The following is a 371,337-nucleotide window of genomic DNA, read 5'->3' on the forward strand; positions in this document are numbered from 1 at the left end:
GTTCGATCAGCTCCCACTGAGCATCGGTCAGCACGGCAGAACGCGACATGCATCAACCATCACAGCCGACCGTGCCCACATTCAGGAGACACGCCCTAGGTGCGGAACTCCTCACTGCGAGTGGAGAGCTCGCCGACGAGGTCCGTCAGACCGCGGTCGTACGGCGTGTGGCCCGCCTGCAGGCGCAGGGACGCGACGACGTCCTTGGCGACCCTGGTCCAGTCGGCGTAGAAGTCCCTCGAGCGGTCGTCGAGGAACAGGTAGCGCGCCAGGTTGGGGTGTGTCGTGCCGCCGTCGTAGAGGTCGGTCAGCAGGGCTCGCCCGAGTGCGTTGACACCGAGCAGGTCGAGGCGGTTGTTGCGGACGTAGGCCGGCGCTGACAGGGAGTCGAGAATGCGTTGTATGCCGGGTCGCAGCTGCTCCTTGACCGGTGTCCGTCGCCGTCGGTTGCCGGCGTTGGCTGCCCGGGCGAGGTCGAAGAGATGGACCCGCTCGGACTCGTCGAGCTGGAGCGCCGTCGCCAGTGATTCCAGGACCGACTCGGACACCCCGGAGAGGTTGCCGCGTTCGAGGCGCGTGTAGTAGTCGGTGCTGACGTCGGCCAGGACCGCGACCTCCTCGCGTCGCAGGCCCTTGACCCGACGGTTGCTCCCGTAGAGCGTCAGACCCGCGTGCTCCGGGGTGAGCCGCGCGCGGCGGGAGGTCAGGAAGTCGCGCACCTCGGCCCTGTTGTCCATGCCCCGACCGTATGCCGTGGGCTCGGGCCCAGGGAGGGGCTGGCGTTACCGGTCAAGGCCGTCACTGCCACCGGCACGGGCCCCCGCCTACGGTCGAGGACATGACGACACTGCAGCTGAACAACGAGGTCGAGATGCCGGCCATCGGACTCGGGGTGTTCCAGACCCCTCCGGAGGAGACGCGCGCCGCCGTCGAGGCCGCGCTCGCGACCGGGTACCGGCACATCGATACGGCCGCCGCCTACGGCAACGAGCGCGAGGTCGGTGAGGCCGTTCGCAGCTCCGGCGTGCCCCGTGACGAGGTCTTCCTCGAGACGAAGATCTGGATCAGCGACTACGGCTACGACGAGACCCTGCACGGCTTCGACAAGAGCGCCGGCAAGCTCGGCGTCGAGCAGATCGACCTGCTGATCCTGCACCAGGCCCTCCCGTCCGCTTTCGACACGACGCTCGAGGCGTACCGGGCGCTGGAGTCGCTCCTCGCGGACGGCAAGGTGCGCGCCATCGGCGTCAGCAACTTCATGGTCGACCACCTCACCGCCCTGCTCGATGCGGCGACGGTCGTGCCCTCGGTCAACCAGATCGAGTTGCACCCCTACTTCCAGCAGAAGCCAGTCCAGGAGCTCGGAGCCCAGCACGGGATCCTGACGCAGGCGTGGTCCCCGATCGGTGGCATCACCTTCTACCGCGACGGCAGCCACGGCAGCACCCTCCAGGACCCGGTCATCGGCGGGATCGCCGACGCCCACGGGAAGACGCCCGCCCAGGTGATGCTGCGCTGGCACCTCCAGCAGGGACGCTCCGCGATCCCCAAGTCGACCAAGGCGCACCGCATCGCGGAGAACTTCGACGTCTTCGACTTCGTCCTGACCCAGGACGAGCTGAGCGCGATCGACGCCCTCGACACCGGCACGCGCGGTGGCCCCGAGCCGGCCGACATCACGCTCGAGACCTTCGGACGCGCCATCCCCGAGGCCTGAGCCGCCCCGCACCCCTATGACCACGAGCGAGAAGACCCCGATGACCACCACACCCCTGACCAGCGAGCCGAGCCGAGTCGCCGTCGTCATCGCCTTCACCCCCTGCCGGCCCCGCCACCTCGCGATCGACGAGATCCTCCTGCGACCGGCCGGGCAGCTCTGAGTACCAACGAGTTCCACCACGAACGCGACCAAAGGAGAACCCACATGAAGACGCGCACTCTCGGCACCCGAGGCCTCGAGGTCTCCGCCCTCGGCCTCGGCTGCATGGGCATGAGCCAGTCCTTCGGCCCGCGACCACCACGGGACGCGATGGTGACGTTCCTGCGTGCCGCGGTCGACCGGGGCGTCACCCTCTTCGACACCGCCGAGGTCTACGGTCCCTTCCACAACGAGGAGCTCGTCGGCGAGGCCCTGCAGCCGGTCCGCGACGACGTCGTCATCGCCACCAAGTTCGGCTTCGCCTTCGACGAGAACGGCACCCAGACGGGCGTCACGAGCCGACCCGACGCCATCCGCGCCGCCGTCGACGGCTCCCTGCGACGACTGCGCACGGACGCCATCGACCTGCTCTACCAGCACCGCGTCGACCCCGACGTCCCCATCGAAGACGTCGCCGGCACCGTCAAGGAGCTCATCGAGGCGGGCAAGGTGCACCACTTCGGCCTGTCCGAGGCCGGGGTCGACACGATCCGCCGTGCCCACGCCGTGCAGCCGGTCACGGCGTTGCAGAGCGAGTACTCCCTCTTCTGGCGCGAGCCCGAGGAGGCGATCCTGCCCGCCCTCGAGGAGCTCGGGATCGGCTTCGTCCCGTTCAGTCCGCTCGGACGGGGCTTCCTCACGGGGAAGGTCACCGCCGCCACGGAGTTCGGCGAGGGCGACATCCGCGCCTCCCTGCCGCGCTTCGAGCGGGAGGCGCTGCAGGCCAACCTCGCCCTCGTCGACCTCGTCACCGCGGTCGCCGATCGCAAGGGCGCCACGGTGGGTCAGGTGGCCCTCGCCTGGCTGCTCGCGCAGCAGCCGTGGGTCGTGCCGATCCCCGGGACCCGGCGCCTCGAGCGCCTCGACGAGAACCTCGGTGCCACAGACCTCACCCTCACGGACGAGGACCTCGCCGAGCTCGACGCCGCCTCGTCCAGCGTGCAGGTCCACGGTGACCGCTACCCGGAGGCCATGCAGCGGATGATCGACCGCTGAGTGCGTCGCCGAGCCGCAGCCTCAGAGCTGGGCCTTGAGCACGTCGATCTCGCACCCGGGCGCGGCCGGGTCGAAGCCGTGCTCGACGAGCCAGCGGATCGCCGTCAGGCTCCGCAGGGACCACCACGCTCGGACAACGTCGAGGTCGACGGCATCCGCGCCGTAGCCGTCGACGACGTCTGCGACGTGCTCGGGGTGCCCGAGGGTCAGGCTCGAGAGGTCGTACATCGCTGAGCCCCGACCCGCCTCGGACCAGTCGAGGATGCCGGTGATCTCGTCTCCCTCGACGAAGACGTGGGCCACCTGCAGGTCGCCGTGCATGAACACCGGCGTCCACGGTCGCAGCGCGGACTCGGCGAGCTCACGGTTGCGCGTCACGAGCTCGGCCGGGAGGACGTCGTTCGTCAGGAGCCACGTGCACTCGGCGTCGAGGCTCGCGGCCTTCTCGTCGAGGCTGGCCCCGGACCACGGCGGCAGCGGCGCGTCGTGCAGGACGCGCAGGACCGCACCCGCCGCGGCCCACGCCGCGGCCGAGGCGGTCGACGGCTCGCCGAGGCGACCGAGCGCCACCCCGGGCAGAGCAGCGAGCGCGAGCACGGACGGCCTGCACCACAGGACCTCCGGGGTCGGGACCGGCGCCAGCGTCATCGCCTCGAGCTCGGCCTCGGTGCGGGCCGGATCGGCGTCGACCTTGAGGAACACGTCACCCACCCGCAGCGTCGCGCGTTCCTGATGGGCGACCACCACCTCGACCTCGTCCACGTCGGCCAGTCTGGCGCAGGGCGAGGGCGCCCCCCACCCATTTGTCGGACGGCCGTGCGTCGGCGAGGGTCAGGCCTTGGCGGCGAACATCCCGAGACGGTCGGCAGCGAGCAGCGGGAAGACCGTCGACGACGACAGCTGCGCCCGCTTCTCCAGCGCCTCGGCGAGGATCGTCCGGTAGTCGGTCGTCCCGGCGAGGTCACCGTTGTCGAGGTTGGCCGCCGCGAGGCCGGGCCAGCGCCCGTAGACCTGCCCGCCGCGCACCCCGCCACCCATGACGAGCGAGACGTTGCCGTGGCCGTGGTCGAGTCCACCGGAGCCGTTCTGCGCGACGCGGCGACCGAACTCGCTGAGCGTCACGAGGGTCACCTCGCTCATCTGCGCGCCGAGGTCCTGGTTGAGGGCCGCGAGCGCCTGGCCGAGCTCGGTGAGCTGGCGGAACATCCAGCCCGAGTCGCTGGACCCGAGGCCGGAGTGCATGTCCCAGTTGCCGACGTCGACCGTCGCCGCCCGCAGGCCGATCCGTGCCTTGATGAGGCGAGCGAGGTCGCGCAGGGCGTCGCCGACGGCACCCTTGGGGTATGCCGCCCCGTTGGCCGGGGTGTAGCCGGCGGCCTTGAGCGGTGACATCGTCGAGAGCGCCCCGAGCGTCGCCTTCGCGGGTGCCGCGAGCGCGGCGGGCGCCCCGGCATACAAGGCGTTGAGGGCGGTCGTCCAGCGGGTCTGCTCATCCGGGGTGCTGGCGCCGCTGAGGCTGAAGCTGTCGACGGTGCGGATCGCGACCTCGGGGTTCGGGCCGATCATCGACTGCGGTGTCGTCGCCGATCCGACCGACGCGGACGCGAACGTCGAGACCGGTCCGCTCAGCCCGATCATGCGGTCGAGCCAGCCGGTGCGCAGCGTCGAGCCGGGCGCGGCGTTCTCCATCGTGGCCATGGCCTCGAAGTGCGACCGCGTCGGGTTGACCTGGCCGACCGCGTGCACGGCGGCGAGTCCGCCGGCGTCCCAGATCGGCTTGAGCGGCGCGAGGGCAGGGTGCAGCCCGAACATGCTGTCGAGCCTGATCGCCCGCGACGCGGGGATCGCGATCGCGGGCCGCGCCGCGAAGTACGCAGGGTCCCCGACGGGGGCCACCGCGGACAGACCGTCGAAGCCGCCGCGGAGGCTGAGGATGACGATCGTGTCGCCGGTGTAGGCCGTCCCGGCGAAGGCGAGCTGCGTGGCGGCACTGGGGCCGGCGGTGCCGATGACGGCGCCGAGCGCTCCCAGGGCCGACGCGCCCGCGAGCAACGTGCGGCGGGAGACCTGCGAGGTCAGGGCCTGCCCCTGCGGGCAGCCGCAGCCCTCCGGGGGGACGCCGGACTCGGCCGGGTACTGGGTCAGGGACGGGGCTGTGGACGCGGTCGCGGGATGGGTCGTCATGGTCGTCCTCAGCGGGTCGCGAAGTTGGGGGAGTCGAGCAGGAGCGCGACGATCGACGGGAGCCGCCACGTCACGGCCGCAGCACCCGCCTTGAGGGCGTCGCCGGGGGCGTGGTCGACGAACCGGCAGATCGCGTCGCGTTGCGCGGTCGTCAGCGTGATGAGCAGCTTCGCGGCGAGCGCGTCGACGAGGGCGGCATACGTCGTCGGCAGCGGGGTCGGCACGAGCGTCGTGACGTCGGGGCGCTTCATCGCCTTGAGCGTCCAGTTGCCCGCGAGGCCGAGATGGAAGTTCCAGCGGTTGAGCGTGCTCGACGCGCCGTTCCAGGCGGCGGCGACGTCGGGATAGCCGTTCGGAGCCGGCCACCCCATCGGTGCCTGCCCGAAGGTGCCCATCTGCCAGAAGAGGCCGCGCAGGTCGCTCGTCACCCCGGCCGCCGGGACCGGCTCGGGGGTCAGGCCGAGGATGCGGCACGACGCGAGGGCGTCCTCGTAGGGGGTGCGGATCTTCTGGCCGGCCGAGGCGACGAACTCGGGGGAGAGGAAGAGGGCTCGCAGCACCGGAGCGATGGCAGTGCCGTTCGCGAGGTAGACCTGTGCGAGCTTGGTGACGAGAGTGGCCGGCGGCGTGTCGGAGACGTAGCGCGTCACGAGCTTCGTGGCGATGCGATTCGCCGTCGCCGGGTGGTTCGCCAGGTAGTTGAGGTAGAGCGTCGCGACGGCGCTGCCGTTCTCGGGCGTCGCGTTCGGGTCGCTCCAGCCGAGCACCTTGACGGTCCCGACGTGACGACGGTTGGGCCGGTAGTAGTAGAGACCCGACTCGGAGTCGACGCTGAGACCGGTCAGCGCCAGTGCCGACATCTTGACGTCGGCCTCGGTGAACTTCCCGACGCCGACGGTGTGCAGCTCGAGCAGCTCGCGGCCGTAGTTCTCATTCGGCGCCTTCTTCGTGCTGTCGGCGTTGTCGAGGACCTTGAGCATCGACGGGTGCCGCGCTGCCGCGTTGAGCATGTCGGAGTACTTGCCGAGCGCGTGCTTGCGGATGACGTCGCGCTGGAAGAGGTGCGAGCTGTCCCAGACCTCGCTGCTCGGGACCGTGACGACGAGGTGGTTGGTCCAGAAGTCGACGACGGTCTCGAGGAGCTGCCTGCGGGAGAAGAGGGCCCGGGCCAGGTGCGCCTCGACGAGGTCCATCATGACGGTCCACGTGTCGCCGCCCTCGAGGCGCTCGCGCACCTCCCACGTCTTCCAGCCCAGGCGGGTCCAGCGCCCCAGCATCGTGTCCATGGCGGTGTCGGGCACCTTGGTCAACGGGGCGAGCTGGGCGTCGAGCCAGGCCGTCGTCCCGGTCGTGCGCACTTCGGCGACCAGCGCCGGCGTCGGGCCGAACGTCGCGCGTCGCAGCAGGTGCAGCACGGGGTCGGTCGTGACGGCTGCGGCCATGACCGCGGGGGTGGCCGTCGCGGGCGCCCCTGCCGCGGACGTGGGTGCCGCGGACGCGGTCGTCGCGGTGGCCACAGCGAGGGCTGCGCCGCCCCCGAGCCCGGAGAGCACGCGTCGGCGCGCCGGCGCTGCGGCCGACGGCCGGGCGGGCGACGGCGACTCGGGGGAGTGAGCGGTCATGCGAGGGACGGTACATACCAGACCGGGCGTTGACTCCGTTATCGGACATTTCGGTCAGGCTCCCCGATCCGGCCGTCGGGACGAGGCTCCGGTAGCGTCCGGCCCATGCCGAGGACCGCCCGATGATCACCGACGAGACGTTGCGCCGGATGGTCGACGAGCTGACCGGCGTGCACGGGGTGCTCGGCGTCGTGCTCGGCGGCAGTCGCGCCCGCGGCGACGCGCTGCCCACCTCCGACGTCGACCTCGGCGTCTACTACCAGGGTGTGCCCGACACCGCCGAGCTGACACGTCTCGCGAGCCGGTGGTCAGGGCGCGACGTCGCGGTGGGGGAGCCCGGCACGTGGGGTCCGTGGGTCGACGCCGGTGGCTGGCTCGAGGTCGAGGGCACCGCCGTCGACTGGATCCTGCGCGACGTCGATCGGGTTGCAGCACAGGCGGATCGAGCGATTCGTGGTGAGTTCGCCTTCCACTCCCAGGCAGGTCACCCGCTCGGCTTCCTCGACGTGGCGTATGCCGCCGAGCTGGCCACCGGGGTCGTTCTGGCCGACCCGGCCGGTCGGCTCGCGTCCCTGCGAACGGCCGTGACGGCATACCCCCTCGCCCTGCGCGACGCGATGGTCGGCGCCCTCTGGGAGGCCGACTTCCTCGTCGGCGCGGCCGAGAAGGGAGCCCGGCGCGCGGACACGACGTACGTGTCGCTGGCGCTCGCCCGAGCGGTCCTGCTGTGTGCCCACGCGCTGCACTCGGACGCCGGACGCTGGGTGACGAACGAGAAGGGGCTCGTGCCTGCGGTCGCGACGCTGCCCGCGGCGCCGGAAGGGTTCTCGCGGGACGCCGCCCTCGCCCTGGGCGCGCTGGGCGCCACCGAGGAGTCCCTCACGGCTGCCGTCGCTGCCGTGGCCCGCCTCGTCGGCGAGACCCGCGCCGTGCTCGGCGACCGCTGACGAGAGCGCACGTCACCGGCCGCCGCAGCACGGATTCCTCTGCGCGGTGGTCTGTCGGTGGCGGGTACGCGAAGGTTCGTTCGTTAGCCTGCTGGAATGACCGACGCCCTCAGGACCGACCCTGCCCCCAAGGCCGAGTCGCCCTCGGGCGATCCACGCGCCGACCGCGTCAGGGCCGCCGTCAGGACGTGGCAGCGCACGCTCGTCGACCTCGGCGGGCGCAACACGCTCCTCTGGTACCGCGACCTGCCCTCCGGCACCCTCGACCTGACGACCGCGCACCCCGGCGGCGTCGCGATGTTGCTCGCCGGTCGTCGCACGCGACTGTCGGACCTCGTGCGCGAGCCCGCGGCCTTCGAGGAGGCCCGCCGCCGCGCGCGCGCCATCCGGTCCAAGGCCCTCGAGCTGCACGAGGAGCGCGGCATCGCGGCCGGCTTCATCGCCATCGGCATGGCGACGTGGTCCGTGCCGCGCGCCGCCCGCCCGCCGGCCTCGCCGGTGCTGCTGCGCTCGTGCGTGCTGCGTCCGACGGGCGCCGCCCAGGAGGACTTCGAGATCGACCTCGGCCCCGAGGCCGAGCTCAACCCCGTCCTGCGCGAGTACCTCCGCTCCGAGCAGGGCATCGAGATCGACGGGGACGCTCTCGCCGACCTCGCCACGGCGGGCAACGGCTTCGACCCGTACCCGGTGTATGCCGCTCTCGGCCACGCGTGCGAGCGCGTGCCCGAGTTCGAGATCACCCCGCGGCTCGTCCTCGGGACCTTCTCCTACGCCAAGCTGCCGATGGTCGCCGACCTCGCCCTCCAGGGCGACACCCTGGCCAACCACGACGTCGTCGCGGCGCTCGCGGGCGACGAGTCGGCGCTCGCGGCGGTGCGGCTGCGCCTGCCGGAGAGTGACCCGGACCCCGACCCGGAGCACGAATACCTCGTCCTCGACGCGGACTCCTCGCAGCACGCGGCCATCGACGCCGTACGCGCGGGCGCCCACCTCGTCGTCAAGGGACCTCCCGGCACGGGCAAGTCGCAGACCATCGTCAACCTCATCGCCTCGCTCGCGGCCGAGGGCAAGTCGACCCTCTTCGTCGCCGAGAAGCGCGCCGCCATCGACGCCGTCCTCAGCCGCCTCGACCGTCTCGGGCTCGGCGACCTCGTGCTCGACGCCTACGACGGGCCGACGAACAAGCGCGCGACCGCCCAGCAGTTCGCCAAGAGCCTGGACGCCGCGGTCGAGAACGACACTCCCGAGACCGATCGCACGACCGCGACGCTGCGCGACCGCCGAGCTCGCCTGCAGAAGCACGTCGAGGCGCTCCACGCCGTGCGCGACCCGTGGGGTGTGTCCGCGCACGAGGCGCAGCAGGCACTCGTCGAGCTCGGCACGCGCACGCCTCCGCCGACGTGTCACGTCCGACTCGGCAGCCGCGACCTCGCCGGACTGAGCCGCCCGAGGGTCGTCGAGCTCGGCCGCCGGCTGCGCGACGCCGCGGGGCTCGGGGCGTGGACGCGGGACGGTGACGACCCGTGGTTCGGCGCCCGCATCCTCACGGCCGACGACGCGGCCCGCGCCCTCGACGTCACGACCCGCCACAGCACGAGCGGGCTCGACGACGCGGCCCGCCAGCTCAACGGCATACTGTCGGAATCCCATGTGCCCGAGGCGAACTCGCTGGAGGACTGGAAATCGGCCTTCGCCACGATGTCGAGCGTCCGCGAGACCCTCGAGGTGTTCCGGCCCGAGGTCTTCGACATCCCGCTCAAGGAGCACATCGCCGCCACGGCGACGCGTGACTGGCGTGAGGCCCGCGACGTCGACATGGGCTGGCTCGACCGCTGGAAGATCCGGCAGCAGACCAAGCGGCTCCTGCGCCCCGGTCGACCGCCGGCCAACCTCCACGAGGAGCTCGTGTCGGCCAGCGAGCAGCGTGAGCACTGGTTCGAGCTCGTCGGCGGAGGCGGCCGTCCGGAGATCTCGCCCCGCCTCGACGAGGGGCTGTCGCTGCTGGCCGGACTCACGGCGGACCTCGAGTGGCTCGACGACCGCCTCCAGGTCGGGCCCGACGGGCGCACGCTGACGTCCCTGCCGCTGCGCGACCTGCGGGACCGGCTCGCCGGGCTCGCGAGCCGACCCGACCGGATCGCCGTGCTGCCCCAGGTCATCTCGGCGCTCGACGAGCTGCGCTCGACCGGGCTCGGCCCGGTCGTCGACGACCTCGCGGCCCGCGGGATCCCCACCGACCAGGTCACGGCCGAGGTCGAGCACGTGTGGTGGGCCTCCCTCGCCCAGGAGATCACCGTCCGCGACCCGGCGTACGGCGCCCACGACGGAGCGGGACTGCGCCGCGACGTCGCGGAGTTCGCCGAGGCCGACCGTGCCCACCAGTCGGCGACCGTCGACCGGGTGCGCGCCGCGGTCGCCCGCAACATCCGCGAGGTCCTCGCCGACCACCCGGCCCACGAGGCGCTCGTGCGCGCAGAGGCCGGCAAGGCCCGCCGCCACAAGCCGCTGCGCGACCTGATGCCGCAGGCCTCGTCCACGCTGACGGCGATCAAGCCGTGCTGGGCGATGAGCCCGCTCGTCGTCGCGTCGACGCTGCCGCCGGGCCGCTGGTTCGACGTGGTCATCTTCGACGAGGCCTCGCAGGTCCAGCCCGCCCAGGCGATCTCGGCCATCTCGCGCGCCCGCCAGGTCGTCGTCGCCGGCGACGAGCGACAGCTCCCGCCGACGAACTTCTTCACCGTCGTCTCCGACGACGAGTCCGATGCCGCCGCCCCCGCCGACGAGACCCTGACCGAGGGCTTCGAGTCGGTGCTCGACGTGCTCGCCGCGGCCCTGCCGACCCGCAACCTCACGTGGCACTACCGCAGCCGCGACGAGCGCCTCATCGCCTTCGCCAACGACACGATGTACGACGGTCGACTCACGACCTTCCCCGGCACGTCGCTCGACTCGGCCGTCACGTTCGAGCCGGTCGACGGCCAGGCTGTCGTGCAGCCGGGCGTCGACACCATCGAGACGACCGACGGCGAGGTGGCCCGCGTCGTCGAGCTCGTCCTCGATCATGCCCGCACCCGTCCCACGGAGTCGCTCGGCGTCATCGCCCTCGGCATGAAGCACGCCGACCGCCTCGAGGAGGCGATCACCGAGGCGCTGCGCACCGCGCCCGACGTCGCCGCCTTCTTCGACGACTCCCGCGACGAGCGCTTCTTCGTCAAGAACCTCGAGCGCGTCCAGGGCGACGAGCGCGACGCCATCATCCTGTCGATCGGCTACGGCAAGACGCCGCACGGCCGGGTCCTGCACCGCTTCGGCCCGCTCAACATCGAGGGCGGTGAGCGAAGGCTCAACGTGGCCATCACCCGAGCCCGCGCACGGATGACCGTCGTGTCGGCGCTGCGCGCGATCGACCTCGACCCCGAGCGGCTCAAGGCCCGGGGCGCGCTCATGCTCCGCGACTTCCTCGCATACGCCGAGCGGCGCGGTGGCGTCGGCGACGACGACACCCTCTTCGCCTCCGCTCCCACGACCGTCGACCCGCTGCGGCACGACCTCGCCGAGCGCCTGCGCCGCCAGGGCCTCACCGTCCACGAGGACTACGGCACGGCCACCCACCGCATCGACATCGCGGTCGAGGATCCCTACCACCGGGGCCGCGCGCTCATCGCCGTCGAGACCGACGGGAGCAGGTATGCCGCCCTGCGCAGCACGCGTGACCGTGACCGCCTGCGCCCCGAGCAGCTCGCCCGCCTCGGCTGGGTGCACGAGCGGGTCTGGAGCACCGACGTGTTCCGCGACCCAGCGAGGGAGCTCGCCCGCATCGTGACGCTCGCCCGCACGTCGTCGCCGCCCCGCGAGGTCGAGCCGACCGACGGGGCCGCGTCGACGCCCGACGACGGCGCCGGTTCGACGAGCGCGGCGGACGGCGACCGGACCACCGAGCGTGCCGACGCGGCCTCCGGAGCGTCCCGCCCGGCGACGGACCCGGCCTCCTCCGACGGAGCCGACGCGTCGACGACGGACTCTGCTGCTCGCCCGAAGCGCAAGCGGCGCAGGGTCTTCCGCAAGGGCACCGGAGACGCGGACGGCACGCCCGACGCCGATGCGAGCGAGCCCGGTGCGGCGCTCGGCCGCAGCAGCGACGAGCTCGACCTCGGCTGGGGCGAGCGCCCCGCGGGCTCAGGTCTGGGTGACCGCTGGCTCGAGGAGCAGCGACCCCCGCACTACGAGTGAGCTGACGCGGGCGACGGCGGCGCGACGTGCCGGAATGCCGGCACCTCGTAGGGCGTTGTGGGCCTCATGAACACGACGACACCGTTCTCGCTGCGCCTCTCCTGGGCCCAGGGTCTCTTCGAGCGAGGTGACCACGTGGCTGCCGCGACCGCCCTGGCCGAGCTCGTCGACGAGGTCGAGTCGTCGCGCACGGCCGGGACCGCGGACGACGCGGTGCTGCACTCCGTCACGGACCTGCGGCTCATGCTCGCCCGCGCCTACTTCCAGTCGGCGCAGCTCGGCCGGGCCGAGGCGACCCTCAACGAGGTCATCGAGCAGTCGCCGACGGACCCCTACGCGCACCTGCTGCTCGGTCGCACCCTCCAGCGCGCCGGCCGGCACGCCGAGGCCGCCCGCCCGCTCGCCCTCGCCGAGATCCTCGGCGACTACGAGCGCCCCGAGGCCTACGGCACCACCGCCACCACCGCCACCACCGACACCGCCCCCGTCGACACCGCTGGGCCCGCCTGACCCGACAACCCGTCGAGTGGCCCCGTCGCCACACGTGACGGGTGCACCCACACTCGAGTGGCCCCGTCGTCACACGTGACGGGTGGGGCCGGGCGGCCACTCGAGGTGACGGCTGGGACTGACGAAGGGCGGGAGCCATCGGCTCCCGCCCCTTCGACGTGCGTTCGTGTGGTCCGACTCAGCGGGCGCGGAGGCTGTCGCGGATCTCGGTGAGCAGGATGACCTCCTCCGAGGGGGCCTCGGGCTCGGGCTCGACGCCGGCCTTGCGGCGCTCGGCGAGGTGGTTCATCGGCACGACGACGATGAAGTAGACGGCTGCCGCCACGACCACGAAGCCGACCAGAGCCGTGAGGAAGGCACCCACCGCCACCCCGCCCGGCTTGAACGACGAGAAGTCCGGCTTGCCACCGAGCTTGCCGATGAGGTCCATGATGACGGTGACGAAGGCGTCGACCACCTTGGCGAACGCGGTGCCGATGACGACCGCGACCGCGAGGTCGACGACGTTGCCTCGCATCAGGAAATCCTTGAAACCCTTGATCATGCGCGTCCCTTTCTGTGCCCCTGGACTGGGTGATCTCGATGCCACGGGGGTTGTTTGCGACCCGTCCCTGTGGGTCCTGCTGTCTGCTGGGCCTGTGACCCGTGTGCGACGCTGCGACGAGAGTGACGTGTGAGGCGGACTCTCCGGGCATGCCGAGCCTACTGCGCAGCCCCGGACCCGTGCCGGACGGCGACGACCAGACTCTGGCCGGCTTGGAGCGCGCTGAGACCGCGCGTCACCTCGGCGGCCTGCGTCGGGTCGAGCGCGAGGGTCACACGGGCCGGCGCCCCCGCCCCGAGACCGGTCGACTCCTCGGCCGCGCGGACCGCGAGGACGACGACATCGGTCGCGGCCCGGGTGCCGGAGCCGGTGGCGTAGAGGTCGACGTGGTCACCCGGCCGCGCCCCGACCGAGGCGGCGTCGAGGACGGGGACGCTGAGGGCCACTTGATCGTCGGGCTGGCCGGCCAGCAGGTCGCGGCCGACGAGGCGCTCGGGCGTCACGACCTCGTGGACGACCAGGGGAGCGGCGGCGACGCGACCCACCACGGCTTGGACCGTCGACAGAGCTGTCACGGGTCGCTGACCACCAGGTCGGACCGAGACGGTGACGTCGTCGGCGCCGATCGTCTGTCCGGCCGCGACGTCCCGGGCCATGACGACCGTCGGCACGCCCGCGCCTCCGGCCGGCGCCGGGCGCAGGGCGGCGACCGTCACGAGCACGGCCAGGGCGGCGAGCCCCGCCGCGGCCCACCGCCGCCAGCGCGCGCGCCTGGCCCGGCGTCGGCGCGGACCGTCGGGCCACGCCGCCCGCCGGCCCTCGCGACGCCAGCGGGAGCCCGAGCGCACGCCGGCCGTCATCAGGGGAGCGGGAAGGGCAGCTCGAGACCGTCGAGGCTGCGTCGGCACGGGCAGGTGGCCGTCTCGTCGGGCTCGTGCGCGGGCATCTGGCCGATGGCGTCGCGCAGGATCGAGGTGAGGTGCTCGACGTTGGTCGCGAAGACGCGCAGGACCTCGTCGTGCGTGACGGCGTCGCCACCCTCGACGCCGGCGTCGTGGTCGGTGACCATGGCGATCGTCGTGAAGCACATGGCGAGCTCGCGGGCCAGGGCCGCTTCGGGCATCGTCGTCATGCCGACGATGCCGAAGCCGGCCTGCTGGTGCATGAGCGACTCGGCGCGGGAGGAGAACCGTGGCCCGTTGACGACCACGAGGGTCCCGTCCGTCACGACCTCGAGCTCCGAGAGCCGGGCCGCGGCCACCGCGACCTGACGGCCGTTGGGGCAGTAGGGATCGGCGAAACCGACGTGGACGACGGGACCCTCGGTCTCGTAGATGGTGTGGGCTCGCCCCCACGTGCGGTCGACGACCTGGTCGGGCACGACGATGGTGCCCGGCCCGTGCTCGGGCTTGAGCGAGCCGACGGCGCAGGGGGAGAGGATCTGGCGGACGCCGGCCGCGCGCAGGGCCCAGAGGTTCGCGCGGTAGTTGACGCGGTGCGGCGCGAAGCGATGGCCCTTGCCGTGCCGCGCGACGAAGGCGACGCTGCGGCCCTCGACCTCACCGATGACGAGTGGGTCGCTCGGGCGCCCGAACGGGGTCTCGACGTCGACGGTCTCGTAGTCGTCGAGGAACTCGTAGAGGCCGGACCCACCGATGACACCGATCTCGGCGCGCGGACCCGGAGCGGGAACTCCCGGGACGGCGGGGTCGGACACGGTCGTCTGCTCAGTCGTCATGCGAGGAGCCTAGGGCGGGCACCGGGCCGGCCGGACGGCATACGCCCTCGGGTGGGGACAACGTCCCCCGGGCTCAGCCGGCTGTGGACGACGACCCGGGCGACGACGACCCGGACGACGACGACCCCGAGGACGTGGACGCGGTCTTCGACGGCGTCGACGTGCTCGAGCCGCTCGACGACTCGGAGGACGTCGAGGTGGACGACGATCCGCCGTCCTTCTTCTTCGTGTCACCCGAGCCCGCGCCGTCGGAAGCCGCCGGGGTCGAGGCGCTCTTGGACGCGGCGCGCGAGTCGGTCTTGTAGAAGCCCGAGCCCTTGAACGCGATGCCGACCGGGTGGATCACCTTGCGCAGGCGCGGCTCGCCGCACTCCGGGCACACCGTCAGGGAGTCGTCGGTGAACGACTGGCGGATGTCGAAGGCGTGGCCGCACTCTTGGCACGCGTAGGAGTAGGTGGGCACAGGTGAACCTCGGACGTCGGGAGCGGAAGATGACCGAGGGTCAGTCTACGGCCAGCCGGCGAGGCGCCCGCCCCGGCTGATCTCGCGGATGCGGCGCTCGGTGCGCTGCTTGACCTTCGAGGTCGTGACGACGAGCAGCTGGTCCCCGTGCCGGATCGTCGTGTGCCGCTCGGGCACGAACCCCTCGCCGCCTCGCACGACGAGCGTCACGTTGGCGCCCTTGGGCAGGCGCAGCTCGAAGACGGCGACCCCGTGCAGCCGTGACTCGGCCCCGACGGTCACCTGGATGACGTCGGCGCTGATCTCCATGAGGGAGGTCGACTCGAGGTCGACGTCGACGGAGTGCACGTGCTCGGTGAGCCCCAGCCGCTTGGCCACCCACGGCAGCGTCGGCGCCTGCACGATGGTGAAGATGACGACGAGCATGAAGACGAGGTCGAAGATCCACTTCGTGTCGGGCGTCCCGACGACGAGCGGCACCGTGGCGAGGACGACGGGCACGGCGCCGCGCAGCCCCGCCCACGACAGGAAGACCTGGTCGCGCCAGGGCACCTTGAACCACGAGACCGATGCGAAGACCGACAGGGGACGGGCCACGAGGAGCAGGGCGAGGCCGATGGTGATCGCCGGGACGAGCTGCTCGTCGAGGCGCCTCGGGTCCGCGAGCAGGCCGAGCAGCACGAAGAGCCCGATCTGCGCGATCCAGCCGAGCGCGTTGGCGAAGCTCTGGAACGCCACCCGGTTGGGCAGGCCCATGTTGCCGAGCACGAGGGCCGAGAGGTAGGTGGCGAGGAAGCCGGAGACGTGCAGGGCCGCGCCGACGGCATACGCGAGGACGGTGAGCGCGACGACGCCGATGGAGAAGAGGGCGGACGACGCGCCCGCGACGCGGTGCAGCAGCTGTCCACCGAGCCAGCCCACGGCGCCCCCGACGAGCGCGCCGCCGGCGAGCTCCAGCGCCGCGTGCAGGAGCAGCACCCACCACGGGTCGGCGGATCCGCCCGGCACCCCCTGGGCGGAGAAGGCGACGACGAGGATGACGACGGGCGCGTCGTTGAAGCCCGACTCCGCCTCGAGCATCCCCGAGAGGCGCTTGGGCAGCGGCACGTTGCGCAGCACCGCGAAGACCGCGGCGGCGTCGGTCGAGCTGACGATGGCGCCGATGAGGAGCGAGATCGTCCACGACAGCGGGAGGAAGGCGTGCGCGGCCACCGCGACGACGAGCACCGACACGACGACCCCGACCGTCGAGAGCACCGCGGCGGGGGCCACCGAGTCCTTGATGTTGGACCACGACGTCGTCAGGCCGCCCTCGGCGAGGATGAGCACGAGGGCGGCGTAGCCGAGCACGCGGGTGATCGACGCGTCGTCGAACTGGATGCCGGCGCCGGCGTTGCCGAGGGCGAGGCCGATCCCGAGGTAGATGAGCAGCGACGGCAGGCCCGAGCGGACCGACAGGCGCACGGCCGCGACGGCCACGAGGAGCACGAGCGACCCGATCAGGAGCACGCGCGTCAGGTCGTCGAGGTCCATGGTCGACGACGTGATGCTCGCGAGTGCGGTCAACGGCAGCTCCTCAGGTGTGGGCCAATCCAACCATCCCGGCGGCCGCGCCCGTGGAGTGGTCCGCGGGCGTCGCGCACGGGTCGGGAGCGTTTGTCGTCGGTTCGGCAACGATGTCGCGCGGCGCCCCGCGGGCTGCGAGCTGCACCGTCCGCGGTGGCCTAGGCTCGTCGCGTGTCACGGTTGAAGCGCGCCCGTCGGATCGTCCTGCTCGTCGCCGTCCTCGTCGTCATGGCGGTGGTCGGGGTCGGGATCCTGGCGATCGGGGTGGTGCGGCAGTCGTTCCCGGAGACCTCGGGCCAGCTCGAGATCGAGGGCCTGACGAGCTCGGTGTCGGTGCACCGCGACGCCCAGGGCGTCCCCACGATCTACGCCGACAACGCGAGCGACCTCTTCCGGGCGCAGGGCTTCGTCAGCGCCCAGGACCGCTTCTTCGAGATGGACCTGCGTCGCCACGTCACGGCCGGCCGCCTCTCCGAGCTCGTCGGCAGCGCCGGCCTCGACAAGGACAAGGTCATCCGCACGATGGGCTGGCGCCGCATCGCGGAGCAGGAGCTGCCCAAGCTCGCGCCCGAGACGCGGCAGTACCTCCAGGCGTACGCCGACGGCGTCAACGCGTACATCAAGAAGGCCGAGACGCCCGAGAAGATGTCGCTCGAGTACACCGTGCTCGCCCGCCGCAACCCCGGCTACCGGGTCGAGCCGTGGACGCCCGTCGACTCGCTCTCGTGGCTCAAGGCGATGGCGTGGGACCTGCGGGGCGACTACAACGACGAGCTCGCCCGGGCCCGCCTGTCGCGCACGACGCGCTCCCTCAAGCAGATCAACCTGCTCTACCCGCCCTACCCCGTCGACCGCAACCAGCCGATCCTCTCGGAGCAGGACTGGCAGCCGGCGTCGGCGAGCGACCAGGCGGCGAGCCCGGCGCCCGCGGCCCTCACGGCCATGCGCTCCGAGGACGGCAACGCCGCCATCGACTCGGCGCTGGCGTCGGTCAACGCGGTCCCGTCGAGCCTCGGCCGCGGCGACGGCATCGGCTCGAACTCGTGGGTCGTCTCGGGCTCGCGCACGACGACGGGCAAGCCCCTGCTCGCCAACGACCCGCACCTCGCCCTGTCGATCCCCGGCATCTGGGGTCAGGTCAACCTCCAGTGCCGCACCCTGAGCGCGGCGTGCCCCTTCCAGGTGTCGGGCTTCACCTTCTCGGGCCTGCCCGGCGTCGTCATCGGCCACAACGACAAGGTCGCCTGGGGCATGACGAACCTCGGCCCCGACGTCACGGACTTCTACCTCGAGCAGGTCTCGGGCGACGGCTACCTCCGTGACGGGCTGACCAAGCCGCTCGAGACGCGCCAGGAGGTCATCAAGGTCGCCGGCGGCGCCGACGTGCCGCTGACCGTGCGCTCGACGGTGCACGGCCCGATCATGTCCGACGTCGTCCCGGCCATCGACGCGGCCGGCGACCGCAGCGTCGTGCGCGGCGCTCCCCAGTCCAACCGGTATGCCGTGTCGCTCGCGTGGACGGCGCTGACCCCGGGCACGACGGCCGACGCGATCTTCGCCCTCAACCGGGCCACGAACTGGTCGGACTTCCGCAAGGCCGCGGCCCTCTTCTCGGTGCCGTCGCAGAACCTCGTCTACGCCGACACGGCCGGCCACATCGGCTACCAGGCTCCCGGCAAGATCCCGGTGCGACGCTCGGCGACGCCCGGCGCGCCCCCCGGCTTCTGGCCGTCGCCCGGCTGGGACTCGCAGTGGGACTGGAAGGGCTACGTGCCCTTCGACGACATGCCCAACACCTTCGACCCCGCCGAGGGCTTCATCGTCACGGCCAACCAGGCCGTCACCGCGAGCCCGACGCCGTTCCTCACCTCGGAGTGGGACTACGGCTTCCGGGCGCAGCGCATCCGCACCCTGCTCGCCGCGACCCCCAAGGTCTCGCCCGAGACGATGTCGCAGATCCAGGGCGACACCCGCAACACGTACGCGCCGGGCCTCGTCGAGCGACTCCTCGCGGTGCAGGTCGACGACTTCACCGCGCAGGCCCAGCGACTGCTGCGCGACTGGGACGGCAACCAGCCCAACGACAAGACGCGCGACGCGGCCTCGGCGGCGTACTACAACGCCGTGTGGAAGCACCTGCTCGAATACACCTTCGACGAGCTCCCGCCCGACATCGCGCCCGACGGCGGCAGCCGGTGGATGGTCGTCATGGAGCAGCTGCTCAAGGACCCCAAGAACGACTGGTGGGACGACAAGACGACGCCCGGCGTCACCGAGGGCTCCGGCGAGATCCTCAAGCGCGCGCTCGTCGAGGCCCGCCTCGACCTCGCCCGCGAGCTCGGCAAGGTGCCCGCGACGTGGCGCTGGGGACGCCTGCACTCGCTCGACCTGACGCACCAGGTCATGGGCGCCGACGGCGTGCCCGAGCTCGTCCAGAACCTCTTCAACCGCGACGACATCGAGCTCGGCGGTGGCAACTCCATCGTCAACGCCAACGCGTGGAACGCCTCGAAGCCCGGCTACGACGTCACGAGCGGCCCGTCGATGCGCATGGTCGTCGACCTCGGCAACCTCGACGCGTCGCGCTGGGTCAACTCGACCGGCCAGTCGGGGCACGCCTACGACGACCACTACTCCGACCAGGTCGACGCCTGGGTGGCCAACGAGACCTTCGTGTGGCCGTTCAGCCCGACCGCGGTGCGCGAGGCCACCGACGACGAGCTGACGCTCGTGCCGCCGACGCCGACGTCGAACCCGTAGGCCGCCGCGTCACCCGCGCGGCTGCGCCTCGGCCCCCGATGGCGTATGCGGTGGGCTCGGGTCTCGCGGTCGGCTCGGCGACGTGCGCGCCTCAGCGAAGCCGCACGACGCGTCCGGTCGTCGTGACGTAGCCGTCGACCGGTAGGTCGTGCGCGTCGGCCGGCAGGTCGGTGTCGCTCTGCTCGCCTTCGTGGAGCAGGGTCACGACGGGTGTGGCCGGGTCGCGGTGGAGCAGGGCCCGGTCGTAGCAGCCGCCGCCCTGGCCGAGGCGCGTGCCGTGCTCGTCGACGGAGAGCCCGGGTGTGACGACGAGGTCGCACCTGGCGAGGGCGTCGGTGCCGAGCCAGCCCTGTCGCTCGTCGGCGTCCGGTGCGTGGCCGCCGTGGCCGGGGCGGCGCACGGTCGCGTCGTCGCCCGAGGCGCCCGGGACGGCATACCTCCACTCGAGCGAGAAGTCGCCCTGCACGACGGGCACGATGACCTCGTGGCCGGCCGCGAGGAGCGCCTCGACGAGGCGGCCGGTCGGCGGCTCGTCCGGGAGGGACTCGTAGACCGCCACCCGGGACGGGTCGGGCACGAAACGGAGCACCGCCCCGGCGATCGCCGCCGCGGCGGCGTCACGCTCGTCCCGGGTCAGGCGCGACGCGATCTCGCGCCGCCGGGCCCGCGCGGCGTGACGCAGGTCACGCTTGCCCAGGCCGCTCACGGGGAGCACATTCCGCGCACTCGGGTGACGCACATGCGGCCCATCGTAAGGTGATGCCCATGAGTGACCAGGGGCTCCACGCGTCCGTCGCACTGATGCGCGACCGGGGCCTCGGTCCTGAGGCGATCAGGGTGTTCGAGCACTACTACGAGCAGCTGCAGGCCGGGGCGCTCGGCACGATCCCCGAGGAGTCGATCGAGCCCCTCGGCGAGGTGCAGACCCTCCGTGAGGTCCAGGTGTCCGACGAGGAGGCGCGCGAGGCGCTGTCGCGCACCGCCGTCATCAAGCTCAACGGCGGCCTCGGCACCGGGATGGGCATGACCGGCGCCAAGTCCGCGCTCGAGGTCAAGGACGGCCTGACCTTCCTCGACATCATCGCCCTGCAAGTGCTGGCCCTGCGTGAGCGCTGGGGCGTCGAGCTCCCGCTCGTGCTCATGAACTCCTTCCGCACCTCGGAGGAGTCGCTCAAGATCCTCGCGAAGTACCCCGACCTGCCGGTCGACGGGCTGCCGCTCGACTTCATCCAGAACGCCGAGCCCAAGCTGCGCCCCGACGACCTCATGCCGGTGCAGTGGCCCGACGACCCCGAGCTCGAGTGGTGCCCGCCGGGCCACGGCGACATCTACGTCTCGCTCGTCACGTCCGGCGTGCTCGACTCCCTGCTGGAGAAGGGGATCCGCTACGCGTTCCTCTCCAACTCCGACAACCTCGGCGCGACGTGCGACCCCGACGTCGCGGCGTGGATGGTCGAGCACGGCCTGCCCTACGTCGCCGAGGTGTGCAAGCGCACGAAGAGCGACCGCAAGGGCGGCCACCTCGCGGTGCGCAAGTCCGACGGCCGGATCGTGCTGCGCGACACGGCGATGGTGGCCGAGGGGGAGGAGCGCTACTTCCGCGACATCAAGCGGCACAACACCTTCAACGCCAACAACGTGTGGATCAACCTCGAGGTCCTGCGCGAGCGGATGACGGCCAAGCAGGGCGTCCTCGGCCTGCCGATCATCGTCAACCACAAGAACGTCGACCCCGCCGACCCGGGCTCGCCCGAGGTCATCCAGATGGAGTCGGCGATGGGCACGGCGATCGAGGTGTTCGAGGGCTCGGAGGCGATCCTCGTGCCGCGCACCCGCTTCCGTCCGGTCAAGACGACGAACGACCTGCTCGTCATCCGGTCCGACTTCTTCACCCTCGACGAGGGCTACCACGTCGTCGCGACCGTCGACGGGCCCGAGCCCTACGTCGACCTCGACTCGGCCTACCGCTTCGTGTCGGGCTTCGAGCAGCGCTTCCCCAAGGGGGTGCCCTCGATGCGCGACTGCACGAGCCTGCGCGTCATCGGTGACCCCGTCTTCGGCCGCAACGTCCGTTGCGTCGGCGAGGTGCTCATCGACGGCTACCGCCGGGTCCTCGACGACGCCGTGCTCGGCGAGCTGCCGACGCCGACGCCGGCGCCCGTCACGACACCCGGCGACGTGCGTACGGTCGACGAGCACCTCAAGGCCATCCTCTCGACGCTCGAGCCGTCCCCGACCGAGTGGACGCCGCTCACCGAGGCCCTCGGCCTCGTCGTGGCCCGCGACGTCCGGGCCAAGGTCAACCTGCCGCACTTCGACAACTCGTCGATGGACGGGTATGCCGTCCGCGCCGAGTCGCTCGCGTCCGCCGGTGAGTCCCCGGTGCGGCTGCGCATCGTCGGCGAGGTCGCCGCGGGTGCCGACCCGACCTTCTCGGTGGGCGTGGGGGAGGCGGCCAGGATCATGACGGGCGCCCCGATCCCCGAGGGTGCCGACGCCGTCATCGCCGTCGAGGACACCGACGCGGCCGCAACGGGCGACGTGGAGTGCCGCGTGGCGGTCCCGCCGGGTCGCTTCATCCGTCCGCAGGGCGAGGACGTGTCGTCCGGCGAGGTCATCGTCTCGGCGGGCGAGGTCGTCGGCGCCCGCACCATCGCGCTGCTCGCGGCCTGCGGTCATGCCGAGGTCGAGGTCCACCGCCGGCCGCACGTCGTCGTGCTGTCGACCGGCGCCGAGCTCGTCGAGCCCGGAAAACCCTTGCAGCCCGGTCAGATCCACGACTCCAACTCCTCCATGCTCTGGGCGGCCGCCATCGGCGCCGGGGCGTCGGCCGAGATCCGGGCGGCGGTCGGCGACTCCGACGAGGAGCTGCTCGCCGTGCTCGACGAGGTCGTCGCCGAGGCCGACGTCGTCATCACGAGCGGCGGAGTCTCGATGGGCGCCTACGACGTCGTCAAGAGCGCCCTGCGCGGCGAGGGCATCGACTTCGTCAAGGTCGCGATGCAGCCCGGCAAGCCGCAGGGCTACGGGCTGCTGACCGGGCCGGGTGGCAAGCAGGTGCCGCTCTTCGCCCTGCCCGGCAACCCGGTGTCGTCGTTCGTGTCGTTCGAGGTCTTCGTGCGCCCGGCGCTGCGCCGGCTCATGCGCCTGACCCCCGAGAAGCGCCGGTTGCGGCCGGCCACGCTCATCTCCGGCGTCGAGTCCTTCGGCGGGCGGCGCCAGTTCGGTCGTGCCGTCGTGTCGCGGTCGGCGGAAGGCACGCTCGTCGCCGTCCCCGTGGCAGGGCAGGGCTCGCACTTCGTCGCCGACCTCTCCCGGGCCAACGCCCTCTTCGTCGTGCCCGAGGACGTCACCGAGCTCGTCGCCGGTGAGGTCGTCGACGTCCTCGTCCTCGACAAGGAGGCGTGATGAGCGACCGACCGGAGGCACAGCCAGATCCGAGCGACCCGTGGGTGACGCCCCCGGAGCAGGGCGGGGCCGAGGCCTCCCCGGCAGAAGCCGCGGCGACTGCCGAGGCGCCGGGCCTCACCCACGTGCGCGCCGACGGCAGTGCCCACATGGTCGACGTGTCGGCCAAGGCCGTGACCGCCCGCGAGGCCAGCGCGGCGGGACGCGTCCTGCTCAGCGCCGACGCCGTCGCGGCGTTGCGCTCGGGGAACGTCCCCAAGGGCGACGCCCTGGCGGTCGCCCGCATCGCCGGCATCCAGGCCGTCAAGCGCACACCCGAGCTCATCCCGCTCGCGCACCCGATCGCCGTGCACGGCGTCGAGGTCGACGTGACCGTTGCCGACGACGGCGCCGACATCACGGCGACGGTGCGCACCGCCGACCGGACGGGCATCGAGATGGAGGCGCTGACCGCGGTGTCGGTCGCCGCGCTCGCCCTCATCGACATGGTCAAGGCCGTCGACAAGCACGGCCGGATCACCGACGTCCGCGTCACGGCGAAGTCCGGTGGCCGGTCGGGAGACTGGCATGAGTGAGGGTCCGGGCGTGGGCCGCCGGGCCGTCGTCGTCACGTCCTCGACCCGAGCGGCGGCTGGCGTCTACGCCGACAGGTCCGGCCCGGTCATCGTCGAGCGGCTCCGCGCCTGGGGCTTCGAGGTGGGCGATCCGGTCGTCGTGGCCGACGGCGACGAGTTCGGCCTGGCGCTCCGCGAGGTCCTCGCGAGCGAACCGGAGCTCGTCATCACGACCGGAGGGACCGGCCTCACCCCGACCGACGTGACCCCCGAGCAGACCGCACCCATGCTCGACCGGCTCGTGCCCGGCGTCGCCGAGGCGATCCGTGCCGCCGGCGTCGCCAAGGGGGTCCCGACGGCGATGCTCTCGCGCGGTCTCGTCGGCCTGGCCGGGCGCACCTTCGTCGCCAACCTTCCCGGATCGCGCGGGGGCGTTGCCGACGCGCTCGACGTGCTCGAGCCGGTCCTGGGCCACGCCCTCGACCAGATCCCCGGCAGTGACCACTGACGTGAGGACGCGGATCCGCTTGCGGCACTCCGTGATCCGACGTCGGCCGATCCCGCAGGGATCGGTCGGATGAGGATGCCGTGGCGCCCACACCGGGACGGTCAGGCCCGCTGGCCCGTGGTCCTGCGTGATGCCTCGTCCGAGCCCGCGATCGTGCTGCGGCCCCTGCGCCTGGACGACGAGCGTGACTGGCAGCGCGTGCGGCGCGACAACGCGGCATACGTCCAGCCGTGGGAGCCGACCCTCCCGCCGGGCTCGCCCGCGCGGACCCCGGTCTCGTTCCGGCAGTTCGTCCGCGACCTCGACACCGAGGCGCGCGCCGACCGCGCCATGCCGTGGTGCATCGAGGTCGGCGGTCGCATCGTGGGTCAGGTCCACCTCTTCGGGATCGTCCGCGCCGCGCAGCAGTCGGGTGCGGCCGGCTATTGGCTCGACGAGTCCGTCACCGGACAGGGCATCGCGACCCGCGCCCTCGCGCTGGCGGTCGACCACGCGCTCGGCGCGGGTGGGCTGCACCGGGTCGAGGTCAACATCCGGCTCGACAACGTGCCCTCGCTGCGCGTCGTCGAGCGGCTCGGCCTGCGTGACGAGGGAGTGCGCGAGCGCTTCCTCCACATCGACGGCGCGTGGCGCGACCACCGCTCCTTCGCCGTCACGACCGAGGACCTGTGCGGATCGACTCTCACGGCTCGCCTGTCACAGGTGTAACACCAGCCTCTTGCGCGACACGCCTCGAATGTGCGGGGCCGTTACCGAACCGCGTCCTACCGTGGGTCACGTGCCAGTCAGCAGCCTCATCTTCGTCGTCATCGTGGCGATCTGGGCTGCCTATCTCGTGCAGCACTGGGCCCGCCGCCGCGAGGACGCCGCCGCGACCCGGTCGGTCGAGGGCTTCTCCGAGGCCATGCGCGTCCTCGAGAAGCGACCGGCCCTGCCGACTCCGGCACTGAGCACCCCGCGCCCGCACTCGTATGCCGTCAAGCCCGCGAGCACCGGCCGTCCCACCGTCGACGTGAAGCGGGCCGTCCCCGCCGGCACGTCACGCCGCCACTCTCCGCTCGTCGCACGTCGATCCGACGAGCGGGTGCTTGCGAGCTCGACTGACGCATCGGGCTCCTCGTCAGATCTGAGCCAGAACGACCACGACATCGCCCCCTACTCCGCCGAGGTGGACCGCATGCCCGAGTCAGCGCGACCGACGAGCCACGCGGACCGGAGGCCGGCTCGACCCACGGCCCCTGCGCGGGTTCCGCTGGCACAGCGCCGCCTTCGCGCGGCGCTGCTCCTCGTCGCGGTCGCCTGGCTGCCGGTGTCCGTCGTGCTGACGGTGACCGACGTGCTCATGTGGATCTCCATCCCGTTCGCCGTGCTCACCGTCGCCGCCGTCCTCGTGTGGCTGCGGGCCGAGGCCCAGGCCGACCGCCTGCGCAGCAGCTCGGAGGCGGGGGACCAGCGCGCTCGAGGTGGCCGGCGAGGTCGTCGCCACAGCAGGTCCTACGACGCGCAGCACCGCGTGCCGCTCCTCTCGAGTGACGACACGCAGGTCATCCGTAGCACCGCCACGGCGGCCCCGTCGGAGGTCGTGGCGGTCTCGCACGAGTCGCAGACCGTCGTCGCCCAGCACGTCGAGCCCGGCGTCTTCGACGTCCAGGCGCCGATCACCGGTGAGGTGCCCGTCGCCGTGGCCGCCGTCGAGCAGCCGGCCGAGGGCAGCTGGAGCCCTGTTCCGGTGCCGCGCCCGACCTACTCGCTCAAGGCCAAGGCCGAGCCGCGCTACACCGAGTCCGGCATCCCGGCCGACGTCTTCGACACGCCTGAGTTCGCCGAGGAGGCCGAGGAGCTCGACGACCGGGCCCTCTTCGCCCGCCGCGCCGTCTCCCAGTAGGACCGTCGTTCCAGCCACACCTGGCTCGAACGCATCACCTCGCCCCACGAAACCGCGCCATGGCGCACTCATGGGTGGCAACCGGTCCCGGACCACCACCCAACGGCGCCATGGCGCACTCTCTGATGGCGCCCGGTCCCGGACCACCACCAAACCGCGCCACGGCGCGCTTCGGATGGCCGCCGCCCCGAGGGGGAGGGCGCAGCGACGGGGCGCGTGGTGCGCAGGTGGAAGCGGGGCCACTCGAGGGTTCGAGTGGCCCCATCGGTCACGGACGTCCGTCGTTCCGGGACGGCATACGGCGCCCGTCAGGCGTTGGCTGGGGCTCCGCCGTCGTCGGCCGAGGCTGCCATCTCCCGGTCGAGCTCGCCCTCCGACTCGTCGCTGAAGAGGTGCTTGCCCACGGCGTTGAGCACCGCGGCGAAGGGGACGGCGACGAGCGCACCGACGATGCCGGCGATGATCGAGCCGGTCGCGATGGCGAGGATGACGGCGAGCGGGTGGACGCTGACGGCCTTGCCGAGCAGGAACGGCTGGAGCACGTGCGACTCGAGCTGCTGCACGCCGATGACGACGGCGAGCATGATGAGGGCGACGCCCGGGCCGTGCGCGACGAGCGCGAGCAGCACGGCGACGGCCCCCGAGAGCAGCGCTCCGACGATCGGGATGAACGCCAGGATGAAGACGAGGATGCCGATCGCGAACGCGAAGGGGACCTTGAGGATCGCGGCGCCGACCGAGATGCCGACCGCGTCGACGAAGGCCACGATCATCGTCGCGCGCACGAACGCCGACAGCTGGTGCCAGGCGATGATGCCCGAGGAGTTGACGCGGGGGCGGGTTGCGCGCGGGAAGAGCCGCACGATCCAGCTCCAGATGCGCGGGCCCTCGTAGAGGAAGAAGAAGAGGGAGAAGAGGGCGATGAACAGGCCCGCGATGAAGTGCGTCGCCGTGAGCCCGACCGAGGTCGCGGTGTCGCCGAGGTTGCCAGACTCGCTCACCTTGTCGCGGATGGTGTTGAAGTACTCGTCGAACTGCGCGTCGGTGATGTTGAACGACGTGCGCACCCAGTCGCGGATGCGCTCGAGACCGGTGGCGACCTGGCTCGTCAGGTCGGAGAAGCCGCTGCTGAACTGGGTCCCGACGAGGGTGAAGAGCGCCCCGATGAGCAGGATCGTGCCGAGCAGCGTGATGCCGGCGGCCGCCCCCGGCTTCATCCGGTGGTGCAGCCAGGTCGCGACGGGCCGCAGCAGCGCGGTCAGGAGGATGGCGATCGCAACCGGCACGACGATCTCGGAGACCGAGCGCACCGCGAGCGACAGCAGGTAGATGGCCGCGCCGATGAGCAGCAGGCGCCACGCCCACTCGCTCGCGACCCGGACGCCGGGCGGGACGGCCGCGGCCTCGATGCCGGGCAGTTCCGGGGCGAAGGGGGGATCGGCCTGCAGGGTGTCGCTGCCGTCGTGGGTGCGGACGGGCACGGTCGCGTCGGAGGGCGTGCCAGAGGGCTCGGCATGGTTGTCGGTCACGACCACACCGTATGCCGCGTGGCCGTCCCGCGGTGCATCACCCGCCGCTGATCGGACAGCCCGTGCCGGTCGTCACGATCGGGCATCAGTGCACATCGCCGACCGTCGTCCTCGCCTGACGGCGGCGACACTGCCGTCATGACGACGTACTGGGAGCGGATGCCCCCACTGCGGGAGACGGGGCGCCGTCGCCCGTCGAGGGGAGTGGGCATCGCCGTCACCGTCGTGACGCTGGTCGTGCTCGGCCTCCTCGTCCTGGCCGGGTTCGCGCTCTGGGCGTACGCCGACCACGACCGGATCGAGCTCATCGACCGACCCGACGTGGTCGCCGCCGTCGACGCCGGCTGCACCCGGCTCCGGGCCGGCCTGGCGGCCAGTCCCGTCGACGTGGGGTCACCGGCCTCGGTGAGGGCGGCGGCGATCGCGGCCCAGGACGAGGCGATCCGCGCGTTCGTCGCCGAGGTCCGCAGGCTCGACCCGGTCGCCAGAGCCGACGACCTCCCGGTCGACGACTGGCTGGCGGACTGGGAGTCGCTCGCCGTCGCTCGCGACGACGTGGCCGACGCGCTGCGGCGGGGAGGCCGTGCCTCGTTGGTCGTGCCCCGTGACGGGGGCGAGCCGATCACGCGGCGCATGGACGCGGTCGGCGTCGCCTGTGTCGACCTGTCGCGCCTCGTGCGCCGGACCTGACGTCGACACCGGTCCCGTGCGTACGCTCGGGGGATGAGCGCAGACGCCACCAGTCCCCGTCCGACCCTCGCCGTCACCGGCTCGACCGGGTGGCTTGGTGGGCTCGTCGCCAAGGATCTCGCCGGCCGTGGAGTCGCCCAGCGGCTCCTCGTCCGTGACGCCAGTCGGGCGCCGGAACTGCAGGGTTCCGTTGCGGCTCAGTGCAGCTACCGCGACGCCGACGCCGCCCGAGCGGCTCTCGAGGGGGTCGAGACCCTCTTCATGGTCTCGGCGGCCGAGAACGAGGACCGGCTCGCCGAGCACCGAGCCTTCGTCGATGCCGCCGCGGCTGCCGGGGTCGGACACGTCGTCTACGTCTCGTTCTTCGGAGCAGCGCCGGATGCGACGTTCACCCTGGCTCGTGACCACGCGGCCACGGAGCAGCACCTCCGCGACTCGGGCATGGCGTGGACGTTCCTGCGCGACAACCTCTACCTCGAGTTCATGGACCACATGGTCGGCGAGGACGGTGTGGTCCGCGGCCCCGCCGGCGACGGCCGGGCTGCCGTCGTCGCGCACGACGACATCGCACGCGTCGCGGTCACCGTCCTGCTCGACCCCACGTCGCACGTAGGCGCGACGTACGCACTGACCGGGCCCGAGGCGCTGACGTTCGCCGAGATGGCGCAGGTCATCACCGAGGTGACGGGCCGCGAGGTGCGCTTCCACGACGAGACGGTCGAGGAGGCGTACGCGTCCCGCGCGGTCTACGGGGCCCCGGACTGGCAGGTGGACGCCTGGGTGTCGACGTACACCGCCGTGGCCGCGGGTGAGCTCGACGGCGTCAGCGGCGACGTCGAGCGGCTGACGGGTCGCCGGCCCACGTCCCTGCGCGAGTACCTCGAGGCCCAGCGCCCGTCGAGGTGATCGCGGCATCCACGGGGGTGCCGACATCACCACGAACCGGCGTGAGGTGGGCGGTCAGCCGACGAGGTCGGCCGTCTGTCGGGCGATGGCGAGCTCCTCGTTGGTCGGCACGACCGCGACGACGACGCGTGACCCGTCAGGAGAGATGACGCGTGCCGCGCTCGAGCCCGACGCGTTGAGGTCCGCGTCGACCGTGATGCCCAGCTCGGCGAGCCCGTCGGCGACCGCGGCCCGGACAGGGGCGCTGTGCTGTCCGATGCCCGCCGTGAAGACGAGCACGTCGGCCCCGCCGAGGATCGCGAGGTAGGCGCCGACGTAGTGCTTGAGCCGGTGGACGAAGACGTCGAACGCGAGACGCGCATCCGCGTCCCCGGCATCGACTCGCTGCACGAGCTCGCGGAAGTCGTTGACACCGCTCAGCCCGAGGACCCCGGACTTCTTGTTGAGGAGCGTGTCGATCTCGCCGAGCGTCATCCCTGCCTCTCGGGCGAGGTAGGCGTGGAGCCCGGGATCGACGTCGCCAGAGCGGGTGCCCATGACGAGACCCTGCAGGGGGGTCAGGCCCATCGACGTCTCGACGGCCTGGCCACCGCGCACCGCGGACGCCGAGCACCCGTTGCCGAGGTGGAGGATCACCTGGCGCAGATCAGCGAGGGGGCGACCCAGCAGGTCGGCCGTCGCCTGCGCGACGAACTGGTGCGAGGTGCCGTGGAAGCCGTAGCGGCGGATGGAGTGCTTCGCGGCGAGGTCGCGGGGCACCGCATACGTCGACGCCGCGGCCGGAAGGGATGAGAAGAAGGCGGTGTCGAAGACGGCGACGTGGGGCACGTCGTAGTGCTGCCGAGCGGCCTCGATGCCGATGACGGCAGCCGGGTTGTGCAGTGGCGCAAGGGCGCTCAGCGCCCTGATGCGGTCGAGCACGGCGTCGTCGATGACGACCGGCTCCGAGAAGTCGGGGCCGCCGTGGACGACGCGGTGACCGACGGCGCGGAGCGGCACCTCGTCGAGGTCGACTCCGTCGGCGTGCAGCTGGGTCGTCATCGCCTCGAGCGCGGCCGAATGGTCGGTGACGTCGCTGCCCGCCTCGCCGATGCGCTCGACGATCCCACCGGCGCGGACCTCGCCCGACTCCGCCACGACGAGCTGGTACTTGAGCGATGACGAGCCGGCGTTGAGGACGAGGACGGGCCTGTCGTGGGTGGACTCCGTCACTGGCCGGCTCCCTGCTGCTCGGTCGAGACGCCCTGCGCCTGGACGGCGGTGATGGCGACGGTGTTGACGATGTCGTCGACGAGGGCGCCGCGGGAGAGGTCGTTGACCGGCTTGCGCAGACCCTGGAGCACCGGGCCCACCGCGACGGCGTGCGCGCTGCGCTGCACGGCCTTGTACGTGTTGTTGCCGGTGTTGAGGTCGGGGAAGACGAAGACCGTGGCGTGGCCGGCGACGTCGGAGTCAGGCATCTTGGCCCGACCCACGACGGGGTCGATGGCGGCGTCGTACTGGATCGGCCCGGCCAGCGCGAGATCCGGTGCCCGCTGGGCGATGAGCTCCGTTGCGGCACGGACCTTCTCGACCTCGGCGCCGGAGCCGCTCGTGCCGGTCGAGTAGGAGAGCATCGCGACCCGCGGCTCGATCCCGAACTGCTGCGCGGTCTGCGCCGAGGAGATCGCGATGTCGGCGAGCTGCTCGGCCGTCGGGTCGGGGATCACCGCGCAGTCGCCGTAGACGAGCACCCGGTCGGCGAGACACATGAGGAAGACGCTCGAGACCGTCTTGACCCCGTCGGCGGTCTTGACGAACTCGAGCGCCGGACGGATCGTGTGCGCCGTCGTGTTGACGGCGCCGGACACCATGCCGTCGGCGAGGCCGAGGTGCACCATCATCGTGCCGAAGAACGAGATGTCGGTGACGACCTCCCGGGCGCGCTCGACGGTCATGCCCTTGTGGGCCCGCGCCACGGCATACTCCTGCGCGAAGCGCTCGACGAGGTCGGCGTCGGTGGGGGAGACGACGGTCGCGGCGTCGAGGTCGAGCCCGAGCGCCGACCCGCGGGCCCGCACCTTCGTCTCGTCGCCGAGCAGCGTCAGGTCGGCGACGCCTCGTCGAAGCAGCACGTCAGCGGCCTCGAGGATGCGGTCGTCCTGGCTCTCGGGGAGCACGATGTGCTTGCGGTCGGAGCGAGCCCGCTCCATGAGCTGGAACTCGAACATCAGCGGCGTGCGCACCTCGGAGGCCGAGACGTCGATGGCGGTGAGCAGGGCGGCCTGGTCGACGCTCTCGGAGAAGAGCCGGCGTGCCGTCTCGATCTTGTTGCGCGATCCCTTCGTCATCGGCCCGCGCACCTGCATGAGCCGCTCGGCCGTGCGGAAGGTGCCGTCGTCGGTGAGGGCGATCGGCAGGTCCTGCTGAACGCCGGCCGACAGGCGCGAGATCGTCTCGGGGATCGGGTAGCCGCCGGTGAGGATGATCCCCGCCAGGGTCGGGAAGGTGCCGGACTGGTGGGCGAGCAGGAGGCCCGGGATGAGGTCGGTGCGGTCGCTCGGCGCGATGACGGTGACGTCCGGGCCGAGCCGGGCGAGCACGTTGGGCAGGCTCATCGCCGCGACGACGAGCCCGAGACTGTCGCGGTCCATCCACGACTCGCTGCCGAGGACGAGCCGCGCCCCGATCGCGTCGGCGAGAGCCCGGAAGCTCGGCGCGGAGAGGAGCGGGTTCTCGGGGATCGCGGCGGTGACCGGGAAGGGCAGGGTGCCGAGCACGGCCCGCACCTCGTCGAGGTCGGCCGGGTCGACGCGGTTGGCGACGACGGCGACGGTCTGGGCGTGGTTGGCGCGCAGCTCGGTGATGGCACTGTCGGCGGCGACGCGGATCTGGTCGGGCGTGCGGTCGCGGCCGTGCACGACGAGCACGACGGCCGAGCCGAGGTTGGCGGCCACCCGCGCGTTGAAGGACAGCTCCGTGCCCGTCGAGACGTCGGTGTAGTCGGAGCCGAGCACGATGATGACCTCGAAGCGCGCGCTCAGCGCGCCGAACCGCTCGACGATGACGTGCAGCGCCTCGTCGGGGTCGTCGTGCGCCTGGGCGTAGGTGACTCCGAGTGCCTCCTCGTAGGTCTGCTCGACGCCGGGCTGGCTGACGAGCATCTCGACGATGTGGTCGACCTCGTCGTCGGGACCGGTGCCCCCGAGGGTCGTCAGCGGGCGGTAGACACCGACCGACCCGACCTCGCGCAACAGGGCGTCGAGCAGGCCGAGGGCCACGGCGGACTTGCCCGTCAGGCCCTCGGGCGAGGCGACGTAGACGCTTCGGCTCACGCGACGAACCTATCGGTCCCGCGGCGCCCGGCGCCGCACCTCGATCGTCGGTGGCTCCCGGAGCGACTGGCCGACGACGCAGTAGCGCTCCGTGGCGGTCGCGAGGCGTTGCAGGGTGGTGTCGTCGGCGTCCGTCGTGACCTCGGCGACGACCCTCGGGCCGAGGACCCCGACCGGTGCCGTCCGGTCGACACCGAGCGTGCCGCGCGCGTCGAACGTCGCCTCCGCCCGAACCTCCACCTCGCGCAGGTCGACGCCGAACGCGACCGACACGGCGTGCAGCGTCACCCCGGCGCACGCGACGAGCGCCTCCATGAGCATGTCGCCCGAGCACGCATCGGACCCGTCGCCGCCCGCGGCCGGGTGCAGCCCGGCGCGGACCGCCCCGGCGGCGGTGCGCACCTCGACCGTGACCGGTTCGCCGAAGACGGCGCTCGCCGACACCGGGTGCAGGGCCGCGCACGGGTCCTCGCGGTAGCGGGCCTTGAGGGGCTCCTGCGCGGCCCGGAGCTCGTCGCGGTTCACGGCGCCTCACCCGCGTGCTGCTCGGTCATGACTGTCTCCCGTCGTCCGAGGACTCTCGTGACGACACCGTATGCCGCGTGGTCTCCGCGCGGACGCATCGACCTACGTTCACGGCTCAGGCGACCGTGGACAGCCCGAGCCGCCGGACGAGGCCCACCGCGTCGTGCGGCGCGTGACCTCTCGCGTCGTTGTCGAAGTAGAGGTGGACGTCGTGCCCCTGCTCCATCCAGTGGTGGCAGGTTCGCGCCCACCGGTCGAGGGACTCGTCCGTGTAGCCGCTGGCGTAGAGCTCGGTCTCGCCGTGCAGCCGCACGTAGCGGAAGTCGCTCGTCGCGTCGTCCATGACGGGCCACGTGCCTGCGCTGTCGGCGATCACCATGGCGACGCCGTACTCAGCGCAGAGCGCCCGGGCCTCCTCGGTGTCGAAGCTGTCGTGACGCGGCTCGAGGGCGTGCCGCATCGGGACGTCGACCTCGCACGTCGTCAGGATGCGGTCCTCCTTGAGCTTGTCGTCGTGCTTCTCGGCCAGCCGCGCGGCCTCGCCCGTCGAGCGTGGCAGCAGCTGGAGGAAGCTCCGGACGCGGTTCGGGTCGAACTCGATGCGGGCCGGCAGCTGCCACAGCACCGGGCCGAGCTGGGGGCCGAGCGCGAGGACCCCGCTCGCGAAGAAGTTGGCCAGCGGGGTCTCGACGTCGCGCAACGCCTTCATGTGAGTGATGAAGCGCCCACCCTTGACCGCGAAGTTGACGTCGTCGGGCACGGCAGCCCGCCACGCGGCATACGAGCTCGGACGCTGGAGGGAGTAGAAGGAGCCGTTCACCTCGATCGACGTCATCCGCTCGGCGGCATACGTCAGCTCGAGCCGCTGGGGAAGACCCTTCGGGTAGAAATCACCGCGCCACGACGGGTAGCGCCAGCCGGAGACGCCGATCCTTGCGTGGGGCATGTCCGTCCCTTACCCACGAGGCGGCCGCGGGTGCGCGGTCAGCGCACGTCGACGTAGGACACCTCGACGGCGTTGTTCCCGTATCCGAGCCGGTTCCACGGTGGGACGTCCGGCTGCTCGTTGCCTGCGGCGTCGGTCGCCTTGGCGCGGATGCTGTACCGCCCCGGCAGGGCGACGTCCCACTCGTAGGCCCAGCTCTGCCACTGGTGCGGCCCTTGGGGGGCCTCGACCACGGCAGGGCTCCAGTCACCTTCGCCGGTGAAGCTGAGGTCGACGTTCGTGACCGGCCCGGTGCCCGACCAGGCCTTCCCGCGGATCACGTGGGTGCCCGGCGTGAGGACCGCCCCCGGCGCCGGGTCGGTGACGCGTGCCCGCACGCGCATCGTCGTCACCCGCTCGTGGGGACGATCCGGCCACTCGTACACGTAGTGCCCGGTCTGGAACTCGCCCTCGAACGGCTCCGTGACGACGTCGATCCTCTTGAGCCACTTGACCGATGCGACGGCGAACCAGCCTGGTACGACGATCCGGAACGGCGCCCCGTGGTCGCGACCGAGCGGGCGTCCGTTCATCTCGTAGGCGATGAGGATCTCCGCCGCCGGGTCGAGAGCGTGCTCGAGGGTCAGCGAACGGACGAACGTCAGGTCGGACTTCACGGTCTGGGCGAGCACCGGGTTGAGGAGGTAGGAGCCGCTGTCGGCGCCCTCGAAACGGACCTCCACGCCGGCGGGATCGGGCTGCGTCCGCTCGAGCACGTCGCGCAGCCAGGTGCCCGTCCACACGGCGGTGGAGACGGCATACGCCCCCCATGGCTCTCCCGCGGGCAGCGGCCGCGTCTCGAGCCGCCCGTTTCCCGCGCACTCGAGCGTGACGGCCCGCTCGACGGACGGCAGGGCGCGCAGGTCGTCCAGCGTGAGGGTCGTGGGAGAGCCCACGGCGCCACCGATCTCGAGCGTGCCGTCGTGCTCCGGCAGTGCGAAGTTGCTGCGGACGTAGTGCTGCTCCGTCGGGGTGGTGTCGCCCGTCAGCCCTTCGGGTGGGGCCTCGGCGTTGAACGGCTGTTGGTGGATCATCGTCAGCGCGGACCGGGCTCGTCGGAGACTGTCGTTAACCAGCATGGTGGGCTCCTCGTCGATCAGGGGGTCGATCAGGGGGTCGATCAGGGGGTCGAGCAGGGGTGTCGATCACGGCTCGGTCAGTAGTCCGAGTCCTGGAAGTGGGGGTCTCGGTTCTCGTTGAAGGCGCCGATCCCTTCGACCCGATCGGGGTGCACGGCCGAGCGCCAGTGGGCGTCCATCATGATGGCGACGGCTTGCTCGATCGGCTGTCCCTCACCCAGGTGAACCGCACGTTTGACGGCCTGGACGGCGGTCGGCGAGTTGCTCGCGATCTTCTCCGCGATGGCCAGCGCGCGGGACATGAGGTCCGCCTGCGGGTGCAGCTCGTTGACCATCCCGATCCGGTGGGCCTCGTGCGCCGTGACGGGGTCTCCGGTCAGGAGCATCTGCAGGGCCCGTCCCCGTGGCAGGAGGCGGGGGAGCAGCGCCGGTGAGCCGCCTCCGGCCGAGAGCCCGATCATGGCCTCGGGTTGGCCGAAGGTGGCGTTCTCCGATGCGATGATGAAGTCCGTGCTCTGGGCGATCTCGGACCCGCCGCCGTACGCGATCCCGTTGACGACGGCGAAGATCGGCTTGCGGAGCTGGCGGAGTGTGTAGAGGGTGCGGTCGAAGTCCTGCCGCTGCCGCAGCCACTGCTCCTTCGTCATGCTCCGGCGCTGGCGCAGGTCGCTGCCGACCGAGAAGGCCCGCTCACCGGCGCCGGTGATCATGGCGACGCGGATGGAAGGCCGCACGGCGATCGTCTCGAGCACCTCGGTCAGGCGTGCGCCCATCTCGGTCGTGATGGCGTTGTCGGCGAGCGGCCTGTTCAGGGTGATCACGGCGACGGTGTCCCCGGCCACGTACTCGACGAGCACGGAGGGCTCGGCTGCGTCCTCGTCGGGGGGAGGCGGCGCGAAGTCAAGGGCCTTCCAGCGGTCGGTGCCGGTCGTGTCGGACATGCGCTCTCCTCGTTCGGTTGATCAGTCTTCAGGGAGCTCGGCGAGCCACCGCAGCGCTCGCAGCCCCGGGGCGAAGCAGTACTCGCCGCCCCGGGTGACCACGAAGGGCGGGACGTCCGGCAACCTGCGACGGATGGGGTGCTGCGGGATGGTGAAGGCGCCGGACCCGTCGGTCGCCCCGACGAGGGGGTCCTTCTCGGCGGGCGCGCCGATGAAGATCCCGTCGTTGAGCCACTGCGTCTTGACGAACTCGAACTGGCGCTTGAGGTGCGCCCCCGCGAAGACGAAGATGATGCCCCGGTCCTCGCCGTCGTCCTCGAGCACACCGTCGGGCAGCATCGGACCGTAGCTCGTACCCCGGCGGATCATGCGGTGCAGCCGCACGTCGACGCTCATCTCGTGGTCGAGCGAGTCCCTCGGGTTGGCGCGTCGGGCATGGGCTCCGGCGGGGCACTTGAAGCCGCGCAGGTCAGAGGTGTAGCCGAAGTCGTTGTTGCGGCCGGCGTCGCTGCCGAGCTCGGGGTCGTCCTCGTCGGGGGAGAGGACGAGCGGCGCTCCGCTCTGCCACCGCCCGACCATCTTGGCTCCGAGCAGGGCCTCCTCCTCACGGGTCCTCGCCTTGTCGCGGAGGTACTGGCGGAAGGCGGCGACGCGGGTGTGCAGCTTCCTGAAGACGATGTACGTGCCGTTGCGGCCAAGGACCTCAGGGGTCGGCATGGGCGCCAGGCCGCCGGTCTCGTCGGGGTAGCCGAGGATGAACTCGCCCGCCTTGATGGGCGGCTCCCCGCGGTTCGTGGTCGGCGTCCCCACCCCTTCCACGGCGGGCTGTCCGATCCCGTCCTTGAAGCCGAACGACGTGCGTCCGGTGGGCAGCTGGTAGCAGTCCTGGCGCCAGATCACCTCGACGCCCGGGATCTCCTCCTGCGCGTGGCGGGCTCGAGCCACCACCGACTCGAGGTCGGCGGCATCGGGGGCGAGCGCGGCCAGCGCGACGTGCACGTCACGGGTGCCCAGGGGCTTCTCCCAGAGCTCGGGGCTGCTCGCGCCGACGTCACCGAGCTCGGCCGCGCGGGCCGCCATCCCCTCCCGGAACTCCGGGGCGAAGCTGTCCAGCGACTCCTCCGGGACACCGAGCACCCTGAGGCCCTCGTAGGTGAACGCCACGGTCAACCAGGCGCCGGACCGCGGTGCTGCGGAGGCCGGCCCCGGCTCCAGGAGAGGGAGCAGCCGTCGGATGAGCTCCCGCCCGTCGGCGGGGTCATGGATCTGGAGGAGCAGGTAGGTGCCGACGTACGGCGAGGGCCGCTCGTAGAGCGCGCCGCCCTGGATGTCGTCGATCTCGAGCGGGGGCCCCGCAGGCGCTCCGGTCGTCTCGGCGGTCCCGGCCCCCGGGGAGGCGCTCGTGGTGGAGGCGGGCGTCGGCGGGTTCACGGCCCGACCTAGATGTGCGCCGGCGGCACAGGTGGCTCCGGGTTCGGGTCGGCGAGATACGGAAAGGATGTCGAGGCAGGCATGCTCGCCCCATCGACGCCGTCGCTGATGGCGGGCCCGAGGCCGGCGGTGACGAGCAGGGTGAAGATCGTGTCCATCACGTCGTCGTTGAGGGCGCGCCCACCGCAGGTGCGGTGCGCCTCCCCGTTCATGAGTGCTCGCTCGATCTCGAAGAAGGAGCCACGCTCCGCGTACGGCTTGCTGACGTCGACGACGAGGAAGTCGTCGAGCATGACCCCGCGGAGGGCATGCGCTCCGCTCTCGTCGACCGACCAGTCCGCCTTGCCGTCGAGGCCGTCCCAGAAGGCGAGGTTGGCGTCCAGTCGAGCCCGGTAGGCGCCCTTGTACCCCTCGGCGAGGTGGAAACCGTCCTCCATGTTGTAGAGGTCGCGGATCTCGAGGTCGCGGTTGACCTGGTCGAACTGCTTCGGTGCGAGCATGAGGTTCTTGACCTCGGGCCGGCCGACGCGCTCGATGCGGACGTTCAACCTGCCGCGGGTCAGGGTCTCCGCGATGACGCCCACGAGAGCGACATCCGCGCCCAGGAGGGTAGCCACGTCGAGCTCGACGACGATGCTGAGGACGTTCTTGCCGTCGAGGAAGATGGTCCCGGGCTGCGCGAAGCTGAGCTCCCCGGTGGCGATGGTCTTCAACGCGGCAGGAGCGTCCATGAAGAACGGGTCCCAGCGGACGCCGGCGAAGACGCGCAACGGGTCGGTGGAGCCGCCGCTCCGCTCCCCGGCACGGAACGACTGGCTGACGCCGCCCGAGGTGCGGACCACGCCGTCCTGCGCGTGCGGACCCTCCGCGTCCGGCTCGTCGAAGACGACGTCGACCGTGACCTCGCGCTCGGCGATGTCGAACAGTCTGGGGCCGCCGCCGGCGCGGGCCGTGAGCTGGCGCAGGCGGAACCGGTAGATGAGCCCGTCCGAGAAGTGATCGCCGGGCTGGGCGAACGGCAGCGTGTTCATGACGAGCACCAGACGTCCGGGCCGCTGCGGGCTCGGGAAGGCGTACACGTCGGTGATGTCGGCGATCGGCTCGGCCAGCGCGCGCGGGCCGGAGATGTGGTCGGACATGCATTCGCTCCCGAGGTAGGGCTGTCGACTAGTCCGCGGCCACGTCGAGCAGCGGTCGCAGCGCTGGGTGCTGCAAGGCGTCGGCTGCCCCGGGGTCGTCGAGGACCTCCTGGAACGCGTCGTTGACCGTGATGGCCTTCCGGATCTGCTTCACCGTGCCGCCGTAGTTGCGGGCGTAGCCACCGGCGGTCTGCTGGGCATTGAGGATGAAGTCCTTGACCGCCTGCAACGACGGGAGCCCCTCGTAGCCCACGACGTGCTGGAAGATCGAGTCGAAGAGCTTGAGCGGCTTCGACGCGAAGTCCTCCATGTACGCGTCCCAGGGCCCGTCGAAGCTCGTGGCGAAGAGAAGCCGCGTGTCGTCGTCGAAGGGGACGAAGCGTGCCTCGTGGATGGAGGCGATCGGCATCTCGTAGTCGCCGGGCCGGTAGCCGGGCGCGTCCTGCAGGTCCCGAAGGGCCTGGTGGAGAGCCTCACCGTGTCCCGGCTTGACGTGGAAGAACAAGCTGAACTCGCTGGTGGGACCGACGCTGACGCCCGGCCTGGAACTTGTGTCGGAACCCATCACCGATGCCCTGTCTCTCGTGTGGCTTCTGTCCGGTGTCGTGCTGCCCCGAGCGAACGGTGTCATTCGGTCCACTCGCCGCCCGGGGCCCCACGAGAGCCCTCCCACCGATCCCACCGTCACGGTTGAGCGCGGGGTGAACATCACCCCCAAAGTATGAAAGAGCACGTGAGATGGCAGCCCCGGACAGCACGTCGGGGGGAACGTGAGGCCGGGCACGCTGGGGGAGGCCGGCAGTTCCAGCCGGTTTTCGTCGGAACGGTTCACCCTCAGCGGTTGAGGCACCTCGCCGGCTCCGTGGGCAGGCTGAGGTCAACGGCGCACGTCAGCGCCCTGATCACCGCTACACCGCACCGAGGGGACTGACATGGACAACATCACGAACAACTTCTGGGACGTCTTGCTGTGGAGCTTCTGGTTCTTCATCTGGATCGCCGCGATCACCGTGTGGTTCCGGTGCATCTTCGACCTGTTCCGTGACCGCGAGCTCAGCGGCTGGGGCAAGGCGGGCTGGGCCGTTCTGCTCATCCTCGTGCCCTGGTTGGGCGCGCTGATCTACCTCATCGCCCGTGGGCGCAGCATGACCGAGCGTCAGATGACGGAGATGGCCCAGATGAAGGCCCAGCAGGACGAGTACATCCGTCAGGCGGCCGGCTCGCAGGCGGCGGAGAGCCCGTCGGCCCAGATCGCCAGCGCGAAGGGGCTGCTCGACTCCGGGACCATCACCCAGGACGAGTTCGACGCTCTCAAGGCCAAGGCGCTGGCCTGACGTGGGTGAGCCGCCGTGCTGCCCCTGACCGGCCCGTCCGACACCTCCGACCGCACTGGGGTCGGAGGGCGTCCGTCCGGCGCGCGTCGCCGGAGTCGGGTCCGCGTCGGGGGCTGCGCGGTGGCGATCGCGATGGCGCTTGCCGCCTGCAGCACCGGGACGGCACTGCCCGATGCGCGGGTGTCCGTCAAGGAGCAAGCGCTGGCCAGGGCACGGACGGACGCCGCGGCGGCAGCGGCGCACTTCTGCACCACGGCGGCCGACTACGTCACGGCGGTCGACCGCTACGGGGACGTGCTGACGGCGACGGCCCCGACGGTGGGGGACGTGCAGACGGCAGGTGCCGACCTCGAGCAGCCGCGTGCGGACGCCACCGCAGCCGCCACGGCCGCGGTCGACGCCCAGGCTGCGGTGGTGACGGCAGAGCAGGAGCTGGCGGCCGCCCAGGCAGCCGCGGCCGCGGGGAACACCACGGCTGGGTCATCGTCGAGCGCCACGACCCCGGCGGCGAGCCAGAGCCCGACACCGACCGTTCCGCCGGCGACGGTGAACCGGGTCACGCAGGCAGAGACCGAGTTCACGGCAGCCCAGCAGGGCATCGGCGCTCAGACGCCCCTGCGCCAGGCCTCCCAGCAGTTCAACGCCGCCGCAGTGGCGCTCGAGATGTCGTGGCTGGCCCTGTTCGCCGACGCAGGGTGTCTGACCGACGAGGCGCAGAAGTCCGCCCAGACGGCGGTGCACGACTACACGGCCACGCTGCAGAAGTCCCTCAGCGAGGCCGGGTACTTCACCGGCAAGGTCGACGGCGTGTACGGGCCGTCGACGGTCGACGCCGTGCAGGCGCTGCAGAAGGCCCACGGACTGCCGGTCACCGGCACGGTCGACAAGGCGACGCAGGAGGCCCTCCAGTCCGACCTGCAGGCCAAGGGAGGCGCGGCCGCGCAGGAGGAGCTCGCGTCGACGGCCGCCGTGCAACAGACCCTCAAGCTCGCCGGCTTCTGGGACGGTCCCGTCGACGGACAGTGGACACCTGCCCTGACGGAGGCGCTCAAGAAGTTCCAGGCCGAGCTCGACGTCCCGGCCACCGGGACGGTCGATGCCGCGACGGTCGCCGCGCTCGAGAAGGCCATCGCCGAGGCCGGCAAGCCGACGCCCTCGCCAAGCCCTTCTGGGTCTGAGACGTCCACGGCGCCGACGCCGTCAGCGGCGACGCCGAGGGCGTCCGCGACGTCCTAGTCGCGGTGCTTTGCCGGCGCTGGATGCCGACGATCCACCACGCTCTGCGGGCGCGGGTCGATTGGGTATGCCGGTCGGCGTGGTGTTATCGTTCCTTCGCACCAAGGGGCTGTGGCGCAGTTGGTAGCGCGTCTCGTTCGCAATGAGAAGGTCAGGGGTTCGAATCCCCTCAGCTCCACACATGGCAGAAGGCCGGACATGTTCGTCGTCCGGCCTTCTGCCATCTGTGGATGGGGATTCGGGAGGAGACGGAGCGACGGCTCCCCTCGGCTTCACCCACGGAACGGGCTCGTCACAGGGCCTTGGGCTGACCGGTCTCCGGGTCGAGTGTGAGGCGCGGGGCGCGGGCGCCGTGGCCGTCGTCTCCGGGGGTCCGGAAGGTGAAGAGGTTGGTCAGGGGTCCGGCCTTCTCGTCGAAGGAGTAGTTGCCCACCCGCCCGGTGTTCCAGTTGTCCTCGATGAACCTGAGGATCGAGGTCTGGTCGGTGACCGAGTGGTCGACGTAGTTGCGTTTGGCGAACGGCGAGATGACGAGCAGCGGCTGCCGTGGACCGTAGCCACACCGGTCCAGGTAGCCGCCGGCGATCCGGGCGGGGTTGGTGCCGCAGGCGCCGGGCCCGGTCAGCGCATCATTGGCCTCCCGGGACTGGTTGACGATCGGCGACATCTGGTGGTCGTACCAGCCGTCGCTGTCGTCGTAGGCGATGACCACGGCGGTGTGCTCCCACTGGGACGACTTCTGGAGCTGGTTGAGCGTCTCGACGAGGAAGCGCTGCTCGTCGAGCGGCGTGGAGTATCCGGCGTGCCCATCCTGGTAGGCGGCCGCCTTGAGGAAGCTGACCGACGGCAGGCTGTGAGCTCGCACGGCGGACCAGAAGTCGGTCAGGTCGTACTGGTGGTTGGCGGGTCCGGCGTGTCCGATCTCGGCCGTCGACGTCGGACGCGTGTGGTCGGGGTTCGCCGTGCTGGCGTAGTACTGGAACGGTTCGTGGTGCGGGATGTAGTCCTTGCTCACGACCCCGCCGGCGTCGGTGTGCGAGGCCGCGCAGTCGGCGAAGCCTCCCTGGAACCAGCCCCAGCTGACTCCTTGGGCGTTGAGCAGGTCGCCGATGTTTCGATTGCGGGGGTCCACCGACGAGCTGGTGTCGCGGGTGTCGCAGATGTCGCCCTTCGGCTGGGGGTCGCCGATCATGGTGCCACTGGCGGCCGGCACCGCCCCGCCGTCCGGGCTGAACCCGTGGGTCTGCCCCGAGACGAGGTTGATGGCACCAGGCGTGGAGGGCCCGAAGGTGCTGCTGAAGTGGTTGTCGCTCATCGCGAAGTGCTGCGCGTAGTTCCAGAGCGCCGTGACGGTGTTGCCGTCGTAGTAGCCCATGACCAGACCCTTGCCGTGGCCGTAGTCGGCGCAGACGCCGGCACCTCGGCCGACGGTCTCGACGAATTTGTCCATCAGCCCGTGGTCGAAGGCCAGCTGCTCGTCCTTGTAGTTGTGGTCCTGGTCGCAGGTCTGTGCCTGGGATCGGGCCAGACGGAACGGCTGGACGGAGTTGGGGTTGTTGGGCGACTGCAGGGAGACGCCCAGCCCGTTGACGCTCGGCGTGCCGGGTGCCGGTCGGAACGAGGGTTCACCGGCGGTATTCACGGCCTGCGGGTAGGTGGCGAAGTAGTGGTCGAAGGAGACGTTCTCCTGGTAGATGACCACGAGGTGCTCGACCGGCGTGGCCGTGGCGGGGTGCGATCGGGCTGCGACCGGGTGCACCTCGGACACCGCACCCGCGTCCGCGACGAGGGGATGTGAGGCCGTGGTCGGCCCCGACGCAGCGAGGAGGGCGAGGAGGCCGACCGCCGCCGCGACTGGCGCGTGAGCTCGGCCTAGGGGAGAGAACGTCATCAGGACTCCTTTGAGAAGGGACAGCGCGCTTCTGGGGAGCGGTCTTCCGCGCTCTCGTCCGCAGATGAGGGGTCTCCTCACCTGCTCCCGAAACGGGCGTGGGCGCCGGCCGTACCTCTAGCAGACGGTGGGTCCGAGGGATGGGTCAGATGAACGGTGGTGCACCGTTCAGGGTAGACCGTTCTGCCCCGAACGTCCGGATCGTGCACTGACCGGTTGCGGCCGAGGACCGGCGCCTCCGGCAGACGTCCCACCTTGGCGACGGCCGGCCCGCGCGGGTTCAGACCCAGCTGGGGAACCACATCCGAGCCTGCCACTCCGACAACGGGATGACGTCGGCGACGTAGATCGGGTGGAAGAACGCGAAGAGGCCGATGGTGACGAGCACGAACGCACCCACGAGCCCGTAGCCGACACGGCGGCGTGTCAGGGAGGCGTCGCGGCCGCCGACGACGAGCCCGAGGACGTAGACGCAGGCGAGCACGGCGTAGGGGACGAACGCGACCTCGTAGAAGGAGTAGATCGTCCGGTCACCGAGGAAGAACCACGGCAGGTAGCCGGCGAAGAGGGCGCAGAGGATCGCGCCGGCGCGCCAGTCGCGGTGCAGCGCCCACATGAAGAGCAGGACGAAGATCGCGAGCGTCGCGCCCCACCAGATCGAGACGGTGCCGATCGAGGTGATCGCCTTGCTGCACTGGTCGACGATGCAGCCGTCGGCGCCCTTCTTCGGGCCCTCGTAGAAGAACGAGGTGGGCCGCCCCTGGATGAGCCAGGACCACGGGTTGGTCTGGTACGGGTGCGAGCTCGTGATCGCCTGCGTCGAGGCGTACATCTGCTGGTGGTAGGCCCAGAGGGAGCGCCACCAGTCGGGCAGCCAGCCGTAGTCGGTGTCGGGGTTGTTCTGCGCCCACGTGCGGAACGAGCCGCCCTTGGTGAGGATCCAGCCGGTCCAGCTCGCGACGTACGTGACGACGGCGGCGACGACGAGCTGCACGAACGCGTACGGCCCGTCCTTGACGATGCCGCCGGCCGACCAGCCGCGCACGCCGGCGGCCCGGCGGGCCCCGACGTCCCAGAGCACGGTGAGCACCCCGAAGAAGACGAGGAAGTAGAGGCCCGACCACTTCACGCCGGCCGAGAGCCCGAGCATGATGCCGGCGACCCACCGCCACGGACGCCAGCCGAGCCACGGCCCCATCCACGAGGTCGCGGCCCGGGCGCGGTCACCGACCGTGCGGGCCAGCACCTCCCGCGCCATGTCGCGGTCGATGAGCAGCGCGCCGAAAGCTGCGAGCCCGAAGAACATGACGAAGATGTCGAGCAGGCCGGTGCGCGAGTGGACGAAGTGATGGCCCTCGAAGGCGAGGAGCGCGGCCGCGACGGTGCCGAGGAGGTCGGAGCGGAAGAGCCGACGAGCGATGCGACCGAGCATGAAGATCGAGATCGTGCCGGCGAGCGCGACGGCGAAGCGCCAGCCGAAGGAGTTGAGGATGCCGAACGGCGCCTCGCCCCAGCCGATGAGCCACTTGCCGACGGGTGGGTGGACGACGAAGTCGCCCTCGGTGCCGTAGACCATCGGGTCGTTGGCGGTGAAGTGCTGGTCGACCTGTTTGGCCTCCTGCAGCACGTCGTCGTTCTTCATCTCGAACCAGTACAGGACCATCGACCAGCCCTGCTTGACGTAGTACGTCTCGTCGAAGATCAGCTGGTGCGGGGCGCCGATGTGCCAGAAGCGCATGAAGCCACCGACGAGCATGAAGAAGAGCGGCCCGGCCCAGCCGAGCCACGCGATGCGTCCGGCGGTGCGGCGGGTCAGCCGGTAGTCGTCGGCCGGGTCCCCGAGCAGGCGAGCGCGCACCTGTCTGGCCGAGTTCATGGGCGACATCGTATGCAGTGGGGCTGGGTGGGCCGCGCGGCGCTCCGACGGCGGCCGGCGGGGGCGGTCAGATCGAGACCCCGCGCGACCGCAGCACGGAGTAGCCGACGAAGGCCACGGTGTCGAGCACGGCATGGCACACGACGAGCGGCATGACGCGCCGGGTGCGCACGAAGACGAGGCCGAGGACGAGCCCCATGACGATGTTGCCGGCGAAGCCGCCGAAGCCCTGGTAGAGGTGGTAGCTGCCACGGATCAGCGCCGAGAGCCCGATGACGAGCGGCCACGACCATCCGGTCTGGCGCCACCGCGTGAAGAGGTAGCCGACCATGATGACCTCCTCGAGGAGGGCGTTCTCGACGGCCGCGAGGACGAGCACGGGAGCCGACCACCACACCGCCTCGAGGTTGGCGGCCGAGACCTGGGTGTTGATGCCGATCGCCTTGGCGAGGAAGTAGAAGCCGAGCCCCGGGATGCCGATGACGGCGGCGAGCCCGAGCCCGCGGAGGAGGTCACGGCCGGGCTCGCGGCGGTCGAGGCCGACGAAGTGGCCGGCGCGCACGTCGACGGCCGGCCTCCGGACGTGGTTGAGCAGGTATAGCGCCAGGGCGACGGCGACGAGGGGCAGGACGATGCCGGCGAGCTGGTAGGCGAGGTCGAGCCACGGACGTCCCGGCGTGGCCGACTGGTTCATCGCCGTCGTCTGCTGTGACAGCGGGACCGGGCGGGTCAGCTTCTCGATGATGCTGAGGACGGCGTAGACGGCCGATGACCCGAGGCTGACCCCGAGCACGAGGACCGTCTCCCAGCGGAGACCGCGCCGCTCGGCCGGGTCGGTGACGGGGGCCGGGTCCCGTGGCGACGGCCGGGACAGGAACCGCGGGAGGGCGCTGCCGCCGTGGGCGGGGGCCTCGGTCGGTGCCGCACCGGCGTCGCTCGACATGGCGTCACTGTAGTCGCGCGGTGGACTCGGCCCACGGGAGCGCCGACCGCCGTAGGGTCCTTGCATGTCGTTGCTGGCGGGCTGGGCAGGCGGGGAGTTCACCGCGGACGGCTTCGCCTACCCCGTCTACGAACGTGGCGAGGGGCCCGGGATCGTCGTCGTGCACGAGAGCCCGGGCCTGACCCCGGAGGTCATCGAGCTGGGTGACGAGCTCGTCGAGGACGGCTTCACCGTGACGATGCCGCACCTGTTCGGCTCGTCGCACGCGCCACCGCACACGTGGGAGGCCCTGCGAGTCGTGCCGCGGCTCTGCGTCACCCGCGAGTTCACGATGTTCGCGACGGGTCGCACGGCACCGCTTGCCGGGTGGCTGCGTGCCCTGGCGCGGGACCTGCACCTCCGCGCGGGCGGCCCGGGAGTGGGGGCGATCGGCATGTGCGTGACCGGTGGTTTCGCGCTCGCGATGATGGTCGACCCCGTCGTGGTGGCGCCCGTCGTCGCCCAGCCGGCGACACCGCTGCCGCTCGGACGGCGGCGGGCCGCAGACATCAACCTGGCGGCTGCGGACCTCGAGGTGGTGCGACGCCGCGTCGCGCAGGGGTGTCCGGTGCTCGGTGTCCGCTACCGCGGGGACTGGGCCACGGGGACGCGGTTCGAGACGCTGCGTCGTGAGCTCGGCGACGGCTTCATCGCGGTCGAGCTCGACGGCCACGACCATGCGACGCTCACGGACCACAAGCACCCGGAGGCCGTCGCGGCTGTCCGCGACTTCTTCCGAGAGCGCCTTCGTGCGCCGGGCTGAGCTCATTCGGGGCGAAACTCCTTGGCGCACAGGGTAGGCAGCGGCATACCGTCTCGGCATGTCATCGGCACTCCGCACCGTCCTGCGCTCCCGTCTGACGACGGCCATGCGCGAGCGCGACCGGGCAGCCGCCAGCGTGCTGCGCACCGCCGTGGCCGCGATCGAGAACGCCGAGGCCGTGCCCGTCGACGACGGCCACACCGTCGCGACGTCGGCCGACGTGGCCGGTGCGGCTGTCGGGCTCGGGGTGACGGAGGCCGAGCGTCGTCGGCTCGACGACGCCACCGAGCGCTCGCTCGTGGTCGCCGAGGTGCGGTCGCTCGTCGAGGCGGAGGCCGCGTACGCCGCCGCCGGGGACCGCGAGCGGGCCCGGGACGCGGCGGCGGGGGTGGCTCTCCTGCGGGCCGTTCTCGACGAGTCGGCCGGGGCCGGCGACTGAGCCCCCGCCGTCCACAGGGGTGGTGCACAAGCTGTGCACCGACGCGTACAACCGGTGGAGAAACGGGGCCTTCCTGTGGACGACACGCCGCCCGCCTGTGGACCGCCGAAATGTTTCGCGAAAGCCCTTGCGGACCCCGTCGCTGCGGGATAGAAATCTCTCACGCCCTCCCCTCGGGGAGAGCGGGACGACTCGGAGACGAGGGTCCACACGGTGGGGCAACCCACTGCGGCAGCCGGGTGACGAGGCGGCCGGGACCGGAGACGACGAGAAGTCGATCGGGAGCGTCATCATCGACCGATCAACCAGAAGGGCCCTTGAGACTCATACTCCCAAGGGCCCTTCGCCTTTGTGCTGCAAGCGTTGTGCTGCAACGGAACTCGCGTCAGGCGCTGCTCCGCTCGGCCGGCCTCCACGGTGTGAGCCACGGCGTCTCGGGCCAGCCCTCCCGGGCGGCCACGAGCTCGTACGTCGTCGCGCCGTCGATCGACTCGCGGACGATGTCTGCGTGCCCGGCGTGCCGGGCGAGCTCCTCGACGAGGTGCATCGCGACCCAACGCACCGACCACGCGTCGACGTCCTGGGGGAACCACGGGGCGTCGCGCGGCACCGGCACGGCGGCTCCGAGGTCGGCCCGGCGGAGCACCTCGCGGGTCGTGTCGCCCTGGGCGGCGAGCGCGGCCAGGAGCGACTCGAGTGAGTCACCGTCGGTGACGCGGAAGTCGTCGCCCCAGGCGGTGGCCTGCTCCTCGAGGGACCGGTCCGGCGGGGCCGGCGCCTCGGGCGCCGCAGCCATGCGCTCGGTCCAGCCGCGCTCGCACGTGGTGACGTGCTTGACGAGGCCGCCGATGCTGAGGGTGCCGGCGGTCGGTGCGAGTCGGATCTGCTCCTCGGTCAGGCCGAAGGCGACGGTGGCGAAGGCGTCGCGCTGCTGGTCGAGGTAGGCGATGAGACTCTCGCGCTCGTCGGCGACGGGTGGGACGTGGGCTGCCATGTCTGGTCCTTCTCTCAGTCGTTGCGGTGGGCGTAGAGGTCACGGAGCAGCGCGATCTCTGCGCCGTGGTGGATGAGCTCACGGTTGATGTGGAGGACGAGCTCGACGCGCGGGTGCTCGGCCCAGGGGCCCTCGCTCGGTCCGCACGGCTCGGCGAGCGCGGCCTCGTCCCAGCCCCGGGCGCCTGCGGTCCAGGCGGCGAAGGCCGCGTCGACCTGGGCCAGGGCCTCGTCGGCGGTGCCGGCGTAGTCGAAGGTGAGGTAGTCGACCTCGGGGCCGCCGAAATGGCTGTGCACCCGGGCGCCGAGGACGCCGACGACGATGTGCGCGAGCCGCCAGGCGATGGTCGTGACGGGTGCGGGGACGGGCTCGGGGTGGGCGAAGTCGATGGTGAGCGCACCGCTGCCGCCCTGGATCTCGGTCGTGCCCTGTCCGCGCGGGTGGACGTTCCACGCGCCGGGAGTCGGCTCCCAGAGGTACTCCTCGTCGGTCAGTCCCTCGAGGCGGGGGCGCAGCTGGTTGGTCCAGTGCCGGGCGGCTTGGTCGACGAGGGCCGAGGTCCAGTCGATGGAGGTCTGTGTCGTGGTCATGGCTCGACCCTCCCAGCCATATAGGACAGTTCCTGTCCGCAGAGGCTGTCATGCTCGAGCCATGTCCACGACGTCCGACAGCGGCTCCGGCACGACGGCCCGCGTGCTGCGCCTGCTCGACCTGCTCCAGAGCCGACCCGTCTGGAGCGGCACCGAGCTCGCCGACCGCCTGGGCGTCACGACCCGGAGCGTGCGCCGCGACGTCGAGCGGCTGCGCGACCTCGGCTACCCCGTCAACGCCGCCCACGGAGCCGGTGGCGGCTACCAGCTCGGCGCCGGGCGACGCCTGCCACCGCTCCTGCTCGACGACACCGAGGCCGTCGCCGTCGCCGTCTGCCTCCGGCTCGCGGCCGGTGGCACGGTCGAAGGGCTCGGGGAGGCAGCGGTGCGCACGCTCGCCAAGCTCGACCAGGTGCTGCCGGGGCGGCTACGCGCGCAGGTCGAGGCCATCCACGAGGCCACCGTGACGCTCGACGGTGGCGCCGCGCCGGTCGATGCGGCGACCCTCCTGCTGCTCGCGCGTGCCTGCCGCGAGACGGAGCGGGTCACCTTCGCGTATGCCGGCCCGCGCGGTTCGGGGGAACGCCGCGTCGAGCCCTACCGCCTCGTCGCCACCGGACGCCGCTGGTACCTGCTCGCCTACGACCTCGACCGCGAGGACTGGCGCACCTTCCGGCTCGACCGGATGGCCGATGCCGACACCCGCGGCTGGCGCTTCCGCCCGCGCGACGACGCGCCCGACGCCGCCGAGCACGTGCAGCGGGCGATCAGCCGCGACGCGTACGACCACGTCGCCCGAGTGCGCATCGAGGCGCCGAAGTCGTCGGTGGACCAGCAGGTCCCGCCATCGGTCGGCACGGTCACGGCAGACGGCCCCGACCGCTGCATCTTCGAGGCCGGCGGCAACCACCTCGGCGCGATGGCGATGCACCTGGGTGCCCTGCCGTGGGAGATGACCGTGCTCGACCCGCCGGAGCTGCGCGAGGTCATGCGCGAGCAGGCGGCCCGGATGCTCCGCGCCGTGGGAGACCCCGCCACCGGCTGACCGGGCCGGTGCGCTCGTCGGGGCCGACGGCATACGCGACCACACGCAGTCGAGTGAGCGCCCCGTCCCACACGAGTGAGCGCCCCGTCCCACACGACATCCGTGTTGCGCAGACGATCTGAGACCGCCCGCGGAGTTGGGGTTAGGCGCTCACTCGAGTGTGGTCGGGCGCTCACTCGAGTGTGGTCGGGGGTCAGCCGGTGTTGCGCAGGCCAGCGGCGATGCCGTTGATCGTCAGGAGCAGTGCGCGCTGCACGTCCGCATCCGGCTCGACGTCGTCGGGCACCGCGCGCGACCGGGCGAGGAGCGAGGTCTGCAGCGCGTGGAGCGGGGCGAGGTAGCTGTCGCGCAGGTCGAGCGTGCGCCGCAGGACGGGGGCCGCCTCGAGCAGCTCCTTCTGACCCGTGACCCGCAGCACCTCCTCGACCGTCCGCGCGTGCTCCTCGCGGATCGTGTCGAAGACCCCGGCCACGTCGTCGGGCACGAGGGCCCGCACGTAGCCGGCGGCGATGTCGAGGTCCGACTTCGCGAGCGTCATCTGGACGTTGGACAGGAACGTGCGGAAGAAGGCCCACGAGCCGTACATCTCGCGCAGCGTCTTCTCGCGGCCGTCCTCGCGAGCCGCGGCGAGACCGGAGCCGACGCCGAACCAGCCCGGCAGGATGATCCGCGACTGGGTCCAGCCGAAGACCCACGGGATGGCGCGGAGGTCTTCGAGCCCGCCCTCGCCGCCGGGTCGCTTGGAGGGCCGCGAGCCGATGTTCATCTTGCCCAGCTCGTCGACCGGCGTCGCCGACACGAAGAAGGGCACGAGCCCGGGGCCGCGCACGAGGGAGCGGTAGGCGTCCTGGCCACGACCCGCGACGAGGTCCATCGTGCCGTTCCAGCCGTCGAGGACGTCCTGGGGGAGCAGGGACCTCCGGTGCAGGACCGAGGCCTCGAGCACCGCGGCGAGGGCGACCTCGAGGTTGAATCGCGCGAGTCCGGGCAGCGTGTACTTGTCGCTGATGACCTCGCCCTGCTCGGTGATCTTGATCGGGCCGTCGAGGCTGCCGTAGGGCTGGGAGAGGATCGCCTCGCCGGTCGGGCCGCCGCCACGTCCGACCGAACCGCCTCGGCCGTGGAAGAGCCTCAGGACGACGCCGTGCTGGCGGGCGACGTCGCGCAGGGCGCGCTGGGCCCGGTGGATCTGCCACTGCGAGGCGGCGATCCCGGCGTCCTTCGAGGAGTCGGAGTAGCCGAGCATGATCTCCTGCACGTCCCCGCGGGCCGCGACGACACGGCGGTACGACGGGTCGGACAGCAGTGCGTCGAGGAGCGGTCCGGCGGCCTCGAGCTCGGCGACGGTCTCGAAGAGCGGCGCGAATCCGATGCGCGCGCTGGCCGGCGTCGAGTCGGTGCCCGTGTCGACGAGGCCTGCCTCACGGGCCAGCACGACGACGGCGAAGAGGTCGTCGACGTCGTGGGTCATCGACACGATGTAGGTCTCGATCGCCTCGGGGCCGTAGGTGTCGAGCGCTCTCACGATCGCCGCCATGAGTGACAGGGACGCCTGCGCGGCGTCGCCGACGTCGTGGACGCCGACACCGGTGAGCGGACGGCGCGAGGCCATCTCGCGGGACAGCACCGTGATGCGTGCGGCGTGGTCGAGCTCGTTGTAGGGCGTGTCCAGGCCGCCGATGCGGTCGTAGAGGTCGGCGAGGGCGGCGTGGTGCTTCGCGCTGTGCTCGCGCACGTCGAGCGTCGCGAGGCCGGTGCCGGTGGCGACGGCCGCGCGGATGAGGCGCAGGATCGCACCGTCCGCCGTCAGCGTGTCACCGGCCGCGAGCATCGAGTCGCGCATGAGGACGAGGTCGTCGAGCAGCTCGTCGAAGCCTGCGTAGTCGCGGCCGGGCTCGTGCGCGGTCCCGTGGGTGAGGCGGTCGCGCGTGCGCAGCAGCCGCACGCGCACGAAGCTGAGCTTGAGGCGGTAGGGCTCCTCCGCGTTGAGCCGGCGCACCGCGGCATACGTCACCGGCAGGGCCTCGGCGTCGCGCTCGAGGCTCTCGCGGAGGGCGTCGCTGACCTCGACGAAGCGGGTCGACGACGACAGCTCGTGAAGCATGTGGTCGAGCTTCTCGACGAGCTCGGCGAGGCCGGCGTCGTGCTGCATGCCGATGACCGCGAGGGTCACCTCGGGCGTGACGTTGGGGTTGCCGTCGCGGTCGCCGCCGGCCCAGGCGCCGAAGCGCAGCGGCCGGGCCGACGGTGGCAGCTCGACGCCGATGCCGGCGAGCGTCCGGTCGAGCTCGGCGAGCAGGTCGGGCACCACCTGGTCGGCCAGGAAGCGGAGCGTGTGCATGGCCGTGCGGGCCTCGTCGGTCGGCTCGGGCCGGACGATCCGCAGCTCGTCGGTCTGCCACATCATGTCGACGAGCTCGGCCAGCCGGCGCTCGGCACGCGGCCCGTCGGAGACGGGTCGGCGCGGGTCCTCGAGCTCGTCGACGGTCACGGCGATCCGCCGGAGCAGGTTGAGGACGGTGCGTCGCGTCGCCTCGGTGGGGTGCGCGGTGAAGACGGGGCGGTACTCCAGTCGGGCGAGGATCGACTCGAGCTCGGCGCGCTCGAGGCTCCCGGCCTCGAGCGCGTCCCCGATCCGTCCGACCGTCGCTGCCAGCGGGGTCTGCTCGACCGCGCTCAGCTCCTGCCAGCGGTGCAGCTGCTCGGTGACGTTGACGAGCTGGAAGTAGGCCGTGAAGGCCCGGGCCAGCACGACGGCGGTCGGGGCGTCGACGCCCTCGAGGAGCGCGCGCAGCTCGTCGTCCTCGGGCTCGCGGGCCAGCCCACGCACCTTCTCGACGAGGGCGAGCAGGTCGGCTCCCTCGTGGCGTTCGAGGGCCTCGCCGAGCAGCGCGCCCAGCTGGCGCACGGACGCGCGGAGGGCGGCGTGCTGCTGCGCCGACGAGACTCCGGAGGCGAACGTCGCGGCGTTCGGCTCGCGTCGGTCGGCCTCGAGGAGCTGCTCGGTCGTGGCGGGGCCCTGGCTCGTCATGGGTCTGTCGTACCGCGTCGAGGTTTCGTCGGCGTTTCGAGTCCACGATGGGGACCATCTCGTGGACACCGAAGTCCACCACGTGGACGGTTGTCGGGGTCGTCCGCGGCTCGTGACCTCGACGAGCCGCCACCTGGCGGGTTGTGGTGACGCGCGGTCGTGACGGGGCGCGTCGGTGCCCTGCGAGGATGACGGCATGACCACCGGCACCCTCGTCCTCGCGGCCACCCCGATCGGCGACCCACGGGACGCGGCCCCCCGACTGGGGCAGGAGCTCGCCACCGCAGACGTCGTCGCGGCCGAGGACACCCGTCGTCTGCGCCGCCTGCTCACCGACCTCGCCGTGACCCCGACCGGGTCGGTCGTCAGCTACCACGAGCACAACGAGGCCGCCCGGACGCCCGACCTCGTCGCCCGGCTCGTCGCCGGCGAGCGCGTCGTCGTGGTCACCGACGCCGGTATGCCGTCCGTCTCCGACCCCGGCTACCGTCTCGTCGCCGCTGCGGTCGACGCGGGCGTACGCGTCACGTGCGTCCCCGGACCGAGCGCGGTCCTCATGGCGCTGGCGGTCTCGGGCCTCCCGGTCGACCGCTTCTGCTTCGACGGCTTCCTCCCGCGCAAGCCGGGCGAGAAGGCCAAGGTCCTCGCCGAGGTCGCCGACGAGCGGCGCACCATCGTCTTCTTCGAGGCGCCGCACCGGCTCCCGGAGACGCTCGCCGCGATGCGCGACGCCTTCGGTCCCGACCGGCGGGCCGCCGTGTGCCGCGAGCTGACGAAGACGTACGAGGAGGTCCGACGCGGCACGCTCGACGAGCTCGTCGCGTGGGCCGAGGGCGGCGTCAAGGGCGAGATCACCGTCGTCGTGGCCGGTGCCGAGCGGGTGGTGCCCTCCCTCGAGGAGGCCGTGGCCGGCATCCGCACGCGGGTGAAGGAGGGGGAGCGGCTCAAGGACGTCGCCGCCGACGTCGCGGCGCGCACGGGGCTGTCCAAGAAGGCGCTCTACGACGCGTCGCTCGCCGCTCGCTGACCGCCCCGCCGGGCCGTCTCGACAGGCGAACCCCTTGCCTCCCGGGGAACAGCGGGCAAGGCTGCTCTCGTTCCCTCTTCGGAGGCCGGCGACCGTCCGGCCGAGTCGACAGCACAGCGAAGGAGCAAGGCATGGGCACCACTCGCACCGCCAGCACGCACTGGGAGGGCTCGCTCTTCGAGGGCTCCGGCCAGGTCAGCCTCGAGAGCTCGGGCATCGGCACCTACGACGTCAACTGGCCCTCGCGGGCGGAGTCGTCGAACGGCAGGACGAGCCCCGAGGAGCTCATCGCCGCCGCGCACTCCTCGTGCTACTCGATGGCGCTGTCGAACGGTCTCGCGCAGGCCGGCACGCCCCCGACGACGCTCGACACGACCGCCAACGTCACGTTCGTCCCCGGCACGGGCATCACCGAGATCGTGATCAGCGTCGTCGGTGACGTGCCCGGCATCTCGGCCGAGGACTTCCAGGCCGCCGCCGAGGACGCCAAGGCCAACTGCCCGGTGAGCCAGGCGCTCAAGGCCGTGCCGATCTCGCTCGAGGCCCGCCTCGGCTGAGCCCGCGCCGCTGCGGCCCCGCACGCCATCGGCGCCGACCCCTCCGGGTCGGCGCCGATTCCGTTGTGGGTCAGGGCCGCTCGTAAAGGCGCGGAGCCCTCAGTCCGACTCGACGGTCGACTTCAGCGCCTCGAGCATGCCCTGCCAGCTCTGCGAGAACTGGTCGGCCTGCTCCTGCGAGTCGTTGCCGTCCTGCTCGAGCGCCAGCGTGGTGCGGCCGTCCCTCGTCGGGGTCAGCGTGTAGGTGACGGTGTGGTAGTTCTCGGGCCGGTCCTCCCGGCCCATGAGCGGGCTGTAGTGCGTCATCGAGAGACGGTGGCCCTCCTCGACCTCGAGCACCTCGCCCTTGTCCTCGTAGGGCTTGCCCTCCATCTCGCCCTGCCAGGTGATCGGACTGCCCACCTGCCAGTCGGTGGTGAGGGTGGTGCCGGCCATCCACGACCTCACCCGGTCCGGCTCCGTCAGGGCGCCCCAGACGGCACGCGGCGGTGCGTCGACGATGACCTCTGCCTGTGCGATGTGTCCAGTCATGCCTCTGTCGTACCGCAGGAGGGCGTCTCGCGCCAGAAGGAAGCCGCCAGCGCGACCGCGCCGGAGCGGGCGACGGGGCCGACGGCATACTCCCGCGCGGCGCCGCGCGGGGCCCGCCTAGGATTGCTCGCCATGAGCCATGTCCTGTCTGCCGTCGCCTGGCCGTACACCAACGGCCCGCGCCACATCGGCCACGTGGCCGGTTTCGGCGTGCCCTCCGACGTCTTCAGCAGGTACATGCGGATGGCCGGGCACGACGTCCTCATGGTCTCCGGCACCGACGAGCACGGCACGCCGATCCTCGTCCTCGCCGAGGAGGAGGGGCTGACGCCGCAGGAGCTCGTCGACAAGTACAACGCCGTCATCGCCCAGGACCTCGCCGACCTCGGCCTGTCCTACGACCTCTTCACCCGCACGACGACGCGCAACCACTACGCCGTCGTGCAGGAGATGTTCCGTCAGGTCCACGCCAACGGCTACATGATCGAGCAGACGACGCGCGGCGCCATCAGCCCGTCGACGGGCCGCACGCTGCCCGACCGCTACATCGAGGGCACGTGCCCGATCTGCTCCTTCCCCGAGGCCCGCGGCGACCAGTGCGACAACTGCGGCAACCAGCTCGACGCCGACGAGCTGATCAACCCGCGCAGCAAGATCAACGGTGAGACGCCCGAGTTCATCGAGACGCAGCACTTCTTCCTCGACCTGCCGGCCCTCGCCGGTGCGCTCGGCGAGTGGCTCGCGGGCCGTGAGGCGTCGGGCACGTGGCGGCCCAACGTCATCAAGTTCTCCGAGAACCTCCTCAAGGACGTCCGCCCCCGCGCGATGACCCGTGACATCGACTGGGGCATCCCCGTTCCGCTCGAGGGCTGGGAGGACAACCCGAGCAAGCGCCTCTACGTCTGGTTCGACGCCGTCATCGGCTACCTCTCGGCGTCGATCGAGTGGGCCCGCCGCGTCGGCGCCCCGGAGCGGTGGCGCGAGTGGTGGAACGACCCGTCGGCCGTGTCCTACTACTTCCAGGGCAAGGACAACATCACCTTCCACAGCCAGATCTGGCCGGCCGAGCTGCTCGGCTACGCCGGCAGAGGTGACAAGGGCGGCGAGCCGGGGGAGTACGGCGTGCTCAACCTGCCCACCGAGGTCGTGGCCTCCGAGTTCCTCACCCTCGAGGGCAAGCAGTTCTCGACGAGCCGCAAGCACGTCATCTACGTCCAGGACATCGTCGTGCGCTACGGCCCAGACCCGATCCGCTACTTCATCTGCGCCGCCGGCCCCGAGAACCAGGACGCCGACTTCTCCTGGGCCGAGTTCGTCCAGCGCAACAACAGCGAGCTCGTCGCCGGCTGGGGCAACCTCGTCAACCGCACGGCCGCGATGATCGCCAAGAGCTTCGGCGAGATCCCGAGGGCGTATGCCGTCGAGCCCGTCGACGAGGAGCTGCTGGCCACGGTGCGGGGCGCGTTCGCGACCGTCGGTGCCTCCCTCGAGCGGCACCGGCAGAAGGCCGCCCTCGCCGAGGTCATGCGGGTCGTGGGGGAGGCCAACGCGTACGTCTCGAAGACCGAGCCGTTCAAGCTCAAGGGCGACGACGAGCGCGAGCGCCTCTCGACGGTGCTGCACACGCTGGCCCAGGCCGTCTCAGATATCAATACGCTGATCTCACCCTTCCTGCCCCACGCGGCGAACCGCGTCCACGCCGTCCTCGGCGGCGAGGGCGAGTTCATGCCGATGCCTCGTCTGGAGGTCGTCGCCGACCTCGACGACGACGCCCGGAGCTACCCGGTCATCACCGGCGAGTACTCCGCGACGCCCCGGTGGGAGTCGCGTCCGGTCGTCGTCGGGACGCCCGTCGCCAAGCCGTCCGGCGTCTTCGTCAAGCTCGACGCCGAGCAGGTCGTCGAGGACGAGCGCGCCCGCCTCGGCGACAGCGCGCCGGGCGGCACGCGGCACCACACCGACCCGCTCGCGGCGCCGAAGATGAGTGCGCCGAAGGGCGCCCGTCGGGGTGCCGGGAGCGCCACCGGGAGCGCCACCGTCGCCGACGCGGCACCGACCGCATGACCTCGCACGCGTCGGGGCAGCGGGGCCTGCCGGAGACGGCGCCGGACCCGCTGCCCATCGACGTCGTCGACAACCACGTCCACCTCGACATCACGCGCGAGGGTGACGAGCCGTTCGACGTCGCCGACGCGATCAAGGCCGCCCGCGCCGTCGGTGTGACCCGTCTCGTCCAGGTCGGGTGCGATCTCGACGGGATCCGCTTCACCATGGACGCCATCGACGCCCATGACGAGCTGGTCGGCGGAATCGCCTTGCACCCCAACGAGGTTCCACGCCTCGCGGCGGACGGTCGGCTCGAGGAGGCGTACGCCGAGGTGGAGCGCTGCGCGGCCCACGACCGCATCCGCGTCATCGGTGAGACCGGTCTCGACTACTTCCGCACCGGCCCCGAGGGGGTGCCGGTGCAGCAGGACGGCTTCCGCTGGCACATCGACCTCGCCAAGCGGCTCGGCAAGGCCCTGCAGATCCACGACCGCGACGCCCATGCCGACGTGCTCCGGATCCTCGGGGAGGAGGGGGCGCCCGAGCACACGGTGCTGCACTGTTTCTCCGGCGACCTGACGATGGCGCGCGAGTGCGTCGACCGGGGCTACTACCTCAGCTTCGCGGGCACCGTGACCTTCAAGAACGCGCGCGGCCTGCGTGATGCGCTGACCGCGATCCCGCTCGACCGGATCCTCGTCGAGACCGACGCGCCCTACCTCGCTCCGGCCCCGCACCGGGGTGCCACGAACGCCTCGTTCCTCGTGCCCGTGACGGTCCGGGCGATGGCCGCGGTGCTCAACATCGACGTCCCCGCGCTGTGTCGAGCGGTCTCGGAGAACAGCGAGCGGGTCTACGGCCCGTGGGGTGCGGAGCGAAGCGGGCAAACCGCCTAGCGCACTGCAGAACGTCGCGTCCACCGACACCGGTCTCCGTTACCGAAATTTGACCTTTCCGTGGTGTGTCGGTCACTGTGGACGACTGTTGGCCGGTTGCCACCCCGCATCGACCTCCTTCCGACGACGTGAGGAGGACGGATCGAGAGCGCGTTGCACCCGGGTCGTTCGACGTTCGGAGTGTTTTGATTTCTCGCAACGCCAAGATCCTGGCCGCCGCTGGCGCGGCCGTCGTCCTCACCGGTGGCGCCGTCGGCGCGACCCAGCTCGACAAGGCCGTCAACCTCTCCGTGGACGGCACGGCCAGCTCGGCCCACGTCTTCGGCAGCACGGTCGGCGACGTCCTCGACAGCCAGGGGATCGCGGTCAAGCCGGGCGACGTCGTCGTCCCTGCCGCGGACGCCCCCATCAGCGACGGCGACACGATCACCGTCAAGTACGCCCGCCTGCTGACCCTCACGGTCGACGGCAAGACGCGTCAGCTGCGCACGACCGAGACCACGGTCGACGGAGCGCTCCTCGCGCTCGGCCTCCGCGGTGAGGGTGCCCGCCTGTCGGTCTCCCGTTCGCAGACCATCGGTCGCCAGGGCCTGACCGTCAGCATCGTCACTCCCAAGGCCGTCACGGTCGTGGTCGACGGCAAGACGACGAAGAAGACGATCGCCGCGGCAACCGTCGGCGAGGCGCTGACGCAGCTCGGCGTCCGTGTCGGCAAGGCCGACAAGGTCAACCCGCCGGTCACGACCCGCCTCACCTCGGGTGCCAAGATCGCCGTCCAGCGCGTGCAGACCAAGGACAAGAAGGTCAACGAGTCCATCGCCTTCGGCACGACGAAGAAGAAGACGAGCGACCTCTACGCCGACCAGACCAAGGTCTCGCGTGCCGGTGTCGCCGGCGTGCGCACCGTCACGGTCCGCACCACCGTCGTCGACGGCAAGGTCGTCTCCACCAAGGAGATCTCCTCGAAGGTGACCAAGGCGCCCGTCGACCGCATCTTGCTCGTCGGCTCCAAGGGCCGCCCGGCCGCTGCCCCGCGCACGACGAGCACCGGCAGCACCGGCAGCACCGGCAGCACCGGCAGCACCGGTGGCTCCACCTCGGGTGCGGGCATCAACCTGGCCCGCGCGGCCATGTGGGACAGCATCGCCCAGTGCGAGTCGACCGGTAACTGGCACATCAACACCGGCAACGGCTACTACGGAGGCCTGCAGTTCCTCACCTCCACGTGGCTCGCCTACGGCGGTGGCGACTTCGCCTCCCGCGCCGACCTCGCCTCGCGCGAGCAGCAGATCACCGTGGCCAACCGCGTCTACGCCGACAACGGCACGTCGCAGTGGCAGTGCAAGGCCTGACCTGACGCCAGGCGTTGCCCTGCACGAGAGGCCCCCGACCGTCACGGTCGGGGGCCTCGTCCGTTCGTCGACGGGCGCGCGAGCGAGCGGGGCCGTGACACCCGCCCGGCGGCATACGCCATCGGGCACGGCCCCATAGGGTGAGCGCATGAGCAAGAAGGACGCGCCGGCCGTCGACGATGCCGCGCTCCTCGGGCCGGCACAGGTGCGTGAGCTCGCCGAGCGTCTCGAGGTGCGGCCGACGAAGCAGTGGGGCCAGAACTTCGTCGTCGACGCCAACACGGTGCGCAAGATCGTCCGGGTGGCCGGCGTGGGACCGCACGACGTCGTCGTCGAGGTCGGCCCCGGGCTCGGCTCGCTCACCCTCGCGCTCCTCCCGGTCGTCAAGCACGTCACGGCCGTCGAGGTCGACCCGCGGCTCGCGGGGGCGCTCGAGGAGACCGTCCGCTCGCTCCAGCCGGAGAACGCCGACAAGCTGCGCCTCGTCGCGGCCGACGCGCTGACGATCACGAAGCTCCCCGGCCCCGACCCCACCGCGCTCGTCGCCAACCTGCCCTACAACATCTCGGTCCCCGTCGTGCTCTCCTTCCTGCAGCACTTCCCGACGATCGAGCGCGTCCTCGTCATGGTGCAGCTCGAGGTCGCCGAGCGGCTCGCGGCCAAGCCGGGCAGCAAGATCTACGGCGTCCCGAGCCTCAAGGCCGCGTGGTACGCCGACGTCGAGCTGGCCGGGCGGGTCGGGCGCAACGTCTTCTGGCCGGCGCCCAACGTCGACTCGGGCCTCGTCGCGCTGCGCCGGCGCAAGCCGCCGAAGACGACCGCGAGCCGCGAGGACGTCTTCCGCTGCATCGACGCAGCGTTCCTCCAGCGACGCAAGTCCCTGCGTGGGGCGCTCGCGTCCTGGGCGGGGTCCGCAGACGCCGCCGAGCAGGCGCTCGTCACGGCCGGGGTCGACCCGCGCACCCGCGGCGAACAGCTCGACATCCTGACCTTCGCGCGCATCGCGGAGGCCCGACCGGAGGGCGTGCGTCCCGCCGAGCCGCGCGCACGCCGTCGGGGCCATACGTCCTGACGCCGACGAGTCGGCCCATAGGGTGGGCGCATGACTGTCGCTCCGACCCTGCCCGGCGCGGTGACCGTGCGGGTCCCGGCCAAGGTCAACCTCGAGCTGCGCGTCGGTCCCCGGCGCGCTGACGGCTTCCACGCGCTCGCGACCGTCTACCAGGCGGTCTCGCTGCACGACGAGGTCTCCGTCGCGCGCTGGGACGAGTGGCAGGTCGTCGCCGCGGGAGCGTATGCCGACCGCATCCCCACCGACGGAGCCAACCTCGCCGTCCGTGCCGCCCGTCTCGTCGCCGACCGCTGGGACGTCGACGAGCGCCTCTCGATCCGCATCGACAAGGACATCCCGGTCGCGGGGGGCATGGCCGGCGGGTCCGCCGACGCGGCCGCCACCCTCGTGGCGTGCGACCAGCTGTGGGGCCTCGGCCTCGACCGCGACGAGCTCGCCGAGCTCGCGGCCACCCTCGGCAGCGACGTGCCGTTCATCCTCTCCGGCGGCAACGCCATGGGCTCGGGCCGCGGCGAGCAGCTCGCGCCGGTGCTGGCCCGCGGCACCTTCCACTGGGTCTTCGCCATCAGCGACACCGGACTGTCGACCCCGGAGGTGTATGCCGAGTGCGACCGCCTGCGCGAACGAGACGGCATCGACGTGCCCGAGCCGCAGGTCAGCTCCGGGCTCATGGCCGCCCTGCGCTCGGGTGACCCGGCCCTGCTCGGCGCGGCCCTGCACAACGACCTCGAGCCGGCCGCCTTCTCGCTCCGCCCCCAGCTGCGCGAGCTGCGTGACGCGGGCGTCGAGTTCGGCGCGCTCGGCGGCATCGTGTCGGGCTCGGGCCCGACCGTCGCCTTCCTCACCGAGAGCCACGAGGCCTCGCTCGACCTGTCGGTGTCGCTCGCGGCCTCCGACCTCTGCCGCGACCTGCGACGCGCCAAGGGCCCGGTCCACGGCGCCCACGTCGTGGCGACGCCTCGCCACGCCGACTGAGCCGCGGGGGCTCGACGGTGGGCTGCCGGCTCACCGACGCCGGAGCGCTGCGGCACCCCTGAGCGGGACCGGCGACGCTGCGCGTGACCGGCATCGCTGAGCGGGATTCGGCGGCCGCCCGCGCAGGCCGTAGGGTCAGTCAGCGATGGCAAACCTGATCTCCCTCGAGCGCGTGTCGCTCGTCTTCGGCACGTCCCACGTCCTCGACGACGTCAGCCTCGGTGTCCTCACGGGCGACCGCATCGGCGTCGTCGGCGTCAACGGCGGTGGCAAGTCGACCCTGTTGCGCGTCATGGCCGGCTTGCAGGAGGCCGACTCGGGCCGCATCACCAAGCAGGGCGGCGCCGATGGCATCCGCATCGGCATGCTCGCCCAGGAGGACGCGCTCGACCCCGGGTGGACGATCCGCGAAGCGGTGCTCGGCGACCTGCCCGAGCACGTCTGGGCCGGCGACCCCCGCATCCGCGACGTCCTGACGGGCCTGCTCGGCGGCATCGAGGCGCAGAACGTCGGTGGCCTCGACAGCCGCGTCGGCCCGAAGTCCGGTGGCGAGCGTCGCCGGCTCGCGCTGGCCCGCCTGCTCGTCTCGGACCCCGAGCTGCTCCTGCTCGACGAGCCGACCAACCACCTCGACGTCGAGGGCGTCGCGTGGCTCGCGGACCACCTCGCGACGAAACGACCCCGACCCGGCAATGCGACCGTCGCGATCACCCACGACCGCTGGTTCCTCGACGCCTACGCGACGAACACGTGGGAGGTCGAGGGTGGCAAGGTCAGCGCCTTCGAGGGAGGGTATGCCGCGTACGTCCTCGCCAAGGCCGAGCGCGACCGCCTCGCCGGGGTCGTCGCCGACCGCCGCTCCAACCTCATGCGCAAGGAGCTCGCGTGGCTGCGCCGCGGGGCGCCCGCGCGCACGAGCAAGCCGAAGTTCCGCATCGACGCGGCCAACGCGCTCATCGCCGACGAGCCCGCCCCGCGCAACAGCGTCGAGCTCGCGTCGTTCGCGAGCCGACGCCTCGGCAAGGACGTGCTCGACCTCGAGGACGCCACGGTGTCCGTGGGCGAGCCGCCGCACGAGCGCCGCCTCCTCGACCACGTGACGTGGCGGCTCGCGCCGGGGGAGCGCATCGGCATCGTCGGGGTCAACGGCGCCGGCAAGTCGACCCTCCTGCGCGCGCTGACGGGTGAGATCCCGCTCGACGCCGGCCGCCGCAAGATCGGCAAGACCGTCGCCATCGCCCACCTCACGCAGGAGGTGCGCGAGCTCGAGCGCTTCGAGCAGTGGCGGGTCATCGAGGCCATCGAGGACGTCAAGCAGTGGACGACTCTCGGCGACAAGGAGATCAGTGCGAGCCAGCTCGCGACGCGTCTCGGCTTCCCCGGCGGTCGCCAGCAGGCGCGGGTCGGCGACCTCAGCGGTGGCGAGCGACGCCGGCTCCAGCTGACCCGCCTGCTGCTCACGGAGCCCAACGTGCTCATCCTCGACGAACCGACCAACGACCTCGACATCGAGACACTGACCTCGCTCGAGGACGTCCTCGACGGCTGGGCCGGCACCCTCGTCGTCGTCTCGCACGACCGCTACCTGCTCGAACGGGTGGCCGACAAGCAGCTGGCCCTGCTCGGGGACGGCAAGGTGCGCGAGCTGCCGGGCGGCGTCGAGGAGTACCTCCGGTTGCGCACGGCGGACATCGCGGCCCAGGTCGCACGCGCGGCCGCGCCCTCGGCCCCGAGCAGTGGCGCGGCTGCCCCATCGAGCTCGCCGGACGGCATACCTGCTCAGGCTGCGGCGACCGCGAGCCCGGCCGAGGTGCGCGAGGCGCGCAAGTCGATGGCGCGCATCGAGAAGCAGCTCTCGCGGTTGCAGGACCGTGAGGAGCGCCTGCACGGCGACATGGCCGAGAAGGCCACCGACCCTGCGGCCCTCGCCGACCTCAACGCGAAGCTGCAGGCCGTCGTCACCGAGCGCGAGGACCTCGAGCTCGAGTGGCTCGAGGCCGCGGAGGTCGTCGGCTGACTGTCCGGAGCCCGGGTCGCCGGGCTCTTGAAAGTATCTTGATGTCAAGATACTTTAGGGGCATGGAGATGTTCCTGCACCACGTCCAGGTGTCCGGTCCGGCGGGCTGCGAGGACGCCATGCGCGACTTCTACGTCGGCGTCCTCGGGATGACCGAGGTCGACAAGCCCGAGCGGCTCCGGGCCCGCGGCGGCACGTGGTTCCGGGCCGGCTCCGCCGAGGTCCACGTCGGCATCGAGGAGGGCTTCGTCCCGGCGCGCAAGGCCCACCCCGGCATCGCGGTCGGTGACGTCGCCGCCCTCGCGCTCGTCGTCGGGCAGGCGGGGGCGCCGGTGACGTGGGACGAGAACATCCCGGGCCTGCGCCGCTTCCACACCACCGACCCCGTCGGCAACCGGCTGGAGTTCCAGCAGGCGCAGCGGTGACCGGGTGAGGACCTCAGCCGTGCGAGTCGCGACGCGTCTCGCGGGTCTCCCGGGTCTCGAGCGGGGCCAGCATCCGCCGCAGCAGCCCGGCCAGCTGGGTCCGGTCGGTCGCCGACAGCTCCGAGAGCAGCGACTTCTCCTGCTCGATGAGGTCGGCCATCGCCGAGTCGACGACGTCGCGACCCGCCGGGGTCAGGCGCACGAGCACGCCGCGCCGGTCACCGGGGTCGGGACGCCGCTCGACGAAGCCGCTGCGCTCGAGTCGGTCGACGCGGTTGGTCATCGTCCCCGACGTGACGAGGGTCTGCTGCACGAGCTGGCCGGGCGACAGCTCGTAGGGCTCGCCGGCCCGGCGCAGCGCCGACAGCACGTCGAACGCCCACCCGTCGAGCAGGTGTTCGGAGAACGCCGAGCCGCGGGCGAGGTCGAGCCGGCGTGCGAGCCGCGACACCCGCGAGAGCACCTCGAGCGGCGACACGTCGAGGTCGGGGCGCTCCCGGCGCCAGGCCGCGACGATCTCGTCGACATCGTCGGCGGGCCTGCGGTCGGCGCTCATGCCCCCAACTGTAGTCGCCGTCAAGACTCTTGACATCGAAAGAAAGCGAGACGACATGACCGAGCCCACGCCCCCGCCTGCGGCTGATGCAGCCGAGCCTGGCCCCGACCGTCCCGTCGCCCCGGGCGCTGCCGCTCGCTCGGCCGACTCCGCCTGGGACCCGCGGCAGTATGCCGTCTTCGCCGGCCACCGCGGCCGCCCCTTCGCCGACCTGCTGGCGCGCGTCGACGCCGACGACCCCGCGCTCGTCGTCGACCTCGGCTGCGGGCCCGGCGAGCTGACGCTCGGGCTCGCCCACCGCTGGCCCGGCGCACGGATCATCGGCGTCGACAGCTCTCCCGAGATGCTCGAGCGCGCCCGGGCCCTCGACGCCGACGGCCGCGTCGAGTGGGTCGAGGCGAGCGCCGAGGACTGGGACCCCACCGAGTCCGGCGGGTCGGTCGACGTCCTCGTCACGAACGCCACGCTCCAGTGGGTCCCGAGCCACCTGTGCCTCATCCCCTCGTGGCTCGAGAGCCTCGCGCCCGGAGGCACGTTCGCCATGCAGGTCCCCGCGAACTTCGACGCGCCGTCGCACCGGCTCATGCGCGAGGTCGCCGCGCACCACCCCCGCGCCGACGACCTGCGCCCGGGCCTCGACCGGGCCCAGGCCGTGGCCCGCCCGGAGACCTATGCCGCCCTCCTGCTCGACCGCGCCGCCGACGTCGACGTGTGGCAGACGACGTACCAGCACGTGCTCACCGCCGAACCCGACAGTCCGCACCCGGTGCTCGAGTGGGTGCGGGGCACCGGCCTGCGCCCGGTGCTCGGCGTCCTCGACGGCGACGAGCGAGACGCCTTCGTCACGGACTACGAGCGCGAGCTCGAGACGGCATACCCCCGTCGCGCGTTCGGCGTGCTCTTCCCCTTCACGCGGACGTTCGCCGTGGCCCGCACCCCGCGCTGACGCGATCTCGCCTCAGGGCGCTCCGTCACCGCGGTGCCGCTCCTGCGCGACGACCTCCGTGAGGTCGGCCAGGCGCCGGCGCTGCTGCAAGGGTCGGGCCATCCGGTGGTTGCCCTCGAGACGTTCGGCGTTGCGGTCGAGGTAGGCCCAGTAGCCGGCGGTGAAGGGGCAGGCGTCGTCGCCGACCCGCTTCCTGGGGTCGTAGCGACAGCCGCCGCAGTAGTCGCTCATCCGGTTGATGTAGGCGCCGCCCGAGACGTAGGGCTTCGTCGCCATCGCTCCGCCGTCGGCGTGCTGGCTCATCCCGACGACGTTGGCCGGCATGACCCAGTCGTAGCCGTCGACGAACCGCGTCTGGAACCACTCGGTCAGCGTGTCGGGGTCGTAGCCGCGCTGCGCCGCCCAGTTGCCGAGCACCATGAGGCGCGGGATGTGGTGCACCCAGCCGCGGTCGCGCACGCCCGCCACCGCGTCCTGCAGGCAGGCGGCCTCGACGGCGTCGGCGTCGAGCCGGTCGAACCAGTCCGGCAGTGGCGACCGCGCCTGCAGGGCGTTGCGGCGGCGGTAGGTCGGGCCGAAGTGCCAGTAGAGGTGCCAGACGTACTCACGCCAGCCGATGACCTGGCGCACGAAGCCCTCGACCGACGCGAGAGGTGCGTCGCCGTCGCGGTAGGCCTGCACGGCGCGGTCGGCGACCTCGACCGGGTCGAGCAGCCCGAGGTTGAGTGGCACGGACAGGAGGCTGTGCGCCATGGCCCAGTCGCCGCGGAGCATCGCGTCCTCGTGCGGACCGAAGGCCCCGAGTCGGTGCGTGACGAACCGTTCGAGGGCCGCCAGGGCCTCGCGACGGGTCACGGCGAAGAGGCGTGGCCCGTCGACGCCGGTGGGTCGGACGTGGCCCTCGCGCGTCCAGCGGTCGAGGTCGTCGCGCACCTCGGCGTCGATGTCGTCCTCGCGCGGCTGGTAGGGCGCGGGCACATCGAGCCGCTCGGCTCCCTTGGGCGGGGGCTCGCGGTTGTCCTCGTCGAACGACCACCGTCCGCCGACGGGGCGGTCGCCCTCGACGAGCAGGTCGAGCCGCTGCCGCTGGAAGCGGTAGAAGTCCTCCATCCGCAGCCGTCGCCGCCCGTCGGCCCACCGGGCGAAGTCCTCGCGCGACAGGCTGTAGCCAGGCGTCGGGTCGACGGACTCGACCATCCCCGTGGCGAGCAGGCGGCGCACGAGGCGCTCGGCGGCATACGACGTCGGCTCGTGGACCCGCACCGGCTCGCCCATCTCGCGCAACGCCTCGGTGTAGGTGTCGGTGCGCAGGAGCACGGCGGAGTCACCGAGCTCGGCGGCTCGGTGGCGCAGCGCCGAGAGCACGAGGTGCAGCTTCTGACGGTGGAACGGTCGTCGCCCCAGCGCCCGACCGCTCTCGACGAGCAGGACGCCTCCGCGGCCCACGTCGAAGTGCGGGCCGAGCTGGTCGGCGAAGAGCCAGCGCCTCGTCATCGGGTGGGCGTCGTCAGGTGCACGGCCTCATCATGGCCGAGGCCGGCGACAGCGGGGGGCCTGCGCACGGGCGGGGAGGGCGCCGGGTCGCCGGGTAAACCGCCGGTCTCGCCGGGTTAAGGCCCCGGTCTCGTCGAGGCCAGCCGTCTCGCTCGAGGAGAAAGTCTGGGTCAATTTCCGGCATTTCGACCCATTTCGGCAAACCGTGTCATGAAATGGGTCCCGGCACGTCATACAGATGACGGCACCGCAGGGGTCTCCCGCTTGGTCAGGGGAGGGAGTGACCCCTACGGGTTTGTCTTCGGTGGTGCCGCCAGGTTTCGTCCTTCCGCGTGGTTTCGTGGAGGGGATCATTCGGAAGGACGAAACCTGCCCACCGCGCGTCGAGGCAGACCCCGAAGGGGGTGCCACCGCAGGGCCCGATCCGGACTGTTTCGTCCTGATCTCGCACACGCCCGCGCTCCGACTCGACGCCCGCCCCGCTGCTTGGCAGACTGACCCGCACCGGGGCAGTAGAAGGGCGAAAGGGTTGTCGGCAGACGCGACCTTGTGGTCGAGCGAGGCATGGGCCTCGGCCCCTGACGTGTCCCTCCTCGTCCGGACCCGAGAAGGCTCGGCCGAGGCGTTCGGTGAGCTGTGGCGTCGCCACCTGCCGGCTGCGTATGCCGTCGCGGGACGTCACCGTGGCCGCTCGGCCCCGGAGGACATCGTCGCCGAGGCCGCCGCGCGCGTCCTCGCGCTGATCCGCGCGGGCAAGGGACCCGACGAGCACTTCCGGGCCTACTTCCTCTCCGCCGTGCGGTCCGTCGCCATCGACCAGGGCCGCCGCGACCTGCGGGTCGTGCCGACCGAGGCCGACGACCTCGAGGTTCTCGCCGATCCGGCCGACGACCCCTTCGAGGGCCTCGCGACCGACGACGAGGGGCTCGCCCTCGTCCGGGAGGCCTTCGCCGGGCTCTCCGAGCGCGACCAGCGCGTGCTGTGGCACACCACGGTCGAGGGCGCCGCGCCGCGCGCCGTCGCGCCGGCCCTCGGCATGACCGCCAACGCCGTCAGCGTTCGCGCCATGCGGGCCCGCGAGTCGCTCCGGGCGCTCTACCTGGACGCCCGGGCCGAGCGCGGCCTCGCCGCCGCTGACACCGACGAGTGCCGCTGGACCGTGACCCACCTCGGGGCGCTCGTCCGCGGGCGCCTGCCCAAGCGGCAGACCGAGCGCGCCGAGGCGCACGTCGCCGAGTGCCCGCACGCAGCGACCATCGCGGCCGACCTGAGGGTCATCCACGACGGGTTCCCGGCGCTCATCGTCCCGCTCGCGCTGCTGGCCGGTCTCGGCACGCCTGGCTTCGTCAGTGTGCCCGCCGTCGTCGGCCTCCCCGGTGGCGCCGGAGCGGCGGGCTTCGCCGGGTTCACCGGCGGCGCGGGGGGGCCCGCCCCGGGCGCGGGGGGTGCGGCTCAGCCTGCGCCGTCGCCCTCCTCCTCTTCATCCGCCGGGTCGGGGGCCGATGCCGTCGCCCAGGTGGCGAGCCGGGTCACCGGTCTCGTGGCCGGGCTCGCCGTCTCGGCCGGGGTCGCGGGGGCGCTGGCACTGCCCGGTGCCTCGCTCGCGGCGCCCTCGGCGACGGCCTCCCCGGTTCCGAGTGCGACGGCCTTGAGCGCCGCACCCGGGGCCGGCGCGGGAAGCGGCGCCGGCGCCGTCCCGAGTGCTTCCCCACGAGCCGTCGGCAGCTCACTGCCGATCTCCCCGACCGGCCTGCCCACCCGGACCATCAGCGCCTCGCCCATCCCGTCGGCGGCGACTCGGACGTCGACGTCGTCGGGCGACGTGGCGCGTGACCCGGGCAGCACGCCCTCGACGGTCGGCGGCACCACGGTCCCTCGAGGCGGGACGTCGGCCGAGAGCGGTGGCGCGACCCCAGCGACTCCGGCGCCCCCGACGGGCACGGCCACCGGACGGCCGACGACGCCTCCGGCCACCACGCCGCCCGCCCCGCCGACGACGAGACCTCCGTCCCCCAGCCCGACACCCCCGGCGCCGACCACGACGCCCCCGGCGCCCCAGCCGGGTGGCGTCGCGCCCACCATCACGGTCCGCCTCGTGTCCGGACGCGACCCGGCGCGGATCTCCGTACGCGTGCGCTCCCAGGTCGAGGGCTCGATGACGGTACGCATCAGCAACGCGTCGGGCGCCGGGACGCTCTCCGTGCGCAACTCCAGCTGGACGTGCGCCCAGACGAGCACGTCCGCGGTGCGGTGCGCGGGGGAGCGGGGCCAGGCCCTGCTCGAGCAGTCCGGCACCGGAGCGACCCAGGCTGTCGTCGTGCGCGTCACCGACGCCGCCGGCGACACCTGGACCGAGACCCTCCGCCCCACCTGACCCCACCCCCTCCTCGAGTGAGCGCCCGACCACAGTCGAGTGAGCCCGTCGTCCCATCCGTCACAGGAGGGGTGGGACGAGTGGGCCAGGGCGCTCACTCGTGTGGGACGGGGCGCTCACTCGAGGTGGGTTGGTCAGCGGTGGGGGACCGTGACGAGCCGCGGCGTGCGGTCGAGGCCCGAGAGCCCGTTCCAAGCGAGGTTGACCAGGTGCGCGGCGACCTGGTCCTTCTTGAACTTGCGCCGGTCGAGCCACCACTGCCCCGTGAGGGCCACCATCCCGACGAGCATCTGCGCGTGGATCGGTGCCGACCTGGGGTCGAGGCCGCGCTGCTTGAACTCGGCGGCGAGCAGGTGCTCGACCTGCACCGCGACGTCACCGAGGACGCTCGCGAACGACCCGGTCGACTGGCCCGGCGGCGAGTCCCGCACGAGGATGCGGAAGCCCGACGGGTCTCTCTCGATGTAGTCGAGCAGGGCGAGCGTGGCCCGCTCGAGCAGGACCCGCGCGCCTTCCGGCTCCTCGAGCGCCGTGCTGATGCCGCCCATCAGTGCCTGGATCTCACGGTCCACGACGACGGCGTAGAGGCCCTCCTTGCCGCCGAAGTGCTCGTAGACGACCGGCTTGGAGACGCTCGCCTTGGCAGCGACCTCCTCGACCGTCGTGGCCTCGAAACCCTTGTCGGCGAAGAGCTTGCGTCCGACGGCGATGAGCTGCTCGCGGCGTTCCGGGCCGGTCATCCGGGCGCGAGGGCGGGAGCGGTCGGCGCGGTCTGAGCGGTCGGCGGTCACGCCGCCATTGTGCCTGTCCGGGTCTCGTCGGCCGCGACGGACGAGGCCGGACCCGACTTTCTTGCCGAATCCCGTCATGAAACGGCCCCTCGACACGTCTATGTCATTGGTAGGGAGGAGGCGGTTCGCGCGTGGCGCCGTGTGGGGACACGGTCCGGGCGAGACCGCCGGTGAGGTCGATCTCGACGCGAAAGGGGCGGGCGCGGATCGACCTCACCGTCATGCCCGACGACACTTCGGCAAAGACCCCCACCGGGCGGCCGTCGTGGCGCACACTGGTGAGGCACATCCGCGAAAGGTGCCGCAGAGTGTCAGCACACACGATGGGACCACGGTCCGACACCATGACCGGCGCACACGCGACGGCCGGGGTCGAGGAGTCCGATGTCGTGCTGCTCGCGCGGGCGCGATCGGGCGACGAGGAGGCCTTCGCGGCCCTCTGGCGCAGGCACCTGCCCGCCGCCCACGCCGCCGCGACGCCGTACCGCGGCCGCGTGTCCGCCGAGGACCTGGTGGCCGAGGCCTCCGCCCGCCTCTTCCGTCTCCTGAGCGAGGGGCGGGGACCGTCGTCGAACTTCCGGGCGTACTTCGTGTCGACGGTACGCACCGTCGGCGTCGACGCGATCCGTCGCGAGATGAGCGTCGTCCCGACGTCGACGACGGACCTCGACCTGCTGCCCGGCCCCGACGAAGGACTGTCGGCCCTCAGCGCGCAGGGCGTCGACACCGACCTGGTCCGAGAGGCCTTTCTCCGGTTGAGCGAGGGTGACCGACGGCTGCTCTGGCAGACGATGGTCGAGGGCCATCCGCCGCGGGTGGTCGCTCCCGAGCTCGGTGTCTCGGCCAACGTGGCCAGCGCGCGCGCGAAGCGCGCTCGTGACGAGCTCCGGGACCGCTATCTCGACTCCTGGGTGCGGCGCCGGGTGCCGGTCTGCGACGCGCGCGACTGCCGCTGGACCCTCGACCATCTCAGCGGTCACGTCCGGGGCCGACTGACGGAGCGGCAGCGGGCGCGCGTCGAAGCGCACCTGGCCAGCTGTCCTCGCGAGTCGGGACTCGCCGGGGAGCTGCAGCGCGTCTACGACGGGTTCGGTGCACTGACCGGTCCGCTCCTCTTCGCGGCCGGAGCGACGATGCTCGCCGGACTGCCCGCGGGGGCGTTCGCTTCTCTGGCCGGGTCGAGCACGACGGGTGCGACCACTGGTGCGACGACGGGTGCGACGACGGGTGCCACGACGGGTGCCACGACGGGTGCCACGACGGGTGCCACGACGGGTGCCACGGCGGGTGCCGGTGCTGCGGGTGGAACGGCCGGCGCGGGTGCAGCGGGCACGAGCGCCGTCGCCTCGGTCGGCGCCGGGTCCACCGTCGGAGGCGCCGCCGCGGGCAGCGCCGGTCTCGGCGGCACGCTCACCGCGAGCGGTGCCGGCGCGACGGCATCCGGCGCGGCTGCAGGAGCGGGCCTGACCACGGGAGCGACCTCCGTGTCTGCCGCCACCGCCGCCGGTACGGCCGCCGCCGGTACGGCCACTTGCGCGGGGGCGGGCGGCGCCGTCCTCGCGGTGCCGGCCGCGGCGGGCGTGGCCGGGACCACCGCCCTCGTCTCGAGCGCGGCCATCGTCACTCCCGTCGCCGCGTTGACGGGCGGGTCGATCCTGGCCGGGACGGCGATCGGGCCACCCCTCGCCACCGCGATGGCCGGCCTCGTCGTGGGGCTCGGCCTCTCGGTCGCACCGGCGGCGGCGCACGACCTCGGTACGACGACGACGTCGGTCGTCACCTCGGTCGACGGCGCCACGGCGGTGCTCACGCCGGGCTCAGGGGTCGCGGCGGACGTCGGCACGACTCCCGTCGACGTGCTCCACCTCGCACTCCTCCCTGCGCCCGCCGACCCCGCGCCGACCGATCCCGCGCCGACCGATCCCGCGCCGACCGATCCGGCGCCCGCGGTCTCGGCGCCGTCCGACGCGACGCCCGTGGACCCAGCCCCTGCACCCCCGCCACCTGCGGACCCGGCCCCTGCTGCTCCGGCACCTGCTGCTCCGGCACCCGCGGACCCCGCGCCGTCCGACCCGACACCCGTCGACCCAGCGCCTGCACCCTCGGCACCTGCCGCTCCGGCACCCGACGCACCGGCACCCTCCGACGCGACGCCTGCCGACCCGACGCCCGTGGATCCGGCGCCCGCGGCTCCGTCAGACGCGACGCCTGTCGACCCGACGCCGGTCGACCCGGCACCTTCGGACCCGGCACCTTCGGACCCGGCTCCATCCGACCCGACACCCACGGATCCTGCTCCGGCTCAAGGCGATTCGGGATCCTCGACCTCGGACCCTGTCTCCGCTCCGGCTGGCGGAGACTCGGCGGACCCCACGGCGACGAACGCGGTGTCCAGCCCCGCGGCCGAGAACGGCCAGCTGCGTTCGACCGGTCCAGGAGCCGACCAACCGGCCGATCCGCCGGCCGATCCGACGTCCGTCGTCGCCGCCACGGCCCACGGCTCCGACGGTCCGCCGACCGCCGACCCGACGCCGGAGACGCCGACCGGCGACGCGCACCCAGCAGGTGCATGAGTCCGCGACGGAGCGACCCGGGGTCCTGCACTACCCTGTCCACGTCCACGACGATCCCCGGTTGGTCTGCCGGCAGGGCCCGCCTGACTTTGAATCAGGACAAGCGACGCAGGTTCGACTCCTGCCCGGGGAGCAGGGGCCGGTGACGGTCCTCGGACGAGCGGCGTCGCCCGACGTGCGTGGGGGTTCGCGGTCGAGCGACGCCTTGGCCGCTCGGCAGGGAGTTGGTGCCAGAGCCAGCCCCGGGTCCGCCAACTTAGGGGGGACTGACGGGCCCGTCCTCCCATGGTCGCACGGTTGGCAGAGATCGGCGCCGTCCGGCGCCCGGCACCCGACCGGCGCCGTGTGCCACCCGGCATACGCCGTCGCGCGGGACGTCGATGTGAGTGGGGTCACGGCGCGCCCGTGGCCGGGGCGGCACCCTCGCTCCCCACGAGTAGCATGGCCGAGGCGCACCCCGGCGCCCGCGTGGGCCGGGGTCGTCCGCACCCGAGTGCACCCCGATCCAAAAAGGAGCTGCGCCCTGTGAGCGATCTACGGCCGACCGCCGTGATCGTCCTCGCCGCCGGTGAGGGCACACGCATGAAGTCCACGACCCCCAAGGTCCTCCACACGATCGGGGGCCGCAGTCTCGTGGCCCACGCGATCCGGGCGGCCCGGGGCACGAGCCCGCACCACCTCGCCGTCGTCGTGCGCCACGAGCGCGACCGCGTCGCCGAGCACGTGGGGCAGGTCGACCCCGAGGCGGTCGTCGCCGACCAGGACGACGTCAAGGGGACCGGCCGCGCCGTGGAGTGCGCGCTCGAGGCGCTGCCCGGCGACCTCGCCGGCACCGTGGTCGTCACCTACGGCGACGTGCCGCTGCTGACGAGCGCGACCCTCGAGGGACTCGTCGCGGCGCACCACGCGTCCGGCAGTGCCGTCACCGTCATCACGGCGACTCTCGAGGACCCCACGGGCTACGGCCGCGTCATCCGTGACGCGGAGGGCTCGGTCGTCGCGATCGTCGAGCAGAAGGACGCCGACGAGGAGCAGCGCGCGATCCGCGAGGTCAACAGCGGCCTGTACGCGTTCGACGCGGCGGTCCTGCGCGAGGCCCTCTCCGAGGTGGGCACCGACAACGCGCAGGGCGAGAAGTACCTCACCGACGTCATCGCCATCGCCCGTGGCCGGGGCCTCGGGGTGCGCGCGCACCTCGTCGCCGACCTCTGGCAGACCGAGGGTGTCAACGACAAGGTGCAGCTGGCCCGTCTCGGTGCCGAGCTCAACCGCCGCACCGTCGAGCAGGCCATGCGCGACGGCGCGATCGTCATCGACCCGGCGACGACGTGGCTCGACGCCGACGTGACGATCGGGCCCGACACCGTCGTGCGCCCCGGCACGCAGATCCTCGGCGCCAGCACGATCGGCCGCGACTGCGTCATCGGCCCCGACACGACGCTGACCGACGTCGAGGTCGGTGACGGTGCGAGCGTCGTGCGGACCCAGGCCGAGCTCGCCGAGATCGGGCCCGGCGCCACCGTCGGGCCCTTCTCCTACCTGCGACCCGGGACGCGACTCGGGGCGAAGGGCAAGATCGGCGGCTTCGTCGAGACGAAGAACGCCGACATCGGCGCGGGCGCCAAGGTGCCGCACCTGACCTACTGCGGCGACGCGACGATCGGCGAGGGCGCCAACATCGGCGCCGGCACGATCTTCGCCAACTACGACGGCGTCACGAAGGGCCACACGAACGTCGGGGCGCACAGCTTCGTCGGCAGCAACTCGGTCATCGTCGCGCCCCGGACGATCGCCGACGGCGCCTACGTCGCCGCGGGATCGGCCGTCGTCAGCGACGTCGCCCCGGGACAGCTCGCCGTGACCCGCGCGCAGCAGCGCAACGTCGACGGCTGGGTGGCCCGACGCCGGGCCGGCACGAAGACCGACGAGGCCGCCCGGGCCGCGCAGGGGCAGGCCACCCCGGCGCAGACCCCCGAGCGGACCTCAGAGCCGACGTCAGAGCCGACCTCAGAGCAGACCCCCGCGCAGACCTCCGAGACGAAGGACGCCCAGCGATGAGCGGCATCAACAAGGCGACCGAGAAGCACCTCATGGTCTTCTCCGGCCGGGCCCACCCGCAGCTCGCGCAGGAGGTCGCCGCGGCGCTCGGCACCGACCTCGTCCCGACGTCGGCCTACGACTTCGCCAACGGCGAGATCTACGTCCGCTACGAGGAGTCCGTCCGCGGCTCCGACGCGTTCGTCATCCAGAGCCACACCGCTCCGATCAACGAGTGGATCATGGAGCAGCTCATCATGATCGACGCGCTGAAGCGGGCCTCCGCCAAGCGCATCACCGTCGTCCTGCCCTTCTACGGCTACGCCCGTCAGGACAAGAAGCACCGTGGCCGCGAGCCGATCTCGGCCCGCCTCATGGCCGACCTGTTCAAGACGGCCGGCGCCGACCGGCTCATGGCGATCGACCTGCACACCGCGCAGATCCAGGGCTTCTTCGACGGCCCCGTCGACCACCTCATGGCGATGCCGATCCTCGCCGACTACGTCGGCAGGAAGTACGGCCACCTCGACCTCGCCGTCGTCTCGCCCGACGCCGGGCGCATCAAGGTCGCCGAGGACTGGAGCTCACGCCTCGGCGGCGCTCCGCTCGCCTTCATCCACAAGACGCGCGACATCAACCGGCCCAACGAGGTCGTCGCCAACCGCGTCGTCGGTGAGATCAAGGGCCGCGTCTGCGTGCTCGTCGACGACATGATCGACACGGCCGGCACCATCACCAAGGCCGCCGACGCGCTCATGGACCAGGGTGCCGCCGGGGTCATCATCGCCGCGACGCACGCGATCCTCTCGGGCCCGGCCGTCGACCGCCTCAAGGCCTGCAAGGTCGAGGAGGTCATCGTCACGAACACGCTCCCGATCCCCGACGACCGCCGCTTCGACAAGCTCGAGGTCCTGTCGATCGCGCCGCTCGTCTCGATGGCGATCCGCGAGGTCTTCGAGGACGGCTCGGTGACGAGCCTCTTCGACGGCAAGGCCTGAGCGGCCACCACACGACGAGGGCGTATGCCGCCGGGACCCACCCGGCGGCATACGCCCTCCGTGCGTGATGGGTCCTCAGGCGTGCGCGGCGCGGCGGGCGCGGTAGGCGGCGGTGTGGGCGCGTGCCGCGCAGCCGCCCTCGCAGAAGCGACGCGAGCGGTTGCGGGAGAGGTCGACGACGACGTCGTCGCAGTCGGCGGCCTCGCAGACGCGCAGCCGCGCGAGCTCTCCGGCGCGCACGACGTCGATGACCGCGATCGCGGCCTCGACGGCCATCCGTCGGGCGAGCGGGGCATCGGACGGGGTGGCGTGGACGTGCCAGCCCACGTCGTCGTGGTCGACGAGCTGGGGGACGGCGCGGGCCTCGGCGAGCAGCTCGTTGACGAGGGTCACGACGCCGGCCTCGTCCTCGTCCCAGAAGCCGCGCAGCCGGGGCCGCAGCGCCCGGACCGCTGCGAGCTCAGCGGCGTCGCGGTCGAAGCGGCCGGTCCACCCCTGGTCGCGGTAGAGCGACTCGAGCTCCTCGAGGGAGGTCAGGCGGTCGGGGTCACCGTCGCCGGGGACCGAGCCCGGCATCGTGTTGACGAGGGCTGCGGCAGCGGCGAGGGCGACATCGGTGTCATGGGTGAAAAGCATGTTGACTCCTGACGGATGCGGTCGCTACCGTCATGAGTGTAATCAATTTTGGTGCTGACATGATGCTCGCTCGACGCGAGCCCGTCGGCGGGAGCGGCAAGGAACTGTCATGGTGGAGCGGGTCGTGGTCGGAGAGCCTGCGGTGGTCGGCGCCGTGGGGAGCGGCAAGACGGACGGGGCTGCGGTGCCCCTGTCGCGGCCGACCCGCCACCCGCTCGTCGGCCTCGGGGTCGCCCTCGCGTCGGCCGCGGCCTTCGCGACGTCCGGTGCCTTCGGCAAGTCGCTGCTCATCGGTGGCTGGTCGCCCGGTGCCGTCGTGACGATGCGCATCACCCTGGCCGCCGTCGTCATCCTCGGCCCTGCCCTGTGGTCGCTGCGCGGCCGGTGGGCGGCGCTGCGCCGCAACGGCTGGGTCGTCGTGGGCTACGGCCTCACCGGTGTCGCCGGCTGCCAGCTCGCGTACTTCAACGCCGTGACGCACCTCTCGGTCGGGGTGGCCCTGCTGCTCGAGTACCTCGCGCCGGTGCTCATCGTCGGCTGGCTCTGGCTGCGCCACCGGCAGGCCCCGCGCCCCCTCACGCTCGCCGGTGTGGCGCTCGCCGTGGCCGGGCTGCTCCTCGTCCTCGACGTCGTGGGCGGAGGCGCGAGCATCAACGTCGTCGGGGTGCTCTGGGGGCTCGGTGCCGCCGTCTGCCTCGTGCTCTACTTCCTGCTCGCCGACCACGTCGACGACGACGTGCCGCCGCTCGCCCTCGCCGGCGGTGGCCTCGTGGTGGGTGCGGCGTCGCTCGGCCTCGCGGGGCTGGTCGGCGTGCTCGACATGTCCCGGGGGGCGGCACGCGTGCCGCTCGGCGGCGTCGTCGTCGACTGGTGGGTGCCGGTCCTCGTCATCGCGATCGTCGCCGCCGCCTTCGCCTACGTCACCGGCATCGCGGCCGTGCGGATGCTCGGCCCCAAGGTGGCCTCCTTCGTGGCTCTGACCGAGGTGCTCTTCGCGGTGCTCTTCGCGTGGCTCGTCCTGGCCGAGCTGCCGACGCCGGTCCAGCTCGTCGGCGGACTGCTCATCGTCGGCGGCCTCGTGGCGGTCCGGGCGGACGAGTCCCGCGGCCCCCGTCTCGTCGTCGACGAGCCCGTCACCGGGCCGGCCGCGCGGCCCTAGCCTCCCACCCTCGCACTCCGCTCGGTCCTGGCGCCGGGTCCGCCGGGCGCGCCCTAGAGTGACCGCATGCAGTGGCGTCGCGGCGTGGTGTGCGGGCTGGGGATGCTCGCCCTGGCGGGCGCCGCCGCCTGCACCGCGCCGTCCCCGACCACCGACCGGCCTCCCTCCGTGGCCGCTCTGACGTCCGGCCCGGGCCCGTCGGCGTCTGTGGCGCCGCCGCCGACGGGCGGCCTGCGACCGCCCGGCACCGCCGGGGCTCCTGCGCCCTCGGCGCGCGTGCACCTGACCGCGGCCGGTGACTACGCCGCGAACGTCGCGACGACCGGTGGCGTGCTCCGGGCCTTGTCGTTCTCCGGCTCCGATGCGCACCTGGCCCTCGGCGACCTCTCCTACGGGTCCCCGGGCGGGGAGAGCGCGTGGTGCTCCTTCGTGACCTCGCGCGTCGGCACGTCGTTCCCGTTCGAGCTGCTCTCCGGCAACCACGAGAGCAACGGCACCAACGGCTCCATCGACCGCTTCGCGAGCTGCCTGCCCGACCGCCTCGGCGGTGTCGGGGACTACGCCCGCCAGTACTACGTCGACCTTCCGCGCTCGAGCCCGCTCGTCCGCGTGGTGCTCGTCTCGCCGGGGCTCACCTTCCCCGACGGCACGTGGAGCTATGCGGCGGGGTCGGCCCGCTACGCGTGGACCGCGGCGGCCATCGACGGAGCGCGGCGGGCCGGCATCCGCTGGGTCGTCGTGGCCATGCACGAACCGTGCCTCTCGATGGGCCGCTACGGCTGCTCGAGCGGGCCCGACCTCCAGCACCTGCTCGTCTCCAAGCGCGTCGACCTCGTGCTGTCCGGTCACGAGCACCTCTACCAGCGCACGAAGCAGCTGCACGAGGGCGCGGGGTGCGCGCGCGTCGCCGTCGGGTCGTACTCGCCGGCGTGCGTCGCCGACGCCGACACGTCCATGGTCACCGGAGCGGGCACCGTCTTCGCCACGGTCGGGACCGGTGGCGTGGCCCTGCGCGAGGTCGCGGCCACCGACCCCGAGCGCGGCTACTTCGCCGCCACCTCGGGCGCCGGCACCGACCCGACCTACGGCTTCGCCGACCTGCGCGTCACGCCCGACGAGCTGCGCTTCTCCTTCGTGCGCGGAGCGGGAGGCAGCTTCACGGACTCATGGGTGCTCCGGCGTACGCCCTCCCTGTGACCCACGAACGTGCGTGGGCCGTGGATTTCACCGCCCGGGCGTCCGTCCCGTAAGATCGAGCAGTTGCCTCGGCGAGGGACGGTGCACGGCTGCCACGGCAGGGCGTGACGAGGTCCGTGATCGACGCGGTGGCCTGACGTGGAGCACTTCATGGTCGGGTTCGCCTCTGCGTGCGGCCCTGAACGACCGTCCCGCTCCGTCACTGCCGAAAACCGCGCGTCGTCCCGCGTCGAGGCCGACCACAGAGACCGCCTCATCCGAGATACCCAGGAGACCCCCGTGTCCGACAACACCAAGCTCGTCGCCGAGAAGCGCACCGACTTCGGCAAGGGCGCCGCCCGCAAGATCCGCCGCGCCGGCAACATCCCCGCCGTCATGTACGGCCACGGCACCGAGCCCGTGCACATCTCGCTGCCCGGCCACGACACGATGATGGCCCTCAAGCAGGCCAACGCGCTGCTGACGATCGTCGTCGACGGCAAGGAGCAGCTCGCTCTCGCCAAGGACGTCCAGCGCGACGCCATCAAGCCGGTCATCGACCACGTCGACCTCGTCGTCGTCCGCAAGGGCGAGAAGGTCACCGTCGACGTCGCCGTGCACCTCGAGGGCGAGGCCGCTCCCGAGACCGTCGTCACGCTCGACCACAACACGCTCCAGGTCGAGGCGCTCGCCACGAACATCCCCGAGAACGTCGTCGTCTCCGTCGAGGGCCTCGAGGCCGGCACGCAGATCCTCGCCGGCGCCGTCGAGCTGCCCGAGGGCGCGACGCTCGTCACCGACGAGGAGGCTCTCGTCGTCAACGTGACGCAGGCCATCTCCGCCGAGGCCCTCGAGGCCGAGCTCGCCGAGGCCGAGGCCGAGGCCGGCATCGAGCGCGAGGAGTCCGACGAGGAGGCCGCCGAGGCCGCCGCCGAGGGCGAGTCCGCCGAGGGCGACGACGCCAAGGCCGAGGGCGACGAGGCCTGAGCCTCCTCTCCCTTCCGTGGCGCCGCGCGCCACACCACGCGTCCACGGGTCCCGCCCGAGCTCCGGCTCGGCGGGGCCCGTGCCCGCACCACCAGCACGACCGCCCCTGACCCGCGGGCTCGTCGCCCACCCAGCACCCACCGATCGAGGACCGCATGGACACCTGGCTCGTCGTCGGACTCGGCAACCCCGGGCCCGGATACGCCGGCAACCGGCACAACGTCGGCGCCATGACGGTCGAGGAGGTCGCCGGTCGGGCGACGGGTGGTCGGGCCACGTTCAAGGCGCACAAGGCCGCCCGGGCCCGCGTCGCCGAGGCGCGCCTGCGGGTCGGCGGCCCCAAGGTGGTCCTCGCCGTCCCCTCGATGTTCATGAACGAGTCGGGGTCGGCCGTCGCGGGGCTCGCGAAGTACTACGACGTGCCCACCGACCACATCGTCGTGCTGCACGACGAGCTCGACATCGACGCGGGCCTCGTCCGGCTCAAGCAGGGTGGCGGTGAGGGCGGCCACAACGGGCTGCGCTCCATCTCGCGCTCGCTCGGGACCCGTGACTACCTTCGCGTCCGCCTGGGCATCGGGCGCCCGCCCGGCCGCCAGGACCCGGCCGACTTCGTGCTCAAGGACTTCTCCAAGGCCGAGCGCACCGAGGTGCTGCCGTTCCTCGTCGACGAGGGGGCCGATGCCGTCGAGGCGCTCATCGAGGTCGGGCTGCTCGACGCCCAGCAGCGCTTCCACGCACCACGCTGACGGCCCGTGACCCTCGGGCCCGCGGCCCTTCGACCTCCACCGAGCGGGCGACCGCACCGGCGTCACGGCTGTCGCCGCACCGACCTAGACTGGAGGACCTGATGCCGCACCCACTGCTGTCCGCCTTCAGGGCGCTTCCCGATGTCCGCCACGTCCTCGACCAGGTCGGGCGGGCCCGTCTCGTCGACGTCTCCGCGAGCGACGGCACCCGGCCGTTCCTCGTCGCTGCGCTGGCCCAGCGGGCCGACGGGTCCGCAGCCGCGTCGGCCGACCCGTCGGCCACCGAGCCCGCCCCGCTCGTCGTCGTCACGGCGACGACGCGCGAGGCCGACGACCTCGCGAGCGCCCTGGGCCTCTTCCTCCCCGCCGACCGCATCGCCGTCTTCCCGTCGTGGGAGACCCTGCCACACGAGCGCCTCTCGCCCCGCAGCGACACCGTGGGTCGGCGACTGGCCGTGCTGCGGCGGCTCGCCCACCCCGATCCCGACGACCCGGCATACGGCCCGCTCTCGGTCGTGGTGGCACCCGTGCGCGCCGTCCTCCAGCCCCTGACCAAGGGGCTCGGCGACCTCGTGCCCGTCGCGCTGCGTGCCGGCGACGAGCGCCCTCTCGAGGACGTCGTCGACGCCCTCGTCGGCGCCGCCTACACCCGCACCGACCTCGTCGAGCGACGCGGCGAGTTCGCCGTGCGAGGAGGCATCCTCGACGTCTTCCCGCCGACCGAGGAGCACCCGGTCCGCATCGAGTTCTGGGGCGACACCGTCGAGGAGGTCCGCTGGTTCAAGGTCGCCGACCAGCGCTCCCTCGAGATCGCCGACCACGGGCTCTGGGCCCCGCCCTGCCGCGAGCTGCTGCTCACCGACGACGTGCGCGCCCGGGCGCGGGCCCTCGCCGACCAGCTGCCCGGTGTCGCCGAGATGCTGTCGAAGGTCGCCGAGGGCATCGCCGTCGAGGGCATGGAGTCCCTCGCCCCGGCGCTCGTCGACGGCATGGAGTCGGTGCTCGACGTCCTGCCCGAGCGCTCGATCGTGCTGCTCGCCGACCCCGAGCGGGTCCGCCGCCGCGCCCACGACCTCGTCGCGACGAGCGAGGAGTTCCTCGAGGCGAGCTGGGCCAACGCCGCCGCCGGCAACCAGGTGCCCGTCGACCTCCAGTCGCTGCTCGGCAGTGCGTCCTACTGGTCGCTCGCCGACGTCCGTGCCCTCGCCGAGCGGTCCGGTCGCCCCTGGTGGACGCTGACGCCCTTCGCGGCCGACGCCGACCTCGTCATCGAGGACGACGACGTCGACGAGCGCCTCGCCGTGCGCACCACCGACCCCGAGGCCTTCCGCGGCGACACCGACCGCGCCGTCGAGCACCTGCGCGAGCGGGTCGCCGACGGCTGGGCCGTCGCCGTCGTCACCGAGGGCCCCGGCCTCGCCAAGCGCGTCGCCGAGGTGCTGGGCGAGCACGAGGTCGCCGTGCGTCCCCTCGACACCACCCGCGACGACGCGCTCGAGCCGGGCTGGGTCCACGTCACGACCGCCACGCTCGGCCGCGGCTTCGTCCACGAGGGCGCCCGCGTCGAGGTGCTCACCGAGAGCGACCTCACCGGGCAGCCCGGCAGCGGCACGTCCACCAAGGACATGCGTCGTATGCCGTCGCGGCGCCGCAACCAGGTCGACCCGCTGCAGCTGCGCCCCGGTGACCACGTCGTCCACGAGCAGCACGGTGTCGGCCGCTTCGTCGAGATGATGCAGCGCACCGTCGCCGGCGCGACCCGCGAGTACCTCGTCATCGAGTACGCCCCGGGCAAGCGGGGCCAGCCCGGTGACCGTCTCTTCGTCCCCACCGACCAGCTCGACCAGGTGACGAAGTACGTCGGTGGCGAGGAGCCCACCCTCAACAAGATGGGTGGCTCCGACTGGTCCAAGACGAAGTCGCGGGCCAAGCGCTACGTCAAGCAGATCGCGGCCGACCTCATCCGTCTCTACAGCGCCCGCCAGGCCACGAAGGGACACGCCTTCGCGCCCGACACCCCGTGGCAGCGCGAGCTCGAGGACGCCTTCGCCTACGTCGAGACCCCGGACCAGCTGATCAGCATCGACGAGGTCAAGGCCGACATGGAGAAGCAGGTCCCGATGGACCGGCTCATCTGCGGCGACGTCGGCTACGGCAAGACCGAGATCGCCGTTCGCGCGGCGTTCAAGGCCATCCAGGACGGCAAGCAGGTCGCGGTCCTCGTGCCGACGACCCTGCTCGTGAGCCAGCACCAGCAGACCTTCGCCGAGCGCTACTCGCAGTTCCCGGTCAAGGTCGCCTCCCTCTCCCGCTTCCAGAGCGACAAGGAGGCCAAGGACGTCATGGCCGGGATGGCCGACGGCACCATCGACCTCGTCATCGGCACGCACCGCCTGCTCGCCAAGGACGTCACGTTCAAGGACCTCGGGCTCGTCATCATCGACGAGGAGCAGCGCTTCGGCGTCGAGCACAAGGAGCTGCTCAAGACGATGCGCACGGCTGTCGACGTCCTGTCGATGTCGGCCACGCCGATCCCGCGCACGCTCGAGATGGCCGTCACCGGCATCCGCGAGATGTCCACGCTCGCAACGCCGCCCGAGGAGCGCCACCCGGTGCTGACCTTCGTCGGCGCCTACGACGAGAAGCAGATCACGGCGGCGGTGCGCCGCGAGCTGCTGCGCGAGGGCCAGGTCTTCTTCGTGCACAACAAGGTGAGCAGCATCGAGAGGGCGGCGGCACGCCTGCGCGAGCTCGTCCCCGAGGCGCGCATCGCCACCGCGCACGGCCAGATGGGCGAGCACAAGCTCGAGCAGGTCGTCGAGGACTTCTGGGAGAAGCGCTTCGACGTGCTCGTCTGCACGACGATCGTCGAGACCGGCCTCGACATCTCCAACGCCAACACCCTCATCGTCGAGCGCTCGGACGTCCTCGGCCTGTCCCAGCTGCACCAGCTCCGCGGTCGCGTCGGCCGTGGTCGCGAGCGGGCCTACGCCTACTTCCTCTACCCGCCCGAGAAGCCGATGACCGAGACGGCGCACGACCGTCTGCGCACCATCGCCAGCAACACCGACCTCGGCTCGGGCATGGCCGTGGCCATGAAGGACCTCGAGATCCGCGGCGCCGGCAACCTGCTGGGCGGCGAGCAGTCCGGCCACATCCAGGGCGTCGGGTTCGACCTCTACGTGCGGCTCATCGGTGAGGCCGTGTCCGACTTCCGCGGCGACGCAGTCGACCTGCCGGCCGAGATCAAGATCGAGCTGCCCGTCGACGCGCACCTGCCGCACGACTACGTGCCGGGGGAGCGGCTGCGTCTCGAGGCGTACAAGAAGCTCGCGACGGTCGAGACGTTCGAGGCCGTCGACGAGATCGAGGCCGAGCTGCGCGACCGCTACGGCGCACCGCCGAAGCCCGTCGAGAACCTCCTCGAGGTCGCGCGGCTGCGCGTCGTGGCCCGCGAGGCGCGCATCGGTGACATCGGCGTGCAGGGCAAGGTCGTGCGCTTCGGCCCGGTCAAGGACCTCCGCGAGAGCCAGCAGCTGCGGCTCATGCGCCTCTACCCGGGCACGCTCGTCAAGGACGCCCTCGGCACCATCCTCGTCCCGGTCCCGATGACGGCCCGGGTGGGTGGCAAGCCGCTCCGCGACGTCGAGGTGCTGACGTGGGCACGGCAGCTCATCACGGCCGTCCTGCTCGACGACATCGCCGCCGCGTCGGGAGCCGCGGCCAGGGCCTCGGCGGGCGCTTCGTCGGGCGCGGCGAAAACCCGCGTGGCAGCACCGTAGGATGTCAGACGCATCCGCCAGAGGAGGAAATCAGTGAAGGCTTGGTCTGCTCAACCCGCGAAGCGCGTGGCTGTCGTCGGCATCGCCGCGCTCGGCGCCGTGTCGCTGCTCGGCGGGTGCGGTTTCGAGACGCGCCAGCAGGCCGCCGCCGTCGTCAACGGCGAGGTCATCCACGAGTCCGACGTGCGTGAGACGTACGACCAGCTCAAGGCGGCCAAGCTCGACTTCGCCGAGAACATCGTCGTCACCGCCCTCGTCGCGGCGCCCCTGCTCAAGGACGTCGTCGGCAAGTCCGGCAGCTGGAAGCCCGACGAGACGTACGCATCGGTCATCTCCTCCATCCCCGACGCCACCGACACGACGAAGGAGTTCGTCGCGGCGGTCGCCCTCATCCAGTCGCAGAAGATGACGCCCGCCGACGTCGCCGCCTACCGCGCCGACCTCAAGAAGGCCGACATCAGCGTCAACCCCAAGTACGGCTCCGTCGTGCAGTCCGCCGAGGGGCCCGTCTACTTCACCATCGGTCAGCAGACGCCCAACTGGGTCAAGCCGGGCGGCAACACCGCCCCGGTCACCGCCCCGGCCACGGCCCAGTAGACCTCCGCAGCCCTCCGTCGTGACCGCCCGCGTCGTCCTGCTCGTCACGACCCCACGCATCGCCCCGGGTCTGCTGACCCGTGAGGCGTGGCAGAGCCTCGAGCGGGCGTATGCCGTGTGGGGCCGTCCCGACGAGCCGCTGGTCGCCGCGCTCGTCGAGGCCGGCATCGCGGTGCTTCCCCGCGAGGACGGTCACCCGGCCGACCTCGCGCGCGACCTCGTCACCGCCTCCGAGGCGGGTGACGTCGTGTGGGTCGGCTCCTCCGACGGTGACCCCGGCCTCAGCGACGCCGTCGCCGTCGAGGTGACCCGGCTGCCCGAGCCGCCCGAGGTCGAGCTGCTCATCGGCTCGTTCGACGTGCCCGGTGCCCGGCTGCTCGACGTCGTCGCCGTCATGGACCGGCTCCGGTCACCCGGAGGCTGCCCCTGGGACGCGAAGCAGACCCACGACTCCCTCGTGCCCTACCTCCTCGAGGAGGCGCACGAGGCCATCGAGGCCATCGAGAGCGGCGATCCATCGCACATGCAGGAGGAGCTCGGCGACCTGCTGCTGCAGATCGCGTTCCAGTCCCGCGTGGCGCAGGAGCACCCGAGCGAGCCGTTCGACATCGACGACGTCGCCGGCGGTCTCGTCGACAAGCTCGTCCGGCGACACCCGCACGTCTTCGCCGACGTCGAGGCCGACACGGCCGACGCCGTCGAGGCCAACTGGGAGTCGATCAAGGCCGACGAGAAGCAGCACCGCACCCACCCGGTCGAGGGCGTCCCGAGCTCGCTGCCGGCCCTGGCCCGGGCCGAGAAGTACGTCTCCCGCCTGCGTCGCGCGGGCCGCGAGGACCTCGTCGACGCCGCCGTCGCCGGTGGGGGGCTCGGTGCGCAGCTGCTCGACCTCGTCCGCACGGCACGGGCCGAGGGCATCGACGCGGAGGCCGCCCTCCGCCAGACCCTGCGCGCTCTGGAGGCCGCCAGCGCGGCCAGCACGCACCCGGACGCCGACTCCGACGCCGACGCAGACCTCGACGCCGACGCCGACGCCGACGCCTGAGCCGGCCGGACGGCATACGCCCTCGGGGTCGTGCCGGCCCACGCCGGACGAACGGTGAGGGCCACGTCACCGGGGTGCGGTGGCGCGGCCCTCACCGGGCAGAGGATGCGCGTCAGTAGGCGCCGCGCGAGGCGAAGACAGCGTGGATGGTCTTGGCCATGATCGACAGGTCCTGGACGATGGACCAGTTGTCGACGTAGTAGAGGTCGAGGCGCACGGTGTCCTCCCAGGACAGGTCGCTGCGTCCGGAGACCTGCCAGAGGCCGGTCACGCCGGGTCTGACGTGGAGGCGGCGCTGGACGTCGGGCACGTAGCGACGCACCTCGGCCGGTAGGGCGGGTCGGGGGCCGACGAGGCTCATGTCGCCGTTGACGACGTTGATCAGCTGGGGCAGCTCGTCGATGGAGTAGCGGCGGATGAACGCGCCGACCCGGGTGATGCGCGGGTCGGCCTGGGCCTTGAAGAGGACGCCGTCGGCGTTCTGGTTCAGGTGCGAGATGCCGGAGAGCCTGGCCTCGGCGTCGATGACCATGCTGCGGAACTTGAGGCACTCGAAGAGCTCGCCGTCGCGGCCGACGCGGGTCTGCCGGAAGAGGATCGGTCCGCCGTCCTGGAGCTTGGTGGCGATCGCGACGAGGATCATCAGGGGCGCCGCGACGAGCAGCAGGAGCGTCGCTCCGGCGAAGTCGAAGGCGCGCTTGAGGCCACGTGAGGCGCCCAGGCTCTGCGGCTGCTCGACGTGGACCAGGGGCAGTCCGCCGACCGGGCGCATCGCCATCCGCCCCGAGCTGATGTCGCTGAGGCTGGGGACGACCGCCATCTGCACGTGGTGGCCCTCGAGGTCCCACGCGATGCGGCGGAAGTCGACGGCCGAGGGGAACGCGCCCTCGGTGAAGACGACCATGTCGGCCTTCTCGGCGATGACCGACTCCGCGGTCTGCCCGGTGTTCCCGACGACCGGCACGCCGCGCGGGGTGGCCGCGGTCGGGTGCGACGAGGGCGTCAGCGCGCCGACGATGCGGTAGCCGAGCCACGTCTCGCGCTCGAGCACCGCGGCGACGTCGTCGACGTGTGAGGCCGAGCCCGAGATGAGGACCCGGGTCAGCAGGTGGCCGTGGGCGTGGGCCCGGTGCACGAGCCGGCGGGCGTACCACCGCCAGAGCAGCACGAGCGGGACCCCGATCGCGAAGATCAGCACGAAGAAGCCTCGCGAGAGGTTGAACTTCGTCAGGTAGCTGAGGATCCCGATGGCCCCGGCCGTGAGGCCGGCCGCGCTGCACACCCGGGCGTACTCGATCGTGCCGACCCCCAGGTGGCTGCTCGTGTACGTCCCGAGCGCGAGGTTGGCGACCATCCACGCGGCGACGATCCACAGGCCGACCGACTGGGCGACCTGGTTGACGTCGTTCGCGGCGTTGAAGACGTCGAGACTCGTGCGTCCGACGGCCGCCAGCGCGGTCGCCGCCGTGATGATGACCAGGTCACCACCGGCGATCCCGAGCTGCAGCAGACGCTGTCCCCGGCCCCTCTCGCTGAGCGGCTGCGTCACCGGACGCGCGCTCACATTCAGTAGAACAACCCCCGACTCGCGCATGGGTTGACCCATGACAACACCCCACCCCCGGCACCCACTGGTGCCCTATTCACGACCAGCTCCACCCCCCCGGATGGCTAGTTGTGAGTATGCCTTCTCCCGGTCAGCCTTTGGTAAGGAAGTAGTAAAAATGTTTGGTCGGAAGGACCCCGGTTTGTCCCCGTGCCCGATACGTCCCGGTCTGCCCCACGTGCCCTTCCACCTGCCCGTATGCCGGGTCGCTCCACCGGCCCGGAGACCCCACGGGCTAGGCTCGTCCCCAGCACCTGTGCTCGGTGCGCGGGGGGTTCGCAGCGCTGCGACTCGTCCGCGCCGAGCACTCCATGAGCACCCATGAGCAGCACCAGCACAGGAGAGCCAAGTGGCCAGCATTGAGGAGATTGGCGCCCGCGAGATCCTGGACTCGCGCGGCAACCCCACCGTCGAGGTCGAGATCCGTCTCGACGACGGCACGTTCGCTCGCGCGGCCGTCCCGTCGGGCGCCTCGACCGGGGCCTTCGAGGCGTCCGAGCGGCGTGACGGCGACAAGGGCCGCTACCTCGGCAAGGGCGTCGAGCAGGCCGTCGACGCGGTCATCGAGGAGATCAACCCGCGCCTCGTCGGCTTCGACGCGAGCGAGCAGCGCCTCATCGACGCTGAGATGATGGCGCTCGACGGCTCCGCCAACAAGGAGAACCTCGGCGCCAACGCGATCCTCGGCGTCTCGCTCGCCGTCGCGCACGCCGCCGCCGAGTCGGCCGGCCTGCCGCTCTTCCGCTACGTCGGTGGCCCGAACGCCCACGTGCTCCCGGTCCCGATGATGAACATCCTCAACGGTGGGTCGCACGCCGACTCCAACGTCGACATCCAGGAGTTCATGATCGCGCCCGTCGGCGCGCCCACCTTCCGCGAGGCCGTGCGCTGGGGCGCCGAGGTCTACCACGCGCTCAAGAAGGTCCTGCACGAGCGCGGTCTCGCGACCGGCCTCGGCGACGAGGGCGGCTTCGCCCCGAACCTCGAGTCCAACCGTGCCGCCCTCGACCTCATCCTCGAGGCGATCAAGGCCGCCGGCTACGAGCCGGGCCGTGACATCGCCCTCGCGCTCGACGTCGCGGCGTCCGAGTTCTTCGAGGACGGCTCCTACGCCTTCGAGGGCGCGAGCAAGTCGGCCGACGAGATGATCGCCTACTACGCCGAGCTCGTCGAGGCCTACCCGCTCGTCTCCATCGAGGACCCCCTCAACGAGGAGGACTGGGACGGCTGGAAGTCCATGACCGACCTGCTCGGCTCCAAGGTGCAGATCGTCGGCGACGACCTCTTCGTCACCAACCCCGAGCGACTCGGTCGCGGTATCTCGACCGGCACCGCCAACGCGCTGCTCGTCAAGGTCAACCAGATCGGCACGCTCACCGAGACGCTCGACGCCGTGACGCTCGCGCAGAGCAACGGCTACCGCTGCATGATGAGCCACCGTTCCGGCGAGACCGAGGACGTCACGATCGCCGACCTCGCCGTCGCCACCAACTGCGGTCAGATCAAGACCGGTGCCCCGGCCCGGTCCGAGCGCGTCGCCAAGTACAACCAGCTGCTGCGCATCGAGGAGGAGCTCGACGACGCCGCCGTCTACGCCGGCACGGGCGCCTTCCCGCGCTTCGACGCGAGCCGCTTCGGCGCCGAGGGCTGAGCTCGTGGCCGACCGCACGCCGTCCCGCCCGGGCCGCCCGTCGTCGACGGGCCGCTCGGGCGGTGGCGCGCGACCGGCCTCCCCCCGGCAGGCCCAGGCCCCGGGTGCGAAGCCCGGTCCGAAGCCCGGTCCGAAGGCCACGTCGAAGCCGGGGGCCGGTGCCGGGACGTCGGGCTCGACGTCCACCGGTCGCCCGTCCTCGGCCCGGTCGACCAGCCGTGCGGGCGCGAGCCGCTCGTCCGCCACCCGGCCGGGCCAGTCCCGTCCCGGGGCTGCGCGCGCGAGCCGTCCCGGAGCCGGCAAGGAGCGTCCGGCCCTCGCGGCCCGCCCCCGCACCCCGCAGACGGCCCCGCCGTCGGCCTCGACGGCCTGGGTGCGCGGTGCCATCCTGCTCGGCATCCTCGTGATGCTCGCCGTGACCATCGTGCCCACCCTCCGCTCGCTCGTCCAGCAGCGGGGCGACGCCGCGGCCATGCAGGACAAGGTCGCCGCCCAGCGTGACACCGTGGCCCAGCTCGAGCGCGAGGCCGCGCTGTGGAAGGACCCCGCCTACATCGAGGTCCAGGCCCGCGAACGCCTCAAGTTCGTGCGGGTCGGCGACCGCGCCTACACCGTCATCGACCCGTCGACCAACGAGGCGAGCGCTCCCGCTTCGGAGCGCCCCGTCGTCGCCGCGCCCATGGCCAACGCCGCATCGCCGTGGTACGGCAAGGTGTGGCAGTCCATCCAGATCGCCGACCGACCCACCGCCGGGGTCAACCGCCCCAAGTGACCTCGTCGTCACCCACGGCAACCCGGCGCCCCTGAGAGCCCGAGAAGTGAGTCCCGCGTGAGCGACCCCTCCCGTCCGTCCGCACCGGCCGCCGCCGGCGCCCACCACGTCGAGGTCGCCGACCTCGACGCCGTCGAGCGCCAGCTCGGTCGCCGCCCGCGCGGTGTGGCCGAGGTGGCCCACCGCTGCCCGTGCGGGGAGCCCGACGTCCTGCGCACCGAACCCCGCCTGCCCGACGGCACTCCCTTCCCGACGACGTACTACGCGACGTGCCCGCGCCTCACCGGCGCGGTGAGCACCCTCGAGACGGCCGGGGTCATGAAGGAGATGACCGAGCGGCTCGCCCACGACGAGGAGCTCGCCGCCGCCTACGCGAGGGCGCACGAGCACTACCTCGCGCAGCGGGCGGAGCTGGGAGAGGTGCCCGAGATCGACGGCATCTCGGCCGGTGGCATGCCCACCCGCGTCAAGTGCCTCCATGTCCTCGTCGGACACTCCCTGGCGGCCGGTCCGGGCGTCAACCCGCTCGGCGACGAGGCCCTCGCGATGCTCGACGACTGGTGGCTGCCGACGTCGTGCGCAGCCCTGCACGCAGCCGAGGACGCCGGCGTCGAGGGAGCCCCGGGTGAGTGACGGGCTCGTCCGCGTCGGCGCGATCGACTGCGGCACCAACTCGATCCGTCTGCTCGTCGCCGACGTCGACCCGCGGACAGGGGCGCTCACCGACGTGCTGCGCCGGATGGAGATCGTCCGCCTCGGCCACGGTGTGGACCGCACCGGTGTCATCGCCCCCGAGTCGATGGAGCGCACGCTCGCCGTCACGCGGGAGTATGCCGCCTCGTGCCGTGAGCTGGGCGCCGTGCACGTGCGCTTCGTCGCCACCTCGGCGTCCCGCGACGCGCGCAACGCCTCGGACTTCATCGAAGGTGTGCGCGCGGCCTTCGTCGAGCACTACGGCTCCGAGGTCTCGCCTGAGGTCGTCTCCGGTGACGAGGAGGCCGCACTGTCGTTCGCCGGTGCCACGGGTGGCCTGGCGGCCCAAGGTGTCTCCGGGCCTTACCTCGTCGTCGACCTCGGCGGCGGCTCGACCGAGCTCGTCCGCGGCACCGACCACGTGGAGGCCGCACGCTCGGTCGACATCGGCTGTGTCCGGATGACCGAGCGACACCTCGTGACCGACCCCGCCACCCACGTTGAGGTCGCCGCTGCCACCCGGGACATCGACGCCGCACTGGACGTCGCGGAGTCCGTCGTCCCGCTCGAGGGCGTCGCGACGCTCGTCGGTCTGGCCGGCAGCGTCACGACGATCACGGCGCACCTGCTGCGCCTGCCGGCATACGACCCCGAGCGCATCCACCTGGCCCGCTCCACCCCGGCCGACATGGTCGCCGCCTGCGACGACCTGCTGGCGATGCCGCGCGCGCGGCGCGCCGAGCTGCCCTACATGCACCCGGGACGCGTCGACGTCATCGGCGCCGGTGCGCTCGTGTGGCGCCGCATCGTCGAGCGGGTCGTCGACCGTGCAGGCGTCACCGAGGTCGTCACGTCCGAGCACGACATCCTCGACGGCATCGCCCTCAGCGCGGCCCGGCGCAGCTGACCGACGCCTGACCGGCGGGTCAGCGGCGGGGGAGCGCGGCAGCGAGGAAGGGCTCGTCGGCCTGCTCGTGCACGCGACGGCGGTTGGCGCGCAGGCGGGCCGCCATCCAGAGCGCGGCCGAGACGCCGAGCGCCCACGTGCCGTTGGAGACCGTCGCGTCGACGACGCCGTAGGTGACGAAGAAGAGTGTCACGAAGACGACAGCGCGCACGTGCTTCGCCGAGAGGCGCACCGCGGCGAGGAGCAGCCCTCCCCAGAGGAGGTACCACGGGTGGATGACCGGACCCGAGGCGCAGAGCACGAGCAGGGCTCCGGCCGTGGCGAGCACCGGGTTGCGCGGCGCGACGCGCCAGGTGATCCAGGCGATGGCGGCCAGACCCAGGAGCAGCCCGATCGTCTGGGCGATGGGGACGGGCGCCGAGGTCACGCTCTCGGGCATGCCGGCGAGCCTCAGCAGCCACTCGACGACGCTGCCGACGAACGTCGGCGGCGAGAGCATCGAGCGCAGCGACACGGGCACGGAGAGGTTGGGGATCCAGCCCCAGCCCAGACCGGAGACCGCCGTGATCGCCGTGAAGGCGGCCGCGGTGACGCCGCCGTAGACGAGGCCGTGCCGGACCATCGCCTTCAGCCGTGCAGGAGCTCCGGGCTCGAGATCGGTCTGCGCCTGCAGGGCCATGCCGACGACGCCGATGAGCGCGAGGACGGCCGTCTGCTTGTAGGCGGCGGCCGCGGCGATCGTCACGGCCGCGACGACGAACTGGCCGCGGCTCGCGAGGAGCAGGGCGAAGGTCACGAGGGCGACCATCACGGCGTCGCCGTGGCCTCCGCCGACGAAGTGCATGAGGACGAGCGGGTTGAGCACGCCGAGCCAGAGGGCGTGCCGACCACTGACGCCGTAGCGCTCGGCGAGGCGCGGCAGGGCGTAGGCGAGCAGCCCGACCGCGAGGAGCGCCGGCACGCGCATGGCCAGGGCCGAGACGTAGGCGTTCTCCGGGAAGATGCTGACGACGAGGTGCTGGACCTGCAGTGCGAGCGGACCGTAGGGCGCCGGCGTGTCGATCCACATCGGGTCGACCTGGTCGGCGAAGGGGCCGGGCACCCAGAACGGCCCCACGGCATACGGGTCCATCCCGCGCAGGACGATCTGTCCCTGCGCGGCGTAGCTGTAGGCGTCGCGGCTGAAGAGCGGCGGCGCGAGCATGATCGGCAGGCTCCAGAAGAGCCAGGCCATCGACGGGGCCTTGCGGCCGTGCACGGGGCGCATCCGCAGCCACGCGTCGACGAGCAGGGCCATGCCGACGGCGAGCAGGATCGTCGTGAGGACCCGTCCGGCGCCCGAGCCGAGCCACACGAGGCCGAAGCGCTCGATGAGCGGCGAGGCGGGCAGCTCGAAGGTGTCGGCGGGCAGGAAGGCGGGGCTGACGGAGCCGGCGGCCACGAGGGTCGTGCCGAGCGTGCCGCGCCGGACCATCGGGTCGGCCCACGTGCGCCGGAGCGCGGCGGAGAGGCGGTCACCGAAGTCGACGACGCGCGGGTCGACGACCCAGGCCGCGCGCGGCGGAGCAGCGGTCGTCGCGCCGGCGACACGATGCTCCAGCACCCGCTGCTCCTTCGTGTGGTGAGGGGTTCGCACTCGAGGTGCGGTACAGGTCGGGAAGGAGCGCATCGGAAGGGCCCCTGGACCTCGGTCTCGACGGCCAGTCTAGGCGGAGCGGGCGCGTGCGTGCCGTGCCACGCCAAGGCGTGAGCCGGGCGTTACCGAACCGTGCCGGACAGTCGACGCCCGTGACGTACCCCCGGAGGGACTCGAACCCTCACCTGTGGCGATTTTAAGTCGCCTGCCTCTGCCGATTGGGCCACGGGGGCAGGGTCCCCAGTATGCCGTCGTGCCGGGTCGCCGGGGTCACCGCGGCGCGCGTCACGATCCCGTGTCGGGCGAGCACTTCTCGCGCGCGGGAACCTTCCGGTGGGGTGCGTTCGCTTACTCTTGGGGACAGTCGCCACGCCCAGTCGCGGGTCGTGGCACCCAGTGCTTTTAGGAGCGCACTCACATGGCAGGTGGAAACCCGGTCTTCGACCGGCTCAACAAGCAGATCGAGAAGGAGCGCTACGCCGGCTTCGGCTCGCCGCAGGGCAGCCCACAGCAGGCGCAGCAGGGCACCCAGGCTGCGACGACCGGTTACGCGGGCCAGGACGCGATGACGGCGCAGCAGCTCAACGAGATGTACGCGCAGCCGCCGGCCGGCCCGGCCGACACCGGTCGCGTCACGGTCGACGACGTCGTCGTCAAGAGCATCACGCTCTTCGTCGTCACGGTCGCCGTGGCCTTCGTGTCGTGGTTCTGGACCGAGGCCAACACCGACATGACGCTGCCGTTCTGGCTCGGCGGCATGTTCGGCACGCTGATCCTCGGCTTCGTCATCGCCTTCATGAAGACGGTCTCGGTGCCGCTGCTCATGGTCTACGCCGTGCTGCAGGGTGCCTTCCTCGGCGCCTTCAGCCAGTACATCGCGGCGATCCCGGACTACGACGGCGTCGTGCAGATGGCCGTCCTCGCCACGCTCTGCGTCTTCGTGGCCATGTACGTCGGCTACGCGACCGGCTTCGTCAAGGTCAACGACAAGACGCGCCGGATGTTCTTCTTCGCGATCGTCGGCTACGGCCTCTTCTCGCTGCTGCAGGTCGTGCTCCTCATGACCGGCGTCATCGACGGCTGGGGCTTCGGCGGCAGCGGCATGCTCGGCATCGGCCTGTCGATCCTCGGCGTCGGCCTCGCGTCGTACTCCCTGGCCATCGACTTCGACTCGATCGACCGTGCGGTCCAGATGGGCGCCCCGAAGAAGTACTCGTGGCTGCTCGCCCACGGCCTCATCGTCTCGATCGTCTGGCTCTACATCGAGTTCGTCCGCCTCTTCGCGCGTCTGCGCGACTGACGCGCTCGTGACACCTCAGAGCGTGGGTTCGCCGACCCCGCACGAGGTGTCCGACGAGCTCCGGCGCGTGGTCGAGCGGTGGCACCAGCTGCCGCTCGACCACGCGCTTTCGCGTATGCCGTCCGTCCGGCCCCTCGTCCAGAGGCTCGCCGACCGGGTGGCCGGGTCCCGTGGCGTCGATGCGCAGCCGGTGCCCGACCTCGGCCCGGCCGTCGTCATGGAGCAGCTGGCCGTCATGGTCCTCGACCTCTTCCGGGCCGAGCCAGACGCTGACCCGGCCGAAGTCGCGGACGAGCTCGCCGGCATACGCCGTTCCCTCTAGTCGAGGACCTCCCCGGCCCCGAACGTCGAGTGGGCACCCTCCCGGCGGGGAGGGTGCCCACTCGACGTGGTGCCGGGGTGTGGAGCCTCAGCTGAGGCGCTCGAAGACGACGGCCATGCCCTGGCCGCCGCCGACGCACATCGTCTCGAGGCCGAACTGGCCGTCACGCTCGCGGAGCGCGTTGATGAGCGTGCCGGTGATGCGGGCTCCGGTGGCGCCGAACGGGTGGCCGATCGCGATGGCACCGCCGTTGACGTTGAGCTTGTCGTAGTCCATGCCGATCTGGTCGGCCGACCCGATGACCTGCGCGGCGAAGGCCTCGTTGATCTCGTAGAGGTCGATGTCGCCGATCGACAGTCCGGCCCGCTTGAGCGCGAGGTTCGTCGCCTCGACCGGACCGAGGCCCATGATCTCGGGGGAGAGGCCCGTCGCGGCCGTCGAGACGACGCGGGCGAGCGGCTCGAGGCCGAGCTCCTTGGCCTTGGTGTCGCTCATGATGACGAGCGCCGCGGCGCCGTCGTTGAGGGGGCAGCAGTTGCCGGCCGTGACCGTGCCTTCCTGCCGGAAGACGGGGTTGAGTCCTTGGACGGCCTCGAGGGTGACGCCGGCGCGGGGGCCGTCGTCCTTGCTCACGACGGTGCCGTCGGGCGTCGTGACCGGCGTGATCTCCCAGTCGAAGAAGCCCCGCCCGATGGCGGCCTCGGCGCGGTTCTGGCTCGTGACCCCCCACTCGTCCTGGCGCTCGCGCGAGATGCCGTAGGCCGTCGCGACGTTCTCGGCCGTCTGGCCCATCGCGATGTAGATGTCGGGGAGCAGGCCCTCCTCGCGGGGGTCGGTCCACGTCTCGTTGGTCTCGGCAATGCGCTTGGTGCGGGCCTGGGCATCGGCGAAGCGGCCGTTCTGCTGGTCCTCCTTGGCGCCACCGGCGCCGGCCCAGTCGGTGTACTGCGAGACGCACTCGACACCGGCCGAGACGAAGATGTCGCCCTCGCCGGCCTTGATCGCGTGGAAGGCCATCCGCGTCGTCTGGGCCGAGGAGGCGCAGAAGCGGTTGATCGTCGCGGCAGGGGTGGCGTCGAGGTCGAGGAGCGTGGCGACGACCTTGGCCATGTTGGAGCCGTGCCGGCCCGAGGGCTCGGCGCAGCCGAGGTAGAGGTCCTCGACGAGGCGCTTGTCGAGGGCGGGCACCTTGTCGAGCGCGGCCTGGATGACGGTCGCGGCGAGGTCGTCGGGACGGACCTCCTTGAGCGAGCCCTTGAAGGCCCGGCCGAACGGCGAGCGGGCGGTCGAGACGATGACGGCTTCGGTCACGGGGGATCTCCTGGTGCAGCATCGACGGCCCGCGCGGCGGTGCGACGGGCGACTAAGCGCTTGCTCAGTCCCCACGATGGTAGGACGTCCTCGCGCCGGTTGGACAGGCCACCGGCCATGACGTGCGTCTCGCCCACCCCACGCGAACGCTCGGTCCGCTGCGCCCCGACAGGGCGCACCGAGGACGCCTCCCGCCGAGCGGGTACGACTCCGAGGTCCGCCAGGGCGACCGCTAGGGTGGATGAGTTGTCGGCGCCTCCACGCGCCGGCCGGGTCCGGACGCTCACGCCGGACCCTCCGACGATCAGGGGGCACGCCCACCATGAAGACCTTCACGACCCGCGTCGTCGCCGTGTCCGGCGCGATCGCGATCAGCCTCGGCGCCGCCGCGTGCTCGAAGTCCGAGACGCCCGCCACCGGCTCCACCAGCTCCAGTGCGTCGACGCCCGCCGCCTCGGCGAGCTCGTCCACGTCGGCCGCCAGCGACGCCCCCGAGGCGTCGGAGATCCTCGACAAGGCCAAGACGAACGCGCTCGCAGCGACGTCGGGCGCCTTCGTCGGCCAGGTCGACCAGAGCGGCAAGACGATCAAGATCGACTTCAAGGGCACGAGCGACGGCAAGACCGCCGACATCACCATCGAACTCGAGGGCGACGGCAAGGCGCGCGTCATCTCCGTCGGCGACGCCGTCTACATCCAGGGCGACGCGACCTTCTGGAAGAAGCAGGGCGCTCCGGCGTCGGTGCAGAACGCCGGCGACAAGTTCATCAAGGCGCCGTCCTCGGCCGGGTCGATGACCCAGAGCCTCAGCCTCAACACCTTCCTCCAGAAGGCCTTCGGCGCGGTCACGCCCCAGCAGCTGGCCACCGACGTCGCGAGCGAGAACGTCGGCGGCGTGGACTGCTGGGTCCTCACCGACAAGAAGGGCAAGTCGGAGGGCGCGCTCTACGTCTCGAAGGACAAGTTCGAGGTCGTGCGCTTCACCGGCTCCAAGGCCAGCCCCGGTCAGCTCGACTTCTCGCAGTGGAACGCCGACCTCGGCATCAAGGCGCCCGACGCCAGCCAGATCATGAAGATCAGCTGACCTCGTCCACCCCTGCGAAGGGGCCGTCCGCATCAGCGGGCGGCCCCTTCGGCATGTCCCGATCAGTGCAGGACGGGGTCCTCGGCGCGGCCGCCGGGCGGCCGCTCGTCGGTGCCGGCGGTGTGGTCGGCCGAGTCCGTCCGGTCGGTGACGTCCGACGGGGCCGGGTCCAGGTCACCGAGGGCGTGTGCCGTCCCGGACGTCCCAGCATCCGGCGCGGTCGGGTCGTCGGGCACGGTGGGGCGGATGCGGTGCAGCAGCACGGCCCAGCGTCCGTGGGCTCCGCGCGCCTGGCCGCCCACCTCGGCCGGTGCCACCTCGGTGCCCGGCTGGGTCACCGCCTTGGTCGCGGCCACCGCCAGGGGCCCGACGCTCTCGCCGCGCCGCAGGTTGGGCTCGGTGGGGGCACTGCCCTCGCCGAAGAGGTCGAGCGCCGCGCTCACCGTCGGGAGCAGGGCGGCGGCGACGCGGGCGTAGCCGGCCGGGCTCGGGTGGAAGCGGTCCTTGCTGAACATGACATGGGGCTCGGCCGAGAACGCCTCGCTGAGCAGGTCGCCGATCGACACGGCGCGTCCGCCGGCCTCGACGACGGCGACGGTCTGGGCCGCTGCGAGGTCACGCGACCAGCGGCGGGCGAGCAGGCGCAGCGGCTGGGGCACGGGCTGGATGGCGCCGAGGTCGGGGCACGTGCCGACGACGACCTCGGCCCCGGCCTCCCGTAGGCCGCACACGGCCATCTCGAGGTGGCGCACGGCGATCGAACGGTCGATGCGGTGGGTCACGTCGTTGGCGCCGACCATGATGACGGCGACGTCGGGCTGGGGGACGGCCGCGAGGCCGCGCTCGAGCTGCTCGTCGAGGCCGGTCGACTCGGCGCCGATGACGGCGACGTTGGTCAGCTCGACAGGGCGGCCGCTGAAGGCGGCGATGCCGCTCGCGATCGTCGCCCCGACCGTCTGGTGGGGGTGTTCGGCGCCCATCCCGACCCCGGTCGAGTCGCCGAGCACGAGGAACCGCACCGCCGTCCCCGAGCCGGCCCCGTAGGTGCCGCTGTCGGACGGTGCGCCCTCGAAGTGCTGGCCCACGATCCTCCGGGCCATCATCGCCTCGCCGCGCAGGATGCCGTAGCCGAGGGCTCCGAGCGCGCCGAGACCGGCGACCCCCATCCCACCGCCGTAGGCGGCCGCCTGGGCGATCTTGCGCGCGCGTCGTGCACGCCCCATGCCGGACCCCCTTCCTCTGCCGTGTCGAGATGCTCGACCGGGTCCACCACGGTAACGCCCGGGCCGGACGCTCCGTGCCGCTTCGCACGTCCTGCCGGCGCGGTGGCGGGCACCCGCGTGTCTCGGACCGTGGGACGGCCCTCCTAGGATGGACGCGTGAAGTACGCAGAGAACGTCGCCGACCTCGTCGGCAATACGCCCCTGGTCAAGCTCGGTTCCGTCGTCGCGGACGCGGGGGTGAGGTGCACGGTGCTGGCGAAGGTCGAGTACTTCAACCCCGGCGGCTCGGTGAAGGACCGCATCGCCCTGCGCATGGTCGAGGCCGCCGAGCGGGACGGCCTGCTGAAGCCCGGCGGCACCATCGTCGAGCCGACGAGCGGCAACACCGGTGTCGGTCTGGCCCTCGTGGCGCAGCGCCGCGGCTACCACTGCGTGTTCGTCTGCCCCGACAAGGTGAGCCAGGACAAGCGCGACGTGCTCAAGGCCTACGGCGCCGAGGTCGTCGTCTGCCCGACGGCCGTCGAGCCCGAGCACCCCGACTCCTACTACTCCGTCTCCGACCGCCTCGTCCGCGAGATCGACGGCGCGTGGAAGCCGAACCAGTACTACAACCCCGAGGGTCCGAACAGCCACTACCTGACGACCGGACCCGAGATCTGGCGCGACACCGACGGGCGCATCACGCACTTCGTCGCGGGCGCGGGCACGGGCGGCACGATCAGCGGCACCGGCAAGTACCTCAAGGAGGTCAGCGACGGCGCCGTGCGCATCATCGCGGCCGACCCGGAGGGCTCCGTCTACTCCGGCGGCACGGGCCGCCCCTACCTCGTCGAGGGAGTCGGTGAGGACTTCTGGCCGGGCGCCTACGACCCGTCCGTCGTCGACGACGTCATCGCCGTCAGCGACGCCGACTCCTTCGAGATGACCCGTCGACTCGCCCGCGAGGAGGGCCTGCTCGTCGGTGGCTCGTGCGGCATGGCCGTCGTGGCCGCGCTGCGTGCCGCGAAGGACCTGCCCGAGGACGCCGTCATGGTCGTGCTGCTGCCCGACTCGGGCCGCGGCTACATGAGCAAGATCTTCAACGACGAGTGGATGCACTCCTACGGCTTCCTCAACGACCACACCGAGGCGACGGTCGGGTCCGTGCTCCACGGCAAGTCCGGTGACATGCCGGCCCTCGTGCACACGCACCCCAACGAGACGATCCGCGACGCCGTGCAGATCCTGCGCGAGTACGGCGTCTCGCAGATGCCGGTCGTCAAGGCCGAGCCGCCCGTCATGTCCGGCGAGGTCGCGGGCTCGGTCAGCGAGCGGGCCCTGCTCGCAGCGCTCTTCACCGGTCAGGCGCACCTCGCCGACTCCGTCGAGAAGCACATGGAGAAGGGCCTGCCCCTCGTCGGCGCCGGCTCACCCGTCTCGGCGGCCCGCAAGGAGCTCGAGGAGTCCGACGCGATCCTCGTCGTCGAGGACGGCAAGCCGATCGGTGTGCTGACCCGGGCCGACCTGCTCGGCTTCCTCGCCGACTGACCCCGTCAGCTCCCGGTCAGCTCTCGCCTGAGACGCAGTATGCCGCTGGGCTCGCTTCCACGAGAAGCGAGCCCAGCGGCATACGTACGGAGCGTGGTGTGGCTCAGGCGTTCTGCTTGGCCTTCGCCTCGGCCTTCTTGGCCTGCTTGAACTCCCGCACCTTGAGGAGGGAGTCGCCGTCGACGACGTCGGCCACCGAGCGGTAGCCGTCGAGCGCGTAGTCACCGGCGACGGCCTCCCAGCCCTCCGGCCGGACCCCGAGCTGCTTGGCGAGCAGCGCCACGAAGATCTGTGCCTTCTGCTTGCCGAAGCCCGGCAGCTCCTGGACCCGCTTGAACAGCTCCTTGCCCGTCGTCGCCTCGGTCCAGAGCCGGGTCACGTCGCCGTCGTAGCGGTCCTCGACGAGGGCGGCGAGCTCCTGCAGCCGGGCCGCCATCGAGCCGGGGAAGCGGTGGATCGCCGGGGGAGTGCTGGCCATGGCCTTGAACTCCTCGGGGTCGGCGGCGGCGATCGCGGCCGGCTCGAGGGTGCCGAAGCGGCTCAGCACCTTGTAGCCGCCGCGGAACGCGTGCTCCATGCCGTACTGCTGGTCGAGCATCATCCCGACGACGACGGCGAAGGGGTGCTCGTCGAGGACCTGGTCCGCGGCGGGTTCGTTGGCGATGTGGAAGGCCATGCAGGCATGCTCTCACGCGTCCGTCGCCTGACGGCGGGACCGGCGGGGACCGGGGGCGGCCGGGAGGGGAGGGCTACCGGGTCGGGACCCGGACCCATGACCCGGGTCCGCCGGTGACCTCTCCCGCGCCTGCGGTGAGCGCGCCGACGAGCCCGCGCACGGTGTCCCCCGTGCCGGGCTCGACCGCGACGTCGAGGACGAGCCCGGTTGCGCCCCACGTCGTCGAGGTGACGGCGCAGCCCGGGTGGCCCCGCAAGGCGTTCTCGACGCGGGGCCCGTCGGCGCTGCCCACCGTGACGACGAGCCCCTCGCGCCGCGCGTACGCCACCACCGTCGCAGCGTCGACGGCGGCGGAGACGGCGTCCCCGTACGCGCGGATCAGGCCCCCCGTGCCGAGCAGGGTGCCACCGAACCACCGGGTCACGACGGCGACGACGTCGGTCAGGCCCTGTCCGCGCAGCACGTCGAGCATCGGCGCGCCGGCCGTGCCCGACGGCTCGCCGTCGTCGTTGCTGCGCTGCGTGCCACCGTCGGTCCCCAGGACGAACGCCGTGCAGTGGTGACGCGCGTCCCGCGTGGCCGACCGCACCGACTCGACGAACGCCCGGGCGTCCTCCTCGGACGGCACCGGCGCGACGTCGCACACGAAGCGCGACCGCTTCACCTCGAGCTCGGCGGAGGCCGGGGACGCGAGGGTGAGGTAGCGACGTGGCGGGCTCAGCGGCATACCTCTCGGGCGGTGGGCGGGACGCTCCGAGTATGCCGTCGAACCGGGGAGGGCTCCCCATTGCACGGGGCGGCGCCGGCAGGTGAGGATGGGCCCGGTGTGCAGGGGTGAAGGGGAGAGATCTGTGTTCTCGAAGGGTGCTGACGTCGACGCGCTGCGCGACTCGGCGGGCCGGATGGCGTCGTTCGGCCGTGAGGTCGACGTCGTCCGCGCCCGTGGGCAGCGAGCCGTGTCGACGATGCAGCGGGCCTGGCAGGGGCCGGACCTGCAACACCTCGTCGAGCGGTGGCGGCGGGTCGAGCACGACCTCACGCGCATCAGCACGGAGTTCGACCGGCTGTCGCGACGCCTGCACGACAACGCCGACCTCCAGCACCGCTCGAGCGGCAGCTCCGTCGCCGGAGGGTCGCACCACGGCGTCGGCGGTGGAGGTGGTGCTGTGGCGCCCGCGGGCGGTCACACAGGTGGCCACGGGGAAGGTCACGGGCGTGGTCACGGGGGTCGACCCATGCTGCACGCCGCGTCCGCCGCCGCGTGGTCGCAGGTCTTCGTCGGGTGGGGCCCGGACGGCGGTCGACCGCTCGTCACGCCGGGCGTTCCGCAGCCGCTGCACGGGATGGGTTGGGGTCACTGGTTCGGCAGCCCGTCCGTCGGTGCCGGGTCGGGGCCGGTCGACGCGACGTACGGCCCGGTCCTTCCTGCCGACGTGGCAGCGGCGGCAGCGCACGGTCTCGGCCTGCCGATCCGCTGAGGACGCCCGAGCCGTCGGGAGGGCTCAGCACGGTCGGGTCGCGGCTCGCCCGGACCGTGGCCTCGCGCGGACAGCCGTGCCCGGGCTGAGAGACTGGCGCCATGCACCCGTTCGCAGTGGCCCTCGGCGGCGCCGTGGGCACGCTGCTCCGGCTGCTCCTGACGATGGGCGGCAGCGGCGCGGCCGGCTGGGACCCGCGGATCAGCGTCATCAACGTCGTCGGTGCCTTCCTGCTCGGCGTGCTCGTCCGGCTTCCCGTGCGGCCCCGACTGCGCTCGATGCTCGCCTCGGGCGGCCTCGGCTCGCTGACGTCCTTCTCAGCGCTCAGCATCGCCTTCGTCGACGGCACCCCCGGGTACGCCGTCGCGCTCGGCCTGCTGACGAGCATCGTCCTCGGGGTGGCCGCGGCGGCGCTGGGCATGTGGCTGGGTGGTCTGCTCACCGAGGGTGACAGGGAGACCGCGTGAGCGCGGTCGCGTGGTGGGGCTGGGCGCTTGCCGTGGGAGCCGGCTCGATCGGCGCCCTCCTGCGCACGTGGCTCGTGCGGACGCTGACGAAGCGTCCGCTGCCCTTCGGCGTGCTCGCCGCCAACGTCGTGGCGTCTGTGGTCGGTGGAGCCGTCGTGGCCGACCGGGTCGAGCTGGGGCCGACGTGGTCGCTCGTCCTCATCGGTGGCTTCTGCGGCGGCCTGTCGACCCTGTCGACGCTCGCGGCCGACACGGTGGAGCTGTGGCTCGAGAACCGTCGCCGTGACGCCGTCGGCAACATCGCCGTCAACGTGGCACTCGGGCTGTTCGCGGCCTGGGGCGCCTGGGCCCTCGTCAGCTGAGGTAGCGCTCGACGACGACGTCGACGAGCGCCTCGGGCGCGGGTTCGTGGGGCAGCAGGAGCGGCGGGGTGACGACGTCCGCGCCGGACCGGCCGGCGAGGTCGGCGAAGAACCCGGGTGCGAGAAGGTAGGTGGCGACGACCACGCGACGTCCCGGAACGCGTTGCGCTGCAACGGCGTCGGCGAGCTTCGGCTCGGCGGCCGACAGGTAGCCGGCTACGACGGTTCGCCCCAGACGCCGGCCGAGCGCGGCGGCGACGCGCTCGCAGTCGGCGACCGCCGAGGCCTGCGACGACCCGGCCGCACCGAGCACGACGGCGTCGTCGTCCCGCAGCCCGGCCGCCACGAGCCGGTCGCGCAGCAGGTCGGCAAGGCGGTCGTCGGGGCCGAGGGCCGGTGCGACCGTGGTGCCGGGCACTCGCTCGGCGGCCTCGGCGAGGTCGACGTAGACGTGGTAGCCGGCCGACAGGAGCAGTGGCACCAGACGGGCGGGCGCGTCGTCGTGCAGGGACGACAGCACGGCGGCAGGGTCCGGGGGCTGCACGTCGACGAACGCCGCACGGACGGTGAGGTCCGGGCGTCGCGCGGCGACCGCCGCGACGAGGCTGCCGATGGCCGACCGGCCGGCGGCGGACGACGTGCCGTGCGCCACCGCCACGAGCACGGGCGCCGGTGCGGGCACGGGGCTGGTCATGGGCTCACTCTGTCAGGTCGGCCTCAGGTCGGGTCGGAGCGTGGGTGTCGTGGGACGCGCGTCGGGACCCGGTCGGGCGACCGCACGGGACGCATACGCCCGGGTGAGTCCGCCGTTACCGGGGCATCGCGGGACGGAAACGCAGACGAAACACGCACTTCCTACCGTGGGAGCCGACGTGGACCACGAGCTGTGACGGGAGGACGCCGTGCTGATCGAGACCGACCTGACGGGACTACCCGTGCTCGTCGTGGGGCCTCCGGGCCTCACCGCCCCCGTCGTGCGTCGTCACCAGCGGGCCGGTGCCGTGGTCACGGTCGCCGCCTCGCCGGGGGACGTGACGCACGAGGTGTGCACACGTGCGCGGCTCGCGGTGCTCGTCGGGCCCGGAGCCGGGTGGGCCTCGGTCCGTGACGCGCTCGCGGGACGGTGCCCCGTCGTGACCGAGCCGGTCCCGGACGCGCCCCGGGGCCGGGTCGTCCTCGTGGGGGCGGGTCCCGGGGGTCTCGAGCTGCTGACGCTCGCCGGGATCCGCGCCCTCGCGGAGGCCGACGTCGTGCTCACCGACCGGCTCGCCGAGGTCGGTGACATCGCCCGCCTCGCCCCGGGGGCGGAGGTCGTCGACGTGGGCAAGCGGCCGGGACACCACGCGGTGCCCCAGGACGAGATCGAGCGGATCATGGTCGCGCGGGCCCTCGCCGGCCTCACGGTCGTGCGGCTCAAGGGTGGCGACCCCTACGTCTTCGGCCGGGGCGGCGAGGAGGTCGCGGCGGCCGTCGAGGCGGGGCTGCCCGTGACGGTCGTGCCCGGGGTCTCGTCGGCCGTCGGCGTGCCGGGGAGTGCCGGCATACCGGTGACCCACCGCGGTGTCAGCCACGCCTTCACCGTCGTGTCGGGCCACGTGCCGCTCGAGCCCGAGCAGGCGCGCGCGCTCGCGGGACTCGGGGGAACCGTCGTCTTCCTCATGGGGATGCACAACCTCGTCCCGCTGACGACGGCGCTGGCCCGGGCCGGACTCGCCGCAGACACCCCGGCTGCCGTCGTCGAGCGCGGCTTCACCCCGGACCAGCGCAGCATCGTCGGGACCCTCGCCACGCTGCCCGACCTCGTCACCCGGGCCGGGGCGTCGTCGCCGTCGGTCATCGTCGTCGGCGAGGTCGTGCGCCAGGCCGAGGTCTGGGCGCGTCGCGTGGGGGCCCGGGGCGCCGACGGCCTCGCGATGGACGTCGTCGCGTGAGCGAGCCGAGCGTCTCGTCCACGCGAGCAGCCGGGGTGGCGCGGCGCAGCCACCCGCCCACGGCGTGGTCGGCCGAGCTGACGGGACCCGATCCCGACGCCGTGCGTGTGGACCCCACCGGTCCGGTGCTCGACGGCTTCCGGATCGCCGTGACGTCCGACCGGCGGTCGGGAGACCTCATCGACGCCTTCGTGCGCCGCGGCGCCGAGGTGCTGCACGCGCCGGCCGTGCGCATCGCCCCTGTCGAGGAGGACGAGATCCTCATCGGTGACACGCGCGCCGTCATCGACTGCCGCCCCGACGTCGTCATCGTCACGACGGCCTACGGCTTCCGGCGCTGGATCGAGGCGGCCGATGCGGCCGGTCTCGGTGAGGACCTGGCGCGAACCCTCGACCACGCCCGCATCATCGTCCGCGGACCCAAGGCGCGGGGCGCCGTGCGGGCGGCCGGTCACGACGACGACGGCATCGCCGACGACGAGCGGACCGCGTCGACCGTCGGGCTCGCCCTCGAGGGCGGCGTCGTCGGGAGGCGGGTCGCCGTGCAGCTGCACGGCCACGAGGACGTCGAGCAGCTCGAACGGCTGCGGTCGTCCGGGGCGACGGTGCTGACCGTGGCGCCCTACCGCTGGGTGCGGCCGACCGACGAGAGCCGGCTGGGACGTCTCGTCGCGGCCGTTGCGGCCCGTGAGGTCGACGTCGTCACCTTCACGTCGGCGCCGGCCGTCGACGGACTCGTCTCTGCCGCAGCGCAGCTCGGCATGGACGGCGTGCTCGTCGATGCCCTGCGGTGCGGCGTCACGGCCGCTGCGGTGGGACCGGTGACGGCGGCGCCGCTGCTCGACCTCGGGGTCACACCGATCGTGCCCGACCGCTTCCGGATGGGCGCGCTCATCCGCACCGTCGTCGAGCACCTGACGCTCAACGGTGTCGCCGAGGTCCAGACCGCGCTGGGTCCGCTCGTCGTGCACGGGCGGGTCGTGACCTTCGGCGGCGAGACGGTGACCCTGGCCCGCGGGCCGCGGGCGATGCTCGCCGCCCTGATGTCCGAGCCGGGCGCGGTGCTGAGCCGCGAGCGGCTCCTCGACGAGCTGCCCGAGGCCGAGAACGAGCACGCGCTCGACATGGCCGTGAGCCGGCTCCGGTCGGCGCTGCCCGACCGTCACCTCGTGCAGACCGTGGTGCGACGGGGCTACCGGCTCAACGTGTAGCGGCGGCCGCCTCGGCGTCGCCGACGATCGCGGGCGCGTGGTCGGCGATCCAGTCCATGAGCGGCACCATCCGCTCGGCGAGCTCGCCGCCACGGGCGGTGAGGGTGTACTCGACGTGCGGCGGGACGACCGGCCGGGCGTCCCGGTGGACGAGCCCGTCGGCCTCGAGCATGCGCAGGGTCTGGGCGAGCATCTTCTCGCTGACGCCTTCGGCGCGACGGCGCAGCTCGCTCCACCGCAGCGGATCGCCCTCGGCGAGGGCGAGGATGACGAGCGTGCCCCACTTGCTCGTCACGTGGTCCAGCACCACGCGGCTGGGGCAGTCGGAGGCGAAGACGCCGTCGGGGAAGTGCCGACGCAGGGTGGGACTAACCGTCATGTCAGTACCTTACTTCAAAGTGGGTACTAACTTCTGGGAAGCATGCTGTCGTAGCGGTCGTTCTTGAGGGTGTCAGCCCCACCCGAAAGGAACGTCATGACCCTTCTCGTCACCGGTGCCAGCGGTCACCTCGGCCGTCTCGTCGTCGAGTCCCTCCTCGAGCGCGGCACGCCCGCCGCCGACGTCGTCGCCATCGCCCGCAACCCCGAGTCCGTCGCCGACCTGGCTGACCGCGGTGTCGTGGTGCGCCGCGCCGACTACACCGACCCGGCGTCGCTCGACGCTGCGTTCGAAGGTATCGACCGGCTCCTCCTCGTCTCCGGAAGCGAGGTCGGCCAGCGGATCGCCCAGCACGCCAACGTCATCGATGCGGCGAAGCGGGCCGGGGTGGGCTTCCTCGCCTACACGAGCATCACGCGCGCCGACACGTCCGACCTCGCGTTGGCCGCCGAGCACCGTGCCACGGAGGAGCTGCTCGCGGCGTCCGGCCTGCCGCACGCCCTGCTGCGCAACTCCTGGTACCTCGAGAACTACACCGGCCAGCTGCCGACCGTCCTCGAGCACGGCGCCGTCCTCGGTGCCGCCGGTGACGGGCGCGTCAGCGCCGCGACCCGGGCCGACTATGCCGACGCCGCCGCCGTCGTGCTCGCGGGTGAGGGCGGACGGGGTCACGAGGGCGCCGTCTACGAGCTCGGCGGCGACGACGCGTTCACCCTCGGCGAGCTCGCCGAGACGGTGGGTCGCGTCGCCGGACGCGAGGTCGCCTACCGCGACCTGTCCGTCCCCGACTACACCGCGGCCCTCGTCGCGGCCGGCCTTCCCGAAGGGTATGCCGGCGTGCTGGCCGACAGCGACCGCGGGGTCGCCGAGGGGGCCCTGTTCACCGACAGTGGCGACCTGTCGCGTCTCATCGGCCGCCCGACGACCAGCCTCGAGGGCGCCCTGAGCGCCGCCTTCGTCGCCACCACCCCCACCGCCTGACCCCGCCTGACCCCGCTCACCCCGTTCCACCCGTCGAAAGGCCACACACCGGGCTCCGGTTTGTGGCCTTTCGACGGTGGGGACCCGCAGATCGTGGCCTTTCGACGGTGGGGGACCCGCAGATCGTGGCCTTTCGACGGTTCAGGGGAGGGGGAGGCCGACCCGCACGGTGCCGTGCTGGATGCGGACGGCATACGTCGGCAAGGCCACCTCGGGATCGTCGAGGGCGGCGCCGGTGCGCAGCGAGAAGACCTGCTTGAGCAGCGGTGAGGCCACGGTCGGCTCGCCGCCGCGGTCGCCGGTCAGGCCCCGCGAGAGGACCGCTGCCCGCGCGTACGGGTCGAGGTTGTCGACGGCGTAGATCATCCCGTTGGGCAGCAGGAAGAGGGCCGCCTGGGCGCCGCCGGGGAGGAGCACGGCGATACCACGGCCGGGCACGAGCGCCGTGACCGGGCAGGCGGACACCCACTGTCTCGCTCCGGGGGACGGCAGGATGCCGGGCCGCACGACGTTGCGACCGGCCGCGGCCGCGACCTCGGCCGACATTCCCTGGGGTGGGCTGACGAGTGTGGTCATGACGGGTTCCCTTCGGTATCAGGCGTTCTCACGGACGGTGGGCAGCCCGAGCAGCACCGGCACCTTGCGTGGGCCGGACTCGTCGAAGGCGACGGTGGGGTCGGCCTCCTCGGGCGCGTTGACGAACGACACGAAGCGCGAGAGCTTCTCGGGGTCGTCGAGGACGGCCTTCCACTCGTCCTGGTAGCCCTCGACGTGACGGCCCATCGCTGCCTCGAGGTCGTCGGCGATCCCGAGCGAGTCGTCGCACACGACGGCCCTGAGGTGCTCCAGACCGCCCTCGAGCGCGTCGAGCCACGGGGCGGTGCGCTGGAGGCGGTCTGCCGTGCGGACGTAGAACATGAGGAAGCGGTCGATGTAGCGCACGAGCGTCTCGTCGTCGAGGTCGCTCGCGAGCAGCCGCGCGTGGGCCGGCGTCTGGCCGCCGTTGCCGCAGAGGTAGAGGTTCCAGCCCTTGTCGGTGGCGATGACGCCGACGTCCTTGCCGCGGGCCTCGGCGCACTCGCGCGCACAGCCCGAGACGCCGAACTTGATCTTGTGCGGCGAGCGGAGACCGCGGTAGCGGTGCTCGAGGTCGACGGCCATCCCGACCGAGTCCTGCACGCCGTAACGGCACCACGAGGAGCCGACACACGACTTCACGGTGCGCAGCGACTTGCCATAGGCCTGCCCTGACTCCATGCCGACGTCGACGAGGCGCTGCCAGATGGCGGGCAGCTGCTCGACGCGGGCGCCGAAGAGGTCGATGCGCTGGCCGCCGGTCACCTTGACGTAGAGCCCGAAGTCCTGGGCCACCTGGCCGATCGTGATGAGCTGCTCGGCCGTGACCTCACCCCCGGGCATCCGCGGGACGACGGAGTAGGTGCCGTTCTTCTGGATGTTGGCGAGGAAGTGGTCGTTGCTGTCCTGGAGCGCCGCCTGCTCGCCGTCGAGCACGTGGTCGCTGCTCGTCGAGGCGAGGATCGAGGCGACGGTGGGCTTGCAGATCTCGCAGCCGGTGCCCGTGCCGTAGCGCGCCAGGAGCCCCGAGAAGGTGCGGATGCCCGTCGAGGCCACGATCTCGAACAGCTCGGCCCGGCTCTGTTCGAAGTGCTCGCACAGCGCCTTGGAGAGCTCGACGCCCGAGTCGACGAGGAGCTTCTTGACGGTGGGCAGGCAACCGCCACAGGTGGTTCCGGCGTTCGTGCAGCCCTTGATGGCCGCGAGGTCGCAGGCGCCCTCGGCGATCGCACCGCAGATCGACCCCTTGGTGACGTTGTTGCACGAGCAGATGACGGCGTCGTCGGGGAGGGCGTCCGCGCCGAGCTCGGCGCCGGCGGGCGAGACGAGTGCACCCGGGTCGCCCGGGACCTCGCGGCCGACGTACGCCTTGAGTGTCGTGTACGCCGAGGCGTCTCCGACGAGGATCCCGCCGAGCAGCGTCCGCGCGTCGTCGCTGACGACGACCTTGGCGTAGGTGCCCTTCGTCGCGTCGGTGTGGACGATCTCGAGGGACCCCGGGGTCGTGGCCATCGCGTCGCCGAAGGAGGCGACGTCCACGCCGAGCAGCTTGAGCTTGGTCGACAGGTCGGCGCCGGGGAACGTCGCCTCGCCCCCGAGCAGCCGGTCGGCGACGACCTCGGCCATCGTGTAGCCGGGGGCGACCAGGCCGTAGCACCGACCCTCGACGGCGGCGACCTCGCCCACGGCCCAGACGTTCTCGTCGCTCGTGCGGCAGGCGGCGTCGGTGAGGACGCCGCCCCGCTCCCCGACGTCGAGGCCGGCGGCGCGCGCCACGGCGTCCGACGGGCGCACGCCCGCCGAGAAGACGACGAGGTCGGTGAGCAGCGCCGTGCCGTCGGAGAGCTCGACGGCGAGGCGCCCGTCGTCCTGCGCGGCGATCGAGCTCGTGCCGGCGCCGGTGTGGACCTGCACGCCGAGGTGGCTGATGAGCCCCTCGAGCACCGCGCCGCCACCGTCGTCGACCTGGAGCGGCATGAGGCGGGGAGCGAACTCGACGACGTGCGGCGTGAGGCCGAGCAGGCGCAGGGCGTTGGCCGCCTCGAGGCCGAGCAGGCCACCGCCGACGACGAGGCCGTTCGCCTCGCGCCCCTCCACCGCGGCCCGCTCGATCGCGGACTCGGCGGCGACGCGGATGCCGTCGAGGTCGTCGAGCGTGCGGTAGACGAAGCAGCCCGTCGAGTCATGGCCCGGGACCGGGGGCACGAAGGGGTGGGAGCCGGTCGCGAGGACGAGCTCGTCGTAGGCGATGACGTCCCCGGTGCTCGTCGTGACGGTGCGAGCCTCGCGGTCGACGTGCTCGGCCCGGGTGCCGAGCCGCAGGTCGACGAGGTCGTCACCGGCATACGTGTTGCCCGCGAGGGCGAGCGACGTGCGGTCCCAGGCTCCGACGTAGGAGGAGAGGCCGACGCGGTCGTATGCCGCCTCCGCCTCCTGCGAGAGGACGGTGACCTTCCACGTGCTCTCCGTGTCGCGCGAGCGCAGGGCCTCGACGAAGCGGTGGCCGACCATGCCGTGGCCGACGACGACGACGGTGCGGGTGGTGGTGCCCGTCGGGTTCTCGGTGGTGGTGGACATCAGGCGGCTCCTTCGGTCAGGGCGGCGGCTGCCGGCGCCGGTTCGGGGGTCGAGGAGGTGGGGGTGGGGGCGGGCTCCGACGAGCGCAGCCACGAGCAGAGGCCGTCGACGGCGCCCTTGCACGAGCCGCAGCCGGTCGTCGCGCGGGTCGCCTCGGCGACCGCACCGACGGTCTCGGCGCCGGCCCGGAAGGCGCCGACGATCGCGGACTTCGTCACGGTGTTGCACCGGCAGATGACGGCCGCGCCGGGCATCTCGGCGAGGTTGACGGCCTCGGTCGCTCCCGACCGGGTGATCGCGCGACCGAGCATGAGCGAGAGACGGTCCCGCGGGACGACCGAGCCGGTGTCGTAGAGCTGGGTCAGGACGCCCGCCGCGTCACCGACGCCGAGCAGGATGGCGCCGACGAGACGGTCCTGGCGCAGCACGAGCTTGGCGTAGCGGCCCCGGCTCGGGTCGGTGAAGGCGAGCACCTCGTGACCGGGGTCGTGGACGTCGACGTCGACGGTGCCCATGCTCGCGAGGTCGATGTCGGGAGCCTTGAGCCGGGTCAGGACGCTCGTGCCCTCGTACGTGGCGTCGGGGTCGGCTCCGGTGAGCACGTCGGCGAGGACGCGGGCCTGGTCCCAGCCGGGCTGGACGAGTCCGGGCACCTCACCGCGGTGCTGGGCGCACTCCCCGATGGCGTGGACGTGCGGGAACGAGGTGGCCAAGCGGTCGTCGACGACGATCCCGCGGTCGACGTCGAGACCGGTCGCGACGGCGAGGTCGGTGCGGGGCCGGACGCCGGTCGCGACGACGACGAGGTCGGCGGCGAGGCTCGTGCCGTCGTCGAGGACGACGTGGGCGGACACCCCGTCGACCGGTCCGTGTCGCTCGACGACGAGGCGTCCGAGGACGAGGCGGGCGCCGATCCCGCGGACGACGCGGGACAGGACGGCGCCGCCGTCGGCATCGAGCTGGCGGTCCATCGGGAAGTCCTGCGGGTGCACGACGGTGACGTCGACGCCGCGGGCCAGCAGGCCACGGGCCGCCTCGAGCCCAAGCAGACCGCCGCCGAGGACGACTGCGGTGGAGGCGGACTCGGCTGCCTCGACGATGCGGCCACAGTCGTCGACAGTGCGGAAGGCGACGACCCCGTCGGCCAGCGGGGTCGCGGGACCGGGCGAGCCGGCATACAACCCCTCGGTCGGGGGGACGAAGCTCGTGCTGCCGGTCGCGAGGACCAGCTCGTCCCACGTGACGACGCGCTCGGTGCCGTCGGTGTCGAGCGTCGCCCTGCGTGCGTCGGCTTCGACGGCTGCGACCCGGGAGCCGGCGAGGACGTCGATGTGGCGCGCCGCCCACCAACCGTCGGGCTTGAGGCGGGTGTCGCGCGGGCTGATGCCGCCGGCGACGACGGTCGACAGGAGCACCCGGTTGTAGGCCGCGTGCGGTTCCTCGCCGACGACCGTGACGGCGAAGCGCTCGGCGTCGGGGTCACGGTGGCGGATCTCCTCGGCGAGCCGGGCGCCGGCCATGCCGTTGCCGACGACGAGGACGTGCCTGCGGTGGCGGGTCATGCGATGGCCTCCAGGCGGACGGCGCACGCCTTGAACTCGGGCATGCGGCTGGTCGGGTCGAGGGCGGCGTGGGTCAGCGAGTTGGCTCGCGCGTCGCCGGCCCAGTGGAAGGGCAGGAAGACGACGTCGGCGCGCATGTCGTCGTCGACGCGGACGACGGCGCGGGTGCGGCCGCGACGGCTCACGACGTCGGCGAGGTCGCCGTCGCCGAGCCCGGCCGCGTCGGCCGTGTCGGGGTGCACCTGGACGAACATGTCGCCTGCCGCCGCCGACAGCTCGGTGACGAGCCGCGTCTGGGCGCCGGACTGGTAGTGCTGCAGCACCCGCCCCGTCGTCGCGACCAGGGGGTATGCCGCGTCGTCGGCCTCCACGGGCCCCACGTGGTCGACGGCGACGAAACGGGCGCGGCCGTCGGGTGTCGCGAAGGCGTCGAGGAAGAGCCGCGGCGTGCCCTGCGGTCGCTCGGTGCTGCACGGCCAGTGCAGGCTCTCGCCGGCATCGAGCCGCTCCCACGTCACCGCGGAGTAGTCGGCCGGTCCGCCGGCCGAGGCCCGGCGCAGCTCGTCGAAGACGACCCGAGGGTCGGTGGGGAAGGCTGTGCTGCAACCGATCCGGCGTGCCAGGTCGCTCCAGAGCTCGAGCTCGCTGCGGCACCCCGCGGGGGCGTCCAGCGCCTTGCGGCGGCGCAGGACCCGGCCCTCGAGGTTGGTCAGGGTGCCCTCCTCCTCGGCCCACTGGAGCACGGGGAGCACGACGTCGGCGACGGCGGCCGTCTCGGAGAGGACGAAGTCGGAGACGACGAGCAGGTCGAGGGCGGCGAGGCGCTCGGCCACGACCCGCGCGTCGGGCGCCGAGACGACGGGGTTGCTGCCGTGGACCATGAGGACGCGGGCGCCGCCGTCGGTGCCGAGTGCCGACAGCAGCTCGAAGGCGCTGCGGCCCGGACCCGGCAGGTCCCCGGGGTCGATGCCCCAGACCGCGGCGACGTGGGCCCGGGCGGCCGGGTCGTCGATCTTGCGGTAGCCGGGGAGCTGGTCGGCCTTCTGGCCGTGCTCACGTCCGCCCTGGCCGTTGCCCTGGCCGGTGATCGTGCCGAAGCCGGTGCCGGGGTTGCCGGGCAGCCCGAGCGCGAGGGCGAGGGCGATGAAGGCCGTCACCGTGTCGGTGCCGCTCGCGTGCTGCTCGCTGCCGCGGGCCGACAGGACGTAGGCGCCGCGCTCGGTGTCGCGGGCGCGGGCCAGCGCGGCGACGGCCGCCCGCATCGTCGTGACGGCGACACCCGTGACCCGCTCGACGCGCTCGGGCAGCCACTGCGCGGCGATCGGCCAGAGGTCGTCGAAGCCCGAGGTGCGCTCTGCGACGAAGCCGCGGTCGGCATACCCCTCAGTGACGGCGAGGTGGAGCATCCCGAGGGCCAGGGCGGCGTCGGTGCCGGGGCGCAGCTGCAAGTGCAGCCCGCCGCCGTCGACGGCCTTGGCCGCGGTCGGCGTCAGGCGCGGGTCGGCGACCATGAGGCCTCCGGCGTCGGCGGCGCGGACGAGGTGCGTCAGGAAGGGCGGCATCGTCTCGGCGGGGTTGGCGCCGAGGAGCAGCACGGCGTGTGCCGAGCCGATGTCGGTGACGGGGAAGGGGAGACCCCGGTCGAGACCGAAGCAGCGGATGCCGGCGGCGGCGGCCGAGCTCATGCACCAGCGGCCGTTGTAGTCGATCTGGCTCGTGCGGAGCGCCACTCGCGCGAACTTGCCCAGCTGGTAGGCCTTCTCGTTGGTCAGACCCCCACCGCCGAAGACTGCCACGGCGTCCCGCCCGTGTGCCGCCTGCGTCCGCACGATGGCTTCGGCGACGACGTCGAGGGCCTCGTCCCACGACGCGGGGGTGAGCTCGCCGTCGCGGCGGACCAGGGGAGTGGTGAGCCGCCGGGGTGTCCGGAGGAGCTCGGCACTCGTCCATCCCTTCTGGCACAGGCCACCCCGGTTCGTCGGGAAGCGACGAGGGCTGACCGTGAGGTCGGCCGCCGACGACCCGGTGAGCGTCATCGCGCACTGGAGCCCGCAGTAGGCGCAGTGCGTCGCGACGCCCGCCCGCTCGGAGGGGACGTCCCCACCGAGCGAGCGGGACGGCATTCTCCATGAGGTGGCGGTCATCGGCGGTAGCGCACCTTCGTCAGGGTGGCGGCGCCGACGTAGAAGAGCGTGAAGACGACGAACGCGGCCGTGGCCGAGTGGCCGGCGCCCTGGTAGGACGCGCGCAGCCCGAGGTTGATGAGGACGCCGCCGAGGGCACCGATGGCGCCGGCGATGCCGATGAGGGCGCCGGCCATCGAGCGCGACCAGGCCGTGCGCTCGACCGCGGGACCGGGGATCGAGGCCGACTTCGCCTCGAAGAGGGCCGGGATCATCTTGTAGACCGAGCCGTTGCCGATGCCCGAGAGGACGAAGAGGAGGACGAAGCCACCGATGAGGCCGGTGAGCTGGAGCCCGGTCGCCGCGCCCGAGGTCACGTCGTCGGAGCGAGCGGCGAGGGTGACGAGGACGCCCGCGACGCTGAGGCCGACGAACGTCCACAGGGTCACGGCGGCCCCGCCTCGGCGGTCGGCGAGCTTGCCGCCCCAGACCCGGCTGACCGAGCCGAGGAGCGGTCCGATGAAGGCGATCTGCGCGGCGTGCAGGCTCGCCGCCGCGGTCTGGGCCGGGGTCGGGGTGGCGCCGCCGGTCATGCCGGCGAGGAACGTCTGGTTGAGCACCTGGCCGAACGCGAAGCCGAAGCCGATGAACGAGCCGAAGGTGCCGATGTAGAGCAGCGAGATGACCCAGGCGTCGGCGTGCCGCAGCACCTCGAGCATCGCCTTCGGGTTCGCCGTCTGGTGGTCGAGGTTGTCCATGCAGACCGCGGCGCCGATGCTGGCCACGGCGAGCAGCACGAGGTAGACGGCGCAGACGACCTCGGGTCGGCGGTTGCCGAGCGTCGCGATGACGAGGAGCCCGACGAGCTGGATGACCGGCACGCCGATGTTGCCGCCACCGGCGTTGAGCCCGAGGGCCCAGCCCTTCATCCGCTGCGGGTAGAAGGCGTTGATGTTCGTCATCGACGAGGCGAAGTTGCCGCCGCCGAGGCCCGCGAGACCGGCCACGAGCAGGAAGGTCGTCAGGGAGTGGCCGGGGTTGACCATGAGCCACCACGTCAGGGTGGTCGGCACGAGGAGGGCGATGCCGCTGACGATGGCCCAGTTGCGACCGCCGAAGAAGGCCGTCGCCATCGTGTAGGGCACCCGGAGCACAGCGCCGACGAGCGTCGGGACGGCGACGAGGAAGAACTTGTCGGCCGGCGTGAAGCCGTAGACCGCCTGCGGCATGAAGAGGACCATGACCGACCAGATCGACCAGATCGAGAAGCCGATGTGCTCGGTGGCCACCGACCAGATCAGGTTGCGGCGCGCCACGTCCTTGTTGCCGCCCTCCCACGCCGCCGTGTCCTCGGGGTCCCAGTCGCGGATGACCCGCGTCCTGGGGGCGGTGAGCTCACGGAAGCGACCGCGACGGTCGAGCGCAGGAGCGAGAGTGGGTGACGCGGTGCTGGTCTCGGCGGCACTGCCGGTGGTGCTGTCGGTGCTGCTTCCGGTGGTGGTGCTCACGGGGTTCCTCCTGGGCTGCTCGAGCCGAGCGGGACGGTGACGGGGTGAGGCGGTTCTGGGCCGCTGCGAGAGCGTGACGCTCACGCTAGGAAGCCGGTGTTGCCGGTCGCCGGGTCCGCTGTGACACCGTGGTTACAGCTGTCTCACGGACTCCGGGAGGGTCGGTGAGGTCACGCACGGAGCGCTCCCGCGGGGCCCTCACGGACGACCGGGAGCAGCGTGAGGTGGACCGCCGCGTAGGCTCGCGCTCATGACCACGGCTGCTGACCAGGCCTCCCTCAACACCCTGTCCGTGGGCACGGCCGGGCCGCGCATCGCCTTCCTGCACGGGCTCTTCGGCCAGGGCCGCAACTGGAACCAGATCGCCAAGGCGGTGAGCGGCCCGGAGGGCACGGACGCCCGCTGCCTGCTCGTCGACCTCCCGGACCACGGCCGGTCCCCGTGGTCGCAGCAGTTCTCGCTCGACGCGTATGCCGACGCCGTGGCGGCGACGCTCCGTGCGGTCGGCGAGGGGGAGCAGTGGGCCGTCGTCGGCCACTCGCTCGGCGGCAAGGTCGCCATGGTGCTCGCGCTGCGCCACCCCGAGCTGGTCGAGCGACTCGTCGTCGTCGACATCGCGCCCAAGGGCTACGGCTCGCTCGAGCGCTTCGAGGGCTACATCCGCGAGATGCAGGCCCTGCCGCTCGGCGAGCTGACGAGCCGCGGTGACGCGGAGGCCCGCTTCAGCGAGCCCGACCCCGGCGTCAAGGCCTTCCTCCTGCAGAACCTGCGCCGCGACGGCCAGACGTGGCGCTGGCAGGTCAACCTCGACCTCGTCGCCGGCGACGCCGCGCTGGGGGTCGACTCACGCATCGCCGACTGGCCCCATGACGCCGACGAGCTCGCGCCCTACGAGGGCCCGGTGCTGTGGGTCGCCGGCGGCGACTCTCGGTACGTCAAGCGCGAGGACGGCGAGCGCATGCGACGCCACTTCCCGCGCACGCGGCTCTTCACGATCAAGGGCGCCGGTCACTGGGTGCACACCGACGCGCCCGAGATCATCGTCACCGCCCTGCGCCGCTTCGTCGCCGACCCCGCCTGACCGGCATACGCCCGCTCCCGCCCACGTCGCGAACGTCGCGTTCGGTGACGAACTCTCTGTTCTAACAACGCTTTCGCGACCGAACGCCGCGTTCGGTCCAGGGCGCAGGAGGATGCGGCGGGTCAGAGGAGGCGGCGCCCCATGGCCCAGGCCGTCAGCTCGTGGCGTGAGCTGAGCTGGAGCTTGCGCAGCACCGAGCTGACGTGGGTCTCGACGGTCTTTACGGAGATGAAGAGCTCCTTCGCGACCTCCTTGTACTGGTAGCCGCGCGCGATGAGGCGCATCACCTCGCGCTCGCGCGCCGAGAGGCGGTCGAGCTCCTCGTCGATCTCGGCGACCTCACCGGCCGTCGCGCCGAACGCGTCGAGGACGAAGCCGGCGAGGCGCGGGCTGAAGACGGCGTCGCCGTCGGCCACCCGACCGATGGCGGTGAGCAGCTCCTCGGCGCTGATCGTCTTCGTCACGTAGCCCCGGGCACCGGCGCGGATGACCGCGATGACGTCCTCGGCGGCGTCGGAGACGGAGAGCGCGAGGAAGCGGACCGGCACGTCGGCGCCCGACTGGACCCCGGCGCACGCTCGGATGACGTCGGCGCCACCGTGCCCGTCGCCACCGGGCAGGTGCACGTCGAGGAGCACGACGTCGGGCCGCTGCTCCTTGATGACCTGCACGGCCGACTCGACCGCACCGGCCTCGCCGGCGATCTCGAGCGTGAAGGCTCCGGCCCGCGGCGTGGCGGCGAGGGAGGTCAGCTCGGCGCGCACACCGGTGCGGAACATGTGGTGGTCGTCGACGATGACGATGCGGATGGTCCGCGGGTCGGTCATGAAGCCTGCTCCTGGGGGTCGGGGTCCGGCGTGCTGCGGGGGTCGCTGCCGGCAGTGCTGCTGGGGGTGGTGACGGGTGCGGGGGGATCAGCGGGACCGCCGGCGGCGGACGCCTCGGGCTCGTGCGGCTGCCGGACCGGCAGGCGCAGGACGACCTCGGTGCCGTCGGCGCGGCGCCGGATGCGGGCCGTGCCGCCGTGGCGCTCCATGCGGCCGATGATCGACTCGCGCACGCCGGCTCGGTCGTCGGGCACGGTGTCGAGGTCGAAGCCCGCGCCGTGGTCGCGGACGAACGCCTCGACGGCGTCAGGTCCGACCTCGACGTAGGCGCTGACGGGCGGGCTCGCGTGGCGCACGGCGTTCCACGTGGCCTCGCGCACGGCCTTCACGAGGGCGTCGAGGTGCTCGTCCATCGGCCGGTCGCCGGTGACGACGAGCTGGACGGGCACGCCGTGGAGGTCCTCGACCTCGCCCATGGCCGCGGTGAGCGCGGCACCGAGCGTGCCGGCCCGGGCGTCCTCGTCGTAGAGGTAGCTGCGCAGCTGCCGCTCCTGGGCCCGGGCGAGACGCGCGACGGTCGCGGCGTCGCCGGACTGGCGCTGGATGAGGGCCAGGGTCTGGAGCACCGAGTCGTGCAGGTGGGCGGCGATGTCGGCACGTTCGGTGGCCCGGATGCGCGCGGCCTGCTCGAGGCGCAGGTTGCTCCAGAGCCGCAGGATCCACGGTGCCGACAGGACGGCGACCCCGACGAGGGCGGCGAGGACGGCACCCGCCACCTGCCACAGCTCGGTGAGGTTGGTGCCGCGCACGAGCAGGCCGACGAGACCGAGGATGGTCAGGCCGAGGCCGACGACGAGCCAGATCCACCGCACCGGGCGGCGCGCGCCGAGGGTGTCGGTGTCGTCGAGCTGCGACCAGAAGAAGATCGCGCCGATGACGATGGCGACGACCGGGAGGATGAGCTCCGCGTGGACGTCGAGACCGGCACCCCCGAGCCAGAGCGCCCCCGCGACGGCCAGAGCGGCCACGCCGAGGAGCGTGATGATGACGGCCTGGTTGCCGCTGCGCAGCCACGTGCGCAGGCCGGCGAGGTCGACGTGGTGCTGTCGGACGCCGGGAGAGCCGGACGTCGTGCCGGCGCTCGCGGGGCCGGCGGCGATCGAGTCGCCCGGCGACAGGGGCGGGGCGGAGGAGACGGCGGGGTCGACGTCGCCGACCTCGCGCATCGTGGCCCAGAGGAAGACGTAGACGACGAGCCCCGCGCCGAAGGGGATGCTCGTCAGGACGAGCGCCACGCGGACGGCAATGACCGGCAGGCCGAGGTGCTCGGCGAGCCCCATCGCGACTCCCGCGATGACCTTGCCCTGCCGCTGGCGCACGAGCGGGGGCCGTGGCGTCGCCCGCCAGGCCGGGCGCACGGGGCCCGTTCCGTTCTCGTATGCCGTCTGCACCGTTCCATCCTGACCCACCCGGCGGGCGAGAGCGACCATCCCGGCCTCCTTTGGGGGTCGCGTCAGGGTGCGCTCAGGGTCGACCCTCATGGTTGGCGGGCGTCCGGCGCGTCACTGTGGTGGCATGACGAAAAGCAATGACGCCCCTCCGCAGGGGCACGGCCTCGACGGTTTCTACACCGCTCTGCGACGCCCGGGGATCGTGCGTCAGGGAGACGGTCGCTGGTTCGCCGGCGTCGCGACGGGCCTGGCCCGTTGGCTCGGCGTCGACCCGCTCGTCGTCCGGGCGGGCTTCATCCTCTTCTCCATCTTCTTCGGGATGGGCGTCGCCCTCTACCTCGTGCTGTGGCTCCTCATGCCCGACGAGCGCGGCGAGATCCACGTCGAGCGCGCCCTCAAGCACGGCGAGGGCAGCTCGATCTTCCTCCTCGTCGTCACGGCCATCTCGGTCCTCGGTGGTGGGCCTTGGTGGGGCGGCGACTCGAGGGGCTTCCGCTTCTTCGGCTTCGTGCTCCTCGTCGTGGGGGCCTGGTGGTTCGCGACCCGGACCGCCACCGGCCGCGAGCTGATGCAGCAGGCGCCGTGGCGCAACCGCGGCACCGGCGGACCGGGTGCAGCGGGTGCCACCACCGTCGACCCCGTGACCGGTGCAGCCGCCGGCCAGCCCGGCACGGGCGCCGGCACCCCGCCGGCCGCGGCCGCGACGGCATACGGCTCGACGGGCAACGCGGCAGCCAACGCCGGCGCGACCCTCGCGACGCCGCGGCCACCCGCACCGACGCCCGTCCGTGAGCGGACCCGCGCGATCGGCTTCGCCGGTGGGCTGCTCGTCCTCGGGCTCGCCATCGTCGTCGGTGTCGTGATGTCGTCCGTCGCCCAGGCCGCCGGCTGGCCGGGCAACCACGTGGCCGTCGGGATCGCCTCCGGGCTGGGCGTGCTCGGCCTCGGTATCCTCGTGGCCGGCATCGCCGGCCGCCGGGCCGGAGGGCTCGCGTTCTTCGCCGTGACCGGCATGATCGCGGCCGCAGCCACGACGGCTGCGCCGATGGGTCTGTCCCAGCCCTGGCAGGCCGGCGACCGCAGCTACACGGTGACCTCGATGACGCCGGCTCCAGCCTTCGAGCTCGGCCTCGGCCAGATGAAGGTCGACCTGCGCGACGCGAACTGGAAGGGCACCACCGGAACGGACACCGTGACGACGACGATGGGCGTCGGCGAGCTCGACCTCGTCGTCCCCGAGGGCGTCAACGTGGTCGTCAACACGAGGGCACGGGCCGGCGAGATCATCGCCACGGGACCCGGCGTGGCCGGCGAGGGCATGGGACGCGTCGGTCCGGACCAGCTCCAGCACGAGGGCACGGGCTGGACGCAGAAGGTCACCTTCGGTGACGCGACGAAGACCCCCGAGATCGTCGTCGACGCCGACCTCGGCGTCGGCCAGATCAAGATCACGACGGCGAGCGCGTCATGAGCGCCCGACCCCAGGACCCGACGAACGACCCGACGAACGACCCGACGACGAACCCAGCGGAGAGCAGCGACATGAGCAGCAACGACACCCCGGACCCGACGGCGGAGTTCCGCGACCCGACGGCCGACCCGGTGCCGGCACCGACGCCCGACTCGACGCCCGACCCGGCGGAGACGACGACGATCCCGGCCACGTCGACCCAGGCGCTGCCGTCGGCGACGCCCTTCCGCGTCGAGCCCGCGACGCCGGTCCCCGACGACGCCGTCGCCGAGGGGGCCCGCCTCCCGCACCTGCCGCCGCCGACGACCTCGGCGCCCGATCCCTCGTGGCCGGCACCGACGGTTCCCGCGCCCGCCCCGCGCCCGGCCCTCGTCACGGTCCGCAAGGGCCCGCGGCCCGGGTCGATCATGCTCGGCCTGCTGACGATGCTCGTCGCGGCCTACATCCTCGTCGCCAACCTCACGAACGCCGACCTCAGCTTCCGGATGGTGGGCCCGTCGATGATCGGTGCCTTCGGCGGGATGCTCCTGCTCGTCGGCCTCGCAGGCGTCGTCGCCGGCCGGCTGCGGCGCTGAGCCACGGCCGCCGACGCCAGCGCACGGCATACCTCCTCCCGGGTGGTTGCTGCACGTGGCGTCGGCGGTCGTGACTAGGCTCGGCAGCACGCTCGCCGGTCACGTCCGGCACTCGCAGTGGGGAGAGAACGTGCTCATGAAGTCCGGCATCACGCTCGAGGGATTCGACCGGTCCGCCCGGCCCCAGGACGACCTGTTCCGGTTCGTCAACGGCACCTGGCTCGACACGACGGAGATCCCGGGCGACCGGGCCCGCTTCGGCACCTTCGACATCCTGCGCGAGGAGTCCACCGCGCGGGTGCGTGATCTCATCGAGGAGGCGGCCGCCGCCGAGGCGGGCGCCCCCGGGTCGCCGAAGCGCCAGGTCGGCGACCTCTACGCCAGCTTCACCGACACCGACCGCATCGAGGAGCTCGGGCTCGCGCCCCTGCAGGTGGTGCTGTCGGAGGTCGCGGCGGTCGACGACGTCGACTCCCTCGGAGCGGCCCTCGGCCGCGTCGCCCGTGATGGTGTCGCCGGCGCCCTGCAGCACTTCGTGTCGCCCGACGAGCGCTCGCCGGAGGACTACGTCGTCTATCTCGAGCAGGCCGGTCTCGGTCTGCCGGACGAGTCCTACTACCGCGAGGACAAGTACGCCGACATCCGCACGGCCTACGTCGCCCACATCGAGCGGCTGCTCGGTCTCGCCGGCATCCCGGACGCAGGAGCCAAGGCCACGAGCATCATGGCGCTCGAGACCCTCCTCGCGGCCTCGCACTGGGACACCGTGAGCACCCGCGATGCGATCAAGACGTACAACGCGCACTCGCTGGACGAGGCCAAGGCACTCGCGCCCCAGTTCCCCTGGGACGCCTGGCTGTCCGGCCTCGGTGCGCCTGCGGGCTCGTTCGACAAGGTCGTCGTGCGCCAGCCGAGCTTCGTCACCGGCCTCGGCGCCGCGCTCGAGTCCACCGACGTCGCCGACTGGCGCTCGTGGCTGACCTGGCACGTCCTGTCGGAGTTCGCGTCGGTGCTCCCGCAGTCGTTCGTCGACGAGGACTTCGACTTCTTCGGCCGCACGCTCTCGGGCCAGCCGGAGAACAAGGAGCGGTGGAAGCGCGGCGTCTCCGTCGTCGAGTCGTGCGTCGGCGAGGCCGTCGGCCAGCTCTATGCCGAGCGCTGGTTCCCGCCGGCGGCCAAGGAGCGCATGCAGCAGCTCGTCGCCAACCTCGTCGAGGCCTTCCGCCGGTCCTTCTCCTCGCTCGAGTGGATGGGTCCCGACACCCGTGCGCAGGCCGTCGACAAGCTCGACGCGTTCACGCCCAAGATCGGCTACCCCGACGTGTGGCGGGACTACGCCGCCATCGAGATCGACCCGACCGACCTCGTGGGCAACGTGCGCCGCAGCTCGGCCTTCGAGGTCGACCGCAACCTCGCCAAGATCGGCGGTCCGATCGACCGCACCGAGTGGTTCATGCTGCCGCAGCACGTCAACGCCTACTACATGCCGTCGATGAACGAGATCGTCTTCCCGGCCGCGATCCTCCAGCCGCCCTTCTTCGACCTCGAGGCCGACGACGCCGTCAACTACGGCGGCATCGGCGCCGTCATCGGCCACGAGCTGGGCCACGGCTTCGACGACCAGGGCTCGCGCTACGACGGCACCGGAGCCCTGCGCGACTGGTGGACCGAGGCCGACCGTGAGCGGTTCGACGCGCTGTCCCAGCGGCTCATCGAGCAGTTCAGCGGCTACACCCCGGCGGGGCTGTCCGACGACCACAAGGTCAACGGCGGTCTGACCGTCGGCGAGAACATCGGCGACCTCGGCGGCCTCCAGATCGGCTACGCCGCCTACCGCATCGCGACCGAGGACACCGGCATGCCCGAGCTCGACGGGTTCACCGGCCCCCAGCGCTTCTTCATCGGCTGGGCACAGGTCTGGAAGGGCAAGGCCCGCGAGGCCGAGGCCATCCGGCTGCTCGCCATCGACCCGCACTCCCCGCAGGACGTCCGCGGCAATGCCGTGCGCAACCTCAGCGAGTTCCACGAGGCCTTCGCGGTCAAGCCCGGCGATGCCCTGTGGCTCGACGACGCCGAGAGGGTCCGCATCTTCTGAGCGAGCGCCCTCGGCGGCCGTCCGAGTGGCGCCGTCGCGTGACGACCGACCCCGTTGGCAGCGCCCGCGGGGTCAGTCGTCGAGGGCGAGCTTGAAGCCGACGTGCGAGGCGACGAAGCCGAGCCGTTCGTAGAAGCGGCGGGCGTCGGTGCGGCTCGCGTCGCTCGTCAGCTGCACGAGGGTGCACCCGAGGCGGCGTGACTCCTCGACGGCCCACGTGACGAGCTCGGTCCCGAGACCCGTGCCGCGCTCGTCGCGGGAGACGCGCACGCCCTCGATGACTGAGCGCGTGGCTCCACGCCGGGAGAGTCCGGGGATGACGGTGAGCTGGAGCGTGCCCACGACCGAGCCGTCACGCTCGGCGACGACGAGGTGCTGGCCGGGGTCGGCCACCACCCGGTCGTAGGCCGCGTCGTACGTCTGCGGGTCGCCGAGGTCCTCACGGGCGGCGCCGAGCGGGTCGTCGGCGAGCATGGCCACGATCGCCGGCACGTCGTCGCGGGTCGCCGGCCGGATCTCCAGGCCCATCAGGCGCTCTCGGCGGTGCGCTTGAGCTGCGCGAGGCCCTTCTCGAAGTCGGGTCCGATGAGCTTCTCCATCGACCACACCTTGCTCATGAGGCGCATGACGAGGTTCTGCGGGCCGGTCATCGCCCATTCGACCCGGGTGCCTTCGTCGGCGGGTGCCAGCGTGAAGTCGACGCGGTTGTGCGCCTTCATCGGGGCGGCGAAGAGCAGGTCCACGGCGAGGTGCTGCGGCTCCGACTCGAGGATCTCCATGCGGCCCTCGCCGGCCTTGCTGTTGCCGCGCCAGGCGTAGACGGCGCCGACACCGGACGTCGGGCCGGCGTACGTGCGCTCCATCGCCGGGTCGAGACCCTCCCAGGGCGACCAGGCCTGCCACTCGTGGAAGTCGTTGACGAGAGCGTGGATCCGCTCCGGGGGAGCGGCGATCGTCGTCTCGCGGCTGATGTGGAAGCTCTTGTCGGCCATGGCGGCATCCTGCCATCGCGAGCCATCGGGCGGGCGCACCCCGGGTCCGGCGACCCCTTTGTCCCATGTGTCACATGCGCCCCGATATCACCGATTCGGAATGAGTTCCGGGGGTTTTCCGGACATGTGACGTGTTCCTCAATACCTTGGGCCGAGGGATGGCGTGGCGGACACGGCTCGGGCAGGGAACGGGCACACGACACGCCCCCACATGGGGAGAATCATGGTGCGCAAGTCGATTCGTCGTGCCCTCGGAGCCGGTCTCACCTCGCTCCTCGTCGTCGTGGGAGCGCTGGCCGGCCAGTCGCCTGCGTATGCCGCCGACCCCGACCCCGGGGTCGACCGCGTCGTCGCGCTCCTGGGCGGCAGCGGAGGCACGCGGAACCTCGCCGCCTGGACCTCCGGGCTCGCCGGCATCGGCGCGCTCGGGAAGCCGATTCCCTTCGTGTCGGCGAGCCCCGGTGGCCTCGCCGGCGCCGATGACCTGGTCGACAGGGGCGTGTCCCCGGCGCTCGCCGGCACGACGACGTGGGCCGACCTCGCGACGTCGGGCGAGTCGGTCGCCCTGCCGGGAGGTCGCACCGGGACACTCGACGTCTCCGTCGACGACCTCGCCGACGGCAAGCGCGTGCACGTCAACCTCGTCGTGACCCGCACGGCGACCCAGCAGGCGCTCACCGTCAGCTCCACGAGCCCCAAGGTCGAGCTGTCCTCACCCAAGGGGGTCACGGCCACCGTCGAGGCCACGCTCTCCCTCTGGGTCGTCTGGACCGGACCGACGACCAACCGCGTCTACCTCGCCAGCGACGCGGCTCACGCGCCGCGGCTCGACGTCGACGTGACGGCGCAGCTGTCCGGCGCAGCCAAGGCCGCCGTCGGCATCCTCGGCGTCACGCTGAAGAGCACCGACTTCACCGTCAAGGCGCACGCGTACGCCCGCGTCAACGACCCGAACAACGACGGGGTCCTCGCCTTCGACGCAGCCGGTGTCGGCGACGGTGAGCTCGCCGCGGACGGCTCCCTGGCCGGCCTCGTGTCGGCTGACCTCGACCCCACCGGCTCGGCCTCCGATCCCGGGACCCCGGGGTCGGTCACGGGCACCCTGTCGATCGCCGCGGACACGAGCGGCATCGCGGGCGTCAGCTTCCCGAGCAACGTCGCCGCCGACGTCACGCTGACGTGGGCGAACATCTCGACCGGCACGCCGACCGTCTCGGCGCCGACCCTCGCCACCCTCGTCGGCAAGTTCCAGAACATGAGCCTGCGCGACCTCGCCGACGGCCTCGCCCAGGTCGCGGTCGCCCTGACCGGGATCCAGCAGGCGAAGTTCGACCCCGACGGCGCCGGACCGCTCCCGACGACCGGCAACCTCGACCTGCCCTTCCTGCGCGGCACCGTGTCCGACGCCGTCAAGGCCAACCAGGTCCTCGTCGACTTCCTCAAGGCCAACGTCGTCCAGCAGCCGGACCCCGACCAGCCGTCGCCCGCGGGCTTCGACGCGACAACGGTCGGCAACCCGACCTTCGACTCCCTTCAGGACCTCATCGCCAAGCTCAAGGCGGCGGGCATCGGCCTCGACGACCTCGCATGGGACCCGACCACGAGCAAGCTCGTCTTCCGCATGCAGATGGTCAAGACCGCGCCGAGCACCGGGGTCGCCATGGACGCCGGCAGCGCCCGCACCTCCCGGCCCTCGGCGACGTATGCCGCCACGGGCCTCACGCTCGACGACGGCTCCCAGCCGTGGCAGGCGAACCAGTGGACCGGCATGCGCGTCATGGCCGGCACGTCCGCCGGTGAGATCGCCTCGAACACGAAGAACGCGCTGACGTTCTCGGGACCCTGGATCGGTGGGCAGCCCTCTGCCGGAACGCCGTTCGTCATCGTCGGTCCCGAGGCCCAGCTCGGCGCCGTGACCTTCGGCGACCGGCTGACCGACCAGCCCGTCGCCGGTGGACCGCGCCGCGGCATCCTGCGGGCGAACTCCGCCCAGACCTTCGCCACCGTCAAGCCGTCGTTCGCGGCGGACCTGACGCTCGTGCTCGACCTGCAGGACGCCCGCACCGGTGCGGCGTGCATCGGTTTCGAGGGCAACACCGAGGCCTGCCCGTTCCTCCAGACGACGGGGGCGTTCAAGACCAACGTCACCTCGCTCCCGCTGGGCGCCGACCGTGTGCTCATCCGCACCGGCAGCCCGCTGCTCACGGCCGACTTCCCGATCGACACCGCGGTCGACTTCACCGCCAACGCCGGCTTCTTCCAGGTGCGCCTCAAGGGGCACCTCGCGGTGTGCAACAGCGCCGCGCCCGCCGACTGCTCGGCACCCGGCACGGGGCACATGCTCTCGATCGGCCTCAAGCAGGCCGGGGACGCCCAGCACGACATCCGCCTGCGCCAGCTCTTCGACCAGCTCGTCACGGCGAGCCCGACCGGGCCGAGCAAGGCCGGTGACCTGCTCGACATCGACGTCAACGTCCGTGCCACCGCAGACCTCAAGGCTTCGATCCCCGACGCGGACGGCTTCCTGCCTGCCGGCACCGACGTCGGCGTCTCCGCCTCGTGGAACGACCTGACCCAGCTCACCGGGACCGACGGTCCGCAGCTGGACCTCAGCCGGCTGAGCCGGATCTTCGCGCTCGACATCAAGCCGGGCTCGCAGGCCGAGCTCTTCGCGATCGTGCTCAAGACCTTCCAGACCCTCGCCGCCCAGCTCGCCGACGCCCAGCCCGGCGGCGCGTCGGGCGTCTACAGCCGCGAGATCCCCGGCACCGGCACCTCCCTGCGCGACCTCATGCAGCGCGACTCGTCGGGTGTCGGCAGCGACGTCAACTACGGCACGAACACTCTCCAGCACGTGGGCCGCACGTTCGACGCGTCCTTCGTCGGACGCACCGTCGTGGTCGGCACCCAGGTGGCCGTCGTCGCGTCGGTCTCGGGTGACACGGTCACCCTGACCGAGAACTGGACGACCAAGCCGGCCGACGACACGGCATACACCTTCCGCTCGCCGCTCGACGACGCCATCGACATCATGTCGGTGCACCCGCCGCAGAACATGCAGGACCTCGTCGCGTTCCTCGACGAGCGACTCGGCACCGGCGCGCTGCACTTCCGCTACCTCGACGACGGCGGGACGCCGAGCGTCGTGCTCGACCTCGACTGGAAGCGCGACTACCAGACGAACGCGCCCCTGCGCCTCGACCTCGGCGGCGACCAGTCGCTCGTCTCGGCGGCCGCCACGGGCCAGGGCTCCGTGCACGTCAAGGGCGGCGTGGACGTCGGCCTCGTCGTGCCGCTCGCGCCCGGTACGGGGCCGGGCGACGCCTCCTCGCTCAAGGTCCTCGCCGACTCGAAGGTCAGCGTCGCGGCCGCGGCCAGCTTCGACGGCCGCGTCGCGGGCACCATCGGACCGCTCACCGTCTCGGCCGGCGACCCCGGCGGCGATGCCGCCAAGCAGGTGTCGCTCAAGGCCGACGTCAGCCTCGACCTGGCCGACGCGAGCGCCACGGCCGACACCCCGGTGAGCTTCTCGACGTTCCTCTCGGGCCTCGACGTCAGCTTCAACGCCTCGAACACCCCCGTCGACTGCGGCGAGAGCCTCGCGACCCCGCTCATGGTCTGCGGCACCGTCCCGCTCTACGCGACCGTGCCGGGCAGCCCGGCAGCCTCCCTCGGCTCCATCGCGCTGCGGCTCCCGGACTCGACGAACCCCGCCGACCTGGCCACCCTGACGGGCAACCTCCCGGCCCCCGACGCCGCCAAGCAGCGCTTCGAGGTGCCCGACCTGTCCGCGGCGTTCGCGAGCGCCTTCGCCGACTTCACCCAGATCGGGCCGGGCCTCGACGGCTACCTCGAGAAGATCGAGCAGGCCATGCGCCTGGCCACCTTCGACGGCAAGCTGCCGTTCGTCGGCAAGGACCTCCAGCAGGGCGCCGACTCCATCGGCCGGCTCCGGACGGAGATCAATTCCAAGCTCGGCAACGTGCCGGCCAGCCCGGCCGAGGCCCGCACCTACGTCAACGACAAGCTCGCCGACGCGATCACCGCAGCCGGTCTGGAGAAGACGACGCTCGAGGTCAACTACGAGTGCAAGCTCAAGCTCGAGCCGACCGGCGCACCGACCCTTGCTGCCACGCCGTCCACGACAGGCTCCACCGCGTGGCGCTACGAGATCGTCGCCAGCCAGGGCAGCGGCTCCGGCACCGGCGGCGACACCGTCCCCTCGGGCGCGAGCGCCGCGGCGACGACGTCGTGGACGACCATCGGCGGCGGCAACTCGATCACGGTGTCGTGGTCGGCGGCCGCGGGTGCCACGAAGTACAAGGTGCTGCGCAGCAAGGACGGCGGCGCCTACGAGCTCGTCAAGGTCGTCGACGCGGCGTCCGGCAGCGCGCAGACCTTCACCGACGACGGCACCGCCACGGCCACGGCATACGCCCCCGTGAGCACGAAGCCCGACCGCACCGACTGCCCGACGACGAGCATCAACGGGATCAGCCTCGCCTTCACCATCAAGGCGGGCACGGTCACCCCCGAGCAGGGCTGCGTCGCGGGCTCCGGCTGTCTCGGTGACGGCAAGAAGCTGCCCCTCGACATCGGCATCCCGGGCCTCGCCCTCAAGGCGGGCGACACCGACGCCATCAGCTACGGCGTCGGCCTCCAGCTGCACCTCAAGGCCGGTGTCAACACGACCAAGGGCTTCGTCATCTACACGCACGACGCCTGGCAGGACGGGGCGGCCGCGCCCGAGTTCGGCCTCGGCGCGCGCTTCGACATGCCTGCGTCGATGAAGGCCCAGCTCGCGTTCCTCGACATCGACGTCACGAAGAACGGCACCGCGCCGCTCTTCGCCGGCGCCTTCCTCGTCGACCTCACGTCGCGCGACACGACCGAGTCCGACGGCTCGGTCCTGACGGTCGCCGACATCGGGGACGGGGACGCGTCGTCGCTCTTCGGCATCTCGCTCACGGCGAAGGTCAAGGCCGACTGGATCGTCAAGGCGTCGGTCGACTCGGTGCTTCCCGGTGTCCAGGCGAACTTCGTCATGGGCTGGGAGTTCACGAACCAGGACCTCAAGCACCTCGGCGCACCGTCCATCGAGTTCAAGGACGTCGCCATCGACGCCGGTGGCTTCCTGTCCAACCTGCTCGGGCCGGTGCTCAAGAAGGTCAAGTCCGTGACGGGCCCGCTCCAGCCGGTGCTCGACACGCTCTACGCCCCGATCCCCGTCCTGTCCGACCTCAGCCGGATGGCAGGTGGCGGCGACGTCAGCCTCATGACGCTGGCCAAGACCTTCAACACCCTGGCCGGCGGCCCGAAGCTCGACTTCGTCGACAAGATCGCCGCACTCACCACGCTCATCAACAACCTGCCCGACTGCGGCGGTGGGGGGCCGTCGTGCCTCATCCCGATCGGCAGCTTCACCGTGAGCGGTGACAAGGCCCTCGACACCGACGTGTCCCCGACGAGCAGCCTCGCGCCGGGCACCGCGGGTTCGCTCATCAAGACGGCCAGCGCGGCCAGCCCGGACACCGTGAAGTCCGCCCTCAACACCAAGGGCGGCAAGGGCAACGTCTTCGGTGCCGGCGGCGCCGCCGGCAGCGCCAGCAAGTCGGGCTTCACCTTCCCGATCCTCGACAACCCGTCGTCGGTCTTCAGCCTGCTCATGGGCAGCGACGTCTCGCTCGTCGAGTTCGACAGCGGCCCGCTGACCCTCGGCTTCACGTGGCGCCAGTCGTTCGGACCGGTCTACGCCCCGCCGCCCGTCATGGTGACGCTGTCGGGGTCCGCCTCGGTGACCTTGCGCTTCATGGCCGGCCTCGACACCGCCGGCATCAGGTATGCCGTCGAGGCTGCCCAGCAGGGAGCCGCGGTCAACCCCGTCAAGCTCCTCGACGGCCTCTACTTCAAGACGACGGACTCCGAGGGGCGGCCGGTGCCGGTCGTCCAGCTCGACGGCGAGATCGCTGCGGGCGCCGCGGTCACGGCCGTCATCATCACCGTCGGCATCGAGGGTGGGCTGCACCTGACCATCGGCTTCCACTGGAACGACCCGAACAACGACGGGAAGTTCCGGGTCAGCGAGTTCCTCCACGCCGCGGTCAACAACCCGCTCTGCCTCTTCACGACCACGGGCCGGCTCAGCCTCTTCCTGCGCCTCTACGTGACCCTCGGGTTCTCGCCGTTCAGCGTGTCCTTCTCGATCAACCTCGCGGACATCACGCTGCTCGACTTCACGGCCCAACCCAACTGCACCCCACCCCCACCCAGACTCGGCGGCACCTCGGACGGCACGCTCGCCGTCTTCGCGGGACGTTTCGGCACCGACGCCCAGCGCGGTGAGCCCTGGGGCAACACGAGCGAGACCGAGGCGGACGTCGTCAAGGTGACGGCCCTGCACTTCGCCCAGACGGCCGCCGACCCGGACGGCACCGACGCGGGCTTCGACGGCTTCGCGATCCAGATGCTCGGTGAGCGCCGTGAGTACCTCGACCCGACGCTGAAGCGCGTCGTCGTCGACGGCCGCGGCTCGTCGACGCCCCTCGTCGTCAGCTTCGTGGGTGACGGCAAGAAGGACTCCGACCCGTCGTCGGCGGGCGGCGCGGGAGACCTGAGGTCCTTCGACAAGGACGCCATCGTCTTCGGCACCCCCGGCAACGACCAGATCCAGACCGGCACGGGCAGCTCCTGGGTCGACGGCGGCGACGGGGACGACCGCATCGTCACCGCCGACGCCGTGGGCCAGGTGGCCCGCGTCGCCGGCGGGGTCGGCGCCGACGCCATCACGACCGGACAGGGCGACGACTTCGTCACCGGCGACGGCAGCCTGCCCTCGCCCCCGAAGTCCTTCTCGGCGACGCTCAACGGCGTCGACGACGCCAACTGGCCGGGCAAGACGCCCATCACTCTCGGCGACCTCGTCGACCCGGCCCAGCTGAGCGTCGACCCGACGACCCGCGCCCAGGCCACGGGCGGCGCCGACACCATCAGCGTGGGCCTGGGCCGCAACCGTGTCGACGCCGGTCCCGGCGACGACAAGGTGGGCGTCGCGGCCGACCGGCCGGACGGCTCCGGATCCACCATCCGCTCGAAGGGCAACGTCCTCGTCGGCGGTCTCGGCAGCGACGCGGTCACCGGCGGCACCGGACCCGACACGATCTACGCGTCGTCGGAGCAGACCTTCGGCGTCGACGCGGCCGGCCCGGCCGACACGCTCACGACGCCGTCCGGCCAACCGACGGTGCCGAACATCGTCGAGACCGGATCCGGTGACGACGTCGTCTACGGCAGCCGCGAGCAGGACGTCGTCACGAGCCACTCGGCGCCGTCCGAGCACGCGCGCATCCTCGGCGGCGGGGGCGAGGACGCCCTCGTCGGCGGCTACGGCTCCGACGCGATCTACGGCGGACCGGGCGACGACTACGTCGTCGCCGAGCCCAGCCGCGTCGGTGGACTCGGGGCCACCGAGACGATCGAGGGGGTCACCTTCGGGCACACCCGCCTCGTCGAGCACCAGGCCCTGCCGACCGGCACGGCGCCCTCTCCCAAGACGCTCGTCGGTGGCCGCGGCAGCGACCACGTCCTCGGCGGCGACGGGCCGTCCACGATCTTCGGCGACACCCTGCGTGACGCCGCGACCGTGGCAGCCGCCGCGGACGAGACCTGTCGCGCAGGCTCGCCCGTCGCGTCCGACCCGGTGCCGGAAGGCACGTCGGGTGGCAGCGACCCGAGCACCGACGACGGTGCCGACCTCATCACCGGTGGCGCCGGCGTCGACACCATCTCCGCCGGGGGTGCGGCCGACCGGGTCGACGCCCGCGGTGGCGACGACCTCGTCTGCGGCCAGCAGGGTGACGACGTCCTCTTCGGCGGCGACGGCGCCGACCGCGCCTGGGGCGGCACCGGCCAGGACCGCGGCTACGGCGGACAGGGCCTCGACCTGCTCTTCGGCAACGCCGGGGCCGACGTCCTCTACGGCCAGGAGGCCGCGGACGTCATCGAGGGCAACGACGGCGCCGACTGGGCCAGCGGCGGCGACGGCGACGACCTCGTCTACGGCGGCACGCGGGCCGCGGGCCGCACCGACACGGACCCGACCGACGCCGGCGACGTGCTCTCGGGCGACACCGGTCGCGACATCCTCATCGGTGACAACGGCACCGTGGACGACCCGTCGTCGTCTGCAGACGCGCCCGCCGTCCCGTTCGACCTCGCCGGGACCTCTCCCGACGCCGGTCGCGGCGACCAGCTCTTCGGCGGCGCCGGCGACGACACGGCATACGGCGGGCTCGGCGACGACCGCGTCAACGGCGGCGACGACGCGGACCACCTCGAGGGCAACAACGGCTCCGACCTCGTCCACGGTGACCGGGGCGAGGACGAGGTCGTCGGTGGCTCGTTCCAGCAGGCGACCGCCGGCGTCGGGCGACCGGACTCCGGTGACGTGCTCTTCGGCGACGCCGGCCCCGACATCGTCGCCGGTGACAACGCCGTCGTGACCTCCGGGGTCAGCGCGGCCGACTCGACGCCGATCACGCGCATGCGCGGCTTCGCGACCACGCACCGGATCACGCTGCTCGACCTCGGCGTCGGCCCGGTCCTCGCCAACTCGGGGGCGGACCAGGTCTTCGGCGGTGACGACGCGGACGTCGTGCTCGGTCAGCGTGGCACCGACCGCCTCAAGGGCGACGCGGGCGACGACTACGTCGAGGGTGGGCCCGAGGTCGACTGGGTCGAGGGCGACCTCGGCGACGACGACCTCGTCGGCGGCAGCTCGACGCCTGCGGGCGGCTCCGGTGACACGACGTCCGGCCAGCCCGACACCGACGACGCCGTCTTCGGCGGTCCTGGCGACGACGTCGTCCTCGGCGACAACGGTCAGGTGCTGCGCCCGGTCGCGGGCCAGGCACCCACCTCGGTGACGGTCCGTCTCGGGAGCACGCCGGGCGCGGCGATGACGTCCCGTGTCATCGAGCCGTACGACCGGTCGGTGGGTTCGGGCTTCCTCACGACGCCGTCCGCGACGCTCTACGGCTTCGACCGCCTTTCCGGCGGCGACGGCGTCGACGTGCTCGAGGGACAGGACGGCAACGACGTCATCACCGGTGACGCCGGCGCCGACCACGTGCAGGGCAACGGGGGAGCCGACGCGCTCTTCGGTGACCTGCCGTTCGGCACGGCCTCGGCGCACGGCACCGCGGCGACGGCACTGAGCGCCGCCTGGCCCGGGTCGGCCAGCCCGGTGGGGCTGCTCCGGGGCCTGAGCACCGATGCGGGTCAGGACGACATCGTCGGCGGCACCCCGACTCCGGGCTTCCGCGACGGCGCCGACGTCATCGAGGGCAACGGCGGCGACGACGTCGTCCTCGGCGACAACGGCTCGCTCCTGCGCACGCTCGTCGGCGCAGCGGGCACTCGCTCCGAGAAGGCGTATGCCGACCGCTACCCGGACGGTCCGCTCCCGGCCGACGCGACCGTGTCGCGCACGCACGACCCGGCGCTGCCCGGGCCGAGCACCCGTTTCTGCTCCACGGCGCAGGCGACGTGCGAGGTGGTCGGGGCCTCCGGTGCCGACGTCATCTGGGGTGACGACGGCAACGACGGCATCTGGGGCCAGGACGGCGACGACACCGTGTCCGGTGGCGCCGGCGACGACGACCTCTACGGTGAGCTCGGCAACGACCGCCTCACGGGAGACAGCGGTCGCGACGCCATCGTCGGCGACCGCGGCGGCATCGTGAACCAGTACCTCAGCGCCGGCGACAGCCCGGCGGCGTTCACGAGCTCGCTCAACAGCCCGCCCAAGGAGAGCTTCACCGGCTTCGCGCGGACGGCGTACGACCGGCGCGTCGACCTGCTCCACGACGTCGACGGCGACCAGTGGATCGGCTCGTCGACCGACGCGTCGATGCCGCACAACGGCATGGACGAGGGCGGGCGCGACCTCATCCGGGGCGGCACCGACGACGACACCATCCACGCCGGCTACGGCGACGACGTCGCCAACGGCGACAGCGGCGGTGACGACGTCTTCGGTGACGACGGCGAGGACGTGCTGTGGGGCGGCCAGGGCTGCGACGCAGGGCTCGACGGCAACACGCCTGACTGCCGCACGAACGGCGCCTTCGACCCGTCGTCACGCGGCACGGGTGACCGGTTCGTCGACCACCTCTTCGGCGGGGCGGGCGAGTCCGACCCGACGAAGCAGGACGTCCTCGGCTCCGACCTGCTCGACCTCTGGCCGCGCGGCAGCTACACGCCGGGCACCGGGTGCACGCTCGGTGACTGGCCGCTGACGTCGGGCACGAAGAAGGTCGTCACGACGGTCGACCCGTGCCTGTGGTTCGAGATGACCGGGACCGACGACGCCGACCCCGCGAACAACAACCACCACCAGGGGACCGACTGGATCTACGGCGGCTGGGACCGCGACGTCATGCAGGCCGACGTGACGGCCAACGGCCCGAACGCCGGTGACCGGCTCATCGACTGGAACGGCGCCTACAACCTGTTCTCGCACTGCAACTCGGCCTACGGCGGCTTCAACGACGTGCGTCAGCACTCGCCGGCGATGCAGGACTTCCTGCAGCAGCTGGCGTGGGCGACGAGCGCCGGACGGTCCGCCACCGACGTCACGACGGCGGGGACGTCGGCCTTCCGCGAGCTCGCGCTCGTCCACCCGGGCGAGACGGAGCACGGGGCGGGGGCGGCCTACCCGGGCACGCCTGGCCACTTCGACGAGGCGGCCTGCCAGAACTGAGCCTCGCTCGACGACTCCGAAAAAGGTTGCGGCGGTGCGGGATCCGAGATCCCACAGCGCCGCAGCCGGGTGCGTCGAGAGCCGTCAGGCCGGCGGAGCGATGTCCTGCTGGGCCGGGAGCTGGTCCTGGCGCACGATCCCGACGGGGCACGTCATGCCGTTGGGGCCGTGGTTGCAGTAGCCGCCGGGGTTCTTGTGGAGGTAGCCCTGGTGGTAGTCCTCGGCGAGGTAGAACGGCCCGGCGTCGTCCGCGGAGCGGATCTCCGTCGTGATCTGCCCGTAGCCGTTGTCATCGAGCACCTTCTGGAACGCCTCGCGCGTCGCCTCCGCGGCGAGCCGCTGGCCCTCGGTCGTCCAGTAGATCGCCGAGCGGTAGGCGGTGCCGATGTCGTTGCCCTGGCGGTTGGACGTCGTCGGGTCGTGGTTCTCCCAGAAGGCCTTGAGCAGCAGCTCGGGCGAGGTCTTCTCGGGGTCGTAGACGACGCGGACGGTCTCGGCGTGGCCGGTGCGCCCGGTGCACGTCTCCTCGTAGGTCGGGTTGGGCGTGTAGCCACCCATGTAGCCCGCCGCCGTCGAGACGACGCCGTCCTGCTTCCAGAAGATCCGCTCGACCCCCCAGAAGCAGCCCATCGCGACGTAGAGCACCTCGGAGCCGTCGGGCCACGGGCCCTCGAGCGGGGTGCCCAGCACGACATGGGTGGGGTTCACGGCATACGGGCGGTCCGCGCGACCCGGGAGGGCCTCGTCGCGGCTGGGCATCTGGGACTTCCTACCGAATCCGAACACCATGCCAGTGTCACATCCTTCGTGCTGGGAGCGTCTTACGTCCCTGTAACGTCGGCGACCCCCTGCGTATGCCGGGTGGCGCGGTCCCGGACAAATCGCTCGCCGCGCGCGGGGCGGCCCGACAGACTGCCCACATGAGCGACGACCTCGAGATCCGGCCGATCGACCTGCTCGACCGTGCCCAGGAGGCCGCGGCCCGAGACTGGATCGGCGTCCACGCAGCCGTCCAGCGCGAGCTGTTCGGCCCCTCGGGCAGCGCCTGGACCCTGGAGGAGATCCAGGGCTTCCACCGCTCGCCGTCGGGCACGCGGGTCGCCCGCGCGGCGTGGGTGGGGGACCGTCTCGTCGGTGCCTTCGAGGCCCGGATGCCGACGACCGACAACCTCGACCTGGCCCTGTTCTGGCTGTCGGTCCTGCCGGACCACCGGCGGCGGGGCATCGGTGAGGCCCTCCTGCGCGAGGGAGAGGCGATCGCCCGCGAGCACGGCCGCGGCACGTTGATGGGCGAGACCGAGTGGGCCGAGGGCGGTGTCGACCTCGCGGAGACGTTCGCCGCCCGGCACGGCTACGCCGTGGGGCAGACGATGCTCCGCAGCGCCATGCCGCTTCCCGCCGACCGCGACGCGCTCTCGGCGCTGGTGGCCGTCACCGACGACTACGCCGTCGAGACCTTCGTCGACACGATGCCCGAGGCGTGGCTCGACGACCGCGCGGTCCTCCAGCAGCGGATGAGCACCGACGCCCCCACGGACGACCTCGCCCTCGAGGAGGAGGCCTGGGACGCCGACCGCCTGCGGGAGACGCACGCCCGCACGCTGGCCTCCGGGCGGCGGATCGTCGAGTCAGCCGCGCGCCACACGCCCTCGGGCCGTCTCGTCGCCTTCACGACGATCGGGGTGTCCGCAGGAACCCCCGACCTCGGCTACCAGCAGGACACCCTCGTGCTCAAGGAGCACCGCGGGCACGGGCTCGGTCTCCGGCTCAAGGCGGCCAACGCGTTGCGGCTCATGGACGAGCTGCCCGACGTGACGGCGGTCCGCACGTGGAACGCCGACTCCAACGAGCACATGCTCGCGGTCAACCGGCAGCTCGGCTACGCCGTCGACGGGTACAGCCGGGAGTGGCAGAAGATCACGGGGAGCGGCGAATGACCTTGCAGATCAAGGAGATCGACCTCGCCGTCGACGACCTCACGAGCGAGGCCTGGCTCGAGGTGCACCACGCAGCCAACCGCCACGTGTGGGGCGGCGCCGCCGAGCGCACGTCGATCGCCGAGATCGTCGACGTCGCGGAGCGCCGGCACGAGGTGCGGCGGTCCTTCGTCGTCACCGAGGAGGGCGCGGACGGCCCAGTCGCCGCGGCGCAGACGATCCGTCGGACGCGCGACAACGTCGGCACCGCGGGGCTGTGGCTCTCGGTGCACCCCGACCACCAGCGGCGCGGGATCGGCTCGTCACTCCTCGTCCACTGCGAGCAGGTGCTCCGCGACGACGGGTGCGACCGCATCCACGAGCACAGCGGCGCGCCCGTCGAGAATGGTGACGCCGCAACGGGATTCGCCCACGTGAATGGCTACCGGCAGACGCTCCTCGACCTCCGGCAGGACCTGGCCCTGCCGGTGGACGAGGCCGCGCTGACCGCGCTCGATCCCCGACCCGACCCGGCGGCATACGTCATCGAGACGTCGGTCGACGGGCTTCCCGAGGCATGGCTCGAGGACCGAGCGCTGCTCGCACGACGGATGAGCACCGACGCCCCGTCCGGCGACATCGACCTCGACGAGGAGGACTGGGACGCCGAGCGCGTACGGCTGCTGTGGAACACGCCGAGTCCCATCTGGGGCATCGAGTCCGTCGCGCGGCACGTGCCGACCGGACGCCTCGTGGCCTTCACCGACATCGTCGTGCGGCCCGGGCAGCCCGACCTCGCCGTCCAGTCGGACACGCTCGTCCTCCGGGAGCACCGAGGCCGGGCGCTCGGCCTCGCCGTCAAGATCGCGAACCTCCGCGCCCTCCAGCGGGAGCGCCCCGACGTCACGACGGTGCGCACGTGGAACGCCGACACGAACACCCACATGGTCGCCATCAACGAGCGGATGGGCTTCGCCGTCACGGGCTGGACGCGGGAGTGGGCCAAGGACCTCTGAGCCCGGGCTCGGTGAACCCACGGCGGCTGCACGGCGTCGTCGTGGGCAGGTACTAGGACCAAAGCCCGATGGTGCCTGCCCGCCCCGAGGACGCACGGTGGACCCACAGCACCCGCTGACCCGCCGCGGACCACCCGGGACGGGCCCCCACCAGGAGGTCACGCATGAGGACTCGCCGAACTCTCACCGCCACGTCCGCCATCGCCCTCGTCGCAGCAGCCCTCGCGTCAGGCGCCGTCACCCTCGCGCCGGCCGCCTCGGCCAAGGGACTCGAGGTGCGCACGTCGGGCACCTGCTCGGCCGGCGCGAGGTGGACGCTCAAGGCCAAGCAGGACGACCGCCGGATCCAGGTCGAGCTCGAGGTCGACAGCAACCGCGTCGGCCAGCGCTGGAGCGCCGCGCTCAGCGACAACACCGTCCCGGTCTGGTCCGGGTCCGCCGTCACGACGGCGCCGAGCGGCTCGTTCACGGTGCGCAGCCTCGTCACGAACCGCGCCGGCTCGGACACGATCCGCGCCTACGCCCGCTACGCGGCGACGGGCCAGGAGTGCCGAGCCACGGTCGTCTACCCGGGCTGACCGCAGCCCTCCGCCCTCGCACTCACCCACGAAAGGTCCACCCCATGAGACGACTCACCCTCGCCGCGGCTGCGGTCGCCGCCCTCGTCCCGGCCACCCTCGGCCTCGTCGGCAACAGCTCCTTCGCCCAGAGCGTCCCCGCCCGCGTCCCCGCGTCGGCGCAGCTCCTGCCGGAGTCCGGCGACGACGACCCGACCCCGACGGGTATGCCGTCCGCCACCCCGAGCGCCACCCGGACCACCGAGGTCGGTGACGACCACGGCGGCGACCGTCCCCGCGACTCCCGCGCCGAGGCCGGCGACGACCACCGTGCCGGCGGCGCGTCGGGCTCGTCTGGCTCGAGCTCCTCGGGCTCCGGCTCCTCGGGCTCCGGCTCGTCCGGGTCCTCCGGTTCCGGGTCGTCGCACTCGGGGGGCGACGACTCGGGGTCGGGGCGGTCCGGCTCCGATGACTCCGGCTCGCACGCGTCCGTCTCGCACTCGTCCGGAGGCCACGGCTCGGACGACTCGGGTGGTGACGACCACTGACCAGTCAGCGCACCGACCGCGCAGGCGCCGGGGACACGATCCCGGTGCCTGTGGCGGCGCCGCACCCGGGGGACCCCCAGCCCCCGGACGCGCCGCGAGCCGTCGGCGGGCGTGACCACCGGGACCTCCCCCCTTGGTGGACGCTCGCCGACGGCGTCGCCCCGGCGCGGGTGCGCCCCCTGCCGAGCCGGCGCCGGATGCTCGTGCAGCTCGGGCTCGCGGCCCTCGTCGTCTTCGTCGTCGTCGTGGTCGGGGCCTCGTTCGCGGCGAGCCGGCTCGCCGAGCGCGAAGCCGTCAACGACGCGGCGCACACGACGAACCTGCTGGCCCTGGCCGTCGTCCAGCCCGTGCTGCAGGATGCCCTCCTCACCGGCGACCCGGCGGCGTACGCCGCTCTCGACCAGGTCGTCCGTGCACGTGTGCTGCCCAACGGGATCGTCAGGGTCAAGCTGTGGGCACCGGACGGACGCATCGTCTACGCCGACGAGACGCGGCTCGTGGGCCAGCGCTTCGCGCTGGGCGAGGAGCAGCGCGAGACGCTCGTCGCGCCGCAGACCCGGGCCGAGGTGTCCGACCTCGACCGGTCCGAGAACGAGTTCGAGCGCTACGGCGGCAAGCTCCTCGAGGTGTACCGCCCGGTGTGGACCCCGTCCGGCTCCGAGCTGCTCTTCGAGGTCTACGGCGACTACGGTCCCGTCAGCACGCGCGCCTTCGACCTGTGGCGCGGTCTGGCCGGAGTGCTCGCGAGCAGCCTCCTGCTGCTCCTCGTCCTCATGGCGCCGATCATCTGGCGTCTGCTCGACCGGCTCGGCACCGCGCAGGAGCAGCGTGAGTCCCTGCTGCGGCGCGCGGTCGACGCCTCGGCCCGGGAACGCCGCCGCATCGCGGCCGACCTCCACGACGGTCCGGTCCAGGATCTCGTCGCGAGCTCCTTCGCCGTCAGCGGCGCTGCGGAGTCCGCACGGGCACAGGGCCACTCGGCACTCTCCTCGACGATCAGCGACGCGGCCTGGACGGTGCGGGCGAGCATCGCCAGCCTGCGTTCCCTGCTCGTCGACATCTACCCCGAGCGGCTCGCGGACGCCGGCCTCGCGGCGGCCGTCACCGACCTCGCGCGTCCGCTCGCCGGACGCGGCATCGCGGTGTCCGTCGACGTCGACGGGGAGCAGGCTGCGCGGCTCGGCGAACTGGCCCAGCAGGTGGCGCACCGCGTCACCCGCGAGTGCCTGCGCAACGTCGTGCGCCACGCCGGGGCCACGCACGTCTGGATCCGGCTCTCCGCCGACGGCTCCGACCCGGCGCGCCCGGTCGTGCTCCGGGTCCGGGACGACGGGATCGGCTTCGATCCCACACTGTTGCCCCGTCTCGAGGGACACTTCGGCGTACGCGTCCTCGCCGACCTGGCGACCGACGTCGGGGCGGTCCTGAGGGTCCGGTCCGCGCCGGGACGCGGCACGCAGTGGCTGCTCGCACTCCCGGTGCAGAAGGAGGACGGATGACGACCGTCGTCGTCGTGGACGACCACCGGCTGGTCCGTGCCGGCCTGCGCACCATCATCGACGCCAGCGACGACCTCCGCGTCGTCGGGGAGGCCGCCGACGGGGCGGAGGCCGTCGTGGTCGTCGGCGACCTCGGTCCCGACGTCGTCCTCATGGACCTCTCGATGCCCGGCGTCGACGGCGTCGAGGCGATCCGCCGCCTCCGCGCCGCCGGCACCACGTCTCCCGTCGTCGTCCTCACCTCGTTCGCGGAGGCCGACCGGGTTCGCGCCGCGGTCGAGGCCGGGGCCATCGGCTACCTGCTCAAGGACAGCGAGCCCGGGGACGTCCTCGACGCGGTCCGCGCCGCGGCCGCCGGGCACGCGCCCCTCGACCCGCGCGTGGCTCGCGCGCTGCTCCCGTCGCCCGACCGGCGCTCGGCCGGGCCGGCCCTGAGCGAGCGCGAGCGCGAGGTGCTGACACACGTCGCACGAGGCCTCGCCAACAAGCAGATCGCCCGCACCCTCGGCATCAGCGAACGCACCGTGAAGGTGCACCTCGGCAACGTCTTCCGCCGGCTCGGCGTCGGTGACCGGACGTCGGCGGCGCTCTGGGCCCGCGACCACGGCGTCGGATGAGGCCCTCGCGAGGAGTGGCTCGACCCTACCGCGGCCGACGGGAACCGGGGGAGTGCGCGCCGCGTCCCTGACCTGCAGCGCACCGGTGGTCGGTGCCGCAGACAGGAGACCCCACATGGTCCGGAACGTCGTCGCCTCGCTCGCCGTCGGGGTCGTCGCCCTCGCCGGGTGCACCTCGTCCCCGGCCGACGCCCCGTCTCCCGGCGCGTCCGGGTCGGTCGCTGCGGATGACCGCGCGCAGGCGCTCTGGGCCGACCGGACGGCATACGTCGGCGACAACTCCAAGGTCATCGCGCTCGTCGGGGACGCCGGCTTCGGGCCCGCCGGCAGCTACACGCTCTCGCTGTGGACGACCCGCCCTCCGTATGCCGTGACGATCGCCGTCACCGACCCGGCGAAGCCGCTCGACGCGACCGACCTCACCGGACCGGCCACGCTGCTGCTCGGCACGGTGACCAACCTCGACGCCGTCCACGTCACCGGCCCGGGCAGCACCTTCTCCCTGACGGCGCGCGAGGCGACCGCGACCCTCGGGCACGACGTCAAGACGCTGGGCACCGACCGCGCCGCCCTCGCCGACTACGTCCGTTCGCTCGACGACTGAGCACCCCCGCGGCGGTGGGCGACACGCCGGGCGGGAATGCGAACGGCTCGCGCTCGGTTGGCACGCGGTGGACCATGCCGACACCCGATTATGCCCATCCCAAGATGGGCTTATAGGTTGGCGGCCGTCCCGACCCCATCCAACCGATCCACCAGGAAGTTCCCACCATGCGTTCGAGGTTCACCCTCACCGCCCTGCTCGCCACGCTCGTCGCCGTCGTCCTCACCGCCTGCAGCACCGGCTACGGTGGCGGCTCCGACCTCGAGTCCGTCAAGCAGGCGGGCGTCCTGCGCGTCGCCACGGAGGGCACCTACTCCCCGTTCTCGTTCCACGACCCGAAGACGAACGCCCTGACCGGCTACGACGTCGAGGTCGCGAAGGCCGTCGCCGACAAGCTCGGCGTCAAGGTCGAGTACGTCGAGACGCCGTGGGACGCGATCTTCGCCGGTCTGGCCGCAGACCGCTACGACGTCGTCGTCAACCAGGTCACGAAGAACCCGGAGCGCGCCGGCCTCTACGGCCTGAGCAGCACCTACACGTGGTCCGAGGGCGTCATCGCCACCCGCGCCGACGACGCGACGATCTCCTCGCTCACGAGCCTCGAGGGCAAGAAGTCGGCGCAGAGCCTGACGAGCAACTGGGCCAAGGTCGCCAAGGATGCCGGCGCCCAGGTCGAGTCGGTCGAGGGGTTCACCCAGGCCATCACGCTGCTCAAGCAGTCGCGTGTCGACGCGACCGTCAACGACAGCCTCGCGGTCCTCGACTACCTGAAGTCGACGGGCGACACGACGGTGAAGATCGCGGCGAAGACCGGTGACGTCTCCGAGCAGGTCGTCGCGACGCGCAAGGACTCCGACCTCGTCGCCGCCATCGACAAGGCGTTCGCCGACCTCGAGGCCGACGGCACCCTGACGAAGATCTCGCAGAAGTACTTCTCGGCCGACGTCTCGAAGCAGCCGGTCGGCGCCTCCGGTTCGTGATCGGGTCGTGAACGAACAGACGACCCAGCTGATCCTCGACTCGCTGGGCCCGCTCCTGCGGGCCACGGTGACCACGACGATCCCGCTGACCCTCATCAGCTTCGTCCTCGGGCTGGTCCTCGCCCTCGGCGTCGCCCTCATGCGGCTGTCGTCGGTGCGGGTGGTCTCGTCCCTGGCGCGGATCTACGTCTCGCTGGTCCGTGGCACGCCGCTGCTGCTCCAGCTCTTCATCATCTACTACGGCCTGCCCGCCCTCGGGGTGCGCTTCGACCCCTTCCCGGCCGCGGTCGTCGCCTTCACGCTCAACGTCGGTGGCTATGCGGCCGAGGTGATCCGTTCGGCCATCCTCTCGGTCCCCAGGGGCCAGTGGGAGGCGGCCTCGACGGTCGGGATGGGCTACGTCACGACCCTGCGCCGGGTGGTGCTGCCGCAAGCCGTGCGCACGGCCATCCCACCGCTGTCCAACACGCTCATCTCTCTCGTCAAGGACACCTCGCTCGCCTCGACCATCCAGGTCACCGAGCTGCTCCGCGTGGCGCAGGAGGCGGCGGCACCGACCTACGAGTTCTTCGCGCTCTACGGCGTCGCCGCCGTCTACTACTGGGTCGTGTGCCTCGTCCTCTCCTTCGTCCAAGCCCGTCTCGAGGAACGACAGAACAGGTACGTCTCGACATGACCGAGCCCACCACCCCCTTGATGTCGGCGGAATCCGCTGTGCCGCAGCCCGCCCCGCTCGTCTCGGTGTCCGGCCTCGCGAAGTCGTTCGGCGACCACGAGGTGCTCCGGTCGATCGACTTCGAGGTCGCCCCGGGCAGCGTCACCGTCCTCATCGGCCCTTCCGGTTCGGGCAAGACGACGGTGCTGCGCTCGCTCAACGCGCTCGATGTCGCCGACGCGGGCGTCGTCCGCATCGGTGAGGTCGAGGTCGACTTCGCGCAGCGTCCGGTGACCAGGCAGCAGGTGGCGACCCTCCGCGCCCAGAGCGGCATGGTCTTCCAGTCGCACCATCTCTTCCCGCACCTGACGGTGCTCGAGAACGTCACGGCGGGCCCGGTCCTCGCGCAGCGTCGCGACCGATCCGAGGTGGCTGAGGAGGCCCGCGAGCTGCTGCGGCTCGTCGGGCTCGAGGAGAAGTCCGACGCCTACCCCTACCAGCTCTCCGGCGGGCAGCAGCAGCGCGTCGGCATCGCCCGCGCGCTCGCGATCAAGCCCAAGCTCATGCTCTTCGACGAGCCGACGTCGGCCCTCGACCCCGAGCTCGTCGGCGAGGTGCTCGTGGTCATGAAGAACCTTGCGGCACAGGGCTGGACGATGGTCGTGGTCACGCACGAGATCCGCTTCGCCCAGCAGGTCGCGGACCAGGTGCTCTTCATGGACGGTGGTGTCGTCGTCGAGCGCGGCACGCCGGACGAGGTGCTGACCCGACCGCGCACCGAGCGCGCCCGCCAGTTCCTGCACCGCATCCTCGACCCGCTCGACTGAGCGGCGCTGCGGCGCAGCGCAACCCGAGGACGTATGCCGTCCGGCCGGCTCAGGCGATGAGGCCCGCCCGGTCGACGGCGCGCTCCACGACGGTCGCCATCTCGGCGTAGCCGCGGTCGTTGGGGTGGAACTTGTCCGACGCGAGTCGGCCCCGCCACGACCGGGGCCCGTCACGGCGCATGTCGACGAGGACGAGGTGACCGGCGTCGGCGCGGGCGCGCAGCATGGCGTCGACGGCGCGGGCCTCGCGGTGCGGGTCGGGCAGGTTCGAGACGAGCGCACCCTCGGGCAGCCGGTCGAGCATCGCCGCGAAGCGCTCGACGAGCCCACGACGGTGGCGGCGCACGACGACGTCGTTCGAACCGATGACGACCGTGACCAGCGTGGGCGTCTGGCCGTCCGTGGCGAGGGACTCGAGAGCCGGTAGCTGCCGGTCGAGCACGTCCTCGACCCGCGCGCCGTTGACCCCGAGGTTGACGATGCGGTGGTCCCAGCCGCGCACGGCGAGCCGCTCGCTCAGCTGCCCGACCCACCCGCGGTCCGGGGCGCTCGCGCCGATGCCCTGCGTCATCGAGTCGCCGAGGGCGACCCACAGCGGCCCGCCACCCGCGGCGGCCACGCGGTTGTGGGACTCCCACCACCCGGCATACGGCAGCACCTGCTCCTGGACCGAGCGGATGCCGGGGAAGGCCGTCGAGAGCGCCGACAGCACCGGACCACGCGGCCGGTCGCTGCGGTTGCTGTAGTCGAAGTCGGGCGCCACGAGGGCAGCATCGCAGACGTCGGTGTGACCTCCGCCGCAGCGCCGCCGTCGCGGGTGCGCGGCGGAGTCCGACGGGCTTCGGGGGGCCGTGGCTCAGGGCATAGGCTCGTCCTCATGTCTGACGAGCACGGCTTCTCCACACGCGCCATCCACGCCGGCCAGGAGGCCGACGAGCTCACCGGAGCGGTGGTGCCCCCGATCTACCAGGTCTCGACCTACAAGCAGGACGGCATCGGCGGCTTCCGCAACGGCTACGAGTACAGCCGGTCGGCCAACCCGACCCGCACCGCGCTCGAGGAGTGCATCGCCGCGCTCGAGGGCGGCAGCCGCGGCTTCGCCTTCGCGTCCGGCCTCGCCGGCCAGGACACGGTCGCCCGCGCTCTGCTCGTCCCCGGCGACCACGTCGTCGTCCCGAACGACGCCTACGGCGGCACGTACCGCTACTTCAACAAGGTCGCGAAGCCCCAGGGCATCGAGCACTCCATCGCCAACATGGGCGACCTCGAGGCGGTCCGTGCCGCGATCCTTCCCGGGCAGACGAAGATGGTCTGGGTCGAGACCCCGACCAACCCGCTGCTCGGCATCGCCGACATCGAGGCCATCGCCGCGATCGCCCACGAGGCGGGCGCCGTGCTCGTCGTCGACAACACGTTCGCGACGGCCTACCTCCAGAGCCCGCTCGCGCTCGGCGCCGACGTCGTGACGCACTCGACGACGAAGTACTCCGGCGGCCACAGCGACGTCGTCGGGGGTGCCGTCGTGACGGCCAGGAGCATCAGGGTGCCCGGCTACGAGGACGCCGAGGAGCGGATCGCCTTCCACCAGAACAGCATCGGCGGCGTCGCCGGGCCGTTCGACTCGTGGCTGACCCTGCGCGGGCTCAAGACCCTCGCCATCCGCATGGAGCGCCACTGCGACAACGCCGAGAAGGTCGTCGAGTTCCTCGAGGGCCACGACGGCGTCTCCCAGGTGCTCTACCCGGGGCTGCCCGGCCACGCCAACCACGACGTCGCCGCGCGCCAGATGAAGCGCTTCGGCGGCATGGTCAGCTTCCGGATGCGTCGCGGTGAGGACGCCGCCGTCAAGGCGTGCGCGGCCGTGAGCCTCTGGACCCTGGGCGAGTCGCTCGGCGGTGTCGAGTCGCTCATCGAGCACCCGGGTCGCATGACGCACGCGAGCGTCGCCGGCACCGAGCTCGAGGTGCCGTCCGACCTCATCCGCCTCTCGGTCGGCATCGAGGACGTCGACGACCTCATCGCCGACCTGCGCGAGGCGCTCGACATCCACGGCTGACCGCTCCGGGCCACGAGACCACCACCGCGCATGACGATCCTCGCCGTCGACTTCGGGTCGACGTTCACCAAGGGCGCCCTCCTCGCCGACGACGGCGCCGTGCTCGGCACGGCGTCGACCCCGACGACCGGAACACAGGGGAGCGGTGACATCCTCGACGGCTACCGGACGCTGCGCGACGAGCTGGACGTCCCCGCCGACGCGACGGTGCGGGCCTGCTCGAGCGCGGGAGGTGGGCTGCGGCTCGCCGTCGTCGGCTACGAGCGCACCGTCACGGCCCAGGCCGGGCACCGGGTCGGGCTGTCCGCCGGGGCCAAGGTCGTCCACGTCGCGGCCGGGGAGCTGACGACCGCCGACGTCGCGGGCATCCGCGCGTCCCGGCCCGACATGATCCTGCTCGTCGGCGGCACCGACGGCGGCAACAGCAACGTCCTACTGCACAACGCCGCCCGGCTCGCCAAGGGCGCCATCGGCGGACACGGGGCGCACGCCGTGCCGGTCGTCGTCGCCGGCAACGTCGACGCGCGCGACGAGGCGGCGGCCGTCCTCGCGACGACGGGCCGGCCGACGGTCCTCGCCGAGAACGTCCTCCCGCAGATCGGGGTCATCGCGCCGGAGTCGGCACGCGCCGCGATCCGCGCCGCGTTCCTGCGCCACGTCATCGGTGGCAAGGGGCTGTCGCGTGACCCGGCCTTCGCCGCGATGGTCGAGGCCGCGACCCCCGACGTCGTCCTGCGCGGCGTCGAGGTGCTGGCCTCGGTGACCGACGGCGGCGACGTCCTCGTCGTCGACATCGGCGGTGCGACGACCGACGTCTACTCCTGCCTGACCCCCGAGGGCGAGGACGCCGGCCTGCGCAAGGACGTCGTGGCCCCGCTGTGGCACGCCCGCACCGTCGAGGGCGACCTCGGCATGCGGTGGAACGCCGAGCACGTCGTCGAGGCCGCCGTGGCCGAGCACCTGCTCGACACCGTCGCCGACCCCGACGCCCTGACCGCGTATGCCGCCCGCGTCCACGAGCGTCCCGGCTCCCTCCCCGTGGACGACGCCGAGCGCGCCCTCGACCTCGAGCTCGCGCGGCTGGCGGCGCTCGTCGCGGTGCGCCGGCACGCACGCCCGGCCCAGCCGACGGAGTCGCCGCGACCGCTCGCGAACGTGACGGCGCTCGTCGGGTCCGGGGGAGTGCTGCGCCACACCGACGCGGCCGGGCGCGACCACGTGCTCGGCGCGGTCCTCGCCGACCACGCCGGTGGCTGGAAGGTGCCGCGCGCCGCCCGCGCGACGGTCGACACGGCATACCTCCTCTTCGCGGCCGGCCTGCTCGCCGACGACCCCGACGAGGGCCACCTCGCCCGAGCCGTAGCCACCCAAACCCTCTAACCGTCGAAAGGCCAACGTTTGCGGGTGCTGACCCGTCGAGGGGCCAACGTTTGCGGGTGCTGACCCGTCGAAAGGCCAACGTTTGCGGGCACCAACGGTTGTCCACACCTCTTTGGCCGCAGCCGCCGTGACGCACAGGTGACCCGACGGGCGTCGCGCGACGTGCCATGGCGCCGGACCGTCTGGGCATGGAAGCCCAAGCACTGCCACCCGACCTGCTCACTCGTCCCTTCAGGACGTCGGAGGCACTCCGACGGGGAGTGACACCCTCTCGACTGCGTGCCGACGACCTGTGGACCCCGACACCGGGCGTCCGCACCGTCGAGATTCCGATGACGCTGCTCGAGCGTACGTATGCGTTCGCCGCCGCGGCGCCCCAGGAGTTCGCCTTCGCGCACGCCACGGCGGCTCGTCTCCTCGGGATCCCGCTGCCGTACGCGCTCGACGAGGATCCGCACATCCACATCGTCACGCGCACCGATGCCAATCGGATCCGGCGCGGCGAGGTGATGGGCCACCGCGGTCTGGAGTCGCGAGGGGTCGTCGAGGTTCACGGTCTTCCGGTCGTCGGTCCTGCGGACACGTGGGCGGACCTCGGGGAGTACGTCGGTGCCGGACTCCCGGTTGGCCTCGATGACCTCATCGTTGCGGGCGATGCGGCAGCAAACCTCCTCGGGGAGGTCGCCCCGCTCAAGCGGGCCGTCGAGGCGAGGGTGCGGCCCCGTGGCAAGGTGACCCTGACGTTCGCCCTGCCACGGGTGCGGCTCGGAGCGTGGTCGCCCATGGAGACCCGTAGCCGTCTGATGGTCACTCGGGCAGGACTTCCGGAGCCTCGTCACAACCGCCCGGTGGTCAGTCACACCGGCGAGTGGCTCGGGTTCGGCGACCTCGTCTGGGAGGAGCAACGTGTTGTGGGGGAGTACATGGGCGTCGAGTTCCACACTCGCTCACGGGACAAGGTCCATGACGGTCTCCGCCGTGACCGGGTCGAGCGAGGCGACTGGGCCGTCGTCGAGATCGTCTCTGCCGACGTGTTCGAGCACGAAGCCCGTGCCGCGAAGCTGCGCGAGATCGCCGGCTGCCTGGGGGTCAACGCTCACGTGCTGGACGTGATTGCCGCCGCGCCGCAGTTCTTCGCGCCTGCTCAGTTCGCTCGGCCTCGCCGTCGACGGTCTTAGCGGTGGGCAACCGCGATCATTGGCCTTTCGACGGTCAGGGACCCGCGAACTCTGGCCTTTCGACGCTTGGGGACCCGCGAACTTTGGCCTTTCGACGGGTGAGGGTGGGGATGTGCGAGCGGGCCGGCCCCTCCGTGGAGGGGCCGACCCGCTCGGTCAGGCGTCTGCGGTGCTCAGCCGGTGTAGGGCTTCGCGGCGATGATCTTGACGCCGATGGTCTTGCCGTTGGGGGCGACGTAGCTCGTGCTGTCGCCGACGCTCTTGCCGTTGATGGCGGCGCCCATGGCGGACTTCTCGGAGAAGACCTGCAGGTCGGAGCCGTCGGCGATCTCGCGGTTGCCGAGCAGGAACGTCTCCTCGTCGCCGAAGATCTCGACGGTCACGAGCATGCCGGGCTCGACGACGCCGTCGTCGGGGGGCGTCTCGCCGATCGTCGCGTTCTGGAGCAGCTCGGTGAGCTGGCGGATGCGGGCCTCCATCTTGCCCTGCTCCTCGCGGGCGGCGTGGTAGCCGCCGTTCTCCTTGAGGTCGCCCTCCTCGCGGGCCTCCTCGATCTTGTGCGCGATCTCGATGCGACCTTCGCCCGTCAGCTGGTCGAGCTCCGCCTTGAGGCGGTCGTGGGCCTCCTGGGTCAGGAAGCCAGAGGCAGTCTCGGTCACGGTGTCACTCCTTGGAAGAACAGCGCCCACGCGGTGCTCGCGTGGGCGCCTGCACAAAAAAATGGGCCCGAACCGTGGTGTCGTCGACTCGTGATGCCGGTCGGCGACGGGTCCGGACCCTGGATGAAGCAACAAGGATAACAAAATGAGCGGCAAACGCGCAGTTCACGCGGCATTTTCGCGCCGGGCGACCACCGTGGCGTCCCCGCTCAGGAGCAGGACTTGACCTGGCCGGTCACCGCGCGCGACGTCGTGCGGAGCGTCACCGACTCGTTCGTCGTCTCCTCGGCGCTCGCCGGCACCTGCACGGTGCTCGTCCCGACGGGCGCGAAGTCGCGCGACAGCGCCTCGACCGTGCAGGTCAGGGCCGTGCCGCCCGGGCGGTAGACCTGGAAGTCGACGCGCACCTGCTGGTCGCTGACCACCTTGTAGCCGAAGGTCTGCCACGTCGGCTGCCCCAGCGTGGATGACAGGCCGAACCAGATCGCGAGGCCGACACCGGCGAGGATGCCGACCGTGCCGACGACCCACCACTTCAGCTGGCCGGGGGCGGGGCGGGGCAGGGTCGTGCGGGACGGCATACGGAGTCCTGGCGGTTCGAGCCCGCGCATCGTCAGGTGCGAGGGAGTGAGAGGATGGCGGACGGGTCCAGTGTCTCCCATGGCACGGCGCGAGCTGCACGGACCCGGACGCCGAGGGGCACCGGACACCACCAGCCACCCGCGTCCCACCCACGAAACTGACGACGAACAGGGAGCCACGTGGCCGAGGGCATGCGTTTGATGGCGGTGCACGCGCACCCCGACGACGAGTCGAGCAAGGGCGCCGCGACGACGGCCAGGTACGTCGCCGCCGGCACCTCCGTCATGGTCGTGTCGTGCACGGGCGGCGAGCGCGGCGACATCCTCAACGAGAAGCTGAAGGACGACCCGCACATCCTGCGCGACATCGCCCAGGTGCGCCGCGACGAGATGAAGGCCGCGCAGGAGGTGCTCGGCTGCGAGCACACGTGGCTCGGCTTCGTCGACTCCGGTCTGCCGGAGGGCGACCCGCTGCCGCCGCTGCCCGACGGCTGCTTCGGTCTCGAGGACATCGACGTGACCACCGAGGCGCTCGTCCGGGTCATCCGCGCGTGGCGACCGCACGTCATGACGACGTACGACGAGAAGGGTGGCTACCCCCACCCCGACCACATCATGTGCCACACGGTCTCCATGGCGGCCTTCGAGGCGGCGGGCGACCCGGCCCGCTACCCGCACGCCGGCGAGCCGTGGCAGCCGCTCAAGATCTACTACAACGGCGGCTGGTCCAAGGACCGCCTCGAGGCGATCCACGACGCGATGCTCGCCGAGGGACTCGAGAGCCCGTATGCCGAGTGGCTGGCCAACTGGAAGCCGCGTCGTTCCGGACGCCCCACGACGACGATCGCCTGCGGCGAGTTCTTCGAGACCCGTGACCGTGCGCTCATGGCGCACGCGACGCAGGTCGACCCCGACGGCTTCTGGTTCCAGGTGCCGCTCGAGATCCAGACGCGGGTCTGGGGCGTCGAGGAGTTCGAGGCCGCCCTGTCCTACGTCGAGATCGCCGACGGGGAGGACGACCTCTTCGCCGGGCTGGGAACCCCCGCAGAGGCCGACGCGCTCGCGACCCGCACCGACCTCGAGCTCGTCCACGACGGCCGGGTCACCGACGCGCCCGAGCCCGAGGAGGCCGAGCAGGAGTCCGGTCGCGCCCACGGCGACAGCTCCGACACGCACACCGACGAGGACGACGACGCCGACAGCGACAGCGAGAAGGCGGACGCGCGATGAGCGGCGGCGGCAACCTCCCGATCGGGCCCGGCATCTGGGGCTTCATCGCGTTCTTCGTGCTCGCGATCGCGCTGTGGTTCCTCGTGCGCAACATGAACAGCCGGCTGCGTCGGATGGCCTACCGCGACCGGGACCGGGCCGAGCAGTTCGCCGCGGACGCCGACGTCGTCGGCACGAAGGACGAGCCAGCGACGGCCGGCACGCCGGACCCCGACGTGGACGAGCCGGGCGACGACCCTCGCCCGGACGGCGAGACGCCCCGCCCCTGAGACGCAGCGGACGGCGTACGCCCTCGGACACGACGAACGCCCCGGCACGGTGCCGGGGCGTTCGGACGTTCTGGGCTCAGGTGCTCACGAGGCCGGCCGGCGTCACGTCGCCGCCTGGTAGCCGATGACGGCGAGCGTCACCGCCACGAAGTGAGTGAGGAAGCCGCCGAGGGTGAAGGCGTGGAAGACCTCGTGGAACCCGAACCACCGCGGCCACGGGTTGGGCCGCTTCGTGCCGTAGACGATGCCGCCGGCGGTGTACATGAGGCCGCCGAGGCCGATGAGCGAGCCGATGAGCGGGCCACCCTCGCGCCAGAACGGCACGACGTAGAAGATGGCGGCCCAGCCGAGCGCGAGGTAGAGCGCCGTGTAGAGCCAGCGCGGGGCGCCGACCCAGAAGACCCGGAAGAGGACGCCGGCGATGGCGCCGCCCCAGATGACGAGGAGCAGCAGCCGGGCCTGGTCGGCCGGCAGGAGCGTCACGGCGAACGGCGTGTAGGTGCCCGCGATGATGAGGTAGATGTTCGAGTGGTCGAACCGCTTGAGCAGGCCCGACATCTTCGGGCCCCACGTGCCGCGGTGGTAGACGGCCGAGACCCCGAAGAGCAGGGCGGCGCTGATCGTGAAGACGATCGAGGCAGTGCGCACGGACCCGGGCTCGGAGACGAGCACGAGGACCAGGCCGCCGATGAGGGCGACGGGGAACATGGCGAGGTGCAGCCAGCCGCGCAGGCGGGGCTTGACGATCGCGACGAGGTCGGCGACGGGGGTGCCCGACGGGTCCTCGGTGCTGGGGTCAGGGCTGTGGCCAGCGGTGGGCTCGGGGGTGCTGCTCATCGCCCCACTGTAACCTACGCAACCGTAAGTTACGGCAACGTAGGTTCAAGGATTCCTGAGTGCCCCGGGCCCCCGACCACCTCCACGAGACCCTCACGAGGTCGTCACCAAAGCCTCGCGACGACTCCCGCCCGACCGCCTCGGCACGCCGATGGGCGAGCGGTACGGTGGGACCGCGGCCCGCTCGGGGCTGCCCAGACCGTGACCGGCGATGACACGAGCGAGTCGACGAGGAGGCCCCGTGGGGTGGCGCGATGTGGTCTACGGCGCGTACGAGCGCCGAGTCCTCAAGGACCTCCCCAAGGAGGCGCTCCCGCGGCACGTCGCCGTCATGCTCGACGGCAACCGGAGGTGGGCCAAGGCCCGCGGCGCCGGCACGGCCAGCGGCCACCAGGCCGGGGCCGACAAGATCGAGGAGCTGCTCGAGTGGTGCCGCGAGGCCGGCGTCGAGTACGTCACCCTCTGGCTGCTCTCGACGGACAACCTGAGCCGCGCCGAGGAGGAGCTCGCCCCGCTCCTCAAGATCATCGAGACTGCCGTCGCCGACCTCGCGGAGTCGGGGCACTGGCACCTCAAGATCGTCGGCGCCCTCGAGCTCCTGCCGCCCGAGACGGCCGCGAGCCTCAGCGCGTCGGCCGAGCGCACCCAGGACGTCGACGGGATGATCGTCAACGTCGCCGTCGGCTACGGCGGACGCCGCGAGATCGCCGACGCCGTGCGCGACCTGCTGCTCGCGCGGGCCGCTGACGGTGAGACCATCGAGCAGATCGCCGCGGAGCTCACGGTCGAGGACATCGCCGAGCACCTCTACACCAAGGGCCAGCCCGATCCCGACCTCGTCATCCGCACGTCGGGCGAGCAGCGGCTCGGTGGCTTCCTGCTGTGGCAGAGCGCGACGTCGGAGTTCTACTTCTGCGAGGCCTACTGGCCCGACTTTCGCCACGTCGACTTCCTCCGCGCGCTCAGGGCGTATGCCGGCCGGCACCGTCGCTTCGGCGGCTGACCGGCCGCTCGACCGACTATCGGCCGACCGCTCGGCCGACCACCGGCGGTCCTGCTGCGACACGCCGCAGCCGTGGGGAGTCCTCCCCATTGTCCGGGTTGGCGCGGTTGCGTAGGTTGCGGGTGGGCCGAGACGCCGGGGCATGCACAGCGGCTCCGAGCCGGCCGGCACGAGCACGACGAACACGGCGACGACGTCAGGGGAGTACGAGAGATGGCGATCTACAAGAAGGGTGCCGACCCGGTGGCCCTGCGGGCGTCGGCCGAGCGCTTCACCGGGCACGCCCGTGAGTGCGACACCCTCAAGGGAGAGGCGAGCCGTGCGGTCCACGCCCTCAAGGGCCAGTGGGGCGGCGCCGACCTCGACCACCTGATGGACCGCTGGCCGCCGGTCGAGGCGCAGCTGACCCAGTTCGGCACCGACCTCGGCAAGCTCGCCGAGGCGCTGCGCCGCAACGCCGGCGCCCAGGACAGCACGAGCGGCCAGGGTGGCTCCGGCTCGGGCGGGGGACCCGGCGCGTCCGGTGGCAGCGGCGGTGACGGTGGCATCCCGGGCTACGACCTGCTCAAGTCGCTGTGGACCCCGATCAAGGGCCTCGGCACGGCCGTCGGCCTGCTCGGCACGGGCATGAAGATCAAGAACTTCCTCTCCAACCTCGGCAGCTGGGACCGCGCGACGGGCCTGTTCGCCAACCTCAAGAACGCGTGGAGCACCGGCCGGCTCGCCGAGTTCGGCGACGCGCTCAACCCGAAGAACTGGAGCACCCTCTCGCGCTTCATGCCGTCGCTCGCCGAGGGCGGAGCGTTGGCCCGCACGCTCGGCACCGTCGGCAAGGCGCTGGGCCCGATCGGTGTGGCCTTCGGTGGCTTCACCGTGGCCAACGACATCTCCGAGGGCAACTACGGCCGTGCCGGCTACGACTCCGTCATGACGGGCCTCGGTGCCGCGGCGCTCATGACGCCGCCCCCAGTCGACGTCGTCTGCGGCATCGCCGCCGGCGGCATGGCGGTCGGCCAGCTCGTCTACGACAACTGGGACACGATCACCGACTTCACCGGTGACGCCGTCGACGCCGTCGGCGACTTCGCCTCCGACGCCGGCGACGCGATCGGCGACCTCGCCGACAAGGCGTGGCCGTTCTGACCGGTCCCGTGGGCCCCGGGAGGCGAAACCCCCGGGCACCCGGCATCGTTGACGTGACGACAGGGCCCCCGCGCCGACCGCACGACCATCCCGCGAACGACACACGGACCACGACCGAGGAGAACCATGGCTGACCCGATGAAGGGCACCCCGCTCGAGGGTTTCGAGCTCCCCGAGGACGTCTTCGGGCTGGGAGCCGCCGAGCTCGCCTACCTGATGGCCCGCCACGAGACCCCGGCCGGTGAGCGCTCACGCCGCCTGCTCATGCTCGACCCCCGTGCGGCCGACGACGCCGCCCTGCTCGCCGGCGCCTCGAGCCTCGCGTCGCGCGGCTGGCTCACGGTCAGCGACGACGGCACGCCGCAGTCGCGCTCGAACGCCGCCCTCGTCGAGTACGCCGTGGGCGCGGCCACGCGGTGGACGCGCATCGGGCTCGTGGGTGAGAACGTCAGCCAGGCCGACTTCGCGATCCTCGTCGAGTCCGACACCGTGATCGCCCTGATGCAGCCGCGCCAGCTCGCATCGTGGTTCATCCGCCTCGGCGAGCGCGACGGCAACACCGGTGCCCTCGTGACCGGGCTCGTGCGCGAGCGGTTCGCGGCGAACGCCGAGTCCGGCGTCTTCCTCGAGGTGCAGACCCTCGAGGGCAGCACCAACCTCGCGATCCGCCGCTCCGGCACCGACTTCGAGGCGCTCACCGACGTCGCCGGGCCGGGCACCGGCACGGGCGGGGTCGTCGACGCCGAGGGGCTCCAGGCTGCCGTGTCCGCCCTCTACACCGAGAAGGTCGACGCATGAGCGCCCCGACGCCCCGCCAGGCCGATCCGACCGGGCAGACCCCGCCGAAGGAGCCGTTCTCCTACGTCAGCCAGCAGCGCGGGCTGCTCACGCTCAAGATCCGTGAGCCCGCGCTCATGTTCGTCTTCTTCCTCGCCTTCACGGTCGTCGGCGTCATCTTCTTCTCCATGGTCAAGAAGGGCGCCGACCAGGGCGCCGAGGGCGCCATGGGCGTCGCCTACCTCATCCTCGCGATCTTCGGCGGCCTCGGCGTCATCGGCATGGCCATCGCCGCCGTGCGCTGGCGCTGGAAGCGTGAGTACGTCCGCGTCATGGGCCGTTCTCCCTGGGCCTGACGCCCCGTCGCGCCGACCTTGGCGCGAGCACCCGAGTGCGCCGCCTCGCCGTCGGTCCCGGTCCACCACCGGGGCCGGCGGCGACCGGTGTGTTACGCCCACGTGAACACTCCGGCGACACGACGACACGACGTCACTCAATCCCCGTCGCCGTCGCCTCCGGGTCGTACCGTCGTCCCAACGGCCGACACCCGTCGGGCGTTGCCAGGAGGCCCACCCATGGAGCGATCGCTCAGGACGGAGGGTCGGGCAGTGCGCCACCCTCTGGTGGTCACCGCCCGGCATCTCGGGAGCGATTAGGCGCGCGACGCGCGCCGCGTAGGGAGTGGCACATGGCTCGTACGACCCGTCAGGTCACGTCGGACCCCGCCAGCACGAACACCAAGCCGGCCGCGGCCTCCACACGCGCCACGACTCGCGCCTCCACGCGCACGACGGCCCGCGAACGCGAGCCCGAGCACAAGACGTACGTCCTCGACACGTCGGTGCTCCTGTCCGATCCCCGGGCCATGCTCCGCTTCGCCGAGCACGAGGTCGTGCTGCCGGTCGTCGTGGTGACCGAGCTCGAGGGCAAGCGACACCACCCCGAGCTCGGCTACTTCGCCCGCCAGGCCCTGCGCCTGCTCGACGACCTGCGCGTCAGCGAGGGCCGCCTCGACAAGCCGGTCGCCGTCGGCACCGACGGCGGCACCCTGCGCGTCGAGCTCAACCACACCGACCCGTCCTCGCTGCCGGCGGGCTTCCGCCTCGGCGACAACGACACCCGGATCCTCGCGGTGGCCCGCAACCTCGCCAACGAGGGCGCCGACGTCACCATCGTGTCCAAGGACCTCCCGATGCGCGTCAAGGCCTCGGCCTGCGGTCTCGAGGCGGAGGAGTACCGCCACGAGCAGGGCATCGACTCGGGCTGGACCGGGCTGCAGGAGCTCGAGGTCAGCAGCGAGGAGCTCGACCAGCTCTACGACCGTGGCCGCGTCGAGCACGCCGGCGCCGCCGAGCTGCCGTGCCACACCGGTCTCGTCCTGCTCTCGCCGCGGGGAAGCGGCCTGGGGCGGGTCGGCGCCGACAAGCAGATCCGGCTCGTGCGCGGTGACCGTGACGCGTTCGGCCTGCACGGCCGCAGCGCCGAGCAGCGGATCGCCCTCGACCTGCTCCTCGACCCCGACGTGGGCATCGTCAGCCTCGGCGGCCGGGCCGGCACCGGCAAGTCGGCCCTGGCGCTCTGTGCGGGCCTCGAGTCGGTCATGGAGCGCCGGGCCCAGCGCAAGGTCCTCGTCTTCCGCCCGCTCTTCGCCGTCGGTGGCCAGGAGCTCGGCTACCTGCCCGGCACTGAGCAGGAGAAGATGAACCCGTGGGGCCAGGCGGTCTTCGACACCCTGGGGGCGCTCGTCTCGACGGAGGTCGTCGAGGAGATCATGGACCGCGGCCTGCTCGAGGTCCTGCCGCTGACGCACATCCGCGGACGCTCGCTCCACGACGCGTTCGTCATCGTCGACGAGGCCCAGTCGCTCGAGCGCAACGTGCTCCTCACCGTCCTGTCGCGCATCGGCCAGAACAGCAAGGTCGTGCTCACCCACGACGTGGCCCAGCGGGACAACCTGCGCGTCGGACGGCACGACGGCGTGGCCGCCGTCATCGAGAAGCTCAAGGGGCACCCGCTCTTCGCCCACGTCACGCTGACGCGAAGCGAGCGCAGCCCGATCGCGGCGCTCGTCACCGACATGCTCGAAGGTCTCGAGATGTGACCTGAGTCACAGACCGCACGGCGCTCCCCGAGCACGCGGCTCGGGGACGCTGTGCGCTGGGCCACTCGCCACGACCCTTGGAACACCCCTCGACGGTGAACGCCGACTTGCCCCGCGGGGCGGTCGAATGGCACCGTGTGAGGTTGAAAGATCTCGGAACGGTAACGCTCGCCTCGGGGTGTGAGCGCAACCGGCCGGGTCACCACCACACGTCGGGCGCAGCCGTCGACGGGCCAGCGCCCGCAGACGCACGCGCCAGGCACACCCCTCGACACAGGAAGGCGTGACGTCTGTTCATGGCACGGTATGAAGGCCGGCACCGCAACGCACCGGCTCCCTCGACCGCTCCGCGCCCGAACCCCGCCACACCCTCGGCTCGGTCCGGCCGCGTCCACCCCGAGACGGCTCCGGACGTCCCCCGCAGCCCCCGTTCGGTGAGCCACGGCTCGACCGGTGCGGCAGTCGCGTCAGGTGCTTCAGGCGCCGAGGGTGCGACCCAGGGGGCCCGGCGGGCCTTCGACCCGACGCGTGCCATCCCCGTCACCCCGGCCGCTGACCGCGCCGCCTCCAAGAGCGCTGCAGGCCCCGACGCCCGCCGCTCGTCGGCTCAGCCGCACGGAACGCGCAGCAGCCGACACCACAAGCCCTCGGCGCGCCAGCGTCACGTCGGCCGACCGATCCTCGCAGGAGCGCTCGCCCTCGGTCTCGGCGCCTCCGGGTTCGCCTACGCCAAGGCCACGAACCTCATCGGCGCCGACGCGGCCGCCTTCGTCGTCGGCAGTGGCGTCGTCGCCCAGACCGACGAGCTGGCCCGCGCCTCGACGGTCGACACGACCTACCGCGCCGCCGCCTCCGTCTCGCGCAACGAGCGCCGCACCGCCATCGCGGCCACCGGCCTGCGCACGGCCAAGGAGCTCGAGGCCAAGAAGAAGAAGGAAGCCGCCAAGCAGGCCGTGCTGGCCCGCGAGGAGGCGGCCAAGGCCGAGCGCGCCAAGGAGCGCCAGCGCGCCATCGACAACGCCAAGGACGACCCGCAGGCCGCGGCCCGCGTCCTCATGGCCGACCACGGCTGGACGAGCGACGCGCAGTACAACTGCCTCGTCAACCTCTGGACCGGCGAGAGCGACTGGCGCTGGTTCGCCGAGAACCCCAGCTCCGGCGCGTACGGCATCCCGCAGTCCCTGCCCGCCCGCAAGATGTCGCAGTTCGGTGCCGACTACCGCACCAACCCGCTGACCCAGATCAAGTGGGGTCTCTGGTACATCGAGATGTCCTACGGCAACCCGTGCAACGCCTGGTCCACGTGGCAGGCGCGCTCGCCGCACTGGTACTGACCTGACCGAGGCGTATGCCGTGTGGCCGGCTCCCAGCGGGAGCCCGCCGCACGGCATACGTGCGTCGTGGGCAGGGTGGCCCGAGGCTGCGGCGCAGGCCGTCGGTCAGATCTTGCGGAGCCGCACCCGGCGGACCTCGTGGTTGTCGCCCTTGGACAGCACGAGGCTCGCCCGTGAGCGCGTCGGGAGGATGTTCTCGACGAGGTTCGGGCCGTTGATCTCGCGCCAGATCCGGTTGGCGGTCGCGACGGCCTCGTCGTCGGACAGCACGGCATACCGGTGGAAGTACGAGTCGGGGTCCGAGAACGCCGTCTCGCGCAGGCGCAGGAAGCGTTCGACGTACCACTTGCGCACGTCGTCGACCCACGCGTCGACGTAGACCGAGAAGTCGAAGAAGTCACTGACCGCGAGACCGGTCCCCCGCACGGGGTGCACCTCCGGTGCCTGGAGCACGTTGAGGCCCTCGACGATGAGCACGTCGGGTTGGCGCACGACGATGCGCTCGCCCGGGACGATGTCGTAGGTCAGGTGCGAGTAGACGGGGGCCGTGACCTCGGCCCGGCCGGACTTGATCTCGGCGACGAAGCGGAGCAGGGCACGCCGGTCGTAGGACTCGGGGAAGCCCTTGCGCTGCAGGATGCCCCGGCGCTCGAGCTCGGCATTGGGGAAGAGGAAGCCGTCGGTCGTGACGAGCGCGACGCGCGGCGTGTCGGGCCAGCGGGCCAGCATCTCGCGCAGGATGCGGGCCGTCGTCGACTTGCCGACGGCGACCGAGCCCGCGACGCCGATGACGAACGGCGTCTTGGCCGGGCGCTCGCCGAGAAAGTCGCTCGTCACCTGGTGGAGCTGGCGGGTGGCCCCCACGTAGAAGTTGAGCAGGCGCGAGAGCGGGAGGTAGACCTCTTCGACCTCGTTGAGGTCGACGCGGTCACCGAGGCCGCGCAGTCGCGCGAGGTCGGCGTCGTCGAGGTTGAGCGGGTGGTTCTCGCGCAACCGGGACCACGCGGCCCGGTCGAACTCGACGTACGGCGACGGGATCGCGGTCCCGTTGCCGCCGTTCCCGCCGGTACCGTTGGATGGCTCCGACACGAGCGACATTCTTGCGGACGCCACAGCCGGGGGTGGCGTTGGGCCCCCGGACGGTCCCTTAGGCTGGACCCCATGTGCGGAATCGTGGGATACGTCGGGCGGACCGACGACGGAATGGCGCTCGACGTCGTCATGGAGGGTCTGGCGCGTCTGGAGTACCGCGGCTACGACTCGGCCGGCGTGGCGCTCATCGACGGAGACCACGTCGAGACGCGCAAGAAGTCGGGCAAGCTGGCCAACCTCACGGCCGAGCTCGAGGCCGACCCGATGCCGTCGTCGACGACCGGCATCGGCCACACCCGCTGGGCCACGCACGGCGGCCCCACCGACCAGAACGCCCACCCGCACCGCGGTGGCAAGGACGGCAAGCTCGCCCTCATCCACAACGGCATCATCGAGAACTTCCACAGCCTGAAGAAGGGCCTGCTGGCCGACGGCGTCGAGTTCACGAGCGAGACCGACACCGAGGTCGTCGCCCACCTCGTCGCCGCCGCCTACGAGCGTGAGCACGACCTGACCGACGCCATGCGCGCCGTCGTCGCGGAGCTCGAGGGCGCGTTCACGCTCCTCGCGATCCACGCCGACCAGCCCGGTGTCGTCGTCGGCGCCCGCCGCAACAGCCCGCTCGTCGTCGGCCTCGGTGACGACGCGAACTACCTCGGCTCCGACGTCGCGGCCTTCATCGGCCACACGCGCCACGCGCTCGAGCTCGCCCAGGACCAGATCGTCACGATCACGCCCGAGGGTGCCAGCGTCATCAACTTCGACGGTACGCCCGCCGAGGGCAAGGCGTACGAGGTCACGTGGGACGCCGCGGCTGCCGAGAAGGGCGGCTACGCGACGTTCATGGAGAAGGAGATCCACGACCAGCCGCACGCCGTCGCCGACACGCTCCTCGGGCGCACCGACGCCGAGGGCCGGCTCGTCCTCGACGAGATGAGCATCTCCGAGGAGCAGCTCCGCTCCATCGACCGCATCACGATCGTGGCGTGCGGCACCGCCGCGTACGCCGGCATGGTCGCGAAGTACGCCATCGAGCACTGGACGCGCATCCCCGTCGAGGTCGCCCTCGCCCACGAGTTCCGCTACTGCGACCCCATCGTCAACGAGCGCACCCTCGTCGTGTCGATCAGCCAGTCCGGCGAGACGATGGACACCCTCATGGCCGTCAAGCACGCCCGCGAGCTCGGTGCCATCACGGTCTCGGTGTGCAACACGCACGGCTCGACGATCCCGCGCGAGTCCGACGCCGTGCTCTACACGCACGCAGGCCCCGAGATCGCGGTGGCCTCGACCAAGGCGTTCCTCGCCCAGATCACCGCCTGCTACGTCCTCGGTCTCTACCTCGCGCAGCTGCGCGGCGGCTCGTTCGCCGACGACGCGCAGTCGGTCATGAAGGAGCTGAGCGGCGTCCCCGCCAAGATCGAGACCCTGCTCGGCCAGATGGGCCGCGTCAAGGAGATCGCCAAGTTCATGGCCGACACCCGCTCGGTCCTCTTCCTCGGGCGCCACGTCGGCTACCCGATCGCCATGGAGGGCGCGCTCAAGCTCAAGGAGCTCGCCTACATCCACGCCGAGGGCTTCGCGGCCGGCGAGCTGAAGCACGGCCCGATCGCGCTCATCGAGCCCGGCCAGCCCGTCTTCGTCGTCGTGCCGTCGCCGACGAGCGAGCACGGCCTGCACGGCAAGGTCGTCAGCAACATCCAGGAGGTCCGCGCGCGCGGCGCCCGCACCCTCGTCATCGCCGAGGAGGGCGACGACTCCGTCGAGCCCTTCGCCGACGAGGTCATCCGGGTGCCCGCCACGTCGTCGCTGCTCGCGCCGCTGCTCACCGTCGTGCCGCTCCAGGTCTTCGCGCTGTGGCTCTCGACGGCCAAGGGCCTCGACGTCGACCAGCCGCGCAACCTCGCCAAGTCGGTCACGGTCGAGTGACGTGATCGTCGGGGTCGGGATCGACGTCGTCGACATCGCGCGTTTCGAGTCCACCCTCGAGCGCACCCCGGCGCTGCGCGAGCGGCTCTTCACGCTCGAGGAGCGCCACCTCGGCGTCGCCTCGCTCGCGGCGCGGTTCGCCGCGAAGGAGGCGCTCGCCAAGTCGCTCGGTGCGCCCGTGGGTCTGCACTGGACCGACGCCCGGGTCGTGACGAACGACGACGGCCGCCCCACGCTCGAGATCGGCGGCACCGTGCTCGCGCGGGCCAACGACCTCGGCGTCGACTCCTTCCACGTGTCCCTGTCGCACGACGCCGGTGTGGCGTCGGCCGTCGTCATCGCGGAGGGCTGATGATCCGCGCGCACTCCGTCGACGCGGTCCGCACCGCCGAGGCCGCCGCCCAGGCGCAGCTCCCCGAGGGTGAGCTCATGTCCCGGGCCGCCCTCGGGCTCGCCGAGGTCGCGGTGGCCCGCCTCGCCGACGTCGAGGGCACGACCGTCGTCGGGCTGATCGGCGCCGGCGACAACGGCGGCGACACGTTGTATGCCGTCGCCCACCTCGCGGAGTCGGGTTTCGCCTGCGCCGTGGTGCTCGTGCCGGCCTCGGGCCGTGCGGGCGTCCACGCGGGAGGCCTCGGGGCCGCCGAGGCAGCCGGTGTCATGGTCCACGTCGCCGCCGACGACCCGGCCGCGGCCGCTGACGTCGTCACCGAGGCCGACCTCGTGCTCGACGGCATCGTCGGCATCGGTGGTCGCCCCGGCCTCCGGCCCGACGCCGCGCACCTCGTGGACGCGGTGGACGACGACGCGTGGGTGCTCGCCGTCGACCTCGCCAGCGGGCTCGACCCCACGGGGGAGTCCGGCGAGGACGACGCCGTCTGGGCCGACGAGACCGTCACCTTCGGCACCCCGAAGCCCGTGCACCTGCTCCCAGCGGGAGAGGCCGCGACCGGCCGGCTCACGGTCGTCGACATCGGGATCGACGTCGACGAGGTGCCTGCGGCTGTCGAGCGCCTGACCTGGGACGACGTCGCCGAGCTGTGGCCCGTGCCCGGACGGGGTGACGACAAGTACTCCCGCGGCGTCCTCGGCGTCGTGGCAGGGAGCGAGGCCTACCCCGGCGCAGCCGTGCTGTGCACGACGTCGGCTGCCGAGGCCGGCGTCGGGATGCTCCGCTACGTCGGTACGCCGACCCCGGTGGGTCTCGTGCACCAGGCCGTGCCCGAGGCGGTCATGGGCGACGGTCGGGTCCAGGCCTGGGTCATCGGCCCGGGCCTCGACGTCGAGAGCACCGATCCGGAGGCGCTGGCCCAGGTGGCGGTGGCCCGGGCCGCCCTTGCCTCCGACCTGCCCGTCGTCGTCGACGCGGGCGGGCTCGACCTCATCGAGGGCTGGCGCGACGCGCCGACCGTGGTCACACCGCACGCGGGAGAGCTCGGCCGGCTGCTGGCACGGATGGTCCGGCCCGGCGCCGACCCCGGCGAGCTCGAGATCACCGCCGCCGACGTCCAGGCCGAGCCACTGCGCTCCGCCCGCGACCTCGCCGGGCTCATCGGCGGCACCGTGCTGCTCAAGGGAGCCACGACGCTCGTCGTCAGCCACGGCAACCTGCCCGTGCGGTCCCAGGCCGATGCGCCGCCGTGGCTCGCCACGGCCGGGGCCGGTGACGTGCTCTCCGGCGTCATCGGGGCCCTGCTCGCGGCGGGGCTGTCCCCGCTCGACGCGGCCTCGCTCGGCGCGCTCGTCCACGGCGTCACCGCCGACCGGGTCTCCGGCGGCGGCCCGTTGCGGGCCCTCGCGGTGGCCCACGGCATACGACCGACGGTGCGCGACCTGCTGGCCCGGGGACGGTCCGCGCCCGGCTGAGCCGGCCCACGCGCCCTGCACGCGTGGCCCTGCACCCGGACCTCCCACACGAACTGCGAGACTGAACCGATGAGCCAGATCGACGCCTCCGACGCCGAGCGGACCGCGACGCCCACGGCGGCCGCACGCCCCGCCGCGCCGGAGACCCACGGCCTGACGGTGTGGGCCGAGATCGACCTCGGCGCGCTCGAGGCCAACGTGCGCACGCTGCGCGCCCTCGCTCCCGGCTCCCAGTTCATGGCCGTCGTCAAGGCGGACGCCTACGGGCACGGCCTGCTGCCCGTCGCGCGTGCAGCGGTGCGCGGCGGCGCCACCTGGCTCGGCGCGGCCCAGCTCGCCGAGGCGTTCGCGCTGCGCGACGCGGGCCTCACGACGCCTCTGCTGACGTGGCTCACCGTGCCCGGGTCGGACGTCGGCGGCGCCATCCGGCGCGACATCGACCTCTCGGCCTCGGCGCCCTGGGTCCTCGACGAGATCGCGGCCGCCGCGACCGCGCTCGGGCGCGCCGCCCGTGTGCACCTCAAGGTCGACACCGGCCTCGGGCGCGGGGGAGCCTACGGCGGGGACTGGACCACGCTCGTCCAGCACGCTCGTCACCTCGAGGAGGAGGGTGCCGTCTCGGTCGTCGGGGTGTGGACCCACTTCGCCCACGCCGACTCGCCCGAGCACCCCACGGTCCTCGCGCAGCAGGAGCGCTTCTTCGAGGCCGTCACCGAGGCCGAGCAGGCCGGCCTGCGACCCGAGCTGCGCCACCTCGCGAACTCAGCCGCGACGCTCGTGCACCCGTCGGCGCACGCCGACCTCGTGCGCCCCGGCATCGCGATGTACGGCCTGACGCCGGTGCCGCAGGTCGACGACGACTTCGGGCTGCGTCCGGTCATGACCCTGCGCGCGCGCCTCGCCCTCGTCAAGGCGCTCCCCGCGGGACAGGGGATCAGCTACGGCCACGCGTACGTCCCGGACGTCGACACCGTCGTCGGGCTCGTGCCCGCCGGCTACGCCGACGGCGTCCCCCGCAACGCGACCAACGTCGGGCCCCTCCTCGTCGACGGCCGGCGCACCACCATCGCCGGGCGCGTCTGCATGGACCAGTTCGTCGTCGACCTCGGACCGGGGTCCACGGCGCAGGCCGGTGACGTCGTCACGCTCTTCGGTGGCGCGCCGGGCGAGCCGACGGCCCAGGAGTGGGCCGACGCGACCGACACCATCAGCTACGAGATCGTGACGCGGCTCGGGGCCCGCGTGCCGAGGCTCTACGTCGGCGGCTCGGAGGCCGACGCATGAGCCCGCGCCGCAACCCCGTCATCGGCATCGCCGCCGCGACCCTCGGTGTCGCCGCGGGTGTGGCGGCCGGCATCGCCGCCGACCGTGCGGGCAAGCACCGCGCGGCGATGGCCGCTCTCGAGACCCCCGAGCTGCTCGAGATCACCCCCGACGAGGAGCACGTCGTGCTCACCGACGACGGCGTCCCGCTCCACGTCGAGATCGACCTCCCGGCTGCGGCCGCAGCCGACGCGGCCGCCGACGGCACCACCCGCCACGGCCGTCCCGACGAGCTGCCCACCATCGTGCTCACCCACGGCTACTGCCTCAGCCTGCGTTGCTGGGTCTACCAACGCCGGGCCCTCAAGGAGGCCGGCTACCGCGTCGTCAGCTGGGACCAGCGCGGCCATGGCCGCTCAGGACGCGGCGAGAAGGACAGCTACACGATCGACCGGCTCGGTCAGGACCTCCACACCGTCATCAGAGAGCTCGTGCCCGAGGGCGACATCGTCCTCGTCGGCCACTCGATGGGCGGTATGACGATGCTCGCGCTCGGCGAGCATCACCCGCGTCTGGTCGTCGACCGGGTCGTCGGCGCCGCTTTCGTCGCGACGAGCCCGGGGGGCATCATGCTCGCCAACGGCGGGCGCACCGCGACCCTCGGCCGCCTCATGCTCGAGCGCCTCGGACCGGGCGTGCTCGGCCCGCTGAGTCACCGGCCCGAGCTCTTCACCCGGATCCGACGCGTCGGCCGAGACATCGAGCACTTCATGGTCGAGCAGAACTCGTTCGCCTCGCCGGTGCCGCGCTCCGTCGTGCGCTACACGAGCGACATCCTCCTCAGCACGCCCCTCGACGTCGTCAACGACTACCTCCAGACGTTCGACGGCTTCGACAAGCGGCCCGCCCTGCTCGAGTTCCGGCACGCCGTCGTCCTCGTCTTCAACGGGCGCGACGACATCCTCACGCCGCCCTCGCACAGCGAGCTCATCGTCGAGGGCATCCCGGGCGCCGAGCACATCGTCGTCAACGACGCCGGGCACGTCATCATGCTCGAGCACCCCGACCTGCTCAACGCGCACCTCGTCCAGCTCGTCGACCAGTCGGCACGGGCGCGAGCCGAGCAGATCGAGGTCGCCCAGCAGCCTCGGGTGCGTCGCATCGTCACCGACGTCGCCAAGAACCGCCGCCAGCGCCGCCTCGAGAAGGAGGCCGCCGAGCTCGTCCGGTCCGGCCGCGTCAAGCAGGCGCGCACCAAGGGGGCGTGACCAGGTGGAGCGCCAGGTGCGCTGGGCCACCACTGACGACACCCAGGACTTCGGTCGACGGCTCGGCGCCCTGCTGCGCGGTGGCGACGTCCTCGTCCTCACCGGCGACCTCGGTGCCGGCAAGACGACGCTGACCCAGGGCATCGCCGAGGGGCTCGGGGTGCGCGGGCCGATCACGTCGCCGACCTTCGTCATCGCGCGGGTGCACCCGTCGCTCGTCGGCGGCCCGCTGCTCGTCCACGTCGACGCCTACCGCCTCGGCAGCGCCCTCGAGCTCGACGACCTCGACCTCGACGCCGACCTCGACGCGAGCGTCACGGTCGTCGAGTGGGGCGCAGGTCTCGCCGAGCAGCTGAGCGACACGCGGCTCGAGCTGACGGTCACCGGCGACGACGTGCGCACGGCGCGGCTGGTGGGAGTGGGCGACCGGTGGGACGACGTCCTCGAGGCCGTGGCGCCGGCGACCCGACCTGACCTGACCTGACCTGACCTGACCTGACCTGTCCGCGTGAGCCGGGCGGACGGCATGCGCGCGTACGGGTTCGGGGGCCCGGCGGGTGCTCGGATAGCCTGACCGACGTGCTCCTGCTCGCGATCGACACCTCCACGACCGCCATCACCGTCGGCCTGCACGACGGCACCTCGGTCGTCGCGGAGGCCTCGACGCTCGACGCCCGGGCGCACGCCGAGCACCTCGCCCCCAACATCCGCGACGCGCTCGCCTCGGCCGGCGCAGAGCCCGGCGACGTCACCGACGTCGTCGTCGGCATCGGCCCGGGCCCGTTCACCGGCCTGCGCGTCGGGATCGTCACCGGTCGCACCTTCGCCTTCGCGCTCGGCCTTCCCGTGCGCGGCCTGACGAGTCTCGACGCCATCGCGCACGAGGCGTGGCTGGGGGGCCGGCGCGGTGACCTGCTCGTCGCGACCGACGCCCGCCGCAAGGAGGTGTATGCCGCCGCGTACGTCCTCGGGGACGACCGCGCCGACCGCGTGACCGAGCCCGCCGTGTCCCGCGCGGCCGACCTGCCGCCCGAGACCCGCGCCCTGCCGACGGCGGGTCGTGGTCCCACCCTCTACACCGAGGCGCTCCCGCACGCCGTGGCGCCGCTCGACGTCAGCGGGGGAGCGCTCGCCGACCTCGCGGTGCGCCGACTGGGCGACACCGCACCGGCCCCCGCCGAGCTGCAGGGGGTCGATCCCGGCCACGGCTTCGACGGGCTCGAGCCGCTCTACCTGCGCCGACCCGACGCGGCACCCGCGCCGCCCTCGACGAAGTCGACCCTCGGATGACCGTGGCGCAGCCGCACACGCACCCCGGCGAGGAGGTCGTGCTGCGCGACCTCGAGTGGACCGACCTCGCCCACCTCGCGACGGTCGAGCAGCAGCTCTTCGCCGACGACGCGTGGTCCGAGGCCACGTGGTGGAGCGAGCTCGCCGGCCGCCCCCGTCGCGACTACGTCGTCGCCACGACGCCCGACGGCACGATCGCCGGGTATGCCGGCCTCGACGTCGCGGGGGACGTCGCCGACGTCATGACCATCGCCACCAGCCCAGGCCACCAGGGCCGTGGCACGGGGCGGGTCCTGCTCGACGAGCTCGTCCGCCGGGCGACGCTGCGAGGCGTGGACGCGGTGCTGCTCGAGGTGCGCTCCGACAACGACGCGGCGCGGCGCCTCTACGACCGGGCCGGCTTCGAGGTCATCTCGGTGCGCCGCCGCTACTACCAACCAGGCAACGTGGACGCGCTCGTCATGCGCCTCCTCGTCACGAAGGGAGACGCATGAGCGACGAGCCCCTCGTCCTCGGCATCGAGACGTCCTGCGACGAGACCGGTGTCGGCATCGTGCGCGGCCAGACGCTCCTCGTCGACACCGTCGCGAGCAGCGTCGAGGAGCACGCCCGCTTCGGCGGCGTCGTGCCAGAGGTCGCGAGCCGCGCCCACCTCGAGGCCATGGTGCCGACGATCGAGCGCGCGTGTCGTGAGGCGGGCGTCCAGCTGCGTGACCTCGACGCCATCTCGGTGACCTCGGGTCCCGGTCTCGCGGGTGCGCTGCTCGTCGGCGTCGCCTCGGCCAAGGCCCTGGCGCTCGCCCTCGGCAAGCCGATCTACGGCGTCAACCACCTCGCCTCGCACGTCGCCGTCGACATCGTCGAGCACGGGCCGCTGCCCGAGCCGACGATGGCGATGCTCGTCTCCGGCGGGCACTCCTCGCTGCTCCTCGTGCCCGACGTCACCAACGACGTCCGCTCGCTCGGCTCGACGATGGACGACGCCGCCGGTGAGGCCTTCGACAAGGTCGCGCGCGTGCTCGGACTGCCCTTCCCCGGAGGGCCGCACGTGGATCGCGCTGCGCGAGAAGGCAACCGGATCGCCATCGACTTCCCGCGCGGGCTCACCACCGGGCGCGACATGGAGCGGCACCGCTTCGACTTCTCCTTCTCGGGCCTCAAGACCGCCGTCGCGCGGTGGGTCGAGACGCGACAGCGCGCCGGCGAGGCCGTGCCGGTCGCCGACGTCGCCGCCAGCTTCCAGGAGGCCGTCGTCGACGTCCTCACCCGCAAGGCCCTGCTCGCCTGCAAGGAGCACGACGTCGACCACCTGCTCATCGGCGGCGGCGTCGCGGCGAACTCGCGCCTGCGCGCGCTCGCCGAGGAGCGGTGCGCCAAGGCCGGTGTCACCCTTCGCGTCCCGCGCCCCGGACTCTGCACCGACAACGGGGCCATGGTCGCGGCGCTCGGGGCGCAGATGGTGGCGAAGGGGCGCGAGCCCAGCGACCTCGGACTTCCCACCGACTCGTCGATGCCGGTCACTCTCGTCCAGGCGTAGGTGACGTCCCGGCCCGCTTGGCTGGGGGGTCGTCGAGCGCGCCGCGACGCTCGCGGCGTGGGGTCGGCAGGCACCCGCTCGCCCGCGCGGCGTGGAGCGAAGGCGGCGTATGCGGGCACGTGGCCTTGCAGGGACACGGTGCCGCCTTCGATGCCGCGCGGGCGAACGGCTGCCCACCTCCCGGCCCGTCGTACTGCGCACCCTGCGCGCGCCTCCTGGACCCGCCCGAGGCCCTCTCGTCCTGGCTGGGTGTGACCGGGCCGCGGCGGGTCTGCACCCACCCTTGGTCGTCGGCTCACGCCTGGGAGGGTGGGGTTCGGTGGGGCTGGGGACTGGCTCGGGGCCGCGATCTGGGTGTTGCTGTCTGGGCCTACGGGCAGCGGGCCAGGCCCATCCTGAGCTTGAGGTCGACGACCCTCGTGGCAGCGGTCTGGACCTGCTTGGCGAAGACGGGGCTCGCGTTCATCTTCTTCGTGATGGCGTCGTGCATGGCGGGCACCGTGGCCGGGCGGGCGGTCAGGGTGATGTCACCACCGGCCTCGATGAAGCGGGTGGCGCGGGCGCCGACGGGCACGTCGGCAACGGCCTTTGCGGCGCCGACGTCGTCGGTGATGACGACCCCGTCGTAGGAGAGCCGGTCGCGGAGCAGGTCGGTGACGATCGGCCTCGAGAAGACGGCATTGGTGCCCGGGTCGATGCGGCTGTAGATGGCCGAGCCGACCATGACGAGCTCGACGCCGTCCTGGATGCCGGTGCGGAACGGCTCGAGGTAGGGGTCGTCGACGGTCGTCGTGCGGTCGGTGATGCCGCGTGCCGTGACGTCGGTGTTGCCGGTGATGCGGCCGAGGCCGGGGAAGTGCTTGACGGTCGAGGCGATGCCACCCGCGCGCATGCCGGCGATGAAGGCACCGACCATGCGTGCGTTGCGCTCGGGGTCGCTCGAGAACTGACGGTCGTACTGGCCGATCGGCCCGTTGTCGCGCCCGATCGACGTCGGCACCGTGTCGGCGACCGGCGCGAGGTTGACGTTGATGCCCGCGGTGCGCAGCTGGTCGGCCCATCGGGTGGCGTCGGCGGTGAGGGCGCTGGCCGAGCCCTGGTCCTGGACGCGGGCGGACGGCATGCGGCTGAAGCCGTCGCCACGCAGCTGCTGCACGGCGCCGCCCTCCTGGTCGGCGGCGACGAGCAGACCGAGGCCCGCGGTGTCCTCCTTCGAGGCGAGCGCCGCGAGGTGTCGGGTCGTCGCACGGACGCGTTCGGTGCCGCCGTCCCAGCCGCCGAGCAGGATGACCCCGCCGAGGTGGCGCCGGGCCACGAGGGCGTCGAGGCTCGTGCGGCTCGCCCCGTTGTCGAGGCCGACCATGAGCAGCTGCCCCGCGCGTTCGCCGTCGTCCATGCCGGCGACGATCGCCGGGGCGCACGAGGAGGGCGTCGACGGTGTGGTGGTCGTGGGGGCGGGAGTGGTCGTCGTCGACGGGGTGGCGCTCGTCGGCGCGACCGTCGTGGGCGCGCTCGATGCCGAGGTCGAGGGGACGGTCGTGGTCCCCGTCGCGGTGGGCCCGGCGGCCGGCGGGGCGGAGGAGCAGGCGGTCACGACGGACGTCACGGCAGCCGCGAGGACCGCCCACCGGGCGATGGACGGGCGGCGTCGGCTGTGGCTCGGGCGCATCGTTCGAGCCTATCCTCGGACGCCGGTCGTCCCCAGCGGGGCCGCGTCGGCCACCGACCGGTACGTTGCCGCTGTGACGACCGAACCCACCCCCATCGTGCTCGACGTCGACACCGGAGTCGACGACGCCTGCGCCCTGCTCCTCGCCGCCCTGCACCCGGCCCTCGACCTGCGCGCCGTGACGTGCGTCGGCGGCAACGCCCCCGTCGACGACGTCGTGCGCAACACGCTGCTCGTCCTCGAGACCGCGGGACGCACTGACGTCCCGGTGGGCCGGGGTGCCGAGCGCCCCCTGCTGGAGCCGCCCGTCGACGCCCGCCACGTGCACGGGGACGACGGCATGGGTGACCTGGGCTGGCCGCCCGCCGCCATGAAGGCCGACCCGCGCCACGCCGTCGAGCTGCTGCGCGACGTCTGCCGTGAGGCCGCGGAGCAGGAGCGCCCGGTCACGCTCGTGCCCCTCGCGCCGCTGACGAACATCGCCCTGCTGCTCCGGACCTACCCGGACGTCGTGTCGGGCATCTCCGAGATCGTCTTCATGGGCGGCGCCGCCAACGTCGGCAACGCGACGGCGTCGGCCGAGTTCAACGTCTTCCACGACCCCGAGGCGGCGGCGATCGCACTCGACGCCGCGGCCGACCTCGGCATCCCGGTGACGATGTACGGCCTCGACGTCTTCTACGAGCCCGTCGTGTCGGCCGAGCTGGCCGACGAGCTCGTCTCTGTGGGTGGCCGGGGCCCCGCCGAGCTCGCGGGCAGCCTGATCCGCTTCCAGAACGCCCGCTTCGACCGGCCCGCGTCGACCATCGGTGACGCCGGCGCCGTCTGCGTCGTCATCGACCGGGCCGGGATCCGGACCGAGCCGCTGCCCCTGCGCGTCGAGCTCGCCGGCACGTGGTCACGGGGACGCACCATCGTCGACCGGCGCGACTGGAGCGGCGACATGGCCCACGACCCGCACGGCGAGGCGCCGGTGCGCGTCGACGTGGCGCTCGAGGTCGACGGTCCCCGCTACGCACGGCTCTGGGCCGACACCGTGCTCGGCCGGGTGGGCGAGCGCTGATGGGCCGTGTCGTCGTCCTCGGCTCCCTCAACGTCGACGTCGTCATCCTGGTCGAGCGGCACCCGGTGCCCGGCGAGACCCTCCTCGGTGAGGCCGGGGGCACGTATGCCGGTGGTAAGGGTGGCAACCAGGCCGCGGCTGCCGCTCGGGCCGGGGCGGCCGTCTCGATGCTCGCCCGGGTCGGCGACGACGGACCCGGCCGGGCCTACCTCGACCGCCTCACCGGTCTCGGCATCGACACCGCAGCGGTGTCGACGAGCGGAAGCGCCCCGACCGGCACGGCCTTCATCACCGTCGACGAGCAGGGCGAGAACTCGATCATCGTCGTGGCCGGCGCCAACGGTGAGCGTGACCGGGCGCTCGTCGAGCAGGCTGGAGGGCTCGGACCCGGCGACGTGCTGCTCTGCTCGCTCGAGGTCGACCTCGCGACGGTGGCCGACGCCGCCCGCGCGGCCCACGCCGCGGGAGCCCGGGTCGTCCTCAACCTCGCGCCGTATGCCGCCCTGCCGCCCGACGTCATCGCGCTCGCCGACCCGGTCGTCGTCAACGAGTCGGAGATGCGCGACCTCGCCGACTCCGACCTCGTGCCGGAGTCGCTGCTCGTGACCTTCGGGGCAGCGGGCGCGCGCTGGGGTATGGACGGCGTGGACGGCATACCTGTGGCGAAGCGCGACCTCGGTGACACGGTCGGTGCCGGGGACGCGTTCTGCGGGGCGCTCGCAGCGGCGCTCGCCGGGGGAGCAGACCGTCAGGGCGCCCTCGAGGCGGCCAACGCGGCCGGCGCGGCCGCCGTGCGCTGGGTCGGGGCCCAGCCGGACGCCGCACTCTGACCCCCACCCCACCCCGCAACACACCGAGCAGGTCACGACCCACCAGGATCCGATCCCGGTGGGTCGTGACCTACTCGATGTGTTGCGAACAGGCGTACCTTGTGCGTTACGTAACTCAAGGGTTACCCTTTGGTCGTGAGTGGGACCTGGGACGCGTTGACCGACCCGACACGGCGGACCATCGTCGAGCACCTCGCCCGTGAGGAGCTGACGGCCGGCGAGGTCGCGGCGCTCTTCGACGCCGCGCGGCCGGGGATCTCGAGGCACCTGCGCGTGCTGCGGGAGGCCGGTGTCGTCGAGGCCGAGGCCGTCGGGCAACGGCGCGTCTACCGGCTCGCGCCGGGCGCCCTCGACGAGGTCGAGCAGTGGTGCCGCGAGGTCCGCTCGTTCTGGGGGCGGCGCCTCGACGCCCTCGACACCGAGATCGCCCGCGGCGCGCGGGCCCGACGACAGGGACAGGGACACCGATGAGCGAGCTGACGCAGGTGCTGGGCCGGATCGAGCGCGACGGCGAGGAGGTGGCGGTCGTCTTCGACCGGCACTACGCGACGTCGCCCGACGACCTCTGGCGGGCGTGCACCGAGCCCGACCGCCTCGCGCGTTGGTTCGCCCCCGTCCAGGGGGAGCTGCGACCCGGTGGCGACTTCACCATCCACTTCGACGACGCCGACACCCCGGTGTGCCGCGTGGTGGTGTGCGAGGCGCCGAGCCGGCTCGTCTGGGAGTGGCCGCTCGGCGACGTGCGGTCGGTCGTCACCGCCGAGGTCATCGCCGACGGGGAGGGCGCCCGCCTGCACCTGCGGCACGAGCGGCTCACCGGCGCCCAGGCAGCGGGGTATGCCGCGGGCTGGGACACCTACGTGCGTCGCCTGGAGTCGGACGTCGCTGATGCTGCGATGGCGGACTGGGACGCCACGTGGAGCGCCCTGCACGCGCTCTACGCCGCCATCGCCTGAAGCCCGTGGCGGCCGTCGCGCTCGGTCGAGGAGCGCCGAGGCGTCTGTTGCCGGGAGCGGCATCGGCGGCGGGCCGCTGACGCTGGAACGCCACGTCGGAGACGGACGCCCGCCGACGCTGCACGCCGCGAGCGGCGGCGGTCGCTTTGGCAGCCGGGGGTGCCGGTCAGCCGGGGCTGCCGGTCAGGCGGGGGTGCCGGTCAGGCGGGGGTGCCGGTCAGGCGGGGGTGCCGGTCAGGCGGGGGTGACGACGAGGGCGACCTGGCCGCCTCCGACGCGTGTCAGGACGAGCGTCGCCTCCGAACCGCCCTTGCCGCGGCCGGTCATCTTCAGCTGCCGGCGCAGCAGGTCGGCGTCGAGAGTCACGCCACGCTTCTTGATGGTCACCCGGTCGTGGCCGTGGTCGCGCAGCCAGCGGGCGAGCCGCTTCGTCGACAGGGGCATCGCCTCGACGACCCGGAAGCGCCGCGCCCACGGCAGCTCGCGCGCGACGCCGCTCGAGACGTAACCGACGCCCGTCGCGAGCTCGGCGCCGTCGACGGCCGCGACGAGCGCCCCCGTGAGCCCGGCCCGGATGACGGCCCGGTCCGGCTCGTAGAGCCACTCGCCGATGTCGGTCACCGACCCGAGGCCGGGTCTCTGGCCGCCGTCGACCGCATCCTGATCCGTGACGACGGACGTCGAGGTCTCGGTGCACACGGCGGCGGTCCGTCCGGCGGTCGCGACGAGCGGTCCCCACCAGACTGCGCACTCGAGCACCTCGCCGTGCCACGACGTCCACTGCGCCTCCGCCCCCGACGGGACCGAGCCGTGCGGGAACGCGGGGGAGAGCTTGGCCCCCGTCGCCGGCACCTGCTCCGCGAAGTCGAGCACCTGTGACCACGACGGCGAGATCGCGTCGAGCGAGAAGACGCGCTTCGTGCGCCCGCTGATGTCGGCCACGCCGGTGACGCGGCGGGCCGGGTCGAGCCACAGCCCGAGGTGCCGTCGCCCCTCGCCCTGCGGGAGGCGTACGTCCTCGGCGAGCCCGTGCGTCACCCGGGCTGACGGCCAGTGGCGCAGGTTGACCGCGGCGATGCGGGCGGTCGTGTCGTCGGCGTCGACGGCGTTGACGGTGAGGTCGAGACCGGCGAACGCCATGGCGTCGGCGCCCAGCCCGCACCCGAGGTCGTAGACGTCGCGGACCCCGGCAGCGGCGTACCGGTGGGCGTGTCGCGCGGCGATGGCGAGGCGCGTCGACTGCTCGAGCCCGTCGGAGGTGAAGAGCATGCCGGCAGCGAAGTCGCCGAACTTCTCGGTGCCGCGCGAGCGCAGCCGCGACTGGGTCATGGCGGCCGCGACGAGGTCGGCCGCGAAGCCCGCCTCGCGCAGTCGGCCCTGCAGGTGCAGCGAGCCGTCCTCGTCGTAGGGAGGCAGCGACTGGAGCAGGGCCCAGCCCTCACCTGCGGAGAGGCGATCGACCATGGCGGCATCCATGACCTCATCCTGCCAGCGCCGGTGGGTGCGCCCGTCCGGGCCGCGGCGCGCCGACGAATCTGGCACTCGACTTGACCGAGTGCTAATGACAAACCTAGATTTCATCCTGTTGGCACTCTCGACCTGAAAGTGCCAGCACCCTCATCGAGGGAGGTCGACCCCCGCGACGGCGGCCAGCCTCGAAGAGCCCACAGTCCGTAGTCAGTTTTCCGACTGTCCCGAAGGGAAGGTCACCACCGTGTCGGTTTCCATCAAGCCGCTCGAAGACCGCATCGTCGTCAAGTCCCTCGAGGCCGAGCAGACCACTGCGTCCGGCCTCGTCATCCCGGACACGGCCAAGGAGAAGCCCCAGGAGGGCGAGGTCCTCGCTGTCGGCCCCGGCCGCTTCAACGACACCGGCACCGAGCGCGTCCCGCTCGATGTCAAGGTCGGCGACAAGGTCATCTACAGCAAGTACGGCGGCACCGAGGTCAAGTACGGCGGCGAGGAGTTCCTGATCCTCTCGGCCCGCGACGTCCTCGCCATCGTCGGCTGACCCAGCCGTATGCCGTGACCGCACCCCGGTGAGCCCCGCTGGGGTCTCCCCGGGGTGCGTCTCGTTTGACCGGGCATGCTCACAGATGCCCGGATTCCCAAGAACCACAAAGCAAACCGAGCCAAAGGAACACCATGGCCAAGCAGCTGGAGTTCGACGACTCCGCCCGCAAGTCGCTCGAGCGCGGCGTTGACGCGCTCGCCAACGCCGTCAAGGTGACGCTCGGCCCGAAGGGCCGCAACGTCGTCATCGACAAGAAGTGGGGCGCCCCCACGATCACGAACGACGGCGTGACCATCGCCCGCGAGATCGAGCTCGAGGACCCCTACGAGAACCTCGGCGCCCAGCTCGCCAAGGAGGTCGCGACCAAGACCAACGACGTCGCCGGTGACGGCACGACGACCGCGACCGTCCTCGCCCAGGCCATGGTCAAGGAGGGCCTGCGCAACGTCGCCGCCGGTGCCGCCCCGGCCGCGCTCAAGCGCGGCATGGACAAGGCCGTCACCGCGGTCAACGACCGCCTTCTCGAGAACGCCCGCGAGGTCGACGGCAAGGACGAGATCGCCTCCGTGGCGACGCTCTCCGCCCAGGACGCCACCCTCGGTGGCCTCATCGGCGAGGCGTTCGACAAGGTCGGCAAGGACGGCGTCATCACCGTCGAGGAGTCCTCGACGACGGCGACCGAGCTCGAGTTCACCGAGGGCATGCAGTTCGACAAGGGCTACCTCTCGGCGTACTTCGTCACCGACACCGAGCGCATGGAGACCGTCCTCGAGGACGCCTACGTGCTCATCAACCAGGGCAAGATCTCCTCGGTCGCCGAGGTGCTCCCGGTCCTCGAGAAGGTCGTGCAGTCCGGCAAGCCGCTGCTCATCATCGCCGAGGACGTCGACGGCGAGGCCCTCTCGACGCTCGTCGTCAACAAGATCCGCGGCACGTTCAACGTCGCTGCAGTCAAGGCCCCCGGCTTCGGCGACCGCCGCAAGGCCATGCTCCAGGACATCGCCATCCTCACCGGTGGCCAGGTCATCGCGCCCGAGGTCGGGCTCAGCCTCGACCAGGCCGACCTGACCGTCCTCGGCCAGGCCCGTCGCGTCGTCCTCACCAAGGACAACACGACGATCATCGACGGCAACGGCGAGGAGGGCGAGGTCTCCGGCCGCGTCCACCAGATCAAGGCCGAGATCGAGCGCACCGACTCCGACTGGGACCGCGAGAAGCTCCAGGAGCGCCTCGCCAAGCTCGCCGGTGGCGTCTGCGTCATCAAGGTCGGCGCGCACACCGAGGTCGAGCTCAAGGAGAAGAAGCACCGCATCGAGGACGCCATCTCGGCGACCCGCGCGGCCATCGAGGAGGGCATCGTCGCCGGTGGCGGCACCGCCCTCATCCACGCCGCGTCCGCCATCGACGCCCTCGAGCTGACCGGCGACGAGGCCACCGGCGCGTCCATCGTGCGCAAGGCCGTCGCCGAGCCGCTGCGCTGGATCGCCGAGAACGCCGGCCTCCAGGGCTACGTCGTCACCTCCAAGGTGGCCGAGCTGCCCATCGGCCAGGGCCTCAACGCGGCGACGGGCGAGTACGGCGACCTCATCGCCGCCGGCGTCATCGACCCGGTCAAGGTCACCCGTTCCGCGCTGCGCAACGCCGAGTCCATCGCGTCGATGATCCTCACGACCGACACGCTCGTCGTCGACAAGCCCGAGGACGAGGAGCCGGCGGCCGGCGGTCACGGCCACGGTCACGGTCACTGACCGACCGCGCGACACGGCATACGACCGGGGTCCTTGACGGGCCCTGGTCCCACGCCCCGGCACGACAGCGAGGGCCGCTCCCCGACGGGGAGCGGCCCTCGCTGCGTCTCGACCTCCGCGACCCCGTCGTGTCTCGCGGTCCGGTCGAGCGGCTGTGTCGGTCGTCGGCGGCGTGTGCCGGCGACCGTCAGACGGTCAGGAGGCCTCCTGGATGCCGTCGTAGAGGACCTCGCGCTCGGCCTCGGTCAGCCCGCCCCAGACGCCGTACGGCTCGCGGACCTCGAGGGCGTGCGAGCGGCACTGGGCCACGACGGGACAGGCGGCGCACACGGCCTTGGCCTGGGCGTCCCGGTTGCGACGGCGTGGGCCGCGCTCGCCCTCGGGGTGGAAGAAGACCTCGGGGCTGACGCCTCGGCAGGCCCCGTCCAGCTGCCAGTCCCAGAGGTCGGCTACCGGTCCGGGCAGGCGGGTGATCTCGGCCATGAACTCGTCTCTCGGTCGGGCGGGGGTGCCCGCCGTGTCGTACCGGCCCGCTCGGTGCGTGTGGTGGGTCGCGGGACCGCGGAATCGACGCTAACCGGGCACGCGATCACGGATAAAGAGCGGAATCTTAAGGACTTGTTCAAGAATTGCCATCTGGATGGCATGCTCGTCCAAGGAGTCGGATCCGACCATCCGAACTCGTCCCGAGGGGTCCGTTCGCACTACCATGGCCCCGCTCTGGGCGAGCACCGACGGGGGCGCAGACGAAGACGGCGGCGCAGACGAAGGCGTCGCCTGCACAGACAACAGTTCGGGGGGACGAGGACTCACATGGGTCTTGGTTGGTCCACGCACACCGGCGTAACACCCGGCGGCGTTGGTGCGATGGAGCGGATGGACGCTCCATCGCTTCGTGAGCTCGCGGCCCTCGCCGCGCGTGACGACAACGCGCGCGACGTGCTGCTGGCGCGCGTCAGGGACATGGCCCTGCGGTACTCCCGCGTCCGCCTCGGCCGCTTCGGCGCCGAGGACACAGCCCAGGACGTCGCTCAGGAGGTGTGCATGGCCGTCGTGACCGCCCTGCCGACCTACCAGGAGCGCGGGCTGCCGTTCGAGGCGTTCGTCTACACCATCACCTCCCGCAAGCTCGCCGACGCCCAGCGTGCCGCGATGCGCGGACCCTCACCCGTGGCCGACGTCCCCGACGGACCTGACGACGGTCCGTCGCCCGAGTACGTCGCCGTCATGCGCGACGACGCCGCGACGGCGATGGCCCTCATGCAGCAGCTGCCCGGCCAGCAGCGCGAGATCCTCACGCTGCGCGTCGCCGTCGGCATGAGCACCGACGAGACCGCGGCCGCGCTCGGCATGTCTGCCGGCGCGATCCGTGTCGCCCAGCACCGGGCTCTGACGAGGCTCCGCGCGATGATCGCCGAGGCCGGAGCGGGTGACGTCGCGTGAACGACCTGTCTCCCATGAGCGACCTCATCGCCGACGACCTGCTGCTCGACCGCCTCGCCGGCCGCGTAGACGCCGGGTCCGAGCCGGTCGTCGCGTTGCTCGGTGCCCTCGCGGCCCACGCCGACACCCCGCTGCCCTCGCGCACCGGGCGCCGACGGATCGCCAACAAGCACCGCTACCTCGGGGCCTTCGCGGCCCTCGCGGTCGCAGCGTCCGGTGCCGGGGTCGCGGCCGCCGTCACGCTCCCGACCAACGGTCCGAGCCAGGCCGACCGCGCCCGCATCGTCAAGAAGATGGACGAGAGCGCCCGGAGCGACAGCCCCAGCGCGCTGCTGGCGCGCCTCGGCCTCCCGCAGACCTCGGGCACCACCGAGGCCAGGGGACTCGTCCTCGCGCGCGCCGAGGACGGCACGATCGTGCTGCTGCCCGCCGCGGTGGTCGCCGCCCAGGGCCGCGCGGCTGCTGCGGGGACCAACGGCATGCCCGGCGCCGTCGCCGGTGCGGAGGGCGGGCGTCCGGTCGCGAACGGTCTGAACGGCGGGCAGAAGGGCCAGACCGGCAACGGCCAGACCGGAGGCGGTCAGGTCGGAAGCGGTCAGGTCGGCAACCCGCAGGGCGGCACCGCGGCCGGCGGTGGCCAGACCGGCACGCCGCAGGCGACGAACAACGGCAAGAAGCCAGCCGTCGGCACCAAGGGCGGGAAGAAGGCCACCATGACGCCGACGGCCACGCCGACTCCCACCCCGACGGGCACGTCCGAGGTCGTCCCGCAGGCCACGCTCGCCACGAGCACCCCCACCGCCCCGGCGTCCAAGACGCGCGCGACCGGCCCCGTCCGTCCGCGCCCGACCGGAACCACCGGCGGCTCGAGCGGATCGGGATCGTCCGGCACGTCCGGCAGCACGAGCGACGGCACCAGCGGCACCAGCGGCACCAGCGGCACCAGCGGCACCAGCGGCACCGACGGCACCGACGGTCTCACCGACACCCTGTCGGGCACGCTCGACGGCGCCGCCTCGACGACAGCGGGCGTCGTCGGCGCCCTCACGCTGCCCGTCGTGCCCACCCTCTGAGGCACGTTCGGTCGCGCCCTCGGCAGCCCGTAGAATCGGGCAATGAGCCTCGGATCGTCTGACGTGCCCGCTGCTTTCGCCTCGATGGGGCTGACGTACGACGACGTCCTGCTCCTGCCGGGCTACAGCGACCTCGCCCCCAACGACATCGACACGACGACGCGCCTGACGCGCGAGCTGTCGATCCGGTCGCCGCTCATCTCGGCGGCGATGGACACCGTCACCGAGGCCCGGATGGCCATCGCGATGGCCCGTCAGGGCGGTCTCGGCGTCCTGCACCGCAACCTCTCGATCCAGGACCAGGCCTACCAGGTCGACCTCGTCAAGCGGACCCAGACCGGGATGATCTCCAACCCGATCACCATCGGTCCCGACCGCACCCTCGAGGAGCTCGACACGATCTGCGGCGAGTACCGCGTCTCGGGTCTGCCGGTCATCGGCGACGACAACAAGCTCATCGGCATGGTGACCAACCGCGACCTGCGCTTCACGCCCGTCGCCGAGTGGGCCACGACGCTCGTGAGCGACGTCATGACCCCGATGCCGCTCATCACCGGCCCGGTGGGCATCGGCCGCGACGAGGCGACGGCCCTGCTGCGCCAGCACAAGCGCGAGCGCCTGCCGATCGTCGACTCCGAGGGCCACCTCGCCGGGCTCATCACGGTCAAGGACTTCGTCAAGGGCGAGCAGTTCCCGGACGCGAGCAATGACGCCGACGGCCGCCTCATGGTCGGTGCGGCCATCGGCTACTTCGGCGACGCGTGGGAGCGCGCCACCACGCTCATCGAGGCCGGCGTGGACGTGCTCGTGGCCGACACCGCCCACGGCCACGTGCGCCTGCTCATCGAGATGGTCGCGCGCCTCAAGAGCGACCCCGCGACCCGCCACGTCCAGGTCATCGGCGGCAACGTCGCCACCCGCGAGGGCGCGCAGGCGTTCGTCGACGCCGGCGCCGACGCCGTCAAGGTCGGCGTTGGTCCGGGCTCGATCTGCACGACGCGCATCGTCACCGGGGTGGGTGCCCCGCAGGTCACCGCGGTCCACGCCGCCGCCCAGGCGTGCAAGCCGGCCGGCGTGCCGGTCATCGCCGACGGCGGCCTCCAGTACTCCGGCGACATCGCCAAGGCCATCGTCGCCGGGGCCGACTCGGTCATGGTCGGCTCGCTCCTCGCCGGCTGCGAGGAGAGCCCCGGAGAGCTGATCTTCGTCAACGGCAAGCAGTTCAAGGCCTACCGGGGCATGGGCTCGCTCGGCGCGATGAGCAGCCGGGGCAAGAAGTCCTACTCCAAGGACCGCTACTTCCAGGCCGAGGTCGACTCCGACGACAAGATCGTGCCCGAGGGCATCGAGGGCCGCGTGGCCTACCGTGGTCCGCTCGCGGCCGTCGCCCACCAGATGCTCGGTGGCCTGCGCCAGTCGATGTTCTACGTCGGCGCGCGCACGATCTCCGAGCTGCAGGACAAGGGCCAGTTCGTGCGCATCACGTCGGCCTCGCTCAAGGAGAGCCACCCGCACGACATCCAGGGCATCGTCGAGGCGCCCAACTACTCGATCGGCTGACACCGCGCTCCGGGCCCCCCGGCGCACCACCCGATGACGTATGCCGTCCCGCGGAGCCCGCCGGACGGCATACGTCCGCTCGTGGCCGGGTCGGTAGGATCGGCCGGTGACCGAGATCGAGATTGGCCGAGGCAAGCGCGGACGGCGCGCCTACTCCTTCGACGACATCGCCGTCGTGCCCTCGCGGCGCACGCGCGACCCCGAGGAGGTCTCGGTGTCGTGGCAGATCGACGCCTACCACTTCGACATCCCGGTCATGGCGGCGCCGATGGACTCCGTCGTCTCGCCCGAGAGCGCGACGGTGCTCGGCAAGCTCGGGGCCCTGCCGGTGCTCGACCTCGAGGGCCTGTGGACCCGCTACGAGGACCCGACCGCGCAGCTGCGTGAGATCGCCGAGATCGAGCCGGAGGCCGCCACGGCGCGCATGCAGCAGATCTACGCCGAGCCGATCAAGCCCGAGCTCATCACCGAGCGGCTGCGCCAGCTGCGCGAGGCGGGGGTCACGGTCGCGGGCGCCCTGTCGCCGCAGCGCACGCAGCAGCACTGGAAGACCGTCGTCGATGCCGGCGTCGACCTCTTCGTCATCCGTGGCACGACGGTGTCGGCCGAGCACGTCTCGGGTCGCGCGGAGCCGCTCAACCTCAAGCGCTTCATCTACGAGCTCGACGTGCCCGTCATCGTCGGCGGCGCCGCGTCCTACACGGCGGCCCTGCACCTGATGCGCACGGGCGCGGCCGGTGTCCTCGTCGGCTTCGGCGGTGGCGCGGCGCACACGACTCGCACGGCCCTCGGCATCCACGCCCCGATGGCCTCGGCCGTCGCCGACGTCGCAGCCGCGCGCCGCGACTACCTCGACGAGTCGGGTGGCCGCTACGTCCACGTCATCGCCGACGGCGGCGTCGGCACGTCCGGCGACATCGTCAAGGCCGTCGCCTGCGGCGCCGACGCGGTCATGCTCGGGGCGGCCCTCGCCCGAGCCACCGACGCCCCCGGCGGCGGCTACCACTGGGGCCCGGAGGCCCACCACCAGCAGCTGCCGCGCGGCGAGCGCATCGCGCTCGGCACCCAGGCCTCCCTCGAGGAGATCCTCTTCGGCCCGGGCCGACAGGCCGACGGCGCCACCAACGTCATCGGAGCCCTGAAGCGGGCCATGGCCACGACCGGCTACTCCGACGTCAAGGAGTTCCAGCGCGTCGAGGTCGTCGTCTCGCCCTATCTCGGCAACTGAGCGCCCAGCCGTCCCCTCGGGGGCGGCCACGGCGTCCCGAACGGCCCGCGTTCGGGACAGATAGTATTTGTGCGGCAATCGCCCCGAGCGGGGTGGCGCGGCCGGGATGCGTCAGGGGACTCCCACCGCGAGACCAGATCCACCGGAGCACGGGAGCCACGCGGCTGCCCCGTGCGGGAAAGGCACCAGACATGACCGAGGCGACTCCCGAGCACGTGACCCTGCCGAGTCCGGGCAGGCCACTCTTCTCGGTGGTCTCGGCCGTCTACAACGTCTCGCGCTACCTCGAGGAGTACATCGCCTCGATCGAGGCGCAGACCTTCGACCTCGCGCGACTCCAACTCGTCCTCGTCGACGACGGCTCGACCGACGACTCGCGGGCCGTCCTCGAGGAGTGGGCCACCCGCGCCCGCTGCGAGGTCGTCGTGCTGCACCAGGAGAACGCCGGGCAGGCCGCAGCCCGCAATGCCGGCCTCGAGCGGGCCACCGGTGAGTGGATCACCTTCATCGACCCCGACGACACCGTCAACGCGGTGTTCTTCGCCTCGATGGCCGCCTTCGCCGCCGCGAACCCCGAGGTCCAGTTCCTCTCGGCCAACGTCGTGCTGCGCAACGAGGGCACGGGCGAGCTCGGCAAGCACCCGCGCTGGAAGATGTACGCCGAGGACCGCCTCGTCGACCTCGACGTCGCGACCTCCTACATCCCGGGTAGCTCGACCACCTCGCTGATGCGCCGCGAGGTCATCGGCGACCTGCGCTTCAACGCCGGGCTGCGCCCGAACTTCGAGGACGGCGACTTCGCCGTGCGCTACCTGCTCGCGGCGCCCAGCCGCGAGACCGGCTTCGTCGGGTCGGCGTGCTACTACTACCGCAAGCGTGCCGACCAGAGCTCGACGTTGCAGACCGGCATCTCCGCGACGGGCCGCTACTCGACCGTCCCCCGCGACGGCTACCTCGAGCTGCTCCGCGAGGCGCGTCGCCGCCACGGCGCCGTCCCGATGTGGGTCCAGCACGTCATCCTCTACGAGCTGTCCTGGTACTTCTCGTCCGAGGACGCCATGGCCAACTCGGCGTCCGCCATCAGTGGTGACCTCGCGGCGACGTTCCGCGAGACCCTCGGCGAGATCGCCGAGCTGCTCGCGCCGGACGTCGTCGACTCCTTCACGATCCGCAAGTTCCAGCCGCACTGGCGCGACATCCTGCTGCACGGCCTCCGCGGCCGGGACTGGCACACCTCGTATGCCGTGACGGACAAGTACGACCGCACCAAGCGCATGGTGCGCGTGCTCTACCGCTACATCGGCGAACCGCCCGAGGAGGCGGTCTACTCGCGCGGTGAGCTCAAGACCCCGCGCTACGCCAAGACGCGCGCCATCGAGTTCTTCGGTGACACGCTCATGTGGGAGCGCGTCCTCTGGGTCGACGCCCGAGGCACCCTCGAGCTGCGTCTCGACGGCTCGCGGGTCGAGCTGCTCGGGGCCTGGAAGGGCGTCCGCACCCGTGCCCTGGGCGCCCGGGCGATCGCCAACCGCTTCCGTCGTCCGGGTCGGCGGCGCCGCGAGGCTCTCGACCGGCTCAAGGTCGACCCGGTGCGCGTGCTCGCCTCCCGGGCCCAGGTGCGCAAGCAGTTCGAGGGCGCCTGGGTGCTCATGGACCGCATCCACGACGCCAACGACTCGGGTGAGATCCTCTTCCGTTGGCTGCGCGACAACCGTGAGGACGTCAACGCGTGGTTCGTCCTCGAGAAGGACACCCCGGACTGGAAGCGGCTCAAGGCCGAGGGCTACGGCTCGCGCCTCGTCGCCCACGGCACGCTGCGGTGGAAGCTGCTCATGATCAACGCCGGGCACCTCATCTCCTCGCACATCGACGCGCCCGTGCAGAAGCCGCCGGCCATCCTCAAGCACATCGACCCGCGCTGGAAGTTCACCTTCCTCCAGCACGGCGTCATCAAGGACGACCTGTCCCGCTGGCTCAACCCGAAGCAGATGGACATCTTCGTCACGTCGACGCCGGGGGAGTACGAGTCGATCGCGGGTGACGGCTCGCCCTACGTCTTCACGGCCAAGGAGGTGGCCCTCACCGGGTTGCCGCGCTTCGACCGCCTGCACGCCAAGGCGCAGCGGATCCAGGGCGACGCGTGCGACCTCATCCTCGTCGCACCGACCTGGCGCAACTGGCTCGTTCCGCCCCTCAAGCCGGGCAGCCAGCGTCGCGTCATCGACTCGCACTTCTTCGAGACCGAGTACGCCAAGGCGTGGACGGCCTTCCTGCGCAGCCCCGAGCTGACCGAGCTCGCCGCCCGCACCGGGCGCACCGTGGCGTTCCTGCCGCACCCGAACATCCAGCCGGTCCTGGCCAAGATGGACCTGCCCGACTCGGTGCTGCGCCTGTCCTTCGACGGCGCTGACGTGCAGGAGTACTTCGCGCGATCCGCCGTGCTCGTCACCGACTACTCGTCGATGGCATTCAACGCCGCCTACATGGACCGCCCCGTCGTCTACTTCCAGTTCGACGCGCAGCGGGTCATGGCCGGCGGGCACGTCGGCCGGGCCGGCTACTTCCAGTACCCTCGTGACGGTTTCGGGCCGGTCGTCGAGGACGTCGAGGCGGCTGTCGCGGCCGTCGTCGACATCGCCGACAACGGGTATGCCGCCCGCCCGGACTTCCAGAGCCGCATCGACGCGACGTTCCCGATGCGTGACGGCCAGTGCTGCGCCCGCGTCACCGCGGCCATCGAGGAGCTCGACAAGGCCCGCCAGGGTGAGCCCGGCCGGTCGAAGAAGGACCAGCCCGCGGCCGTGAGCCGCTGACGGCGGCGGGGCTCAGCCGGCGCCGCCGGCCGGGCCCGCACCGTCGCCGGACGGCCGGAGCGACAGGTTGCCGTTGCGCGTGCGGTAGGCCTCGATGCCGTCGAGCGACGGGAGCGCGACGGTCGTGGGCAGCTCGACGGGGTGTGGCTTGCGGGTCCGCACCGGGAGCCGGCTGCGCAGCGCACCCACGACGTCGACCCTGACGTCCCACGCCTTGCCAGGTGTCGCGGCCGCGCCGCGTGGCGGCAACTCGAGGGCCGCGTCGAAAGCGCCGTCAGGGCGCAGCCGTGCGACGGCCGAGGACAGGCGTGCGCCGGTGTCACGATCGACGAGCGAGACGGCGAGACGCGCGCGCGCACCGATGCCGTCGTCGCCGTCGACGACCGTGCCGGAGAGCTGCAGGGCGCCCTGCACCACGTGCACCTCGCGACAGGTGGCCGTCCAGATGCGGCGTCGCCGGGCATGCTCCGTCGCGACGACCGACGTCAGGTCGTGGTCGGCAGACGCCTCGCCCGCGGGTCGGTACGGCCACCACCACCGGTCGGCGCGCAGCGCGAGCGGGCGGTCGACGTGGAGGCGGCGGTAGGCGAAGAGGCAGGCGGCCACGGCGCTCTCGGTGCTGCCGTCGACGAGCTCGCGGATCGCGAGGCGGTAGGGCTGGTCGAGACCCTCACGCAGCTCGGCGGGCAGCTCGGTGAGGTAGTCCCGCACCGCTGCGAGGAAGGCTGTCCGGTAGTCGGGGTCCCGGGCGTCGAGGTCCTTGCCGTAGAGCGACAGGTCGTGACGGACGAACTTGTCGAGCTTGGCCGACGCGAGGTCCGGCCGGCCAGTCAACTGGACGTCGATGGCCCGGTTGGCGGCGAGGCGGTCGTGGACGTTGGCGATCTCGTGGCGTCGCGCGGTGATCGACTCCTCACCCGCGACGTTGTTGACGTACCAGTGGTAGACGACCTCGTCGAGGGTCGCGACCCGTCGCGCCGTCGACCAGAGCGCCACGGTGAAGGGCTGGTCCTCGTAGAGGATGCCCTCCGGGAAGCGGATCGCCTCCTCGTCGAGCAGCGCCCGCCGCATGACCTTCGCGACGGCGATGGTGTCCTGCCACAGGGGTGAGCCGGGCGACAGCGGGTCGACCGGCCCCGTGGTGTAGCCGGTCGCCGGAAGCGGCGTGACGCGGTCGGTCCGCTCGTTGTAGCGGGCCACGGCGCCGGCCGCGACGTCGGCGTCCTGGGCGACCGCGGCCTCGAGGAGCCGGCGCAGCGAGCCCGCGACGTACGTGTCGTCGCTGTCGACGAAGGCCACCCAGTCCCCGCGGGCCTCGTCGAGGCCGAGGTTGCGCGGCGCCCCCGGGGCGCCGTCGTTGACGCCACGGTGCACGACGCGTACGCGATCGTCCTCGGCGGCCAGCCGGTCGGCGACGGCGCCGGTGTCGTCCGTCGAGCCGTCGTCGACGACGAGGACCTCGACGTCGGGTCCCTCGCACGCGGCGAGGGCCGACCCGACGGCCCGCGGGAGCCGTGCGGCGTCGTTGTGGACGTTGCAGATGACGGTCAGCAGGGGAGCGGCGGAGGGCACGCAGGTTCTCTTCCGGTCGAGGAGGGTCGGCCCATCCTATGGGCCGTTGTCTGAGCGGAGCCTGGGCTCGCGAACGCCCCACGAGCCCGGCGAATCGGTCTCCGGCAGGTTCGTGCGTTAGTTTGTCTGGGTCATTTCGCGGTGGGCAGGGGCACAGCCCGCACAGGAGTACCAGCAATCCGGAGTAGATCCATTGGCACTGCCCGACAGACCGAGTGCGGCGATCGTCGGCGACGACAAGGACGTCGTCACCAGCCCCCGAGAGATCCCCGCTCAGGTCGCCCAACCGCGCAGGGACATCCAGGCGCTGCGCGCCGTCGCAGTCGCGCTCGTCGTGGTCTACCACTCCTGGCCGCAGCGGCTCACCGGAGGCTACGTCGGGGTCGACGTCTTCCTCGTGATCTCCGGCTTCCTCATCACGCTCCACCTCCTCGAACGTCCGATCCGTAGCGCCAAAGATCTCTTCTCCTTCTGGTCTCGTCGCATCCGACGGCTCATCCCAGCGGCCACCCTCGTGCTCGTGACGACGCTCGCGGCGAGCATCGTCTGGCTTCCCCAGACGGTCCATGAGCGGGTGGCGAAGGAGGTCCTCGCCTCGGCGTTCTACGTCGAGAACTGGTTGCTCGCACTGACCTCGACCGACTATCTCGCGACCGACCAGCTGCAGTCGCCGACCCAGCACTACTGGTCGCTGTCGGTGGAGGAGCAGTTCTACATCGTCTGGCCAGTGCTCATCGCCCTGGCCCTGCTCGTGTGCCGTCGCCGCGGGCTCTCGCTCCGCTTCCCACCGCTGCTGGTGATCGGCGTCGTCAGCCTGGCGTCCCTTGCCTTCTCCGCCTGGTTCACCCGAGAGGACGCGGGTCAGGCCTACTTCGTCACCACGACCCGGGTGTGGGAGCTCGGGGTCGGGGCGGCGGTCGCTGCGGCGGTGCACGCCGGCCTTCGCGCCCGGGGCGCCGTCGTCCGCTCCCTGCTCGTCTGGGGAGGCCTCGCCGCCATTCTGTGGTCCGCCATGGCGTTCACCGACGAGACCTCCTTTCCGGGCGTCGCGGCACTGGTGCCCACGTTGGGGACTGCGGCGGTCATCGCGGCAAGGTCCGACGACCTCCGAACTGGTCCACGGCGGCTCTGGTCCGGGCGTCACGTCCAGTGGCTCGGCGACGTCTCGTACTCGGTCTACCTGTGGCACTGGCCCGCCATCGTGATCGCGCCTTTCGTGCTCGACGAGGACGACATGCGGGCGTGGCAAAAGTGCGTCCTGATCGCCGGTGTGCTGTGCCTGTCGGGCCTGTCGAAACGCTGGGTCGAGGAGCCGTTCCGCTTCGCGCCGAAGCTGACTCAGAGCGTCAGGCGCTCCTTCGTGCTGCTCGGGGCCTGCCTCGCGCTCTCGGCCGGCCTCGCGGGCCTCGCCCTGTGGCACGGCCAGCGGGTCACTGAGTCTGCCGCGACCGTCGTCGTCGACCCTTCGGCGAGGTGCGTGGGTGCAGACTTCTTCCGCACCGCTGCCTGCGCCACCCGTGACATGCCATTGCTGACCACGCCGGTCGCAGCTGCCAAGGACAAACCCGAGGTCTACTCCGACGGCTGCTGGAACGAACGCCCGTTCACCCGACGAAAGGTGTGCGGCTACGGCCCACGCTCGACCCCCGTGCGGATCGCCCTGTACGGCAACTCGCACGCGGGTGCCTGGTTTCCCCCGCTGCACACCCTGGCCCGCGAACGCGGATGGCGGATCGACACCTACCTCACCTCCGAGTGCTACTCGGTAGACGTGCCCATCTCCTTCAACCCGCCCGAGATCGGGGCGAACTGCCAAGCTTGGAACGACTGGACTCGCCAGCGCATCAACTCGGGGGGCTACGACCTCGTGGTCATGTCGGACCGTACGCTCCAACCACTGGTCGGTGTGCCCGCGAACCGCAAGACGGCCGTGGCGCAGCAGGCCTACCGACGTGTGCTCGAGGGCTTCGTTCGCCAAGGTCTGCGGGTGCTCGTCATTCGCGACACCCCGGACGCGGGAGGAAATGTGCCGGACTGCGTGGCCCGCTACGCGGACGACCTCACGCGGTGCGGAATCGACGTGGACAAGGGCCTCGAACCCGACCCCCTGACCTCAGCAGCACTCCAGGGCGGGTTTCCCGCAGGAGCGGTGAGCACCCTGGATGCCACCAACCTGCTGTGCCAGACCGGCAGGTGTCCCGCCGTCGTCGGGGGTTTGATCACGTACTTCGATCACGGGCACATGACGACGCAGTACTCCATGACGCTCTACCCCGAGGTGGCCTCAGCGGTGACCAAGGCATTGCGCCCCTGACCTCAGGAGGAACGCCTGAGCGGCGGCCGGCCGACGTACACGGTGTGCACGCCGTGGCGACTACTTGACGGTGATCGCCAGGGACGCCGGCAGGTCGTAGAAGAGCTTGTAGCGGGTCTCCCACGGCTCGAAGTCGGGGTCGGGGGCATGGACCCACCGCCCGCCGTACGGTAGGTGCCGGAGCACGACGCTCGACGCGCCATCAGCCACGGCCGTCCGAGCGGTCGCCTGTCGCGCCGCCGAGGCTTCGTCGATGCGGTGGTAGATCTCGTAGCGAACGACGAAGGCCGTGACCCCGATGACCGCCGCAGCGGCAACGAGGATGTAGGCCGAGGTTCGAGCGGGGACGCGGCCCAGGCGTCGCAGGCCGACGCGTGCGAGCACGGCGACCGCCACGAGGAGAAGGACGTACGAGGGAACGAAGCACCTGGGCCCGAGCGGCTTCACCACCAGGAGCGGCGCGATGAGGAGGACGAAGCCAATGGTGACGAACAGCAGGAGCCGCCGGTCCTCGTGGTCCTCCACGGTGACCACGGCACACGCCATCGTCACGAGCACGAGCACCAGGCTGGCGATTCCTCCCGACGTAAGAGCGGAGGCGTCGTGTGGCACCCACCACACGACGAGGACAGCGGCCACGAGGGCGACCACGCCGATGGCGCCGAAGAAGAGTCGGGCGGCGGCCCCGCTCGCGTGAGTCGCCCGGCGTGCCGCCACCAGGCCCAGCAGACCCAACAGGACGACGTTGAGTGCGGTGTTGAGAGCGACGCCGTATGTCCCGATGATCGTGTCGAGCGAGATGAGCATCTGCTCCGTTCGGCTCCCGCCCTGCGACCCGATCTTCTGGTAGCCATCCCCGCCTGAGAAGGCGCGACGATACGCGCCGTTCGAGAACATGGCGGCGGCCCCGAGCACCGCGCCCACGAAGAGGCACCACAGGGACCCCCCGACGCCTCGACGCGTGACGAGCGACCAGAGGACGCACCCGCCCGTGACGGCGACGACGAGGATCGTCACGTGCTCGATGAAGAGCTGGCCGACGAAGGCGAGCAGGAAAAGAGCGACACCCCGCAGGACGGGGTGACTGGGGCGGTCGGAGATCCGCGTCAGCGCAGACCGGACGGCCACCATGACGCCCAGCATTGAAAGCGTCGCGAGCATGTAGTTGCTGAAACCCGAGGTCCAGACGATGCCCTGGCGCCAGACGTCGACAGGGGTCGCGAGCAGGAGCGCATAGACGAGCACGTATCCGGTGAGCGTCCGGAAACGAGCGAGGTGCAGGACGAGGAAGGCGGCCGCTGCCACCGCCAGGGCCATCGTCACCGCCACCGCGGCACTCGACCTCGTGAGGACGAGGACGGCGAGGTTGCCGGCGTAGCGGCCGTTGTAGTCGGCGAAGAAGGTCGACAGCCGGTCGACGCCGATCTGCGAGCCCCAGGCCCAGTCGTCCCCGCTGTAGGGGAACAGGTCGGCGAGCACGCCGAAGGTCACGACGATGACGGCCAGGACCACGACCTCGAGCCCCCGCGGCAGCCGCTCCGCCGGCCCGCGCCACACGATCGGGTTCACCTGGTCGTTCCGACCACGGCGCCGTCCGCCGACGCGTCGACGTCACTGAACGGGTCGCGGTCACGCATGAGATGGCTTCCTAGCAGGTACGAGAACGGGATGGCGCAGATCCCTGCGATCAGAGGTGCGAGCCGCACGTTGACGTGAAGCAGCTCGACGAGCCCCACGACCCCCACCGAGGTGAAGAGGATGTTCGGGAGGTTGGAGAGTGGGAAGAGCAGGTATCTCTTCCACGTCGGCCTGACGTGGTAGGTGAATCGACAGTTCATGAGGAAGGAGAAACTGATGGAGACGAACCAGCCCACGACGTGGGCGACGAGGTATGGGGCGACCTGGACGATGAGCAGGTAGATGCCGTAGTAGACCCCCGTGTTGAGCACTCCGACCAGTGCGAACCGCATCAGGGGACGGAAGTGCTCGTCGATCATCGCCCTCATGTCGACGTGTGGCCGGTCTCGGCCAGGTCGACGACCTCGGGCTCCTCATCGAGCGACCCGTCGAACGCGTGTGGCGCGATCTGGGGGCTCGCCATGGACCCTTGGCTGTCGTAGGAGAGCAGGAAGATCGGGCGTCGTTTGGTCTCGTTGAAGATCCGGCCGACGTACTCTCCGATGATCCCGAGCGTCAGCAGCTGGACCCCGCCCATGAGAGAGCTGATCGCGATGGTCGTCACGTAACCGGGGGTGTCGACGCCGTTGATGAGGGCCGCCAGGAGAATCCACATCGAGTATGCGACGGTGATGCAGATGACGATCACGCCCATCCAGATGGCCAGACGGAGCGGTCTGCTGTTGAACGAGAGCACACCTTCGATCGCGTAGTTGAACAGCGATCGCATGGTCCACGTCGACGCGTCCCGTGAGCTCGCGACGTCGTCGTACTTGATCTCCATCTGGGAGAAGCCCACCCACGCGAACATGCCCTTGGAGAAGCGGTGCACCTCGCCGAGCTGGAGCAGGGCGTCCACGCAGCGGCGGCTGATGAGGCGGAAGTCCCCGGCGCCGTCGGTCAGGCGGACCTCCATGAGGCCGTTGACCAGGCGGTAGTAGAGGCGGGACACGCTCTTGCGGACGACCTTCTCTTGGCCTCGCGTGCGTCGGGCGACGACTTGGTCCCAGCCCCGACGTCCGTAGTCGAGCATCGCCGGGATGAGCTCCGGCGGATGCTGGAGGTCGGCGTCCATGATGATGACGAACCGTCCGCGCGCCGCCTGCAACCCGGCGTACATAGCCGCTTCCTTGCCGAAGTTGCGGCTCAGGCCCAACGCTCGCACCCGTGGGTCCGAGGTCGCCATCGATCCCGCGAGCAGGCGCGTGTCGTCGCGGCTGCCGTCGTCGACGAGCAGGATCTCCCAGGAGCCGACCCGGTCGGACAACTCGTTGACGAGGGCCGAGTAGAGGGCTTCGAGGGTCGCTTCCTCGTTGTAGCAGGGGACCACGATGGACAGTTCCACGGCGCGGTCCGACGACTCAGTTCTCCCCTCCACGGGAGGCCACTCTACACGCGGCCGACCACGGGCCCGGACACTCGCCGAGCCGTCGCCCGGAACTTACTGTCGGTAGCCTAGGGGTGTTCGGACCGTTAGCCTGACGTCCATGGAGACCGTCCACGACCACGACGTCGTCGTCATCGGGTCCGGCTTCGGCGGGTCCGTGGCCGCGCTGCGTCTCGCCGAGAAGGGCTACGGCGTCCACGTCTACGAGGCGGGCCGCCGCTTCGAGGACGACGACTTCGCCCGGACGAGCTGGGACGTGCGCCGCTACCTCTGGGCACCGCGCCTCGGCCTCTTCGGGGTCCAGCGCATCCACCGGCTGCCCGACTGCCTCGTCCTCGCGGGCGCCGGCGTCGGTGGTGGGTCGCTCAACTACGCCAACACCCTCTACGTGCCGCCGGCGCCGTTCTTCCGCGACCGCCAGTGGGGGCACATCACCGACTGGCAGGCCGAGCTCGCGCCGCACTACGCGACGGCCCAGCGCATGCTCGGGGTGACCGTCAACCCGTGCGACGGCCCGGTCGAGCAGCTGATGCGCGACACGGCGACCGACCTCGGTGTCGGCGAGACGTTCCGCAAGACGCCGGTCGGCGTCTTCTTCGGCGAGCCGGGCAAACGCGTCCCCGACCCCTACTTCGGCGGTGAGGGCCCGGCCCGCACCGGGTGCACGGAGTGCGGCAACTGCATGGTCGGGTGCCGCGTCGGTGCCAAGAACACCCTCGTCAAGAACTACCTCGCGCTCGCCGAGCGACGCGGTGTCAGCATCGAGCCGCTGCGCACGGTGACCCGGGTGCGGCCGCTCGACCCGGCTGCGCCGGAGCAGGGGTATGCCGTCACGACCGTCCGCAGCGGCTCGTGGGGTCGGCGTCGGGCGGGGGAGCGCACCGTCACGGCCGGCCAGGTCGTCGTCGCGGCAGGGGCGTGGGGCACGGCCCAGCTGCTCCAGGCCATGAAGGCCGAGCCCGAGGGGCGGGGGCTGCCGCGCCTGTCGGACACGCTCGGGGAGCTGACCCGCACGAACTCGGAGGCCCTCGGTGGGGCGATGACGGCGCGGGTGCCCGACGGCGTCGACCTGACGCGAGGCGTGGCGATCACGTCGAGCTTTCACGTCAACGACACGACGCACGTCGAGAACTGCCGCTACGGCAAGGGGTCCAACCTCATGGGAGCGCTCGCCGTCATGCAGGTCGACGGCGGCGGACGCGTCCCCCGCTGGGTGCGTTTCGCCGGCACCGTCGCGCGCCACCCGTGGGTCTTCGCCCGGTCGCTGTCGAGCCGGCGCTGGAGCGAGCGCACCGTCATCGCCCTCGTCATGCAGAGCAGCGACAACTCGATCAAGGTGCGCCGCCGGCGCGGCCTCCTCGGGTGGCACCTGACCTCGACGCAGGGCCACGGCGAACCCAACCCGACCTTCATCCCCGAGGGCAACGAGGCAGTGCGCGCCATGGCGGCGCGGCTCGAGCGCACGACGGGGGAGCGGGCCTGGCCCGGGTCGTCGGTCGGCGAGGTCCTCGACATCCCGATGACGGCGCACTTCCTCGGTGGGGCGGTCATCTCGGACTCGCCGGAGCGCGGGGTCGTCGACCCGTACCAGCGGGTGTGGGGCTACCCCGGCCTGCACGTGCTCGACGGATCGGCCGTCTCGGCGAACCTCGGGGTCAACCCGAGCCTGACCATCACGGCGCAGGCCGAGCGGGCCGTGTCGCTGTGGCCCCTGCGTGGCGAGGCCGACCGGCGCCCGGCCCAGGGCGAGGCCTACCGACTCGTCGACGCCTGAGCGCGTCCGGGCTGCCGGGCCGCGACCCTGCCGTGCGGTCGACGGTGCCCTGACCCCCGCAGGTGCACACACGACCGGACCACCCCAGCGAGTGCCGCTCCTGCTCTTCTCGGCCGTCACCGGGAGCCTGTGGTACCGCTGACCGGTCGGGTCGGGGCGCACCCGCCCGGGAGATGAGGGAGGGTGAGGCCGTCACCCCTCAGAGACGGCCCCACCCGACGGTGCGGGCTAGCAACCGGTCGAGAAACAGCCCGGCACCGCGCTGACAACGACGCAGGCCGAGGGGGGTTACGGCATCTGCCATTTATTTGCCGAAGTTGTCGAAACCGCTTCCCGGACGCAGTGACGACGGGGCCATTCGACCTGGTCGTCGAGTGGCCCCGTCGTCACGGGTGCCGCCTGGTGCGGCCTGGTGCCGGCTCGTCCCAGCGGCCGTCAGCGGGCGGGCTGCGGCTCGTCGCGCCACGAGCGCCACAGCGCGGCATACGCCCCGTCGGCCTCGAGCAGCTCGTCGTGCGAGCCGATCTCGCTGATCCGCCCGTCCTCGACGACGCACACGCGGTCGGCGTCGTGCGCGGTCATGAGCCGGTGCGCGATGGCGACCACGGTGCGGCCGTCGACGACCGCGGCGAGCGATCGTTCGAGGTGGCGGGCTGCGCGCGGGTCGAGCAGCGAGGTCGCCTCGTCGAGGACCAGTGTGTGCGGGTCGGCGAGGACGAGCCGTGCGAGGGCGAGCTGCTGCGCCTGCGGTTCGGTGAGCCGGTGGCCACCGGATCCGACGACGGTGTCGAGCCCGTCGGGCAGCTCGAGTGCCCAGCTGCGTGCGTCGACCGCGGCGAGGGCCTCGAGCAGCTGCTCGCGGGAGGCCTCGGGGCGGGCGAGACGCAGGTTGTCCTCGAGCGAGCCGACGAAGACGTGGTGCTCCTGCGTCACGAGCGCGACCTGGCCGCGCAGCTGGGCGAGCTCGAGGTCGACGAGGCGGACGCCGCCGACGTCGACCCGGCCCTGGCGCGGACCGTCGATGCCGGCCATGAGCCGTCCCAGCGTCGACTTGCCTGCTCCGGAGGGACCGACGATGGCGAGGCGCTCGCCGGGCTGGAGGTCGAGCGAGACGCCGCGGAGCACGTCACGGCCTGCGCGGTAGGAGTAGTGGACGTCCTCGACCTCGAGGTGGTCGTCCTCCGGCTCCTCTCCGGTCGCGGCGCGGTCGGCCGGGACGTCGGCGATGCCGATGACGCGGGCGAGCGAGGTCGCACCGACCTGGATCTCGTCGAGCCACGAGATGAGCTCGTCGAGCGGCCCGGCCATCTGCTGGACGTAGAGGGCCACCGCCGTGACGGTGCCGGCCGTCGCGACGTCGCGGGAGATGAGGTAGCCGCCCCAGAGGAGGGTGACGGCGACGGGCGCGAAGAAGGCGAACTCGACGGAGGGGAACCACCGCATCCGCAGCTTCAGCGTGTAGAGCTCGGCGTCGTAGCAGTCGTGCAGGGCGTCGTCCATGCGCTGCCGGCGGCGGCTGCGCAGGCCGAGCGCGTCGACGGTGCGGGCGCCGTCGGCCGACTCGGTGACGACGCCGTTGAGCACGGCGTACGTCGCGCGCTCGCGCAGGTAGCCATCGGGCGCGTACCGCAGGTAGCGGCGCGTCGAGAGCACGAGGATCGGCACGCCGACGACGATCGCGAGCGCCACCTGCCAGCCGGTGAGAAAGGCGGCGACGACCGTGATCGCCGTCGTGACGGCGCCGACGAAGATCGACGGGATGCCGAAGCGGATGACGTGCGAGAGGGCCTCGACGTCGTTGGTCGTGCGCGAGACGAGGTCGCCGGTGCCGGCGCGCTCGACGGTCGACAGGGGGAGCTCGACGACGCGCCCCATGAACTGCTCGCGCAGCTCGGCGAAGATCGTCTCGCCCATGACGAACGAGGCGCGCCGGGCGAACCACGTGACGACGGTCTGGACGACGACCGCACCGGCGATCCAGAGGGCGAGCCGGTTGACGACCTCGAGCGACCGGCCGTGGCTGATCTCGTCGACGAGCAGGCCGATGACGCGGGGCGCCACGAGCGCGGCGCACGCGGCGACGGCATGCAGGCCGATGACCGTGAGCAGGCTGCCGCGGTGGCGGCGGAGCAGGCCGCGGGTGTGGTCCTTGACCGAGTTCATGTCGGCCACGGGAAGGGTGCGCGTGGACGGCGCTGGTGTCAGCGACATCAGTCCTCCTCTCCTCGGACGACGGTGCGTCGGTAGTCGGGTTCGTCGGCCATGAGACGACTGTGGGTGCCGGATGCGGCGACCTTGCCCCCGCGCAGGAAGACGACGTGGTCGGCCTGGTCGAGGATGAGCGGGCTGGCCGACATGACGACCGTCGTGCGTCCGGCGCGGGCGGCGGTGAGGCGACCGGCGATGCGGGCCTCGGTGTGGGCGTCGACGGCGCTCGTCGGCTCGACGAGCACGAGGGTGTCGGCCTGGGTGAGGAGGGCGCGGGTCAGGGCGAGCCGCTGGCGCTGGCCGCCGGAGAAGGCCCGGCCGCGCTCCTCGACCTCGTTGTCGAGGCCGCCGGGCAGCGCCTCGAGCACGTCGTCGCCGCTCGCCACCGACAGGGCGTCGAGGATCGAGGCGTCGTCGTGGTCACCCCACGGGTCGAGCTCGTCGCGCAGCGTGCCGGTGAAGAGGCGCGGGTCGGTCTCGGACACGACGACCCGGCGGCGCACCGCGGCCAGCGAGGCGTCGGCGAGGCGAGTGCCGTCGAGCCGAACGTCCGTCTCTCCGACACCGAAGCGGCCGAGTCGGTCGGCGAGGGCCGCGGACTCCTCCGGGCGCGCGGACACGACGACGGTGAACCGGCCGGGCTCGATGGTGACGCCGCTGCGCGGGTCGTAGAGGCGGGCGGGCCCGGTGGGCAGCGGCTGGGCGTCCGGTGTCTCGACGTGGTCGGGCTGCACGCGCAGGATCTTCGTCAGCTTGCGGGCACCGATGTGGGCGCGGGTCGCCCGGTCGACCATCTCGGTCGCCGTGCGCAGCGGGATGACGAGGAAGGCGGTGTAGCCGTAGAACGCGACGAGCTGGCCGGCGGTGATCTCGCCCGCGATGGCGAAACGCGCCCCGAGCCACACGACGACGAGGACGAAGAGCCCGGGCAGGAGCACCTGGGCCGCGTCGAGGGCCGCCTGGTAGCCGGCCACCCGATTGCCCACCTGGCGCACGGACTGCGACTGGACGGCATACCTGCTCAGGAAGGTGTGCTCGCCGCCGATGCCGCGCAGGACGCGCAGCCCGGCGACGGTGTCGGCGCCGAGCCCGATGAGCTTGCCGGACTCCTCGCGCTGGGCGAGCTGGCGCGCCTGGAGCGGGCGGACGATGAAGGTGAGGCAGGCGACGAGCACCGGGACGCCGATGAGGACGACGAGGCCGAGCGGCGTCGAGGCGCCGAGCAGGATGAGCGCGACGACGACGTAGGACACGACGGCGCCGGCGAATCGCGCTGACACGTCGTAGAGCCCACCGATGCGCATCGCGTCGGAGCTGACCGTGGCGACGACGTCTCCGGTCGGGACCGTGCGCGACAGGGCCTCACCGGTGTCGGCCGCCTTGTGGCCGATGAGCTGGGCCGAGCGGAAGGCGCCCTGCATCCAGTTGGCGACGGCGTACTTGTGCCGCATGGCGCCGGACAGGGCGCTGATGGTCACGAGACCGACGAGGATGCCGCACCACAGCAGGAGCGAGCCCGCGTCGCCGCCGATGATGCCCTCGTCGATGGCCTTGCCCATCGCGGCGGGGAAGAGTGCCTGGCTGACGAGCCACACGATGCCGAACGCGATGGCGACGACGAGGGTGCGCCACTGGCCCTTGCCGACCCAGCGGAGGTAGGCCGTCGGGCTGGTCAGGTCGGGAGTGCCGGGGTCGGCGTGGGGCAGCGAGATCACTTGGTTCATCGTACGTTCGGCGCGGGCATGCCTCATGCCATTTTTCGTCGGGGCCACGGGCCGACCGTAGAAGTTCAAGCGTGCTGGAGGTCAACACGAGGGCGTATGCCGTGTGGCCGCCTCGAGGTCAGGGCGTGGGGTCCTGACCCGAGCGGTCGAGGGCCTCGGACAGCTCGTCGACCTCGAGGGTCTCGGGGTCGACGAGGCGGTTGCGGTAGGCCGCCCGGGCGACGAGGTGTGCGGACACCGGGGAGGTGAAGAACTGCGTCGCGGCGAGCAGGACGAGCGTCGTGACCGCCGCCCACGTGCGCAGCGTCAGGGCGAGCCCGGCGAGGATGAGGATGAGGCCGAGGGTCTGCGGCTTCGTCGCTGCGTGCAGGCGGGAGAGGGTGTCGGGGAAGCGGATGAGGCCGACGGCCCCGGCCATGCAGAGGAACGAGCCGAGCAGGAGGCACACGGCTCCGGCGACGTCGAGGGCGGACGACCACGTCATGACTGCTCCCACCCCTCGGGCTGCTGTCGTGGCTCCGGGTGGTCGACCTCGACGGCGTCGTGCTCGTCGGAGTCACGGGACATGAAGCGGGTGACGGCGACGCCGCCGACGAAGCCGACGAGGCCGAGGATCATGAGCAGCGGCAGGTAGGTCGTGGTCCGCTGGCGGGCCGACTCGAGCGCGACACCGGCGATGACGATGACGAGGAGGATCTCGGCGGCGACGATGCGGTCGAGGTTGCTCGGGCCACGGAAGAGGCGCACGAGGACGAGCGCGGCCGCGGCGCCGAGCATGCCGAGCGAGATGCCGAGGACGATGGTCACGGGTGCTCCTCCCCGTCGCGGGGGCGGGTCCCGTCGAGGTCCGGGCCCTCGGTGGCGTCGAGGTGGTCGCCTGCACCCCGAGGGTCGCTCGCCGAGCCGGTTGCCACCGGCCACGGACCGCCCGCCTCGAGCGCCGCGATCTCCTCACGGGACCCGAGGGCTCGGACGACGCGCCGCTCGATCGCGAGGACGTGGGCCCGCTGTGCCTCGATGGCGCTTTCGCCCCTGACGTCGAGCAGGTGCAGGTAGAGCACCGACGTCGAGCGCCGGGCGTCGACGACGACCGAGCCGGGCACGAGGGCCACGAGCTCGGCGGTCAGGGTGAGGTAGAAGTCCGATCGCGAGCGCAGCTGCACCTCGATGACGGCGTTGCGCGGGCTCCGGCGGCCGAAGGCGAGTCGCATGACCTGCCACGAGGCGCCGACGAGGTCGACGAGGAAGTGCGCGACGAGCAGGAGCACCCGGTGCGGTCGCAGCCGCCCCTGGAACTCGATCGAGGGGAGCGGGAACGCATACGTCACGAGCAGGGCGACGAGGACGCCGTTGACGACGTTGCCCCACGTGACGCGGTCCCACAGCAGGACCCACGCGAGGGCGATCGTCGCGACGGCACGCGGCTGCAGGACCCGCCGCCGACGGCGCGGCGACTCGGGCTCGCGCGGGGCCGTGGCCATCCGGACGTCGGTCATCGGCGGACCTCCACGGGAAGAACGCTCGTGATGTAGGGGTCGCGGCTCATGAGGTCGGTGGCGGCGCGCTGGGTGTAGGCGAAGAGCGGTCCGGCGACGACGGTGATGAGCAGCCCCACGACCGTCATGGCGGCGGTGGCGCCGAGCATGGTGCGCGGCAGCGCTCGTGAGCCGGTGTCGACGCGGACGGTGTCGACGCGGACGGTGTCGACGCGGACGGTGTCGACGAGAACGGTGCCGGCGGGGTCGGCGCTCGGCTCGACGTCGAGGGTGCCGGCCTCGATCGCGGCTGCCGTCTCGGTCGAGCGCGGGGCGTCGGCGAGGGTGCGCCAGAACGCCTGGCTCCAGACCTTGGTCAGGGCGTAGAGGGTGAGCAGGCTCGTGACGATGCCGCCGACGACGAGCAACCAGGCGAGCGGGGTGCCGAGCTCGATCCCGGCGTTGAGCAGCCCGACCTTGGCGAGGAAGCCCGAGAGCGGCGGGATCCCCGAGAGGTTCATCGCCGAGACGAAGAAGAGGGTCGCGAGCACGGGGGAGGCCACGGCGAGGCCGCCGAGACGGTCGAGCGACGTCGTGCCGGCGAGGCGTTCGACGAGGCCGGTGATGAGGAAGAGGGCCGTCTGGATCGTGATGTGGTGCGCGACGTAGAAGATCGCACCGGCGGTGCCCTCGGGCGTCGCCAGCGCGATGCCGAAGATCATGTAGCCGATGTGGCTGACGAGCGTGAACGACAGGATCCTCTTGAGGCCGGACTGGGACACGGCGCCGAGGATGCCGATGACCATGGTGAGCAGCGCGGCCCACATGAGCAGTCCCTGCAACGGCGAGTCCGGGAAGAGCAGCGTCTGGGTGCGGATGATCGCGTAGACGCCGACCTTCGTCAGCAGGCCGGCGAAGACGGCCGTGACCGGCGCGGGCGCGGTCGGGTAGCTGTCGGGCAGCCACGCCGACATGGGGAAGACGGCGGCCTTGATGGCGAATGCCGTGAGCAGCGAGAGCTGGAGCACGAGCGCGACGCCGGGGGCGAGGTCACCGATGCGGATCGCCAGCTGCGCGAGGTTGACGGTGCCGGTCGCGGCGTACGCGGCGGCGATGGCGACGAGGAAGAGCGCGGAGCTGAGCAGGCTGACGACGACGTACGTCGTGCCCGCGTGGATGCGCGCGGCCGAGCCGCCGAGGGTGATGAGGACGTAGGAGCTGAAGAGGAGGATCTCGAAGCCGACGAAGAGGTTGAAGAGGTCGCCGGCGAGGAAGGCGTTGGCGACGCCGGCCGAGAGCACGAGGTAGGTCGGGTGGAAGATCGTGAGCGGGGTCTCGCTCTCGCTCTCGTCGTCGCTGTCGGCTTGGCCCTGCCCGATGGCGAAGACGAGCACGAGCAGCGTGACGATGCCCGAGACGAGGAGCATGAGGGCGCTGAGGCGGTCTGCGACGAGCGAGATGCCGAGCGGCTCCTGCCACGCGCCGAGCCACAGCACCTGCGGGCCGTTGACGTCGGTCTGCCACACGAGGGCGCCGGCGACGGCGACGACGGCGGCGAGCACGGCGATGCTGACGCCCCGCTGCAGGCGTGGGGACCGGCGGAAGGCGAGGGTCAGGGCGGCGCCGAGGAGCGGGAGCAGCACGGGCAGCGGCACGAGGTTGGGCACGGCGACGTCGGTGAGGTTCATCGGCGGGGGCTCCGGTCGCCGTCCGCGAGCTCGTCGGACGTCGTCGTCGACTCCTCGGACGGGTCGTAGGTCGACGACGTCTGGTCCTCGAGGGCGAGGCGCTGGATGCGGGCGTCCTCGGCGTCGTCGGGGACGTCGTCGGTGCCGGAGATCTGCCACAGGCGGTAGGACAGGGCGAGCAGGAAGCCGATGGTCGCGAGGGAGATGACGATCGCCGTCAGCACCATGGCCTGTGGCAGCGGGTCGCTGATCGCGGCGGGGTCCTCGCCGACGAACGGTGCACGCCCGGCGCGCCCGCTGATGACGAGGTAGAGCACGGCGATGCCGTTGCCGATGAGCACCATGCCGAGCAGGACGCGCACGAGGCTGCGGTCGAGCGCGAGTGCCGTGCCGGCGGCGACGAGCCCGACGGTGACGAGGACGAGCGTGATGTTGGGCTGGAGCGTCGACTCGATGAGTGCGGGAGCGAGCGTCGTCATGGGCGGGCCACCTCCGCCTGGCCGGCTGCGGAGGCATCGGTCTCCTCGGTCTCCGCGGCCTCCTCCTCGGCGATCTGCCGGTCGATGCCGGTGCCGAGGCTGCGGACGATGTCGAGCATCATGCCGACGACGATGAGGTAGACGCCGATGTCGAAGACGAGCGACGTCACGAGGTGCACCTCGCCCCACGGCGGGAGCGTGAAGTCGACGGCCGTCGTCTCGAGGATCGTCCCGCCGAACGCGAGCGGGGCGAGGGCGGAGCCGACCGCGACGAGCAGGCCCAGGCCGACGAGCAGTCCGGCGTCGAACGGCGCGGCCTCGTCGAGCTCGTAGCGGCCACCCGCGAGGTAGCGCACGACGAGCGCGAGTCCCGCGACGAGCCCTCCCGCGAAACCGCCACCGGGCTGGTTGTGGCCGGCGAAGAGCAGGAAGAGCGAGGCCGCGAGCATGATGTGGAAGACGAGCCGCGTCACGACCTCGAAGATGACCGAGCGCTTCTCCTTGCGCATCGTCCGGCCGCCGTGCAGCCACGTGCCCCGGCCGCCGTTGCTCGACGGGAGCGACTTCGACGTCGCGCGTGAGATCCGGGTGTTGCGGGTGCGCACGAAGATGAGGCTCGCGATGCCGGTCGCGGCGGCCACGAGGACCGACACCTCGCCGAGGGTGTCCCAGGCGCGGATGTCGACGAGCGTGACGTTGACGATGTTCTTGCCGTGGCCGAACGCGTAGGCCTCCGTGGGGAACCCGGCCGACACGGGCTCGGCGGTGCGGCCCCCGGAGGCGACGAGCGCGATGGCTCCGACGGACGCTCCGACGGCCGCACCGAGCGCGATGCGCCACGTGCGCGAGGGCGAGTGGGGGTGACGGGTGAACTTCGTCGGCAGGCGGCGCAGCGCGAGGACGAAGACGACGAGCGACACCGTCTCGACGAGCATCTGGGTGATCGCGAGGTCGGGAGCCCCGTGGAGGATGAAGAGCAGCGAGACGCCGTAGCCCGTGGCGCCGACGAGCATGACCGCCGTGAGCCGGCGGCGGGTCACGAGCACGAGCACCGCGGCCGTCACGACGACGACCCCGACAACGGCCTGCCCCGGGTTGTCCCAGAGCCGGACGTCGGGGACCGTGCCGCGGGTCACCGCCGCGAGACCCGGCAGGGCGACGAAGACGATGAGGATGCCCGCGAGGTAGATCGGGAGCGAGCCGCGCTGGGTCACGGCGGTCGTCTCGACGGCCCCGCGGTCGACCCACCGCAGCGTGCGGGCGAAGCCGCGCTCGCCGTCGACGAGCGACGGAACGCCGGACTGCACCCGGGCGACGAGGTCACGCTGCGCGAAGAGGACGAGCCCGACGGCCACCGACACGAGCGAGAGCATCAGCGGCACCGTGACGCCGTGCCACAGGGCGAGCGACTGCGGCTCGGCCCCGACGGGGAAGTCCACGGCATACGGGAGCAGCCACGGGGACTCGAGTGGCGACAGGAGGCCGACGAGCAGGCACGCCACGCCGAGCAGCACCGGCGCGAGCACGAAGCCGGGGTGGGCGGCCTTGACGGGGGTGGGGGCGACGCCGGGCTTGGTGGCGAAGGTGCCCCAGAGGAAGCGCGCCGTGTAGGCGACGGTCAGGGCCGACCCGGCGACGACGCCGACGATCGCCAGCCAGCTCCACGGGGCCGGGAGCGGGGCGGAGGTCTGGACGTCCTCCCACAGCGACTCGAGCGCGCTCTCCTTGGACACGAACCCCGCCAGCGGCACGATCCCGGCCATCGAGAGGCCGGCGAGCGTCGCCGGCACGGCGACCGGGAGCAGCCGACGCCCGACGCCGGACAGCTCGCGCAGGTCGCGGGTGCCGGCGCACTTGTCGACGACCCCGACGGTGAGGAAGAGCGTCGACTTGAAGAGGGCGTGCGCGATGACGAGGGCCAGCGCCGAGAGGGCGGACGCCTTGGTGCCGAGACCGGCGATGGCGACGATGAAGCCGAGCTGGCTCACGGTGCCGTAGGCGAGGAGCAGCTTGATGTCGTGCTGGCGCAGGGCACGCCACCCGCCGACGAGCATCGTGAAGAGGCCGAGGCCCACGGTCAGGGCGTGCCAGGCCGGGGCGCCGGCGAAGGCCGGGGCGAGCAGGGCGACGAGGTAGATGCCGGCCTTGACCATCGCGGCTGCGTGAAGGTAGGCGCTGACCGGCGTCGGTGCGGCCATGGCGCCGGGCAGCCAGAAGTGGAAGGGCACGAGCGCCGACTTCGACAGGGCGCCGACGAGCAGCAGCACGACGGCGGCCACGGTGAGGGTGTCGAGAGGCGGCGGGTCGGCGATCAGCGCCGAGATCGAGTAGGTGTGGTGGACCCCGAGGATGATGATGCCGACGAGCATCGCGAGGCCGCCGAACGTCGTGACGATGAGCGCCTGCATCGCCGCGCGCCGGTTGGTCGAGCTCGCCGGGTTGTGACCGATGAGCAGGTAGGAGAAGACCGTCGTCAGCTCCCAGAAGACGTAGAGGACGAGAAGGTTGTCGGTGAGGACGAGGCCGAGCATGGCGCCGGCGAAGGCCGTGAACACCGAGGTGAAGCGCCACAGCGTCGGGTCGCGGTCCGTGAAGTACCACGTGCAGTAGAGCAGGACGAGCGCACCGACGCCGGTGACGAGAAGGCCGAGCACCCACGAGAGGGTCGTGACCCGGAAGTCGAGATCGATCCCGAGACCGGGGACCCACGAGATTCGTTGTGTCGGAAGGTTGCCCGCGCGGACGTCGCTGGACACGGAGAGGAGCCAGACGAACGAGACGGCGGGCGCGAGCGCGAGGACGGGGAAGGCCTTCGTGCGCAGGACCTTGGCGAGCCACGGCGCGAGGGCGGCGGCGAGCAGGTGCAGGAGCAACAGTTGCGCCACGGCGGCCCCTCGGTCGTCGGGTGTGTCGAGCTCGGTCCAGTTCTGCGTCGGTCGTGACCCAATCCTAGGTGCAGCGAAGGACCCCGCCGACCACTGGTCGGCGGGGCCCTCCCCGTCGGCTGCGGATCCGGATCGCTCCGGACCGCGTCGCCGGTCGGTCCCGTCGGGACGACCGTTCGTGAGGTCGGTGCGCGTTCGTCGGCGTCTGCGCCCCCTTGTGCCGTCTGGGCGTCGGCGCCTCAGAAGGTGGTGAACGTGTCGCGTGCCAGGAAGAAGCCGTGCCGGCTCGCCTCGTCGATGCACGTCACGCCGAAGCTCTCGCTGAGACAGGCGGTCGTCCCTGACGGCGGGGTGCGTGCGCCGTAGCCGAGCTCGGGCTCGCCGCCCGTGCGGATCGTGTCGGAGTTGCACACCGGCAGCGCGCCCTTCGGTCCGAGCTCGATGCGGCCGATGTCCGACGGTCCACCGGCCGGGCAGATCGAGGGGAGCGGTGGGTCGATCCGGCCCTTCTCCACCTCGCACGCGGCCAGGCCGGAGTCGGTGCTGCGGCGGCAGACGATGTTGCCGCTCGGGCTGCGGAAGCGGTCGCTCACGGAGGCCGCGGGGCGGGCGGCGTCCAGGCGCGCCTTGGCCTCGTCGAACGACCTGGGTGCGCCGCGCAGCCGGCCGACCGCGAGGGCCGTCGGGACGTCCGTCGACGTCGGCGCGCTGGTCGGCACCTGGGTCGTCGTCGCTGTCGGCGTGCCGGCCGGCGCCGTGCTCGGCGCGTCGACGGTGACGGTGACCGTGCGTCGCGGCGTCGGGATGTCGGTGGCGCCGCACGAGGCGAGCAGGGACGCCACGGCGAGGATGGCGGGGACGACGACCGCGACTCCCGGCATACCTGCTCGGCGTCGGCGCAACGAGGACATGGCGCAGGAGTCTGGCACGGATGGGCGCCCCGGGTCAGGTCCGAGCCGGGAAGGTGACCTACCCTTGGGGCGTGTTCCGGCGCCTGCTCACCCCTCGCTGGGTCGGCATGCTCGCCGCCCTGGCCGTCGTCGTCGCCGCCTGCGTCCTGCTCGGCCTGTGGCAGCTCGGCGTGGCCCGCGACTCCGGTCGCCAGGACGCCGTGGCCGCAGCGTCGACGCTCGAGCGTGCGCCCCTCGAGCAGGTGACCGCGCCGCACAGCGACTTCAAGAGCGACTACTCCAACCGTGCCGTCACCGTGACGGGGACGTACGCCGCCGGGCGCAGCCTGCTCGTCGTCGACCGTCGGCTCGACGGCCGGGTCGGCTCGTGGGTCGTGACGCCGCTCGAGACCGCGGCCGGCACGGTCCCGGTGCTGCGCGGCTTCGTCGACGGCACGCCGGCGTCCGTGCCGGCGCCCCCGACCGGTGTCGTCACGGTGACGGGCACGCTGGGCCCGGGGGAGTCGCCTCGCGACGGCGCCCCGCTCCCCGCGCCGCAGGTGCGCTCTGTCGACCTCGCCTCCCTCGTCAACGAGTGGCCCGGCGACCTCTACAACGTCGTCGTGCTGGCCTCGGCGGAGTCCGCCGGGCCCACGGTGGGCACCCCGCTCGCGGCCGCCGGTCTGAGCCGCGTCCCGCCGCCCCCGCTCGATGCCCCGCTCAACCTGCGCAACGCGGCCTACGCGGTCCAGTGGTGGGTCTTCGGGATCTTCGCGATCTGGATGTGGTGGAAGATGTTCCGAGCAGAGCAGCAGGCGGACGAGCCCGTCGCTGCACCGAGAGAAGGCGCGACGACGTGAGCACGTACCCCCAGACCCTGGCCAAGCCGCAGCAGATCCGGTCGGCGCTGTCGATCTACCGGGTCCTCGCGACCGTCGCCGGCATCGCCCTCTTCGTGCTCATCCTGGAGATGGTCATGAAGTACGTCTTCAAGCAGACCAACGTCCTCACGGAGTACTGGAGCCCGATCCACGGGATCATCTACTTCGCGTATGCCGTGTCGGTCGCCAACCTCGGCCTCAAGGCCGCGTGGGGCCCGGTGCGCATCGTCAAGAACCTCCTCGCCGGCTTCGTTCCGGTGGTCCCGTGGATCGCCGAGCGGCGCAACACCGTCCAGACCGAGGCGCTGCTCTCGCGCGCCTACGTCGCGGGCGACGGGACGTCGTCGGAGGAGCCCTCACCGGGCCGATAGTCTTGGCGCGTGACTGACGCCGTGCCGAACGAGCCGACCGACCTCCAGAGCCACCCCGTCCTCGTCGTCGACTTCGGCGCCCAGTACGCCCAGCTGATCGCGCGGCGCGTCCGTGAGGCGCAGGTCTACAGCGAGGTCGTGCCCCACTCGATGGCCGTGGCCGACCTGCTCGCCAAGGAGCCGGCCGCGATCATCCTGTCCGGCGGCCCGAGCTCGGTCTACGAGGACGGCGCCCCGCGCCTCGACCCGGCGCTGCTCGAGGCCGGTGTCCCGGTCTTCGGCATGTGCTACGGCTTCCAGTCGATGGCCCAGGCTCTCGGCGGCACCGTGGCCCGCACCGGAGCCCGTGAGTACGGCAAGACCGACGCGGCGATCAGCGACGTCGAGTCGACGCTCTTCGCCGGCCAGCCGCCGAGCCAGACCGTCTGGATGTCGCACGGTGACTCCGTCAGCGCCGCTCCCGAGGGTTTCGCGGTGACGGCCACGACCGCGGGCACGCCGGTCGCAGCCTTCGAGGACGACGACCGACGCCTCTACGGCGTCCAGTGGCACCCCGAGGTGCTCCACTCCGAGCAGGGGCAGCGCGTCCTCGAGAACTTCCTCTGGAAGGGCGCGGGCATCGCACCTGACTGGACGCCGGGCCACGTCGTCGACGACCTCGTGTCGACGATCCGCGAGCAGGTCGGCGAGGACCGGGTCCTCTGCGCCCTGTCCGGCGGAGTCGACTCCTCGGTCGCGGCAGCCTTGGTGCAGAAGGCCGTCGGCGACCAGCTGACCTGCGTCTTCGTCGACCACGGGCTCCTCCGTGAGGGCGAGGCCGAGCAGGTCGAGCAGGACTTCGTCCAGGCCACCGGTGTCGACCTCGTCGTCGTCGACGCCCGTGAGCGCTTCCTCGAGGCGCTCGCCGGGGTCACCGACCCCGAGACGAAGCGCAAGATCATCGGCGAGCAGTTCATCCGCGTCTTCGAGCAGGCCGCGCGCGACGTCGTGCACGACCGCGGCGACGAGGAGCACCCCGTCAAGTGGCTCGTCCAGGGCACGCTCTACCCCGACGTCGTCGAGTCCGGCGGCGGTGAGGGGGCGGCCAACATCAAGAGCCACCACAACGTCGGCGGCCTGCCCGACGACCTCCAGTTCTCGCTCATCGAGCCGCTCCGCACCCTCTTCAAGGACGAGGTGCGGCAGGTCGGTCTCGAGCTGGGGGTGCCCGAGGTCATCGTGTGGCGCCAGCCGTTCCCCGGCCCCGGCCTCGGCATCCGGATCATCGGCGCCGTCGACGCCGAGCGCCTCGCGATCCTGCGCCGCGCCGACGCCATCGCCCGCGAGGAGCTGACGCGGGCGGGCCTCGACCGCGACATCTGGCAGTGCCCGGTCGTGCTCCTCGCCGACGTCCGTTCGGTCGGCGTCCAGGGTGACGGCCGCACCTACGGCCACCCCGTCGTGCTGCGCCCCGTGGCGTCGGAGGACGCCATGACGGCGGACTGGGCCCGGGTGCCCTACGACGTGCTCGCGACGATCTCGACCCGCATCACCAACGAGGTCGAAGAGGTCAACCGCGTCGTCCTCGACGTCACGAGCAAGCCGCCGGGCACCATCGAGTGGGAGTGACCCGCTGAGACCGGACGACCCGACGAGGGCGGCCCCGACCTGAGGGTCGGAGCCGCCCTCGTCGCATCCCGGACCGTGACCTCGCCCGGCGTCGCGCGTAGCACTTCCGGGTGTCGCCCGTCGGGATAACCCCAGACCGACGCCCCCCAATTCTCGGGGAGTGTCACCCCCCACCGTGGCGCATGCCCCTCGGTGTCGACGCTCCCACGATGGACGCAAGTCCTTGAGGGGGGATCGTGATGAGTCGATGTGACGCTCGTCCGGCAACGGGTCGACCGGCGACCGCTCGGCGCTGTGCTGGCCCGACCGGCTTGACCGTCACCGACGTCCACGGACCCCGCCGGCGCGATGCCGCCGCCACGCGCACCCCGGGCCCGGGAGCCGACACCCGGGCACCGTGCCGCCCCGACCCGTGGGATCGGTCGCGGAGCCCTGACCAGGGCCGGTCACCCCATGTCAATGCCAGTCAACGCAGCAGGAGATGGATGGAGGACGGAGATGTCTAGTCAACTGGGGGGTGCGCTCTCGAAGCGCCACGTCGGCGGACCCGACCCGGGAGGCGGTGTCCGACGGCGCCGACTGCTCTCGGCCGCGGCCGCCATCGCACTCGCGGCGGGCCTGGCCCCGGTCGCGAGCAACGCCGCGCACGGCGCGGCCACCCCGCTGGTCGCTCCGGCGATCAACCCCGTGGTGGCCTCGAGCACGCAGTTCGACATCACCGGCTTCCTGCAGTCCGCGACCCTCGACTCGGCGGGCGACCCGCACTCGGGTGGCACGCTGACGCTGAACGGTCACGCCGTCGTCGTCCCCAAGGAGACGATCGTCATCCTCCCGGCCAGCGCTCTGACCTGGCAGGAGCTCTTCACCCACGCACCGGCGCCGTACGGCCCGACACAGACCGGCATGGCCCTGGGCGACAGCCCGAAGCCGCTCACGACGTACGAGGTGCACGTCGTCGGCAACCGCGTCATCAACGGCAGCGGTGACCGCTACATCGCCGGCATGGTCGACATCTCGGAGCAGGACCTCAACAACGGGGCCGGCTACGTGAACTACCTCGACTACTCCACCGGCGAGCTGGAGGTCGGTGGCACGCCGGGCGTCGCCGGCACCGGCACACGCGTGCGGATCAACGACCCGGCCATCGCCGGGTCGACGACGTCCGGACGCTATGGACGTGCGATGTCGCCGGACGACCGCTTCCAGGTCGACCAGGACAACCCGACGATCCTCGCCGAGACCGGCTTCCCGATGTGCATCCCGCGCACCGCGCCGACGACGACGAACGACGACGCCGAGTGCCCGCAGACCAACCGGCCCGTCTACACCGGGACCGACACCTCGGGCATCACCCCCCAGCCGGCGCTGCCTGCGGTGGGTGCGGCATACACGATGTTCCGGATGGACGCGCCGTCCGACGTCGACGCCAACACGTGCGCCCGCGGCACGTGCGCCGACCCGCGCAAGCAGGCCCCGTTCGAGATCGGTGACTACGTGACGTTCGCCGGCAACCTCGTGCAGGACGGTGGCGCCAACGGGGGCCAGTACATCTCCGCCCACACCATCGTGGCCAGCCTGGGCATCTACACCCAGCCGGGAGTCGACCCCGCCTACGTGTCCGTCGACGTGTCGATCCTCGGCACCGGTGGCCTGACGATCTTCGGTGCCGGTGAGGCAGCCGTGCGCACGAGGTTCGAGGGTATGACCACCGACGAGAGCCGGATGGTCCGTCTCTACGGCATCGACGTCAACCCGGCCACCGGCGCCACGAGCGACCGCGAGTGGGGCACGATCATGCCCGACCCCGGCCCTCCCGGCGGTGCGGTGCGCGGTCGCTGGCGGTTCCGGCCGCCGTGCACCGCGACGGTCCCCACCCAGAAGGCCTGCACGCCACCTCCGGCCGGGCAGTTCATCCCGCCCACGCGTGAGGTCCGCGCCGTCGTCGACGGGCTGTCCGAGTTCGTCCCGGGCACCCTGGACGCGAACCCCCGCAGCCAGGTCCCCGGCACCGCGAGTGCCAAGACCGAAGCCAACGGGATCTACTACGGCCAGTACCACGCCCCGATCGGTGAGTACATCTTCCCGGAGAACGTCCCCGGCTCCCCGGTGCCGGAGAACAACTTCAACTCGATCCCGTTCCTCGCGTACGGCGGGTACTCGTCGCTCACCGGCGTCCAGGCAGGCGTCCTGAGCCCGTGGCCGAGCAGCGTGGCGGCACCGGCCGTCGTGTGTGCCGTGCCGACGATCAACGGTGCTCCGTACTCCGTCGCCAACGGTGGGACCATCCCGCTGTCCGGCAGCGTCACCGCCGGCGCCTCCACCCCGGTCACGCTCCGGTGGACGGCCGGGACCTCGGCCGGAGGCACGAACCTGGGCGGTGCCCTCACCGGTGCCGGCACCACGACCCCGACGTTCAACGCGACGGGTCTCGCGGCCGGCACCTACCACCTGACGTTCACCGTCTCGAACGCCTGCGGCGTCGCCTCGGCCGCCACGACGATCGTCGTCCAGGCCGCGCCGAAGCCGACCATCGCCCCCATCCAGAACCAGACGGTGACGGCGGGCAACCTCGTGACCCTGACGGCCTCGAGCAGCTCGCTGCCGGCGCCCACCTGGGTGTGGAGCCAGACGTCGGGCCCGGCCAACCCGGCCCTGAGCCAGACGCCATCGGCGGCCACGGCCACGGGCACGTCGCAGCTGAAGTTCACGCCCACCGTCGCGGGGACGTACACCTTCGGCGTCACGGCGACGAACGCCAACGGGTCCTCGCCGGCCACGTCGGTCGCGGTGACCGTCACGGCCTCGGTGCCGACGAACGTCACGCTGACCCCGGTCGAGTACCGGACGTCCAAGCAGCGGCTGATCGTGACCGCGACGTCGACGGACACGACGGTCAGCAGCATGGTGCTCCTGCCGTACCTCACGGAGTCGGGCACGATGTTCGACCCCGCCACCCTGGGTGCTGCGAACCTCACGGTCTCGCTCGTCGCGCCAGGCTCGTTCACCGTCACGGCCGTCGGGGCACCCGCCCCGGCCTGCAACCTGGGTGGCGTGTACGCCACTCCGTGCGCACAGGCGCCCCTGACGGTGAAGTCGCTCAACACCGCAGGAGCGGTGATCGGCACCAGCGCCCCGTCGAGGCTCGACAAGATCCGGCAGTAGGGCGCCGTCAACGGTGGCTTTCGGGGTCGCACCCCCCGACCCCGACAGCTCACCGCAGGTACCGCCGGGGTCGGACCCGCACCTCCGGCCCCGGCGGCGAACCCGGTGGGCCGCCTCCATCTCCCCGGAGAGGCGGCCCACCGGGCACCGTTCACGACGAGGAGGACCCGATGTCACGTCGACCGATGCCCGCTCGGACCCTTCGGTTCGTCGGGGCAGGCGTCGCGGTCCTGCTCGCGGGTGGAGTCCTCTCGGGGTGTGGGGCCGGGCCCGACGCGCACGGCGCCGCCCCCGCGGCGAGCTCCGCGGCGGGGCTGTCCTCCGTGGCAGGTCGCGTGGCAGGTCGCGTGGCAGGTCGCGTGGCAGGTCCCGTGGACGCCGGGCCCGCACCGACCACGGCCACTGCCTCGCAGGCCCCGGCCCGGGACGCCACGTCCTCGACCCGTGGCGGCCACGTCGACCGGATCGAGGTCGGCAAGTGCTGGACCAATGCGACGAAGAGCCAGGGTGGACAGCTGCTCATCAGCGCGAGGAGCTCGGACCCGGCCGCGCACCTGCGCGCGTACCGACCTGACGGCTCGCTCATCGGGGACGTCGGCAACGGCGGAGGGCAGCGCTACGGCGGCACCGTCTTCGCCTACGAGCGCAGCGACCCGGGGTGGGTGACGATCCGTAGCAGCGCCGGCGGCAGCCTCACCGTGCCGACGACGCCGTTCCGCGTCGAGGACTGACGGTCAGCGACGGCCGGCCCGGTGCGCGGTGGCACCGGGTCGGCCGTCGGCCGCGAGGATCGGTTAACGCCAGTGACGGACGTCAGAGGCCGGTGGCGGCGATGTAGCGGGCCGTGCTCCCGTTGGGGTTCACCAGGACCCTCGGCATGTGGCAGTACTTCGGAAGCATGACCATGCCGTCCAATCGGGCGTCACCCTCCATGTCCAGGGGTGCGGTCCCGGTCGTGCCGACGACCATGTCGTTGCACACCACGGAGGCGCTGATCGAGGTCACCGTGCCGGTGCCGACGCCAGGGATGACGAGGCCCTCGACGCGGACGCGGACTCGGCCGTCCTCACGCACGCGGGCGAAGCCCTCGTCGACGACCCAGGGGCGCGGGGCCGGGGGAACCATCGCGATCGTCGGACCGTCGGGCATGCTGCCCATGATGTCAGCGCGCAGGATCGTGTGGCCTGAGCTGCTCGAGTGGCCGTCGCTCGCGGAGGCGGCGGGCGCCACGAGCGCGGTGATGCCGAGGACGGCACCGGCTGCGAGGGTGGCGGTGCGGGTCGGTCTGTGCATGTCGTGCTCCTTGTGGTTGAAGTGCCTTGAGTGCTCCCTTTCTGGACGACGCTCACCCGACGTGATCCGGTTCACTTGCCAGCAGAACTGCCCGGAAGGCGCCGTGTCGGCGCCGGCGGCCGGGGGTGGGCCGGGGGCGGTCCGCGCCCGTCTAGGGTTGACCCCATGTGCGGAATCGCCGGACACCTGGGTGTCCACGCCGACGAGGCCCAGCTCGACCGACTGCTCGACCGACTGCTCGCGACGCATCCGGGCCCGGGCGATGCGGCGACCGCACGGGACGGTGACGCCGGCGTCGGGGTGCGGGAAGCGCGCCCGGGCGTGACCACCGAGGACGACGGCGGCCACGGCGTCGCGAGGCTCGCGGTGGCCCGCGGTGGACGGTTCACCCTCGCCCTCGACGGCGAGCTCTACAACCGCGCCGAGCTGCGCGCCGACCTCGAGACCCTCGGCCACGACTTCGGCGTGGGCAGTGACGCGGAGGTCGTCCTCGCAGCTTTCACCGAGTGGGGCACCGACGGCCTCGACCGACTCGACGGCGCCTTCGCGCTCGCGGTCTGGGACCGTGACACCCGGCGGATGATGCTGGCGCGAGACCACTTCGGCGTGCGTCCGCTCTACCTCGCCCGGGCCGGAGACGGGTGGCTCGTCGCGAGCGAGATCCGCGGCATCCTCGAGAGCGGCCTGCACGAGCGTCGCCCGGACGACCGCACCATCTACCGCTACCTGCGCTTCCGCGTCCACGACGACGGCCGGTCCACGTTCTTCGCCGGGATCGAGCGCGTCGGCGCGGGCGAGGTCGTCACCCTGGGCGCCGACGTGCCGGGAGGGCTGGAGCGTCGTCCCTACACGCGGCTCCGCGAGGAGCTGGCCGCGCTCGGGAAGGCACCCCGGGCATACTCCCCGGCGGTCGCCGCCGAGTTCCGCACCCTGCTGACGGCCGCCGTACGGCGCCGCGCGACGTCGTCGGGGCGGGTCGGCACGGCCCTCTCCGGTGGCCTCGACTCGGCCGCCATCGCGGCGCTGCTCGACGTCGTCGAGCACGAGTCCGGTCGCTCGGCCGCCGATGCCGTGCAGGACACGTGGTCCGCCATCTATCCCGGCTCGCGCAACGACGAGGTCGAGCACGTCGACGCCGTCGTGGCCGCGCTGGACGGGCGGGTGCAGGAGCACCGCATCGAGCCGACGCCGACCGAGTTCAAGCAGGACCTCCGCGACCTCGTGCGCACCCAGGAGGAGCCGCTCGTCTCGACCGGTGCCTACACGCAGTACCGCGTGCTGCGCGAGGCGTCCGAGAGCGACAGCGTCGTCCTCGACGGTCACGGCGGCGACGAGACCCTGGCCGGCTTCGGTCCGCACCACCTGATCCACCTGCGCGAGCTGCGTCACCGCAGCGCGGTCAGCGCCGCCTCGGAGCTCGGGCGCTCGCTCGACGTGCTCTACCGCCGGGGCCGGCCGCTCATCGGCGACCGGCTGCACGGCCGCAAGGACGTGCCGGTGGCCTCGTTGCTCGACGCGGACTTCGCGCGAGCCCACGCCACCGAGGGCTACGACGTCGAGAAGGCCGACCTGCGGGCCCGTCTCGTCGACGACGTCTTCACCGGTTCGCTGCCGGCCCGACTGCGCTACACCGACAAGAACGCCCGAGCCTTCGGGGTCGCCGTGCGGATGCCGTTCGTCGACCGCGACCTCGTGCGGTTCGTCTTCGGCCTCGCCGACGACGCCCTCGTCAAGGACGGCGTCGGCAAGCGCGTGCTCCGCGACGCGATGCGGGGACTGCTGCCGGACTCCGTCGTCGACCGTCGCGACAAGGTCGGCGCGACGACGCCGCAGGGCGAGTGGTTCATGCGCCTCAAGAACCACGTCTACGGCGAGTTCCTGTCCGAGTCCTTCGCCAACCGGCCCTATTTCGACCAGACGGCGGTGCTGCACGCCTTCGAGGGCTGGATCAAGGGCACGAACTCGATCGACTCGATGACCGTCTGGCGCATGCTCAACCTCGAGCTCTGGCTCCAGGAGTTCTTCGACGAGCGCGAGCCGGAGGACCCCGGTCAGGCCGAGCACGTCAAGACCGACTACGAGCCGAACGCCCGCAAGCAGCTCGACCTCGTCACGGGGGACGGCACCGCGGTCCGCCGCTACCCGTTGCGCACCGAGCTCTACGCCCGCGAGGACGACCTCGAGGCCAAGACGCTCGGCTACGTCGAGCGCTTCTTCTCCGGCCTGCCCGACGCCGGCCCCGAGCACGCGTCCGCCACGAGCGGCCGGTGGTACTTCTTCATCTCCGAGAAGATCGTCGCCATCACCCAGGGTCGCTCGTACTTCATCTGGGACATCAAGGTCGGCCGCCCGGCGCGGTTGCTCAGCCGCTACGTCACGCGCACCCCGGCCGGCATCGGCCTCGGCTCGCCCTTCACCATGCAGCTCGCCATCGAGGAGGCCGGCCTGCCGCGGGTGCTCTTCGCCTCCGCGGGCGGTGCCGTCGGCAAGGTGCTCGGCAAGCGGGGCCTGTTCTACGACCTCGTCGGCGGTGACATCCGTGCCATCGACGGTCCGACCGAGTACTCCGTCTACCCGGCCAACGTCTCGGCCAAGCTCGGTCCCAAGGACCCCGACGACGTGGCCGCACACCTGTCGGCGGCCATCCGCGCGCGGGTGCCGGAGGCCTACCGCGACACGTTCGGCGGCACGGTCGTCATGGACGCCAACGACATCGGCCGCAACGTCCTCGGCAAGGACGCGCCGGGAGCCAAGGAGCGCTACGAGCTGATGTTCGCCGACAACCCGCTGGGGCAGGGATCCGAGCAGACGCCGATGGCCATCGTCTTCGAGGCGCCCTCTGCCTGAAGGCCTTTCGGGCGTATGCCGTCCGGTGGGTCGGGTGCCGGGCGTCAGCTCTCGATGAGCGAGTCGCGCACCTGCTTGCGCAGGACCTTGCCGATCTGCGAGCGGGGCAGCTCGTCGACGACGACGACACGGCGCGGCACCTTGTAGGCGGCGAGGTCCGCCCGGCAGCGGGCGCGCACGTCCTCGACGACGAGCTCGACGCCCGGCTCGGTCGTCACGGCCGCCACGACGTCCTCGCTGCCGTCGTGCTTGGGCAGCCCGACGACCGCGGCATCGGTGATGCCGGGGACCGTTCGGAGCACGGCCTCGACCTCCGACGGCATGACGTTGAAGCCGCCGGTGATGATGATCTCCTTGATGCGGTCGACGACCGAGACGAAGCCGTCGGGGTCGACGACGACGATGTCACCGGTGCGGAACCAGCCGCCGTCGAGCAGGGCCGCTGCTGTCTCCTCCGGCCGGCCCCAGTAGCCGCCGAAGACCTGCGGCCCGCGGATGAGCAGCTCGCCGCGCTCTCCGGGCGCGAGGTCCCGGGTCGGGTCCTCAGGGTCGACGACGCGGATGTCGGTGCTCGGGAAGGGCACGCCCACCGCGCCGGGCCGGCGGTCGCTGCCGATGGGGTTGCCGAGCGCCACGGGCGAGGTCTCGGTGAGGCCGTAGCCCTCCACGAGCAGCCCGCCCGTCACGTCCTCCCAGAGCTCGAGCGTCTCGCGGGGCAGCGCCATGGCGCCGGAGATCGCGAACCGCGTTGCCGTCAGGTCGGTCCCGCGCTCGCGGGCGGCGGTGGCGAGGCGCTCGTAGATGGGTGGCACGGCTGGCAGGAACGTCGGTGGGTGCTTCTTCGCGGCGGTGAGCACGAGGTCGACGTCGAACCGGGGGAAGAGCACGAGGCGAGCCCCCATGCTCATCGCAAAGGTGAGGCACAGGGTGAGCCCGTAGGCGTGGAACATCGGCAGCACAGCATAGACGACCTCCTGACCCGGCGTGAGGCCGGGCACCCAGGCACGTCCCTGCGCGGCGTTGGCCATGAGGTTGCCGTGGCTGAGCATCGCGCCCTTGGGGACGCCGGTCGTGCCGCTCGTGTACTGGATCGCGGCGAGGTCGTCCACGGTCGGCCCGGGGGTCGACGGGGCGAGCGGGCCGTGCCTCACGACGTCGGACCACGCAGTCGTGCCCGGAGCCCGCCCCGTGAGCTGCGCGCGCAGCGCCCGGGCCCGGGCGACCGGCAGCCGCAGGGCGAGGCGCTTCGTCCAGGGCATCGACGCGGTGATGTCGACGGCGACGACGTGCTCGACACCGGGGAGTGCGGTGATCGTGGTGGCCATCCGGTCCCACGCGATGGCGACGGTCGCACCGTGGTCACCGAACTGGTGGGCCATCTCGGTCGGGGTGTAGAGCGGGTTGTGCTCGACGACGACGGCTCCGAGCCGGAGCACGGCGTAGAACGCGACGATGTGCTCGGGGCAGTTCGGCAGGACGAGCGCCACCCGGTCGCCCGGACGGACGCCGAGCCGGCGCAGGCCCTCGGCCGCCACGTCGACCTGGCGCCCGAGCTCGGAGTAGGACAGCTCGGCGCCGAAGAACTCGAGCGCCGGACGGTCGCCGTAGGTGGTCACGGCTCCGGTCAGCAGGTCGACGAGTGAGGAGTCAGGTGGCTCGATCTCGGCCGGAACACCCTTGGCGTAGTGGGCGACCCACGTGTGCTCCAGTCCCGCCGTCATCCGAGCCTCCGCTCCGGTGGTGCTGCCGCGCAGTGCGGCACGACCAGTATGGCGTGGGCGGCGGGACCGCACGGACGGGCCCGTCCCGGGCACACGGCATACGCCGTCGGCAGAGTCGCGGAGCCCACCCGGTCAGCGGGGTGCACGGTGCCGACCGCCCCGTCGGGCGGGTGCGGTGACGAGAGGGCCTGCTGGGACGAGCGCGAAGGCGCCCTCCTCCTCCTGGCTGTTGTGGAGGCGGCAGACGGCGTAGAGGCCGTAGAGCAGCCGCCTCAGCTCGGTGACGTCCTCGGGGGTGACGGAGCCGGGCTCGATCCCGTCGAGCAGGCGGCGCAGCCGCGACACCTGGTGCTCGATCTCCGCGTGCGTCCGCCGCATGGTCGTCGTGGCCGAGCCGCCGAGAGCCCGGGCCACGAGGGGCATGAGCTCTGCCTCGTCGTCCCGCTCGTGGGGGAGCAGCTCGGCCTCGAGCCGGTCGAGGAGCGCGCGCACGGGAGCGAGGTCGCAGGCGTGGGTGTGCAGGCCGTCGGCGACGGCCCGGACCTGCTCGACGGCGGCGATGGCGACGTCGTGACCCTCGCGCAGGCGACGCGCCGTGGCGACGTCCTCGGCGGACATGGGGACGCTGTGCAGCGGGGTCGGGAGCAGGGCCCGCAGGGCGATGCCGATCGCGAGGACGTCGATGCCCTCCTGGAGCACCGCGCCCGCCGCCGGCGGCAGCAGGCCGGCCGCTGCGGCGACCATGGCCACGAGCGAGAGACCCATCCCGACCACGACGGCCTCCAATGCGACCCGGCGGGACCGGCGCGCGATGAGGATGGCGTCGGCGACGGCGTCGACCCGGTCGACCGTCAGCACGACGTCAGCAGCCTCCGACGACGCCGTCGCGCCACGGGCGGCGAGGGCGACCCCGACCCCGGCGGCCGCGAGGGCGGGCGCGTCGTTGACGCCGTCCCCGACCATGATGGTGCGCGCGCTGGCCGACTCGTCGCGGATGGCCGCGAGCTTGTCGGCGGGGTCGCGGTCGGCGAGGACGGCGTCGACGCCGACGATCCGGCCGACCGTCTCGGCGATGTCGGCACGGTCGCCGGTGAGCAGGACGGTCCGGCGGATCCCGACCTCGCGCAGGGCCGAGACCATCCTGGGCGCATCCGCCCGCACCGGGTCCTCGAGCAGGAACGCGCCGGCCGGGGCGCCGTCGACGGCGACGAAGACCGTGAGGCACCCGTCGAGCGCGGCCCGGCGGCGCACCTGACGCAGCCACGCCGGATCGTCACCGACGATCCACCGGGCCTTGCCGAGACGGACCACCGTCGTGCCGACCCGACCCTCGAGGCCGTAGCCGTGCACCTCGTGGACGGCCGTCGGGAGCACGAGGTCGAGGCCGCGGGTCCGAGCCGCCCCGACGAGGGCGCTCGCGAGCGGGTGGGGCGAAACCTGGTCGAGCGAGGCCGCGAGGCGCAGCACCTCCGCGGCGGGAGGGGCGCCCGGAGCGACGACGACGGCCGTGAGCCCGGGCCGACCGTGGGTGAGGGTGCCGGTCTTGTCGAAGAGCACGACCTCACCGGCCGCGAGGGCCTCCAGGGCCGCGCCGCCCTTGACGACGACGCCGATCCGCGAGGCCCGGGACAGGCCCGACATGATCGCCACCGGAGCGGCGAGCAGCAACGGGCACGGGGTTGCCACGACGAGCACCGCCACGGCCCGCAGCGGGGACCCGGCCAGGGCCCAGGCGGCGCCGGCCAGCGCGAGCGTCAGCGGGACGAAGAGCACCGCGAAACGGTCGGCCGTCCGGACGAAGGGGGCCGAGGTCGCCTGCGCCTGCTCGACGAGTCGCACGACGTTCGCGTAGGTCGACTCGGAGGCCGACGAGGTGGCCACGACGTCGACCGGAGGGCCGGCGTTGACGACCCCGCTGCGCACGTCGTCCCCGTTCGGGCGCTCGACGGGCATCGGCTCACCCGTGAGCGCCGACTCGTCGAACGTGCCGGCCGCGAGCAGCCGGCCGTCGACCGGCACGACCTCGCCCGTCCCGACAACGAGCACGTCACTTGGTGAAACCTCCTCCACCGGAATGCGGTCCACGCGGGTACCCGTGCGCCGCCGGGCCGTCCGCGGCGTGCGCTCGACGAGCAGGCGCAGCTCCCGGTCGGCCCGCGCCGCGGCCCGGGCCTCGAGCAGGCGACCGCTCGCGAGCATCAGGGTGACCATGGCGCCCGCGAAGTCCTCACCGACCCAGAGCGCACCCGCCAGGGCCAGGACGGCGATGACGTCGACCGTGGCGCGGCGCTCGGCGACCGACCGCACCGTCCAGAGGACCGAGAGCGCGAGTCCGAGCACGGTGGTCGCCACCCAGAGGGCGCGGGACAGCTCGTCCCTCCCCGACAGGGCGGCGAGCGCGCCGCGGCCAGCAAGGCGGCCGACGCGACGAAGAAGACCGCCGGGGAGCGGCCGCGCCACCAGGTCACACCTCCATGATCCGCCGCCCGCAACCGCACAGACCGCGTACGGGACAGGCGTCACACCGTCGACAGGCCACGTTCTGCGGGTGCGCTCGCGTCGAGGGGCCACGTTCTGCGGGTGCGCCCGCGTCGAGGGGCCACGTTCTGCGGGTGCGGCCGCGTCGAGAGGCCACGAACGGGTCAGGCGAGCCCGTCGAAGACGTCACGGCGGATCGGATCGTCGGGGCGCGCAGAGCGGTCGACGAACCACTCGCGGCCGAAGACGAGGTCATAGAGAGGGCGGGGGATCCGCAGGAAGGCAGCCAGGGTGCGGTCGGCGCCGCCGTCGGCACTGGCTTGCGAGGCGTGGGCACGCATCGAGGCACGCTTGGCCGCGATGTGCCGGCGCACGCTGATCCGGTGGGTGATCTCGCTGCGCGCCGAGAAGGCGCGGTCGAAGCTCGACCGGTCGAACTCAGGCGGGAAGCGGTAGACCTTCGCCGCGAGGTCGATGGCGCGGCAGATCGTGTCGCGCGGGACCGTCGCCTCGAGCACCTTCGGGGTGCCTGCGAGCTCGGCGGCGCGCGTGCCGACGACGTGGACCTGCTTGTGGTCCGGGTGTCCGTAGCCGCCGTTGGGCTCGTAGTGGAGCAGGACGTCGACGCGCTCCTCGCGGAGGATCGCGGCGAGGCGCTGGGCCGCCTCCTCGACGTCGGCGCGGACGAAGCGCGTCGCGCCCGGCGGGTCGGGCGCCACCTCGGGGCCGAGGCCGCTGTCGGCGTAGCCGAGGTGCTCGACGCGGGCGACGCCGAGGGCCTGGGCGCTCGCGCGCAGCTCGTCCATCCGGGTGGCGGCGAGCGTCCCGTCTCCGGTGAAGTCGGTGGAGGCCAGGCCGAGCTCGCCGTCCGTCGCGACGACGACGACGACCCGGTGGCCTTCCGCGGCGGCGCGCGCCATCGTCCCCGAGGTCAGCAGGGCCTCGTCGTCGGGGTGCGCGTGGAAGGCGAGGAGCGTGTGCGGCACAGTCACCCATCTTGGCCCATGGCACAGTGTCTTCCGTGAAGGTGGCGCTCCTGTCCGACTGTTACCTGCCCCGACTGGGCGGGATCGAGGTCCAGACGCACGACCTCGCGCAGCACCTGCAGGCGGCCGGCCACGAGGTCGAGGTCTTCACGGCCACCCGCGGCGCGGAGGCTGAGATGCACGGCGCCGTCACGGTCGTCGACGGTGTGCCGGTGCACCGGCTCGCGGCCCGGATGCCGTGGGAGCTGCCGATCAACCCGTTCGCCCCGGCCGAGCTGCGCCGGCGGCTCGTGGCCGGGGGTTTCGACGTGGCCCACGTGCAGACCGGTGTCGTCTCGCCCTTCGCGTGGGACTGCACCCGGGTCACCGTGGGCCTGGGACTGCCGACCGCGATGACGTGGCACTGCATGCTCGCCGGGATGGCGCCGGTCTTCGACGCGGCCCGCTTCGTGCGGCGATGGGCCGCGCGGGGGGTCGCGATGTCGGCCGTGTCCGACGTGGCCGCCGAGCCGCTGCGTCGGCTCGTCGGACCGGAGGCGACGGTGGGAGTGCTGCCGAACGGCATCGACGTGGCGCGCTGGGCCGTCGGTCCCGTCACGCGCGAGCCGGGCCCGCTGCGTCTCGTGACCGCGATGCGCCTCGCAGCCCGCAAGCGTCCCGCGGCGCTCGTCGAGCTCGTCGCGGAGGCCGAGCGGGTGGCCGGTCCGGGCTCGGTGTCGCTGACGGTGCTGGGGGAGGGGCCCGACCGGCGCAAGGTCGAGGCCCTCGTGCGAGACCGTGGGCTCGACTGGGTGTCGCTGCCGGGGCGCGTGTCGCGCGACGAGCTGCGCGAGAGGTATGCCGCCGCGGACGTCTACCTGTCGCCGGCCCGTCTCGAGTCGTTCGGGATCGCAGCCCTCGAGGCGCGGACGGTGGGCCTGCCGGTCATCGGGCGATCCGGTTCCGGGGTGGGCGAGTTCGTCACCGACGGGGTGAACGGCCTCGTCGTGTCGAGTGACTCGGAGATGTCTGGTGCGATCGCCCGACTGGCCGAGGACGTCGGCGAGGTCGACCGCCTGCGACGGTGGAACGTCGCGCACCCGCCCGAGCAGGAGTGGACGCGCGTCGCCGCGCTCGCCGTGTCGGAGTACGAGCGGGCCGTCGGGCTGGTGCGGCGATGAGGACCAACGTGCCGGGCGGCCTTCGCGTCGTCGGGGTCCGGGGCGACGGCACGCGCGTGGCCGAGGCGCGCCTGGGCCACGGCGAGCACCCCGACGTCGTGCTCGGCGCGGCCGGCTGGCTCGTCGAGGACCCGGTCTTCGCGACGGTGGTGGACGACGGGGCGCTCGAGATCGGCTACCGCGTGCGCGAGCTGGACGGCATACGCCCTCGGGCCGAGGCGGTGCGCCGGGACGCAGGGGTCGGCGACGACGAGGTGGGCGAGCCCTACCAGCGGGTCGCGGCGTACGCCGTCGTGACGAGCGGACGCGGCCTGCTGCTGACGCAGTTCAACGCCCAGACCCACGTGTCGGGGGACTGGGGGCTGCCCGGCGGTGGCCTCGACGACGGGGAGTCGCCCGTCGAGGGGGTCCACCGTGAGGTGTGGGAGGAGACGGGGCAGCGCATCGAGCTCGGCGCGCTGCTCACGGTCCAGTCGCAGCACTGGGTGGGGCGCGCGCCGTCGGGTGTGCTCGAGGACTTCCACGCGGTCCGGATCGTCTACGCCGCAACGTGTCCCGAGCCCACGGACATCGTCATCCACGACCTCGGCGGCACGACGTCCGACGCACGATGGGTGCCGTACGACCGGGTCGGCGACTACCGCCTGACGTCCTCGTGGCAGCGGCTGGCCGCCCTGCACGGGCTGGCGGGTGAGCCGGGGTCCTAGCCGGGGAGGGGCCGGCTCGCGCGACGTACGACGCTCCGTAGGATGTCGGCCATGGACCTCGTCTACAACCTCCTCGTCGCCCTCCACCTGCTCGGCATGGCCGCGGTCGTCGGAGGCTGGATCGCCGTCCGCAGCGGCCGCACCGTCATCGCCCCGATCGTCTGGGGCGCCCGCGCACAGCTCGTCACCGGCCTCGCGCTCGTCGGCATCGCCTCGGCGATCAAGGACGACGACCACACGGTCAACAACACGAAGATCGCCGTCAAGCTCGTCATCGCCCTCGTCGTGCTCGTCGCCGCCGAGATCGGCGCCGCCCGCGGCCGCAAGGGCCAGGACACCGGCAACCTGCTCGACATCGCGGGTGGCGCTGCGGTCGCCAACGTGCTCGTCGCCGCCCTCTGGTGACCAGGGCTCCGCACCCGGAGGGTTGCTGAGATGCGTTGGAGCGCAGGCGTTCTCGCTGGTCTGCTCATCGGCCTGGTCTGGCTGACGGTGGGCCTCGTGCTGGTGGTCGTCGGGCGCCGACGCGCCCGCGCGTCCCGGGCCGAGGGCGCCGGCAACATGGCCGTGATCGGCTGGTTCCTGCTCGCCGTCGGTGGCTTGACGTGGTTCGCCACCCTGCTGCTGGCCGTCGTGCCCGGTGGCGCCTGAGCGCCCGCACGGGCTCGCGGCCTCCTAGCCCACGGTGAAACGTGCGCCGAGCGCGATGACCGGTGGCACGTCGTCCGAGGTGAGGAAGTGCGACACCCGGCGCACGACGCCGGTCTCGACGTTCCACGCCATGATCCACGTCCCGCTGGGAGCGTCCGACACGTAGACGAGGTCGCCGTGCACGGTCCAGCCCAACACGGAGCAGCAGTCCGCCGCCCGCGCCTGCTCCTCGCCGAAGACGAGCATGCGGTCGCGGCCGAGGCTGTTCGTCGCGACGATGACCTGTCGAGGCCTCACGGCCTCCACGTCGCTTGGACCGCCTGCGGCGAGTCTGAACGCGGATGCGAACTGCCTTGCGTCGGAGACGGTCTCGCCCGCCGGCGTGATCCTCGGCCAGCCGACGGTTTGCGGGCGCGTGCCCACGTCGGGGGCGTGCTCGTCGAGGACGGTGCGGCCGCCCTCGACCCGGAACTCACGCGCGCCCGGCCGTCGCGGCGGCTCTGGCCCGGCCCGGCTCGGCGCGACGCCGGGCGACCACAGCCCCACGGCCGAGCCGGCCAGCAGGTGGTTGCCCCGCCAGGCCGCCCACTCGAGGGTGCGGGACGGGACGGCCACGGTGTGCACCTGGCGGGTGCCCACGTCGAAGACGACGACCTTGCCGGGCTGGGCGAAGGCGAGCGCCGTCTTGTCGCCCGAGAAGGCCCAGATGCCGAGCGGCGGGTGGATCTGCCCTGAGGCAGTGCGGACGTCCGTCAGCACGACGGTGTCGAGGGTGAGCAGCTCGCCGTCGCCGTAGAGGAGCACGGGCACCCAGCGCCCGGGTGTGCGCCGCTCGAGGTAGACCGCGTCGCCGAAGGCGCCCAGGCCGGTGGGTCGCGGTCCGCTGGCCAGGTGATGCTGCCGCCCGGGGTCGATGACGGCGGGCATCCCCACGTCGAGGACCGGCTGGTCGGCCTCAGCGCCGGCCGTCGGGGCGACGACGTATCTCAGACCGCCGGAGGTGGTGTGCCAGACGGCCTGCTGGAGCAGTGGCACCCGCGTGAGACTGACGGGCGACGGTGCCGAGGCAGCGGTGATGACGGGGTCTCGGCCGGCCAGGGTGGCGCCCCCGATGACGAGCGCGGCCGCGGCGACGGCTGTGGCGGCACGGCGCCGCGTCGTCGTCCGGTGCAGCAGCGCGTCGTGCCAGGCGCGCTCTGCCAGGTCGACCTCGCGGACACCGGCGACCGCGGCCTCCAGGGCCGCGGTGACCTCGTCGTCCGTCAGCGGACGGTGTGCCCCCGACGCGAGAGCCGCGCGCGCCCGACGCTCGGCCCGGCGCACCCTCTCGGGCGAGCATCCGAGGACCTCCGCGGTGTCGTCCACCGACCGGCCCTCGTACCAGCGCAGCACGAGAACGGCCCGTTCGCGCGGCGTGAGGTGACGCAGGGGCGGCGGCAGCTCGCTCGGGATGCGGTCGGCGTGCACGTCGCCCTCGGCCGCGGCCACGGCTGAGTGCTGCACGCGCGTCCGGACGTACGCGTCGGGGTCGCCCTGACGGATGTGGTGCCAGTGCAGGGCGAGGCTCGTGAGGGCCGAGAGGACGAGGCGCTCGGCCCGCTTCGGGTCGCCGCTGACGAGGAAGGTGGCGCGGAGCAGTCGCAGCTGCCGTGCTCGTGCCCAGGCGGCGAAGTCGGCGTCGGTCTCGCGCATACGTCCTCCTCCTCCAAGGATGGACGCACGGCGACTCCCGCGACAGGGGCCGCCCGCTGAGGCGGTGCCTCGAACCGCGGTCAGCCGCCCGCCGCGGGGTGTCAGCGGCGCTCGTGGACCAGCTCGCCCCCGACCCGGGTCTGCAGCACCACGGTGTCACGGATGTCGGCGGGCGAGGACTCCTCGAGCGCCCACAGGTCGCGGTCGACGGCGACGAGGTCGGCGAGCTGGCCCGGCATGAGGCGGCCCACGTCGGTGCGACCGACCGACTCGTGGGCGGCGACCGTGAAGGCGTGCACGGCCTCGGTCAGGGTGACCCGCTCCTCGGGGCGCCAGCCGCCGAGCGGCTGTCCGTCGGCCCGTTGCCTGGTGACGGCGGCGTGCAGGCCGTAGAACGGGTTCGGGTCCTCGACCGGCGCGTCCGATCCGAACGCCACGCGCACCCCGGCGTCGAGGAAGCTGCGCCACGCGTACGACGCGAGCCGCCGCGGGCCGATGATCTCGTCGGCGAGCTCGAGGTCGGCCGTGCAGTGGCTGGGCTGCATCGAGGCCACGACGTCGAGCGCCCGGAAGCGCGGGATGTCGACGGGCAGCACGTGCTGGGCGTGCTCGATGCGCAGGAGCCGCTCCAGCCCTTCGGCCCGCACGGCCTCGAAGGTGCTGAGGACGAGTCGGTTGGCCTCGTCGCCGATGGCGTGCGTGACGACGTCGAGGCCGGCCCGGGCGGCGGTCAACGTGCGCTCCAGCAGCAGCTCGTAGGGCATCGCGGCGATGCCGCAGCCCTCGTGGCCGATGAACGGTTCGGTCATGTGGGCCGTGTGCGATCCGAGTGCGCCGTCGCTGAAGAACTTGACCGGCCCGACGCGGAAGACGTCGTCACCCTGGCCCGAGCGTCGCCCCTCGGCGATCGCGAGCTCGAGGTCGGGGTCGCGCGTGCACTTCGTGACCCGCAGCCGCAGGGCGTCGTCCGCGTGCAGCTCGGCGTAGGCGGCGCGGGCGTCCTCGCCGTCGATGTCGGTGATGCTCGTGAGGCCGACGGAGAGCAGCCAGTCCTGGCACCGCTCGAGCCACGGCCGCAGCGGCGACTCCTCGTGCGGGATGACGGCGAGCAGCTCCTGCGCGGACTCGCGCAGGATCCCGGTGGGCTCGCCCGACGCGTCGCGCACGATCTCGCCGCCGACCGGGTCGGGGGTGTCGCGCGTGATGCCGGCCCGTTGCAGCGCAAGGGAGTTGGCCCAGATCGTGTGGCCGTCGACGCTCGACAGCGCGGCCACGCGGTCGCCCGAGACCGTGTCGAGTGCGTGCCGGTCGGGCTGCTCGGGGACGGCCCAGCGGTTGTGGTTCCAGCGACCGCTGTGCAGCACCTCGCCCTCGGGCAGCGTCTCGGCGTGCGCCCGCACGAGCTCGAGCGTCTCCTCGAGCGACCGGGCCTCGCGCAGGTCGACGGACGACAGGTCGCGCGCGAGCCACTCGGTGTGGATGTGGGCGTCGTGCAGACCGGGCATGACGAGTGCCCCCGGGAGGTCGACCGTGTCGGTGCCCGCACCGGCCGCCTCGACGGCGTCGCCGCCGACCGCGACGACACGGCCGTCCTCGACGAGCAGCGCCGTCGTCCAGGGGACACCGGCGTCGCCGGTCCAGATGCGGTCGTGCCGGAAGAGCGTGCGGCTCATGCGGTGGGCACCAGGATGAGCTTGCCCGTCGTGCGTCGACCCTCGAGGGCCTCGTAGGCCGCAGCCGCTTCGGTCATCGGGTAGCGCCCGCCGATGTCGATCTTCAGCGAGCCGTCGGCCACCGCGCCGAGCACCTCACCGGCCCGCCACTCGTACTCCTCGCGCTCGGCGACGTAGTGCGCCAGCGTCGGACGCGTCAGGAAGAGGGACCCGCCGCTGTTGAGGCGCTGGATGTCGAAGGGGGGCACCTGCCCGCTCGCCCCACCGAAGAGGACCATCGTCCCGCGCGGGCGCAGCGAGGCGAGCGACGCGTCGAAGGTCGACTTCCCGACACCGTCGTAGGCCACGTCGACCCCGCGTTCGGCAGCCGCGCGCACCGCGGCGGCCAGGTCGTCGACGGTCGAGTAGTTGATGAGGTGCTGGGCGCCGAGCGCCTCGGCGATCTCGAGCTTCTCGTCGGATCCTGCCGTCGCGACCACGGTGCCGCCGCGGGCCGTCACCATCTGCACGAGGAGCTGCCCGACCCCACCGGCTGCGGCGTGCACGAGGGCGACGGTGCCGGGCCCGACGGCATACGTGCTCGTGACGAGGTAGTGGGCCGTGAGTCCTTGGAGCATGGTGGCGGCCGCGACCTCGAGGTCGACGCCGTCGGGGACGGGGACGAGGAGGTGGGCGGGCTTGTTGACGAGCGTGGACTCGCTTCCGGACGACTGGCACCAGGCCACCCGGTCACCGACGGCGAGGTCGGTCACGCCCGCGCCGACCGCGGTCACGGTGCCGGCGCCCTCCTCGCCGAGGACGAAGGGGGTGCGCACGGGGTAGACGCCCTCGCGCTTGTAGACGTCGATGAAGTTGACACCCGCGGCGGCCACGTCGACCTGGACCTCGCCGTCGACGGGGTCGGGGATCTCGTGGTCGCGGACCTGCAGGACGCTGCGGTCGCCGGGCTCGGAGACGAAGACGCTGGTCGCTCGGTTCATGCTCGCCACCCTACGACCGCGGCCGCCTCCTCCTCGGGCCGGTGGGCCCCGCGGACCCGGCCTCGCCGATGCGCACGAGCTGGGCCAGCTCGTCCTCGAGTGCCGCGAGGAGCGACTCGGGGTCGGGGACGACGGACTCGTCGGCCATGATCCCGATGCGGACGGCGTCGGCATACGTGACGATGCAGAAGCCGAGCGTGTGCCGCCCCGACCCGGGCACCCAGCCGAGCACGCCCGTCACGGGGACGCCGCCGAGGTAGCGGACCTCCCGCGGGCCGGCGACGTTCGTCGTCACGCCGATCGCCTTGTCCGCGAAGAAGTCCACGACCCGGCGCTCCAGCTCTGCCGGGAAGCGGCCGATGACGGAGATGAGCGCGAAGGTGAGCGCTGCCTCGGGCGACGCCTTGAGCCAGTCCATCCGCGCCTTCGACAGGGCGAGGCGCCCGAGGGGCGTGGCGTCGCGACTCGGGAAGCGCAGGAAGACGAGCGCGAAGCGGTTGCCGAGCTCGCGCGGGAGCGGCTCGTCGAGCGGTCGGACGTTGACCGGCACCATCGTCACGAGGTCGACCGGCTCGCGGCCACGCTCGTCCTGGTAGGTGTGCAGGGCGCCGGCGACGGCGCTCAGCAGCACGTCGTTGAGCGTCGCGCCGACGAGCCGCCCGGCCTGCTTGAGCCCGGGAAGGGGCAGCGGCTCGGTCCACACGAGGCGCTTGCGGTGCCCGGGGACGCCGCCGACGACACTCCTGGGGTTCGTCGTCAGGAGCAGGTCGGAAACGACCTGTCCGGTACGGAGGGTGAGCCCGGCGGCATCCGTCACGGCAGCGCGGGCGCCCTTGGAGCGCAGGCGATCCCAACCCGAGCGCGTGGTCGCCCGGGCGAGCCGGAGACCGGACGCGACGATGCCCTCGCCGGTGCCGCCCTCGCCGCCGGACGGGGCAGCGAGCGGCAGGGTCGCGAGGTCGGTCGTCGCCGGGGGACCGACGAGGTCGCCGGGCCGTCCGTCGGCGTCCTCCGTGAGGCCGAGCAGCACCCGGGTCAGGGCGATGCCGTCGGCGAGCGCGTGGTGGATGCGGAAGACGAGGGCGGCGCCGGCTCCGTGGCCGTCGACGAGGTGGACCTCCCAGAGCGGGCGCGTGCGGTCGAAGGGCCGCGGGAGGTGCTCCTCGACGTAGGCCTGCAGCTCGGCGTCCGCCTCGGCCGCGGTCCCCTCGCCGGAGAGCGTCACCCGCGTCACGTGCCGGGCCAGGTCGAAGTCCGGGTCGTCCTCCCAGCGGTGCCCGGACAGCCCCTGGGGTCGCCTCGCACGCTGGCTGAAGACGGGGTACGGCTCGATGATCCGCTCGCGGACCACGTCGAGCACGCGGTCCCAGTCGGGCACCGACTCGAGGAGGACGACCGAGACGATGACCATGAGGTTGGTCGGCCGGTCCATGTTGAGCCAGAGGACGTCGGCCGACCCCATCCGACGCGGCGGGCGCGGCACCTACGGGCCCGCCAGTCGCGTCAGCGCGTCGCCGTCGAGGCGGAAGGTCGTCCAGTCGTCGAGCGAGCGGGCGCCGTGGGAGCGGTAGAAGTCGATGGAGGGGGTGTTCCAGTCGAGCACCGACCACTCGAGTCGCGTCCAGCCGCGCTCGACGCAGATGGCGGCGAGCCGGGCGAGCAGGGCCGTGCCGAGGCCGTGGCCGCGCTGCTCGGGGTCGACGAAGAGGTCCTCGAGCCAGATCCCGGCCCGGCCGGTCCACGTCGAGAAGCTCCGGAACCAGATCGCCATGGCGACGACCGTGCCCTCCCGCACCCCCACGAGGGCGTATGCCGTGGGGTCGCCCTGCGCGGGAAAGAGGGCCTCGCGGAACTGCTCGGGTGTCGCCGTCGCGGAGTCGGGCTCCTTCTCGTAGGCCGCGAGCCCCTGGACGAGGCGGATGAGGTCGGGGACGTCGTCGGCCGAGGCCTCACGGATCTGGAAGTCGCTCACGCCGCCATCCTCTCCCGACGCGCGTGGCTGTGCGTCGTGGTCGGGCGCTGTGGGTGGTTCGACGTAGGCTTGGTCGATCATGAGCACGCTCTTCGACGACCTCCCCATCCCCGGTTTCGAGCACGGTCAGGGCGCGCCCTCCGGCGGGTCCGGGCGCCCCGGGCGTGGCGCGGACGTCACCGAGCAGGGCGTCCCCACGTGGGCCGAGGCCGCCGCCCGCGGCGGCGTCGAGACCGCCCCCCAGGGGCGTGCCGACCTCGACCCGACGGTGCTGCTCGCGGGCCTCAACCCGCAGCAGCGCGAGGCCGTCGTCCACGAGGGCACGCCGCTGCTCATCGTCGCGGGCGCCGGCTCGGGCAAGACCCGTGTGCTCACCCACCGCATCGCGTGGCTGCTCGGCGAGCGTGGCGCCCAGCCGGGGCAGATCCTCGCCATCACCTTCACCAACAAGGCCGCGGCCGAGATGCGCGAGCGGGTCGCCGCGCTCGTCGGCCCGCGTGCCCGTGCCATGTGGGTCATGACCTTCCACTCGGCCTGCGTGCGCATCCTGCGCCGCGAGGCCGCCAAGGTCGGGATGAAGTCGACCTTCTCGATCTACGACGCCGCCGACAGCCAGCGCCTCATGAGCCTCGTGCTGCGCGACCTCGACCTCGACCCGAAGCGCTACCCGCCGCGCGGCTTCTCGGCGCAGGTCAGCAACCTCAAGAACGACCTCATCGACGAGGAGACCTACGCCTCCCAGGTCACCGAGGGCAACCACTACGAGCGCACCGTCTCCGACGCCTACACCCAGTACCAACGCCGGCTGCGCCAGGCCAACGCCCTCGACTTCGACGACATCATCATGATGACCGTCAACGTGCTCCAGGCCTTCCCCGACGTCGCCGAGTACTACCGCCGCCGCTTCCGTCACGTGCTCGTCGACGAGTACCAGGACACCAATCAGGCGCAGTACCAGCTCATCAAGGAGCTCGTCGGCGAGGTCAAGGGCCCCGAGGGCGCGTATGCGGTGCCGCCCGCCGAGCTGTGCGTCGTCGGCGACTCCGACCAGTCGATCTACGCCTTCCGCGGCGCGACGATCCGCAACATCCTCGAGTTCGAGAACGACTACCCCGACGCCCGCACCATCCTGCTCGAGCAGAACTACCGCTCGACCCAGCGCATCCTGCGGGCCGCCAACTCCGTCATCGCGCGCAACGAGGGGCGCCGCGCCAAGAACCTCTGGACCGACTCCGGCGACGGCGCGATGATCACCGGCTACGTCGGTGACAACGAGCACGACGAGGCCGCCTTCGTGGCCAAGGAGATCGACGACCTCGCCGACCAGGGCGTCAAGCCCGGCGACGTCGCCGTCTTCTACCGCACCAACGCGCAGAGCCGCGCCATCGAGGAGGTGCTCGTGCGGGTCGGCCTGCCCTACAAGGTGGTCGGCGGCACGCGCTTCTACGAGCGACGCGAGGTCAAGGACGCCCTGGCCTACCTCCGGGTCGTCTCCAACCCCACCGACACCGTCAACCTGCGCCGAATCCTCAACACCCCCAAGCGTGGCATCGGTGACCGTGCCGAGGCGTGCGTCGCCGCCCTCGCCGAGCGCGAGCGCATCCCGTTCGTCGCGGCGCTCGGGCGGGCCGAGGACGCGCCGGGCATCGCGACGCGCTCGGTCGCGGCGATCCAGGGCTTCACGGCGCTGCTCGAGAAGCTCCGCACCTCCTACGAGGCCGACGACAGCATCGCGGCCCTGCTCGAGATGACACTCGAGGAGAGCGGCTACCTCGCCGAGCTGCGCGCGAGCCACGACCCACAGGACGAGACCCGCGTCGAGAACCTCGCCGAGCTCGTCGCCGTCGCGCAGGAGTACGACGACCGCCGTGCCACCGAGCTCGAGGAGTCGGGTGGCGAGCTGCAGCCCGGTGTCGAGCCCGAGGACGTCGGTCCCGCAGGCGCGCTCGAGGAGTTCCTCGAGCAGGTCTCGCTCGTCGCCGACGCCGACGAGATCCCCGACGAGCCGGAGGCCAAGGCGCAGGGCGTCGTCACGCTCATGACGCTGCACACCGCCAAGGGCCTCGAGTTCCCCGTCGTCTTCCTCACCGGGATGGAGGACGGCACGTTCCCGCACATGCGCGCGCTCGGCGACCCCAAGGAGCTCGAGGAGGAGCGCCGACTCGCCTACGTCGGCATCACGCGCGCCCGTGAGCGGCTCTACCTCTCGCGCGCGGCCGTCCGGTCCGCCTGGGGTGCGCCGCAGTACAACCCGCCGTCGCGCTTCCTCGACGAGATCCCGGGTGACCTGCTCGACTGGCAGCGCCTGGGCCCGTCGTTCAGCGGGGCGCGCGGCTCCGACCGTCCGGCCGTGGCGACGCTCGCGGCCCGGCCGGGCGTCCGCAGCGCCGGCAAGCGTCCGGTCATCGCGCTCCAGTCGGGCGACCGGGTCAGCCACGACTCCTTCGGCCTCGGCACCGTCGTGCGCGTCGAGGGCGACGGCGACAAGTCGATGGCGCACGTCGACTTCGGCGCCGACACCGGCACGAAGCGCCTGCTCCTGCGCTACGCCCCGCTCGTCAAGCTCTGAACCGCGGTCCGGGGCAGCCGGACCTGTCGTCACAGCCGATGGCGTATGCCGTGTGGCGCAGACCCGGCGTCAGCCGGGCTCCGTTGTGGCACAACGGCATACGGCATACGGCATACGGCGTACGGCATACGGCATGCGGCAGGCGACTGGAGGTCGCGGCCCGGACGGGGCGGCGAACGCGACGAGGCCCGTCCCGGAAGGGGACGGGCCTCGTGTCACTGAAGGGCCTCGGTCAGAGGTACACGCCGTGCTTGGCGAGCCAGGTGCGAGGTGCGACGGCAGAACCGTCGTCGGGGTGGATCTCGAGGTGCACGTGCGGGCCGGTCGAGTTGCCGGTGCTGCCGCTGTAGGCGACGCGCTGGCCGGGGGAGACCTCGTCGCCGACGGAGACCAGCAGGCGGCTGTTGTGGGCCATCCATGAGACGGTGCCGTCCCAGTAGCGGATCTTGACCATGTTGCCGTAGCCCTCGGTGGACCAGCCGGCGAAGACGACGGTGCCGCTCGAGAGGGCCCGGACCGTGCTGCCCGTCGGGCACGCGAGGTCCTGGGCGGGGTGCATCTTGCCCCAGCGGAAGCCGAAGCCGGAGGTGAGGGTGTAGCCGGCGACGGGGGAGACCCAGCGGTGGGCCATCGCGATCGCACGCTCGCGGGCTGCGGCCTTGACCTTGGCGGCGGCGTCGGCCTTCGCCTTCTCCGCGGCGGCCTTGGCGGCCGCGGCCCTGTCTGCAGCGGTCTGGGCGTCCGTGGCGGTCTGCGCGGCAGTGGCCGTGGCACTGACGATGAGCGTCTTGGCGTCGCGGGCCAGGTCACGCGAGGAGCGGGCGCCGGACCGGCTCGCGGCAGCAGCGGCGACGACGTCGGGGTCCGCGGTGAGACCGAGACCTGCGACCGAGTTGGAGACGTTCTTCATGGCAGCCGCTTCGGGGCTCAGCTCGCTCGCACCGGCGTCGCGGATGACGAGGCCACCGGCGACGGTCGAGGAGAGCAGAGCGACGGGGACGACGAACTGTCGACCCCGCGAAGGCTTGGCTGCCGGCCTGTGCCGGCCGGAGTAACTGGTTTTGGGCACGAAAGAGATACCTATCGGTCACAGATTGCGAGCCGCCAGCCTAACGTGACCATTTCGTTATCCAAAATCACGCCACGTTTCTGGACGTCCCGGCGTCGCGGTGGAGGGACGCGACTGCGCATGACACTAGGGCATGCCGGGGCCCCGGTGCGGGATGTACACAGGAGGATCTGCACGAATTCGCAGCCTCTCGTGACAGGGGTCGACCTGGTCAGCGCGCGGGCACCACACGACCCGCGGTGCCACCCCGGCGGGTCGTCGACGTGCTGGTGCGCCGGCTCCCGAGGGAGCTGACCCCGGGGGTGACGGTCGCTCCCGAGGTGTCGAGGTGGGCGAGGGCCGTGGAGATCCCGTGCACGACGCTGCTCGTGATCGGCAGGCTCATGTGGCCGACGCCGTGCAGGGCGATGTTGTGAACCGTGAGGTCGTCGTGGTGCAGGGCGGCGTTGCGCTGGGGCACGACGACCTGGTCGAGGTCGGACCAGTAGACGAGGAACCGGGTCTGGCACTCCTTGACCGGGGCGGCGAGCTCGTCCATGAGGGCGCTACCCGGGCGCAGCTGACGGGTCAGCCCGTTGTTCCACGTGTAGGCGAGGTAGCTGCCCTGGTGCGGGGTGCCGAGGGTGACGAGCGTGTGCACGTGCTGGTCGCCGCCGAGCCGGGTCACGTAGTAGCGCGCGATGAGCCCGCCCATCGAGTGGCCGATGACGTGGATCCGCTCGTAGCCGGTCTCCTCGACGATGCGCTCGACCTCGGCGCCCAGGGCAGCGGCCGCAGCACGGACGTCGCCGGTGAAGATGGAGTAGTTGATCGTCTCGATGCGCCCGAAGCCGCGACGCACGAGGCCGCGCCGCAGGACGGTGAAGATCGAGCGGTTGTCGACCATGCCGTGCACGAGGAGGATCGGCGTCTCGGCGGCCTCGACGTTCTGGATCGCGAGTCCCCGCTGGCTCGGTGGCAGGTGACCGAGACGGTAGCCCTGCCGCCGGTCGCTGGCGCGCGAGCCGAGCAGCCCGAGCGGGTAGAGCCCGAGGTGCAGCCCCATCCACGTCGCCTCGAGAGCCGCGCCCGCGATCCCGGTGGGGGTCAGGAGCGCACCGGCGAGCTCCCCGACGGTCGCCACGAAGCCCCGAGGGCCCGCTGCGCCACCCTTCGGGGTGCCGGCCTGTCGCGGCGTCATCGCCGCCCGTGCTGCCACTGCCACGTCCCGAACGTACCCCGACCGGTGGGCGATGCATCACTATTGCGCGTCGCGTCTCGCGGGGCTGGCTAGAGTGCCCGGCATGAGCGAGTCCCTGGGCGCCGACGCCGTGACCGACGACGAGACCGCGAGCGCGACCGGAGCGGATGCGGCGTCGACCGACGTCATCCGCGTGGTCGTGGCCAAGCCGGGTCTGGACGGGCACGACCGGGGCGCCAAGGTCGTGGCCCGGGCGCTGCGCGACGCCGGCATGGAGGTCATCTACACCGGCCTGCACCAGACCCCCGAGCAGATCGTCGAGGCGGCCATCCAGGAGGACGCCGACGTCGTCGGGCTCTCCGTCCTCTCGGGCGCGCACATGACCCTCTTCGCGCGCGTCGTCGAGCTCCTCGCCGAGCGCGACGCGAGCGACATCGTCGTCTTCGGCGGCGGCATCATCCCCGCGGACGACATCTCCGAGCTCGAGAAGCTCGGGGTGGCCAAGGTGTTCACGCCGGGCGCGACGACGATGGAGATCGTCGGCTGGGTCCGCGACCACGTCCACGCCGCCTGACCAGCCCTGACGAGCCCCGACCAGCCCCCGCCAGGTCACCCTCGCCCGCCCACGTATCGCGCGCTCCACACCTGAGCGCGCGAAACCAGCGCGGAGCGCGGGAGGTTCTGGGCGCGCGGTGCGTACTTCGCGCGCCCAGGCCGCGCCGGACCCGGCTGTCCACACCCTTCGCGCACCGAGCCGCACCGTCCACAGCTGCGCGGCCGGACCGGCGCGCCACCATCCATGGCCGAGATCCTGCTCGGGTGAACCTCGAGCTCATTGCCAGACACGGAGTCTTCAGCGCGCGAGACGCCCTGCGCGCCGGTGTCGACGGGCGGGCGCTGGCCCTGCTGTGCCATCGCTACGTCTGCACGAGGCTGACCCACGGGTGGTATGCCGTGGGCGTCCCCGCGGACGAGCGTGACCGTCACCGGCTCTGTACCATCGCGCTCTCCCGAGCCTATGAAGGAGCGGCCGTGGTCAGTCACTCCTCGGCACTCGTCCTGCTCGGGCTGCCACTGCACGGCGTGGACCTCGGCGTCGTGCACCTGACCCGCGTCCGGCCGCTCGACGCCGAGGCGCCCCAGCCCTGGAGCGGGCAGTCCCGCCGTCGCCCCGGGCTCCTGCTCCACCGCGAGCAGGAGGGAGTCGCTTGGGTCGGCGCGCCATCCACGGGTGGCCACACTCACCCGGCCCCGCTCGCTCCGGTCGGGCACGCCGCCGTCGGCGCCGGACTCGTAGGCGAGCCGACGGCAGCCCTCGTGGCCGCCGACGCCGCTCTCGCTCGAGGGCTGTTGACAGCCGAGTCGTTGCCCGTGGCCATCGCCGACTTCGAGGGCCACCGCGGCGTGGGTCCGGTGCGTGCCGCGCTCCGGTGTGCGGACGGCCGGCACGAGTCCCCGGGCGAGTCGCTGACGGCATACGTCCTGCGCGGGCTCGGCCACGACGTCGAGCCGCAGTTCGAGGTCGTGGCGGAGGGCAGGACCTACCGCGCCGACTTCCGCATCACGGGCACCCGCGTCCTCGTCGAGTTCGACGGCAGGGTGAAGTACGCCTCGGGTGACGGCGCGGTCCTCTTCGACGAGAAGCGTCGTGAGGACGCGCTGCGCCGCTGCGGTTGGGTGGTCGTCCGGCTCACGTGGTCCGAACTCGCCAGACCGGAGATGGTCCACGGCCGCGTGCTCGAGGCCCTCCGCCTGGCCGCTCTCGCCGCTTGAGACCGCACACCGCCGGCGCCGCCACCAGCACGCAGAGCTCGGCCCCGGGCATACGCCCGGATCGCGCGCTCCTGGCGTGAGCGCGCGATCCGGTGAAGGGGCGCGCGAAAGGACCCGCGCACCTGCGTGTCTCGCGCGCTCGTGCGCTGAGCGCGCGAAACGGAGGCCGGGGCGGGGTGGGATGCCGGTGTGATCTTCGTCCGGTCGGGCGCACCCGATGGGGTCGCCACACGTCACAGCCACTAGAGTCCGAGGGACAGCCTGATTCGGTTGCGCCTCGGCGCAGGGCCCGTCCGAGCGCGAGAGCGTGAGCACGTGGGCCCCGGGACGCCGCAGCGACGCGATCGACGACGATTCGAATCGACGACGAGGACGGACCCCACCCGTGGATCTCTTCGAGTACCAAGCCCGCGACATGTTCGAGAAGCACGGGGTGCCCGTGCTGGCCGGCGCCATCGCCACCACCCCTGAGCAGGCCCGAGCGGCCGCTGAGCAGATCGGACCGAAGTCGGGCGGTGTCACCGTCGTCAAGGCGCAGGTGAAGACCGGCGGCCGCGGCAAGGCCGGTGGCGTCAAGGTCACGAAGAGCCCCGACGAGGCGCAGGCCGCTGCCGAGGCCATCCTCGGGATGGACATCAAGGGCCACACCGTGGGCACCGTGATGATCGCCCAGGGCGCCCGCATCGCGGAGGAGTACTACTTCTCGGTGCTGCTCGACCGTGCCAACCGCACCTACCTCGCCATGTGCTCCAAGGAGGGCGGCATGGAGATCGAGCAGCTCGCCGTCGAGCGCCCCGAGGCCCTGGCTCGCGTCGCCGTCGACCCCAACACGGGCATCGACGCCGCGAAGGCGCAGGAGATCGTCGACGCCGCCGGCTTCGACGAGGGCGACAAGGCCGCCATCGCCGACGTCATCCAGAAGCTGTGGACCGTCTACCGCGAGGAGGACGCCACGCTCGTCGAGGTCAACCCCCTCGTCAAGACCGAGGACGGCCAGATCGTCGCCCTCGACGGCAAGGTGACGCTCGACGAGAACGCCGGCTTCCGCCACGCCGACCACGAGGCGCTCGAGGACACCGCCCACGCGGACCCGCTCGAGGCAGCGGCCAAGGAGAAGGACCTCAACTACGTCAAGCTCGACGGCTCCGTGGGCATCATCGGCAACGGCGCGGGGCTCGTCATGAGCACCCTCGACGTCGTCGCCTACGCCGGTGAGGAGTTCGGCGGCCAGAAGCCGGCCAACTTCCTCGACATCGGTGGCGGCGCCAGCGCCGAGGTCATGGCCAACGGCCTGCACATCATCCTCTCGGACCCCCAGGTCAAGAGCGTCTTCGTCAACGTCTTCGGCGGCATCACCTCCTGCGACGCCGTGGCCAACGGCATCGTCGGTGCGCTCGACGCGCTCGGTGACGAGGAGGACCGCCCGCTCGTCGTGCGCCTCGACGGCAACAACGTCGAGGAGGGTCGCCGCATCCTCCAGGAGCGCAACCACCCGCTCGTGACGATCGAGCCGACGATGGACGGCGCCGCGCGCCGCGCCGCAGAGCTCGCCTCCCGGCCCGCCGCCAACTGACCCCCTCGCCACAGAAGAGAGAACGAGCGAACATGGCCATCTTCCTCAACGCCGACTCGAAGGTCATCGTCCAGGGCATGACCGGGTCCGAGGGCATGAAGCACACCCAGCGCATGCTCAAGTCCGGCACCGACATCGTCGGCGGCGTCAACCCCCGCAAGGCCGGCACGACGGTCGACTTCGAGGGCGGCGTCTCCGTCCCCGTCTACGGCACGGTCAAGGAGGCCATCGAGGCCACCGGCGCCAACGTGTCCGTGATCTTCGTGCCCGCGCAGTTCACCAAGGCCGCGGCCGTCGAGGCGATCGAGGCCGAGATCCCCCTCGCCGTCGTCATCACCGAGGGCGTCGCGGTCAAGGACACGGCGGAGTTCTACAACTACGCCAAGGACAAGGGCACGACGCGCATCGTCGGCCCGAACTGCCCCGGCCTCATCACCCCGGGCGTCAGCAACGCCGGCATCATCCCGGCCGACATCTCCGGCACCGGCCGCATCGGCCTCGTCTCGAAGTCGGGCACGCTGACCTACCAGATGATGTACGAGCTGCGTGACTTCGGCTTCAGCTCGGCCGTCGGCATCGGTGGCGACCCGATCATCGGCACGACGCACATCGACTGCCTCGAGGCGTTCCAGAACGACCCCGACACCGACGCGATCGTCATGATCGGCGAGATCGGTGGCGACGCCGAGGAGCGTGCGGCCGCCTACATCAAGGAGCACGTCACGAAGCCGGTCGTCGGCTACGTCGCCGGCTTCACCGCCCCGGAGGGCAAGACGATGGGCCACGCCGGCGCCATCGTCTCGGGCTCCTCGGGCACCGCGCAGGCCAAGAAGGAGGCCCTCGAGGCCGCGGGCGTCAAGGTCGGCAAGACGCCGTCCGAGACGGCCGACCTCATGCGCGAGATCATGAAGGACCTCGCGAAGTAGCCTGCGCCAGCAGCGTTTCCGAGCGGGCGGTCACCTCCGGGTGGCCGCCCGCTCTGCTGTCTCCCGAGGGCGTATGCCGTGTCGCCGGCCCGTCGCCCACGGCGCCCGGGCGCGTGGCCGGCGGGACGGCATACGCGATCGGTGATCAGCAGGCCATCAGGCCGATGACGAAGCCGCGGGCCCGCAGCCTCGGGATGAGCAGGTCGAGGGCGGCCACCGTCTGCGACCGGTCACCGCCTCCGTCGTGCAGGAGGATCCGCGAGCCGCCCCGGACGCTCGCGAGCACGCGGCTCACGATCGTCGTGGTGCCGGGGCGGGACCAGTCGCGCGGGTCGACGGTCCAGAGGATCTGGCGCTGGCCGCGGTTCGCGATGATCGTCGCGATGCGCGAGCTCGTCGCCCCGTAGGGCGGTCGCACGCAGCGTGGCCGGTAGCCGAGGGCCGACTCCATCCGGTTCAGCTGCGACGTGACGGCGGACGTCGACAACGTCGTGAGGTCGGGGTGGCTCCACGTGTGGTTGCCGATGAGGTTGCCGTTGCTGCGCAGGCTGCGGGTGATCGACGGGTACCACGAGACGTTCTGGCCGAGCTCGAAGAAGACGGCGTGCACGCCGTACTTCCGCAGGACGGCGAGGACCTTCGGGGTGTAGGTGGAGCTGGGACCGTCGTCGAAGGTGAGGTAGACGGTGCCCGCGTAGGCGACAGGCACGGAGGCGACCTCGAGCGGCGCGGTGGCGACGACGGAGGCGCGCGGGGTCGGGGCCCGGGCGGTCGGGCCGACGGCGGCCACGATGAGGGCGAGCACTGCCAGCAGGGGTGCCAGCAGGTGGAGGGTTCTGCTGTTCATGATGGGTCATCCCCTTCACCTCCATCGTCCGCCCGCCGGGCCGGCCGCGCGGGGCTTCGGGGCTGATCCGTGCCTCACATCCGGCCGCTCTCGGGCCCCATCGGCGTGGGCGCTCGCTCCGTGGCGGGGATCTTGTGACCATGGGAGCGACCACGCACGAGCCCGCAGGACCCGCAGCGCAGGAGTGAGACCACTGGCCCCGCCGAGCACGACCACGACGTCGACGACCACGTCGGCGACCTCGTCGACCAGCCCCTCGACGGCGATGCCGGCTGCCCTGCGCGCCGGCGCCCTCGCCGCCGTCGGCACGTGGTCGGTCGTCGTCCTGCCCGCGCTCATCGGCTGGGTGGCTGCGCCCGAGAGCTCGGTCGGGTGGTTCTCGGCGGTCTCGGTCGCCAGCGCCCTCTGGTTCCTCGGCCACGGACAGTCCGTCGGTGCCGGCTCCGTGGCGATCTCCATGACGCCGCTGCTGCTCCTGCTCGTCTTCGTCCTCATCGCCTACCGCTTCGCCCGTCGTCTCGCGGCGACGGAACGGCTGCGCGTCGGTGCGACTGACTGGAGCCGCGTCGCGCAGTGGGGCGTCGTGCCCGGCTTCGTCATCGGCTACGGCCTCGTGTCGGCGGTCTTCGCGCTCTTCACCCTCGGGGGCCCGGCGACGCCCGGTGTCGCCGCGGTCGTGGGGTCGCTGCTCGTGCCGCTCGCAGCGCTCGGCTTCGTCTTGCTCCGGCCCGACGACGAGAGCGCGCCGGCGTTCGTGCGCACGTGGTTCCGGCGCGGCCCGACGTGGCTGCCGACGGTGTGGCGCACCGGCTGGCGCGGGGCGGGCGTGCTGCTCGCCCTCGGGTTCGTCGTCGTCGTCGTGAGACTCGTCGTGTCGTGGTCGACCGTCGCCGACATCCAGGACCAGTACGGCGCCAACCTCGGGGCGATCGCCATCATCGCGCTCGCCCAGGTCGCCCTCCTCGGCAACGCGGCCACGTGGGCCCTCTCGTTCCTCGCGGGCCCGGGCTTCCAGGTCGCCCTCGGTTCGACGATCTCCGCCGGAGCCGCCCAGCCCGGGCTGCTGCCGCTCGTGCCCGTGCTCGGTGCGCTGCCGCAGGCCAGCGACTACCCGGCGACGATGTATGCCGTCGTGCTGGCTCCGGTGCTCGTCGGCGTGTGGCTCGGTCGTCGGGTCGACGCCGAGCTCGAGTTCTTCGGCAACGTGCGGGCCCGGTTGTCGGCCACGGCCGTGGCGGCGCTCGTCGCGGTCGTGGTCGTCGTCGCCCTGACCGCTCTCGGCAACGGTGCGGTCGGCGTCGACCGGCTCTCGGCCGTCGGGGCCCACCTCTGGTCGTTCGCTGCGGCCCTGACGGCCGAGGTCGTCGGGGGGGCGCTGCTCTTCACGGGCGTGCTCGTGCTCCGTGACCGTCGCGCCGAGCAGCGCGAGCGCGAGCACCAGTCGGGGGTCGCGACGCAGGCCGATGCGGACGCGGAGACCTCAGCCCCCGAGGCGGACTGACGGGGACTGACGACGGGGACTGACGACGGGGACTGACGCGGGACGGTCGGGGTGGCCTCAGCGGGCGACGAGGCCGATCATCCCGGCGTCCTTCAGCGGCGCGCAGTCGCCCTCGGCGATGCTCGTCTGCGCCCCGGCGACGCACTCCTCGTAGGCGTGGACCGAGTCGTAGAAGACGACCTGGAGCGCCAGGGACGACAGCAGCATGCCGGAGATCACGAGGGTCACGACGGGCCAGATCTTCTCCTTGCCGCCGCGCGTCGACAGGAAGCGGAGCAGGCGCACGGTCAGCACGATCGCGAGCACGAGCGGCAGCACGGCGACGAAGCGCTTCGGCAGCGGGAGGTACATCGCCACGAGGCCGAGCAGCACGAGGAGCGCGATGGGCAGGGTGCGCTTCGCCTTCTCACGGGCGAACGCGATCTCCTGCTCCTGCTGCGGCTCAGTCATGTGGTCCATCCTCGCCCATCGCGAGCGGGCGCAGGAGGCCGGGAGCCGTCCAGACTGGCACTGCCCCGGCGCCCGAGCGCGCACACCCCCTCTCCCATCCGCTGGCATTGCCCCATCTGACGATTCGTCGATGGAACAGTGGGCGGCCTGCCATGCTGAGTCGGCGGGGGTGCACTCGGCAGAGGAGCCCAACCGTGATGAGCCGATTCTCGCGAATGGTGGCCGTATTCGGCCTCGTGACCGCCTCAGCCCTCACGGTCGCCACGGTGACGCCCTCACATTCCGCCGCGGCCGCCGAACCACCGGCCCCACCACCGATCATCAAGCTCTTCGACCTGGTGCAGGATCCGGTCTTGCACATTCCGCTGCCCCAGCCGTATTCGGCTGAGACCCAGGCGGCGCTCACGGCCTTCGAGACGAAGGCGGTCGCCGAGGTGCTCCAGAACAAGTCGCTCCCACCGAGCGACGAGCTGAGCGTCCGGGCGCTCGCCCGCGACGACATCCGCACCCAGCTCTGGGCCGACCTCGGGGTGATCATGCTCAAGCCGGCGGCGAGCAGAACGGCGACGGAGGGACTCGTCCACGCGTGGTTCTCCGCCAAGGTGCGACGCACGCAGATCGGCGCTGCGAAGGCTGCCGTGGGTGAGTACGTCAAGTGGTCAGGACTCACCGAGAGCACGTACACGAAGACCGACACCTATGCCCCCCAGCCGCGGAACGGGTCCGACGGCTACTGCAACTACCACCCGCCGGGCCGGTACGACACCACGGCCGAGTACAACGGACGAGGGACGACGATCTGCACCGAGTCAGGGCTCACGATCTTCAGCTTCCTCGTCTTCTCCCCACCCCGGCCGACCTATGACCAGTTCGTGAAGTACGGGCAGTACCTCCAGCTGGAGGCGCTGTCACAGGGAGTGACGAACGCGTGGAACCCACTGACGTACAACGACTTCACGATTCACGCAGGGCAGGTGTCCGCACTCGTGGGGATGGGTGTCTCGTTGGCCGCCAGTGGGGCGGCGATCCCCATCGCGCGGGCGTTGGCCGTCCCCCTGGGTGCGGACAACCTCTTCGTGACCAAGCTCTTCCCGTTCGCGGCCCGAGCGAAGTTCATCGCCAGCCCCGCCCTGCAGGGGGCCGAGGCCACGATCAAGATCGCGGAGGCTGCCGCCGCTGACGCGCAGGCGCTGCGCTCGTTCACGGCGCTCAAGGCCGCGAACTCCCTCAAGGCCGGGGCCCTGACCGCCATCGCCGACGCGGAGGCAGCGGCTCGCGCTGCACGAGCGGCTGCGTTGGCCGAGGCCCGGTTGACGGCCGGGATCGAGGTCTTCGGTGCCGTCACGTCAGTGGTGGGCGCCATCGTCGACATCGTCGTCACCACCACCATTGCATCGATCCAGATCAACAGTGACCTGGAGGCGCCGAAGAAGCTGGCCGAGCTGCTCACCAAGGCGCAGGGGACCCCCGATCTGACTGCACTGATGAAGCAGGCCGAGGCCTATCCGGGACTCATGGCCACCTTCCTCAACGAGACCTTCCCCGAGCCCGAGTGGGGCTGCACCGGTTTCATCCAGGTCGGCGTCGAGCTGCATGAGTGCGCGAACGCGCCTGCCAGCGGAAGTGATGGCAACGCTCCTGCGTGGACCGAGGCGGAGCCGCAGTTCCTCAACGGTGTCGAGTCCGGTGGAGCCATCACGAGCTGGAGCCAAGCACCGCGAATCTCGGTGGACCTGCCCGACGACGAGGGATCGCTCTGGGTCCGACCGCATGGAGAGGGCTGGTGGATCCTGCAGCAGGTCCTTCCCGACGGCACGGTGACGCCGGAGTGGCAGTCGACGTGGTTCCCGTTCCGAGGGCCCGGCGGTGAGACCTACATCGCCGAGCGCACCCAGAACGCGACGGGCAAGTACTTGTTCAACATCGCCCCGGTCGGCGCCACGGCGCTGGACAGCTCGTGCTACCCCGGAGGCGGCGCCATCGCGCCGAGCGGGATGGCATGGATGTCGTGCCTCCGGGACGACATCACGTACGTCGACGGTCAGGGGCGCACCGCGAACGTGCTCGAAATGGTCCACGGCACGCCGCCGGACCCCGCCGTCCCACCGGCGTCACCACAGATCAGGCTCGATGGACCGTGGGAGGCGACTCGAGGAGTTCCGGTCACCTACACCGCATCGGTGCTCGACGACTCCGGCACGCCGTTGACATACGAGTGGCTCTACTCGTGCCCGACCGCCGCCAACGGTTTCTGCATCGTCCCTGGCTCGTCGACACTCGTCCTGGCGTTCGAGCAGAGCGGGTCAGGTCACGTCGGTGTCAAGGTCACCAACGGTGCTGGTGGTTTCGCCTCGGTCACGCGCTCGTTCACGGTGTCCGAACCGACCAACACGATCGGCTTCGAGACGCCCGCCGACATGCAGTTCACGCGGAGCAGCATCTACGGCCGACCCTACGAGACCCAGGGCGTCCGTGCCTCGGCGACGTCTCAGCTGCCCGTCACGCTCTCCGTCGACCCCGCCTCGCAGAGCGTGTGCCGGCTCGACTCGGGCACCGTCACCGCCACCGGAGTGGGCACGTGCAGCATCACGGCCTCGCAGGCGGGGGACGGTGTCTTCCCGGCGGCGACCCCGGTCAGCAGGGCGTTCCAGGTCAGGCCGAGCGCGTTCCTCATCACCGTGAGCGACGGACCACTGCAGTACTCGGACCTGGCGCCTTCGCTGTCACCATTCATCCCTGAGCCCCTCGCCCTCGACGGGATCACCGGCACGCTCTCCGGATGCGAGCGGCTCATCGGTCTCGTCTCTGCGACCGGGGAGGTCACGGCGGAGCCGGGCAGCTACCCGCTGAACGGCTGCGGCGGCTACTCGAGCGACCACTACGTCCTGGGCTACAGCGGGGCCACCACCGTCACCCCGGAGGACGCCACACTGACCAGCACCACCCGAGCGGTGACCGCGCCCGGGCTCGCCGTCATGACGGCCACGTTGGGTCAGGTGGACGACGGCCACCCGGGCGACATCACCCGGGCCCGGGTGGACTTCCAGCTCTTCCGCTCTGCCAACCAGACGGACAGGCCGGACTTCCAGGTGGTCAACCAGGCAGTGAACGCGGACGGGCTGGTGGCACGGACCCTCGAGGGTCTCCCGGCCGACACGTACCGTCTCGTCATCCGCACCTCGCCGAACGCGGTGTTCGCGGCGACCGCCTCCGAGCAGAGCCTGGTCGTCGAGGCGGCCGTGGCGCCCTCCATGGGTCTCGTCCCGGCGAACACCACGGTGACCGCCGGCGAGTCGGTGACCTTCGCCTCGAGCGCGACGGGCAACCCGGCCCCGACCGCGCAGTGGTACCACGTCACGGCGGGACCGACCTTCACGGCGATCCCCGATGCCACCAGCCCGAGCCTCACGCTGCCGGCAGTGACGTACGCCCAGAACGGTGAGCAGTACGTCGTCAGGTACACCAACGCCACGGGGACGGCGAACTCGGGCATCGTCACGCTGACGGTCCTTCCTGCTGCGCCACGTGTCGTGACCTCACCCAGCAGCACCAACGGTCTCGCTGGAGGCACGGCGACCTTCATGGCTGCGGCTTCCGGCGACCCCCAACCGAGCGTGCAGTGGTCGAGCTCGGGCGACGGGGGCGTGACGTGGACGCAGATCGCCGGCGCCACGACCGCCCAGCTGACTCTCACCGACCTCCGGTCCTCCCAGTCCGGGACGCGGTACCGGGCCGAGTTCACCAACGTCGGCGGCTCCGCCGTGACCGGTGTGGCCGTGCTCACCGTGCGCACACTGGCGCCGGGCGTCACGTCGGAGCCACAGGACGTCACCGTGAGGTCCGGCGCGACCGCGACGTTCACGGCCGCGGCGGGCGGGGCACCAGCACCCACTGTGACGTGGCAGAGGTCGAGGGACCGCGGCCGCACGTGGGTGCCGATCGCGGGCGCTCACTCCACGCGGCTCGTCGTCACCGGCGTCACGCCCACTGTCACGGGAACCCGGTACCGCGCCGTGTTCACCAACGAGGCAGGTGTCGCCAACAGCCGGGCGGCCACGCTCACGGTGCGACCCCGGTGACGGGCTCGGCCCCCGAAGGGCCCCTAGACTCGCGCCATGACGAACGCCGCTGCCCGCGCATCGACACGGACTGACGGTGGTGGCGCTGGTGACCCGGTGCCGGTCGTCGTCCTCGTCTCCGGCTCCGGCACCCTGCTCCAGGCGCTCGTCGACGCCTCGGCCGACCCGGACTACGGCGTGCGGATCGCCGCGGTGGGGGCCGATCGCCCGTGCACGGGGCTCGAGCGGGCTGAACGGGCCGGCATACCGACGTTCGTCGTGCGGCCCGCCGACTTCGAGGACCGAGCCGCCTGGGACGGCGCCCTCGCCGAGCAGGTCGCCGCGGCCGGACCGCGTTTCGTCGTGACGGCAGGCTTCATGCGGATCCTCGGACGGGCGACCCTCGGGGCGCAGCCCGTCATCAACACCCACCCCGCCCTGTTGCCGAGCTTCCCCGGCGCCCACGGCGTGCGCGACGCCCTCGCCTACGGCGTCAAGGTGACCGGCACGACGTGCCACGTCGTCGACGCCGGCGTCGACACCGGTCCGATCATCGAGCAGCGGGTCGTGGTGGTCGAGGACGACGACACGGAGGAGAGCCTGCACGAGCGGATCAAGGTCCAGGAGCGAGACCTGCTCGTCGACGTCGTGAGCCGACTGGCGCGTGAGGGCTTCGCCGTCGAAGGACGACGAGTTCGGATCGGGCGGCACTGACCGCTACGCTGGTCGCACACGACTGGCGCGGGTGGGACACCACCGGGGAGTGACGTCGGGAGCATCGACCGCCTGGGTGCCTCGCGAGAACGGATGCTTTTCGGTCAGACCGACCGGATACGCCGCGACCGATGTCACCGAACCAGGAGTGCACCCCATGACTGCTGCCCCGTCCGCCGCGCCGTCCACCGACACCGACGGCCGCCGCCCGATCCAGCGGGCCCTCGTCTCCGTCTACGACAAGTCCGGTCTCGACGAGCTGGCCCGGGCCCTCGACGCTGCCGGGGTCGCCATCGTCTCGACCGGCTCGACGGCGAAGACCATCGCCGCCGCGGGGGTGCCCGTGACGCAGGTCGAGGAGCTGACCGGCTTCCCCGAGTGCCTCGACGGCCGGGTCAAGACGCTGCACCCCAAGGTGCACGCCGGCATCCTGGCCGACACGCGCAACCCGGACCACGTCCAGCAGCTCGCCGACCTCGGCGTCGAGGCCTTCGACCTCGTCGTCGTCAACCTCTACCCGTTCCGCGAGACCGTCGCGTCGGGTGCGAGCGAGGACGAGTGCGTCGAGCAGATCGACATCGGCGGTCCGTCGATGGTGCGCGCCTCGGCCAAGAACCACGCGAGCGTCGCCATCGTGACGAGCCCGGCGGCATACGCCCACGTGACGCAGGCCCTCGGGGCCGGCGGCTTCACGCTGACCGAGCGTCGCCGCCTCGCGGCCGAGGCCTTCGTCCACACGGCGAGCTACGACAACGCCGTCGCGAACTGGATGGGCAACGTCGTCGCCGACACGAGCGACGGCACCGGCTTCCCGGCCTGGACGGGTACGACGTTCGACCGCTCGGCAGCGCTCCGCTACGGCGAGAACCCCCACCAGAGCGCCGCGCTCTACCGCCACTGGCGCCCGGGCGTGGCCAGCGCGGAGCAGCTGCACGGCAAGGAGATGTCCTACAACAACTACGTCGACACCGACGCCGCCGTGCGGGCCGCGCACGACCACGGCGACCAGCCGACCGTCGCGATCATCAAGCACGCCAACCCGTGCGGCATCGCCGTCGGCGGCAGCATCGAGGAGGCCTACGAGCGGGCCCACGCGACCGACCCGGTGAGCGCCTACGGCGGCATCATCGCGGCGAACCGCACCGTCACCGCTGCGATGGCGGCTGCTGCGAAGCCGGTCTTCACCGAGGTGATCATCGCGCCCGACTACGAGCCCGAGGCCCTCGAGATCCTCACGGCCAAGAAGAACCTCCGCGTCCTGCGGCTGCCCGCCGGCATGGCGCAGGCGGCCGACCCGATCGAGACGCGTGCCATCAGCGGCGGCCTGCTCGTGCAGACCGTCGACAAGGTCGACGCCGTCGTGCGCGGTGAGGGCGACGCGGTGACCGGCGGCGACGACGCCGCGAACTGGCGGCTCGTGTCCGGCGACGCCGCGGACGACGCGACGATCGCCGACCTGCAGTTCGCCTGGCGCGCGATCCGCGCCGTCAAGTCCAACGCGATCCTGCTCGCCAAGGACGGCGCGGCGGTCGGCGTCGGGATGGGTCAGGTCAACCGGGTCGACTCGTGCTACCTCGCCGTGCGCCGCGCGGGGGAGGAGCGGGCCCGTGGCTCCGTCGCCGCGTCCGACGCGTTCTTCCCGTTCGCCGACGGACTGCAGATCCTGCTCGACGCCGGCGTCCGCGCGGTCGTGGCCCCCGGCGGCTCGATCCGCGACGAGGAGATCATCGAGGCCGCGAAGGCGGCCGGCGTGACGATGTACTTCACGGGGACGCGCCACTTCGCCCACTGACACCGTCGAGGGGCCACGTCCGGCCCCTCTGGGAACGTCGAAAGGCCAGTTCTCCTCACGGGGAACTGGCCTTTCGACTGCGCCCACCGGGCCATCCGTGGCCTCTCGACGGTGGTGGCGGCGCGTCAGCGGTTCAGCGGTTCAGCGGTTCAGCGGGTCCAGCGGTAGCCGGTGGGCTCGCCCTCGCCGAGGTCGACGATCGCGGCGACGGGGCCGCCGCCGTCAGGGCCCTGGTGGGCAGCCGACACGGACACGAAGACGGCCGGGTCACCGGTCACCGAGGCGGTGACGCCGCCGACGGCCGACTTGATCTGGCGGTGCCAGTGCACGTCGGAGTCGTCGAGCATCGCGTTGCGTCGACCGTGCACGGTGCCGTCCTGGCTCACCTCGCACTTGAGGAAGACGTTGACGAGCCGGCCCTGGATGTCGCTGCTGTGCGGGCGCTCGGGCAGGTCGAGCCCGGCGTCCTTGATCGCGCCCCACACACCGTCGGCGTCGAGCGCGTCCTGCATCACCGAGTGGCCGATGCGGTAGCGGCCACCGATGCCCTTGGTGTTGCCGACGACGACGACCTGCGCCTGGTCGAGCTCCACGCCCGAGCTGCACGAGGCGACGGACGAGAAGAGCGAGCGGTCGTGCATGATGTCGGCGTCGGTCGGCATCTCGATCTCACCGAGGGCGACGGCGATGCCGAGGCCGGTCGTGCCGTTGGAGAGGTCCATCGACTCGTGCGTGTGCTCGGTCCAGACCTGGTGCCCGCGCGACTTCGCGTCGCGGATCGTGTGGATCGTCAGCAGCGGTGTCTTGGTCTGGACGTAGTGCACGTCCGCCGGGTCGGTGATGCCGGCGCGCTCCATGGCGACCTTCACGGCGTCGGCGACCTTCTCGACCATCGCGACGTAGCCGATCTCCTCGGGCTTGATCGGCTCGCTCATCGCGAAGCCGACGGTCAGCCGGGGCTCGTCGGACTGCTCGGCCCGGTCGGCCGGGACGGTGGCAAAGATCGTCGCGTGCGGGCTGATGATGCCGTCCGTGCCACCGGACCAGACGATCGGGACTTGCTTGACCTGGTCGGCCGGAGCGCCCTTCTCGACGAGGACCTCGCGGAAGGCGCGGTCGGCGATGATCCGCGTGTAGTCGTTGACGCCGCCGTTGCCCTCGGTCTTGCCGATGATGGCGATGACGCGGCTCGCCTCCATGACACCGTCGTCGATGAGCGTGGCGAGCTCCGACGCGTCGGCGACCGAGTGGATGGGGACCTTGCGCACCTCAATGGCTTCGGGCACGTGAATCACCTTTCTCTTTCAGGGTTTTCGATGACGGTGCCGACGTGGCCGTCGACGGCGGCGGCGAGCTGGTCGAGGGCCGTGATGATCGATCGCGACCCGCCCGACCGGACGAAGCGCAGGGCGGCCTCGACCTTGGGGCCCATCGAGCCGGACGCGAAGTGGCCGGCGGCGGCATACGCCTCCATCTGCTCGAGCGTGACGTGCTCGATGTCGTGGGCCTCGGGGGTGCCCCAGCCGGCGACGGCGTGCGCGACGTCGGTGGCGATGACGAGGACGTCGGCGTCGACGGCGCGCGCGAGCAGCGCCGCCGTGAGGTCCTTGTCGATGACGGCCTCGACGCCGTGGACGCTGCCGTCGTCGGCGCGGACGACGGGGATGCCACCGCCGCCGGCCGTGACGACGACGTAACCGGCGGCGAGGAGCGTGTGCAGCGTGTGCGTCTCGAGGACCTCGACGGGCTGGGGCGAGGCGACGACGCGGCGCCAGCCCTTCTCGCCGCGGTCCTCCCAGCGCTCGCCGTGGTCGATGAGCGTCTGCGCCTGCTCGCGCGGGAGGAAACGTCCGATCGGCTTCGTCGGGTGCGTGAAGCCGGGGTCGTCGGCGTCGACGAGCGTGCGGGTGATGATCGCAGCGACGCGACGCTCGAGGCCACGGGCGGCGAAGGCGGCCTCGAGGGTGTCGAGCAGCGTGAAGCCGATGGTCCCCTGCGTCTGCGCGCCGCACCAGTCGAGCGGCACCGGCGGCACGACGCTCGCGGCGAGCTCGTTCTTGACGAGGAGGTTGCCCACCTGTGGCCCGTTGCCGTGGGTGATGACGACCTCGTGCCCGGCGGCGACGAGCTCGGCGAGGTGGTGGCTCGCGGTGGCGATGGCCTCGCGCTGGGCCTGGGGAGCCGCGCTGCCGTCGGGCCCGGTCATGGCGTTGCCGCCCAGCGCCACGAGCACCCTCACGGCGCGTCCTCGGTCGTCATGGCGTGAGCCTAGGGAGCGCGGCCGAGCGGGCGCGTTGTCACCTCCTGCCCAACGCGACCCCCGACATTGGCAGATGTATGCCGTCGGGTGCAGCGCGCGAAAGTGCCGAGCCGGCGGGTGGGCGCCGTCACGAACCACGCCCGGCATACCGGTCGGGCGGGTACGAGGAACATAATGTCCGAGGGGGCGCCGTCCGGGGCGCCGCCGACCGAACCGAGAGGTGGGGGACCGTGGGAGTCGGAGTCCTGCTCGCCGTCGTGGGGGCCATCCTGACCTTCGCGGTGCGGGCCAACACGTCCGTCATCAGCCTGCCCATCGTCGGCGTCATCCTCATGATCGCGGGCGCGGCGCTCATCTGGCACGGGAGCAAGGGCACCCGCCGCAAGCGCATCATCACCCGCGAGGAGCGCCCCAGCGGCGCGACGACCCCGACCAACACCGTCCGACAGACCATCGAGGAACGCGACATCGACTGAGCGGCGGACGGTCCGGCGACGGTCAGGTGTGCGTGAGGACGTCGGCCCACGAGCGCGGCTCGCGGCCGAGCAACCGGCGCAGGGGAGCGGCCTCGCCCACGAGACCGCCGCGGTCGTAGGAGGCGAACATCGCCAGCAGGTCGTCGCACGCCTGGGGCGTGAGCGAGGCGCCGGGCCCGGCCACCCACTCCGCGAGCTCCACGCGGACGGCCTCGACGGGGTGCCCGAGCACGTCGGCGGCGACGTGCGCCTGCTCGCGCACCGAGAGCACCTCGGGCCCGGCGAGGTCGTAGGTGACGCCCTCGTGCCCGGGGCGGGCCAGCACCGTCGCAGCGACCTCGGCCACGTCGTCGAGGTCGACGTTCGTGAACGGGGTGTCGAGCGAGTAGGGGACCGCGATCCGGCCGGCGTGGGCCGCATCGACGAGGTTCTGGTGGTATGCCGCCGGGCGGAGCACCGTGGCCCCCGGCAGGTGGGTGCGCACGACCTTCTCGGCCTCCGCCTTGCGCAGATGGTGCGGCATCGACGGGTCGTGCGGGTGCAGCACCGAGTGGAACACGAATCGGGCCACGCCGGCCCGAACTGCAGCACCGGCGACGCGGTCGGCGATGGCGACCTCGTCGGGGTGGACGTTGGGCGCCAAGTGATAGACGCCGTCGACCCCGTCGACGGCGTCGTCGAGACCGAGCCCGGAGCCGAGGTCAACGACCGAGATCGACCGGGCCCCAGCGGCATACGCTGTCTCGGCCCGCTCCGGCGATCGCACGGCAGCGCGCACGGTGACGCCGTGTGACGTGAGGGAGCGCGTGACGGCGCGGCCGGTCTTGCCGGCCGCGCCGATCACGAGGACCGTCGTCACGGTCAGACCCAGTCGACATCTGCCGCAGTCTGTCCGGCGGCGAGCGTCGCGTAGCCGGGGCCGCGGTCGAAGAAGGGCTGCTCGGCCGCGCGGTCGCCGCGCAGCTGCTCGCGCAAGGCATCCGAGGCGGCGGCGTCGATGACGGGCTCGTCGAGGTCTCCGGTGGCGACGACGCCGAAGTCGCGGCGCGCGCCCTCGAAGGAGACCTTGCCCCAGCGCAGGTCGCGCTCCACCTCGGCGTAGGGCCGGTCGAGCGGGTCGCCCCAGCCGCCGCCACCCGTGGTCCGGATGCGGATGACCTGGCCGGCCTTGACGACCTCGGCGTCGGCGAGGGCGTCGACGGTGCGCTCCTCCGGACCGCCCACGTCGACGGTGACCTCGAAGGGACGACCGGCCTTGCCGCCCTTGACGCCCCAGCAGGCGAGGATCGACCGGTCGGCGATCGACATGAAGTGGGCGTCCTTGAGCATCCGGATGTGCTTCTCGTAGCCGAGGCCACCGCGGTGCCGCCCGGCGCCGCCGGAGTCGACGGCGAGGCCGAGCCGCTCGACGATGAACGGGAACCGGCTCTCGGTGAACTCGGTCGGCAGGTTGCGGCTGTCGGGCACGACGTGGATCGTGTCCTCGCCGTCGGCGTAGTAGCGCCCACCGGAGCCGCCACCGAGCACCTCACGCATGAGGTAGTCGTTGCCGTCGCGGTCCTTGCCGTAGACGCCGGTGTAGCGGATCGTCTCCTGGTCGGCCGGCATCTTGCCGTCGACGGCCTTGGCGACGACGCCGGCGAGGACGCCGAGCAGGCGCAGGATGACGAAGGTGCGGGCGTTCGTCGGCGCGGGGTAGATCGGCGTGAGGAGCGTGCCCTTCTCGGGGAACTTCATCTCGATGAGCGGCACGATGCCCTCGTTGACGTCGAGCTCGGCCATCCGCTCGGGGGTGTCGGCGAGGTTGCGCAGGATGGGCGCGAGCCACTTCTTGAGGAAGTTGCCGCCGACGTAGTCGCCGCAGTGGTTGATCGGGCCCTTGGCCTGCGGCGCCGTGCCGGTGAAGTCGATGATCAGCTTGGGGCCGCCGTCACCGGGGCCGGGGCCGCCGGTCGACTGCTTGGTCAGGGTGATCCGCTGCGTGTGCAGCTTCGGCTCGTCGACCCCGTCGTGCTCGGCGTAGTCCTCCCAGACGTACGTGCCGTCGGGGATCTTGCTGAGGATCTCGCGGCGGTAGGTCTCGGTCGTCTTGTCGAGGATCGCGTCGAAGGCGGCCTCGATCGTGTCCCGGCCGTAACGCTCGAAGAGCTCGCCGAGGCGACGGGCTCCCATGAGGCAGGCCGAGCACTCGGCGTCGAGGTCCGCAGCGAGGCTGTCGGGCATGCGGCTGTTGCGCGTCATGATGCGCAGCGCCGCCTGGTTCGGAACTCCCTTGTCCCACAGCTTGATCGGCGGGACCGAGAGGCCCTCCTCGAAGACCGTCTGGGCGTTGCTCGGCATCGAGCCGGGGACGGCGCCACCGATGTCGTCGTGGTGGCCGAACGCCTGGACGAAGGCGACGACCTCTCCGCCGGAGAAGACCGGCACGGTGACGCAGAGGTCCGGGAGGTGGCCGATGCCGCCCTCCGACTCGTAGACGTCGTTGTGGAAGAAGACGTCGCCCTCGCTCATCTCGTCGAGCGGGAAGTCGCGCGCGATCGGGTGCACGAGCGCGCTGTACGAGCGACCCGTCAGCTTGCGCAGCTGGCGGTCGTGGATGCCGGCGCGGAAGTCGTGGGCGTCGCGGATCATGGGGGAGCGTGACGTGCGGGCAATGGCCGTCTCGACCTCCATCTCGACGCTCGCGAGCGTGCCCTCGACGATCTCGACGAGGATCGGGTCGACGGTCGTGCCCTCGGGGGTCAGGCGGTTGCCGTGCTCGTATGCCGTGGGGAGCCCCGCAGGGTTCACCGCCGCGCCGTCGTGGGCGGCCGAGACCTCAGGGTGCTGCGAGCCGGTGGCGGCGTCGACGGGGGCGAGCCGGGTGGCCGCGGTCTGGCAGGAGAAGCACATGTCAGGCCTCCGGGGTGGTCGTCGAGGTGGTCGTCGGCGCGGCGGTGGACCGGGTGATGACGAGGTTGCCGAGCGTGTCGACACGGACGACGAAGCCGGGGTGCACCGGGACCGTCGATCCGAACTCCTCGATGACCGCTGGGCCCTCGACCGTGTCGCCGGCGAGCAGGTCGGGTCGCCACCAGACGTCCGTGTCGACGTAGCCGGCGTCGGCGTCGAAGCAGACCGGGCGCACGCTGCGGTGGGCCCGCTCGCGGACGTCGGCCGCGCCCTCCGACGGCGCGAGGTCACGCAGCTCCGGGCGCGTGATCGGGCCGACACCCGTGACGCGGAGGTTGACCCACTCGACCTGCTGCGTCGGGTCGTTCCGGAAGTCGTAGCCGTAGAGCGCCCGGTGCTCGTCGTGGAAGCGCGAGGCGACGCCCGCGGCATACGCCTCGTCGACCTCTCCCTCGGGCGCGGCGACACGGACCTCGTAGGCCTGGCCGAAGTAGCGCAGGTCGACGGTGCGCGTGTAGCGGTGGCTCTCGCGCGCGAAGCCCTCGCCGTCGAGGGCGCTCGCGGCCTTCGCGGTGAGGTCGTCGAAGGTCTTCTGCACGGCGGCGTGGTCGAGCGCGTGGTGGCGCGCGACGGACGTCTGGACGTAGTCGTTCTTGACGTCGACGGTGAGCAGGCCGAAGGCGGAGACGTTGCCGGGGTTCTGCGGGACGACGACGCCGGCGAGGCCGAGGATGTCGACGAGGCGGCACGCGAGCAGCGATCCCGAGCCACCGAACGTCGCGAGCATGAAGTCGCGCACGTCGAGACCGCGCTTGACCGAAACCTGGCGCAGCGCGTTGGCCTGGTTCCACGCGGAGATCTCGAGGATGCCGGTCGCGCAGCGCTCGAAGTCGAGGCCCAGGCGGTCCGCGAGTGCGGCGACGCCGGTGCGGGCCGCCTCGACGTCGAGGGGGATCTCGCCGCCGAGCAGGTGCGGGGGGATGCGTCCGAGCGTCACGTGGGCGTCGGTGATCGTCGGCTCGGTGCCGCCCTTGGCGTAGCAGAGGGGACCGGGGTCGGCGCCCGCGGACTGCGGGCCGACCTTGAGCGAGCCCTCGGGGGAGATCCACGCGATGGAGCCGCCGCCCGCCCCGACAGTGACGACGTCGATCATCGGGATCTTGCTCGGGTAGGCGCCGACCGTGCCCTCGGTCGTCAGGGTCGGCTCGCCCGCGAGGACGACGGACACGTCGGTCGAGGTGCCACCGCCGTCGCACGTGAGGACCTTGTCGAAGCCGGCCCGACCGGCGATGAGGCCGGCGCCGAGCGCCCCGGCGGCCGGACCCGAGAGGACCGTCGTGATCGGCTGGTGCACGACCTCGTCGGCGGAGAGCACGCCGCCGTTGGACTTCATGATGTAGAAGGGCAGCTTCTCGGTGCTGCCGACGAACTCGTCGAGCCGGTGGTGGATGTTCGCGACGTAGCGAGACACGTTGGGCTTGACCGCGGCGTCGACGAGGGTCGTCATCGACCGCTCGTACTCGCGGTACTCGCGCAGCACCTCCGAGCTGATCGACACGACGGCGTCCGGGTGCTCGCGACGGAGCACCTCACGCATCGCGAGCTCGTGGCTGTCGTCGGCGTAGGAGTGCAGGAAGCACACGCCGATCGTCGTGATGCCGCGCTCCTTGAACCAGCGGGCGACCGTGACGGCGCGCTCCTCGTCGAACGGGCGGATCTCGTTGCCCTCGAAGTCGAAGCGGCCCCCGACCGTCTTGACGTAGTCGGCCGGCACGATGCGGGCGGGCTTGACCCAGAAGTAGGAGTTGCCGTAGCCGTCGGGGACCGCCTGGCGGGCGATCTCGAGGATGAACTCGTAACCCTCCGTCGTGATGAAGCCGAGCGCCTCGACCTTGCCCTCGAGGAGCTTGTTCGTCGCGACGGTCGTGCCGTGCGAGACGGCGCTGATGTCGTCACCGCTCGCCTCCATGAGGTCGAGGACCTTGCGGACGCCGGCGAGGAAGCCGTCGGCAGGGTTGCTCGGCGTCGAGGGCGTCTTCGTCGTGACGAGCTCGCCCGAGTCCTCGTCGAGCGCGACGACGTCGGTGAACGTGCCACCGGTGTCGATGCCGATGCGGATCCGGCGGCGTGCGGCGGTGCCTGCTGTCATGGTGAGGATTCAACCGGCGCGACGCCTCCCGGGGCGTTGGCACATGCTGCCAACACCTGCCCGGTTCCGCGCCAACCCTCGCCCAACCCTTCGCCCAACCCTCGCCAGAACCGACCTGACGGCCGCGTCGATGTCGAGGGCGAGCCCTCCGCTCCGTCCTCCGGGTGAGCGTGCCACGCTGGCACGACACGACGAAGGAGCGAGTGAGACATGGCGAAGTACCTCATCGGCGTGGACTTCCAGGCCGGCGACGACCCGGCCCCGATGTCCGACTGGACCCCGGCGGAGGTCCAGGCCCACCTCGACTACTACGAGCGGCTCGTCGGCGAGCTCGAGGCCAACGGCGAGCTCGTCTCGTCGACGATCCTCACGGGCCCCGACCTCGCCAAGATCGTCCGGTCCGACGGCGCGGCGCCGGTCGTCACCGACGGACCGTTCCAGGAGTTCAAGGAGTGGCTCGCCGGCTTCCAGGTCGTCGAGGTCGACTCGGAGGAGCGCGCCCTCGAGATCGCGTCGCTCATGTCGGCGGTGCCGGGGCGCGGTGGCGTGCCCACCCGGCAGCCGATCCACGTGCGCCAGGTCATGGAGGAGGCGCCCGCGAACACCGACGAGATGGACGCCTTCCTGCGCACCGCGGGCGGCACCCGCTGACCTCTGCACCCGCCGTCGACGACCTGCTGCGCACGCTCGCGCCGCAGGTCGTCGGCATCGTCAGCCGCCGGTTCGGCGACTTCGACTCCGCCGAGGACGCCGTCCAGGAGGCACTGCTCGTCGCAGCCCGGCGCTGGCCCGTCGACGGGCTTCCGGACGAGCCGCGTGCCTGGCTCGTCACGACCGCCTCGCGGCGGCTCGTGGACCTGTGGCGCAGTGACGCGGCCCGGCGCGAGCGCGAGGCGCGCGTCATCGCCTGGGAGGTCCCGGCACACGACGCCGTCGACCACGACGACAGCCTCACGGTCCTCTTCCTCTGCTGCCACCCGTCGCTGACCCCGGCCTCGGCGATCGCGCTGACGCTGCGCGCCGTCGGCGGTCTGACGACCGCCGAGATCGCCCAGGCCTTCCTCGTGCCGGAGGCGACGATGGCACAGCGGATCAGCCGCGCCAAGGCCACGATCCGCGCCTCCGGCGCAGGCTTTCGTATGCCGTCCGGTGCTGACCGCGAGGAGCGTGCCCGCTCCGTGCTCCACGTCCTCTACCTCGTCTTCAACGAGGGCTACGCGAGCACCCACGGCGACACGCTGCAGCGGACCTCACTGTCCCGCGAAGCGATCCGGCTGACGCGGATGCTCGTCGACGGGTCTCCCGACCACCCCGAGGCCCTGGGCCTGCTGTCGCTCATGCTGCTGCTCGAGGCGCGCACCCCGGCGCGCAGCGACGCCTCGGGAGCGCTCGTGCCGTTGCCCGACCAGGACCGCTCGAGGTGGGACGTCTCGCTCGTGGCCGAGGGGCTCGACCTGCTCGGCCGGGCCATGGCGCTCGGGGCCGTCGGGGAGTACCAGCTGCAGGCCGCCATCGCCGCGGTCCACGACCGGGCGCCGACCGCCGCGGACACCGACTGGGACGAGATCCTCTCGCTCTACGTGCTGCTCGAGCAGGTCACCGGCAACCCGGTGGTCACGCTCAACCGGGCCGTGGCGGTGGCCATGGCGCAGGGCCCGGAGGCTGCCCTCGCTGTCGTCGACGAGGTCGAGGACCGGCTGGGCACGACGCACCGCTGGCTCGCGGTGCGCGGGCAGCTGCTCGAGATGGCGGGCGACGCGGGCCCGGCTGCCGACCTGCTCGACCGCGCGGCGGCGACCGCGACGAACGAGGCGGAGCGTCGGCACCTCGCCGCCCGAGCCGCTCGACTGCGCTCGCCCCAGCCGTGAGCCACCGCGGCTGGGGACCGGGGCGGCGGCCCTTCACTCGTCGGGGGTGATGCCGGTGGCGGGCAGTCGGACGCATGCTGGACACGGAACGAGTCAACGGCGCCGGCCGCGCGGGTCACGGCGCACCGAGGCGTGAGGACGAGGCATGGACGAGACCACGGCAGGCGGGACGGACGAGACCGTCGTGCGCTATGAGCCGCTCACGGCCTCGGACCTCGCCGAGCTGGTGCTCGGTCTGGCCGCGGTCGGGGTCGAGACCGTCGGCCGCGTCGTCGAGGCGATCCGGCCACCGACGCTGGTCACGGCCGTCGTCAAGGCTCCGCTGACCGCGGCCCTGACCGACCTGGGCTCCAAGCTTCGGCGCGCGGACTGGTCGCAGGAGCTGCTCCGTCGTGGGCACTCGCGACGGGGCGAGCTGGGTCGACGCGTCGAGGTGACGGCCCAACGGGTGGCCGCGGCCGTCGTCGAGGCAGTGCTCGACGTCGTGGACCTCACCGACATCGTCGTCGACCACGTCGACCTCGACGCGGTCGTGAGCACCGTGGACCTCGACCGTGCCGTCTCTCGGGTCGACATCGACGCCATCGTCTCTCGGGTCGACATCGACGCGATCGTCTCCCGGGTCGACGTCGACGCCATCGTCGAGCGGCTCGACATCGACGGGATCGTCGCCCGGGTGGACCTCGACCGGGCGGTGTCCAGGGTCGACATCGGGGCGGTCATCGAGCGGCTCGACATCGACGGGATCGTCGCCCGGGTGGACCTCGACCGTGCCGTCTCGGGTGTGGACATCGACGCGATCGTCGGCCGGGTCGACATCGACGCCATCGCCGCCCGCATCGACCTCGACGCGATCCTGGACCGGGTCGACGTCAACGCCGTCGCACAGCGGCTGGACCTCGACGCCGTCGTGGGCAGACTCGATCTCATCGGCCTCGCCGAGTACGTCGTCGAGGAGATCGACCTCCCCGGCATCATCCAGAGCTCGTCCGGGGCCATGGCCTCAGAGGGCATGCGCGAGGTGCGCTGGCAGGGCGTCGGGGCCGACGAGCGCGTCGCGCACGTCGTCGACCGGATGCTCCGGCGCAGGCCGAGGGCGCCGGGTCCGGGCGTTCCTGCCACCGAGATCGCCACCCGACCCGTGATCCCCGGGTCAGCCGGATGAACGGCGCGGCGCCATGACGTCACCGTCGCGCCCCGGCCGGGACCCGGTGTCCCGGATCGTCCTGCCCGGCCCGGCCCGTTCGGTCCAGGGGCACCGCGCCGGCATCGTCACGCGGGTGGCCGCCGGAGCCGTCGACCTCGTCGTCGCCCTCCTCGGCGTCGCCCTCATGTATGCCGCGTGGGCGGGCACGATCTTCCTGCTCGGTCCGCAGTCCTTCCACTTCCCCGACCCCGGCGGCCTGCGACTGCTCCTGCTCGTGCTCGGGCTGCTCACGGCATACCTCACCGTCGCGTGGGCCACGACGGGCCGCACCTTCGGCAACCGCCTGCTCGGCCTTCGGGTCGTCGACGACGGCGGGCGCACGATCGGTCTCGCACGGGCCTTCTTGCGTGCCGCGGCGTGCGTCATGTTCCCGATCGTCCTCTTCTGGGTCGTCGTCAGCCGCGAGAACCGGTCGCTACCGGACATCCTGCTGCGCACGTCCGTCGTCTACGACTGGACGTCCAACGCAGGCCGGGGTCACGAGCCCACGTCGACCCCACGGGCGATCGTGCTGCCCCCGGAGGACTGAGCCCCGACGGCGCGTACCAACGGTCGTCGGTTCCTCGCCGCCGGATCGGCGCCGGATCGGCGCCGGGTCGCCGCCGGAGGTCAGCCGGCGTCGCCGCGGTGGATCGGGGCGTGCGGGAACGACGTCTCGGCGACGCCCTCGAGCTCGGCCCGGTGGTTGCGGATGAGGTCGAGGTTGCGGTCGCGCAGGTGGTCGAACGCCTGCCCGACGTTGGACCCCGGGGTCAGCGACGAGAGCGCGTCGGCCGGGTCGAGCCGGGCCGAGACCCAACCCGGGTGCGTCGCAGCCTTGGCCACGATGTGGCCGATCGGCGTCACGATGTGCGAGTTGCCGAAGTAGAGCACACCCGCGGGGTCGGCACCGACGGCGTTGGCCCCGATGACGTAGACGTGGTTGTCGTAGGCACGCGCGCGCGACGTGAGGTCCCAGATGTCGGCGGAGCGCAGCAGCGCCGACGGCCGACAGATCACCTCGGCCCCCTGGACCGCCTGGATGCGCGAGAGCTCGGGGTAGTCGCCGTCGAAGCAGATGATCATGCCGATGCGGCCGAGCTCGGTGTCGCACACCGTCACGGTGTCGCCCGGCGTGACCCAGCCGCCGCCGCTGACGATCTCGGAGCAGAACGGGTGCGTCTTGCGATAGATCCCCAGGACCTCACCCGAGGGGCCGACGAGCACCGAGGAGTTGTAGACGACGCCACGCTCGGGCCCGCGCTCGTAGGTGCCGACGCAGACGTGCACGCCGAGCTCACGGGCCACGGCCTGGATCGGCTCGACCATCGGTCCGGGCAGCTCGGTGACGAGGTCCCAGAGCTCCTCCTTGGAGCAGCCCGGGGTGAAGCCCGTCGTCGCGGTCTCCGGGAGCACGACGAGCTCGGCCCCGGTGGCTGCGACACACTGCCGCGTCATGTCGACGCACGCGTCGAGGTTGGCCCGGATGGTCTCGGCGCTGAGGGGGGCCGGGACGGGGGCGACCTGGACGGCCGCGGCGGTGAAGGCACGCATCGTCAGTTCCTCCGACCCATCGCCCAGCCGAGGAGGACACCGACGAGAGCGACGGCCCCGCCGGTGACGACGCCGAGGGCGTACTCGCGCCCGGCGAACGACCCCGTGGGAGCCGGCCGACCGGCATACGACACCGGGGTGCCGGGCGCCGCAGCGCCAGCAGGTATGCCGGGTGCCGCGGTCGGCGTGAGGGCCGCGGGGGCGCTCGGGGTGGCGGGGCGGACGCCCGAGATGTCGGCGTCGACGGCCGAGAAGAACTGGCCCGCCATCTTCTTCGTGACGCCGGCGAGCATGCGCTGGCCGACGCCGCCGATGACGCCTCCCACGGACGCGTCCGCGTCGTAGGTCAGGTCGGTGCCACCGGCGCTCGACGGTGCGAGCCGCACCACGACGTCGGCGTCGACGGTGCCGGGCGCGCCCGCACCCGAGGCCTTCATGGTGAAGGAGCCGGGGTGCTGCGGGTCGCGCAGGGACACCTCGCCGTCGTAGGTGCCCTTGATGGCGGCGACACCCGCCGTCACGGTCATGGCGTAGTGGTCGGGGGCGAGCTCGGTGAGGCGCTCGCAGCCCGGCAGGCAGCGCGCGAGCACGGCCGGGTCGTGGAAGGCGTCCCACACCTGCTGCGGGTCGGCCGCGAGGGTGGCGGATCCGGTGATCTTCATGCGGTCGGCTCCTTCGATGACGGGTGCGTCGTGCGGGTCGTGCGGTGCAGGGACGGGATCTCGCCGTCCGCGTGGCGGCGGCGCAGCTCCCAGAGGTCGTAGGGCGAGATCGGCATCCGGGTGATCGGGAAGCCCTCGGCGTCCTCGATGGCCGACGCGATGACGGCGGACACGGGGATGCAGCCCGCCTCGCCGGCGCCCTTGATGCCCAAGGGGTTCAGCGGCGACGGGGTCTCGAGGTGGTCGGCCTCTATGGTCGGCACCTCGGACGCGTAGGGCATGAGGAAGTCCATGAAGCTCGCGTTGAGCAGCTGCCCCGACTCGTCGTAGGCCATCCGCTCGTAGAGCGCGCCGCCGACACCCTGGGCGACGCCACCGTGGACCTGGCCCTCGACGATCATCGGGTTGATCATCGTGCCGCAGTCGTGGATGACGCAGTAGCGCAGGATCTTGATCTCGGCCGTGACCGGGTCGGTCTCGACGATGGCTGCGTGCATGCCGTTGGCGAAGGTCGCCTGGGTGGGGGAGTAGAAGTCCTTGCCCTCGAGGCCCGGCTCCTCGTCGTCGGCCACGGGGGGCTTGTCGGGGTCGAAGGTGCCGGCGAACTGCGTCGCGGCCTTGGCCGCCTCGTCGAACGCGTAGCGGAGCGGGTTGGAGAGCACCGACACCGTGCCGAGGCTCATCGACGTCGCCGGAGCACCCTTGACCCGCACCGTGCCCTCGACGATCTCGAGGTCCTCGGGCGACACCTCGAGGGCGTCGGCGGCGATGCGCAGCGCCTTGGCCCGCACGTTGCGGGCGGCGAGGGCGATGGCGCTGCCGCTCATGACCGCGGCGCGCGACGCGAAGGTGCCCACGGCATACGCCATCTTGCGGGTGTCGCCGGTGGTGACGTAGACGTCCTCCATGCGCACGCCGAGCTCCTGGGCGACGATCTGGGCGAAGACGGTCTCGTGCCCCTGGCCCTGCGACGTCAGGCCCGTCGAGACGTTGACCCGGCCGCTCGTCTCGATCTGGATGTGGCCGCCCTCGTAGGGACCGACGCCGGTGCCCTCGACGTAGCAGCCGATGCCGAGCCCGACCTTGCGGCCTTCGGCCTCGGCCTCGCGGCGGTAGTCGGCGAAGTCGTCCCAGCCGACGAGGTCCTTGAGCTTTGCGAGGCTGGCCGGGAAGTCACCCGAGTCGTACTTGAGCGGGCGGCCGTCCTGGAAGAGCAGGCCGTGGTCCCACGGCATCTCGGTCGGGAGGATGAAGTTGCGCGAGCGCACCTCGGCGCGGTCGAGGCCGAGCTCGTCGGCGATGGCGTCCATCGTGCGCTCCATGGCGAAGCACCCCTGCGGGCGGCCGGCGCCCCGGTAGGGCGTCACGAGAACGGTGTTCGTGTAGAGCGACCAGAACTCGCAGCGGTAGGTCCCCGGCTTGTACGGGCCGAGCAGCTGGGTCGAGGTGATGATCGGGACGATGATCCCGTAGGGGGTGTAGGCGCCGTTGTCGTGCCAGAGCTTGACGTCGAGGGCGAGCAGGTGGCCCTCGTCGTCGAAGCCGACGGTGACCCGCTGGAGCTGGCCGCGCTCGTGCGCCGCGCTGATGAAGTGCTCGCGCCGGTCCTCGGCCCACTTGACCGGGCGGCCGAGGAGGATCGCGGCCCACGGGACGAGGACCTCCTCGGGCCACGGGTGGACGATCTTGACGCCGAAGCCGCCGCCGACGTCGGGGGCGATGCACTCGACCTTCGCGAGCGGCAGGTCGAGCTTGGCGGCGACAGCGGCGCGCACGCCGGTCGAGGTCTGGGTCGAGGAGTACATCCGCAGCTCGCCGCGGTCGCGGTCCCAGCGGGCGTAGACGCCCTTGCCCTCCATGGGCATGCACGCGCTGCGCTCGATGTCGAGGTCGAGCGTCAGGGTGTGCGGGGCGGCGGCCATCGCGGCGTCGACGTCGCCGACCTCCTGGAGCATGTGGGCCGCGACGTTGTCGGGCACGTCGTCGTGCACGAGCAGCTCGCCGGAGCGGGCGGCCTCGATGCCGACGACGACGGGCAGCTGGTCGTAGGTGACGCGGATGCGCTGGCAGGCATCCTCGGCGACGTAGCGGTCGGTGGCGACCACCATGACGATCGGCTCGCCGACGTGGTTGACCTCGTCCTTGGCCAGGGCGTAGCCGGTGCGGCCGTGGGTCAGCGTCGGGTGCGGGATGAGCAGGGGCAGCGGCTCGCCGACCCGGCCCGGGAGGTCCTCGTGGACGTAGATGCCGACGACGCCCTCGACCTCGATCGCCTCGGAGGCGTCGATGTCGACGATGCGGGCGTGGGCGTGCGGGCTGCGGACGAAGGCGGCGGCGAGGGCGTCGTGGCCGAGGTCGTCGAGGTAGCGGCCGCCGCCGGTGACGAGGCGAGGGTCCTCCTTGCGCCTGATCGGCGCGCCGAACATCTGGGTCGTCACGCCTGCTCCTCCGCCCGCTCGACCTTGATCTCGGCGGCGCGCAGGACGCTCTTGACGATGTTCTGGTAGCCGGTGCAGCGGCAGAGGTTGCCCGAGATCGCCTCTCGTGCTTGCTCGCTCGTCGGTGAGGGGTTCTCCTCGAGGTAGGCCGTGACGGTCGTGAGGAAGCCCGGGGTGCAGAAGCCGCACTGGAGCCCGTGACACTCGGCGAAGGCCTGCTGGACCGGGTTCATCGACTCGCCGGTCGGGGCGACGCGCGCGTCGGGCGCCGAGCAGAGGCCCTCGACGGTCGTGATCGCGTGGTCCTGCGCCGTGACGGCGAACATGAGGCACGAGCGCATCGGCTGGCCGTCGACGAGGACGGTGCAGGCGCCGCAGACGCCGTGCTCGCAGCCGACGTGGGTGCCGGTCAGCTCGAGGTCGTGGCGCAGGAAGTCCGAGAGCAGCCGGCGGGCGGGCACGGCGGCGGAGCGACGTACGCCGTTCACGGAGACCGTGACGTCGTGGAGCCGCTCCGTGATGCCGGCAACATCAGATCCGAGGTCGGTCATCGTCCTCCCCTTTCCTCACCGAACGCAGCGTTCGGTCGCGAACTCAGTGGTCTAACAGCGCTTTCGCTACCGAACGCAGCGTTCGGTGGGGGGCGTCGGGCGCGGTCGGCGGCCTGGGGGAGGACCCGACGGGTCAGCTCGGTGACGAGCATGCGGCGGTAGTCGGCGCTCGCGTGGATGTCGCCCTCCGGGTCGACGTGCCCGCGCACCGCCTCGGCGGCGGTGTCGAGCGCCGCGTCCCACGCGCCCGAGCCCGGCTCGACCCCGTCGAGGGCCGGTCCGAGGTCGAGGACCGAGGGCACGTCGGTGACGGAGACGAACGAGGCGCGGGCGCCGGAGACGACGCCGTCGGCGACCGTCAAGGCCACCCCGACGCCGGCCATGGCGTAGTCGCCGTGACGCCGGGCCGCCTCGGTGAACGCGGTGCCGGTGCCGGCCGGGAAGCGGCCGAAGCGCACCGCGACGGCGAGCTCCTCGGCCGCGAGCGACGTCTCGAGGGCGCCGAGGAAGAAGTCCGACCACGCGATCTCGCGCGACCCGGACGGGCCCGCCACCTCGACCACCCCGTCGGTCAGGGCGAGGATCGCGGGCATCTCACCGGCCGCGTCGGCGTGGGCGATGGAGCCGACCGTCGTGCCGCGGTTGCGGATGGCCGGGTGGGCGACGTTGACGAGCGCCTGGCGCAGGAGGGGGAGGGCGGCATACGCCTCCGCGGAGCGCTCGAGCCCGGCGTGGCGCACGAGGGCGCCGACGCGTACGGCCTCGGGTGTCACCTCGACGGTGTCGAGGCCGGCGACGCGGTTGATGTCGACGAGGTGCGCCGGGGAGGCCAGGCGCATGTTGAGGATGGGGATGAGACTCTGGCCGCCCGCGAGGACCTTGCCGTCGTGCCCGACCTCGGTGAGGACGGAGACGGCCTGCTCGACGGTGAGCGGTGCGTGGTGCTCGAAGGGGGCGGGCTTCACCGAACTGATCCTGCCTTCCGACCCCCGCTGGGGACTAGTGATGGTTGTGCATCGCTGCTCGTGGGCTTTTGGCAACTTCTGCCCTGAACGGGCCGTGGGCCCCCGATCCGAGATCGGGAGCCCACAGGCCGGTGGTGCGTGATGCGTCAGTGGCGCCGCAGGTCCGGTCCGCCCGGGCGGTCCTGGTAGAGGTCGTCGATGCCGTCGCCGTCGCCGTAGTCCCCTTCCCGTTCGCCGAGCGAGATCATCGTGCCGCTCGCGGCGTCGGCTCGCTCACGCAGGTCTGTCGGGGCGAGGGCGCGGGCCGCGTGGTAGGCCACGATGGTCACGATCGTGCCGAGCGCGATGCCACCGAGCGTGAAGTCCGACGTGAAGACGAGCGAGACGCCGCCGATGCCGATGATGATGCCGGCCGCGATGGGCACGAGGTTGATCGGGTTGCCGAAGTCGACCCCGTTCTCCTTCCAGATCTTCGCGCCGAGCAGGCCGATCATGCCGTAGAGCACGACGGTGATGCCGCCGAGCACGCCGCCCGGCACAGAGGCCACGAGCGCGCCGAACTTCGGCGAGAGGCCGAAGATGATCGCGACGACCGCGGCAACGTAGTAGGCCGCCGTCGAGTAGACGCGGGTGGCCGCCATGACGCCGATGTTCTCGGCATACGTCGTCGTCGGCGAGCCGCCGACCGAGCTGGCGATGACGGTGCCGATGCCGTCGGCCGCGATGGCGCGCCCCATGTAGGGGTCGAGGTTCGACTTCGTCATCTCGGCGACTGCCTTGACGTGGCCGGTGTTCTCCGCGATGAGTGCGATGACGGCCGGGAGGACGAGCAGGATCGCGGCGACCGAGAACGACGGTGCGTGGATGCCGACGATCTCCTTGCCGTCGGCTCCGGTCGTCGACGTCGGCGGGAGGCCGAACCAGGGCTGGCTCGCGAGGTTGTCGAAGTTCGTGCGGAAGTGCGTCGTGACCTTGCCGGCGCCGGCGTCGAAGGACGTGATCTGGCCGAACACCTTGTCGAAGATCCACGAGATGATGTAGCCGAAGATCAGGGCGAGGAAGACCGCGATGCGCGACGCGAAGCCCTTGAAGGCGACCGCGCAGATGATCGTGAACGCCATGACGAGCAGCGCGACCCACTGGTCCTGGGGCCAGTAGATGCTGGCGACGACCGGCGCGAGGTTGAAGCCGATGAGCATGACGACGGCGCCCGTCACGACCGGCGGCAGCACCTTGTGCAGCACCGCGGACCCGGCGAAGTGGATCGCCACACCGACGAGTGCGAGCACGACGCCGGCGACGAGGATCGCGCCCGTCACGTCGGCGGAGGTGCCGCCCTGGGCGCGGATGGCCGCCACCGCACCGACGAAGCTCGCCGACGTGCCGAGGTAGCTCGGGACCTTCCCCTTGACGATGAGCAGGAAGCAGATCGTCGCGATGCCGCTCATCATGATCGCGAGCTGGGCGTTGAGACCCATGACCAGCGGGAAGACGAAGGTCGCCCCGAACATCGCTACGACGTGCTGCGCACCCAGACCGACCGTCCTGCCCCACGCCAGTCGTTCGTCAGGGGCCACGACGTCGTCGGGGCCCATCGTCTTGCCGTCCCCGTGCAGTTTCCAGCCCAAGCCCAAAGCCATTCCGACTCCTATGGTTGCCCCATGAGGTGATGGGGGTCACGTCCCACTCCGGGATGGCCGAAAACTACTCCCACGACAGGGGACTGCGTTCGTCAAACGTTGATACACGCCGACGGAGCCCCTCTGGCAGGAGATGACGTATGCCGTCACCCCCGTTCCCGGCGGTCCGCCGGCTCCCGCCGTGGAAGCTCACACCCCGCGGGGTGCCGTGTTCCACGAACCGCGCGACACGGCATACGCAAGGGGGTGTGACGGTCAGATGCCGCGCATCTGGTGGATCTTGAGCGCAAGGGCGAGGGTGAGGCGCAGGTCGGCGTCGGTCGTGAACGGGCCGAGGATCTTCTCGAGCTTGCCGATGCGGTAACGCAGCGTGTTGTAGTGGAAGAAGAGCAGGCGCGCGGTCTCGGCGACGTTCATGTTCGTGTCGATGAGGATGCTCAGGGTCTGGCGGAGGCCGGCGTACTCCGGTGAGTCGTCGGTGGCCAGCTCGCGCAGCGATTCGGTGACGAAGCGGCGCAGGTCGGCGCCGTCGGGGATGAGGGCGAGCAGGCGGTAGATGCCGAGGCCGTCGACGTGGGTCGTGGCGCCGTCGCCGTGCATCTGGCGTCCGACGGTGACGGCCGAGAGCGCCTCGTCGTATGCCTGGGGCAGGCCGGCGACCGAGGTGATGGGTCGCGAGACTCCGGCCGAGAAGCTGCGTCGACCGCCACCGCCGTCGCCCCGCACGACCCGGACGTACTCGCCGACGATCCGCATGACCTGCTCGGTCTCGGCGCCGGAGGGGACGCCGATGAGGGCGACCACCTCGCGGCTGAATCCCATGACGGGAGAACGGGAGTCGCGCACCGCCACGGCGTGCGTCCAGGCGCGGGCGAAGCGCTGCTGGAGGAAGCGCACCTCGTCGGCGTCGCGGGTCGAACGGTCGTCGTCCTCGTCGGTCTCGGCCACGACGACGACCATGGGCCGGTCGATGTCCCAGCCGAGCGAGCTGGCGTGGGCGACGGCGTCGACGGGGGAGCCGGCACGTCCGGCGAGAGCGTCGCGGAGGAACTCGGCGCGGTACTTGCTCTCGACCGCCGAGACGGCCTGGTCCTTGGTGATGGCGAGGGCGGCGACCGTCGCGGCTCGCTCGAGCAGCCGCACGTCGTCGACCGTCAGGTGCCGGTGGCTGCAGAACGCCATGAGGACGCCGTGGTCGAGGTGGCCGGCGACGATGCGTACGGCAGAGCGGTTGGCGGTCGGGCCGTCGGGGCGCGGGCCCATCGGCTCGGCCTCGGTGAGCAGACGCCCCGTGCGGTCGAAGCACTCGAGGGACAGCGCGTTGTCGAGCTCGCGCTGCGAACCGGCGCGGGCGATGACGCGGCCGTCGGTCGTCGTGACCATCACGGCGCCGTCGAGGAAGCCGACCACCTGCTCGCAGAGGTCGTCGAGCGAGCCGCCGGCGAGGACGATCTGCACGAGGGCCCGGTCGGCGTCCTCGAGCCGGCGCAGGATCGCGGTCTGGTGCTCGAGCATGGCGCTCAGCACGTCGGTCGTGAAGGTCGCGATGTGGTCGAGCGGGACGTCGATGAGCGGCAGGCCCGTCGACTCGGCGGCCTTGACGAGGGCGGCGAGTCGCTTGCCCGACAGCCCGGAGACGACGAGCCCTGCGGCTCCGGCGGTGTCGAGGGCGGCGACCGTGGCGGCGAGCGACGCTGCGTCACCGTCCTGCTCCGCGAGGGCCGCCGCGTCGGCGAGCACGAGCCGGTGGGTCAGCCGGGCCGGGGCGTCGTCGCCCAGGGCGGACCGGAGCGGCGTCGTGCTGTCGACGCTGACGTCGAGGCGTGCGGCCTCGGCCCGGACGACGCCGTGCGCCGCCGCGGCGAGACCGGCGATGAGCCGGAGCGAGATGCCGGACACCTCGGGCTCGGGCTCGCCGGAGCGCCCCGCGGCTGGCAAGTCACCCTCGGGCAGGGGCGGATCGTTGGCAACTTTCACCATGAGCGCACCCTACCCACCGTCGATAGCGTCACGTCAGCGGTCCGCGGCAGGCGGAGCGCCACGGAGCCGGTCCGGGCCTGGACGGCACGGACGGCAGCGGTCTCACGACGGAGGTGCGCGCGGGGATGGACGACCTCGACCTGACGCTGCTGCCGGCTGCGGTGTCGCCTCTCGTGGCGGGCGAGGTGGCCGGAACCCCGCGGCGCTGCCGCGTGCTCAGCGCCTTCCCGACGTGCCTCTACCTCGATCTCGGCGCCCACGAGCGGGTCCTCGCCGTGCTCGCCTCCGACGCCGTCGCACTGCCCATCGGCGTCCGCCTCGCGTTGCCGTCGTCCGAGATCCGCTGGGGTGTCGAGCCCGGCGCCCACGTCGTCGTCGGGGAGGGGCGGGTGCGCCTGCCCCGCGCCGACGTCGTCGCGGCCCGGCTGCTCCGGCCGGCGCGAGTGCGTCCCGCGCCGCGCGGATCCGCTGGTGACGGCTGGCTCCCCGAGCCCGGAGTCCTCGGCGACCTGGCCCACGACCTCGCCGCGGCGGCCCTCGCCGGCCGCTCGGCGGACCCTGGGGTCCGCGGACTCGTGGGCGTCGGGCGCGGCCTGACCCCGAGCGGCGACGACGCGCTCTGCGGCGTCCTGCTCACCCTGGCCGCGGTCGATGCTCCGCCGGCCCGGCGCGCCCTGTCGGCGGTGCGCACCGCCGTCCGCTCGGTGCTGCCGTGGACGACGAGCCTGTCGGCCGCGCTCCTCGTTGCCGCGGGGGCGGGGTATGCCGTCCCGGACGTCGCGCGCCTCGTGACCCGTCTGGTCTCCGGACCCGGGTCAACCAACAGGTCGGCCGGCGCCACACCGGGCCTGAGCCGGGCAGGCGCACCGTCGAACCTGTTGGTTGACCCAGCGGAGGGAAGCGACGTCGGCGGCCTCGTCGACCGGGTGCTCGCCATCGGGCACACCTCCGGCCGCGACCTCCTGTCGGGAGTCAGCGGTGCGCTGCGCGCCGTCGACGCACTCGATTCCGTCCCCCGCCCCGAACCCCGACCTGCCCCAAGACCCGAATCCCAGGAAGGACTCCACCGTGGCTGACCACGTCGAGCTGAGAACCGGCGCCTACTTCGACTCCGTGACCCTCATGCAGGTCTCACGCACGGTCGCCGCCGCTCCCGGCGTCGAGGCCGCGCAGGTCGCGATGGCGACCGAGCTCAACCTCGAGGTCATCCGCGGCATGGGCTTCGACGTGCCCGGCTCGGCGCCCAACGACCTCGTCGTCGCCATCCGCGGTGACGAGGCCGGCATCGCTGCCGGGCAGGCTGCGCTGGAGTCCGCACTCACCCAGAGCCGTTCTGCCGCAGGCGCGTCCGCCGGCTTCGGCGAGGCGCCGACGGCCCGCACGCTCGGCGGTGCGATCCGCCTCTCGGGCGCCGACCTCGCGCTCGTCTCGGTGCCGGGGGAGCACGCCGTCACCGAGGCGCTCGACGCCGTCCGCGCCGGGGTGTCGGTCATGGTCTTCTCCGACAACGTCCCGGTCGAGGACGAGGTGCGGCTCAAGGACGCGGCCGCCGCTGCCGACGTGCTCGTCATGGGGCCTGACTGCGGCACGGCCGTCGTCGGTGGCGTCGCCCTCGGCTTCGCCAACGTCGTGCGACCCGGCTCCGTCGGCCTCGTCGCGGCATCCGGCACGGGCGCCCAGCAGGTCATGTGCCTCCTGGACGCCGCAGGTGTCGGCATCAGCCACTGCCTCGGCGTCGGTGGCCGCGACCTGTCGTCCGCCGTCGCCGCCCGCTCGACGAAGCAGGCGCTCGCAGCGCTCGCCGCCGACCCGGAGACGACGTCGCTCGTCGTCGTCTCCAAGCCTCCCGCTCCCGAGGTGCTCGCCGACCTGGAGGCGTATGCCGCCGGGCTGGGCAAGCCGGTCCACTGGGCCACGCTCGGGGCCGGGCGGCCGGACCTCACGGCGGCCGTCGAGTCGGTGCTGACCGCCGTCGGCGCGGACGTGCCGGTCTGGCCGACGTGGGAAGCCGCGGGCGCCCGATCGGCCACGACGTCCTCCGGGTCGCTGCGCGGTCTCTTCTGCGGCGGCACCCTCGCCGACGAGGCGATGCTCGTCGCGGGTCCGGTGCTCGGCGACATCCGCTCCAACATCCCGCTGCGGCCCGAGCTCGCCCTGGGCGTCGACCTGCGCGACCCCGGCCATGTCGTCATCGACTTCGGCGACGACACGATGACCCGCGGGCGCGCCCACCCCATGATCGACCCGTCACTGCGCCTCGACCGCATCGCCGTCGAGGCCGCCGACCCGACGTGCGGTGTGCTCCTCCTCGATCTCGTGCTCGGCCACGGCGCGCACGCGGACCCCGCTCCGGAGCTCGCTGCCGCCGTCCGTGCTGCCCGCGAGACCGCCGCCGCGAGCGGTCGTGAGCTGCCCGTCGTCGTCTCGGTCACCGGCACCACCTCCGACCCGCAGGGGCTCGACCGGTCGGCGCAGGCTCTCGCGGACGCCGGCGCCGACGTCCTCCTCTCCAACGCCGCAGCCACGCGCCGCGCCCTGCAGCTTCTCGGCCACGACGTGACGGCACCGGAGAGCGCGACGGGCGACACGGCATACGCCCCCGTTGCCGGGACGGCCACCGACGTCGGTGCCGAGCCGCTCCACGGACTGCTAGCAGCGGACGTCACGGTCGCAGCGGCCGGGGTCTCGCTCTTCTCGGATGCCCTTCGGGCGCAGGCGGTCTCGGTGACCGAGGCCTCGTGGCAGCCGCCGATGGCGGGAACGGCGGCCGAGCTCGGTCGGGTCCTGGCCGACCCCCGCCGCGACGCCGCCAACGCCGAGGCACTGCGCCGGATGACCGCGGCAGGTGCCGACCTCGTCGACGTCCGTCCGGCCCACGAGGTGCTCGGGCTCGAGCGGGGCACCTTCCTTCACGCGGGGCCACCCATCGAGTTCGCCCGCGCCTCAGGGCCGCTCAAGGGTGCGCTCATCGGCGCGATGCTCTTCGAGGGGCTCGCCGACACAGCCGAGGAGGCCGAGGCGAAGCTCGAGAAGGGCGACGGCATCACGCTGGAGCCGTGCCACCACCGCGACGCGGTCGGCCCGATGGCCGGCGTCATCAGCCCGTCGATGTGGGTCTACGAGCTGCGCGACGAGGTGCACGACAACACGTCGTGGTGCTCGCTCAACGAGGGGCTCGGCAAGGTCCTGCGCTACGGCGCCTACGGTCCCGAGGTCATCGACCGGCTGCGGTGGATGAACTCCGTGCTCGGCCCGATCCTCCAGCAGGCCGTGCGCACCCGCGTCGAGCAGCAGGGCCCGATCGACGTCAAGGCGATCATCGCCCAGATGCTCCAGATGGGCGACGAGGGCCACAACCGCAACCGCGCCGGATCGCTCATGCTCCTGCGCGAGCTGCTCCCGACGATGATCACGGCCGACGCGTCGTCGACCGACATCGCGGAGGCCGTGCGTTTCTCCGGTGCCAACGAGCACTTCTTCCTCAACCTCGGTATGCCGGCCTGCAAGCTGAGCACCCTGGCCGCCCATGGCATCCCGGGATCCTCGGTGGTGACGACGATGGCGCGCAACGGCACCGACTTCGGCATCCGCGTGTCGGGCACCGGCGACGCGTGGTTCACGGGTCCGGCCAACACGCCCGAGGGCCTCTTCCTCGGGTCCTACGGCCCGGACGACGCGAACCCCGACATCGGCGACTCGGCGATCACCGAGACGGCCGGCATCGGCGGCTTCGCGATGGCCGCCGCGCCGGCGATCGTGAAGTTCGTCGGGGGCGACGTGCCCTTCGCGCTGCGGGCCACGCAGACGATGTACGAGATCACCGTCGGCGAGCACACGGCCTACCAGGTGCCGATCCTCGAGTTCCGTGGCACGCCGACCGGCATCGACGTGGCCGCCGTCGCGCGGACCGGCATCCTGCCGCAGATCAACACCGGCATGGCCGGTCGCGTCGCGGGCACGGGCCAGGTCGGCGCCGGTCTCGTGACCCCGCCCGAACAGTGCTTCACCCAGGCCCTCACTGCTCTCGCGGCGGCCGCGGGCGAGGGCTGACGGAGCGGCCCCCTCAGCTCGGGTCGCGCGGTCGTCGTCGGCCGCGCGGCCCGACCCTCCCTCCGGACCCGACACGCATCTGCCGTGGGAGAAAAGAAGTGGGGCGCTGTCGGCGGCGCGACCTAGGGTGGACAGGCCATGCGAGACTTTCCGCCCCCGATCCGGGCCTACACCGACCGAGGCGCCGAGGCGCCCGACACCCGCTCGCCGCGGGCCTTCCTCTGGTGGATGGTGCGGCAGAACGGCGGCCTGTTCTGGGCCGGGCTGCTCGTCGCCCTCATCTGGATGGTGCCGCAGACGGTCGGGCCGTGGATCGTGGGCCGCGCCATCGACACCGGCATCGTCGCGGGCGACCCGTCGGCGACGATGCAGTGGGTCCTGGTGCTGGGTGCCGTCACCCTCGTCGGCGCGTGCAGCGGCATCCTCTTCCACACGGTCATCGTCCGCGAGTGGCTCATCGCCCTCTACGGCACGACGAAGCTCGTCACGCGCAAGGCGCTCCAGCTCGGCCACGTGCTGACCCGGCGCACGCCGACCGGCGAGGTGCTGTCGGTCTCGGGCAGCGACGGTGACCAGTTCGGTGCCCTCATGGAGATCAGCACGCGGGCCATCTCGCAGCTCGCCGCCTATCTCGTCGTGGCCGCCATCGTGCTCAGCACGTCGGTGCGCATGGGCGTCCTCGTGCTCGTCTCGGCGCCGCTGCTCGTCGTCCTCGGCACGCCGCTGCTGCGGCCGATGCAGCGCTGGCAGGGCGTCGAGCGCTCCCGCAACTCCGAGCTGACGTCGATGGCGACCGACATCGTCGGCGGCCTGCGGATCCTGCGCGGCATCGGCGGTGAGGAGACCTTCGGCGGCAACTACGCCGGGCAGTCCCAGCGCGTGCGCCGGTCCGGCGTCTCGGCCGGTCGCTGGCTCGCCGCCGTCGAGTCCGTCGGCGTCCTCCTCTCCGGTGGCTTCGTCGTCGCCCTGATGTGGCTCGGCACGCGCGAGGTCGCGCAGGGCCGGCTCACGGTGGGGCAGCTCGTCAGCTTCCTCGGCTACGGCCTCTTCCTCGTCCAGCCGATGCGCACCTTCGTCGAGTTCGCCCAGAAGTGGACCCGCTCGGTGGTCTCCGCGCGCAAGGCCGTCGCCGTCCTGTCGCAGCGCCCGCCGTGGGTGCACCCCGACGAGCCGGCCGGCCTCGACACGGGCGCCGAGATCGTCGACGGGACGTCCGGGGCGACCATCCGACCGGGCATCCTCACGATGGTCGTCTCGGCCGTGCCCGACGACTCCGCGGCCCTCGCCGACCGCCTCGGCCGCTACCTGCCCAGCGACGAGGGCGCTCTCGTCAGCGACGAGATCCCCGAGGAGCTCAAGGGCCGCGCCGCCAAGCGGGAGCGCTCGGCGCGCGCCAGGGCCCGGGAGGAGCAGGCCCGCCGCGACGAGGAGCGGGCTCGTCAGCCGTGGGGCGTCACCGTCGGCGGCGTCGACCTCTCCCGCGTGGAGCTCGACGAGGTACGCCGTCGCGTCCTCGTCAGCGACACCTCGCCCCAGGTGTTCGCGGGTACCCTGCGCTCGGCCGTCGACCCGCTCGGCCGGCTGACGCGGGAGCAGGCCGAGCGGGCGCTGCACACCGCCGCCGCCGACGACGTCTTCGACGCCCTCCCGGGTGGGTGGCAGGGCGAGCTCGAGGAGCGCGGACGGGGGCTGTCCGGTGGTCAGCGCCAGCGGCTCGTGCTGATGCGCGCCCTCGCCGCCGATCCCGACGTCCTCGTGCTCGTCGAGCCCACCTCGGCCGTCGACGCCCACACCGAGGTCCGCATCGCGTCCCGTCTCGGGGAGCACCGGGCGGGGCGCACCACGGTCGTCATGACCGCCTCGCCGCTGCTGCTCCACCACGCCGACGAGGTCATCCTCCTCGAGGGTGGGGTCGCGACCGCCCACGGTCGGCACGCCGACCTGCTCGCCGACTCGCCGGCCTACCGCTCGGTCGTCGTCCGCGGCGGCGACGCCGACCCGTCCGTCCTCTCCCACCTCGCCGAGGAGTCCCGATGAGCCGCGCCGACAGCACGGTCGCGACGACCGGCGCCCCGGACGCCGCCGGCATCGCTGACACCACGGACGTCGCGGACGCCACGTGGGTCTCGCTGCTGCCCGAGGTGCTCGCAGCCGAGTCCGCCCGCACCTGGGACTCCGCCATCCACGCACCCGCCGTGCCCGACGAGCTGCGGCCGCCGCAGTCCGCCTCGGTCGGGGAGCGGCTCAGCGCGCTGCACCGGCGCCACCTGCTGCGCGAGCGGCGGGCCCAGGAGTTCGTCGCCGACACGATGAACGCCCGCACCGGCCTGCCCATCGCCGACAACGCACGCGTCGTGCGCTTCATCGGCGGGCTCCTCTCGCAGGAGCGGCTCCTCGTCGTCGCCGTCGTCCTCGCCAACGCGCTCGCCGCCACGGCGGGCCTGCTCGTGCCGCGTCTGCTCGGTGAGCTCGTCGACTCGACGGTCGCCGACGTCGAGGCGGGCCGGGTCGACGCCGCCATGGCCGGGGCCAACTCCGCGGCGCTCGTCGTCGCCGGGCTCGTCGTCGTGCAGAGCGCGTTCACCTTCGCGGCCAAGATCTCCTCGACGGTGCTCGGCCAGAGTGTCCTCGCGACGGCCCGCGAGTACATCGTGCACGCGATCCTGCGGCTGCCGCTCTCACGCGTCGAGAGTGCGAGCTCCGGCGACCTCGTCACGCGAGTCACCCGCGACGTCGGCACGATGAGCGAGAGCGTGCGCTGGGCGCTGCCCGAGGCCATCATCGCGAGCATCACCGTCGTGCTGACCCTCGTCGCCATGGTGAGCAACGCGCCGCTGCTGTCGTTGCCGTCGATCGTCCTCATGTCGCTCGCGCTCTTCCAGGTGCGCCGCTACCTCGGGCGCGCGCCGAAGGGCTACCTCACCGAGGGCGGCACCTACTCGCGCATCAACACCACGCTCACCGAGACCGTGGAGGGCGCCCGCACCGTCGAGGCCCTGGGCCTGACGCGTCACCGCCTGCGTCGCGGCGACGAGGACATCGAGGTGTCCGGCCAGGCCGAGCGCTACACGATGACGCTGCGCAACCTGCTCTTCGCCGTCATGGACATCGCCTTCAGCCTGCCGCGGGTGCTCGTGCTGCTCCTCGGCGCCATCGGCTACGCCCAGGGCTGGGCCACCCTCGGTCAGATCACCACGGCGATCCTCTACACCGAGGCGCTGTGGGGGCCGTTCGACATGCTCGTGCACACCGTCGACCGGGTCCAGGTCGGCATCGCGTCGACGACCCGACTGCTCGGCATCGCGACCGTCCCGCCCGACCGTGAGGCGGGCGCCGACCGACCCACCGGGCCCGAGCTCGTCGGCACCGACCTGCGCTACGCCTACCGCGCCGGTCACGACGTGCTGCACGGCATCGACCTCGACCTCGGCACGGGGGAGCGCCTCGCGATCGTCGGTCCGAGCGGCTCCGGCAAGTCGACGCTGGGTCGCCTGCTGTCGGGCATCCACGGCCCCCGCACCGGGTCGGTGACGGTCGGCGGCGTCGAGCTGACGTCGCTCCCGCTCGACCAGCTGCGCACCGAGGTCGCCCTCGTCACCCAGGAGCACCACGTCTTCATCGGGTCGGTGCGCGACAACGTCGTGCTGGCGCGCGAGGGCTCGACCGACGAGGAGGTCCGCGAGGCCCTGCGCGCCGTCGACGCCCTCGAGTGGGTCGAGCGGCTCCCGGAGGGCCTGGACACCAAGCTCGGCTCGGGCCACCAGGTGCTGTCCCCGGGCCGCGCCCAGCAGATCGCCCTGGCCCGACTCATCCTCGCCGACCCGCACACCATCGTCCTCGACGAGGCGACATCGCTCATCGACCCGCGCACCGCCCGACACCTCGAGGGTTCGATGAACGCGCTGCTCACCGGGCGCACCGTCGTCGCGATCGCGCACCGCCTCCACACGGCGCACGACGCCGACCGCATCGCGGTCGTCATCGACGGGCGGGTCGCCGAGCTCGGCAGCCACGACGAGCTCGTCGAGCAGGACGGGGAGTACGCCGCCCTCTGGCGGGCCTGGACGTCCTGACTGCGGGAGGTCAGGCGTCCACGCGGGCCAGGCGGCGGCGTACGACCGGAGCCGTGAGGTCGAGCATGGCCCGGGTCAGGACCACCCGCTCACGCGCCGTCCGACGCAGCGAGTCCGAGTCCGGGCCGCGCAGCTCGACGGTCGGCAGGGCCGTGAAGAGCGAGCGCGCGAAGAGGGACCCGAGGTAGCCGAAGCGCACGTCCTCCGGGTCGGCGGCGTAGCCCTCGTCAGCGAGGCCACCCAGGTAGGCGTCGAAGATCGCGGCGTCGATGCGCGCGATGTCGGACGCCGGGGTCAGCCCCGCATGCATGGGTCCGACGAGCAGCTGGCCGAGGTCGAAGCCGACGGCGAGCGGCGAGCCGAAGCCCCAGTCGATGACCACGAGGTCGTCCTCGCCGTTGCAGATGAGGATGTTCTGGATGCTCGCGTCACCGTGGGCATAGGTCTGGGGGAGGGCCTCGAGCTCGGCGAGGACGTCCAGGACCAGCGGGAGGAGCTCCCGCAGCTCGTCACGCAGACCTGGGTCCCCCGGGTCACGGAGGGCCTCGGCGAGAGCGGGCCGCGACCAGAGGTCGTCGTCGGCGAGGTCGGTGCCGGCCCCGATCAGCACCCGGCCCTCGACGAGGTAGCGCAGCGCCGCACCGTCGGGGAGCCAGCACGTCTCCGGGAGACGGTCGTTGACGGGTGCGCCCGACCGGCGACGGGCGGCTAGCCGCCCGAGCAGCCTTGCCGCACGGGCGAGCTCGTCGATCGTCCACGGGCCGCGGCGCTCGTCGACGAACTCCCACCAGAGCCCGATGTGGTCATCGTCGAAGACCTCGTGATGGTGCAGTGCGGGCATCCGCATGCCGGGTGGCAGCACCTCGTCGATCCCCGACAGCGTCATGTCGAGCTCGAAGCGCCACGGGAAGAAGTCGACGAACGAGTCGCGGAGGGGTCCTTCGGGCACGTGGACGAGACCGGGCCAGAGGCGCGGGTGGCGCAGCAGCTTGACGAACCACACGGCCTCGCCGCCGTCCGGGCCCGCGGCCGAGGCGTGCCACAGCCCCGCCGTCGCGGGCGAGCCCCAGTCGTAGTCGATCGGCGACAGCGTGACGGCGTCGACGGGGACACGGGCCAGCCGTGCCGTGACACCGGTGATGTCGACTGACATGAGTCCCCCTCAGAAAGTAAAGCGTCTTGACCATTTCGAGGATAGGGTCGGAGCATGGCGCGAGGCAAGAGCGTAGGTATGCCGTCCGCACCCGCGGGTGCGGACGACGACCTCCCCGACCACCTCTTCCGCTGGTCGGATGCCTTGGGGCGCAGGCTGTCCCGGGAGATGCGGGCCATCGCGCCCCCGGACCTCGAGGCGATCGGTGGTCGCCGGGCGCGGCTGCTCCAGATCATCCCGGCCGACGGCCTGCGGGTCACCGACCTCGCGTCCCGCGCCGGCGTCACGAAGCAGGCCATCGGTCAGCTCGTCGACACCCTCGAGGAGCTGGGCCTCGTGCAGAGCAGCCCGAGCGAGAAGGACCGCCGCGTGCGCTGGGTGGCACGGACCCCCGCCGGCGATGCCGTCGTCGACCAGACCCTCGCGCTCATCGCGGAGGCCGAGGACCGGCTCAGCGCCGAGGTCGGTCGGGCCCGCTACGACGCGATGCTCGTGACGATGCGGGAGCTCGGCCGCGACGTCACGTGGTGAACCGAGCGAACCGACGGCGTGGGTCTCGACGGGCACGGGCGCGCGTGTGAAGGTGTGGACATGACCACTGACACGACCGGACAGCAGGGGCGCACGGCATACCTCATCGTCGGCGGAGGGCTCGCCGCGGCGAAGGCCATCGAGGGGATCCGCGAGAGCGACACGGACGGTGCCATCGTCCTCGTGACGGAGGAGGACCGGCTGCCCTACGAGCGGCCGCCGCTGTCCAAGGCCGTGCTCAAGGGCGAGGACGAGATGGAGTCGGCCTTCACCCACGACCGCGACTGGTACGCCGAGCAGGGGGTCGAGCTGCGACTCGGCAGACCCGCCACGTCTCTCGACGCCGAGCAGCACGTGCTGACGCTCGCCGACGGCGACGCGCTTTCCTACGAGCGGCTGCTCATCGCGACGGGATCGTCGGCACGCGCGCTCGACGTGCCCGGCGCGGACCTCGACGGCGTGCTCTACCTCCGTGAGATGCAGGAGTCCGAGGCGCTCAAGGCGCGCTTGACCGACGGGGCCCGCATCATCATCGTGGGCGCCGGGTGGATCGGCCTCGAGGTCGCCGCGGCGGCCCGCGACGCCAGCTGCAGCGTCACCGTCATCGAGCCCCAGGCCGCACCCCTCCTCGGCGTCATGGGCGAGCAGGTCGGGGGCTGGTTCGCGCAGCTACACCGGGGGCACGGGGTCGAGTTCCGGTTCGGCGACGGCGTCGAGCGCATCGAGGGCGAGACCGCGGTGACGGGCGTCGTCACGACGTCCGGCGACACCCTCCCGGCCGATGCCGTCGTCGTCGGGGTCGGCATCACGCCCAACACCGGGCTTGCCGAGGGCGCCGGCATCGACACCGCCAACGGCATCACGACGGACGAGGCGCTGCGCACGTCGGCCGAGGGCGTGTGGGCGGCCGGTGACGTCGCGAGCTGGCGTTCCACGGCGCTCGACACGAACGTCCGCGTCGAGCACTGGGCCAACGCCCACGACGGCGGGCTCGCGGCGGGTCGCTCGATGGCGGGCCAGGACGTCACCTACGACCCGATCCCGTTCTTCTTCTCCGACCAGTACGACATCGGCCTCGAGTACGCCGGCTACGTCCCGCGCGGGTCCGACGCCGAGGTGCTGCTGCGCGGCGAGCCGTCGAGCAACGAGTTCATGGCGTTCTGGGTCGTGCCCGAGGGGGACGGCGTGCGCGTGCTCGCGGGCATGCATGTCAACGTCTGGGACACGATCGACGACGTCCAGCGGCTCGTGCGCGACCGCACCGTCGTCGACCGGGACCGGCTCACCGATGCCGACGTCCCCCTCGCCGACCTGACCTGACCTGACCTGGTCTCACCCAGCTGAGCCGCCGTCCCGGCCCCGACGTCGCCGACGTCGGGGCCGGTCCTGTTGTGTCCGTTGTGCTCACGTGCGGCTCGTGCGTCTCGTACGCTCTGACCGTGGCGGCGTGCCACGCGTTCTCGGGGCCCGCGCGATGCAGGAGTGAGGACGATGGACCCCTCGAGGCAGCACGAGCACGCGTCCTCAGCGACGGTGCCGCTCGTCAGCCCGGTGGCCCAGCTCGCCTATGTCTTCTCGGAGTACTCGACGGCGACGGGCAACGCCATGTCGACGAAGATCAACGCGCAGGCGCGCGCCCACGAGTCGCTCGGTGGCCGCACCTACGTCGTCGTCAGCGACCGTCGCCGGCACGACTACGACGACGGCACGCTCGTGCGCTACGCGTCGGCGCGCTCGACCCGGCGCGAGTGGTTCACCGACCTCGAGCGACGCGTCGATGCCGTATGCGGTGTCACCGTCGGGCGCCGACCGCTCGTCGCGCGGTTCCACCGGGAGGCGCTCGACGCCGTCCCCGCCGACGCGGAGGCTCTCGTCGTCTACAACTACGCCGGCGCCGTGACCGACCGGCTCGTCCGCCGGTTCGGCGGCAAGGTGGTGCTCCACCTCGGCAACGACGTCTTCCGCTCGTGGCGCCCCTCGGAGATCCGACGGGTCATCGCACGCACCCACGTCACCGTGGCCGTCAGCGACCACCTCGTCGCGACCATCGTCGACCGGATCGGCCACCGACCCGAGAACCTGCACGTCCTGCGCAACGGCGTCGACTCCGAGACCTTCCGGCCCGTCCCGCGCGTCCCCGGTGCGCCGGTGACGATCCTGTCCGTCGGCAACGTCATGCCGCACAAGGGGGTCCACCACCTCGTCGCCGCCGCGGAGGTGCTGGCCAGGCGCACCCGAGACTTCCGGGTCCACGTCGTCGGCTCGGCCGGGCTCCGTCCTGCCGACGGACTCTCGGCCTACGAGCTCGCGCTGCGGCGCGCTGCCGCGCCGCTCGGGGATCTCGTGCGGTTCACCCCGTTCGTCGACCGGCGCGCGCTGCCCGCCGTCTACGGTGCGGCCGACGTCTTCGCGATGCCCGTCGAGTGGCAGGAGCCGGCCGGTCAGGTGGTCACCGAGGCGATGGCCTCGGGGCTGCCGGTGGTCTCGGCCCGCAGCGGCGGCATACCGGAGTACCTCGGGCCCGACGGCGTCTACGTCGACCCGCGCGACACCGTGCACTTCGCCGACGCGCTCCACGCGCTCGTCACGTGCCCGACCGAGCGGGTCAGCCGCGGGCAGGCCCTGCGCACGCGGGCCGAGTCCATGACGTGGGAGCGCAACGTCGCCGAGCTGATGCGCCTGCTGGCCGACTGAGCCGCGAGCACGCCGCGCGGGCAGGGGTGGCAGGATGTCCACCGTGACGGCACAGATCCTCGACGGCAAGGCCACCCTCAAGGCGATCAAGGTCGAGCTGACCCAGCGGGTCGCTCGCCTCCGCGAGCAGGGGGTCGTGCCCGGCCTCGGCACGGTGCTCGTCGGCGACGACCCGGGCAGCCACTGGTACGTCAACGCCAAGCACAAGGACTGCGCCGAGATCGGCATCACGAGCCTGCGCCGTGACCTTCCGGCCACCGCCAGCCAGGCCGAGGTCGAGGCCGTCATCGACGAGCTCAACGCCGATCCGACATGCACCGGCTTTCTCGTCCAGCAGCCGACCGGCCTCGACGAGATGGCGCTGCTCTCGCGCGTCGACCCGAGCAAGGACGTCGACGGCCTGCACCCGATGAACCTCGGCTGGCTCGCGCTCGGCAAGCCGGCCCCGCTCCCGTGCACGCCGATGGGCTGCATCGAGCTGCTCCGCCGTCACGACGTGCCGATCGCGGGCGCCAAGGTCGTCGTCATCGGGCGCGGCCTCACCGTGGGCCGCCCGCTCGGCCTCATCCTCACCCGCAAGAGCGAGAACGCCACCGTGACGCTCTGCCACACGGGCACCAAGGACCTCGCCGCCGAGGTGCGGCAGGCTGACATCGTCATCGCCGCGGCCGGCGTGCCCGGCATCATCACCAAGGCCATGGTCAAGCCCGGAGCCGCGGTGCTCGACGTCGGCGTGAGTCGCGTCGACGGCAAGATCGCCGGCGACGTCGCCCTCGACGTCGCCGAGGTCGCCGGGTGGGTCAGCCCCAACCCGGGCGGCGTCGGCCCGATGACCCGGGCACTGCTGCTCACCAACATCGTCGAGGCGGCCGAGTCCTCGGTCGCGTCCGGCGCCTGAGCGGCCCCGATGCAGTGGCGGGGTAGTGGCTTCGTCGTCCTCGGCTGGTGGTACCTCGTCGCCGGCCTGGCCGCCGTCGGTGTCCTCGTCATCGCCTTCCTCGACGTCCGGTGGGGCGGACGCATCATGGCCGGGGCGTTCTTCCTCGGCGCGCTGATCCGGCTCGTGGCCCGACCCTCGCGCAAGGCGGGTGGGCTCAACGTCCGCTCCCGCACCCTCGACGTCGTCATCCTGCTGACGCTGGGCATCGGGGTGATCATCGCGTCGGCCACCGTCAACGTCCGCGCCGACGTGCCCGACCGCACCTCCGTCGGCCGCACCGCGCGCTGACCGGGCGACCGTGCCGAGCCCTGCGCCCCCGGCGTTCGAGCACTACCTCCTGACCCGCTTCAGCGCGGTCTTCTCGGCCGACGTCCCGGCGCAGGAGGAGTGGCTGCGCTACCGCCTCGGCTTCTTCGTCGACGCCTGCTGGTCCTCGGTGCGCAGCCAGCAGGGCGCGGACTTCACCTGGCTCGTCCTCTTCGACGACCGCTGCAGCGACGACTTCCGCGCTGACGTCGAGGCTCTCGCCGAGGGCACGTTCACCCCGGTCTGGAGCCACGAGCGGTGGACGCCGTCGATCTTCGGGCGCGCGATCGCCGAGCGCAGCCCGGCGGACAACGCTTCGCCCTGGCTCCTGACGACCCGCCTCGACAGCGACGACGCCATCGCGCGCGACTTCATGGCGGCCGCGCAGGGCGAGTTCGCACCGATGGACGGCCTCTTCGTCGACTTCCCGCGCGGCATCCAGATCGACCGGAGCGGCGCCACCTACCTCTACGACCAGCTCTCGAGCCCGTTCCTCACGCTCGTCGAGCGCCGCCGCGCCGAGACGACGCCGCGCACCGTGTATGCCGCCCGGCACGCCCGCGCACGCGAGTGGGGTCCTCTCCGGGAGGTGAGTGCGCCGCCGATGTGGGTGCAGGTCATCCACGGCACCAACCTGCTCAACATGACGGTGGGCGCCCGGATCTCACCCCGCGTCGTCAACGAGCGATTCGACCTCGAGCTCGTCTACGAACGGGACGTGCCGACGTGGGACCTGTTGCGCCAGAAGGCAGTCCACCGGGTCCGGCTCGTTCGCCTGTGGGTGCGCCACCCCGGCGAGCTGACGAAGCTCGTCGAGGCGAAGTACTGGCGGCTGCGCGGCACGCACGTGCGGCCGCAGGGCATGTCGCCCTCGCTGACCGAGGCCGTCAAGGCGAGAGCCGCCCGGCTGGGCTGGCGTCGCTGACCCGGACACACGGCATACGCGAAGGGCGCCGCCCACCTCGTGGTGGACGGCGCCCTTCGGCGTGAGCGGTCGGCTCAGATGAGGCCGAGACCCTTGACGGCGTCGCGCTCCTCGGCGAGCTCGGCGACCGAGGCGTCGATCTTGCCGCGCGAGAAGTCGTCGATGTCCAGGCCCTGGACGATGCTCCACGCGCCGTCCTTGACGGTGACGGGGAAGGAGGAGATGAGCCCCTCCTGCACGCCGTAGGAGCCGTCGGAGTGCACGGCCATCGAGACCCAGTCGCCGTCGGGCGTGCCCTGCACCCACGTGCGGGCGTGGTCGATGGTCGCGGAGGCGGCCGATGCGGCCGAGCTGGCGCCGCGCGCCTCGATGATCGCCGCGCCGCGCTTGGCGACGGTCGGGATGAACGTGCCGGCCAGCCAGTCCTGGTCGCCGACGGCCTCGGCGGCGTTGCGGCCACCGACCTCGGCGTGGAAGAGGTCGGGGTACTGGGTCGCGGAGTGGTTGCCCCAGATCGTCATCTTCTTGATCTCGGTGACCGGCACGCCGAGCTTGGCGGCGAGCTGGCTGATCGCGCGGTTGTGGTCGAGGCGCGTCAGGGCCGAGAAGCGCTCGGTCGGGATGTCGGGGGCGTTGCTCATGGCGATGAGCGCGTTGGTGTTGGCCGGGTTGCCGGTCACCGTGATGCGGATGTCGTCGGCTGCGACCTCGTTCAGGGCCTTGCCCTGCGGGGCGAAGATGCCGCCGTTGGCCTCGAGGAGGTCACCGCGCTCCATGCCCGGGCCGCGGGGGCGCGCGCCGACGAGGAGGGCGTGGTTGACGCCGTCGAAGACCTTCGTCGCGTCGTCGCCGATCTGGACGCCGGCGAGGGTCGGGAAGGCGCAGTCGTCGAGCTCCATGACGACACCCTCGAGCGCCTTGAGCGCGGGGGTGATCTCGAGCAGGCGCAGCTCCACCGGGGCGTCGGGCCCGAGCAGGGCACCGCTCGCGATGCGGAACAGGAGGCTGTAGCCGATCTGGCCGGCGGCGCCGGTGACGGCGACCTTGACGGGGGTAGTGCTCACAGGTAGGCCCTTCACATCGGTGTGGCGCTGGACGTTCCGACGCTATCAGTGGCCACCTGCTCGTCCGGACGGGCGCCCGTGCTCAGCGCGGGCCCGCCGCATGCGTACGCAACGGGCGTGACGACGATCACGCGGGCCCGGTGAGCGCTGCCCACGGCTCACCCGAGGGCGTATGCCGTCACGCCGGGTCGGTGCCCGGGGCGCGGTCGCGGTTGTGGCGGGCCTTCGCTGCCTTGTCGGCTTCCTCTGCCTTGGCCGCCAGGGTCGCGTCGCGGTACCACTGGGGCAGCGGATCGGCGCGGACCGCTCGGGGCGCCATCACGGTGCCGTCGCAGTCGTACTGTCGGCGACCCAGCAGCTCGGGCAGCACGGTCATCGCGCGCTCGAGGGCGTGGGCGAGCGTGCCGTCCTTCGGGGTGGGCTCGCGGACGAAGCCGAGGGTGTCCTGGCGCAGCAGCGGACGGATCGCGTCGAGGCGGGTCCAGAACATCGTCCCGGCGAAGAAGCCGAGCTCCCTCGGGTCGTCGAGCCGGGACAACGCCTCGGGCGTCACAGCCGGCTCGACGAGGCGGCGGACGGTGTCGGCGTTGCCGGCCCAGTAGGTGGAGAGGGCGAAGTAGCTGCCTCGGGGGCCGATGACCCCGGTGTGGAGCAGTGCAGCACCTCGACGAGCTCCGCCAGGGCCGCCGGGTCGGTGGGGACGAGCTGCTCGACCATCTGGTCGCGCCAGACGTCGCCGGCGCCGAAGTGGAGCGACTTCTTGGCGTGGATCTTGAGGGCTGCGACGTAGCCGCGGTCGGCGAGGTGCTCGGCCACCACGAGGAAGGGCAGGACGTCGCGGCCCCGGTTGGGCACGGTGACGCACCGTGTGCCGGGCAGGGCTGCCTCGATCTCGGGCGCGAGGTGGGAGTGCTGTCGGGGGAGCGTGACGTAGAGGTCGACTCCCGCGTGGGCGAGGCGCTCGAGTGACGGCACGAGGGCGGGCCACACATCGGCGTAGTAGAGGTGCAGGACGGCAGCCGTGTCGCCGGTCCGGGGTCGGCCGCGAGGGCCGCGACGGTCGAGGCGGTCGAGGCGGTCGAGGCGGTCGAGGTGACGACGGGCGGCGCGCACCGCCAGCACGTCCCGCAGGTCGGTGCGCTGTTCGCGGAGGCGAGCGCGCACCGGACGCAGGCGTCGACGGATCCGACGGCCGAGAGTGGGGCGGGGCATGTCTCTCCTGCGCAGGCGTGTGGGAGGGCGGGGGGACGGCTCAGACGGTGAGGGCGAGCGACCCGAGGGCGATGAGCCAGCTGACGAAACTGCCGACGAGGAAGTACTCGGTGACGTCGTCGATGCCGGCGGGGCCGCCCGGGTAGGAGCCCGTCCCGGTGGGGTCGCCGCTCGCCGAGCGGGCGGCGGCCTGTATCTCGGGGAAACGGAGCAGTCCCTTGGCGGCGATGACGAGGCCGGCAGCGCCGAACTCGCCGGCCACGCCGAGGCCGAGGATGACGAGGCGCTCCATGGGCCCGAGCAGGCGCCCGCCCTTGAGGCGGTCGGCGGGCTGGCCGCTGGTCGGCGGAGCAGCACGCCCCGTGAGGGAGGCGGCGGCCGCGGCGGCTGCGTTGGCGTTGGTGACGTCGGACGGGCGCAGGGCCCCGATGGTGAGCAGGACGAGGCGCACGATGACGTTGGCCGTCGCGACGTTGAAGAGGACGAGCCCGGTGAGGAGCAGGACCCGCCCGACAGGGAGCGGACCGGTGCCCGGGAGGTCGGCCCAGCCGAGCCACGTCGCGAGCGCGCCGCCCGCCGGCGACGCTGCCCCGGAGAAGGCGAGGAGACCGACGACGAGGGCCGCGAAGACGGCCAGCGGCGCGAGAGCGCCCCGACCCGTCATCTGGGTGCGACGCGACAGCTCGGCCCATCCGGCCCCGGCGACGGCGGCGAGGGCGAGAGCGAGCAGGTCAGCCCAACCGTGCATCCCGGCCACGAGCGCGAGGCCGAGGATGACGACCGGGGCGGCCACGTGCCCGACGGCCCGGCCGGGTCGCCACGACGTCGACCGGACGATGTCGCCGACGCCGATGCCGGCGAGGACGATCGACAGCCACGTCACGGCAGGTCGCCGAGCGTCATCATCGCCTCGAGCGCGACCCCGATGCCGTCACGGCGCACGCGCTGCGAGACCGCGGACGGGCTGATGCCGACCCGGTCGGCGACGTCGTGCTGCGCGTGGCCGTGCATGAGTCCTCCGAGGATCTCGCGTGAGGTGGTCGACATGGAGCCAACCATGAAGTCCAGACAGTCGAGCGCAGCCCGCACCGCTGCGACGGTGGCCGGAGCCTCGTCGGGGGCGACGTAGGCCGTCCGGGAGGTGCGCGTCTGCGCGCGCTGCGCCCGGTCCTCCGCCACGGTGATGGCCTCGCGGGCGGCCCAGTAGGCGGGCCCGTCGTGGATGCCGCGCACCGGGTCGAGGGTCGTGACGGCGCCGCGGCCGAGGCCGAAGCGGACGTCCGCCCGGGGGAAGAGCTCGGTGCGGACGACGAAGCTGGCCCGCAGCGCCGCTCCCAGGGTGGGGTAGACGCCTTGGAACTCGTCACCGACGGTGATGACGGCCGGGTCGTCGATCGGCACCTCGGCGTTGGCCCGGGCGACGGCGGCCTCGAAGGCGTTGTGGAGGGCCTGGCGCTCGCGGTGGGTGCGGGACTCGACGATGTCGCCGATGAGCGCCACCGGTGAAGGTTCGACCTTCAGATTTGACATGTGAAGATCATATCTTCATATTCAGGAGATAGAGCGCTGACCTTCATCCGAGTCGACGTCGAGGACGGGTCGGCCCTCGTCGTCGACCGCGGCGTTCTCGACCATGTCGGTCGAGCCGCTGATGTCCATGTCGTCGCGGCGCTCGCCGGTGATCCAGGCGAAGGTGCTGCCGGCGATGAGGCCACCGACGATCGGCGCCACCCAGAACGCCCACAGCTGCCCCGGGGCGCCGTTGCCGTTGAAGAAGGCGACGGCGGTCGAGCGGGCCGGGTTGATCGAGGCGTTGCTGATCGGGATGGCGACGAGGTGCGCGAGGAGCAGACCGAAGCCGATGGCGAGCGGGGCGAAGCCCCTGGGGGCGTCGTCCTTCGTCGCGCCGAGGACGATGTAGACGAAGAAGGCGGTGACGAGGGCCTCGACGATGAGCACCCCACCGAGCGCGAACCCGCCGGGGGAGTGGATGCCGAAGCCGTTGGCCGCGAGGTTGCCGGTGACGGGACGTCCCGTCGAGGAGAGCAGCCCGGCAAGGGCGCCGCCGGCGAGCAGGCCGCCGACGAGCTGGGCGCCGACGTAGGCCGGCACCTCGCGCCACTCGAAACGCTTCGCGACGGCGATGCCGATCGTGACCGCGGGGTTGAAGTGCGCCCCGGAGACGTGCCCCACGGCATACGCCATGGTCGTCACGGCGAGCCCGAAGGCGATGGCGACGCCGAGGTGGCCGATGCCGTAGTCGATGACCTGCCCGTCGAGGGTCCGGGCGACGAACTTCGCGTCGAAGATGGCCGAGCCGCAGCCGATGAAGACGAGCCAGAAGGTCCCGAGCGCCTCGACGGCGAGGCGTGAACTCATCTTGGGGGTGTACATCGGGCTCCTCCAGCACTGACGTCGGGGCCGAACCGCCCGGGAGGCTCCCGGTGCTCGCAGCGTAGTGGACCGTCAGCGCCCGAACGGGGGATGACGTATGCCGTCCGCGGGCCGTGGGCCGACGTGTCCACGATGCTGACATGTCAGGTGATACACCGATTGACGGCTATCATTCGGCTAACGCGTGGTTTGACCGAATTGGTGCAAAAAAGTCGCCATTCACACGTCGGGTTCTGGGACGAGGTCGTCACTGCCACAGCACCCGGGACGCGTACGTGAATCAGGGCACGTCAGGGATTGTGGTGAGTACAGGGTGACAGCGCAGGTACGCAGGGCTCGATGGGTCCGCCTCGGCTGGGCCGCCGTCGACGCCTTGATCTGGGTCGTCATGCTGTTTGCTGCCCTCTGGATCCGGCTCGACTTCGAGCTCGACGACAGCTACCTCAAGGGCACGGCGTACTTCGCGCTCGCGGCGATGGCCGGGCAGATCCTCGTCGGCTACCTCGTCGGCCCCTACTCGATCAGCCACGTCATGGGCTCGTTCGAGGAGATTGTCGAGCTCATGACGACGACGGCGATCGTCGGTGCCGTGCTCTTCCTCTGGGCGCTCATGGTGGAGCCGGTCGTCGTCCCGCGCGGCTTGCCCCTCACAGCTGGGGCCCTGGCCATCGGACTGATGTTCGCCCTCCGCTTCGTCGTGCGCACCGTGCGGTCCCATCGGGCGATGCAGACCCCAGCCGAGCGACGGGCCGTCGTGCTCGGCGCCGGCGAGGCTGGACGCCGGCTGCTGCGCAGCATGAAGTACGACGGCGCCGGGCCCTTCGTGCCGGTCGCCTTGCTCGACGACGACCCGTCGAAGCACCGGCTGCGGCTCGAGGGGCTTCGCGTGCGCGGTACGCGTGCTGACCTCGCCGCGGTCGCGGAGCGCTACGAGGCCGACACCTTGGTGCTCGCCCTGCCGAACGCCGAGGCCGCCACGCTTCGTGACTTGGCCGCCCGTGCCGCCGACGCCGGTCTCGACGTCGTCAGCCTGCCGCCGCTCAAGGACATCATCGGCGGGCGTCCCACCCCGAACGACCTGCGTGACCTCGACGTCGCCGACCTCCTCGGCCGTCGCCCGGTGCAGCTCGACACGACGGCGATCGCCGAGCAGATCTCGGGGCGACGTGTCCTCGTCACGGGCGCCGGCGGCTCCATCGGCTCCGAGCTGTGCCGCCAGATCGCGCGGTTCGGGCCGTCCCGCCTCTACATGCTCGACCGCGACGAGTCCGGCCTGCAGGCGACCGAAATGAGCCTCTCGGGTCACGGGCTGCTCGACTCCGACGACCTCATCCTCGCCGACATCCGCGACCCGAAAGCGCTCGCGGACGCCTTCGAGAGTGCCCGCCCCGAGGTCGTCTTCCACGCCGCCGCCCTCAAGCACCTGCCCCTGCTCGAGTCGCACCCCCTCGAGGCCTGGAAGAGCAACGTCATCGGGACGCTCAACGTCCTCACGGCCGCCGAGGCTGCCGGCGTCTCGACCTTCGTCAACATCTCGACGGACAAGGCCGCCAACCCGACGTGTGTCCTCGGCTACAGCAAGCGGCTGGCCGAGCGACTGACCGCAGACTTCGCCCGTCGCGCCGAGGGGCGTTACGTGTCCGTGCGCTTCGGAAACGTCCTCGGCTCACGCGGCTCCGTGGTGCACGCCTTCACGGCCCAGATCGAGATGGGTGGCCCGATCACCGTCACCCACCCGGATGTGCGGCGGTACTTCATGCTGATCCCCGAGGCATGTCAGCTCGTGCTTGAGGCGGCGTCTATCGGCGTCGACGGCGAGGTCATGGTGCTCGAGATGGGCGAGCAAGTGAAGATCCTCGAGGTAGCCCAGACCCTTATCCGGATGAGCGGGCGCCGCAACGTTGACATCGTCTTCACCGGCTTGCGCCCGGGCGAGAAGATCGCGGAGGAGCTCTTCACCAGGCACGAGGGTAGGCGACAGACCTCCCACCCGCTCGTGGACAGCGTTGACGTCCCACACTTTGACTCAGATGCGCTGAGAGTGACCCACTTCGCCGGCCCGGGTCTAGCTGTCGAGTGGATGCGCGAAGAAGCGCTGAGCACAGGTAGCGCCACTATGCCGGAGTATGTCAATACAGGGGCGACTCGAGAATGAGCATCAACAAGGAAGACTACAAAGTGTCGCTTGAAGGAGACTTCATTCCTTTTGCACTCCCAGACATAGCCGAGGCCGAGATTGAAGCGGTGGTAGAGGCGCTGCGCAGCGGCTGGTTGTCCAGTGGGCCGGCGGTCAAGAATTTTGAACTTGCCTTCGGCCAGGGTCTGGGGGCTGATGTGGAGGCGGTTTCGTTGAACTCGGCCACCGCTGGCCTGCATTTGTCCCTCGAGGCTTTGGGGGTAGGACCGGGCGACGAAGTTCTCGTTCCCACGTGGACCTTTACTGCCACGGCCGAGGTGGTTACGTATTTGGGAGCAGTCCCCGTCCTCGTCGACGTGGACCCCCGCACGCTTAACATTGACTTCGAAGACGCGCGCGTCCGGATGACGGACAAGACGCGTGCCATCATGCCGGTGCACTTTGCTGGATTGCCCATTGATCGCCTGCAGTTAAGAGAATTTGCTCGGTCGCATGATCTTCTAGTTGTCGAGGATGCAGCCCACGCGTTCCCGGCGAAATCTCGGGGAGAACTGGTGGGGGCCGGTCAAAGCGAAGCCACGGTCTTCAGTTTCTATGCCACGAAGACTATGACCACGGGCGAGGGTGGAATGGTCGCCACCCGAGACAGCGCGCTCGCCGATCGCATAAGAACCATGCGGCTCCATGGCATCAACCGCGATGCCTTCGATAGGTATCGTGCGAAGGGCCCAGCATGGCGGTATGAGGTCGTGGCCCCGGGCTACAAGTACAACTTGACGGACCCAGCCGCAGCCATGGGCACTGTTCAACTCGCGCGTGCCCAATCGATGCGAGATCGTCGGAGCAACATCGCCTCCGTCTACCGCGATGCATTCATGGGAACCGATCTCGTCCTTCCAGCAGAGTCGGTCGTCCAGGGCGACATGCACAGCTGGCACCTGTACGTGGTGAAGCTTCCCGACGCTGGACGGAGAGACAGTTTCATCTCCGAGATGTCCGCGCGAGGCATTGGGACGAGCGTCCACTTTATTCCCCTGCACCTGCAGCCCTACTGGCGCGATCTTTGCGCGCTGAGGCCTGACGATCTGCCAGTGGCCTCGGCAGCCTTCGAGCGCGTTGTCAGCTTGCCGATCTATTCGTCCATGTCGGACGAACAAGTGACCAGAGTCGTGGATGCGGTTAAGGCAATTTCATGAGCAAGAGACTCTTTGACGTCGTGTTGGCCGGACTGGGCCTCGCCATCATCAGCCCAATCTGCGTCCTCCTGTCCTTGGCCATCAGTCTTGATTCGATTGGGCCCGTCGTCTACCGCCAGGTGCGCATAGGCCGGTACGGGGTCCCCTTTACAATGTTCAAGTTTCGTTCCATGTCCGAGTCCGTCGGGGGCTCTGGAATCACAGTGGGCTCCGATGCGCGAATTACGCGCGTGGGTGCGGTCATTCGGAAAACGAAGCTCGACGAATTGCCGCAACTAATAAACGTGTTGAGAGGGGACATGAGTCTCGTGGGTCCGAGGCCCGAGTTGCCACAATACGTGGCCCACTGGCCGACGAAGAGCCGTTCACTAATCCTGTCCGTACGTCCGGGAATTACGGATCCGGCCGCAATCCGGTTTCGTCATGAGGCATCGCTGTTAGGTGGGAAGCCAGATCCCGAGGACTATTACATTCGCGAGATCATGCCTGCCAAAGTCGAAGAATACGTTGCCTATGCACGAAATCGTTCCATGTGGAGAGACCTATCCGTCCTTGCGCGAACGGTGGGCGCACTCTTCAAGCGGGATCAGATCAGTGCCGGACGTGAAAGTTCATGACCGGTACATTCAAGGTTCGTGAGCTGCGCGTGGATGATGTTCGTGCGGCCGCGGACCTTCACCGCGATGCCTTCCCGGGGTTCTTCCTCACGAGCATGGGATCGCCCATGCTGCGTGCCCTGTACCTGGGGTACTCGCGCGATCCAGACTGTGTAGCTATTTGCGCCACGAGCGCCTCTGGCAGATTGCTCGCCGTCGTGGCCGGGCCGGTTGAGCCCAAGGGTCATTTCCTGCGCAACCTTCTGAAAGACATGCCGCGCTTTGCTTGGGCGGCGTCTTACGCCCTGCTGAGGCGACCAAGCATCGTAGGTAGGGTAGCCCGAGGACTCTTTTACCGAGGCGACACGCCGATACAGAGTGAAGGCGCGCTGCTGAGCACCATTTGCGTCTCTCCCGAGGCTCAGAGTGCCGGCTTGGGGGCTCACATGGTGGACGAATGGCTGACACGGGTGGCCCAGATGGGACCCAAGAGCGCCTATCTGACGACCGACGCTGAGGACAACGACCGGGTCAACCGCTTCTATCAAAGAGTCGGTTGGACGTTGGCGGGTAGCTATCGGACGCCACAGGATCGCGTTATGAATGTGTACGAGATTGCGGTGCGACGTGAGTGACGAGAAGTTCCCCACGCAACAAGTCACTGGGCCGCCCCCAAGAAGGCCTGTCTATGTAGCCTTCGCCAACGCCACACTTCCTGATACGGATTACCGAATCGCATTCATCAACCAGTCTAAGACCGTTGAGGGACTATTAGTGCTCCCGGAAGGATCCTCGGCGAGCGACCGTGTCATTCGGCTGGATGTCCGCGCCGGATTATCTTTCGCTACCTTTTTGAAACTCTTCCAAGTACCGAGCGTGCTCAAGCGAACGAACGCGCAGTGGGCGCACTTCTTCGCGACGCAGTATTCATTATTCGGTCCGACATTGAGTCTGCTCACACCGGCGAGAGTCCTAGTTACCGTGACTGGACTGGGGCGGTCGTTTAGCAGTTCACGAAGACTTAAAAGTCGCATCCTACGCTGGGCGTACCTCCGGGCCTTTCATCTTAATGCGCATATAGCAGACGTGATTCTGTTCCAGAACCCGGCAGACATGCAAACGCTTGTGGACGCTTTGCCTCGTCATCTGCACCCCAAATGTCAGCTAATTGGTAGCGGCGTTGATACGAACTTCTTCCCGGAGAGCCGCCCAGCGCGCCGACGGCAGTCGACCAAGGTTGATCTGCTGATGGTGGCCCGACTTCTTCCGGACAAAGGTGTTGACGACTTCCTACGTCTGGCAAGAGGGCTGAGTGAAGAAGCTGTCTTCACTTTGGTAGGACCCGCTAGCCGCAGTCACGAAGATCTCCTGCAAAAGGTGCTTCGCGCGGATCGTGACGGGCACATCAGATACCTCGGTGAGAAAACGTCCTCTGAGGTGAGGACCTTGTACCGAGATAGTGACGTCGTTCTATTCCCTTCGCGCTCGGAGGGCCTTCCGCGAGTGCTGCTAGAAGCAGCGTTGTCGTTCAAGCCCATCGTGGCGTATGACATTCCAGGATGTGCGGCGGTTTTGCCGACCGGACACCTCGTCCCCCGTTTCGACGCAGAAGCGTTTGAAGAGCGCGTTGTACAATTGGTACGCAGTAGGGGGCTACGCGAACGCGTGGGCGATGAGGCCCGGCACAAGGTGCGTCTGGAGTTCGCTGCTGATGCCTACGTTAAGCGGCTGGACGCCATCTTGGCTAGCTCCGTAAATGCAAGCCGCAGCGGTCAGCCGATGCGCTCTAAGTTTCATTCGCTGATGAAGGGAAAGCAAGAATGAAGGTCCTCGTGACCGGTGGAGCCGGTTTTATTGGTTCGAACCTGTGTCGTCGATTGGTGTCGGAGTCGCAAGTCGACGACGTCCGGGTTCTTGATGATTTCTCCACGGGATATCGAGACAACCTCAAGGGTGTTGAGGTGGAAGTCGTTGAGGGAAGCATCTTGAATGATCGAGCGCTCCTGAGGGCTGCGAAAGATCGTGATGCAATCGTTCATCTGGCCGCACTCGGCTCGGTGCCCCGGAGTGTCGCTGATCCGCTCGGCTCGCATGATGCGAACGCGACAGGGACGTTGAAGGTTCTCCACACCGCGCGGAATCGCGGAGCGCATGTGGTGCTTGCCTCGTCGTCCTCAGTGTATGGCGCGAACCCTTCGCTGCCGAAGTCCGAGGACATGCTGTGCATGCCTATGAGCCCCTATGCGGTATCCAAGCTCGCCGCGGAACAGTATGCAATGGCTTTCGCGAACTGTTACGACTTGCCAGTTCTCCCCTTCCGCTTCTTCAATGTGTACGGCCCCCGTCAGATGGCAGGTCACGCCTACGCTGCTGTCGTCCCAGCCTTCGTTTCCGCGGCCCTGACTGGGCTGCCGTTGCCCGTGAATGGCGATGGTGAGCAGAGCCGCGACTTCACCTTCGTCGATACCGTGACGGAGGTTTTGTCGAACGCAATCTTGAATCGTGTCACGGCCGGGCCAACCAACTTGGCATTCGGTACGAGAACGTCGCTGAACACCATGATTGCGCTCCTGGAGGACATCCTCGGACACCCATTGGCTGTCGAGCGCCGCGCAGCCAGGGAGGGGGATGTCAAGCATTCTCAAGCGGCAAACGACCTGCTGCGCGCAAATTTTCCGAGCGTAGAGGCTTACCCTCTGAGGGAAGGCTTAGAGCGTTCCGTTCAGTGGATGAGCGAGCATCGCGCGGTAGCGAAATGAGCACGTGGTGAGTAAGTCCGAATTGGTCCTCTTCGTCTGGGGCGCAGGTAGCGGCGTTGGCGGGTCCGAGACGCGAATGGCCGAAGTGGCGCGGCACCTAACTGAGTCGGGATCCACGTGCCTGTGTTACATGCTCTCTGAGGACAGCGGCACGCAGTTGGCCGCGCTCATGCGTGAGAATGGCGCAGAAGTTGTTGCCAGCGGCTCGCTGTCGGACTTCCGTAGATATGTACTAGCAGCACGGCCCAGCTTGATCGTGACATTCGGTTTCAAGGCGTCGGTGTTGACGAGAGCAGTTCGCGCCGTGTCGCGATTTCAGCTGCGGACATGGCCAGTGCTGGTCGACGCCCGTAATGGGCTGGAGGCCGGTCGGGCCCGGTGGGTTTGGATGGCCGACAAGGTCACTAGCAGTTTCGTCGATGTATATTTGGCCAACTCTGATGCCGTTCGCGCACATCTCCTCGATCGCGGGCTGCCACCACGAAAGATCAGAGTCCTATACAGCGCTTTAGCCGACCAATGGTCCATGGGGAGATCTGGTGGAGCCAGGGAACCGCTAAGCGTTGCCATGATTGGAAATTGTCGTCCGGAGAAGCGCCAGGAACTCGGTTTAGCTGCCTTCTCGCGGTTGACGGTTGATGCGCGACTGACGGTGTACACCAATGATGCCCGTAGACTGAAGAGCCTGTGGAACGCTAGCGAAGCACACGATAAGAGAGTGGAATTCGTCGAAGGTCGAACGGTAAAACCAGCTGACTTGGATAAGGTCGCCATCGTCCTTCATCCATCGAGTCATGAGAGTGCGCCCCGCGCGCTAATGGAGGCACGCGCGCGGGGCTGCTATGTGGTGGCATTTGATGTGGGCGACACGGCTCGGATCGTGGGTAACGGCGGAGTGGTTTTGGCACAGGATGACACGGTGGCTCTTCAGGAGGCGCTCTCCGAGAGTCTGGCACTTTCCTCTAGTGGTCTTCTTGATCACTCGCCGAGCACTTTCGACACAGTGGACGAATACGCGTCCGCCTTGCTCGCCTATGCTCGCTGGTCTCGGACGGGCAAGCGCTGATGATCCAATCTATGGGCCCCAGGACCATCAGGGCGCACCCATCTCCGGATGCTGGCCCCTACGCCCGGCGGATGACCTATACCGGTCTGGCTCTGGCCGTTTTCGGCGTCTGCGCGGCGCTGGCACGGGTCGCTGTAGCAGCGCCGGCATATGGGGCCCTCCTCATCGGCGCGATCGCTCTGGTGCTCATCGCGATCATTTCACCGACGGGGTGTCTAGCGCTCGGCGTTACGACGAGCCTCGCCGGCGGAAGCTTCGCGTCGTTGGGCCGTGTGGGTCTGGCCGCCGTGGTCGCGGGTGGCTCAGTGCTCATAGTGAGGGGTTTACGCCAAGAGGCCGCGCAAATGCCGACGAAGCCTCTGTTGCTGACAACGGTCTTGGCGACTTGGCTTGGATTCAGGCTCTTCTTCGACTCTGGATTAACGGCTTTAAGGCTTGTGGGGCTGTGCTATCTGGTCGTGATGGCATTGCTGTTCTCCGATGCGACATCTCGAGACAAGCTTGTGCGGTGGATGGCCTGGCTCGGCGTGGTCTTCGTGCTTGTATCTGTATCGTTCGGGGTCACCAGTGGGCTGGACAATAGATTCGTTGGCATCTCCGGGAATCCAAACCGAATGGTTTTCGGCGTGCTCATCTTCGGATCCTTCGCCCTTCATGGGTTGATCTACTCCAAATCATGGTTTGAACGAGTGGCATTCGCAGCTGGCCTGGGCGGTGGGGGATGGTTGATCCTTGCAAGCGGATCGAGCCAGGGTATCGCGGGGGCGGCAGTCCTCGCCCTTATCGTTGTCGTTTACATTTCAAGAAACCTTGATTACCGAATAGCCGTCTTTTGGACCGTGCTCGCTATCGCCCTATGCATCTGGATTACGGTCGGCAGTGAACTTCTCAGTTCCATGAGTGACGATCTCCGGACGCTATCTGGCCGGACGTCCCTGTATGACCTCGGCTGGGAATCGTTCATGGCCGAACCGATTTTCGGGTCGGGGGAGTTGCATGTAACTGACGACCTGGGCCAGTCCTTTTCCACTCACAACTCGATCCTTGGGGTGGCCGCCAGTGCTGGCCTGCCCGCGGTCGCTGCATGGCTTCTCATGACCGCCTGGTGCGTCACTTCGTCCTTGCGAGGCGTCCGAAACGGACGTCTATACCTTGGCTGTGGGGTACTGGTGGGCGTACTCCAAACCGTCCAGTCAGTCGAGTACTTCCCTCTTGCGTGGGCGGCCCTTCTACTTCCGATCGCAGTTGCACAAGGAGAACCGAGCAATGACTGACATCCTCTTGGCGTCTGGCAGTTTTAGCCCGCGCGAAGGTGGCGCTGAGAAGCAGATGAGAAACGTACTGAGCCTCGCTGCACGTAGCGGGGCATCGGTTTCTGTTGTCACCCAGGTCATTGACGGTCAGCCTCGAAGATCGTCCATTGACGGTGTGAATGTCACGAGAGTTGGTTCAGTTTCACTCTTCAGAGGCCTTCCGCGGATTGGACAGCTCCTGTTCACGGTTCTGGTCTTTGTTCACGTCTTGGTCCGGCGGCCGTCCGCAGTTATCTCAATCCAGCTTGGAACCGCGTCGGTAGGGGTGGCTTTGGCGCGGCGCTTTTGCAGTTTCAACCATGTGGTCCGGCTCACCGGCGGTGGGACGGCAACACATCGCAGTGAACCATTTGCCCGCGGGTCGTCTAGAGTCGGCCGATGGGCCGTTCGCATGATCACTAGCAAAAAGGTCACCATTGCAGCCCCAGCTGAGCACCTGCTAGAGGATTTCAGGACCGTGTTTGGTCCATGTGCGGCGCTGAGAATTGTGCCCAACGGCGTGCCTGAACTGAAGTCACCGATCCCCTGTGTCGACGCAGAGCGCACAGGTGTTGTCTGGTATGCGAGACGTGGGGCGATCCGGTCTTCGGAAGCGTTCGAGCAGGTAGTCGACGCCGCGCCGGATCTGGCCTTCACGATCATCGGCGCAACGGACAGAAGTAGTGACCAACGGGTGCGTGCACTAGGCTGGGTTGAAGATCCCTATCCTATCTTGGGCCGTCATCGAGTGCTATTGAATACGTCTCCCACAGAGGGCATGCCGAACATGGTTTTGCAGGCCTTGGCAATCGGCATGCGAGTCGTCGGCCCGGCCAATGCTGGACTCATTGAGCTCGCAAGAAGATTCCCGGATCGCATAGAACTAGTTGATCTAGCGCGCCCACATGAGGTGGCGGACGCTTTGCGCCGGTGTCACTCTATGGATTTGCCGGGGGGTGTCCATCTGGAAACCACAAGTGAGTCAACGAACCGATGGCTCGGCCTGCTACTTTAGGAGAATGAATTGACTAAAAGATCCCTGTTTCGGCAGCCGAAGAAGTTGGCGTGGTGGCTCCTGTATTCCACGTTCGCCACCCACCTACCTTCTTGGATGAAGCCTGGCAAACGTCTCCGCGTCTTGTGCGCGCGTCACTTTTGCGACAACGTCGACGCTAGCGCGAACATCAACAGGAAGGCGCGCATCAGTTGGCGTACCACGATTGGGCCACATGGTGGTGTTGGTGAACGCTGTATTCTGAGCGGAGAAGTATATATTGGCCCGCACGTCACGATGGGCCCAGAGTGCTTTTTGATTACAGGCGATCATCCGGTGCCCGCTCCTTATGGCTCCTTTCGTGACATGGCGCCCATTCACCGTCCCATCCACATCGAGGAGGATGTGTTTCTTGGGGCGCGGGTGATAGTGCTCCCAGGAGTGACTATTGGCCGGGGGGCAGCCGTCGGGGCGGGAAGCGTTGTGGCGCGCGATGTTCCACCGGGCGCTGTCGTTGTGGGCAACCCTGCGAAGTTGGTCAAGCAGCGTGCCGTCACGTAGCCCCTCCCGAGCTCGGGACGGAGATGCACTGGTCTGGCCCACGAGTTCCAATGACGGTGTGGCCCGTGCTATCCCCGATTCCCGAATTGGTGTGCTTGACGGGTTGCGCGGGGTCGCGGCCTTGGCCGTTGTGCTGTACCACTATTTCTTCAGATCAGCAGAGTTCTACCCGGAACTCGGGGACCCGGTGCGATGGTTTTGGCCGGGCCAGTATGGCGTTCAACTGTTCTTCATCATTTCTGGCTTTGTTATATACCTGACGCTCGAGCGTAGCACGCTGAGGTCGTTTGCTGTCTCAAGGTTCATACGTCTTTATCCCATCTACTGGGTTTGTGTGGCGCTTACAGGCGCCTGCGTGGCTCTCTTCGGACTATCAGGTCGGGAAACGACCTTTCTGGAGTGGCTCGCCAACTTGACGATGTTTCAGCGCTATTTTGGCGTTGCTCAAGTCGACGGTGCCTACTGGACACTGGCAGCTGAGCTGGGATTCTACGTGCAGGTCGCCTTTTTGTTCTACGCTGGATTGCTCAGGTGTCAGCGATCCATTGTCTACTTGTACGTATGGGTATTCGGCACTTTCGCGATCGTTTATTCGTCCAGGTTCCTACCCTTCGAGGTCTATGCGTCGGGAATCCGGGCATTAGCCCCGGGTCTTGTGTGGATGCCTCTCTTTGTCATGGGTGTAGCGTTCTTCAAGATCTGGGACGGCGACCACCGCCTGTTGACACTTTCTCTCCCCGCAGTTTCACTCATGTTGTTGGCTCCCCACGGCCCGACGGTCCTGTTGGCGACACTGACAGTCGGAGCAGTCTTTGTAGTCGTCATGTGGACACCGCTGGGCGAGCCTTTGACGAAGCGGCCGCTTGTTTTCCTTGGGGAAATATCATATGTGCTTTATCTGGTTCACCAAAACTTAGGCTACATCGTAATTCTCAAGTTGTCCGAGTTGGGAATGTCTCATTGGACTGCCGCATTAGTCGCGTTGTTAGGCATCATTCCTTTGGCGGCAATGCTGACATACGTGGTGGACGTGCCGCTCCGGCGTATTCTGAAGCGAATGTGGTTGTCGTCGCGCAAGGCAACTGTATGAGCCAGTCTTGCGTGAGAGTCCGGGGAGGTTTCAAGGCCAGATTAATGCGGGCAAGCCCGTCTGGGATTCATATGCGAGAACAGGGTCGTAATCGCGAAGTGTCTCACAATAACCATATTCACCAAGTAAGCGTTCGAAAGTGAGTCAACAACTAATGGTAATGATTGCATCGGAAGCTCGAGTTGGTGTCGTAGGGCTTGGCTACGTAGGACTGCCTTTGGCGGTTTCTTTTGCGAAGTACTTTGATGTTGTCGGCTTTGACATCAAGGCCGAGCGCGTACGGGAGTTGTCAAATGGTCACGACAGAACCCTTGAAGTCTCAAAGGCGGAACTTGAGTCGGCCTCGCGACTTGTGTTCTCTACGGACCCAACCGCCCTGGAGCAGGCCAATGTTTACGTTGTCACCACGCCTACCCCTATTGATGAACACAACCAGCCGGATCTCCGCCCCGTCCTTTCTGCCACGCGGACGATTGGACAGGTTCTGAGGAAAGGCGACGTTGTCATTTATGAGTCGACTGTCTATCCGGGCGCCACTGAAGAGGAGTGTGTCCCCCTGCTGGAGGAAGTCAGCGGGCTGAGATTCAACGAAGAGTTTTATGTCGGGTATTCTCCCGAAAGAATTAATCCAGGCGACAGGAGTCATCGGTTCGAGACGATCCTAAAGGTGACCTCTGGATCAACTCCTGAGGTAGCCGATTTTGTCGATTCGCTTTACCGAACGGTCGTCCGGGCCGGCACGTTCAAGGCGGCGTCTATTAAAGTTGCTGAAGCTGCTAAAGTAATCGAGAACACGCAACGGGACGTCAATATCGCACTTATTAATGAGCTCGCTCTGGTGTTCAATCGCCTCGGAATTGACACTCAGGACGTCTTGGATGCAGCGGCCACCAAATGGAACTTCTTGAAGTTCCAGCCCGGCTTGGTGGGTGGTCACTGTATCGGTGTGGATCCCTATTATCTCACGCACAAGGCCCAGGCGATCGGCTACCACCCCGAGATCATCTTGGCCGGACGGCGACTCAATGACTCCATGGGCTCCTATGTGGCGTCTCAACTTGTCAGCACAATGATTCGCCGCGGGATCGACTTGAGGACCGCAAGAGTGCTTTTGCTCGGACTGACCTTCAAGGAGAACACACCTGACTTGCGTAATACGAAGGTTATCGACATTCGTCGCGAACTCGAGAACTTCGGGCTTCCGGTGGATATCCACGACCCTTGGGTGGATCCCAAGGAGGCCTTTGAGGAGTATGGCATCGACGTAGTGCAAGACCTAGAGGTCGGCGCTTATGACGGGATCGTTGTTGCGGTTGCCCATGATGAGTTCGCCACCATGGGGGCGGCTGGAATTCGAGCGTTCGGTAGGCCTGAGGCAAGTGTTATCTACGACTTGAAGTGCATTCTTCCAAAGGGCGCATCCGATCTTCGTCTGTAGGTCTCCGCACTTCTTCGCACGCCCGATGCCACCGGAGAGAGTTGACATAGTGGATCTGACTAGCATTGTGCGCCACCGGGTGTTTAAGGCGAGCGCGCTAAGGGGTGTCTCGCTTCTGACCGGCCTCGTGTCGAGTGTCGCCATCGCCAACCTGGGAGGGGCGGATGTCAAGGGGATCACGAGTGCGTTCGCTGCCACAACGATTCTGGTGTTCACGCTGGGGAACATGGATCTCGCCCAGCAGGTCATCAAAGTGGGCAGGGAACAAGGGGACTTGGACGCGACTCGTCGACGACTGTTGCGTCTATGGCCGTGGTACGGCGGGCTCTCGCTAGTCGGAGTAGCGGTGGGTTTCATCGCTCACAAGCCCTACGTCTCGTGGGTGGCTCTGGGGGCGTTTGTCTACTTGGTGACGGCTAGCATGGGAAGCGCGGCCAACGCGCTCTCAGGCCCGGCGGTAGTAGCGCTGGGGGGACTCGTCCAACAGCTCGTCTTACTCGTAGCAGCACTTGCCCTCTGGGCCTCAGGAAATCTCACGTCGTCTATGGCGCCCGTTGTTGTCATTACGTCGTTCGTCGCTCCGCTGCCGCTATATGTCCGAGCGGCCCGTCCAGTCTCAACCGGTGTGGGCGCCATTCCTGGCCCCTCGCTCGTTGCGCTGATGAAGGGCGGGATGCGCTGGCAACCGGCGCGCCTTGCGCAGAACCTGCTTATTCGATTGGACCTCCTTGTTGTTGCCGCTGTTCTCGGCGCCTCGTCCGCAGGTGTCTATTCTGTGGGGGTTGCCTTGGCTGGCCTCGCGGGCATAATTCCGGCGCAGTTCTCGTTAAATAGCTTCTTCGAAGCGGCGCAGGGGTCAGGGAAGTCGCTTCGCAAGAACATCGTCGCTGCAGTTGTTGCCGGATCGATCGGTGGGGCGCTGCTCGCTGCAGTCGGATGGCCGTTCATCAGTGTCGCCTACGGTAAAGAGTTTGAGGGATCGTACGGCGTGCTCTTGGCCGCGTTGCCGGGAGTGATTGCTTACGGGAGCGTTCAGGTTCACACCAACCAAATGCGCATTCTCGGGACCGCGAGGTCGGTTTTCATTCCCAGCATTCTCGGCCTTGGGTCGCTGGTACTAGCCCTTGCGATCCTCGTCCCTTCATTCGGTATCACTGGCGCAGCCCTGGCGTCCTCGTGTGGATGCGGGGTGGCGGCGGTCTCGACGTATCTCCAACTGCGTGGCGCGCGACTCGCCGGGAAAACCGCGTGACGGGAGTATTCGAGTGGCGAGCTGTGAACCCGTGCGAATGGCTTATCTGACGGGTTGTGGCACGGGTGTCGGATGCCGGAGTGGACTTAGGCTTCTCACCGCCTCATCCAGGCGCGGGAATCCCGGTGAGTTCCGGGAGTGCTCACAAGCCCTCCGGTCGGTGCCACGAACGCAGCCGCTCGTCCCACCTTCCGATTGGCGTGAGCTCATCACGGACCAAACCGGGAGAAAGGACGCTCCACGAAGGCCGAGGGGCGGGGCGGGGGAAGGCGTCCGTCGTCGTCGGGAGCACCCGCTCCGCGTCCAGGCCGTTTAGCTCGAAGATGGCGCGGGCGAAACCGAACCACGTCGTCTGCCCGCTCGCGGTGCCGTGATGTATTCCGTAGGGGGCGTCTGCCGCGACGAGGCGGACGATGAGGTGGGCGAGGTCGACTGTCCACGTCGGCTGGCCCACCTGGTCGTCGACGACCGACACGGTCTCCCGCTCGTCGGCGAGGCGCAGCATCGTCGAGACGAAGTTCGGGCCGCCCGCACCGTAGAGCCACGCCGTGCGCACGACCCACGACTCGGGGCACAAGGCCTGCACGGCCCACTCGCCGGCGGCCTTGGTGCGGCCGTAGGCGGAGCGCGGGGCGACGGGGTGGTCGACGGCATACGGCTCGGTGGCCGTGCCGTCGAAGACGTAGTCCGTGGAGACGTGGACGAGTCGTGCCCCGGCGCGGGAGCATGCGCGCGCCACGTTGGCGGCCCCGACGGCGTTGACCGCGAACGCGGCCGCCTCGTCGGTCTCGGCGGCGTCGACGGACGTGTAGGCGGCGGCGTTGATGACGAGGTCGTGCCCGTCCACCGCGGCCACACACTGCGAGGCGTCGGTCACGTCGAGGTCGCCGCGGCCGAGCCCCGTGACGACCCATCCGGCCGCGCGCAGCGCCGGCCCGAGATCGTGACCGAGCATCCCGGTCGCGCCGGTGACGAGGACGCGCCCCGCACCCGCCTGGGCGGTCATCGTCCGAGCCTGGCGTAGGTGCGTTCGGACTCGACCTTGGCGGCCTCCCACCACTCGTGGTGGGCGGCGTACCACTCGATCGTCGCCTCGAGGCCAGCGCGCACGTCGCCGTAGCGCGGCTTCCAGTCCGTCTCGAGGCGCAGCTTCGTCGCGTCGATGGCGTAGCGGAGGTCGTGGCCGGGGCGGTCGTCGACGTGCTCGAACCAGTCGTCCGGCCTGCCGAGCAGCTCGAGGAGCATCCCGACGATCTCGAGGTTGTTCCGCTCGCCGTCCGCGCCGATGAGGTAGGTCTCGCCGAGCCGTCCCTGCTCGAGGATCGCGATGACGGCGTCGTTGTGGTCGTCGACGTGGATCCAGTCGCGCACGTTGAGACCCGACCCGTAGACCTTGGGCCGGATGCCGTCCAGGACGTTGGTGATCTGGCGCGGGATGAACTTCTCGACGTGCTGGCGCGGGCCGTAGTTGTTCGAGCAGTTCGACACCGTCGCTCTGATGCCGAAGGACCGGATCCATGCCCGCACGAGCAGGTCGGCCCCGGCCTTGGTGGCCGAGTAGGGGGAGGAGGGGTTGACGGGCGTCTTCTCGGTGAACCGCTCGTGGTCGTCGAGCTTGAGGTCGCCGTAGACCTCGTCAGTCGAGATGTGGTGGAGGCGCTTCTCGTGCCGGCGGATCGCCTGGAGGAGGGTGAAGGTGCCGACGACGTTGGACTCGACGAAGGGCCACGGCGAGTCGAGGCTGTTGTCGTTGTGCGACTCGGCGGCGAAGTGCACGACGACGTCGTGGTCGTCGACGAGCCGGTCGACGAGCGGCGCGTCGGCGACCGAGCCCTCGACGAGCTCGACCGAGCCGTCTCCGCCCAGCTCGGCGAGGACCGGCGCGAGCGAACGGCGGTTGGCGGCATACGTCATCGAGTCGATGACGGTCAGGCCCCAGTCGGGTCGCACCTCGCGGGCGCGCAGGACGAAGTTCGATCCGATGAAGCCGGCTCCGCCGGTCACGAGCACGCGCATGGAGCCGAGGGTAACGAAGCGCTGGCAACTTCACGGCCACCAGCCGTTCTCCGGCGCTCGATATGCTGCCCGGCGTGAAGATCTCGGTCATCGGATGCGGTTATCTCGGAGCGGTGCATGCCGCGTGCATGGCCGACTTCGGCCACGACGTCGTGGGCCTCGACATCGACGAGCGCAAGGTGGCCAAGCTCGCCGCCGGTGTGCCGTCGTTCCACGAGCCCGGCCTCGAGCCGCTCCTCCGGCAGGGCGTGGCGGACGGCTCCCTGCGCTTCACGACCGACAAGACCGCCCTCGCCGACGCCCGCGTCCACTTCATCGCCGTGGGCACTCCGCAGCGCGGCGGCAGCTACGCCGCGGACATGAGCTACGTGTGGACCGCCGTCGAGGACATCATCGCCAACGCGAGCCCGTCGCCCGACGGCCCGATCGTCGTCGTCGGCAAGTCGACCGTCCCCGTCGGGACGGCCCAGGCCGTTGCCGACCGGCTCGCCGAAGCCGGCGTGGACGCCGTCGTCGTCTGGAACCCGGAGTTCCTCCGCGAGGGGTATGCCGTCCAGGACACCCAGCGCCCCGACCGCGTCGTCTACGGACTGCCCGACGACCGCGACCGCGGCGAGATCGGCCGCGCCGTCGTCGACGAGGTCTACGCCCCGATCATCGAGGCCGGCATCCCGCGGCTGCTCGTCAACTACCCGACGGCCGAGCTCGTCAAGGTCGCCGCCAACTCCTTCCTCGCCACGAAGATCTCCTTCATCAACTCGATGGCCGAGCTGTGCGACGCGTCCGGGGCGGACGTCTCGCGTCTGGCCGAGGCCATCGGCCACGACGACCGCATCGGCTCGAAGTTCCTCCAGGCCGGCATCGGCTTCGGCGGCGGCTGTCTGCCCAAGGACATCCGCGCCTTCATGGCCCGGGCCGGCGAGCTCGGCGTCGACCAGTCGCTGACCTTCCTGCGCGAGGTCGACTCGATCAACATGCGCCGCCGCGACCACGCCGTCGACCTCGCCTCCGAGATGGCTGGCGGCCGCCTCGTCGGCGTCAAGGTGGCCGTGCTCGGCCTGACCTTCAAGCCCGACAGCGACGACGTGCGCGACTCGCCCGCCCTCGACATCGCCGGCCGTCTCTGGGGCCGCGGCGCCAACGTCGTGGCGACCGACCCCGCAGGCGCGGACGCCGTGCGCCTGGCGCGGCCCGACCTCCAGATCGTCGACTCGGCAGAGGAGGCCCTCACCGGCGCCGACCTCGTCATGCTGCTCACGGCGTGGAAGGACTACGTCGAGCTCGACCCCGCCCAGGCCAAATCGCTCGTCGCGACCCCGCGGATCATCGACGGGCGCAACGTGCTCGACCCGCGCGCCTGGACCGACGCCGGCTGGGACTACCGCGGTATGGGGCGCAGGTCCAGCTCGATCTGGTGAGGCGTGCGCCTGGTTGGGGGATTCGTGAGACAACCGCCTCAATACCGCCATTTTGCCGATGGCGCCACCCGAGAGCCGCCTAGGATCGAACCTCCACGAACACCAGAACCACAGGGGGCAAGATGCTCGGGGATTCTCCTCGCGCCCGCGGCATCCTTTTCGTCTGCACCGGCAACATCTGCCGGTCGCCCTACGCCGAGAGGCGGCTGCGGCAGCTGTTGCCTGAGGCGGGGGTGCCGATCGAGAGTGCCGGGACCGGTGCCGTGGTCGGCTCCGGCATCGAGACCGAGACGAGCGAGGCGCTGGGTCGACTCGGCGCCGACGTCACGGGCTACGCAGCGCGAGCGGTCACGCCACGGCTCGTCGAGGGGGCCGAGCTGGTCCTGACGATGACGCGGGTCCATCGCGGTGACGTCGCGCGCGTGCGCCCGTCCGCCATGCGCCGGATCTTCGCCCTGGGCGACTTCGCCGACCTGTGCCGGTCCTCCCAGATGTGGCGGCCGATCGTGCCGACCCACCCCTGGCTGCCACAGGTCGTCGCCGAAGCTGCCACCGCGCGCGGCACGATCGCCCCGCGGGACGTGGGGGAGATCGATGTCGTGGACCCCTATGGACGGTCCGCTCGCGTCCACACCGAGGCCTTCGACCGCATCGAGGAGTTCCTCGAGGTCATCGTCGCCGCGCTGGGCAGCGTGGCCGGGTCGTCGAGGGCGCAGTCGGTCCGCTGAACGCAGACGAAGGACCCCGTCACCAAGGTGACGGGGTCCTTCGTGCGTGCGTCCGGTGCCGCGATGGTCCGGTGTCTCCTCAGCGGAAGATCGAGTCGTCCGTGGGGAAGGTGGGCTTCGTCCCGTTCTGCGGCTGGGGCACAGGTGTGCCTCCGGGCGTGTCGCCCGGTGCCGCACTCGACTCGTGCGCGTGGGGCCCGGGCTCGGGCGGCCTACGGTCACCGACGGCCGACGACCTGGGGTTCACCGGCCCGACCTCGTCGGACCCTGCGGCGGGGCGCCTGCGCCCCCGGCCCAGACCCTTGGCGCGCTGGCGCTCGCTCTCGGGGCGGTAGTCGTACGCGTAGGTGCCGTAGCCCGCCCCGAGCTCCTTGGTCTTGACCCGGTTGAGGATGAGGCCGAGCAGCGAGCCGTTGACCGCCTCGAGGGACTCGAGGGCGCGACGCACGTGCTCGCGCTGGGCCACCCCGGCGCCGACGACGACGAGGGCGCCGTCGACGATAGTGCTGAGCACGGCCGCATCGGTGACGGGCAGCAGCGGCGGGGCGTCGATGAGGACGTAGTCGAAGCGCTCGGCGAGGTCGGCGACGAGCTGCTCCATGTTCGCGGAGCCGAGCAGCTCGCTCGGGTTGGGCGGGATCGGACCGGCGCCGAGCAGGCGCAGGCCAGTGCGGCCGAAGGGCTGGAGCACGTCGTCGACCTCGACCCGGCCGACGAGCACGTCGGTGAGGCCGACGGAGCCCTCGAAGCCGAGGTAGTCGAGCAGCCGCGGCCGGCGCAGGTCGCCCTCGATGACGACGACCTTGAGGCCGGTCTCGGCGAGGCTGAGGGCGAGGTTGGCCGTCGTCGTCGACTTGCCCTCACCGGGCAGCGACGAGGTGACGACGATCGACTTCGGCGGGTTGGCCCCGTCGATGAACTGGAGGTTGGTGCGCAACGAGCGGAACGCCTCGGCGCGCTGGGAGTGGGGGTCGACCTGCACGATGAGGGGGTGTGTCGACGCGTCCGGGTCGAAGGCGATGGCGCCGAGGATCGTACGGTCGGTGACCGCCTCGAGGTCGCGCTGGGACTTCACCGACTTGTCGAGCACGTCGCGCAGCAGGGCGACGCCGAAGCCGAGGAGCAGTCCGAGCACGAGGCCGAGGGCGAGGTTGCGCGCCGGCTTCGGGCTCACCGGAGCGAGCTCGAGGGTGGCAGGTCGCGTCACCGACAGCTGAACTGGTGACTGTTTGCCGGCACGAGTCTCGATCTGGGCGATATATGGGGGGAAGACCTTGCCGATGGCGGCCGCGACCTGTTGTGCCTGCTGGGGGCTCGGAGCCGTGACCGTGACGTCGATGAGACCTGTCTCGAGCGGGATGGACGCCGTGATGCGATCGCCGAGCTTGTCCGTGGTGCTGTCGATACCGACGGCGTCGATGACCGGCTGCAGCACGGTCGGGTCCGTGAGGACCTGCGCATAGGTCTTGACGCGGGACTGGGTGAAGGTGTTGCCCTGCTGCAGCGAGGAGGTCGTGTCATCACTCGTTGTCTGCACGAAGAACCGCGTCGACGACGAGTAGCTCCGTGGCGCGAGGGTCGTGTACGCGGCCGTCAGGCCGAGGGTGACGAGAGCCACGGCGGCGATGATCATCCATCGCTTCCTGATGACGTTCAGGTAGTCCTGCAGCTCCACAGTGGTGTCTTTCCTCGTCGGCCGCGCCTGGTCACACGACTCCAGTCGGGCAATTCCGACAGTTCACTCCCGCGCATTCTAGTGGGCCTGCCCGAGATGCGGCGATTCCGTCCAGATGGTCCGTAGAGTGTCGCCCGTGATGCGATGGATGTCGGACCGATCGATGGGGCGGGTGGCGCTCGCGGGCCTGCTGGCCCTGCTCATCGTCGACGTGCTCCTCGTCGCGCTCGCCTTCCGTCCCGACGCCGCGGGAGCCTCCACTCCGGCGTCGGCTGTCATTGCCCCCGTCCCTGCCGCGTCGCCCACGACGACCGCCGCACCTGACCTCAAGGCGACCCCCGTGACGGAGGTTGTCGCGGCTCTCGACGGCAAGCGGGCCTGGCGTGCAGTGCTCGGCACCTGCCCGGACGGCGGGGCGAGCCTTCGCGTCACCGACGACGGTGGGCGCACGTGGACCAAGCGCGCCGTTCCCGCCCGCGCTCTCGGGCGCGTGCAGCCGGTCGCCGGCGACCGCGGCTTCGTCATCGGCGCCAAGGGGAGTGGGTGCACGGTGGGGGAGTACGCCACCGACGACGACGCCACGACGTGGCGCGGACCACGCGACGTCGAGGGCGGCTGGTCACGCGTCCCCGGTGGAGCGTCGACCACGCTGATCACCCCGAAGCGTCCCGACGCCCGCCCGTGCGGCGCCACCACCGTGGTGGACCTCGCCCGCGTCAGCGCCAAGCGCGCCGTCGTCGTCTGCGCGGACGGGCGACTCGTCCGGTCCACGGACGGCGGCTCGACGTGGACCACCCTCGCGACCGTCGACGGCGCGCTCGCCGTCGGCGCCCGCGAGGTGGACGGCACCCCGGAGGTCCACGTCGCCCGCGTTGCCGACGGCTGCGCCGGCGTCGAGGTCGCGAAGGTGTCAGACGGCAAGGCTGCCGGCGGCGCCTGTGTCGAGACCTCCCTCGACGGTGCCGAGGGCCGGGTCTCCATCAGCGTCGTCGACGACGCCGGCTGGCTGGCCGTCGCGGACGCGACCTGGCGCTCCGACGCGAGCCTGGAGACGTGGCGAGCAGTCCCGTGACGTAGGGCTCCGGCCTCCGGCCGCTCCGGGCGCGGACTGCTAGGTGTGCCAGCCGTAGCCAACGCGAGGGTCCGAGGGTGCATCAACCGCGCGCCTCAGGCCCGTTCGCATCCAGAACTTGGGCGGACGCCAGAGCAGGAGGTGGCCACAGGACTCAGCCGCGAGGCGAAGTCGAGGCATTCCGAGCCGGGAGCGCGGCGAGCTCAGAGCCAGGTGCCACTTGGCCTGGGCGAGGTCGCGCTGGCGGGCGCGCCACACCTTGGAGAGGCTTCTCCTCTCAGCTCGGGTGATGTCAGGGGCGTGGTACGTCATGGACCAGTTCCGACGAGCGGCCCGGACGTACCGGACAGGATCGGAAGTGGCGTTCGACGAGTGACGACGGTAGGAGACCTGCGGCGCATCCATCACCGCTATCGGACCGAGTCGCGCCAAACGCATGAAGAAGTACCAGTCCTCGGCGCCGGCAAGGTGAGAGGCGAAGCCGCCGACAGTCCTGACGGCTTCGGTACGAATGAGGGCGCAGGCCGGTGGGTAGAGGCGGCTCTGGTCGAACAGCTCGAGGAACGTGATGTCGCGGGAGGGTTCGAGGGGGACGAAACGCCGGCCGTCCAGCACTCGGCGGGTGTTCATGTGCGTCGCGAAATCTGCGGCCTCGATGCGGTGCCCGTCCGCATCGACCAAGACGGCGGTGGTGCGAACAGCGGTCGAATCCGGCCGTGACGCGAGTTGCTCGATCGCTCTGACGAGGAACTCGGGTGGTAGAACGTCGTCACCATCGAGGAAGACAACGAAGGTGGACGCGCCGGACGCACGGGCGAAGCCGGCATTGCGCGCGGCGCCGGCGCCTGCATTCGGCTGCCTCACCAGGCTGACTCGACCGTCGGACAGGTACGGCTGAGCGGCCTCGGCGCTGTCGTCGGTCGACCCGTCGTCCACGAGGATCAGCTCCCAGTCCTGGTGCGACTGCGCCAGCACACTCGAGATCGCGTGACCCAGGAAGTCTCGACAATTGTGAAAAGGCACAATGACGGTGACGAGGTCGCGTGTCTGGGTCATCGGACGGATCACGTCGCGAAGGCGCTGACCGTGGAGGTGAGCTTCGCCGACGCGGTCGTCCAGCTGAGCAGCTCGGCCCGTCGCCTGCCGCGCTCTCCCCACTGCTGACGTAGCGTCTGGTCGTCGAGCAGGGCCTCGATGACCTCAGCCAGGCGCGAGCTGTCGTTCTTGGGTACGACGAGAGCGCCGTCCCCGGCGCACTCAGGCATCCCCCCAGATTCGGTGACGATGGTCGCTGCACCACACGCCATGGCCTCGAGCGTGGTCAGGGGGCAAGGGTCATCCCAACGCGAGGGCAGCGCGACGATGTCAGCCCACCGGTAGTGGGCGGCGACCTCGGAGCGCTCGGTGAAGGGCACGAAGGAAACGGCCCCGGGTAGGTCCGCTGCCGTGCGGCGCAGGATCTGCTCGTAGCTGCTCAAAGCGCCTCCCGGCGAGAAGCCGGCGCTCCCGACGATCCTGACCTCCAGGTCGTGACGGGCCAGAAGCCGGCAGGCCGACAGAACGAGATCAGGACCCTTTTCCCTCACGACACGCCCGAGGAACAACACCCGCACGCGATCCCTGTCACCGCTGCGCTCGCTGGGAGAGAAGGCGGTGGTGTCGACGCCGTTCAGCACGACCTGGACGTTCTGACGCAGACGTGCAGGCATTCGAGGTGTGAGGCGTTCTGCCAACCACGAACTCACCGCCACCACTCCCTCAAAACCGTGACAGGCCCGACTGGCGACCCAGGGGACCGCACCAGGCAGAACTTCGTTGTGCGCGTAGAGAATCGTCGGAATCTGCTTTGGCGCGTGTCTGGCCAGAAAAGGGCCGTTGTGGATCATGAGCGCGGCCGCATCATCGGGCACGTGGTCCATGGCATCGCCCATGCTGTGCTCGAGGAAGGGTTTGCCCCACCCCGCCCTTGCCGCGACGGCATCGGCGCGTGCAGCGGGCGCTGACACGTACGGTCCCGGCTCGTACTCGAGCGCCCGAGCCGACTCGTAGCGCTCACGGTAGGTGGTGCGGGCGACCAGCACCGCGTGAGACTGCGCTGCTGGTGCGGCAGCGGCCAGACCGTCAATCACGGTCATGACGGCAGAGCCGGTTCTCGGCGAGAAGTGGTCGTGTGGGGTGGGTAGATGCACGATGGGGCGCGACACATGACTCCCTGCGGGAACTCGTCGAGGTCCGCTCATGCTAGACGTCGCCTGACGGGCTGAAGTGGCTATCGGCCGATCCGCAGCCTCTTGAGATCGCGACACGAGGAGCCGTGCGGTGTCAGGACGTCTGCCGGGCTCCAACCCGCCCAGAGAGGTATCGCTGGACGACGTCTCATTCCCGAGCACCTAGGCTGACCGACCATGAAGGGGATCATCCTGGCGGGGGGCACGGGCAGCCGGCTGCACCCGATCACGCGCGGCATCAGCAAACAGCTGATGCCCGTCTATGACAAGCCGATGGTCTACTACCCGCTGTCGACCCTCATGATGGCGGGCATCCGCGAGGTCCTCGTCATCACGACCCCGGTCGACGTCGAGCAGTTCCAGCGCCTCCTCGGTGACGGCTCCCAGTGGGGCATGACGATCACGTATGCCGTCCAGCCGCGTCCCGAGGGGCTCGCCCAGGCCTTCGTGCTCGGTGCCGACTTCATCGGCGACGACCGGGTGGCGCTCGTCCTCGGTGACAACATCTTCTTCGGCCCGGGGCTCGGCACCCGCCTGGCCGACCACACCGACGTCGAGGGTGGCCACGTCTTCGCCTACCGCGTCGCCGACCCCACGGCCTACGGCGTCGTCGAGTTCGACCCCGACGGCCACGTCATCTCCATCGAGGAGAAGCCCGAGCACCCGAAGTCGAGCTACGCCGTGCCGGGCCTCTACTTCTACGACAACGACGTCGTCGCCATCGCCCGCGGCCTGAGCCCGAGTGCGCGCGGCGAGCTCGAGATCACCGCCGTCAATGACGAGTACCTCCGCCGTGGCACCCTGTCGGTCAGCGTCCTGCCGCGAGGGACCGCGTGGTTCGACACCGGCACGTTCGAGGGCCTCATCGAGGCCAGCCAGTACGTCCACGTCGTCGAGGCGCGGCAGGGCCAGAAGATCGGCTGCGTCGAGGAGATCGCCTGGCGCAACGGGTGGCTCGACGACGACGGCATGCGACGGCACGCCGACGACCAGGCCAAGAGCGGTTACGGTCTCTACCTGCACGCCCTCCTCGCCGAGGGCAAGGACACCCCGTGAAGGCAAGGACCTGATGGACATCCGCCCGCTCCGCATCGACGGAGCCTTCGAGATCACGCCGCGCCAGTTCCCCGACGACCGAGGGGTCTTCGCCGAGGGATTCCGCGCCGACCTCCTCGCCGAGGCCATCGGCCACGAGATGCAGGTCCGGCAGACCAACATCTCCGTCTCGTCGGCCGGAGCCCTCCGCGGCATCCACTTCGCCGACGTGCCGCCCTCGCAGGCCAAGTACGTCACGGCCACGAGCGGGGTCTTCGTCGACTTCGTCGTCGACGTCCGGGTCGGGTCGCCGACCTTCGGGCAGTGGGACTCCGTCGTGCTCGACACCGTCGACCGCCGCGCGGTCTACCTCGCGGAAGGCCTTGGCCACGCGCTCGCCTGCGTCGAGGACGGCACGGCCGTCTACCTGTGCTCCGAGGTCTTCACCCCGTCGATCGAGCGCGGCATCAACCCGCTCGACCCGACCGTCGGGCTCGAGCTGCCCGACGGCTTCGTCCCGGTGCTCTCGCCGAAGGACGCTGCCGCCCCGACCCTGACGGCTGCCGCGGACGCCGGGCTGCTGCCGACGCTCGAGGCCTGCCTCGCCCACACCTCCTCGCTCGCCGGGGCGCGACGATGAGGCCGGTGGGTCGGGTCCTCGTCATCTGCACGGGTAACGTGTGCCGCTCGCCCTACCTCGAGCGTCGTCTGCGTCAGCTCCTCGCCGGGCAGGACGTCCACGTCGAGAGCGCCGGCACGCGCGCCCTCGTCGGCGCCGACATCGAGCCCGGGTCGGTCGCCGCCCTCGAGGCGGTGGGCTCCGACACGGCAGGCTTCGCCTCGCGCCAGCTGACCCCTGCGATGCTCGACGCCGCCGACATCGTCGTCACCGCGACGCAGAAGCACCGGGCCGACGCCGTCGCCCTGCACCCGCGGGCCCTGCGCAAGACCTTCACCCTGGGCGAGCTCGCCGACCTCGTCCGCGATGCCGATCTGGCCGGGGCCGCGGCCGCGCCCGACGTGTCGGCGGCCGACCACGACACGCCGTGGGCCGCGATGGTGGCCGAGGTCGCTCGTGGTCGTCGAGGACTCCACCCGGCGCGCACCGCGGCCGAATCGGACATACCCGACCCATACGGGCGCGGTTCTGCGGCATATGACCTGATGTCGACCGAGATCGAGGCGCAGCTGCCCGTCGTCGTCGCAGCCCTGACGCCGCCCGCCGGCTGACCCGAGAGCCGATCCGAACGCGGACTGCCGCGTACGACAGGCGGATTCGCCCCTAGCATGTCCCCCGGGGGAAGGGCCATCAGCCGTGTCGAGGGGGATCTGGAGCAATGAACAACCGAGTGGCGACGGCAGGTCTCGTCGCCTTCCTGGCGGTCGACGTGGCGCTCGTCGCGTTCGCGCTGCGGTCGGGCCACAACGCCTCGCAGGCGCTGCCCGCGGTCTCGACGACGCGGACCGCGGCGCTGACCACGAGCCCGCCCGCGACGGCCGCGCCGGGCACCACGGGCACGACCGCCCCCACCACCGGCACGACGCCGCCGGCGGCCAAGGCCGTCCCCGTCACCCGGCTCGTCTCGGCGCTCGACGCAGCGCGGGCCTGGCGAGCCACGACCGGCGCCTGCGTCGCCGGGGGTGCGACCGTCGAGGTCACCGCCGACGGCGGCCGGTCGTGGACGAAGCTGCGGTCGCCGGCCCGCGCCGTCGCGCGCGTGCAGCCGCTCGACGAGGCGCGCGTCTTCGTCATCGGGGCTGGCCCGGACTGCACCCTCGAGCAGTACGCCTCGCGTGACGCGGGTCGGACGTGGCAGACCCCGACCGCCGTCAGCGGGGGCTGGGCGCGCCGTCTCGACGAGCCGACCCAGGTGCTCGCGCCCAAGGAGGCCGCGTCGACCCCCTGCGGCGACGCCGTCGTCGTCGACCTCTCGCGCACGTCCGCGGCCCAGGCGCAGGCGTTGTGCGCCGACGGGTCGGTCGTCGTCACGGACGACGGTGGGACGACGTGGTCCGACTCCGGTGACGCGCCGGGCGGGGTCGCCCTGAGCAACCTGCTCGTCGACAACACCCTGACGACGTATGCCGTCCGCATCGTCGGGGCGTGCAAGGGGGTCCAGCTCGTCGAGGTCGTCAAGGGCCGCACGGCCGCCGTGGTCGCGTGCGTGCCGGTCGCGACCCCCGAGCGGGGGAGCATCGGCCTGTCGGTGACAGACCGTGCCGGCTGGATCGTCTCCGGCAACCAGACGTGGCTCTCGCAGGGCGACCTGAACTCGTGGAAGCGGGTCTGACCGCGGCCGACGGGGTCGCCGGGCCGGCTCCTACTTGTAGGCGTTGAGCTCGTCGTTGCGGATGGCGTCGCCGAGGTCGGCCATCTTCACCTCGTCGACGATGTCGATCGACGCACCGGCCGGGCTCGTGCCGAAGCCCGTGAAGGGCGCCGTGATGAAGCGGATGTCGCCGCCGCGGAGGTCGCGCAGCGCCAGGGCCTCCGATCGCATGGTGCCGACGTCGAGCTTCTGGTCGACCGTGAGGTTGGTCGTGGCCGCCTCGGTGAAGTCCTTGAGCTTGATCGGGTTGGTCAGCACGTCCTTGCTCAGGGTCTTGAGCATGAGCGCCTTGATGAAGGCGAGCTGGCGCCGGCCACGGGAGATGTCGCCCTCGCTCAGCTGCTTGCGCTCGCGCACGAAGGCCAGAGCCATCGCGCCGTCCATGTGCTGGACGCCCTGGGTGAAGACGTAGGGCGGCTGGTTGCTCGACTCCTCGACGTTGACGTCGACGCCGCCGACGGCATCGGTCATCGACTTGAACCCCTCGAAACCGACGAGCGCGACGTGGTCGATACGGACGCCGAGCATGTCCTGCATCGTCTTGACGAGCAGCGGCGGCCCGCCGAACGCATACGCCGCGTTGAGCTTGTTCTTGCCCTTGCCCGGGATCGAGACGTAGAGGTCGCGGGGGAAGTGGATCAGGGTGACGGCCGAGTGGTCGGCCGGCACGTGCACGAGCACCATGACGTCGGACCGGCCGCCGACGCGACCCGGACCGGCGTCGCTGCCGACGACGAGGTAGTTCGTGCCGTTGCCCGCCGGCTGCACGACGACGTTGCCGTTCTTGTCGGTCGGCTGGCTGCCCGCCGAGCCGTCGTCGGGCAGGAGCAGCTCCTGCTTCACGTTGTTGGTGACGATGTGGTTGAGCCACGCGAGGTAGCCGCCCACGGCGAGCACGGGCACGAGCAGCAGCACGAGCGCGGCCACGAGCACCTTGCGGTTGCGCTTCTTCTCCCGGCGGCCCGAACCGCCGTCGGCGGGCGAGCCGCCGTCCCAGTCGTCGCCGGAGCCGCCCGAGCCCCCGGAGGAGCCGTCGCCGGCAGCGAGCTGCTCGGATTCGAACAGATCGGTGTCGCGCTGTCGGGTGCTGTCCACGGCGCAAGTGTAGGTGTCGGGAGTCGATCGCACTGCTGCTTACACTGTGCGCCATGCCCGAAGCCCGAGGAGTGAGCCGACGTGTGAGCGCCGACCTCCCCGTGGCCGTCGGGGCAGCTCTGGCCTTCGTCGCCTACGTCTGGGTGCTCGTGCACGCGACGGTGCCGCTCGTCACCGTCTTCGGCTTCGCCTCCGACGGGCACCCCAAGCTGTATGCGGCCTTCCTGGCCGGTCTCGCCGGCCTGCCCGGTCTGCTGCTGACCCTGCCTCGCGCGTTCACGCCGCCCGCGTCGGCCGTGCAGCCGTCGGTCCGGAGCCGCCGTCAGGCCTCGGCGCTGAGGCGCTCGTACCTGCGCACCGACGTGCTCGGCCTCGCGGCCCTGCTCCTCGCCCAGGTGCCGCTGCCGGCGCCGTGGGGTCCCGCCGGCAAGGCAGCGACGATCGCCAACATCACGAAGTCCCCCGAGATCGTCGAGCTGAGCGCCACGTTCGCGAACTACTCGATCGCCGTCTTCGCCATCGGCATCCTCGGCGCGGTCGTCGCCAAGGTCTACGGCCACGCGGCGGCGTTGCGGGTCCTCGCGATCATCCTCGTCGTCGGTGCGCCCGTCGTGGCCTGGCTCCTCGTGGTGCGCGCCGTCAGCTGACGGACAGGAGGTTGTCGACCTCCGCCCGGATGCGCTCGTGGAATCTCGCCTCCGAGAAGTGCTCGGCATGGGCGCGGATCGCGGCCTCGTCCCAGACCCGCTCTCGGGCGGCGACGACGGCGGCGCGGACGGCTGGCACGGTCGGCTCCTCGAAGAACGTCCCGTTGACGCTCTCGTCGACGGTGTCGAGATAGCCGCCGGCGTGCAGGGCCAGGGTGGGCACCCCGAACGCCGCCGCCTCGAGGGGGGTGAGCCCGAAGTCCTCGAGGCTCGGCGCGAGCAGGGTGCCGGCGTGGGCGTAGGTCCAGCGCAGCTCCGCGTCCGTCAGGCCCGAGACGATCCGGACGTTGTCCGGTGCCTCGGCGCGCAGCCGCGCCTCGAGCGGTCCCGCACCGACGACGACGAGCCGCTCGGGGAGGTCGCGCACGGCGTCGACCGCGACGTCGACGTTCTTGTAGGGCAGCAGCCGCGACACGAGGAGCAGGTAGCCCTCGTCGGCCCAGTCCGCCAGGGAGGCCACCGCCTCCTGCGGGTCGGCGGGGTCGATTCCGTAGGGCGGGGCGAGCACCTGGGCGTCGATGCCGTATGCCGCCGCGATGCGCCCCCGGACCACCGTCGAGTTCGCGAGGTAGCGGTCCGCGGACGCCGCTGCGCGACGGTCCCAGCGGCGCAGCCACCCGCTGAGCAGACCCAGCGCGCGCGCCTTCGCGGACCGGCCGGCCTCGTCCCCGAGGTAGGCATCGGCCTGGTAGAGCCAGCGCGCCGGGGCGTGGCAGTAGACGAGCTTGAGCCCGGTCGTCGGCACGCCGTGCGCCCAGCCCGAGCTCGACACCACGACGACGTCGGCGTCCACGGGAAGGTGGGACACGGCATACGGGAGCAGGGGGAGAGCGGCCCGGTGGTCGCGGCGCAGCGCCCCGATGCGGTTGATGGGGGAGACGACGACCCGCGCATCGCGGAACTCCGGGTAGGTGCCGGCCGGGTCGTAGAGCGTCGTGTGGATCGTCGCGTCGGGAAAGGCCCGGTGCAGCGCCAGGACGACCCGCTCCGCACCGCCGCGCTGGGTCAGGTAGTCGTGCGCGATGGCGACGCGCGGTCGCCCGACAGGGAGGTCCTGGGTGCTCACGAGGCGGCCTCCTCCCAGACCCGGGTCACGGTCTCGGCGGACCGCTCGATCCCGAAACGGTCGGCGACGTCGGCGAGGGCGCGAGAGGCGCGGGCCAGCGCCTCCGCCGGACGGTCGATGACGTCGAGGACCGCCAGTGCCAGGGCCTGCTCGTCTCCGGCGTCGACGAGGAGCCCCGTCTCGGAGCCCCTCGGCGACGTGCGCACGATCTCGTCGACCCCACCGCCGCGGGTGGCGACGACCGGCACGCCCCATCCCATCGCCTCCGTGACCACCTGGCCGAAGGGCTCGGGCACCGTCGACGCGTGCACGCAGACGGACATGGCCTCGAGCTCGCCTCGCGGGTCGTCGACGAAGCCGACGAGGTCGATGTCGGCCTCGAGCCCGAGACGACCGATCTCCGAGCGCAGCTCCCGTTCGTAGTCCGCGGCGCCGAAGGCGGCGGAACCGACCAGCCTGAAGCGGGTCGTCGGACGTACGTCCACGACGTGTCGCGCGGCCCGAACGAGGACGAGCTGGCCCTTGGTGGGGCTGAGCCGTCCCATCATGCCAACGACGGGGCCACCCTCCGGCTGGAGACGTCGGCCGGAGTGCGCGACCTGCTCCGAGGACAGCCCCGGGTAGGCAACCGTCGGACGGCGCGCGCCGGGCAGGGTGGCGGCCGTCGCCTCGGAGTTGACGACGACGGCGTGCGGCACGCGGCGGGCGAGGAACCGCAGCAGGCGCACCGTCCGAAACGGCAGGTAGTCCTCGGCGATGCGGTCGTGGACGTGCCACACGAGGGGCTTGCGCAGCAGGAGAGCCACGGGGATCGCGAGGAGGTCCGCCTTGAGCGAGGTCGAGTGGACGACGTCGACGTCGAGAGCACGGAGGGAGGCGGCGAGGCGGTGCAGGAAGGCCGCGCCGCTCGCAGCGCGACGCAGTGCGCTGAGCGGGCCGACGGCACGGCCCATGTCCCGGACCCTCGGGTCCAGGGGAACGACGACGACCCGCTGGCCGACCCGTTGGAGCCGTTCCGCGAGAGGTCCCGAGGAGAAGAGGACGACGACGGGCTCGACGCGCTCCCGGTCGACGACCTCCAACAGCCTCAGCAGTGCGAGCTCGGCGCCACCCAGCTCGGCCGTGTGGTCGAGGATCGCCACACGCACGGGAGGGCGCGGAGGCGGCGCGGCTGGAGGCACGCCCCGAGGCTACCTACGGGCGCAACAGACTGCCCCGATGATGGGCGTGCCCGCGCGTCGTCTCGTCAGGGCAAGACCACCGCGGATCACGAACTGGCGAGACCTTGATAGATGCGGGAGTACTGCAGCGCAATCGCGGACCACGTGTATCGGCGTGCGGAGGCCTGCCCGGCCGCCCCGAGGGCCGCCCGCCTCTCGGGGTCGTGCAACAGCGACTCGACGGCGTGGGCCAGCGCCCCGGTGTTGACCGGGTCGACGAGGACGCCGTCGACCCCGTCGGTGACGAACGACGCAGGCCCCCCGAGGCTCGTGGCGACGAGGGGTGTGCCGGCGCGCCACGCCTCGAGCGCGACGATGCCGAAGGCCTCGCGGCGGCTGGGCATGACGACGACGTCGGCCCGACGCATCCAGGTGTCGACGCCGGCTTCATCGAGCGGTCCGACCAGTCGGAGCCGGTCGCCGAGGCCGACCTGCTCACCGAGCGCCCGCAGGGCTTCGCCCTGGGACCCGTCGCCGCCGATGACCAACGTCGGGGAGAGCTCGCGGTCGATGCCCGCGACGGCGTCGACGAGCAGGTCGAAGCCCTTCGTCGTCTCGAGCCTGCCGACCCCCAGGACGACGGGGCCGTCCGGCAGGCCGAGCGCGTCGGGCATCGTGCCGGTCGGAGGCGTCGTCGGCACGGGACCGACGCCGTTGGGCACGACGGTCCCGCCCTCGAGGCCGAACCGGTCCCGCAGGTCGTCGAGCACCTGCTCGGAGCACCCCGTCGTCACCGCGGCGGCCGCGATGGTCCGGCGCAGTCCCTCGCGCATCAGCGCCGAGGTGCCGAAGGCGTCGTGGTCGTCCATGAACGTCTCGCCGTGGCTCGACAGCACGAGCGGGGTGCCGGTGCGACGAGCCAGCGCGGCGGCATACACCCCGTTGGGTCCAAAGCACTGGACGTGGAGCAGGTCGGGGCGGAAGGCGCGGAAGGCCGACCGCCACGCGTGCCACGCCCGCGGGGCGGCGAGCCCGAAGCTCATGAGGGCGCGCCCCGAGCGGGCCGGCAGGGGAGTCGGCAGGTGGCGCACGACGGTGCCGTCGAGCTCGGTGACGCCGAGGTGCTCGCCGCGGTCGACGGTCCACACCTCGACCTCCGTGCCCCTCCTGCGCAGCTCGCGCGCGACGTGGCGGACATGCCCCTCGACCCCACCGAGGTGCGGGTGGTACGACGAGGTCACGAGCGCGACGCGCGGCCGACCGGCACCATCCACAGCGGCTCCTCTCGGTCGGGCCCGCGAGGTCACCGGCTCGCGGGCGGTCTCACCCTACGATGCGAGGGCGGACCCGTCCCGCAGTTGACCACCGCCCCGACAGCGAGGATCCCGCGTGCACCGGCTCACGATCGCCACGACCGCGACGGCGGTGCCGATGGGTGCGCAGGCCTACGAGCGACACATCGTCTCGCGCGCACCCGCGGCCCTCGCCGCGTTGGCCGCGCCGGGCGAGGTGTGGCGGGTCCGGCACGTCGTGGCGCGCTCGCTCCGGTCGCCCCTGCCCGGCACCCTCCGCCTGCCGATGGGCTGGCTCGGTGGCGCGTCACCGCGCGCGCGTGCGGCGGCCGGTCGTCTCGCGTACGCCCGTGGTGGGCTCGTGCACCGGATGAACCTCGAGCTGCCGCCGGCGCCCCGTGAGGTCGTGACGCTGCACGACGTCGTGGCCTGGCGCTACGCCGACGAGTCCGCACCCGTGGCCGCCGCGGCGGAGGAGCTGCGCCGGGCAGCTGCCGTCGTCTGCGTCTCGGCCTTCACGGCATCCGAGGCGGTCGACCTGCTCGGGCTCGTCGACCCCGTCGTCGTCCCGAACGGGGTCGAGGAGCGCTACTTCGGCGCGGAGCCGCTCGGCGCCGACGGGCTGTCCGCGCTCGGCGTCGACGGACCCTACGTCCTCACCGCCGGTGGGGCGTCCGAGCGCAAGAACCTCGCGGCGCTCGCCGACGCGTGGCCCCGGATCCGGGCAGCCCGGCCCGACGTGACGCTGGTGCTCGCCGGCCCGCCCCACCCCCGTCGCACCGAGCTCTTCGCCTCGCTGCCCGGCGTCCGACTCGTCGGGCGCGTCGCCGACGAGGTGCTGCCGAGGCTGTATGCCGCCGCCTCCGTCGTCGTCGTCCCGTCCCTCGTCGAGGGCTTCGGCCTTCCGGCGCTCGAGGGAATGGCCACGGGCGTGCCCGTCGTCGCCGCCGACCGGTCGTCCCTGCCCGAGGTCGTCGGCGACGGCGGCCTCCTCGTCGACCCCACCGGCGCGGGTATCGCCGCCGGCGTCCTCGACGTCCTCGCCGGCGGTGCTGAGGTCGAGGCGATGGCCCGCCGCGGCTTCGAGCGGTCGCGCCGGTTCACCTGGGAGGCGAGCGCCGAGGGGCACGCGCGGGTCTGGCGCTCCGTCACCGACTGACTCAGCCGACGGGCCCTGCACCCTCCCGCGCCGTGCGGCGCGAGGCCCGGACCTCCGTGGCGAGGTTGGGGGAGTCACCGCCGACGACGGCGAAGGTCGCCGCGGCAACCGCGACCACGAGCAGCGCGCTGCCGACGACGTCACGGGGCTGGTGCGCGTACCACGACACGTTGCCGAGGCCGATGCACAACGCCGCCACGCCCAGACCGACGAGCCCTCGTCGCGTCACGGGTCGCGGCCACACGACCGCGACCCCGACGAGCAGGCCGAGGCCGGCGGCCGCGTGGTTGGACGGGAAGGCGTCCCCGCCGATGCCGAAGACGTCGCGCGTGCGCAGCTCGAGAGCCACGAACGTCGCCGCCGCCGGGATGACGACGCCCGCGAGGGCGCGCCGCCAGCCGCGTCGGACGAGTGCGAGGAGCGCGAGAACGATGACCATCGGAGCGAGCACGACGATGACCAACGGCCGGGCCAGGCGGTCGAGACCCTGGCGCAGGGCTCCCGGCAGCCCGTTGAGGATCCAGCCGCGGACGGCGGCGTCGACCGTCACACCGATCCCGGTTCGGGTCGAGAGGAGCGCGGTGAGCGCGAAGGCCGTGGCGGCGGCGACGGCCACGGTGGCCCAGCGGAGGCGATCGCGATGCGACACGTGCACCTCCTGGCGGGCTGTTATGGTGCGATCGACCAGTCCGCTTGCAGTCTATGGGGGTTCGCTCGATGGCAACCCAGGAGGCGACGGGGGCCCCCTCTGCGGGTGCCACTGTGCCCCTCGAGGTACGCATCGGTTTCGCCCACGCATCAGTTCAGTGGATCGCCGACCGGTGCGGAGCGGACCTGCTGCACGTCAAGGGTGCGGCACTCGATCCGACCCTGGTGCCGGGGCGCGGCTACTCCGATGCCGACGTGCTGGCCCGTCCGGCGCACGTGCGTCGTTTGCTCGACGAGCTGCCTCGCCATGGCTGGGAGCTCATCAACACCTTCGTCTACGGATCGTCCTTCGAGCATTCGGCGACCTTGCGACACCAGGATTTCGGACTGCTCGACCTGCACCGCATCTATCCTGGGACCGGTCCCACGCCCGAGCGGGCCTTCGACACCCTGTGGTCCCAGCGCACCACGAAGGTTCTGGGCGGCATCGACTGCCCGGTGCCGTCGCACGATGCGCAAGCCGTCGTCCTACTCCTGCACGCCGCCCGCGGCGGCAGCGATGCCAAGGCCGCCAACGACGTCGAGTGGCTCTGGACATCGGCCGACGACGCTGCTCGCGACCGTGTTCTCGACTGGGTGGGGCGGCTCGATGCCGGTCTGGCCTTCTCGGTCATCACCGGCACCCTCGACGAGCATCGGGACGACCCGGCATACGACCTCTGGCGCGTCGCGGCGCGCGGGGGCACCCGGATGGAGGAGTGGCGCGCCAGGGTGCGGGCGGCCCGGGGCCTGCGCGCCAAGCTGACCGTCGCGTCGCGCTCGGTGCTCGTCAACGTCGAGCACCTGACGATCGTGCGTGGACGCCCCGTGTCGCGCGCAGAGATCGTGGCCGAGTTCTTCGGCCGACCGGCGCGAGGCCTGAGGGAGCAGGTCTCCCGCCTCGCCCGTCGGAGCCGGCGGTGAGGGCCGCCTACCGTCCCGGACCCGACGCCGGGGTCACCGTGAGCGACGACGGGATGTCCGTCTACGTCGCACGCCTGCCCGGCGGCCCGCTCCTCGTCCTCGACGGTGCCGCGGCCCTGATCTGGGCCGAGGCCACGACGGCTCCCGCGACCGGATGGGTGGCCCGTGTCGCCGAGCTCGTCGGACAGCCCGAGGACGCGATCACGGCTGACGTCCGGGCCTTCGTCGCCGACCTGAGCGCGCGGGAGCTGCTCGTGCCGCTGGGTGGCGACGCCGACCCGCCGACCAGGGCCTGAGCCCCACCTGACCTGAGGTCGGGCGCGGTGGATCAGGAGTGGTGCTTGGCCTGCGAGCGCTTGGCCCGACGGCTCGGCTTGACGTCGGCGTCGCGGTTGTAGCCGTAGTAGCCGTAGCGATGAGCGGTCGAGGACCCCGCCGACACCATGTTGAGGGCGAAACCAGCGACGGGGGCGTCCACGGTCTCGAGCGACTGGACCGCGCTGGCGAGGTCGCGCTTCTTCGTCCGCTCGGCGCCGACGACCATGATCAGGCCGTGCGTCAGCTTGTTGATGAGCACGGCGTCGATGACCGGGACGACGGGCGGGCTGTCCACGAGGATGAAGTCGTAGTCGTGGGACAGCTTGCCGAAGAGGACCTCCATCGGCTCGGAGCCGAGCAGCTCGCTCGGGTTGGGCGGCACAGGGCCGGCTGGCAGCACGTGGAGGGTGGTCTCGCGCCAGCGCTGGATGACGTCGTCGGTGTCCGCCTGACCGAGCAGGAGGGTGGTCAGGCCGAACGAGCCGTCGAGACCCATCGTGCTCGCGACCGAGGGGTTGCGCAGGTCGCCGTCGATGAGCAGCACCTTGGATCCGGCGTCCGCCATCGCGAGGGCGAGGTTGATCGTCGTCGTCGTCTTGCCCTCACCGGGCACCGACGAGGTGACGACGAACGAGTGCCCACCGGTCGTGACATCGACGAAGAGGATGTTGGTGCGCAGGCGGCGGATCGACTCCGCGTGCCGTCCGTGCGGGTCGCTCTCGAGCGAGAGCAGGCCGTTCTTGACCGACTTCACCATCGGGATGTCGCCGAGGATGGGCCGCTTCGACAAGGCCTTGATGTCCTCCTCCGTGCGCACCTTGGTGTCCAGGGTGTGCCGGAGCAGCGCGAGGCCGACGCCGAGCGCGAGGCCGAGGAGCGCGCCGAGCATGAGGTTGCGCTTGGCGTTGGGTGACGTGGGGTCAGCCGGAACAGAGGCCGGCACGATGGTGTCGGCCTCGACGGCCTGACCATTCGAGGCGAGAAGCGGGGAGAACTTCTTGGCCACGTCGGCCAGCACGGGGCCCGCCTCGGTGGCGACTCGCGCGACGAGCTGGGGGTCCCCACCGGTCGCGGTGATCGTCATCATGTTGGACGTCTGAGAGACGTCGCCCGAGACGGACAGCGGGAATCCCGCAGGCAGGCCGAGCCGGGTCCGCAGGGGATCCATGACCGACGGTGAGGTCAGGACCTCGAGGTAGGTGCCGAGGTCGCCTGCCGAGACGGCGTAGGTCGCGACCTGGTTGTTGTTGGTGGCGCTCGCCGGGGTGGTCGCCCGCAGGTAGATCTTCGAGCTGGACGTGTAGACGGCAGGGGTCAGCATCGTCTGGACAGCGGTCGCCGCGACCACCGCGAGCAGACTCACCGCGATGATGCGCCACCGTGCCCCCAGAACGCCCAGGAACTCCCGGAACGTCACTTTGCCCCCCCTGGCCCAACTCGACAGTACGTGCGGCGATCCTCCCATATCATCCAAGGGGTTGTGCCGAGTCGGAGACATCCGGGGACGGCACGGGGAGAGGGGTGAGTGGTCATGTGGGCACTGCGCGTGTCCCACAGCGCCGTCGTCGACGCGTGGCGTGGGCGGGAGCGCGCCCTGCGACGCCTCGGCCACCGGGTCGACATCGTGTCGGCTGCGGCGTGGTCCGAGGGCGGCCGCCGCGTCGCCCTGTCGGTGCGCCCCGACGAGCCGGTCGTGCCGGCGCGCACTGTCGGCTCGCACCCGGCCCTCTTCCTCTACGACCCGCGCCCGCTGTGGCGGGCCCTCGGTCGTCCGGTCGACGTCATCGACATCCACGAAGAGCCCTTCGCCCTCGCGACCGGCGAGGTGCTGCTGCTCCGGTGGCTGCGTCGCCAGCGCGCGCCCTACCTGCTCTACTCGGCCCAGAACATCGACAAGCGCTACCCGGTCCCGTTCCGGTGGCTGGAGCGAGCTGCGCTGCGCCACGCGAGCGGCGTCAACGTCTGCAACGACGCGGCCGGCCGCATCGCCGAGCGCAAGGGCTTCCCGGGTCGCGCCCGCACCGTCGACCTCGGCACCGACCTGACCGCCTTCACCCCGGCGGCGTATGCCGACACGCCCCGTGAGGTGCCCGTCGTGGGGTTCGCCGGTCGACTCGACGCCGCCAAGGGGGCGGACGTGCTGCTCCGCGCCGTCGCTCTCGAGCCCGCCGTGCGCGTACGCCTCGCCGGCGACGGACCCGAGAGGCACGCCCTCGTCGACCTTGCGGAGCGGCTCGGCATCGCCGACCGCGTCGAGCTCCTCGGCGCGCTGGCGCCTGAGGCGCTGACCGACTTCTACCGCTCGCTCGACGTCCTGGTCGTCCCGTCGCTCACGACCCCCTCGTGGGTCGAGCAGTTCGGCCGGGTCGCGCTCGAGGCGATGGCCTGCGGCATCCCGGTCGTCGTCAGCGACAGCGGCGCACTGCCGGAGGTCGTCGGCGATGCCGCTCTCGTCGTCGCCGAGGGCGACGTCGCCGAGCTCGCCAAGGCGATCAGCGAGGTCGTGCACGACACCGACGTCGCCCGGCGGCTGCGGGCGGCCGGGCTGAAGCGCGCGGCGGCGTCCTCGTGGGACCGCATCGCCGCGGAGCACGACACGATGTACCGCGCCGCGACGAAGCGGTGGTCTCGCGAGACCGACTCCCACGACCGACCACTCGACGTCGTCGTCGTCGCGTACGGCCAGCCCGACCTGCTCGGCGGGGCCCTGACGCCGCTGCGCGGCTTGTCGGTCACCGTCGTCGACAACTCCTCGTCGCCCGCCGTGCGCGCCGTGGCAGAGGCCGCCGGGGCCCACTACGTCGACCCGGGTCGCAACGGGGGTTTCGGGGCCGGGGTCAACGAGGCGCTGCGGCGGGTCGACCCGCGTTCCGACGTCCTGCTCGTCAATCCCGACGCGGTGGTCCACCCTGACGACATCGCCGCCCTGCGCGCGGCCCTGCTCGCGGCGCCCGACCTCGCGAGCGTCGGACCGTCGCAGGTCGACGCGACCGGGACGCCCGCGCGGGTCGAGTGGCCCTTCCCGTCGCCGCTGGCGACGTGGGTCGAGGCCGCCGGACTCGGCCGCCTGCGACGCAACCGCTACGTCATCGGGTCGGTGCTGCTGCTGCGCCGCGAGGCCCTCGACCACGTCGGTCCCTTCGACGACGAGCGCTTCTTCCTCTATGCGGAGGAGACCGACTGGGCGCGCCGCGCGGTCCTGCTCGGCTGGCGGCACGCGCTCGTGCCGGCAGCGCGTGCCACCCATGTGGGTGCCGCGACGAGCACCGACCCCGCTCGGCGTGAGGGCCACTTCCACGCCGCGCAGGAGATCTATCTCCGAAAGCACTTCGGCAGCGTGGGCTGGCAGGTCGGGCGTGCCGGGCAGGTCGTCGGCTCTGCCGCGCGAGGGGTCGTGCTGCGGGGAGACCGGCGTCGCGCGGCACGTGCCCGCCTACACCTCTACCTCGCGGGTCCCGCACGGTCGGAGGAACGGCCCCGCGACGCCCGCGCCGGCCGCGCCGCCCGCGCCGCACGCAGCGACCTTCCGTCCGTGCCTCTCGACGAGCTGGGACGGGTGGCCACGTCGTGAGCATCATCCCGGAACGTCTCCTCCACACCGGCACGACCGACCTGCTCACCCGCATCGGTCTGGTGCTCGCCGGCGTCGCCCTCGTCGCCGTCGTAGGACGTCTCGCCGTGACGACGCCCGACGCAGCGATCATCCTCGCCGTCGCCGTGCTCGCGATGGGTGTGACGGCAGTGCAACCCGGTCTCATCCCGCTCGCCGTGCTACCCCTGCTCCTCGTCGTCCTCCGCGTCGGCGGCGGAGGGGTCGACCTCTCGCTCTCGGACTTCGCCCTCGCAGCGGCCGCCGTCCCAGCTCTTCTTCTCGCCAAGCGGCCCTTCTCCGCCGGCATGCGTGCGGTCCTCTGGGCCTCGGCGGTGTACCAGTTCGCCACGCTGATCACGGTCGTCAACAACCCGTACACGGCGAACGCCGTCGAATGGGCGCACGCCTGGATGCTCGTGTCCGGATCCCTTCTCGTCGGATGGGCCGTCGGCGCCAACGGTCACGCCCGCACCGGTCTCCGCCTGCTCATCGGCACCATCGCCGTCCTGGCGACCATCACCGTCGCAGAGGGTCTGATACACATCGCGAACGGCGACCTGAGCCCGGTCTACCCGAGCTTCCCGTATGGCATGCACAAGAACTTCGCGGGCACGGTCTGCGCGATGGGGGCGGTCATGGTCTATGCGCGGCCCGCGTGGGCCGGGATCAATCGGAGGTGGTCCTTCGTCCTCATGGGCATGATGCTGACGGCTGTCCTGCTCACCCAGTCGAGGCAGGCGGTCATCGGTCTGGTCGCGGCGGTCTTCGTCCTGGTCCTGCGCTCGCGGACCGATCGACGACGGTCCAAGCTCGTGCTCCTGGTCGTCGCACCGCTGGTTCTCTTCGTGACGAACCTCGTGCAGGACCAGGTGCAGTCCGGGAACCAGTTCAACTCGGTCTTCCAGCGCCTCACGTGGTTCCAGGACTCGATGACCGTCTGGTCCTCCGACCCGTGGTTCGGCGTCGGGCTGCGCTGGTGGTACACCGACCGGTTCCCGTTCCAGTTCCAGCCGCCCAACGCCGAGATCGAGGTGCTGACATCGGCCGGGGCAGTGGGCCTCGCCGCCTTCGTCCTCCTCATGGTCGTGGCACTGCGGGTCGCGTGGCGGATGGACCCGGCCTACGGGTCCCTGGCGGTGGCCGTTCTGGTGTCACGGATCGTCCAGGGCCAGTTCGACCTCTTCTGGTCCGCCGTGCAGGGGTCGCTCCCGTTCCTCGTCCTCGGCCTGTGCCTCGGTGCGAAATGGTGTTCCCAGCAGCGCGAGTCGACCGAGGTCCGAGCGCCCGAGCCGACTGGGGCTCCGCACCCCGCCGGACTGCTGCAGACCCCTGGGGCCGCTCGGTGACCACGATCGTGCAGATCGCGCCCGAGATCGGGCCCGGCACCGGGGTGGGTTCCGTGGCTCACCACCTCGAGCAGGAGTGGCGGCGAACGGGGGTCACCGTCGAGCGCTTCACCCTCGCGGAGTCGGGCGGCGCGTGGTTGCCGACACCTCGGGGCGGTCTGCAGGGTCGGCTCGCGGTCCTGGCCAGGGTGGTGTGGTTCTCGTCCGTCGGGACGCGCCGCGCGCGTCGCTATCTCGCCGACCACCCCGAAACGGTCTCCGTGTGCCACAACGACGTCCTCGCTGGGGACATCTACGTCAACCACGGACTCGTCCAGGCCGCGATGCGGTCGAGAGGCGCGTACTGGTACCGGATCCTGCGCAACCCCCTGCACCTGTTCACCACGGTGCGGGACAGGCGTCGCTACACCTCCGCCACCCACCGGCTCGTCGTGAACCTCTCCGACCAGGACCAGCGGCTCCTGCGTGAGCTGCACCCGTCCTTGCGGCCGGGCACCGCCGTCGTCACCAACGGCGTCGACACGTCCGAGTTCGTCCCGCCATCCGCTGACGAGCGGCGCGCAGAGCGGGAGTCGCTGGGGCTGACCGAGACCGACGTGCTGGCTGTCTTCATCGGGCACGAGTACGCGCGCAAGGGACTGGACCTCGTCGTGGACGCGCTGGACCAGTGCCCTGACCAGGTGCGGCTCCTCGTTGTGGGCGGGTCACCGGATCTCGTCGCCGGCATGGAGTCGCGGGCGGCCGCCGTCCGCAACCGGGCCCGCATCACCTTCGTCGGTCCGAGCCGTGACCCGAGGCCCTGGCTGCGCGCGGCTGATGTGCTGTGCCTGCCCAGCGCCTATGAGGCGTCGCCGCTCGTCGTCCTCGAGGCGTTGTCCATGGGGGTTCCCGTCATCGGCACCCGCACCGGCTCCATCCCCGATGTCGTCGAGCACGGGGTCAACGGCTACCTCGTCGAACGGTCGGCCACCAGCGTGGCCGAGGCGCTCGACCTGCTCTCCGGGGCCGACCGTCCGTCCCTGCGTCAGGCGGCTCGCCGGACTGCCGAACAGCACACGTGGGCCCATGTCGCCGCCCGCTACGTCGAGCTGCTGGACGGCCTGCGTGACGGGCCGGGACGAGGCCGAGAGGCCTCATGAGGATTCTGCACGCGATCCGCTCGGACGGGTTCGCCGGCGTCGAGAGCCATGTCGCTCTGCTCTCCCGCGCCCAGGCTGCCGCTGGTGACGAGGTCGTGGTCATCGGAGGCGACACCCACCGTATGCCGGCTGCCGCAGGTCCGGCCGTACGCACCCTTCCGGCCGCGACCGTCACCGACGTCCTCAGCGCCGTCCGGCGCTGGGCGGTCGATGCCGACGTGGTGCACGCCCACATGACGGCCGCCGAGATCGCTTGCGCCACAGCGCTGCTGGGCGTGGACGTCCCGCTGGTGGTGACCCGGCACTTCGCCAGGAGTCGGGGGAGCAACCCCGTCTCGAGCGTGGCCGCCGCCCTGGCCGCACGCCGGGTCGACGCTCAGATCGCGATCAGCCGCTACGTGGCGGACAGCATCGCGGGGGCCAGCGTCGTGATCCACCCGGGCGTCGAGGGCAGTCCCGAGACGCCCACGGCCGCTGAGCGCGAGAGGGTGGTGCTGCTCGTCCAGCGGCTCGAGCTCGAGAAGGACTCCGACGTCGCGCTGCGGGCATTCGCCGCGTCGGGGGTCGCGTCGCAGGGCTGGCGCCTCGACGTCGCCGGGGACGGCGCCGAGCGATGGCGTCTGGCCTCCCTGGCGGCCGACCTCGGCCTGGCCGACTCAACCCGCTTCCTCGGTCACCGGAGCGATGTGCCGGACCTGATGGCGCGCGCAGGTGTGCTCCTGGCCCCCTGTCGCGTCGAGGGGCTCGGCCTCACGGTTCTCGAGGCGATGGGAGCAGCCCTTCCCGTCGTCGCGGTCGACGCCGGAGGACACCTCGAGACGGTCGGGGCCGTCGACGGCGCGGCCCTGCACGCACCGGGCGACCATGAGAGTGCGGGACGGCAGCTGGCCGCTCTCGTCGCTGATCCTCGCCGCCGGGACGCCTATGCCGCCGACCTCCAACGCGCCCAGCGCACCTGCTTCACGCCCGAACACCAGGCACGAGAGACCCGGGCCGTCTATCGAGGGGTGCTGTGATGGATCTGGTCGTGACCTCCCTCGAGGCGTGGGACCGTGTGTGGCGACGCAACCAGCATCTCGTCGCCGGCCTGTTGCGCCGCGACCCCACCCTCCGGGTGCTCTTCGTCGAGCCGGCGACCGACCCGCTGCACGCAGCCCTCGGCGCCAGCCAGCCGAGGCTCGGCCGCGGGCTGCGTCCCGGGCCGTCGCTCGACGGCATACGGCCCGAGGCGCTGTGGCTCCTCGAGCCCACCAAGTGGCTGCCCCGCCGGGTAGACCGCCGCGTCGACGAGCGTTGGGCGCGGCAGGTGCTCCGGACCGCCCGTTCGCTCGACATGGCCGACCCGGTCCTCTGGGTCAACGACCCGAGCGGCGCGCTGCTGGTCGAGGCGACGACGTGGCGCTCGCTCTACGACGTCACCGACGACTGGACGCTCGCCGAGCGGTCGACCGCCGAGACCGAGCGGGTCATCGCGCAGGAACAGGTGCTGTTGGCTCGGTGCGACGAGGTCGTCGTCTGCTCCCCGGCCCTCGCGGCGAGCAAGGGGCAGCGCCGGAAGGTGACTCTCGTGCCCAACGGGGTCGACTCGGCGGCCTACCTCGTCGACCACGACCGACCCGCCGACCTTCCAGAGGGGGCCGTGGCGGTCTACGTCGGGACCCTGCACGGTGACCGCCTCGACGTCGACCTCTGTGCGGCCACGGCGCGGGCTCTCGAAGGGACCGGCCACTTGGTGCTCGTGGGGCCGAATGCGCTTGCGACGGAGCAGCGTTCGCGCCTCGAGTCAGCGGGCGTCTTGATGCTCGGCGCGCGACCGAGCGGCGACGTGCCGTCCTACCTCCAGCACGCCGACGTGCTCGTCGTGCCGCACGTCGTGACTCCCTTCACCGACAGCCTCGACCCGATCAAGCTCTACGAGTACCAGGCTGCCGGCCGTCCGGTCGTCGCGACGCCGGTCGCCGGCTTCCGTGACGTCGACGACCAGCGGGTCACGGTCGCCGACCACGAGACCTTCGTGTCGGCCGTTGTGGCGGGTGTGGCCAGCGCCGGCCAGGTGAATGGACCGGTGCTGGACTCCGCGCCGTCGGCCGACGCCGACTGGTCCCGCCGCGTCGAGCAGGTCGCCGAGGTTCTCGAGAGAGTGCGGGAGCACGGGGTCGGCTCATGACACATCTGTCCACCGAGCTTCTCCACGTCCGGGCCCTGGGCGCCACTCTGGCCATCGAGGTCGAGGACGTTCGACTGCGGAGCCTTGCCCACCGGGCCTGGTCAGCCTGTCTAGTGTCGCCGGCCGACGACGCGCCGGTGGTTCGTGCCCCCTCGGTCCCGGCCGGCTCAGGGGAGCCGGAGCTGGCCGCGGCTCTGCAAGAGCTGACCCAGCTCGTCACCCGACGGGCCATCACGGCTCGCGTCGGTGAGCTGACCATGTTCCATGCGGGGGCGCTGTGTGATCGGACCAGCGGTGCAACGATCGCGTTGGTTGCCCCCGGCGGCACGGGCAAGACAACGGTGGTCAGGACCTTGGGTCGTGGCCGAGGCTACGTCTCAGACGAGACCGTCGGTGTCGACGGCGACCTCGGCATAGAGACGTACTGCAAACCGTTGTCCGTCCGTCGTGCGGACAGCCCGGATCTCAAGGACGAGATGTCGCCGGCGGACCTCGGCCTCCACGGGCCGACGGTGAAGCCGTGGCTGGCTGGCATGGTCATCCTGCGCCGCGATCTGACGTCGGGTGCGGCCGTCGTCGTCGAGCACGTGGCTCTCCTCGACGCTCTCGTGCTGCTCGCGCCAGAGACGTCGGCGTTGGCCCAGCTCGACAAGCCATTGCACCGGCTGGCCCGGCTCGTCGAGTCGGTCGGCGGCCTGAGGAGGGTGCGCTACCACGATGCCATCGACCTCGAACCCGTCGTGCGTGACGTCTTGGGGAGGCGTCGGTGAGCAGCATGGATCCCGAGCTCGACCCGTCCACCCCGCTGCGGTGTCGAGAGTTCGTCGACGAGCTCACGACGGACGAAGGCACCCTCGTCCTCGTCGGGGGGGACCCATGGGGCCGCGTGGTGAGGTTGTCGCCGCTCGGGCTCGAGATTCTCGACGCGATCGGCGCGGGGCTGACCCTTCAGGAACTGGAGGCCGAACTGCTCGACCGAATGGGCGAACCCCCCGGTGGGCAGCTGACCGAGAGGGTTCGTGAATCGGTCCTCGCGTTGCTCTCCGCTGAGGTCATTAGTGCAGGTCAGGGTACAAAAGAGACAATCGGGACGTCGTTCGATCGTGATGAGCCGGCGGGGGCCTAACGTCCCTGATTCCCGGCATCGCGGACGTCTGGTTCGGGTACATTGACGAAGCACTTGGGGGTTTTCAGTCATCGAGTGGGGGATTCATACATGTCACACAATCACGGCGTCGATTCGGCGCCTCCGAGCCGACGCTCGGTCGTCAAGGGTGCCGCTTGGGCGGTTCCCGCGGTGGTGGTCGCCGGGGCTGCGCCCACCGTCGCCGCTTCAGCGGGTCCGTTGAGCTTCAGCGGAGCTGCATGCAAGCTGCCCGGCGCCTCGTCCTCGATCTTCAAGGGGTACGTGTTCGAGCTCGTTGCCGTTAACCAGCCGGGCCCCGGCCCAACAGTGGGTGTCACCGTCATCTCCGACGTCCGCATCAACGACAATCCGGTGTCGGGCTTCCAGGCGTTCGTCTTCTCCAGCACCAATGGCAGCTGCACGTGCCCGGCGTGTACGCCGGCTGGTGCGGTTGGCACGTGCGCCACGTTCTGCACGCCCGACGGTGCGAGCCAGCGCATCTTCGTCTACACCAACAGCCAGGAGAACAGCTCGAACTCGTCGTTCAGCCTGAGGTACCAGCGGTTCGAGTGCTCGACCTGTGTGGCGCTCGACGCCACCCCGGTGCTCATCTCCACGCCGATCCTCAGCACGCCGCCAATCACTGCCAACGGTGGCGGCTCCTGCAACACCAAGGAGTTCGTCCCGATCCCGGCTGGCAACCCGGTCTGCAGCCCGGCGGCCTGATCCGAGCGCAGTCGCACCAGGCACGACACGACTGACGAGCAGGGCCCGGATCCTCGTGGATCCGGGCCCTGCTCGCGTGCGTTGGCTTCTCCTGGCTGCTTGTCCTGCCGCAGTCAGCGGGCGGCGTCGGACGGATCCATCTCGGGCGCAGTCACGGCGGCGAGCTCTGCCTCGATGTCTGCGACGAACTCGGGCACCGCCAGGCTGCCGGTCACGGGTCCGCCGGCAAGGTGACCGTCGACCCCCAGCAGCAGGGCCGAGGGTGTGGCCAGTCCGAAGGTGTCCGAGAAGGCACCCTCGGTGTCGTGGACCGTGAGCGGCTCCTCGAGGGACGTCAGATGCGTGTGCCCGGCCGCCATCCGTGTCACCAGGCGTACGTCGAGCAGCGGCAGACGGGTTCGCCACTCCGGCACCGAGGTGATGACCTCCTCGCACGAGCCGCACATCTCCGACACGTAGACCAGCAGCTGGGGCCGCTCCACGCTGAGGGCCCTGAGGTTGGTCGTCGAGCCGTCGGACAGGCTGACTGGAACCGCCGGTGTCCGGGTGCGGAGGTAGTCACCGCTCTCGTCGTCCGGGACGTCGCCCGCGGCAGGCGCTGCTGGGCTCGGGGCGCCGACGATGAGGTAGGTCGTGGCGGCGGCGACACCCGCTCCCACCAGCCACCACCAGGGCAGCCGGTCGTCCGCCACCCGCGCCGCGACCGAGGAGCCTTGTGCCGCAACGACGACGGCCAGGACCGCCAGCAGGACGAGCCACGCGTTGCGCACGACCGTGCGACGTGTGATCCGTCCGGGGGCGAACTCCCCGAAGCACGCGCAGTCCACGTCCTCGTCGAAGCCCAAGGCCCGAACGACGAGCCCGAGGTATGCCGTGAAGAGCAGGAGCGCCGCCACCGCGGCGACGATGCCCACCGGGCCACCGACGAGCACGAGCAGGGCGGCGAGCAGCAGCTCGCCCCACGGCAGTCCCTCGACGACGACGCGGCCGCGCAGGGGCGCCGGCACGCGGAGGTCCCGGAAGGCCTCGGCCGAGGCGCTCGGCGAGCGCAGCTTGCCGACCGCACTGACGACGAGGACGACCGCGAGGATGACGGGCGCGAGGGCGAGGGCGTCGGAGGGCACGTCGCATTCTAGGCAGGGGACGGCATACCACCGGGGGTGATCGGGTGATCCCACGGGGCGGAGGGCCCGGCGTCGGTCACCTCCTGCACAATCGGGCCCATGCGCGTCGTCACGGCCAACGTCAACGGGATCCGAGCAGCCGCGAGGCGGGGCCTGGTGCCGTGGCTCGAGCAGGCGGAGCCGGACGTCCTCTGCCTCCAGGAGGTGCGGGCCGACGACGTCGAGCTCGCCAAGGTGCTCGCCGACGCCGGCCTGGCGCACTGGTCGGTGGCGCACACCGAGGGTGCGGCCAAGGGACGTGCCGGCGTCGCCGTCGTGACGCGCGAGCCCCAGACGGCGGTGCGGGTCGGGATCGACGGCGCGTTCGCCGACGAGGGCCGCTGGGTCGAGGCCGACGTCGTCACCGCCGCTGGACCGCTGACGGTCGTCTCCGCGTACGTCCACACCGGCGAGGCGGGCACCGAGAGGCAGGACGTCAAGATGGCCTTCCTCGCGGCCATGACGGAGCGCATGCGACGGGCGGCCGAGGCCGACGAGCTCGTCCTCGTCACCGGCGACCTCAACGTCGCGCACCGCGAGGCCGACCTCAAGAACTGGAAGGGCAACCTCAAGAAGGCGGGCTTCCTGCCCGAGGAGCGCGCCGTGCTCGACGGGTGGTTCGCCGACGGCGGGTGGGTCGACGTCCAGCGCCGCCATGCCGGTGACGTCGCGGGTCCCTACTCCTGGTGGTCCTGGCGCGGCAAGGCGTTCGACAACGACGCGGGCTGGCGCATCGACTACCAGCTGGCCACGCGCAGGGTGGCAGCCACGGTCACCGACGTCTTCGTCGGTCGGGCGCCGACGTATGCCGAGCGTTGGAGCGACCATGCGCCGGTCGTCGCCGACTACGCCCTCGAGCCCGTCTGACGACGCGTCGTCGGAGGCGGCTCGGCGCGGACCGGTTTGGGGCCCCCGGTCGCTCATGGGCCAGAATGCACCCATGTCCTCGACGCCCTCCCTCCCGACCACGACCCCGCGCAGCCTCTCGGGCATGCAGCCGACGAGCGACTCGCTCCACCTCGGCAACTACATCGGTGCGCTGGTCGAGTGGGTGCGCCTGCAGGAGACTCACGACGCCTTCTACTTCGTCGCCGACCTGCACGCCCTGACGGTCGCCCCCGATCCCGAGGTGCTCCGCGAGCGCACCCGCATCACGGCCGCGCAGTTCATCGCCGGCGGCGTCGACCCGGCACGCTCGACGCTCTTCGTCCAGAGCCACATCGCGCAGCACACCGAGCTCTACTGGGTGCTCGGGACGCTCACCGGCTTCGGTGAGGCGAGCCGGATGACGCAGTTCAAGGACAAGTCGGCCAAGGGCACCAACACCAACGTCGGCCTCTTCGCCTACCCCGTGCTCCAGGCCGCCGACATCCTCATCTACGACGCGAACGTCGTCCCGGTGGGCGAGGACCAGCGCCAGCACCTCGAGCTCTCGCGTGACCTCGCCGGCCGCTTCAACCAGCGCTTCGGCGACACGCTCGTCGTGCCCGAGCCGCACATCATGAAGGCGACGGCCAAGATCCAGGACCTCCAGGAGCCGACCGCCAAGATGAGCAAGTCCGCCGCCTCCGACACCGGGCTCGTCAGCCTGCTCGACGAGCCCGCGCGCATCGCGAAGAAGATCCGCTCGGCCGTCACGGACGCCGAGCGCGAGATCCGCTTCGACGAGGAGAACAAGCCGGGCATCTCCAACCTGCTCTCGATCCACTCGGCCCTGTCGGGCACGCCGGTGGCGATCCTCGAGGAGCAGTACGCCGGCAAGGGCTACGGCGACCTCAAGAAGGACGTCGCCGAGGTCGTCGTCGAGGCGGTGACGCCGTTCCGCACCCGCACCCTCGAGCTCATGGCCGACCCCGCCGAGCTCGACCGCATCCTCGCCGACGGCGCCGAGCGGGCCCGCGCCGTCGCCGAGGCGACGGTCCGCCGCGTCTACGACAAGGTCGGCCTCCTCCCGGTCCTCGGTCGGAACGTGGGATAACCACGCTGTGCCCACCCGCGCTGGGTAGGGTGCCACCGTGACGCAGACAGGGGAGCTCAAGGCGCGAGCCGACCTCCCGCACGGCACGTCAGGGCTCGGGGCGCTGCACCGAGGCCTCCTCCAGTGACTCGTCCCACCCGGTGCGACAGGATCTCCGACCACCTGCGCACTGGGTCGATTGTCGGCACTGGCCACCAGGTGTGCGAGGTCGCCACTGCGCCGACGGGGTCGCGGGAAGATCGCGCGAGCACGCCTGATGTCGACGAACGTCGACATCACAGACAGAACATCGGGGGCGCAGCGTGAGCACGGACATGGCGATTCGTGCGGCAGGACTGTCGAAGTCCTACCGCATCGCTCATCGAGCAGCACCGGTCACCCGGGTGACCGAGGCCGTGGCCCAGCGACTGCGTCACCCGTTTCGACGCGGGGACTACGAGGACTTCACCGCACTGTCGGACGTGTCCTTCGAGATCCCGTGGGGAGAGGCCGTCGGCATCGTCGGGCGAAACGGCGCCGGCAAGTCCACGCTGCTCAAGCTCCTGACGCGGATCACGGCACCGACGGCTGGAAGGATCGAGCTGTCCGGTCGCATGGGCAGCCTGCTCGAGGTGGGCACGGGCTTCCACCCGGAACTGACGGGTCGCGAGAACATCTTCCTCAACGGGGCGCTGCTCGGGATGCGGCGCAACGAGATCCGACGGCGTTTCGACGAGATCGTCGACTTCTCGGGGGTGGAGCGTTTCCTCGACACGCCGGTCAAGCGATACTCCTCGGGCATGTACGTACGGCTGGCGTTCTCGGTGGCTGCGCACCTGGACACGGAGCTCCTGGCGATCGACGAGGTGCTGGCCGTGGGAGACGCGGAGTTCCAGCGGAAGTCTCTCGCCAAGATGCGTGACGTCGCCAACGACGGACGAACCGTGCTCTACGTCAGTCACCAGATGCAGACGGTTGAGTCGCTGTGCACGTCGGCGATCTTCCTCCAGCACGGCACGCTCCAGCTGCAGGGCGGTGTCTCCGACGTCATCGAGCGCTATCGCGGCAGCTACGAGGAGTATGCCGCTCGTGAGACGCAGGCGCGGAAGGGGCTGAGTGACGACGTGCCTCGCATCCTCGAGGTCGTGCCGACGAGTCAGACCTTCTCCGTCGACGATGACAAGTTGGTCGACATTCGCATCGGTCCGACCGACGACTTCATCGGCACCTACTTCGTCTCGGCGCACCTGACGGACGCGAACGGGAACGTCGTGGGTCAGTGCGACTCCCGCCTCGTCGGCCGCTACCTGGACGCGGACCGTGAGCAGCGTCTTCGGCTGTCGATCCGCCACCTGTGGATGAAGCCTGGCCGCTACTCGATCGACGTCTTCGTGTGTGCGTCAGGCATCTTGGACTCATGGGAAGGCTCGGCCACGTTCGACATCCTGCCGTCGTTGCCCTACCCGGAGCTGACCTCACCCGAGGCCACCGGCCACGGTGCGGTCCTGCTGGACTTCGACTACGAGGTGCACGCATGAGCAAGGTCGTCATCACACCACCCGGGCGCCTGAGTCTCCCGCACTGGCAGGAGCTCTGGGGTGCTCGAGAGGTCTTCCTTCGCTTCGGCCAGCGCGACGTCCTCCTCCGATACCGGCAGACGGCTGTGGGCGTCACCTGGGTGATCCTGCAACCCTTGGTTGCGGCCGGGATCTTCTCCATCATCTTCGGCCGGATCGCAGGTCTCTCGACCGACGGGGTGCCGTATTTTCTGTTCTCCTACATCAGCATGCTGGGCTGGAATCTCTTCTCCGGCGTGCTGAACCGGGCCGCCCCTTCGCTGGTCGCCAACCAGGCGCTCGTGTCCAAGGTGTTCTTTCCACGCATCCTCGTCCCGGCGTCGACGATCCTGTCGGTCATCCTCGACTTCGTCGTGGCCCTCGTCCTCGGCGTCGTTCTGCTGGTCGCCTTCCGGGTCAACCCGGGCATCGCGGCGCTCGCCCTTCCCTTCTGGGTCCTGTGCACCCTCTGCCTGAGTCTGGGGTTGGGACTGGCCGCCTCCGCGATCATGGTGCGCTACCGGGACGTGGCGTACGTCCTGCCCTGGCTGGTCCAGATCGGGCTGTATGCGACGCCCGTGGCGTATTCGCTCGAAGCCGTTCCCGAGCAGTACCGCATCTTCTTCGATCTCAACCCGATGAGCTGGCTGCTGACTGGGATCCGCTGGTCGTTGCTCGGCACGGCGCCGCCGCCGGTGTGGCAGCTGGCCGGGGCGGTCATCGTCAGCGCAGGGGCTCTCTTCGCCGGGTTGCTCGTCTTCCAGCGGTTCGAGCGGTCGTTCGCGGACGTGATCTGAGGCCAACCCCGCTCTCGGGGTGACGATCGGTTGAGGGCGCGGCCGTCGCGGCGGTGCGATCGTGAGCGGGGACGCCGCCGCACGTCCGGCAGGCCCGCGGCCGCACTGGTCGAGGAGATTGGGTACGGTCGGGTGCGTGAGTGTTGCGCGCCCCACGACGATCGGCGTCTCGATCCCGATCCCGGCCCCGCACGGCGACTATCTCCAACGTCGCCGGGCCGACTTCGGTGACCCCCAGGCCTGGCAGATCCCCGCGCACATCACCCTGCTGCCGCCGACCGAGGTCGACGCGGAGGCGTATGCCGCCTTCCGGAGCCACTGCGCCGAGGTGGCCGCCGCGCACGCCGCGTTCGACGTCGTCCTGCGTGGCACGGGCACGTTCCGTCCGCTGTCCGACGTCGTCTTCATCCAGGTGGCCCAGGGCGTCTCGAACTGCGAGGCGCTCGAGGTGTCGCTGCGCTCGGGGCCGGTGAGCCGCGCCCTCGAGTTCTACTACCACCCGCACGTCACCGTGGCGCACAACGTGCCGGCCGAGTCGCTCGACCTCGCCTTCACCGACCTCGCCGACTACTCCGTCGCCTTCACTGTCGGCGCGTACCACCTCTACGAGCTGGGCGAGGACGACGTGTGGCGTCCCGTGCACGAGTTCACCCTCACCGGGGGCTGACGGGTGCCGGCGCTGGGGCCCCTCATGGATCGGCTCAAGGCCCTGTCTCCGTACCGGGCGTGGACCCGATTCAGCACGTCGAGCGGCAACCTGCTCGCGGCGGGGGTCAGCTACTACGCCTTCTTCTCCATCTTCCCGGCGCTCGCGCTCGCCTTCGCGATCTTCGGCTTCGTCCTGCAGGACCGCCCCGATCTCGTCCTCGCGATCGCCGACTCGCTCAACAACGCCCTCCCCGGGATGGTCAAGACGCCGAGCAACCCCGACGGCATCATCAGCATCGAGGCACCGGCGAGCCTGACGCTGACCCTGACCGGCATCATCTCGTTCGTGACGCTGCTGTTCGCCGGCATGGGGTGGGTTCGGGCCCTGCGCACCGGCATCCGCGGCGTCTTCGGCCTCGAGGTCGCGCCACACGCCATGGTGCGGACGATGGCCCGTGACCTGCTGGTCCTGGTGACCGTCGGCACGGCCGTCGCGGTCTCGGCGATCCTCACGAGCAGCATCGGGGGTCTCGCCGAGCAGGTTGCCGGGTGGGTCGGTCTCGAGGGCAACGGACTCCTCGTCGGCCTGCTGGGACTTCTCATCGGCGTCGTCTTCGACACCTTCATCCTCGTCGTCCTGCTGCGGACCCTCTCGGGAGCACCGCTGCCGCTGCGCGACATCCGTCAGGGAGCGGTGATCGGTGCCGTCATCCTCACCCTGCTCAAGCTGTTCGGCGGCTTCCTCGTCAGCCATGCCACGGCCAACCCGCTGCTCGGGGCCGTCGCGCTCTCGGTCGGACTGCTCTTCTGGCTCGACCTCATGTCCAAGGTCATCCTCCTCTCGGCCGCGTGGGCCGCGAACGACGTCGACCTCGACGCCCTGGGCGACGACACCGGCCGCTCGACGCTGTCGAGGGCCGCCCGCCCCGTGTTCATCGCCCCGCTCGCCTCCGGCGCCGACACCAGCCTCGTGCCGTATGCGGCAGCCCCCCTCGAGGTGGCGCCCGGGCACGCTGACGTGGCTGGGCGGGACGTCGCCGGTTCCCGCGCGGTCGACCGGGTCAGCCTCGCCGCGGGTGCGGTCGTCGGTGCCGCCTCGGCCGCGCTGGTCGCTGGGCTTCGCCGGCAGCACCGCTGAGGGGACCCGGGTCACTAGGCCTGTCAGTACCGCTGTTCGCCGTGCGGGCAGACACGTGCTGGGTACATTCGACCCGTGATAGCCCATGTGCCGACGCCGGGTGACCACTTCTCGCCGTTGACAGGATCGGCCGTGATGACGGTGATCGACGGGCTGGCGCGTCCGACGGCCGAGAGCGCCAGGCATCAGGTTCTGGTGGCTGAGGGAACGTATGCCGAGCGATACAGCTCAGCAGACGTGATCTCCTACCCGCCTGCCCCACCGCGAAGCCGCTCAGTCCGTCTCGTCGACACTGCCCTCGCTCGGATGGGCGCCGGCCGGCCCTTCGCCTCCCGTGAGTACCGTGCTGCTTTCAAGGTCCTGAGCGACGCACCGCACACCGTGCTGCTCCACAACGCGCCGAACGTGGCCACTCTCCTTCCAGCCCAGTCAGCGCCAGTGCTCTACGCACACAACGAGATCCTGCACGGAGCCCCGTGGGCAGCTCACAGCTCCGTCCGCGGTTTGGAGGGGATCATCACCGTCAGTGAGTGGCTGGCTGAAAGGACGCGCCTCCGCGTTCCTCGCTCGATGCGCTCCCGGGTCGTCTCCCTGGTCAACGGTGTCGATACCGATTCCTTCGTGCCCGTGGACCGGACCGACCGGGACGGACTGAGAATCTTGTACGTGGGCCGGGTCGTGCCGGAGAAGGGCCCCGACGTGCTGCTGGATGCGGTGGAGCGAGCCGGGATCCACGGACTCACCGTCAGGATCGTGGGCAGTGAGGGCTTCGCCATCGATGGCCCACTCTCCAGCTACGAGCGCGCCCTGCGCAGACGCGCCTCAACCCTGTCCTGTGGGGTCGAGTTCGTGCCTTTCACGCCGCGGGCAGAGCTTCCTGCACACTACGAGTGGGCAGATGTCGTGACGCTCCCGTCTCGATGGGAGGAGCCGTGCGGTCTCACGCTGTTGGAGTCGCTCGCCAGCGGCGTGGCAACCGTGGTCACGGAGTCCGGTGGCATGCCGGAGGTCGCCGGGGACGCTGCGATAGTCATCAGGCGCAACGACCCAGGCGCCTTGATCGATGTCTTGCGACAGCTTGCTGACGCCCCGACGGCACGCAGCGATCTCGGGCGACGCGCTCGTGAACGGTCAAAGGAATTCAGCTGGGCCGGCCGCGCTGAACGATTGGACGAGATCCTCAAGGAGTGGGGGCTCCCGACAGCGGGCCCTGGCCGAGAGGTGCCCGCGAATGGTTGAGCCGAACAGTGAGCGTGTCTTGGTGGTGATACCGCTCTACAACGGTGCTCGGTTCATCGATGAGACGTTGCAGAGCGTCATCTCACAGACTCACCCCCATTTCGAGGTCGTCGTCGTCGACGATGGGTCCAGCGATGACAGCGTTGAAAGAGTGCGCCGGTGGTCGCAAGCCGACGCTCGGGTGCGTCTGCGCACCAAGGGCTCGTCGGGCATCGCGTCCACCCGGAACCACGCGATGGCAGCCAGCACGCCTGGTGCGTCATACGTCGTCTTCCTGGATCAGGACGATGTACTGCCCTCCGACTTCTTCAGTCGCGCGGTCTCCTGCTTGAGTCAACGGTCGGACGCCGTGGGCGCCGCTGCGCTGGTCGACCTCGTGGATGCTGACGGAAGACCATTCGACGATGGTGCGTTCGCGGCCGCGATGATGGGTGACAGCAGCTCATCCTCGCTCGAGGCAAGCGATGGGCGCGAGGTTCGTTTCGAGGACGTGTTCGTGCACAACCGGCTCTGCCCTCCGAGCTGCGTCATGCTCAAGCTGGACATCGTGACCGAGGTGGGTGGACCCGACACGAGCTACGTCCTCGCGGACGACTGGGACTTGATGCTCCGGGTACTCAGACACGGACCGGTGCTGTTCCTGCCCGGCGCTCGCGTCGGCTACCGGCGGCACGGATCCAACGCCTCTGACTCCGCGGGGGCTCAGAACATCCAGGAAACGCGTCGGGTCTGGGCACGGACCTACTTCTCACGGGCGAACTCCGATGCGCAGCGCCGAGCGCTCCGACAGAAGTGGCGGACCCGTCAGCGTCGAACAGCCCGCGTCAAGGCGCACTCCGCTGTGACTGCCCTCGGGCGTGGCGAGCTGCTGATCGCCGGTCGGGGCCTGCTGGACGCCCTCGCGCACGCGGTGGCTCTCCGTCCCCTGCGGTATTGGGCCAGGCCGGCGAGGTGACCTGGATGGGAGTTCTCGCGAGTTCTGTCCGGTGAGTCCGGGCCCCTGCGACCATCGCGCGCAAGGATGTTTCACGCCGCGCGGCGCCGGCGCCGGGCGATCGCGAGGAGCACGACGCCGGTGGTGACGACGACACCGGCCGCGGCGAGCACGACGAGCGACCTGGTGCGGTCGGATGCCGTCGCCTCGCTCGCCAAGGCCGCGACCGGGGCCGCGACCGGGGCCGGCGTGCCGGTGCCCGCCGAGGTCCCCGGTAGGGGCCCCGAGCCGACGCCGGTGCCGGTCGCGCCGCCGGTGGGCAGCTCCGGCAGCTCGGGTGCTGCGGCGGGCGCCGCGGCCTCGCCGGGCTCGACGAGCCGCCCGACGGGCGTGACCCGGTCGGCGTTGGCGAAGCCCCAGTCGAGCAGGGCCGCCGTCGGCTTCCACGAGCCGGTGATGCTGCCCATCTGTGTCACGACGAGGGTGCGACCACCGCGGGTCGCGGCCCCGATGAAGGTGTGCTGCGCCCGGTCGGTGCGGCCGGGCTTGATGCCCACGGCGCCGGGGTAGTGCTGCAGCAGCTCGTTGATGTTGTAGACGTGGAAGGCGGGCCACACCTTCCCCCGCTTGTCCTTCCCGCCGGGGAAGACGCTGTCGCGCTTGGTGATCGTGGCGCGGAAGGCCGGCAGACGCATGGCGTCGCGCCCGATGAGCGCCAGGTCGTAGGCGCTCGACCGTTGGGCGCCGTCGTCGAGGCCGCTCGGGTCGACGGTGAGGGTGTCATGGGCCCCGACCTCACGGGCCTTGACGTTCATCAGCTCCACGGTGGCCTCGTAGCCACCGGCGGCGTCGGCGAGCGCGTAGACGGCGTCGTTGGCCGAGAACATCAGCATGGCGTCGAAGAGGCTCGAGACGGGGTAGCGGTTGCCGGCGAGGATGCCGACGCGCGACCCGGCCGCGTCCTGGGCGTCCTGGCCGGCGACGACGACCCGTCGCGGGTCGAGACGCGGCATCAACGTCAGGGCGGTCAGGGTCTTGAGGGTGCTGGCCGGGCGCAGCCACGCGTGCGGCGACTTGGCGGCGAGGACCTCACCGGTGTCGAGGTCGGCCACGACGTACGAGACGTCGTAGACCTCGGGCGGCGCGGGCACGGAGGCCGGGCGGTCGACGACGACACCGGACTCGGCCAGGCGCGAGCCACCGACGACCGTCTCGGGCTTCCACGCGGGATGGGCGAAGGGGGTGGGTGGCGCGTTGCGGCAGACGACGCGGACCTTCGGCGGCTTCGCCGGTGTCGCCGCGACCGTCGGGCGCGGGACTGGTACGGGGGCCTGCGCCGACGCGGAGGTCGTCGCGGAGGTGGTCGCGGAGGTGGTCGCGGAGGGTCGCTCGCTCGACGTCCGGGCCGCGGGCTCGGCGGTCGGGAAGACCCGCGGTGTCAGCGTGACCCCGACCGGGACGGCCTGGCGGGTCTGCCACGCCGCACAGGTCGGTGCGGCGACGGGTGCTGCTGCCGCGGGTGCGACGCGGGGGAGGGGCGTACCGGAGGCGGGCGGGACGGCATACGTCGTCGTCAGGGCGAGCCCGAGCCCGAGCGCGCTGAGCGCCGCGCCCGCGACGGTGACCGTCCACGGGCGACGTCGGGCCGGGTCTCGAGGCTTCATCGCCGGGAAAGACTAACCCGCCCCGGATGCTCCGGGGCGGGTCGTCGTGGGTCCTGCGGTGGGCGCGTCGCGCCTCACTCGCCGCGCATCAGGGCGCCGCGCAGGTCCTTGTTGAGCTGGTTGATGACGTCGAGCGGGATCTCCTTGGGGCAGGCCGAGGAGCACTCGCCGATGTTCGTGCAGCCGCCGAAGCCCTCGTGGTCGTGCTGGGTCACCATGTTGACGACGCGGGCGTCACGCTCCGGCTGGCCCTGGGGGAGCTCGCCGAGGTGAGTGATCTTCGCGCCCATGAAGAGCATGCCGGACGCGTTCGGGCAGGCCGCGACGCAGGCACCGCAGCCGATGCAGGCCGCCGCCATGAAGGCGCGGTCGGCCTTGGGCTTGGGCACCGGCACCGAGTGGGCCTCGGGGGCCGAGCCGGTGTTGGCGCTGATGAAGCCGCCCGCCTGGATGATGCGGTCGAAGCTGCCGCGGTCGACGACGAGGTCCTTGATGACCGGGAACGCGTCGGCGCGCCACGGCTCGATGGTGATCTCGTCCCCGTCGGAGAAGCTGCGCATGTGCAGCTGGCACGTCGTCGTGACCTCGGGGCCGTGTGCCTTGCCGGAGATCATGAGGCCGCACATGCCGCAGATGCCCTCGCGACAGTCGGAGTCGAAGGCGATCGGCTCCTCACCGCGGGCGTTGAGCTGCTCGTTGAGCACGTCGAGCATCTCGAGGAACGACATGTCCTCGGAGATGTCGGTGACCGGGTAGGTCACCATCTCGCCCTTGGCCTTGGGCCCGGACTGGCGCCAGATCTTGAGAGTCAGATTCACTTGTAGCTCCGCTGCTTCATCTCGACGAATTCGTAGACCAGGTCTTCCTTGTGCAGGACCGGCGCGCCGTCCTGACCGCCCCACTCCCACGCGGCGACGTAGGCGTACTCGTCGTCGTGACGCAGCGCCTCGCCGTCCTCGGTCTGGGACTCGGCGCGGAAGTGACCACCGCACGACTCGCGACGGTGCAGCGCGTCGATGCACATCAGCTCTCCGAGCTCGAGGAAGTCGGCGACGCGGCCGGCCTTCTCGAGGCTCTGGTTGAGCGTGTCGGCGCTGCCGAGCACCTTGACGTTGCGCCAGAACTCGTCGCGCAGGCCGCGGATGAGGTCGATGGCCTTGAGCAGCCCCTCCTCGGAGCGCTCCATGCCGCAGAACTCCCACATGATGTTGCCGAGCTCCTTGTGGAACGAGTCGACCGAGCGGTCGCCGTTGATCGACAGGAACTTGGCGACACGCGCGTCGACCGAGGCGCGGGCCTCGACGACGGCCTCGTGGGACTCCTCGAGCTTGGGGAAGGGGCCCTTGGCGAGGTAGTCGCGGATCGTGTGCGGGAGCACGAAGTAGCCGTCGGCCAGGCCCTGCATGAGTGCCGAGGCGCCGAGGCGGTTGGCGCCGTGGTCGGAGAAGTTCGCCTCGCCCGTGACGAACAGGCCCGGGATGCTCGACTGGAGGTCGTAGTCGACCCAGAGGCCGCCCATCGTGTAGTGCACCGCGGGGTAGATGCGCATCGGCACCTCGTACGGGTTCTCACCCGTGATCCGCTGGTACATGTCGAGCAGGTTGCCGTACTTCTCCGCGACGGCCTCGGCGCTCATGCGCTTCAGGGCGTCGGTGAAGTCGAGGTAGACCCCGCGGCGGAAGTCGCCGACCTTGGGACCGACGCCGCGGCCCTCGTCGCAGACGTTCTTGGCCTGGCGGCTCGCGATGTCACGAGGGACGAGGTTGCCGAACGAGGGGTAGATCCGCTCGAGGTAGTAGTCGCGGTCCTCCTCGGGGATCTGGCGCGGGTCCTTCTCGCAGTCCGCAGCGTTCTTCGGCACCCAGATGCGGCCGTCGTTGCGCAGCGACTCCGACATGAGCGTCAGCTTGCTCTGGTGCTCGCCGGCCACCGGGATGCACGTCGGGTGGATCTGCGTGTAGCAGGGGTTGGCGAAGTGAGCGCCCTTGCGGTGCGCGCGCCACGTCGCGGTGACGTTGCTGCCCATCGCGTTGGTCGAGAGGTAGAAGACGTTGCCGTAGCCGCCCGACGCGAGCACGACGGCGTCGGCGAGGTGCGTCTCGATCTCGCCCGTGACGAGGTCGCGGGCGATGATGCCGCGGGCCTGACCGTCGACGACCACGACCTCGAGCATCTCGTGGCGGCTGAACATCTCCACCGTGCCGGCCGCGACCTGGCGCTCCAGTGCTTGGTAGGCGCCGATGAGCAGCTGCTGGCCGGTCTGGCCGCGGGCGTAGAAGGTGCGCGAGACCTGGACCCCGCCGAAGGAGCGGTTGTCGAGGAGGCCGCCGTACTCGCGGGCGAAGGGCACGCCCTGCGCGACGCACTGGTCGATGATGTTGGTGCTGACCTCGGCGAGGCGGTAGACGTTCGACTCGCGCGAGCGGTAGTCGCCGCCCTTGACGGTGTCGTAGAAGAGGCGGTAGACGGAGTCGCCGTCCTCCTTGTAGTTCTTGGCGGCGTTGATCCCGCCCTGCGCGGCGATCGAGTGCGCGCGACGCGGGGAGTCCTGGTAGCAGAAGGACTTGACCTGGTAGCCGGCCTCGCCGAGTGTCGCGGCGGCCGCGCCACCGGCCAGTCCGGTGCCGACGATGATGACGGACAGCTTGCGCCGGTTGGCCGGGTTGACGAGGGAGGCCTCGAACTTGCGGGTGTTCCAGCGGCGGTCGATCGGGCCGGCCGGGGCCTTCGTGTCGCGGATCGGCTCACCCTCGGCGTATACGCCGTGGACGAGACCGGGCACGGGGGAGGAGGGCGTCGTGGATGTCGTGGTCACTGGTCAGCTTCCCTTGACGAGGCCGAAGAGGATGGCGAGCGGGGGGAGGGCGAACCCCACGCTCGTGACGAGCGCGATGACCGTCCCGAGCGTCTTGGCGCGACGGCGTGCGGCGGCATTGCCGGCCCAGCCGAGGGTCTGGGTGGCGCTCCAGACCCCGTGGTAGAGGTGCAGGCCCAGGGCGACGAGGGCGAGCAGGTAGATCAGGACGACCCACCACACCTGGAAGCTGCTGATGACGAGCAGGCCCGGGTTGCCCTCGGCCGGAAGCGAGCCGACGTTGAACTTGACGATCGTGAACTGGAGCAGGTGCCACACGAGGAAGAGGAGCAGCGCGACGCCGCCCCAGCGCATCATCTTGCTCTTGACCGTCGCACGGGCCGCGGCCTTGGCCACGTAGCGCGTCGTCCGGGCGCTGCGAGCACGGCTCCACAGGTAGAACGCGGACCACGCGTGAGCCACCAGCGCCGCGATGAGGAGGACCCGGAAGAGCCAGAGGAAGCCGGCATACGGCAGGAAGGGCGTGAACAACGTCCGGAGGTGCTCGGCGTACTCGTTGAACGCGTCGACGCCGGCGAAGATCTTGAGGTTGCCGTACATGTGCACGAGGACGTAGAACACGAACAACGCGCCCGAGCCGGCCATGAGCATCTTCATGAACACGGTGTTCCGGCGGGCCGATGCAGGTCGATTCGATCCCGTCACCGGGAGAGTTTGAGTGGCCACGGTCGAAACCTTATCCCCGAGGCTTCGCGCGGTCCGACGGCTACCGTCCGGTAGACGCCGAGTGTGACCATTTCCACTGTCATACGCCGGTCACCGAGGTCAGCGCGTTCCGGGCGCTCAGCGCTTGCGGAGACCGATCTTCGTGCCCAGCCACACGAGCGGGTCGTAGTGACGGCCGACCACGCGCTCCTTCATCGGGATGATCGCGTTGTCGGTGATCTTGATGTGCTCGGGGCAGACCTCGGTGCAGCACTTCGTGATGTTGCACATCCCGATGCCCTGGGCGTCGCGGGCGAAGTCCGCACGGTCTTCACGCGCGTCGAGCGGGTGCATGTCGAGCTCGGCCGCACGGATGAGGAAGCGGGGTCCGGCGAACGCCTCCTTGTTGTTCTCATGGTCACGCACGACGTGGCAGGTGTCCTGGCAGAGGAAGCACTCGATGCACTTGCGGAACTCCTGCGAGCGCTCGACGTCGACCTGCTGCATCCGGTAGTCGCCGGGCGCCACCCCCTCGGGCGGCGCGAACGCCGGGATCTGGCGGGCCTTCGCGTAGTTGAAGGACACGTCGGTCACGAGGTCGCGGATGACCGGGAAGGCACGCATCGGCGTCACGGTGACCACCTCGTCCTCGGTGAACGTCGACATCCGGGTCATGCACAGCAGCCGTGGCATGCCGTTGACCTCGGCGCTGCACGATCCGCACTTGCCGGCCTTGCAGTTCCAACGCACCGCGAGGTCACCCGACTGGGTGGCCTGGATGCGGTGGATGATGTCGAGCACGACCTCGCCCTCGTTGACCTCGACGGTGTAGTCGACGAGCTCGCCGCCGTCGGCGTCGCCGCGCCAGACCCGGAACCTCGCGTCGTAGCTCATGACCCGCTCCCGTCGATGGGCGTCACCGGTGCCGGCACGTCGGCCAGCTCGTCCGGCGTGAGGTACTTGGCCAGCTCGCCCGTGTCGAAGAGGGCCAGCAGGTCGCCGCGCATGGCCGGCATCGGCTGCTCGCGCACCACGATGCCGTCGCCGTCCGCCGAGCAGATGAGGTTGCGGCCCCGCCAGCGCGGGTCCATCGTCGGGTAGTCGTCGCGGGTGTGGCCACCGCGGCTCTCCTGGCGCAGCAGCGCGGCCCGGGCCACGCACTCGCTGACGGCGAGCATGTTGCGCAGGTCGAGGGCGAGGTGCCAGCCCGGGTTGAACTGCCGGTGGCCCTCCACGGTCAGGTGCTCGGCGCGGGCCTTGAGGTCCTCGAGCCGTTCGAGTGCGCGTTCGATCTCCGCGGCCGTGCGGATGATGCCGACGAGGTCGTTCATCGTCTGCTGCATCTCCTGGTGGAGGGTGTACGGGTTCTCGCCGCCCTCCTCCTCGAACGGCGCGAGCGCAGCGGCTGCGGCGGCGTCGACGACCGCCTGGTCGACGTCCGGCCGACCGTCGCCCAGTGACAGGACGTATGCCGCGGCGCCGGTTCCGGCGCGGGCGCCGAAGACGAGCAGGTCCGAGAGGGAGTTGCCGCCCAGGCGGTTGGACCCGTGCATGCCGCCGGACACCTCTCCGGCGGCGAAGAGGCCAGGCACCCCCGCGGCGGCGGCGCTGTCCGGGTCGACCTCGACACCACCCATGACGTAGTGACAGGTGGGGCCGACCTCCATCGCCTCCTTCGTGATGTCGACGTCGGCGAGCTCCTTGAACTGGTGGTGCATCGACGGCAGCTTCTTGAGGATCTCCTCGGGGGGACGCCGCGTGGCGATGTCGAGGAAGACCCCGCCGTGCGGTGACCCGCGGCCGGCCTTGACCTCCGAGTTGATGGCGCGTGCGACCTCGTCGCGGGGGAGCAGCTCCGGGGGGCGCTTGTTGTTGTCGGGGTCGGTGTACCAGCGGTCGCCCTCCTCCTCGGTCTCGGCGTACTGGCCGCGGAAGACGTCGGGCACGTAGTCGAACATGAAGCGCTTGCCCTCGGAGTTCTTCAGCACGCCGCCGTCTCCGCGCACCGACTCGGTGACGAGGATCCCCTTGACCGAGGGCGGCCACACCATGCCCGTCGGGTGGAACTGGATGAACTCCATGTTGACGAGAGTCGACCCCGCGCGCAGGGCCAGGGCGTGTCCGTCCCCGGTGTACTCCCATGAGTTCGAGGTGACCTTGAACGACTTGCCGATGCCCCCGGTGGCCAGGACGACGGCGGGGGCGTTGAAGCGGACGAACCGACCCGACTCGCGCCAGTAGCCGAAGGCGCCGCCGATGGCCCCGCTCGGGTCCTGGAGCAGGTCGGTGATCGTCACCTCGGCGAAGACCTTCAGCCGGCTCTCCGGGTCGCCGGACTCACGTTCGTCGTCCTGCTGGAGGGAGACGATCTTCTGCTGCAGCGTGCGGATCAGCTCGAGCCCGGTGCGGTCGCCGACGTGGGCGAGGCGGGGGTACTCGTGGCCCCCGAAGTTGCGCTGGCTGATCCGTCCGTCCGGAGTGCGGTCGAAGAGGGCGCCGTAGGTCTCGAGCTCCCACACGCGGTCGGGGGCCTCCTTGGCGTGCAGCTCGGCCATCCGCCACGAGTTGAGGAACTTGCCGCCGCGCATCGTGTCGCGGAAGTGCACCTGCCAGCTGTCCTTGCTGTTGACGTTGCCCATGCTCGCGGCGATGCCGCCCTCGGCCATGACGGTGTGCGCCTTGCCGAAGAGCGACTTGCAGATGATGGCCGTGCGAAGTCCTGCCTCGCGCGCGGCGATCGCGGCGCGCAGGCCCGCCCCACCGGCCCCGACGATGACGACGTCGTACTCGAAGTGCTCCAGCTCGGCGGCCATCAGTTGAAGAACCTCAGATCCGTGACGACCCCGGACGCGACCAGGGCGATGTAGGCGTCGGTCACCATGAGGGTGCCGAGCGTGGTCCAGGCCAGCTGCATGTGCCGGGTGTTGAGGCGCGAGACGACGGTCCAGGCCCGGTAGCGCATCGGGTGCTTCGAGAAGTGCTTGAGCCGGCCACCGATGAGGTGTCGGCACGAATGGCACGACGCCGTGTAGAGCCAGAGGAAGCCGACGTTGACGAGCATGATGAGCGTGCCCAGGCCCATGCCGATGCCGCCGTCTTTGCCGTGGAAGCCGTCGAAGGCGTCCAGCGTGTTCATCCCGGACACGACGACCGCGGCGTAGAAGAAGTAGCGGTGGACGTTCTGCAGGATGAGCGGGAAGCGCGTCTCGCCCGTGTACTTCGCGTGCGGCTCGGCCACGGCGCAGGCGGGCGGCGAGAGCCAGAACGACCGGTAGTACGCCTTGCGGTAGTAGTAGCAGGTGAGCCGGAAGCCCAGCAGGATCGGCAGCAGGAAGAACGCATACGGGACGAGCGGCGGGAGCTCACCCATCCAGGTGCCGAGGTGGCGGGCTCCCGGGACGCAGGAGGCGGTGACGCACGGCGAGTAGAACGGCGTGAGGTAGTGGTACGTCTCGACGAAGTAGTACCGCTGCATGGAGGTCCGCACCAGCGCGTAGAGCAGCCAGAGGACGAGCAGCGTGACGATGATGACCGGCTGGACCCACCACCGGTCGCCGCGCAGGGTGCGCCCGGGGATCTGGGCCCGCCCCGGAGCGCCGACGCCACCGGCGACGGAACCTCCTGCGCCGGAAGCCGGGTCGAGCCTCGTCTCACTCATCCTGCGAACCTCACCGTCGTTGGTCGGGCGCCGTCGCACACTCTAGTGTGACGCGCGCCACGAGGGGGTGAAGCGAGGATCGTCGACGCCTGCGTGCGCTCACCTAGGGTGGGGCCATGGTGCTCCACGCAGCGGCCGCGGCCCTCGACTGGGCCATGGACAAGTCCCTGGTCCTCGGCTACACGAAGATCGGGCCCGCCGTGCGCCGTGCCTGGTGGCCGCACGACCCGGTGCCCGGGGCACTCGTCGGGCGCCACGTGCTCGTGACCGGCGCGAGCGGTGGCCTCGGCCTGGCGACGGCTCGCGGTCTCGCGCACCTCGGCGCCGTGGTGCACCTCACCGGCCGCGACGCCTCCCGTCTCGACGACGCCCGCTCCCGGTTGCTCGCCGAGCAGCCCCTCGCGGAGGTGACGGCCCACGTCGCCGACGTCAGCGACCTCGCCGCGACTGCGGAGTTCGCGCGCCGGTTCGTCGCTGACGTGCCGCGGCTGCACGCCGTCGTCCACAACGCCGGGGTCATGCCCCCGAGACGCACGGTCACGCCGGAGGGCCACGAGCTGACCCTCGCCACCCACGTGCTCGGCCCCCACGTGCTCACCTACGGGCTCCGCGAGGCGCTCGCGGGCGGAAGGGTCGTGCTCGTGACGTCCGGCGGCGCCTACGGTCAGCGGCTCGACGTCGACGACTGGGAGTACGCGTCGGGCGACTACTCGGGTGTCACGGCCTACGCCCGCACGAAGCGCATGCAGCTGGTCCTCACCGAGCTGTGGGCGCGAGATCTCGCGTCCGACGACATCCGGGTCCACTCGATGCACCCCGGCTGGGCCGACACCCCGGGTGTCACCGATTCGCTGCCTCGCTTCGCGGCGCTCACCGGGCCGCTGCTGCGGGATGCCGACGCGGGCGCCGACACCGCGGTGTGGCTCACGGCCACGGCCGACGCGATCGGCACCGGCGGCTTCTGGCACGACCGGCGACGGCGCGCGACGCACTACGCACCCGTCGGGGTCGAGACGCCGGAGCAGGTCGCGCGGCTCTGGGCGCTCGTCCGCGAGGCGACCCGGGTGCCCGCGGCGGACGACTGAGCCCGTCGGACGGCATACGTCCTCGGTCGACGGTCAGGAGCGCAGCCAGCAAGTCCGTCGCTCGATGCGCAGGTAGCGCCTGGCGCACGAGCGAGTCGGTCGGTGGGACGTCGTCATCCCAGCCGGTAGCCGGACGATCTCAGAGGAGCTCGGTGCGGCCCCGGGCGGCCAGGGTCTCGACGACCTTCTTGACCTCCTGGGCGCGGTCGGGCCGCGTGATGAGCAGGGCGTCCTGCGTGTCGATGACGACGATGTCGTCGACGCCGATGAGCGCGACGAGCCGTCCCCCTGCCGACACCGTGGCGGTCGAGTCGATGCTGATGATGTCGTCGGCCGGGCCGATGGCGGTGATGCCCGGCAGCTCGCTCGACTCGGCGACGAGCTTGGTGAGCGAGTTGAAGTCGCCCACGTCGTCCCAGCCGAGGGCTGCGGGCACGACGGCGACGCGGCCGGCGGCGGCAGCGGGCTCGGCGACGGCGTGGTCGATGGCGATCTTCTGGAGCGACGGCCACAGGTCCCGCATGCGGCGGGGGTCTGCGGCGATGGTGCGCAGGTGGTCGACCATCTCGGCGTGGTTCTCGGCGAGCAGCTCGAGCAGGGTGGTCGCGCCGACGACGAACATGCCTGCGTTCCAGCGGTACTCGCCGCTCTCGAGGTAGCGGGTCGCGGTCTCGAGGTCGGGCTTCTCGACGAAGTCGTCGACGCGGTGGGCGCTCGGGGCACCGACGACGTCGAGCGGTGCGCCGAGCCGGATGTAGCCGAAGCCGGTGGCCGGCTCGGTCGGCTCGATGCCGATGGTGACGAGCTCGCCGCGCCGGGCGAGGACGACGGCCTCCGCGACGGCCCGCTGGAAGTTGTCGGGCTCGGTGATGACGTGGTCGGCGGCGAACGAGCCGAGCACGGCCTCGGGGTCGCGTCGCTCGAGGACGGCGGCGGCGAGCCCGATGGCAGGCATCGAGTCGCGGGGCGACGGCTCGCCGATGACGGCGTCGTAGCCGAGCATCGGCAGCTGGCGGCGCACCGCCTCCTCGTGGGCGACCCCGGTGACGACGAGGATCCGGTCGTCGACGAGCGGCTCGAGGCGGTCCCACGTGGCGCGCAGCAGCGACTGCCCCGACCCGGTCAGGTCGTGCAGGAACTTCGGCGAGCTGCGGCGCGAGATGGGCCACAGCCGGGTGCCCGAGCCGCCGGCGGGGATCACGGCCCAGAAGCCGGGGATGCCTGTCATGGGGGACACCGTACCGACCCGTCCGGCGATGCCCGAACCCGTCCGAAGGCGCCGGTGCCCCGGCAGCGACCGGTGGCGATCGGCGGCGACCGGCTGACCACCGGCGGTGAGGTCAGCCGATGTCGCGACGCCGCAGGGCCGCGACCCCCGCCGCGCTGAGGGCGGCGGCGACGAGGGTGAGCCCCACGAGGGGGGCGGCTCCGACCGTGCCGCCAGGCAGCGCCGGCAGGTGCGTGAACGGTGAGAGGTCGACGAGCCAGCCCGGCAGGTCGAGCAGGTCGCCGAACTCACCGAGCAGGAGGAAGACGATGAGCGCGGCCCAGGCCAGGCCGGTGAAGCGGGGGAGCGCGCCGTAGAGCAGGACGGCGACGGCCAGGACCACCCACACGGCGGGGAGGGTCGAGAGGGCGGCTCCGACGAGGCGCCCCACGGTCCCGCCGACGTCGCCCACGTCGGCTCCGTGGACGAGGCCGGCCACGACGACGCTGACGAGCATGACGACGGCCGAGGCGACGACGGCGATGACGATGTGTCCGAGGGCCCATCCGGTGCGTCGCACCGGCGTCGCGAGGAGGGACTCGAGGCGCGTCGTCGTCTCCTCGGTGTGCATCCTCGTGACGAGGGCGATGGCCAGGGCCGACGCGCCGATGGCCGCGAAGTGCAGCTCGGTGGAGAAGTAGATGTCGGTGATGGAGCCGGCGTCGCCGCCCATGGCCCGCAGCATGTCGGCGACCTCGGGCGAGTCGACGAACGTCTCGACGCTGCCCGCGATCGACCCGAGGACGACGCCGAGGACGGCGTACGCCACGACCCAGCCGACGAGCGTGCCGCGGGCCAGACGCCGGGTCAGGGCTCCGGCGGTGCGGACGGGGCTGCGGTCGTGTCCGGCTCGGCTCGGCAGCACCCCGGACCCGAGGTCCCGCCGGTCGAGCAGCACGAAGGCTGCGGCCACGAGTGCGGCGTAGAGCGCGAGCCCGAGCACCGCGACCCAGTAGCGGTTCTCGCCGTAGGGCGACACCTTGACGCCCCAGCCGAGCGGCGACAGCCAGGACAGGAAGCGGGCCGGGCTGTCGCCGCCGGCGGTGTCGCCCACGGCCCGGACGAGGAAGGCGACGGCCAGCGCGCCGAGCGACCACGCAGCAGTGCCACGGGTGCTTGAGGTCAGCTGCGCGGCGACCGCGGTGACGCCGACCCACGACAGCCCCATGACGAGCCAGGAGACACCGAGGGCGACCGATCCGGCGGGGTCGAGCCCGACGGCGATCGACCAGACGACCGTGAGGACGACGGTGAGCAGCACGGCGGCCGTGCCGAGCAGCACGGCGGCCGTCAGCGCGGCACGGCGCCCGACGACGCCGGCACCGAGCAGCTCGAGCCGCCCGGCCTCCTCCTCCGTCCGCGTGTGGCGCCGGACGACGACGTAGGCGAGCAGCGCGAGGAAGACGCCGCCGAGCAGCACCGACTTGAGCGTCGCGATCGAGTCGATGCTGAGGCTCGAGATCGGCCCGTACATCGCGACGAGCGCCGGGTTGGCGAGCGTCGAGGCCATCCCCTGCTGCGCCGACGCGAGATCGGGGAAGAGCGCGAACGTCGCCTTCGCCGACAGGGCGACGAAGGCGGCGAGGCCGAACGCGCTCACCGGGACGAGCACCCGGTCGCGCCGGGCGGCGAGCCGCAGCAGCGAGGTGGTCCCGGTCAGACCGACGCCGGCCTTACGTGCGGGGACGGCCAGGGCGGTCACGATGTCGCCGTCGACGTCGTGCGGTACTGGTCCATGAACAGCTCCTCGAGCGTCGGCGGGGCGCTCGTCAGGGCCGTGATCCCGTGGGTCCCGAGCACCTCGAGCAGGCGCCCGAGGTCGTCGCCGCCGACGGTGCAGGTCACCCGGTCACCGGACACGACGACGTCGCCCACGCCCGGGAGCCCGGTGAGCAGGGCCGGGTCGACCGGGCGCGCGAGGGTCGCCCGGACGGTCGTGCGGGACAGGTGGCGCAGGTCGGTCAGGGTGCCCGACTCGACGTTGACTCCGGCGCGGATGATGCTGACGCGGTCGCACACCTGCTCCACCTCGGAGAGGATGTGGCTCGACAGGAGCACCGTGCCGCCGCCCTGGCGGAACTCGTGGACGACGTCGCGGAACACGGCCTCCATGAGCGGGTCGAGACCCGAGGTGGGCTCGTCGAGCAGCAGCAGCTCGACGTCGGAGCTCAGGGCCGCGACGAGGGCCACCTTCTGCCGGTTGCCCTTCGAGTAGGACCGACCCTTCTTGGTGGGGTCGAGGTCGAACCGTTCGAGCATCGACGCGCGCCGCTTCTCGTCCACGCCCCCTCGGAGCCGGGCGAGGATGTCGATGACCTCACCTCCGGTGAGGTTGGGCCAGAGGGCGACGTCGCCGGGGACGTAGGCGAGGCGGCGGTGCAGCGTCTCGACCTCGTGCCACGGGTCGCCGCCGAGCAGCGTCGCGCTGCCGCCGTCGGCGCGCAGCAGGCCGAGCAGGATGCGGATCGTCGTGGACTTGCCGGCGCCGTTGGGGCCGAGGAAGCCGTGGATCTCACCGGTGGCCACGTCGAGGTCGAGCCCGTCGAGAGCGACGGTGTGCCCGAAGGTCTTGCGCAGGTCGTGGACCTGAATGGCGGAGGTCATGGATCGACGGTACACAACTTTCACGGTTTACTGAATGCTGTGAGAGTTGGGTTAGGGTCGGTGCACGCGACGGAGGAGGAGTGGTGACGTCAGTGCGACAGCGGTCGAGCCGCGATGAACGGGCCGTCTCGGCCTACGTGGAGCGTCTCGGCGACACCCTCACCGACGCCGGTATGCCGCGCCTGGCCGCACGCGTCTTCGCCCAGCTGCTCGCCGACGACGACGGGCGGATGACCGCTGCAGAGCTGACGGAGTCGCTCGACGTGAGCCCGGCCGCGGTGTCCGGTGCCGTGCGCTACCTGACCCAGACCTACCTCATCGGCAAGGAGCGCGAGCGCGGGTCCCGCCGAGACGTCTACGTCGTGCAGGCCGACGCCTGGCACGGCGCGATGCTCTCGCGCGACCGGATGCTGGCCCAGATCGAGACGAGCCTGCGTGCGGGGGTGCCCGCCGTCGGTGGCCTCGACACCGAGGCCGGTCGGCGCCTGCAGCTCTCGGTGGCCTTCCTCGAGTTCCTCGGCGACCGGCTCGGCGAGCTCGAGGGGGAGTGGGCCGCCCACAAGGCCGAGATCACTCGCACCTGGCCGTCCGTCACCCCCTGACCCTCACCCGTCGAGAGGCCACTATCTGCGGGTCCCAACCCGTCGAGAGGCCACGTTCCGTCGGGACCCGGGGTGACGGCATACGCCCTCGGTGACGTGAGATCGGCAACGTTCGACCGGCGGGCGGCAGCGGCGGACCGCCACGCCGATACGCTCGGCAACATGGCTGACAGCACTGGTGCGCGCTCCGAGTCCGACCTGCCCATCGAGCCCGTCTACGACGCGTCGGCCCTCGCCGGCTTCGACGCCGACAGCAAGCTCGGCGCGCCCGGCAGCTACCCCTTCACCCGCGGCGTCTACCCGTCGATGTACACCGGACGTCCGTGGACGATGCGCCAGTACGCCGGCTTCGGCACCGCGAAGGAGAGCAACCAGCGCTACCACCAGCTCGTCAAGGCGGGCACAGGCGGCCTGTCCGTCGCCTTCGACCTGCCGACGCAGATGGGCTACGACTCCGACGAGGCCATCGCGCACGGCGAGGTCGGCAAGGTCGGCGTCGCCATCGACAGCCTCGACGACATGCGCACGCTCTTCGACGGCCTGCCGCTCGACAAGATCTCGACGTCGATGACGATCAACGCGCCCGGCTCGACGCTGCTCCTGCTCTACCAGCTCGTCGCGGAGGAGCAGGGCGTCGCCGGTGACCAGCTGACCGGCACGATCCAGAACGACGTGCTCAAGGAGTACATCGCCCGCGGCACCTACATCTACCCGCCGCGCGAGTCCCTGCGCCTCATCGCCGACATCTTCGCCTACTGCCACAAGGAGATGCCGCGCTGGAACACCATCTCCATCTCCGGCTACCACATGGCCGAGGCCGGGGCGACGCCCGTGCAGGAGATCGCCTTCACGATCGCCAACGCCGTCGAGTACGTCCGCGCCGCGCAGGCCGCCGGGCTGCACGTCGACGACTTCGCGCCGCGCCTCTCCTTCTTCTTCGTCGCACGCACGACCCTCATCGAGGAGGTGGCGAAGTTCCGCGCGGCCCGCCGCATCTGGGCGCGGATCATGAAGGAGGAGTTCGGTGCCCAGAACCCGAAGTCGATGATGCTGCGCTTCCACACGCAGACCGCGGGCGTCCAGCTGACCGCCCAGCAGCCCGAGGTCAACCTCGTCCGCGTCGCGCTCCAGGGTCTCGGAGCGGTGCTCGGCGGCACGCAGTCACTGCACACCAACTCCTTCGACGAGGCCATCGCCCTGCCGACCGAGAAGGCCGCGCGGCTCGCGCTGCGCACCCAGCAGGTCATCGCCTACGAGACCGACGTGACGAAAACCGTTGACCCGTTTGCCGGTTCGTACGTCGTCGAGTCGATGACCGACGAGATCGAGGAGGCGGCGCTCGCGCTCATCCAGGCTGTCGAGGACAAGGGCGGTGCGGTCGCGGCCATCGAGCAGGGCTTCCAGAAGGGCGAGATCGAGCGATCGGCGTACCGCGTCCAGCTCGAGATCGACAACGCTGAGCGCACCGTGGTCGGCGTGAACCGCTTCGTCCTCGATCAGGAGGACCACTACGAGCCGCTCCGCGTCGACCCGACGATCGAGGCCGACCAGCGCGCCCGGCTCGAGGCCCTGCGCGCTGACCGCGACAACGACGCCGTGGCAGCGGCGCTCGCGAAGCTCCAGGACGCAGCGCGCGGCACCGACAACGTCCTCTACCCGATGAAGGAGGCGCTCGCGGCGCGCGCCACGGGCGGCGAGGTCGCCCACGCCCTCCGCGCGGTCTGGGGCACCTACCAGCCCCGCGAGACCTTCTGAGCCACACGGCATATGCCAGCCGTACGCCGTCGACCCGACCGGCCGGGTCAACCAACCGGCCGCAACCCGAAAACCAGGCCTCAGCGGCCCTTTCGCCGGTTCGGACCTGTTACCTGACCCGTCCTGAGCCGACGCAGGCCCTGGGAGCGACGCAGCGCGACGACGTCCTCGATGGCACGCCGCACCACGTCCGGCTCGAACATCACCTGCTCCCAGGTGAACCGGAGCACGAGCCAGTCGCGAGTGACGAGGCCGTTGTAGCGGCGGCAGTCCCGGTCGAACGCCTTCCGCTCCGAGTGGAACTCGTGGCTGTCCGCCTCCAGGACGATCCGCAGGTCCTCGTCGGCCAGGGTCGACGCGGGCGTAGAAGCTGTCGTAGCGGATGCGTGTCTGCGGCTCGACGACGAGGCCGGCCACCTCCTGGGCGATGGCGCGCAGCACGCTCTCGAAGGGGTTGGCCGCACGACGGTCCGCTGCCCCCATGACCCGAGCCACCCGACTGCGCTGTCGCGGACCCAGCCACGCCGCGCGCTCCACGACGGGCCCTCGTCCGAGGCCGGAACGCAGAGCCGAGTCGGCCACGGCGAGCGCCTCGTCGAACGGCAGGTCGAGGCAGCAGTCGATGACGGTGCGCACCGGCGAGGTGACCCAGCCGTCGATGACGTCCTCGACGTCGAGGTCGCGCCAGTGCACGGCTGCGGCGGCCTGCGCATCACGGGTCAGGTGACGCTTGCGCCGCACTGTGACATGGGGTCGTTCCGGGACGGTCTTGACCTTCCAGCCCCAGTGGTTGGCTGCGGTGGTGTGTGAGGCCGTGCCCGTCAGGCGCAGCGCCTCCCGCCGACCGCTCTGCGCGAGCGGGAGGCTGTACCACCCGTGCGCCACCCGCACGACGCCCCCTTCGGCGAGCGCCGCGTCGATCCGCCGCCAGTGGGTCAGCGCCCGGAGCCGGTCACGGCGGGCGATGCCTCCCAGTCGGGCGAGGGCGGTCTCGGGACGCAGGTACGGCATACCTCAGCGTGTCCCGCCGGCTGACGCCCGTGGGCCGTCCGTCCACAGGGTCGACCGACAGGACGTCGGGCGGCCAGCGCGCCGGTGAAGCCCGTGTGCGGCCTGCTGCCTGTTGGTTGACCCGGTGGCGGACCGGGGGCGTATGCCGTTCAGCCGGGCCGGGCGCCCACGCGCGCTGCCGCGGCGCTGCCGGCCGCGACCCCGGCCCGCAACGCGCTGGTCCGGTCCTGGCCGCCGAGCCAGGCCGACAGGAGCCCGGCGTTGAAGGCGTCACCGCACCCGGTGGCGTCGACGTTCTCGACGACCGGCGCCTCGGCCGACTCGTCGACGCCGTCGGCACCGACCCACCGGGCCCCGGCCGCGCCGTACGTCGCGACGACCTCGCTCGTGTGCCCCAGGATCGCGGCCAGTCCTCCGAGCGCGGCGACCTCGTTCTCGTTGGGCAGCAGCAGGTCCACGCCCGTCACCCAACCGAGGAAGGTGTCGACGCCTTCCCGCTCGATGAGGGCCGGCGACTGCGGGTCGACCGACGTCGTCCACCCGAGCGACCGCGCCTGGCGCAGCGACTCGAGACCGGCCGCACGCGACCCGGCGTCGAAGAGCACGTAGCCCGACAGGTGCAGGTGCGGCCGAGGCTCGGCTGGGAGCCCCAGCGAGGCGAGGTCGACGTCCGCTACCGCGAAGGCCTTGTTGGCGCCACGGTCGGGAAACATCGTCCGGTCACCGTGGGCGTCGAGCAGGATGACGACCATGCACGTCGGCAGCCTGGCGTCGACCGCGAACGCGCAGGTGACGCCGGCGGACTCGAGCTCGCGTCGGCAGGTCGTTCCCGCGGCGTCGTCGCCGATGCGGGCCACGAGGGTCACGTCGGCCCCGAGGCCGGCCAGCCACGAGGCGGAGTTGGCACCGGCCCCGCCCGGCACGAGGGCGACGGCCGACGGGGTGTCGGAGTGCCACCGGATGTCGCCCGAGGGGCGGGTGATGACGTCGAGCCCGACGTCGCCGACGACGACGACCGGCCGCGTCGTCATGCCGACCGGGTCGCGAGCTGGGACGCGACCTCGGTCGCCACCTCTCCCGCGAGGCGCGCGTTCGACAGGACGAGCTCGACGTTGGCGCGGAGCGACTCGCCGCCGGAGTGGTCGTGGAAGTACTCGAGCAGCCGCGGCGTGACGTCCTTGCCGTGCACGCCCTCGCGCTCGAGGAGCGCGAGCCCCTCCTCGACGAGCCGGTCGTGCAGTCCGCGCTCGACCTGACGGTCGGCGGGCAGCGGGTTCGCGAGGACCACACCGGCGGCGTCGGTCCCGAGGCGACCCCGGGCGACGACGACCCGTGCGGCCTCGGCCGCGGACTCGACCCGCCACGGCACGGGCTGCCCGGAGTCCGAGAGGTAGAAGCCGGGGAACGCGTCGGTCCGGTAGCCGAGCACCGGCACCGACAGCGTCTCGAGCGTCTCGAGCGTGCCGGCCACGTCGAGGATCGACTTGACCCCGGCGCACACGACGAGCACCGGCGTGGTCGCGATGACCCCGAGGTCGGCGGAGACGTCGAAGGTCTCGGACGCCCCGCGGTGCACGCCGCCGAGCCCACCGGTCGCGAACACCCGGATGCCCGCGAGGTGTGCGAGCGCGGACGTCGAAGCGACCGTTGTCGCTCCCGAAAATCCAAGTGCCGCAGCGACGCCCACGTCACGGACCGACAGCTTGGCGATGTCCGGGTCGGTGCACACGCGCTCGACCTCGGCAGCCCCGAGGCCGATGTGCACGACGCCGTCGAGCACGGCGATCGTCGCGGGCACCGACCCGCCCGCGCGCACGGCGCCCTCGATCTGCCCACCGATCTCGATGTTGTCGGGGTGGGGGAGGCCGTGGGCGAGGATGGTGCTCTCGAGGGCGACGACACCGACCCCGGCATCGAGCGCCTCGCGCACCTCCTCGTGGACGACGAGCAGGTCGGACTCCGGAAGGCGCTGCGGCATGGCGCAGAGCCTAGTTCGGCGCCCTCCGGGGACCCGCGTGGCCCCGCCCGCTGCGGGGGCACGCGGCGCACTCGCGCATCCCGGGGATCGCGTAGATGAAGCAGCACGAGACCCGGGTCGGCTCGGCGCCGACGCTCTCCCCGGCCGCGCCGCGCGCGAGGCGCACGGCCGTCGCCCACATGTCGCCGACCACGCCCCACCGCTGCCGCGAGCCCATCCGCACGTCGGGGGCGTATGCCGTCACGACCTCCGAGACGAGCGCGAGGTATGCGGTCCGGGCCCGTTCCAGACGCCGCGCCGGGTCGTCGTCGACGGCCAGCGAGGTCCGCTCGGGGGCGACGACGATGCGGAACGGGTCGAGGCCGGGCGCGAGCTCGAAACCGAGCCCGGCGCCCGACGGCACGAGGAGCCAGGGACCGAGCACGGCGGCATACGCCATCGGGGAGGCGGCCACCTCGCACCACCACTGGAGGACGAAGGCGGCGGGCACGTGCGGCCGCACCGTCGTCGCGTTGCGCTGCTCCATCTGCACGTGGAGCGCCGAGCGCCACGGCGCGAGCGGGTCCGCACCCGCCCGCACGTGCGCCACCACGTCCGCGGTCCAGACGGTCGCGGGGGAGACCCGGCTCGTCACGGTGGTGAAGGGCATCGCCCGGTCGACGAGCCCGACGACGTGCCGGACGGCGTCCGTCCCGAGGGACGTCCCCGTGGGTGCCTCCGACTCCACGCGTGACCTCTCCCTCCGTGCTCCGACCGGTCCCGGTGACCCCGGCCTGCGAGGGTCGACCCCATCCTCTCGCTAGACTCCCGTGCTCGTGACCGACCGCTCCGCTTCGCTGCCCTTCGAGGCCATCGCCCGAACCGTCGAGCAGCATGCCGCGGAGCTGGTCGCGATCCGTCGCGACCTGCACACGCACCCGGAGCTCGGACGTGGCGAGGTGCGCACGACGGCACTCGTCGCCGAGCGTCTCGAGCGCGCCGGCATCGGCGTCCGGCGACTGCGCGGCACGGGCCTCGTCGCCGACCTCGGCGCCACGAACCCCTCGCACCGGATCGCGCTGCGCGCCGACATCGACGCCCTGCCGATCCGTGAGCAGACCGGCCTCGAGTTCGCGTCCCGGACCGACGGCGTCAGCCACTCGTGCGGCCACGACGTGCACACGACCGCGCTCATCGGCGCGGCGCTCGCCCTCAAGGAGGTCGAGGAGCGGCTCGCCTCGGCCGGCGTCGGCGCGCGGCTGATCTTCCAGCCCGCCGAGGAGCTCATGCCCGGCGGCGCCGAGGACGTCGTGGCCCAGGACGGCCTCGTCGGGGTCGACCGGATCTTCGCGCTCCACTGCGACCCCAACCTCGACGCGGGCCAGGTGGGCCTGCGCGTCGGCGCCATCACCGCGGCCGCCGACCAGATCGAGGTCACGCTCTCCGGTCGGGGCGGCCACACGTCGCGCCCGCACCTCACCCAGGACCTCACGTACGCCCTCGCCAAGGTCGTCACCGACGTGCCGGCCGTCCTGTCACGCCGACTCGACCCGCGCGCGGGCGCGGCTCTCGTGTGGGGCTCGATCCACTCCGGCGGGGCGCACAACGTCATCCCGTCGTCGGGCAAGGTCGGCGGCACGCTGCGCATGCTCGACGCCGGCATCTGGGAGGGCGTCGAGCGCCTCCTCGAGGCCGTCGTCCACGAGGTCGTCAAGCCGTATGCCGTCCAGGCCGACGTGCTCATCACCAAGGGCGTGCCCCCGGTCGTCAACGACGCCGGCTGCATCGACGCCCTCACGGCCGCCGTGACCGGCACCGGGTCGTTCGTCGCGCCGACGCCGCAGTCGCTCGGCGGCGAGGACTTCGCGTGGTACCTCACCCACGTGCCCGGCGCCATGGCCCGGCTCGGGACCCGCTCACCCGGCGGCCCGACCTACGACCTGCACCGGGGCGACCTCGTCGTCGACGAGGGCGCGATCGTCGTCGGGGCCCGGACGTTGGCCGGTGTCGTCTTCGCGGCGGCCGCCCGACTGGCCGGCACACCGGCCCTCGGGGGCGTCTCTCCTCTGAGCGCGGTCGCGGATCGGTAACACTTCCTGCGACTTCCCCCGAGCCGAACAGATCTTGTCGTGCCGGGGTCTACAGTTCCGTGCTATCTGGGCCGATGTCGTCGTCGGCCCCGCGGAATCTAAGGAGCACCTCTTGCGTCACGCAACCAAGGTCGCGGCCGTTGTCGCCGCCGCCGCGCTGGGCCTCGCGGCCTGCGGCAGCAGCAGCGACAACACGCCCGCGGGCAGCAACACCTCGGCCGGCAGCACCGGCACGCAGGCCGCCGGCAAGAAGATCGTCGTCGGTATCGCCTACGGCGTCGGCGGTCGTGGTGACCAGTCCTTCAACGCGTCGGCGGCCGTGGGCCTCGACAAGGCGAAGGCCGACCTCGGTGTCGAGTTCAAGGAGGCCACGCAGGTCAACGGTGAGAGCGAGGCTGCCACCGAGGAGCGCCTGCAGCAGTTCATCGACGCGGGCGCGACCCACGTCATCGGTGTCGGCTTCGCCTACGCCAAGGCCATCGGCACGGTCGCCAAGGCCAACCCCGACGTCAAGTTCGCGATCATCGACGACGCGTCCCCCGACTCGGCCGGCGCCAACGTCGCCCAGCTGACCTTCGCCGAGGAGCAGGGCTCCTTCCTCGTCGGTGCGGCCGCCGCGCTGAAGTCCAAGACCAACACGGTCGGCTTCGTCGGGGGCGTCGCCACCGACCTCATCAAGAAGTTCGAGGCGGGCTACATCGCCGGCGCCAAGGCGGCCAACCCGTCGATCGTCGTCAAGAGCCAGTACCTCTCGCAGCCGCCGGACTTCTCCGGCTTCAACGACCCCGCCAAGGGCAAGACGGCCGCTGAGGGCCTCTACCAGGGCGGCGCCGACGTGGTCTACCACGCCGCGGGCGGCTCGGGCAGCGGTGTCTTCACGGCCGCCAAGGCTGCTGGCAAGCTCGCCATCGGTGTCGACTCCGACCAGGCCCTGACGGCCACGCCGGACGTCCGCGACGTCATCCTCACCTCGATGATCAAGAAGGTCGACGTGGCGGTCTACGACTTCCTCAAGTCGGGTGCCGCGGGCACCGACATCACGGGCAACAAGGTCTACGACCTCAAGGCCGGCGGCGTCGACTACGCCACGACCGGTGGCAAGGTCGACGACATCAAGTCGAAGCTCGACGACTACAAGCAGAAGATCATCGCGGGCGAGATCAAGGTCCCGACCGCACCCTGATCCTCGAGAGCCTCGAGATCCCCTCTGAATGATCCCCGAGCGGGGCGACACGGCCCGGGCGGCGCGGTAGCGTCGTCGCGGGCCGTGTCCGTCCCCGGCTCCGGTGGTCGGTCGGGACGTCCTTCGACCCGGCCCCACGAACCACCCGCCCGGACTCCTCTCCGGGCCTGGACGAGGAGTTGTCGCCATCACCGCAGCACCTGCGCGACCCGACGGGACGTCGGACGCCCACCCCGCCGTTCAACTCGAGGGGATCACCAAGCGGTTCCCCGGAGTCGTCGCCAACAAGGACATCGGTTTCTCGGTCGCGCGCGGCACGGTCCACGCGATCGTCGGTGAGAACGGCGCCGGCAAGTCGACGCTGATGAAGATCCTCTACGGCGTCCAGCGCCCGGACGAGGGGTCCATCAGCATCGGCGGTCGAGTCGTCGACCTGCACTCGCCGGCCGACGCCATCGCCGCCGGCATCGGCATGGTCTTCCAGCACTTCCAGCTCGCAGACAACTTCACGGTCCTCGAGAACGTCGTCCTCGGCGCCGAGAAGCTGCACGGCATCGGCGACGCAGCCCGACGCGAGATCACGCGCATCTCGGACGAGTACGGCCTCGACGTCGACCCCGACGCCCTGGTGGACGACCTGGGGGTCGGTGCGCGCCAGCGCATCGAGATCCTCAAGGTCCTCTACCGCGGCGCCAAGATCATCATCCTCGACGAGCCCACCGCGGTCCTCGTGCCGCAGGAGGTCGACGAGCTCTTCGACAACCTCCGCGAGCTCAAGTCCGAGGGCCTGACCGTCCTGTTCATCTCGCACAAGCTCGACGAGGTGCTCTCGGTCGCCGACTCCATCACGGTGATCCGACGCGGCACGACCGTCGACACCGTCGACCCGTCGTCGGTCAACGCGCGCCAGCTCGCCGAGCTCATGGTCGGGGCCGAGCTCCCCACCCCGCAGACGGAGGAGTCCACGGTCACCGACCGCGTCGTGCTGCGCATCGAGGACATCGTCCTCGCGGGCGCCGGTGCCGGCCGCAACGTGCTCGACGGCATCTCGCTGACCATCCACGCGGGTGAGGTGCTGGGCATCGCCGGCGTCGAGGGCAACGGCCAGGCCGAGCTCGTCGAGGTCATCATGGGGATGCGCGAGCCCACGTCCGGGCTCGTCTTCCTCGGCGACACCGACATCTCCGACTGGCGCACGCGGGAGATCCGGGAGGCCGGCGTCGCCTACATCCCCGAGGACCGCCAGCGGCACGCCCTGCTCCTCGAGGCCCCGCTCTGGGAGAACCGCATCCTCGGCCACCAGACCGAGGAGCCGAACGTCCGCGGCTTCATCATCAACGCCGCGGGGGCCAAGGCCGACACCGAGCGGATCGTCAAGGAGTACGACGTCCGCACACCCTCGATCAACGTCAAGGCGGGGTCGCTCTCCGGCGGCAACCAGCAGAAGCTCATCGTCGGCCGCGAGATGAGCCACCAGCCCAAGGTGCTCGTCGCCGCACACCCGACGCGCGGTGTCGACGTCGGCGCCCAGTCGAGCATCTGGGACATCATCCGCCAGGCGCGGCGCGACGGCCTCGCCGTCCTGCTCATCTCGGCCGACCTCGAGGAGCTGATCGGACTCTCCGACACCATCGAGGTGATCCTGCGCGGGCGGCTCACCGGCACGTTCGACCCCGACACCGTCACCGCCGAGGACCTCGGTGCGGCCATGACCGGAGCTGCTGCCAACCCGGAGGAGACCCGATGAGCACGTTCAGCCCCCGCAAGCTCCTCCTCGCCGTCGCGGCGCCCGTGCTCGCGCTCGTCGTCGCGTTCCTCGTGACCTCGGCCATCCTGCTGCTCCTCGGGGACCCGGTGGTCGAGGTCTGGCAGACGATCCTCAGCTGGCCCAAGCCGCGACAGCTCGTCCAGATCGTCAACGGCGCCACGGTCTACTACCTCTCGGCCGTCGCGGTCGCGGTCGGCTTCCGGATGAACCTCTTCAACATCGGCGTCGACGGTCAGTACCGCGTCGCGGTCTTCGCCGGAGCGGCCTTCGCCGGTCAGGCCTGGTTCCCCGGCCCGCTCAACGTCCTCCTGACGATCGTCGTGGCGATGGTCGCCGGAGGCCTCTGGGCGAGCATCGCCGCCTACCTCAAGGTCCGCCGCGGCATCTCCGAGGTGATCAGCACGATCATGCTCAATGCGATCGCGACCGGCGTCGTGCAGTGGCTGCTGCTCAAGGTCGCGGTCAAGCAGCAGGGCAGCAACAGCATCTCGACGAAGCCGATCCCCGAGTCCTCGCAGCTCGACGGTCTCGGCCTCATCCCGGGCGCGACCAACAAGGTCTACACGCTCATCCTGCTCGCCGTGCTCGTCGGCGCCCTCTACTGGTTCGTCATCAACAAGACCCGGTTCGGCTTCGACCTGCGCGCGACGGGCCGCTCCGAGAGCGCCGCGGTCGCCAGCGGCGTCAAGGTGCCGCGCATGGTCGTCACCACGATGATCGCCTCCGGTGCTCTGGCGGGCCTCATCGGCATGCCGCTGCTCTTCGGTCAGGACCACAGCTACGGCACGACGTTCCAGGCCGGACTCGGCTTCGCCGGCATCGGCATCGCGCTGCTCGGTCGCAACCACCCGCTCGGCATCGCGGCCGCGGCCCTGCTGTGGTCGTTCCTCGACGTGCAGAGCAACGCGCTGCAGATCCGCGCCGGGGTCGCCTCCGAGGTCGTCTTCATCATCCAGGGCGTGATCCTCTTCGCCGTCGTCATCGCCTACGAGCTGATCCGTCGCGCCGACGTGCGCCTCGAGCAGCAGCGGGTGGCGAGGGAGCTGGCCGCGACGAGATCCGATGCCCCCACCCCGGAAGGAGCGACGGCATGAGTGTCACTGGTCTGGACGCCGGCGTCGAGAAGGTCACCGCCACCCCGCGCCGGCTCCGCCTGAGCCCGCTCCAGTGGGTCGGGGTCGGCCTCGGTGCCGTGCTCGTGCTCTCGATCCTCCGTGTCGTCACCGGCGCCAACGACGTCGACTCGTCCGGGCTGCTCATCGCGGCCTTCGGACTCGCCGTGCCCATCGCCCTCGCCGGTCTCGGCGGTCTCTGGTCCGAGCGCGCCGGCGTCGTCAACATCGGCCTCGAGGGCATGATGATCCTCGGCACCTGGGGTGCCGGTTTCCTCGGCTACCACCTCGGCCCGTGGTGGGGTCTCGTCGGAGCGGTCATCGGCGGCGCGGTCGGTGGACTCATCCACGCCATCGCGACGGTGACCTTCGGCGTCGACCACATCGTCTCGGGTGTGGCGCTCAACATCGTGGCGCTCGGCTTCGCGAAGTACCTCTCGGTGCGCTTCTTCAGCACCCTCCCGGGTGGCGGCCCGACGCAGTCGCCGCCGCTCGAGGAGCTGCCGACGATCAGCATCCCGGGCCTGTCCGACGCCCTCGGTGAGCTGGAGCAGAAGCACATCTTCTTCATCTCCGACCTCGCCGGCGTGCTCCGTGCCTTCTGCACCAACGTGTCGGTCGTGACGATCCTCGCCGTCCTGCTCTTCATCGCGACGGCCTACATCCTGTGGCGCTCGACCTTCGGCCTGCGTCTGCGCTCCGTCGGCGAGTCCCCGGTCGCGGCCGAGTCGCTCGGTGTCAACGTGCTGCGCTACAAGTTCCTGGCCGTCCTCGTCTCGGGCGGTCTGGCCGGTCTCGGCGGTGGCTTCCTCGCCCTCGTCGCGGCCAACGTGTTCCGGGACGGGCAGACGGGTGGTCGTGGCTACATCGGCCTCGCAGCCATGATCTTCGGCAACTGGCGCCCCGGCGGTCTGATGGCCGGTTCGGTGCTCTTCGGCTACACCGACGCGGCCCAGCTGCGCGGTGGCGGCACGACCGTCCACGCCTTCCTCCTGCTGCTCGCGGTGCTGCTCGTCGGCATCGGGATCTGGCAGATCGTCCGCAAGGGCCGCGTGGTGCAGGGCGTCATCGCCCTCGCCGTCGGTGTGATCGTCGGTGCCTGGTACGCCCTGACCGACATCGTGCCGCCGGAGCTGTCGAGCACGCTGCCCTACGTCACGACCCTGCTCGTGCTGGCGTTCGCCTCGCAACGCCTGCGCATGCCGGCGGCCGACGGGCAGATCTACCGCAAGGGCGAGGGGCACTAGTGGCCGACACGACGAGTCCGCAGCCCAGCACCTCCGACGCGGTCGACTGGGAGTCGCTGCGCCTGCGCGCGGTCGAGCTCATGGAGCGGGCGTACGCGCCCTACTCCCGGTTCCGCGTCGGTGTCGCCGGCCTCGTCGACGACGGGCGGGTCGTCGCCGGCTGCAACGTCGAGAACGCCGCCTACGGCGTGGCTCTCTGTGCCGAGTGCGGCATGGTGTCCGAGCTGCACGCCACGGGTGGCGGACGCCTCACCGCGGTCTTCTGCGTGGGGGGCGACGGTCAGGCTCTCATGCCGTGCGGTCGCTGCCGGCAGCTCCTCTGGGAGAACGGCGGGCCCCGGTGCCTGCTCATGACCCCCGAGGGCGTGCTCCCGATGTCGGCGGTCCTGCCGCAGGCGTTCGGGGCCGAGGACCTGCGTCACGCCGAGGGCTGAACACGTCCGCTCCCGGTCGTGCTCCGGCACCGACGGCGCTGGGACATGATGGTCCCGTGAGTGAAGCCTTCGATGCCGTAGACGTCATTTCCGCCAAGCGCGACCGGGCCGAGCTGTCCGACGCCCAGATCGACTGGGTCATCGACGCGTACACGAGGGGCGCCGTCGCCGAGGAGCAGATGTCGGCGCTCGCGATGGCGATCTACCTCAACGGGATGAACCCGCGCGAGATCGCCCGCTGGGCCGACGCGATGATCCGCTCGGGTGAGCGGCTCGACTTCTCGGGACTGTCCCGCCCCACGAGCGACAAGCACTCGACCGGGGGAGTGGGCGACAAGATCACCCTTCCCCTGGCGCCGATCGTCGCAGCCTGCGGCGTCGCGGTCCCGCAGCTCTCGGGCCGCGGCCTCGGGCACACGGGCGGCACGCTCGACAAGCTCGAGTCGATCCCCGGGTGGGGGGCCGACGTGTCCAACGAGCAGATGATGGCCCAGCTCGAGGACGTCGGCGCCGTCATCTGCGCCGCCGGCACGGGCCTCGCCCCGGCCGACAAGAAGCTGTATGCGTTGCGCGACGTCACGGGGACCGTCTCCTGCGTGCCCCTCATCGCGACCTCCATCATGAGCAAGAAGATCGCCGAGGGCACCGGGTCCCTCGTCCTCGACGTCAAGGTCGGGTCGGGCGCGTTCATGAAGGAGCTCGGGCAGGCCCGCGAGCTCGCGGAGACCATGGTCCGCCTCGGCACCGATGCCGGCGTGCACACGGTCGCCCTGCTCACGAACATGGAGACTCCGCTCGGGCTCACGGCGGGCAACGCGCTCGAGGTGCGGGAGTCCGTCGAGGTGCTCGCCGGCGGGGGCCCGGGTGACGTCGTCGAGCTCACGCTCGCCCTCGCGCGGGAGATGGTCGCGGGTGCGGGCCGCTCCGACATCGACCCGGCGGACGTGCTCGCGGACGGCCGGGCGATGGACGTCTGGCGTCGGATGATCCGCGCCCAGGGGGGAGACCCCGACGCGGAGCTGCCGACGGCCAAGGAGACCCACCACGTGCTCGCGCCGGCCGACGGGGTGCTCGTCCAGCTGGACGCCCTCGCTGTCGGGGTCGCCGCGTGGCGCCTCGGCGCCGGGCGGGCCCGCAAGGAGGACCCGGTCCAGGCCGGGGCGGGTGTCGAGCTGCATCACAAGCCCGGCGCGACCGTCCGTGGGGGAGAGCCGCTCATGACGCTGCACACCGACGAGCCGGAGCGGTTCGCCCGGGCGCTCGAGGCGCTCGAGGGCGGCTTCACGATCGCCCCCGAGGGGTCGCGGCCGGACCTGCCCCCGATCGTCATCGACCGGGTCTCCTGACTCTCGCGTGCCCGTCCGTGGTGGTCGGCGGATGCTCCGACAGACCGGCCACCACGGGTCTGTGGCGCTGTGCCGGGGGCGATTTGGGGAATCCCGGGGGACCGGGCTACTGTTCTCTTCGTCAGCCCGACAGGGAGGAACGGACGCCACCGCGGCGGTGAGAGATCACCGAGCGAAGCTGGCCGGTCCCGGGGTCTGACGAGTGTCCGGAGTGTCCGACCCAGTCGGGTCTGCTCCGGAGAGCAGGTTCCGCCCGCATCACCGTGGTTTGACTCGGTGGGGCGCGGCGGGTAAGTTTGAAGGGTTGCCCCGGAGGCCTCCTCGTTGAGGTGGTTGATGGTGTGTGTCCGATTCTTGAGAACTCAACAGCGTGTCAAAAATCGATGCCAATTACCTCGTCCCGAGGCCTGGNAAGGGTTGCCCCGGAGGCCTCCTCGTTGAGGTGGTTGATGGTGTGTGTCCGATTCTTGAGAACTCAACAGCGTGTCAAAAATCGATGCCAATTACCTCGTCCCGAGGCCTGGCCGGTTGATCTTCGTCCTCTAGTGGCGTGGTGACGGTCGTGGTTTTGGGCGAATTATCCTTTGGTTGAATTGAACTTCTAGCTTTTTGAGCTGGTTGTTCGACTTCAGTCAGGTTTTCGAGCCCTTCATGGGTTCAAAGTTTGCTCA

General features: G+C 71.4%; 313 protein-coding genes, 3 tRNA genes and 2 pseudogenes. 189 read left to right on the forward strand and 129 right to left on the reverse strand.

What is annotated here, in order from left to right:
• Positions 1-98: 98 nt before the first annotated feature.
• Positions 99-737, reverse strand: a pseudogene (locus tag ASE25_RS16300) (helix-turn-helix transcriptional regulator); the annotation flags it as partial.
• A gap of 101 nt (positions 738-838) precedes the next feature.
• Here ASE25_RS16300 and ASE25_RS16305 point away from each other — a divergent pair.
• The 3 genes from ASE25_RS16305 to ASE25_RS16310 are packed head-to-tail and all read left to right on the forward strand — an operon-like array spanning position 839 to position 2,914.
• Positions 839-1,717 (forward strand): aldo/keto reductase, encoded by an 879-nt coding sequence (locus ASE25_RS16305; RefSeq protein ID WP_056826685.1) that lies wholly within the window; start codon positions 839-841, stop codon positions 1,715-1,717.
• Between the two features lie 40 nt (positions 1,718-1,757).
• Positions 1,758-1,880: a hypothetical protein gene (locus tag ASE25_RS23665; protein WP_255358415.1), complete on the forward strand. Its 123-nt coding sequence runs from the start codon at positions 1,758-1,760 to the stop codon at positions 1,878-1,880.
• 44 nt (positions 1,881-1,924) lie between these two features.
• A complete protein-coding gene (locus tag ASE25_RS16310) occupies positions 1,925-2,914 on the forward strand; it encodes an aldo/keto reductase (RefSeq protein WP_056826687.1) in 990 nt (329 codons plus the stop codon).
• A gap of 21 nt (positions 2,915-2,935) precedes the next feature.
• Here ASE25_RS16310 and ASE25_RS16315 read toward each other — a convergent pair whose 3' ends face one another.
• The 3 genes from ASE25_RS16315 to ASE25_RS16325 all read right to left on the reverse strand — a co-directional run bounded on the left by ASE25_RS16315 (position 2,936) and on the right by ASE25_RS16325 (position 6,720).
• Positions 2,936-3,676 (reverse strand): phosphotransferase family protein, encoded by a 741-nt coding sequence (locus ASE25_RS16315; protein ID WP_056826688.1) that lies wholly within the window; start codon positions 3,674-3,676, stop codon positions 2,936-2,938.
• A 69-nt stretch (positions 3,677-3,745) separates the two neighbouring features.
• Entirely contained in the window at positions 3,746-5,098 is a 1,353-nt protein-coding gene (locus ASE25_RS16320) for a DUF1501 domain-containing protein (protein ID WP_082622926.1), read from the reverse strand.
• Positions 5,099-5,106: 8 nt separating this feature from the next.
• Positions 5,107-6,720, reverse strand: a complete 1,614-nt coding sequence (locus ASE25_RS16325; RefSeq protein ID WP_157623470.1) for a DUF1800 domain-containing protein — start codon at positions 6,718-6,720, stop codon at positions 5,107-5,109.
• A gap of 122 nt (positions 6,721-6,842) precedes the next feature.
• Between ASE25_RS16325 and ASE25_RS16335 the strand changes: the two genes are divergently transcribed.
• The 3 genes from ASE25_RS16335 to ASE25_RS16345 all read left to right on the forward strand — a co-directional run bounded on the left by ASE25_RS16335 (position 6,843) and on the right by ASE25_RS16345 (position 12,407).
• A complete protein-coding gene (locus ASE25_RS16335) occupies positions 6,843-7,667 on the forward strand; it encodes a nucleotidyltransferase family protein (RefSeq protein WP_056826690.1) in 825 nt (274 codons plus the stop codon).
• A 96-nt stretch (positions 7,668-7,763) separates the two neighbouring features.
• On the forward strand, positions 7,764-11,897 hold the full coding sequence (locus ASE25_RS16340; RefSeq protein ID WP_056826691.1) for an AAA domain-containing protein: 4,134 nt from the start codon (positions 7,764-7,766) through the stop codon (positions 11,895-11,897).
• Between the two features lie 66 nt (positions 11,898-11,963).
• Complete coding sequence (locus ASE25_RS16345) at positions 11,964-12,407, forward strand: tol-pal system YbgF family protein (RefSeq protein ID WP_056826692.1); 444 nt, start codon at positions 11,964-11,966, stop codon at positions 12,405-12,407.
• Between the two features lie 178 nt (positions 12,408-12,585).
• Here ASE25_RS16345 and mscL read toward each other — a convergent pair whose 3' ends face one another.
• The 3 genes from mscL to ASE25_RS16360 all read right to left on the reverse strand — a co-directional run bounded on the left by mscL (position 12,586) and on the right by ASE25_RS16360 (position 14,689).
• Complete coding sequence (gene mscL, locus ASE25_RS16350) at positions 12,586-12,951, reverse strand: large conductance mechanosensitive channel protein MscL (protein WP_056826693.1); 366 nt, start codon at positions 12,949-12,951, stop codon at positions 12,586-12,588.
• Positions 12,952-13,109: 158 nt separating this feature from the next.
• Positions 13,110-13,811, reverse strand: coding sequence for an SAF domain-containing protein (locus ASE25_RS16355; protein WP_056826694.1), 702 nt, complete (start codon positions 13,809-13,811; stop codon positions 13,110-13,112).
• Positions 13,811-14,689, reverse strand: coding sequence for an S-methyl-5'-thioadenosine phosphorylase (locus ASE25_RS16360; protein WP_200959147.1), 879 nt, complete (start codon positions 14,687-14,689; stop codon positions 13,811-13,813). The genes ASE25_RS16355 and ASE25_RS16360 overlap by 1 nt, the downstream gene beginning before the upstream one ends.
• An 83-nt stretch (positions 14,690-14,772) precedes the next feature.
• Here ASE25_RS16360 and ASE25_RS23815 point away from each other — a divergent pair, with 83 nt between their 5' ends.
• Complete coding sequence (locus tag ASE25_RS23815; RefSeq protein ID WP_056826695.1) at positions 14,773-14,994, forward strand: hypothetical protein; 222 nt, start codon at positions 14,773-14,775, stop codon at positions 14,992-14,994.
• Positions 14,995-15,008: 14 nt separating this feature from the next.
• On the opposite strand, the pseudogene ASE25_RS23820 reads toward ASE25_RS23815, so the two are convergent.
• Positions 15,009-15,152: pseudogene (locus ASE25_RS23820) on the reverse strand (FmdB family zinc ribbon protein); the annotation flags it as partial.
• 45 nt (positions 15,153-15,197) lie between these two features.
• Positions 15,198-16,718 (reverse strand): potassium/proton antiporter, encoded by a 1,521-nt coding sequence (locus ASE25_RS16370; RefSeq protein WP_082622929.1) that lies wholly within the window; start codon positions 16,716-16,718, stop codon positions 15,198-15,200.
• 228 nt (positions 16,719-16,946) lie between these two features.
• Here ASE25_RS16370 and ASE25_RS16375 point away from each other — a divergent pair, with 228 nt between their 5' ends.
• Entirely contained in the window at positions 16,947-19,478 is a 2,532-nt protein-coding gene (locus ASE25_RS16375; protein WP_056826888.1) for a penicillin acylase family protein, read from the forward strand.
• 91 nt (positions 19,479-19,569) lie between these two features.
• Here the strand turns inward: ASE25_RS16375 and ASE25_RS16380 are convergent, their stop codons facing one another.
• Positions 19,570-20,184: a 5-formyltetrahydrofolate cyclo-ligase gene (locus ASE25_RS16380; protein ID WP_056826889.1), complete on the reverse strand. Its 615-nt coding sequence runs from the start codon at positions 20,182-20,184 to the stop codon at positions 19,570-19,572.
• 59 nt (positions 20,185-20,243) lie between these two features.
• Here ASE25_RS16380 and glp point away from each other — a divergent pair, with 59 nt between their 5' ends.
• The 5 genes from glp (at position 20,244) to ASE25_RS16405 (ending at position 25,833) form a co-directional block, all read left to right on the forward strand.
• Entirely contained in the window at positions 20,244-22,886 is a 2,643-nt protein-coding gene (gene glp / locus ASE25_RS16385) for a gephyrin-like molybdotransferase Glp (protein WP_056826696.1), read from the forward strand.
• 149 nt (positions 22,887-23,035) lie between these two features.
• A complete protein-coding gene (gene moaC, locus ASE25_RS16390; protein WP_056778655.1) occupies positions 23,036-23,461 on the forward strand; it encodes a cyclic pyranopterin monophosphate synthase MoaC in 426 nt (141 codons plus the stop codon).
• Entirely contained in the window at positions 23,454-23,948 is a 495-nt protein-coding gene (locus tag ASE25_RS16395; RefSeq protein WP_056826697.1) for a molybdenum cofactor biosynthesis protein B, read from the forward strand. The genes moaC and ASE25_RS16395 overlap by 8 nt, the downstream gene beginning before the upstream one ends.
• Positions 23,949-24,023: 75 nt before the next feature.
• Entirely contained in the window at positions 24,024-24,656 is a 633-nt protein-coding gene (locus tag ASE25_RS16400) for a GNAT family N-acetyltransferase (protein WP_056777884.1), read from the forward strand.
• Between the two features lie 70 nt (positions 24,657-24,726).
• Positions 24,727-25,833: a hypothetical protein gene (locus ASE25_RS16405; RefSeq protein WP_056826698.1), complete on the forward strand. Its 1,107-nt coding sequence runs from the start codon at positions 24,727-24,729 to the stop codon at positions 25,831-25,833.
• A gap of 308 nt (positions 25,834-26,141) precedes the next feature.
• Here the strand turns inward: ASE25_RS16405 and ASE25_RS16410 are convergent, their stop codons facing one another.
• Entirely contained in the window at positions 26,142-27,362 is a 1,221-nt protein-coding gene (locus ASE25_RS16410) for an AI-2E family transporter (protein ID WP_235508718.1), read from the reverse strand.
• Between the two features lie 138 nt (positions 27,363-27,500).
• Between ASE25_RS16410 and ASE25_RS22885 the strand changes: the two genes are divergently transcribed.
• Positions 27,501-28,052, forward strand: a complete 552-nt coding sequence (locus ASE25_RS22885) for a hypothetical protein (protein ID WP_157623471.1) — start codon at positions 27,501-27,503, stop codon at positions 28,050-28,052.
• Positions 28,053-28,085: 33 nt separating this feature from the next.
• Complete coding sequence (locus tag ASE25_RS16420; RefSeq protein ID WP_056826699.1) at positions 28,086-28,958, forward strand: SDR family oxidoreductase; 873 nt, start codon at positions 28,086-28,088, stop codon at positions 28,956-28,958.
• 54 nt (positions 28,959-29,012) lie between these two features.
• Here the strand turns inward: ASE25_RS16420 and ASE25_RS16425 are convergent, their stop codons facing one another.
• From ASE25_RS16425 to ASE25_RS16465, 9 genes are all read right to left on the reverse strand, one after another.
• A complete protein-coding gene (locus ASE25_RS16425; protein ID WP_056777895.1) occupies positions 29,013-30,170 on the reverse strand; it encodes an acetate/propionate family kinase in 1,158 nt (385 codons plus the stop codon).
• A complete protein-coding gene (gene pta / locus ASE25_RS16430) occupies positions 30,167-32,272 on the reverse strand; it encodes a phosphate acetyltransferase (protein ID WP_056826700.1) in 2,106 nt (701 codons plus the stop codon). The genes ASE25_RS16425 and pta overlap by 4 nt, the downstream gene beginning before the upstream one ends.
• A 9-nt stretch (positions 32,273-32,281) precedes the next feature.
• On the reverse strand, positions 32,282-32,797 hold the full coding sequence (locus ASE25_RS16435; RefSeq protein WP_056826701.1) for an OsmC family protein: 516 nt from the start codon (positions 32,795-32,797) through the stop codon (positions 32,282-32,284).
• Positions 32,798-32,912: 115 nt separating this feature from the next.
• Positions 32,913-33,743: a DUF72 domain-containing protein gene (locus ASE25_RS16440; protein WP_056826702.1), complete on the reverse strand. Its 831-nt coding sequence runs from the start codon at positions 33,741-33,743 to the stop codon at positions 32,913-32,915.
• 38 nt (positions 33,744-33,781) lie between these two features.
• Positions 33,782-34,861, reverse strand: coding sequence for a sulfite oxidase (locus tag ASE25_RS16445; protein WP_082622934.1), 1,080 nt, complete (start codon positions 34,859-34,861; stop codon positions 33,782-33,784).
• Between the two features lie 77 nt (positions 34,862-34,938).
• The gene (locus tag ASE25_RS16450; RefSeq protein WP_056826703.1) at positions 34,939-35,802 is read right to left on the reverse strand and encodes an enoyl-CoA hydratase/isomerase family protein; all 864 of its coding nucleotides are present in this window, start codon (positions 35,800-35,802) and stop codon (positions 34,939-34,941) included.
• A 21-nt stretch (positions 35,803-35,823) separates the two neighbouring features.
• Positions 35,824-37,233 (reverse strand): Dyp-type peroxidase, encoded by a 1,410-nt coding sequence (locus tag ASE25_RS16455; RefSeq protein ID WP_157623472.1) that lies wholly within the window; start codon positions 37,231-37,233, stop codon positions 35,824-35,826.
• An 8-nt stretch (positions 37,234-37,241) separates the two neighbouring features.
• A complete protein-coding gene (locus tag ASE25_RS16460; RefSeq protein ID WP_056826704.1) occupies positions 37,242-38,372 on the reverse strand; it encodes a DUF4331 family protein in 1,131 nt (376 codons plus the stop codon).
• A 28-nt stretch (positions 38,373-38,400) separates the two neighbouring features.
• Positions 38,401-38,877 (reverse strand): hypothetical protein, encoded by a 477-nt coding sequence (locus ASE25_RS16465; protein ID WP_157623473.1) that lies wholly within the window; start codon positions 38,875-38,877, stop codon positions 38,401-38,403.
• 427 nt (positions 38,878-39,304) lie between these two features.
• On the opposite strand from ASE25_RS16465, the gene ASE25_RS16470 reads away from it, so the two are divergent.
• The 3 genes from ASE25_RS16470 to ASE25_RS16480 all read left to right on the forward strand — a co-directional run bounded on the left by ASE25_RS16470 (position 39,305) and on the right by ASE25_RS16480 (position 41,120).
• Positions 39,305-39,706, forward strand: coding sequence for an SHOCT domain-containing protein (locus ASE25_RS16470; RefSeq protein ID WP_056777920.1), 402 nt, complete (start codon positions 39,305-39,307; stop codon positions 39,704-39,706).
• Positions 39,707-39,721: 15 nt separating this feature from the next.
• On the forward strand, positions 39,722-40,942 hold the full coding sequence (locus tag ASE25_RS16475) for a peptidoglycan-binding protein (protein ID WP_082622935.1): 1,221 nt from the start codon (positions 39,722-39,724) through the stop codon (positions 40,940-40,942).
• 105 nt (positions 40,943-41,047) lie between these two features.
• A tRNA-Ala gene (locus ASE25_RS16480) sits at positions 41,048-41,120 on the forward strand.
• Positions 41,121-41,234: 114 nt separating this feature from the next.
• Here ASE25_RS16480 and ASE25_RS16485 read toward each other — a convergent pair.
• The 3 genes from ASE25_RS16485 to ASE25_RS16495 all read right to left on the reverse strand — a co-directional run bounded on the left by ASE25_RS16485 (position 41,235) and on the right by ASE25_RS16495 (position 45,652).
• Complete coding sequence (locus ASE25_RS16485) at positions 41,235-42,833, reverse strand: phospholipase C (protein WP_056826706.1); 1,599 nt, start codon at positions 42,831-42,833, stop codon at positions 41,235-41,237.
• A 280-nt stretch (positions 42,834-43,113) separates the two neighbouring features.
• On the reverse strand, positions 43,114-44,709 hold the full coding sequence (locus ASE25_RS16490; RefSeq protein ID WP_056826707.1) for a dolichyl-phosphate-mannose--protein mannosyltransferase: 1,596 nt from the start codon (positions 44,707-44,709) through the stop codon (positions 43,114-43,116).
• Positions 44,710-44,776: 67 nt separating this feature from the next.
• A complete protein-coding gene (locus ASE25_RS16495; RefSeq protein WP_082619910.1) occupies positions 44,777-45,652 on the reverse strand; it encodes a CPBP family intramembrane glutamic endopeptidase in 876 nt (291 codons plus the stop codon).
• A 64-nt stretch (positions 45,653-45,716) separates the two neighbouring features.
• Between ASE25_RS16495 and ASE25_RS16500 the strand changes: the two genes are divergently transcribed.
• Both ASE25_RS16500 and ASE25_RS16505 read left to right on the forward strand, forming a co-directional pair.
• Positions 45,717-46,454, forward strand: coding sequence for a dienelactone hydrolase family protein (locus ASE25_RS16500; protein ID WP_056826708.1), 738 nt, complete (start codon positions 45,717-45,719; stop codon positions 46,452-46,454).
• 58 nt (positions 46,455-46,512) lie between these two features.
• Positions 46,513-46,893: a hypothetical protein gene (locus ASE25_RS16505; RefSeq protein ID WP_056826709.1), complete on the forward strand. Its 381-nt coding sequence runs from the start codon at positions 46,513-46,515 to the stop codon at positions 46,891-46,893.
• 385 nt (positions 46,894-47,278) lie between these two features.
• Here ASE25_RS16505 and ASE25_RS16510 read toward each other — a convergent pair whose 3' ends face one another.
• Complete coding sequence (locus tag ASE25_RS16510) at positions 47,279-47,887, reverse strand: DinB family protein (protein ID WP_056826710.1); 609 nt, start codon at positions 47,885-47,887, stop codon at positions 47,279-47,281.
• Positions 47,888-47,901: 14 nt separating this feature from the next.
• Positions 47,902-48,477 carry a DinB family protein gene (locus ASE25_RS16515; RefSeq protein ID WP_156415620.1) on the reverse strand — a complete coding sequence of 192 codons (576 nt, stop codon included), beginning with the start codon at positions 48,475-48,477 and terminating at the stop codon, positions 47,902-47,904.
• Positions 48,478-48,538: 61 nt separating this feature from the next.
• Between ASE25_RS16515 and ASE25_RS16520 the strand changes: the two genes are divergently transcribed.
• The gene (locus ASE25_RS16520) at positions 48,539-49,522 is read left to right on the forward strand and encodes a YafY family protein (protein ID WP_056777936.1); all 984 of its coding nucleotides are present in this window, start codon (positions 48,539-48,541) and stop codon (positions 49,520-49,522) included.
• A gap of 193 nt (positions 49,523-49,715) precedes the next feature.
• Here the strand turns inward: ASE25_RS16520 and ppc are convergent, their stop codons facing one another.
• On the reverse strand, positions 49,716-52,553 hold the full coding sequence (ppc, locus tag ASE25_RS16525) for a phosphoenolpyruvate carboxylase (protein WP_082622936.1): 2,838 nt from the start codon (positions 52,551-52,553) through the stop codon (positions 49,716-49,718).
• A 196-nt stretch (positions 52,554-52,749) separates the two neighbouring features.
• Between ppc and rsmI the strand changes: the two genes are divergently transcribed.
• Together rsmI and ASE25_RS16535 are read left to right on the forward strand one after the other, a co-directional pair.
• Positions 52,750-53,580: a 16S rRNA (cytidine(1402)-2'-O)-methyltransferase gene (rsmI, locus tag ASE25_RS16530; protein ID WP_056777943.1), complete on the forward strand. Its 831-nt coding sequence runs from the start codon at positions 52,750-52,752 to the stop codon at positions 53,578-53,580.
• Positions 53,581-53,711: 131 nt separating this feature from the next.
• Positions 53,712-54,137, forward strand: coding sequence for an OsmC family protein (locus ASE25_RS16535; RefSeq protein ID WP_056777946.1), 426 nt, complete (start codon positions 53,712-53,714; stop codon positions 54,135-54,137).
• A 99-nt stretch (positions 54,138-54,236) separates the two neighbouring features.
• Here the strand turns inward: ASE25_RS16535 and ASE25_RS16540 are convergent, their stop codons facing one another.
• Positions 54,237-54,668, reverse strand: coding sequence for an SRPBCC domain-containing protein (locus tag ASE25_RS16540; RefSeq protein ID WP_056826711.1), 432 nt, complete (start codon positions 54,666-54,668; stop codon positions 54,237-54,239).
• 132 nt (positions 54,669-54,800) lie between these two features.
• Here ASE25_RS16540 and metG point away from each other — a divergent pair, with 132 nt between their 5' ends.
• The 7 genes from metG (at position 54,801) to ASE25_RS16575 (ending at position 63,451) form a co-directional block, all read left to right on the forward strand.
• Positions 54,801-56,732, forward strand: coding sequence for a methionine--tRNA ligase (metG, locus tag ASE25_RS16545; protein ID WP_056826712.1), 1,932 nt, complete (start codon positions 54,801-54,803; stop codon positions 56,730-56,732).
• Positions 56,729-57,610: a TatD family hydrolase gene (locus ASE25_RS16550; RefSeq protein WP_056826713.1), complete on the forward strand. Its 882-nt coding sequence runs from the start codon at positions 56,729-56,731 to the stop codon at positions 57,608-57,610. The genes metG and ASE25_RS16550 overlap by 4 nt, the downstream gene beginning before the upstream one ends.
• A 185-nt stretch (positions 57,611-57,795) precedes the next feature.
• Positions 57,796-58,962, forward strand: a complete 1,167-nt coding sequence (locus ASE25_RS23720) for a resuscitation-promoting factor (RefSeq protein ID WP_056826714.1) — start codon at positions 57,796-57,798, stop codon at positions 58,960-58,962.
• 148 nt (positions 58,963-59,110) lie between these two features.
• Positions 59,111-60,034 (forward strand): 16S rRNA (adenine(1518)-N(6)/adenine(1519)-N(6))-dimethyltransferase RsmA, encoded by a 924-nt coding sequence (rsmA, locus tag ASE25_RS16560; protein WP_056826715.1) that lies wholly within the window; start codon positions 59,111-59,113, stop codon positions 60,032-60,034.
• A gap of 30 nt (positions 60,035-60,064) precedes the next feature.
• Complete coding sequence (locus tag ASE25_RS16565; RefSeq protein WP_056826716.1) at positions 60,065-61,009, forward strand: 4-(cytidine 5'-diphospho)-2-C-methyl-D-erythritol kinase; 945 nt, start codon at positions 60,065-60,067, stop codon at positions 61,007-61,009.
• Between the two features lie 145 nt (positions 61,010-61,154).
• Entirely contained in the window at positions 61,155-63,026 is a 1,872-nt protein-coding gene (locus ASE25_RS16570; RefSeq protein ID WP_056826717.1) for an ABC-F family ATP-binding cassette domain-containing protein, read from the forward strand.
• 62 nt (positions 63,027-63,088) lie between these two features.
• The gene (locus tag ASE25_RS16575; RefSeq protein ID WP_056826718.1) at positions 63,089-63,451 is read left to right on the forward strand and encodes a VOC family protein; all 363 of its coding nucleotides are present in this window, start codon (positions 63,089-63,091) and stop codon (positions 63,449-63,451) included.
• A 13-nt stretch (positions 63,452-63,464) separates the two neighbouring features.
• Here ASE25_RS16575 and ASE25_RS16580 read toward each other — a convergent pair whose 3' ends face one another.
• Positions 63,465-64,007 (reverse strand): MarR family winged helix-turn-helix transcriptional regulator, encoded by a 543-nt coding sequence (locus ASE25_RS16580; RefSeq protein WP_056826719.1) that lies wholly within the window; start codon positions 64,005-64,007, stop codon positions 63,465-63,467.
• Positions 64,008-64,062: 55 nt separating this feature from the next.
• On the opposite strand from ASE25_RS16580, the gene ASE25_RS16585 reads away from it, so the two are divergent.
• Entirely contained in the window at positions 64,063-64,953 is an 891-nt protein-coding gene (locus tag ASE25_RS16585) for a methyltransferase domain-containing protein (RefSeq protein WP_056826720.1), read from the forward strand.
• A gap of 12 nt (positions 64,954-64,965) precedes the next feature.
• Here ASE25_RS16585 and ASE25_RS16590 read toward each other — a convergent pair whose 3' ends face one another.
• Positions 64,966-66,447 carry a cryptochrome/photolyase family protein gene (locus ASE25_RS16590; RefSeq protein ID WP_056826721.1) on the reverse strand — a complete coding sequence of 494 codons (1,482 nt, stop codon included), beginning with the start codon at positions 66,445-66,447 and terminating at the stop codon, positions 64,966-64,968.
• Between the two features lie 583 nt (positions 66,448-67,030).
• Between ASE25_RS16590 and ASE25_RS16595 the strand changes: the two genes are divergently transcribed.
• Positions 67,031-68,821 (forward strand): sigma-70 family RNA polymerase sigma factor, encoded by a 1,791-nt coding sequence (locus ASE25_RS16595; RefSeq protein ID WP_056826722.1) that lies wholly within the window; start codon positions 67,031-67,033, stop codon positions 68,819-68,821.
• 134 nt (positions 68,822-68,955) lie between these two features.
• Here the strand turns inward: ASE25_RS16595 and ASE25_RS16600 are convergent, their stop codons facing one another.
• A complete protein-coding gene (locus ASE25_RS16600) occupies positions 68,956-69,561 on the reverse strand; it encodes a TetR/AcrR family transcriptional regulator (protein ID WP_020144953.1) in 606 nt (201 codons plus the stop codon).
• Positions 69,562-69,956: 395 nt separating this feature from the next.
• Between ASE25_RS16600 and ASE25_RS16610 the strand changes: the two genes are divergently transcribed.
• The 4 genes from ASE25_RS16610 to ASE25_RS16625 all read left to right on the forward strand — a co-directional run bounded on the left by ASE25_RS16610 (position 69,957) and on the right by ASE25_RS16625 (position 75,220).
• A complete protein-coding gene (locus tag ASE25_RS16610) occupies positions 69,957-72,185 on the forward strand; it encodes a sigma-70 family RNA polymerase sigma factor (protein ID WP_056826723.1) in 2,229 nt (742 codons plus the stop codon).
• Between the two features lie 54 nt (positions 72,186-72,239).
• Positions 72,240-72,318: transfer RNA gene (locus tag ASE25_RS16615), tRNA-Gln, on the forward strand.
• Between the two features lie 392 nt (positions 72,319-72,710).
• Positions 72,711-74,243 carry a bifunctional UDP-N-acetylglucosamine diphosphorylase/glucosamine-1-phosphate N-acetyltransferase GlmU gene (glmU, locus tag ASE25_RS16620; RefSeq protein ID WP_056826724.1) on the forward strand — a complete coding sequence of 511 codons (1,533 nt, stop codon included), beginning with the start codon at positions 72,711-72,713 and terminating at the stop codon, positions 74,241-74,243.
• Positions 74,240-75,220, forward strand: a complete 981-nt coding sequence (locus ASE25_RS16625; RefSeq protein ID WP_056777991.1) for a ribose-phosphate diphosphokinase — start codon at positions 74,240-74,242, stop codon at positions 75,218-75,220. Before glmU ends, ASE25_RS16625 begins: the two co-directional genes overlap by 4 nt.
• 75 nt (positions 75,221-75,295) lie before the next feature.
• On the opposite strand, the gene ASE25_RS16630 is transcribed toward ASE25_RS16625, so the two are convergent.
• Positions 75,296-75,856: an ABATE domain-containing protein gene (locus ASE25_RS16630; RefSeq protein ID WP_056826725.1), complete on the reverse strand. Its 561-nt coding sequence runs from the start codon at positions 75,854-75,856 to the stop codon at positions 75,296-75,298.
• Positions 75,857-75,965: 109 nt separating this feature from the next.
• Here ASE25_RS16630 and ASE25_RS16635 point away from each other — a divergent pair, with 109 nt between their 5' ends.
• The 7 genes from ASE25_RS16635 to ASE25_RS16665 all read left to right on the forward strand — a co-directional run bounded on the left by ASE25_RS16635 (position 75,966) and on the right by ASE25_RS16665 (position 85,351).
• The gene (locus tag ASE25_RS16635; protein WP_056826726.1) at positions 75,966-77,015 is read left to right on the forward strand and encodes a DMT family transporter; all 1,050 of its coding nucleotides are present in this window, start codon (positions 75,966-75,968) and stop codon (positions 77,013-77,015) included.
• A gap of 66 nt (positions 77,016-77,081) precedes the next feature.
• Complete coding sequence (locus ASE25_RS16640) at positions 77,082-78,212, forward strand: metallophosphoesterase (protein ID WP_082622939.1); 1,131 nt, start codon at positions 77,082-77,084, stop codon at positions 78,210-78,212.
• A 279-nt stretch (positions 78,213-78,491) separates the two neighbouring features.
• Positions 78,492-79,178 carry a 50S ribosomal protein L25/general stress protein Ctc gene (locus ASE25_RS16645; protein WP_056778004.1) on the forward strand — a complete coding sequence of 229 codons (687 nt, stop codon included), beginning with the start codon at positions 78,492-78,494 and terminating at the stop codon, positions 79,176-79,178.
• 155 nt (positions 79,179-79,333) lie between these two features.
• Positions 79,334-79,927 carry an aminoacyl-tRNA hydrolase gene (pth, locus tag ASE25_RS16650; protein WP_056778006.1) on the forward strand — a complete coding sequence of 198 codons (594 nt, stop codon included), beginning with the start codon at positions 79,334-79,336 and terminating at the stop codon, positions 79,925-79,927.
• A 101-nt stretch (positions 79,928-80,028) separates the two neighbouring features.
• A complete protein-coding gene (gene mfd / locus ASE25_RS16655; protein WP_056826728.1) occupies positions 80,029-83,709 on the forward strand; it encodes a transcription-repair coupling factor in 3,681 nt (1,226 codons plus the stop codon).
• A 66-nt stretch (positions 83,710-83,775) separates the two neighbouring features.
• Complete coding sequence (locus ASE25_RS16660) at positions 83,776-84,306, forward strand: hypothetical protein (protein WP_056826729.1); 531 nt, start codon at positions 83,776-83,778, stop codon at positions 84,304-84,306.
• Positions 84,307-84,325: 19 nt separating this feature from the next.
• Positions 84,326-85,351: a MazG family protein gene (locus ASE25_RS16665; protein WP_056826730.1), complete on the forward strand. Its 1,026-nt coding sequence runs from the start codon at positions 84,326-84,328 to the stop codon at positions 85,349-85,351.
• Between the two features lie 112 nt (positions 85,352-85,463).
• Here ASE25_RS16665 and ASE25_RS16670 read toward each other — a convergent pair whose 3' ends face one another.
• Entirely contained in the window at positions 85,464-86,900 is a 1,437-nt protein-coding gene (locus ASE25_RS16670) for a sugar transferase (RefSeq protein WP_082619915.1), read from the reverse strand.
• Between the two features lie 406 nt (positions 86,901-87,306).
• On the opposite strand from ASE25_RS16670, the gene eno reads away from it, so the two are divergent.
• From eno to ASE25_RS16690, 4 genes are read left to right on the forward strand one after another with little or no spacing between them, the layout of a single operon-like run.
• Positions 87,307-88,608 (forward strand): phosphopyruvate hydratase, encoded by a 1,302-nt coding sequence (gene eno, locus ASE25_RS16675; protein WP_020144939.1) that lies wholly within the window; start codon positions 87,307-87,309, stop codon positions 88,606-88,608.
• 4 nt (positions 88,609-88,612) lie between these two features.
• On the forward strand, positions 88,613-89,380 hold the full coding sequence (locus ASE25_RS16680) for a septum formation initiator family protein (protein ID WP_056826731.1): 768 nt from the start codon (positions 88,613-88,615) through the stop codon (positions 89,378-89,380).
• Positions 89,381-89,437: 57 nt separating this feature from the next.
• On the forward strand, positions 89,438-90,013 hold the full coding sequence (locus tag ASE25_RS16685) for a DUF501 domain-containing protein (protein ID WP_056778031.1): 576 nt from the start codon (positions 89,438-89,440) through the stop codon (positions 90,011-90,013).
• Entirely contained in the window at positions 90,006-90,980 is a 975-nt protein-coding gene (locus ASE25_RS16690) for a Ppx/GppA phosphatase family protein (protein WP_056826732.1), read from the forward strand. The genes ASE25_RS16685 and ASE25_RS16690 overlap by 8 nt, the downstream gene beginning before the upstream one ends.
• Positions 90,981-90,999: 19 nt before the next feature.
• Here ASE25_RS16690 and mptB read toward each other — a convergent pair whose 3' ends face one another.
• Both mptB and ASE25_RS16700 read right to left on the reverse strand, forming a co-directional pair.
• A complete protein-coding gene (gene mptB, locus ASE25_RS16695; protein WP_056778036.1) occupies positions 91,000-92,583 on the reverse strand; it encodes a polyprenol phosphomannose-dependent alpha 1,6 mannosyltransferase MptB in 1,584 nt (527 codons plus the stop codon).
• 191 nt (positions 92,584-92,774) lie between these two features.
• Positions 92,775-92,849: transfer RNA gene (locus ASE25_RS16700), tRNA-Leu, on the reverse strand.
• A gap of 185 nt (positions 92,850-93,034) precedes the next feature.
• Here ASE25_RS16700 and ASE25_RS16705 point away from each other — a divergent pair.
• Positions 93,035-93,916, forward strand: a complete 882-nt coding sequence (locus ASE25_RS16705; protein ID WP_056778039.1) for a Bax inhibitor-1/YccA family protein — start codon at positions 93,035-93,037, stop codon at positions 93,914-93,916.
• Between the two features lie 22 nt (positions 93,917-93,938).
• Positions 93,939-94,238 carry a hypothetical protein gene (locus ASE25_RS16710; RefSeq protein WP_056826733.1) on the forward strand — a complete coding sequence of 100 codons (300 nt, stop codon included), beginning with the start codon at positions 93,939-93,941 and terminating at the stop codon, positions 94,236-94,238.
• A gap of 87 nt (positions 94,239-94,325) precedes the next feature.
• Here ASE25_RS16710 and ASE25_RS16715 read toward each other — a convergent pair whose 3' ends face one another.
• On the reverse strand, positions 94,326-95,549 hold the full coding sequence (locus ASE25_RS16715; RefSeq protein ID WP_056826734.1) for an acetyl-CoA C-acetyltransferase: 1,224 nt from the start codon (positions 95,547-95,549) through the stop codon (positions 94,326-94,328).
• Between the two features lie 322 nt (positions 95,550-95,871).
• Here ASE25_RS16715 and ASE25_RS16720 point away from each other — a divergent pair, with 322 nt between their 5' ends.
• On the forward strand, positions 95,872-96,633 hold the full coding sequence (locus tag ASE25_RS16720; RefSeq protein WP_056778045.1) for a hypothetical protein: 762 nt from the start codon (positions 95,872-95,874) through the stop codon (positions 96,631-96,633).
• Between the two features lie 62 nt (positions 96,634-96,695).
• Here the strand turns inward: ASE25_RS16720 and ASE25_RS16725 are convergent, their stop codons facing one another.
• Positions 96,696-97,856: an SGNH/GDSL hydrolase family protein gene (locus ASE25_RS16725; protein ID WP_056826735.1), complete on the reverse strand. Its 1,161-nt coding sequence runs from the start codon at positions 97,854-97,856 to the stop codon at positions 96,696-96,698.
• A 156-nt stretch (positions 97,857-98,012) separates the two neighbouring features.
• Here ASE25_RS16725 and ASE25_RS16730 point away from each other — a divergent pair, with 156 nt between their 5' ends.
• A complete protein-coding gene (locus tag ASE25_RS16730; protein ID WP_056778051.1) occupies positions 98,013-99,383 on the forward strand; it encodes a cystathionine beta-synthase in 1,371 nt (456 codons plus the stop codon).
• Positions 99,384-99,486: 103 nt separating this feature from the next.
• Here the strand turns inward: ASE25_RS16730 and ASE25_RS16735 are convergent, their stop codons facing one another.
• The gene (locus tag ASE25_RS16735) at positions 99,487-100,059 is read right to left on the reverse strand and encodes an HhH-GPD-type base excision DNA repair protein (protein WP_056826736.1); all 573 of its coding nucleotides are present in this window, start codon (positions 100,057-100,059) and stop codon (positions 99,487-99,489) included.
• Positions 100,060-100,132: 73 nt separating this feature from the next.
• On the reverse strand, positions 100,133-100,786 hold the full coding sequence (locus ASE25_RS16740; protein ID WP_056826737.1) for a YigZ family protein: 654 nt from the start codon (positions 100,784-100,786) through the stop codon (positions 100,133-100,135).
• A gap of 124 nt (positions 100,787-100,910) precedes the next feature.
• Here ASE25_RS16740 and ASE25_RS16745 point away from each other — a divergent pair, with 124 nt between their 5' ends.
• The 3 genes from ASE25_RS16745 (at position 100,911) to ASE25_RS16755 (ending at position 102,366) form a co-directional block, all read left to right on the forward strand.
• The gene (locus tag ASE25_RS16745; protein WP_056826738.1) at positions 100,911-101,537 is read left to right on the forward strand and encodes a WXG100 family type VII secretion target; all 627 of its coding nucleotides are present in this window, start codon (positions 100,911-100,913) and stop codon (positions 101,535-101,537) included.
• 101 nt (positions 101,538-101,638) lie between these two features.
• Positions 101,639-102,004: a CrcB family protein gene (locus ASE25_RS16750; RefSeq protein WP_056778059.1), complete on the forward strand. Its 366-nt coding sequence runs from the start codon at positions 101,639-101,641 to the stop codon at positions 102,002-102,004.
• On the forward strand, positions 102,001-102,366 hold the full coding sequence (locus ASE25_RS16755) for a CrcB family protein (RefSeq protein ID WP_056778062.1): 366 nt from the start codon (positions 102,001-102,003) through the stop codon (positions 102,364-102,366). The genes ASE25_RS16750 and ASE25_RS16755 overlap by 4 nt, the downstream gene beginning before the upstream one ends.
• Here ASE25_RS16755 and ASE25_RS16760 read toward each other — a convergent pair.
• Entirely contained in the window at positions 102,359-103,060 is a 702-nt protein-coding gene (locus ASE25_RS16760) for a sirohydrochlorin chelatase (protein WP_056826739.1), read from the reverse strand. The genes ASE25_RS16755 and ASE25_RS16760 overlap by 8 nt on opposite strands.
• Positions 103,061-103,268: 208 nt before the next feature.
• On the opposite strand from ASE25_RS16760, the gene cobA reads away from it, so the two are divergent.
• Both cobA and ASE25_RS16770 read left to right on the forward strand, forming a co-directional pair.
• Positions 103,269-104,297 (forward strand): uroporphyrinogen-III C-methyltransferase, encoded by a 1,029-nt coding sequence (gene cobA, locus ASE25_RS16765; RefSeq protein ID WP_056826740.1) that lies wholly within the window; start codon positions 103,269-103,271, stop codon positions 104,295-104,297.
• Positions 104,298-104,374: 77 nt separating this feature from the next.
• Positions 104,375-105,508, forward strand: a complete 1,134-nt coding sequence (locus tag ASE25_RS16770; protein ID WP_235508740.1) for a uroporphyrinogen-III synthase — start codon at positions 104,375-104,377, stop codon at positions 105,506-105,508.
• Here ASE25_RS16770 and ASE25_RS16775 read toward each other — a convergent pair.
• A complete protein-coding gene (locus ASE25_RS16775) occupies positions 105,498-105,887 on the reverse strand; it encodes a helix-turn-helix domain-containing protein (protein WP_056826742.1) in 390 nt (129 codons plus the stop codon). The genes ASE25_RS16770 and ASE25_RS16775 overlap by 11 nt on opposite strands.
• A 96-nt stretch (positions 105,888-105,983) precedes the next feature.
• On the opposite strand from ASE25_RS16775, the gene ASE25_RS16780 reads away from it, so the two are divergent.
• A complete protein-coding gene (locus tag ASE25_RS16780; protein WP_056826743.1) occupies positions 105,984-106,868 on the forward strand; it encodes an SDR family oxidoreductase in 885 nt (294 codons plus the stop codon).
• A gap of 141 nt (positions 106,869-107,009) precedes the next feature.
• Here ASE25_RS16780 and nirD read toward each other — a convergent pair whose 3' ends face one another.
• From nirD to ASE25_RS16805, 5 genes are read right to left on the reverse strand one after another with little or no spacing between them, the layout of a single operon-like run.
• A complete protein-coding gene (nirD, locus tag ASE25_RS16785) occupies positions 107,010-107,444 on the reverse strand; it encodes a nitrite reductase small subunit NirD (RefSeq protein WP_200959149.1) in 435 nt (144 codons plus the stop codon).
• Between the two features lie 18 nt (positions 107,445-107,462).
• The gene (nirB, locus tag ASE25_RS16790) at positions 107,463-110,021 is read right to left on the reverse strand and encodes a nitrite reductase large subunit NirB (RefSeq protein WP_056826894.1); all 2,559 of its coding nucleotides are present in this window, start codon (positions 110,019-110,021) and stop codon (positions 107,463-107,465) included.
• The gene (locus ASE25_RS16795; RefSeq protein WP_056826744.1) at positions 110,021-111,583 is read right to left on the reverse strand and encodes an FAD-dependent oxidoreductase; all 1,563 of its coding nucleotides are present in this window, start codon (positions 111,581-111,583) and stop codon (positions 110,021-110,023) included. The genes nirB and ASE25_RS16795 overlap by 1 nt, the downstream gene beginning before the upstream one ends.
• A complete protein-coding gene (locus tag ASE25_RS16800) occupies positions 111,580-113,706 on the reverse strand; it encodes a molybdopterin oxidoreductase family protein (protein ID WP_056826745.1) in 2,127 nt (708 codons plus the stop codon). The genes ASE25_RS16795 and ASE25_RS16800 overlap by 4 nt, the downstream gene beginning before the upstream one ends.
• Positions 113,707-113,723: 17 nt before the next feature.
• Positions 113,724-115,214, reverse strand: coding sequence for a NarK/NasA family nitrate transporter (locus ASE25_RS16805; protein ID WP_157623475.1), 1,491 nt, complete (start codon positions 115,212-115,214; stop codon positions 113,724-113,726).
• 250 nt (positions 115,215-115,464) lie between these two features.
• Between ASE25_RS16805 and ASE25_RS16810 the strand changes: the two genes are divergently transcribed.
• On the forward strand, positions 115,465-116,295 hold the full coding sequence (locus ASE25_RS16810) for an alpha/beta fold hydrolase (protein ID WP_056826746.1): 831 nt from the start codon (positions 115,465-115,467) through the stop codon (positions 116,293-116,295).
• Between the two features lie 122 nt (positions 116,296-116,417).
• On the opposite strand, the gene ASE25_RS16815 is transcribed toward ASE25_RS16810, so the two are convergent.
• Both ASE25_RS16815 and ASE25_RS16820 read right to left on the reverse strand, forming a co-directional pair.
• Positions 116,418-117,122 (reverse strand): response regulator transcription factor, encoded by a 705-nt coding sequence (locus tag ASE25_RS16815; protein WP_056778093.1) that lies wholly within the window; start codon positions 117,120-117,122, stop codon positions 116,418-116,420.
• Entirely contained in the window at positions 117,119-118,612 is a 1,494-nt protein-coding gene (locus ASE25_RS16820) for an ATP-binding protein (protein WP_056826747.1), read from the reverse strand. The genes ASE25_RS16815 and ASE25_RS16820 overlap by 4 nt, the downstream gene beginning before the upstream one ends.
• 85 nt (positions 118,613-118,697) lie before the next feature.
• On the opposite strand from ASE25_RS16820, the gene ASE25_RS16825 reads away from it, so the two are divergent.
• From ASE25_RS16825 to ASE25_RS16835, 3 genes are all read left to right on the forward strand, one after another.
• Entirely contained in the window at positions 118,698-120,044 is a 1,347-nt protein-coding gene (locus ASE25_RS16825) for a PspC domain-containing protein (RefSeq protein WP_056826748.1), read from the forward strand.
• Entirely contained in the window at positions 120,041-120,619 is a 579-nt protein-coding gene (locus ASE25_RS22890) for a hypothetical protein (protein ID WP_056826749.1), read from the forward strand. The genes ASE25_RS16825 and ASE25_RS22890 overlap by 4 nt, the downstream gene beginning before the upstream one ends.
• A gap of 136 nt (positions 120,620-120,755) precedes the next feature.
• A complete protein-coding gene (locus ASE25_RS16835; RefSeq protein WP_056826896.1) occupies positions 120,756-122,714 on the forward strand; it encodes a M13 family metallopeptidase in 1,959 nt (652 codons plus the stop codon).
• A 72-nt stretch (positions 122,715-122,786) separates the two neighbouring features.
• On the opposite strand, the gene ASE25_RS16840 is transcribed toward ASE25_RS16835, so the two are convergent.
• Both ASE25_RS16840 and ASE25_RS16845 read right to left on the reverse strand, forming a co-directional pair.
• A complete protein-coding gene (locus ASE25_RS16840) occupies positions 122,787-123,242 on the reverse strand; it encodes a GNAT family N-acetyltransferase (protein WP_056778107.1) in 456 nt (151 codons plus the stop codon).
• Positions 123,242-123,706, reverse strand: coding sequence for an SRPBCC family protein (locus ASE25_RS16845; RefSeq protein ID WP_056778109.1), 465 nt, complete (start codon positions 123,704-123,706; stop codon positions 123,242-123,244). The genes ASE25_RS16840 and ASE25_RS16845 overlap by 1 nt, the downstream gene beginning before the upstream one ends.
• Positions 123,707-123,929: 223 nt before the next feature.
• Here ASE25_RS16845 and ASE25_RS16850 point away from each other — a divergent pair, with 223 nt between their 5' ends.
• Positions 123,930-134,465 carry a calcium-binding protein gene (locus ASE25_RS16850; protein WP_056826750.1) on the forward strand — a complete coding sequence of 3,512 codons (10,536 nt, stop codon included), beginning with the start codon at positions 123,930-123,932 and terminating at the stop codon, positions 134,463-134,465.
• 84 nt (positions 134,466-134,549) lie between these two features.
• Here ASE25_RS16850 and msrA read toward each other — a convergent pair whose 3' ends face one another.
• Positions 134,550-135,224 carry a peptide-methionine (S)-S-oxide reductase MsrA gene (msrA, locus tag ASE25_RS16855; RefSeq protein ID WP_235508719.1) on the reverse strand — a complete coding sequence of 225 codons (675 nt, stop codon included), beginning with the start codon at positions 135,222-135,224 and terminating at the stop codon, positions 134,550-134,552.
• Between the two features lie 161 nt (positions 135,225-135,385).
• Here msrA and ASE25_RS16860 point away from each other — a divergent pair, with 161 nt between their 5' ends.
• The 10 genes from ASE25_RS16860 (at position 135,386) to ASE25_RS16905 (ending at position 143,684) form a co-directional block, all read left to right on the forward strand.
• Positions 135,386-136,402: a GNAT family N-acetyltransferase gene (locus ASE25_RS16860; protein WP_056826751.1), complete on the forward strand. Its 1,017-nt coding sequence runs from the start codon at positions 135,386-135,388 to the stop codon at positions 136,400-136,402.
• Complete coding sequence (locus ASE25_RS16865; RefSeq protein WP_056826752.1) at positions 136,399-137,397, forward strand: GNAT family N-acetyltransferase; 999 nt, start codon at positions 136,399-136,401, stop codon at positions 137,395-137,397. Before ASE25_RS16860 ends, ASE25_RS16865 begins: the two co-directional genes overlap by 4 nt.
• A gap of 164 nt (positions 137,398-137,561) precedes the next feature.
• Positions 137,562-137,975 (forward strand): hypothetical protein, encoded by a 414-nt coding sequence (locus tag ASE25_RS16870; RefSeq protein ID WP_056826753.1) that lies wholly within the window; start codon positions 137,562-137,564, stop codon positions 137,973-137,975.
• Positions 137,976-138,019: 44 nt separating this feature from the next.
• A complete protein-coding gene (locus tag ASE25_RS16875; protein WP_056826754.1) occupies positions 138,020-138,502 on the forward strand; it encodes a hypothetical protein in 483 nt (160 codons plus the stop codon).
• 44 nt (positions 138,503-138,546) lie between these two features.
• On the forward strand, positions 138,547-140,001 hold the full coding sequence (locus ASE25_RS16880; protein ID WP_162260616.1) for a sensor histidine kinase: 1,455 nt from the start codon (positions 138,547-138,549) through the stop codon (positions 139,999-140,001).
• The gene (locus ASE25_RS16885) at positions 139,998-140,618 is read left to right on the forward strand and encodes a response regulator transcription factor (protein ID WP_056778138.1); all 621 of its coding nucleotides are present in this window, start codon (positions 139,998-140,000) and stop codon (positions 140,616-140,618) included. Before ASE25_RS16880 ends, ASE25_RS16885 begins: the two co-directional genes overlap by 4 nt.
• A gap of 115 nt (positions 140,619-140,733) precedes the next feature.
• The gene (locus ASE25_RS16890; protein WP_056778141.1) at positions 140,734-141,222 is read left to right on the forward strand and encodes a DUF4825 domain-containing protein; all 489 of its coding nucleotides are present in this window, start codon (positions 140,734-140,736) and stop codon (positions 141,220-141,222) included.
• 167 nt (positions 141,223-141,389) lie between these two features.
• A complete protein-coding gene (locus tag ASE25_RS16895; protein WP_056826756.1) occupies positions 141,390-142,202 on the forward strand; it encodes an amino acid ABC transporter substrate-binding protein in 813 nt (270 codons plus the stop codon).
• A gap of 7 nt (positions 142,203-142,209) precedes the next feature.
• Positions 142,210-142,878 carry an amino acid ABC transporter permease gene (locus tag ASE25_RS16900; protein WP_056826757.1) on the forward strand — a complete coding sequence of 223 codons (669 nt, stop codon included), beginning with the start codon at positions 142,210-142,212 and terminating at the stop codon, positions 142,876-142,878.
• The gene (locus ASE25_RS16905) at positions 142,875-143,684 is read left to right on the forward strand and encodes an amino acid ABC transporter ATP-binding protein (protein ID WP_304437922.1); all 810 of its coding nucleotides are present in this window, start codon (positions 142,875-142,877) and stop codon (positions 143,682-143,684) included. The genes ASE25_RS16900 and ASE25_RS16905 overlap by 4 nt, the downstream gene beginning before the upstream one ends.
• Before the next feature lie 49 nt (positions 143,685-143,733).
• Here the strand turns inward: ASE25_RS16905 and ASE25_RS16910 are convergent, their stop codons facing one another.
• The gene (locus ASE25_RS16910) at positions 143,734-144,447 is read right to left on the reverse strand and encodes an SGNH/GDSL hydrolase family protein (protein ID WP_056826758.1); all 714 of its coding nucleotides are present in this window, start codon (positions 144,445-144,447) and stop codon (positions 143,734-143,736) included.
• Between the two features lie 114 nt (positions 144,448-144,561).
• On the opposite strand from ASE25_RS16910, the gene ASE25_RS16915 reads away from it, so the two are divergent.
• The 3 genes from ASE25_RS16915 to ASE25_RS16925 all read left to right on the forward strand — a co-directional run bounded on the left by ASE25_RS16915 (position 144,562) and on the right by ASE25_RS16925 (position 148,298).
• Entirely contained in the window at positions 144,562-145,740 is a 1,179-nt protein-coding gene (locus ASE25_RS16915; protein ID WP_056826759.1) for a cystathionine gamma-synthase, read from the forward strand.
• Positions 145,741-145,770: 30 nt separating this feature from the next.
• Complete coding sequence (locus tag ASE25_RS16920) at positions 145,771-147,120, forward strand: glutamate mutase L (RefSeq protein ID WP_056826760.1); 1,350 nt, start codon at positions 145,771-145,773, stop codon at positions 147,118-147,120.
• Positions 147,121-147,452: 332 nt separating this feature from the next.
• A complete protein-coding gene (locus ASE25_RS16925; protein ID WP_157623477.1) occupies positions 147,453-148,298 on the forward strand; it encodes a hypothetical protein in 846 nt (281 codons plus the stop codon).
• A gap of 173 nt (positions 148,299-148,471) precedes the next feature.
• Here the strand turns inward: ASE25_RS16925 and greA are convergent, their stop codons facing one another.
• Entirely contained in the window at positions 148,472-148,957 is a 486-nt protein-coding gene (gene greA, locus ASE25_RS16930; protein WP_056778162.1) for a transcription elongation factor GreA, read from the reverse strand.
• 209 nt (positions 148,958-149,166) lie between these two features.
• The gene (locus ASE25_RS16935; protein WP_056778165.1) at positions 149,167-149,538 is read right to left on the reverse strand and encodes a DUF4307 domain-containing protein; all 372 of its coding nucleotides are present in this window, start codon (positions 149,536-149,538) and stop codon (positions 149,167-149,169) included.
• A 180-nt stretch (positions 149,539-149,718) separates the two neighbouring features.
• On the opposite strand from ASE25_RS16935, the gene mca reads away from it, so the two are divergent.
• On the forward strand, positions 149,719-150,768 hold the full coding sequence (mca, locus tag ASE25_RS16940; protein WP_235508720.1) for a mycothiol conjugate amidase Mca: 1,050 nt from the start codon (positions 149,719-149,721) through the stop codon (positions 150,766-150,768).
• Complete coding sequence (locus tag ASE25_RS16945; RefSeq protein WP_056826761.1) at positions 150,765-151,037, forward strand: hypothetical protein; 273 nt, start codon at positions 150,765-150,767, stop codon at positions 151,035-151,037. Before mca ends, ASE25_RS16945 begins: the two co-directional genes overlap by 4 nt.
• Before the next feature lie 102 nt (positions 151,038-151,139).
• Here the strand turns inward: ASE25_RS16945 and ASE25_RS16950 are convergent, their stop codons facing one another.
• A complete protein-coding gene (locus ASE25_RS16950; protein ID WP_056778170.1) occupies positions 151,140-151,874 on the reverse strand; it encodes a hemolysin III family protein in 735 nt (244 codons plus the stop codon).
• Positions 151,875-152,085: 211 nt separating this feature from the next.
• Between ASE25_RS16950 and ASE25_RS16955 the strand changes: the two genes are divergently transcribed.
• From ASE25_RS16955 to ASE25_RS16980, 6 genes are all read left to right on the forward strand, one after another.
• Positions 152,086-152,877, forward strand: coding sequence for an isoprenyl transferase (locus tag ASE25_RS16955; RefSeq protein ID WP_056826762.1), 792 nt, complete (start codon positions 152,086-152,088; stop codon positions 152,875-152,877).
• A 213-nt stretch (positions 152,878-153,090) separates the two neighbouring features.
• A complete protein-coding gene (locus ASE25_RS16960; RefSeq protein ID WP_056826763.1) occupies positions 153,091-154,020 on the forward strand; it encodes a WXG100 family type VII secretion target in 930 nt (309 codons plus the stop codon).
• A gap of 126 nt (positions 154,021-154,146) precedes the next feature.
• A complete protein-coding gene (locus ASE25_RS16965; RefSeq protein ID WP_157623478.1) occupies positions 154,147-154,818 on the forward strand; it encodes a hypothetical protein in 672 nt (223 codons plus the stop codon).
• Positions 154,815-155,153, forward strand: coding sequence for a hypothetical protein (locus tag ASE25_RS16970; protein WP_056826765.1), 339 nt, complete (start codon positions 154,815-154,817; stop codon positions 155,151-155,153). The genes ASE25_RS16965 and ASE25_RS16970 overlap by 4 nt, the downstream gene beginning before the upstream one ends.
• A gap of 509 nt (positions 155,154-155,662) precedes the next feature.
• Positions 155,663-156,898 (forward strand): PhoH family protein, encoded by a 1,236-nt coding sequence (locus ASE25_RS16975; protein ID WP_369793504.1) that lies wholly within the window; start codon positions 155,663-155,665, stop codon positions 156,896-156,898.
• A gap of 434 nt (positions 156,899-157,332) precedes the next feature.
• Complete coding sequence (locus tag ASE25_RS16980) at positions 157,333-158,232, forward strand: hypothetical protein (protein WP_082622943.1); 900 nt, start codon at positions 157,333-157,335, stop codon at positions 158,230-158,232.
• 105 nt (positions 158,233-158,337) lie between these two features.
• Here the strand turns inward: ASE25_RS16980 and coaA are convergent, their stop codons facing one another.
• Positions 158,338-159,330: a type I pantothenate kinase gene (gene coaA, locus ASE25_RS16985; protein ID WP_056778191.1), complete on the reverse strand. Its 993-nt coding sequence runs from the start codon at positions 159,328-159,330 to the stop codon at positions 158,338-158,340.
• A 63-nt stretch (positions 159,331-159,393) separates the two neighbouring features.
• On the opposite strand from coaA, the gene glmS reads away from it, so the two are divergent.
• The 9 genes from glmS (at position 159,394) to tsaD (ending at position 168,477) form a co-directional block, all read left to right on the forward strand.
• A complete protein-coding gene (gene glmS / locus ASE25_RS16990; protein ID WP_056826766.1) occupies positions 159,394-161,253 on the forward strand; it encodes a glutamine--fructose-6-phosphate transaminase (isomerizing) in 1,860 nt (619 codons plus the stop codon).
• Between the two features lies 1 nt (position 161,254).
• Positions 161,255-161,605: a holo-ACP synthase gene (locus tag ASE25_RS16995; protein WP_056826767.1), complete on the forward strand. Its 351-nt coding sequence runs from the start codon at positions 161,255-161,257 to the stop codon at positions 161,603-161,605.
• On the forward strand, positions 161,605-163,119 hold the full coding sequence (locus ASE25_RS17000) for a bifunctional ADP-dependent NAD(P)H-hydrate dehydratase/NAD(P)H-hydrate epimerase (protein WP_056826768.1): 1,515 nt from the start codon (positions 161,605-161,607) through the stop codon (positions 163,117-163,119). The genes ASE25_RS16995 and ASE25_RS17000 overlap by 1 nt, the downstream gene beginning before the upstream one ends.
• A 69-nt stretch (positions 163,120-163,188) precedes the next feature.
• Positions 163,189-164,403, forward strand: coding sequence for an alanine racemase (alr, locus tag ASE25_RS17005; protein WP_082622944.1), 1,215 nt, complete (start codon positions 163,189-163,191; stop codon positions 164,401-164,403).
• Complete coding sequence (locus ASE25_RS17010; protein ID WP_056778203.1) at positions 164,400-165,650, forward strand: alpha/beta fold hydrolase; 1,251 nt, start codon at positions 164,400-164,402, stop codon at positions 165,648-165,650. The genes alr and ASE25_RS17010 overlap by 4 nt, the downstream gene beginning before the upstream one ends.
• A gap of 4 nt (positions 165,651-165,654) precedes the next feature.
• Positions 165,655-166,134, forward strand: a complete 480-nt coding sequence (tsaE, locus tag ASE25_RS17015; RefSeq protein ID WP_056778206.1) for a tRNA (adenosine(37)-N6)-threonylcarbamoyltransferase complex ATPase subunit type 1 TsaE — start codon at positions 165,655-165,657, stop codon at positions 166,132-166,134.
• A gap of 95 nt (positions 166,135-166,229) precedes the next feature.
• Positions 166,230-166,940 carry a tRNA (adenosine(37)-N6)-threonylcarbamoyltransferase complex dimerization subunit type 1 TsaB gene (tsaB, locus tag ASE25_RS17020; RefSeq protein WP_056778208.1) on the forward strand — a complete coding sequence of 237 codons (711 nt, stop codon included), beginning with the start codon at positions 166,230-166,232 and terminating at the stop codon, positions 166,938-166,940.
• On the forward strand, positions 166,937-167,434 hold the full coding sequence (gene rimI / locus ASE25_RS17025; RefSeq protein WP_056826769.1) for a ribosomal protein S18-alanine N-acetyltransferase: 498 nt from the start codon (positions 166,937-166,939) through the stop codon (positions 167,432-167,434). The genes tsaB and rimI overlap by 4 nt, the downstream gene beginning before the upstream one ends.
• Positions 167,431-168,477: a tRNA (adenosine(37)-N6)-threonylcarbamoyltransferase complex transferase subunit TsaD gene (tsaD, locus tag ASE25_RS17030; RefSeq protein WP_056778213.1), complete on the forward strand. Its 1,047-nt coding sequence runs from the start codon at positions 167,431-167,433 to the stop codon at positions 168,475-168,477. Before rimI ends, tsaD begins: the two co-directional genes overlap by 4 nt.
• A 370-nt stretch (positions 168,478-168,847) precedes the next feature.
• Here tsaD and ASE25_RS17035 read toward each other — a convergent pair whose 3' ends face one another.
• Positions 168,848-169,873, reverse strand: coding sequence for a glycoside hydrolase family 3 N-terminal domain-containing protein (locus ASE25_RS17035; RefSeq protein ID WP_235508722.1), 1,026 nt, complete (start codon positions 169,871-169,873; stop codon positions 168,848-168,850).
• On the opposite strand from ASE25_RS17035, the gene ASE25_RS17040 reads away from it, so the two are divergent.
• The 4 genes from ASE25_RS17040 (at position 169,872) to ASE25_RS17055 (ending at position 172,995) form a co-directional block, all read left to right on the forward strand.
• Entirely contained in the window at positions 169,872-171,209 is a 1,338-nt protein-coding gene (locus ASE25_RS17040; RefSeq protein ID WP_235508723.1) for a nucleoside hydrolase, read from the forward strand. The genes ASE25_RS17035 and ASE25_RS17040 overlap by 2 nt on opposite strands.
• Positions 171,209-172,039: a PfkB family carbohydrate kinase gene (locus ASE25_RS17045; RefSeq protein WP_056826772.1), complete on the forward strand. Its 831-nt coding sequence runs from the start codon at positions 171,209-171,211 to the stop codon at positions 172,037-172,039. The genes ASE25_RS17040 and ASE25_RS17045 overlap by 1 nt, the downstream gene beginning before the upstream one ends.
• 135 nt (positions 172,040-172,174) lie before the next feature.
• The gene (locus tag ASE25_RS17050) at positions 172,175-172,510 is read left to right on the forward strand and encodes a metalloregulator ArsR/SmtB family transcription factor (protein ID WP_235508724.1); all 336 of its coding nucleotides are present in this window, start codon (positions 172,175-172,177) and stop codon (positions 172,508-172,510) included.
• On the forward strand, positions 172,507-172,995 hold the full coding sequence (locus tag ASE25_RS17055) for an SRPBCC domain-containing protein (RefSeq protein WP_056826773.1): 489 nt from the start codon (positions 172,507-172,509) through the stop codon (positions 172,993-172,995). Before ASE25_RS17050 ends, ASE25_RS17055 begins: the two co-directional genes overlap by 4 nt.
• Positions 172,996-173,229: 234 nt before the next feature.
• On the opposite strand, the gene ASE25_RS17060 is transcribed toward ASE25_RS17055, so the two are convergent.
• The gene (locus ASE25_RS17060; RefSeq protein ID WP_056826774.1) at positions 173,230-174,471 is read right to left on the reverse strand and encodes a hypothetical protein; all 1,242 of its coding nucleotides are present in this window, start codon (positions 174,469-174,471) and stop codon (positions 173,230-173,232) included.
• A gap of 238 nt (positions 174,472-174,709) precedes the next feature.
• On the opposite strand from ASE25_RS17060, the gene groES reads away from it, so the two are divergent.
• Together groES and groL are read left to right on the forward strand one after the other, a co-directional pair.
• Positions 174,710-175,006, forward strand: coding sequence for a co-chaperone GroES (groES, locus tag ASE25_RS17065; protein WP_020144866.1), 297 nt, complete (start codon positions 174,710-174,712; stop codon positions 175,004-175,006).
• 134 nt (positions 175,007-175,140) lie between these two features.
• Complete coding sequence (gene groL / locus ASE25_RS17070; protein ID WP_056778228.1) at positions 175,141-176,757, forward strand: chaperonin GroEL; 1,617 nt, start codon at positions 175,141-175,143, stop codon at positions 176,755-176,757.
• 195 nt (positions 176,758-176,952) lie between these two features.
• On the opposite strand, the gene ASE25_RS17075 is transcribed toward groL, so the two are convergent.
• Positions 176,953-177,240 carry a WhiB family transcriptional regulator gene (locus ASE25_RS17075; RefSeq protein ID WP_020144864.1) on the reverse strand — a complete coding sequence of 96 codons (288 nt, stop codon included), beginning with the start codon at positions 177,238-177,240 and terminating at the stop codon, positions 176,953-176,955.
• 393 nt (positions 177,241-177,633) lie between these two features.
• On the opposite strand from ASE25_RS17075, the gene ASE25_RS17080 reads away from it, so the two are divergent.
• The 5 genes from ASE25_RS17080 (at position 177,634) to ASE25_RS17100 (ending at position 184,874) form a co-directional block, all read left to right on the forward strand.
• Complete coding sequence (locus ASE25_RS17080) at positions 177,634-178,200, forward strand: sigma-70 family RNA polymerase sigma factor (protein WP_056778230.1); 567 nt, start codon at positions 177,634-177,636, stop codon at positions 178,198-178,200.
• Positions 178,201-178,214: 14 nt separating this feature from the next.
• Positions 178,215-179,273, forward strand: coding sequence for a hypothetical protein (locus ASE25_RS23260; protein WP_056826775.1), 1,059 nt, complete (start codon positions 178,215-178,217; stop codon positions 179,271-179,273).
• Positions 179,274-179,315: 42 nt separating this feature from the next.
• Positions 179,316-180,833 (forward strand): IMP dehydrogenase, encoded by a 1,518-nt coding sequence (gene guaB / locus ASE25_RS17090; RefSeq protein ID WP_056826776.1) that lies wholly within the window; start codon positions 179,316-179,318, stop codon positions 180,831-180,833.
• Positions 180,834-180,939: 106 nt separating this feature from the next.
• Positions 180,940-182,061 carry a GuaB3 family IMP dehydrogenase-related protein gene (locus ASE25_RS17095; protein WP_020144860.1) on the forward strand — a complete coding sequence of 374 codons (1,122 nt, stop codon included), beginning with the start codon at positions 180,940-180,942 and terminating at the stop codon, positions 182,059-182,061.
• Between the two features lie 191 nt (positions 182,062-182,252).
• Positions 182,253-184,874, forward strand: coding sequence for a CDP-glycerol glycerophosphotransferase family protein (locus tag ASE25_RS17100; protein ID WP_056826777.1), 2,622 nt, complete (start codon positions 182,253-182,255; stop codon positions 184,872-184,874).
• A 12-nt stretch (positions 184,875-184,886) separates the two neighbouring features.
• Here ASE25_RS17100 and ASE25_RS17105 read toward each other — a convergent pair whose 3' ends face one another.
• Positions 184,887-186,446 carry a glycosyltransferase gene (locus tag ASE25_RS17105; RefSeq protein WP_056826778.1) on the reverse strand — a complete coding sequence of 520 codons (1,560 nt, stop codon included), beginning with the start codon at positions 186,444-186,446 and terminating at the stop codon, positions 184,887-184,889.
• 193 nt (positions 186,447-186,639) lie between these two features.
• Here ASE25_RS17105 and ASE25_RS17110 point away from each other — a divergent pair, with 193 nt between their 5' ends.
• Positions 186,640-188,760, forward strand: a complete 2,121-nt coding sequence (locus ASE25_RS17110; protein ID WP_056826779.1) for an acyltransferase family protein — start codon at positions 186,640-186,642, stop codon at positions 188,758-188,760.
• 60 nt (positions 188,761-188,820) lie between these two features.
• On the opposite strand, the gene ASE25_RS17115 is transcribed toward ASE25_RS17110, so the two are convergent.
• From ASE25_RS17115 to ASE25_RS17125, 3 genes are read right to left on the reverse strand one after another with little or no spacing between them, the layout of a single operon-like run.
• On the reverse strand, positions 188,821-190,329 hold the full coding sequence (locus ASE25_RS17115) for a DUF6056 family protein (RefSeq protein ID WP_056826780.1): 1,509 nt from the start codon (positions 190,327-190,329) through the stop codon (positions 188,821-188,823).
• A complete protein-coding gene (locus ASE25_RS17120; protein WP_082619946.1) occupies positions 190,326-190,730 on the reverse strand; it encodes a GtrA family protein in 405 nt (134 codons plus the stop codon). Before ASE25_RS17120 ends, ASE25_RS17115 begins: the two co-directional genes overlap by 4 nt.
• A 32-nt stretch (positions 190,731-190,762) precedes the next feature.
• Positions 190,763-191,782, reverse strand: coding sequence for a glycosyltransferase family 2 protein (locus tag ASE25_RS17125; protein ID WP_082619920.1), 1,020 nt, complete (start codon positions 191,780-191,782; stop codon positions 190,763-190,765).
• Positions 191,783-191,924: 142 nt separating this feature from the next.
• On the opposite strand from ASE25_RS17125, the gene ASE25_RS17130 reads away from it, so the two are divergent.
• Positions 191,925-193,598 (forward strand): GMC oxidoreductase, encoded by a 1,674-nt coding sequence (locus ASE25_RS17130; protein ID WP_056826781.1) that lies wholly within the window; start codon positions 191,925-191,927, stop codon positions 193,596-193,598.
• Between the two features lie 435 nt (positions 193,599-194,033).
• On the opposite strand, the gene ASE25_RS17135 is transcribed toward ASE25_RS17130, so the two are convergent.
• The 9 genes from ASE25_RS17135 to ASE25_RS17175 all read right to left on the reverse strand — a co-directional run bounded on the left by ASE25_RS17135 (position 194,034) and on the right by ASE25_RS17175 (position 204,968).
• Complete coding sequence (locus tag ASE25_RS17135) at positions 194,034-195,809, reverse strand: ABC transporter ATP-binding protein (RefSeq protein ID WP_056778251.1); 1,776 nt, start codon at positions 195,807-195,809, stop codon at positions 194,034-194,036.
• Positions 195,809-197,521 carry an ABC transporter ATP-binding protein gene (locus ASE25_RS17140; protein ID WP_082622946.1) on the reverse strand — a complete coding sequence of 571 codons (1,713 nt, stop codon included), beginning with the start codon at positions 197,519-197,521 and terminating at the stop codon, positions 195,809-195,811. Before ASE25_RS17140 ends, ASE25_RS17135 begins: the two co-directional genes overlap by 1 nt.
• A gap of 127 nt (positions 197,522-197,648) precedes the next feature.
• Positions 197,649-198,014 (reverse strand): monovalent cation/H(+) antiporter subunit G, encoded by a 366-nt coding sequence (mnhG, locus tag ASE25_RS17145; RefSeq protein ID WP_056778258.1) that lies wholly within the window; start codon positions 198,012-198,014, stop codon positions 197,649-197,651.
• Complete coding sequence (locus ASE25_RS17150; RefSeq protein ID WP_056778260.1) at positions 198,011-198,337, reverse strand: monovalent cation/H+ antiporter complex subunit F; 327 nt, start codon at positions 198,335-198,337, stop codon at positions 198,011-198,013. The genes mnhG and ASE25_RS17150 overlap by 4 nt, the downstream gene beginning before the upstream one ends.
• Entirely contained in the window at positions 198,334-199,026 is a 693-nt protein-coding gene (locus ASE25_RS17155) for a Na+/H+ antiporter subunit E (RefSeq protein WP_056826783.1), read from the reverse strand. The genes ASE25_RS17150 and ASE25_RS17155 overlap by 4 nt, the downstream gene beginning before the upstream one ends.
• Positions 199,023-200,693 carry a Na+/H+ antiporter subunit D gene (locus ASE25_RS17160; RefSeq protein WP_056826784.1) on the reverse strand — a complete coding sequence of 557 codons (1,671 nt, stop codon included), beginning with the start codon at positions 200,691-200,693 and terminating at the stop codon, positions 199,023-199,025. Before ASE25_RS17160 ends, ASE25_RS17155 begins: the two co-directional genes overlap by 4 nt.
• Complete coding sequence (locus ASE25_RS17165) at positions 200,690-201,172, reverse strand: Na(+)/H(+) antiporter subunit C (protein ID WP_056778270.1); 483 nt, start codon at positions 201,170-201,172, stop codon at positions 200,690-200,692. Before ASE25_RS17165 ends, ASE25_RS17160 begins: the two co-directional genes overlap by 4 nt.
• Entirely contained in the window at positions 201,169-204,057 is a 2,889-nt protein-coding gene (locus ASE25_RS17170; RefSeq protein ID WP_056826785.1) for a Na+/H+ antiporter subunit A, read from the reverse strand. The genes ASE25_RS17165 and ASE25_RS17170 overlap by 4 nt, the downstream gene beginning before the upstream one ends.
• Before the next feature lie 239 nt (positions 204,058-204,296).
• Positions 204,297-204,968 (reverse strand): hypothetical protein, encoded by a 672-nt coding sequence (locus ASE25_RS17175; protein WP_157623479.1) that lies wholly within the window; start codon positions 204,966-204,968, stop codon positions 204,297-204,299.
• A 71-nt stretch (positions 204,969-205,039) separates the two neighbouring features.
• Here ASE25_RS17175 and ASE25_RS17180 point away from each other — a divergent pair, with 71 nt between their 5' ends.
• The 5 genes from ASE25_RS17180 (at position 205,040) to ASE25_RS22900 (ending at position 211,700) form a co-directional block, all read left to right on the forward strand.
• Complete coding sequence (locus tag ASE25_RS17180) at positions 205,040-205,807, forward strand: SURF1 family protein (RefSeq protein WP_235508725.1); 768 nt, start codon at positions 205,040-205,042, stop codon at positions 205,805-205,807.
• Positions 205,804-206,199 (forward strand): DUF3817 domain-containing protein, encoded by a 396-nt coding sequence (locus ASE25_RS17185; protein ID WP_056778283.1) that lies wholly within the window; start codon positions 205,804-205,806, stop codon positions 206,197-206,199. Before ASE25_RS17180 ends, ASE25_RS17185 begins: the two co-directional genes overlap by 4 nt.
• 9 nt (positions 206,200-206,208) lie before the next feature.
• A complete protein-coding gene (gene guaA / locus ASE25_RS17190; RefSeq protein ID WP_056826788.1) occupies positions 206,209-207,807 on the forward strand; it encodes a glutamine-hydrolyzing GMP synthase in 1,599 nt (532 codons plus the stop codon).
• 498 nt (positions 207,808-208,305) lie between these two features.
• Positions 208,306-210,969 carry a hypothetical protein gene (locus ASE25_RS17195; RefSeq protein ID WP_056826789.1) on the forward strand — a complete coding sequence of 888 codons (2,664 nt, stop codon included), beginning with the start codon at positions 208,306-208,308 and terminating at the stop codon, positions 210,967-210,969.
• 359 nt (positions 210,970-211,328) lie between these two features.
• Complete coding sequence (locus ASE25_RS22900) at positions 211,329-211,700, forward strand: hypothetical protein (RefSeq protein ID WP_235508726.1); 372 nt, start codon at positions 211,329-211,331, stop codon at positions 211,698-211,700.
• A gap of 82 nt (positions 211,701-211,782) precedes the next feature.
• Here ASE25_RS22900 and ASE25_RS17205 read toward each other — a convergent pair whose 3' ends face one another.
• Entirely contained in the window at positions 211,783-212,262 is a 480-nt protein-coding gene (locus tag ASE25_RS17205; protein ID WP_056826791.1) for a hypothetical protein, read from the reverse strand.
• 165 nt (positions 212,263-212,427) lie between these two features.
• Between ASE25_RS17205 and asnB the strand changes: the two genes are divergently transcribed.
• Positions 212,428-215,109 (forward strand): asparagine synthase (glutamine-hydrolyzing), encoded by a 2,682-nt coding sequence (asnB, locus tag ASE25_RS17210; RefSeq protein ID WP_056826792.1) that lies wholly within the window; start codon positions 212,428-212,430, stop codon positions 215,107-215,109.
• Positions 215,110-215,153: 44 nt separating this feature from the next.
• On the opposite strand, the gene ASE25_RS17215 is transcribed toward asnB, so the two are convergent.
• The 3 genes from ASE25_RS17215 to ASE25_RS17225 form a co-directional block, all read right to left on the reverse strand.
• Positions 215,154-216,830, reverse strand: a complete 1,677-nt coding sequence (locus ASE25_RS17215; protein WP_056826793.1) for a long-chain-fatty-acid--CoA ligase — start codon at positions 216,828-216,830, stop codon at positions 215,154-215,156.
• A gap of 132 nt (positions 216,831-216,962) precedes the next feature.
• A complete protein-coding gene (locus tag ASE25_RS17220; RefSeq protein ID WP_200959151.1) occupies positions 216,963-219,290 on the reverse strand; it encodes a heavy metal translocating P-type ATPase in 2,328 nt (775 codons plus the stop codon).
• Positions 219,291-219,472: 182 nt separating this feature from the next.
• Positions 219,473-220,294 carry a PIG-L deacetylase family protein gene (locus ASE25_RS17225; RefSeq protein ID WP_056778303.1) on the reverse strand — a complete coding sequence of 274 codons (822 nt, stop codon included), beginning with the start codon at positions 220,292-220,294 and terminating at the stop codon, positions 219,473-219,475.
• A 35-nt stretch (positions 220,295-220,329) separates the two neighbouring features.
• Here ASE25_RS17225 and ASE25_RS17230 point away from each other — a divergent pair, with 35 nt between their 5' ends.
• Genes ASE25_RS17230 through ASE25_RS17245 form a run of 4 tightly spaced genes read left to right on the forward strand, consistent with a single transcriptional unit; the run spans position 220,330 to position 222,812 of the window.
• Positions 220,330-221,454, forward strand: a complete 1,125-nt coding sequence (locus tag ASE25_RS17230) for a glycosyltransferase family 4 protein (protein ID WP_056826794.1) — start codon at positions 220,330-220,332, stop codon at positions 221,452-221,454.
• Positions 221,451-222,161 (forward strand): NUDIX hydrolase, encoded by a 711-nt coding sequence (locus ASE25_RS17235; RefSeq protein WP_056826795.1) that lies wholly within the window; start codon positions 221,451-221,453, stop codon positions 222,159-222,161. Before ASE25_RS17230 ends, ASE25_RS17235 begins: the two co-directional genes overlap by 4 nt.
• Before the next feature lie 51 nt (positions 222,162-222,212).
• Positions 222,213-222,566: a hypothetical protein gene (locus ASE25_RS17240; protein WP_056778312.1), complete on the forward strand. Its 354-nt coding sequence runs from the start codon at positions 222,213-222,215 to the stop codon at positions 222,564-222,566.
• A 30-nt stretch (positions 222,567-222,596) separates the two neighbouring features.
• Positions 222,597-222,812 carry a hypothetical protein gene (locus ASE25_RS17245; RefSeq protein WP_056778315.1) on the forward strand — a complete coding sequence of 72 codons (216 nt, stop codon included), beginning with the start codon at positions 222,597-222,599 and terminating at the stop codon, positions 222,810-222,812.
• A 24-nt stretch (positions 222,813-222,836) separates the two neighbouring features.
• Here the strand turns inward: ASE25_RS17245 and ASE25_RS22905 are convergent, their stop codons facing one another.
• The 5 genes from ASE25_RS22905 to ASE25_RS17270 all read right to left on the reverse strand — a co-directional run bounded on the left by ASE25_RS22905 (position 222,837) and on the right by ASE25_RS17270 (position 229,129).
• A complete protein-coding gene (locus ASE25_RS22905; RefSeq protein ID WP_056826796.1) occupies positions 222,837-224,504 on the reverse strand; it encodes a sigma factor-like helix-turn-helix DNA-binding protein in 1,668 nt (555 codons plus the stop codon).
• Positions 224,505-224,605: 101 nt separating this feature from the next.
• Entirely contained in the window at positions 224,606-226,177 is a 1,572-nt protein-coding gene (locus tag ASE25_RS17255) for an amidohydrolase (RefSeq protein ID WP_056826797.1), read from the reverse strand.
• Positions 226,174-227,157: a quinone oxidoreductase gene (locus ASE25_RS17260; protein WP_056826900.1), complete on the reverse strand. Its 984-nt coding sequence runs from the start codon at positions 227,155-227,157 to the stop codon at positions 226,174-226,176. The genes ASE25_RS17255 and ASE25_RS17260 overlap by 4 nt, the downstream gene beginning before the upstream one ends.
• A gap of 10 nt (positions 227,158-227,167) precedes the next feature.
• The gene (locus tag ASE25_RS17265; RefSeq protein ID WP_056826798.1) at positions 227,168-228,619 is read right to left on the reverse strand and encodes a wax ester/triacylglycerol synthase family O-acyltransferase; all 1,452 of its coding nucleotides are present in this window, start codon (positions 228,617-228,619) and stop codon (positions 227,168-227,170) included.
• 21 nt (positions 228,620-228,640) lie between these two features.
• On the reverse strand, positions 228,641-229,129 hold the full coding sequence (locus ASE25_RS17270; RefSeq protein ID WP_056778695.1) for a GNAT family N-acetyltransferase: 489 nt from the start codon (positions 229,127-229,129) through the stop codon (positions 228,641-228,643).
• A 79-nt stretch (positions 229,130-229,208) separates the two neighbouring features.
• On the opposite strand from ASE25_RS17270, the gene pcrA reads away from it, so the two are divergent.
• Positions 229,209-231,698, forward strand: a complete 2,490-nt coding sequence (pcrA, locus tag ASE25_RS17275; RefSeq protein WP_056778326.1) for a DNA helicase PcrA — start codon at positions 229,209-229,211, stop codon at positions 231,696-231,698.
• Positions 231,699-231,930: 232 nt separating this feature from the next.
• On the opposite strand, the gene ASE25_RS17280 is transcribed toward pcrA, so the two are convergent.
• Positions 231,931-232,767: a M23 family metallopeptidase gene (locus tag ASE25_RS17280; protein WP_056826799.1), complete on the reverse strand. Its 837-nt coding sequence runs from the start codon at positions 232,765-232,767 to the stop codon at positions 231,931-231,933.
• A gap of 211 nt (positions 232,768-232,978) precedes the next feature.
• The gene (locus tag ASE25_RS17285; RefSeq protein ID WP_235508728.1) at positions 232,979-233,971 is read right to left on the reverse strand and encodes an alpha/beta fold hydrolase; all 993 of its coding nucleotides are present in this window, start codon (positions 233,969-233,971) and stop codon (positions 232,979-232,981) included.
• A gap of 79 nt (positions 233,972-234,050) precedes the next feature.
• Between ASE25_RS17285 and ASE25_RS17290 the strand changes: the two genes are divergently transcribed.
• The 4 genes from ASE25_RS17290 to sucD all read left to right on the forward strand — a co-directional run bounded on the left by ASE25_RS17290 (position 234,051) and on the right by sucD (position 238,219).
• Positions 234,051-234,521 carry a cobalamin B12-binding domain-containing protein gene (locus ASE25_RS17290; protein ID WP_235508729.1) on the forward strand — a complete coding sequence of 157 codons (471 nt, stop codon included), beginning with the start codon at positions 234,051-234,053 and terminating at the stop codon, positions 234,519-234,521.
• A gap of 458 nt (positions 234,522-234,979) precedes the next feature.
• Positions 234,980-235,720, forward strand: a complete 741-nt coding sequence (locus tag ASE25_RS17295) for a DUF559 domain-containing protein (RefSeq protein WP_235508730.1) — start codon at positions 234,980-234,982, stop codon at positions 235,718-235,720.
• Positions 235,721-236,105: 385 nt separating this feature from the next.
• On the forward strand, positions 236,106-237,293 hold the full coding sequence (sucC, locus tag ASE25_RS17300; RefSeq protein WP_056826801.1) for an ADP-forming succinate--CoA ligase subunit beta: 1,188 nt from the start codon (positions 236,106-236,108) through the stop codon (positions 237,291-237,293).
• A gap of 32 nt (positions 237,294-237,325) precedes the next feature.
• Positions 237,326-238,219, forward strand: a complete 894-nt coding sequence (gene sucD / locus ASE25_RS17305) for a succinate--CoA ligase subunit alpha (RefSeq protein ID WP_056778339.1) — start codon at positions 237,326-237,328, stop codon at positions 238,217-238,219.
• Positions 238,220-238,364: 145 nt separating this feature from the next.
• Here the strand turns inward: sucD and ASE25_RS17310 are convergent, their stop codons facing one another.
• On the reverse strand, positions 238,365-239,066 hold the full coding sequence (locus ASE25_RS17310) for a polysaccharide deacetylase family protein (protein ID WP_056826802.1): 702 nt from the start codon (positions 239,064-239,066) through the stop codon (positions 238,365-238,367).
• A 184-nt stretch (positions 239,067-239,250) separates the two neighbouring features.
• On the opposite strand from ASE25_RS17310, the gene ASE25_RS17315 reads away from it, so the two are divergent.
• A complete protein-coding gene (locus ASE25_RS17315; RefSeq protein WP_056826803.1) occupies positions 239,251-240,567 on the forward strand; it encodes a DUF6350 family protein in 1,317 nt (438 codons plus the stop codon).
• Positions 240,568-240,624: 57 nt separating this feature from the next.
• Here ASE25_RS17315 and ASE25_RS17320 read toward each other — a convergent pair whose 3' ends face one another.
• On the reverse strand, positions 240,625-241,017 hold the full coding sequence (locus tag ASE25_RS17320) for a hypothetical protein (RefSeq protein WP_056778346.1): 393 nt from the start codon (positions 241,015-241,017) through the stop codon (positions 240,625-240,627).
• Positions 241,018-241,283: 266 nt separating this feature from the next.
• Here ASE25_RS17320 and ASE25_RS17325 point away from each other — a divergent pair, with 266 nt between their 5' ends.
• The 3 genes from ASE25_RS17325 (at position 241,284) to purH (ending at position 247,581) form a co-directional block, all read left to right on the forward strand.
• Complete coding sequence (locus tag ASE25_RS17325; protein ID WP_235508731.1) at positions 241,284-245,096, forward strand: immunoglobulin domain-containing protein; 3,813 nt, start codon at positions 241,284-241,286, stop codon at positions 245,094-245,096.
• A 36-nt stretch (positions 245,097-245,132) separates the two neighbouring features.
• The gene (purN, locus tag ASE25_RS17330) at positions 245,133-245,789 is read left to right on the forward strand and encodes a phosphoribosylglycinamide formyltransferase (RefSeq protein ID WP_056826805.1); all 657 of its coding nucleotides are present in this window, start codon (positions 245,133-245,135) and stop codon (positions 245,787-245,789) included.
• A 157-nt stretch (positions 245,790-245,946) separates the two neighbouring features.
• Positions 245,947-247,581: a bifunctional phosphoribosylaminoimidazolecarboxamide formyltransferase/IMP cyclohydrolase gene (gene purH / locus ASE25_RS17335; protein WP_056826806.1), complete on the forward strand. Its 1,635-nt coding sequence runs from the start codon at positions 245,947-245,949 to the stop codon at positions 247,579-247,581.
• A 149-nt stretch (positions 247,582-247,730) separates the two neighbouring features.
• Here the strand turns inward: purH and ASE25_RS17340 are convergent, their stop codons facing one another.
• On the reverse strand, positions 247,731-248,867 hold the full coding sequence (locus ASE25_RS17340) for a ring-opening amidohydrolase (RefSeq protein WP_056778358.1): 1,137 nt from the start codon (positions 248,865-248,867) through the stop codon (positions 247,731-247,733).
• Positions 248,868-248,872: 5 nt separating this feature from the next.
• Positions 248,873-249,820, reverse strand: coding sequence for a carbamate kinase (arcC, locus tag ASE25_RS17345; protein WP_056826807.1), 948 nt, complete (start codon positions 249,818-249,820; stop codon positions 248,873-248,875).
• A 251-nt stretch (positions 249,821-250,071) separates the two neighbouring features.
• Between arcC and ASE25_RS17350 the strand changes: the two genes are divergently transcribed.
• Complete coding sequence (locus tag ASE25_RS17350) at positions 250,072-250,317, forward strand: hypothetical protein (RefSeq protein WP_056778362.1); 246 nt, start codon at positions 250,072-250,074, stop codon at positions 250,315-250,317.
• A gap of 22 nt (positions 250,318-250,339) precedes the next feature.
• Here ASE25_RS17350 and ASE25_RS17355 read toward each other — a convergent pair whose 3' ends face one another.
• The 3 genes from ASE25_RS17355 to ASE25_RS17365 are packed head-to-tail and all read right to left on the reverse strand — an operon-like array spanning position 250,340 to position 255,358.
• Positions 250,340-251,176, reverse strand: coding sequence for an SDR family oxidoreductase (locus ASE25_RS17355; protein ID WP_056826808.1), 837 nt, complete (start codon positions 251,174-251,176; stop codon positions 250,340-250,342).
• A 2-nt stretch (positions 251,177-251,178) separates the two neighbouring features.
• Positions 251,179-253,209, reverse strand: a complete 2,031-nt coding sequence (locus ASE25_RS17360) for a hydantoinase B/oxoprolinase family protein (protein WP_200959153.1) — start codon at positions 253,207-253,209, stop codon at positions 251,179-251,181.
• A 1-nt stretch (position 253,210) separates the two neighbouring features.
• On the reverse strand, positions 253,211-255,358 hold the full coding sequence (locus tag ASE25_RS17365) for a hydantoinase/oxoprolinase family protein (protein ID WP_056826809.1): 2,148 nt from the start codon (positions 255,356-255,358) through the stop codon (positions 253,211-253,213).
• A gap of 210 nt (positions 255,359-255,568) precedes the next feature.
• Between ASE25_RS17365 and ASE25_RS17370 the strand changes: the two genes are divergently transcribed.
• From ASE25_RS17370 to ASE25_RS17385, 4 genes are all read left to right on the forward strand, one after another.
• A complete protein-coding gene (locus ASE25_RS17370; protein WP_056778367.1) occupies positions 255,569-256,009 on the forward strand; it encodes a YciI family protein in 441 nt (146 codons plus the stop codon).
• Between the two features lie 23 nt (positions 256,010-256,032).
• Complete coding sequence (locus ASE25_RS17375; RefSeq protein ID WP_369793505.1) at positions 256,033-257,226, forward strand: RNA polymerase sigma factor; 1,194 nt, start codon at positions 256,033-256,035, stop codon at positions 257,224-257,226.
• Between the two features lie 145 nt (positions 257,227-257,371).
• A complete protein-coding gene (locus ASE25_RS17380) occupies positions 257,372-258,391 on the forward strand; it encodes a hypothetical protein (protein WP_056826810.1) in 1,020 nt (339 codons plus the stop codon).
• A gap of 13 nt (positions 258,392-258,404) precedes the next feature.
• Positions 258,405-258,962 carry an RDD family protein gene (locus tag ASE25_RS17385; protein ID WP_082619924.1) on the forward strand — a complete coding sequence of 186 codons (558 nt, stop codon included), beginning with the start codon at positions 258,405-258,407 and terminating at the stop codon, positions 258,960-258,962.
• Positions 258,963-259,042: 80 nt separating this feature from the next.
• Here ASE25_RS17385 and ASE25_RS17390 read toward each other — a convergent pair whose 3' ends face one another.
• From ASE25_RS17390 to ASE25_RS17420, 7 genes are all read right to left on the reverse strand, one after another.
• Positions 259,043-259,966 carry a carbon-nitrogen hydrolase family protein gene (locus tag ASE25_RS17390; RefSeq protein ID WP_056778372.1) on the reverse strand — a complete coding sequence of 308 codons (924 nt, stop codon included), beginning with the start codon at positions 259,964-259,966 and terminating at the stop codon, positions 259,043-259,045.
• Positions 259,967-259,968: 2 nt separating this feature from the next.
• Positions 259,969-260,628, reverse strand: a complete 660-nt coding sequence (locus ASE25_RS17395; protein ID WP_056826811.1) for a carbon monoxide dehydrogenase subunit G — start codon at positions 260,626-260,628, stop codon at positions 259,969-259,971.
• Complete coding sequence (gene cutA, locus ASE25_RS17400) at positions 260,625-263,066, reverse strand: aerobic carbon-monoxide dehydrogenase large subunit (protein WP_056826812.1); 2,442 nt, start codon at positions 263,064-263,066, stop codon at positions 260,625-260,627. Before cutA ends, ASE25_RS17395 begins: the two co-directional genes overlap by 4 nt.
• On the reverse strand, positions 263,063-263,617 hold the full coding sequence (locus ASE25_RS17405; RefSeq protein WP_056826813.1) for a (2Fe-2S)-binding protein: 555 nt from the start codon (positions 263,615-263,617) through the stop codon (positions 263,063-263,065). Before ASE25_RS17405 ends, cutA begins: the two co-directional genes overlap by 4 nt.
• Positions 263,614-264,582 carry a xanthine dehydrogenase family protein subunit M gene (locus ASE25_RS17410; protein ID WP_056826814.1) on the reverse strand — a complete coding sequence of 323 codons (969 nt, stop codon included), beginning with the start codon at positions 264,580-264,582 and terminating at the stop codon, positions 263,614-263,616. The genes ASE25_RS17405 and ASE25_RS17410 overlap by 4 nt, the downstream gene beginning before the upstream one ends.
• A 146-nt stretch (positions 264,583-264,728) precedes the next feature.
• Positions 264,729-266,222, reverse strand: a complete 1,494-nt coding sequence (locus ASE25_RS17415; RefSeq protein WP_082622949.1) for a uracil-xanthine permease family protein — start codon at positions 266,220-266,222, stop codon at positions 264,729-264,731.
• A gap of 255 nt (positions 266,223-266,477) precedes the next feature.
• Positions 266,478-268,202, reverse strand: coding sequence for a helix-turn-helix domain-containing protein (locus ASE25_RS17420; RefSeq protein WP_235508732.1), 1,725 nt, complete (start codon positions 268,200-268,202; stop codon positions 266,478-266,480).
• A 125-nt stretch (positions 268,203-268,327) separates the two neighbouring features.
• Here ASE25_RS17420 and ASE25_RS17425 point away from each other — a divergent pair, with 125 nt between their 5' ends.
• From ASE25_RS17425 to ASE25_RS17440, 4 genes are all read left to right on the forward strand, one after another.
• The gene (locus ASE25_RS17425; RefSeq protein WP_056826817.1) at positions 268,328-269,278 is read left to right on the forward strand and encodes a DUF2877 domain-containing protein; all 951 of its coding nucleotides are present in this window, start codon (positions 268,328-268,330) and stop codon (positions 269,276-269,278) included.
• Positions 269,271-272,252: a DUF1116 domain-containing protein gene (locus ASE25_RS17430; protein ID WP_056826818.1), complete on the forward strand. Its 2,982-nt coding sequence runs from the start codon at positions 269,271-269,273 to the stop codon at positions 272,250-272,252. The genes ASE25_RS17425 and ASE25_RS17430 overlap by 8 nt, the downstream gene beginning before the upstream one ends.
• A 138-nt stretch (positions 272,253-272,390) precedes the next feature.
• Positions 272,391-274,289 (forward strand): ABC transporter ATP-binding protein, encoded by a 1,899-nt coding sequence (locus tag ASE25_RS17435; protein WP_056826819.1) that lies wholly within the window; start codon positions 272,391-272,393, stop codon positions 274,287-274,289.
• A complete protein-coding gene (locus ASE25_RS17440) occupies positions 274,286-276,325 on the forward strand; it encodes an ABC transporter ATP-binding protein (RefSeq protein WP_082622950.1) in 2,040 nt (679 codons plus the stop codon). Before ASE25_RS17435 ends, ASE25_RS17440 begins: the two co-directional genes overlap by 4 nt.
• A 10-nt stretch (positions 276,326-276,335) precedes the next feature.
• Here ASE25_RS17440 and ASE25_RS17445 read toward each other — a convergent pair whose 3' ends face one another.
• Positions 276,336-277,478 carry a phosphotransferase gene (locus tag ASE25_RS17445; protein WP_056826820.1) on the reverse strand — a complete coding sequence of 381 codons (1,143 nt, stop codon included), beginning with the start codon at positions 277,476-277,478 and terminating at the stop codon, positions 276,336-276,338.
• Positions 277,479-277,532: 54 nt separating this feature from the next.
• Between ASE25_RS17445 and ASE25_RS17450 the strand changes: the two genes are divergently transcribed.
• The 6 genes from ASE25_RS17450 to ASE25_RS17475 all read left to right on the forward strand — a co-directional run bounded on the left by ASE25_RS17450 (position 277,533) and on the right by ASE25_RS17475 (position 282,874).
• Positions 277,533-278,009, forward strand: coding sequence for a MarR family winged helix-turn-helix transcriptional regulator (locus tag ASE25_RS17450; protein WP_082622951.1), 477 nt, complete (start codon positions 277,533-277,535; stop codon positions 278,007-278,009).
• 60 nt (positions 278,010-278,069) lie between these two features.
• Entirely contained in the window at positions 278,070-279,329 is a 1,260-nt protein-coding gene (locus ASE25_RS17455) for an NAD(P)/FAD-dependent oxidoreductase (protein WP_056826903.1), read from the forward strand.
• Between the two features lie 171 nt (positions 279,330-279,500).
• On the forward strand, positions 279,501-280,703 hold the full coding sequence (locus ASE25_RS17460) for a glycosyltransferase family 4 protein (RefSeq protein WP_056826822.1): 1,203 nt from the start codon (positions 279,501-279,503) through the stop codon (positions 280,701-280,703).
• 43 nt (positions 280,704-280,746) lie between these two features.
• Positions 280,747-281,601 (forward strand): bifunctional methylenetetrahydrofolate dehydrogenase/methenyltetrahydrofolate cyclohydrolase, encoded by an 855-nt coding sequence (locus tag ASE25_RS17465; RefSeq protein ID WP_056826823.1) that lies wholly within the window; start codon positions 280,747-280,749, stop codon positions 281,599-281,601.
• 9 nt (positions 281,602-281,610) lie between these two features.
• Positions 281,611-281,931, forward strand: a complete 321-nt coding sequence (locus tag ASE25_RS17470) for a DUF3017 domain-containing protein (protein WP_056826824.1) — start codon at positions 281,611-281,613, stop codon at positions 281,929-281,931.
• Positions 281,932-281,941: 10 nt separating this feature from the next.
• Entirely contained in the window at positions 281,942-282,874 is a 933-nt protein-coding gene (locus tag ASE25_RS17475) for a glycosyltransferase (protein WP_056826825.1), read from the forward strand.
• A 74-nt stretch (positions 282,875-282,948) separates the two neighbouring features.
• Here the strand turns inward: ASE25_RS17475 and ASE25_RS17480 are convergent, their stop codons facing one another.
• The 6 genes from ASE25_RS17480 to aqpZ all read right to left on the reverse strand — a co-directional run bounded on the left by ASE25_RS17480 (position 282,949) and on the right by aqpZ (position 287,544).
• Positions 282,949-283,938, reverse strand: a complete 990-nt coding sequence (locus ASE25_RS17480; RefSeq protein ID WP_056826826.1) for a malate dehydrogenase — start codon at positions 283,936-283,938, stop codon at positions 282,949-282,951.
• Between the two features lie 178 nt (positions 283,939-284,116).
• Positions 284,117-284,593, reverse strand: a complete 477-nt coding sequence (locus ASE25_RS23670) for a rhamnan synthesis F family protein (protein ID WP_255358421.1) — start codon at positions 284,591-284,593, stop codon at positions 284,117-284,119.
• The gene (locus ASE25_RS23675; protein ID WP_082622952.1) at positions 284,488-285,150 is read right to left on the reverse strand and encodes a rhamnan synthesis F family protein; all 663 of its coding nucleotides are present in this window, start codon (positions 285,148-285,150) and stop codon (positions 284,488-284,490) included. The genes ASE25_RS23670 and ASE25_RS23675 overlap by 106 nt, the downstream gene beginning before the upstream one ends.
• Before the next feature lie 40 nt (positions 285,151-285,190).
• Complete coding sequence (locus ASE25_RS17495; protein WP_056826829.1) at positions 285,191-286,033, reverse strand: hypothetical protein; 843 nt, start codon at positions 286,031-286,033, stop codon at positions 285,191-285,193.
• On the reverse strand, positions 286,030-286,680 hold the full coding sequence (locus ASE25_RS17500) for a SatD family protein (RefSeq protein ID WP_235508733.1): 651 nt from the start codon (positions 286,678-286,680) through the stop codon (positions 286,030-286,032). Before ASE25_RS17500 ends, ASE25_RS17495 begins: the two co-directional genes overlap by 4 nt.
• A 21-nt stretch (positions 286,681-286,701) precedes the next feature.
• Positions 286,702-287,544: an aquaporin Z gene (aqpZ, locus tag ASE25_RS17505; RefSeq protein WP_056826831.1), complete on the reverse strand. Its 843-nt coding sequence runs from the start codon at positions 287,542-287,544 to the stop codon at positions 286,702-286,704.
• A 313-nt stretch (positions 287,545-287,857) separates the two neighbouring features.
• On the opposite strand from aqpZ, the gene ASE25_RS17510 reads away from it, so the two are divergent.
• The 13 genes from ASE25_RS17510 (at position 287,858) to ASE25_RS17545 (ending at position 301,925) form a co-directional block, all read left to right on the forward strand.
• Positions 287,858-289,699 (forward strand): nucleoside-diphosphate sugar epimerase/dehydratase, encoded by a 1,842-nt coding sequence (locus ASE25_RS17510; protein WP_235508734.1) that lies wholly within the window; start codon positions 287,858-287,860, stop codon positions 289,697-289,699.
• On the forward strand, positions 289,696-290,877 hold the full coding sequence (locus ASE25_RS17515; protein ID WP_056826833.1) for a DegT/DnrJ/EryC1/StrS aminotransferase family protein: 1,182 nt from the start codon (positions 289,696-289,698) through the stop codon (positions 290,875-290,877). The genes ASE25_RS17510 and ASE25_RS17515 overlap by 4 nt, the downstream gene beginning before the upstream one ends.
• A complete protein-coding gene (locus ASE25_RS22495) occupies positions 290,874-291,494 on the forward strand; it encodes a sugar transferase (RefSeq protein ID WP_082622953.1) in 621 nt (206 codons plus the stop codon). The genes ASE25_RS17515 and ASE25_RS22495 overlap by 4 nt, the downstream gene beginning before the upstream one ends.
• Positions 291,491-292,108, forward strand: coding sequence for an N-acetyltransferase (locus tag ASE25_RS17520; protein WP_056826834.1), 618 nt, complete (start codon positions 291,491-291,493; stop codon positions 292,106-292,108). The genes ASE25_RS22495 and ASE25_RS17520 overlap by 4 nt, the downstream gene beginning before the upstream one ends.
• Complete coding sequence (locus tag ASE25_RS22500; RefSeq protein ID WP_162260618.1) at positions 292,101-293,297, forward strand: glycosyltransferase; 1,197 nt, start codon at positions 292,101-292,103, stop codon at positions 293,295-293,297. Before ASE25_RS17520 ends, ASE25_RS22500 begins: the two co-directional genes overlap by 8 nt.
• On the forward strand, positions 293,294-294,232 hold the full coding sequence (locus ASE25_RS17525; protein WP_056826835.1) for an NAD-dependent epimerase/dehydratase family protein: 939 nt from the start codon (positions 293,294-293,296) through the stop codon (positions 294,230-294,232). Before ASE25_RS22500 ends, ASE25_RS17525 begins: the two co-directional genes overlap by 4 nt.
• A gap of 7 nt (positions 294,233-294,239) precedes the next feature.
• The gene (locus ASE25_RS22505) at positions 294,240-295,298 is read left to right on the forward strand and encodes a glycosyltransferase family 4 protein (protein WP_082622955.1); all 1,059 of its coding nucleotides are present in this window, start codon (positions 294,240-294,242) and stop codon (positions 295,296-295,298) included.
• A gap of 71 nt (positions 295,299-295,369) precedes the next feature.
• Complete coding sequence (locus tag ASE25_RS17530) at positions 295,370-296,572, forward strand: O-antigen ligase (RefSeq protein WP_056826836.1); 1,203 nt, start codon at positions 295,370-295,372, stop codon at positions 296,570-296,572.
• Entirely contained in the window at positions 296,565-297,605 is a 1,041-nt protein-coding gene (locus ASE25_RS23825) for a glycosyltransferase (RefSeq protein WP_082622957.1), read from the forward strand. The genes ASE25_RS17530 and ASE25_RS23825 overlap by 8 nt, the downstream gene beginning before the upstream one ends.
• Before the next feature lie 345 nt (positions 297,606-297,950).
• The gene (locus tag ASE25_RS23560) at positions 297,951-298,145 is read left to right on the forward strand and encodes a DapH/DapD/GlmU-related protein (RefSeq protein WP_235508741.1); all 195 of its coding nucleotides are present in this window, start codon (positions 297,951-297,953) and stop codon (positions 298,143-298,145) included.
• Positions 298,146-298,203: 58 nt separating this feature from the next.
• Complete coding sequence (locus tag ASE25_RS17535) at positions 298,204-299,235, forward strand: acyltransferase (protein WP_162260619.1); 1,032 nt, start codon at positions 298,204-298,206, stop codon at positions 299,233-299,235.
• Between the two features lie 139 nt (positions 299,236-299,374).
• Positions 299,375-300,673, forward strand: coding sequence for a nucleotide sugar dehydrogenase (locus ASE25_RS17540; protein ID WP_304437923.1), 1,299 nt, complete (start codon positions 299,375-299,377; stop codon positions 300,671-300,673).
• 49 nt (positions 300,674-300,722) lie between these two features.
• The gene (locus tag ASE25_RS17545) at positions 300,723-301,925 is read left to right on the forward strand and encodes a lipopolysaccharide biosynthesis protein (protein WP_056826838.1); all 1,203 of its coding nucleotides are present in this window, start codon (positions 300,723-300,725) and stop codon (positions 301,923-301,925) included.
• A 142-nt stretch (positions 301,926-302,067) separates the two neighbouring features.
• On the opposite strand, the gene rfbD is transcribed toward ASE25_RS17545, so the two are convergent.
• Together rfbD and rfbB are read right to left on the reverse strand one after the other, a co-directional pair.
• Positions 302,068-302,931: a dTDP-4-dehydrorhamnose reductase gene (rfbD, locus tag ASE25_RS17550; RefSeq protein ID WP_056826839.1), complete on the reverse strand. Its 864-nt coding sequence runs from the start codon at positions 302,929-302,931 to the stop codon at positions 302,068-302,070.
• Positions 302,928-303,941 carry a dTDP-glucose 4,6-dehydratase gene (gene rfbB, locus ASE25_RS17555; RefSeq protein WP_056826840.1) on the reverse strand — a complete coding sequence of 338 codons (1,014 nt, stop codon included), beginning with the start codon at positions 303,939-303,941 and terminating at the stop codon, positions 302,928-302,930. The genes rfbD and rfbB overlap by 4 nt, the downstream gene beginning before the upstream one ends.
• A gap of 74 nt (positions 303,942-304,015) precedes the next feature.
• Between rfbB and ASE25_RS17560 the strand changes: the two genes are divergently transcribed.
• Complete coding sequence (locus ASE25_RS17560; RefSeq protein ID WP_056826841.1) at positions 304,016-305,359, forward strand: UDP-glucose/GDP-mannose dehydrogenase family protein; 1,344 nt, start codon at positions 304,016-304,018, stop codon at positions 305,357-305,359.
• A 122-nt stretch (positions 305,360-305,481) separates the two neighbouring features.
• Positions 305,482-306,087, forward strand: coding sequence for a hypothetical protein (locus tag ASE25_RS17565; protein WP_082622960.1), 606 nt, complete (start codon positions 305,482-305,484; stop codon positions 306,085-306,087).
• A 79-nt stretch (positions 306,088-306,166) separates the two neighbouring features.
• Here ASE25_RS17565 and ASE25_RS17570 read toward each other — a convergent pair whose 3' ends face one another.
• Positions 306,167-307,762 carry a polysaccharide biosynthesis tyrosine autokinase gene (locus tag ASE25_RS17570; protein WP_082622961.1) on the reverse strand — a complete coding sequence of 532 codons (1,596 nt, stop codon included), beginning with the start codon at positions 307,760-307,762 and terminating at the stop codon, positions 306,167-306,169.
• Positions 307,763-307,910: 148 nt separating this feature from the next.
• Between ASE25_RS17570 and ASE25_RS17575 the strand changes: the two genes are divergently transcribed.
• On the forward strand, positions 307,911-308,834 hold the full coding sequence (locus ASE25_RS17575; protein ID WP_157623484.1) for a hypothetical protein: 924 nt from the start codon (positions 307,911-307,913) through the stop codon (positions 308,832-308,834).
• A 39-nt stretch (positions 308,835-308,873) separates the two neighbouring features.
• On the opposite strand, the gene ASE25_RS17580 is transcribed toward ASE25_RS17575, so the two are convergent.
• Together ASE25_RS17580 and ASE25_RS17585 are read right to left on the reverse strand one after the other, a co-directional pair.
• A complete protein-coding gene (locus ASE25_RS17580; RefSeq protein WP_056826844.1) occupies positions 308,874-309,890 on the reverse strand; it encodes a glycosyltransferase family A protein in 1,017 nt (338 codons plus the stop codon).
• Between the two features lie 8 nt (positions 309,891-309,898).
• The gene (locus tag ASE25_RS17585; RefSeq protein WP_056826845.1) at positions 309,899-310,969 is read right to left on the reverse strand and encodes a glycosyltransferase family 4 protein; all 1,071 of its coding nucleotides are present in this window, start codon (positions 310,967-310,969) and stop codon (positions 309,899-309,901) included.
• Between the two features lie 270 nt (positions 310,970-311,239).
• On the opposite strand from ASE25_RS17585, the gene rfbA reads away from it, so the two are divergent.
• From rfbA to ASE25_RS17605, 4 genes are all read left to right on the forward strand, one after another.
• The gene (gene rfbA, locus ASE25_RS17590) at positions 311,240-312,118 is read left to right on the forward strand and encodes a glucose-1-phosphate thymidylyltransferase RfbA (RefSeq protein WP_056826846.1); all 879 of its coding nucleotides are present in this window, start codon (positions 311,240-311,242) and stop codon (positions 312,116-312,118) included.
• A gap of 13 nt (positions 312,119-312,131) precedes the next feature.
• Positions 312,132-312,737, forward strand: a complete 606-nt coding sequence (locus ASE25_RS17595) for a dTDP-4-dehydrorhamnose 3,5-epimerase family protein (RefSeq protein WP_082622963.1) — start codon at positions 312,132-312,134, stop codon at positions 312,735-312,737.
• Positions 312,738-312,742: 5 nt separating this feature from the next.
• Positions 312,743-313,327 (forward strand): hypothetical protein, encoded by a 585-nt coding sequence (locus ASE25_RS17600; protein ID WP_056826847.1) that lies wholly within the window; start codon positions 312,743-312,745, stop codon positions 313,325-313,327.
• Between the two features lie 107 nt (positions 313,328-313,434).
• Entirely contained in the window at positions 313,435-314,388 is a 954-nt protein-coding gene (locus ASE25_RS17605) for a hypothetical protein (protein ID WP_056826848.1), read from the forward strand.
• Between the two features lie 30 nt (positions 314,389-314,418).
• Here ASE25_RS17605 and ASE25_RS17610 read toward each other — a convergent pair whose 3' ends face one another.
• Positions 314,419-315,522, reverse strand: coding sequence for an LCP family protein (locus ASE25_RS17610; RefSeq protein WP_056826849.1), 1,104 nt, complete (start codon positions 315,520-315,522; stop codon positions 314,419-314,421).
• Between the two features lie 53 nt (positions 315,523-315,575).
• Here ASE25_RS17610 and ASE25_RS17615 point away from each other — a divergent pair, with 53 nt between their 5' ends.
• A complete protein-coding gene (locus ASE25_RS17615; RefSeq protein ID WP_235508736.1) occupies positions 315,576-316,169 on the forward strand; it encodes a hypothetical protein in 594 nt (197 codons plus the stop codon).
• Here ASE25_RS17615 and ASE25_RS17620 read toward each other — a convergent pair.
• The 3 genes from ASE25_RS17620 to ASE25_RS17630 form a co-directional block, all read right to left on the reverse strand.
• Positions 316,162-317,295: a glycosyltransferase gene (locus tag ASE25_RS17620; protein WP_056826850.1), complete on the reverse strand. Its 1,134-nt coding sequence runs from the start codon at positions 317,293-317,295 to the stop codon at positions 316,162-316,164. The two genes, ASE25_RS17615 and ASE25_RS17620, sit on opposite strands and share 8 nt — an antisense overlap.
• A complete protein-coding gene (locus ASE25_RS17625; protein WP_082622965.1) occupies positions 317,292-318,476 on the reverse strand; it encodes a glycosyltransferase family 4 protein in 1,185 nt (394 codons plus the stop codon). Before ASE25_RS17625 ends, ASE25_RS17620 begins: the two co-directional genes overlap by 4 nt.
• Before the next feature lie 86 nt (positions 318,477-318,562).
• Positions 318,563-319,729, reverse strand: a complete 1,167-nt coding sequence (locus tag ASE25_RS17630; protein ID WP_056826852.1) for a glycosyltransferase family 4 protein — start codon at positions 319,727-319,729, stop codon at positions 318,563-318,565.
• A gap of 115 nt (positions 319,730-319,844) precedes the next feature.
• Between ASE25_RS17630 and ASE25_RS17635 the strand changes: the two genes are divergently transcribed.
• On the forward strand, positions 319,845-320,906 hold the full coding sequence (locus ASE25_RS17635; RefSeq protein WP_056826853.1) for a glycosyltransferase family 1 protein: 1,062 nt from the start codon (positions 319,845-319,847) through the stop codon (positions 320,904-320,906).
• A gap of 1 nt (position 320,907) precedes the next feature.
• Here the strand turns inward: ASE25_RS17635 and ASE25_RS17640 are convergent, their stop codons facing one another.
• Entirely contained in the window at positions 320,908-321,555 is a 648-nt protein-coding gene (locus ASE25_RS17640) for a phosphatase PAP2 family protein (RefSeq protein WP_056826854.1), read from the reverse strand.
• A gap of 68 nt (positions 321,556-321,623) precedes the next feature.
• On the opposite strand from ASE25_RS17640, the gene ASE25_RS17645 reads away from it, so the two are divergent.
• Together ASE25_RS17645 and ASE25_RS17650 are read left to right on the forward strand one after the other, a co-directional pair.
• Positions 321,624-322,517: a nucleotidyltransferase family protein gene (locus ASE25_RS17645; protein ID WP_162260620.1), complete on the forward strand. Its 894-nt coding sequence runs from the start codon at positions 321,624-321,626 to the stop codon at positions 322,515-322,517.
• Positions 322,514-322,813, forward strand: a complete 300-nt coding sequence (locus ASE25_RS17650) for a PqqD family peptide modification chaperone (RefSeq protein ID WP_056826856.1) — start codon at positions 322,514-322,516, stop codon at positions 322,811-322,813. Before ASE25_RS17645 ends, ASE25_RS17650 begins: the two co-directional genes overlap by 4 nt.
• Positions 322,814-322,845: 32 nt before the next feature.
• Here ASE25_RS17650 and ASE25_RS17655 read toward each other — a convergent pair whose 3' ends face one another.
• Complete coding sequence (locus ASE25_RS17655) at positions 322,846-324,252, reverse strand: polysaccharide biosynthesis tyrosine autokinase (RefSeq protein WP_056826857.1); 1,407 nt, start codon at positions 324,250-324,252, stop codon at positions 322,846-322,848.
• Positions 324,253-324,366: 114 nt separating this feature from the next.
• On the opposite strand from ASE25_RS17655, the gene ASE25_RS17660 reads away from it, so the two are divergent.
• From ASE25_RS17660 to ASE25_RS17695, 8 genes are all read left to right on the forward strand, one after another.
• Entirely contained in the window at positions 324,367-326,406 is a 2,040-nt protein-coding gene (locus ASE25_RS17660) for a glycosyltransferase (protein WP_235508737.1), read from the forward strand.
• The gene (locus tag ASE25_RS17665) at positions 326,403-327,773 is read left to right on the forward strand and encodes an O-antigen ligase (protein WP_082622968.1); all 1,371 of its coding nucleotides are present in this window, start codon (positions 326,403-326,405) and stop codon (positions 327,771-327,773) included. The genes ASE25_RS17660 and ASE25_RS17665 overlap by 4 nt, the downstream gene beginning before the upstream one ends.
• A complete protein-coding gene (locus ASE25_RS17670) occupies positions 327,770-328,912 on the forward strand; it encodes a glycosyltransferase family 4 protein (RefSeq protein ID WP_056826858.1) in 1,143 nt (380 codons plus the stop codon). Before ASE25_RS17665 ends, ASE25_RS17670 begins: the two co-directional genes overlap by 4 nt.
• Positions 328,909-329,928: a glycosyltransferase family 4 protein gene (locus ASE25_RS17675; RefSeq protein WP_056826859.1), complete on the forward strand. Its 1,020-nt coding sequence runs from the start codon at positions 328,909-328,911 to the stop codon at positions 329,926-329,928. The genes ASE25_RS17670 and ASE25_RS17675 overlap by 4 nt, the downstream gene beginning before the upstream one ends.
• Positions 329,928-331,079, forward strand: a complete 1,152-nt coding sequence (locus ASE25_RS17680) for a glycosyltransferase (protein ID WP_056826860.1) — start codon at positions 329,928-329,930, stop codon at positions 331,077-331,079. The genes ASE25_RS17675 and ASE25_RS17680 overlap by 1 nt, the downstream gene beginning before the upstream one ends.
• Before the next feature lie 137 nt (positions 331,080-331,216).
• Positions 331,217-331,849, forward strand: a complete 633-nt coding sequence (locus ASE25_RS17685) for a hypothetical protein (protein ID WP_157623485.1) — start codon at positions 331,217-331,219, stop codon at positions 331,847-331,849.
• A gap of 5 nt (positions 331,850-331,854) precedes the next feature.
• A complete protein-coding gene (locus tag ASE25_RS17690; protein WP_157623486.1) occupies positions 331,855-332,205 on the forward strand; it encodes a hypothetical protein in 351 nt (116 codons plus the stop codon).
• Between the two features lie 171 nt (positions 332,206-332,376).
• Positions 332,377-332,931 (forward strand): hypothetical protein, encoded by a 555-nt coding sequence (locus ASE25_RS17695; protein ID WP_157623487.1) that lies wholly within the window; start codon positions 332,377-332,379, stop codon positions 332,929-332,931.
• A gap of 113 nt (positions 332,932-333,044) precedes the next feature.
• On the opposite strand, the gene ASE25_RS17700 is transcribed toward ASE25_RS17695, so the two are convergent.
• Complete coding sequence (locus tag ASE25_RS17700) at positions 333,045-334,055, reverse strand: MauE/DoxX family redox-associated membrane protein (RefSeq protein ID WP_056826864.1); 1,011 nt, start codon at positions 334,053-334,055, stop codon at positions 333,045-333,047.
• A gap of 99 nt (positions 334,056-334,154) precedes the next feature.
• Between ASE25_RS17700 and ASE25_RS17705 the strand changes: the two genes are divergently transcribed.
• The 8 genes from ASE25_RS17705 to ASE25_RS17740 all read left to right on the forward strand — a co-directional run bounded on the left by ASE25_RS17705 (position 334,155) and on the right by ASE25_RS17740 (position 342,384).
• On the forward strand, positions 334,155-334,961 hold the full coding sequence (locus ASE25_RS17705) for an exodeoxyribonuclease III (protein ID WP_056826865.1): 807 nt from the start codon (positions 334,155-334,157) through the stop codon (positions 334,959-334,961).
• Positions 334,962-335,016: 55 nt separating this feature from the next.
• On the forward strand, positions 335,017-336,072 hold the full coding sequence (gene trpS / locus ASE25_RS17710; protein ID WP_056826866.1) for a tryptophan--tRNA ligase: 1,056 nt from the start codon (positions 335,017-335,019) through the stop codon (positions 336,070-336,072).
• A gap of 314 nt (positions 336,073-336,386) precedes the next feature.
• Positions 336,387-337,589: an ABC transporter ATP-binding protein gene (locus tag ASE25_RS17715; RefSeq protein ID WP_082622974.1), complete on the forward strand. Its 1,203-nt coding sequence runs from the start codon at positions 336,387-336,389 to the stop codon at positions 337,587-337,589.
• Complete coding sequence (locus tag ASE25_RS17720; RefSeq protein WP_056826868.1) at positions 337,586-338,404, forward strand: ABC transporter permease; 819 nt, start codon at positions 337,586-337,588, stop codon at positions 338,402-338,404. The genes ASE25_RS17715 and ASE25_RS17720 overlap by 4 nt, the downstream gene beginning before the upstream one ends.
• A gap of 136 nt (positions 338,405-338,540) precedes the next feature.
• Complete coding sequence (locus tag ASE25_RS17725) at positions 338,541-339,071, forward strand: 2'-5' RNA ligase family protein (protein ID WP_056778550.1); 531 nt, start codon at positions 338,541-338,543, stop codon at positions 339,069-339,071.
• 24 nt (positions 339,072-339,095) lie between these two features.
• Positions 339,096-340,190 carry a YihY/virulence factor BrkB family protein gene (locus ASE25_RS17730; RefSeq protein ID WP_056778554.1) on the forward strand — a complete coding sequence of 365 codons (1,095 nt, stop codon included), beginning with the start codon at positions 339,096-339,098 and terminating at the stop codon, positions 340,188-340,190.
• A gap of 75 nt (positions 340,191-340,265) precedes the next feature.
• Positions 340,266-341,429: a glycosyltransferase family 4 protein gene (locus ASE25_RS17735; RefSeq protein WP_157623490.1), complete on the forward strand. Its 1,164-nt coding sequence runs from the start codon at positions 340,266-340,268 to the stop codon at positions 341,427-341,429.
• Entirely contained in the window at positions 341,422-342,384 is a 963-nt protein-coding gene (locus ASE25_RS17740) for a glycosyltransferase (RefSeq protein ID WP_056826870.1), read from the forward strand. Before ASE25_RS17735 ends, ASE25_RS17740 begins: the two co-directional genes overlap by 8 nt.
• A gap of 71 nt (positions 342,385-342,455) precedes the next feature.
• Here the strand turns inward: ASE25_RS17740 and ASE25_RS17745 are convergent, their stop codons facing one another.
• The 7 genes from ASE25_RS17745 to ASE25_RS17775 all read right to left on the reverse strand — a co-directional run bounded on the left by ASE25_RS17745 (position 342,456) and on the right by ASE25_RS17775 (position 351,205).
• Positions 342,456-344,027 (reverse strand): D-alanyl-D-alanine carboxypeptidase family protein, encoded by a 1,572-nt coding sequence (locus ASE25_RS17745; protein WP_056826871.1) that lies wholly within the window; start codon positions 344,025-344,027, stop codon positions 342,456-342,458.
• A gap of 74 nt (positions 344,028-344,101) precedes the next feature.
• Complete coding sequence (locus ASE25_RS17750) at positions 344,102-344,845, reverse strand: succinate dehydrogenase/fumarate reductase iron-sulfur subunit (RefSeq protein WP_056778567.1); 744 nt, start codon at positions 344,843-344,845, stop codon at positions 344,102-344,104.
• Positions 344,842-346,809: a fumarate reductase/succinate dehydrogenase flavoprotein subunit gene (locus ASE25_RS17755; protein ID WP_157623494.1), complete on the reverse strand. Its 1,968-nt coding sequence runs from the start codon at positions 346,807-346,809 to the stop codon at positions 344,842-344,844. The genes ASE25_RS17750 and ASE25_RS17755 overlap by 4 nt, the downstream gene beginning before the upstream one ends.
• 36 nt (positions 346,810-346,845) lie before the next feature.
• Positions 346,846-347,499, reverse strand: coding sequence for a succinate dehydrogenase cytochrome b subunit (locus tag ASE25_RS17760; protein ID WP_200959155.1), 654 nt, complete (start codon positions 347,497-347,499; stop codon positions 346,846-346,848).
• A 186-nt stretch (positions 347,500-347,685) separates the two neighbouring features.
• Complete coding sequence (locus ASE25_RS17765; RefSeq protein ID WP_056826873.1) at positions 347,686-348,441, reverse strand: succinate dehydrogenase/fumarate reductase iron-sulfur subunit; 756 nt, start codon at positions 348,439-348,441, stop codon at positions 347,686-347,688.
• Positions 348,438-350,360, reverse strand: coding sequence for a fumarate reductase/succinate dehydrogenase flavoprotein subunit (locus ASE25_RS17770; protein ID WP_056826874.1), 1,923 nt, complete (start codon positions 350,358-350,360; stop codon positions 348,438-348,440). Before ASE25_RS17770 ends, ASE25_RS17765 begins: the two co-directional genes overlap by 4 nt.
• Positions 350,360-351,205, reverse strand: coding sequence for a hypothetical protein (locus tag ASE25_RS17775; RefSeq protein ID WP_056826875.1), 846 nt, complete (start codon positions 351,203-351,205; stop codon positions 350,360-350,362). The genes ASE25_RS17770 and ASE25_RS17775 overlap by 1 nt, the downstream gene beginning before the upstream one ends.
• Positions 351,206-351,321: 116 nt before the next feature.
• On the opposite strand from ASE25_RS17775, the gene ASE25_RS17780 reads away from it, so the two are divergent.
• Positions 351,322-352,290, forward strand: a complete 969-nt coding sequence (locus ASE25_RS17780) for an SDR family NAD(P)-dependent oxidoreductase (RefSeq protein WP_056778585.1) — start codon at positions 351,322-351,324, stop codon at positions 352,288-352,290.
• Between the two features lie 139 nt (positions 352,291-352,429).
• Here ASE25_RS17780 and ASE25_RS17785 read toward each other — a convergent pair whose 3' ends face one another.
• The 3 genes from ASE25_RS17785 to ASE25_RS17795 all read right to left on the reverse strand — a co-directional run bounded on the left by ASE25_RS17785 (position 352,430) and on the right by ASE25_RS17795 (position 356,161).
• On the reverse strand, positions 352,430-353,518 hold the full coding sequence (locus ASE25_RS17785) for a mannose-1-phosphate guanylyltransferase (protein WP_056778594.1): 1,089 nt from the start codon (positions 353,516-353,518) through the stop codon (positions 352,430-352,432).
• Between the two features lie 112 nt (positions 353,519-353,630).
• Positions 353,631-355,259 carry an ABC transporter permease gene (locus ASE25_RS17790; protein WP_056826876.1) on the reverse strand — a complete coding sequence of 543 codons (1,629 nt, stop codon included), beginning with the start codon at positions 355,257-355,259 and terminating at the stop codon, positions 353,631-353,633.
• Positions 355,256-356,161: an ABC transporter ATP-binding protein gene (locus ASE25_RS17795; RefSeq protein ID WP_056826877.1), complete on the reverse strand. Its 906-nt coding sequence runs from the start codon at positions 356,159-356,161 to the stop codon at positions 355,256-355,258. Before ASE25_RS17795 ends, ASE25_RS17790 begins: the two co-directional genes overlap by 4 nt.
• Before the next feature lie 83 nt (positions 356,162-356,244).
• Between ASE25_RS17795 and ASE25_RS17800 the strand changes: the two genes are divergently transcribed.
• Both ASE25_RS17800 and ASE25_RS17805 read left to right on the forward strand, forming a co-directional pair.
• Positions 356,245-356,763 carry a GbsR/MarR family transcriptional regulator gene (locus ASE25_RS17800; RefSeq protein WP_235508739.1) on the forward strand — a complete coding sequence of 173 codons (519 nt, stop codon included), beginning with the start codon at positions 356,245-356,247 and terminating at the stop codon, positions 356,761-356,763.
• Between the two features lie 162 nt (positions 356,764-356,925).
• Entirely contained in the window at positions 356,926-358,518 is a 1,593-nt protein-coding gene (locus ASE25_RS17805) for a methylmalonyl-CoA mutase (protein ID WP_056778727.1), read from the forward strand.
• 80 nt (positions 358,519-358,598) lie between these two features.
• Here the strand turns inward: ASE25_RS17805 and ASE25_RS23830 are convergent, their stop codons facing one another.
• The 4 genes from ASE25_RS23830 to ASE25_RS17825 form a co-directional block, all read right to left on the reverse strand.
• Positions 358,599-359,231, reverse strand: a complete 633-nt coding sequence (locus ASE25_RS23830) for a DUF559 domain-containing protein (protein WP_157623492.1) — start codon at positions 359,229-359,231, stop codon at positions 358,599-358,601.
• Between the two features lie 447 nt (positions 359,232-359,678).
• Positions 359,679-360,560, reverse strand: coding sequence for a carbohydrate kinase family protein (locus ASE25_RS17815; RefSeq protein WP_056826879.1), 882 nt, complete (start codon positions 360,558-360,560; stop codon positions 359,679-359,681).
• On the reverse strand, positions 360,557-361,507 hold the full coding sequence (locus ASE25_RS17820) for a pseudouridine-5'-phosphate glycosidase (protein WP_056826880.1): 951 nt from the start codon (positions 361,505-361,507) through the stop codon (positions 360,557-360,559). The genes ASE25_RS17815 and ASE25_RS17820 overlap by 4 nt, the downstream gene beginning before the upstream one ends.
• A gap of 10 nt (positions 361,508-361,517) precedes the next feature.
• Entirely contained in the window at positions 361,518-362,234 is a 717-nt protein-coding gene (locus tag ASE25_RS17825; RefSeq protein ID WP_056826881.1) for a (2Fe-2S)-binding protein, read from the reverse strand.
• Positions 362,235-362,316: 82 nt separating this feature from the next.
• Between ASE25_RS17825 and ASE25_RS17830 the strand changes: the two genes are divergently transcribed.
• From ASE25_RS17830 to ASE25_RS17860, 7 genes are all read left to right on the forward strand, one after another.
• On the forward strand, positions 362,317-363,576 hold the full coding sequence (locus ASE25_RS17830; RefSeq protein WP_056778610.1) for an amidohydrolase: 1,260 nt from the start codon (positions 362,317-362,319) through the stop codon (positions 363,574-363,576).
• Positions 363,577-363,688: 112 nt separating this feature from the next.
• Entirely contained in the window at positions 363,689-364,759 is a 1,071-nt protein-coding gene (locus ASE25_RS17835) for a BMP family protein (protein ID WP_056778613.1), read from the forward strand.
• Between the two features lie 103 nt (positions 364,760-364,862).
• Positions 364,863-366,506 carry an ABC transporter ATP-binding protein gene (locus tag ASE25_RS17840; RefSeq protein WP_082619943.1) on the forward strand — a complete coding sequence of 548 codons (1,644 nt, stop codon included), beginning with the start codon at positions 364,863-364,865 and terminating at the stop codon, positions 366,504-366,506.
• Entirely contained in the window at positions 366,503-367,621 is a 1,119-nt protein-coding gene (locus ASE25_RS17845) for an ABC transporter permease (RefSeq protein WP_056778617.1), read from the forward strand. The genes ASE25_RS17840 and ASE25_RS17845 overlap by 4 nt, the downstream gene beginning before the upstream one ends.
• Positions 367,618-368,886 carry an ABC transporter permease gene (locus ASE25_RS17850; protein WP_056826882.1) on the forward strand — a complete coding sequence of 423 codons (1,269 nt, stop codon included), beginning with the start codon at positions 367,618-367,620 and terminating at the stop codon, positions 368,884-368,886. The genes ASE25_RS17845 and ASE25_RS17850 overlap by 4 nt, the downstream gene beginning before the upstream one ends.
• Positions 368,887-368,966: 80 nt before the next feature.
• Complete coding sequence (locus ASE25_RS17855; RefSeq protein WP_235508742.1) at positions 368,967-369,320, forward strand: cytidine deaminase; 354 nt, start codon at positions 368,967-368,969, stop codon at positions 369,318-369,320.
• Between the two features lie 56 nt (positions 369,321-369,376).
• Positions 369,377-370,666, forward strand: coding sequence for a thymidine phosphorylase (locus ASE25_RS17860; RefSeq protein WP_056826884.1), 1,290 nt, complete (start codon positions 369,377-369,379; stop codon positions 370,664-370,666).
• Positions 370,667-371,337 lie beyond the last annotated feature (671 nt).

Source organism: Terrabacter sp. Root85 (genome assembly GCF_001429185.1).
GTDB lineage: Bacteria > Actinomycetota > Actinomycetes > Actinomycetales > Dermatophilaceae > Terrabacter.

Coding starts and splice junctions, on each gene's coding strand:
- ASE25_RS16460 (WP_056826704.1), bottom strand. CDS start 38,372: ATGTCCGACCACATCTCCGGCCCGCGCGCGCTGGCCGAGCCGATCGCC.
- ASE25_RS17850 (WP_056826882.1), top strand. CDS start 367,618: ATGAGTGTCACTGGTCTGGACGCCGGCGTCGAGAAGGTCACCGCCACC.
- ASE25_RS17040 (WP_235508723.1), top strand. CDS start 169,872: ATGCCGGCGACGATCGCCGGGGCGCACGAGGAGGGCGTCGACGGTGTG.
- ASE25_RS17080 (WP_056778230.1), top strand. CDS start 177,634: ATGGACGCTCCATCGCTTCGTGAGCTCGCGGCCCTCGCCGCGCGTGAC.
- ASE25_RS16490 (WP_056826707.1), bottom strand. CDS start 44,709: ATGAACTCGGCCAGACAGGTGCGCGCTCGCCTGCTCGGGGACCCGGCC.
- ASE25_RS16795 (WP_056826744.1), bottom strand. CDS start 111,583: ATGACCCGCCACCGCAGGCACGTCCTCGTCGTCGGCAACGGCATGGCC.
- ASE25_RS16890 (WP_056778141.1), top strand. CDS start 140,734: ATGGTCCGGAACGTCGTCGCCTCGCTCGCCGTCGGGGTCGTCGCCCTC.
- ASE25_RS16800 (WP_056826745.1), bottom strand. CDS start 113,706: ATGCCGTCCCGCTCGCTCGGTGGGGACGTCCCCTCCGAGCGGGCGGGC.
- ASE25_RS17845 (WP_056778617.1), top strand. CDS start 366,503: ATGAGCACGTTCAGCCCCCGCAAGCTCCTCCTCGCCGTCGCGGCGCCC.
- glp (WP_056826696.1), top strand. CDS start 20,244: ATGAGTGACCAGGGGCTCCACGCGTCCGTCGCACTGATGCGCGACCGG.
- purH (WP_056826806.1), top strand. CDS start 245,947: ATGACTGCTGCCCCGTCCGCCGCGCCGTCCACCGACACCGACGGCCGC.
- ASE25_RS17815 (WP_056826879.1), bottom strand. CDS start 360,560: ATGACGACGCGGCCGGTCGTCGTCGTCGGCGACGTCGGGCTCGACGTC.
- ASE25_RS16840 (WP_056778107.1), bottom strand. CDS start 123,242: ATGGGCCTGGAGATCCGGCCGGCGACCCGCGACGACGTGCCGGCGATC.
- ASE25_RS17805 (WP_056778727.1), top strand. CDS start 356,926: ATGGCTGACAGCACTGGTGCGCGCTCCGAGTCCGACCTGCCCATCGAG.
- ASE25_RS16720 (WP_056778045.1), top strand. CDS start 95,872: ATGAAGACCTTCACGACCCGCGTCGTCGCCGTGTCCGGCGCGATCGCG.
- ASE25_RS16505 (WP_056826709.1), top strand. CDS start 46,513: ATGTCATCGGCACTCCGCACCGTCCTGCGCTCCCGTCTGACGACGGCC.
- ASE25_RS17680 (WP_056826860.1), top strand. CDS start 329,928: ATGGATCTGGTCGTGACCTCCCTCGAGGCGTGGGACCGTGTGTGGCGA.
- ASE25_RS17855 (WP_235508742.1), top strand. CDS start 368,967: ATGGAGCGGGCGTACGCGCCCTACTCCCGGTTCCGCGTCGGTGTCGCC.
- ASE25_RS23825 (WP_082622957.1), top strand. CDS start 296,565: ATGACTGACATCCTCTTGGCGTCTGGCAGTTTTAGCCCGCGCGAAGGT.
- ASE25_RS17760 (WP_200959155.1), bottom strand. CDS start 347,499: ATGAAGATGCTCATGGCCGGCTCGGGCGCGTTGTTCGTGTTCTACGTC.
- ASE25_RS17100 (WP_056826777.1), top strand. CDS start 182,253: ATGACCGAGGCGACTCCCGAGCACGTGACCCTGCCGAGTCCGGGCAGG.
- ASE25_RS17705 (WP_056826865.1), top strand. CDS start 334,155: ATGCGCGTCGTCACGGCCAACGTCAACGGGATCCGAGCAGCCGCGAGG.
- ASE25_RS17235 (WP_056826795.1), top strand. CDS start 221,451: ATGAGGACCAACGTGCCGGGCGGCCTTCGCGTCGTCGGGGTCCGGGGC.
- ASE25_RS16420 (WP_056826699.1), top strand. CDS start 28,086: ATGAGCGCAGACGCCACCAGTCCCCGTCCGACCCTCGCCGTCACCGGC.
- ASE25_RS17310 (WP_056826802.1), bottom strand. CDS start 239,066: ATGAACAGCAGAACCCTCCACCTGCTGGCACCCCTGCTGGCAGTGCTC.
- ASE25_RS17515 (WP_056826833.1), top strand. CDS start 289,696: ATGAGCATCAACAAGGAAGACTACAAAGTGTCGCTTGAAGGAGACTTC.
- ASE25_RS17615 (WP_235508736.1), top strand. CDS start 315,576: ATGCCCGAAGCCCGAGGAGTGAGCCGACGTGTGAGCGCCGACCTCCCC.
- ASE25_RS17060 (WP_056826774.1), bottom strand. CDS start 174,471: ATGGATGCCGCCATGGTCGATCGCCTCTCCGCAGGTGAGGGCTGGGCC.
- ASE25_RS23260 (WP_056826775.1), top strand. CDS start 178,215: ATGAGCGACCTCATCGCCGACGACCTGCTGCTCGACCGCCTCGCCGGC.
- ASE25_RS17240 (WP_056778312.1), top strand. CDS start 222,213: ATGGACCTCGTCTACAACCTCCTCGTCGCCCTCCACCTGCTCGGCATG.
- glmS (WP_056826766.1), top strand. CDS start 159,394: ATGTGCGGAATCGTGGGATACGTCGGGCGGACCGACGACGGAATGGCG.
- ASE25_RS16885 (WP_056778138.1), top strand. CDS start 139,998: ATGACGACCGTCGTCGTCGTGGACGACCACCGGCTGGTCCGTGCCGGC.
- msrA (WP_235508719.1), bottom strand. CDS start 135,224: ATGCCCAGCCGCGACGAGGCCCTCCCGGGTCGCGCGGACCGCCCGTAT.
- ASE25_RS16340 (WP_056826691.1), top strand. CDS start 7,764: ATGACCGACGCCCTCAGGACCGACCCTGCCCCCAAGGCCGAGTCGCCC.
- ASE25_RS16510 (WP_056826710.1), bottom strand. CDS start 47,887: ATGGCAGCCCACGTCCCACCCGTCGCCGACGAGCGCGAGAGTCTCATC.
- ASE25_RS17440 (WP_082622950.1), top strand. CDS start 274,286: ATGAGCCGCGCCGACAGCACGGTCGCGACGACCGGCGCCCCGGACGCC.
- trpS (WP_056826866.1), top strand. CDS start 335,017: ATGGGCCAGAATGCACCCATGTCCTCGACGCCCTCCCTCCCGACCACG.
- mnhG (WP_056778258.1), bottom strand. CDS start 198,014: ATGACGTGGTCGTCCGCCCTCGACGTCGCCGGAGCCGTGTGCCTCCTG.
- ASE25_RS17445 (WP_056826820.1), bottom strand. CDS start 277,478: ATGTCAGTCGACATCACCGGTGTCACGGCACGGCTGGCCCGTGTCCCC.
- ASE25_RS16945 (WP_056826761.1), top strand. CDS start 150,765: ATGAGCGGCGGCGGCAACCTCCCGATCGGGCCCGGCATCTGGGGCTTC.
- guaB (WP_056826776.1), top strand. CDS start 179,316: ATGAGCCTCGGATCGTCTGACGTGCCCGCTGCTTTCGCCTCGATGGGG.
- ASE25_RS22890 (WP_056826749.1), top strand. CDS start 120,041: ATGAGCGCCCGACCCCAGGACCCGACGAACGACCCGACGAACGACCCG.
- coaA (WP_056778191.1), bottom strand. CDS start 159,330: ATGTCGCTCGTGTCGGAGCCATCCAACGGTACCGGCGGGAACGGCGGC.
- ASE25_RS17385 (WP_082619924.1), top strand. CDS start 258,405: ATGACGTCACCGTCGCGCCCCGGCCGGGACCCGGTGTCCCGGATCGTC.
- ASE25_RS17765 (WP_056826873.1), bottom strand. CDS start 348,441: ATGAGCTACGACGCGAGGTTCCGGGTCTGGCGCGGCGACGCCGACGGC.
- ASE25_RS17455 (WP_056826903.1), top strand. CDS start 278,070: ATGACCACTGACACGACCGGACAGCAGGGGCGCACGGCATACCTCATC.
- groL (WP_056778228.1), top strand. CDS start 175,141: ATGGCCAAGCAGCTGGAGTTCGACGACTCCGCCCGCAAGTCGCTCGAG.
- ASE25_RS16540 (WP_056826711.1), bottom strand. CDS start 54,668: ATGACTGGACACATCGCACAGGCAGAGGTCATCGTCGACGCACCGCCG.
- ASE25_RS16780 (WP_056826743.1), top strand. CDS start 105,984: ATGACCCTTCTCGTCACCGGTGCCAGCGGTCACCTCGGCCGTCTCGTC.
- ASE25_RS17595 (WP_082622963.1), top strand. CDS start 312,132: ATGGACATCCGCCCGCTCCGCATCGACGGAGCCTTCGAGATCACGCCG.
- ASE25_RS23560 (WP_235508741.1), top strand. CDS start 297,951: ATGGCGCCCATTCACCGTCCCATCCACATCGAGGAGGATGTGTTTCTT.
- pcrA (WP_056778326.1), top strand. CDS start 229,209: ATGAGCACGCTCTTCGACGACCTCCCCATCCCCGGTTTCGAGCACGGT.
- ASE25_RS23830 (WP_157623492.1), bottom strand. CDS start 359,231: ATGCGCAGGCCGCCGCAGCCGTGCACTGGCGCGACCTCGACGTCGAGG.
- ASE25_RS16310 (WP_056826687.1), top strand. CDS start 1,925: ATGAAGACGCGCACTCTCGGCACCCGAGGCCTCGAGGTCTCCGCCCTC.
- ASE25_RS16625 (WP_056777991.1), top strand. CDS start 74,240: ATGAGCGGCATCAACAAGGCGACCGAGAAGCACCTCATGGTCTTCTCC.
- ASE25_RS16970 (WP_056826765.1), top strand. CDS start 154,815: ATGAGCGCCCCGACGCCCCGCCAGGCCGATCCGACCGGGCAGACCCCG.
- ASE25_RS17785 (WP_056778594.1), bottom strand. CDS start 353,518: ATGACAGGCATCCCCGGCTTCTGGGCCGTGATCCCCGCCGGCGGCTCG.
- ASE25_RS16485 (WP_056826706.1), bottom strand. CDS start 42,833: ATGACGTTCTCTCCCCTAGGCCGAGCTCACGCGCCAGTCGCGGCGGCG.
- ASE25_RS16395 (WP_056826697.1), top strand. CDS start 23,454: ATGAGTGAGGGTCCGGGCGTGGGCCGCCGGGCCGTCGTCGTCACGTCC.
- ASE25_RS16400 (WP_056777884.1), top strand. CDS start 24,024: ATGCCGTGGCGCCCACACCGGGACGGTCAGGCCCGCTGGCCCGTGGTC.
- ASE25_RS17565 (WP_082622960.1), top strand. CDS start 305,482: ATGCTCGGGGATTCTCCTCGCGCCCGCGGCATCCTTTTCGTCTGCACC.
- ASE25_RS16575 (WP_056826718.1), top strand. CDS start 63,089: ATGGAGATGTTCCTGCACCACGTCCAGGTGTCCGGTCCGGCGGGCTGC.
- ASE25_RS17500 (WP_235508733.1), bottom strand. CDS start 286,680: ATGTCAAATCTGAAGGTCGAACCTTCACCGGTGGCGCTCATCGGCGAC.
- ASE25_RS16870 (WP_056826753.1), top strand. CDS start 137,562: ATGAGGACTCGCCGAACTCTCACCGCCACGTCCGCCATCGCCCTCGTC.
- ASE25_RS16860 (WP_056826751.1), top strand. CDS start 135,386: ATGAGCGACGACCTCGAGATCCGGCCGATCGACCTGCTCGACCGTGCC.
- ASE25_RS17470 (WP_056826824.1), top strand. CDS start 281,611: ATGCAGTGGCGGGGTAGTGGCTTCGTCGTCCTCGGCTGGTGGTACCTC.
- ASE25_RS17320 (WP_056778346.1), bottom strand. CDS start 241,017: ATGACTGAGCCGCAGCAGGAGCAGGAGATCGCGTTCGCCCGTGAGAAG.
- ASE25_RS17690 (WP_157623486.1), top strand. CDS start 331,855: ATGGATCCCGAGCTCGACCCGTCCACCCCGCTGCGGTGTCGAGAGTTC.
- rsmA (WP_056826715.1), top strand. CDS start 59,111: ATGAGCAAGAAGGACGCGCCGGCCGTCGACGATGCCGCGCTCCTCGGG.
- ASE25_RS17420 (WP_235508732.1), bottom strand. CDS start 268,202: ATGGTGAAAGTTGCCAACGATCCGCCCCTGCCCGAGGGTGACTTGCCA.
- ASE25_RS17380 (WP_056826810.1), top strand. CDS start 257,372: ATGGACGAGACCACGGCAGGCGGGACGGACGAGACCGTCGTGCGCTAT.
- alr (WP_082622944.1), top strand. CDS start 163,189: ATGAGCCAGATCGACGCCTCCGACGCCGAGCGGACCGCGACGCCCACG.
- ASE25_RS17045 (WP_056826772.1), top strand. CDS start 171,209: ATGGGCCGTGTCGTCGTCCTCGGCTCCCTCAACGTCGACGTCGTCATC.
- aqpZ (WP_056826831.1), bottom strand. CDS start 287,544: ATGTACACCCCCAAGATGAGTTCACGCCTCGCCGTCGAGGCGCTCGGG.
- ASE25_RS16935 (WP_056778165.1), bottom strand. CDS start 149,538: ATGCCGTCCCGCACGACCCTGCCCCGCCCCGCCCCCGGCCAGCTGAAG.
- ASE25_RS17160 (WP_056826784.1), bottom strand. CDS start 200,693: ATGAACCTCACCGACGTCGCCGTGCCCAACCTCGTGCCGCTGCCCGTG.
- ASE25_RS17120 (WP_082619946.1), bottom strand. CDS start 190,730: ATGCGGTTCGCACTGGTCGGAGTGCTCAACACGGGGGTCTACTACGGC.
- moaC (WP_056778655.1), top strand. CDS start 23,036: ATGGTCGACGTGTCGGCCAAGGCCGTGACCGCCCGCGAGGCCAGCGCG.
- ASE25_RS17580 (WP_056826844.1), bottom strand. CDS start 309,890: ATGACCCAGACACGCGACCTCGTCACCGTCATTGTGCCTTTTCACAAT.
- ASE25_RS16325 (WP_157623470.1), bottom strand. CDS start 6,720: ATGACCGCTCACTCCCCCGAGTCGCCGTCGCCCGCCCGGCCGTCGGCC.
- ASE25_RS22885 (WP_157623471.1), top strand. CDS start 27,501: ATGACGACGTACTGGGAGCGGATGCCCCCACTGCGGGAGACGGGGCGC.
- nirB (WP_056826894.1), bottom strand. CDS start 110,021: ATGTCCACCACCACCGAGAACCCGACGGGCACCACCACCCGCACCGTC.
- ASE25_RS16375 (WP_056826888.1), top strand. CDS start 16,947: ATGGCGGTGGTCGGGGTCGGGATCCTGGCGATCGGGGTGGTGCGGCAG.
- ASE25_RS17415 (WP_082622949.1), bottom strand. CDS start 266,222: ATGGCTTTGGGCTTGGGCTGGAAACTGCACGGGGACGGCAAGACGATG.
- ASE25_RS16440 (WP_056826702.1), bottom strand. CDS start 33,743: ATGCCCCACGCAAGGATCGGCGTCTCCGGCTGGCGCTACCCGTCGTGG.
- ASE25_RS17575 (WP_157623484.1), top strand. CDS start 307,911: ATGTCGGACCGATCGATGGGGCGGGTGGCGCTCGCGGGCCTGCTGGCC.
- rfbA (WP_056826846.1), top strand. CDS start 311,240: ATGAAGGGGATCATCCTGGCGGGGGGCACGGGCAGCCGGCTGCACCCG.
- ASE25_RS17745 (WP_056826871.1), bottom strand. CDS start 344,027: ATGAAGCCTCGAGACCCGGCCCGACGTCGCCCGTGGACGGTCACCGTC.
- ASE25_RS17660 (WP_235508737.1), top strand. CDS start 324,367: ATGTGGGCACTGCGCGTGTCCCACAGCGCCGTCGTCGACGCGTGGCGT.
- ASE25_RS16585 (WP_056826720.1), top strand. CDS start 64,063: ATGACCGAGCCCACGCCCCCGCCTGCGGCTGATGCAGCCGAGCCTGGC.
- ASE25_RS17035 (WP_235508722.1), bottom strand. CDS start 169,873: ATGGACGACGGCGAACGCGCGGGGCAGCTGCTCATGGTCGGCCTCGAC.
- rfbB (WP_056826840.1), bottom strand. CDS start 303,941: ATGCGCGTGCTCGTGACCGGCGGAGCCGGCTTCATCGGATCGAACTTC.
- ASE25_RS17155 (WP_056826783.1), bottom strand. CDS start 199,026: ATGACCGACGTCCGGATGGCCACGGCCCCGCGCGAGCCCGAGTCGCCG.
- ASE25_RS16515 (WP_156415620.1), bottom strand. CDS start 48,477: ATGACCACGACACAGACCTCCATCGACTGGACCTCGGCCCTCGTCGAC.
- ASE25_RS16740 (WP_056826737.1), bottom strand. CDS start 100,786: ATGCCGCTGAGCCCGCCACGTCGCTACCTCACCCTCGCGTCCCCGGCC.
- ASE25_RS16750 (WP_056778059.1), top strand. CDS start 101,639: ATGCACCCGTTCGCAGTGGCCCTCGGCGGCGCCGTGGGCACGCTGCTC.
- mfd (WP_056826728.1), top strand. CDS start 80,029: ATGCCGCACCCACTGCTGTCCGCCTTCAGGGCGCTTCCCGATGTCCGC.
- ASE25_RS16975 (WP_369793504.1), top strand. CDS start 155,663: ATGCTCCGCTTCGCCGAGCACGAGGTCGTGCTGCCGGTCGTCGTGGTG.
- ASE25_RS16815 (WP_056778093.1), bottom strand. CDS start 117,122: ATGACCGACCCGCGGACCATCCGCATCGTCATCGTCGACGACCACCAC.
- ASE25_RS17820 (WP_056826880.1), bottom strand. CDS start 361,507: ATGCCGCAGCGCCTTCCGGAGTCCGACCTGCTCGTCGTCCACGAGGAG.
- sucD (WP_056778339.1), top strand. CDS start 237,326: ATGGCCATCTTCCTCAACGCCGACTCGAAGGTCATCGTCCAGGGCATG.
- ASE25_RS17390 (WP_056778372.1), bottom strand. CDS start 259,966: ATGCGTGCCTTCACCGCCGCGGCCGTCCAGGTCGCCCCCGTCCCGGCC.
- ASE25_RS17370 (WP_056778367.1), top strand. CDS start 255,569: ATGGCGAAGTACCTCATCGGCGTGGACTTCCAGGCCGGCGACGACCCG.
- ASE25_RS16960 (WP_056826763.1), top strand. CDS start 153,091: ATGGCGATCTACAAGAAGGGTGCCGACCCGGTGGCCCTGCGGGCGTCG.
- ASE25_RS16635 (WP_056826726.1), top strand. CDS start 75,966: ATGGTGGAGCGGGTCGTGGTCGGAGAGCCTGCGGTGGTCGGCGCCGTG.
- ASE25_RS16520 (WP_056777936.1), top strand. CDS start 48,539: ATGTCCACGACGTCCGACAGCGGCTCCGGCACGACGGCCCGCGTGCTG.
- ASE25_RS16865 (WP_056826752.1), top strand. CDS start 136,399: ATGACCTTGCAGATCAAGGAGATCGACCTCGCCGTCGACGACCTCACG.
- ASE25_RS17525 (WP_056826835.1), top strand. CDS start 293,294: ATGAAGGTCCTCGTGACCGGTGGAGCCGGTTTTATTGGTTCGAACCTG.
- ASE25_RS17520 (WP_056826834.1), top strand. CDS start 291,491: ATGACCGGTACATTCAAGGTTCGTGAGCTGCGCGTGGATGATGTTCGT.
- ASE25_RS17175 (WP_157623479.1), bottom strand. CDS start 204,968: ATGTCCTCGTTGCGCCGACGCCGAGCAGGTATGCCGGGAGTCGCGGTC.
- ASE25_RS17645 (WP_162260620.1), top strand. CDS start 321,624: ATGGCAACCCAGGAGGCGACGGGGGCCCCCTCTGCGGGTGCCACTGTG.
- ASE25_RS17780 (WP_056778585.1), top strand. CDS start 351,322: ATGGTGCTCCACGCAGCGGCCGCGGCCCTCGACTGGGCCATGGACAAG.
- ASE25_RS16825 (WP_056826748.1), top strand. CDS start 118,698: ATGACGAAAAGCAATGACGCCCCTCCGCAGGGGCACGGCCTCGACGGT.
- ASE25_RS16355 (WP_056826694.1), bottom strand. CDS start 13,811: ATGACGGCCGGCGTGCGCTCGGGCTCCCGCTGGCGTCGCGAGGGCCGG.
- ASE25_RS17795 (WP_056826877.1), bottom strand. CDS start 356,161: ATGACCTCCGCCATTCAGGTCCACGACCTGCGCAAGACCTTCGGGCAC.
- ASE25_RS16445 (WP_082622934.1), bottom strand. CDS start 34,861: ATGCTGGTTAACGACAGTCTCCGACGAGCCCGGTCCGCGCTGACGATG.
- ASE25_RS16915 (WP_056826759.1), top strand. CDS start 144,562: ATGTCTGACGAGCACGGCTTCTCCACACGCGCCATCCACGCCGGCCAG.
- ASE25_RS16535 (WP_056777946.1), top strand. CDS start 53,712: ATGGGCACCACTCGCACCGCCAGCACGCACTGGGAGGGCTCGCTCTTC.
- ASE25_RS17675 (WP_056826859.1), top strand. CDS start 328,909: ATGAGGATTCTGCACGCGATCCGCTCGGACGGGTTCGCCGGCGTCGAG.
- ASE25_RS16610 (WP_056826723.1), top strand. CDS start 69,957: ATGACCGGCGCACACGCGACGGCCGGGGTCGAGGAGTCCGATGTCGTG.
- ASE25_RS17605 (WP_056826848.1), top strand. CDS start 313,435: ATGAACAACCGAGTGGCGACGGCAGGTCTCGTCGCCTTCCTGGCGGTC.
- ASE25_RS16820 (WP_056826747.1), bottom strand. CDS start 118,612: ATGGTCGCTCTCGCCCGCCGGGTGGGTCAGGATGGAACGGTGCAGACG.
- ASE25_RS17530 (WP_056826836.1), top strand. CDS start 295,370: ATGACCTATACCGGTCTGGCTCTGGCCGTTTTCGGCGTCTGCGCGGCG.
- rsmI (WP_056777943.1), top strand. CDS start 52,750: ATGACCACCGGCACCCTCGTCCTCGCGGCCACCCCGATCGGCGACCCA.
- ASE25_RS17365 (WP_056826809.1), bottom strand. CDS start 255,358: ATGACAGCAGGCACCGCCGCACGCCGCCGGATCCGCATCGGCATCGAC.
- ASE25_RS17255 (WP_056826797.1), bottom strand. CDS start 226,177: ATGAGCCGCACGCTCTTCCGGCACGACCGCATCTGGACCGGCGACGCC.
- ASE25_RS17245 (WP_056778315.1), top strand. CDS start 222,597: ATGCGTTGGAGCGCAGGCGTTCTCGCTGGTCTGCTCATCGGCCTGGTC.
- metG (WP_056826712.1), top strand. CDS start 54,801: ATGAGCCATGTCCTGTCTGCCGTCGCCTGGCCGTACACCAACGGCCCG.
- ASE25_RS16925 (WP_157623477.1), top strand. CDS start 147,453: ATGACGCTGCTCGAGCGTACGTATGCGTTCGCCGCCGCGGCGCCCCAG.
- ASE25_RS17215 (WP_056826793.1), bottom strand. CDS start 216,830: ATGACGGCGGGACTGGAGCACACGTGGGTCGCCCACTACGCCAAGGGT.
- pth (WP_056778006.1), top strand. CDS start 79,334: ATGGACACCTGGCTCGTCGTCGGACTCGGCAACCCCGGGCCCGGATAC.
- ASE25_RS17290 (WP_235508729.1), top strand. CDS start 234,051: ATGAGCGAGTCCCTGGGCGCCGACGCCGTGACCGACGACGAGACCGCG.
- ASE25_RS16905 (WP_304437922.1), top strand. CDS start 142,875: ATGACCGAGCCCACCACCCCCTTGATGTCGGCGGAATCCGCTGTGCCG.
- ASE25_RS16570 (WP_056826717.1), top strand. CDS start 61,155: ATGGCAAACCTGATCTCCCTCGAGCGCGTGTCGCTCGTCTTCGGCACG.
- ASE25_RS16450 (WP_056826703.1), bottom strand. CDS start 35,802: ATGTCCGACACGACCGGCACCGACCGCTGGAAGGCCCTTGACTTCGCG.
- ASE25_RS16735 (WP_056826736.1), bottom strand. CDS start 100,059: ATGGCCTTCCACATCGCCAACGAACCCGCCGCGGACCAGGTCCTCGAC.
- ASE25_RS17165 (WP_056778270.1), bottom strand. CDS start 201,172: ATGACGACGCTCGCTCCCGCACTCATCGAGTCGACGCTCCAGCCCAAC.
- ASE25_RS16305 (WP_056826685.1), top strand. CDS start 839: ATGACGACACTGCAGCTGAACAACGAGGTCGAGATGCCGGCCATCGGA.
- ASE25_RS16590 (WP_056826721.1), bottom strand. CDS start 66,447: ATGACGAGGCGCTGGCTCTTCGCCGACCAGCTCGGCCCGCACTTCGAC.
- ASE25_RS17435 (WP_056826819.1), top strand. CDS start 272,391: ATGCGAGACTTTCCGCCCCCGATCCGGGCCTACACCGACCGAGGCGCC.
- ASE25_RS17405 (WP_056826813.1), bottom strand. CDS start 263,617: ATGACCGACCTCGGATCTGATGTTGCCGGCATCACGGAGCGGCTCCAC.
- ASE25_RS16320 (WP_082622926.1), bottom strand. CDS start 5,098: ATGACGACCCATCCCGCGACCGCGTCCACAGCCCCGTCCCTGACCCAG.
- ASE25_RS17000 (WP_056826768.1), top strand. CDS start 161,605: ATGATCCGCGCGCACTCCGTCGACGCGGTCCGCACCGCCGAGGCCGCC.
- ASE25_RS16640 (WP_082622939.1), top strand. CDS start 77,082: ATGCAGTGGCGTCGCGGCGTGGTGTGCGGGCTGGGGATGCTCGCCCTG.
- ASE25_RS17730 (WP_056778554.1), top strand. CDS start 339,096: ATGGATCGGCTCAAGGCCCTGTCTCCGTACCGGGCGTGGACCCGATTC.
- ASE25_RS16705 (WP_056778039.1), top strand. CDS start 93,035: ATGGCAGGTGGAAACCCGGTCTTCGACCGGCTCAACAAGCAGATCGAG.
- rfbD (WP_056826839.1), bottom strand. CDS start 302,931: ATGACCGCCCAGGCGGGTGCGGGGCGCGTCCTCGTCACCGGCGCGACC.
- nirD (WP_200959149.1), bottom strand. CDS start 107,444: ATGACCACACTCGTCAGCCCACCCCAGGGAATGTCGGCCGAGGTCGCG.
- ASE25_RS16920 (WP_056826760.1), top strand. CDS start 145,771: ATGACGATCCTCGCCGTCGACTTCGGGTCGACGTTCACCAAGGGCGCC.
- ASE25_RS16345 (WP_056826692.1), top strand. CDS start 11,964: ATGAACACGACGACACCGTTCTCGCTGCGCCTCTCCTGGGCCCAGGGT.
- ASE25_RS16895 (WP_056826756.1), top strand. CDS start 141,390: ATGCGTTCGAGGTTCACCCTCACCGCCCTGCTCGCCACGCTCGTCGCC.
- ASE25_RS17130 (WP_056826781.1), top strand. CDS start 191,925: ATGGAGACCGTCCACGACCACGACGTCGTCGTCATCGGGTCCGGCTTC.
- ASE25_RS16630 (WP_056826725.1), bottom strand. CDS start 75,856: ATGCTTTTCACCCATGACACCGATGTCGCCCTCGCCGCTGCCGCAGCC.
- tsaD (WP_056778213.1), top strand. CDS start 167,431: ATGAGCGACGAGCCCCTCGTCCTCGGCATCGAGACGTCCTGCGACGAG.
- ASE25_RS22905 (WP_056826796.1), bottom strand. CDS start 224,504: ATGCGCGAGACCGACGCCGACTTCGCCGCCTGGGCACGAGCACGGCAG.
- purN (WP_056826805.1), top strand. CDS start 245,133: ATGACGAACGCCGCTGCCCGCGCATCGACACGGACTGACGGTGGTGGC.
- ASE25_RS16580 (WP_056826719.1), bottom strand. CDS start 64,007: ATGAGCGCCGACCGCAGGCCCGCCGACGATGTCGACGAGATCGTCGCG.
- ASE25_RS17055 (WP_056826773.1), top strand. CDS start 172,507: ATGAGCGAGCTGACGCAGGTGCTGGGCCGGATCGAGCGCGACGGCGAG.
- ASE25_RS17135 (WP_056778251.1), bottom strand. CDS start 195,809: ATGTCGCTGACACCAGCGCCGTCCACGCGCACCCTTCCCGTGGCCGAC.
- asnB (WP_056826792.1), top strand. CDS start 212,428: ATGTGCGGAATCGCCGGACACCTGGGTGTCCACGCCGACGAGGCCCAG.
- mscL (WP_056826693.1), bottom strand. CDS start 12,951: ATGATCAAGGGTTTCAAGGATTTCCTGATGCGAGGCAACGTCGTCGAC.
- ASE25_RS17265 (WP_056826798.1), bottom strand. CDS start 228,619: ATGGGGTCGGCCGACGTCCTCTGGCTCAACATGGACCGGCCGACCAAC.
- rimI (WP_056826769.1), top strand. CDS start 166,937: ATGACCGTGGCGCAGCCGCACACGCACCCCGGCGAGGAGGTCGTGCTG.
- ASE25_RS17585 (WP_056826845.1), bottom strand. CDS start 310,969: ATGACCGTGATTGACGGTCTGGCCGCTGCCGCACCAGCAGCGCAGTCT.
- ASE25_RS17195 (WP_056826789.1), top strand. CDS start 208,306: ATGTCTAGTCAACTGGGGGGTGCGCTCTCGAAGCGCCACGTCGGCGGA.
- ASE25_RS16600 (WP_020144953.1), bottom strand. CDS start 69,561: ATGACCGGCCCGGAACGCCGCGAGCAGCTCATCGCCGTCGGACGCAAG.
- ASE25_RS16470 (WP_056777920.1), top strand. CDS start 39,305: ATGGACAACATCACGAACAACTTCTGGGACGTCTTGCTGTGGAGCTTC.
- ASE25_RS16775 (WP_056826742.1), bottom strand. CDS start 105,887: ATGACGGTTAGTCCCACCCTGCGTCGGCACTTCCCCGACGGCGTCTTC.
- ASE25_RS17775 (WP_056826875.1), bottom strand. CDS start 351,205: ATGAGTGAGACGAGGCTCGACCCGGCTTCCGGCGCAGGAGGTTCCGTC.
- ASE25_RS16965 (WP_157623478.1), top strand. CDS start 154,147: ATGGCTGACCCGATGAAGGGCACCCCGCTCGAGGGTTTCGAGCTCCCC.
- ASE25_RS16565 (WP_056826716.1), top strand. CDS start 60,065: ATGACTGTCGCTCCGACCCTGCCCGGCGCGGTGACCGTGCGGGTCCCG.
- ASE25_RS16760 (WP_056826739.1), bottom strand. CDS start 103,060: ATGACCAGCCCCGTGCCCGCACCGGCGCCCGTGCTCGTGGCGGTGGCG.
- ASE25_RS22495 (WP_082622953.1), top strand. CDS start 290,874: ATGAGCAAGAGACTCTTTGACGTCGTGTTGGCCGGACTGGGCCTCGCC.
- ASE25_RS17260 (WP_056826900.1), bottom strand. CDS start 227,157: ATGAACCGAGCGACCAGCGTCTTCGTCTCCGAGCCCGGCGACCGCAGC.
- ASE25_RS16835 (WP_056826896.1), top strand. CDS start 120,756: ATGAAGTCCGGCATCACGCTCGAGGGATTCGACCGGTCCGCCCGGCCC.
- ASE25_RS17450 (WP_082622951.1), top strand. CDS start 277,533: ATGGCGCGAGGCAAGAGCGTAGGTATGCCGTCCGCACCCGCGGGTGCG.
- ASE25_RS16950 (WP_056778170.1), bottom strand. CDS start 151,874: ATGAGCAGCACCCCCGAGCCCACCGCTGGCCACAGCCCTGACCCCAGC.
- ASE25_RS17715 (WP_082622974.1), top strand. CDS start 336,387: ATGGCGATTCGTGCGGCAGGACTGTCGAAGTCCTACCGCATCGCTCAT.
- ASE25_RS16955 (WP_056826762.1), top strand. CDS start 152,086: ATGACACGAGCGAGTCGACGAGGAGGCCCCGTGGGGTGGCGCGATGTG.
- ASE25_RS16725 (WP_056826735.1), bottom strand. CDS start 97,856: ATGGGGCGTGCACGACGCGCGCGCAAGATCGCCCAGGCGGCCGCCTAC.
- ASE25_RS16360 (WP_200959147.1), bottom strand. CDS start 14,689: ATGACGACTGAGCAGACGACCGTGTCCGACCCCGCCGTCCCGGGAGTT.
- ASE25_RS17460 (WP_056826822.1), top strand. CDS start 279,501: ATGGACCCCTCGAGGCAGCACGAGCACGCGTCCTCAGCGACGGTGCCG.
- ppc (WP_082622936.1), bottom strand. CDS start 52,553: ATGACGAGCCAGGGCCCCGCCACGACCGAGCAGCTCCTCGAGGCCGAC.
- ASE25_RS16845 (WP_056778109.1), bottom strand. CDS start 123,706: ATGGCCGACAAGAGCTTCCACATCAGCCGCGAGACGACGATCGCCGCT.
- ASE25_RS17360 (WP_200959153.1), bottom strand. CDS start 253,209: ATGTGCTTCTCCTGCCAGACCGCGGCCACCCGGCTCGCCCCCGTCGAC.
- ASE25_RS23665 (WP_255358415.1), top strand. CDS start 1,758: ATGACCACCACACCCCTGACCAGCGAGCCGAGCCGAGTCGCCGTCGTC.
- ASE25_RS23675 (WP_082622952.1), bottom strand. CDS start 285,150: ATGCCCCGCCCCACTCTCGGCCGTCGGATCCGTCGACGCCTGCGTCCG.
- ASE25_RS16875 (WP_056826754.1), top strand. CDS start 138,020: ATGAGACGACTCACCCTCGCCGCGGCTGCGGTCGCCGCCCTCGTCCCG.
- ASE25_RS16335 (WP_056826690.1), top strand. CDS start 6,843: ATGATCACCGACGAGACGTTGCGCCGGATGGTCGACGAGCTGACCGGC.
- ASE25_RS16550 (WP_056826713.1), top strand. CDS start 56,729: ATGACCTCGCACGCGTCGGGGCAGCGGGGCCTGCCGGAGACGGCGCCG.
- ASE25_RS17770 (WP_056826874.1), bottom strand. CDS start 350,360: ATGGCCGCCGAGCTGGAGCACTTCGAGTACGACGTCGTCATCGTCGGG.
- ASE25_RS17425 (WP_056826817.1), top strand. CDS start 268,328: ATGGACGACCTCGACCTGACGCTGCTGCCGGCTGCGGTGTCGCCTCTC.
- ASE25_RS17720 (WP_056826868.1), top strand. CDS start 337,586: ATGAGCAAGGTCGTCATCACACCACCCGGGCGCCTGAGTCTCCCGCAC.
- ASE25_RS17740 (WP_056826870.1), top strand. CDS start 341,422: ATGGTTGAGCCGAACAGTGAGCGTGTCTTGGTGGTGATACCGCTCTAC.
- ASE25_RS16810 (WP_056826746.1), top strand. CDS start 115,465: ATGACCACGGCTGCTGACCAGGCCTCCCTCAACACCCTGTCCGTGGGC.
- ASE25_RS17205 (WP_056826791.1), bottom strand. CDS start 212,262: ATGCACAGACCGACCCGCACCGCCACCCTCGCAGCCGGTGCCGTCCTC.
- ASE25_RS17010 (WP_056778203.1), top strand. CDS start 164,400: ATGAGCCCGCGCCGCAACCCCGTCATCGGCATCGCCGCCGCGACCCTC.
- ASE25_RS16500 (WP_056826708.1), top strand. CDS start 45,717: ATGTCGTTGCTGGCGGGCTGGGCAGGCGGGGAGTTCACCGCGGACGGC.
- ASE25_RS17395 (WP_056826811.1), bottom strand. CDS start 260,628: ATGAAGATCACCGGATCCGCCACCCTCGCGGCCGACCCGCAGCAGGTG.
- ASE25_RS17075 (WP_020144864.1), bottom strand. CDS start 177,240: ATGGCCGAGATCACCCGCCTGCCCGGACCGGTAGCCGACCTCTGGGAC.
- ASE25_RS16850 (WP_056826750.1), top strand. CDS start 123,930: ATGGTGCGCAAGTCGATTCGTCGTGCCCTCGGAGCCGGTCTCACCTCG.
- ASE25_RS16495 (WP_082619910.1), bottom strand. CDS start 45,652: ATGTCGAGCGACGCCGGTGCGGCACCGACCGAGGCCCCCGCCCACGGC.